Here is a 461,373-nt window from a genome sequence, read left to right on the forward strand (position 1 = left end):
TCAAAAAATGGTTCTCGCTCGTCACTTGAACTTTCGGCAAACGAATGCAAGAAGCAGGATTATGTTCGAATATCCCTATGTTGACGTTGCTCCCCCACTTGTAGAACGAGCGCAGAGGAGAAATCAAGGTAGCGATAGCAGAAGCCGTCAGAGGCTTATTCGCAGTGGTGCCGTGCTGCAAGACTGTCTTGTACCGTTCCAAATCATGCCAGGTTACCTCGGCAAATGACTTTGCACCAATGAACGTTCGGAAATTGTTAAGCGCTCTCTCGTAGTTGCGGATCGTATTGGGTCGGTGATAACCAGCTAGAAAGCTTTGAACGATAAGCTCTTCGCTCATTAAGGGAGCATCTCTTGAAACCCGATGTTTTTTGGTTACAGTATTCATGACATTCCATTCTCCTCTCGGCTTGACTTCGAACAATCATTATTGTTCGACCTTCTATGTTCAAGCGATCATGCCGCTATGTACACAGGAACAGGATGTGATCATATTTTGGCGGATCCAATACCAACCGAGCTGTTTGCCTTGGCCATGCGTCAGGACGCCGTTACGTTCGCACATGGCATGCGCGTAGGAATGCACGGCAGGGAAATGGCCAAAGCGCTGGGGATGTCCAAAGAAGAGATAAATCATTTCACGATGGCGTGTTGCTTGCACGATATCGGAAAAGTGCTTCTCCCGCACGAACTGCTTGCGAAGAAGCTACCTCTCGAAGCGGACGAGATGGCGCTCATTCGAGAGCATCCCGTATTAGGCGCCGAGTTGTTGACAAGTGTATTAGGTAGTCGTGCTCCTGATTTACTTACCATTGTTCGGTCCCATCACGAACGTTGGGATGGAACCGGTTATCCGGATGGTTTATATGGCACGGCAATTCCAAAATGGGCGCGAATGTGCGCGGTACTTGACTCCTATGACGCGATGACCAGGCAACGTTCTTATAACCGCGTGAAGACGGACGCCCAAGCTCGAGACGAGCTATGGAGACAACGCGGAAGGCAATTCGACAGCTTCTTCGTCGAACTTTTCCTGGATATGTCGCCAAGCTCCATTACAACGACTTAGCAATACAGAACAACGATTTGAAAAGGCGGGATAGGAATGAAATCAACTACTGCTTACGCACTTCAACCGGGACAAACGCTTGCCGTTCCGGTGTTAAATCAAAACGGCATTATTATGTTAGGCGCAGGTACCCGGTTAACAGAGAAATATATCGAACGGCTGCTCCACATGAAAATCAAGGAAGTTTACGTCGAGGAAGATGTCTCTGGACAAGTCGAGATTGAAAAATCGAACCTCCTGAACTCGGCTCTAATTCCATACGATCAGCATATGCACGAACAAAGTCGGCTCGACTCCAAGGCTTTCGTGGAGGAGTCGATGTCGGAGCTGAAAACCAATTCGACATTACGCAGGAGGGTGTCCGTGCCCGTGCTTGGCGATCGATTTTTTCGCATCTATCAAAGCATCATTGGCGAGTTGGCCAAAGTTGAGTTCATTAAGGACAGCCTGGCGTTAATGCACCGGAAAGATCCCTCACTGCTCGAACATGCGCTAAACGTAGCGACGTTGTCTGCCATTATCGGATTCGCAAATAAATACAGCGAAAAGAGATTATACGAACTGACCGCCGCGGCATTGCTGTACGATATCGGAATGGTCAGTCTTCCCAAAGGGCTATTGACCAAAAGGGGCAAACTTACGGTTTTAGAGAGAAAAAGAATCGAAAACCATACCATCGAAGGTTATCGAATGCTCATCAACCGGACCGATATTCCAGATACGGCGGCTATTTGCGCCTTGCAGCATCACGAACGTTACGACGGATCAGGGTATCCTTACCGGAGCAAATACCCCGATATCCATGAGTTTGCCGAGATCGTGGCGATCGCGGACATCTACGATGCGCTGGTATCGGAGCGACACCATCGGCATTCCTATGCGCGCGGTAACGCCATTGAATATCTACTGGGATCCGGCAACAGATTGTTTAATCTATCTCTTGTTAAATTGTTCGTTGGCCACATATCCATTTATCCAATCGGCAGCAAAGTATTGCTCAACAGCGGCCAGGTGGCGGTCATTACATCTGTGGACTCCTCCTTTGTTCAACGTCCGATTGTAAGAATCATTCGAGAAAGCGATGGCAGCAGGGTCACCTCTCCTTACGAAATAGATTTGAAGGTTCAGCTTGAAATGGTGATCGTGAATGCAATCGTGTGAAGATGACAGATAACAGGTAACGACAAAAGACCGTTCCGAAATGGAACGGTCGTTTTCTCAAGCTGTCATTAATCTCGTTGATGAATCCGGTCATGTTCGGCGGCTCAGCCGCCATGGGATAATAACCTTTAGGCCTGAAGCTTTGCGTCCCCGTCTTTCGAACGGGTTTGCCAGTATCGTATGAGTGGTCTGTACACCAGGAACATTATACCTATAAAAAGTGGAACATACAAGACTTTAGTAGGAAAGACTAAAGAATCATATGAGCAAAAATACCTTTATTGCCCGAATCCAAGCAGTCTGGGCTGGCGCAAAATGCCGCTGTCCGTAAACTCGAGGGCAGCGACTCGGCAAGGAAAAGGCGCGCCAAGCCAGAGGACGTCTGACTTGAGCATGCCAGGGGTCAGTTTCTCGAACGGGCAGTCGCCAGGATGCTGTTCGGCGAACTGCGCCAACAGCGACTTGGATGCTTGGTCAAGTCCCGATACGTGTCCGATATAGCGGCCCTCGTAGCTGAGTACTAGGCTGGCGATTAGACCGTTATTGCGTTTTAAACCGACAACATTAGCGACAAGTCGAATCTCTTTTCGTTTTTTGAACCAATCCTCGTGATGCTTGCCTGCAGAGTATGGACTGTCGAGCCGCTTCGATACGACACCTTCCCATCCTTTTTCGTTGACCCAGTCCCATAAAGCATTGCCGTCCGTATACAACTCCGAAACGAACAGCCGCTTCTGCGGGTCTGGGAATTTGGCCGAGAGTCTGGCGAACCGTTCCCTGAGCGTCAGCTCCCGAAGGTCCTTGCCATCCGCATGAAGAAGATCGAAGAGCACGTAGATCATATTTTCCTTATTGTACCGGGAACGTCCCATCAACTTGCCTCGCTGAAAGTTCGGTCTGTTTCCGTCGAAATACACAATTTCGCCATCCAGCAGGCATGGACCGATCCGCAACGGCTCGAGCAACGCGATGATTTCCGGGAAAATCTCGTTTTTGAGCTGGAGCCGTTTCGAGAAAAGCTTAACGCCGCCTATCCCGTCCAATTTGGCCAATGTACGAACTCCATCCCATTTCAACTGGTATACCCATTCTGGTCCTTCGGGGATGATGGGTGAAACGATAGGCGACATGGGCACCTTGGGGAGAGGAATGTCGCTTAGTGTCACGAAGCGGTTCCTTTTTTAGCTTTGTCCGCCGCCTTCGTTTTGCTTTTTGTTTTAACGGGTTTGTCCGTCGCCTTGCCGGAATCTGCAGGAATCTTGACGGCATCAAGACTTGCCTGCAAAGCAGCCATGAGATCGACGACATTGCTGCCTTTGTCAGCAGGAGCGGCTACGATATCCAGGCTCTTGCCGCTTATTTTGTGTTCGATTGCCTCCAGTAGGGCGGCGCGGTAATCATCCGTATATTTGTCAGGCGCGAAAGGTTCCGAGAGCTGCTCGATGAGAAGCTTTGCGATTTGCAGCTCCTTGTCGTTAACCGAAGTCGACTCCGGCAGATTAGGGACGTTCGCGATCGGCCTTATTTCGTCCGGGAAGTGCATCGTCTCCAGGCACAGACAATTGTCAACAACGCGAATGGCGGCCAGACTGCTTTTGCTCCGGATGGAGATCTTGGCGATGCCGATCTTGCCCGTCTGCTTAATGGCTTCCAGCAGCAAGCCGTAGGCGCTGCCTCCCGCCATATCGGGCGCAAGATAATACGGCTTGACGAAGTAGATGGGGTCGATGTCGGAGAGATCGACGAAATCCAGAATTTGAATAACTCGCGCGGAATCCGGCTTAAGCGCGTCGATCTCTTCTTCGCTGAACAGAACGAACTTGCCCCGTTCGTATTCGAAGCCTTTGGAGAGCTCTTCGGGCTCGACATCCTGGTTGCAATGCGCGCATCGGCGCGTTTGCGAGATGGGGGTGCCGCAGGCTTTGTGAATCGTACGGAAACGAATGTCTTTGTCTTCGGTAGCGGTGAACATTTTGACGGGAACGTGGACAAGTCCAAAGCTGATCGCGCCTTTCCAGACCGTATGCATGAATGAATCCTCCCTTGATGCGTTGTCGTTACGGATAGGATAACCACAAGGTGACAAGGCAATGCTTTTTCTGCGAAAAGAGGAGCAACATGGCTTACCGATCTCACATACCCGACAGAGACTAGACAAGTTTTCTTGCTCGAATGGGAGAAGGGGAATTTGAACAAAATAATGTGTACACAATTGCCAAACATTCGGCAACGCGACGAAAATACGGATCTGGGATGGGATGAAAATTGAAAAAGAACAGCTGGTGTAACGGGTTGATCGGTATGATAAGCATTGTCTTACTGTGCGGATATGTACCGCAAGCCCATAACCGAAATTATTATGAGATGCGAGGCGAAGCCATGTGGGAGGTGGCAACGGACGAGCAGCTCATCGCATTTACATTCGACGACGGTCCCAATGCAAACATGACGCCGCTGATTTTGGACTTATTAAAGGAATATGAGGCCAAAGCGACCTTCTTTGTCGTAGGCAACCGTATCGACAAAAATGTCGATATTATAAGGCGGCAAGCCGATGAAGGGCATGAAGTGGCCAATCATACTTTCAGCCATGTGTTCTTTAACGGGAATCAATCTCTTCAAGCCATCGATAACGAAATTTTGCAAACCAAACATAAAATCGAAGAAGTGACGGGGCAGGATTCCCCCTGGTTCCGCCCGCCGGGAGGATACATCAACGACACCGTCATTTCCTCTGCCCGCAAACATGGCTATACCGTCACGTTATGGTCGTGGCATCAGGATACAAATGATTGGCGTTCTCCCGGTGTAGACGCTATTGTCAAAAAGGTGTTGAACAATGCGCATAACGGTGACATCGTCCTCATGCATGACAACGTGCGGGGTTCGACTCAAACCTACCGCGCCCTCAAGATCATTTTGCCCGAGCTGAAGGCCCGCGGTTTCCGCTTTGTGACGATATCTGATCTTGTAAAGTCCAAACGTTCGAACGAGGCGCATCAGGGGGATGTGGGGGAATAGGATTGTTGACAACAATCGATTGGTATACGGAATCCGGCCTGAAAATGGGGTCGGATTTTTTGTGTTTCTAGTGATAACGGCAAGCACAAAGCCTCGTTAAACGAAGCTTTCATATGCTAATTTGGAGTAATTAGGAGGTGAGGCGGGTGGATAACCATCCAAAGAAAAAAAAGACCATGAAGTTACTTAGGCGACAAAAAAGGGGGCGGATGGAGCAACAGGTGCAGATGGAGCAACAGGTGCAGATGGAGCAGCGGGTGCAACTGGATCGCCTGGAGCACTTTCTAATGCAATTCCTTATGTTGATGCCGCAGACGGTAGCGTAGTTGCATTTTCGAGTGCGATTTCTCTAATCAACTTACCTGCTGGCGTTTATCTATTCCATGTTTGTTTTGATGTTATTAATAATGCAGTTGCGCCAATAAGACCAACCGATGTCGGAGCTCAACCCGTGCGAATCTCGAATGGTGCTGCATATGTTGTTACACCTAGCGCTACCGTGACTTGGACCAGTAATATTCCAGGTAATCCCGTAACAAGAAACGATGCTATTTCTGTATTCTTGAACATGAACGTCACTCAGAACGCAGTTTATTCTGTCTCCATTTCAACATCTGTGTAGAGAATGAAATCTTATCAGACAAAGTAATATCACAATCCGTTGAGTCGCATGGTAAAATTCATGCGGCTTTTTTATTTTTTGTTGGGAGATGCGATAGAGGAATGCCATTATTGGCGCTTTTTTATGTAGACAACTGGACTGAAGTGTTTAAAATCCCCGTTAATTGGGTAATCAACAATAGTGGTGAACAACAACGCGGTTCGTACGCTTGAACTTACAAGTAGATGAGGGGTATATAGATGAATTACGAATGTATATTATGCAAAGACTCCGGCAGCTTCGGAGGGAAAAGCGGACATGAATTTATTTGTTATTGCGTGTCATTAAATAAAGGCGGGCATGATCAGCGGAACAAAGTGGAAGGGGAATCGAATTGCAATGGGAAGAACGTTGGTAAGGAATAAAATAGAAGATTAGGCATGTAAGTTGCTGGCACATAGCGCAACCTGATAACGAGCATAATACGGCTTGAGCCTCCGCGCAGCATCCATTCCGGCGGAGGCATCCAGCGTGAGTGGAGGCGAAGACAAATGTCCGAGCAGCAATATGGCGATAGCAGCTCTCTGATGGAAAAAACTCAGAAAGAGCGCAATCAAAAAGGGTTGACCGGCGACATTACGCCGCAGGCTAAGAACAGGCAGCCAAAGACGATCAACAAGCCGTCCACCTAATAGTAAGCCCGCTGACCTTGAGTGGTTTAGCGGGCTTTCTTGCTTTACTGCACACTATCACGAAAATTCGACGAAACCAAAGAGCTGGAACGTTTAATGATTCGCAAGTAGTTCAATTTTGATTCGAACAGCTCTCCAAGCAGTGATAACTAAAAGATATGCAATGGAATATGAAATAAAAGTCCATCCTATATTCCAACCATTGCTGTATGTCACTAAGTCAAATTTCAAAGCCACAAATTCCATCAAAGTAGTAAGTAAACTGAATACCAGAAAAGTGACGATAGGATGAACCCCAAAAGGTTTTCTTATTGAAGTGTAAATCAATAAAGCTCCCAGCACTGCGAATAAACCTACATCCAATGGCATGGCAGAAATGGTTTCGATTTTTTGGAATTCAGGTTTGTAGTGCCAAAAGTCAAAATAGAAGCCTACGACATTTATGAAAACCGAAATAACTGCGGTAATTGGGCTTATCACAATGAATAATCGCGGCTGCCTAATAACCAGTGGACTGACGAATACCCAGGGAATGATAAAACCAAAAAGGATATTGTTAAACAGGATTTAGTCACTCCTATATAAGTATTTACTCTCCAGTCTAGGCCCATCTTTAGTTTTCTATTCTTGATCTAAAAATGTTGCTCAGTTTGACGAAAACGGATTCGATCCATATTGCGAAGAATGAAAGAATAAGGGCCCACTAACATTAAATTAGCGAGCCCTATAGGTGTAGTGGATACATTAACAGAATATGCCACGACAAACATTAATGTACGGGCGACTCCGTCCAATTGGACCACCGCTGTTCATCATTCATACGGAAAAACTACCTATCTTGACGAATAATCATGAGTTTCAGTTAACAGTTGAGCGGCACAGACTGAACAGTACAAGTAATTATTACTGATTTGCAGCTAAGTTGTGTAGCAACAAATTATTATATTTATCCGCATGTTTTTGCTCATCAAGAATAATTCCATACAAAGTATCCTTGTAAATGCCATAAGGAAGACCGAACCATATCTTTCGATATTTTTCAACTGCTGATAATTCACCTTGAAAGGCTTTTTGCAACCCGGCAATATAAGAATTAACATTCTCCGGAACTTCATTGCTAGTTCCCATCACTTCATGTCCTGTTAATTCCCTATACATTTGTCGAAACATTTGATTATGTCCTCTTTCATCGTTCCGAATAGAGCTAATAACTTCCGCTTGTGCTTGGTTCGGAGCAAGTTTAATGAGTTGGTCATAAAAAAGTTCATCATTTCGTTCACCTTGTACGGCATTCCTCATTAATTCAAGTGCATCTTGTGTTGATGTAGCCCAAACGGGGATGAATTGTGATCTAAACCAATATGAATAAACCATATGCATGAGTGCAGCCTCCAGAAATGTAAGTATTTATACATTCAATTATATGCACCTAAGCCCAGTATGTGAGTATCGAGGACGCTCCATTTCGCCCAAATGGGGATCACTTACGGAATCGCTAGTATTTATAAATTAACTGTATAGATATTGTTCAAACACCCGAACTACACTTATGACAAGACATCAAGTTAAAGGGTGAAGAGGATGGGGAAGAGTGAGGAACGGCCATTACGGGAAATACATCTTATAGCCGATGAATACTATGAATACGATATCAGAACGCTTGAGCAATTTTTGATGGAACAAGATGATAGCCAGTTGTTCGTCCGTATAGTCAATGCGCTAAGAAAGTCAGGGATAGTCACACTTGGAAATTTGCTGAATTCTAACGATTATGACTTGATTAATATTCGCGGGTTGGGTCCGAACAGTTACAAATTAGTTCATGGATTACTTTCTAGGGCTGCTGGATCGGATCAAATACAAATGATCGAACCAATGATTCCGAAGCCGAAATTAAAACCCGATCCAATCGCCAGATTAAAAGAACGCTATTTGAGAAGAACAATGAATATAAAAGACGCTCATGATTGATGAATTTAACGCCGGCCAGCCTAGATCCCAAAACGTTCAAAATACCCACAGGCGGGCCACAAACCACGTAAAATCAACAAAAATCGGGCGCCCCTTTCGGGACGCCCTTTTCATGGGAGAGGAGAAACCGGACGAAGAACTTATGGGGAAACGTAAGTCTTCTCCGCGGTTGTCTACGACATCTTGCGACGCCGATAATTATAGCTTCTCCGTTTCCGGAAAGTTTATACATCCGGTTTTTGAAAAAAAGCTCATGTGAGCTTTTCTTTATTTGGTAAAGGAAAATATGGTACGATAGGCAGGATAGCATGGAAAGGGGCAATTGGAGTGAGAGTCATCTCCGGAACGGCCAAAGGCAGGCCGCTGAAGGCCGTGCCTGGCAACAACACGAGGCCGACGACGGATAAAGTGAAGGAAGCTATTTTCAGCATGATCGGTCCTTACTTTGACGGGGGGACGGCGCTGGATCTGTTCGCGGGAACCGGCGGACTCGGCATCGAAGCTTGGAGCCGTGGCATGGAGCGGGTTATTTTCGTAGATCGGGAAAAAATCAGCATAGACGTCATCCGTCATAACGTTGCAGCCGCAGGAGCGGAGCAGGCCGTCGAGATTTATCGCAATGATGCCGAACGTGCTTTGAAGGCGCTTGCGAGGCGAAAAATCCAGTTCGATCTGGTATTTCTGGATCCGCCTTACCGCATGTCGACGATGGACGAACTTATGTCGGAGATGGCGAAGCTGGAGTTGCTGGCGCAGGACGCCGTCATTCTGGTGGAACATGATGCCGAAATATCTTATCCGCAAGAGCTCGCATCGTTCAGGCAGGTTAGGGAAGCCAAATACGGCGATACGGCCGTCACCATATACGAATACTTAAGCAGCAATGATAGCGCCGATAGGGGAGATTCTAGTGACGAAGAACAATGACAACGGTCAGAAACGCGGAGAGCTCGATAACAAAGGAAGCGTCGGCAAAAAGGAGCGAGTCGCCGTCTATCCAGGCAGCTTCGATCCCGTGACCTACGGGCATCTCGATATTATTAAACGGTCGGCCAGACAGTTTGATCGGCTTGTCGTAGCGGTTCTCAACAATACGAGCAAAAACCCTTTGTTCTCGGTCGAAGAGCGCATGGAGCTGCTTGCCGAGGTGACCAAAGACCTTCCCAACGTAGAGATCGACAGCTTTCGGGATCTGACGGTTCGATTGGTAAAGTCCAAAAATGGGGATGTCATCATACGGGGCATTCGTTCGGTGACGGATTTCGAATATGAGCTTCAGCTGGCGTCGACCAACCATTTGCTCGATCCCGACATCGATACGATGTTTATGATGACGAATCCCAAATATTCTTATTTGAGCTCCAGCATCGTCAAGGAAATCGCTTTGTTCGAAGGAGAGGTTCGCGAGCTTGTACCGCCCGAGGTCGAGGTGCGCCTCAAGGAAAAGATCGCATTGCGAAAAAAATAAGCGGCACGCATGGCGCGACCGCGTTTCTTCTATAAACAAAGAAAGTTAAAATCAAATGCGATTTTTTAAATTACTTATTTATGTTCTGTAGCTCTTATGTGATGTTGCGAACCGTACCAGCGTCCAGTACAAACAGAGCGCCAGTACTCCAAGCACGACGGCAATGACAGCTCCATAAGGCCATAAGCTTGGCAAATTGCTTGCAGCAATGGCTTCTGACTGGAATCGGACGCCCGAAGAAGAGTCGTAGTACAATCCATCCCAGATAACCGGGAAGCTGGCATTCGGATTAAGCAGGCGAACTAGTGCGCCCGCCGGGTGCCAAAGTAGCAACGTGAGCATGAAGGCATGCAAGGCGTGATTTAGCCGGTGCAGGACAAAAGGGAGCAAAGACAGATCGGTGCCAGACACCGAATATCCCGCCTGCATAACGCCGCTGAGACCGCCCCACGCAAGAGCTGCTGCAATGACCGCGCACACCATGGCGAGGTCCGTGCCAGGCAGTTCCCATACGGCAGCTGCATAAGCGCCAAGATGTCCTTCAAAGAGTGCTGGTCCCAGGAAGGAAAGTCCGAGCTTCAGCGCCGGGGCGAACAGGGGCTCGGCCAAACGCGCAGTCATGGAAGCAATGATCATGAAGCCGCCTACCATCATCAGTCTTTGGACGCTAACAGTGACGGAGTCTCCCAGTACCTTGCCAAGGCTGCGCCCATCGCTGATTCGTCCTTGCAGCATCGCATCGGAGGCTTGCCGTAGCAGGCTTCCTTGCGGAGCTTCGGAGCGCTGACCGTTCTCCTCGGCAGCTGCTCCCGCTGCATCGGCAAGCGAATGGGCGGTAGTCGACTCCGTCAAACGATTTCCTCTCCAGACGGAACCAAGGAGTGTCAACCAAATGGCGGAGAGCCAGACGCCGCCTGCGATAAACATGCCTGCAAGCGGCTTTTGCAAGAAGCCGGCGCCGACGATGACCAGCATGAATAGCGGGTTCGGCATATGCGCGAGCGCGAGCAGACGCTGCCCTTGGCTGCGATTGACGAGCTCCCTCTTGCGAAGGGAGGCTACCGCCTCGGCTCCTGCCGGATAGCCGCCAAGCCAGCCGATGACAACAGGCATTACGGCTTCTCCTGGAAGGTTGAATAATCGTTTCATCGATGGCTGAAGAAGGACTCCCATGCCGTGGGCGAGTCCGAAGGCTAGCATGATTTCGAATAAAATGAGAAACGGGAGCAGACCAGGAAATACCAGGTTCCACCAGACGGTCAGCCCTTTAAGCGATGCTTGGAAGGAAGCATCCGGCTGCACGATAATGGCGCCGACGAGCAGCAAAGATAAAGCAGCGAAAATGATCGTTTTGGCCATAACCGTTCAACTCCTCTTGGACAACCGTATCATTCATTAGTACGCGATTGTTGGAAAAGTTAGACCTGTCCTGCATCATCATTAGCATCGGGGGAAGAATTGGGGGATTAGAAATGGGGGAGAAGTGGTCTACGGCAAGGCGCATGATGCTGGCGGGAGGTGCGACGGCTCTTGCCATGTGGCTGCTGTTGTACGCGCCGTCTCCGTATGTTGTCTATGAGCCTGGCATTGCGGTTCCCGTCGAGTCCATGGTCGTGCTGGAAAGTGCGAACAGTGATGAAGGAGCATCCGGCGAAGGTGATTTTGTGCTGACGGCAGTTCGGCTGACGGCCCCAAATATTTGGGGCGTGATCAAGGCCGGCGTGGATCGGAACATGGATGTTCGCTGGAAGCGGCAAGTGTTCGGAGGGAAAACCAAAAACGAATATGTCGACCGGTTGAACGATATTATGAGCGGGTCCCAGAATACGGCTCTGCAAGCTGCTTACAATTATTCGAAAATCAAATACCGTGTCGAAAATGGGTCTGTCATTCCCGAGCAGACGGCTGACGCCATTACGATAAAAGCGAACGAGATCGGCGGACCGTCCGCCGGATTGGTGTTCGCGCTGCAAGCGATCGAGCTGCTGGAGCAAGAGGATCTATCCAGGGGATTAAAGATTGCGGCTACCGGGACGATCGACGCCGCTGGCAATGTCGGCGCGATCGGGGGCGTCAAGCAGAAGACCGTGTCTGTCACCGGATACGGCGCGGATCTGTTCATCGTTCCCAAGGGGAACGAAAAGGAAGCCCGCAGGACAGCCAAACGATTGAACGGCGACACGGTTATCGTAGGCGTGTCGTCACTTGCAGAAGCAGTGCAGGCTATATCGGCATTCGCGGTCGATCGGACAGGTTAAGCCGAGAAAAGCCGCCGATAAAGCCGCTTCGCAGAATTGGTCGAAGGCCGCCATTGTCGGGGGACATTATACGATGATGGGGCGATCTCGGAAGTCGCGATATAAATCCGCAGCGGAAGCGCCGGGAACGCCAAGCCAATAAGCGGCGCTTGCCGCCGTATCCAATTCCAGATAACGATAAGTCTGCGGCGGTCGTGCCGCGCTCATTAAAACGGGAACGGCTGCCGTACGCTTCATGCGTCTCAAGAGCTCCCTGCCCTTTTCCGTAAAGCCAAGCACGCGTATATATTCCGTTCCTGAACGAAGCTGTTCTGCAGTGAAATCATCCTTGGCATGACCTAACAGCACGGACAACAGCGCCCGTTGGAGCTTCGTTCTCGTATACCGCTTCGTCTTGAGTTGCTCCAACAGCGATTCGAAAGTGCAATCCGCAAGCTGCGGAATGCTCTGGAGCAAGCGGTTCTCCAGTCCTTCGGCAAGCTCGTGCAACTGGCTCAGTTGCTCCGAGCTCCTAGTCACTATGCCGTGCAGGAGCGGATGAATATAGTTGTCCCAGCTGACGGGGGCAAGTCCTCGCTCGATGCTTTCCGCAAGGAGGTTGCAAGTCGACGTTGGAACATACGAAGCAGCTTCAGCCAACGAACCTTCGCCAAGCACGAGCTTGCGGATGGCAGTGGCGCTGGCGATCCGAACGTCCGTTATCGTCGTTTGGTTATAATCGGCTTTTTCCCGGGCAATCGTGTAAGGCTCCATCCTGCTTCCGAGACGGCGATGGGCGATCAAATAGTGCAAACCAAGCGTATGGTTAGGCTGGTCAAAAGAAAAGCCGGCTGAATCTTCGTCGCCTTGCTGAGCCAAATATGCTGCTATCGCTCCGCTGTAGGCTTGAGGATAAGCGACACCGGTATCGAGCCGTTCCTTCAGCAATCGCTTAAACGGCTCGGGTTCATGCGCCGCAAGCTCCGCGGCTCTCCGCAAGGGCGACAGTTGTCCGCTCTCCGTACCGAAACAGAAGGCGTCGACGACTCCCGTCGATTCCAGGAGGGACACCGCGCCGTAGGCGAACCATTCGGCTGCTTGGGTCGCGTAAGCGACGGGCAGCTCGACGACGAGATCGCAGCCGCCGGCGAGCGCCATTCGAGTTCGTGTCCACTTGTCGACGAGCGCGGGTTCGCCGCGCTGCAGAAAGTTACCGCTCATGACGGCGACGACGGCATCGGCTTCCGTTATTTTGCGCGACTGTTGCAAATGATAAGAGTGTCCGTTGTGGAAGGGGTTATATTCGACGATCAGACCTACGGTACGCATGCCTCGACTCCTCGCTGTCGTTGGATGATCCTTCAACTATAGCACAAAGGCCTCTGGCACATACAGGCTTAAGCTTCGCTCGGGCAAATCCAGCAGGGGCGCAAAGTAGAGAGCGTGAAAATGTTGACAAAACGCTAGCAGAATAGATATAATAATCTTTGTTTGTTTGGGGTGATGATATGTTGTTTCAAATGCGAGAGATGATGGCTAAAGGCTTAAAGACGACGGTTAAAGAAGAGCTTGACTTAAACGATCTGTTCAAGGGACGTTCGGACGTGATTCATGCAGGACCGCTTCATGTATCGATTGAAGTGACGGGCCACGACGGTTACATAACTGCCGAGGGAGAATTGTCCGCCGATCTGGAGCTGGCGTGCTCACGTTGTCTTGAACCAACGAAGGAACGAACCGTCATACCATTTTACGAGCAGTTCAAACCAACTGAGAAGGATTTTTCGGATAACGAAGAGTCTGACGAGGACGAGAACGACGAGTTCGTGGAAGTGGCGGGAGACAAGCTGGACCTGAAACCTTATCTGGAAGAGTCGCTTCTGCTCTTCATGCCGTTCGCGCCGCTTTGCGACAAGGATTGCAAGGGACTGTGCCAGGTATGCGGGCAGAATCTCAATGAGCACACATGCAGCTGCAAAAACGAGAAGATCGACCCGCGTTTCGCAGCTCTCAAGGATTTGTTTAAAGAGTAGCGTTTTAAATCAGGGTTCAAAAAGTTCGACGTCGCGTAAACCTCGTAGCTTGGCTTCGTGATCAAAATTGGACTTTTTGAACTTCATTATGTGAAGGAGGTGGGAAAGATGGCAGTACCTCAACGTAGAACATCCAAAACTCGCCGCGACAAACGTCGTACGCATTTCAAGCTGGCAGTACCGGGCATGGTGAAATGCGAGCAGTGTGGAGAACTGAAACTGGGTCACCACGTTTGCAAAGTGTGCGGATATTACAAAACAAAAGAGATCATCTCCCAATAAGATGATACTCGAGTAACGATAGCATCTCATCTTTGATGAGATGCTATTTTTTTGAACTCCGATTGAATCGCGTTGCCCCGCAGAGGACGGCGTCAATCGTTTCACCTTGCGCTAGTGCAGGGCTGTTGCATCTCCGTGAAGAGCTGGATCAGGAGGTTTTTGTCATTCGCATTGCGCGGGACGAGTTTTTTTTATATACTGTTTTAGTACCAGGTGATAAAATGAGCTCCTATACATATAACTTTAAGAAGCGCGGGAGGCGGTGCCGATCATGGAACGAATGCCCAAACGGCAGCGGCATCAGCAGCTGTCCCAATATATAGATGAGAATCCCTTCATTACGGACAGGGAATTGACTCGTCTGCTCAAGGTGAGTATCCAGACGATCAGGCTAGACCGGATGGAGCTTGGCATTCCCGAGCTCAGGGAACGGATGAAGCTGATGGCGGAGCGTTCCTATGATTCCGTCAAGTCGCTGCCGTTGCACGAGGTGATCGGGGAGATCGTGGATCTGGAGCTCGATAAGAGCGGCATCTCGATTTTCGAAATTCGCGAAGAGCATGTATTTTCCAGAACGTCCATCGCCCGCGGACATCATGTGTTCGCTCAAGCGAATTCGCTGGCCGTGGCGGTGATCAATGACGCCATCGCGCTGACGGTGACAGCGGATATCCGCTTCGTTCGTCCCGTGCGGCTGGGCGAGAAGTGTATCGCGAAGGCATACGTCCGCTCCATCTCCGGAGAACGGAGCAAGTCCAAGGTGGAGCTGTTCACTTATGTAGGGGACGAAATGGTGTTCCAAGGCAATTTCGTCATTTTCAGATCAGCAGGAAATTCAGAGGATAAAGGGGGCGAGGACCATGCGAATCGCGATTGACGCCATGGGCGGGGACCACGCGCCGGATCTAATCGTAAAGGGTGCACTCGAAGCTGCCGCGGAGTGGCCGGATACGGAGCTGCTGCTGGTCGGAGATACGGCGGCGATTGAGCCGCTGTTCGGAGGGGCCAAGCCCGACAACGTGACCATTCACCACGCGGATGACGTAATCGGACCAGATGACGAACCCGTTCGTGCGGTGCGAAGAAAAAAAGGCGCTTCCATGGTGGTCGCTGGAACGCTCGTGAAGGAAGGGCATGCGGAGGCGATGTTGTCTGCTGGCAATACCGGCGCGCTGATGGCTACCGGATTGCTTGTTGTAGGCCGCATGGAAGGAATTGAACGGCCGGCGTTGGCGCCCATGATGCCCACGATGGACGACAAGGGCGTACTGGCGCTCGATCTAGGCGCCAACATGGATGCGAAGCCGGAGCATTTGCTCCAGTACGCCATAATGGGCAGCATCTACCGAGCCAAGGTTCATGGAATGGATAAGCCGAGGGTCGGGCTGCTGAACGTCGGAACGGAAGCGATGAAGGGCAACGAAATTTCCAAGGCGACGTTCGAATTGCTGGAGAAAGCCCCCATTCACTTCATCGGCAACGTGGAGGCGCGGGATGTCCTTAACCGCAACTGCGACGTGCTGATCTGCGACGGCTTCGCGGGCAATATCATGCTTAAGGCGATGGAGGGCGCAGCTGGAACCATCTTTACATCGCTGAAGGATGCGTTTGGACAATCGTTATTGACGAAGATGGCAGCTGCGATCATGCTGCCGAGGTTGAAGCAGCTTAAGAAGAAAATGGATTACAAGGAACATGGAGGCGCTCCGCTGCTCGGCCTTAATGGACTTGTAGTGAAATGCCATGGATCATCTGATGTCGTAGCGGTCAAAAACGCGGTCCGTCAGGCGAGAGTCGCGCTACAAGCGAAGTTAATCGACTCGATTACCGCAGAAATCAACGGGAAGTGAGTGTGTACGATGAGTTTGCAGCCTGTCGGCATTATCGGCACGGGCAAATACGTGCCCGAGCGTATTCTTACGAATCATGAATTGGAACAAATGGTGGAAACGAACGACGAGTGGATCGTTACGCGGACGGGCATTCGCGAGCGTCGCATCGCAGACGTTGCGGAAGCGACGTCCGATCTCGCTTACGAAGCTGCCAAGCGCGCAATAGCTGCGGCTGGAGTCACAGCGGAGGAATTGGATCTGATTCTTGTGGCGACGATCACGCCCGACATGTTCTTTCCGTCCACTGCGTGCCTGCTGCAGAACAAGCTGGGCGCCAAGAAGGCTGCGGCGTTCGACTTGTCGGCTGCATGCTCCGGCTTTATCTACGGACTGGCAACAGCCACGAACATGATCGCAACGGGCATGTACAAGCATGTGCTCGTCGTTGGCGCGGAGACGTTGTCCCGCATCACCGATTACAGCGATCGCAATACTTGTATCCTGTTCGGCGATGGCGCCGGCGCCGTCGTGCTGGGTCCCGTAGAACAAGGACGCGGATTCCTGTCGTTCGAGCTTGGAGCCGACGGAAGCGGAGGAGAGCTGCTTAAGGTCGGAGGCGGAGGCTCGCGTCTGCCTGCATCCGCAGCTTCTATTGAAGAGAAGCAGCATTATATTTATATGGCGGGCAATGATGTATTCAAGTTCGCGGTGCGCATTATGGGCAGCGCGGCCGAGGACGCGCTGGCGAAGGCTGGCAAGACCAAGGAAGACGTCGATCTGCTCGTCCCGCATCAGGCGAATATTCGTATCATCCAATCCGCCCTTAACCGGCTGAACTTGCCGGAGGAGAAAGCGATGATCAATCTCGACAAGTACGGCAATATGTCCGCCGCATCGATCCCTGTTGCGCTGGCGGAAGCCGTGGAGCAAGACCGTGTCAAACCAGGCGATTGCATGGTGCTCGTCGGTTTCGGAGGCGGCTTGACATGGGGTTCATCCGTCCTTATTTGGTAATGATATAGATCTGTCATGGGGGGAACAGTCGTGGGGAAAACTGCTTTTGTGTTTCCTGGGCAAGGCGCCCAGGCAGTGGGAATGGGCAAGGACGCCTTCGAGGCGAATGAAGCGGCGCGTTCCGTGTTCGAGAGAGCGAACGAAGCGCTGGGCTTCGATCTGACGAAATTGATTTTTGAGGGACCCGAAGAGGTGCTGAAACAGACGGCCAATACGCAGCCTGCATTGTTGACGGTTAGCGTTGCCTATCTGGAGCTGTTGAAGGAAAGCGGACTTGCGCCGGATTACGTAGCAGGTCATAGTCTGGGCGAATACAGCGCCTTGGTCGCAGCCGGCGTTATCGGCTTCGAGGACGCGGTTTCGACCGTACGCGCACGAGGAGAATACATGGAGCATGCCGTTCCTGGCGGACTTGGCGCAATGGCGGCCGTTCTTGGCGGCGAACGCGAGGATCTGGCGAAGCTGTGCGGAGACGTTACGGCAAGCGGTACGGCTGTTGAGCTGGCCAATATCAATTGCCCGGGTCAGATTGTAATCTCCGGAACCGCGACCGGCGTGCAAGCGGTTGTGGAACGCGGCAAGGAAGCCGGCGCCAAGCGCGTCATTCCGCTGGAAGTAAGCGGACCCTTCCATTCCTCGCTCATGAAACCTGCGGCGGAGCGTCTCGGCGAGAAACTTGCCGGTATCGCGCTAAACGACGCGGCTGTGCCGGTCGTCGCGAACGTGACGGCTACAGCGGTAACGGCAGCGGCTGACATCCGTCATTTGCTCGTGGAGCAAGTTTATTCTCCCGTCTTGTGGGAGGACAGCGTTCGTTATCTGATCGACCAAGGCGTTGACACTTTCGTCGAGATCGGCTCCGGCACGGTGCTGGCGGGTTTGATCAAGAAGATCGACCGCAGCGTACGCGTATTATCCGTAAACAGCCTGGCATCGCTAGAAGCACTTCAAGAGGATATTCAAGTGAACCAATCATAACGATGAGCGCTCGCTCAGGATAGATGTTGAATTCGTTAAAGGAGGGGAAAGGTATGACGGTATTTGCAAGCCTGGAGGGCAAAAAAGCGCTCGTAACAGGTGCTTCCCGCGGAATCGGACGAGCGATCGCGATCGCGCTGGCCGAGGCTGGCGCCGACGTGGCTGTCAACTATTCCGGCAGCGAAGCTGCCGCAGCCGAGACGGCGAAGGCGATAGAGGAATTGGGACGCCGCGCAATCATTGTGAAGGCGAATGTCGGCAAGACCAGCGAATTCGATGCCATGGTCAAAGACACGATCGAGCAGCTTGGCGGACTCGACATTCTGGTGAATAACGCGGGCATTACAAGAGATAATTTAATTATGCGCATGAAGGAAGAGGAGTTCGATGAAGTCATCGAGACGAACCTCAAAGGAGTCTTTAACGGCGTGAAGGCTGTAACTCGCCATATGATGAAGCAACGTTCCGGCCGGATCATCAATATTTCGTCCGTTGTCGGGGTACTGGGCAATCCCGGTCAAGCCAATTATGTAGCTGCGAAAGCCGGCGTCATCGGTCTGACGAAAGCCAGCGCTCGCGAGCTTTCATCGCGCGGCATTACGGTGAACTGCGTGGCTCCGGGCTTTATCCAGACGGATATGACGGACAAGCTGCCGGAGGAAACGAAGACAGCCCTGTCCGGCCAAATTCCGCTGGCGCGCCTCGGCGATCCAGCCGATATCGCGAACGCGGTAAGATTTCTGGCATCCGATGCAGCCGCATACATGACCGGCCAAACCGTCCATATAGACGGCGGCATGTACATGTAAGAGAGTCCGGCTGAATTCAATATTCGACGTCGTGTAGACTTCTAGAGTTACTTCGTAATGGGAAGCGTACTTTTTGAACAACCTTGGTAAGGTAAAGATGGTATTTTGCATGTAATTCTCGTATAATACGGTGGAGGAGGTGAACCGGATGTCCGAAGTAGTAGATCGCGTTAAACGTATTGTCATCGACCGCCTTGGCGTAGACGAAGCAGAAGTCACGCTCGAAGCTTCCTTTAAAGATGACCTCGGCGCTGACTCTCTTGACGTAGTAGAATTGGTCATGGAGCTGGAAGACGAGTTTGATATGGAAATCTCTGACGAAGATGCAGAGAAAATCACGACGGTGGGAGAAGTTGTAACTTACATACAATCTCATACCTAAGGATGGACAAGTCCCGTTTCAAGGAGCGGGACTTCTCTTCCATGTTAAGCGCTTTTATCGTCACTGGCTTATGAACCGAACCGTACTGCCCAAGAGGCGTTCGTATCGCCTTAACCGCTACAATGTAGCTTAATCGCTATTTATATAGTATTACACGGACGAGATGCCGTGATATGTCTGTTGCTGAGGTGAATGGAATGAAACATAGAGTAGTCGTGACGGGCATGGGGGTAATGACCTCGCTCGGTTCTGACATCGAACAATTCTGGAACAACCTGCTGGAAGGCAAATCGGGCGTATCCGTCGTTGAAGCGTTTGACTTCTCCGAATATCCGACTCGAATCGCCGCGGAAGTGAAAAACTTCAATCCGGAGGATTACGGCATTGATCGCAAGGAAGCGCGCAGGATGGACCGCTTCGTGCAGTTTGCATCCGTGGCGAGCAAGCTGGCCGTTGAGAATTCCGGTCTGGATATCGGGGTTAACGCCGACGCCGAACGCGTGGGCGTGATGATCGGTTCCGGCATCGGCGGTCTGGGCACTTGGGAGGATCAGCATAATGTTCTTCTGGAGAAGGGACCCAAGCGAGTGAGCCCGTTCTTCATCCCGATGATGATCGCGAACATGGCTTCCGGTCAAGTGTCCATGCTGACGGGAGCTAAGGGGCCCAACAGCACGGCGGTAACGGCTTGCGCGACCGGCACCCATTCCATCGGAGACTCTTACAAATTGATCCAGAGAGGCGACGCTGACGTGATGATCGCCGGCGGCGCGGAAGCGACGATTCGCCCGACGGGCATGGCGGGCTTCTGCTCCATGCGCGCGATGTCGACTCGCAACGATGAGCCCGAAAAGGCGAGCCGGCCGTTCGATGTCGATCGGGACGGCTTTGTGATGGGTGAAGGAGCCGGCGTGCTCGTGCTGGAATCGCTGGAACATGCGAAGGCTCGAGGAGCGAAGATCTACGCGGAAGTGATCGGTTATGGCATGAGCGGCGACGCTCATCATATGACGGAGCCGGATCCGGACGGCGCTGCGCGCTGTATGGTCAAGGCGCTGCGCGATGCCGGGATCGAGCCGTCAGAGGTCGATTACATTAACGCTCACGGAACATCGACACCGGTTGGCGACCGCTCGGAGACAACTGCGATCAAGAAGACTTTCGGCGATCATGCGTACAAGCTGGCCGTCAGCTCGACGAAGTCCATGACGGGCCATCTGCTCGGCGCAGCAGGGGGAGTAGAAGCCGTTATTTTGGCGCTTACGCTGCAGAATGGCGTCATCGCTCCGACCATCAACTTGGACAATCAGGATCCGGAGCTGGATCTGGACTACGTTCCGAACACGCCGCGCAAGGCGAATGTCCGTACGGCGCTGTCCAATTCGTTCGGCTTCGGCGGGCATAATGCCACGATTGTGATGAAGGCGTATGAAGCATGATAATTTTGACGAGCTGCAGCGAAAGCTGCAGCTCGATTTCAAACGCAGCAGGCTGCTAAGACAGGCTTTTACCCACACGTCGTATGTCAACGAACATAAGCGCGGCTCCGTGCAAGACAATGAGCGGCTGGAATTTCTCGGCGACGCCGTCTTGCAATTGCTTGTATCGGAGTATCTGTTCTCTACATATCCCAAGCGTCCTGAGGGCGAGCTGACACGGATGCGCGCTTCCGTTGTTTGCGAGCCGTCGCTGGCCATGTTCGCCGAACGACTGGAGCTTGGCAAGCATGTTCTGCTCGGACGGGGCGAGGAGCAGCTCGGCGGGCGTCAGCGGCAGGCGCTGCTTGCCGACTTGTTCGAATCATTCGTCGGCGCGATCTTCCTGGACTTCGGCATCGAGCGGACACGCGACTTCCTGTCGGAGCACATGTTCCCGCATATCGAGTCGGGCGACTTTGGTCTGCTGATGAAGGACGCGAAATCAAAGCTGCAGGAGCGCGCGCAGCATTACGGTCTCGGACCGGTGGAATACCGGGTCGTCGAGGAACGCGGACCCGCCCACGACCGGGAGTTCATCGTCGAGGTGTACTTGGGCGAGGAACGTTACGGCCTCGGAGCCGGCCGCACCAAGAAGGAAGCCGAGCAGCGCTCCGCCGCCGAGGCGTGGAACGGGCTGGCTCTGGATGCAGACAAGTAAATGGCTGACGTTCTTCTATGTCGTGTGGATGCATAGTTGCAGGACAAACCGCCGGATCGCAGCGATCCGGCGGTTTGTTGATGTCAGCGAAGTTTCGCAGACGGCAATTGTCCCGAAAAGGGGCTTGACGAAGCCGGAAAGGAGTAACGCAATTCATGAAAATATGTTACAATGTGGGGTGAGGTGAAACCCAAGTCATGTTTCTGAAACGGATTGAATTAGCGGGCTTTAAGTCCTTCGCCGATAAGACGGAGATGGAATTCGTCACCGGCATTACGGCGGTTGTCGGACCGAACGGCTCGGGCAAAAGCAATATCTCCGACGGTATCCGTTGGGTGCTCGGCGAGCAAAGCGCGAAGAGTCTTCGCGGCGGCAAGATGGAAGACATTATCTTCGCTGGCAGCGACGCGCGCAAAGCGGTCAACTACAGCGAGGTTTCGTTGACGCTGGACAATGGGGACGGGGCTCTCCCGCTGGAATATAATGAAGTAACGGTCACGCGCCGGGTACACCGGAGCGGCGACAGCGAATATTTGATTAACAAGCAGCCATGCAGATTAAAGGATATAACTGAGCTTTTCATGGATACTGGCATCGGCAAAGAAGCTTATTCCATTATCGGACAAGGCCGTATCGAGGAAATTCTGAGCACGCGCTCCGAGGATCGCCGCGGCATCTTCGAGGAAGCTTCCGGCATCGTGAAGTACAAGTCGCGCAAGCGGGAAGCGCAGAAGAAGCTCGACGAGACGGAGCAGAATCTGCTCCGCATTCACGACCTTGTATCGGAGCTGGAGGATCAGGTGGAGCCGCTGCGCAAGCAGTCGGAGAAAGCCGTCCACTTTAAGGCGCTGAAGGAAGAGCTGAAGACCAAAGAGATTTCGATGTACGTACATAATATCGAGACGGTGCACCGCGCCTGGTCGGAAGCGACGGACAAGCTGGAGAAGCTGCAGGAAGAGCAGCTTAAGCTGTCCACGGTCGTCAGCAAGCATGATGCGCATCTGGAGCAAGACCGGCAACAATTGCGGGAGATAGAGCTACAATTGGACGAGCTTCATGCTTCTATGCTTCAGCTAAGCGAAGACGTGGAGAAATGCGAGGGCTACGGCGAGGTGCTTAAGGAGCGCAAGCGCAACCTGGAAAACAACAAACGCGGATTGGAAGAGTCGATCGCGGTACAGGATGCCAGAATCGTCGCTCTGACGCAGGAAGAGGCGGATTTTCGCAGCAAAGCGGCGGCGCTGGAGCTTTCTCTGGCGGATCTGCGCGTCAAGCTCGCGGCCGAAGAATCGAATCTTCTTGGCGTAGCGGGCGGTGCGGTTGTCGACGCCGAAGAGAAGCTCAAGAGCGAGCTGCTTGACGTACTGAGCGCAATGGCGCAGACGCGCAACGAAATCAGGTATGCCGCCCAGCAACAAGAAACGCTGCAACGTCGGATGGAGAGGTTAAACGACGACGAATCCAAGTGGACGGAGCAACAAGCACGGCTGGAGGAGCGTAAGGCTGTGTTGGAGAAAGGACTCCAATCCACGCTGACGGCACTCGAGAACGCGAGGAACCGCATGCTTGAAGAGACGGAAGGCAGCAAAGCCGTTGCGTCTGGCCTGGATGAAGTTATGGCAGCGATCCGGAAGTGGGAGCAGCGGCTGGACAGCCATATATCCAGACGCGATACGATGAAGGAAATGCAAGACGCGTTGGACGGCTTTATGCAAGGCGTTAAGGAAGTTCTTAAAGCCGCGCGGCGCGGTTCCGGCGGCATAGCCGGCGTTCATGGCGCCGTTGCGGAGCTCATTCGCGTGCCTCAACGCATCGAGGTTGCGGTGGAGACCGCCCTCGGAGGGGCGTTGCAGCATATCGTCATGGAAGACGAACGTTCGGCGCGTGCGGCGATCGGTTTCCTGAAGCAGCGCCAGCTGGGGCGGGCAACATTCTTGCCGTTGGACGTCATTCGCGGCCGAATGGTGCCGGAGCATGACAGACGATCCTTCCAATCAGAGGACGGGTTCGTAGGAGTCGCGGCGGAATTGGTTGGCTGCGACGAGCGCTACCAGGCGATCGTAAACAATCTTCTCGGCAACGTTCTGCTTGCAGAGACGCTGGAGCAAGCGAACCGGATAGCATCAAGATGTCAATACCGATTCCGTGTCGTTACGCTGGAAGGAGACGTCGTAAATGCCGGCGGTTCCATGACTGGCGGCAGTCTGCAGAAACGCGGGGCGAGCCTGCTCGGCCGCGGTCGTCAGATCGAATCGCTTAACGCAGAGATCAAGGAAGCAGAGACAACAGTGGCGCAGTTGAAGGCGAAATTAAGCGATCTGCGCAAAGAGCAGTCGATCCGTTCGCAGAACGTGGAAGATCTGCGCGCCCAAGCGGAAAAATGCCGGATTGACGAGCAAGGTATCCGATCCGAGCTTCAGCAAGTAAAGTCGGAGGAGAAGCTGCTTACGGAGCAGCGCTCCATGTCCGCCTCCGAGCTGACGTCGCAGTCGAATGAACGCGAGCAGCTCAGCAAGATGGCGAAGGAAGCGGAAGAGCGGCTGGAGGGTCTTGTAAATGACGAGGCCAGATTGCAGGAAGCGATCCGAATGGCGGAAGAGCGGCGCAAGGCGAGCGAATCCGCCAAGGAAGAGCTCCAGGTTCAATTGACGGATCTAAAGATTGCCGTCGCCAAGACCGATCAGGAGAAGATGAGCTTCGAGGATCAGGCGAACCGCGTGCGCAGCGATATTGGCCGGGCGAAGCAGGAGCTCGCCAATCTGCGATCGGTATCCGCTCAGCAGGAAGAAGAACTGGTCCGTCACAGCGAAGAAAGCGTGGCGCAGATTGCTCAGCTCAACGACCTGCGCATTAGGAAAACGAATTGCGCGGAACAGACGGATCTTAAGCGCGCTGCCCGCGCGCATCGGATTACCGAGCTCGACAAAGGCGAGAGCGAGACGAAAGAGCAGCGCGCCCAACTGCGCGTAGTCGAGGATGCCATGCGTCAGACGGAGATTGCGCTGAACCGGCAGGACGTGGAGCTGGACAATCTGCTGCGCAAGCTCAGCGAGGAGTACGAGCTGAGCTACGAGTTGGCCAAGGAGCAATATCCGGTGCCGGAGGATGTGCAGGGAACGCAGGTCGAAGTGCGCGAGTTAAAGCGTAAAATATCGTCGCTTGGCGAGGTCAATTTGGGCGCCATCGAAGAATACGAGCGCGTAAAGGAACGTTACGAGTTCCTCTCGGAACAGAAAAACGACTTGATCGACGCGAAAACGGCGCTTTACCAGGTTATCAAAGAGATGGACGACGAGATGTCCAAGCGGTTCCGGACGACGTTCGAGGCGATCCGCAAACATTTTGTCGTCGTGTTTGGCAAGCTGTTCGGCGGCGGACGCGCCGATCTCGTGCTCGTGGATCCGGATCGGGTGCTGGATACGGGGATCGACATCGTCGCTCAGCCGCCGGGCAAAAAACTGCAAAATCTGCAGTTGCTCTCCGGCGGCGAGCGCGCTCTTACAGCGATCGCGCTGTTGTTTGCCATTTTGCAGGTCAAGCCTGTGCCGTTCTGCGTGCTCGATGAGGTTGAGGCGGCGCTGGACGAGGCCAATGTGGCAAGATTCGCGCAGTATCTGCGCGAGTTCTCCGGGCTCACCCAATTTATCGTGGTTACGCACCGCAAAGGCACGATGGAAGAAGCCGACGTCCTCTACGGCGTGACGATGGAGGAAGGCGGCGTGTCCAAGCTCGTCTCGGTGAGACTGGAAGAGGACGGGGAAGACGAAGAACCGGTGTCGGCCTAAGCTCGGTACGGGGCATAAAAAATAGATAACGAATGGCAGGATGGGGGACGGAACGTATGAGTTTTTTTAAGAAACTGAAAGAAAGCATCGCGGCCAAGACGGAAGCGGTAACGAACGTCTTCAAGGAAGGGCTGTCCAAGACGCGGACCGCGTTCGTGGAGAAGGTCGAGGAGCTCATTACCCGGCGCAAAAAAATCGACGAAGAGTTCTACGAAGAGCTTGAAGAAATTCTGATCGGCGCCGATGTTGGCGTGAATACGGTCATGACTCTGATCGACGATCTGCGCGCCGAGGTGAAAAAACGCAAAATCGAACAAGCGGCCGATCTGCAGCCGATTCTCTCCGAGAAGCTGATCGGATTGCTTAAGGGAGACGACCACGCGGAGCTGCGCATGGCCCCCGAGGGTCAAATTACGGTCATCCTGTTCGTCGGGGTCAACGGCGTCGGCAAGACGACAACGATCGGCAAGCTGGCGCACAAGTTCAAGAGCGAAGGCAAAAAGGTGCTTATGGCCGCTGGAGATACGTTCCGCGCAGGCGCAATCGAGCAGCTCGAGGTTTGGGGTCAGCGCGTAGGCGTCGACGTTATTAAACAATCGTCCGGCTCCGATCCGGCCGCCGTTATGTTCGACGCGGTCCAGGCGGCCAAGCAGCGCAAAGTGGACGTGCTGCTTTGCGATACCGCCGGCCGCCTTCAGAACAAGACGAATCTCATGGAAGAGCTTAACAAAATTTTCCGCGTCATTCAGCGGGAATTGCCCGAAGCTCCCCATGAGGTATTGCTTGTGCTGGACGCAACGACAGGCCAGAACGCGCTTAGCCAGGCCAAGCTGTTCGGAGAGAAAAGCGGCGTAACGGGACTTGTGCTTACGAAGCTGGACGGCACGGCCAAAGGCGGTATCGTCATTGCGATTCGCAATGAAATGAACTTGCCGGTTAAGCTGGTCGGATTGGGCGAGAAGATGGGGGATCTGCAACAATTCGATTCCGAGCAATTCGTTCATGCTTTGTTCGCCGGATTGATCGGCAAGGAAGAAGAGAAGTCGGGTACGACCGGCGAGTAACAATGGGCAACAGGGAAGGGGACGGAGTCGGAAAGCGGCGATTCGTCCTTTTCTTTTGCCGGATGAAGTGACAAGTAAATAAACTTGACAGTGCCGCAGTCGATCGTGTATCATAAGTGACGTTGAGCAATCTGTAAAGGGTAATGCCTTGACGGATCGGGATTGGATCAGCGGGAGGAGGCTTGGCGATGGAGATAGAACAATCGGATGCCTTGGCTCGGACGACGAGGGTGAATTTGCTCTTCGACTTCTACGAAAACCTGCTGACCGAAAAGCAACGGACGATACTGGCTTATTATTACCACGATGATTTCTCCCTGGGAGAGATCGCGTCGGAATTCGGCATTAGCCGGCAAGCCGTCTACGATAATATTAAACGTGCCGAAGGCGCACTCGAAAATTACGAGGACAAGCTTCTGCTGCTCGAGAAGCACGAACGCCTGATGGAAGCCGCGAACCTGCTGGAACGCGGCGTCGAAGAGGTCGTAATGAAAGAATCGGATAGAAACAAGCTGATGGCAGTCATAGCGCGGCTCAAGACCGCGGAACAAACGGCGAGAGAAGGAGGCGATGATTCGTGGCAGCATTCGAGAGCTTAAGCAGCCGATTGCAAAATGTGTTCAGCAAGCTGAAAGGCAAAGGCAAAGTATCGGAAGCCGATGTCAACGACGCGATGCGCGAAGTTCGGCTTGCCCTTCTGGAAGCCGACGTCAACTTTAAGGTCGTTAAGGATTTTATAGCCAAGGTTAAGGAGCGGGCCATCGGTCTGGATGTATCGAAAAGCTTCACGCCGGGCATGGTGATCATCGACATCGTCAATAAAGAATTGACGGAGCTGATGGGCGGCACGCAGGCGAAGCTTGCCAAGGCGAACAAACCGCCGACGGTCATCATGATGGTTGGTCTGCAGGGCGCGGGCAAGACGACGACGTCCGGCAAGCTGGCGAAATTGCTTCAGAAGGGCAATCATAAGCCGCTTCTTGTTGCGTGCGACATTTATCGTCCTGCTGCGATCAAGCAGCTGCAAGTGCTGGGCGAACAGATTAAAGCGCCGGTGTTCGCGTTGGGAGACCAGACTTCGCCGGTCGAGATTGCGAAGCAAGGCTTGCAGCATGCCAGGGAAAACGGCAATGATTACGTGATCATCGATACCGCAGGCCGTCTACATATTGATGAGACGCTAATGGAGGAGCTTAAACAAATCCATGGCAATGTCAAGCCGGATGAAGTGCTGCTGGTTGTAGACTCGATGACGGGACAAGATGCCGTCAACGTGGCGCAGAGCTTTCACGAACAGCTGGAGCTAACTGGCGTTGTTCTTACCAAGCTGGACGGAGATACTCGCGGCGGAGCGGCCCTGTCGGTCAAAGCCGTAACGGGACGTCCGATCAAGTTCGCGGCGATGGGCGAGAAGATCGATTCGCTGGAGCCGTTCCATCCGGAGCGGATGGCATCTCGTATTCTCGGCATGGGCGACATGCTGTCGCTTATCGAGAAGGCGCAATCGAACATCGACGCCGAGAAGGCTGCCGAGATGGAACGCAAGATGCGTACCGCGGAGTTCACGTTCGATGACTTCCTGGAGCAAATGGAACAGGTCCGCAAGCTGGGGCCCCTCGACCAGATCATGGATATGCTCCCCGGGATGGGCAAGATGAAGGGCGCCATGAAGGATATGAAGGTCGACGAAAAGCAGATCGGCCGCGTCGAAGCGATCGTCCGTTCCATGACGAAGGAAGAAAAGGCGAAGCCGGAGCTGCTGAACCACAGCCGTCGCAAGCGTGTCGCGGCGGGCAGCGGCACGACGATCGTGGAAGTGAACCGCTTGATCAAGCAGTTCGACGATATGCGCAAGATGATGAAACAATTCTCGGGGATGATGGGACCTAAGGGGCCCAAAGGCTTGAAGGGCGGCAAGAAGGGCCTGAAAGGCATGCTCGGCAAAAATATGCGGTTCCCGTTCTAAACGGCAACCGGATTGATTACTCGAAGGAGGTGAATTAATCATGGCAGTACGTATTCGCTTGAAACGTATGGGTGCTCACAAAGCTCCATTCTACCGCGTAGTTGTATCGGATTCCCGTTCGCCGCGTGACGGACGTTTTATTGAAGAGATCGGTACTTACAACCCGGTTACAGTTCCGGCTCAAGTATCCATCGACGAGGAAAAAGCTCTTAAATGGCTGCAGACAGGAGCGCAAGCTTCCGACACGGTTCGCAACTTGCTTTCCAAAGCCGGAGTTCTTAAGAAATTCCATGAGCTGAAGCAACAGAAATAATCGGAGAGAGAAGCGGAGGGCTTTGTTATGAAAGATTTAATTCTTGTCATTGCGAAGGCTTTGGTGGATCATCCGGACGACGTGCGAATCCACATCAAGGATGATGATCGCGCGACGACTTACGAGCTTTCCGTTCATCCAGAGGATGTTGGCAAGGTCATCGGCAAACAAGGACGGATCGCCAAGGCGATGCGCACGGTCGTGACCTCTGCTTCGGTGAAATCAAGTAAGCGCGTCATTGTCGACATCATCTCATAAGGGGCACGAAGCAGTGGGGTCGGGACAAATGTCCCGGCCCTCTTGTACGTGTTATAATACATACAAAATGGTTTAAGCAAAGGAATGATGGCATGGACGGTAAATGGTATACAGTCGGCAAGCTTGTCAATACGCATGGCATTCGCGGCGACGTGAAGGTGCTTCCGCAGACGGACTTTGCGGAGCAGCGGTTCGCACCAGGCAGCAAGTTGATGCTGGTTAACGAGGAGAACGGCAAAAATCTGCAAGTGAAGGTGACGAGCTCCAGACTTCAGAAAAATGTGTATATTGTGAAGCTCGAAGGATTTAATAATATAAATGAGATTGAACCTTACAAAGGTTGGACACTCAAAATAGCGGAGTCGGAACAAGGCAAGCTCGAGGAAGGCGAATATTATTACCATGAAATCATCGGCTGCCGAGTCGTGACGGAAGAGGGCGAGGAGCTTGGGGAAATTACCGATATACTGAGCCCTGGAGCGAATGATGTATGGGTTGTGAAAGGCGTCGGTCCTAAAAAGCAGGAGATCTTGCTTCCGGTCATCGACGATGTTGTGCTTACAATTCAGCCGGCGGACAAGCTTGTGACCGTACGTCTGATGGAAGGGCTGATCTAACTTCATGAAAATTGACGTGTTGACGTTGTTCCCCGAAATGTTCGACGGCGTGTTCGGCGCGAGCATATTGGGAAAAGCGAAGGAGAAAGGAATTGTATCGCTGCAAGCTGTAAATTTCCGGAATTACTCTAACAACAAACATAACACGGTAGACGACTATCCATATGGGGGCGGCGGCGGAATGGTGCTGAAGCCCGAGCCCGTCTTTGCGGCAGTCGAAGATTTAGCGGTCGAGCCAGACATTGCTCCCAGGGTTATCCTGATGTGCCCGCAAGGCGAGACGTTTACCCAGCGCAAGGCGGAGGAACTTTCGCGGGAGAGGCATCTCGTGCTCATTTGCGGCCATTACGAAGGTTATGACGAACGAATCCGGGAGCATCTCGTCACGGACGAGTTGTCAATCGGCGATTATGTGCTGACGGGCGGCGAAATTCCCGCCATGACGGTGATCGACAGCGTCGTACGTTTGCTGCCTGGCGTTCTGGGCAACGAGTCTTCCGCCGTCACGGACTCCTACAGCACGGGCTTGCTGGAGCATCCGCATTATACTAGACCGCCGGAATTCAGGGGATGGACGGTGCCTGACGTTCTGATATCCGGTCACCATGGCCGAATCGACAGCTGGAGGCGCGAGCAATCTTTGCTCCGTACTTTGATTCGCCGGCCCGAACTTCTTGATAAGGTGGAGCTAAGCAAAAAGGAGCGGTTGTGGCTGGAGGAGCAAAGAAAGGCATTACGCACTGAGTATGAAACGGAATAAGGGAATGCGGCTTCCGATCGGAGGCTGCATTCCCTTATTCGTTTTAAAATATAGGAAAGCATATGTTCTCTCCATGCTTGACCTTTAATTATCGTAACGAAACGCGCTGTGCAGCCAAAGGACTGCGACAGCCGTTTCACCTTAAGGCGTATAAAAATTTTGCGTATAATAAGTGCCGTAGGATCCTCCGAAAGCGACACCGACGCCAAGTCGGGTGTATTGGTTATTAAGGAGATTCTCCCGGTGACTCTCGGAATTAAGCAGCATATAGTGGGCGAATATGCTATTGGGCGAGCCTGCCGCCAAGTTTTCCGCTGCTTTTGTGTACGCGATGCCGACGCTTTTCATTCGATCGAATGGCGATTTGCCGCTTTTATTCGTATGGCTGAAGTAGTTGTTCTTCATCATATCGACGCTATGGGCTCGAGAGGAGGATCCTGCTAGTTTGTCCCATTGCAATAGGTCAATACTCCTCTGAGCCCGCTCCGCATTGACCATATCAAACATTCCTTGCTCCATGGCCGTGCGTTCTTTTTCTGCGAATGAGGAGATTTGGCGAGCTGTAAAGTTGTCCGACTGCAGGAGCAATGCCGCGACCCGATTGTCCTCATGGCTGTCCAGAAACAACGTGTGCCGGATTCCGCCGGATCGATAATCGTAATAATGATCAGCTTGCTTGGCTGCAGCTTTGACGCTTGCAGGAAGCGAGGCGCTAATGGCGGCCAGCTTGATATCTACCTTTGCGTCGCCAGTATCTCGCCAACCGCCTTCATCGTTCGAGAACAGAGCTGTTATCGTGCCGTTCCGAACGCCGAACATGGCATACTCAGCATAATCGCTGCTGTATACGTACCATTCATAATCATATTCGCTGGCATCGATTCGAGTGGGCTGACCCATTCGGTACAGAAGCTCGCCGATGTTTTCGCCAATCGAGATGCCATTAAGCGAGGCGGAGGAGCTCTTCTGGAGCGGCTTGTCCGACAGCGCGGCGACCTTTTCTTTCATCATATAGACGAAAGTGAGCGCTTCTGCCCGTTTTACGCCTCCGCCGGCTTCGTAGCCGGCAATCGTTGCGGACGAACGTCCTTGCGAGATACCGCTATCCAGAAGCCACTGAATAGCTTCGTCCCTATTATACGACTTGCCGTTTGCAGCAGCTGCAATCAATAATGCAGCTTGTCCCCGGTTAAATTGCCCTCGCTGATTATTGAAGGTCACCGGCCATCCAAGACGTTCCGCGTGGTTGTAATAGCTGCGGCTCCAGTCGGAAGCCAGTTCATCCTTGCGCGTGACGCTTCCGTAAGCACGGAGCATCATCGCAAGAAACTCGATCTCGGTTACCTTATCGTCCGGACGGAAGCTCCCGTCCATATATCCTTGAGCCAAGCCGCTGTCAACGGCCCAGTCTATGTATGAATTAGCCCAGTAGGAAGGTGTTACATCATTAAAGGATGCTGCGCTGGCTGTATAATCGGACAGCGGAATGGCAAGAATGAGCATAATGATGCAGATACGTTGTTTGATGTTCAACATAACTTCTCCTTGTCGATTATTGTCGTTGCCAATCATATACAGTATACTAGATAGAGGTCATATGAGAAATAGGTTGATTTGTCTATTTAACTATGGTAAAATTTCTAATGTTGTTCGTAAAGTCGGACGGTCCGCTATAAGTGGAGATCGGTTCCCAGGGAATCAGGAGCTTACATGAACGTCTATGGTGGAAGGAGTGAACTCAATCAATGAATATTGTACAAGCAATTTCACAAGAGCAACTGCGTAAAGATCTTCCTAACTTTCGCCCAGGCGACACGCTGAAGGTGCATGTTAAGGTTATCGAGGGTTCGCGCGAGCGTATCCAGCTGTTCGAAGGCGTCGTTATCAAACGTCGCGGCGGTGGAATCAGCGAAACTTTTACAGTTCGCAAGATTTCTTACGGCGTAGGCGTAGAGAGAACGTTCCCGCTTCATTCGCCGAAGATCGACAAGATCGATGTGGCACGTCGCGGTAAAGTGCGTCGCGCTAAGCTGTACTACCTCCGCAATCTGCGCGGTAAAGCGGCTAGAATTAAAGAAATTCGTTAAGATCAAACGACAAGAGGGGCTTGCGCAAACAAGCTCCTTTTCGTTTTCTACGGGAAGGAATACATAACTTCAGAGACGAAAGAAGGCTGAGCTGATGGATTCGCAGCACCGCAACGACGATGGAATGAAGGAGACGGATACAGGCGTCAGCTCGTCGGACGAGCGTCAGCCCGCCTCGGAGAGCATGCCTGAACGGGCAAAAAGTCATGGAGCTGCGTCAGCAAAAAAAGGCGGCGCATCGAAGGAAATCGTAGAATGGATCAAGGCGCTGGTCATCGCCGTCGTACTGGTCTTCTTCATTCGCATGTTTCTATTCGAACCATTTATTGTAGATGGTCCTTCTATGGAACCAAACTTCGAATCGGGCGAACGCCTAATCGTGAACAAAATTTTATATTCGATCCGCGAGCCAAGGTTTGGCGAGGTTGTCGTGTTCGACGTGCCAGAGCAAGGCCGCAAGTTTATCAAAAGAGTGATCGGCGTATCCGGTGACAAAATTCGTGTCGAAGGCGACGATCTGTATATTAATGATGTAAAGGTCGAAGAGCCTTATATTGCCGAAGCGATCGAAGCGGCAAAAGCGGCGGGCGGCATGTATAATGGCAATGGTCCGCGCTATAATTTCCCTAATGATACTGTGACCGAGATGACGGTACCGGAGGGAGCGGTATTCGCTATGGGCGATCATCGGGACAACAGCACCGACAGCAGGATGATCGGCTTTGTAAAGGATGACGAGATCGTCGGCCGAGCGGACGTTATCTTCTGGCCTCTGAACAAGCTGGAGTTCATCAAGCACAAATACTAGACTAAGGCAAGCGAAAGCAATCGAGGTGAAAGCATGGCGATTCAATGGTTCCCGGGTCATATGACCCGCGCCAAGCGGCAAATTCAAGAGAAGTTAAAACTGATCGATATCGCGATCGAACTGCTGGATGCGAGGGTCCCGCTATCAAGCCGGAACCCGATGGTCGACGATATTTTGCATGGGAAGCCGCGGCTGATCGTGTTAAATAAATCCGATCTTGCCGACCCGCGCACAACGGAGCAGTGGATGGAATATTTCGCGCATGAGGGACATCAGTGCGTCTCCGTTGATTCGCAAACGGGTACCCGTGTTAACGAGATCCCAGTCAAGGCCAAGGAGATTTTGCACGACAAGATCGCGCGTCAAATCGCCAAAGGAATCAATCCGCGCGCGCTGCGCGGACTGATCGTCGGCATCCCGAACGTCGGCAAGTCGACGCTTATTAACCGGTTGGCCGGACGCAATATTGCGGCGACCGGAGACAAGCCCGGCGTTACGAAGGGACAGCAATGGATTAAAGTCGGATCCGAAATGGAGCTGCTGGATACGCCGGGCATATTATGGCCGAAGTTCGAGGATCAGCTTGTCGGGTACAGGCTGGCGATGACGGGAGCGATCCGGGAGCAAATCCTTAACGTGGACGATATCGCTTATTTTGCGGTGAAGGAGCTCGCGGGACGATACTGGCCCATCATGGAAGAGAGGTATGGTCTCGAGAAACCGCCAGCTGATCTTGAGGACAATGAGGAGATCGTCCGCATAATGGAGGACATCGGCCGTAAACGGGGATGTCTCATGGGCGGCGGGAGAGTCGATCTCGAGAAGGCGTCCGGCATTATTTTGAGAGACCTTAGGGCGGGCAAGCTGGGAAGAATTACGCTAGAGGCTCCTTACGACGATATGCCGGTCAGAGAGCCGCGAACTTAAGAGGTTGTTCAATAAGTCCGATTGAAATGCTGATGCTTAAATGCCAGTCGGCCGTGTCGAGTGGGTGAAGCGGACTCGGCCGCTTGGCAAAGTGAAGAAAACGGGGGAGATGCGACATGCTGCAATACGAGCAACAGGCATGGGGCAGCGGCTTCTCGGCAATAGCCGGCGTAGACGAGGTCGGGCGCGGTTGTCTGTTCGGCGACGTGGTCGCGGGGGCGGTCATCCTGCCGCAAGGCCTCATCATCGACGGAGTCGACGATTCCAAGAAGCTTTCCGAGAAAAAGCGGGAGCTGCTGTATGATGTCATCGCCGAGCAAAGCGTCGCATGGTCGGTGGCGCGCGTTGACGCGGCCTCCATCGATCGGCTGAACATCAAGCAGGCGTCCAGACTGGCGATGAAGCTTGCTGTGGAAACGTTGGCCGTGCAGGCCGATTATTTGCTGGTGGATGCCGAGATCGTGGATCTGTCGCTGCCGCAGGAGTCCATCGTTAAGGGCGACGCGAACAGTCAGTCCATTGCCGCGGCTTCGATTATGGCGAAGGTTACGAGGGATCGGCTTTGCTTATCGGAATGGGAAGCGCTGTACCCGCAGTACGGAATTGCCATACATAAAGGTTATGCAACGAAGCTGCATCGCGAGAAGCTGCTCCAGTACGGCCCTTGCGAGCTGCATCGGCGGACGTTCCTGAAGAAGCTGCTGGGCGAGGATATTCTTCAGACGGCATTATAATCTATTTCATTCATAACGCTTGAGAATCCCGGGCAGGGGTCGCTTTATCGGCCTTCGGGATTTCTCTGGCGTTATTTGCGTTTCGGGATCATGCAGGAAATTGAGGTTCCCCTTCAACCTTAGAAGGTTAACGCCGATATAAAGGTATCGAATAATGCGGGATGACCGGATGCGAATGACTAGAGGTAAGAGTTCAAAAAGTTCGGTTTTCAGCACCGAGAAGATTGAATGAAGGTAGAAACTGAGGAGCGGAGCGTAGTGATAGCTACGTGAGCACCGGAAGTTTCGCCTGAATTCAATATTCGATGTCGAGTAGGCTTCTTGGCCTTCTTCGTGATCAAAAGCGGACTTTTTGAACTACCTCATAAGGGGTGTTGCGAGTGAATATTAGCCAAATGATGAGAGGCTTGCTGGGAGAAGTGACGAGCGGCGAGACTCGTGCCATGGAGCTGAAAGTCGGCCAGGTCGTACGCGGCGTCGTTCTTCAGGCGCTAGACAATAACGAAGCCATCGTAGGCATTAACGGCGTGCAGGTGAGAGCGAAGCTGGAGATGGCGCTTCAGCCCGGCCAATCTGCAATGCTCCAGGTACAGCCTGAAACGAACGGTTCGCTCATATTGCTGAAAGCAGTCGATCTCAACACATCCGGCCTTCTTGACGATACGTTTAGAGAATATGCCAAGCTGCTTGGATTGCCGGATCAGAAATGGGCGTTGGCATTGATTCGCGGTTTACGGCAAGAAGGGTTCGCATTCAACCGAACGACGGCCATGGCGTTCCAGCAAGCGGCCGCGGCTATGCCGAAGGGGGCCGATGCCGAGCAGTGGATGACGGCTGCCGCAACGGCTTTCAAGCGCGGCATGCCAATGACGGCGACGACCATATCTTCGCTTCAGCAGGTTATGTTCGGCAAGCCCGCTCACGAGCTGCTTGATCAGTTGCAGCGCCAATTAACCGGGTTGGGTGCAACTGCTTCCGGGGATGTACCGGAAACGGGCGCCGGAAGCGAGTCGCGTACGGCGGCATCCCGGGTTCTTGCGCTGCTGCAGCAAGGCGCGTCGCTCCTGGATGATGCGTTTTCGCCTCATGGCTCCACACCCTCCAATACTTCAGGGCGGCCTGGGGCGGATGGAGGGATGCTGCACGTCGACGGACGCAGCGCAGGCAAAGGAGCCGCGACCGCAGAGGGAGACGCGAACGGCATTTCCGGAGCCGATGGCAGGACGGGGCAGGCTGAGAGCGGGGCTGTGGCTGCTAGAGCAGCTCAAGGCACGGCGCAAAGCAACTGGCTGGGGCAGATGATGAAGTGGATGGGCGTTGATCACGAGCTGCAGCTGGCGAAGGCGGCCACGGACACGAACGGTCAAGCTTCGGCTGCAGCTGGCTCAAAGAACCAGGCAGCGGGTGACGGAGATGCCAATGCCGTGCTGACAAGAACAGGGCAAGCGCCTGGAGAAGCCGCAGCAACGGGCCGAAATGCGGCGACCGCACCCGCCGGGAGCGGTCACTCAACGACTACTCAGCCAACGGCGCAAAATATGGCCGTCTCCCAGACGACAAATCAGTTGCAGCAAGCCATGACGCCACGATCGGGTGCAGAGACTCCGGCAGGAACGCAGGTGCCTGCTGGAGCTCAGGAAACAGCATCTACCGTCAGAATTGACGGTCAAGGAGCTGCGGTTGCAGCCCGAATGGCAGGAACGCTTGCGGCTGACGGCCCCACTGGCAATGATTTGACTGTCCAAGCGCAAGGCCAGTCTTCAACTCCTCCGAGCGGGGGAGTAGGGACGGAGTCGCTCAAGAGCGCTCTCATGCTGTTGGCGGGCGGTGCCGATACCCCTCCGCATATTAAGGAAACCGCGCAGCAGCTTATTGGGCAAATTACTGGTCAACAGCTGTTGCTGGCCCCTGAACGCAATAACTCCGTATTTACGCATGTGACGATGTTCATTCCGCTAAAGGATGCCAGCGGAGAACAGACAGCATCCGTTCAGATTCAGACGCGGCGCGGGCGTAGGGGAGAGCTGGATGCTGACAATTGCAGGCTTCTGTTCAATCTGTCTATGCAAACGCTGGGCGAAACGCTTGTCGATGTGCATATTACCGACAAGATTGTCAGTCTGCAGCTCTGGAACGATCATCCTGCGATCGCTCAGTTGACTGACGGCTCTCGAGAGACATTGACGGAGCGATTAAACGAGATGGGATATCAGCTGTTGTCGATACGCACGAAGCCGCTTGTGAGGAACGAATCCGATGGGAGCGAGCCAGGAACGGCTTCGGGTTCAGCCAAGAGCAGTAAGTCGGAGGTGCCGCCAAACGAGGCGTGGCTCACCGCAGCGCGTTACAAAGGAGTCGATTACCGGGCATGAGCAAGGAGCAGAACGACTACATAAAGCGTACGCCGCCCCGGAAAGCGGTAGCATTGAAATATGAGCCGGGAGACGGACATGCTCCCGTGCTTGTCGCTAAGGGCACCGGCCAGATCGCGGACCGGATTCTGGAGAAGGCGAAGGAAAACGGGGTGCCCGTGCAGGAGGACGCTTCGCTTGTGGAAGTATTGTCCAAGCTGGACATCGATCAAGAAATTCCTCCGGAGCTATATACGCTGGTCGCGGAAATTTTAAGCTTCGTATACCAATCTGATCGAAGGGCGGGCGAATACCTTCATGACGACTGAACGACTGAGAGTAGGGAAGCTGGGAGAAGAAGAGGCGGAGCGCAGGCTCCGCCTCTCCGGCTGTGAAATACTCGCTCGCAACTGGCGCTGCAGGAGCGGGGAAATCGATATCGTAGCCAAAAGCGGCGATTGCATCGTATTTGTGGAAGTCAGAAGCCGCAGCAAGGCGAGCGGCTCCCGGTTCGGAACGGCAGCGGAATCCGTCGACTATCGCAAGCAGGCGAAAGTACGGCTCGTCGCTCAGATGTACCTGAGACAGAATCGAATGCCGGAAGCCCGCACCCGGTTCGACGTCATTTCAGTCACTTTAGGCGCTCATTACGTGGTCGACGAATACCGACATTATGAATCGGCGTTCTGATTAGGAGGCCGAATTTACGACAAAGCCATATCCAGGCGGCGATACTGAATAGCCTCCGCTACATGCATTTCTTCCACGCTTGTAGAATCCTCTAAGTCCGCTATCGTGCGCGCCAGCTTCAGCAGCCGGTCATAGGCCCTTATGCTGATGCCGAGCGCCTGGAACGCATCCTCGAGCAGTCTCGCGGCTTGCGGTTTCAGTCTTGCCGCTTGCCTAAGACTCTTCCCCGACAATTCACTGTTGCAACTGACGCTATAGGCGGCATTGCGTTCTTTTTGCCGTACTCTCGCGGCAAGCACAAGCTTTCTTAACTCGGCAGTCGAAGTATGAGTCTTGTCTTGTGAGCGATCGAGCGATTGAGGTCTCGGAATTTCAAGCTGCAGATCGATCCTGTCGAGAAGCGGGCCGGACAGTTTGGCACGGTAACGACTGATGGCGGCAGCGCTGCAGGTACATCTTTTGTCGCCATATTCATGTCCGTGGTAGCCGCAAGGGCATGGATTATAGGAAGCGGCCAGAAGGATCGCTGCCGGGAAGCAGACGGTCGCTCGGGCTCTCGCAATCGAGACGACGCGGTCCTCCAGCGGCTGTCTGAGCAGCTCCAGAACGGAACGAGGGAATTCCGGCAGCTCGTCCAGGTACAAGACGCCTCGATGTGCGAGCGTCACTTCTCCCGGCTTGGGGATGGATCCTCCCCCGATCAGGCCGCCGGTCGAAATACTGTGGTGCGGGGAGCGGAAAGGAGGCATCTTCATCAACCCGCCTGAATTCGCGAGAAGCTTGCCTGCCACACTGTAGATTTTTGTCACCTCCAGCGCTTCGGCTTCGTCGAGCGGAGGCAAAATGCCGGGCAAGCGCCGAATCATCATCGTTTTGCCGGTGCCTGGCGGACCGCAAAGCAGCAAGTTGTGATTGCCGGCCGCCGCGATCAGCATGGCGCGTTTCCCTTGGTGCTGCCCGACAATGTCCATGTAGTCTTCCGGATCGGCTGCTGTCCTCCCTTGGTTATAGCCCATGGATGGTCCTTGTGAAGGCGTCCCTCCGTCATTCCGCGCCGGACCTTCCCGCTCTATAATTCGACGTTCCGTTCCCGCTTGGCTCAGCTTCTCCCATACCGCTTTGGCATGGGCCGAATCCTTAAGCTCGGACAGATGCGTCAAAGCGAACAGCTCCATACCGCTGATCCATTCCGCTTCCTCCCGGTTCTGCAGCGGCAGAAGCACACGCGTAATGCCGACGCGGCGAGCTTCTTCCAGCATGGCTAACACGCCGGTTACTGGACGTACGGCACCGTTAAGCGACAGCTCGCCAATCAACAGCGTACCCGCGAACGGCGTCGCATCGAGCTGTCCGCTGGCGGTTAAGATGCCTGCCGCGATGGCGAGGTCGAAGGCCGTGCCTTCTTTGCGGAGATCTGCAGGGGCGAGATTGACGGTTATTCTCTCCATGGGGAATTGGAATCCGCTGTTCTTGATGGCCGCACGAACCCGCTCGACGGATTCCCGCACCGCTGGATCGGGAAGACCAACTATATTTACTTGAGGCAATCCATTGGCGATATCAACCTCTACCGATATGCCTTTGCCCTCCACGCCGAATACGCTGGAGCTATGAATCATGGTGAACACAAAAAAGCACCTCCCGGGGCTATGTTAATAAGCCGGCAACGGGGGTGCTTCCCTACGTTTGCAAAATGTTAAAAGATTATCGTTTTTAGCTATGCTTCTTTTTATCATAGCGGCTATGCGGGCGAGGTGTCAATGCTTGGCCAGAAGGCCGATTATTTCCGCTGCATTGGGTCATACTAGTGGACGTGACAAATGTTTGATCTCTTTTTGAGATGATATCCATATCAAAAAGGCTTGCGCTTTCAACTGAGAAAAATGCTACAATGAAAAAGGTTTGTGTACATAGGACGTAATAGAGTCTGTGAAATGGAGGATTTCAACAATGAATATCCATGAGTATCAAGGCAAAGCTGTGTTGAAGCAATACGGGGTAGTCGTGCCTGAGGGCAAAGTGGCCTTCTCCGTAGACGAAGCCGTAGAAGCGGCGCAAGCGCTCGGTACGCCGGTCGTCGTCGTGAAAGCGCAAATTCACGCGGGTGGACGCGGCAAAGCGGGCGGCGTTAAGGTTGCCAAAAATTTGGACGAGGTTCGCGCTTACGCTGGCGAAATTCTGGGCAAGGTGCTCGTTACGCATCAGACAGGCCCAGAGGGGAAAGAAGTGAAACGCCTACTGATTGAGCAAGGCTGCGATATCAAGAAAGAATATTATATCGGCGTCGTACTTGACCGCGGCACAGGCCGCGTGACGATGATGGCTTCGGAAGAGGGCGGCACGGAGATCGAGGAAGTGGCGGAACATTCCCCGGAGAAAATCTTTAAGGAAGTTATCGACCCTGCCGTAGGCATGCAGCCGTTCCAGGCTCGCAAGCTGGCTTATGCAATCAACATCCCGACGGAGCTTGTAAACAAAGCAGTCAAGTTCATGATGGCTTTGTACACGGCATTCGTGGAGAAGGATTGCTCCATCGCCGAGATCAACCCGCTTGTCGTGACTGGCGACGGCAATGTAATGGCGCTTGACGCGAAGCTGAACTTCGACTCCAACGCGCTGTACCGGCACAAGGATATTCTGGAGCTGCGCGATCTGGACGAGGAAGACGCGAAGGAAATCGAGGCTTCCAAGTACGATCTGAGCTACATCGCGCTGGACGGCAACATCGGCTGTATGGTTAACGGCGCTGGTCTAGCAATGGCAACGATGGATATTATCAAATACTACGGCGGGGACCCTGCCAACTTCCTGGACGTAGGGGGCGGCGCTACCAAGGAGAAAGTAACGGAAGCGTTCAAGATCATCCTGTCCGACGAGAAGGTCAAAGGCATTTTCGTCAATATTTTCGGCGGCATCATGAAGTGCGACGTTATCGCGGAAGGCGTAATCGCGGCTGCAAGAGAGCTTGGTCTTGACCGTCCGCTTGTCGTGCGTCTGGAAGGCACAAACGTCGAGCTCGGCAAAAAGCTCCTAAACGAATCCGGCCTGAACATCGTGGCTGCGGATTCGATGTCCGACGGCGCTCAGAAGATTGTCGCTCTAGTGAAATAATGTTGCCAGCGGGCAGACATTAAAATAAAGGTTGAACAACCTCGATAAGAGTTTGAATTTCAATTAGGGGATGTGAGTGAAGTTGAGTATTTTGGTCAATAAGGATACAAAGGTCATCACACAAGGCATCACGGGCAAGACTGGCATGTTCCACGCCAAAGGCGCGCTCGATTACGGTACGCAAATGGTCGGAGGCGTAACACCGGGCAAAGGCGGCTCGACGGTTGACATTACACTGGAGAACGGCTCTGTTGCAACATTGCCAGTGTTCAATACCGTGCTGGAGGCTAAGCAAGCTACTGGCGCAACGGCATCCGTTATTTACGTACCGCCTGCATTCGCTGCCGATTCCATTATGGAAGCTGTCGACGCAGAGATGGATCTCGTTATCTGCATCACGGAAGGCATTCCTGTCCTTGACATGGTTAACGTGAAACGTTACATGGAAGGCAGCAAAACGGTTCTCATCGGACCGAACTGTCCAGGCGTCATTACGCCGGGCGAATGCAAAATCGGCATCATGCCGGGATATATCCATACAGTAGGTCATGTAGGCGTTGTTTCCCGTTCCGGAACGCTGACTTACGAAGCTGTTCACCAGCTGACGACTCGCGGAATCGGCCAATCTTCCGCGGTTGGCATCGGCGGCGACCCTGTTAAGGGCTCCGAGTTTATCGACATCCTGAGCCGTTTCAACGATGACCCTGACACGTATGCGGTTATTATGATCGGCGAGATCGGCGGTACGGCAGAAGAAGAAGCGGCCGAGTGGATCAAAGCCAACATGACGAAGCCGGTCGTAGGCTTTATCGGCGGCGCAACGGCGCCTCCGGGCAAACGGATGGGACATGCAGGCGCCATTATTTCCGGTGGCAAAGGCACGGCTGCTGAGAAAATCGCAACGCTCGAAGCTTGCGGCATCAAAGTTGCTCCTACGCCTTCCGACATGGGCTCCACGCTTGTTAGCGTGCTGGAAGAGCAAGGCTTGCTGGAGAAATGCATTACGCGCAAGTAATGCCATAACTTTAAGCGCGAGTTCATAAAGTTCGGTTTTCAGATGTCGAGTATGCTTCTTGGTTTACTTCGAAATGGGATGCGGACTTTTTGAACAACCTCTAATAGCGACAATATAAAGGTAAGCAACCTTTCTACCCTACCAAGGGAGGAGGTTGCTTTTTTTTGTTTTACAGGAAATTATGCAACATACCGACTGTGGATAATGACCTTCAGCTGTAAAAGAAAAAATGGGTTTGGCGGTTGTTTTTTCAACTAATAAGTAAGTGAACGAGCAGCTGTAGGCGTTATAAACGCCGATGAATCGTAAAGTAACTCAGATTAGCAGCCAAAGGCGCTATTAACGTTTATGGCTCCATAAAGTAGGCGAACGAGCAGCTGTAAGCGTTAAAAACGCCTGTGGACCAGAAAGTAACTCTAAATAGCAGCCATAGGCGCTAGTAACGCTTATGGCTCCAAAAAGCAGGCGAACGAGCTGTTGTAAGCGTTAAAAACGCCTGTAGACCAGAAAGTAACTCTGATTAACGTCCATAGGCGCTAGTAACGCTTATGGCTCCAATAAGCAGGTGAACGAGCAGTTGTATGCGTTAAAAACGCCGATGGACCGAAAAGTAACTCAGATTAGTGTCCATAGGCGTTAGTAACGCTTATGGCTCCAAAAAGCAGGCGAACGAGCAGCTGTAAGCATTAAAAACGCCTGTGGACCAGAAAGTAACTCTGATAAACAGCCAAAGACGCAAAGGTTAAAAAAACTAACAGACACCAGCGACTCTATTTCTTCGATTATTAACCTCAAACAAATCTAACGGACAGGAAAAACACTATTGGGTCGTATCGGAGCTAATTTGCTCGATGATGATGCCAATAATGACATGTATGTCCGTTAGAATTTCGAAATCCTAAAAAATCGAAGAATAGCGTCATTTATGTCCATTAGGTGGTAAGTCTCTGAACGTTTTCGATTGGTTTTTTGAATCACCTTTAGGTGATTTTGTTCATGATTGCACGGTCGAAATGGCGTCAAAATAAGGGGCGACTTGCATTCTTCCTCCACGTGAAGCAAAATAGACTAGGATGCAACCTGCCCTGATCTCGAGAGGGTTGGGTAAATGGACGACAATAAAAGAGCAATTCGCGACATGGTAGTAGCGCTTAACGAGATTCCCGGTATTGGATGGCATGCGATTAAAAACGCGATTGAGCATAAGCTCTGGACGAAGGACCGAACGAAACCGGAAGCATGGATGGCGGCAGGTTTTCGCGACGACCGAGCCGAGAAGGCAGCGAACTTATTTCGCCAGCCCTTCTGGAACACGGGAGACGATAAAGGTTGGATAAGAGCTGAATCCGTTAAAGCCGGAATTGGGATGGATCGTTTGCTAACGCCATTTGATTCAGGTTATCCTTTCGAATTGAAGCATATTGCGCAGCCGCCTTGGGTGTTGTATGCTAAGGGACGGTCGGAATTGCTAGAACGGCCTTCAGTTGCCATTGTCGGAACGCGAATGCCGACTGCATATGGCAGGCATACGGCCGATAAGCTTGCTCAGGAGCTCTCAGAGGCAGGTATTACGGTTGTTAGCGGGTTGGCTAGAGGAATAGACAGCAGAGCGCATGAAGCGGCTCTAAAGGGCAATGGAAGCACGATTGCCGTATTGCCGACTCCGATCGACACTTGTTATCCGCCGCAAAATTTATCGCTCTTCCGAAATATCGGGGAACAGGGTTTGCTGGTATCGGAGACGCCCCTCGGAACGAAGCTCCATCCCGGCCAATTTCATCAGCGCAATCGAATCATTGCAGGCTTGGCTTGCGCGACGATCGTCGTAGAAGGTGCGCGGCGAAGCGGATCGCTAATAACCGCCAAGTTTGCGTTAGACTGGAATCGGGAAATTTTTGCCGTGCCCGGTCCCATTAATTCGCCTAAGAGCGAAGGTCCCAACGTACTGATTCGTGAGGAAAGAGCTCGGATTATAACGGGAATCGATGATATTTTTGACCAATTGTTGTGGCTGCGAGATGCTGCAAAACCTTGGGGCAAGCAAGGCGGACATACAGTTGGAAACAAGGAGAAAGACGAGAGACCGCAGTTGCCGGAGGAGGCCAAGCTGCTTGCTCTGCTAAGGGATCGGCCGTTGTCGATTGACGAACTGCACGGGCTGACTGCTATTCCGTTTGGACATTTGAACTCACTTCTGCTAAATTTATGTATAAAACGAACAATTGAGCTTCAGCCTGGTTCCATATATAGAATATTGTAACTTGTCGCAAAGAGAGGAGGCACCTCGCGTGGCTGATTCATTAGTTATTGTAGAATCCCCGGCCAAAGCAAAGACGATCGGCAAATATTTGGGGAGCAAGTTTATTGTGAAAGCCTCCATGGGCCATATCCGCGATCTGCCCAAGAGCCAGATCGGTGTCGAGGTCGAGAACGATTTCAGTCCCAAATACATTACGATTCGTGGCAAAGGCAGCGTGCTCAAGGAATTGAAGGACGCCAGCAAAAAAGTAAAAAATGTCTATCTGGCGGCTGACCCCGATCGCGAAGGGGAGGCAATCGCTTGGCATCTGGCTCATTACTTGGAGCTTAACGAAGGCGACACCTGCAGGGTCGTCTTTAATGAGATAACGAAACAGGCGGTTAAGGACGCTTTCAAGCAACCACGCAAAATCAATATGGATCTTGTTAACGCCCAGCAAGCTCGCCGGATTCTGGACCGGCTTGTCGGTTACAAGATCAGCCCATTGTTATGGAAGAAGGTCAAGAAGGGATTGTCCGCAGGCCGCGTGCAATCCGTAGCCGTCAAGCTAATCATTGACCGCGAAAACGAGATTGACGCTTTTGTGCCAGAAGAATACTGGTCGATTACAGCAAAGCTTAGGCAGAAAGACGTCACGTTGGAAGCAAAGTATTATTCCTTGGGCGGCGAAAAGCGCGAGCTAGGCAAAGAAGCCGATGTCCAAGAGGTTCTGGCGGCCATGAAAGGCGAAGGTTTTACCGTCCAGGAAGTGAAAGAGAAGGAAAGGCTGCGCAACCCAGCGCCTCCGTTCATTACCAGTTCCCTCCAGCAAGAAGCAGCTCGAAAGATCGGATTCCGAGCGTCCAAGACGATGTCCGTAGCTCAGCAACTGTATGAAGGCGTAGAGCTTGGCAAGGAAGGAACAGTCGGTCTCATTACTTACATGAGAACGGACTCCACTCGAATCTCCCCTGTAGCACAGGAGGAGGCGAAGATTTATATCACCGAGAAATACGGTCCCGACTATATGCCGGATCAGCCACGCATCTATACGAGGAAAAACAGCAATGCCCAGGATGCGCACGAAGCGATCCGTCCGACCTCGATCTATCGAGATCCGGAATCCATGAAGCCTTTCCTTACGAGGGATCAACTGCGGTTATACAAGCTGGTCTGGGAAAGGTTCGCATCCAGCCAGATGTCGTCCGCCGTATTGGATACGATGACTGTAGACCTTAGCGTAGGGGATGTAGTGTTCCGGGCTACCGGTTCCAAGATCAAGTTCCCGGGTTTTATGAAGGTGTATGTAGAAGGCAACGACGACGGTACGGAAGAGGAGCATAAATTCCTGCCTCCGCTGGCGGTCGGCGACCAATTGGCGACCGAAGCCGTTGAGCCTAAGCAGCACTTTACGCAGCCGCCACCCCGCTATACGGAGGCAAGGCTGGTGAAGACGCTAGAGGAACTCGGTATCGGACGTCCAAGTACGTATGCGCCGACATTGGAGACGATCCAGAAGCGCGGATACGTAGCCATCGAAGAGAAAAAATTCGTTCCAACGGAGCTTGGCGAGCTCGTCAGCCAGTTAATGGAGGAGTTTTTTCCTGAAATTCTGGATGCAGAGTTCACCGCGAACATGGAAGGCAATCTTGACCACGTAGAAGAGGGCACGGAGGACTGGGTCAAAGTACTTGCGAACTTCTATGAATCGTTCGAGAAGCGGCTGGAAGTCGCGGAAGACGAGATGAAGGAGATCGAGATCCAGGATGAGGTGTCGGACGAAATCTGCGAGAAATGCGGCAAGCACCTCGTCTACAAGATGGGGCGGTTCGGCAAGTTCCTCGCTTGCTCCGGATTCCCTGACTGCCGCAATACGAAGCCGATCATCAAGGATATCGGGGTAGCATGTCCCAAGTGCGGGGAAGGCAAAATTATCGAAAGACGCAGCAAGAAGGGCAGAATTTTTTACGGCTGCGATCAATATCCCGGCTGCGATTACGTGTCCTGGGATAAGCCGACGGGCAAGCCGTGCCCGAATTGCGAATCCATGCTAGTGGAGAAGAGGAGCAAAGCAGGCGTGAAGCTTCAGTGCCCGACCTGCAGCCATACAGAAGAAGTTCCGGACGACGACCAGGAAGAACAGGCATAGAGGATACGACATTGAGAACACCCAGCGTCCTCCCTTCATAGGGAGGATGATGTCTGTTTAGCCATACCGTGCCAATTAACGTCAGAAATTTCAAAAAGTTTTACAGAAAGGATTGGAATTAACCATGTCCCAGAAAGTTACCGTTATAGGAGCAGGTCTAGCCGGCAGCGAAGCCGCTTGGCAAATCGCTTCGCAAGGCGTACCCGTTACCCTGTACGAGATGCGCCCGGTCAGACAAACGCCGGCCCATCATACAAACCAATTTGCAGAGCTGGTCTGCAGCAACAGCTTGCGGGCAAATGGCCTGTCTAACGCCGTCGGCGTTCTCAAGGAAGAGATGCGCCGTCTGGACTCTCTGATCCTGAGCAGTGCCGATCGCAATGCCGTCCCGGCAGGCGGAGCGCTAGCAGTCGATCGCGATGGTTTTTCGGGCGAAGTAACGAGCAGGCTTCGCGAGCATCCGCTCATCGAAGTGCTTAACGAAGAAGTAACCGAAATCCCTCAGGACGACATCACGGTCATTGCAACGGGCCCTCTGACGGCACCCGACCTGTCCAAACAAATACAAGGCTTGTTGGGCGAGGAATACTTTTACTTCTACGATGCTGCGGCGCCGATCATCGAGAAGGATTCCATCGACATGAGCAAGGTATATCTGGCTTCTCGCTATGACAAGGGTGAGGCGGCTTATTTGAATTGCCCTATGACGGAAGAAGAGTTCGAAATATTCTATGAAGCTCTTGTTAATGCGGAGACTGCCGAGCTGAAGGAATTCGAGAAGGAAATTTATTTTGAAGGCTGCATGCCGATTGAAATCATGATGCGACGAGGCAAGCAGACGGCCTTGTTTGGACCCATGAAGCCAGTCGGACTGATGAACCCTCATACGGGCAAGCTTCCGCATGCCGTCATTCAGCTGCGGCAAGACAATGCGGCAGGGACTCTCTACAACATGGTTGGTTTCCAAACCCATCTGAAGTGGGGCGAGCAGAAGCGGGTCTTCCAACTGATTCCGGGATTGGAGAATGCCGAGTTTGTCCGTTACGGGGTCATGCACCGGAATACGTTCATCAACTCTCCCAAGCTGCTGAAGCCGACGTACCAGACGCAGACGCGTGACTCGTTGTTTTTCGCCGGACAGATGACCGGAGTAGAAGGATATGTCGAATCGGCGGCTTCGGGCCTGATCGCGGGTATTAACGCTGGAAGACTGGCACGCGGTCTGGAGCCGCTTGTTTTGCCGGATCACACGACATTAGGCAGCATGGCTCAATATATTACGACGGCGGACTTCAAGCACTTCCAGCCGATGAATGCGAATTTTGGGCTGTTCCCGCCGCTCGAGACGCGTATACGGAACAAAAAGGACAAAAACGAAGCGATCGCTAATCGGGCGCTTGACGCCATCGATGCTTTTAAATTGCAACATTTGACTCATTCTGCCGTACAGTAGACTATAACTCCGCGACGGGAAGTCATCTGCTCAGCATGTCGTGCTGTTCGCGTGATTGTCGTCATAGAGTAGATTAGACGAACTTTTTTCGGAACATCAATATACGGAACGGAGGCGCATGGATGGAAATGCAATTTCACGCAACGACGATCTGCGCAATTCGCCATGACGGCAAGGGAGCTATTGCGGGCGATGGCCAGGTGACGTTCGGCAACAGCATGGTGATGAAAAATACGGCCAAAAAAGTTCGGCGTTTATACCGCGGACAGGTCGTTGCAGGTTTCGCGGGATCGGTCGCGGATGCTATCACGTTGTTCGAGAAGTTTGAGGCGAAGCTGGAGGAGCATCACGGCAATCTGCAGCGCGCGGCTGTCGAGATGGCGAAGGATTGGCGTTCGGATCGAGTGTTGCGCAAGCTGGAGGCCATGATGCTTGTCATGGATAAATCCGGTCTGCTGCTCATTTCCGGCAACGGCGAAATTATTGAGCCGGATGACGGAATCCTTGCGATTGGCTCCGGGGGCACCTTCGCGTTGTCGGCAGCAAGAGCGCTTAAACGCCATGCCCCTACGCTCGAAGCCAAGGAGATGGCAAGATCCGCGCTGGAAATTGCCGCCGAGATATGCGTTTACACAAATAATAATATTATAGTTGAAGAGATTGGATAGGATATCGTGTTCAAAAAGTTCGGTTTTCAGCACCGAGAAGATTGGAGGCAGGTAGAAACTGAGGAGCGGAGCGTAGTGGAAGCTACGTGAGCACCGGAAGTTTCGCCTGAATTCAATATTCGATGTCGAATACGCTACTTGGGATACTTCGTGATGGGAGTCGGACTTTTTGAAAAAACCTTATAGAAGATGCGGGAGGCGAGAAGGATGGGGAATGATGCTTGGACGCCGCGCCAGATCGTGGCGGAGCTTGATAAGTACATCGTAGGCCAGAAGGAAGCCAAACGATCCGTTGCTGTTGCTCTGCGCAACAGATACCGTAGAAGCCGTCTCGATGAAGCGCTTAGAGACGAAATCGTGCCCAAAAACATTCTAATGATCGGTCCAACGGGGGTCGGCAAAACGGAAATCGCCCGCCGGCTTGCCAAGCTTGTCAAGGCTCCGTTCGTAAAGCTGGAAGCGACCAAATTTACGGAAGTCGGGTATGTTGGCCGCGACGTCGAATCCATGGTTCGCGATCTTGTGGAGACGGCTATTCGAATGGTGAAAGCGGAGCGGACCGAGCAAGTGAGAGATAAAGCCGAGAAACAAGCCAACGAACGAATCGTTCAGTTGCTCGCGCCAAGCGCGGCGAAAGTCAAGACGAACAAAAATCCGTTCGAAATGCTTTTCGGCGGCAATCAGGAAGAGAAGGAAGAAGAGAAGGATAAGGAGCAGGACGGCGAATTGCAATTGAAACGTTCGCAGATCCGCGAGCAGCTTGCAGAGGGCAAGCTCGAGAACGAAGTGATCGAGATCGAAGTCGAAGACACGACGCCGAATATGATGGATATGCTGGCCGGAGGGCAAGGTCCGGAGGGCATGGGCATGAACATGTCGGAGTTGTTCGGACAACTGATGCCCAAGAAGCCGAAGAAACGCAAGCTCCCTGTAAAGGAGGCGCGTAAAGCGCTCACGCAGGAGGAAGCGAACAAATTGATCGATATGGACGATGTCGTGACGGAATCCGTCATCAGGGCGGAGCAGAGCGGCATCATCTTTATTGACGAAATTGACAAGATCGCAAGTCCGTCAAGAGGCTCAGGACCCGATGTTTCCCGTGAAGGCGTGCAACGGGATATTTTGCCTATCGTGGAAGGTTCGACTGTTATGACGAAGTATGGTCCCGTGAAGACGGATTATGTATTGTTTATCGCTGCAGGCGCGTTCCATATCGCGAAGCCCTCTGATCTTATTCCCGAGCTGCAAGGACGTTTCCCGATTCGGGTAGAGCTGACTTCGCTTAGTCTGGACGATTTTATCAGTATTTTGACAGAACCCAAAAATGCGTTAACGAAGCAGTATACCGCGCTGCTCGCTACGGAAGGCATCGAAGTGGAATTTTCGCCGGATGCGATTCGCGAACTGGCATCTATTGCTGCTGACGTCAATCGCAATATGGAGAATATAGGTGCCCGCCGACTGCATACGATTCTGGAGAAGCTGCTTGAAGATCTTAGCTTCGAGGCGCCCGAGCTGTCGCTTGACAAGATGACGATCACGCCGGAATACGTACGCGAGAAGCTTGGCGGCATCGCGAAGGATCGAGATTTAAGCCAATATATTTTGTAGTTGTTACAGTTCTGGGAGGCACATGGGATAATGAGCTTATTAAACAAAACAAGAACACTGAACCGGCTGCTCCAACGAGCAGCCGGCAAGGCGCTAAGCTTTAGGGAAATGGCGGAAGTGTTATGTTCGACCGTCCAAAGCAATGTATTCGTCGTCAGCCGCAAAGGCAAAATTTTAGGCTGCGCAGCCGTTGACGTATATGATCACGATTATATCCGTTCCTTATCGGCGGACGAGCTCCGGTTCAGCTCGGAGAGCAACCTCCGTTTCCTTGACACGGCAGAGTCTCTTACAAATGTTGAACTGTATCCCGGAATAATGGAAACGTTCTCCAAATTAACTAGTCATGAAGTCATGACAGTCGTTCCAATTACGGGAGGAGGGGACCGACTAGGTACGTTGATACTGACCCGTCAGGCCGGAGCCTTCGATGATGACGATCTGGTGCTTGCCGAGTATGGTTCCACGATAGTCGGAATGGAGATCCTGCGGGAACGAGCGGACGAGATCGAGCAGGAAGTCAGAAGCCGTGCGGTTGTTGCTGTAGCCGTCGGATCGCTCTCGTTCAGCGAACTGGAAGCGGTAGAGCATATTTTCGAGGAGCTGGACGGGAAGGAAGGATTGCTTGTCGCTTCCAAAATTGCCGATCGTGTCGGCATAACCAGATCGGTTATCGTCAACGCTCTGCGCAAGCTCGAAAGCGCAGGGGTTATCGAAACCAGGTCCTTGGGAATGAAAGGAACTTACATCCGAATCCTGAACCACCAACTTTTGCAAGAATTGAAAAAGATCAAATCGTAGTCCTAGTTCCAAAAGTACACGTAAGTCCTATCTTTCAACAAAGATAGGGCTTTTTTCTCATTGTAATAATTTAGGAAATTGAAGAAGATATTCGTGGTAGCAAAAAACGACACGAACGTCTCATTTTTTTAATATTTATTTGTCGAATGAAGAAGGAATGAGAGGCATGTTGTTGAATAGGTAAGTTATGATTTTCATAGCGAAAGTGGTGAAACGAAAAGTGAAATTGTTGAATGGTGCGGCATTTGGACGCATGGAGGCGGCTTTGTACACCGCTGAAGCTAGACAACGAGTCATATCGAATAACATTGCAAATGCAGAAACGCCACACTTCAAACGTTCCGAGATGCTGTTCGAAGAGCTGCTGGAGCAATCGATGGGGGATTCGGTCAGCAGTCTTGCCGGTAAAACAACGGATGCCAGACATATCCCGATCGGAACGAATTCTTCAAATCTTCCTGCATCGCAAGTGATAATCGATAATTCGACATCCATGAACAACAACCAGAATAATGTCGACGTGGATCGCGAAATGTCGCTGCTCGCCAAAAATCAACTACGCTATAACTTCTATATCCAACAAATTAACCACGATTTGAAAATGTTGAGAACAGGAATCGACGGGAGGGCATAGAAAGTGAAATTGTCTAACGGATTCGATATTAGCGCATCCGCCTTAACCGCACAACGCATGAGAATGGACGTTATCTCTTCTAACATCGCCAATGCCGAAGTAACCAGGGGAAGCTACGTAAATGGGAAGTTCGAACCTTACAAGCGAAAGCTGGTCGTGCTGGAGCCGACGCAACAATCGTTTTCGTCCCTCCTGGCGGGGCAGATGGGCGGAAAAGAAAATGTGTCCGGTGTCCGGGTATCGCGTATTCAGGAAGATCAAACACCGAACAAGCTTGTATATAATCCTTCGCACCCAGATGCGGACGAGCAAGGGTACGTACATATGCCTAACGTCGATGTTGCTAAAGAAATGGTCGATATGATTTCCGCATCACGCGCTTATGAGGCTAACGTAACAGCTATTAATGCGACTAAAGCCATGTTCGTCAAGGCGCTGGAGATCGGAAGAGCTTAGAGTTAACAACAACAGGGAGGGAAATTCATGATACAATCGATGCAGCTAGGGCCTATTGCACCATCCCAAGCCATCGCTGGAGCGAAACCCGTTAAAGAAGCTACGCCTGCGGAATTAACGCAGTCCTTTGGACAATATCTGCAAACTGCTCTGGAGAGCGTAAGCAATCAAGAAAAACAAGTGCATGCGCTGAATGACCAGTTCCTCGCCGGCAAGGTGGATGTGACTCAGGTGCTAATTGCCTCGGAGCAAGCGCAACTCGGTTTGCAATTGACCTCACAGGTCCGCAACAAAGTGGTAGAAGCTTACCAGGAAATGATGCGGATGCAACTTTAATCCTGCAATATGATCAGCATAGTATTGGGTGAGGTGACAACGTGAACGAGAGAATCGCCCACTATCGCGGCAGGCTCAGTGGTTTCTGGGGCCAGATGGGCAAAAGACAAAAAATATGGTTGGGGGCGTCGATAGGAGGATTGCTGTTAACGGTCATTCTGTTAACGATAGTGTTCACCAGGACGGAATACGAGCTCGCGTTTCAAAATATGGACGCAACTGATGCAGCAGCCGTTATGAATTATTTGGACGGAAACAGCATTCCATACGAGCTCAGCAGCAATGGCAGCAGCATTTCGGTACCGAGCGCGGTTGCATCCCGAGTTAAAGTCGATGTAGGATCGCAAGGATTGGTTCAAAACGGATCTATCGGTTTCGAAGTGTTCAGCAATAGCGCATCTCAATTCGGCAAGACGCAGAACGAATTCGATGTCATCTACCAAACGGCTCTGAACGGCGAGGTGCAGAAGCTCCTCAACGGACTTCAAGGCGTGGAGAGCTCCAAGGTGCTCATAAATCGGCCAGAGGAAAGTGTATTCTTGACGGCGGCCGACGAACCGCAGGCAACTGCCGCGATCGTCATGAAATTCACGTCGGGCTACCGTCCATCGCAGAAGGAAATTGATGGTTACTACAATCTCGTGAAATCCACCGTATCCGATCTCGCGATCGAAGATATTACGATTTCGAGCCCGCAAGGCGAATTGATCTCCTCGGTTGTCGGGGGAGCAGGCACAGGCAGCGCAGATGCGGTAGATATGCAGTTTCAGATTCAAAACAAATACGAAACAAGCCTCAAAAAAGAAATTCAGCAGTTCTTAGGACCTATCGTTGGCTCCGACAACCTCGTAGTCAGCGTCGCCAGCTCCATGAACTTCGATAAACGAAGGACGGAAGAGAACCTCGTTCGACCGCTGGTTGACAACGACAACAACGGGATCAAGGTAAGCGAACAAATTGACAACTCCAGTTCAACAGGATCATCCACTCCCGCTGGCGGAGTAGCCGGTACAGGCGAGACGGACATCCCGGGATATGAAGCAGGCTCGCAAGGGGCTAACTCCTCGGAAACCAATTCGCAAGTTACGAATTACGATTACGACCGCATCAAAAACAACATTGAATCGGGACCTTACGTTCTGGAGGACTTATCCATTAGTATCGGCATTGAAGCTGCACAATTAGAGGACGAAAATGCAAGGACAGACATTACCAATTATTTGACTACAGTCGTTCGCGGTCAACTTGCAGGTTCGGGTCAAGATGTTAATGATGACGTATTAATGGGTAAAAAGGTTTCATTAATCGCCCGAACTTTTGCAGAGAACCCATCAGCAGCGTCGAAAGCCGGTTTATCGACAGGTTGGGCAATTGGGCTGGGTGCAGCCGCGCTCGCGCTTATCGGCGGACTCGTCTTCCTGTTAAACCGCAGACGCAAGCAAGCGGAGATTGAAGAAGTCGAAATGGCTCCGGTGTCGACGAAAGTGGAATATCCGACGCTTGATCTGGACAGCGTCAACAACGACAGCCAAGCTCGCAAAAATCTTGAAACACTCGCCAAACGCAAGCCTGACGAATTCGTCAATCTTCTTCGCACCTGGCTTGTAGACGAATAGAGGTGCCATAAATGTCCAAAAACATGATGCAAGGCTTATCCGGACGCCAGAAAGCAGCCATCTTGCTCATTACGCTCGGACCTGAAGTATCGGCGCAAATATTCAAGCATTTGCGAGAGGACGAGATTGAGCAGCTTACGTTGGAAATCGCCAATGTGCGCAAAGTAGACAGCGGTGATCGCGAGACGATTCTAAGCGAGTTTCACCAAATATGTCTGGCGCAAGAGTACATCTCGCAGGGCGGGATCTCTTATGCCAAAGAAATTCTCGAAAAGGCGCTCGGAGAAGCGAAAGCGCAGGACGTTATCAATCGTCTGACAGCTACTTTGCAAGTGAGACCATTCGATTTCGCAAGGAAGGCGGAACCGGCACAAATTCTCAACTTTATTCAAAACGAGAATTCGCAAACGATCGCGCTCGTCTTGTCCTACCTGCAATCGGAGCAATCGTCCCAAATTTTATCGTCGCTCCCGCAGGACAAACAAGCGGATGTCGCACGGAGAATCGCGTTGATGGACAGTACTTCGCCTGAGGTTATCTCGCAAGTAGAACGCGTGCTTGAGCAGAAGTTATCTGCTACGGTTACGCAGGACTACACGAATGCCGGCGGCATTGATTCCATCGTGCAGATTCTTAACGGAGTCGACAGGGGAACGGAACGCACCATCCTCGACGCGCTGGAGATTCAGGATCCGGAGCTGGCCGAAGAAATCAAAAAACGGATGTTCGTATTCGAAGACATCGTCAATATCGACAATCGTTCCATTCAGCGGATCATTCGCGATATCGAGAACGCGGATCTGCAGCTGGCCCTCAAAGTGGCGAGCGAAGAAGTGCGCGAGGCCATCTTCCGCAACATGTCCAAGCGGATGGCCGAATCGTTCAAGGAAGAGATGGAATTTATGGGGCCTGTCCGGCTGCGTGATGTTGAAGAAGCCCAGACTCGAATCGTCGCTACGATTCGCAGGTTAGAAGAGTCGGGTGAAATTATTATCGCGCGCGGCGGAGGAGATGATATCATTGTCTAATTTGATCAAATCCTCCAGCGTTATTTCATTGGAGCAGCTCAAACGGCTCCAGTGGTCCAATCCTTATGCGGCTGCGGCTGTCGATCCCGCTCAGCAGGGAGAAACAGATTCCTGGCAGCCGGATCAAGAGACGATAGCATTGCGGGACCAAATCTTGTCCGATGCCGAATCGTTTGCAGAAGAAAGGCTTCGCGAAACATCGCAGGAATGCGAACGGATGCTGGGCGAAGCGGAGCAACAGATCGACGTATGGTGGCTTCAAAAACGATCCGAGGACGAGGCTGCATTCGAAGCGTCTCGGGCGGAAGGCTACGAGCTAGGGTTCGGCGAGGGATCCGCGGAGGCTGTTAAGCAGTTGCAGCAGAGCTGGGAATCCCGGTTGTCGGAAGCGGCCGAAGTGTTAAAAGGCGCTTACTCCATGCGCGAACAGATTATACAGGAAGCCGAACCGTTTCTAGTCGAGCTCAGCGTGGCCATAGCGGAGAAGATCATTGGCCAGCAGTTGGCTTCGGCTCCAGATATGGCAGTCGACTTAATTCGAAAGTCGCTCTCCCGCAGAAGAGAGCAAGGCGTCATCACGCTCTGTGTCGCACCTTCCCAGCTGGCTTTCGTTCAGGCATCAAGGGAAGAGCTGCATACCGCGATCGATTCGCAGGCCGAGCTTCATATCCTGCCGGATTCGACGGTTAAGGACAATGGCTGCGTCATACGCTCTGCTTACGGCAGCATAGATGCGAGAATCGATACCCAGTTATCCGAGATCAAGCGCGAGCTGTTCCAGCTGGCTCACCAGAGCGGCGAAGAACGGAGTGAACCAAATGACTGGGAGTAGATCGCTTGATATTCACAAATATTTAGAGCATTTAAGACCGCTAGATCCTGTCCGCGTCAACGGCAAAGTGACTCAAGTCATCGGTTTGACGGTGGAATCGGAAGGTCCGGATGCGAGTATCGGCGACTTGTGTTATATCTATCCGTCCAAATCCGCCAAGCCGCTTAAGGCTGAGGTCGTTGGCTTCAGAAATAACAAGGTCATTCTGATGCCGCTTGGCGATCTTCATGCCATAAGCCCAGGCTGCGATGTAGTCGGAACGGGCAAACCGCTCACGGTCCAAGTTGGTTCGGAGCTGCTGGGGAAAGTGCTTGACGGATTAGGCAATCCGCTCGACGGAAGTTTCCTGCCAAGCCGTATGCAGCATTATTCCACTCACAACGAGCCAAGCAATCCGCTAAATCGTCCGCGCGTGACGGAGCCGCTCAGCATTGGTGTCAGAGCCATCGATGGTTTGCTTACCGTAGGTCAAGGACAACGCGTCGGCATATTCGCTGGTTCGGGCGTAGGCAAAAGTACATTGCTTGGCATGATTGCCCGTAATACCTCGGCCGATGTCAATGTAATCGCCCTTATCGGCGAACGCGGCAGGGAAGTGCTGGAGTTCATCGAAAAGGATCTCGGACCCGAAGGTCTCGCGCGATCTGTCGTCATTGTGGCAACATCCGATCAACCCGCTCTCATCCGAATGAAAGGCGCTTTGATTGCTACGACTATCGCCGAATATTTCCGTGACCGCGGATTAAACGTCATGCTGATGATGGACTCCGTAACCCGTTACGCCATGGCGCTGCGCGAAGTTGGTCTTGCCATTGGCGAGCCGCCTGCAACAAGAGGGTATACGCCATCTGTTTTTGCAGCGCTTCCCAAGCTTCTGGAACGCGCGGGTACGGGACCAAGCGGCTCCATTACGGCGTTTTATACCGTCCTCGTGGACGGCGATGACATGAACGAACCTATCGCGGACGCGGTAAGGGGCATTCTGGACGGTCATATCGTATTAAGTCGGCATTTGGCCCACAAGGGACATTTTCCCGCGATCGACGTTCTTGCCTCTGTCAGCCGCGTCATGAAGGAAATCGTGACGGAGCAGCAACAGGATGCCGCGAACGAACTGAAAAGGCTTCTTGCTATCTATAGAGATTCGGAAGACCTGATCAATATTGGGGCGTATCAAGTCGGATCCAACAAAGAAATTGATAAAGCGATCGAAGCAATAGAAACGATTCATGCATTCGCTAAGCAGAAAACGACCGAGAAGGTAACGCTCGGCGAAGCGCAATCGCAATTGATAGAGCATTTTGACAGGAGCTGAACGCTGAAGTGGCAACCTTCCATTATTCGTTCCAAAAAGTAGTCGACCTGAAGACCAGCCAGAAGACTCAGGCCGAATGGCTGTTGTCTGACGCGCTGAGCGCATTGTCCGTGCAGGAGATGTCGCTTCGCGAATTGGTGCTGGCGAAAGAGGAATGGGAAGAGAAGTTACAACGATCCGCGCAGCAGGTCATGCCGTTATCCGAAGTACGGATCATCGGAGAATACCTTGAACACTTGCAGACGTGCATCGACAAAAAACGTTTGGAAGTGCTGCAAGCCGAACGGGTTGTTGAGCACAGCCGGTCGCGACTCGCGGACAAGGTAAAGGATGAGAAGGTGTGGCTTAAGGCGAAGGATCATGCCTGGGATCGATTCCGTCATGCTCTGCAATTGAAGGAGCAGAACGAGCTGGATGAAATGGCCACCGTCCGATTCATGATGCCAACCCCATAAGAACATGCGTTTGCGCCGGCAGAGGGAGTGAGTGGAATTGGCGGAAACAGGTACAGAAAAACAAAGCTATAACGGATTTGAACGATTTATGTTTCTGATGATACCGATCTTGTTCGTCGTGGTATTGCTAGGCGTGTTATTTGCGATATTCGATGTGGAATTCCGCAATAAGGCTCTGCAGGTCGGCAATTCCGTGCCGATCTTGCGCGAGGTGTTGCCGGAGCCAAAGATATCAGAAAACTCGATGGACGATGATGCCATCCGCAACAAGAAGATGAGCGAGAAGATCGAGGAGCTGGAATCGGAGCTTGCCGCAGTGAAGGCGGAACTGGCGGCCGCTAACGCGACGGCCTCGAACCAGGAGGAAGCCGTAAAAGGTCTCGAAGACGAAAATGCGCAGCTCAAGCAGCTGACCGAACAGGAGCTGCTTGAAGCTGAGCAGTATACCGCCAAGATAGAAGAACTGGCGAGTATGTTCTCGAAGATGACCCCTAGCAAAGCAGCCCCCATCGTACAAAACATGAATATTGACGAAATCGTGTTGTTGTTCGCATCCATGCGTTCGGATGATCGCGTGAAAATTATGGAGAAGATGGATCCAAGGATTGCGGCGGAAGCTACGGTTAAATTGAAGGATAACGTTGAAGTAAAGGATCTCCAAATCGCCGCTCTGCAAGCAAGAGTGAACGAGCAGGCAGGCGAAAAAGAAACAACGGTTTCCTCCACGCTTAATCAAGAACAGCTGAGCGCAACCTTCGAAACGATGGATGCAAAAAGCGCCGGTGAAATGCTTCTGAAAATGAAGGACATCAGCCCAAGCAAAGTGATTCGTATCCTCAACTCTGTAAGCAATACGGCAAGATCAGGCATTTTAAGCGAAATGTCGAAAAAGGATGAAGCGGCCACCGCTACGATCGTGACAAAGCTGTTGCCAGGCACATAGGCGGTATGGATGGACGAGGATCGGAAAGGAGGTGAAAATACAATGGAAATGATGATTAACAGCGCTGTAGCAGCTTCAGCTCAGACAACGGCTGCCGTATCGCAAGGTGCATCTAAAGGACAGGCTGGCAACACGGCCGCCGGTTTTCAACAAACGTTGGTTCATCACATCGCTGGACAATCCGGGGGAGAAGAGGTTGCAGATCAACAATCTTCACTTGTGTCGGCAATAGCCGGACTGTCAGCTCTTGCTGAAGCCAAGAGTGAATTGCCAACGCCTACGCTGGAGGAGCTGATGGCCGCTATCGACGGATTGATCGACAGCCTGGGCGAGTCCGCGCAAGACGACGAGACGCTGTCCGAGCAAGACCTGATTGAGCTGACTGGCGCAATGGAAAGCTTAAACGCGTTGCTCGCGCTATTAGGAGCTCCGATTGTACGATTGCAGCCGCAAGCTGAGCTGCATGCGGGGTTGGCGGAAGAAACAATCAGCATTCAGGAAGCTGCGTTAAACGTGAAGAGCAGTCTGCAGGATGCTTTGCTTGGGCTGCAAACGAAATTGCAGCAAGGACCTCTTAAACAAGTGCAGGGTCAGGATCCGCTTGCCTTCGTCGGAGAGCAGCTGCGAGCTATCGCCTCCAAGCTCGAGGGTGCTAAAACGAAGCCTTTAGAGCAAGCCTTAACCAGCGAGACGCCTGAGTGGCTGGTCACTCAGCAGTCCGGTTCTAATGAAGCGCTTGTCCACCTGCAGCGAATGAGCCGTCAAACCGCGCATCCTGCATACATACAAGCAATCGCGGAACAAAAAGCCTTGTTTACCGAGACTTTGGTTCAAGCTGAAGTCGGAGCAAGCTCATCGGAATCGGCACAGCCCGTTCAGCTTCCGTTCGTGGGGCCTGATAACGTTCGGGAATTTGCATCGCTGCTAACCAAGTCCGCAGCACCGACGTCGTTCGTGCTCGCCGATGACTTCGCAGAAACGATGGAAGGCCTCATCGTGCAGAAGTTCGATATCCGGGCATTAAACGGTGTTACCGAAGCAAAGCTTATGCTGTTCCCGGAGCATCTTGGACAAGTCGACGTTAAGATTTCCATGCAGAACGGTCTGTTGACCGCGCTGTTCCAAGCCGATAATGCAATGGCCAAGGATATGCTCGAGAATCAGATGGCTCAACTGCGAGCTGCGTTGCAGGCGCAAGGTCTTAACGTGGAGAAGCTGGAAGTCACTCAAAGCAGCTCGGCACCTCAACTCTCCAATCAGCACTTCGGCAATGGCCAAAATGGCAGCGGTCAATCCGGTGACCGTCAAGGTTTCCGCGAAGACGAGCGCGTGAGGGACAATGCTTTTGAGACGGAGATGGTGGAGCAAGCCGCTATTCAGGGGTTAGGCTTTGGCAGATCGATTAACGAAAAGGCATAAATACAATACTTCATTTGCGAGTTTGCAATCTAATCTATGTTTGGAAGGATGGAGGTGAGGAAATTGTCAGATGCTGTGTCCACCCGAACGGTATGGCCCAACTACGATAAATCCAACGTGCAGGCCGCGGCGAACAAAAAGTCGACCGACACACTTGGCAAAGATCAGTTCTTGTCCATTCTCGTTACGCAATTAAGAAATCAGGATCCTATGCAGCCTATGCAAGATAAAGAGTTTATTGCGCAGATGGCGCAATTTACTTCCGTCGAGCAGCTGATGAACATGGCGGGAGAGCTCGCGTTAATGCGTCAGAGCATCGGCTCCGCATCGAGCCTGATCGGCAAACATATAGAATGGTACGAATACAACGAACAAGGCAACGTCATCTCGATGACGGGACAAGTGGATTCCATTTTGTCAAGAGATGGCCTATTGTACGCCAAGTCTGGCGATAAAGAGGTAGCGCTGGATTATGTCGTTGCAATCTCGGAAACGGAGATTGAGGCCAAGGACCCTGTGGAAGAGGATGGCGCAGGGGAGGAAACGCCATGAGCGATAGGATAAAAATCGGTCATCTGTTTCCGATCAAAACGACGCCTATTCAGCTTGAGAAGGCGGATAAAACCCATACCCATCAGCAGGGAAAACCCGTATCTACGGAATTCCGCGATTTGCTGGAATCCAAAGTATTAAAGTTCAGTCATCATGCCGAGACGAGAATGGAGCAAAGAGGCATTAAGCTGCAGCCCGATTCTTTGACTCAAATCATGCAGGCCGTGGACGATGCCGCATCCAAAGGCGCCAAGGATTCTTTGATCGTCTACCGAGATATCGCCATGATCGTAAACGTTCCGAGCCGAACAGTTGTAACGGCGCTGGACGGTAATCAAATGAAAAGCAACGTATTTACACAAATCGACAGCGCGATCATTTTGAACTAAGGTTGGACCTCTTTGAGGAAGCCTGGTCGTGGACCGATTGAAGCGACCGAGGGAGCAATGATCGACATTATTTGAACCAATGGAGGAATAGAGCCATGTTAAGATCGATGTATTCCGGCGTGTCCGGCATGAGAGGGTTCCAAACGAAGCTCGACGTTATCGGCAATAACATTGCAAACGTAAATACGGTAGGCTTCAAAGCGGGCCGTGTCATGTTCCAGGACATTCTTAGCCAGACGGTAGCCGGAGTTACCGCGCCGGAAGAAGGAGAGCGTGGCGGTGTTAATGCCAGACAGATCGGACTTGGCGTATCGATCGGGTCGATTGATACGATACACACGGCTGGCAGCGCCATGACGACGAATCAACCGAATGACCTTCGTATCGACGGGGATGGATTTTTTGTAGTATCGGCCGGTGCTGATGGCGAAATGTTGTTGACGCGCGCAGGCAATTTCACTCTTGACTCGGCCAGGCAGCTGGTTACGTCCGACGGCATGTTCGTTCTGGATAGCGGCGGTGCTCCTATCGTGCTTGATGAAGAAGTTACGGCTTATTCTATCAGCCAAGACGGTATGATCATCGGCGTGACGGTTGACGGTCAAGTGGAGGTGGCTCAGCTCGGGATCGCCAAGGTCGTCAATCCAAGCGGCCTCGAGAAGCTTGGAGGCAACTTGTACCGGATGACGGTAAATGCCAATCCGGACGGCGAATTCGATCTGTTGACGGCGAATGACGCAGAGACCGGCACGGGCGCCATTATTTCCGGTCAGCTGGAGATGTCCAACGTCGATCTGACGGCGGAGTTTACAGAGATGATCGTTGCGCAGCGCGGATTCCAGGCGAACTCCAGAATTATTACGACTTCTGACGAAATTTTGCAAGAAGTCGTTAACTTGAAACGTTAAACTTTAGAATAATAGCAAGCTAATTCGGGAGGCCGTTCCTAGCGGTCTCCTCCTACATAGCAAGGGGGTAGCTGATGATTACCGTAACGCGATTGAATGGAACCAAAGTTGTTATTAATGCGCTTCTCATTGAATTGATTGAAGAGGCTGCTGATACCGTGATCACGCTCACGACAGGCAAGAAGCTGGTGGTGAAGGAAAAGTCTTCCGAGCTGCTGCTTCTGAATCAGCAGTTTCTTCAAACAATCGGCCTCGTCGCGGCGGCCCAAAAGAGTGATCAAACGGAGGGTCCTACGTCATGAAAAAAATGTTGCCTTGGTTAATAACGATCTTGTTATCTATTACGCTTATCGCCATTGTATCCATCATTTTGTTCCGTTCGCTGTTTAACGATCCAGCCAGTACAGCAGCGAACAAGGAGCCGGTCGAAATCGAAAAGCTATCGGCCGATAAGCGTGTCGAGGTGACAGCCGAACTCAATGATTTTCGCCGCAATCTGAAAGATCAAGAGAAAGTTGTGATAATCAGCTTTGCGTTCCAGCTCGACGCGAAAAAGACGAAAGAGGATTTTGACAAGCTGCTCGAAATTGAAATCAAGCCTATGATCAGCCGCACTCTCGCCGATACAACCGCAGAAGAATTAAATGGGTCGCAGGGAGAAGACGCGCTTGAATCCAAGCTTCTTAACTTGATTAATCCTGCTCTGCCGAAAGGCAAGCTGATTAAAGTCGAAATTACGGATTTCATTATTACAGAACTATAACTTATAGGCGATTTCCTCGAAGGAGGTGAGAGAATTGGTTGATGTATTATCGCAGAACGAGATCGACGCCCTGCTAGCTGCGCTGTCTTCCGGCGAGATGGACGCGGAGGATTTGAAGAAGGAAGAGGTTACGCGTAAAGTCAGCGTGTACGATTTCAAACGGGCCGTGCGGTTCTCGAAAGACCATATCCGGAGCTTGACTCGCATTCACGAAAACTTCGCGCGATATTTGACAACCTATTTCTCGGCGCAGCTTCGTACCTTTGTCCAGATCAACGTCGTGGACGTGGAGCAATTGCCTTATGACGAGTTTATTCGTTCCATTCCGAAGATGACGATTCTCAATATTTTCGAAGCGGAACCGCTCGAAGGGCGAATGGTGCTGGAGGTCCATCCGAACGTTGCTTATGCGATGTTGGACCGCATGCTGGGCGGACAGGGTATCGCTCCATCCAAAATAAACAATTTAACCGAGATTGAAACAACCGTCATGGAACGAATTTTCGCGAGAACGTTCGAAAGTCTGCAAGAGGCCTGGAAGACGATTATCGATATTTCGCCCAGGCTGGAGGCGTTGGAGACCAATCCGCAATTTATGCAGATCGTATCCCCTAACGAAACGATCGCTCTTATATCGTTCAGTACGAAGATCGGCGATACAACCGGCATGATCAACTTATGTATCCCGCATGTCGTGTTAGAGCCGATTATGGCAAGGCTTTCTGTGCATCATTGGTTTGTTTCTCAGAAAAAAGAACGGATTCCGGAAGAAGTGGAAATTCTGGAGCAGCGCGTGAGCAAAGCGAAGCTTCCCATCATCGCCGAGCTAGGCGAATCGTCAATTACGATACAGGAGTTCTTGTCGCTGGGCGTTGGCGATGTGCTGTCCCTTAATAAATCGGTTGAGGATGGTCTTCGAATTAAGGTAGGGGACAAGCTGAAGTTTATCGGAAGTCCAGGCTCGGTCAAAGATCGGTTAGCCGTTCAGATTGACGAAATTGTAAGCGAAGGAGCGGATGAATTACATGATGAGTAAAGATTATTTATCACAAGAGGAAATCGACGCCCTACTTCGTCAGTCCTCTAATGAACCTGAAGAGATTGCGCTTCCTTCCAATGAAGTTCAATTATCGGACTTCTTGTCATCTTTGGAGCAGGATGCGCTTGGCGAGATCGGCAACATTACTTTCGGGAGCGCGGCAACGGCGTTGTCGACGCTGCTGGGTAAGAAAGTAGAAATTACAACACCTCAAGTTACGTTGGTCAGACGCGAGGAACTGGGCGATATTTTCCCGAAACCCCATGTAGCGGTCAGCGTGCAATATGTGGACGGATTCGAAGGAATCAACTCCCTGGTCATTCGCACGAAGGATGCTCAAGTCATTGCGGATTTGATGTTAGGCGGAGAAGGACTTGTCGAAGCCGGTGAATTAAACGAAATTCATATCAGTGCCGTTCAGGAAGCGATGAATCAGATGATGGGCTCTTCGGCAACCTCCATGTCGACCATCTTTAACCGTTTTGTTAATATTTCTCCGCCTGGCATCGACATCCTTGATGTCAATCGGGGCGACGGAATGGGACATCTGCCTCCGGTGGACGTGTTTATTAAAATCTCTTTCCACTTGACGATTGGCGATCTCATCGATTCGACAATCATGCAGCTTCTGCCCGTATCCTTCGCCAAACAAATGGTGTCGACGCTTATGGGTGATGCCGAGCTGCCGGAGCCTACAGCTTCCGAACCAGCCAAAGCAACGGCGGAAGCAGAGCAGCAAGCAGCCATTCAGCAATCAGCTGCTGCAGCATCGATGATGGCGCCTCCAATGCAGCCTCCGATGCAGGCCGCACCGCCTATGCAGAATGCTGGAGGGTATGGGATTCCCGCAGCAGGTTACGACAACCAAACGGGTTATCAGGGACCTTCGGCCCATCCGCAAGGGCTTAATCGCAACGTCAATGTTCAGCCCGTTCAGTTTGCGAACTTTAACAATGCGTCTTTTGTACCACAAGACAACACGAATCTAAATTTATTGCTCGACATACCGCTGAAGGTCACTGTAGAATTAGGTAGAACCCAGAAGCAAATTAAGGATATTCTAGAACTGTCCCAAGGCTCCATTATCGAGTTGGACAAGCTAGCCGGCGAACCGGTCGACATTCTCGTCAACAACAAACTAATCGCAAAAGGCGAGGTTGTTGTCATCGACGAGAACTTCGGCGTGCGTGTCACGGACATCGTCAGCCAATGGGACCGTATTCAAAAATTACAATAACATCCTAGGAGGAAATGAACATGGCAAACCGGATTCTGATCGTTGACGACGCAGCTTTCATGCGTATGATGATTCGCGATATTTTGTCGAAAAATGGCTATGAGGTAGTAGGAGAGGCGCAGGACGGCGCGCAAGCGGTGGAGAAATACAAGGAGCTGAAACCGGATCTTATTACGATGGACATCACAATGCCCGAGATGGACGGGATCTCCGCGCTTAAAGAGATCAAAAAAATGGACGGCAATGCCAAAGTCATCATGTGCTCCGCCATGGGTCAACAAGCGATGGTCATCGATGCGATACAAGCTGGTGCGAAGGACTTTATCGTCAAGCCGTTTCAAGCGGATCGTGTTATCGAAGCGATTAAGAAGACGCTGGGATAAGGCATCAGCAACGCTATGAAATTACAACTACGAACCGCTGTGTTGGCCGCGGCAGGCCTGTCCGTTTTACCGGGGATTGCCGCAGCCAAGCTCGGGGAGAGCGGAGCCGGCAACGAGATCCCCGAACCCTTTTCCGGTTCGGAGCCCGGAGAGTTTCTCAGTGGACTCGTTTGGGTGATCATTTCTCTCGCGATCGTGATTACTCTAATCGTGGTCGTGATCAAGTGGCTGTCGAATCGCAGTCGATCTTGGGGCGCGAGTCGCTCCATGCGTTCAATGGGCGGCATAGCTCTTGGCCAGAACAGCTCGATGCAAGTCGTTGAGATTGCAGGCAGCATCTACATTGTTGGCGTCGGCAATTCCATTACGCTGCTCGACAAAATAGACGATCCCGAACAAGTCGAGAGAGTCATCGCCGCAATGGAGAAGCAAGCCGAGGTCACATGGGCGCCAAAGGATATCGTTTCGTTGGTCAGACGCTGGCGCACCGGCGACAAAGAAGAGAAACAACCTAAGGACGAACGTTGGAACGAGTCGGCATCCTTTCAGCAATTGCTGAACAGCAAGCTTTCTCAGCAGAGCGATCGAAAGGAACAATTGGAAAGCTTGCTAAACAAACAAAATAAGAACGAACGGTTGATGGACGATGAAAAATAAGAAGTGGGTGTCTTTCTTCGCCGTTCTGCTGCTATCATTACTGCTTCAGAGTCAGACTTTCGCGGAGCCGTTGCCGGATATTTCGATTAATATCGGCAATAACGGAGGGGATGGAGAAGCGCCCGGCACCAGCGCGCTGTCGTTGCTGCTTATTATTACGGTACTAAGCATCGCGCCGGCAATCATGGTGCTCATGACCAGCTTTACTCGGATCGTAATCGTGCTTGGATTCGTTCGAACTTCAATTGGCACTCAGACGACGCCGCCGAATCAGGTATTGATCGGTCTTGCCATGTTCCTTACTTTTTTTATCATGGCGCCTACATTCGGGCAAGTAAACGAGGTTGCTCTTCAGCCATACCTGAAGGGCGAGATTACTCAAACGCAAGCGTTCGAAGAAGCGGCCAAGCCGATGAAAAAATTTATGTTCTCCCACACGCGCGAAAAAGATTTATTGTTGTTCATGAATTACACGCAGACGGAAAAACCGTCTTCGTACGAAGATATTCCGCTGACTGTGTTGATTCCGGCCTATGCCATCAGCGAACTCAAGACAGCTTTCCAGATGGGCTTTATGATATTTATCCCGTTCCTGGTCATTGACATGATTGTCGCCAGTACCTTAATGGCGATGGGGATGATGATGCTGCCGCCGATCATGATCTCGTTACCGTTCAAGCTGCTTTTATTCGTGCTTGTTGATGGCTGGTATCTGATCGTCAAGTCGTTGCTGCTCAGCTTCAACACATGATGCCACAGGAGGGTAATGCTCATGAGTGCTGACTTCGTCATCGGATTGGCCGGCGAAGCGGTGTATACGGTTCTGAAAGCCAGCGCTCCAATGCTGGTCCTCGCCTTGGTTGTTGGTTTGTTAATCAGCGTCTTTCAGGCGACGACCCAGATTCAGGAGCAGACGCTCGCTTTTGTTCCCAAGATTGTCGCTGTTTTTGTCTCCATCATTGTTTTCGGACCATGGATACTGAATACGGTTGTCGACTTCACATACCGGCTGCTGAACAATCTTCATCATTACATCGGTTAGGTTGTGAATGCGGATGAATGCAATCGTTCAAGGGTTTCCTATTTTTTTGCTTATTTTTTGTCGAATAACAGCATTTTTCGTCATTGCGCCTGTCTTTTCTTCGCGAGGCGTGCCGAATGTGTTCAAAATTGGTATCGGATTTTTTATTTCCTTCATCGTATTTATGACCTATGGGATGGAGCAATCCATCGTTACGAACGCGGAATACATACTCGTCCTCATTCAAGAGATGTTGATCGGCATATTGCTGGGGTTTGTCGTTTATTTATTTTTTATGATTGTCCAAACCGCGGGCTCCATTATGGATATGCAAATCGGGTTTGCGATGGCTAACGTTGTTGATCCCCATACCGGAGCTTCGTCGCCCCTATTGGGAAACTTCAAGTATATGCTCATGCTGGTCGTATTTTTAATGATGAATGGCCATCATTATTTATTGACGGGATTGATGGACAGCTACCAGTGGCTGCCTCTAACGAACGACTTGTTTGCCCGAATCATGGAGGGCGGCGTTACCGACTTTCTGACTCGGACGTTCGGCAATACTTTCCTTCTTGCACTGCAGGTGGCAGCACCGCTTGTCGTCGCCATGTTTCTGACGGACCTGGGGCTCGGCTTCCTGGTCAAAACAGCTCCGCAGTTCAATATTTTTGTCATCGGCATCCCGTTAAAAATCATCATTGGTTTGATTCTATTGATGTTGTTATTGCCCGGGATGGCGGTGTTATTCGAAAAGCTGTTCGCTATTATGTTCGATTCGCTGGAACACTTGCTCGGAATCGTACAAGGACCGCCAGTTGAGTAGGCAGGAGGCCGATTACCTTGCGAGCTTATCGTTTAAAGCTGGATTTGCAATTGTTCAGTCAGGAAAAGACGGAGAAAGCGACGCCCAAAAAGCGGAATGAATCACGCAAGAAGGGCCAGGTGGCCAAATCCTCCGATTTGCCCGGCGCATTTATTCTCTTATTCGTTTCCGCTTCGTTTTTGATGCTGGGCAGCTATTACAAGACCAAGATTATAGGACTGTTCGGCGGTATCTTTCAGGATTGGCTATTGATGGAGTTAACGACCGAAAATGTGACCGAATTGTTCATGAATCTGTTATGGCAATCGTTGTTGTTTTTACTTCCGATCTTCGCTATCGCGATGTTGGTCGGCATAATCGGCAACGTGGCACAGTTCGGCTTCCTGTTGACCGGAGATCCTTTGAAGCTGAAGCTCTCCAAGCTGAATCCTATTGAAGGGTTTAAGCGAATCTTCTCCATGAGAAGTTTGGTTGAATTTTTGAAAAGCATTTTGAAAGTAACGATTATCGGGATTTTGGTATATATGGCGATTTCGCGGGAATGGAACAACCTGCTCGCTTTGTCTTCGCTGTCGATCCAATCCGTATTTAGCTTCACGGCCGGAATAACCATAAAGCTTGGGATCCAGATTGGCTCGGTATTGGTAATACTTGCTCTTCTGGATTATATGTATCAGAAATACGAGCATGAAAAAAGCATTAAGATGTCAAAGCAAGACATTAAAGATGAATATAAGAAATCGGAAGGTGATCCCCTCGTCAAAGGAAGGATTCGCGAACGTCAACGGAAGATGGCCATTCAACGGATGATGCAGGAAGTGCCCAAAGCCGATGTCGTCATCACGAACCCGACTCACTTTGCCATTGCACTCAAATACGACGCATCCAAGATGGAAGCGCCGACGATTATCGCGAAGGGGATGGATCATGTCGCTCTGAAAATCAAGGAAATCGCCAAGGAAAATGGCGTCATAACGATGGAAAATAAGCCGCTGGCAAGAGCGCTGTACGAGAGGGCAGAGATCGGAGACGTTATTCCGAACGATCTGTTCCAAGCTGTGGCAGAAGTGCTGGCGCATGTGTATAAATTGAAGGGCAGAACCAAATAAACGATAAACCGCGGGAGGAGGCGCCATCATGAAACCAAAAGATTTATTTATCATACTTGGCATTATTGGAATTGTGCTCATGATGATTATCCCGATCCCGATCTTCCTTATCGACTTGTTGTTGATCTTGAATATCTCGATTGCGCTCATGATTTTGTTAGTCGCGATGAATACGAAGGAAGCGCTGGACTTCTCGATTTTCCCGGCGATCCTGCTCGTTACTACATTATTCCGGCTGGCACTAAGCGTATCCACGACAAGAAGCATTTTAACGCATGCCGAGGCGGGCGAAGTGATCGAGACTTTCGGACGCTGGGTAGGCGGCGGGGAAGTCGCGATTGGTTTCATCGTCTTCCTGATTCTCGTCGTTGTTCAGTTCATCGTCATTACGAAGGGCTCGGAGCGGGTTGCAGAGGTTGCCGCGAGGTTTACGCTGGATGCGATGCCTGGCAAACAGATGAGTATCGACGCGGATTTGAACTCCGGCCTCATCAACGAACAGCAAGCTCGCGAGCGCCGGTCCAAAATCGAGAAGGAAGCCGACTTCTACGGCGCCATGGACGGTGCCAGTAAATTTGTCAAGGGCGATGCTATTGCAACAATCATCATATTGATCATCAACTTGATTGGCGGCTTTATCGTCGGTATGGCCATGCATGGAATGAGTTTCGGCGAATCCCTGGAAACCTTTTCGATCCTGACCATCGGCGACGGGCTGGTCGCGCAAATTCCGGCTTTGCTTATCTCCACCGCAGCCGGCCTTATTGTGACGAGAGCGGCTTCGGAAGGCACTTTGGCGGATGACTTGACAGGCCAGATGCTTCGGTATCCCAAGATGCTGTATATCGCAGCCGGAACCATCGCGGTGCTTGGCCTTACGCCAATCGGTATATTTACGACATGGCCCTATGCGATTATTTTGGCAATCGGGGCATATGTGATGCAGAAGCGCCTCACCAAAAAACAAGAGCAGGAAGAGCTGCTTGTAGAAGAGCAGCAAATCGAAGAGGTGCGAAGCCCGGAAAGCGTGATCAGCTTGCTGCAAGTGGATCCAATCGAGTTCGAATTCGGTTACGGATTAATTCCGCTCGCAGATACGCAGCAGGGCGGAGATCTTCTCGACCGCATCATTATGATCCGCAGGCAGTGCGCATTAGAGCTTGGGCTCGTCGTACCGGTCATCCGAATCCGCGATAACATTCAATTAAAACCGAATGAGTACGTCATCAAGATCAAAGGAAATACCGTAGCAAGAGGAGACTTGCTCTTGAATCATTACTTGGCGATGAGTCCGGGCTTCGAGGATGATTCGGTCATCGGCATCGAGACGACCGAACCGGCATTTGGTCTGCCGGCCATCTGGATTGATGAAGCGATGAAAGAGCGGGCAGAGCTGTCCGGCTATACGGTCGTTGATCCGCCGTCGGTTGTCGCGACACATCTTACGGAAATCATTAAACGGCATGCTCATGAGCTTATCGGTCGTCAAGAGGCGAAGATGCTTGTCGAAAATGTCAAGGAATCGTACCCTGCGCTTGTCGACGAACTTATTCCTTCCATTCTGACCATTGGCGACGTACAGAAGGTTCTCTCCAAGCTTCTTAAGGAGAAGGTGTCGATACGGGATCTGGTCACCATATTTGAGGCTCTTGCCGATCATGGCTCATATACGAAGGACCCTGACATTTTGACAGAGTATGTAAGACAGTCGCTGTCACGCCAAATTACCCAGCAATTCTCTCCTGGCGGGGATACGCTGCGAGTGATTACGGTAGGGCCGCAATTGGAGAAAAAAATCGCGGAATCCGTGCAGCAGACCGATCAAGGCAGTTACATTGCGCTCGATCCCATCTCAACCCAGCAAATTTATCAAAAGATCGGCGAACATGTCAGCAGGCAGATTCAGTCGGGACAACAACCAATCGTGTTGGCATCTCCGACGATTCGCATGTATTTGAGACAAATTATTGAACGCACCATGCAAGAAGTCCCTGTCTTGTCCTACAGCGAGCTTGAGCCTAACATTGAAGTCCAGAGCGTAGGAGTGGTGAATCTATGAGGGTGAAACGGTACTTGGTCAACGCTTTGCCTGAAGCGGTTTCGCAGATTCGCACAGATCTCGGCAATGATGCTGTTATTCTCGAGACGAAGGAAGTCAAAGTAGGCGGGTTTCTCGGCATGTTTCGCAAAAAGAAGATGGAGGTCATTGCGGCTGTCGAGACTGGAGCAGTAAAACAGCAGGATCCGCCACAGCGGCATGTCCAGCCGGAAGTGTCTGCCATGGTGGAACAAATTTTGCAGACGGCCAAACGCTCGGGGGCAGCTACCGCTACATTGGAGCCTTTGCCCATGCAGCAAGCTCGCCCGAACGTAACATCTGCCTACCAAGATCAAAAACAACCGGTTGCAGCCACATCTGAAACGAGACCGCTATCGGCAGTTGAACAACCAGAAAAACCCCAACACGAAATGGAGTCGCCTCAATCCCGTTTCCGAATGGACAAGGAGCAATTCATCATTAATGAGATTCGCGATCTGCGAGAGTACATGGTGAAGTTAACCAGGGAAAGCCAGTCGCAAAAACGGTTGTCCGAATCCATTAATGCGCTTAAGGATCGATTGAGTCTGCAAGAGTTAGATCCTGTCTGGAGCGAACGTCTTATTGAAGCCTTAACGGAGGCCGAAAAAGAGGAGGGCACCGCATTCTCTTATGACGAGACATGGCGCAGAGCCGCGATCCAGCTTCAGGAATGGATGCAGCCTTATTGTCTTAGCGGTATTCGTGAGGATGCGACGGTGCTTCATTTTGTCGGTCCGACCGGAGTCGGCAAAACAACGACAATCGCAAAGCTTGCCGCCGAATACAAGATCAAGCATGGACGCAAAGTAGGTTTTATTACCTCCGATACTTACAGAATTGCCGCAGTCGATCAGTTGCGAACGTACGCTAACATCTTGAATGTACCGTTAGAGGTAGTATTCTCTCCAATGGATCTGCCCAAGGCGTATCAATCCCTGAGTGATCAAGAGCTGATCCTGATGGATACGGCAGGCCGGAACTTCCGCAGCGAGCTTCATGTGTCCGAGGTAAATAGCCTGCTGCAGACTTTTGAACCTAGCGAGACGATTCTTGTCGTTAGTCTTACGGGCAAGACGGCTGATATGGTTGCCATCGCAGATCGGTTCAAGAAGTTCGGCGTTTCGAAGATTCTATTTACGAAGCTGGATGAAACGTCTGCATACGGTGCGATTTTTAATCTGGTTATGAATATGGAGCTTAATCCAACCTATCTCGCAAGCGGTCAGAACGTGCCTGATGATATTAGCAGATTCGATTGCCATGCATACGTAACTCTTTTGTTAGGAGAGCCTGCACATGAATGATCAGGCAGAAGCTTTGCGGTATTTGGTCAAGCAGCAAGAGAACCATCGTGCGAATACTCGAATTATTACAGTTACTAGCGGGAAAGGCGGAGTCGGGAAGTCAAACTTCAGTCTGAATTTCGCGCTTGCGCTTAAGCGTCAGGGCAAAAAAGTGCTCATCTTCGACGCCGACATCGGAATGGCTAATATCGACGTCCTGATGGGTACATCATCTACTTACAGTCTCTATCATCTGCTCAAACAAGAGAAAACGATCTGGGATATTATCCAACTCGGCGTCGAAGGGATCCATTATATCGCAGGCGGCTCCGGATTCCGCGATCTTCTCGAGCTTTCATCGGAGCAAATTAATCGATTTGCCACCGAGGTCGAGAAGCTGCATGGCGAATATGACGTCATTTTGTTCGACACAGGTGCGGGCTTGTCGAAGGAGACAGTAAGATTTATCGCCGCGGCTCAAGAAACGATTGTTGTTACAACACCGGAGCCTACATCGATTACTGACGCTTATGCCCTGATTAAGATGGTGAAATCGATGGGCATTGACGCACAGTTTAAGCTAATCGTCAATCGTGCTTCCGACGCAAGAGAGGGAAAAGAGACAGCTGAGAAGATCAGTTTAGTCGCCAGTCGGTTTCTTCATTCGGAGCTGCCTTCCCTGGGCACCATCCCGGACGACTCTCATGTCTCCAAAGCAGTTAAAAGGCAAATCCCGTTCCTGATTGCATATCCGAACAGCGGAGCAGCGATCGCGCTTAGCCGAATCGCGGAGGCTTATATGGATATTCCGGCAACGGCTTCCGGGAACGGCGGCGTCAAAGGATTTATAACTAAATTATTCAGACTAGCAAGGTAGTCCTTTGTTGTTGAGGAGGGATGCAAATGGCTCCTTATCGCGTACTGGTCGTGGACGATTCGGCGTTCATGCGTACGATTATAAGTGATCTCATCGTGCGGGACAAACAATTCACCATTGCGGCGACCGCATCCAACGGGATGGAGGCGATCGCCGCTGTCAGAGAGCATCAACCGGATGTCGTGACGATGGATCTGGAGATGCCCCAAATGAATGGAATCGAAGCGCTGCAATTCATTATGAAGGACAATCCAAGACCAATCATCATGTTGTCCGGCATTAGCGAGGATAACACTCGCGATACGATCAAGGCGTTGCAATTCGGCGCATTCGATTTCATTCGCAAGCCTTCGGGCATTGGTTCCGATGATATTCTTGCCGTTGGAGAACAATTGCTCGAGAAGCTTCGAACGGCGGCATACGTCAAGACTAGCAAGGAAATGTTGTTGCAAAGGCAAGAGCTCGCGTCCAAGAGCGAACCCATCTTACATAATGAGCGGTTGAACCCGCGGTTAGACAAAGTCCAGGATGAGGCGCGCAAAGCCCGTCAGACGAGAGCGGCGAACCATTCGCTTCAGAAAGCAGGCTTGGATTCCTCCAAGTCCAAATCCGCCAAACCACTAGACGATAGTGGCGGCGATGTCCAAGTAACCCGGCCTGCTCCAACGTCTCAAAGTTCTGCAAAGAGGGCGGAAACGGCCATAGTGGAGCAAGGGGGCCAAGCATCCGGCAAGCCGAATACAAAAGGCTCCCAGCTTTTGGATGGAACCCGGCCGCCGGCCGCCAGATCAGCGCCTCCTTTAAAGTCCGAAGTGCAACCGAGACCAGCCGGAGCCTTCCGACATCTCGTAGCGCTCGGAACGTCTACCGGAGGTCCAAGAGCGCTTCATGAAGTCATATGCTCGCTGCCTGCCGACTTTCCGGCCCCGGTGCTTGTCGTGCAGCATATGCCGCCCAAATTTACAAAGTCGCTCGCTCAAAGGCTGGATAACTTCAGTCAGCTCACAGTAGTAGAAGCGGAGCAAGGGATGGCTGTTCAGCCAGGGAAGGTCTATATCGCGCCAGGGGGTTATCATCTGGAGCTGGCGAAGCAAGACGGCGGATACGTCATTCGGCTTGGGCTACAGCCTCAACGGAACGGTCACCGGCCTTCCGTGGACATTATGTTCGAATCGCTGGCGTCGTTCCGCGAGCTGAGCATACATGCGGTCATTATGACCGGCATGGGCAGTGACGGTGCAAAGGGAATGAAGGTGCTGGCAGAGCAAGGCGCCGTTTCATTGATTGCTGAATCGGAGGAAACCTGCGTGGTGTACGGAATGCCGCGATGTGCGATTGAAGGCGGTTATGTCAAGGATGTACTTCCGCTAGGAGAAATTTCTTCTCAGCTGGTGAAGGCCGTGGCAAAAAATTAATTGATAAACGGAGAACGAACGATCATCCTACCAGGAGGTGCATGTGAATGGATATGAATGCTTATCTGTCCATGTTTATCGACGAATCTAACGATCATCTTCAATCCTTGAACGAAAATCTGCTTCAATTGGAAGGCAATCCCGAGGATCTTAGTATCGTGCAGTCGATATTCAGATCCGCCCATACGCTCAAAGGCATGTCGGCGACAATGGGCTTCGAGGACTTGGCGGCTCTTACTCACGAAATGGAGAATGTACTGGATCTTGTCCGCAATAGCAAGCTTAAGATGGACAGCTTTATCTTCGATACGTTGTTCAAAGGTTTGGACGCGCTGGAGGCCATGGTACAAGACATCGTGGGCGGAGGGACAGGCAAAGCGGATGTCACTTCTATTGTCGCCTCCTTGCAAGGCATCCTGAAGGGCGATTATAAGTCGCAGACGGCCGCTTCGACTGCAGCGGCTCCGTCAGCATCAGCGAATGCCGGAGGGGGAGAAGCATCGGGCGGCGTGCTTCTCGACCAATTCCAATCCTCGATTCTTCTGCAATCCATGGAGGCCGGTCATCAGCCTTATTACGTACAAGTTAGCGTTGACGAGAATTGCGTTCTCAAAGCAGCCAGGTCCTATATGGTCTTTAATTTGCTGGAGAGCAACGGAGAAATTGTAAAGTCCGAACCTTCGGTACAGGATCTCGAGCAAGAGAAATTCGACAGAACGTTCACTGTATTTACGATTTCCACACTAACGGCCGAACAGCTGTACGAACAGATCATGAATATCTCCGAGATTTCTTCTGTAACGGTAACGCCTCTGGATGCCGAAACTCTCGCCTCATTGACAAGCGCTCCAGCGGCAGCTGCCGTGGAAGCGCCCGAGAAGCCTGCTGCTGCTGAATCGGCAACTGCTCCACTTGCAAACGACAGCGTTAAAATTTCGAGCAAGCCGTCTGCTGCACCGCAGAGTGCTCCTGCAGCCATGAACAAGACAATCAGAGTCGATATCGACCGGCTTGACACGCTGATGAATTTATTTAGCGAGCTGCTGATCGACCGCGTAAGGCTGGAGCAGCTTGCGAGTGAAATCAAGCGTACGGAATTAACGGAGACGGTGGAGCATATGTCGAGGGTCAGCTCCGACCTCCAGAACATCGTGCTTAAACTGCGCATGGTTCCGGTTGACTCTGTGTTCAATCGTTTCCCCAGACTTGTCCGCGATATGGCAAAGTCGCTTAACAAAAAGATGGAACTTATTATTACGGGAGCCGACACCGAGCTAGATCGTACGGTTATCGACGAAATCGGGGATCCGCTGGTTCATCTTATTCGCAACTCTGGCGACCACGGCATCGAGTCCGTCGAGGAGCGTATCGCTTCGGGCAAATCAGAAACGGGGACGATTCATCTTCGGGCTTTCCACAGCGGCAACCATGTCTTTATTGAGGTAGAAGAAGACGGAAGAGGCATTAATAAACAAAAAGTGCTTCAGATCGCCATCAAAAACGGTGTTGTGACAGAAGAGCAGTCACGCAACTTGACCGAAGAAGAAATCCAGATGCTTATCTTTGCGCCGGGCTTTAGCACGGCCGACAAAATCTCGGATATTTCTGGCCGCGGGGTTGGACTCGACGTCGTAAAAACGAAAATCACTTCGCTTGGCGGCAACGTTACGGTAACCTCCGCAGAAGGCAAAGGGACAAAGTTCTCGGTTCAGCTGCCGCTGACATTGTCGATCATCTCGGCGATGCTGATTAAATTAGGCTCGGAGAAATATGCGATACCGCTGTCTTCGATTGTGGAGACGGGCATCATTAAGCGATCGGGCATTCTGAACGTGCATGGCAATCAGATGGTGGAATTCCGCGGCTCCATTATTCCGCTCGTATCGCTGAGCAGCGTGCTGGAATCACCGGATTACGACGAAAGCCAGGAGCAGGAAACAGAGATCGTCGTTATTCGCAAAGGCGATAAGATGGCCGCCGTCATGGTCGAGGAGTTTATCGGACAAAGTGAAATCGTGCTTAAAACTTTAGGCAAATATTTGACTAACGTATACGCCATCTCCGGGGCTACGATTCTCGGTGACGGATATGTCGCTCTTATCATCGATCCGAATGCATTGATCAAATAAGGAGGGTTTACAATGGGAGAAGAATTGAAGGTTATCGTATTCGCGCTTGGCAAGGAAGAGTATGGCATCGAAGTGGATAAAGTGCGCACAATCGAGAGACTGACGCCTATCACACGCGTTCCCAAAACGGCTGCTTTCATTAAAGGTGTCATTAATCTGCGCGGCGTCGTTGTTCCTGTTATCGATCTGCGAGGTAGATTCAATCTCAGCGAAACCCAGCCAACGGAAAATTCCCGTATTATTGTCGTAGCCGTAAATGAATTGGAAGTCGGTTTTATCGTGGATTCGGCAAACGACGTTATCGATATCGATTCGGACACGATTGACAATCCTCCGGAGATCGTCGGCGGTATTAAAGCCAAATATTTGCGCGGCATTGCCAAATTAGGCGAAGGTCGTCTGCTGATCATGCTTAATCTGTCAGAGGTTCTTAACAGAAACGAGATTATCCAGCTCGAACAGCTGGAGGTTTAATAGGTGGCCGAATTTAAGAACTTTGAAGCTTTTGAATTAGATGTACTCAAAGAAGTGGGGAATATCGGAGCAGGCAACGCGGCCACCGCGTTGTCCAAGCTGTTGAACAAGCCGGTAGACATGGCGGTACCGAAGGTTAGCCTATTGCCCTTCGAGGAAATCGCCGAGCTTGTGGGAGGAGCCGAACAGGTCGTGCTCGGAGTTTTCCTGCGGGTGGAAGGCGAAGCCCCGGGAAACATGTTTTTTCTAATCGAGGAAAATTCCGCTGAGCGGATGCTGAATCAACTGTTGTCATTAAGACACGACGAAGGGGATAAAGGTTACTCCGAGATGGAGTTGTCTGCTTTATGCGAAATCGGCAACATATTGGCAGGGTCGTACCTCTCGTCATTAGCTGATTTCACTCAACTGCCCATGATGCCTTCCGTACCCGCTATTGCCCATGATATGGCCGGCGCCATCCTGAGCTACGGACTGATGCAATATGGCGAGATGGGAGATTCGGCTCTGCTAATAGAGACAACGTTTCTCGAAGATCATCAATCGTTGGAAGGACATTTTTTTCTCATTCCCGATCCCGGCTCCTTCGGCAAAATATTTCGATCATTGGGAGTCGGGCGAGAATGACAGGACAGACGCTTGTAAAGGTAGGAATGGCGGATTTAAACGTCGTGGATGGCGGAGCCTTATTGAAGACAACGGGACTTGGATCCTGTGTCGGTTTAACATTATACGATTCGAAATCCGGCATTGCCGGAATGGCGCATGTTATGCTGCCATCATCGGATATTGCCAGGGAAGCGCAAATCAATCTGGCAAAATATGCAGATACCGCAATTCCGGAGCTGCTAAATCGAATGACCGTGCTTGGCGCGAACATGAATCGGGTTCAAGCCAAGATGGCGGGCGGCGCTCAGATGTTCGCGTTTGCGGGGCAATCGGATACTCTCCGAATAGGTCCGCGTAACGTGGAATCTTGTATGAGCATGCTCAACAGACTTCGTATTCCAATCGTATCCCACGATACGGGGGGGAATTACGGACGGACAATCGAGTTCGACAGCGGCAGTGGCATACTCATGATCCGGAGCGTGCAGTTTGGAATAAAGGAGATTTAACAATGCTGGGTTCATGGAGATGGAATGTGGGTTTCGGTATTGCGGGAGTCGGTCTGACCGTCATATTCTCCTTGGGGAATAATCCCATGTCCGTTATACTCATGAGAAGTTTATATGCATTCGTGGCTTTTTTCGTCGTCGCATTTGCCGCCCGGTTCGTTTTGGGCGTAATATTGCAGCCTCCGGCGATCCCAATGGGTCCCAACGAAGAGGAGGCTGACGATCCGCGAGGCGCCGAGATGGACTTGCGTACGCCAGACGAGTCGGATGATTTGAACCAACTGTTAAAGGCTCAATTGCAGCAAGGAGCATCTTCTTCGCCACAGCCAGTTGCACAGCCGGTAAAAGAAGGCGCTAATGAAGGAGCAAGCAGCTTCAAACCATTGTCTCCACCGCAACTCGTATCTACCGCCGGCAAACAACCAGAGGAATTGGCGAAAGCCGTACGTCACCTGACAGGAGAGTGAGTCAATGCCAGAGCTAAAGTCGCCTCATTTGACGAACATCCAGATGTGGCAAGCATGGAAAGAGCAAGGGGATATCGAAGCCAAAAAAAGCCTGATTGAAAATTATTTGCCGCTTGTCGATTTTGTTACGAATCGCATGGCAATCGGACTGCCTAAAAACGTCATTAAAGACGATCTGGCCAGCAACGGAGTCATGGGTCTTATTGACGCAATCGAGAAATTCGACTATAAAAGAGGATTGCAATTCGAGACGTACGCATCATGGCGTATTCGCGGCTCCATCATCGACGGGCTACGTCAAGGCGACTGGGTGCCGCGCTCCGTGCGCGAGAAGGCTAAACGCGTCGAGGACGCCTATCAAGTGCTGGAGCAGCAATATATGCGCTCTGTATCCGACGCGGAAGTAAGCCGGTATCTGCAAATTACGGAAAAGGAATTTACCGTCATGCTGCAAGATATATCGGTTGCGTCGATCTGCTCCCTTGAGGATCCCATTCGGGAAGAGGAATCGGAGACTCGCATGTCGTTGCTCGTAGACGACAAGGCCAAAAAACCGGAACAAACCGTGCATGAAGTTTATTTGAAGGAATCGTTAGTAAAAGGAATAGATCGATTGACGGAGAAGGAGCGGACCGTCGTATCCCTATTCTATTATGAGGAGCTGTCCTTAAGCGAAATAGCCGAGGTTATGTCGCTGTCACCGTCGAGAATTTCCCAATTGCACTCGAAGGCCATTCTTCGTCTTCGTGGAGTGTTGGCTAAACATAAAGATCAATTAATGCAGCAATAGGAAGGGGGGGATACAGGTGGACAATCAACAACTGGATTCGTATTTACGCTTGCAAACGTCGGCGGACAAGCTGACTGCCTTTATAGCATTCATTCGAATTACGGACGAATTTGCTTGTACGGCCGATGAGTTAGAGCTCTTCGTGCGAAGTAAGGGAGTTGTCCATGGTCTCCGAACCGACGTGCTGGATGGAATAAGCAGAAATCCTCTAGCTTATTGCAGGGAACAGACGATTATTGCGCTAGGCCAGAGTCCAAGTCCGGGCAAAGACGGCATGATACGATTCGTTTTCGATATGGACAATGACGAGCGCCGCCCAGCAGAGGGCGAAGATGGCAAGATAGACTTCAAGCAAGTCAATCAATTAAAAAACGTAAAACGCGGTCAACTGATCGCCGAGCTGGTAGAGCCAAGTGCCGGTCCATCGGGAAGAACGGTCACAGGCGAAGAGATTCCTCCGAAATACGGTAAGCGCGCCCACTTCAAAGTCGGCAAAAACGTCGTGCAGGGCGGGGATGGTTCTGCCTTGTATGCAGCAATCGATGGGTTGATTACGCTTACGGATAAGGTGAAAATCAACGTATTCCCCGTTTACGAAGTAAATGGCGACGTTGACTATCGCGTAGGAAACATCGATTTTGTAGGTACTGTCGTTATTCGCGGCAATGTGCTTAGCGGTTTCCGAGTAAAGGCATCTGGCGATATTCGTATTATTGGGGGAGTCGAAGGCGCCGAGCTTGAGTCCGACGGTTCCATTGAGATTACCGGCGGTATTATGGCTGGCAACAAGGGTTACGTAAGAGCGCAAAACAATATACGCTGCTCTTTCATTCAAGACGGCAATGTCATCGCCGGCGCTGATGTATTGGTCTCCCAAAGCATTATGCATTCTCAAGTAAAAGCGGGACACAGCGTCATATGTTCTGGTGCAAAGGGGTTAATCGTCGGCGGAATCGTGCAAGCCGGAGAAACCGTATTAGCGAGGACGATCGGCAATCCGATGTCAACGAATACCGTCGTAGAAGCGGGCGTTAATCCACAACTCAGGGACGAGCTCATGGAGCTTCGTACATCCCTCAGGCAATCGGTTGACAGTCTGGACAAAACCGAAAAGGCGCTGGTTATTCTTGATCAGATGGCGGCCGCGGGCCAATTGTCACCGGATCGGTTGGCTATGCGCATCAAGCTGAACGCGACCAAACGCCAGACGGTTGCCACCATCGACGAATGCAAAGATCGTATGCTCGAAATCGAGAAACAACTTGAGGATTCGGGACGCTCAAAGGTGGATGTGAGCGGTACGATATATGGCGGCGTAAAGATTGTAATCGGCCGATATACCAAGTTCGTTAAAGACAGTGCGCAAAGGGTATCCTTCCGATTAATGGAAGGCGATATTGCTTTGGCACCCTATCATCCGTAAACATCCCCTTGCAGGTAAGAATGTGGCGAAGGAGGGAAATCGATGACGTTCAAACCGTTAGATTTTCAAATATCCGTTCCACGAACACAAGAGTTTAGCGGCATGCAGCAGCAAGCGGCGCAACGACCGATTACGGAGCAGAACATGCTCGCACATCAAACGGAGAAACATACTGAAGCGCAGCGATCCCAAAGCGCGGCGGTCGAACAGTCTTCGAACTCGGGAATTAAAGCCGACCAGGAGAAAAACGGAGGCGGAGACCCAAGACAACAAGGCCGCGGCAAGGGACATGGCAAGGATGAATCCGCGAAGGAGCTTCCGCCGGAATCCCCGCACCCCTACAAAGGACTGCGCTTTGACGTCAAGCTTTAAAAGGTTGTTCAAAAAGTCCGCTTTTGATCACGAAGTATGCCACGGAGCTTATTCGACATCGAATATGTAATGTAAGCGAAACTTCCGGTGCTCACGTAGCTTCCACTACGCTCCGCTCCTCAGTTTCTACTTTCATTCCATCTTCTACAGCGTTTTTGAAAAAAACGCAACAACGGAAGCATTAGCTCATGTGCTGAAAACCGAATTTTTTGAACTCGCACTTTAAAGGGTTGTTCAAAAAGTCCGATTTCTCTTTAATAAAATGAAGGGCGGTAGTTCAGGTGGAGCCATGGCATTACATCGCGTTGCTGGGCGCCGTTATAGCAGTATGGGCGCTCAGCCTGCCCAGGAATAAAGCGCCGAATCCGCCTGTACAGTCTGTGCAGAACATGGAGACGGCGCTGGAGCAATTTATGGAGAATATGGAGAAGGATAATGAAGAGTTAATGGAGATGATCGCCAATGCGCAGGCGGACTCCAAGCAGGAAACGGAACGCAAGGATGCACGCATAGCCGCGCTGGAACAACGCTGCGAGGCGTTGGGCGATCAACTGCAGCAAACGCTGGACAAGCTGGCGAACACAGCATCAGCGGAGGCCGCTGCTAACGTACCAGTCCATGAGGAAGCTTCTGTTGTTTCGATGCCGGCACAAGGGGAGAACTCCCGCTTGGACTGCCATGATGCGCAATATCCGCTACGTGAGCAATCAAGCGCGCGACCTTCCGACCAATCACAATCCATAGCATCCAGATACTCGGATCTGTTCCGCCTGTATCAGGAGGGCAAATCCATCGAAGCGATTGCCAAAAAACTTGGCATGAACAAAGGCGAGGTTCAATTGATCATCGGCCTTGCCAAGCAGGAAGAGGCGCGGCATGTTTAACAAACGTTCATTTATGTTGGGATTAGGTCTTGGCATTATCGTCGGCGCCATGCTGCTTCAGTTGTTCTACATGGGCGAATCCAGTCAGAATCGATTGGATGAGCTTGGCAAGGAGATTGAACAAGGCGGCTTGCCAACCTCCTCGCAAGAGCCCGTTGAAACCGGGGCATCGCAAGATTCAACCGATTCCCGCGATGGAGCCGCAGCCCAGTCAGAGGAGCCTGTACCATCGCCTCAGCCGGAAGCGACTGCTGCGACGCCTACGGAAGCTCCGTCCGATACGCCTCTTGCCGAGGCAACCTCGGAACCTTTCGAACCATTTGTCGTACGGATCAAGCCCGGCATGAGTCTTACCGAAACAGCCGAGCTGCTGCTGCGAGCCGGCGCTATTAAGGATTCGCAATCATTTATCGATGAGATGAAATCATCAAGTACGCCGGTACGAGCCGGTTATTTTTTGTTTGACCGCGATGAACTAAACGCGGAGCAAGCAGCCGCCATCGTCTCCGGAAAACCGATTACGGCTAAACAAGCCGAAAGATACCCTGCAAGGTGAAATGGCTGTCGCCGTCCTATGGCGGCAAAGAGCGTTTCATTGCGGGAATTAAACGTTAAATTCAACGAAATTCGGCAAATGTTGAGGAAAGCTTGTTGCATGCGTCAGTACAATGTGATATATTAATTGACGGTGTTAAAAACACACGCCGCTCAATTCCGTTGACGGTGCTTTCGCCCGGCGAAAGTTTCGACGGAAGAAGCGAACGGCGGAGGGACACACAAAAACCATTACAGGAGGTGTTGAAGAAATGGCGGTTATTTCCATGAAACAGCTTCTCGAAGCTGGGGTACACTTCGGTCACCAGACTCGTCGCTGGAACCCTAAGATGGATCGTTATATCTTCACAGAAAGAAACGGAATTTACATTATCGACTTGCAAAAAACGGTTAAAAAAGTTGACGAAGCATACAACTTTGTTAAATCGATCGCGGCTGAAGGCGGCACAATGCTGTTCGTAGGCACGAAAAAGCAAGCTCAAGACTCCGTAAAGGAAGAAGCTGAGCGTTGCGGCAACTTCTACATCAACCAACGTTGGCTCGGCGGCACGCTGACGAACTTCCAAACGATTCAGAAGCGTATTGATCGTCTGAAGCAACTGGAGAAGTGGGAAGAGGATGGCACTTTCGAGGTTCTGCCTAAGAAAGAAGTTATCATCCTTCGCAAAGAAAAAGAACGTCTTGAGAAATTCTTGGGCGGCATCAAAGGCATGAAGGGTCTGCCAAGCGCACTCTTTATCATCGATCCGCGCAAAGAGCGCATCGCGGTTGCCGAAGCTCGCAAATTGGGTATCCCAATTGTAGGCATCGTCGACACGAACTGCGATCCGGACGAAATCGACTACGTTATCCCTGGTAACGACGATGCAATCCGCGCAGTTAAGCTGCTGACAGCTAAGATGGCGGACGCTATCGTAGAAGCTAACCAAGGCGAACAAACAACGGCTTAAGCCATACTTGCGAATTTACAATTTAGCAAACAACAAAGGGTGGTCAGATGGTGCAAACCTCTCGCTACCCTTTTTTTGACCACAATGGAATTTATAAATTCCCGAGCTTGTCGGAAATCTGAAATTCTTATTGGCGATAAAAACCACCAATAAACGCGGTCGCTCATCACTGAAGTACTTCGATAGAAGTTTTTCTCACAAAATTATGATGTAAACTTTTAGGAGGGTTTTTTATGGCAGTTAGCGCTAGCGCGGTTAAAGAGCTTCGTGAAAGAACGGGAGCAGGCATGCTCGATTGCAAAAAAGCACTTGACGAAACAGGCGGCGACGTTGAAAAAGCGATCGCATTGCTTCGCGAAAAAGGCCTTTCGGCAGCAGCGAACAAAGCTGGCCGTATCGCCACTGAAGGCGTAGTAGAGTCTTACATCCATGCAGGCGGCCGTATCGGCGTTATCGTTGAAGTCAACTGCGAGACGGACTTCGTTGCGAAGACGGACCAATTCCGCGAATTCGCCAGAGATATCGCGATGCAAATCGCTGCATCTAATCCGAAATTCGTAAGCCGCGAAGAAGTTCCTGGCGACGAGATCGAAAAGGAAAAAGAAATCCTTAAAAACCAAGCTCTCAACGAAGGCAAACCAGAAAAAATCGTTGAAAAAATGGTCGAAGGACGTATCTCCAAGTACTACGAGGAATATTGCCTGCTGGAGCAAAGCTTCATTAAAGATCCAGACAAAACGATCAGCAACTTGCTGAACGAAAAAATCAGCAAAATCGGCGAAAACATCTCGATCCGTCGCTTCGTTCGTTACGAGCTTGGCGAAGGCCTCGAGAAAAAAGTCGACAATTTCGTAGAAGAAGTTATGGCTCAAGCAAAACTGTAATCCGAACGCGAGAGGCGGGGCGGGGCGTCCGCCCCGCCTCCTTTTTTTGAAACGGGAACGATCTGAAATACAATTCAAAGAACCTCACCCGAGGTGCATGATGGAGGTTAACATGTTGGAGCATCCTGTATACAAACGCATCGTGTTGAAAGTAAGCGGAGAGTCCTTGTCCGGGCAGGAAGGCTACGGCATCGAGGCATCGGTTATTTCGTCGATTGCCAATCAAGTAAAGGAAGTCGTGGAGCTTGGCGTTGAAGTTGCCATCGTCGTTGGCGGCGGCAACATCTGGAGAGGCATCGCCGGTACGGCGAAAGGAATTGATCGTGCTACGGCCGACTACATGGGCATGCTGGCGACGGTCATGAACTCGCTTGCGCTTCAAGACGCGCTAGAGCAAATCGATGTGCCAACTCGCGTTCAAACTTCGATCGCTATGCAACAAATCGCAGAACCGTATATCCGTCGCCGTGCGATTCGTCACCTGGAGAAAGGCCGCGTCGTTATCTTCGCAGCAGGCACGGGCAACCCGTTTTTCTCTACGGATACAACGGCTGCGCTGCGCGCCGCTGAAATTGAGGCCGAGGTTATCCTGATGGCGAAAAACAAGGTGGACGGTGTTTATTCCGCCGATCCATTTAAGGACGACACTGCGGAGAAATTCGAAGAGCTGACTTACCTGGATATGCTCAACCGCAATCTTGGCGTGATGGATTCTACGGCATCCTCGTTATGTATGGATAACAATATACCGCTAATTGTCTTCTCGATTACGGAGAACGGAAATATTAAACGTGTCGTCCTTGGCGAAAAGATCGGCACGATCGTGAAAGGAAGTGCGAAATAATGCCGCAAAGCATCAAAAAAAGCGCCGATGAGCGCATGGATAAAGCAATTGGAGCGTTCCGCCGCGATCTGGCCACGCTTCGCGCGGGAAAAGCAAGTCCCGCTCTGTTCGATCGGATTCAGGTTGAATACTACGGTGCAATGACGCCGCTTAACCAACTTGCGAATATTAATACGCCAGACAGCCGCACGCTGATGATTCAACCATGGGACAAATCGTCCGTATCCGCAATCGAGAAAGCGATTCTGAAATCCGATCTCGGTCTTACTCCATCCAACGATGGTTCCGCGATTCGTATCTCGGTACCGCCGCTTACGGAAGAACGTCGTGCAGATCTTGTGAAAACAGCCAAAAAATTCGCCGAAGAAGCAAAGGTCGCCATCCGCAACATTCGCAGGGATGCGAACGACGATATTAAAAAGCTGGAGAAATCCGATATTTCCGAAGATGAATCCCGCCGCCATCAGGAAGATATCCAGAAGGCAACCGACAAATTTATCGCAGAAGTCGAGAAAGTATTGTCCGCCAAAGAAAAAGAGATTATGGAAGTCTGATTGGCGAAGAACCTGCCTCTACACGCGGCCGCAAACGCATTGCGGCTCCCGATAGAGGTTTTCTCATTTCTTATTTCTGATTGGGAGGAAGTCAGATGATCAAGCGGCTTTGGGCAAATCGAAGCAAAGCGAAAGCGTCCTTACCGCATACCGAAGGCATTCCGCCCGAGAATGTACCGGAACATGTAGCGATCATTATGGACGGGAACGGCCGTTGGGCCAAGCGCAGGGGTCTGCCTCGCATGGCAGGCCATCATTCCGGCATGAAAACCGTGAAGCGCATAACCATCGAGGCTAATCGGCTTGGCGTCAAATATTTGACGTTGTATGCGTTCTCGACTGAAAACTGGAAACGTCCAAAAGCGGAGGTGGATTTCTTGATGAAGCTGCCTCAGCAATTTTTGGAGATCGAGCTGGAAGATTTGATCGCGAACAATGTGCAGGTTAAGATGATGGGACATCGAGAGGACTTGCCGCCTCACACGCTTAGCGCGGTTGAAGAGGCAATATCGAAGACAGCCGGCAATACGGGGCTAGTTCTAAACTTCGCCCTCAATTATGGGAGCCGCAAGGAGATGCTGGAGACGGTGCAAGCGATCGCTGCGGATGTGCGCGAGGGCAAGCTGACACCCGAACAGATCAATGATGAGTTATTCAGTCAAAGGCTGCTGTCCGGCGAACTGCCGGATCCGGATCTTCTCATTCGAACAAGCGGAGAGCTCCGATTAAGCAATTTCATGTTATGGCAATTGGCGTACTCCGAGCTGTGGTTTACGGACGTCTATTGGCCGGAATTCACGGAACAACATTTTCATGAAGCGATAGAAGAGTATGGACGCCGCGCCCGCCGATACGGCGGCGTGTAGCGCAACTAGACGGAGTGTGACCATCCTTTGAAACAACGATTGATAACGGGTATTCTCGCCGGGGCTTTATTTGTTGCGCTAACGATCGCGGGAGGCGCTTTCTATACCGGATTGCTCATTCTGCTTGCCATTATCGGATTTAGTGAATATGTACGCATGAATGGCCTTAAGCCGCTGCATCCAGCCGCACTGGTTGGTTATGCCGGCGTATTGCTGTTTGTGCTGCCCTGGGCTTCTTGGGAGATTGAGATTCCTTCGATGCCCACCATCGTTTGGATGCTCATGTTTCTGCTGTTAGCCGTTACCGTTTTGAGCAAAAACAAGTTTACTATCGACGGTGCCGCTCTAATGCTTCTAGGAGCCATCTATGTCGGCTTTGGCTTCTCGGCTATGATTGATGTCCGTACGATGGAATCAAACGGTCTTTTCTGGTCATTCTTGTCATTTGGCTGTATTTGGGCTTCTGATGTGGGTGCCTACTTCGTGGGCAAAGCGATCGGCAAGCATAAGCTGTGGCCAGAAATCAGCCCCAACAAAACCGTGGAGGGGGCGCTTGGCGGCGTTGCGCTGGCACTAATCGTTGCGGTTGTATTCGCTTTGTCGGCCCCGGATATTATTGGCTTGCCGAAGGCGCTGCTGATCGGACTTGTGGCAGCTGTCGCCGGACAATTCGGCGATCTCATTCAGTCTGCCTACAAACGGGTCAGAGCGATCAAGGATACGGGAACTTTGCTGCCTGGGCACGGCGGCGTACTTGACCGCTGCGACAGCTGGATTATCGTATTTCCGCTGCTGCTGTTATGCGGCCTCATTCCGGTGTAGCAGTAATGGAGGAACATAGATGAAAAAAATAGCTTTGTTGGGCTCCACAGGCTCAATCGGTACGCAAACATTGGATATCGTTCGGCATCATCCCGAACGATTTACGATTACCGCTTTGACGGCAGGCTCGAATACAGAACTGGTCGTTGCCCAAGCGAAAGAGTTCAAGCCGTCAATCGTGAGCATGGCTACCAAAGATCTTGCCGACCGGGTGTCGCCGCATCTGCCTGCGGGTACGCGTGTTGTATACGGCGATGAAGGTTTAATCGAATCGGCCTCGGGGACGGACGCAGATACGGTAGTTACGGCCATAATGGGCAGTCGGGGACTGCCAGCGACATTGGCGGCGATCGATGAAGGCAAGGCAATCGGACTAGCCAATAAAGAGACGCTTGTCACAGCGGGTCATATCGTAATGGCCAGAGCTCAAGAGAAAAACGTTCCGATCATTCCAATCGACAGCGAGCATTCGGCCATCTATCAATGCTTGAACGGAGAGCCGATGAGAGGTGTTCGGGGCATTACGCTCACCGCCTCCGGCGGATCGTTCCGCGACCGGACGCGCGGCGAGCTGGAAGGCGTGACGGTTGCGGAAGCGCTCAGCCATCCGAACTGGTCCATGGGAGCTAAGATCACCATCGATTCGGCCACTATGGTCAACAAGGGATTGGAAGTCATTGAAGCGCATTGGCTGTTCGATCTTGCGTATGATCAGATAAACGTACTTATCCATCCCGAGAGCATCATTCACTCCTATGTGGAATTCGTCGACCATAGTATCGTCGCGCAGCTCGGCATGCCGGATATGCGTGTACCGATCCAATATGCCTTAACGTACCCGGAGCGTCATGCGACTCCGACCGAAAGGCTGGATCTGGCCGCAATCGGCAAGCTGCACTTCCGGGAGATGGACTTCGAACGATATCCATGTCTGAGGATGGCATTCGAATGCGGTCGATTAGGCCGTTCGGCTCCTGCCGTCTATAATGCAGCCAATGAAATCGCCGTGGATCGTTTCCTTCGAGGGGAGATCGCCTTCCTTGACATCGAAAGGGTGCTGGAGACGGTGCTGGCGCGGCATGACGTCAGTGAAGTCAATGATTTGGACAGCATCGCAGAAGCAGACATATGGGCACGCCGCCTGGCGGCATCGGTCTGACTATCATCCCAGAAAGTGGTTCTCTTGTTTCGTACGGGAGAATAATGATAATCTATGTACAGGCCGTAACGAACAGGAGGCAAGGCTTCTATGGAAACAATTCAGGTCGTATTTATGACCGTGCTCGTTTTTTTCGTCATTGTGACAATCCATGAATGGGGCCATTACTTTTTCGCCAAGAGAGCCGGCATTCTCGTCAGAGAATTTGCAATCGGCTTCGGACCCAAGCTTTTCTCCGTCAAGCGCGGAGAAACCAGATATACGCTAAGGCTGATTCCGGCGGGCGGCTTTGTCCGCATGGCTGGTGAAGATCCCGAAATAGTAGAGGTTCAGCCAGGTCAGACGGTAGCTGTTCGGATTAAGGATGATAAGGTGACGCGCATCTTTCTCGATCGCCTGGATGAGCGCAACGATACCGTTCGCGGCGAGGTTGAGCACGTCGATCTGGAGCGCAGCCTGTCCATCAGGCTAAACGTAGAGGGCGAGTCCGAAACGTATGTCGTGCACACGCAAGCGCTTGTGATCGCGAGAGGCAAAGATACTCAGATTGCTCCTATCGACCGTCATTTCGGCAGCAAACCTCTGCGCCATCGCGCGATGGCAATCTTTGCCGGTCCGATGATGAATTTTATCCTGGCTTTCGTTCTTTTCGGGGCATACGTCCAGATGGTCGGCGTTCCGGCAGAGAATCCGACCTACATGTCCATTACGAGAGTGGAAGAAAGCATGCCCGCTGCGGAAGCAGGTCTTAAGAAAGGCGATATCGTCAACTCCATAAACGGTATAGCGATAGGCACCGATCTCGACAAGCTGATTGATATTATCGCCAAGTCGCCGAACGTGGAAGTCAAGATTGATATTGTCAGGGATGGAGCGCCGCTAAGCATAAATGTGACCCCGAAACCGAATGAAGCCGGCGAAGGCAAGGTAGGAATCAGCGCCGCGCCTCCAAATCGCTCGGCATCCTTCGGGGAGACCATTACGAGATCCGCCACGCTCATGAAGGATATGACCGTTTATATTTTTGAAAGCTTCAAAATGCTGATTACCGGCCAGTTCAAACTCGACGATCTAGGCGGTCCGGTTAGAACGGCGGAAGTAACGAGTCAAATTGCCAAACAGGGGATCGTGCAGTTGACCTCATGGACGGCATTGCTCAGCTTGTACTTAGGCATCTTTAACCTGCTTCCCGTACCTGCACTGGACGGCAGCAGACTGCTGTTCCTTGGGCTGGAGGCGGTCAGAAGGCGGCCGCTCGATCCCAATAAAGAAAGTATGGTTCATTTCATCGGATTCGCGATGTTGATGTTATTGATGCTGGTTGTGACCTATAACGATATTTTACGATTAGTACGAGGGGAGTAGTCAGTCGCTCATGTCCAAGGATAAAGGATTCGTAACGGAAATTACGCCGCAAAGCGAAGATTTCTCAAAATGGTATATCGATGTCATCAAAAAAGCGGAATTAATGGATTATTCTCCTGTGCGCGGATGTATCGTATTCCGTCCGGAAGGATATGAGCTGTGGGAGAACATGCAGCGCGAACTGGACTCGAAGTTCAAGGAGACGGGACATCGCAACGCATATTTCCCGCTCTTTATTCCGGAGAGCTTCTTCCAGAAGGAGAAGGAGCACGTTGAAGGCTTCAATCCCGAGCTTCCTTGGGTAACCGAGGCGGCGGGCGAGAAGCTGGAAGAGCGTCTGGCGATTCGTCCAACCTCAGAGACGATGATCGGCCATATGTATGCGAAGTGGATACAGTCCTATCGCGACCTGCCTGTATTGATCAACCAATGGGCGAACGTCGTACGCTGGGAAAAGCGCACGCTGCCTTTCCTGCGGACCAGCGAATTCCTGTGGCAAGAGGGTCATACGGCGCACGAGAACGAAGAGGAAGCGCGCCAGGAAACGATGCAAATGCTGGAGGTATACACTAATTTCGTCGAGAATTTCTTGGCGATTCCGGTTATTAAAGGCGAGAAAACACCTTCCGAGCGGTTCGCCGGCGCGGTGGATACGTATTCCATCGAGGCGATGATGAAGGACGGGCGCGCGGTGCAGGCAGGAACGTCCCATTACCTGGGCACAAAGTTTGCCGTAGCGTTCGATATCAAATATTTGGACCGCGAGAATACGTTGCAGTTCTGCCATACGACTTCGTGGGGCGTCAGCACGCGCCTAATCGGCGCGCTGATCATGGTGCATGGCGACGATCGCGGCTTGGCGCTTCCGCCGAAGGTAGCTCCGACGCAAGTGATCATGATTCCGATTGGTCCTGCGAAGACTCGCGACCAAGTGGTCGGAAGAGTGGACGAGCTGTATGCCGAGCTTAAGAAAGCCGGAGTGCGCGTCCGCGTCGACGATCGCAGCGACGTAAGCCCGGGCTGGAAGTTCAACGAATACGAAATGCGCGGCGTTCCGCTTCGTTTGGAGCTTGGACCTCGCGATATGGAGAACGGCGTTGTCGTCCTTGTTTCGCGTATTACAGGGGAGAAGCGCATTGTGCAGCAAGCCGATCTTCTTGTTGAAGTTCAGCGTATGCTGGACGAGACGCAGGTCGAAATGTTTGAGCGCGCCAAGTCGTTCCGCGAAAGCAACTCCCGCAGCGTGGACACGTTGGACGAGATGAAGGCATTCCTGGAGGAGCAGCGCGGGTTCGTGGAAGCGGGCTGGTGCGGTTCCGAGGCATGCGAGAAACAAGTGAAGGAAGAGACGGGAGCTACGAGCCGCAATATACCGTTTAACCCCGCATCTCAGAAATCAACCTGTTTGGTATGCGGCGACGCTTCCAAACACACTGTCGTATTTGCGCGCGCATATTAATATCGGCGTAGATCCAGAAGTTCGAATCGACAGGAGTGAACGATCATGACCAACGACAAGCGACAGCGCTTCGAGCTGCTTATGCAGCAAGCGGAGCTGCCGCAGGAGCTTATTCATACTTATTTCCAGGATGGCCATATCGAGCAAGTAATTGTAAGCAAGTCCAACCGTGAATGGACGTTTTGCATCCGCAAAACGTCCATAGTGCCTTTACAGGCCTATACTGGCTTCTGTGAAGCGGTTCGCCGAAAATTCCATCACATTGCCGACGTTTCGTTTTTGATCCAATATGAACCTGTCATCGATACGGAAAATATCGTTATGCAATATTGGCCGCTCTTTATGGAATGGGCTCAGCGAGAGATCGCTTCCGTTAACGGCTGGTTGCAGAAAGCGGCGCTTGCCGCTCAAGGCGATGCTATTACGCTGACGCTCATGGATTCCACAGGGCTTGAGCTTGCAAAGAAAAAAAAGGTCGACGAAGCGGTCGTCTCATTCTATCGGACTTACTTTGACCGCGAATGCAAGGTGAAGCTGGCCGTAGGGGAAGCAAACCAGGAGATTTACGACCAATTTATGATGAAGATCGAGCAGGAGGAGCGGGAAGCCGTTCAGCAACTGATGGCGGAATCCTACGTGGAGAGCGAAGCCGACGACGGCGAAGAAGCCGTGCGGTTGGCTGTCGGCTACGACATTCGCGATGAAGCCGTGCCTCTCATGAACATTCAGGACGAGGAAAAGAAAATAACGGTGCAAGGCGCCGTATTCGGGCTTGATATGAAGGAGCTGCGAAACGGCAGCACGCTCTTTACCTTCAACGTGACCGACTTCTCGGATTCCATTGCGATGAAGATGTTCGCCAAGACAAAAGATGATGTCAAAATTTTGTCTCAGCTCGCAAATGGAAAGTGGGTGAAGGCGCGCGGGCGGATCGAATACGACCGTTTTATGCAGGAGCCGGAGCTCGTTATGATGCCAAACGATCTGCATGAGGTTCTCGCACCGCCAGATCGGAAGGATCATGCCGAGGAGAAACGCGTCGAATTCCATCTGCATACGACGATGAGCACGATGGATGCGGTGACATCGATTGGCGACTATGTGAAGACGGCGGCAAAGTGGGGACATAAGGCGATTGCCGTGACGGATCACAGCAACGTGCAATGTTATCCCGATGCCGTCAAAGCCGCCAAGAAACATGACATCAAAGTGCTGTTCGGAGTGGAAGCGAACGTCGTCAACGATGCGGTCCCCATGGTTCTGAATTCCCGGCCGGAGCCTCTTGCTACGGCAACCTACATCGTATTCGACATCGAGACGACGGGTTTGTCCGTCGTAAACAACAAGATCATCGAGCTCGCGGGCGTTCGGATGCGGGAAGGCAAAGAAGTGGATCGGTTCTCGACCTTTATCAACCCGCATGAGAAAATTCCGTATCATATTCAGCAGCTCACGAACATTAACGACGAGATGGTGCAGGATGCGCCTGAGCTTGAACCGAAGCTGCGCGAGTTTATCGAATTTATAGGCGATGATGTTCTGGTTGCGCATAACGCCCGCTTTGATATCGGCTTTATCCAGGCGAACTGCAAATCACTGGGATTGCCCGAAGTAAACAACCCGGTGTTGGACACGCTGGAATTGGCGAGATTTCTACACCCGACGATGAAGAATCACAGGCTTAATACGCTGTCGGACAAGTATAAGATCAGTCTTGACAATCATCACCGTGCCATCGACGACTCCGTCGCGCTTGGCGGCGTATTGTTCGGTTTGATAGGCGACGCTGCGGAGCGCAACGTCAGGGATTTGCATCAATTAAATGATTATGTCGGTCTGGACTTATCCAATCAACGTCCTTTTCATTGCAATATTTATGCTCTAAATGCCGTGGGCAAAAAAAATCTGTTCAGGCTGATTTCGATTTCCCACACGGAATATTTTAAACGCGTTGCTACCATTCCGAAGAGCAAGCTGGTGGAGCTTAGAGAAGGATTGCTTGTCATCTCCGGCTGCGAGAAAAGCGAATTTTTCGAAACGGTGCTAAACAAGTCGCATGAAGAAGCGCAGGATATCGCGGAGTTCTATGATGTACTGGAGATTCAGCCTATCGACTTCTACATGCATCTCGTCGAAAAAGGACTTGTTGGCAGCCAGGCCGAAATCGAAGGCGCGATGCGGCGCATCTGTCAGATCGGCGACGCGCTGGGCAAACCTGTCATCGCGACAGGAAACGTACATTATTTGAACCCGCGGGACAAGATGTATCGGGACATCACGATTGGCGGCATTACCGGATTCAGTCCGCTTAAGGGTATGCGCAAGCCTGACGCCCACTTTCGCACAACCGAAGAGATGCTGGAGGAATTCGCTTTCCTGGGCGAAGCGCGCGCTCGCGAAGTTGTCGTGACGAACACCTCGGCGCTCGCAGATCGCTTTGAGGCATACGACATGTTTCCGAGGGAACTATTTACTCCCAACATCGAGGGAGCAGACGAGGAAATTCGGAACACCTGCTATGATACGGCGAAGTCCATGTATGGGGAAGATCTGCCGCAGGTCGTTATCGACCGGCTGGAGAAGGAGCTTGTCCCGATTATCAAATACAAGTTTTCCGCCAACTATCTCATCTCGGAGAAGCTGGTTAAGAAGTCGAACCGGGACGGGTACTTGGTCGGCTCCAGGGGTTCCGTAGGCTCATCGGTCGTTGCGACGTTCCTTGGCATCTCCGAGGTTAACCCGCTTCCCGCCCATTATCTGTGCCTGAACAAGGAATGCAAAACAAGCGAATGGTTCCTCGACGGCAGCGTGCCGAGCGGCTTCGACCTTCCTTCCAAAGCTTGTCCGAATTGCGGGCAGCCGATGAAGGGCGAAGGACAGGACATACCGTTTGAAACGTTCCTCGGCTTCAAGGGCGACAAAGTTCCCGATATCGACTTGAACTTCTCGGGCGAATATCAGCCGATAGCCCACAATTTCACAAAAGAGATGTTCGGCGAGAAATGCGTATACCGTGCGGGTACGATCGGCACGGTCGCGGAGAAAACGGCATACGGCTTCGCCAAAAAATACGAAGAAGAGCATCACAAGAAGTGGCGCGGGGCAGAGCTTGCAAGACTTGCGAGCGGCTGTACGGGCGTTAAACGAAGCACGGGCCAGCATCCGGGCGGCATCGTGGTCGTGCCGGATTATATCGAGGTCGAGGACGTCACCCCGGTCCAGTATCCGGCCGACGACGTAAACGCCGAGTGGAAGACGACCCACTTCGACTATCACGCCTTTGACGAGAACTTGCTCAAACTCGATATTCTGGGTCACGACGATCCGACGATGATGCGCATGCTCCAGGACTTGACCGGCGTCGATCCGACGTCAATCCCCATGAACGATCCAAAAGTCATGAGCATGTTCAACTCGACGGCAGCGCTCGGCGTTTCGCCGGAACAGATCCGCTCCTCCGTCGCCACTTATGGCGTGCCGGAGATGGGGACGAAATTCGTCCGCCAGATGCTTCAGGAAACGCAGCCGTCGTCGTTTGCCGACTTGCTGCAAATTTCCGGATTGTCGCATGGCACTGGCGTCTGGCTCGGCAACGCGCAGGAGCTTATCAAGAACGGGACCTGCAACATCAAAACGGTAATCGGCTGTCGTGACGATATCATGTTGTATCTTATCTATAAGACAGGGATGGACGCGGGTCTCGCCTTTAAAATTACGGAGAGCGTCCGAAAGGGCAGAGGTCTGACGCCGGAATGGATAGACGAGATGAAACGTTGCAAAGTGCCGGCTTGGTACATTGATTCCTGCTTGCGCATCGAATACATGTTCCCGAAGGCGCATGCGGCAGCATACGTTATATCCGCCGTGCGCACCGCCTTCTTCAAGCTGTATTATCCTATCCATTATTACGCGACCTACTTTACCGTTCGTGCGGACGATTTCGATTTGGAGCTGTTGTGCCAAGGTTACGAGGCTATCCTGCGCAAGTTGATCGAGATCGAAGCCAAAGGATTCAACGCAACTCCAAAGGAGAAAAACATGGTGTCGCAGCTGGAGATGTCGCTGGAGATGACGGCTCGCGGCTTCTCGTTTAAGCCGATCGATCTGTATCGCTCCGATGCCATCAAATTCCAGGTGGATGGCGACTCGCTGATTCCGCCGTTTGCCGCAATTGCGGGAATTGGCGACAATGCGGCGCGCAATATTGCTGCCGCAAGGAATGAAGGGGAGTTTCTGTCGATCGAGGACTTCCAGATGAAGTCCAAAGCGACGAAAACCATTATTGAAGTGCTAAACGGCATGGGCTGCTTCCGCGGACTGCCGGAATCCAATCAATTGTCTTTATTCTGACGCGAAGCCGTTGTGCAGCGCTAGAAATCATTCCTTGTCACTTATTTGGGATTATGTTATAATTTTTGTGGCAATGATGAGGATAGATCTTTGATGCAGAAGAGTGGGGAAACCCACTCTTTACGTTTTGTAATCGGACATTCTCGTTGCCCCGATCAGCGGAATTTACTTTTCCGCGCACGCAACCATTACAGGAGGTTTACTCAATTTGAGCACATCCACTATCAAATCCTCGATTGAGGCTATGGTGACGCCTTACCTCAACGAACAAGGTTTTGAGCTGGTCGATATCGAATACATCAAGGAAGGCAGCAACTGGTTCCTCAGAATCTTCGTCGACAAGGACGGGGGCATCGACATCGATGAATGCGGACGGATCAGCGAATTCGTCAGCGAGCAGTTGGATAAAAACGATCCCATCTCAGGCGCTTATTTCCTGGAGGTATCGTCCCCCGGGGCGGAGCGTCCGCTCAAGAAGCCCGAGGACGTGGTTAAGGCGATAGGCAAACATGTGTTCATGACTACATATGAGCCTGTTGACGGCTCCAAGGAATTTGAGGGCTTGCTCGTATCGTTCGATGGCGTGCAGGCCGTCGTTCGCATAGGCAAAAAACAGCATACGTTGCCGTACGCCAAAGTCGCCAGCGCCAGATTGGCTATTGTATTTTAAAGGTTACACCTATTATCGTTTTTATTTTCGAAAGGAGGATCAACGTTCCAATGAGCATGGATTTTATTGAGGCGTTGCAAGAGATCGAGAGAGACAAAGGGATCGCCAAGGATGTGCTGCTCGAAGCCATTGAAGCCGCGCTCATATCCAGCTACAAACGTAATTTCAACACTGCTCAGAACGTGAGAGTGGACATTAACCGCCATTCCGGCGTGATTAAGGTATATGCTCGCAAAACGGTCGTCGATGAGGTGTTGGATCCGCGACTGGAGATTACGGTGGAAGCATCTCGCGAAATTAATCCGCATTATCAACTGGATGATGTCGCCGAGATCGAGGTTACGCCGCGAGACTTCGGCCGAATTGCGGCACAGACAGCCAAGCAGGTCGTTACCCAACGGATACGCGAAGCCGAGCGAGGCCTTATCTACAATGCCTTTATCGACAAGGAAGAAGATATCGTGAACGGCATCGTGCAGCGTCAGGACGTTCGCAATCTGTTCGTCGATCTGGGCAAGGTAGAAGCGGTAATGCCGCTGACGGAGCTTATGCCAACGGATAAGTTCAAGCATGGCGACCGGGTGAAGTCTTTTATTACGAAGGTCGAAAATACGACCAAAGGTCCCCAAATCATTTTGTCCCGTACGCATCCGGGTCTGCTTAAGCGTTTGTTCGAGCTGGAGGTGCCGGAAATTTACGACGGCGTCGTAGAAATTCGTTCCGTCGCGCGCGAAGCGGGCTTCCGCTCGAAGATTGCGGTTCATTCGCGCAATGACGAAGTGGATCCTGTCGGCTCTTGCGTCGGACAGAAGGGGATGCGCGTGCAGACGATCGTGGGCGAGCTTAAAGGCGAGAAGATCGATATCGTTCGTTGGTCAGAGAATGTCGAGGAGTATGTCGCGAACGCGCTTAGCCCTTCCAAGGTGCTGGAGGTTATCGTATTCGAGCAAGAAAAGATGGCCCGCGTTATCGTGCCCGATTATCAGCTGTCGCTGGCAATCGGCATCAAAGGTCAAAACGCCCGTCTCGCAGCCAAGCTGACTGGCTGGAAGATCGACATTAAGAGCGAGACGCAGGCCGAGCAGGAATACGGCCGTCCGAAGTCCGCGATGGGCACCATGCATCAGGATTCTGTCTCGATCGATTAGCAAAGGCGGGCTAGTGCCGTAGATGTAGATAAAGGAGGGTGTGCGGTGAGACCGAGAAAAGTGCCGCTTCGCAAATGCGTCGCCTGTCAAGAAATGATGCCCAAGAAGGAGCTTATCCGGATTGTTCGGACACCGTCCGGCGAAGTCGCGATCGACCTGACCGGCAAGAAGGCGGGACGCGGAGCGTATCTGTGCGGCAAGGTAAGCTGCTTTAAGCTGGCTAAGAAGACCAAAGCGTTGGACAGGGCGCTTAAGCAGTCCGTCGGCGATGATATTTATGATGCGCTCGAAAAGGAATTTGTTGCGGTAGAGGAACAGTTTATAGCCGCAAAGGAGCTGGAGTCCGATGACGAGGAAGCCTGACAAAGCGTTGTCGGCGCTTGGCATGGCCATGCGTGCGGGCAAGCTTATAACAGGTGATGAAATCGTGCTCAAGGCTGTCAGATCGGGCAAGGCCTGTCTGGTCATTCTTGCCGGTGACGCATCTCCGAATACGAAAAAAAAATTTAAAGACAAGTGCGGCACCTACGGAATACAACTCGCCGAGGCATACGACAGGGAACAGCTTGGCATGGCGATAGGAAAAGCGGAACGCGTCGTTCTTGCCGTGACCGATGTGAACTTCGGAAAAATGATCGAAAATCATCTGAGCCAAAATACGGAGGTGGATCCTATTGAGCAACAAACAGGACAATAAAGATAAGCTTCGCGTATATGAATATGCGAAGTCGCTAAATATGAGCAGCAAGGAAATTATTACGATTCTTAAAAGGCTGAACTTGCCGGTCAACAACCATATGAGCGTAATGGAGAACGAAATGGTTCATAAAGTGGAAGGTTTCTTCCGCGACATTAAAGCGAATGCGGCGGCGAAGCGCGCTCAGGAAAGCGGCGGAGCAGCCGTATCTGCGCAGGCTCGTCCGCAGACCGCGCAGCAGCAAGGCAATCGCGGCAACACAACTCAAGAGAGACAGGGGACAACGAACTCTATTAATACGAAAACACAACCATCCGAACAGCAGCAAACAAGGGATCAGCAGCGTGAGCAAAAACCACAGCAAGGCAATCGTCCAACCGGTCAAGGCCAAGGTCAAGGCGGAAACCGTCCATCCGGCGGTCAGGGACAAGGCCAAGGCGGAGGACGCTCCTATAACGGCGGTCAGGGACAAGGCCAAGGCGGCAATCGCCCATCCGGCGGTCAAGGACAAGGCCAGGGCGGCAATCGCCCATCCGGCGGCCAAGGTCAAGGCAGCTTCCAACGTCAGGGAGGCCAAGGCGGTCAGGGAGGCCAAGGCGGCAATCGTCCTTCCGGCGGTCAAGGCGGAAACCGTCCAGGCTTCGGTCAAGGCGGTTCCGGCGGGCAGGGCGGCAATCGCTCCGGTTACGGTCAAGGCGGCCAAGGGGGCCAGGGCAATCGCACAGGCGGTCAAGGCGGCGGCCAAGGCGCTCAGGGCGGCGCTCGCACGGGCACTGCGCCTCAAGGACAGGCTCGCAGCTTCGATTCCCGTCCGGCACCGGCACGTACAGGCGGCGGAAGCGACGATCGCAGAGGCGGCGGCGATCGCTTCGGCAAGGGCGGCAACAGCGGCAACGGCAGTTCCAGACGTTTCGAAGATGGACGCGGCGGCGGCTTCAACAAAGGGAACAATCGCGGCGGCAAAGGCCGTGGCAAAGGACATCAGAATCAGCCTCCTCGCGAGAAGATCGACAACACGCCTAAGAAGATTATCGTCCGCGGCACGCTGACGGTCGGCGATCTTGCCAAGCTGCTGCATAAGGATGCTTCCGAAGTTATCAAGAAGCTTCTATTCCTGGGCGTTATGGCTACCATCAATCAAGAGATCGATATGGATGCGATCATGCTGATCGCAGGCGAATACGGTGTTGAGGTTGAAGTGAAAATTCCGGTGGAGGAAGACACCTTCGAGACCGTGGAAGAGACGGACGAAGAAGAGGATCTGCTCGTTCGCCCGCCAGTCGTTACGATTATGGGCCACGTCGACCATGGTAAAACGACGCTTCTCGACGCCATCCGCAAGTCGAACGTTTCAGGCGGCGAAGCAGGCGGCATTACGCAGCACATCGGCGCATACCAAGTCGAGATTAATAACAAGAAGATTACGTTCCTGGATACGCCAGGTCACGAAGCGTTTACGCTAATGCGTGCACGCGGCGCGCAAGTAACGGATATTACGATTATCGTAGTAGCAGCCGACGACGGCATTATGCCTCAGACGGTAGAAGCGATCAGCCATGCCAAAGCGGCAGGCGTTCCAATTATCGTAGCGGTTAATAAGATCGATAAGCCGGAAGCTAACCCGGACAAAATCAAACAAGAAATGACAGAATATGAGCTCGTGCCGGAAGAGTGGGGCGGAGATACGATCTTTGTGGAAGTATCCGCGAAGCAGCGCATCAACCTGGAGGGTCTGCTCGAGATGATTCTGCTTGTAGCGGAAGTCAATGAGTTCAAGGCGAACCCGAACAAGCGCGCCCGCGCAACGGTTATCGAGGCAGAGCTGGACAAAGGCAAAGGTCCTGTAGCCCGTATTCTCGTACAGCACGGAACGCTCCGTATCGGCGACGCATTTGTAGCGGGCAACTGTTTCGGTCGTGTTAGAGCCATGGTAAATGACAAAGGCCGCCGTCTCAAGGAAGCTGGCCCGTCGACGCCTATCGAGATTACAGGTTTGACGGAAGTGCCGCTTGCCGGCGATCCGTTTATGGTATTCGAAGACGAGCGCAAAGCACGCGCGATCGCAGATCGCCGCGCCATCAAACATCGCCAATCCGAGATGGGCGCCAATACGCGCGTTACCTTGGACGATCTGTTCAGCCACATTAAAGATGGAGAGATCAAAGATCTTAACGTCATTATTAAAGCAGACGTACAAGGCTCGCTCGAAGCGCTTAAAGGCTCGCTAGCCAAGATCGACATCGAAGGCGTTCGCGTCAAGGTCATCCACAGCGGCGTAGGCGCGATTACGGAATCCGATGTCATTCTCGCGGCCGCGTCGAACACGATCGTTATCGGCTTCAACGTTCGTCCGGATCCTCAGGCGGAAGCAACGATTGCCCAAGAGAAGGTCGACGTGCGCATGCACCGCGTCATCTACAACGTCATCGACGAGATCGAGCAAGCGATGAAAGGCATGTTGGATCCGATCTACAAGGAAGTCATCATCGGACATGCCGAAGTTCGGAACGTGTTCAAGGTGACGAAAGTCGGCGCGATTGCCGGTTGCATGATTATTGACGGCAAAGTAACCCGTTCGGCCGAGGCGCGCATCGTTCGCAGCGGCATCGTCGTGTACACGGGCAAGATCGATTCGCTTAAGCGGTTCAAGGACGACGCCAAGGAAGTCGCTCAAGGCTACGAGTGCGGTATAACACTGGAACGCTTTAGCGATATTAAAGAAGGCGACGTAATCGAAGCCTTCATCATGGAGTCGGTTGAGAGGTGATTAAGCAATGGCAAAAATTCGGGTAGGCCGCGTAAGCGAGCAGATCAAAAAAGAGCTTAGCAGCATTATTCAGATGGAATTGAAGGATCCGCGCATCGGATTTATAACCGTTACGGGCGTGGAGACGACAAGCGATTTGTCGCAAGCGAAGATTTACCTTAGCGTACTCGGCAATGACGAGCAGAAGGAAGCAACGCTCAAGGCGCTGGCAAGCGCGACAGGCTTCCTTCGTTCGGAGCTTGGCAAGCGCATGAAGCTTCGCCACACGCCGGTGCTATTATTCAAGTTCGACAGCAGCATTGAATACGGCAGCCGGATCGAATCCTTGCTCGAAGATATTAACAAAGGAAGCGACGCGAAGTGACGCGGCCCCAGAGCTATAACGACTTGTTGAAAGAAGCATTGGCCTTCATTGAAGGTCATGCTTCCTTTCTTGTTGTCTCCCATGTCCAGCCGGACGGAGACGCCATTAGCTCAACATCGGTTGTGGCTTGGCTGTTATCCAAACTTGGGAAGACCGCTGTTCTGGTGAACGAAAGTTTGCTGCCTTCAAGGCTGTCATTCTTGCATCGATTCGAAGAGATTCATTCTTTAAAGGCTGTTAAACTTGAAGGCACTTACGATGCGATCATTGCGGTCGATTGTGCGGATTATCGCCGCATCGGGGAGGCAGCGACCTTATTTGCACCCGGCGCAGCGCTGCTGAACATCGATCACCATCCGACAAATGACGGCTTTGGGACGTTGAATATCATTCGGCCGGAAGCTGCGGCAACCGTTGAGATTTTGTACGACTTGCTTGAAGCGGCGGACATCACGCCCGATCTCGATTGCGCGACTGCGATCTATACGGGGCTGCTGACGGATACGGGAGGCTTCCGCTATTCCAACACCAGCCCGCGCGTGATGGAGATTGCGGCGAATCTGCTCGCTATTGGCGTGTCCGGCAGCATGCTAGCTGATCATCTGCTGGAAAAGATGACGATCGGCAAGCTCAAGCTGCTGCAAACTGCGCTTAGCCGTTTGACTTTCTCCGACAATTTGGAGATTGGCTGGCTTTACATGACAAAGGATGATCTGCGGGAATGCGGTGCGGTGCCTGACGATCTAGAAGGCATTGTGAACTACGCTCTTAACGTAGATGGCGTTGAAGTCGGCATTCTGTTTAAAGAGACGGAGTCCGGACAGGTCAAAGCCAGCCTTCGTTCCGCCGGCAAAGCGGATGTTGCTGCCATTGCTCAAGCATTTGGCGGCGGAGGGCATGTCCGTGCCGCCGGCTGCACGCTGGATGGGCCGATATCGGCCGCATCGGCGTTGCTAGTCGAAGCCGCGAGAAAGGCGCTGGTCTAACAATGGATGGCATACTTGCGGTATGGAAGCCGGCTGGCTGGACATCCCATGATGTTGTGGCCAAAGCAAGGCGACTATTAAAGATGAAGCGGATTGGTCATGCGGGCACTCTTGATCCTATGGTTACTGGCGTTTTGCCTCTATGCCTGGGACGGTCGACGAGAGTCGTCGAGTATGTGCAGGAGCGGCCTAAGGCCTACGAAGCGGTACTGAAGCTGGGCATTGCTACTGATACAGAGGACATGACAGGCGACGTTCTGGCACAGGAACCTGTCCGCCGTTTCACGGAGCAAGAGCTGGAAGCCGTGCTGGGACAATTTCTGGGCGAGATTGAACAAGTGCCGCCGATGTTCTCCGCTGTCAAGGTTGACGGGAAGCGATTGTACGAGCTTGCCAGGGAAGGGAAAACAGTAGACCGGAAGTCTCGCAAAGTTCGCATACATGAGATTCGGCTCCTTGCTTCCGAGCTCGATATGGAACACCCGGAAATAACGTTCTCGGCCGTATGCTCCAAGGGGACATATATTCGTACGTTATGCGTCGATATTGGCAAGGCTCTCGGCGTGCCAGCCACGATGAAGAGCTTGACCAGAACGATGTCCGGCGGAATTCAGGCCGAGCAGTGCCTGACTCTGGAGGAGATCGAGCAATTGCAGGCCGCAGGCGAGCTTGAGAGCCGTCTTATCTCTCCCGAGGAAGCCATCGACCATATTCCGAAGGCAGTCGTTACGGAGGAAGCTGCAGCCAAGGCGCTGCGCGGACAAAAGCTGTCGCTTCGATCGGCATCTATTCAAGAGCCCTGGGTACATGGCACGCTGTTCCGCGTGACGGATACCCGCGAATCGTTCATTGGCATTTTCGAATGCGACATGGACATCTACGGCTTGCGCCCGGTCAAGGTTTTCTCTTGAAATTTCAATAAGGTTCAAAAAGTTCGGTTTTCAGTACCGTAGCGTATGCTTCCGATGCTGCGTTTTTTTTAAAACGTTGTAGAAGGTTGGATGAAGCGAAGTTTTTGAACTACCTCTTTTATGGAAATGCAGGTGTATTCGCGGTGAAAATGATTTCGATCTCTTATCCTTTTACGAATCTGGCAGAGCTTGTGCAGGAGAAGGCGGTCTCCATTGCGATCGGTCACTTCGACGGCGTACATCGAGGGCATCAAAATGTCATCCGGCAAGCGGTTGACGTTGCCCGCAAGGAAGGAATGCTGTCGGCTGTCATGACCTTCTCCCCGCATCCCAAGGAAGTGCTGGGCCATGGAGAACACTATTACAGCTGTCTGACTCCGCTTCACAAAAAGCAGGCGTTGTTCGAAGAGCTCGGCGTTGATATTATGTATGTGATGCGCTTCGACCTCAGCTTCGCCGCGGTATCGCCTTCCGAATTCGTCAGCGGCGTATTGCGTCCTCTCGGCGTCGGTCATGCCGTGGTTGGATTCGACTTTACTTTCGGCAGCAAAGGCGCGGGTAATGCTTCGACTTTGCTTGAGCTGTGCAAGCCGGATATCGGAGTCAGCATTGTCGAGCCATTATACGATAACGGCGTCAAGGTTAGCAGCACATATACGCGAGATTCGCTGGAGCAAGGCAATCTTGACAAGGCGAACAGCCTGTTGGGCCGTCCTTATGAAGTATCAGGCACCGTCGTTCACGGCGACGGGAGAGGGCGTACCATCGGCTTTCCTACTGCCAATCTCGAGCTGCATGATCCTTACGTAGCCCCGAAGCTTGGCGTCTATGCCATTACGGCATGGCTGGACGGTGTCGCGTACAACGGCGTACTTAACCACGGAATGAAGCCGACCTTCAACAAGTCGGAGATTAAGCCCGTTATGGAAGCGAATCTGTTTGATTTCGACCGGGACATTTACGGCAAGGAAATCAGGGTACAATTTAAAGCTTTCATTCGCTCGGAGCAAAAGTTCGGTTCGATTGATCAATTGATCAGCCAGATCGCTGCCGACGCGGCACAAGCTCGTGCGATTAATCAAAGTCTTTAAAACTCGACAACCTGCCTTATCATGTGATATACTGGTCAAAGTTGTGACCGAACGAAGCTTGTACAAGCATTCGGACGCGGTCCAGCCGAACCTTGGCTTGGTTGTCCGCTCTCACCGGCGGCGGCGAGGCTAATGGCGATTAAGATAGAAGGAGGTGAACAAGGATGGCAATTACACAAGAACGTAAACAAGAGCTGATCGAGACTCACAAGACGCATGCAAGCGACACGGGGTCCGCTGAAGTTCAAGTCGCTATCCTTACGGAAAACATCGTGAACTTGACGCAACATTTGCGGGAACACAAAAAAGATCATCACTCCCGCCGTGGTCTGCTCAAGATGGTCGGTCAACGCCGTAAGCTGCTGGCTTACCTGAAGAACAAAGACGTAAGACGTTATAGCGCATTGATTGAAAAACTCGGCCTTCGCCGTTAAAACATGCGTAACAGAAAGCAACCTGATCGTCCCCATTGAGAGGGATACGGGTTGCTTTTTGTAAAATTACAAGAGGTTGTTCAAAAAGTCCTTTTTGAACTCTCACTATAAGAATTTTGATTCTACTATGAACGGAGGCTCGCGAATGATACATAAAGTTGAAATGACACTTGGCGGAAGACCGTTAAGCTTGGAGACAGGCCGACTGGCCAAGCAAGCGAACGCAGCCGTAACGGTTCGTTACGGAGAGACGGTTATCCTTTGTACCGTCACTGCTTCTTCAGAACCAAAAGATCTGGATTTCTTCCCGCTGACAGTCAACTACGAAGAGAGATTGTATGCGGTGGGCAAAATCCCGGGCGGCTTCATTAAGCGCGAGGGCAGACCGAGCGAGAAGGCCATTCTGTCCAGCCGCTTGACGGACAGACCTATTCGTCCGCTGTTCCCGGAAGGATTCCGCAACGATGTGCAGATTGCCAACATTGTTATGAGCGTCGATCAAGACTGCACGCCGGAGATTGCGGCAATGATTGGTACTTCGGCAGCACTTTCGATCTCGGACGTTCCGTTCAACGGACCGATTGGCGGGGTTGTAGTCGGCCGCATCGATGGCAAATTCATCATCAACCCGACGGTTGAGCAGGAACAAGAGACGGATATTTTTGTCGTTGTTTCAGGTACGAAGGACGCTATCATGATGGTGGAAGCGGAAGCGAACGAAGTATCCGAGGAAGTCATGCTGGAAGCCATCATGTTCGGGCACGACGCGATCAGAGGCATCGTGGCTACGATCGAAGAGCTGACGGCAGCTGCAGGCAAAGAAAAAATGGCAGTCAAGCTTCACGCCGTAAACGAAGAAGTAAACGCTGCGGTTCGCGCATTCGCATCGGAACGTCTGGTAGAAGCGATCAAGATCACCGAAAAACACGCGCGTCAAGAAGCAATCGACGCCGTAAACGGCGATACCGTGACTCACTTCGAGACGGTCTACGCCGATACGCCAGAATGGCTGGGCGACGTGAAGGAAGTGCTTTACGACATCGTGAAGGAAGAAGTACGCCGCCTTATTACGCATGACAAGGTACGTCCCGACGGCCGCGGTCTCGATGAGATTCGTCCGATCGAATGCGATGTATCCCTGCTCCCGCGCACGCACGGCTCTGGCCTGTTCACACGCGGTCAGACTCAGGCGCTAAGCATCTGTACGCTCGGCGCAATGGGCGACGTGCAAATTCTTGACGGCATCTCGCCGGAAGAGACCAAGCGCTTTATGCACCATTATAATTTCCCGCCATTCAGCGTAGGCGAAGCTCGTCCTTTACGTCCTCCAGGACGCAGGGAGATCGGCCACGGCGCGCTCGGAGAACGCGCATTGTCCAAGGTTATTCCTTCGGAAACGGATTTCCCTTACACGATTCGTCTCGTATCCGAAGTACTTGAGTCCAACGGCTCTACGTCGCAGGCGAGCATTTGCGCCAGCACGCTGGCCATGATGGACGCAGGAGTTCCGATCAAAGCGCCAGTAGCGGGTATCGCGATGGGTCTGATCAAGGACGGCGAACATTTCTCCATCCTGTCCGATATTCAAGGGATGGAAGATCATCTGGGCGATATGGACTTCAAAGTGGCTGGTACCGCTGCCGGCGTTACGGCGATTCAGATGGACATTAAGATCGATGGCATCGACCGCGCGATTTTGCAGCAATCGCTGGAGCAAGCGCGTCAAGGACGGTTGCATATCCTCGGCAAGATGATGGAAGTGATGAGCGCGCCGCGTACGAACTTGTCGAAATACGCGCCTAAGATTTTGACGCTCCGCATTAATCCGGACAAGATCCGCGACGTTATCGGCGCCGGCGGCAAAATCATCAACAAAATTATCGAGGAAACAGGTGTCAAAATCGATATCGAGCAAGACGGCATGGTGTTTATCGCTTCCTCCAACGAAGAGATGAATCAAAAAGCCAAGTCGATTATCGAAGGCATCGTCAAGGAAGTTGTTGTCGGAGAGATTTATCTGGGAACGGTCAAACGGATCGAGAAGTTCGGCGTATTCGTCGAAATTTTGCCGAACAAGGACGGCCTTGTCCACATCTCCCAACTGTCTACGGAACGCGTAGCGAAATGCGAGGACGTTGTTAAAATTGGCGATCAGATTACCGTGAAGGTAACGGAGATCGATCAGCAAGGCAGAGTCAACCTTTCGCGCAAAGTGCTCCTGACGCAGGAAGCGTCCTCGGAAACCAAGTAATTTCACTCGAAACTAAATAGGCACCAAGCGAAGAGTCAGATATCATCTGCCTCTTTTTGTTTGGGTACAAGCCGCATAAAGTTGTCCTTCCGCTCATAAGATGGTTCATAACCGCATATCGGACTCCAACAGCACCGCCGTTTTAGCTGTTCAGGCGCTGCAGGATTCCGGATGGGACTGGATAAGCGGGGAGTGGGGGACATGGCGCTGCGCAAAGCTGCCGCAATAGCGGCAAGCCTATTGATGGTGCTCGTATTTATACGATTAAACGGGGATATTAGTGCTTTTATCCACTCGGTTAAGGCCGGGCATGACGCGACTTACGCGTTCGGACCGCCTTCCTTGTCGGAAGAAGAGAAGAAGGAGCTGTACAATCGGATCGTCGCGGAAGCCGAAAGTCGGTATTCGGCGCCAATCGATGCTAGGATTGATCGGGTTTGGCATGCCATTCCCGGCTATAACGGACTTGCCGTCGATATCGAGCGTACCTACGAAGCGGCTCTTCAAGCAGCCAGGACGGATTCCATCCCTTATCAATACAAAGAAATCGAACCGAAGATCGGTCTCGGGGATCTTGGCGCGCAGCCGATCTACAGAGGCAATCCTAACAAACGGATGATCGCTTTTATGGTCAATGTCGCTTGGGGCAATGAGTACATTGATCCCATCCTGGAGACGTTTGCCAGGGAGAATGTCAAGGCAACGTTTTTTCTGGACGGTTCCTGGCTGAACAAGAATAGCGAGCTTGCCCGCAAAATTATGGATGCCGGTCATGAGTTATCCAATCATGCGTATTCGCATCCGGATATGAAAAATTTGAATCGAAACGATCAGTCTTCCCAAATAACGCGTACAGAGAAGCTGCTGCAAGAGAGGCTGGGCATTGGCGATAATCGGTGGTTCGCCCCGCCGTCCGGTTCCTACAATGGAGCCACCTTGCAGATCGCGAAGGAGCTGGGCTTGCAGACGGTGCTGTGGACCATCGATACGATCGACTGGATGAAGCCGGCGCCGAGTGCCATTGTGGAGAAAATCGACAGAAAGCTGGAGCCGGGGGCGCTGATTCTCATGCATCCGACAGCTTCTTCGAGCCAAGCGCTGCCTGGCATGATTGCAAGCGCCAAGGCGAAGGGATACTTGATCGGCACAGTAAGCCAGACGCTGTCTTCGGAGCGGACGCCCGCTGTTGTTGAGGGCGGAGTTGGATTCTGATATAGTGGAATCATTCGTGTTAATACAGATTGGCATAACGCCAATATAGGGGGACGCTTGGTGAATAAATACGTACTTAGCAACGGCTTGCGCGTCATGGTGGAAAATATACCTACAGTTCGTTCCGTTTCGTTCGGTATCTGGGTGAAAACAGGCTCTCGCAACGAGACGGTAGACAACAGCGGCATCTCCCATTTTATCGAACATATGTTGTTCAAGGGTACGGAGAAACGGTCCGCCAAGGACATTGCGGATCTGTTCGACGGCATCGGAGGCAACGTCAATGCTTTTACGTCGAAGGAATATACGTGTTACTTCGCGAAAGTGCTTGACGAACATCTGCCGCTTGCCGTGGATGCCTTGTCGGACATGTTCTTCCATTCGCAGTTCGACGAAGGAGAGCTGGCCAAAGAAAAAAACGTAATTCTTGAAGAAATCGCGATGTACGAGGATACTCCGGACGACAAGGTCCATGATGAAGCTTCGCGCGCCGCGTTCGGCAGTCATCCGCTTGCCTATTCCATTCTCGGGCTTAAGGAACGGCTGGAGTCGATGGGTCCCGATACGCTGCGCGGTTACATGAACGACAGATACACCATTGAGAACACCGTCATCAGCGTGGCGGGCAATGTGGAAGACGAGAAGCTGCTGGCGATGCTGGAGCAGTACTTTGGCGCCTTCTCGCGGCATTCGGAGCCTGTAGTCGTAACGCCGCCGGCTTTCCACGGGGACTATATCTTCTTTAAGAAAAAAACGGAGCAAAATCATCTCTGCATCTCCTTCCCAGGCTGCTCCAACGCCGATCCGCTGCTGTATCCGATGGTGCTGCTTAATAACGCGCTCGGCGGCGGCATGAGCTCGCGGCTTTTCCAGGAAATCAGGGAGAAACGCGGACTTGCGTATTCCGTCTATTCGTATCATACGGGTTATGCGGATTCCGGTCTGTTTACGGTCTATGCGGGTACGGCTCCGAAGCAGACGAAGGACGTGCTGGAGCTGACCATGGAACAGCTGCACGAATTGTCCGTCAAGGGACTGGGCGAAGACGAGCTTCATCGAGGCAAAGAGCAGCTTAAGGGATCTCTTATCCTGAGCCTTGAGAGCACGAGCAGCAGAATGAACCGGATCGGAAAAAACGAGCTGATGCTGGGACGCCATTACACGCTTGACGAGCTGCTTGCGCGTATCGATAATGTGACGATGGATCATATCCGCGAAGTAACCAAGCGGATGTTGGCCGTGCCTTTTGCAGTAGCGACAGTGGGCACGACGGACAAAGAATTTGCGGGATTGAGGAGAGATCAGCTTGTACCAGGTTCTGTTTAAACGATTGGAAGGCAACGAGGACATCGCGGTTCCTCGCAAAATGTCGGAGTGGGCTGCGGGCTTCGACCTGCAGGCTGCCGTAAGCGAGCCTGTAGTCTTGCAGCCGGGAGAGCGCAAGCTCATTCCGACGGGTTTCTCCATGGCGATGCCCATGGAGCTGGAAGCGCAGATTCGTCCGCGCAGCGGACTGGCATACAAGCATGGCATTACCTGCCTGAATTCGCCAGGCACGATCGACGCGGATTATCGCGGAGAGGTGAAGGTGCTGCTCGTTAATCTGGGGGCGGAGCCATTTGCCATCACAAGAGGCGAACGTATTGCGCAGATGGTGTTCCAGGTCGTTCCCCAGGTGACGATCGAGGAAGCGGAAGAGCTTCCGGATACGGTGAGAGGCGCAGGCGGTTTCGGACATACCGGGGTGAAATAATGAGGAAGTCGTACGGCTATCGGCTGTACGGCTTTTTTTGTTGCGCGCAAACTTTCACCCCGCTTTGGGCGGCGGCATAAGATGGTCTATATCCTTATGAGCATCTGATTGCTTATTTGTTTTTGAAAGGAGTGACGCTTAATGCTTACAGGCGTTCAAGTGCTGATGCTCGGCGGCGATGCCCGGCAGCTGGAGGTTATACGCAAGCTGAGCGAGCTGGACGCTTCCGTCACGGTATGCGGCTTCGATGGCTTGCACTCTTCGCTCGACGGCGCCGTGCATGCCGAGTTCGAAGAAGCATTGTTCGAAAATGTCGACGCGCTGCTGCTGCCTGCCGTAGGTACCGAAGACAATGGCCTGATTCACGCCGTATTCAGCGATCGGGAAATTGTGCTCGGCGAAGCACATCTTGCGAAGCTGCCCGCGCATTGTACGGTTTATACGGGCATGGCAAAGCCTTACTTGAAACAATTGTGCGGGCAATACGGCCTGAAGCTGGTCGAGCTGTTCGATCGGGACGATGTAGCCATCTATAATTCCATCCCAACGGCGGAAGGCGCCCTGATGATGGCTATTCAGAATACGGATATTACAATCCATGGTTCACGAAGCATGGTGCTTGGCTTTGGCCGGACCGGCTTTACGATGGCTCGAGCTTTGCATGGATTAGGGGCTAAAGTCAAGGTTGGCGTCAGGCGCTCAGAGCATTTTGCAAGGGCGGCGGAGATGGGCTTCGAGCCTTTCTATACGGGGGCTTTACTGCATAATGCGGGCAACATTGACTTGCTTTTTAATACAATTCCGACTATGATAGTCACAGCGCAAATTATCGCAAATCTACCATCGCGAGCGGTTATCATCGACCTTGCCTCGAAGCCTGGCGGAACCGATTTCCGCTTCGCAGAGAAACGTGGCATCAAGGCGATGCTCGCACCCGGACTCCCCGGAATCGTCGCACCCAAAACAGCTGGACGCATCATAGCGGATTGCTTGACTCAGTTGATCATGGATGATACGAATAAGCGGGGGAATGGGATATGAATTGGAACGAAATAACGGTAGGTTATGCATTGTCCGGCTCTCACTGCACGTTCGCAGAGGTGATGCCGGAGATCAAGCGATTCGTCGATGCCGGTGCAAATGTCGTGCCGATCGTTTCGAATACGCTGATTACGACAGATACGAGATTCGGAACGGCGAAGGAATGGCAAGAGCAGCTTAGGGGCATTACGGGCAACGAGATCATTTCGACGATCGTTCAGGCGGAGCCGCTTGGACCTTCCAAGCTGCTTGACGTTCTTGTTATCGCGCCTTGCACGGGCAACACGACGAGCCGGCTCGCTAACGCAATTACGGACAGCGCTGTATTGATGGCCGCCAAAGCGCAGATGCGCAACGGCAGACCGATCGTACTCGCCATTTCGACGAATGACGGCTTGGGCCTTAACGCCGCGAATATAGCGAAGCTATTAGTAGCTAAACATATATATTTCGTACCCTTTGGTCAGGATAATCCGATTCAGAAGCCCAATTCGCTGGTCGCTCGTATGGATCTGGTGCTGGAAGCTTGCGAGGCCGCGCTTCAGGGCAAGCAGCTTCAGCCGATGCTGGTAGAGCGGCACGGATAATTGAGGCGTTCCACGACTTTAGAAGTCATTGTTGGATAACGAATGGGATCAAACGATCGAGGATGTTAAGCAGCTGCCTCTGACTTCCGAGGACCATCTACAAGGCTTGGCAAGGATCATGTTCATATCGCAGCAATTATTTTCCACGGGTTCATGGATTCATTACGGATAACGTGCTGCTTCTCGTCTTCACTCGAAGATAGGAGGCTAACGGCTTGCGAATCCTCATACAGAAATTCGGAGGAACCTCGGTATCCAGCCCGGAAGCTAGAGAACGTGTTATTTATCATATCAATAGGGAACGGGGCGACGGCAATAGTCTTGTCGTCGTCGTTTCCGCTATGGGACGCAGCGGAGATCCGTACGCCACGGATACGTTATTAGAGCTTGTCCGGCAAAGCGGAGACAGTCTACCGGCAAAAGAAAGGGATATGCTGCTTGGCTGCGGCGAGATTATATCGGCAGCCGTATTGTGCAGCATGCTCAATGCCAGAGGCATTTCCTCTGTTGCGTTAACGGGTGGAAGCGCAGGGATTTTAACGGACGAAAGCTTCGGTTCGGCGCGAATTAAGCGTATTGACCCGGAGCCCGTCCTCACGCAATTGGCTAAAGGCCATGTTGTCGTGGTCGCCGGCTTCCAGGGCGTAACCGCCCATGGCGACCTGACGACGCTTGGACGGGGCGGCAGCGATACGACGGCGACGGCAATCGGCGCTGCTTTGCGCGCGGAAATGGTCGATATTTACACCGACGTAAATGGCATTTTGACGGCGGATCCCCGGATCGTGGCCGATGCCAAACCGCTTCCTGTCGTAAGTTATGCGGAAATTTGCAACTTGGCTAGGCAAGGGGCCAAGGTTGTGCACCCCCGTGCGGTCGAGATTGCCCAGCAGGCGAAAATCCCGGTAAGGGTTCGCTCCACCTTCTCGGAGGAGGTCGGCACGCTTGTTACGGATGATGCTTCTGCGGCAGCCGATCATGATTTCAGGGACAGATATGTGACCGGCATTGCGCATGTGCCCGGCATTACCCAGATAGCGGTAAAAGCGATCGAGGGACAGAACGACATGCAACTGCAAGTGTTCCAGACGATGGCCAGGCATCATATCAGCGTAGACTTTATTAATGTTACGCCAAGCGGCGCTCTATACACGGTCTATGACCGGGACGCGGATACCGCGGAACGGCTGCTTCGCGAAGCGGGCTTCGCGCCGGTGCTGACCCCTGGCTGCGCCAAGATCTCCGTCATTGGAGGCGGAATGAACGGTCAGCCGGGCGTCATGGCGCGTATCGTCGAGGCGTTGACGGAGCAAGGCATCAGCATCATGCAATCCTCCGATTCCAATACTACAATCTGGGTCCTGGTCCGCGACGAAGATATGGCGGTCGCGCTTCGTGCGCTGCATTTCAAGTTCGATCTTCATTTATGAAGCAATTAACAGCATTATTGTACAATTCTAGGAGGAGTCTCTATGGATTTCGGAAGATTGATTACAGCGATGGTTACACCATTTGATGCGGAAGGATCTATCGATTGGCAAACCGCCGGTAAGCTGATTGATTACTTGATTGACGAGCAAAGCAGTGACAGCATCGTTGTCTCCGGCACGACGGGCGAGTCGCCTACCTTGACGGAGGAAGAGAAGCTGAAGCTCTTCGCATTCGCGGTCGAGCACGCCGCTGGACGTTGCAAGATCATCGCCGGTACGGGCAGCAACGACACTGCCCATACGATTCATCTGACGAAATCTGCCCAGCAATGCGGCGTGGACGGAATCCTGCTTGTCGCTCCTTATTATAATAAGCCTTCCCAAGAAGGTTTGTACCGCCACTTCAAGGCTATAGCAGAATCGACAACGCTGCCGATCATACTCTATAACGTGGAAGGGCGCACGGGGGTCAATATTTCCGTAGAGACGACGCTTCGCCTGGCACAGCTTGACAACATTGTTGCAACGAAGGATTGTGCTTCGCTGGAGCAACTTACTCTGATCGTAAGCGGAGCGCCGGACGGATTCCGCGTATACAGCGGGGACGACGCCATGACGCTGCCGGCACTCGCTGTCGGAGCATACGGAATCGTCAGCGTGGCGAGCCACATTATTGGAGCCGACATGAAGGCGTTGGTTAATGCCTATGTAGAGGGTAATGTCGCGGAAGCAGCAAAGCTAAATGGAAAGCTGTTCACCATTTTCAAGGGTTTGTTCAACTGTCCTCATCCCGTGCCGAATCCGGTCGCGGTTAAATATGCGTTGTCGCTCAAAGGTTATCCCGTTGGCGGGGTGCGGCTTCCGCTGATCGATGCAAACGAAGCGGAGCGGGCTTTTCTTCGCGATTTGATTTCATAGTAAAACGGACATAAATGACGCTATTTTTCGATTTTTTTAGTTTTTCGACAATCTAATGGACTAACAGGGGCTATCGATTCATTGTGGACGACAGCGCAGTTAAGTAAAGGCTGAGCGTAACGGACACTGCAGTCGCTATTTCGCAAAATGGGGTCTGTTCAAATTGTAACGGACCCAGACGACCTTATTCACGTCAAAATCGCATAGAATGGGCGGAAATGCACCAAATAGCGTCATCTGAGTCCGTTGTGCGCCTAGCCAAGCTGGGCATAACTAGCTGATGAAAGTTCAGCCGGGGTAAAGGCCAAGCTGCCCCGTAGCTAGTAGGCAGGTCATGGAGAAATTCATGGGTTGAAGCCCTACGAAAAGCATGAAAAAAAAAAAATCATGCGAAGCAAGCCCTCAGGCCGTAACATCCGAGTGAATCCTGCCGCATCGTCAAAAGGAACCCGCAAGGGACAAGAGGGAGCCGAGCCTTGAGCGGACGGGCGAAGGCCATGGAACGTGCACAGAACTTGGAGCAGCACGGAAGAACCCTCCGGTGTATGGGGATCGGCATGTGGAGACAGTTATGTTCGGAACTAGGGAGACCCTCCCCCACACGGCAGCAAGGGGCCGTAACGAGCAAACCTATAAGCCTTGAAAGGTGAAGTGGCTAGCGGTGGGAAGGGAGTCGGAGGGGGCCGTAGTACCGAGGAAGCAAGGACAACATAACCTTGTGGAGGGAAGGGCGTCGAAAGACAATACCCCACTTCGTTCATGGGAACCAAGGAGGTAAGAGTGAGTGAATGCCGCAAAGGCTAACAACGCCAAAGAAAAAGCTCGAGAACTTCAAAGAACCCTCTACCTTGCAGCTAAGGAAAAGCCAGGACGGCGGTTCCATGCTCTGTATGACAAGATCAGTCGCGAGGACATCATGACCTATGCGTGGATGCGAGTAAAGGCCAATAAAGGGAGTGCCGGGGTCGACAAAATCACGATCCAGTCGATCAACGAAGACTATGGCGAGAAGCGGTTTATCGCGGAGACATGCGGTCAACTGAGAAACGGTACCTATCGACCAACGCCGGTACGCCGAGTAGATATTCCAAAAGATGATGGAAAGACAAGACCACTCGGCATTCCGACGGTGAGAGACCGACTGGTACAGATGGCGACAAAGCTCGTACTGGAAGGCATCTTCGAGGCCGACTTCAAAGACTTCTCCTATGGGTTTCGTCCGAAACGCAGCGCGCACGATGCGCTGCAAAAGATCCTGACAACGGCGAACGAGGGGAGAGTATATTGGGTCGTGGATGTCGACATTCGGGGCTACTTTGACAACATCTCACATGAGAAGCTGATGGCACTCGTCGAACAACGAGTCAACGACCGGAAAGTACTGAAACTTCTCCGCGGATGGCTGACGGCAGGCGTGATGAAAGAAGGCGAGTTCTATGCTTCGGACATCGGAAGCCCGCAAGGAGGCGTCATTTCTCCGCTATTGGCTAACATTTACTTGAACTACCTGGACACGATCTGGGAGAGGAACTACACGCAGCTCGGAACGCTGGTCCGTTACGCTGACGATCTGGTCATCCTATGTCATCGAAAAGCAGAAGCGCTGGAAGCGATACAGGTATTGAAAGCTGTATTCGCAAAACTGGAGCTGAGCATGAATACGGAGAAAAGCAAGCTGGTGAATGTGTGGGAGGACGATCAAGGCTTCGACTTTCTCGGCCATCATTTTCGTCGACTGCCGGTCATGCGCAAAGGGGGAAAAGTGGCACGAATTCTCCGGTGCTTCCCGTCGCAGAAAGCGATGAAGAAGATGAAGACGAAAGTAAAGGCATGCACGTCGTCGCGAACGCTACTGAAGCAAATGACCAGCGAGATCATCGCAGTACTCAACCCGAAAATAGTGGGGTGGAGAAACTATTATGCCAAAGCGGACAAAGGCCTAGCCAATGGCTTCTTGGCCAAGATCGACTGGTATATCCGTAAGAGGCTGATGATCTTCTGCCGGAAGAAGTTTAAAAGGTGGAGGCTGCGTCAATCCGGATTCTTCAAGATGCTAAAGGAAGCAGGGTTACAATCCGTCACAACCTGGAAGAGTACGTACTGCGCAAGGTGAAGAACGTCGGAAAGCCGTATGCGGGAAAACCGCACGTACGGTTTGATGAGGAGGGGCTGGTAGTCCCAGCCCTTTACTCTACAGATTTGTTTGAGGTTAAAAATCGGACAAATAGCGTCGCTGGTGTCTGTTAGAGCAAGAACCGATGCGCTGCATCGGTTTTTTTGCATAACTAAGGATGAAACGTTTTGGAGACGCTATCGGATAGAGGATTATCCGGTTGCACTTGTATTCCATCTTTTTCATCATGTATAATGATCACAAGTGATTGGGTGCGGCAAACAAAATCAATTCCAGTTCTTACCGTCAGAGCGGCATCTGGCGTTATCTGTAATACCAATAATCGGATAAAGCATGAATAATGACACTTTCTATAGGAGGTATAGATCCATTTGTCTAAGAAAAACAACAACCAAGATAAGCTGCTTATATTCGCACTGGGCGGAGTAGGCGAGATCGGCAAAAACATGTACGTGATCCAATATAACAACGATATCGTCGTTGTGGATTCGGGTCTCAAATTCCCGGAAGAGGACATGCTCGGCATTGATATTGTCATCCCGGATATTTCTTACCTGACGGAGAACCGCGACAAGGTTCGCGCCATCCTCATTACACACGGTCACGAAGACCACATTGGCGGTCTGCCATACGTGCTCAGACATCTTAATGTTCCTGTCTACGGAACAAAGCTGACGCTCGGACTGATCGAAGGAAAGCTTAAGGAAGCGGGCCTGCTGGGCGAGACGAAGCGCATCCTGATCAATGCGGATTCCGAGATTCAACTCGGCGCCATTCGTGCGAGCTTCTTCAAGACCAACCACAGTATTCCGGACTCCGTAGGCGTCTGCCTGGATACACCGGAAGGCATCGTCGTTCATACGGGCGACTTCAAGTTCGACCATACGCCTGTAAACGATCAGTTCGCCGACCTGCAGCGTATTGCCGAAATCGGCAGCCGCGGCGTACTGGCATTGCTGTCCGACAGTACAAACGCAGAACGGCCTGGCTATACGCCTTCCGAGAGCAAGGTAGGGGACGAGCTTGAAGATATCTTCCGCAAGTCCACCCAACGCGTCGTCGTTGCCACCTTCGCTTCCAACGTGCATCGGATTCAACAGATCATCAACGCTTCGATTGCAACTCGCCGCAAGATTGCAGTCGTTGGCCGCAGCATGGTCAACGTAGTCGGTATCGCATCGGAGCTTGGCTACCTTAACATCCCTGAAGGCATGCTGATCGAGCCGGAGGAAGTGAACAAGCTGGCCGCCGACCGCGTCGTTATTCTTTGCACTGGCAGCCAGGGAGAGCCCATGTCCGCTTTGACGAGAATGGCGCGCTCCACGCATCGCAAAGTCGATATTTTGCCTGGCGACACGGTTATTATCGCCGCTACGCCGATTCCTGGCAATGAGCGTTACGTAGGACGTACGGTAGACGAGCTGTTCAAGCTCGGCGCCAACGTCATCTATGGACCAGGCTCCGTGTCTGGCGTCCACGTATCGGGTCACGGCAGCCAGGAAGAGCTTAAGCTCATGCTGAACCTAATCAAGCCAAAGTACTTTATTCCGATTCACGGCGAATATCGTATGCTTCGCTTGCATGGCAGACTGGGCGAGTCAATCGGCATCGATAAGGAAAATATTTTCATTGTCGAGAACGGCGATACGGTAGAATTCCAAGGCGGCGCCGGTCGCAAGGGCTCCAAGGTGCCGGCAGGCAATGTTCTTATTGACGGACTTGGCGTTGGCGACGTAGGCAACATTGTATTGCGTGATCGCAAGCTGCTGTCGCAAGACGGCATTCTGGTCGTAGTCGTGACGCTCAGCAAGCAGGATGGCACGATTCTATCCGGTCCGGACATCATCTCCCGCGGGTTCGTATACGTAAGGGAGTCGGAAGGCCTTCTGGACGAAGCCAACCGGATCGTCACTTCAACACTCAACAAGCTTATGAACGACAAAGTTAATGAGTGGGCATCGCTCAAGACTAACGTCAAGGACGCTCTTGGACGATTCCTCTACGAACAGACACGTCGCCGCCCTATGATATTGCCGATCATCATGGAGGTTTAGACGGTATACAAATACCCATCACGATATAGAAATCGCTTTTCAGCCGGGCAACCGGAGGGAAGGCGATTTTTTTATGGCGGATGCTTCGGTACAATCGTTCGGATAATTGTTCTCATGACATTCCATACTATGACAAGCTGTAGAACTACATGATGGATATGAGGGGGATATAAGCATGTCGTATGGATACATGAATGAAGGAATTAAAAGCAATGGATCGGAGCCGCCGCCGGCCCAACCTGAACCGCAAGGAGCGCCTCAAGACGAGAAGCGGAAATCGGCTGCAATTGAAAGCATTCAGCAATTAGGAACCGTATCTCCGCCAGTTCCGGCGGAATCCAATATCTTTTGCATGACAATCATCGGACAAGTCGAAGGTCATCTCATTCTTCCGCCGCAAAATAAGACGACGAAATATGAACACATGATCCCCCAGCTTGTAGCCGCCGAACAGAATCCGAAAATCGAAGGGGTGCTAATCGTACTAAACACGGTGGGAGGAGATGTTGAGGCCGGACTCGCCATCGCCGAGATGATCGCATCATTGTCGAAGCCGGTGGTAACGTTAGTGCTTGGCGGCGGGCATTCCATCGGCGTACCCATAGCGGTGTCAGGAGACCTATCCTATATCGCGGAAACCGCAACAATGACGATTCATCCCATCCGGATGAACGGACTGGTCATCGGAGTGCCGCAAACGTTCGAATATTTGGAGAAAATGCAGGAACGCGTCGTACGATTCGTTACTTCTCATTCGAATATCTCTGAGACTACTTTTAAAGAACTCATGTTCAAGACTGGCGAGCTTACACGCGATATCGGTACGACAGTAATCGGAGCTGATGCCGTAAAGCATGGCCTCATTGACAATATCGGCGGATTGGGAGATGCGCTTCGGAGTTTAAATGGATTGATTGAAACGAAACGTGCGGCAGCGCCTCAACCTTCGAGCATAGACGCATCAGTTGCAGCTGGAATTATGGCTGCGTCAAGCGAGGTCGGTTTAGAAGGAGGCGCTACGCAATGACCCTGCATACGATCATGCCTCTAGAGCTGGTTCTACAGGGCTACGGAGAAGAGGGGGAACCTATGCTTGACGTTACGGCAAAGGGTGTAAGAATGCTTGTTGTTCCCGTAGCGCCAGGCTGCGGTAAAATTGTAAGACTGTTGGATTGCTCCTTGTACGACTATCTGGATCCAACGCTGGCGCCGGGAGCATTTATTACATTCGGCTTCGAATAGTTGTTCGGAAGTGAAATAGTCCGTCACCCGGAACTGTGCTATAATGGAAATCCGAGGTGACGGCATGGCAAAGAAAAAGGGACGCAAAAAATCGATTGGCGCTCAACTGAAGTATGAAGTATACGGTATTCTCATTATTACAATATCCATCATCGCATTATCCGGCGAAGCGACTGTAGGACGCGCCTTATCCAAGCTGTTTGGTTTGTTTCTGGGCAAATTTTATTTCGTGCTTGCGCTTGTCGGCATATACATAGGTCTTACTGTAATGGTTAAGAGGGCATGGCCCCGGGGCTGGACAAGCCGCAAGACGGGGCTGCTTGTGCTTGTGCTGGGCCTTGCGCTCAGCAGCTCGATCTCCGATGTAAACGCCAGATTCCAGGGCGTCGAAAGAGAGACGTTATCAGGCGGCGTTATTTTGGGAGCGCTTAGCCAGGGGCTGCAGGAGCAGCTTCTGACCTCGGCCTCTGACGGGGTGAGCGAACTCCGAATTCAAGACAAGCCTATTAGCGGAGGTTATGTTGGCGCGCTCATGTTAGCAATGTTATTCACCTTGTTTGGCTATTACGGAGCCGTCATCATTAATATTGTCATGTTCGCCATAGCGATCATGTTGATAACGGGCAAGTCGTATGTCGAGCTGGTCCGATTGATACGGACAAGATTCATACGGATGTTGAAGCTGCTTAACGCCAAGCGAAGCAGCCACAAGGCGAAGCGTGAAGCTGCCGCTGCCGCTGCGGGAGCGACGGCTGCTCAGCCAAGCGGATTATACGATGACGATACGATCGATGATGATGATCAATTCGCCAAGCCGAGGCCAAAGAAACGTAAATCGATATTCTTCGCTTGGCGGAACGAAGAGAGCAAGAGCCATGCCTCCGAGGATGACGAGTGGGAGTTCACTGGCGATAAGGACGAACAGCCAGGCGCAGCGGTTAGTTCATGGGAAAACGGACTTGCCGAGCAGCCATGGGAGAAAACGGGCGAAAGCTCCGATGAAAACGGCATAGGGACAGAAACTCAGTTTGAAGATAATAATGATTCGCTCCCTCCATGGATGCGGCAGGATGATCATGACCTTGCCGACAAGGGAGAGACGGAGGGGATCGTACCTAACGATCCATCCTCCCCAACAGGAGAAGAGTACGGGGAGGCGCAGGCATGGGGGAATCCCGATTGGCCTCCTAACGCCCAACAGCAAGAATACGACGACAATCAAACCTATAACGAGATGAAAGAGACTGACGTGCTTGCAGAGAATCTTGACGATGTCGCAGACGGCATGCAAGACGAAACGTTCGACGAGGACGACAATAGCGCCGAGGCCGTTCAAGCAAGCGGCGAAACGGTTCCGCGAAGGCCGGTTGGCGAAGAAATGGTCGTCAGCGGAGCCCCGCCTGCTCCGCCTGCACCCAAGCCATATCGTTTGCCGCCGTTCACTTTGCTGCAGAAGCCGCTTGGCATGAGCAGAGGCTCCGACGCTTCGGATATGTACGATTCCAGGCGCAAGCTGGAAGCGACGCTGGAAAGCTTCGGCGTACGCGCGAAGGTGCTGGACGTCGTTCGGGGGCCTGCGGTTACCCGTTACGAAGTGCAGCCCGCGACGGGCGTCAAGGTAAGCCGAATCGTTGGCCTTACCGATGATATTGCATTGGCTCTTGCGGCTAAGGATGTAAGGATGGAAGCGCCGATACCAGGTAAGTCTGCCATTGGCATCGAGGTGCCCAACATGGAAGTGTCCGTCGTCACCATGAGAGAGGTGATGGAGACGCCTGCCTTCCAGACGGCTACCTCCAAGCTCTCCATTGCGTTCGGCCGGGATATATCCGGTCAGACGATCGTCGGCAACCTTGCACGTATGCCTCACTTGCTGGTTGCCGGCGCAACAGGCTCCGGCAAGTCCGTCTGTATCAACGGCATTATTACGAGCATTCTGTATAAGGCCAAACCGGACGAAGTGAAATTCCTTATGATCGATCCTAAGATGGTGGAGCTGAACATCTACAACGGCATCCCGCATTTGTTGGCTCCGGTCGTCACGGATCCGCGCAGGGCATCGCTAGCGCTTAAGAAGATCGTCGTGGAGATGGAGAAACGGTACGAGCTGTTCTCCAAATCGTCGACGCGCAATATCGAAGGCTACAATACGCTGATGGCTGACAATCCGGCCGCCGTTTTGCCGTACTACGTCATCATCGTGGACGAGTTGGCGGATCTAATGATGGTAGCCGCGAACGATGTCGAGGACTCCATTGCGAGACTTGCGCAGATGGCCCGTGCCGCGGGAATTCATCTCATTATTGCTACTCAGCGGCCATCCGTCGACGTCATTACAGGCGTTATTAAGGCGAACATCCCTTCCCGAATCGCGTTCGGAGTCTCGTCGCAAGTCGATTCCAGGACGATTCTCGATATGGGAGGAGCCGAGAAGCTGCTCGGACGCGGAGATATGCTGTTCTTGCCCGTGGGCATGTCGAAGCCGATTCGCGTACAAGGCGCCTTCCTCTCCGATCAGGAGGTGGAAGCACTGGTAAGTTTTGCGAGGAATCAGGGAGAGGCGGAATACAAGGAGGATCTCGTGCCAGAAATTGACGCGGAATCCGAGGACGAAGACATGCAGCTTGACGAGCTGTTTGACCAGGCGGTACAGATCGTTGTTGAGGCAAAGCAGGCTTCCGTATCGCTGCTCCAGCGCAGGATGAGAATCGGTTATACACGTGCTGCGAGACTGATCGACCAGATGGAGGCACGTTCCATCGTTGGCCCTTACGAAGGAAGCAAGCCGCGCGAGGTGCTGATGTCTCTCGAGCAGTTCCAAGCGAACCGCGCCAGCTCCTAAAGAGGTTGTTCAACACGGATTTAAAACTTCTCTTTTGCCGAATTCTTGCATAGAAGGGAATCAATTTTCTCATACTACTCTCAGGTAACGCTATCCGTAGCGAACTAACTTGCATGAGAAAGGCAGATCCCTACATGAGAATTCGTTTGATCGTGGTGACTTCGCTCGTCGTGCTGCTTGCATTTAGCTCCTTCTACGCTATTAAGGGAAGCTTTGGTCCCGTATCGGAGACGTTCAGCAGCGCAACTCTTAAGGTCGGCTCATCTGGTGCGGACGTGCAGGAGCTGCAAGGCAGACTGACCCATCTAGGCTATTATAATGGCAAGATAGACGGTGTGTTCGGTTCCAAGACGAAGGGAGCCGTAACCTGGTTCCAATGGAAATTCGGCCTGAAATCCGACGGGATCGTCGGCGCCGAGACGAAGAAAAAGCTGGTGAATGCAACGAAAAACTGGAAGCCGGGTTCTACTTCTCCCGGCGGGGCAGCTCCAGGCGGTACCGGAGGCGGGAGCAATACCGGAGGTAATGCAGGCACCGGCTCGGGAAGCAATTTGGCTCAATCCAATCGACTGGGACTTTCGGAGAACGACTTGAAGATTATGGCGAATGCCGTCTACGGCGAAGCGCGCGGCGAACCATACGAGGGGCAGGTTGCGGTAGCCGCAGTCATTCTGAATCGCGTCCGATCCGAGAGCTTTCCGAACACGGTTTACGGCGTTATTTTCCAACCGCGCGCGTTCACGGCCGTGGCTGATGGCCAAATCTATTTGACGCCGAATCAGAAGGCGAGAGAAGCAGTCGAGGACGCCCTTAACGGCTGGGATCCGTCGGGCGGATGTCTGTATTATTTTAATCCGGATACGGCAACTTCCGCGTGGATTTGGACAAGAACGCAAATTAAGACGATTGGCAAACATATATTCTGTATGTAGGCCAAGTGCCGGCAATCGTCGGACAAACCTTGAAGCGACCGCTTCTGCTCGCAAGCAGGCGTGGTTGCTTCTTCCATTTCTGATCGGTTAAAATGGTAAAAACGGTTGCACCAGAAGGTGAAGCCGCTGAAAGGAGCCAACCTACGTGAGTGCATTCCAACGAGGGCAATTAGAGCGTATTCGCTTGCATGTACTGCCCACCAATCGGTTCAAAACGTTTGCGATTTCGTTGTTCGCGGGCCTTCCTCTCCAGGAGGAGACGGTCACGCCTGTTGCTCTGATCCCGTTCGTGCTCCGCAGGGGGACGGCGTCCACGCCGGAGACGATCAATTTCCGCGAGAAGCTTGACGATATGTACGGAGCCGGCTTCGGCTTCGATGTATACAAACGGGGCGATTCCCAAATCATTCAATTCAAAATGGATGTCATTAACGACGCTTTCGTCTCTTCCGAACATTCGCTGCTGGCTTCCTCGATCGGATTTTTGGGCGATGTCGTCACGAATCCGCTCATCGAAAACGGCGGCTTCCGTGCCAAGTACGTGGAGGCCGAGAAGGAAACGCTGCGCAAGCGACTGGAGGCTATTGTCAACGACAAGATCAGATATGCAGCGGAACGCTGCATCGAGGAGATGTGCGCGGACGATCCATATCGCTTGCATCCGCTGGGACAGCGGAGCGACATCGCGGCTATTACTCCGCAATCGCTGCGCGAGACCTATGATCAGTGGCTAAACGACGCAGCGCTGGATCTCTATGTCGTAGGCGATACGTCACTGGAAGAAGTGACGAAGCTTGTACGAGGAGCTTTCCAATTGAAGAGCGGATCACCTTCTGCTTATAAGCATCCCGTAACGCAGCATGATGTGACGGAAGTGAAGAATGTCGTCGATCGTCTCGAAGTGAGTCAGGGCAAGCTGAACATGGGCCTTCGAACCGGAGTCGGCTATAATGATGCCTTGTATCCTGCCGCTCTGCTTTATAATGGAATTCTAGGCGGATATCCGCATTCCAAGCTGTTTATGAACGTAAGGGAGAAGGAGAGCCTCGCCTACTACGCGGCTAGCCGGCTTGACGGCCATAAGGGCATCTGTACGATACAGTCCGGCATCGAATTCGCTAATTACGAGAAAGCCGTCGCCATCATCAAAGAGCAGCTGGAATCCATGAAGCAAGGCCAACTGTCCGATCTGGAAATCAATCAAACCAAGGCGATGATCTCCAATCATCTCCGGGAGATGCAGGATTCCGCTTACGAGATGCTTTCGTACGATTTCAATAGCGTGCTGACGGGCAAGGAACGAACGGCGGGCGAGCTGCTTAAGCAAGTACAGGACGTGACGGCGGAAGATATCGTAGCGGTTGCGAAACGTGTGCAGCTGGATACGATCTACTTCCTGCGCGACCGGAAGGAGGCTTAGGGCAAATGGAAACTTTACGCTATCCGCATGTTCAAGAGACATTGTATCGGGAAGTGCTGAGCAACGGCCTTGAGATCGTCGTGCTCCCAAAGGAAGGCTTTCAGAAGACATACGCCACATTCTCGACGAAGTACGGCTCTGTCGACAATCATTTCTCCGTATCGGGACAGGAGCCGGCAAAAGTGCCGGACGGCATCGCGCATTTTCTCGAGCACAAGATGTTTGAGGAGCCGGAAGGCGATATTTTCTCCGTGTTCGCGGCGCAAGGCGCATCGGCGAATGCTTTCACGACATTTGACCGCACGGTCTATCTTTTCTCGGCCACGGAGCAAATCAACGAAAATTTAACGACATTAATCAATTTTGTTCAAAACCCTTATTTCACCGATGCCAACGTAGACAAAGAGAAGGGGATCATCGAACAGGAAATCAATATGTATCGGGACAACGCGGATTGGCGCGTTTATTTCGGACTTATTGACGCCCTGTACCATACCCATCCGGTTCATATCGACATTGCCGGCACGGTGGAGTCGATCAAGCAGATCGATAAGGAGACGTTGTATCGCTGTTACGAAACCTTTTATCATCCGTCCAACATGATGTTGTTTGTCGTGGGAGGAGTCAACGCCGAGGAAGTGTTCCAGCTTGTCCGCGCCAACCAGGATGCCAAAACGTTCCAGCCGCTGGGTGAAATCAAACGTTATTTTGACCAGGAGCCTTCGTCCGTCAAAATTCCGCGCAAAGTCTCCAAGCTTCAAGTGTCGCTGCCTAAGTGTATGTTGGGCTTCAAGGAGAAGAACGTCGGCCTGGCAGGAGACGCCTTGCTGAAACGGGAAATCGTGACGAAGCTGATGCTGGAAGCGCTGATCGGTCCAAGCTCGCCATTATATCAATCGCTCTACGAACAGGAGCTGATCTCCGATTCGTTTGGCCACGAATATAATTCCAGCACCGACTACGCCTTCTCCGTTATTGGAGGCGATACGCCGAAGCCCGATACGCTTATCGAAGCGATTAAGTCCGCTGTAACCGAGGCGGTGGGCAGCGGCATCGAACAGACATCGTTCGAGCGTGCCAAGCGCAAAAAAATCGGCGGTTACTTGCGAATGCTGAATTCCCCCGAGTCCATCGCCGGAGAATATACCCGTTACCGGTTCCGGGACAGCGATATGTTCGACGTGATCAAGTTCTACGAGCAATGTACGCTTGACGAAGTCAATGCGCGGCTTCGCGAACACTTCGACTTCGGTCAGTTGGCCGTCTCCATCGTGGAACAAGGGACAGAATGAAGACGCTGCAAGAAACGACGGTATTGATAACGGGGGGAAGCCGCGGTATCGGCGCTGCCATCGCGCAGCGCTTCGCCGCGGAGGGAGTCAATATCGTCCTGCATTATTTGGAATCGCACGAACGAGCGAATGAAACGGCCCGGCGCTGCATGGCGCTGGGGGCCAATGTCATGACGATCGCAGCCGATCTAAGATCGAAGGATCAACTTGCCCGCATGCGCGACAAGCTGTTAAGCCATAACATTAGGCCCGATATTCTGGTCAACAACGGAGGGATCGCCCACTATGGCATGCTTGCCGACGTTACGGAGGATGAGTGGGACGACGTTATGTCGGTTAATTTAAAGGGCATGTTTCTCAGTACGCAATTATTTATGCCGCATATGATTGCCCAACGTTACGGACGAATTATTAATGTATCGTCGGTATGGGGAATGTCGGGCGCTTCCTGCGAGGTGTTGTATTCGACGACCAAGGGAGGCGTTAACGCCTTTACCAAGGCGTTGGCCAAGGAGCTTGCTCCATCGGGTGTTACCGTCAACGCTGTTGCTCCAGGAGTAGTGGACACTTATATGATGGACGGATTTAATCTGGAGGAGAAGGCTGCTCTGCAACAGGAAATACCGGCAGGCCGCTTCGGCTCGGCGGAAGAAATCGCTTCGCTCGTTTATTTTTTGTCGTTGCCGGAATCGTCGTATATTACTGGACAGATTATAAGCCCGAACGGTGGCTGGCATACTTAACCTTCGACCCTCACGCGTAAGGGCTGTATAACGAAAGCTCGAAAGGTGCAGAATAAGGACTGTTGCTGATTCTTTTCCAAACCAATGAGGAGGCGAAGAGCCGTGTCAACTGTCCTTTCGAATTTCGATACTTGGAAACATTTTTTGTCCGACCGTGTAACGCAAGCGAAAAAGATGGGGCTTACCGAAGATACCATCGCTAATCTGGCGTATGAGATCGGCTCCTTCCTGGACGAGAAGGTCGACCCTAAGAATGATGAGGAAAGCGTGCTGAAACAGCTTTGGGATGTTGGCGACGAATCGGAGCGCAAAGCCATCGCAAGCTGTATGGTCAAGCTGGTCGAGCACTCGTAGTATTTTTAAAAAATTATAGGAAAGTATAACTTTTCTCATACTTGACCTATAATGCTCGAAAAGAAACTCGCTGCGCCAAAAAACGGCAAAGGCGTTTCACCTTGACGTTTGCAGAAAGCCTCCACAAGGGGGCTTTTCTGCAATGTTTAATTTATATTTGCAGGAATGTGACGAAATTTGTAGAATAGAGAATTAGGGTTGCCCATCATACTTTATCTATTTTTACGCTTTCAGGGGACGGTGAGAACAGATTGGAAATCAAGCAATGGTACATGGAATACAAGATACATAAAAATAGACCGGGTCTGCTTGGCGACATCGCTTCGCTGCTAGGTATGCTTGAAGTTAATATTTTGACGATCAATGGCGTCGAGGATCGGACGCGCGGCATGTTGTTGCAGACGAATGACGAAGAGAAAATCGAGCTGCTTGGCAAGATGCTTCAAAAGGTAGATAATATTACGGTGAACAAGCTTCGCGCGCCAACAATCGTCGACATTCTGGCTGTACGTCATGGCAGATATATTGAACGGGATTCCGATGACCGGAAGACATTCCGCTTTGTTAGAGACGAGCTTGGCATGTTGGTCGACTTCCTCGGAGAAGTATTCAAGCGCGATGGCAATCATGTTATCGGACTTAGAGGGATGCCTCGGGTCGGCAAAACGGAATCCATTATTGCAGGAAGCGTATGCTCCAACAAACGATGGACATTCGTATCGTCCACGCTGCTGCGTCAGACGGTTCGCAGTCAATTGTCCGAAGAAGAGATGCAGCCGAACAACATCTTTATTATAGACGGGATCGTCAGCACGATTCGTTCCAACGAGAAGCATTACGCGCTGCTGCAGGAAATTATGGCTCTGCCTTCCACGAAGGTTATCGAGCATCCCGATATTTTCATCAAGGAATCGCAATACGACTACAGTCATTTCGACATAATCATCGAGCTTCGCAACACGCCGGACGAAGAGATTTCATACGAATCCTTCACCGCTAATTACACGGACGAATTTTAAATCTCCGTACTTGCCATTTATTGTTATGCTGAAAGGAGGATGTCCACATGTCAGAACTCGGAGCTTTGCTTAGAAGGGCCAGAGAGGAACGCAACTTGTCGCTGGATGACATTCAGGAATTGACGAAGATTCGCAAACGTTATCTGGAGGCGATCGAATCCGGCGATTACCGCGTGCTCCCCGGAACCTTCTACGTTCGCGCTTTCGTCAAGAACTATTCCGAAGCAGTAGGACTTGAGCCTGATGAAGTTTTGAGACTATATCAACATGAGATTCCTGCCGCGCCAATCGAGCAAACCGTCGAACCGATTCCTGCCCGTAAGCCGAGGCAAGTCAAATCCCAGACTTCGGAGCGATTTGGCAAGATCGGCTTCAATCTGGTTATGTGGCTGTTCCTCATTGTCATCGTTGTTGTGGTATGGTATTTTGTCATTAACAAAAATACCGATGATCCCAAGACCGTCGATGAGACTCCGCTAACCGAAAACTCGGAGCCGCCTCAAGAAACAAGCACGGGTTCATCGCCGGATGTGGCTCCTACGCCTCCACCTCCGACTAAAGCTCCGACAACTGTCGTATTCGACCGCAAGGCGGGCAGTGCCGATCAATACCTAATCGGTCCAGCCGGTGGTACACATCAATTGGAGATTAAGGTAAACGGCGGCCGCAATTGGATTGAGGTTCGCGAGGGCAGCTCCTCAGGCAACAAATTGTTTTACGCCAATGCGGAGGACGGCGCCGTGCAAACCTATGAATTGACAGGCGTTCTCTACATAAACGTCGGTCGCGCCGATCTCGCGGAGATCAAAGTCGATGGCGTTTTGGTGCCGGACGGCGACCGCGCGAACTCCAAGAAACTGCTGCTTAAGCCGACTGAGGAAGATGCTGCTGCTGGCGACGGAACCGGTGTTGGTACGGAAGGCGGAGCGGGAACTGAAGCGACCGGCGAGGGCTCGAACTCCATTACCAAAGGCGAATGATGATTATAATTATTCGAAAGTGTTTCAATTTTCATTAACAGCATTAATAACTAGAAGGGAGACCTATTACATATGAGTTCCGAAAGTTCATTTGATATTGTATCGAAGGTAGACATGCAGGAGTTATCCAACGCGATCACGCAGGCAGAACGCGAGATCGAGACAAGATTTGACTTCAAAGGCAGCAAGAGCAGCATTGCCCTTGAAAAAGAAGAGCTGGTAGTCGGCTCTGACGACGAATACAAGCTCAAAAGCGTAATCGATATTCTTCAGTCCAAGATGATAAAGCGGGGCGTGCCCATCAAGAATATGGACTTCGGCAAGCTCGAGGGCGCTTCCGGCGGCACGGTCAAGCAGCGCATCAAGCTGAGACAAGGGATCGAACAGGACATCTCCAAAAAAATAAATATTCTCATTCGCGATTCCAAGCTGAAGGTGAAAAGCCAAATTCAGGGCGATCAATTACGAGTCACAGGCAAGAGCAAAGATGATCTGCAAGCGGTGATGGCTTTGCTGCGCGGCGCCGATCTGCCTATCGAGCTGCAATTTACAAATTATCGTTAAAGGCGTCTTATGTATTAGAAACAATAAAATCGGCAATGAATTGGATGTATTGGTCGAACGGTACGGTGGTAGAAGTGCGTGTTCAAAAAGTCCGGTTTTCAGCACCGAGAAGATTGGAGGCAGGTAGAAACTGAGTAGCGGAGCGTAGTGGAAGCTACGTGAGCAACCGCAATGTTTCCGGAGGAAACATACTTCGAAAGCATACGCTTAGTTTCGCCTGCATTCAATATTCGATGTCGAATAGGCTTCTTGGCATACTTCGTGATGGGAAGCGGACTTTTTGAACAACCTCTAGAAGCGATACTTATAACGGTCGTTCCATCCAGAAGGTTCGCGTAACGCATGCCTGTTAGTTTGACCTTTCTGGGGAGGGAAAATAGTGAATTTAGCCAACAAGATTACGCTGGCCCGCATCTTTCTCGTGCCAGTCATTATGTTTTTCCTATTAATTAAAGTGAATCTGGGATCGGTCAGCTTCTCGGACTTCACGATTTCCTACAATCAGATCGTAGCCGCGATCATTTTTATCATTGCGGCGAGCACGGATGGGCTGGATGGTTATATCGCCCGCAAAAACAAGATCGTTACGAATCTCGGCAAGCTGCTGGATCCGCTGGCGGACAAGCTGCTCGTAGCCGCGGTGCTGATCTCCCTGGTGGAGATGGACAAGCTGAACGCGCTGATCGCCATCATTATTATAAGCCGCGAGTTCGCGGTAACAGGGCTGCGCCAAATTGCGCTCCTCGAAGGTTCCGTCATGGCCGCAAGCACTTGGGGCAAGTGGAAGACGGCGATACAAATTACGATGATCATCGCGCTTTTGATCAACAATTTCCCGTTTGCCCTTATCCACTTTCCGTTCGATGTTATCGCGAGCTGGGTGGCGGCTGCAATAACCGTGTATTCGGGTATCGATTATTTTGTCAAAAACAAACATTTAATTCCGGTCGAGTAAAGCGTGAGAGCACTTCCCTGCAAGCGGGAGGTGCTCTTGTCCTTCTGCAGGACTCGGGTGGAATCTTAAAGCATGGAGGCGAGGAATCGTATGAAGGCGGAAATTATTGCCGTGGGAACAGAACTGCTGCTTGGTCAAATTGTAAATACAAACGCGCAAGCGATCTCGCAGCAGCTCGCTGATCTAGGCATCGATGTTTACTTCCAGACTGTGGTGGGAGATAATCCGGGGCGTCTGCGCCAAGCAATCGAGATCGGCCGCGGTCGGGCAGATCTGCTGGTATTTACTGGCGGTCTGGGACCCACTCAGGATGATTTGACAAAGGATGTGCTGGCTGACTACCTGGGAAGGCCTATGGGCATTCATGAACCCTCTATGAGGGTTATCGAGGATCTGTTCTCGTCCCGCGGAGCCCACATGGTGGAGAGCAACATACGGCAAGCTCATCTTATACTGGGGGAAGGAAGCGATCCTCTCGATAATTCCACGGGACTTGCCGTTGGCAATGGAATAGAAGACAGCGGCACGCTCTACATGCTTCTTCCGGGCCCGCCCAGAGAGATGGAGCCGATGCTGCTGGGACCTGGAACCGCTTGGCTTAGAAGCAAGCTGCGGGAGGAGCGGCCTCTATACTCCAGAGTGCTTAAATTCGCAGGAATCGGGGAGTCCAATCTGGAGGCGGCCTTAATTGATTTGATCGACAGCCAGAGTGATCCTACGATAGCTCCTTATGCGAAGGAAGGCGAGGTCGCGCTGCGGGTGTCGACCAAAGCTTCCAGCGAGGAGGAGGCCGCCATCAAAATCAACGCGACGGTATCCGTCGTCGCCCAGCGCGTCGGAGAGCATCTCTACGCGCAGAAGGATGTCCCTATCGAGGATTCCGTCGTGGAGCTGCTCAGAAACGCCAGGAAGCGTCTTGCAAGCGCCGAGAGCTTAAGCGGAGGGCTGTTCGGAGAGCTGATTACGCGCGTCCCTGGAAGCAGCGGGGAATATGTCGGCGGCGTGATCACGTATACGAACTTAATGAAACACAAGCTGCTGGACATCCCGATGTCCCAGTTGGAGGGCGACGGCGCTCCCGGCGCCATCAGCGAGTCTACCGCCAAGTTAATGGCCGAAAACGTCATGAATATAACGGGAGCGGATTTCGGCGTCGCGCTTACCGGCGTAGCCGGCCCTGCGGAATCCGAAGGCAAGCCGGTCGGCCTCGTTTATTTCGCGGTTGCGGAGAAAGGCAAGGAGACGGTCGTGTATACGTCGCACTTCAAAGGCGTACGCGAGATGGTGCGCATTCGCGCCGTGAAATCCGCGTTGTACCGATTGTGGCAGGCGCTTAGAGCATAAGTCCGGGATTGGATGCCCGATATTCTCAGCTGTATACGGTTGCCAATTGTCGAACCGTGCGCTATAATGAGGACTAGTTACCGGAAGAACCGTGGCGAAGAATACTTTGCTGCGGTTTTTTATTTTTTTGGACCGGATTTTCAGGTTCTGAAGGAGGGGGACGGGGAGGCGGAGAGCGCCTGAATAACGGGGTCGAAGATGCCTGAGAGTCAAAATTGCGAATGTGTGTTCGAAAAAACTATTGGCAACCCGTCCGAAATAAGGTATTATACAAATATAAATTATGAAGGATGTGAGTGAGTTGGCGGATCGTCGCGCAGCTTTGGATAATGCTCTTCGTCAGATCGAGAAGCAATTTGGCAAAGGCTCCATTATGAAATTAGGGGAATCGACTCATATGCAAGTAGAGACCGTGCCTAGCGGCTCGCTTGCCTTAGATATTGCACTTGGAATCGGCGGCTTGCCGCGGGGACGGGTCATCGAAGTTTACGGTCCGGAATCATCCGGTAAAACGACAGTAGCGCTTCACGCAATTGCGGAAGTACAACGTATTGGCGGACAAGCCGCGTTTATCGACGCGGAGCACGCGCTGGATCCGCTGTACGCCAGCAAGCTTGGCGTCAACATCGACGAGCTGCTTCTGTCCCAGCCGGACACGGGCGAGCAGGCGCTGGAGATCGCGGAAGCGCTCGTGCGCAGCGGAGCCGTTGACATCATCGTTATAGACTCCGTGGCGGCATTGGTGCCGAAGGCGGAGATCGAGGGCGACATGGGCGACTCTCACGTTGGTCTTCAGGCACGGCTTATGTCGCAGGCTCTGCGTAAGCTGTCCGGCGCCATTTCGAAGTCCAAGACGATCGCAATCTTCATCAACCAGCTTCGCGAGAAGGTTGGCGTTATGTTCGGCAACCCGGAGACGACGCCAGGCGGACGCGCATTGAAGTTCTACTCCAGCGTTCGGCTTGACGTTCGCCGTATCGAGACGCTGAAGCAGGGCAATGACATGGTGGGCAACCGAACTCGCATCAAGGTTGTAAAGAACAAGGTAGCGCCTCCGTTCAAGCAAGCGGAGATCGATATTATGTACGGCGAAGGCATATCCAAGGAAGGCAGCTTGGTCGACATCGGTGTAGAGATGGATATCGTTCAGAAGAGCGGCGCCTGGTTCTCTTATAATGGCGAGCGTCTCGGTCAAGGCCGCGAGAACGCCAAGCAATTCCTGAAGGAGAAGACCGACATTGCAAACGAGATCGAGAGACAGATTCGTGAAGCCAGCAACCTGTCGGCTAATGCGTCTCAAGCGAACTTCTCGGCTGACGAGGACGAGGACGAAGACGAGTTGGAATTTGACGTATAGGCTATAGTAATATAGAATCGCCGCTCTCTTATGGGAGCGGCGATTGTTTTACCACAAATTAAACGCGGTGGCTCATCCTCGAACAACTTCGATTGAAGTTGTTCTCACGACGAGCAGGAAGGAAATATAGCATTGGAAGAGTCGAATATGTACATTATTGCTTCCGTGCGGCGCGACAAGAAGGAGAAGAGACGTTACCATCTCTATATAGCAGGAGAAGAAGAGCCTTTCTTGTCGGTGCACGAAGATATCATGATCAAATTCAGGTTATTGAAGGAAGTCGAGCTGGACGGGGATACCGTTCGCCACATTAAAGACGAAGACCAACGATACCGGGCATACGTGCTGTCCGTGGCGTATTTGGGCGTCAAACCGAGAACGGCCAAGCAGATCGGCCAATACTTGGCAAAGAAGGAATTGGACGAAACCCATATAGAATATGCAATCCAGCGTTTAGAAACGGAGAAGCTTGTTGATGATGAAGAATATGCTCGTCAATTCGCGGAGAGCAGATTGCGTTCCGGCCAAAAGGGCAGACTGATGATTCGGCAGGAACTGCAGCAGCGTGGCGTATCCAAGCAACTCGCCTCCGAAGCGCTGTTCGCACTGGATCGGAACAGTGAGCTGGAGACCGCGAAGACGCTTGCGCATAAGAAGGCAAGATCTTTGACAGGAGAGGACGCGAAGAGACGGACTAAGCTAATGGGCTTTTTACTCAGGCGCGGATTTCCTGGCGACATCGTCAGGGAAGCGATGAGGTCGGTCGACTTGTCATCTGATGACAGGTGGGAAGAGGAAGATGATGGCGTTTTGCTTGACAACTGAAATTGTGAAAAGATAAAATGAAGTTGTATTCCTTTACATTTGGATCGATTTTTCTTCCAAAGGTTGATTCAAATGTCTTATTTTCGTCAAAATGATCCATGATGAAACGGTTTGGAAGCCGGTTAAAAACCAAATAACATCCCAAGCAGTGCCTTGGTGTATGCAGCAAGGAGGTGAACAAGATGGATAATCCCTGGATCTTGATTCTTGTCTCTGTCCTTGTTGGCGCAATTTTCTTTGGGATTGGTTATTTTTATCGCAAGTCAATTGCCGAGGCCAAAATTTCGAGCGCTGAGCAAGCTGCGGTTCAAATCGTAGAAAATGCGAAAAAAGACGCAGAAGCTCAAAAGAAAGAAACGGTGCTTGAGGCGAAAGACGAAGTCCACAGACTACGTGCAGAAGCTGAAAAAGACATCCGCGAGCGGCGCAATGAGGTGCAACGTCTGGAAAGACGCGTGCTCCAGAAGGAAGAGTCGCTGGATAAGAAGTTGGAAGCGCTAGAACGCAAAGAAGAAATCGTAGCCAACAAGGAGAAAAGAATCGAAGAAACACAAGAGCAAATTGATTCCATTTATAAACAGCAGCTTAGCGAGCTGGAGCGTATTTCCAGCTTGACAATGGAAGATGCGAAGTCGATCATCCTGAACAACGTCGAGCAGGAAGTTCGTCACGAAACGGCTCAGATGATCAAGGAGATCGAACAGCAGGCGAAGGAAGAGGCCGACAAAAAAGCGCGTGACATTATTTCTTTGGCTATCCAACGTTGCGCAGCCGATCATGTAGCAGAAACGACGGTATCCGTTGTCACTCTGCCGAATGAAGAGATGAAAGGTCGCATTATCGGACGTGAAGGCCGCAATATCCGTGCTTTGGAAACATTGACCGGTATCGATCTCATAATCGACGATACACCGGAAGCGGTCATTCTGTCGGGCTTTGATCCAATCCGACGCGAAATTGCCCGTACTTCGCTTGAGAAGCTGGTGGCCGATGGCCGTATCCACCCGGCCCGCATCGAAGAGATGGTCGAGAAGTCCCGCAAGGAAATCGACGAGCGCATTCGCGAATATGGCGAGCAAGCGACTTTCGAGGTTGGGGTTCATGGCTTACATCCAGATCTGATCAAGATTCTTGGAAGACTTAAATACCGTACAAGCTATGGTCAGAACGTACTGAAGCATTCCATGGAAGTTGCTTATCTGACTGGACTCATGGCAGCAGAGCTTGGCGAGGACATTACGCTGGCGAAGCGTGCCGGACTTCTGCACGATATCGGCAAAGCGCTTGATCACGAAGTGGAAGGTTCTCATGTCGAGATCGGCGTGGAGCTTGCGAAGAAATACAAGGAGCATCCCGTCGTCATCAACAGTATCGCATCCCATCACGGGGATACGGAAGCCACTTCCGTTATCGCGATGCTCGTAGGTGCCGCGGATGCGTTGTCGGCTGCACGGCCTGGCGCACGGCGCGAAACGCTGGAGACGTATATCAAACGACTGGAGAAGCTCGAAGCGATTACAGAATCGTTCGACGGCGTCGAGAAGTCTTATGCGATTCAAGCAGGACGCGAAGTCCGCGTTATGGTTCAGCCAGAGAAGATTGACGATACGGAAGCATTCCGTCTTGCTCGCGATATTACGAAAAAAATCGAGGCAGAACTCGATTATCCGGGACATATTAAAGTTACGGTTATTCGTGAGACACGAGCAGTCGAATATGCCAAATAAACATGATGTTGAAAAGTGGCTGCCAGTCAGCCACTTTTCTGCATGATGGGCTACATAAAGGAAGGATACACAACGATGAAAGTATTATTTATCGGCGATATCGTCGGGAATGTAGGAAGAGGCGCTCTTAAGCAAGTGTTGCCCTCGCTGAGAAGTAAACATAATCCGGACTTGATCGTCGTAAACGGGGAAAATGCCGCAGCTGGCAGAGGCATCACGAAAGCGATCGCGAAAGAGTTTTTTGACGCCGGTGTTAATGGAATTACGATGGGTAATCATACATGGGACAACAAGGATATCTTCGAGTGGATTGACGATGAGCCCCGCATCGTGCGCCCCGGCAATTTCTCGCCAGAAGCGCCAGGGCAAGGGATGGCGATCATCGGCACAGGCAACAAAAAGCTGGCGATCATTAATCTGCAAGGAAGAGCTTTTTTGCCTCCGAATGACTGCCCATTCCGCAAAGCGGATGAGCTGATCGAGGAAGCGAAGGAGCATACAAATAACATTCTGGTTGATTTCCATGCGGAAGCGACCTCGGAGAAGATTGCGATGGGCTGGTATTTGGATGGACGCGCCTCCATCGTGCTTGGCACGCATACGCATGTGCAGACGAACGATGACACCATCCTTCCCGGTGGCACGGGTTATCTAACGGACGTAGGGATGGTCGGCTCTAAGGAAGGCGTGCTGGGGATGGAGCGCGACGCTGTGCTGCACCGCTTCCTGACGGGACTTCCGGCAAGATTTGTTGTGGATGAGGGCAAGTGGCATTTGCACGGACTTGTCATAACGATTGAGGATGGCAGCGGGCGCGCCTTGAAGCTGGATAAAATTCGGATGACGGAAGAGGATTGGCTTCTCATGTAGAGAAGTCTTTTTTCATAATCTGATTTTTCAGAATACTTTGTTAAGTTAGTCCATAAAAAGCAGGAATCTTTCTCATTCTCTCGAATAGTATTGTAAATGTGGAATCCATCCAACATTCTAGGGGAGGTACTATTCATGGATGTATTAAAGGTATCAGCCAAGTCCAATCCAAATTCAGTCGCAGGCGCATTAGCTGGCGTTCTGCGTGAACGAGGTGGAGCGGAGCTGCAAGCGATTGGCGCCGGCGCGCTCAACCAAGCGATCAAGGCGGTAGCGATTGCCCGTGGATTTGTGGCCCCGAGCGGGGTGGATCTCATCTGTATACCGGCATTTACGGATATTGTCATTGACGGAGAAGATCGCACTGCTATTAAGCTCATCGTCGAGCCGAGATAACAAGCGGCATACATGCATCGTTGTCGTCCACTGAGGCCTGTTTACAACGTAGACAGGTTTTTTGCTTTTTTACCACATAAGAATTTATAAGTTTCCAAGCATGCATTGGATAAGAAATTCTTATTGGCGATAAAACCCACCTTTGAACGCGGTCGTACATCTTCGAAAGGCCTCGATAGAGGTTTTCTCAGAAATGTATCGTTCGCCTTGTTTGGCAGCGAATAAAGAAGGAGGAATTTATCATGATCGATTTCCATTGCGATGTGCTTAGCAAGATGCTAAAGAACGACGCGCTTACGTTTCAAGGCGGGGCCGACGGGACTCTTGACGTCACCTATGAGCGGTTGCGCCAGTCTGGAACCATGCTGCAGACGTTCGCTATTTATATATCGCCTCGCCAATCTGCCAATATCGAACCTGTTCTGGAATCCGTCGATTTGTTCTACGAACGAATATTGTCATGCAAAGAGATGCAGCTTGTCACAAGCGCAGCTGATCTGGAGTCTTGTAAGGAGAGCGGGAAGACCGGCGCTCTGCTATCGCTGGAAGGCGTGAGCGGGCTGCAAGGGCGGCTGTCGATGCTTAGGCTGTTGTACAGGCTGGGCGTGCGGGCAGCTGGTCTAACTTGGAATGATGGGAATTGGGCAGCTGACGGCATCATGGAGCCGCGGGGAGCGGGGCTGACGGAAAAAGGTCGGGCGTTCGTGTCGGCATGCAATGAGCTTGGCATCATTGTAGATGTTTCCCACTTGTCCGAGCAAGCCTTTTGGGATGTAGCCGGACTATCGACGAAGCCGGTTATCGCATCCCACTCCAATGCAAGATCCGTCTGCAATCATCCGCGCAACTTGACCGACAGGCAGTTGCAGGCCATTATTCAGGGAGAAGGCAGAGTGGGGATCACCTTCGTGCCTTGGTTCGTAACGTCGGACCGGGAGGCATGCGTGGCGGATCTGCTGGGGCATGTCGAGCATATATGTGCGCTGGGCGGGGAGAAACATATTATGTTAGGCTCGGATTTCGACGGGATCGATTCCTATATGGCGGACCTCAAACATCCAGGCGAAGTGTATCGGTTAAAGGAGGCACTGCTGGCTCGTTATTCGGAAGTTCAAGTAGCAGGTTTTATGCAGAACAATGCCTTAACCTTTCTAAGTGAGAATCTCCCGGCCGTTTAGCGCAGCAACAATTCCATTACAAGCTATGCCATCTCATAATGGTATCATTATGATCGAAACATGTTATGTTTTAATTAAACGTTTACATATTGCAATTTGGCAGCTTCCAACATAAAATTGTTGTGACGATACAGCTTCTATTATATAATGGCTCAAGTTATCGAAGTTGTCAGGCTTTTTAACGATGCAGAGGAGATGGACATTTTGATTAGCCAATTGTCATGGAAGATCGGAGGACAACAGGGAGAAGGGGTGGAAAGTACCGACCGGATCTTCTCTACGGCGCTTAACCGACTAGGTTATTACTTATATGGATACCGTCATTTCTCGTCCAGGATCAAGGGCGGACATACGAATAATAAAATCAGAATCAGCACGAAGCCGATTCGTGCGATTTCGGACGATCTCGACATTCTCGTCGCGTTCGATCAAGAGAGCATTGATTTTAACGCGCATGAGCTTCGTCCCGGCGGCGTTATCGTCGCGGACGCGAAGTTTGGTCCCACCATTCCGGATGGCGTGAATGCAAGGCTGTTCGCCGTTCCTATCACGAAGATCGCTGAGGACCTGGGCACCTCGCTGATGAAAAACATGGTTGCGTCGGGGGCGTCCTGGGCGCTGCTTGGTTTGCCGCTGGAAGTGTTTAACAAGGCGGTCGAAGAGGAGTTCGGGCGTAAAGGTCCGGCCATTGTGGAAAAAAATATCGAAGCCGTAAAAAATGGCGCCGAGTTCGTCCTGGAGCAGGCTGGCGGTCCGCTGGATGACTTTAAGCTGGAAGAAGCAGACGGCAAACAAAAGCTGTTCATGATCGGCAACGAAGCGATCGGACTTGGTTCCGTCGCAGCGGGCTGTCGTCTTATGTCGGCATATCCGATTACCCCAGCTTCCGAAATTATGGAATATCTCATCAAGAAGCTGCCGAAGTTCGGCGGCACCGTCGTGCAGACGGAGGACGAAATCGCCGCGGTCACGATGGCGATCGGCGCGAATTACGCCGGCGTAAGAACGATGACAGCTTCTGCCGGACCAGGCTTGTCACTTATGATGGAAGCGATCGGCTTGTCCGGTATGACGGAGACGCCGCTTGTTATCATCAATACGCAGCGTGGAGGTCCGTCTACGGGTCTGCCTACCAAGCAAGAGCAATCCGACCTTAATGCAATGGTCTACGGCACGCACGGCGAAATTCCAAAGATCGTTATCGCTCCGGCGTCGATCGAGGATTGCTTCTACGATATGGTCGAGGCGTTTAACCTGTCGGAGGAATATCAAGTGCCGGTCATCGTCATGACGGATCTGCAGCTATCGCTAGGCAAACAATCTTGTGAGATGCTGGACTTCTCCAAGGTTGAGATTAATAGAGGCAAGCTGGTGAAGGAGACTCCGCCGCTGGAAGGTCACGAACTGTTCAAACGTTACGAGCTGACGGAGGATGGCATTTCGCCTCGCGTGCTGCCGGGCGCCAAGGGCGGTCTGCACCATGTTACAGGCGTCGAGCACGACGAGGTCGGCCGTCCATCGGAGAATGCCGATAATCGCCGTAAGATGATGGACAAACGGCTTGGCAAGCTGAACGGCCTGCAGGTTCGCGATGCGCTGCGCATTGACGCGCCGCATGAGAACCCTGATCTGCTGATAATCGGGATGGGCTCCACCGGTGGTACGATCGACGCGGCGAGAACCAAGCTGCAGGAGGACGGACTGACCAGCAATCATATTACGATACGTCAAATCCATCCATTCCCGACGGAAGCGCTGACGCCTTACTTGCAAAGCGCCAAACGCGTTGTCGTCATCGAAAATAATGCAACAGCACAGCTTGCGTCGCAAGTGAAGATGAACGCCGGATTCGGCGACAAGATCAAAAGTTTGTTGAAATACGACGGTAATCCGTTTCTGCCGCTCGAAGTCTATCAAGCTTGTAAGGGGATGAGCGAAGATGGCAACATTTAAGGAATTCCGCAACAACGTCAAGCCCAACTGGTGTCCCGGCTGCGGAGACTTCTCCATTCAGGCTGCGATTCAGCGTGCAGCGGCTAATGTGGGATTGGAGCCGGAGCAGCTGGCCGTTATTTCGGGTATTGGCTGCTCCGGAAGAATCTCCGGTTATATTAACGCGTATGGCCTGCACGGCATCCATGGGCGAGCTCTACCGATCGCGCAAGGCGTTAAGCTGGCCAACCGCGAGCTGACCGTTATCGCATCCGGCGGCGACGGCGACGGGTTCGCGATCGGCATGGGCCATACGGTCCACGCGATTCGCAGAAACCTCAATATAACGTATATCGTCATGGATAACCAGATCTACGGCTTGACGAAGGGGCAGACGTCCCCACGAAGCGCGGAAGGCTTCAAGACAAAATCGACGCCAGAAGGCTCCATCGAGTCGACGCTCTCCCCGCTGGAGATCGCCATGTCGGCAGGAGCAACCTTCGTTGCCCAATCGTTTTCCAGCGATCTTAAGGGATTGACCAGCCTTATCGAGCAGGGGATCAGGCATGAAGGTTTCTCGCTTATCAACGTGTTCAGTCCATGCGTCACCTTTAACAAGATCAATACCTACGATTGGTTCAAAGAAAATATCGTAAGCCTGGACGGATTCCCGGATTACGATCCAAGCAATCGCATGGCGGCCATGAACAAAATTATGGAGACGAACGGATTGCTAACCGGTCTTATCTACCAGAATACGACCCGCAAGTCGTACGAGGATATGATTACCGGCTTCAAGTCCGAAGGATTGGCCAATCAGGAGCTTGCTATTACGGAAGAGCAGTTCAATCAGCTTGTCTCGGAATTTAAATAAATGGTATGATGGGCATACGGTCATATAGACCGTATGCTTTCTTTTATTTTTGGGATTATAGCGGGAAGGCAATCATTAATAAATAAATAGCGGAGTGGTGAATAGCATGGAAAAAGAAGTGCCCGTAGGCGTATCGGCGAGACATATCCATCTCTCGCAAGAGCATGTGGAATTATTATTCGGTTCGGGTTACGCGTTGACGGAGATGAAGCCGTTGTCGCAGCCCGGTCAATATGCAGCGAACGAAACGGTAGCCGTGATGGGACCGAAGGGCTCGTTCCCGAAAGTCCGCATTTTGGGACCCGCGCGCAAAGCTACGCAATTGGAAGTATCGCGCACGGACGCATTCGCGCTTGGGGTTAATCCTCCGGTGCGGGAGTCCGGCAACATCGCAGGCTCCGCGAGCATCACGATTCAAGGTCCTGCAGGCGAATTAACGATTGCGGAAGGCGTAATCGTAGCCGCTCGCCATATCCACTTCCATACGAGCGACGCAGAGAAATTCGGCATACAAGATAAAGCTCGGCTTCGCGTTCGCGTAGGCGGAGAACGCGGCGTCGTGTTCGAGCATGTCGTTGCTCGCGTATCGCCCGAATTCGCGCTCGATATGCATATCGATACGGACGAAGCGAACGCTGCCGGCGTCCGAAACGGCGATATCGCCGAAATTATCGACTAGCATGTTCTAACCAGGGAAAACCAAAAAGGCTGCATGTCTGGAATGCAAAAATTCCGGCATGCAGCCTTTTCTAAAGATCGTTAATGGCCCATCATCATGGTGACTTCCGGCCCCTTGCTTTCGCCTTCTTCGTTCGGCTGCTGCTTCGGTCTACGAAGGACCAGCGCAACAAGAACGCCGAATACGCCAATACAAGCGAGCAAGAAGAAGGCGTCCCCGAAGGAAAGATATGCGACATCGGAGGCCGGGTGAGTCAAAGCGTACGATTGGTTCCTGTCTGCCAGCAGCGTGGACAATCCCGCTATGGCGAAGGAGCTGATGACCTGCTGGGCGGCGGCTGTTAGCGATGTGACCCGACCGACGAGATGCCTGGGTGCCGATTGAATAATATGCGTGTTCAGCGGCATCATGGAGAAGCCCATGCCTGCTCCGAGTAGAACCAGTGGAATCATGATTTCCGCGATCGTGGTCGACGCCGATATGCCTGACAGCAGAAATGCGCCAGTGGAGATCAGCAGCAGGCCGAACAATACGACGGGACGCGCGCCGAGTTTATCGAACAGCTTACCGCCGATCGGCATAAAGAGTCCGGCAGCGAGCGCTTGCGGCAGAAGAATAAGACCAGTCTCGAACGCGCTGTATCCTTTGGCCTGAATGAGGAAGACGGGGAACAGGAACAACGTGCCGAACAACGCGATCTGCACGATCCACTGGAGAATGATGCCTCTCGTGAAGTCGCTGGAACGGAAGACGCGAAGCTCGAGCAACGGCGAAGTACGGCGAAGTTCGACCGTGATGAAGATGATCAGGGAGATACCGCCTACGATAAGTCCGATCAGCGTCTCGGGAGCTGTCCAGCCGTTGCCGCCGCCATGTTCGCCGCCAGCAGAGCTAATGCCGTAAGCCAATGCGGCGAAAGCAAGCGGAGCAAAGATCATGCCGAGCGTATCCAGCATCGGTACAGTTTGCCGCTCCAAATTCGGCAGCGTGCGCAGACCGACGATAACGGCTACCACGCCAATGGGGAGGTTAATGAGGAAGATCCAGTGCCAGGTGACGTATTCGACGAGCCAGCCGCCTACAACGGGACCGAGCGCAGGAGCAAGCAGCATGGGAATGCCGATCATGCCCATGACGGCGCCTTGTTTGCCCGGAGGACTAAGCCTGTAAGTAAAAGCCATGGCGATAGGCGCAACCATGCCGCCGCCGAGACCTTGGATAATGCGGTAAGCGATCAGTTGCTCAACCGTGCCCGCGAGGGCGCATAGAGCGGAGCCCAACGTAAATAAGACGATGGACATGAGGAAAATGCGTTTGGCGCCGAACCGATCGGACAACCAGCCGGCTAGCGGAATTACGGCAGCCTGTGCGAGAGCGTATCCTGTAACGGTCCATTGCACAAGGGAGAAGCTGCTGCCGAAATCCTCCATAAATTGATTTAGCGCTACATTCATGGCAGTGCCGTCGAGAATGACCATGAACATCCCGACGATAATAGCGAGCAGAGGAAGCATGATCCCTCGAATCGACAATTCGCCGGGCGGCGTGTTTACTTTTACTGCTGACATTCTGATTCCTCCTACTCCGAATCCGGATCTCTTTCTCTGAGTTTCTTTCTTGTGGATTGACCTTACATGTCGACAAGGCTACAATGTAATTGAGCCACATGCAGCGGACAATTGTCCGCAAATAGAATCATATACAATGGGCAAGACGAAAGTCAATGCATTTTTTGAAAACAAGGAGTTATGCCATGTCTGCATCAGATCATACGAGATCGAAGGAAGAGCTAAGCCAAGCCATTCTGGATGCGGCTTCCAGGCTCTTTCTGGAGCAAGGAATCGAAACCGTCAGCATGCATCAGATCGCCAAATGCGCTGGTATCGGACAGGGAACGTTGTATCGCCGATATTCCAACAAAGCCGATCTATGCATGGCTATGATGCACGATCAATTCGAGAAGTTCAGCAAGGATATCGGCGCATATTTGCAAGAGCATGCGGCGGAGTCTCCTTGTGCGAAAATTCGGGAAGTCGTCGCTTATATCGTGCGGTTCCTGGAGAATAAGTGGAAGTGGATGGGGATTATTCAGTCACAGATGATTCATGAAGGCGTCAAGACGGGAGAAGATTTCGTACAGTCGCCGCCATACCGGTTCCTACATGAAGTTTTTGCTGCCTTGTTGAAGGAAGGCGCCGACGAATCCGATCCGCGTTACATTCACGCCGATTTTATCTCTCATTCTTACATCTCGGTGTTATCGCCGCATACGTGCAAGCATCTGGCTTTCACTAAAGGATATACGTCCGACAGGATCGTCTCTGAATTTGTAGACTCGTTCGTAATGCCGTTATTCCATAAGAACGGAAGAGAGCGATCCACGTAATCATAGATTCCGGCAAGCGATTATGGTATAATCATACATTGATGTTTCAATGTTTGTATTGATTCACCGCCCAAGGAGACATTATCGAACAGGGATGTGTGTGCATAGTGACGACTAAGGATTACTCCAAGTACTTTGATTTCTCCGATGCCAAGATTATAGGAGAAGATGACGGCGTAACGACCATCCGGATCAAGGGTCGCAACATTCAGCTTAACGCGGCGCCATCCCATACGGATGAGAAGAAACGCGGCAAAGAAGACATTAAGGTCCATTACGACTTCTCTATACCGGAAGAGCTTAGAACGATGGGCGTCGGCAAACATTACCTCATTCAGACTTACGGCTGTCAGATGAACGAACATGATACCGAGGTCATGCGAGGCATGTTTGAGTCCATGGGATATGCGCCAACCGAGGATCGGACGTTAGCCGACGTCATTTTACTTAATACTTGCGCCATTCGCGAAAATGCAGAGGACAAGGTGTTTGGCGAACTGGGACATTTGAAGATTCTCAAGAAGGAAAAGCCTGGACTGCTGCTCGGCGTATGCGGCTGCATGGCGCAGGAGGAGTCGGTCGTCGGGCGGATCCTGCAGAAACATTCGTTCGTCGATATGATCTTTGGCACGCATAATATTCACCGGCTGCCGCAATTGCTGCAATCCGCTTATTTTAGCAAGGAGCTTGTAGTCGAGGTATGGTCCAAGGAAGGCGACATTATCGAGAACATGCCCAAGAAACGGGAAGGGCTTCGGGCGTGGGTCAACATTATGTACGGCTGCGACAAATTTTGCACTTATTGTATCGTGCCGTATACTCGCGGCAAAGAGCGGAGCCGCAGACCCGAGGACGTCATTGCCGAGGTGCGCGAGCTGGCGCGGCAGGGTTATAAGGAGATCACGCTGCTCGGTCAAAACGTGAATGCGTACGGCAAGGACTTCGAGGATATCGAATATCGTTTCGGTCATCTGCTGGACGAGATTCGAACCATCGATATCCCGCGGATTCGGTTTATGACCAGCCATCCGCGCGATTTCGACGATCATCTCGTCGATGTGCTGGCGAAGCGCGGCAATCTGGTGGAGCATATTCATCTGCCCGTTCAATCCGGCAGCACGGAAGTTCTAAAGAAAATGAGCCGCAAATATACGAGAGAGAGATTTTTGGAGCTCGTAGCGAAGATCAAACATGTTATTCCCGACGCGGTACTGACATCCGATATCATTGTCGGTTTCCCGGGCGAGACGGAGGAGCAGTTCGAGGAGACGTTGTCGCTGGTGCGGCAGGTTCGATTCGAATCGGCGTATACGTTTATCTACTCGCCTCGCGAAGGGACGCCGGCCGCCGCCATGGAAGACAATGTGCCGATGGAAGTCAAGAAGCAGCGGCTTCAGCGGCTGAATGCTTTAATCGCGGAAATTGGCCGCGAGAAGCATGAAGAGTTGATAGGCGAAATCATTGAAGTGCTTGTCGAGGGCGAGAGCAAAAACAATCCAAACGTATTATCCGGACGCACCCGCACCAATAAGCTCGTTCATCTGGAAGGGCCTAAATCGTGGATCGGAACGTTCGTTCAGGCGCGCGTCGTCGAGGCGCAAACCTGGTATATCAAAGCAGAGCCTGTCCATTCGGCTTCGAAAGAAGCCGTTAGTTAACGTAAATCGAGGAGAGATTACTGATGGGAGTACAAGGCGGACATACTCACGAGAACGGAGTGGCATGCAGCCACGTTGGCGGCACGACGGATATTCCATCGTACCATACGCTCGACCTGATCGTGAAGGAAGATATTATGGCGAAGACGAAGGAGCTGGCGGAGGTTATCTTCAATTCCGCCGAGGTTCAGCAATATCGGAAGGCAGAGCAGCAAATTAACGATAATGAACGCGTTAAATCGCTGATCGGTCAGATCAAGAAAAAACAGAAGGAAGTCGTCGCCTTCGAAAAGACGTTCAAAAATCCCGACATGGTCAAAAAAATCGAAGCGGAAATGGAAACGCTGCAGGATGAGCTGGACGGCATTCCGATCGTCGCCCAATTTCAGCAAAGCCAATCCGACATCAACTACTTGCTTCAACTTGTCGTTACGGTTATTCGCGACACGGTCTCCGAGCGTATCAATATGGAAGACGTAACACCGGAAGAAGATCCGGAGACTTGCAGCGACTAAGTTGCATTTCATACGAAATGGCGGTGCTGGGGGATCTCCAGCACCGCCATTTTTTTACCTAATAATCATTGTTTCGTGATGACTGGCAGACGGTGCGCCAGCTGAGCTGCTGCGAATTCGTAAAATGACCGATGCAAGTCCAATCGCGACTGCCGCGCCAAGCGCGGACTTGATGGCATCTCCTAAAATAAACGGATAAAAACCAGCGACCAATGCTTCATGAAGCGTGAAATCTAGGACCTTCATCATCCAAGGAATACCGAGAACATAGGTAAGCAAGGAGCTCAAGCCTTCCATAATTACGAAAAGCACGATAGCCGCGACGGCCTTGTTCCGCATCAGCCTCTCGTTTTCCAGCATTTTGCCGACCACGAGACTCATGAACATGGCGCAGAACGGAAAGGCGAAGATAAAGCCGCCGGTTGGCCCCAATAACAGCGATAATCCGCCTTTGCCTCCGATGAGAGGCAATCCTGTTGCAGTCAACGCGATGACGGCAAGTATACTGGCGAACGCTTGCTTCGGCTTCAGGAACAAACCGGCAAGGATGACGGCAAAGGTCTGCAGCGTAATGGGGATAGGCGTCAGCGTCAGCTTCATCTGCTGCAAGCTGAGAACGATAAACAAGGCGGAGAAGAGAGCTGTGAACACTAAGCTGCGAATAGATAGTACATTTTTCATCATATAGCTCCTTTATGCATTTTATGTAGTTGCAACTTTATTGTTAACCATTTATCATGAATTGTGGTTAACGATTTGAATTCTATCACAGCGTTCCAACATTGTGAAGAGGTCGGGGTGATTTTTTTTGGGAGCGGAGATCATCGTCCGTGGAACGAATTTGAGCTTGTCGGCGATATCGCCTAATGGCAGAGATCGAATCGCGATTCTCCATTCGGTGAACTTCACCATCAAGCAGGGGGAGTGGATTACGGTAATCGGCGGCAATGGAAGCGGGAAAAGCACGCTTGCCAAGGTTATCGCCGGCATGCCTCTTACGGGTGTGTCGGGGCGTCTGGAGAAAAGCGCCAAGTCAGGACCTTCGACGCCAATCGTGCTGCAGAATCCAGACGCTGGCCTGGTCGGAGCAACGCCATGGGAAGACGTAGTCATTATGATGGAGCAATGGGGTACCGTGGAGGGCGGTCGAATACCGGAAGCAGCTGAGAATGCGCTAAAGAGGTTGGGGTTGGACGACAGGTTGCGGCAGGCGCTTGATACTTTATCCGGCGGCCAGAAGCAATTAACCGCGATCGCGGGTTGTTTGGCCGCGTCGCCTAACTTTATTATTTTGGATGAAATAACGTCCATGCTGGATCCGGATATGTCCCGTGAAGTGTATAAGCAGGTTCGGCATCTGCATAAGGCCGGCATGACTGTGTTATGGATCACGCAGAAGCTGGAGGAGCTGGAAGGGAGCGATACCGTCTGGGTCATGTCGGGCGGCGAGATGGCATACGAAGGCACAGGCCTCGGATTGTTCCGGAGAAGCGGCCCCGGAGCATGCGACAGCCCCTCGGAAAGATATGGATTCGAAGCTCCATATTCCGTTCAGGTCGGCTGGGAGCTGGAAGTATTGGGCGTTCCCGCGCAGGACATCCCTTTGTATCTGGAGAAGCTTCAAGAGGCGGTGGGCAGCAGGTGACCGATAATTGGACGTTTAGGCGCGTGTCTGTTTTGGCGGATGACCACGCAACTCCATTGCTGCATGATGCGGATGTCGAATTTCATGCCGGTCAAATTACGCTTGTCATCGGCGCCAACGGAGCCGGCAAATCGACGCTGCTAGAGACAATCGCAGGCCTGCGCAAGCCGGCAAGCGGCGATATTCGTCTGGGCGGTCAAGCGTTGTGGCTGTCAAAGCGCAGGCAGCCGCTTAACCGCGAGGTGCTGCTGCGATTCGGAATCGCCATGCAGCAATCGGAATCCCAATGGTTCGCATCGAACGTTCGAGAAGAATTATTTTATTCCTTGAAGCCATATGGCGATTACGAGGATTCAGAGAAAGAGCGAAGGATTTATGCGGCATTGGAAGCGGCGGGTTTGGCCCCCGACCTGCTGGAGCGGGATCCGTGGACATTAAGCGGGGGGCAGCAGCGCAGGCTTGCGCTTGCTTGTCTTCTTGCCTGCGAGCCGGATTGGCTTCTTCTGGATGAACCGACGGCTGGTCTGGACACAGGCGGCAGAGCCATCCTATGCGAGCTTCTGAGAACCTATCGATCTCAAGGTCGCGGAGTGATCATAGTGACTCACGATCTGGATACGTTTCTCCCGCTGGCGGACGACGTGCTGGTCGTGGAGGGGGGGACCGTCCGTGATGCGACATCGAATGAGCGGACGATGCGTGAGTCGCCTCGCGACATGGCACTGCGCCTGACGAATGGCAAACTTGAAGGAAATGCGCCTCAGAGAACCAAGAGTGATGTCCGCAAGACTGTACAGGAAGCAGCAGCAGGGAATCAACGAACGCGGCCGGCATGGCAACGACCGCATACGTTCGATCCGCGAGCGGTTGTATTCGCTTATCTGTTGATGTCAACCATTCTACTTCTGCAAGATTCCCTGCTCCAGTTAACCTTATCCGCAATTGTAGTCGCAGCAGCAGTCGCACCGTTTTGGCCGCTGTTCCGTCACTGGCTGCCCGTTATTCGAGGATATGCCATTCTGTCGGCCGTGCTCATTCTGATCGGCGGCCTGTCGTTCGAGCCTTTCTCTCTGGAGTGGGGGCGAGTGGAGACAACCGCAACCCGGCTTCTTCAGCTCATGTTCGTCATGGTGCTGGGAATGCCTATACTCGGTCTAATGACGCCTCTTAGGCTGCAGCGAGCGCTGGACCAGACGTTTGGCTGGCTGTCGAAGCTTAAGGTTCCCGTTGGTTCCCTGACGTTGCTAGTGACGCTTATTTTCCGATTTATCCCCTTGCTGATGCGGGAATGGGGCCGATTCGGCAAGCTTGCCCGGGCGAGGGGCAAAGAAACGACGGCTTCCGGCGGCATTCCCGCCAAGCGAATACATCGCATGTTAATGCCATATCTGCGAGCGATGCTCCGGCTAGCGGAAGAGATGTCCGGCGCGCTTGAAGCAAGAGGCTTTGACAGGCCGCGCGGCAACCCCGTGTACGGATTCAAGCTTAAACCGGGCAGGGCGGATGCCTGGCTGCTGGCCGCGGCGATAGGATGCTGTTCCATCTTGTATTTTGTTGGTGGGCTGCTTTAACGAGGTCTGGCTGATTCGAAAATGGGGAAGTCCATAGCGGAGTTATTATGGATCCAGCGATCGGCCTCCTCTATCCATGCGCCGCCTTCATCAGCCAGTACGACCTTCCACCCCATGGTTTCCGCTATATCCAGATTGCCCCTCTGGTCATCCACGAACAAAACGTTGGACCGGGACGGCAATAAACTCGCGGCGTGAGCAAACAGCTCGCGCTGCGGTTTTTTCCAGCTTTGTTCGCTCGAGATGACAATATGCGTCAAATAACTTCGAACGGGCTGCAACAGAGGCGTGACCCAAGACAACAAATGATTGCTTAAAATATGCAAGTCCGCCGCACGGCTCCACTCCGGCAATCGTTGAAGCGCCGGAAGCGGCGACAGACATTCCGCAAGCGTGTGCTTCGCTTCCGATGGACTCAACTTCGGCGCTTGATCCTGCAGCCATCCCCAAAATTGCTCCTCCAGGATTTCCCCTCTCCACAATTTCGAACTGATCTCCTGCTTATAAATTTTGTACAGCGTTGAATGTTCCACTTCGGCAGCCTCCGAGACAAGCATCCAGAACTTCGGCGAGAGATTGGCGGCAAGCACGCCGCCGATATCCAGCACAAGCTGCGGGCGGGTCGCAAGTTCTTCGGACCTGCCCCGCGGCTCATTCGATTTGTCTGATGATGATACGGGAAATTGCGGATGGCTTGTGAAACTTCGAGAAGTCGATAACGCTCGCATAAGGTTAAACCTCCTGGTTGTCGGAAAAAGAAATAGCTGAGTTGCGGCGTGATGTTGTATAATCAACGCATTCTAGTTCAAGGGCAAGTCCTTCTTCTGGCGTAAGCTGCCCCGCCTGCGATCGGCCCAAGACCAGCGCCACACAAGCGCCGAAGCAGCGGCGGCAAGCAATGCGCCGAACAGGAAGCCGCTGTTGAGGCCCCAATTTTCGTTCAACCAGCCGGCCATAAAAGGACCGGAGAACATCCCGATGGCGTACAACGCTTGATACAAGCCCATGGCTGTAGCTCTCCCCGACTTGTCGACATCGCGAATGGCCATGCCGAGCAAAAGCGGCATGTGAAGTCCTTGCGCCAGACCGTTTAAGGCTTGCGTCGCGTAAAGCCATTCGATGGAGGGCGCCATGACCATTGCCGCGGTGCATATGCCGCTGATGATGAAGCCGGCCGCGATCGTGCTCCAGTAACCGAAGCGGGGCACAAGCCAAGCCGGGCTGCTGAACGAAGCAATGGCGTGGGGAAGCATAAACGAGAACACTAGAATCGTCAGCTCCGTGCCGGACGCCCCGAATTCCTGAGCCTTGAGCGGGGTAAAGCCGAACATGGTGATAAACAATACGCCATGAGCCAGAACAGATAACAAGGATACCCGCAGCAATGTTGCATTACGCACGACAGTTGCGATCTGGGCGAACGACATCCCCGATTGCCGCTGCCCGCTCGTGTCCGATTCGCGCAGAAGGAAAGCAAGCGCCAGCCCGACAGCGGCAATAACGGCGCCAAAAATGAAAGGCGCGGAAGAGCTGAAGCCGTCGTTCAACCAGCCGCTGAGCAGCATGCCCAGCATCTGGCCGGACACGGTCATCAGGCTGATGTTGCCCATCGCGCGGCCTGTGCCGCCGCTGCCGAAGTAACCTGCATACATGACCGTAAAGGCGACCCAAGTGGATGCGCACACGCCGGCAATGACACGACCTGCCAGGGGCCACATCCAGGAGCCGGGAACCAGGAACAGGAGACAGCTGGCAATGGCGGTCAGCATGCCGAGCAAAATGAATGGCTTGCGGCGTCCCCAGCGGTCGGAGAGGATGCCAAGAGGGAATCGTACGAGCATCTGCACGAAGCCGTAGCTGCCGAGCACGATGCCGATGAACTGCAGGGAATAGCCGCTGTCCTTTAGATAGGGAGACAGGGTAGGGACATAGATGTACATCGAAGTCCAGTACAGGACGGTAACCGCCATAAATAAGCCGCGTTGCGCGGCGCTAATCGTCGTCATTTTCGAAAAGCTCCTCTCTGATATCCAATGGTAGCGGAAGGGAGCCGCATTGGCAATATACAAGAGGTATGCAAAGGAGGCTGAATCTATGTTTCGAGTGGTGCTTGTCGATGATGAAGCGTACTTCAGGCAAGGATTGAACGAGCTGATCGGTTGGGAGAAATGCGGGTTTACCGTATGCGGCGAATCCGATAATGGAGAAGACGCCCTGGAGATGATCGTCCAGGATCCGCCGGATCTGGTCATTACGGATATCCGCATGCCTGTCATGGACGGACTCGCCCTCGTTCAGAGAGCGGTGCAGGTCCATCAACTGCCGACAAAGTTTATTATTGTAAGCGGTTACGATGAATTCAAATACGCCCAGCAAGCTGTCAAATACGGCGTATGCGATTTCATTCTCAAGCCCATCGACGAGACGGTCCTGGAAGCGACGCTGCTCGAACTAAAGGAAAAGCTGGAACTGGAAGCCGCGGCCGCCAACCAGCAGCAGCATCGGCTCGGCAGCGAACGAATCGCAGCTTTAATCAAAGGGGAGTGTTCTGTGGAAGAAGCCGAACAGTGGCGAGCGTCGATGGAGCTTCCGAAAGTCGGTCACCTATACTATATGTTTGTGGAAATAAATGATAGCGATTCAGCACTTTTAAACCCGGGCAGCTTATCCGTCCTGGACGTGCGGCAGCTCACGCTTGCGACGCTGAAGGAGATCGCCCCTTCCATGCCCGCGCTTCACACCTACGAGCATAGGGGGAGATTGGGGGTCGTCGTGGCAGAGGCGTCTCTTCCTGAGTATTGGACCATAGAGAGACTTGCCAAGTCGCTGCAGAGCAGACTGCAATCGGCGGCCGGAAGTCCCGTCTGCGTGTTTGTCGGCCATCCGGTAACGCATCTGTCGGAGCTCAAGGAGGCATATATCAGCGCAAGAGAAGCCATGTTGTACAAATACATGGACGAGAGGAGACTCGTGTTCCTGCATGAGGAGCTGCGCTCCAAGCCTCTGCAGTACATGATCATGGATCATACGTTATTCCAAGGTCTTAAGGAAGGCATGGAGGAGAATAACGACGCGGCGATCCGGCAGGCGGTAGAAGACATCTTCTTGCAGTTCCGGGATCGATGTTATGTACCGGAGGCAGTGAGGACCAGCCTTCATCGGTTCGTATCCGAAGCGTTGTCGACGCTGGAAAGCATGGAAGCCGATGTAGGGACAATGACGTACAGGGAACCGATGATTTCCTGGTATGACCGCAACGTAACGGCGGCGACGCTCAAGTCGCTGATCCAAAGCTTCGTGCTGGAATGCTCGCAGCTTGCTGCGCGTCAACGCAAGGAGATGGCGGGAGGCGGCGTGCAGAAAATAAAAGGTTATATTGACGCAAACTTTGCCACGAACATTAATTTAAAGTCGATCGCGGCGAAATATTATATGAACCCGGTCTATCTCGGACAGCTTTTCAAAAAAACGTACGGCACCTATTTCAACGACTACGTCCTGCAGCTAAGAGTCGGCGAAGCGAAGCGGCTGCTCAGGCTGACTGATCTTCGCGTCTACGAAATCGCGGAACGGGTCGGCTTCAATAATGCCGAATACTTCGTGTCGCAATTCGAGAAGCTCGAGCGCATGACGCCGACGGAGTATCGCAACAGCTTGCGCTGAACAGAAGGAGGAGCATGGCGATGATAGCCAAATGGCTAAACGGAAACAAGATCGGCATTCACCATATCAGGCTTCGCAATAAAATGATGATCGTGTACATCTTCTGCGTATTCCTGCCCATCCTCATCACGAACATCGTGTTTTATCAGGTGACGAGCGAAAACGTAAAGCGGCAGAATCTGGAAGATACGACTCGGGCGCTGGAGCAAATAAAAAATCAACTGCTGACGGAGCTGGACGGCGCGATTAACGTCTCCTCCGGATTTTTTACCGACAACAAGCTGAACGAGCTGCTGGAGAACGAATATAAGCGGCCGGCCGACTATATCGAAGCCTACGATTCCTACTTTCGCCGCATACTGAACAGCTACACGCCGATCTACGCTTCGGTGCAGAATATCAAAATCTATCTCGACAACCCGACGCTGCTGCATTCCGGCGGTATCGGGTATTTGTCTCCCGAGATCAAGGAGAGCGAGTGGTACCTTGCATTAGGCGGTCCGTCATCGAATGCAACCGCTTTTGTTCGTTCGCCGCGCGAGGATCTGTTGATTGCCAGCGGCGACGGCGTCGCCGTGAACACATTTAGTCTGGTGAGAAGAATGAATTATTTTGACTCGTTAAACAATTGGGAGAAGGTGCTCAAAATCGAGCTCAAGATGTCTTCGATCCATACGATCTTCTCCAATCTGAACGTGCAGGGAAATGTATACCTCGTTAACGGAGAAGGCGAAGTAGCTTATTCCAACAATACGGAAACGGATTGGTTCACCGTTCGTCAACCATTCGACCAGCTTCGGTTTCCGACGGATTCGGTGCTTCTTCGGACAAGCTACCCGGCGGGCAGCCTGCTGGGCGATTGGCAGATGATCGCGGTCGTATCGGAGAAGGACATTTTCAGCGAGCTGCGAAAGTCCCGGGAGTTCGTGTATTGGATGTCCGGCATCAATCTAATCGTGCCTACGCTTATTATCGGCTGGATTGCCAGATCCATCACGGCCAGGCTGGGCAATATTCTCCGTTATATGAAGCGGGTAAAAAATCAGCATTTCGATACGATGCATCAGGTAGAGAGCAACGACGAGATTGGCCAGTTGACGGGCGAATTCAACCGGATGACGCTGCAGATCCGGAGTCTGATCAACGACGTATACGTCGCCGACATCCGGCAGAAGAGCCTGGAGCTGGAGCGGCGCAAGGCGCAGCTGAACGCGCTGCAGAGCCAGATCAACCCGCATTTCCTGTTTAATGCGCTGGAGACGATCCGAATGCGGAGCGTCATCAAAAAAGAAACGGAAACGGCTAAAATCATTCATAACATGGCCAAGCTGTTCCGCAGCGCCTTAACGTGGAAGCGCGATATGGTTACGGTCAGAGAGGAGCTGGAGTTCGTCAATTGCTTCCTGGAAATTCAACAATACAGGTTCGGCGATCGCCTGACCTTCGATCTTGACGTTGACCCAGCTGCCGGAGAGCTGCTTATCCCCAAATTTATTTATTTGCCGTTTGTCGAAAATGCCTGTATTCATGGCGTAGAGCAAGTGAAAAAAGGCGGCCATATCGATCTTCGCATTTATTCGGAAGAGGGGATGGTGCACTTCTCCATCCAGGACAACGGCGGCGGCATGCCACCGGAGCAGATGGACAAAATACGCTCCTATCTGGCGGAGGAGGAGGAGCTTGGCGAGCGAATCGGCGTTCAAAATGTTATTTATCGGCTTAAGCTCATCTACGGCCAAGAGTTCCAGTTCGACATAGACAGCGAAGCCGGGTTTGGAACATCCGTGCGTATCGGAATTCCGGTAGCACGAAAAATGAACCTCTAAGTGCAAGTTCAAAAAATTCGGTTTTCAGCATCGAAAATTTCTAAGATTTTTATAGTAGGAACTAAAGTTATGGGGGTCATCAGCGCTCCCCTTCGAAGTTACAATGAAAGTGCTTTCAAATATTCGTACAGGGGGCAACACGATGAAGAAACGATTTCTCGTATCGGCAGTAAGCGTACTTACGTTAACCTCGCTCGTCGCATCGGCTTGTTCGGACGGCAATTCGAAGTCGGAACCGACCAAAGCGCCGGCAAACAATGCGGGCGGACAGGCGACGGAAACGGAGAAGCCGCTGGATAAGGTGACATTTACGTACTTCAATGGCGCCGGTGCCGCCAAGGACATTAATACGAACGAAACGACGATCGGCAAAATGCTGGAGGATCAGACCGGCGTAAATTTTAAAATCGAAAATTTGGTTGGCGATCTAAATACCAAAATCGGAACGATGATTGCCTCCAACAAATATCCGGATGTCATGATCCCGGATGCCGCAATCGACGAGGTATTGGGCGCGGGGGCATTTATCGACCTGACGGACTTGATCGAGGAGCATGGTCCGAACATTAAGCGCGTATACGGACCTTATTTTAATCAGATGAAAGCGGAAGACGGCAAAATTTATTTCCTGCCCTTCTCCAACGTAGTCGGCGAATACGTGCCGGATCCCAACATTAACCAAGGCGCGTTCTGGGTGCAGCGCCGGGTGTTGAAGGAAGCGGGTTATCCGCAAATCAAAACGCTGGACGAATACTTTAATTTGATTCGCGATTACGCGTCCAAGCATAGCGGAGAGGATTTGACGGGATTCGTATCGCTGACGCACGACTGGAGATTCTTCGCGACCTCCAACCCGCCGATGCATCTGGAAGGGTTCCCGAACGACGGCGAGGTCATCGTGGACATGAACACGTTCGAGGCCAAAACCTATTCCGCTGCGGACTCGACCAAAAGATGGCTATCCGAGCTGAATAAATTGAATGCGGAAGGCCTGTTCGACAAAGCTTCGTTCGTCGACAATTATGACCAATATCTGGCGAAGCTGTCCTCTGGCAAGGTGATCGGATTCTTCGATTACGGCTGGCAGATCGCCAACGCGCAGAACGTGCTCAAGGATGCCGCCAAAGCGGATCCGGCCAAAGACGACTTCGTGTACTTCCCGCTGCCGGTTACCTTCGACGGGCAGAAGGATCAATACCTGGATCCTCCGGGCTTCGTGAAAAACCGCGGCATGGGCATTACCGTCAGCGCCAAAGATCCGGAAAGAATCATCAAATACCTTGACAACCTGCTGACGGAGGAAAACCAAACGCTGAAAAGCTGGGGAATTGTGGGAGAAACTTACGAAGTGGATGCAAACGGAAGGTACTACCGCACCGCTGAGCAAATCAAAAAAATCGATGAAGCGTTCCGCGAGAAATTCGGCTTCAAATACTATGATTGGAACTGGCCGCAATACGGCACGAACTCCACGCTAGCGAACGGCAACGCTTTTGCGCCTGGTCTGCAGCCTGAAGTATTCCAGATGGACCTTACCGATGCGGATAAAGTCATTCTGGATAAATACGGCGCTCAGACATATGCGGAAATGTTCGCCGCTCCGGACGATCGCCCGTGGTTTCCGGCTTGGGGCATTCCGAAGGAGCAGGGCTCCGCTCCGCAAATTTATGAAACGAAGAAGACGGAAATCGTCAAAAAGTATTTCCCTAAACTCGTTCTCGCCAAGCCAGCCGAGTTCGAAGGCATCTGGAACGAATATTTGGGCGAATTCGGCAAGTTGGACACGGCTGATTACGAGGCGTTCGTTACTACCGAAGTGAAGAAGCTGATCGAAGCCGCCAAGTAACCGAGGCGATATTTATGGCGATGCTTGGAGAGGCCGACCTGACGCCTGCTGCGCGGGCTCGGCCTCTCGCGCGTCCGAATTACCATGCAAGCCGGAAGGAGAGAGACAGGATGGAGAAACACGCTGCGGGCTTGGCATCTGGGACGGTACCAAGCAAACCGCCGTCTGGCATCAAATCGTTCCTCATTAAACTAGGCAGACAACATCCGCTTATTGTCATGTCCGTCCCGTTCCTGATTTGGTTGTTCATTTTCAAATACGTGCCGCTATGGGGTTGGACGATCGCATTCCAGAAGTACAAGCCGGCGCTTGGTTTCTGGGATCAGGAATGGGTAGGGCTTCAGCATTTCCGCTTTCTGTTCGAAGACGAACGTTTCCTTCGCGTCCTTCGCAACACGCTCGCGATGAGCGGCATCAATCTGGTGCTGGGATTCGCAACCGCGATTACATTGGCGCTCCTGTTGAACGAGCTAAGGCAAGTCGCGTTCAAGCGACTGGTGCAAACGGTCAGTTATTTGCCGCACTTCATTTCGTGGGTAGTCGCGGCCGGGATCATCCAGACGACTTTATCGCCCGATGGCATCATTAACGAGCTGTTGATGAAAGCGGGATGGATCAAGGAGGAAATATTGTTCCTTGGCATTCCGGAATATTTCTGGAGCATCTTCGGCGCCGGGACAGTGTGGAAGGACGTTGGCTGGAATACGATCGTCTACCTTGCCGCCATGACGATGATCGACCCCGCCCAATACGAGGCGGCGGAGATGGACGGTGCGGGCCGGTTCAAGCGGATGTGGCATGTGACGCTTCCGGGCATCAAGCCCGTCATCGTCGTCTTGCTCATTATGAATATCGGCTACCTGATGGAATCCGGCTTCGAGCCGCAATATTTGCTTGGCAACGGAATGAACATCGACTTTTCTGAGAATCTTGATATTTTCGTATTGAAATACGGCATTGCGCAAAGCAACTTCTCGCTCTCCATCGCGGCGGGAATGTTCAAGACGATCGTCAGCTTCATCCTTTTGTTCGCCGCGAACAACATCGCGAAGAGGCTGGGCGAAGCCAGATTGTATTAGAAGGAGGGAGCCGGATGGCCGGAATGACAATCAAGGGATTCAAAAAACGGAGCAGAAGGCCGATGTCGCTTGGCGACCGCATGTTCGAATACGGCAACTTTATCTTCCTTACGCTGCTGATGGTCGTGACTTTGTACCCGTTCCTCAATACGCTGGCCGTGTCTCTGAACAACGCCAACGATTCGATTCGCGGAGGCATCTATCTTCTGCCGCGGATATGGACGATTGAGAATTACAAATACGTGCTGGGAGAAGCGACGATCTTCCACGCCACGATGATCTCCATCTTGCGTACCGTTATCGGCACCGTCCTGACAGTGTTCTGTTCCGCGATGGTGGCGTATACCGTAAGCAGACAAGAGTTCGTGCTGCGGAAATTCGTGACGATCGCATTCATTCTGACGATGTATATTAACGGAGGGCTTATCCCGAACTTCTTGCTTATCCGGGATTTGGGATTGATCGACAGCTTCTGGGTTTATATCTTCCCAGGCTTGATCGGCGTATTCAACCTCATCATCATACGATCCTTCATAGAAGGTCTGCCGGAGAGCATACTGGAATCTGCCCGTATCGACGGAGCGGGCGAGTACCGCAACTTCTTCAGCATCGTGCTGCCGCTCAGCACGCCGGTGCTGGCAACCGTGGCGCTCTTCAGCGGCGTCTATCAATGGAATCAATGGTTTGACGTGTTTTTGTACAACTCGTCCAATGTCGAATTAAGCACCTTGCAATACGAACTGCAGAAAATATTGCAAAATTCCAACGCATCGATGACGTCGAAATCGGCAAGCGACGGGTTCGCCAACGTAGGCCAGCAAGGCTCGGGGGTTACGCCGTTCTCCATACGCGCCACAATGACGATTGTCGCTTCTCTCCCGATCATCATGGTATATCCGTTTCTGCAGAAGTACTTTGTAAAAGGCATGATGGTGGGCGGCGTGAAAGGCTGACAAGGTTGTGAGGCTGCATGAGGAATCCGGCAGCCGCGAACAGGAGGAACTACAGGATGACTGAACGACAAGGCGCTTATTACACGGGGAAATACCGCAATTTGTTCGATGAATGCGGTTATGGGCCGAATGAGATTGAGAACAGGCTTGCGGATGTTTGGGAAGCGCTGTTCGGCGAGAACGAAGAGACGCGAATCTATTATCCGATGGGCGAGACGCAAGGCTATTTGCTGGATACGGGAAACCTGGACGTGCGATCGGAAGGCATGTCATATGGCATGATGATGGCGGTGCAATACGGACGCAAGGATTTGTTTGACCGAATATGGAATTGGACGTATTCCTTTATGTATATGAAGGAAGGTGTCCACAAGGGGTATTTCGCCTGGTCCTGCAAGCCCGACGGGACGCGATTGTCGAACGGGCCGGCGCCTGATGGGGAAGAATTTTTCGCTCTGGCGCTGCTGTTCGCATCCCATCGATGGGGGGATGGCGAAGCTCCTTATGATTACGGGAAGCAGGCGCGCGATCTGCTGCGCACATGCATCCATCAAGGCGAAGACGGAACCGGGTATCCGATGTGGAACCAAGACAACAAGTTGATCAAGTTCGTGCCGGAGGTCGAGTTCTCGGATCCATCCTATCATTTGCCCCACTTTTACGAGCTGTTCGCGTTATGGGCTTTCCCCGAAGACCGAAGCTTCTGGGAGGAAGCTGCTTCGGCAAGCCGCGATTATATCCAGCTTGCGAGTCATCCCGAAACGGGACTGACGCCGGAGTATGCCTATTATGACGGAACGCCGAACGATACGCGCGGCTATGGACATTTTTTTAGCGATGCTTACCGCGTCGCGGCGAATATCGGTTTGGACTGGGAGTGGTTCCGAAAGGACGAGAGGCAGCGGAGTCTTGCAAATCGCATACAGACCTTCTTCGCAGACAAACGGCCGGAGGATTACCGCAGGTACCGGATTAACGGAGAACCTTTCGAGGAGAAGGCGTTGCATCCCGTCGGCTTGCTGGCCTCCAATGCCGCAGCTTCGCTTGCCGCGGACGGACCGCATGCCGAGGACAACGTCAGGCTTCTGTGGGAAACTTCCGTAAGAACGGGCGACCGCCGCTATTACGACAATTGTTTGTATCTGTTCGCGATGCTGGCGCTAAGCGGTCGATACCGAATTTGGTTTCCTAAAGGAAATTAACAAATTTTATGAAATTGAAATAAGCAGTCTCCGGCTTGTAATTATCTTGCCCGGGACTGTTTTTTTGTCATATCTAAACGATAGACCGGCAAGAACAGGAAACTTTCGCCAACGACTTTCGTATAACGTATAGGTTTTGGGCATATTCGCCGTATCGCGCAATCATTCGAAACTTGAGGAGAGACATGCTAATGGAAAATAACAAGGAAAAGCTCGAATCCGGAAAACGCGGGTGGACGAGCAATGGGATGAAAGAGCTGAGAGACTGGACTTTATCGTTAGGCATTGCGATTACTTTGGCCATGTTGTTTCAGACATACGCTTATGCCCAGACGGAAGTACATAACGTGTCCATGCAAAATACGCTCGTCGAAGGAGAACGGCTGATCGAAGATAAGTGGTCGTACCGGGTCAGCGAGCCGAAGCAAGGAGATATCGTCATCATTAACGGACCGGAGCATGAGCTTCGTCTAGTGAAGAGAGTCATCGCGCTGGAAGGTCAAACGGTTGACATCGCTGATGGAGATGTATTCGTGGACGGAATCAGGCTTGAGGAGCCTTACGCGAAAGGCGAAACGTTCCCAGGTAGTCTGGATGTACCCTTCGTCGTTCCTGCCGGACATGTGCTTGCATTAGGCGATAATCGCGAAAGAAGCCAGGACAGCCGCGACTTCGGACCTGTCGCCCTATCCAGCTTGGAGGGCAAGGCGGTGTTCCGAATTTGGCCGGTCGACCGGATCGGCAGTTTGAAATAACATTCGTAACGTAATAAATTTGTAATATTTGATTACAATTTCGTTTAGAATTAACCTTTATGATAAACGATAGATGAAACATCCTAACTGGGGAACGGAGCGTGATGCATGTCCATTCGCTTGAAACTGTATATGTCTTATCTGGCGATGGCCGTCGTCCCGGTCATCCTGTTAATATTGTTCATCATGATCATATTCGCCAGCAGCGGCAAGCAGGACATTAGGGATCTGACAGAGGTGAAGCAAGACGAGAATTTCAACCAGGCCTTAGTTTATGGTGAACTCATGTACGTGCTTCGGGAAGACACGGGTCAGCTTCAGAATCCGGACTTCCTGACGGATCTGCAGGAGCGGCTTAGCGAGCAGTGGGCGGGCCTCATTATTTCCAAGAATGACAAGGTTACCGATGTTTCTCCCTTTCTGAGCTCGTTATCGGAAGGAGAGGATTGGCAAAAACTTGCGGATGAGCCTAACGAAAGATTATTTTTCCACAATTATCGGTTTACATCTCATGAGCTCGACTTTCAATACCCGGATGGGGGAGAAGGAAAGGCGCTGTTGCTCTATCGGGTAGAACAAATTCCGTTCTTCTGGCATCCCCTGACGATGATCCTTATGTTGTTGTCGATCGTGCTGTCAAGCATGCTGCTCACCTACTTCGTATCCCGAAGCATTATCAAGCCGCTTCAGTCGCTCCGGTCTGCAGCACTGCAGATCAAGGAAGGCAATCTGGCAGAGCCGGTCTCTCCCAGAAGAAGAATGTTCAAGAAGAAAGCGGGCAGCGGAGACGAAGTGGCCCAGCTTGGTGCCGCCTTCGAAGAAATGCGGGCGAGGCTAAAGCATTCCATTGACCAAAGCCTTCAATATGAAGAGAACCGCAAGCTGCTGCTATCCCATATTTCGCATGATCTAAAAACGCCGATATCCGCAATTAAAGGATATGTCGAAGGGATCATGGATGGAATCGCCAATACGGATGAAAAGCGAAACCGGTATATGGGCACGATCTACCGCAAAGCGTCGGAGATGGATCACTTGATCGACGAGCTGTTCCTGTTCTCCAAACTGGATTTGCAGAAGGTGGTTTACGACTTCAAGACGGTGGATATCGCGAGATACGTGGATGACTATCTCGAGGAGCAGCGTTTCGAGCTCGAGAAGGATGGCATCGTGCTTCAGCTTCATAATAATGCGATGCATGCGGGACTGCTTGTGGCCGCCGATCCGGACAAGTTGAACCGGGTGTTCGCCAACATCTTGTCCAATGGAATCAAGTATATGAATCAGCAGTCCGAACGGAGTGAGGCTACTATCGTCGTTACGGTACAAAAGTCCGAAGGAGATGCCCTTATCACCTTCCAGGACACGGGTCCGGGAATCGAAGAAGAGGATTTGCCTCATATATTCGAAGGTTTCTACCGCGCGGAGCAATCCCGTAATTCCGAGACAGGAGGCAACGGGCTTGGACTAGCCATCGTAAAGCAGATCGTAGAAGGACACGGAGGCACAGTATGGGCTGAGAACGCGGCGGAGGGCGGAGCGATATTTTGCCTGAAGCTGCCAGCAATAAAGGCGGTGAACGAAATATGAAAAACATCCTGATTATTGAAGACGAGAAGTCCATTGCCGAATTGGAAAGAGATTATCTGGAAAGCCACGGCTATTCGGTAGAGATCGAAAGCCGCGGCGATGTCGGGCTGCAGCGAGCATTGGAAGGCGGTCATGATCTTATCATCCTGGACGTCATGCTGCCAAAGGTTGACGGCTACGAGATCTGTCGTCAAATTCGCGGCAAACATAATATGCCTATCCTGATGGTCACGTCAAAAAAGGAAGATATCGACAAGATCCGAGGTCTTGGACTAGGGGCAGATGATTATATAACGAAACCTTTCAGCCCAAGCGAGCTTGTAGCCAGGGTCAAAGCGCATCTCGCCAGGTTCGACAGGCTTACCGGGGATAAAATCAATCCTGGCAATATCGTACAGATAAGAGGCCTGCTGATCGATAAGTCGGCTCGCAGAGTCACCATCCATGAGAAAGAGACCATGCTGACCTCCAAGGAATACGAGCTGTTGCTGCTTCTTGCATCGCATCCCAACCGCGTTTTCGAGAAAGAAGAACTGTTCGAGCGCATATGGGGACTGGATTCGAACGGCGATGCCGCTACGGTAACCGTCCATATCCGCAGACTTCGCGAGAAGATCGAACATGATCCGTCCAACCCGCAATATATCGAGACGATATGGGGCGTTGGTTATAGATTCAAGATTTGACGATAGACAGAGGAGTGGGAGACGTTGAAGAGTATTATTCAATTTTCGCTGAACAACAAATTCGCATTATGGATCATCACGCTTATCGTGTTGTTCGCAGGCTTGCAGGCCGGTACCAGCATGAAGATGGAGACGATTCCGGACATTACGATACCGATCGTCAGCGTCACGACTGTATATCCGGGAGCAGCGCCGGAAGAAGTAATGGACAAGATAACGAAGCCGATCGAGCAGCGTACGCGGAACATGTCCGGCGTAAACAACGTATCATCGACGTCGTTCGAGAACGCATCGTCCGTCGTAATCGAATTTAATTACGAGACGAACATGGACGAAGCGGAGCAAGAGGTAAAAAGCCTGCTAGGGGAGATCGGGTTCCCGGAAGGCGTACAGTCGCCGTCCGTATCCCGAATCAGCCTCAACGCATTCCCCGTACTGTCGCTTAGTATCTCCAACGATTCGCTGGATTTGGCCCAGCTGACCAAACAGGTGAACGAAAGCGTCATTCCAAAGCTTCAAGGTCTTGAGGGCGTTGCCGATGTGCAGATCTCCGGACAAAACGTGGTGGAAGGCCAGCTTGCCTTCAAGCCGGAAGCTCTCGCCCAGATCGGCATGACCGAAGATATGATCAAAGGTATTATTCAAGCTTCCGCCATGTCCGTCCCTCTCGGCATTTTCGAATTCGGCGAATCCGAGAAATCCGTCTTGGTCGACGGTAATATCGTAAGCGAGGATGATCTTCGCAATCTGATCATTGTACCTGGCGTTAAGCTCAGCGATGTAGCCGACTTGACTGTCGTGGACAAGGCGGAATCGATCTCCCGTACGAACGGCAAAGATGCCATTGGCGTCAGCATCGTCAAATCGGCGGATGCCAATACGGTTGACGTCGTCAATCTGGTGAAGGATGAGATGTCAGCTATACAGGCGGACACCGATGGAATGACAGTGGAGCATTCCTTCGACCAAGGCGAGCCGATCGAAGAGTCGGTTCACACGATGCTGAGCAAAGCGATTATCGGAGCGCTTGCCGCTATCGTCATCATCCTGCTGTTCCTGCGCAACATTCGTTCGACGATTATCTCCGTCGTATCTATTCCGCTGTCTATCCTGATGGCGATGCTTGTTCTGAAACAGATGGACATTACGCTTAACATTATGACTCTCGGCGCAATTACCGTCGCCATTGGCCGGGTTATCGACGACTCCATTGTCGTCATCGAGAATATTTACAGGCGTATGTCGCTTGCCGGCGAGAAGCTGAGCGGCAAGGCGCTTATCGCGGATGCGACTCGCGAGATGTTCGTTCCGATCATGGCATCGACAATCGTAACGGTAGCGGTATTCCTGCCGCTGGGCTTCGTGTCCGGCATGGTCGGCGAAGTATTTATGCCGTTCGCGCTTACCGTCGTGTTCGCGCTGGTCGCATCCCTCATCGTTGCGATCACGGTCGTGCCTATGATGGCCCATATGATGTTCCGCAATGGTCTAAAGCCTGAGCAAAGACACGAAGATAAGCCTGGTCGTCTTGCGTTGTGGTACAAAGGCGTATTGAACTGGTCGCTTAACCACAAATTGATCACATTCGGCGTCGCGGTTCTACTGCTTGTGGGCAGCTTCGCGCTTGTTCCCGTCATTGGCACCAGCTTCCTGCCAGCCGACGAACAAAAAGCTGTAATCATTACTTACAACCCGGCTCCTGGCGAAACAAGAGAGCAAGTGGAAGAGATGGCTCTTAAGGCGGAAGCGCTCCTTGTGCCTGAGAAGCGCGAAGGCGTCAAGGTGCTGCAATATGCGGTCGGCGGAGCAAATCCGATGAATCCGGGCGCGTCCAAACAAGCATTGTTCAATATTAATTACGATAAGGATTTCCCAAACTTCTCCGAAGAGAAAGCAAAAATCCTTCCCATGCTGCAAGAGCTCGGCGGACAAGGCGAGTGGAAGGAGCAAGACTTCACCGGCGGCGGACTCGGTGGATCCGGCGTAACCATGCAAGTATTCGGTCCCGACATGAAGGCGCTGGAGCCCGTCGTAAGCGAGCTGGTCGCGAAGTTGCAAGAAAATGACGAGTTGACGAAAATCGACTCCAGTCTGGCGCAGACGTACGAGCAATACCGTATCGTCGCCGACCGTGACAAGCTGAGCCAGCATGGATTGACAGCAGGTCAGGTTGCCATGGCGCTTAGCCCCGTGCGGAGCAATCCGGTGCTGACGACGATCGAGGTCGACGGCGAGGATGTTAATATCTATGTAAAAACGGAAGAGAAAACGTACGCCAGCTTGTCCGATCTTGAAAATGTATCCATTATGACGCCAATGGGAACGGAAGTCGCCCTTAAAGATGTCGTTACGATTGAAGAGGGCGAATCTCCAAATACAATTACGCGTCTCAACGATCGTGTCTACACGGAAGTATCCGCTCAGGTAGCTTCCTCCGATGTCGGCGCCGTCTCGAAGGACATTCAGAAGACAATCGACAACATGGAGCTTCCTGGCAACATCGAGATTACAATGGGGGGCGTAACGGAACAAATTAACGAAACGTTCACCCAACTGGGCCTCGCGATGCTCGCTGCGATTGCCATCGTGTACCTGGTGCTTGTATTAACTTTCGGCGGCGGACTGACTCCGCTTACGATTCTGTTCTCCTTGCCGTTTACCATTATCGGCGGCCTGGTCGCCTTGTGGATCGCCGGAGAGACGCTCAGCGCAACGGCCATGATCGGCGCATTGATGCTGATCGGCATCGTCGTAACGAACGCGATCGTATTGATCGACCGTGTTATTCACAAGGAGCGGGAGGGCTTGTCCGTGCGCGAAGCGCTTCTGGAGGCTGGCGTTACGCGCCTTCGCCCGATCTTGATGACGGCGATCGCAACGGTAGGCGCTTTGCTTCCATTGGCACTCGGCTTCGAGTCCGGCGGTCTCATCTCTAAGGGGATGGCGGTGACGGTAATCGGCGGTTTGATCAGCTCGACGCTGCTCACGTTGATCATCGTACCAATCGTTTACGAGGTGCTGAATCGCAAAAAAGCAAAAAAAGGAAAAGCAGCTATAGCAAAATAAATTTCGAGCAGTCCCGCGAGTGAATCATTTGCGGGACTGTTTTTAATTTTGAAATTTTGCAATCTCAAGACTTGGGGAAGTAAGTAAGCAAGTTTTTTTTTAGATGAAAACGATTGAAAAATCTAACAGATCTTAGCGGCACCTTTTGTCCTTTGATGAAGCATAAAACTATACTTCAATTTGCCACATGGCTGGCTTAAGGAGCCAATGAAGCATAAAACTAAGCTTCGTTAGCCGTATGGGTGGCTCGAGTAGCCGATGAAGTATAAAAACTTCATTCGAAAACGATACTCACCTGTTCTGCCCCTTGCTCAACCAAAATAAACTGTGAAATAATGAAGTGAATTAAACTGTAAAAACAAATGTAAAAACAAATGGAATAGAGGTAGGGACGCTCCTTGTGGTAAAAAGTAACCGTGTTCCTCGATGTAAAAAGTATCAATAGCTTTGTATTTAATAAGGGGAAAAACTCCATTTAATATAAGCTATTCATCTCTCTTCGAAGCATTAAAGGGAAATCCTCCCACTAATTCAATCATAATGATGGGGAAATGCCAATTGGATCGAGAATTGAGGGCGTTAATCCCCTTAAAGTCGGAAAATCTGGTTTAAAAGCAAAATTAGAGGGTGATTTTCCTTTAACATCTTCTTTCTTCTTGAGTGGCAGCATTCACAATGCACTCACAATCATCGTACAGATGTCGACTATCCCGCTTTAAACGTCTCTCCCTCCATACGACGTCCTACTGATGCCCATTGCTCTACAGACACTAAGCCTGCACTCACTTAGCAAACGTTTGCTTCTGGTTAGAGGGCCGCGTCCATTTGGTGATGGATGGCGCGAAGATCGTTTATGCAAAATACATTGAATCGTTTGGAAATGGGAGTTCTGCGCATAAATTTCCGCAGAAAGGGGTAAGCTGACAACTGCCCGCAAGAAGCGGGCAGAAGGCGGGGTGAAACACAGTGCTTCGGAATGTAGTGGTGAAAACCATTCTTCTCCTCATGAGTCTCGCTCAAGGCGAATCCGTTACGGCATTGCACCACGATCCACTATTGCTGCATGCTTCCTCATCCGGTAAGGAGAACTCGGCTATTGTGCAGGCAGCTGCGCCCGCTTATGCCAAGTGGGGGAGGTTAGCCGTGCAAGAAACGGCAAAGGCGTATAACGGAGCCGCCATCGTCGACTACAAATACGAGGGGCGAAGTCAGCTTGGCCAAGGGATAGTCGAAGAAAAATTCCGGCTATGGCTCAATCAGAGCGGTCGGGAGTTCGGCGTCCGGGTTACCGTATCGGTAGAAGTCGCGACGGATACTTCACGCGGCGTGAAATTCGAAGAGCTAACGTATTAAAGACAGAAACAGCGATCTATTCAAAGCCAGGATAAGCTATTCCTGAAGCGTTGAATGAATACGCTGTTTTTTTAATTTCTATTCCTCTATAAGTTGCGACTTATCTAACTTTCATATTTGGAAGAAATAGCAACTTTATGGCGTTAAAAACCGTTACAATAGAAAGAGGCAAGGCATACTTTTAAATGAATGTTGAAAGAAAAGGGGAAGAGGCGTGAGAGGAGAACGTACATATCGACAGCCATTCATTGCGAGAGCAGCGTTGGCCCTAATTGTATTCCTGCTGGCTTGGCCGGCGCTCGCAGTCCATGCGGATGGCGAGGAATCCGGGATTAGTCTTCAGTCCACGATCGGCTATCAAGGCAGCTACAAAGACGGTCGCTGGTATCCGGCCAGACTAATCTTGACAAACGATACAGAAGATACGTTGAAAGGCGATCTCGTATTATCCTACATTAACGGAGATAATGTCACGACGAATTCCGTCGTTCCGCTGGAACTTCCGCCGGGATCGCCGGTGCAAGTGACTGTTGGCGTGCCGGGCGTCATTATGAACAAAGACAGCAACCGAATCGCCTTCTACGAGGGTGGCTACAATGACAAAGGCACGGGGAAACAGCTTGGCGAGAGAGGATATCTTGATTCCCGCAATTCGCTAAGCTACATGATCGGAGTTGTATCGCGAGATCCGGATACCTTTAATTTTATGCCGCAGTTGAATCAGAAAGGGTACGATATCGCCGTATATCCGCTTAAACCCGAAGACTTGCCGGACGAAACGGAGCTGCTGGATTCGCTGGACGTTATCGTTATCAACGATATCCCCACGGGAGACTGGAGCGAGAGCCGGGTCCAGGCGATTCGGGATTGGGTCATTCGAGGAGGAACGTTAGTCCTCTCCGGCGGCGCCGGCTATGAACAAACGTCAAGAGCATTTGCCGAGCTGGCGCCTGTGGCAGCGGGGGGCACTTCGCAATTAACAAGCGCCCTGGCTCTGGAGTCGGCTGGCGGGGAGAGTCTGGCGCTGCCGAATGGTCTTACGGTATCAATTGGCAAAGCCGTCCGCGGCACGGCTATCGTTGTTGAAGGCGAGGTGCCGCTCGCTGTGTCCGCCGAACAAGGCTTCGGACAAGTCGTATACGCGGCATTTGATCCTTCCCTGGAGCCGATGGCTTCGTGGGCGGGAAGCTCATTGTTGTGGGCCAAGCTTCTTAGCGACACCTTAATGCCGACATCTGTGAATGCGGCAATGGGATCAGGCGGATATTTGAATCAATATTGGCAGCTAAACAATATTCTCGATTTGTTCCCATCCATTAAACAACCCGAGCTGCTGCTGCTTATTGCTATGTTAGGTATTTATATATTAGTAATTGCGCCTATGTTGTATATCGTGCTCGCGAAAGCCGATCGCAGAGAATGGGCATGGTGGCTCATCCCGGTATTATCGATCGTCATGGGGGTCACGGTATTCTTCATCGGCTCCGGCGATAAGCGGTCCGTAATGTCGCATACGGTGGAGATCGTAGAAATATCCGGTGACGGGCATGCCGTCATATCGGGAGGCACAGGCATCTTTACTCCGGCCGGCGGCACCGTTACGGCGTTGTTCGACGAAGCAAAACCTATTCGCTTCTATGGCGATAACGGAATGAGAAACGGCCTCAATTCGAACGGGCATTATCAATTATGGAGTGGCAACGCGGAGACAAAGGCCGTCTGGAAGGGCGTTCCGTACTGGTCCACTCGCAAGCTTTGGACAGATCGGCAAGCAGCCGCTGCAGAAGAGACAGGTACTCTGGATGTGAGCTACAAGGATGACAACGGCACTTCCAAAGCCATCGTCACCAACAATACGACGGTTGATTTGACCGACGTCTATCTGCTTGCGCAAGGATCTTCAACGTCGATTGGCGATCTGAAGAAAGGGGAAAGCGGCGAAGCCGTAATGCCGTCCATGCCCGCTCAAGGCTACTTTTATTACGGCGGAAGCGTGTTCCCGCATCCAACGAATAACAGGCAAGTCGATGAGCATCGCAGACAACGCGAGCTGCTTGACATGTACTTCAATCGATTTAATAACGGAGTGCTGCAGGCACAACAACCCGTTATCGTAGGTTTCAGCGAAGACCATGCGAGCCAATACTTGGTCGACGGCGCCAAAGTCCAATCCGATAATTTACGTATGTGGATCAAGGAGCTGGAGCCCGTTATCCAGACTGGCGGGCGGGTGCACGTCCCTGCAGGAGCCATGTCGCCCATTATGACCTCGAATACGATTCAAAGCTACAGCTCATATGGCGATGGAACGATGCAAATCAGCGCGGGAGAGATGGAGATGGAATATTTGTTGCCGAACGGATATGGAGTCGCCTACGACAAGCTGGATATTAATTTCGTAAATGGAAACAGCAATCCAAACGCGGTGTGGAGCATCTGGCAGGAATCGACTGGCCAATGGGTCGAGCTTGGCGGCAGCCTGGAAGCGCCGGCTGCTTACCTGACTCCCGCGCAATCAATACGTCTCAAGATGGTCAGTACATCGGAAGGCATGATCTGGTTGCCGCAGCTGACGTTGGAAGGAGAGGTTTTGCAGCCATGAGCGAAGACAAGGCAACTATTGTATACGAGAATGAAGCAGAGAGCGGAGCCTATATGGCTGTGGAAGCCGCTGCAACTCCGATGATCGAAATACGCGGGCTAGCGAGGTCCTTCGGCAACTTCCATGCGTTGAAAGGCATTGATCTCACGATCGGTAGAGGAACCGTATTCGGATTCGTCGGTCCCAACGGCGCGGGCAAATCGACGACGATGTCCATCCTCGCGACGCTGCTGGCGCCCTCCGCAGGCGTGGCTAAAGTAGACGGCTTCGACGTCACCAAACATCCTCACGAGGTTCGCAAACGAATCGGTTATATGCCGGACTTTTTTGGCGTGTACGACCAGTTTAAAGCCGTTGAATACTTGCATTTCTATGGAGCGAGCTATGGCATTCCGAAGGCGGAGCGCGAGGCGCTCATCCCGCAGTTGCTGGAGCTTGTAAACCTGACGGACAAACGGGATGCTTACGTGGACAGCTTGTCCAGAGGGATGAAACAAAGACTGTGCCTAGCCAGATGTCTCGTACATGATCCGGATCTGCTTATTCTCGATGAACCCGCATCCGGCCTAGATCCCCGCGCCCGGATCGAGATGAGGGAAATATTGAAGGAACTGAAGTCGATGGGCAAAACGATTATTATTTCCTCTCATATTCTGCCCGAGCTGGCGGAGATGGTAGACGAAATCGGCGTCATCGAGCACGGTCAAATGGTTGCGGTAGGCAATGTAGCCGATATTCAGAGCCGGCTGCGCGTTAAACGAATTCTGCATATCCGATTGCTTGACCGTCTGGAGGAAGCCGAATCATACTTGGAAGAGCAGCCATTTGTCAATAAACTGCTGCGCGACGATCGCGGCATTGGAATCCATTACGGCGGCGATGACTCCGATCAGGCGGAGCTGTTGTCCGGACTGATGGGGCAGGGCTTCCGTATCGTATCCTTTAGCGAGGCGCAGACGAATCTTGAGGACGTGTTCCTGGAAATTACGAGAGGGGGAGCCGCCGATGAATGAACATGCCGCTGCCGGAAGAAACAAATTCAATTGGCGTTCGAAGCTGATCAACCCGGTGCTCGACAAAGAGTTCCGGCTTCGCATGCGCACGCCGCGTGCCATGTGGACGCTGTTTTTCTACTTATTCGCTCTCGGACTTATGTCGCTGAGCGCCATCTACTTGACGCAAGGAATGTCGGGTAGAGGCGCGGCCTTCAATCCCGAGCAAAGCAAGATATTGTTCTATTTTCTGAGCATGGCGCAGCTTGGTTTGATTGCCTTTATGGCGCCAGGTCTGACGGCAGGCGTCATTAGCGGCGAAAGGGAGAAGCAGACGCTGAATTTACTGCTCACGACGCAGCAAAGCTCCGCAACGATCGTACTCAGCAAGCTGGTGTCATCCTTAAGCTTTATGATTCTCATCGTGTTTGCTACGGTACCCGTTTACAGCATGATGTTTCTCTATGGCGGTGTTTCGCCGAAGCAGCTTGTGCTCGTATTTGTTTTCTACTTGTTTATGATGATTGTGCTGGGTTCGTTCGGCGTTTTGTTCTCGACCCTGTTAAAACGTACGATGATATCGGTAATCTCCACCTATGGCGTGACGTTGTTTATGTTCGCGGGAACAGCTATTTTGTTCTTCGTCATGCAAAGCGTCATGGATCAGGCTCGCGCAGCGGGAACGATCTCGGCTACTACCTCCTATTCTTGGGTCGGCCATATTATCGCGCTGAATCCTGTAGGCGCCTTGTACAGCATTCTTGACCCTTCCATTTCCGATCAGGCGTTCATGGTCAACCGCTGGAGCGGGAACACGCAGCCGAAAGGCGCGCCGATGGCTTTGTGGCAAGAATTTATGATTGTATTCGGCGTTCTAGCAATCTTCGCGAATTGGATGGCAATCCGCAATTTGCGCCCTCGGCTGAGGGGGAGAACCGAACGTAAGTAAGCCAGGGCGAAGGAAGGAACGAGAAAACTGGAGAAACATGACTTTGTAGGGGGAGGTTCAGGATGAATAAGGATCCATTGCTGCATGACCTGAGCAAAGTGAAAAAGCGCCTGACCTTATTCGCACTGACCCGGATGGGGTTGTACGGCTTGCTCGGGGGGAGCTTGGCGGGCGCGATTATACTTGCGGCCAGCCGGATTTGGCCTTTGCTGCATTCGCGGCAGATGCTACTGATCGTTGTAGGCGCTGGCTTGGTCGTTGGCATCGGATTAGGGATCTGGCGGCGCGCAAGCGTACGCGACGCGGCCAGGCAGATGGATCGGGGCGAACCGCAAGATGCCATCTCGACGGCCCTGGAAGGTTTAATGCCGAAGGAGCCTGGTTTCGTTCGTTCCGCTAATGAGATTATCGTGCGATTGCAGCGCGAGGAGGCAGAAGAAGCCGCCAGACGTTATACGTCGGATTTGAGACGAACTTTGCCATGGCCTGTCTGGAAACGGTGGCGCCCTCTCGTATTTGGGGCGTTAGCTGCATGGTTGATGATCGTTTTGCTTTTGCTGTTGCCTAATCCGTTGGATGACAGGGCGAAAGCGTTGGCGGAATCCAGCGAGGCGATCCGTCAGATGGAAAAGGAACGCGAGGAGCTCGAGAAAAAGCTTGAGGAGCTTGAGCTGCCTGACGAGGAGAAGGAAAAGCTGCTGAAACCGCTCGACGAGCTGCGCAAGGAGCTCAAAGAGCCGGGCGTCGATTCCGCGAAGGCGCTTAAGGAGCTTGAAGCGGCAATGAAGGAGCTGGAGCTCGCGGCAAAGGAAGCGCAGGCTGCCGCTCAGCGGCTGCAGGCTGTAGCGGACGCGATGACGGAGCAGCGCGAGCTTAAAAAGATCGGCGAGGCAATGAAGGCCCGCGCCGCCGAAGCGCTCGCAGACGCGATCGACGAGCTTCGCTCGCGTCTGCGGGAGCTGTCGCCAGCGGAGCGCGAAGCGCTGGCGGAAGCGTTGGAGCGGCTGGCCGGGCAGCAGCCGCAAGAAGGCGCCGCCGGCGAGCTCGCGGCGGCGCTGGATGAGGCGGCGCGGCAGGTGCGCGACGCCGGCGAAGCTTCGGCGGGCGAGGGTGAGCCCGCCGGCGGCGAGGAGGGCGGCGATGGCCTCGCCGCCCTGGAGCAAGCGCTCGCCCGCGGGCTGACGCAGGGCGAGCTGGAGGAGCTGGCCCGGGCGGCTGCGGGCCAGCTCGGGCAAAGCGGCCGCCAGCTGGCGGAGTCGCTGGCCGCCCAGGGCGGCGCTGTGCCGCCGTCTTGGGCGCCTGGCCAAGCGGGCAGCGGCGACGGGGCAAGCCCTGGCAGCGGCAGCGGGGCAAGCGCTGGCAGCGGAAGCGGGGCAAGCCCTGACAGCGGAGCGGGCCAAGGCTCCGGCAGCGGAGCGGGCCAAGGCAGTGGCAGCGGAGCGGGCCAAGGCTCCGGCAGCGGAGGGGGCCAAGGCAGTGGCAGCGGAGCGGGCCAAGGCTCCGGCAGCGGAGCGGGCCAAGGCTCTGGCAGCGGAGCGGGCCAAGGCAGTGGCAGCGGAGCGGGCCAAGGCTCCGGCAGCGGAGCGGGCCAAGGCTCCGGCAGCGGAGCGGGCCAAGGCTCCGGCAGCGGAGCGGGCCAAGGCTCTGGCAGCGGAGCGGGCCAAGGCTCTGGCAGCGGAGCGGGCCAAGGCTCTGGTACCGGATCAGGAGTCGGCGGTCGGGACTTGGTGACAACGCCCAGAAATTTGCAGGGTGAGGGCCAGATTGAGAACGACTTTGGTCCATCGACTGGTGGAACCACACAGAATGGCGGACAATCTCCGATGATCGACGGTACCACTCGACCATACAACGAAGTGTACGGCGAATACGCCGCAGAAGCGAAGCGAACACTGGGACGAACTCAACTGCCCGCCAGTATGCAGGATAAAGTCAAACAATACTTTGATCAAATACAACCGGACTAACGATTGCATGATTCCATGCATTGCGCGCCGGCCCTCACGGGTCGGCGTGTTACTGTAGTACGTAAAAGAAGGACCTGACTGGAAGACGGAAATGATGTTTTGTACACAAACGTATCGCGTATGGGCAGCCGTCATTGACGTGTATGTAATTTCGTACACGTCTGCTCAGCAAGTAACTTCTGACCACCATTGAGTATGAAATCTCATACTCAATCACTCTTCAAAGTACCTGGCACCCCATTGTATATGATTTTTCGTACCCAAACGTATCGTGCAAGAGGAATCGTCAAAGATGTGATATTTCAAACCCAAACGTATCACGTATGGGCAATCGTCAAAGACGTGTATGAAATTTCATACACATACATATCACACATGTTGAATCGTCATTAAACCCTTGCCATTTTCATGTTGGAGTTGCGGCAGGAAGATGTGAAAGTGATTGAGAAGAACGCGATTATAAAGAAAGAACATGATTCAGAAAAGCAGATTTCGAATACTACAGGGACCCCTAAGCCCCTGCGATCATAAGAGGAGGCATTAACAATGATAGAGTCGAAGGAGCAGCTTGCGGAGGCTGCGGGCCGGATTACGGCGCTAAGGGAGGAAGTCGGGAAGGTAATCGTGGGGCAACGCACGGTTGTGGATCAGCTCCTTTGGTGTCTTGTGGCAGGCGGACATGCTCTGCTGGAGGGAATTCCGGGACTGGGCAAAACGATGCTGGTCCGCACCGTTGCTGACGCCGTGGCGCTGCAATTCTCCCGCATTCAATTTACGCCGGATCTGATGCCGTCGGATATTACGGGGACGACGCTGATCGACTTCGGCGCGGCAGGAGCCGCAGCGCAGCGATTCCAGCCGGGACCGATCTTCGGCAATCTCGTGCTGGCGGACGAGATCAACCGCGCGACGCCCAAGACGCAGAGCGCGTTGCTGGAAGCGATGCAGGAAGGCACGGTAACGGCAGGCGGCGAGACGCATAAGCTGCCTCGGCCGTTCTTCGTATTGGCTACTCAAAATCCGATCGAGCAGGAGGGTACGTACCCGCTTCCGGAAGCGCAGTTGGACCGATTCCTGTTGAAGATCGGAGTGGATTATCCGACGCGGGAAGATCTAAAGGAAATCGTTCGCCGCACGACTACAAGCGCGAAACCAAGCGCGAGCACGATCATTAGCGGCAGCGAGCTGTTGGAGCTGCAAGCCGCGGCGAGGGAGCTGCTTGTCTCCGAAGATGTGCTGGATAACGCAGTCAAGCTTGTCATGATGACCCATCCCGGCGAAGCGGATTCGCCGGAAGAGATCAAGCGATATGCAAGATTCGGAGCAGGACCGCGAGCGCTGCAGGCGCTTGTGTCCGTAGCGAAGGTCAAAGCGCTAGCCTCCGCCAGGCTTCATGTGTCATGGGGAGATATCCGCGATGTCGCGCTGCCAGTTCTGCGGCATCGCATCGTGCTTAGCTACGAAGCGCAGGCGCTAGGGATGGATACGGATGCCATGACGATGTCCATTATTCGCGAGATCGAGGCCAAGCGATGACTTCGACGAAGGAGCTCCGGCAGATAAAGGGCGGAGACGAGTCCTTCTCTTATTTGTTCCCGGAGTCCGGACTGCTCGCAAAGCTGGAGCGAATGAGTCTGGCCGGAGGAAGCCGCGTGCAAGGGACATTGGCAGGCAAACGACGATCGACCTCGCTCGGCGGCTCCCAGGAATTCGCGGATTACAGACCGTATGCGCCTGGCGACGATATTAGACGGATCGACTGGAACGTGTACGGACGAACGGGCAAACCGTTCATTCGCCAATATTGGGATGAACAGGAGCTGCATGCTACGTTGTATATAGATACTTCCGTTTCCATGTCAAATTTCGGCGGAGAAGAGGCTAATAAGCTGACATGCGCCCTCCGTCTGGCGGCAGCCGTCGGATACGCCGCCTTGTGCGGCGGCGATCGTCTCTCCGTCCGAACGTTCGCCGGACAAGGGATGGACGAAGGTGTGCGGCTGGCAGGCGGCCGCGCGTCATCGTTGCATCTGTTTCGGTACTTGGCCGATCAGAAACCATCGAGCCCGGCAGCAGACCTTCCGCCTAAACGGTCAGAGACGACGGCAGCAGGAATCGGCTTCTCCGATCAGAAGCCAGCGAGCTCTGCAGCATCCCCTTCAATTAACACTCCAGAGACGCTGAAAGCAGATGCCAGTATCTCCGATTTGTCTAGGCCCTTCCGGCAGCCGGGGAGATTGCCCAGAAGAGCAGGGGTGAGCTGGGTGTTTACGGATGGCTGGTATGAATCGGGGATCGCGGAGATGCTGCTCGCTCTTGCAGCTGCCGGTCAGCATGTCGTGTTCGTCCAATTGTTGTCTCCGCAGGAGCTCGATCCGCGCCTGGATGGGGAATTAAGGTTGATCGACGCGGAGCTCGGCACTGGCAAGGAAGTGGCGTTGTCAGGCGGCTTGCTGCGACAATACCGTCAAACGCTGGCAGAATTTCAGGACGAGCTGAGACGGCAATGCGCCGATCGCGGCATCCCGTTTGTCTTCATCGACACATCCAGATCCATTTCCGATATAGTAGCCAGTCTTGCCACAATTCCGAATACGCTGCGGCTTTAGGGGCTGGTACTCATTCGCATCATGAAGAAAGGGGGACAATATCGGCATGCAGTTCCTATCGGCAGCATCCGCTTGGTTCGCAGTTGCTTTGCCTATTATCGCGCTTATGTACATCCTCAAAAAAAAATATACCGATACCGTCGTGCCCAGCCATATGTTATGGAACCGCCTGCTGCGAGAGCAGGAAGCCAACCGGCCTTGGCAGAAGCTGCGGAGCAGGTGGCTGCTGCTTCTGCAGCTGCTTGCCGCGCTTATTGCAGTGCTTGCGCTTATGCAGCCCGTGAGATGGGGGGCGGCTTCCCCGGATGGACATGCCGTGTTGTTTATCGACCGTTCGGGCAGCATGAGCGCAAGTAGGGGCGACGAAGGACCCGAGAGTTTGACCAGACTGGAGCACGGACTCCGGCAAGCCGAGGCTTGGCTGGTGGAGCAGCCGTCCGGGAGACCGATCTCGCTTGTCGTCTCTGGCGCGGAGCCTGAGGTTCTGGCGTCTCGCGAGAGCGACCATCGACGGCTGGCCGAGATTCTGGACGGCATCGTTCCGTTCTACGGCAGATCCGACAACTCGGCTGCGTTATCCTTTGCAGATTCCCTTCATGGCGGGGAGGGTGGTCAGACGATCGTACTGACGGATGGGGAATGGATCGACGCAAAGGAAGCTTCGGAGCTGCTGCTGAACGCGAAAACGGAGCGATGGCATGCTGGACCCTCAGAGTTGGCAGACTCACCGTTTGAGAATGGCTCAATTCTAAGCTTTGGCCTGCGCGAATCCGGAAGCTCTCCGGGGCATCAACTTGCGACCGTTACGGTGCGCAATGATAGCGAGCATTCTCGAATCTATAACGTGACAATAAAGGCATTCGTGCTGGATGAGGGCGAAGTTTACCGTACGGAAGTGGACATGGAGACGGATGCTCTGAGCTGGCAAAGCGAGGAGACGGACGTCTTGCCTCCGGCCGATTACTATACTGCGGAGCTTCAAGGCGAGCCGGACTTCATTGCGGCGGATAACATGGCATTCCAATTTCCGCAAGGTTCTCAGACAGGCAAAGCGTTGCTTGTCACTAGCGGCAACATGTTCCTGGAAAAAGCACTTGCTCTGGCTGGCGTTCAGATTGTAAAAAGCAGTCCCGATCAACCTCCGCCGACAGGGGAGATCGCCCGCGACCTGGACTGGGTTCTCGTAGATGGTCAGCTAGAACAGCTGAAGGAATCGGCAGGTTGGGCGGATTGGCTTGGCGGCATGCCGCTATGGAATATGGATCATCCGGTAGCGGAAGGCACTGGCACGGTTGTACCGACAAGTACGGAAGCGAAGGCCTTGGAGCATCCCGTTACGGCATACATTACGTTGCAGGACACGCATATCGGGCGTTTGTACGAGCCTGGCGGTCAAGACGCGGCATGGGGAGATCCTGTTCTTACGTATGGGGGATATCCCGCAATTATTGCCGGAACGGAGCAGGGACGTCCTCGCCTTCGTTTTACCTTTAACCTGCAGGACACGGATCTGCCGCTTAGGCCGGAGTTTCCCATTCTTATCGTGCAAGCCGCGGAGTGGATGAACGGCAGCTCGCTGCCCCAGCTGGGATCCGGTCTTGCCGGGTCTTCTATGTCTGTCGCGCTGCAAGCGGAGACGGAGACAGCCCGGTGGGCGAAGCTGGACGGTCCTGAGCTCATTTCGCGCGAACAAGAGACCGGCAGCTCTGCCTTGGAGGTGGAACGGAACGATAGTCAAATACGCGTTCCCGATGTGCCGGGTCTCTATCGTCTGGAAGAACGCGATGCGACAGGCCGACTGATCGCCTCCCGCTTACTGGCCGTTTCGCCGGATATGGAGGAGCTGAAGGCCGTTCGTTCACCTTCTGGCGAACAGCTTGCGTTTCACTCCGTGCAACAAAATGATGAAGACAATCAAACCGTTAATGCCGGACAAAAGCAAAACAACGGCATGCAGCAATCCTTGATCCATTGGGCAGCCGTCTTGCTGCTGGGCTTGATTATGCTGGAGTGGGAGGTGTACCGCCGTGGGCATATCGGTTGAGCATGCGTTAGCTCTATGGCTGCTTGTGCCATGGGCAGCTTATGTCATTTGGATGCTCCGGACGGCAAGCCGACTTTCAGGCGCGCGCAAAGTCGCGGCGATATCGATTCGTTCCATTATCCTGCTGCTTATCGTACTTCTGCTTGCGCAAGTGCAGCCCTATCGCACGCAAGAGCAACGCAACGTGGTGTTCGTAGCGGATCGTTCGGCCAGCATGAATGAAGATCCGCGTATGGGCCAATGGATCGCGGAGTCTTGGCGCGACAAGGACAAAAACGATGCCGGTGGCATCGTATCGTTTGGATTATCCGCTGTCGTAGACCGCGGGTTAACCTCGGAAGCGTTAGCCGAAGAGGATAACTACCGGTTCCGGACGGGGCTGTCGGACGGGTACACGGACCTGGCCAAAGGTCTTCAGCTTGCCGCCGCGATGCTTCGAGAACAAGGCGGAGGACGACTTGTCGTTCTGTCGGACGGCTCGGAGAATAGCGGCGATGCCACTCGCGCAGCCAGAATGCTGAAGGATGGCGGCATCACAGTGGACGTGGTGCCGATGACGTCGGAGCTCAAGCGGGACGCCGCTTTGGAAGAGCTCAAGGTGCCCGCCTCCTTGAAGCAAGGCGAAACCTTCGGTTTCGAGATTACAATCAAGAGCACCTTCTCCGGGGAAGCCGAGCTACGGATTTACCAGAACGATCAACAGCTAAGCATCGGCGACTTACAACTGGAGGTTGGCGATAACAGCTTTATTTTGCAAAGTACGGCGCTTGAACCCGGCTTCCACAGATTCCGCGCCGAAATTCACGTCGATGGAGACGAGCAGGCGGCAAACAACAGCGGTTATGCTTTTAGCCGCGTCAATGGTCCTCCCAAAGTGCTCATCGTCGAAGGAGATCCGGGGTCATCCGTCAATCTGGAGGGGGCGCTTGCTTCTTCCTCGATCGGCTTTGACACGATTGAGCCCGAGCAGTTGTCCCAGGAGCTGGCGGAATACGCGGCATATGACAGCATTATTTTAAATAATGTCCCTGCAACCCGCATTGCGGAGAAACCTATGGAGTGGCTGGGGTCCGCGGTTTCCGATTACGGAGTCGGCCTCATGATGCTTGGCGGCGAGCAGTCCTACGGGCTTGGCGGTTACTTCAAAACCCCTATCGAGGATGCGCTTCCCGTCCGTATGGATCTTGAGGGCAGGAAAAAGATTCCTTCGCTTGGTCTTGTCCTTGTGATCGACCGTTCGGGAAGCATGTCGGACGGCAAGCTGGAGCTTGCCAAGGAAGCTGCCATTCGCACCGTGGAGCTGATGAGGGACGAGGATACGGTAGGCGTCGTCGCCTTCGACTCCGCGCCTTGGTGGGTCGTCGAGCCGACTAAGCTGTCGAACCGGGAAGACGTCATCGAGAACATTCAGGGAATTCAGCCTGAAGGCGGCACGGAAATCTATACGGCCCTGGAATCGGGTTATCAAGGGTTGCTTGAGTTGGAAGCGGAACGGAAGCATATGATTCTTCTGACGGACGGACAGTCCGGAAGCGCGGGGAATTACTCCGTCATCACGGATGCCATGAACGATCATCTGATGACGCTGTCGACTGTGGCGGTTGGAGACGGCGCGGATCAGGCGCTCCTCCAGCGTCTGGCGAATGATGCGAAGGGCCGGTATTATTTTACGCGGGATCAAAGTACGCTGCCTGCCATTTTCAGCCGCGAGACGGTCCTGATGACCAGAACGTATGTGGTGGACGGCGAGTTCGTCCCGGCAATCGGCAGCAGCGGAGAATGGGCGTCGTTATGGAAGGAAGGCGTACCGCCCCTACAGGCGTATATTGCGACAACCTCCAAGGAGCTTGTCGAGGTGGCGCTATGGTCGCCGGAGGGAGATCCCGTGCTGGCCAGATGGCAATACGGCTCCGGACGGACCGTTGCATGGACAAGCGACGTTACTGGCAAGTGGTCACCGCAATGGATGCAGTGGGAGTCGTTTCCGAAGGTGTTCGCAGAATGGGTGAAGTGGACGTTCCCGCAATTCGACAGCACGCCTTACCGGGTATCGGCAGAAATGACGGGCGGAGCCGGGTTGTTAAAGGTAGAAAACAGCAGCGATGCGGGCGCAGGCGGCAATACGAAACTTGGTGCGACAATCGAAGGATTGGCTAAGGGCGGTTCCGCGAAACCGACGGAGCTGATGCCTGTTGCGCCGGGGCAATACGAGGCGTCGATCGGAAGTTTGCAGCCTGGAGCCTATCTCGCAAAAGTGGGGGAATTGTCGAAGGAAGGCCAATACGTATCGGAAGGCGGACAGACGGCGGGTCTCGTCATCCCTTATTCGCCGGAGTATCGCATACAGGATGACAAAGGCGGAGAGACGCTTGCGCGGATAGCATCCCTTACAGGCGGGAGAGAGCTGGGACTGGAGGATGCGCTATTAGCCTTCCGCGGCGATAAGACGGTTCGAAGGGAAGCTTATGATTGGACGCGAGAGATGCTGATTACGATTTTATTATTATGGCTGTTGGACATAGCCGTGCGCCGATTATCGATTCCATGGAGGTTGCTGGTTGGCCAGGCGATAGCTCGGCTTCAAGTGCGAAGCAACGTCGTGGGGCGAGCGGACGGTGGAGCTACGACAACCGCTGCCGCTCTTGGGCAGTTGAAACGAAAGGCGGCAGCCAGCTCCCGATTTTATGGAGCGGATGATAGCGGGAAGGCGGCTGGCGTAGAACTTACGAGGAAACAGTTGGAAGGGCAAGCCAAACTACCAACTGGAATGGAGCAATCGACCGAACCGAAGTCACCCTCGCAAAGCGCATCGGTTCCGGATCGTTCCGGCACTCGGCCGACGGCGCCTCCCGTTCCATCGCCTAGCTCTCGTGGCTCCGCGCCTAAGCCAGATGCGCAGCATGAACGCTCGCAACAAGAACAATCGCGGCAAAGCGATTCGTCGAACAAGTCACAGCCCGCATCTAAGTCGGCGAATCCGAGTTCGTCACGGCAGCCAGATGGTGCAGGAACGATGAACCGGCTGCTCGCTGCCAAAAATAGATCCAATAACCGAGGCGGAAAGTAGCCTTGTTGCGCTGGATTGGACAGAGACGGTCCAGCCGCGTTACAATGCTAGGAAAGCTTAATTTCCAAGGTGAAAGGTGATGGAACGATGTACCGCGAAATGACGACCGACGAACTGCAGGAGCAGTTGAACCAAGGCATAGCTTTAAATCTGATCGATGTCCGCGAGCCTGACGAATGGGAAGAGGGACATATCAGCTCAGCGCGAAGCATTCCGCTTTCTCAATTCCAAGCGCGCGCACACGAAGTGCATGACGTGGAGGGCGAAGTTGTCTTTATTTGCCGCAGCGGCGGACGCAGCGGACGCGTATGCGAATTTTTGACGCTCCAGGGCTTTGACGTCGTTAATGTCGCTGGCGGCATGCTGGCGTGGCAAGGCGAAATTGTCGAAGGAAAGTAGCATCTGTTTTAATGATGGGCAACATCCGGTATAAAAAACGGTATCTTTGGGACTTGAACTTTGTCCTTGAGATACCTTTTTTTTATTGATGTGGCTTTGTGAATGTAAATGTGCATGCATCAAACAAGTCAATAAAATGCAAACGCTCTCTAAAGGATGGGACTATCATAAGTAATACGAGCGAACAAGAAACAATAAGATTTGCAAAGACGCTGCCATTCTCCCCCTGTAAACTTAGAGTAACAAAGGCGGGAAGCGGGGACGGGGCGATAAATTAGATAATAAAAGAAAGCTTTGAAAGCTTTGCGGACAAGCTGAGGGGAGGCGCTTTTAGAACTATGGGAAACGTGGTGTTTCAACATGTATACAAACATTACAAGGGTGAGCCCAATCCCGCGGTAAACGATTTTCATCTCGAAGTGGCGGATGGGGAGTTTCTCGTTATGGTTGGCCCGTCTGGCTGCGGCAAGTCTACAACACTGCGAATGCTTGCCGGACTCGAGGATGTATCTGAAGGGAATATTTACATCGACGGCAAATTTACGAACTATGTATCGCCAAAGGATCGGGATATTGCGATGGTGTTTCAAAATTATGCGCTATATCCGAACTTGTCGGTCTATGAAAATATGGCACTTGGCCTGCAACTGCGCAAGGTGGCTAAGCATGAGGTGGAGCTGCGCGTCAGCCGGGCGGCCAAAATGCTTGAAATCTCACACCTATTAACGAAGCGGCCCGCCCAACTGTCCGGAGGGCAGAAGCAGCGGGTAGCATTGGGACGCGCATTAGTGCGCGAGCCAAAAGCATTCCTGATGGATGAGCCGCTCTCGAACCTCGATGCCAAGCTTCGGGCGCAGACGCGTGCGGAAATTATTAAAATTCACAGTCAATTACAGACCACTTTCGTCTATGTGACGCATGATCAGACAGAAGCGATGACAATGGGCACACGGATCGTGGTCATGCGCGATGGCAGAATTCAGCAGGTGGCCGCTCCGCAGATTCTCTATGATGAACCGTCAAATAAATTTGTAGCGAGTTTTATTGGATCACCTCAAATGAATTTCATTGACGGGATAATTGCCTTACATGAGGATGGTTTTTATTTTGAAAATAGACGTTTGAGGCTGCCTTTGCCGAAGGCATATGCACGGCACTTGCAAGGAATGAGTCAAGGGCTGCCGACCAGCAGGCGGCAGGTTGTGCTTGGGCTGCGCCCGGAGCATGTGCTATGTGACGCTGATGCCTTGCAAGCCGAGCCGTATGGCGAGTGGCAGGTTCAAGTAACCGTTGCAATGAAAGAGCCCATGGGTTCTGATACTTATATACATACCGATCTGGGGGGGACTGCCATCGTATCGAGGGCGGATGCCCATATACCCGTGCGCATAGGGGATACGATCAAGTTGGTGCTGCGAATGGATAAAGTGCATCTATTCGAGCGGGAGAGCGGGGAATCGCTTTTGCTTCGGGGGGGTTCCGTATGAGGAGAGAATACTCGATGCGGAAAATAATCAGCTGGTGCTTTATCCTGTTTCTAATCCTTATGCTGTGGATATCAAAAGGTCATTTTAAGGAAGAACAGTTGTTTCCCGAGTATCAAGCCAACTCGATCCATTTGGGAGCTGTTCTTGCGGAGCCTTCCGATCCTAAAGCGCAACCGTTACCGGTGTATGCGGATTGGCTGCGCGGCAATCAGGCTGAGGAGATGAAGCCTGGGAAAATTATGATCCAAGCGGTGGACTATTCAGCAATTTCGCATGACAGCCAGATCCAAGCACGCAACGATGAGCAAAAGGGAAACGTGATCGACTGGACGAGTTCTGAAGGCTGGATTGAGTGGACGGTGGAGGTTCCGCAGGAGGGTTTGTATGCGCTTACGGTTGAATATTTTCCACTAAAGGGCAGCTATGCGAGTATCGCACGCGGCATCCAGATTAACGAGCGTTATCCGTATCAGGAAGCGGAGCGAATCATACTCGAGAGGCTTTGGAAGGACGGCCAATATCCGTATGAGCGCAACGGGCTCGGCAACGAAATTCGTCCGGTGCAGACCGAAATAAGCAAATGGAGCACGTTGCAGGTAGTAGATTATGCGGTGTCGTCGGAGCCGCTTTTGTGGCCGCTCAAGAAGGGGAAAAACACGATTCGGATGACAGGGGGACGTGAGCCAGTAGTGCTGGCTTCTTTAATTTTTGCCGCTCCCCAACGGATTCCGTCGTATGCCGACTATGTAGCAGCTAACTCTACCCCAGTCGAATTACCAGGCAGCAGCTGGTATACGGTTATCGAGGCTGAGCAGTATGCTGCCAAATCTGCGATAGGGATTCAGACACAAAGCCTGGCGGAGCCTTATATTTCACCCGATCCCAAAGGAAGGCTTGTTTATAATACGATTGGCGGAGAACGCTGGCAGCAGGCCGGGGACTGGATTGAGTGGGCATTTACCGTTCCTTCAAGCGGTTGGTATGTAATTGACATGAAGTATTTGCAGGCCTATAACGGCAAGGCAGCTGTATATCGCACTGTGCTGCTGGACGGGAAGGTGCCATTCCGCGAGCTGCTGCATTATGCCTTGCCGGCTCAAGCGGATATGACGATCAAGCCATTCATGGATGACTTGGGACAACCTTACCTCTTCTGGCTGGAAGAAGGAGATCATCAACTCAGGCTTATCGCCGATAGCGCTTTGATTGCCCCTGCTGTGCAGTCCTTGCGGGACGCACTGACGGATCTAAGCGTTGTGGAGCGGGAAATTCGTCTGATTTCCGGCAATTACGGCAGCGGGAGCGGCTCAAATCTGGATACAGGAAGGAACTGGCAGTTAAAGACGTATGATCCGCACATCGAGACCAAGCTATCCGACGTTATCGAACGACTTCGGACGGTTCGGGATTATGCCAATGGCCTGAATCAGCATGTGACCGATCCGACTACGGCCATTTCTGCGGCCATGAACAACCTCGAAGAGCTGCTTGAGAATGTCAATGATATTCCTAATCAAATCAAGGTATTTGCGGATATTCAAACGAGCATCAATACATGGCTTAAGCCGATGGAAAGCCAGGCGCTTCTGCTGGACTTTCTGGTCGTACGCGAGCGAGAAGCTGAGCCGGAGCTGGAGCTGCCGGGTCTCTGGGACAGAATCAGCTACGGTACGCATAATTTTGTGCGCACCTTTTTTCAACAATATGATTTAAAGGATTTGAATGAGGACGAAGCGCTTACCATTTGGGTGCAACGGGGGCGGGATTATGTCGATTTGCTGCAAAAAATGATTGAGGCTGATTTCACTCCTCGTACTGGCATACAGGTCAACGTGAATCTGATGCCAAGCACCAATGTGCTTATGCTGGGTAATGCAGCCGGAGATCAACCGGATATTGCGCTGGGCATAGGAATGGAAACACCGGTTGACTATGCGATGCGCGGAGCAGCAGCGGACTTATCCGTGCAGCCGGGTTTCGAGCAAATTGTGCAGCGGTTTAGCCCAGGTGTGATGCGTTCCTACGCGTATGACGGGGGCATTTATGGCTTGCCGGAAACTCAATCTTTTGCCGTGATGTTTTATCGGACCGATGTCTTTGAACGGCTTGGCCTTCATCCGCCGGATACTTGGGATGAGATGCTGGACCTAATGCCAACGCTGCAGGAGAACGGCATGGAGCTTTATTACCCCGCGAAAGAATTTATTATGCCCTTCTATCAGGAGGGGGTTGAGTTTTATACCGAAGATGGGATGCGGACGAATATCGATAGCGAGGCGGCACAGACTGCATTTCGGAGATGGACGGACTTGTTCAGCATCTACAACGTGCCGAAGGAGGTTCCGGCCTTTTTTAACCATTTCCGTTTCGGTGATATTCCCATCGGCATTGCTGATTACAATACGTATATCCAGCTTAGTGTAGCGGCACCGGAAATTAGCGGCAAGTGGAAAATGGCGCCGCTGCCGGGGCGGTTAAAGGAGGATGGAACGGTTGTTCGCTGGTCGGCTCAGAGCACGACAGCCGCAATGGTGATGGAGAAAAGCGAGCGAAAGGATGAGGCGTGGAAGTTCCTTGAATGGTGGACCTCGCGGGACACGCAAGCCAGCTATGCTAATGATATAGAATCGTTCGCGGGGATTGAATACCGTTGGAATTCGGCCAATCTGGAGGCTTTGCAGGATGTGCCATGGCCCGAGGAGGATATGCGGGTGCTTACCGAGCAGGCAAGCTGGGGGCGAAATATGCCATACGTGCCGGGTTATTACTTTCTGGGAAGGGAAATGGATTTTGCCTGGAATAACACAGTGCTGAGCGTCATGCCGCCCAATGAAGCGCTTCGCAAGGCAGCGATATCGCTGCAGAGGGAAATGACGCGCAAGCAGAAGGAGTTTGGCTTTGGACCGGATACGAATCTGAATATAACGCGCAGTGAAGAAAAATTTAGCAAAAGCTTGAAAGGAGGAGTCGCTGCGAATGAACAATAAAAGTCTGACTCTTCCAGCTGAGGGATCGCCTTCCTCGCCTGGGGGAGCCCGCTTCGTTCGGCGGTTCCGCCGATTCTTTAGGGAATGCTGGAATAGCCGGCTGTCCTATTTGTTTTTGGCGCCGTTTCTTATCGCTTTTTGCGGTTTTATATTAATTCCAGTGCTCATGGCCCTGTTGCTCAGCGTTACCTCGTTTAATGGTTTTTCGTTTCCGGCATTTATCGGCGTCCATAATTTTATCGCCCTGCTGACGCAAGACATTGTATTTATGAAGCACACGCTGCCCAATACGTTCAAATTTGCACTAATCGTAGGGCCAGGGGGCTACGCGCTGTCCTTTGTTTTTGCCTGGTTCATTCATCAGTTGCCCCGGAATATTCGCGACTACTTTACACTGGCTCTGTATGCGCCTTCGATGGCAGGGGGAGTAGCGCTGTCCGTTATTTGGATCGCTACCTTCAGCGGAGATCGTGTAGGCTATTTGAACAATATCCTGCTTAAACTTGGGCTGATTGAGACATCGCAGCTGTGGCTGCAGGATCCGAAATATTTGATGAACATTATGATTATCGTGACGTTATGGACAAGTATGGGCGTAGGTTTTCTCGCTATGCTGGGCGGGTTGCAGACCGTAAATACGGAGCTGTACGAGGCTGGGCGAATTGACGGAATCAAGAATGTGCTGCAAGAAGCGTACTACATTACAATACCGTCAATGAAACCGCAGATGCTGTTTAGTGCGGTGATGGCCATAGTAGGAACTCTTAAGGCAGGCGCTATCTCGACCCAGTTGACAGGCCTAGCCATTACGCCGAGCTATTCTGGCCATTTGATGACGAATCATATCGATGATTACGCATTTTTACGTTATGAATGGGGTTATGCCTCGGCAGTTTCGGTAGTTCTATTAGTTATCTCGTATCTGGTTATGCGGTTTTGCTATCGTTTATTTGCTGCAAAGGAGGGGGAATAGTCGATGACCCAATTGCCGCCTCCAAAGCTTTCACAGTTGTCCAGGACTTCGGAGCTCTTCAGGAGCTGCCAGAAACCTTTATTCTTAAGGCTCTCCAAGCTCAAACGGGTTTCCATATCTAGATCCCTGCTTATTGTTTGCTTTATCGGCCTGGCATTCTTTATGCTGCTGCCCATTATTTTCTTGTTCAACAATGCCTTTAAACCGATGAATGAGCTATTCTTGTTCCCGCCTACGATTTGGGTGAAGGAGCCGACGATGCGCAATTTCGAGCAGCTATTTTTGCATGCGGGAGCAGCTGTCGTGCCATTTACCCGTTATTTATTCAACAGCGTCATTGTCGTTTTTCTTTCGCTTGTTGTTGTCATTCTGGTCAGCACGATGGCGGGATATGTACTCTCCAAGCACCGATTTCACTTCAAAGGCCTCATACTATCGATGATTTTGCTGTCGCTTATGTTTGCGCCCGAGACCGTAGCGATCCCCCGATATCTGATCGTAAGCAGCCTCGGTATTACAAATACGTACCTGGCTCATATATTGCCGTTTATTGCTTCGCCGGTAGCGGTGTTTCTGATGAAGCAATTTATTGATCAGATTCCGGATGCGCTAATAGAAGCCGCAAAACTCGATGGAGCGAATGATTTGTATATTTTTACGCGTATTATGATACCGCTTGCGGCCCCTGCGGTAGCAACAATATCGATTATAACGTTCCAAGCGGTTTACCTGGATATAGAAGGCTCAACACTATACACGACGAAGGAAACGATGAAGACGATCGGCTTTTATGTGTCGAGCCTGACGATCAATCTTCAGAACAGCGTGGCCGGTCAAAATATGGCGGCAGCGGCGGCGCTGTTGATGTTTATTCCAAACCTCATCATGTTTCTCCTGTTTCAGCGCAAAATGATTCAGACGATGCTGCATTCGGGGGTGAAATAAATGAAAGGACGAATCTCATTGAAGCTGCTAGTTACTTGCTTTGCAGGGCTGCAGCTTGCTATGGCGACTTTATTTCCGCCGAAGGCTTCGGCCAGTCTGCCTTATTCAACCTGGTTTATGGATCAAGAGACAAATCGGGCGATCAGGATTCAACCGATTTATGTACCCGGACAAGTAATCGGTTACACAGATATCGATGTGCCCTTATCGGAGCCAAGCGATCTATATATCACCGCCGATGATCTGGTTTATGTCGCAGATACCGGGAACAACCGTATAGTGGTGTTCGATCAGCAGGGGCGCTACCTCCGTTCGATTGGTGAGGAGGGAAGTGAAAGCGAGGGCAGCCTGAATGCGCCGGAAGGTGTATTTGTTACCGGAGATGGTATGATCTACGTGGCCGATACGGGCAATAAACGGGTGGTCGTATACGAAGCGGAGGGGCAATTTGTTCGCGCCTTCAATAAGCCGCAATCGTCTCTGCTGCCTGAGGGATACTTCTATGTGCCAACCAAGCTGGTTGTGGATCATAGGGGCGTCATGTACATCGTGAATAAAGATTCCTATCAGGGGCTGCTGAGGATGAACGGGGAAGGCCAGTTCACAGGCTTCTTTGGCGTTAATAAAACCCAAATTGATTGGCTGACACGGTTGAAGCGGTCGATTCTTAATCAGCATCAGCTCGATCAAGAAGTGGCCAAACGTCCCGGGGCGATTTCTAATGTGACGTATTCTACCGATCGCTTTCTACTGACGACCAGCTTCGGCGTTGACAAAGGCCAAATTAAAAAGCTGAATGCCGGCGGTGTGGATGCTTTTTTAAATAAATCCTTTTACGAAAGCAAGCTGGTGGATACCGCAATTGATTCGGATCGTTTTTTGTATAGCATGAACAGCGAGTCGGGAGAAATATCAGTCTATGATCCTTATGGCCAAGTGCTTCTGTACTTCGGGGCTTCGGATAAATTGGCACATCAGCATGGCATTGTCAATTATCCGACAAGTCTGGGGGTGAACAGCAAGAAGGAGCTTTGGGTTGCCGACAGCAGTTTGAATGTCTTGCAAGTTTTTAAACGGACTGCTTTCGGAGATAGCTTTCTGACAGCGGTGAAGCTGTATACGGAAGGCAGCTACGAGCAAAGCAAACCCTATTGGGAGGAAGTGGTGGAGCAGAATGGCATGATGAATCTGCCCTACAAAGGTTTTGGGGAAATTGCCTTGCATGAGAAGCGGTATAAGGAAGCAATGGACCACTTTCGGGATTCATTCGACGCTGCCGGCTACTCCGAAGCTTTCTGGAACATCCGCAATAACTGGATACAAAACAACTTATTTTTTGCTGTAGTACTACTAGCTATATTCGCTCTACTTTTACGTTATTTTTTCAAGCGTATCAGGAGGTTTGTCAAAGGGCGGGCGTGGCCGGCCTTTGCCATTCAGTATGGAAGGGAAGCCAGGGACGCATGGTACATGCTGCTTCATCCGTATGAGGGCTTCTACCGTCTGAAAGAGCGCACCATATCGTGGGCTATGATTTTGACGATCGTGCTGCTTGCAATAGCCGTCCGCTTGCTTTCTATCTTCAAAATGGGGTTTATCTTTCATCCCTATGATTTGAGCAAGGTGAACTTGCTGCTGGAGGTTTGTCTGCTGCTCGTGCCATGGACAACTTGGATTATAGCCAATTATCTCGTCAGTGCCGTGAAAGGCGGCGAAGGACGGTTTCGAGAGGTGCTACAGGCAAGCGTCTACGCCCTGGTGCCTTATATCGTACTAATGCTGCCAGCTATCATTCTATCGAACATCGTAGTACTGGAAGAGCGAATTCTGGTCGATGCGATCACTCAGGTCATGTGGATATGGATCGCGATCCAATTTTTTATTATGAATCAGGTCATTCATAACTTTGATTTCCTAGAATCGCTGAAAATTGCAGTTATTACTCTCCTTACTATTGCAATCATCTGGATATTCACTGTTATTTTATCGGGCCTGAGTTTTAACCTGTTTGACTTTTTGAAGCAAATTTACCGGGAGGTGACGTTCTATGGCTGATCCGAATGTTAATCGGTATGTTGAAAACGTGCATCGTCCACTGAAATGGTTGCAGCTATGGCCACGGAAGCCTAGGCAGCGGTTATTTGTCGTACTGCTTCTACTGGCCGCTACTTTGGCGGGCGTAATCGCCTGGGGGAATCGGGATACTTTGCCAGGGCTGCGGGAGATGGGCATCTCTGAGCGTATGGAACACTTTATTCCGCTGGCGCAGGGCGAAGCCTGGTTGCCGAAGCAGCTTAATGAGAATGGCTTTGCGACCGTTACTGAAAATTCTAGTTTTACGCTATTCTTTGCGCCTGACACAACCCAGATTGCTGTGCTGGATAAAACCAGCGGTTTTCTGTGGTGCAGCAATCCCTCCAAGGATCAACTAGCCGCAGAAACGGTTAAGGGCATGATTCTTTCGAATCTGGAATCGCCATTTGTACTGGAATATGTGAGCGCGGGCAAGGCGCAACGAAATATGACGAACGCCTTGGAGGAGAATGTGGACAAAACAGCGATTCTAACGGAGCAGGGGGTTGAGATTACCTATCACTATCCCAAGCTCTTTTTAACGTTTGCCATACGTTATGAGCTAACGGAACATGGACTGGAGGTGACCGTTCCGACGCAGGGAATTAAAGAAAATGGCGACAATTATTTATTCTCCTTGCAGCTGCTGCCTTATTTCGGGGCGGTTTCGGGCACAGAAGAGGAAGGGTATCTGTTTGTTCCGGACGGTCCGGGCGGACTTGTCTACTATAACGGCATTCGACCTCCTTCCGGCAACCGCTATGATTATATGATTTATGACGATGACCCGGCCAATCTACAGGAGAAGAAGGTTCCGCAGGAGGCGATTGCTTACCCCGTATTCGGCATCAAGCGCGGGGATCAGGCTTATGCGGCTATTGTCAAAGACGGCAAATATACGACGCGTATTACTGCAATGCCAGCCGGCGTTCAGACCAGCTACCACTCCATCGGGGCGAAGTTTGCTTATCGAGAGGAGTATTGGCGCAAGGTCAGCATGATGGCCCAGCCGGTCAATTCCGTGCAGAAGGAGCGTATCCGCCAAGATCGGGTTATTGAATACCGGCTGCTATCCGGGGAGAAGGCCGATTATAGCGGGATGGCGGCTGCCTATCGTGATTATTTGCTTCAGACGCATCAGCTGCCTAAAGAAGTGACACCCTTTGAGCATATTCCGCTTCAATTAGGTCTTGTGGGCGGAGGTACAAAGGATGCGTTCGGCGGCAGAAGCTATGTACCGACGACAACCTTCGTGCAGGCCGAGCAGATGATAGCTGAGCTAGTCTCCGAGGGAGTCGCCAATATGACTATTGTCTATGAAGGTTGGCAGGCGGGCGGCACCGGGGAAACGGATCGGCGCTTTCCTGTACAGCAAAAGCTGGGAGGAGCAAAGGGGTTGCGGCAATTTACGACTGGCATGCAGCAGCGGGGATTTCCAGTCCTGTTGAAGGATTCTCTCGCTTCAATGAAAATCGACGCGACACAGCTTTCCATGAAAACAGAAGGTATCCGCAGCATCGATACCACGGTATTTCAGACGCGCGGAGGCACCTTCCTGCTGAAACCTGAAACAGCTGTCCGAACAGCCAAGGATACGATTGATAAGCTGGAGAAGCTGGGGGTGAACGGACTTCTATTTGATGGAGCGGGCAGTACTGTTTTCCGCGACTATGACGATGGAGGAGTCCAACGGGAGGACACGGCTCATCTGTACAAGTCGCTGTTGGCATATACGCAAGAGCGGCTCGGTTTATCCTCCACTGGGCGCGGCAACGATTATAGTTTGGTTGCGAGCGATTTGCTCACCAATTTCCCACTGGAATCGAGCTACGATTATTTCGTGGATGAGACAGTTCCTTTTTATCCGATGGCGGTACACGGTTTTGTCTTGTATTCCGGTAAAGAAGGCAATTTCCGCAACGAGTACGACAAAGAGATGCTTAAAGCGATCGAATATGGAGCGATTCCATTCTTCCGGTTAACCTATACTCGCAGCCGCGAGCTTAAAGGAACGCATTATGAACATGTGTACAGTAGTGAATACGGGGTTTGGAAGGAGCGGGTCATCGAGGAGTATAAGAAGTTCGATCAGTTGGCGCCACTGCTCCATCTTCAGATGGTGAAACATGTCAAGCAGGCAGAGGGCGTCTATACGATGACCTATGATGATGGGAGCCGGGTGACTGTCGATTATAACGGCAGCACATTCAAGGTGGAGAAAGGAGGGGCTTACCGTGAGTAGGCAAAAGGGATATTGGAGCTTCCGCTTGAAAGATTACGGTACCGGATACCTGTTTATGCTGCCATGGGCCATCGGTTTTTCGGCGTTTGTTGGCTTTCCGGTGGGCTGGTCATTATTCAACAGCTTTAATAACGTTCGTTTGACCAACGACGGCTTTATATATGAATGGGTTGGGCTCGAAAATTTCCGGCGTGTGCTAACGGAGGATAACATCTATCCGATCCAACTTCTTACCTATTTTCAAGAAATGTTGCTAATCATACCGCTTATCCTCATATTCTCATTTTTTGTATCACTGCTGCTGAATCAGAGACTTCCCGGCAGGTCGCTGATTCGGGCCATCTTTTTCCTTCCGGTTATTTTCGCCACGGGACAGGTATTGATGGAATTGTTCGGTCAGGGGGCAGGTAAGCTGCCGTTTATTGCACAGTATAATCTTGACGGGGTGATCCGGGAATTCGTGGGGCCGAGAATCGCCGAGCCGTTGCTGAATGTGCTTAGCAAGGCAGTTATTATTTTATGGTATTCGGGCGTGCAGATTCTAATCTTTATTGCGGGCTATCAAACCATCTCCCGTTCCGTATATGAAGCCATCCGCATTGACGGCGCAACGCCGTGGGAAAGCTTCTGGAAAATAACACTGCCGGAGATGGTTCCATTTATTGGGCTTAATGCCATATTCACAGTCGTAGATTTATTCACCTTTCCTTTCAATCCGGTGATGTATACGGTAAGAGATAATATGTTTCGCCCTCAAACGGGATACGGTTACGCAAGCGCGCAGGCTTGGATGTATTTCCTACTCATTCTATTCCTGCTGGGTGCGGTGCTCTGGATAACATACCGTTCGGTAATAAAGCGGGGAGGCTTCCGATGAAAATTACAGAGGGCTATTACCAGGTTAAAATGAATATCAGGCAGTATATGCAAAGCCGGCAGGCGGGGCGAGTGAAAAAAGTGCTCCTAGGACAAAATCTGAACGACGGTTGGCTGGCAAAAGCGCTCATCTATTTTTTGCTGGCTGTCATTACTTTTTTATATTTACAGCCACTATTTTATATGATGTCTACTATGATTAAATCGGTGAGCGATCTGATTGATCCGGTCGTCCAATGGATTCCGCGCAAGCTCCATGGCCAAAATCTGGCCGATGCATGGCGAGGACTTCACTACCCTGAGGCTTTCACGAACACGCTTGTTATCGCTCTGTCGTGCTCGCTTTTGCAAGTTATATCTTGTGCAATCACGGGCTACGCGTTGGCGAGGCTGCGTTTCCCGGGGAAGGCGGCGGCTTTTGTTTTGATTATCATCACATTTATGGTTCCGCCGCAAATTACGATCATCCCGATGTACACGATTTTCGGTAAGCTCGGCTGGCTGAACACCCCGCTGGTATTCATTATTCCGGCTATGTTTGCCCAGGGGCTGCGAGGAGCGTTATTCATCATTATATTTCGCCAGTTTTTCCTGACCCAGCCGAAAGCGTTGGAGGAGGCTGCCAAAATGGATGGGGCGAGCGCATATCGTCTGTTTTTTCGCATTATGCTGCCGCTGGCTCGCCCGGCCATCATTGTCGTTTTTCTGTTTTCATTTATCTGGTACTGGAATATGTATTATGAACCTTCGATGTTTCTTAATAAGGAGTTTTTACCTTTGTCGTTAAGGCTTAACCTGATGCAGCAGGAGCTTATGGGCAATAGCGCGATTAACTTCAATGCAGGCGTAGGGAAAGATCCGATTTCGGAAGGACCGAAGATGGCCGCGGCCTTTCTCATTATTTTGCCTCCCCTTATTATCTATACATTTACACAACGCTGGTTTTCCGAGGGAATTGAGCGTACCGGGCTTGTAGAGTAAAAAACGATTACCACGCTGGCATCCTGAGGAATACAATCGATTATAAACAATCCAAACCATATGAAACGGCTGCCGGGCTTGCTTTTTTGCCTTCGGCAGCCGTTTGCAACTTACAGCCTTGGATGCTTGCTTACGGATTTTTAGAGGCGGATAAGGACGTTGAAGCGAGGAAAAATGTATGTAAAAAGGAAAAGGAAGTCAATAAAATGCAAACGCTTTCTTACGGAAGGGGTTTTCAGTAGAGAAGTGAGCGTATAAAAACAATAGGATTTGCAAAGACGTTGCCAGGCTCTCTCTGTAGACTAAAGGTATAAAGGAGAGGGGGCGTAAGTTATTAAACCGAACAAACATTAAGGAGGATGCGCGCATGAATAATGAAGAGGGACAAACAAGCAAGGTCATCAGCAGACGAAAGTTGCTGACCGCGCTTGGAGCGGGGGGATTGGTTTTTATGGCGGGTGGTTGTATACCTTTGTCATCTGGTACTTCGTTATCGACGTCAACCTATTTAAAGCTGAATCAATCAGATCCGCTGACACCTAATGATGTCAATGGGAATTTCGACCGTATTGATTCTGAATTTGGCGGTCGTGCCGTAACGCCCGATTTTTACAAGGTGGGCACTGGTCCTGATGATACGGAAGCTGTACAGGCGGCATTTGATTCTGGCAAAACCGTAATTTTTACTCGGAATTACTATGTTAGATCCGTAGAAATGAAGGGGGATGTGCAAACGATTGATTTTAACGGGTATTTTCTGATCGGAATTTCGCAAGGCAGCCATTCGGAGTCCGATAAAGATGCGATCTTGAAAATAACCGGCATTTATTTGCATTTGCATAATCTTAAAATTGAAGGCCAATTTAATACCAACTACAAAGCAGCCATTCATTGGTATTCGCGACCTGGCCATGCGCATTCTGGTTATGTAAATATATTCGGCTTGTTTATTCGAAACATCCTGGTTGGCATTCAGTATGGAGCCTGGCTTGACGATCCCAACCCATATGATACTTCGCAAAGTGAAAATTATTTGTATGGGTATGTCACAAGAGGCACACAGAACTGCCTAATCAGCAACCAACCCAACGGATTTTTGAAAATTTCAGGGAGCACGCTGGACTGCCATGAGCGAGAGTGGTCGCTGATGGAAGGCAATCCTTTTCAAAAAGCAGAATCTTATTTGATTTATTGTAAAATTGGTCAGGTTTCCGTGGAAGATAGTGAGCTTCTGAAAGTGATAGATTTGGAAGGCTGCGGGATCAAGGGGAAAAACATTATCATAACGAACTGCGTGATGGAAATGCCTTGTACATGGGTAGTGGCCGAGGGCGATGTATCGATTGATGGCGTTCACGGCGGATTTATGGGGGGCGATTCCGGGTTGCCTATGTTTGAAATCGCTGCCAATGCAGAAGGTTCCTTACGCCTCAATCATATTAGAATGATCAGAAGCGCTGGCGTAGGCGGTTATCTTACCAATTATATGATTTCTGGTTTGAACGGGGCGCCGCATTACCACGTCAGCATTGGTGGGTGCGATTTCGGGGATTGGAATCCGCAGAAGATTGCCATACCTAAGGAAAGAAGCCGGATTTTTGTGACCGATTCCCACTTTACTTATACGCAGGGTAATCAATTGAAACGATATACGATTCATGACAAGCGAGAATATGCTAATCTTCTCTCCTCCGTAGACACAACTGGAGAGAATATGGCTACAACGCATAATACGGATGAAAAATCGGGCTGGATCTGGACGAATGTGCATGGCTTTGGAACATACTTTTGCAAATCGAATTCCGATCTTCCCGAGGGGTATAGCAGTTCTATCGAGGTTTGTGCATCAGGTGAGGCATATATTCTTTCGAAGCCTTTTACTTTGGCTGCCAATGCAGAGGCAGTCTTTCAGGCAAAAGCGAGAATTAGTAATGGTTCTGGGCAAGCAGGCATCCGAATCGTCTGGTCAAAAGCCGATGGTACAGCTTCTTCCACATTAGAAACTAGATTGATCGGAACAGATGACATGACTGCGGGCTGGTCGGATTTCATGGTCCATGTAAATATTCCGCCAGACGCTGCTTATGGGAGGATTAAAATAACGGCTGAGGCGGGATCCACCTTTGTTACAGGGATGGAGATGTACACGAGAGTAGACAATCATTACCGGAATTCATTGATTAATGAATTAAATAGGTCGCTTGATGTAGCAGGAGAAGGTATTATTCTCAGGGCGCCCAATGGCAACCGTTATAAAGTGACGATCGACAATGGCGGCAATTTGGTGGCAGCAAGTTATTAATCCACTATTCAAAAGGGGTGTTAAGTATGAAGAGGAAGGTTTTGATTTGCCAGTTACTGACGGTAGCGTTAGTATGTCTAATGGTTATGACGGCCTGTTCGAAAACAGATTCCAATATAAATAACGCAAATCCTAAAGAAACTGAACAAACCGGACAAACGAATCAAGAAGAAGTTGATGTTGATCCTCCCAAAGAGGAAGAAGAGCACGAGCCGGTCACTTTGAAATTGCTGGCTTGGCATGTAGGGGCTCATCAAGAATTATTTGATATGTTTCATGAAAAGTATCCATGGATTACAATCGAAGTGGAGGAGTGGGGCATTGATAAAGCTATAGCCATGCAGGCGGCCGGCGAACCCGCGGATTTAGTGTGGATAACAGGGTTGAGTCCTTGGCTGAAGGACGGCATGTTGGAAGATCTGACTCCCTATATTGCGAATGACCCCACCATACAAAATGCAAAGATTATAGATGGCTTTCTGGAGGCATTTAAAACACCGGATGACAAGCTTTGGGCGGTTCCGTATACCGCGATATCGGAATGGATTGTTGTCAATAAAGATTTGCTCAAAAAACATGGCATGGAAATGCCTCCCTATGACTGGACTTATGACGATATGCTGGAAATGGCCAAGAAGGCTACAGATCCTGCTGCAAATGAATATGGCATTTCCTATGACTCCTTGATGGCTTCTCATTTTAATTGGATTTTGCCTGTTGCTAACGGTCATGCACCTAATTTGCGGTTCTTCAATGAGGAATTGTCTCAAAATTTATTGAACACGCCTGATGTGTTGGCCGATATGAAGTGGTTGCAAGAGTTAACGACTAAGTGGCATGTTCGGCCTAGCGATGAAGAAGCAGAAAAGCTTGGTTGGGAGAAAGCGAATAACTTCCTAACCGGAAAGGTATTGTTTACGCTAGGCGCAGATTGGGTTATTCCAGGCTACAATGAGCTGGCCACTTTCGACTGGGATGTGTTGCCGTTGCCAAGAGGCAAAGAGAAACAGGTAACTGTCCAGCTTCTTGGACCGATCGCGATGCTAAGTGCATCCAAGAATAAGGACGCAGCGTTTAAATGGATCAGCTTCCAATTTGAACTAGAGGCACAGAAGTGGAATGTGAAAAATGGCTCCAATACATTTGTCATTCATCCTGATATTGATGATGAAATTGACCGGACTCCGACATGGAAAGGAAAGAACACCGAAGTTATCAAAATGACCAAAGAAATGTGCTGTTACTTGCCGGGACCGACCATTCCAGACTTTGATGAATTCCAAAACATTGATGCGGCATTGTTTGAAAGCATGTACAAAGAATTCGATATTACATCCCTTGTTTCCCGTGTAGATAAATTTAATGAAAGCACAATGAAGCTGAGAAAAGAAATGGGCTGGTAGGCGAATGGATTTCAGCTCTTGCATCGCCTTTATATGCTGCGGTGCAAGAGCTGCTTTTTGATGCTCGGTTCCTGTCATGATGAGGGGATTTTATGCTCTATTCGCCATTGGGAGGGGCTTTTGCCATACGTTTGTTTAAATAATCGGCTAAAATAATGAATGCTTTGGTATCCGATCGTATAAGAAATTTCTTCCACAGTCAAATTGCTGTTGGCCAGGTAGCTTATCGCAGCTTTCATTCGCAATCGGTTTAGAAATTGAAAAGGGGTTTCCCCTTGATACCTTCTAAACATTCGAACTAAATAGGAAGAATTAAAATGGACTCTTTCGGCGAGAGTTTGCAGGGTGATGTTATCCCAGTAGCTTTCTTCCATCCAACGGACTAGCATTTCAACGGTTTCTTTGGTAGAAGCGATCCGCTTGTTAGTCGGAGCGGGTATATTGTCACCGAGTTTATCATAAGAACTCAGCACATGTCGGGTTAAAGACAATATGGTTGCTAGATCAGAATGCGCCATTTCATGAATGATATCCGGATGTTGCTGTACCCAGTCGGCGCTCAGCAATGCAACCAGTGCATTCATGCGCTGAAATAGATTGTCAATTAGGGGGGGCTTTTGGACTGATGAGCACTGAAGATTATTCCAGATCATACATTGGTGCGGCTGTGGAAACGACGCATGTGCATTATCCTTAAGCTCCCAATAAGCATAGCTGTATTGCTTGGATATATGTATCAACTGATGAAACGTATTAAGTGGAATTAGAATTAAAGCTGGGCCTGTAACTTCATACCTATGATCAATACTGTTTAGCTGCACTTTTCCTTCAATTATATATAGCATCTCATGGTGATCCGGGTGGATAAGTAGCGGAGAAAATTCGGGAGCCTGTACATGATGAGCGGAAATGCTAAGGTCGCTGACGAAATTGTACATACGGATGTGCACTTAATCATCTCCCTAGAGTGGTTGTTGAATTTGTTCGAAATTATACCATGCGAGTCTTCAAGTAGCTACTACCAAATTTAAGATTCAAAGGAACACTCGCTATTCAAGAAGTGGAGGTTATAAGATGGCTGGTATTGGTGTTTCCGGTATTGTATTGCTTGCGTTGATCTCGTTGTTGTTCTTCGGGCCGAATAAACTTCCTGAACTGGCCAAAGCGTTCGGGCGCACGATGCGCGAATTCAAGAAAGGCGCCAACGAATTGTTGGACGATCAGAAGCAGGCAAGCCGTGTAGACGTTTCCCTGGAACAACAGGAGCAGTTGAAAGCAGAACGGCGATTGCCGGATTAAGTGAAATTGTCATGATCCCATTTGAAAAATAAAAAGAAGCAAGGAGCGTTATGGATGAAAAAAGATGGATATACCGGCCCATGGGATGTTGATCGGTTAATGCAAACGCCGGAGATCACATGGGGGGTGACGGAGGAGCATCCCGGGTTTATAGTGCGTCAGTTTTGTTATAACAACGAGATTTATGAAGGGAAAGCGACAAAAGTGTTCGCTTATTATGCTGTTCCTAACCGCGCAAGAGATAATCTTGTTCCGGGAGTCGTTCTTGTACACGGCGGAGGAGGCAAGGCATTCTCCGAGTGGGCGGAGCAGTGGGCAGAGCGCGGTTATGCGGCGATTGCAATGGATCTAACTGGCAGAGGCGCCGATGAAACAAGGATGCCGGAAGGCGGTCCAGACATGACCGACGACACCATGTTTCACGATATTTCCAAATCCGGGAGCAAATTAACGGACATGTGGAGCTACCATGCCGTGGCGGCGGCCGTACGAGCCGTCAGTTTTTTGGCTAATCAGTGTAATGTCGATCCTGCCTGTATCGGAATGATGGGGAGTTCATGGGGAGGTTACGTCACGGAAATCGTCGCGGGGATCGAGTCTAGGTTGGCTTTTGCCATGCCTGTCTACGCTGCGGGATATTACATGGAAGGGTCTTGCTGGCAAGAAATTTTGCGGGGGATGAATATAGAACATCAGCAAAGATGGAACGCCGCTTTCGACGTAAGCCAATACATAGGGCAATCCGAGCTTCCGATGCTTTGGGCAACCGGCACGAATGACCCAGCCTTTTATTTGAATGGCTGGCAGAAGACATATCGGGAGGCTAAAGGAACGCGAACGCTCAGACTTCTCCCCAATTGGGAGCATGATTATAACAGGCCTTGGTCGACCCAAGAGTTCTTCGTCTATGCGGATTCGTTCGTGAAGGATGAACCCCCGCTTTTACGGGCGACTTCATCCGGCCAATCGGGAACTGAGGCTTGGGCGTATTATGAAGGGAACCGCACTGTACAGAGCGTACATCTTCTTTATACAACCGAATCCGGGCCGTATACTTCAAGAAATTGGGATCTTATGCCAGCTAAGTTTGAAGCTCGCGAAATGAAATTGATTTGTTCTATTCCGGATCATTCTACTGCATACTGTTTCGTTATCGAAGATTCGAATGGATTAAAGACCAGTTCCGATCTCGTTGAAACTGATGGAAATGTACACTTTTAAGCGCGGAATCTTTTTCAAAACGCTGTTGGGATTCATCTTGATCCTTGTCCCTTTTTTTATTATCAATGCTTTCATTCATCGATCCGGCGTCGATATTATACGCCAGCAAATAACAGCAGTCATGCAACAAAAGGTCGATTATTTGGCCAGCTCCCTGGATGCGGAGTTGAATCGTATCGTTCAGCTGCAGATGCAGTTCAATAATGATTCCGATCTTCAGGATTTAAGCATACGTTCCGACTCGCTTCGAGATTACGAAAAGATCAAGCTGATCAACGATGTGTATTCTAAAATATCCGCGTTAGCTTCATCCAGCCGTTATATATCCGAAGTGTTCGTATTGATGCCGAATTTCCAAAAACGTCTGTCCTCTACTTCTGTATTAACGAATCTGAACACTGGTGAATATGAACGATATAAGGATCTCGCCTCAGGTACCTCGAATGTGAAGAAGGACGGTCAACATTATTACTTATTAAGCGGTTATCCGGCTGGAACAAAAACGCAATATTTGATCGTGGTCGAGCTTTCTCCATCGATGATCGGCACCAGCTTAGGGGAAAGATCCTTGATCGTGGATACTGTAAGCAGCTATCAGTTCCCCTCCATAGAGGGGAACTCCTTTGTTCGCGAAGAATTGGGAAATGATCCGACTTTAATTTCGATCGCGAAGCCCCTTTCCTTCACGAACTGGTCGCTGATCGTCTATGATCGGCAAGATCAGTTGCTACAGCCGCTTCGCAAGTTTACAGTATGGAATTACATGTTGTGGGGTTTGGCATTGATCGTCATCGTTTCGTTTTCCTATTTGTTGATCAAGTTTATTCATCAACCGTTAAGGAAGCTCGTTCAAGCTTTCAGGATGGTTGAGAATGGTAATTTCAACTTGAATCTCCAGTATCGCAAGAAGGATGAGTTCGAGTTTCTATATACCAGATTTAATAGCATGGTAGGGAAGCTTAAGGTTCTCGTTCACGAAGTCTATGAACAAACGATTTACAGGCAATTGGCAGAGCTTAGGCAGTTGCAATCTCAGATCAACCCGCACTTTCTGTACAATAGTTTATATATTCTATATCGAATGTCGCAGGATAAAGACTTTCAAGGCGTCTCCCACCTGTCGAGACATCTGGGAGATTACTTTAAATATATTACGCAGAATAATCACGACGACCTTATCACATTGGATAAAGAAATCAAACATGCAAGCAGCTATGCATCGATACAACAAATGCGCTTCGGAAATCGAATATCTTTCCAATGGGAATTACCGGATGATGCGGATCAGGCAGACTCGATTTTTCATCGGAAAGTACCGAGATTGTTCATTCAACCGTTGATCGAGAATGCGGTTGAGCATGGCCACAAACATACTGTCAAAGAGGGATGGGTTCGAATTATCTGTAAGGACTATGGGAATTACATGGAACTCCATGTGGCGGACAACGGGATAGGAGGGGGAGCGGAATATATCGCCGAGCTGCAAAAAAAGATTCATGCGGGACAGTGCGATACTAGCCATGCCTTAATTAATGTGCATAAACGGCTGGTGATCCTATTCGGACCGGCAAGCGGACTTCAATTGCAAAGCAACGAGTATGGTGGTTTGACGAATGTTATTACGATCTATTGGGAAGGAGCGATATCATGATTCAATTCATGCTGGTTGATGATGAATCGATTATCGTGGATAGCTTGCATCGCTTGTTAGAAGGGCAGGAGAATTTGCCGCTAAAAGTATGGAAAGCTTACTCGGCCGATGAAGCACTCGATTTGATCAACATAATCGAAAAGACGGAGGCGCAAGGAATCGACATTCTTATGACGGATGTCATGATGCCCGGCATGAACGGCTTGGATTTGTCCGCAATGATCAAGAGCCGATTTCCGGAACTGAAAACGTTGTTTCTCTCAGGATATTCCGACTACACATACTTGCAGACCGCTCTGCACCAAGAAGCCTTCGATTATTTACTTAAGCCTGTGGACGACGAGACCGTGATCGAAGCCGTGCGCAAGCTATGCGGGATTATTGAAGAGGAACGTCGATTGAAGGAACAGGAAAAGCAGATCGGGATGAGGTTGAAACAAGCTCAGCGTATGTTGAACGACGAATTGCTGAAGGAGCTTCTGGAGAAGCCGTTGACGCCGCAACAGCTGGCTGACAAGGAAGAAGCGTATGTACAGGCTTCGCTGAGCGTAAATCGATGTTTCATTCTGTTGAATGGAAAAGTCGATCAATGGCCGCTAACATATACCGAGATCGAGAAGATGCGGCAGCGGGAGATGATCATGGAACTGATGGTATCCATGCTCCAACCTCAATGCAGCATTGTTCCCTATAACGGTTCTCGACATCTGGTATGGCTGCTCCAAGTGAAGAGGATGGATCATGACAGCGTAACCGATGATTTGTCGCAACTTCACTGGTATTTAAGCGAAGAGCTGGAACGAGTGCAGTCCGTCATTCAAGAGCGAATGGGGCTGTCGTGTTCATTTGTAATATCCGGCCATGAAGTCAAATGGCTGCAAATTGGCGATGTGAATCGAAAGATGGGGGAACTGCTGGATCGAGCCATCGGATTGAAGAGCGAAATTATGCAGGTGGAGCACGCGGGAGAAGCTATGTCCCGCTACCAGGATATCCAGTTGCAGTCTCAGGAGATAAAGAAGCAGCTGCTTGCGTTAAGAGGATTGCTTGAAGCAGGTGAGTTCCTGGCCTTCATGAACGAATTGCGCAGTTTTTTCGAGACGATTCGGAAATCCGTATTTCTGACGTTCGAAAGGCAATCGGAAATATTCATCACGTTGGCCGGCCTATATCTTTCCTATATGAACTCCCGGCAAATGACAACCGAAGTCGGAATGAAACTGGACTTAACCTATTTAACCAACTTCAACAAACATACAGATTGGCAGTCATTCGCGGACTACTGTGTGCGGCTTGCTGAAATATTATTTCTAATCGTCGGAGATGACGCCAAGGAGCAAAAGCAGGAGATCGCAGAGAAGGTCGACAACTACATTATCCAAAATTTAAGTCGGAATCTAACTTTGCAGCAGCTCGCTGATCATGTACATCTAAGCAAATTCTACTTATCCAGACTGTATCATTCTCAAAGAGGATATCCAATCTATCAGAAAATCAAAGAGCAAAAGCTGAATCGCGCAAAGGAATTGCTGTTGCAGGACGACATCAAAATCAAGGATGTAGCTGCCGAATTAGGCTTTGAGAATGTACCCTACTTCACGACTTTCTTCAGGAACAGCCTGGGGATGTCACCCAAGGAGTATAAGCAAAGCTATCAGTCATAGGATTCTCGGCAATAAATTATAAAGAGTGCAAGGGATTGCCGTAGTTGCGGCCATATTGCCATATTACAATAATAACAAGCTTGGATGCCCAATGTTTGTTATTTTTCTACTTGAGGAGGGTCAAAAGGATGTCGAACAAAATGTGTAAAGGTGAGAGTGTTGTATTCGTTGGGCAAACGCCGCAGAAGCTTCGCCATGGAAATGTGGTTCGTTGTTTAAGCGTCAGTACCGGTCAAGGGTCGGATCATCCGAAAGATGTGACCTATATGGAACAGGAAAACTTCGTGATTAATTATGAAGCCGGGACGATTGCACGAACGGAGAATAGTTCCATTCCAGATTGGCGTGGTCATGTCGTATATGGCAAGGAAAGTTTTGACCATCGGGATTACGCGGATTGCAGCAACCGAAAGTTCACTGTTTACGTGGATTATGAATATATCGAGGAGGCCGAGGAAGCGCAAGCGGATTGCGCGGATGCGGCGGGCGAACAACTGCGGCGGGTTCGAACAAAAATAGCGGCGGGCGAAGGCATTCGTTTTGTTGTTTTCGGTGACAGTATAAGCGCAGGCGGCGATGCGAGCCGCGATGAATATGCGTTCTATCATTTGTTTGCTGGCGAACTGAGAAATCGTTTCGAGGGGACAGAACTTGAGGTTGTCAATCGTGCGATCGGCGGCGAAACCAGCGTGGACGGATTAAAGAGGTTTGAAGATGACGTGATCGCGCCTCGACCTGATATTGTCAGTATCGGATATGGGATGAACGATCAGTGCACGATGAGCGAGCAGATCAGGAATGGAGTTCCTCCAGGTGAATTCGAACGAAATATTCGGCAGATGGTTACTCGTATCCAGGAAGCAACGGGGGCAGACATCATATTGGTTACGCCGTGTGAATCGAATCCGCTGTGGAAGCATACCAGCGGAGATTTAGCGATCTATGCGGATATCCTCAAACGGATTGGCAAGGAATGCAACGTTGCGGTTGCAGATGTACATCGGTTATGGAACGAAGAGCTGCGTGCCGGTAAGACGCATGAAAGTCTGCTGCTCAACAATATCAATCATCCAAATGATTATGGGCATCGCATTTATTATGAAGCTTTCGTTCCACTGATTCCAGCTGTACCTTCAAATAGTCGCTAGGATTCAAAGTCAGAATAAACGATCCGCACTTCAACAACGCCAGTTTTCTAAATATGAGGGGGACGAGCATGTGATAAGAATCGCTGTAATTGGTTATGGCAATCAGGTGAGCAGATTAATCGGAATTTTACAGGAAAGGCATCCCGAATGCCGCATCGCTGCGATCGCGGATATGCGGAGCTCGGCTATCCGGCAGTCGATGCTCGAAGCAGGGACTGACTGCTCGGCGATTCGTTTCTTCGACGATGCCGACGAGATGTTGCAGCAAGGAGAATACGATGGCGTATTCATCGGCACCCGCTGTTCGCAGCATGCAAAGATGGCGTTAAAGGTGATGGACAGAGGGATTCCTCTTTATCTGGAGAAACCTGTTGCCACATCGATAGATGATTTGATGCGTCTACGGGATGCGCATCGGAGAATGAATAGTCCGGTCGTCGTTTCCTTTCCACTGCGCGTTACATATCATACGCAGCTTGTCAAGGAAATTATCGCATCGGGCAAAATCGGTACGGTTGAACATGTTCAGGCCGTCAACAACGTTTCGTATGGATCTATCTATTTCCATCATTGGTACAGGGATGAGCTTGAGACGCAAGGGTTGTTTCTCCAGAAAGCGACTCATGATTTTGACTACATCAATGATGTGTTGGGTCTGAAGCCTATCCAAGTATGCGCGATGAAATCGAAGCAAATTTTCAAGGGTAATAAACCTGCAGGGTTGAAATGTGTCGATTGCGAAGAACAGGTGACTTGCCCCGAGAGTCCGCAAAACTTGCTGCGTTCTGGCGAAGGTCGACATGGGGAATATTGCGGGTTCGCGATCGATACCGGCAATGAGGATTCGGGCAGTGCTCTGGTTCAATATGAATCCGGCATGCATGTCAGCTATTCGCAGAACTTCTTTATTCGCAAGCAAGCTGCCAGGCGCGGAGCGCGATTCATGGGCTACAAAGGCACGGTGGAATTTGATTGGACCTCGAATGAGGTGAAGCTGTTTATGCATCATACGCCTCGTGTCGAGACGTATACCATTGATACGGCTGCATTCGCAGGTGGCCATGGCGGCGGGGATTCGGTACTTATGGACAACTTTGCAGCCATTATGAGGGGAGAAACCATGGAATCTGTCGCCCCGCTAGAGGCGGGATTATCGAGCGCATTGATCTGTCTGAAAGCGAAGGAATCCGCGGTGACGGGCACCTTCCAGCAGATTGCATGGCCTGATGAACGGTTAGTTGCAAATGCGTTGGAAGTGAGCAATAAATGAGAACTTTGACAATCGAATAGCGTTGTTGGAAGTTGAGACAACGCTTACAATTATGAATAACGGGACAGATTTTATGATGGTGGCCACTGATCATAACCCGGCGTTTACCGGACGCATAAATAACATAACATGCCTGGGGGTATTCAATTGTCAAAGGGTAGAAGACATGTTTTAACAGGAATGGTTGCTTTGCTCGCCGTAACGTTAACCTTAAGCGCCTGTTCGACGAATAATACGTCGTCCAATGGAGAATCCGTTTCACCTCCAGCGACTGGGCAGAATAACCCAGTTAATGGTGAAAGCTCGGCTGCAGATGAAACAATCGATCCGTTGGGCAAATACGATCCGCCCATCGACCTGTCCGTAGTGCGATCGACAGAATGGTTGACTTTCGACGATGAGAACACGATCGACGATAACATCTGGTATGACGCTTACTTACGTGACTTGGGTATTAAAGTCAGCAATATGTGGACCGTGCCAAGCGGCGAGGCCTTTCAAAGCAAATTAAACGTATCGATTTCCTCCAATGATATTCCGGATCTCTTGAACGTCAACGCAATTCAGCTTAAGACGCTTGTAGAGGCCGGTATGATCGAGGATTTAACGGAGATTTACGAGAAGTATGCAAGCGAAGACCTCAAGGAAATTATGGGTCAGGATAACAATCAGGCTATCCATTCATCAAGCTTCGATGGCAAGATGTATGCCATACCGGCACTGACACCGGCGATCGGAACGCTTAAGATGTTATGGATTCGCCAGGATTGGCTGGATAAATTGAAATTGCAGCCGCCTCAGACTACAGAAGAAGTATTACAGATTGCGCGGGCATTCACGAATGATGATCCTGATGGAAACAACAAAAAGGATACGTATGGTTTAAGCGTTAACAAGGATATCACGAGCATGTGGAACGCACCTGGCGTGGACGGATTATTCCAAGGGTTCGGCGCTTACCCCGGCTCATGGATTCAAGATTCAAGCGGCAAAGTTGTATATGGAAGCATCCTTCCGGAGATGAAGCCGGCCCTGCAGATGCTGAATCAGATGTACAAGGAAGGGCTGATAGACAAAGAGTTCGGCGTACAAGATTCGACGAAGGTATTTGAGTCGCTGAACGCCGGCAAAACGGGTATGTTCTACGGAGACTTCGCCTCTCCTATCTATGCGAACAAGGATACGATTCTTAACGTGGACGGTGCGGTTTGGAATGCCTATCCATTGCCATCGGTCGACGGGACACCGGCGAATGCCTATCTTGGATCGACAGCGAGCTCGTTCTTTGTGGTCAAGAAAGGTTACAAAAACCCGGAGGCTGCCGTAAAGCTGGCAAATTATTGGGTGCATACTCAGTATGTGGATGTTGATCGGAGTCTTGGACAGAATGCCGAGACCGGCGTTGCTTATTACCCTTATGCGATATTGTCTTTCTCGCCTCCGCTTATTCATCTGAATATATACAACGAAGTGATTCAGGCACTCAAGGACGGCGATACGTCAACGATCTCAGAAGACTCGCAAATTAAAATCGAATCGATCAAAGCCTACCGTGAAAATCCTAAAGACGTCGGGGGATGGTTGACGGATCGTATATTCGGAGCAGGTCATAGCGCCTTGGAAGTCGTAGCTTCGTATTTGGACAATCATTTATATGTAAATAATGCGTTGAACGTCCCGACAACGCCAACGATGAGCGAGAAGATGTCTACTTTGAACAAGATGGAAATTACCATGATGACTAGAATTATTATGGGGGATGTAGGCATCGAAGAGTTTGATAAATTTGTTCAGGATTGGAACAGGCAGGGCGGGGAGCAAATCACAAAGGAAGTCAACGAAATGAATTAATCCACATCCGTGCGCCGATGTGCTGGATGTCATGTTAGGGGGGGATATTTGATCCCCCTTATACTTTGCAGGAAGGAAACGATGAAATGAAAAGCAATCGTTGGAAGCGCAATCTGCCTCTTCATCTCATGATTATACCTGGCGTGATCCTTATTTTCTTATTCGCCTATATTCCGATGGGCGGAATTGCGATGGCTTTTCAGAAGTTTATCCCGAACCGGGGCCTTTTTGGATCCGAATGGGTGGGATTTGCCAACTTTGTGTACATGATCAACATGCCGGATATTTACGATGTAGTCAAAAACACCGTAATTATAGCAATGTCGAAAATTGTTTTGGGGCAAATTGCAGCCATAATGGCCGCATTGTTGCTTAATGAAATGCGCAACATAAAGGTTGTCCGAACTGTGCAAACGCTCATCTATATGCCTCACTTTCTTTCCTGGGTCATATTGGGCGGTATACTCGTAGATGTTCTTTCAACGAATGGCGGAATAGTGAATCAGTTGCTTGGGGTGTTTGGAATTGAGCCTATTTTCTTTCTAGGCAGCAACAGCTGGTTTCCCATTACCCTGATCGCGTCTGACATTTGGAAGGAATTTGGCTTTTCGACAATTATTTATTTAGCTGCGCTAACTTCCATCAATCCGTCGCTTTATGAGGCTGCTTATATCGACGGAGCCAATCGCTGGAAACAAACTTTGCATATTACTTTGCCGGGGATTGGTCCGATCGTGGTGCTTCTTGCGCTGCTTAGCCTTGGCAATGTACTTAACGCAGGTTTCGAACAAGTTTTTATGTTATACAGTCCACAGGTATATCGCTCTGGCGACATTATCGACACGATGGTGTATCGAATCGGGTTTCAGGATTTTCAATATGGCGTCTCGACGGCTGTTAATTTGTTCAAATCCGTCATCAGCATGGTGCTGATCATCATCTCATATCGATTGGTATATAAAATTGCCAACTACCGCATCTTCTGAAGAAAGGACCAGGATTATGGTAGAACCAAACTCCCTATCGCGCAAACTATTTCATGCAGCAAACTATTCCTTCATGATCGCGTTATCTTTATTTTGTTTGCTGCCGTTTATTCATATTTGGGCGATCTCCTTCAGCGATTCGGCAGCAGTCAACGGGGGGCTTGTTAAGCTGTGGCCGGTCGATTTCAATTTGGATGCCTATTCTTATATTTTAGGCGATTCCAAATTTGGCTCTGCGTTCTGGATTTCCTTGCAAAGAACCGTTCTCGGAACCTTGATCAATGTATTGCTTTGCGTTCTTGTCGCCTATCCGCTGTCCAAAGAAAGCACCCATTTTCCAGCTAGGAGCGTCTACGTTTGGTATTTTATGATGACGATGTTCATAGGTGGGGGACTCGTACCGAATTATATGACGATCAAAGCATATGGTTTGATCGATAGCCTATGGGCGCTTATTTTACCCGGAGCCGTATCCGTTTATTTTATCGTTCTCATGCTCAATTTTTTTCGCGGTTTGCCGAGGGAACTGGAGGAGTCGGCATTCGTTGACGGCGCAGGTCATTGGACGATCCTATTCAAGATCTATATGCCGCTTTCGCTGCCCTCGATAGCCACGATTTCCCTGTTTGCAATGGTAGGACATTGGAATGCGTGGTTCGATGGTCTGCTTTATCTGAACCGTCCGGAGAATTATCCGTTGCAGACCTTCTTGCAGACGATCATTACTCAACCCGACATGTCCAAATTACATGATGTATCGCAAATGATGAATGTGACGACTCGAAATGTGAAGACGGCGCAAATCTTCGTCGGTATGTTGCCGATCTTGCTGGTGTACCCATTCCTGCAGCGGTTCTTTATAAAGGGAATTGTCGTAGGTAGCGTGAAAGGCTAGACAAGGATTGGCAGCTCCGCTGAATGAATGCATCTCAATATCATAGGGAAAATGAAGTCCCCTTATTTAGAAAACCGTCAGGGAGCGAACTTATCTCTGACGGTTTTTTATTTGGGACAGTTAGCCGTTTAGTCGATGAAAGTCGAAGCGAAAGTCAGTATAGTGCAAACGTCTTATCGCAAACGCCGTTCGAATGCCCCAATGATGGTCAAGTCATACGAAGCATAACAATAAACTCTGCAAAGACGCGGCTTTGTTACCCAAGTACAATAAAACTAAGCTAGAGGCATTTAGCCGAATATATGCTGGGAGGAACAACAATGAAAGCGTTACAAATCATCGGAGCCGGACAATTCCGAATCGTGGATGCCGAATTGCCCGATCTTCAGGATCATCAAGTACTGGTCGAAATACAGATGGTATCGACTTGCCCGCGCTGGGACATCAACATGATGGCTGGTCGAGATATGTTTAATTATGCCGAATCACCGGAGTATCCGCTGCCTATTGGTTTTCCGGGGCATGAGATGGCAGGCGTCGTTAAGGCCGTAGGGTCCGGTGTATACCGCTTCGCCGTTGGGGATCGTGTCGCGGCTCTAGAGCATATCGTCCCTAAAGGAGCCTATGCGGAGTACGCCGCTTTCCGTGAGGAGGAACTGATTAAGCTTCCTGACAGCATAACGTTTAAGCAGGCGGTTTCGTTCGAGCTGTTGAAATGTGTGGTCATCGGATTAATGCAGCTAGGCGATCTTAAAGGAAAGTCGCTTCTGGTATCGGGTCTCGGCCCTGCCGGCATTCTTGCCGTTCAGGTGGCTCGTCTGTGGGGGGCTTCACAGGTTGTCGGGATCGACGTCAACGAGAGCAGAATTCAATATGTTCGAAATTTAGGACTTGGAACGGTCATGCATGCGAACGAATTGCAGAATCAACGATTCGAGCTCGGTTACGACTGCGTGGGCGCGGCCTCTTCCGTTCAGAATGTACTGTCGCATGTGAATGAGCATGTTGTCATCTTCGGAGTGCTGCGCGGAGATATTACTTATTCGGAAGACTTGTGGGCACGGGGTACAAAGCTGGAATCGTACAAATACAGGCCCGTAGGTCCAAGGGATCATCAACTGTTAATCGATCTTGTCATGAATAAGGGTCTTAATACCGAATGCCTTCAGACTCATCATTCGTCATTCGCGGATTATGATCAAGCCATAGAATTGTTGAACCAACAAGAAGCAATTAAAGCGTTCTTCTGCCCACAGACCGACTTTCTATCGACTGGCGATCATCCAGGGCAATCCATAGCGGCCGCCGGCATGGAAGCACGCGAATGAAGGGCAATGGCGTCGTTTTTACAGGCAGACTAAAGGTCTCTTATCAAGAGGTTGGAGGAGGCACAAGGTGACTAGAATGGCGAATATCGAGCATTTTAGATCGGCAAGACCCATTTGGCCGAAGGAATTGGAGAAGGAAAAAAATATTACCGCCGGATTCAGAGGTGTAGTAACTACGCGGAAGGAATCAAATTTGACGTTGCATATTGCCGCATCAACCCTCTATCGATGTTATATAAACGGCAATTTCATTGGGCACGGACCTGCACGCGGACCCCATGGGCATTATCGAGTCGATGTATGGGACTTGAGCAAATACGCGAAGGAGGGCGATAACCTCATTGCCATTGAGGTGGCCGGCTATAATATCAACAGCTATTACGTACTCGATCAGCCATCTTTCCTGCAGGCGGAGGTTCAAGCAGGCATGGAAACCGTTCTGGCGACGGGAAGCGATGGCGGTTTCGAGGCGACGATCTTAAAGGAACGCGTACAGAAGGTGCAGCGATTCAGCTTTCAAAGAACGTTCGTCGAAGCTTATTCGCTCCAACCTGGCTTTGACCGCTGGAGAGTGGATGGGAGTATTTCCTTCAACCGGGTTGCCTGTGTGGAGACGGTCGCAAAGACGTTAATTTCTAGAGGCGTCCCCATGGCTGAATTCACCCAGCGTTATCCGCTTAAGGTATATGCGAGGGGAGAAGTGATTCACCGGAAATTGCAAGGAGATTATTGGCGCGATCGTTCTTTGACAGGCGTAGGCCCTCAGTATGGAGGCTTCGAAATAAAAGATCTGACCTTCATTTTGTCGGATGAATTGGCCGATCTGCCGGTCCGTAGCAAACAAATCGTTCAGCAACCGCATGAGCAAGAAGATTCTTTGTTGCTCGCTACACACGAGTTCGGAATTCTGGATATGGGAATCAACCGGACCGGGTTTATTGGCGGTACCGTTCGTTGCAGCCGTAGGACCTTGCTGTACGTGACATTCGACGAAGTTCTGCGGGAAGACGATGTGGATCATTTGCGTTTCGGCTGCGTCAATGCTCTGCGGTATGAGCTTGAACCCGGAACCTACAGGCTGGAAACGTTCGAGCCGTATACACTTCGCTATATGAAGTGGATCGCAGCCGAAGGGGAATGCGAGGTTTCGGGAATATACATGAGGGAATATGCAAACGCCGATGCCGGCAAGGCGCGGTTTCAATCTGACGATGAACGGCTTAACGCTATCTTTGAAGCAGGAAGGGAAACATTCCGCCAGAACGTGGTGGATCTGTTCATGGATTGTCCCTCAAGGGAACGCGCAGGATGGCTTTGCGACAGCTTCTTCATGGGACGAGCTGCGTTCAACTTGATGGGGGAGACGAAGGTGGAGCGAGCCTTCTTCGAGAATTACCTCTTGCCCGATCGTTTCCCGCATTTGCCCGACGGCATGCTTCCGATGTGTTATCCAGCGGATCATAACGACGGCGTATTTATTCCGAATTGGACGCTATGGTTCGTTATAGAACTGGAGGAATATCTGGAACGGAGCGGAGACAGGCAGTTGATCGATGCGTTGAAGCCGAGAATCCTTGAATTGTTCGACTACTTCGAACGGTTCAAGAACGAAGACGGGCTGCTGGAGAGTCTTGAAAGTTGGGTATTCCTGGAATGGTCAAAGGCAAACGATTTCGTGCAGGACGTCAATTATCCAACCAATATGCTTTATGCAGCTTCGCTGGCTGCCGCGGGTCGATTATACCAACTGCCTGATCTGTTGCATGAAGCCGAGAAGGTGCATGAGGTGATCCGAGGGCAGTCCTATGATGGAGAATTTTTCATCGACAATGCCGTGCGGCTGAACGGCAGCCTCGTTCTTACTCGTAATAGGAGCGAAATTTGTCAGTATTACGCGTTCTATTTCGGAACGGCCGACCCCGACAGCAGTCCCGAACTTTGGAATACGCTGTTAACCCGGTTTGGGCCGTCGAGAATTCAGACGAACACATATCCAGACGTTCATGAAGCGAATGCCTTTATCGGGAATTATTTACGTCTCGAATTGCTGGCAAGGTACGGATATGTGCGGCAGGCGGTTGACGAATCCGCAGACTACCTCCATTACATGGTTGAGCGAACCGGGACGCTCTGGGAGAACGACGGGGATTATGCCAGCTGCAATCACGGATTCGCTTCCCATGTCGTACACAGCTTGATTCGCGACGTGTTAGGCATCTACAGAATCGACCCGATCGCGCAAACCATTACACTAAGGTTCTGCGATCTGGAAATTTCCTATTGCGAGGGGGTGCTTCCTCTAGGGGACGATGCGGTTTGCTTAGAATGGTCAAAGGTTGACGGACGAGTGGAATATCAAATCGACGCCCCACCGGACTACAAGGTGGTAGTCGAGAATTTAACTGGACTTCCGCTTCATAGGAGGATGTAAAGCCGATCAGCGGTTGAAAGATGATGACGGCGCTTGGCTGACCGGTCTTTCGATTTATTGAAAATACAAGTAGAAACCTGGGAGGGTCTAACGATGAATAAAAAAATGACATGGAGTTCTTTAGCGCTCATACTCTGCATGGTCTTGTTTGCTGCCGGATGCTCGAATGCTGCCGATACGAAGGAAGGCGCTAGCAACCTGGCTCCCGGATCCACGACACCCGCGACAGGCGAACAATCATCAGAAGAAGCTGACAATTACGAGAACGGGCTGCCTAAAAATGAAGAAGTGACGTTAAAGGTTGGATTGCTTGAATCGGGTTATGGAAGAGAATGGTTCGATTATGCCGTAAAGCTCTTCACTGAAAAATATCCAAACGTAAAATTCGATATTACGGCTTCTCCGAAGATCGGCGACCTCGTCTCGACCAAGGCAGCGGCAGGCAACGACGACGATATGTTCGATTTGTTCTACAGCGACACCTGGACGGAATACGTCAATGCCAACAAGTTGGAGCCGGTAACCGGTATTTTCGAGATGTCGCCGGACGACGCGCCAGGCCAGAAGCTGAACGATCTGATCGTTCCGGGCTTCAACGATCCGGAGAAATATTATAAAGATAATGCCTGGGTATTCCCGATTGCGAACTACATTGGCGGCATGTTCTTCGACCAGAAGCTGTTCGATGAGAATGGCTGGAACAAGAGTCCTAAGACGTATGACGAGTTTATCCAACTTTGCGAAGCGATCAAAAGCAAAGGCATTGATCCGATCGTGTATGCCGGCTTGTACAATTACGCGCAGTTTGCTTTCGATACAAAAATATTCGAAATTGCGGAAGAAAACGAAAACAATCAATTCCGCAATGATTTTGAGTATTTCAATGGTCCGCAGAATACTTCTCCGGAAAATATCGAAGTGTACAAACGACTCTACGACATGGGCAAGAAGGGGTATATCAGCAAAAAAAGCGTAGGCATGAATCACACGCAGTCGCAAATGCTCGTTCTTCAACATAAAGCGGCCATGGTACCTTCGGGCGATTGGATCGAGAATGAGATGAAGGAATCCGCTCCGGACGACTTCCAATGGGGATACATGGCGGTACCGTTCACGAATAATCCGGACGGGCCGATTTATATGAATAACGGATTGAGTTACTCTTTCGAAATTTGGGCGGCCAAGCCGGAATTGAACAAAAAATGGGCGAAGCAGTTCCTTCTCTCGCTCATGTCGAACGAAGTCCAGCAAGAGCTGGTCGAGAAGGGTGGCGCGCTTCCGCTGCGCAAGGATTACTTAGACGTTCCGACGCGGGCGGACAATATGAAGCCGCTGCAGAAATCGATCGCCACGTATATGAAGGAGAATCAGGTCGTGCTCGAACTGAAGAATCGCAAGATCGAGCTCACTCATCCCGATTATGCGGCATCGCTAAAGGTTATCGTAGACAATATGGCTCTTGTGTTGACGGGGCAGGAACAACCTGAGCCGTTCTTACAAGACGCGGAGAAGCTGTTGCAGAACGCCGTTAAGAACGACAAAGAAGCCCAAAACAAAGAATAGACGGAATAATAAACGGTCGAAAGGAAGTCATCCGGACTGCCTTTCGACCGTGATATGCGAGGAGAGAAGACCGCTATGCATTTCTTGAAAAGCGCACGGTTTCAAAAAGCGATATTTCTTTTCATTGTCGTGGCTCCGGCGTTTGCAGCCTATGTGTTATTCACACTCTATCCGAATGCCCTCTCCATCTTCTATTCTTTCTTGGATTGGGACGGCATAGGCGTCAAAACGTTCATTGGATGGGACAATTATATCCGGTTGTTCCAGGACCCGTTCATCGCGCGGGCTTTGCAGCACAATCTGATTTTGCTCGTTACGGTCATTCCCATTACTCTTACGATTTCGTTGGTACTAGCCGATCTTCTCGTCAACCGTACCTTCGGGGAAAATTCGTTTTATAAAGTCCTTTATTTTTTCCCGAACGTGCTGTCTCTAGTCGTCATCGCGCTCATTTGGTCGTTCATCTACGACGGTACTTTCGGTTTGCTGAACGGATTGCTTCAGGTGTTCGGCCTAGGTGGGGAACATAACTGGCTAGGCAGTAAAAGTACGGCGCTGCTCTCCATGATTCCGTTATACGTATGGTGTTACGTCGGGTTTTACGTCGTTATATTCATGAATGCCATGCAAGGTATCCCTAAATCACTGTACGAGTCCGCCACTCTGGACGGAATCACGCATATGCAACGGTTTACGAAGATTACGCTTCCTTTGTTGTCCGGCGTCATTCGGGTCGGGACGATCTTCCTGATTCTGTCCGTGATCAAAGGCTTCGAATATATGCTCATCATGACCAAGGGAGGTCCCGGTGGCTCGACGGAAGTCATCTCCCTATATATGTTCAACCTTGCTTTCGGAGGCTTAAACCTCGGTCAGCATTTTTACGGCTACGCATCCACGATCGGCATGATGATTTTCGTCCTGCTCGTCGGTCTGAAGCTGGTCGTGGACAAATTTTTCGCCAAAGACAGCGTCGAGTACTGAAAGGAGGGGTTCTATGAGAATCAGGGTCACTTCATGGCTATGGCGAATGGTGTTGTTCGTTTGGGCGCTTACCGTCCTGCTTCCTTTATTCTGGATTTTGTATCAATCTCTTAAAACGAATCAAGAGTTTTTTGCCGATATATGGGCCTTCCCATCGCACCTGAAATGGGGCAATTACGAGAAGGCTTGGACGCAGCTCGGCATCGGCAAATCGGTGATTAACACACTTTATTATGTGGGGCTGAGTCTGCTTATTAGTCTGTTTGTTTCCACAGTGAACGCCTACGCCTTCACGCGAATCCAATGGAAGCTGAGATCCTTGTTGTGGAGCGTCATCATGATTTCATTGTTCTTGCCGGGCATCAACATTCTTGTATCCCAATATACGTTGATGCGCGCCCTGGATTTGACCAACAGTCTGAACGGATTGGTGCTATTGGCGGGTCTTCCTGTCGGGGCCTTCGAACTGCTCTTGCTCGGCAGCTTCATGCGCTCTTTGCCTAAGGAACTGGACGAAAGCGCGTTTATCGACGGGGCCACGTTATTTCAGGTTTTCCGCAAAATCATATTGCCTCTGTCGATGCCAGGCATCGTCACGATCGGCATCTTCAAGTTTGTGGGCTTATATAATGATTTCCTGGGTCCCTTTATTCTCATCAGCGATCCAGACAAGTATCCGATAAGCGTGAACATGTATAATGCCAACGCTATGATGGAATTCAAGGCGGATTGGGTAACGCTGCTCGCGGGTCTTGTCATCACGATCATACCTACCGTTATCGTATACGTGTTATTTCAAAGAAGAATTATTGAAGGAGCAACTATGGGCGGAGTCAAGGGCTAAATGGATCAGGAGGAAAAAATATGAGTAAAGTAGGGGTAGTCGGGCACGGTCATCAAGTCAAAAGACTACTGGGTATGATGCAGGAGATGGACAGCGATTGCAGAATTTCAGCGATAGCGGACGTTCGCCATCAAGAAATACGCGAGCGAATGAAAGCCGACGGGGTCGACATGTCAGGGATTTCATTTTTCGAGAATGCAGATGACATGCTGAACGGAGGGGAATTCGATGGCATTTTCGTCGGAACGCGATGTTCCCTTCATACTCCAATGGCCTTAAAAGTGTTGCCCAGAGGGATACCGCTTTACCTGGAGAAACCGGTCGCAACAACGATGGAGGACCTGGTGATGCTAAGGGATGCGAATTCCTTATACGGCGGCAAGACGGTCGTGTCGTTCCCGCTGCGGGTTACTCATCACGTGCAGCTTGTGAAGGAAATCATCGATTCCGGAAAAATCGGAACGGTGGAACATGTGCAAGCCGTAAATAACGTGAACTATGGCAATATTTATTATCACGGATGGTTCCGAGACGAGACTGAAACGCAAGGATTATTCGTACAGAAAGCGACGCACGATTTCGATTATATCAATCATATTCTGGGTTTGAAGCCAATAACCGTATGCGCGATGACGTCGAAGCAAATTTTCAAGGGGAACAAGCGAGCGGGGATGCAATGCAAGGACTGCGAAGAGACGAGCACATGTCCGGAAAGTCCGGACAATCTTCGGAGACTTGCTTTCGAGGAACCGCTTGGACCTTACTGTTGCTTCGCGGAGGATACCGGCAACGAGGATTCGGGCAGTGCATTAATCGCTTATGAATCCGGCATGCACGTATCCTATTCGCAAAATTTTTTCGTCAGAAAAAAAGCGGCCGCAAGAGGCGCACGTTTTCTCGGTTACAAAGGGACGGTCGAATTCGATTGGGCTACGAATCGAATTCAGGTATATATGCATCATACGCCTAGAGTCGAATCGTACGAGATCGATCAAGCGGCAACGGCAGTCGGCCATGGAGGGGGAGACGCTACGTTGCTTGAAAATTTCATCTCGATCATGCAGGGGAAGACTCAAACGTCCTTGTCCACGCTGGAGGATGGCTTGAACAGCACCTTATTGTGTCTGAAGGCTAAGGAGTCCGCCGAGACTGGAACCTTCTGCCAGGTCAGGTGGCCGGACTAATGTTCGGCTGAACGGGAAAGAGAGGCCAGGTTATTTTAAGCGGCTACTACGCGGACCGGTATTCAAAAAACAACAAAAACAAAGATCTGGAAAAACGGAGGATGCGATCATACGCATCCTCCGTCGTCTTGCCGCACCTATCGGTGTTCGACCAAATCGATGGCTCCGAGCACGATATGAGCAAGTCCAAATCCCAGAATGCCGGTTCCGATCAGCTTATGGTTCCTCTTCACTAGAGCGGCTCCGGAAGCCGTTACGACAGTTCCTAACAGGGCCGGAATCATTCCTTCTCGCATATCCACCACTCCTCTGGTTTAATGGGCAAGACCTCCTTATTTTCCCTTAACGCTTCAAGCTTATTCAATAAATGCAAGTATTGTATCGTTTCGACCTATAAAAGAAAAGACAGCCATAGTGCGGAATCGGGGCCGGCTCTTTACAATACAAATAATGGGGGTGTTCATGTGAAAGAACATGTTTTGTTGGCGTCGGCCAAACAATTAGCCGACCAGTTGATCGAATGGAAAAGGGACTTTCATCGGAATCCTGAATTAGGTTATGAGGAGGTTCGTACCTCCGGTATCGTTGCGGAGCATCTTCGCGGTCTGGGACTCGACGTGCGGACGGAGGTTGGCGGTACGGGAGTCGTCGGGCTGTTGCGGGGCGAGCTGCCGGGACCCACGTGCCTCCTTAGGGCGGATATGGATGCGCTGCCGATTCCGGACGCGAAGCAAGCGGAATGCCGTTCGAGGGTGGAGGGCAAAGCGCATCTCTGCGGGCATGACGCTCACACCGCCATGCTGGTGGGAGCGGCTATTCTACTTGTTTATGGTTGGGCTGCGCGAGGACAAACGCCACATTCATGACCTCATAGCGGGGAATCAAGTCGTTCGCGGGAAAGGTTGAAGCAAAAGCGTGGGAGGGAGGCGTCCTTTAGTCGCCGCCGCTTCCGCCGCCGTCGCCTCCACTACCACTTCCGCCGTCGCTGCTTCCGCTATCTCCGTTTCCATGTCCTCCACCATGATCATGGTGATGTCCACCCGTCTGGTTGTCTTCGTGGGGGCGACGGTGGGAGTCATCGTTATAAGCAAACCCCGAATGACCGCCATCCGAAGGCGCGCCGCGATGATATGACTTTCTTTTGGATCCCAATCCAGCAATCATGATGACGATGAAGAATACGATAATGACGACGAACAATATTTCCATGTTCCCACTCCTTCAAATAAAATTCTGCATTCCAATCGTATAGTTATATAGTAAGTGAATGATAGGCGGATGGGAAGGCGCTTCGACCATACCATATTGGCCTATCTGAATAGATTGTTAATATACCTTTGTGATGGGCGAAGTGCTTCTACTATTCCTTCTCTGCAGCGCATATGGTAATAAAAAGGCGCGAGGAGGAAATAGGATGGCATCGGGTTACGCGATATTATCCATTTGGCTGATCGGTTTGTTTAGCATCACCGGGACTTTGATCGCACTGCTGGCGGCATTTATAAATCGGGATTCATGGTCGTATGACGAGCCATATGTCTGGCAAAGGAAGATGAAGGAATAAAGGCGGCGACGCCGACGGAGATACGTCCAACAATTTGGATAATCTAGAGCAGTTTAGAACAGACGGAGCTGTCTCAAAAGTATGATAGCTCGCTTGATGAAATAGCTCGCTTGTTGAATGAAACGTAAAAACGAAGAAAGGGGCTATCCCAAAAGCAAGATTGCTCGCTTGTTGAAATAGCTCATTTGATGTATGAAACGTCAAAAATGTAGAAATGGCGGTGTAGGGCGTTCCCTTCACCGCCATTTCTACATTTTTGGTCTATTGCCGCCTTTTTGAGCAAATTGTGAGCGAGCTAAAGCCACCCGACCTCAAGGCCTACCTTCGGCAGCTGCAACGTCGATATTGTTGCTGCTATGAGCCCCATAGTCGTTAAAAACGCCTATGGGATGTATTTGTTGCTGTTACGAGCTCCATAGTCGTTAATAACGCCGATGGGATGTATTTGTTGCTGTAACAAGCTCTATAGTCGTTAATAACGCCTATGGGATGTATTTGTTACTGCTATGAGCCCCATAGTCGTTAACAACGCCTATGGGGTGTATTTGTTGCTGTTACGAGCTCCATAGTCGTTAATGACGCCTATGGGGTGTATTTGTCGCTGTTACGAGCCCCATAGTCGTTAACAACGCCTATGGGGTGTATTTGTTGCTGTTACGAGCTCCATAGTCGTTAATAACGCCTATGGGATGTATTTGTCGCTGTTACGAGCCCCATAGTCGTTAATAACGCCTATGGGATGTATTTGTTGCTGTTACGAGCTCCATAGTCGCTAATAACGCCGATGGGATGTATTTGTTGCAGTGGTCGGTCAAGGATTGGTATCCTGACCGACCATTTCGCAAACTTTCGATCAGCGAGTGCGCAGGTTCGCTCATTCTTCGGACTGCTGTTCATTGTATAAATGCATTACATATTATAGATTTGTATTATTTTTGTTCCAAGCTCCCCTGGATACAATAAGAGCATCACAGATAAGACGCAACAAAGAGGGAGAGTTATTTATGACGAATGCCATGAAAATATCAAAGCGCAATAAGTTGGTCGACGGACTATGGGGATACGCATTCATATCGCCTTGGCTAATCGGGTTGTTTCTTTTGACGCTTATTCCAATGGGACAATCGCTATATTTTTCGTTAACGAATTATCATTTGCTTGAGAGTCCTCAGTTCTCCGGCCTTGGGAACTACAAAGAAATCTTTATGAATGACCAAACATTTACACAAGCATTAAAGGTAACCTTTCTTTATGTATTTGTATCGGTTCCGCTGAAGCTGGCGTTTGCGTTGGGCGTAGCGATGCTTTTATACAAATCGATCAAAGGGATGTCGATATTCCGCGCTGTCTATTATTTGCCATCCTTGATAGGCGGCAGTGTAGCTATAGCAGCGATTTGGCGTAATTTGTTCGGATACGACGGATTGGTCAACAAGCTGCTTGGCACATTTGGAATACCTGCGACGGATTTCATTAATATGCCTAACACTTCTTTATCTACACTTATTGTTTTGTCGGTCTGGCAATTCGGTTCATCCATGGTTATTTTTTTAGCGGGTTTAAAACAAATTCCGAAGGATTTATACGAAGCCGCTGCGGTTGACGGTGCCTCTAAGACTCGTATCTTTTTCAAAATGACGCTGCCGATGCTGACACCGATTATTTTGTTCAATACGGTTATGCAAACGATCAATAGCTTTCAAATGTTTACGCAGGCATTTGTTATTACAAAGGGCGGACCCATTGATTCGACTTTAGTTTATGCCTTGTATTTGTATCAAAAAGCGTTTGTATTTTTCGATATGGGTTATGCCAGCGCGCTTGCATGGATTTTGCTCGTCATTATCGGTATTTCGACTGTCATTATTTTTGGCACATCGAAAAAGTGGGTGCACTATGAAAACTAATACGAATAAGCGGCAAGAAGGAGGAGCTATGTGATGGCTCATACAAAGCTGTGGACGAAATATATCGTCCTGATTGCAGGCAGTATTTTAATGATTTACCCAATCCTATGGCTTTTCGGCAGCTCAGTGAAATCCAATACGGAAATGAACAGCACGAGTTTATTTCCCTCTCATTTCGAATGGAATAACTTTTTGGACGGCTGGACCGCTATACCGGGATTTACTTTCGGACAGTTTTTTCTGAATTCGTTTTTTATTGCCGGCCTATCTGTTGTCGGCACGGTACTGTCAAGCGCGCTCGTTGCATACGGTTTTGCGCGAATTAAATTTCCGCTTAGAAACTTCTGGTTTGCGATTCTCATGATTACGCTTATGCTTCCAACGCAGGTTACTTTGGTGCCGCAATATATTTTGTTTAAAAATTTCGACTGGATTGGCACGGCGCTGCCGATTATTGTTCCTCACTTTTTGGCGGTAGGACCATTCTATGTGTTTCTTATTAACCAATTTGTGCGCGGCATCCCGAATGATTTGGATGAATCTGCGAAAATCGACGGTTGTTCTCAGCTTGGCATTGCGTTTCGAATTGTGCTGCCGCTATGTATGCCGGCTATTATTACTTCAGCACTGTTTTGCTTCATTTGGACATGGGATGATTTTCTTGCACAGATGCTCTATCTGACAGATACGGCGAAATATACGGTACCGCTTGCGCTTCGCCTATTTTTGGATAACTCTTCTGCTGTTACTTGGGGCCCGATGTATGCCATGAGCGTACTGTCTATTTTACCTTGTTTTATAATATTTATGTTCTCGCAAAAATACTTTGTGGAAGGGATTGCTACTACGGGGATCAAGTAGAAAATTATTCTCGTGTACAATTGACTAAAAATCAATTAATCTATTAACCTGGAACCACGAGACTACTACCATGAGACGACGGTGAAGGAAATGAAAAATCCGATTAAAGTGTTTTCCCTTCAGGCCAATCTCTTTACTTCCTTTATTATTATTTCTGCTATTCTCATCTTAACGCTCGGAATAACCAGTTATATGATTACGAATCAAGAGGTCGTCGACAAGACGATCTCTTCGCGCATTTTATTGCTGGATGAAATTAACAAGCAAATCGATATTCAACTGCAGGCTGTTGAATACGATTCCTTAGTTGCGGCCAGTCATCCCCTGATCGTAGAGTATTTGCAGGAGGAGGAAAACTCGTTCTCCAGAATTGAGAAAAATGAGCAAGTGATCGATCTGCTAAGCAGACAGAGCTATATTAAGGAAGGTATTCATTCTGTTCAGCTGTATGCCAAGGGTAGTTCCAACAACTATTATTCAGGGGTAAACGGCATTTTTGCCTACTCGATTTTAGAGCAATCCCCGATGTATGACATGATCCAGCATGCCGATTATATTTGGCTGGGTACCAATAAACTTATTAATGGCAGCTTTGTGCAGCGCAAGGATGATGTCGTCAGCTTTAGCCGCAAGGTGCTCTCGCCTGAGGGCAAGGAGCTGGGGGTGCTCGTTTTTAACGTGAATATTTCATACATGCATAAGCTCATGTCGAGTCATGCAGCCGATGCCGGAAGATTTTTGCTGGATACGAATTCAAGGCTAATTCTCGATTCCAGTCAAGTGAAAAACGACGCTTTGCCCTATTCCGCTATTTCCGAAGCGCTTCCTGACTTGATGAATCAGGGGAACTTTCAAAAGCAATATGCCATTCACCATTTTGATGAAAAACAGCTGCTGGTTTGGAGCAAGCAGCAGCGCACGCAATGGGTGTCGCTGGATTTAATTTCATGGACGAGCATCACGGCTGGCAGTCAAAAAATTAAAAATACAATTGTCATTGTGGCGATAATTTGTGTTGTGTTGGCCATAACGTTTGCTTATTTTTTGGCGAGACAATTTGTTCATCCTATTAAAGGGCTTGTAAATGCGATGAAACATTTGAAAACGGGCAGACTGAATACGCGAATCGACAATGAATATGATAACGAATTCGGCTATTTGAACAATCATTTTAATAATATGGCTATCAATATTGAGGAGCTTATCGAGCAGCTGAATCGAAAAAATCAGCAAAAAAGAGAAGCGGATATTAAGGTGCTGCAGGAGCAAATGAACCCTCACTTTATTTATAACACGCTGGATGTGATGAATTGGCATGCCATTGAAGCAGGAGCGGGCGAGATTAGCCGTATGCTTTCATTACTTGGAAAAATGCTCAGGATCGCGCTTTCGAGCGGCGAATCCTTTATACCGATTAGAAAAGAGGTTGAGCATATCACCTGCTACGTTGAGCTGCAAAAAATTAGATATCAGGATCAAATTCATATCCTTCTTCATATTCCGGAAACAATAAATGATTATTATTTACCTAAATTAACTTTGCAGCCTTTTGTCGAAAATGCGATTATTCATGGCTTTCATTCCAGAAGAAAAGGGTTTATAGCCATTCGTGCTTTGGAGTTGACCGATTCCATTGTTTTTATTATTGAAGATAATGGTCATGGTATGGAAGATACGGCGAAGGTAAGGGAACAGCAGCATCATGGCGTGAGCAATGTTTCGGATCGAATTGATCTTTATTTTGGCTCCGCCTATGGCGTAAATATAGAAAGCATTCTTGATAAAGGCACAACAGTAACAATTTCAGTTCCGAAGCTTTCGTCTGTTCCAGGGGATTGGGAAAGGTTAAGAGAGGGGCATGATGGTCATGAGCGCAAAGATTAAAGCAGTCATTATCGATGATGATCAAATGACTCTGCAGGGGTTAACCAGAACGATTGATTGGCAAAAGTTGAATGTAGAGATTGCTGGTCTCGCGATTGACGGCATGGAGGGGCTTGCGATGATTGAGGAGCATCAGCCCGATTTAATATTGACGGATATTTACATGCCCAGAATGGATGGAATCGCTATGCTGCAGTCAGCACGACAAGCAGGCTCCAAGGCAGAGGTCATTATTCTAAGCGGTTATGATGATTTTAATTATGCAAAGTCTGCTTTAAAGCTGAAGGTTTCCGACTATTTGTCCAAACCGGCGACCGTTCCGGAAATTGAAGCCGTACTGCTGGAAACCATCAAAAAGATAAAGCAAAGCAATCAGCATGAGCAGGAAGAACGGGAGCTTAAGGAACTTGTAAATTACCATTTGCCAGAAACAAAGAAGAGACTGCTTAAGGGAATGCTTGAGCCTCATTTTTGTGAAAAAGAGTTTTTTGAAAAGGCAACGAAGCAATTAGGGCTGAACTTTACCAATCAGATATTTACGGTTGCCGTGCTCGAATATGCGGTTCCGATCGGCAAAGCTCATTTTGAAAGCAAGGATTTATTAACGTATACCTATGCGGTAACAAATATATTGGAAGAATTAGTATCCAAGCAAGCGAACGTTTATTTGGCGGATGTTCAGAAAAATAAATTTGTTCTCGTATTCGCGCAGCCTCAACATCTGAGAGAAGAGACGTCTAAAAATAGAATGATATATGTTATTAAACAGTTTATAGAGCCTATTAAAAATTATTTGAAGCTGGATGTATGGGCTTCGCTGGGCACAATTGAATATGAGGTTTCCTTGGTTTGGCGATCCTACCGCCATGCGATCAATGCCCTGGTTGAGAGAGCATCTGTAGAGGAGAATTGGCTCGTCGTTAATGAGCAAAGCTTGAACAAGCTGTCCGAATCGCTTCCATCTAAGCCGATTGAGCATTATCAGTCACTGATGGAAGTCGTATTGGAGGGACGTTCCGATGAGCTTGCCGCCCATATTTCGGGCCTGCTTCTTACCTTGAATGAGCATAAAGCGATGAATGTGCATTATATGCGAAGCGTTGTCACTGATTTGATGGGTATGCTGACGATCAGCTTGTACCAGCAAGGTATTAATGTGGAGGATATCTATTCGAATGTCCGCTGGTATCAGGATCTGGAGCGTATCAATCATGCACAGGATTTGGAGTCCTGGCTGAAGGAAACGATGGCTCTCGTGTGCGATGCGATGGCGAATCGAGTGAATCACAAGCATAAAAAAACGGTAGATTATATTAAAAAGTATGTGAAAGAGCATTTGAATGAGGATGTTACGTTAGACATCATTGCCGATAAAGTGAGCTTGACTCGAAATTATTTAAGTCAAATTTTCAAAGATGTAACGGGCGAAAATTACAACAGCTACGTGACGCATGTTCGAATGGAGAGGGCTAAGGAGCTTATGATGAGCGGAAAATATAAGCTATATGAAATTACGGCTATGGTTGGCTATAAAAATAATGCCTATTTCAGTCAGCAGTTTAAAAAGCATATGGGATGCAACCCGTCCGATTATTGTTAACCGTATTCATATATAAACGATACTTTTTATAGATTTATATTATTTTGTTTACGATACGGTTTCCTATAATTAAAGACAGCAAGGATAAAAGCATACGAGGAGTGAATGACATGACGGGCAGCAACAAGTGGTTTAAAAAGCCTTTATTGATCGCATCAATATCTGCTTTACTAATGTCGCTATTAGCAGCATGCGGTCAAGACAACGGCAATGGCGGCAGCAGCGCAACAAAAGGGGAAAATGGCAATAAGGAGCAAGGAGCACAAGAAGAAAAAATCGAATTGCGCTTTGCTTGGTGGGGATCGCAGGGCAGACATGACAGAACTTTGCAAGCGATTGCAAAGTTTGAACAGAAATATCAGAACATTAAAGTGATCCCCGAATATTCCTCTTGGGATGGGTACTGGGAGAAGCTATCTACACAGGTATCGGCAGGCAACGCGCCTGACGTGATGCAAATGAGTATTTTGTATATTAAAGAGTATTCCGAACGCGAAGTATTGGCAGATCTCAATCCTTTCGTTGGCAGCGCTCTAAAGATCGACGATTTAAATGCGGATGTGTTAAGCAATCAAGGTACAATAGGCGGAAAGCTGACAGGCATCCCTGTTGCCGATAATGCATCCGTCTTGCTCGTTAATAATGAAATGTTCGACCAAGCTAAAATCGGCAAACCTGAAAAGGATTCGACTTGGGATGAGCTGTTTGCCATATCGCGTGAGCTGAAGGCGGCGTTAGGGGACAATGTATACGGAATGTTCGACTCCTCGTCTTCGCTTGAGGCCTTTATGTACTATTTGTTCTCCAAAGGCGACAAGATGTATTCGGAAGATAATCGACTAGGCTATAACGATGAAAATCTTAAAGCATGGATGAGCATGTGGGAGACTGCACGCAAGGAAGGGATAGCTCCTCCCGCTAATATTACGGCTTCAGCCTTGCCGCTAAGCAATGCGGATCCGAATAAGGATGCGCTGTTAAAAGGAACAGTAGCGATGATGGGACCTACTTGGATTGCCGCTTTCCCAGCTTATCAATCCGTCATGACAGACAATGTGGATATGATATCTTATCCGCGCGCAGAGCAAACAGGCAGCGTACTGCAAACAGCGATGTTCTTTAGCGCCTCCGCTAAATCCAAGAAGCAAGAAGCAGCCGCTTTGTTAATTGATTTTCTAGTCAACAGCGAAGAGGCGGCAGATGTATTGGAAACGGAGCGCGGACTGCCAGAGAACAAAAAAGTGCGCGAGTATTTAGCTCCGAAATTTACGGATCGCGACAAAAAGATGATTGCGATGCTGGAGCATGTATCGCAAAGCAATCCAGCCTGGTATGATGCAGGTCCAAAGGGAGCTGGCGAAGTAACGGCATTATTCGAGAAAGTTATTCAGAAGCATCAATTTGGCAAAGCTACGATCGATGAAGCGGTTAAGGAATTCCGCGTAGAGGCCGACAAAATTTTTGCTAGAAATAACGGATAGTGTAAGACAGAGGAGAAGAGATATGGGAGAAAAGCAGTTTGCTATTATCGGCTGTCAGCATAATCATATTGAAATATTCATAGAGCAAATGTATCAGTTGGGCTACAGCTGCGCCGGTATTTTTGAGGAGCATGATCGAACATTAGCTGCAGTGATCGCGGAGAAGTACGAAATCCCGCTCGTGGAGAACAAGCTCTCCTTGCTGGGGGAAGCTATTGAAATCGTAGGCTGCGCAAGCATGAATCATGAAAAAATAGATGTGATTGAGCTGTGCGAGCAGTACGGTAAATCGATTATGGTCGATAAGCCGGCTGTCGTAAATCATGATGGACTGGCGCGCTTGGAAGCGATTATTGAGCGAAACCAGATTAAAGTGGGGATGCTTTTAACTGAAAGGTTCCATCCGGCTATTTATACGCTAAAGCAATATATCGACCAAGGTAAGCTGGGGGAGCTTGTTCATATTGGCATGAGAAAGCCGCATAAGCTTAACGCTTCTTCACGCCCTGCATGGTTTTTTAACAAGGAGCAGTGCGGCGGGATTTTGATCGACTTGTTAATTCATGACTATGACCTTCTGCGCTGGTTTACGGGGCAAGAGATTAAGAGCTCTGCAGGTCTGGTAGGCAAAAGCGTTCTTCCGGAGCATCCAACCTTCTATAATACGGTGAATGTTCAAGTAGAGCTTGACGATGGTTTACTGACGCAGCTTTACGCCGATTGGCATACGCCGTCAAAGAGCTGGACCTGGGGCGACGGGCGTATCTTCGTTACAGGAACAAAGGGCTTTGCCGAGCTGCGGCTTAGCGGCGATCCTTTATTGGGGTCGAGCACTCCAATCATGCTGTACGCTAGCGAGGAAGCGGAATGGAGCGAGGTGGATCTAATCCAGCCTCATGCCACCATTACGGCAGATTTTCTTGGTTTTATACAAGGAGAAGCTTCTCTGCTTACGCATGAGGAGCTGATCAAAGCAAGCAGAGCTGTATTGGACGCTGATGCTGCCGTACTCTATAAGCTAATTCCATCATCCAAGGAGAGTGGGCCGCATGTTTAAGCCGGTTCGATTTGCGATTGTGGGCTGTGGAGTTATCGCCGATATTCATGCGCAGGGCATTAACCGGCTTGAAGAAACGGTACTGTCCGCCGTATGTGATGCAGACGAGGAGAAGGGACGGGCATTCGCGGACAAGTTTGGCGCCAAATACTATGCGAGATATGAGGAAATGCTTGCCGATCCAGATATTGAGGTTGTAAATATATGCACGCCAAGCGGGATGCATCCTGAGCACACGATGCTTGCCGCTCGTGCAGGCAAGCATATTATTTGCGAGAAGCCGCTGGCAATCAAGCTGGACGACCTGCTGCATATGATTCGGGTATGCAAAGAGGAGAACGTAAAGCTGGCAACGGTGTTTCCTAGACGGATGGCGCCAGCTGCGCAATATGTGAAACAGCTGCTGGGAGAAGGCAAGCTGGGCAGACTCACCTTATGCGATGCCTATGTAAAAATTTATCGTTCTCAGCAATATTACGACAGCGCCGGCTGGAGAGGAACATGGGCGGTTGACGGCGGCGGAGCGATGATGAATCAAGGCATTCATATCGTTGACCTTCTGCAATGGTTTGCAGGTCCGGTGAGAACCATCTATGGAAAAGCCTGTGCTCTGCAAAGAAACATTGAAGTAGAAGACACAGCCGTTTCATCGCTTACCTTTGAAGGAGGCGGACTGGGGGTCATGGTCATGACGACAACCTCTAATCCGGAGCTTGGACAACGGGTTGAGCTTCATGGAGAAAAAGGGACTCTCGTCTATGAAGATGATCAAATTAAGCAGCTTATGATAGACGGCGAAGCTGTAGAGCTGCCGGCATTCGAGCCATTCGCCGTTCTTCCTGACGGCCACCGTATTCAGATCCGCGATATGGCGTATGCCGTGCGCGAAGGCCGGGAGCCTGTCGTAACGGGCGAGGACGGCATTCATGCGCTGCTAATGATATTGGGCACGTATGAATCTTCTCGGATAGGTAAAGAAATTGATTTGGGCATGACCGCAGACCGGTGAAGGCTATTGGGTGAAATAAAAAAAGCGAAATATGATTAATTCCAGTCGGCATGGGGCTGTCTCAAAAGTAAGAGCGTTCGTTGATGTATAGCTCATTTGATGAATGAAACGTCTAAAATGAAAAAATGGTGGTGCTAGGGAGGCTATCCCTGCACCACCATTTTTGCTTTTTGGTCGATTGCCGCCTTCTTGAGCAAAATTGTGGGCGAGCGAAAGCCACCCGACCTCAAGGCTTACCTTCGGCAGGCCTCGAAACAGGAAACGTCGGAATCCCCGGTTATTCTTTATTTTCCCAAACACGCTCTCCGGTTCAATCATCCTTCGAACCGATAACGTACTGATTTCGCGATTTCCTTTCGCTTTCGCGCACAATTCTTTGGAGTCGCGCGGAGCGACTTGGGATGCGATAGCCCGAGAAAAGAGACTATCGATTCATTGTTGCAAAGCTGGAAATGAAGCGATAACCGATCATGGACAACCTGTAAAGGAACTGAGAAGCCTTATTTTGATTATTTGGCGTGTTAGTAGAATCTAACGGAACTGGGCGACGTTATTCGTGAGAAATCGAGGCAAACAAGCGACTTGTGCCTCTCTTAAGAGCTGTCAGTTCCGTTAGAATGGCGAAATGGCGTTTTTTGATGAAATAAAGCCTTTCAGTTCCGTTACGGTTGAGTCGCATGTATCGGTTGCATTCGGACAACTTGGGAGTGAGTTATCCCAGGACCCAGGTGCTCAGGTCGTGACGGCTTGGTTATGGCACTCTCAGATTTCAGAGGGGTCCCGAATGACGATGTGAAGCGAGAATTTGTGTATTTTCGTAAAAATCGCTGTACAGGGGCCAAATAGGTTTCGGAAATTGGGGAGAAATGTACAAATATGCAGAGAATCCGATGTTTGGGACTCGCCATGTGCAAACGAATCCCTCTGAACGATATTTGATAGCTTATTAGATGTTTTTTTGCCAAACAGGGGCAAGTTATGCCATTATCATCTTAGACAATGCGGAAAAGGTGATGATTGATGAATATTCGCAAGCTCAGGCTGCATGACATAGGCAATACGCTATCGAGCGAGGATCGCGACGAATACGAGAAGGACTACGCCAGACTGATCCAGTCGCCGGCATTCCGGAGGCTGCAAGGCAAATCGCAGGTGTTCGGCGCGGGCTCCGGAGATTACTATCGCACCCGGCTGACCCACTCGCTGGAAGTATCGCAGATCGCCAGGGAGGTGGCGCGCCGGCTAGGCAAAACGTATTCGTTCCTGGCGAAGAACGAGCATCCGGGCTTGCTGCTGGTTCCCGAGGTGGTGGAATGCGCGGCGCTCGCGCACGACCTCGGCCACCCGCCGTTCGGCCACAAAGGAGAAGAGGTGCTGAATGATATTTTGCGGGCCGGATACGGCATTCCGTATGAAGGCAACGCGCAGAACTTCCGTATTCTCATGTTTCTGGAAAAGCGGGCCGGAAGCGAGCGGGGTCTAGACTTATCTGCCGCCGTACTTCTTGCGACCAATAAATACCCCTTTAATCTGAACGACCCTGGGCGGATGAAGGGCGTTTATCCCATGGAGTGGGCGGGAATCGACTATTTGCGCGGATTATGGGGGATGCCGGAGGGCTGCAGCACGCTGGAAGCCCAGCTCATGGATCTTTGCGACGATATCGCCTATTCCACCCACGACATCGAAGACGGCATTCGCGCGGGCAAAATCCTGTTGTCCGACGACTTTTTTGAGGACGATCGGCTTGTGAAGCGGGTCGTGCAGGAGATCATCGATGATCCCGCAACGATGGAGGCTGTCCATTGGGAGAAGGCGGATCTAAGGGGCATGGTAAAGACGGTCCTCGACGACTACTACCGGCAATGGAAGGAAGTGTACGTCCAGTACGGTCGCGAGGCTTCGCGAACACGCCGCGAGATGAAGGCGCGGTGGGTCAGCAGGTTCGCCAACAGCGTCGGTATCATCGACGATCCCAGGACGGGGTGGAAACGAATTACATTCGTGAGAGACGGAGCGGAGGATCTGGAGCTGCTGCGGACGATGGAAATATTGAAGAAGCTCGCATGGGTGACGCTGATCAAGGATTTCCGCGTACAACGGCTGCAGAAGCGGAGCGAGAATATGTTGAAGCGTCTATGGGACAGCCTGGAAGATTACGAGACCGGGCGTCTCATCCTGCCGCCGGATTGGGTGGAGAGCTACGACACGCAAAATGGCGCATGGCCATGGGAACGGCTTGTCGCCGATTACATCGCCGGCATGACGGACGCCTACGCCGAGAAGGTGTATACGGAACTGTTCGCCAGCCGCTCGGGCTCCATCTATGAGCGGGATTAAGGGAAGTCGAAAGAAGCGGTTCAAACAGCGGGTGATTCCTGGCAGGAAGCGGGAATCATCTTTTTTGTTCTTCTGCATATAGTTTAGGGCAGAAGTACGAGCCCGTTCCGCTGGCGCCAGCCTGTTGGAGACGAGCCGTCAGTCCCTGCGGATCGGAGTCGATGGAGGATGAAGAGAAGCGCAGCTTTCGAGGAGGCCGGTCGCGACGGAGTCGCGACGGAGCTGGATTTTACGATACAAGGGATGAGCTGCTCGGCCTGCGCGGGCAGAATTGAACGTGCGGTTGGCCGAATGGAAGGAGTTCATGAAGCGGCGGTCAGCTTCCCGCTTCGTACAGCGTGGGTGCAGATGGATGCCGGCAAGGTTTCGCGCGAGGAAGTCGAGCGCAAAATCAATACTCTCGGATTTACCGCTATGACGACGGAGTCGGCGGGACGAGGGCTGCGCAAGGAACGTACCGCATTGCTTATCCGCTTTATCGCTTCGGCGCTGCTCACGCTGCCGCTGCTGGCTTCGATGCTGCAGCATATTCCCTTCTTGCAGCCCCTAGCGGGCTTCTTGCCTCTATGGCTTCACCAGCCATGGCTGCAGTTGATTCTGGCTACGCTGATCCAGTTCGTCATCGGAATGCCGTTCTACTTCGGCGCTTATCATGCCATCAGGCAGCGCAGCGCCAATATGGATGTCCTTGTTGCGCTGGGCACGACGGCGGCTTATCTGTACAGCCATTACGTCGTTTTTACGGAAGGCTTTGTTCATTCGGCGGATTGGCCGCATCATGCGGCTCCGCTTTATTTTGAGACGTCGGCGGTCGTCATAACGGCCATTCTCCTCGGCAAGCTGATCGAGACGAACGCTTCCTTGCGCACATACGACGAATCGTTCGGTTTCGGACAACTTCAGAGCGGCACGGCGAAAGTGGAGAGAGAAGGGGAGATCGTCGAGATCCGGACGGAATTCGTCCGCGAAGGAGAGATCGTAATCGCGAACGGCGGCGATCTGATTCCGGTGGACGGTACGGTCGCAAGCGGCGAATCCATGGTGGATGAGTCGTTGCTGACCGGCGAAAGTCTAGGCGCGGCGAAGCTGCCCGGCGACGATGTATGGGCGGGGACAATGAATGTATACGGCACGCTGCGGATCCAGACCAAGGCGGCCGGTCACGATACGATGGTAAGCCGAATTGCGGAGCTTGTCAGACAAGGGCAGCGCTCCAAGTCAAGCATACAATCGCAGGTAGACGCGGCTGCGGGCTGGTTCGTTCCGATGATGCTTATGGTGGCTGCATTGAGCTTATTGTTATGGGGATTATGGCTGAAGCCCGGCGATTGGGGGCATGCGGCGACTTGCGCCATTGCCGTCCTGCTCGCCGCTTGTCCTTGCGCGTTGGGACTGGCGGCGCCAATCTCGCTCGCCATCGCATCGGGCAGACTTGCGAAGCGCGGCATCATCGCAAAGGAAGCGAGCGTGCTGGAGCGGCTTGCCGCGATTCGGACCATCGTTCTCGACAAGACGGGAACGTTGACGGAGGGCAAGCCGAAGGTAAAGCATATGCAGGCATTTTCGATGGGCCAATCAGCCCTGCTGCGAGTGACCGCAGCCTTGGAAGCGGAATCCCGCCATCCCTTGGCCGAGGCGTTGCGGGAGGAAGCGCGAAGGCTCGGCATGAAAGTCACGGCAGCGGAGGAGATTGTGACGACCGTCGCCGGAGGCGTGAAGGGACGCATACATGGCATTACTTACACGTACGGCAATCTGAGGCATATCGAACGCGAAGGATACCGCATCGGATCTGCTGCCGGGCAGGCGGCCAAGCTGCGGGAGCGGCTTGGGGAGACGGTGCTGTATGCGATGAAGGAAGGGGAATGTATCGGCATCGTCGGCTATTCGGATCGTTTGAAAAGCGACGCGGCACAGACTGTCAAGGATCTTCGAAAGCTCGGCGTCGAACCGATGATCGCGACCGGAGATCATGAAGCCCCCGCGAGAGCCGCGGCATCGACGCTTGGCATCCGCGATGTAAGGTCGTCCATGCTTCCGGAAGACAAGCTTGCTTATGTCGAGAGCTTGAAGTCTCGCGGCGCAAGGGCTGCTTTTGCCGGAGACGGCTGGAACGACGCGCCGGCGCTGGCTGCCGCGGATGTCGGGATCGCGATGGGAGACGGGACGGAAGGCGCGCTGGCCGCCGGCCATATGACGCTGCTGTTCTCGAGGCTGCCCGCCATACCGGAGGCCATACGGATCAGCCGCCAAACCTTGCGCAACATTCGGCAAAATCTGGCTTTCGCGCTGCTTTATAACGCCTTCATTATCCCCTTCGCCGCGATGGGCATGTTGCAGCCATGGATGGCCGGAACCGCGATGGCGCTTAGCTCGGTATCGGTAGTCGGCAACGCGCTGCGCCTGCGGGGAGGGCTGAGCATGACGGAAGCAAGAGGATTGCAAGGATGATCACCTGGCAGACGGCCGGACTTGTGCTGCTGACGGGATTGTTCAGCGCCCCGCATTGCATCGGCATGTGCGGCGGCATCGTATCTTCGGTATCGCTGCATTCGGGATTGACGGCTACGAGGTCGATGCTGTTGTATAACGCGGGACGGATTTTGTCTTATAGCGCAATGGGCGCGATGATGGGCGCCGTAGGTTCGTTCGTCGATGTTGCGGGCGACCTGGCTGGCGTGCGGGGGCTGGCCTCCATCATCGGAGGCGCGTTCGTGCTCCTCTGGCTTTGGCGCAGATTTCAACTTCCGCTTATGGGCAGGCTATCCGGCATGCTTCATCAAGGTCTCGCGGGCGGGGGAGCTTCGGCGGATGGAGAATCCGTTGCGCGCCCGAGTCGTACCAGCGACTCCATGCACGTGATAGCTACGGGCATCGCCTTTGGTTTCTTGCCTTGCGGCTTAACTTATGCCATGGGGATGAATGCAGCGGCATCAGGCTCGATGCTGGAAGGCGCTTTGATCATGATGCTGTTCGGACTCGGCACCTTCCCTGCGTTGGCGGCAGCCGCATCCATCGCGGCATTCGCGAACCGTCGCTGGCGGCGTTTTATGCGCAGGGCAGGCGTCGTCACGGCGGCTGCCGTCGGCGTTGTCGCGATTCTCAGAGGGCTGGCGGTAAACGGATGGATTCCGTCGATCTCGCCTTGGTTGTGGTAATCCGCCGGCGAATGGGAACACGAATAATTTACGGTGCAAGGTAGGGCGTCATCGCATAGTGCAGCATCAGATAGCCGGACAAGTTACTGCAATTAAATATTAATGACATTAATATATAGCTTTCAAAGTTCTGGAGATTGTAAAAGGTTCGCCGTTAGCAGGCTCAATAACGGCGGTCGCACGCCATAAGCCAGCCATAAGCGGCATGCCGTCTCCTTCGTATTGACCGGGGGATGTTTCCTGCAGGTCGAATAAATAATCGCCGCATAACATATTCAGCATTTCCAGCTTTACGTTAATAACGGAATCCGTTAGAGGCTCGCCGAAGTCGTCGCGCAAAACGAGTACAAAAGGGTTCGGTTGAAGGACGACGGCCGGATATTGTTCGATGGACCACTCGATTTGCACATCGGGCCGTTCATGCAGCGTTGTAGCGGAATCGGAAGCGCCGGTAGACAAGGAGAGCGTGGTCAAATAGATGACAATAGCTATTAATAAAATGGCTGCTGCCCAAAGCATATATTTCCATCGGTTTGACGATCCTGCTGTTTTCTGCCCGGTTGCATTCGTAAGCTCGGTTTTAGACAATCGATTACCTCCTTCAAACATGTACCGCCGGGTTCCGGAGCAGGTTCCCGTTTCTTACTCGTATGCAGGGACGCGCACCCGTTATGCGAATCAGGCATTAAAAATACGGATATACGATGGACAAATGTGGGGAGCAAGTGTATAGTTACTACTGACCAAGTTGAATAGCAATGATAGAGGCGTCAAGCTCTACCGTAAGGCCGCTGCCCAGCGTCCCGCGCGGTTGAGCCTTGACTTAATTGGGGAAGCCGGTTGAAATCCGGCGCGGACCCGCCACTGTAAGGAAGGGAGCCTGCATAGATTGTTTGCATGGTCTCCGAGCGCGGCAGCATGAAAACATCGAACATCCCGTTCGACAAAACGTGCCGACTCAACTTCCAAGCCAGGATACCAGCCTGTATCTTTACGCCGTTGCCTACGCGGAATTAGGCTGGTGTTGGATGGGGCAATATCTGGCCGAATTGGCGGGTATACGCGAGCATTTCCGGCACATGTGCTGGAAGTGCTTTTTTGTTGTTAACTTCGCTGAAATCATGAACTGTGAAACGGGTCTAAGATGAAGAGAGAGTGGGGAACCAACCTTGAAACAAAAAGTATGGAGCGCGCAATCCTGGCTTAGCTTGCTGATGATCGTCCTTATGCTGACGCTTGCGGCATGCTCGGGCAACAATGACAAATCGACGGGAGGCGCATCGGCCGAGCCGTCGCCAACGGCTTCGACACAACCGCAAGAGACGGAAGCGACAGCCGAAGAGACGGTTTATCCGCTGACGATGGTCGACGTTACCGGGATGGAGCTTGTATTTGACAAAGCGCCGACTGCTGTAATATCGATCGCCCCTAGCGAGACAGAATCCATCTTTGCCATCGGCGGCGGCGAAAAGGTCGTTGGCGTCGACAGCAACAGCAATTATCCGGAGGAAGTGAAGGGATTGCCGCAGGTCGGCGATTATATCACGAATATCGAAGCCGTTGCCGCGCTGAATCCGGATCTCGTCCTGGCTGCTTCTATGAACGGCGATGCCATTACGAAGCTCCGCGAACTGGATATTCCCGTATACGTAACGGATCCGAAGTCTTACGAAGAAGTCGTTGCCAAACTCGAGGATCTTGGTAAAATAATGAATATGAATACTGCCGCTGCGGAAGCGGCCGATAAAATGCGCTCAACGCTTGCGCAAGTGACGAACGCGGTGAAGGATGCCGAAAAGAAAAAGGTTTACCTGGAGATTAGCCCTGGCTGGACGGTCGGCTCAGGCGAGTTTCTGGACGCTATGATTACGCTGGCCGGCGGCACAAACGTCGCTGCTTCGCAGCCAGGGTGGTTCGAGGTGAACGTCGAGGAAGTCATTACGCAGAATCCTCAAATTATTATCTATCCTGAATACGGAGAAGGAAGCCCGACTGAAGCGGATATCGTGGCGCGCCCAGGCTGGTCTGAGCTTGACGCCGTGAAAAACGATGCCATCATCGCCGTCGCGAACGATCCCCTCGTACGCGTGGGTCCGCGCCTGGCCGACTCCTTGCTGGAGCTGGCCAAGGCTATTCATCCCGAGCTTATAAAATAAGCACATGAACAGAACATTAATCGGTTATGGAGGAGCAGCTATGCTCCTTCTTGCTGTTTCTATCACTGCCAGTTTGTCTATGGGCTCCGCTGGGCTGTCTTTCGCGGACGTATGGGGCATACTGCTCCATCAGCTGCCCTGGATGCCGGACGCGGATACGATTTGGTCCCGCGGCGAAGTGGCGATCGTCATGCAGGTCAGACTTTCGCGCGTGCTGCTGGCCGTACTAGTCGGCGCTTGTCTTGCGCTTGCGGGCACTGGCTTTCAAGGCGTGCTTCGCAACCCGCTTGCAGATCCGTACACGCTTGGCGTTGCTTCGGGGAGCTCGGTTGGCGCGGCTTTCTTGATTTTATTCGGCTTCCAGCTTGCCATTGGCGTCTGGACGATTCCGATTGTCGCTTTCCTGACGGGAATTGTGACCCTGCTGGGCGTAATCGCCTTATCTCGTTCCAATGGCGTGATGCAGATCCAGACGCTTATTTTGTCCGGAGTCATTCTACAATCTTTCCTTGGCGCTTTCGTTTCGCTGATGGTGTCGATGTCGGAGGGCGTCGTCAATCAAATCCTGTTCTGGATCATGGGCTCGCTCGCGATGCGAGGATGGGAGCATGTGACGATGCTGCTTCCGTTTCTATTGATCGGGCTGGTCATATTGATCGCATACAGCGGCACGATGAATTTATTCGTACTCGGAGAAAGGCAGGCCGCCCATCTTGGCGTAAGGGTCGAACGAACCAAGTTGATTGTGTTGATCGCATCCACGCTGCTAACGGCAGCCGCGGTGTCCGTCTCCGGCGTAATCGGCTTTGTAGGTCTCGTTGTGCCGCATATGATCCGGCTAATCGTCGGACCGGATTATCGGTACATCACTCCTTTGTCGGCGATTGCCGGCGGTATTTTTCTACTGTGGGCGGATACGCTGGCCAGGACGGCGCTTAGTCCAAAGGAACTGCCGCTCGGAGTCGTTACGGCGCTGGTCGGCGCGCCCTTTTTTGCTTACTTGCTGCATCGCCGGATGAAGGATCAGAAAGGAGAGGAGTAGGATGGAGCTTTCGCTGAGTAACATCTCCTATTCCGTGCCAGGCAAACGAATCTTGCAAAACATAGACGAGAGCTTTAAACCGGGGCGATTCTACGGCATTATTGGGCCTAACGGCGTTGGCAAGTCGACGCTGCTCAAGCTGCTGTCCGGGATCGAGAAGCCTGAGCAGGGCGAAGCTCGTTTGGACGGACGCGACATTAGCGCTATCCCGCGCAAGGAACTTGCTCGTGACGTTGCGGTTCTGCAGCAAGGCGGCTTGGCGCCGGTTGGTTTTACCGTAAAAGAGATTGTGCGGATGGGCCGTTTTCCATACCAGAGCTGGCTTGGAGGCGAGTCTGCCGATCCGGAGCCGTTAATTAATGAAGCGTTGGAGTCGATGGGGTTGACTGGGCTGCAGCATCGGCGCTTGCATCAGTTAAGCGGAGGCGAACGTCAGCGCGTTGCGCTTGCCAAGCTGATGGTGCAGCAGCCTCGGATTTTGCTGCTCGACGAACCTACGACGTACCTCGATATCGGGTATCAGCTCCAATTGCTGGACAATGTGCGGGCCTGGCAAAAGAGCGAAGGGCTGCTCGTTATCGCCGTTTTGCATGATCTGAATTTGGCGGCGATGTATGCGGACGAGCTTATTGCTTTGCATGAAGGCAAAGTGCTGGCGAGAGGCGTGCCGGATGCCGTTTTGCAGCCTGATCTCATCGAGACGATGTATGAGACGCGAGCGACGATTATTCGTCATCCCGACCTGGACGTTCCTCAGGTTATGCTCGCTCCTGGCGTGGCGGAGCGCGGGTAATGGATTCATCCTGTTGCTGTGCTTGACCCGCAACGCTTCCATTTTTATGGAAGGAGCTCTATTTTAAGGACATCAGCGACACTTAGCGCACGAAATCGACAAATCTAATCATGTAACGGACATCAGTGACTCTTAGAGCGTCAAATCGATGATGTTTCTCCACTTTTGGCCTTCTACGCGTCTCGTTTGTCCGTTACAAATATGAACTCCTCGAAAAAAGTCTCTAAGGCGCTGATTTGACCGTTAGAATTTTGCTCCCCCGATCACCTTTCCCGATTCTACCGTTCCTTTCAAAGTGGAATCGGGCGCCTGAGCAGTCGGCTTGTTTTAGGTTTACTTTATACAACGCTTCTCACAAATAAAGTCGCAGGGTTCCGTTAGATTTTAATATCACGCCAAACCATCAAAATAAGAGCCCTCATTTCCTTTTGCATGTTGCTAACATAACTATAATTATGTAAACAAATTTCGAAACCAATCATTTACCTATTGTTAAGAGTGTGACTGGATATGAATGTAAGACGGCTTTAGCCGATATCAAGGAGGAAGTATCATAATGGCAATCGAGGAATTGGAGCAGAAGTTGAAGGACGTCATCATGTCTATTCCTGCATATGACACGGATGCCGCAGAACGGGCACGGCGACATTCGGATCAATTGACGAAGCCTCCCGGCAGCTTGGGCAAGCTGGAGGAAATGGCGGCAAGGCTGGCTGGCATAAGCGGCAAGCTGTGGCCGGATCTGTCGCGGCGAGCGGTTATCGTGATGGCCGGCGATCATGGCGTTTGCGAGGAAGGGGTCAGTGCGTTTCCATCCGCCGTAACTCCGCAGATGGTCATGAACTTCCTGCACGGAGGCGCGGCAGTGAACGTTTTAGCCCGCCAGGCCGGCGCGGAGGTGGTCTGCGTAGATATGGGGGTAGCGGCAGAGCTGTCTCATCCGGATTTGATTTCGCGTAAAGTTGTTTATGGAACCGCCAATATGGCGAAAGGCGCGGCAATGAGCCGAGATCAGACACTTCAGGCCATTGTGGCAGGCATTCATATCGCCGAAGAGAAGGCAAAGCAAGGCATCGCCCTGTTCGCTACCGGAGAGATGGGAATCGGCAACACGACTGCAAGCGCGGCAATCGCATCCGTGTTGGGCGGTTTGTCTGCGGAGCTGGCCGTCGGCAGAGGGACGGGTATCGGAGATGAAGCTCTGATGCGCAAGATCGAAGTCGTACGCAAGGCCATCGCGGTAAATGAGCCAAATCCGGGCGACCCCGTCGATGTTTTGGCCAAAGTGGGCGGCTCGGAGATCGCAGGACTGGCGGGCGTTATGATAGGGGCCGCGGCGAACCGTTGTCCCGTCGTGATCGACGGGTACATTTCGTCTGCCGCGGCATTGGCAGCTGCGCGGTTGGCGCCAGGAGCGTTGCCTTATATGTTGGCGTCCCATTTGTCGCATGAACACGCGCATGGCGCTTTGCTGGAGGTAATCGGTCTGTCTCCGATCATTCATCTTGAGATGCGTTTGGGTGAAGGAACGGGAGCTGTGCTTAGCTTCCACTTGATCGACGCAGCTCTTCAATTAATGACGGAGATGGCGACGTTCGACAGCGCGGGCGTCTCGAAAGGATAGGAGGAAACGAAGTATGGCCGTTCTTATAACGGGAGGAGCGCGCAGCGGCAAAAGCGCGTTCGCGGAGCGTTACGCCCGCTCCATCGGCAAGGAAGGCATCTACGTGGCGACAGGACAAGCGTTTGACGACGAAATGGCGGATCGAATCCGGCAGCATCGCCTTGATCGCGAGAAACAGGCCGGGATAACGTGGACAACAGTCGAAGAACCTTTCAAGCTAGCGGAATGGCTGCAAGCTTACACGGACAATAGCCATTCTAATAGTAGCCTCCAATCAGAGCCCCATCATTCCCGTCCGAATGCGATAAGCGGCAATTTGCGTGGTCCCGTTGTTCTTGTAGATTGTTTGACATTATGGCTGACCAATCATCTCCTGAGGGAAGAGGAGGACCCGTCTGTACAGCTATCCGTGGAAATCGACAAGCTGATCGCCGCCATCTCCGCGTTCCCCTTGCCCCTGCTCCTAGTCACCAACGAGGTCGGCGACGGAATCGTACCCAGCTATCCGCTCGGGCGTCGATTCCGCGACGAAGCAGGTCGATTAAATCAACGCGCAGCAGCCGTGTCCGAACGCGTTTTTCTCGTGACGTCCGGCATCCCGGTTGATCTTCGTTCCATCGCGTTCCGCTTCGAAGAGGACATATGATCTACAGCTTTCAGGAGCTCCTGCTGTTATCGGCTGCGGCCATCGTTATTGACTGGATCATCGGCGATCCCCGTTGGGCGACTCATCCCGTTATCTGGATAGGGCGATGGATACGCTGGATCGAGAAGCGGCTATTGACGGATCGGCATCGGAGACATGCCTTCGCGGGGCGATCATTAGGTTGTCTGCTTACAGTTTCTACTATGCTGCTCTGCATGGGGACGGTATGGGGAATAGTCGCAATCGCCGACTTCATTCATCTTTGGCTTGGTTATGCGGTTTCGGCTTGGCTGATCTCGACGACGATTGCGGTCAAAGGGCTGAAAGATGCGGCAATGCTTGTCTATACACCGCTTGCCAATGGCGATCTGCCGGAGGCTCGCCGTTATGTCGGCTACATCGTCGGCAGGGATACTTCCAGTCTCGATGAACGGGAAGTGACGCGGGCGACCGTCGAGACCGTTTCGGAGAATACCGTTGATGCGTTCGTTTCGCCCATTTTGTTCGCGCTATTGGGAGGCGCGCCATTGGCCATGTTGTATCGTGGCGTTAACACGCTCGACTCTATGGTTGGTTACCGCAATGACCGTTATCGTTATTACGGATGGTGCTCCGCCCGAATGGATGATCTTCTCAATCTTATACCGGCCAGAGTAACCGGCCTCTGCATGGTTATCGCGGCAGCTATTCTGCCGGGAATGAATCCATGGAGAGCATTGACAAGCATATGGGTTTTCGCCCGCCGTCATCCGAGCCCGAACAGCGGCATTCCGGAATCGGCAACTGCCGGCGCGCTCGGAATCGAGCTTGGGGGACGCAATGTATACTTTGGCACGGTCAGCGAACGGGCGAGAATGGGGTATCCGTTGCGGCCGATTTCAATTGAAGATACCCGCTCCGTCATCAGGTTGTTATATGCGGTTAGTTGTATGGTTGGAATAGGAGTGGTGCTGACATGGTTCGTCGTTCGTTGAAGGAAGAATGGTTCGCGGCCATTGCGGCCATCCAATTTCTCACCAGATTGCCTATACCCGTTGTCGTGCCTTTCGAGCCGCGTGTATTGGCAAGGAGCGTGGCTTACTTTCCATTGGCTGGTCTGGCTATTGGCGTTTTGACTGCTGGATCGACATGGTTGCTGTCATTTGTCTTGCCGCTCTGGCCAGCATCGATTCTTACATTAGCCGTTTGGCTCGGACTAAGCGGGGGACTTCATCTCGATGGCTGGATGGATACGGCAGACGGCGTACTGAGCCATCGTTCCCGCGAGCGAATGCTGGATATTATGAAGGACAGTCGGGTTGGCGCGATGGGAGCGGCGGCGGCCATTCTGCTTCTCATGCTCAAAGCATCGCTGCTTGTTGAACTGATGGGTTATGGGATCACCGCATTGTTGCCCTCACTGATTGTTGCTTCCTGTTTTGGCAGAACCGCGATGGCTTTGGCGATTGTCGGCTGGCCGCCAGCACGTAAAACGGAAGGTTTGGGTTCGTTATTTAATGAGGTTAATAAACGACGAGCGTCCGTTAGTTATGCTTTATCTGTCGCATTTTGTTACATTATATTAAATGTTAATGGGGTTAATGAAATAATTTCATTGTCGAGTTCGCTCGTCGCATCATTGTTTATGTCGTTAATTGTCTGGGGATTTGGCGGCTGGTTGGCCCGCAAGCTAGGAGGTTTGACCGGTGATACATATGGAGCGATAAACGAGGTGGTCGAAGCGGCGATGCTGATCCTGGCTGTCGTCGGTGTACGACTTTGGCTATAAGAGGTTGTTCAAAAAGTCCGCTTTTGATCACGAAGTATTCCGAGAAGCGTATTCGACATCGAATATTGAATGCAAGCGAAACTTCCGGTGCTCACGTAGCTTCCACTACGCTCCGCTCCTCAGTTTCTACTTTCATTCCATCTTCTCGGTGCTGAAAACCGAACTTTTTGAACACGCACTATAAGCAAACGATTATTGGCATTCGGGAGGTGCTGGCATGTTAGAGAGGTATGGACACGGAGGCGATCTGAGGACGGCCTCGGAAGTGTTCGGCAGAAGCGCGGAATCCTTCGACGACTTCAGCTCGAATATGAATCCGCTGGGACCGCCGCCGTCGATAAGGAATGTACTTGCAGGATACCTGGAACATATTCATGCTTATCCGGACCCGGCTTCACGGGCATTAAAGCAGACGCTTGCAGACAGACACGGCATACCGGAGAACGCGATTCTTGTCGGCAATGGAGCGGCAGAGATTATTGATCTTGCCGTAAGAGCGATTAGGCCGGGAATAACCGCGCTTGCGATGCCTTGCTTCGACGAATACGTGGATGCCGTTCGCAAGTTGGGCGGAGAGATCTATCCCATTCCGTTGGATGCGGAGAAAGAATTCGAATTGGGCGAAGCGGAGATCGATGCGGCATTAGAGCGATCCGGCGCCGACTTATATATGTTGGGATCGCCAAATAATCCGACGGGGAGGCTGGTAGATTCCGGCCTGATTTACAGGCTGCTGGACAGCGGCGCGTATGTCGTACTGGATGAAGCCTTCCTTGACTTCGTCCCGGACGAAGGAAAGGTCACGCTTGTGCAGGCAGCTGCGCAGCATGAACGTTTTATCGTCATTCGCTCCATGACGAAGTTCTATTCGGTTCCGGGCATACGGTTAGGGTATGCCGTCGGAAAACCTTCGACAATCTCTCGGCTGCGCAAGCTCCAAGTGCCGTGGAGCGTCAATTCGCTGGCGCAGCAGATCGGGGAAGCAGCATTGATGGACGCGGAATTTGAGGCGAGAAGCAGGCAATGGCTGGTGACCGAACGAAAGTGGTTAACCGATGAGCTTAGACGCATGGACATGCAAGTCACTCCAAGCGAAGCGAACTATTTGCTGCTCCGCTTGCCGGAAAGCTCCCGGCTTCGGCTTAGCGCAAGTCAGCTGCAATTGGAGATGGGACGGCGCGGCGTCCTCATTCGCGATGCTTCCCGCTTTCAGGGTCTGGATCATCGCTACATTCGTGTAGCGATTAAGCTTCGGGAGCAGAATGAGCGGCTCCTGCGCGCTTTATCGGAATGCCTGGGCGCCGCAGAAGACGGAAGCGGTGATCCCGCTTGACCCAGCCCTTCCGAACAATGGCCCGATACTCGCCTGTAATATGGCCAGAGCTGAGTTTGGAGCTGGAAGAAGATTTGCTTCGCGTCACGTTTCCTGTCGGGCTGCATGTACTGAGCAGCGCCATACTGCCCGGCGGCTTCTCGATGGCCGATGCGCTGCTAAACTGGAAGGTACCGCTCGATTACGGCGGCGGCGATCCATTGTCCCAGCTCAGGTCGCGATGTCAGCTGGCGGGGGAGGACCCTGCACGAACGATTGGATTTATGACGGCGGCAAAGCTGACCCATGCCTCCATCCAGGAGCGTGACGGAGATCAGTGCAAACTTGTATGCTGCACGACCGCCGGCACGCGCAACGCCGCGCGTGCCGGCTATGGTCGCGAGACTTATTCGGCCTATGATCCGGGGACGATTAATATTGCGATCTTTATCGACGGACGCATGACAGAATCGGCGATGGCAGGAGCTATCATCACGGCAACGGAAGCGAAGAGCGCCGTGCTGCAAGAGCTGGGTATCAAGGAGTGGGGGACGGAGCGTCTGGCAACCGGCACCACGACCGACGCCATAGCCGTCTGTGTCAGTCAGCGAGGAAGCGCGACGCATGCTTATGCAGGCGTCGCGACGACGATCGGCTGCGCGATTGGCGAAGCCGTCTTCCAAGCCGTATGGGAAGCGGTTGCTACGCAAAGCGAAGCCTAGCGGGAGGTTTGAGCCGGATTCGACAGGGGAATGCTGAACAAATCGATCTTTTTTTGTAATGACCCTGCAACTTTTCCATTATCTGAACGTCTATACGATAGCGCGCAGGGACGGCTTAAGAGGGCGGCATACGCTTCTGGCGGGACCATACATGGCATTGCGCAGGAATAGATAGAGGAGTTGTGGAGATGCTGCAAGGACAACGCAGACAAACCTGGAAACGAAAAGCCGCTGCACTGACGATAGCCGCTGCACTAATTGCTTCGCCAGTCGGACAGGTGTCGGCGCTGGACGCGCCTATTACATCGGGCACCAGCTACGTCATTTTGTATTTGAATAACCAGGAGGCTTTCCTGAACGGGGAGCAGGTTACGCTGGATTCGCCCGCGACCGTCAAAAATGGACGTACATACGTACCTGTCAAATTCCTCGGGGATGCCTTCGGCATGAAGGTGGAATGGCAGGAGTCTACACGGACGATCGTCATGGAGACGCCGTCTCACGAAATTTTGTTGGACACGGTGAACAAGTTTGCATGGGTCAATGGCATCCAGTTTCCATTCGATGATGTTGCGATGCTCAAGAACGGCAGGCTGCTTATTAAATTGACGTGGTTGTCGGATTACATGGGCGCCACCTACACGTACAACCATGAGCTTCGGCGCGTCGATGTTCTGTACGTCAACAAGCCGGAGGGCAATTATGACCCGGACCAGAACAATTCGAAGCCGGTTGCAAAGTTCGCCTTCGGCAAACCAACCTACCGGATCGGTGAACCCGTCAAATACATCAATCTGAGCTACGACCCCGATGCGGAAGGCGTTCGCATGGAGTGGGAAGGCAATGAAGAAGTTTTCTTTAAGGCAGGAACTTATCCCGTTACATTGACGGTTACGGATCAGAAAGGCAACAAAAGCAAGTCGTACACCCGTCACCTTGTCATTGAAGACGAAATCTACATGAACGAGGTCGAATATCCGATCTATACCAAGCCGATCGGCGGTTACATTGCGACGGATTGGAAGACGTTGTACGCGCATTATTTCAACCTGCCGGATTTGGCAAAGACCGTGACCGAAGACAAATCGCGGACCTTGCTGCTCAGCGATAGTCCGGAGACGTTTACGGAAACCGGCATTCTGTATCAGGATGTCATGAATGGCAAAGGCCGTTTGTACGCAGATCATCTCAATGGTACAGGCAGCAAGGTCGGTTTCGCCATTATGGCAACAAACAAGACGGATAAACCCGTCAAAATCCTGACGACGAACAAAGGCGAGGTGTTCCCGTCCATCTACGCGCATCTCATCGGAAGCGAAGCCATGGTAGACTTTCTTGCGTACGACGCCAAAACCGAGACGATGACGATTCCGCCGGGCGAGACTTTCGTCTACAAGCAGTTCCCGGATTTCTATCCCGGTCAAGGCGTTAATTTGATGTACGATGTCGAGACGGACGGCGAGGTTCAATTTACATTCGCGACAGCCGATACCGTGTCGAAGAACATGCTGGATATGACCAAGCTTCCTTTCACCGGCCATATTCGCGGGACATTCCAGATTGCGGGTTTTGATTGGAAAGTGGACCTATCCGCGAACGGCCTGAAGAAACCGACTAAACTTGTCATCGGCGACGGCAAGATCGATCCGTTCCAAATGGGCTACGATCCGCAGCGCGGCGAAGAAGCTACGCTTTGGGGCAACTATGGGACGGTGTACCGCATCCATTCCGACAAGCCGCAGAAGATGGCCATCATGATACTGGCCAAGGGCGGTCCCTTCAAAGGTCCGTTCAAAATTAACGGAGAGCTTGTAAAGGTGCCGGCTTCCGGCGTATTGACGGCTTTCGACGGCATGATTATGCTGCACAAAACAACCGGCAAGGAAGATTCGCTCGATATTGAATTCAGCCCGCCGGCCGGATCGGCATTCCCGATTAACCTGATCTTCTATCCGCTCGACGATCGCGCGTTATAAGCGCGAGTAATGGCAAGGCCATATGCCGCACCAATGAACAGGCATCGCTTCCTTCCTTCGAAGGCTGCGATGCCTGTTCCGCGCTAATCTTCATCTGGACATCTTGTGCGCTTCATATTAAAATATTAGTTCGGGTTTATTCGGGTCGTCGATTTTTGAACAGTCGGAATTTAGAAAGCGCTCTAACGCTTGCGGCACGCAAACCCCGGCATGGAGGAGCGATGTAAGGAGGAAGTTGATGAATCACGAAGCAGGGACGCCTCCCGGCAGTAGAAGAAAGCAGGTCATCATTGTCGTATCGGTGTTCATAGCTGTCATTGCAGTCGCGACGGTCATTTTTATGTTGCTCGTCCAATCGCTTAATCAGAAGTCGGAACAAAAAAACAATGTGCTGGATTCCGTTGCGGGCTACACCTACCAGGCGGCCGAAGCGACGAATGGTTTGAAGCTGCATATCCTCAAGACGAAACCTGCTAACGTGACACTGGAGGTTATCTCAAATAATGTGACGTTGTCCGGCAAAGCGGGCGTTAATGGGGGGTTCTTCTACGGGACGGATCTGATGAGTCTAGCCGTGGTAGGGGGCCATCCGGTAAACGGTGCCAAAAGTGATTACGGCAGCGGCTGGGAAAATATGAAATATGCGCGAGGCACCCTCGTCTGGGACGGTAAGTCGGATTCACTAAGCGTTCAGGTCGTGAGGCAATCTACGGAGCTGAAGGTAAAGGATGTCGAGCGCTTCTGGGCGCAAGGCGGAATCAGCATGTCGCTTGGCGATGATGCGGGCTGGCAAGCGCAAATCCTTGCAGAGGCAGCGCCATTTCCGGATGATCTAAGGCTGCGATCCGGCGCCGTATATGACGATAAAGGTTTCCTGTATTTAATCGTGAGCGAAACGCCTGGCACATTAGAGTCGTTCCGGGACGGGATTAAGGAACTGCTGGACGATCAGGGACTAGTCGACGGCATTTTTCTGGATGGAGACGGATCCTCGCAGCTGCTCAGCAAAGAAGCGGCGCTGCCGGGGGACAATCGGCCTGTCGTTCAGATGATTCGCATTATGAAATAAAGCTTGGAAGGGTTGGATGGAGATGGGGCCGTTGCCGATCGACGAAGTGCTGCCGGAGCTGCTGGACTCGCTTGCGCGCGGACGCAATGCCGTGCTGGTCGCAGAGCCTGGAGCAGGCAAGACGACACGTGTGCCGCTGGCGCTGCTGCAGCAGAAGTGGCTGGCCGGCAAGCGCATCGTTATGCTGGAGCCAAGACGGCTTGCCGCCCGTTCCGCCGCCATCTATATGGCTCGCGAGCTTGGCGAGCAGGTCGGCGACAGGGTCGGTTACCGCGTTCGGCTGGATTCGAAGATCGGTCCGCGTACCGTCATCGAGGTAGTGACGGAAGGCATTTTGACAAGAATGCTCCAGGACGATCAGGCGATCGAGGAGGTCGGAGCCATTCTGTTCGACGAATTCCATGAGCGGCATCTGCATGGGGATCTTGGTCTTGCGCTGAGTCTTCAGACGCAGACATTGCTTCGCAACGACCTGCGCCTCCTCGTGATGTCCGCGACGCTGGACTCCGCTCCTGTTGCGGAGCTGCTAGGCGGTGCGGACATCATTACAAGCAAGGGGAGAAGTTATCCGGTTGAGACTGTGTATGCCCCCATGAAGCGGGACCGCGTATCGATTGACCGTTCTATGGCGGCGACGATTGCCAATGCTCTGCGCATGCATGACGGAGACGTGCTGGCCTTTCTCCCGGGAATCGGGGAAATTCGTCGAACGGCAAGAGCGCTGCAGTCGCTTAACCTGTCTTCCGTCGTGGATATCCGCGAGCTGCATGGCGGCATGCGGCTCGAGGAGCAAACGGAAGCTGTCGCGCCTTGTTCGGCCGGCAGACGCAAGATCGTGCTCGCGACGTCCATCGCAGAGTCCAGCTTGACTGTAGCGGGCGTGAAAATCGTCGTCGACAGCGGGCTCATGCGCGTCTCGCGTTTCTCGTCACGGACCGGGATGAGCCGCCTGGAAACGGTACCCGTGTCCAAGGCTTCCGCGGATCAACGACGGGGACGCGCGGGCAGGCTGGCGCCAGGCGTCTGCTATCGCATTTGGTCCGAGGAAGAGCACCGTTATCTCCCGGAGCAAGGCAAGCCGGAGATAGCGGAGACGGATCTTGCGCCTCTGGCGCTGGAGCTGTCCGTGTGGGGCATTAGAGATCCCGGAGAGCTGGATTGGATGACGCCTCCTCCGGAGTCCGCCTACGGACAAGCCGTTACGCTGCTCCAGGAGCTTGATGTGCTGGACGCATCCGGCTTGCCGACAGCGGAAGGCAAGCGGATCTGCAAGCTGGGTTTGCATCCCAGGCTCGGTTCCATGCTGCTTCGTTCCGCCAGGGAGGGCAGCGCCCGGGAGGCATGCGAGCTTGCCGCTCTCATCAGCGAACGGGACCTGCTGCCGTCGGAGCGCAGTCCGGATATTAGCCTTCGCCTGGCAGAGCTTCGCCGGGGCAACGGCTATGATCCTGCCATCCAGCGGATAAGACAGCTGGCGGAGCAGTGGAACAGAATGCTTGATCGGGAAGACTCGACGGTTAGAAATGGGGCAGATCGTTTATCTATCGGCCGGATGCTGGCGTATGCCTTCCCGGACCGGGTGGCCAAGCGCAGAAGCGATGGCCGTTATTTGCTGGCGAACGGCCGTGGCGCCGTGATGAAAGCAGATGGCCCGCTGGCGCAGCTCCCGTATCTGGTTGTAAGCGAGCTTGACGATGCGGGGCAGGAGGCCAGCATCCGATTGGCGGAAGGGATCACCAGCGCAGAGATGGAATCCGGTCTTGCGGACTTCCTGCGACTCGACAAGGTTGTGGAATGGGATAGCGGAGCGAAAGCCGTAAGGGCGCTTGAACGGTTAAGATTGGGAGCTATCGTGCTGCAGGAGAAGCCAATGGCTGACGCCGATCCGGATCGGGTTGCCGATGCGCTGCTCGAAGCCATTAGGCAACGAGGGTTGACTATGCTCCCGTTCAGCAAACAGGCGCTCGCCTTGCTGGGGCGCATACGGCTGATCAATGGAAGCGGAGCCGCGGACTGGCCCGATGCAAGCGAAGAGGGGCTGCTGTCCACGCTTGACGAGTGGTTGAAGCCTCATGTGTACGGCATACGCAGGGAAGCCGAGCTGCAGAAACTAAATATGCAGTCTATCGTGGAGGACATGCTGACATGGAAGCAGCGTCAGGAGCTCGATGAGGAGGTACCCACTCATTATGTGGTGCCGAGCGGCTCGCGTATCCCTATCGATTATAGCAATCCCGAGATGCCTGTACTGGCTGTCCGCCTGCAAGAGATGTTCGGGCAAAAAGAGACACCTCGCATAGCGAGGGGCACGCTGCCGCTTACGCTTCATCTGCTGTCGCCCTCGCAAAGGCCCGTTCAGGTTACACGGGATCTCGCAAGTTTTTGGGAAACTGCTTATTTTGAAGTAAAGAAAGACTTAAAGGGGCGCTATCCGAAGCATGTATGGCCGGATAATCCATACGAGGCCGTGGCGACAAACAGAACGAAGCCGCGGCCAAAGTCTTGAACGAGGGAAAAGGAATCTTGATTAAGGGAGGAACGGCATGATGACGATCATCTATGTATGGATCTTGTTATGGATCGGATTAAGCGGGTGGGCGTTCCTCTTGATGGGCTGGGACAAACGAAGGGCCAAGCAGCGCGGGAGACGGCGCGTGCCGGAGAAACAGTTGTTTTTGCTTGCCGCCATCGGAGGAGCGATTGGCATTTGGGCGGGCATGAAGACGTGGCGTCACAAGACGCAGCACCGAACATTTACGGTAGGCATACCTTATCTGGTCGCCGTGAATATCCTGGTTTATTTGACGTTGATCGGGTTTAGCGCCATGCGGGCAATGGAATAACAGTAAATGACAAAGCAGCTGAGTCTGAACGGACTCGGCTCTTTACGGTTGGGAGGAAGAGAGATGGAAGAGCAAGACATCTATACGGAGGAACAACGCAGATTGGCAGAGTCGCTCCGGGATATCGAAGCGCAACTTGGAGAGATCGGACCGCGCTATACGGGCAACGATTTCACCGAGCAAATGCTCGATTTGCAGCGCGAGGAACGGAAGCGCCGGCTGGAAATTGCGAGGAAAGAGCCTTATTTCGGACGAATTGACTTTCAGGAGTTGCCGGAGTCCGCAAAGACTTCGATAGAAGCGGAAGCGGGCAAAGAGAAAGCTCTTTATATCGGCAAGGCAGGAGTCGCCAAGGGCGGCAGCAACGAGCTGCTCGTCATCGATTGGCGGGCGCCCGCCGCCAGCTTGTTCTATTCGTTTACGGGCGGTGACGCGCCGGCGGTCTATGACTCTCCCGACGGGGAGGTCTCCGGTTACGTTCACCTTAAACGAAATTTGATGGTACGCAGCGGCGAGCTGATCCGTGTCGTCGACAGTTATGTCCGAGGCCAGGAGGAAGGCGCCGTGTCCGATGAATTCCTGCTTTATCGCCTGGGCGAGAACAAAGACAACAAGCTGAGGGATATCGTCTCGACGATTCAGGAGGAGCAGGACCGCATTATCCGTGCGGAGCGGAATAAGGCGCTATTTATTCAGGGCGTCGCGGGAAGCGGCAAAACGACAGTGGCGCTCCATCGATTAGCTTTTCTGCTTTATCAGTACGAAGGCCGGATCAAAGCAGAACGAATGATTATTTTTGCGCCCAACCGCATGTTCCTGGATTATATCTCAGGCGTATTGCCCGAACTCGGCGTTGGCGACATTAGCCAGACGACCTATTCCGATTGGGCGATCGGACTGCTCCAGCATGAAGTGGCGTTATCCGATCCTTCGGAGACAATGGCTTATTGGTTCGAGCAGCCCCGGACGCACGCGGAGCTTGAGCAAGCCTCCGGATTATATAAGGGGAGCCTTGACTTCAAGGAGGCCATCGACGAGCGGTTGAAGGAGCTTGCGGACAACATCGTTCCGGATGTATCGTTTATGCCGTTGCCGCGGATGGAGCTTAAACCGGAGCAAATGCAGGAGTGGCACGATACCGATTATGGCGAGCAATCGCTCATGGAGAAGCGGGATCGTCTTGCCAGCCGGATTCGCCGCTGGTTGGAGTCGGAACTTAAGACAAAAGGAATCGCCGACAAGAAACTGCGATCTACGGCGTTATCGAAGCTTAACGCCTTCGTAAAACGTATGCCATCTTATACGGCTGTTAAGCTGTATGCCTCGCTGTTCAAAGGAAAACAGGCACTGACTACCGTACCGAAGCCGATCGCCAAAACGACGTCGGAGCGGCTGGCCCGAGGCGAGGCGGCGGCCGAGGACTTGGCGGCGCTTGCTTATATCCAGCTTCGATTATACGGATTGCAAAATGCGCCGTTCGATCATGTCGTCATCGACGAAGCGCAGGATTACTCGCCGTTCCAGCTCGAGACGTTGAAGCTATGCCAACGGACCGTGTCCATGACCGTGCTCGGCGACCTGCAGCAAGGCATACATGGCTATACGGGGATTCGGGATTGGGACGAGCTTAAACAATTATTCCCGGACGATCAGGCGGACTTCTTCGAGCTGAACCGGAGCTATCGATCGACGATGGAGATCATTGAGTTTGCGAACGTTATCCTGGGAGGCATGACTGGCAGCGTCAAACCGGCCGTCCCTGTTTTCCGCAGCGGAGATCCCGTCACAGTAGAACATGTCGGGGCGACGAATGGGGATTGGCTGCGTCGTATTGCGGACACGGTTAGGCAGTGGCAGGAGGCTGGCGAATACGATACGATCGCGATTGTAGGCCGAACGGCCAGAGAATGCGAGGACATTTACAGCTATTTTATGCGAGATGGAATGACGGCATCGCTTGTCCTCAGCAAGCAGCCTGCTTATGACGGAGGACTTACCATCGTTCCCGTCTACTTGTCCAAGGGTTTGGAGTTCGACGCCGTGCTGATTGCGGATGCAGGAGCAGACGCTTATGGTCCCATGGACGCTAAACTCCTATACGTAGGCTGTACCCGCGCGCTGCACAAGCTTACGTTGCTTTATCGCGACACTAGAACATCGCTATTGGAAGGCTGGCATCCTGCCGATTAATCAACATTGACTAGGTCGTGTCTGAAAACCCGCTCAGGGGCATCTTTCACCGCCTTTCCGCCCCCTGCTTCGTCACTTTTGCTTGACGTACCCCCGGTACGCCTTCACAAAAGTTCCTTGCATGGAACGAAAATTCGGCAAAATCTGCTCCCCTCGGAGTATTCAGACACGCCCTAGGGTAACGACTAAATACGTTATGTCTCCTCCGCGTTCCATATGATATTCTATAATAACGACACAATTTTATCGGGGGGAAAAGCTGGCGTGGATTTTCGTATGGAGTATCTATCGTTTTTTGTCATCCTGACCGACGGGGACGGAGATGATTCGTCCGGCAGACGGTTCAAACATTATCAGACGCTGGATGGCGTCGATTACGAGCAAAGCGAGATCAAAAATTTTTTGGATGAGGAATTCAAACGAATCGTGAAACGCAAGGTGGAACGCAACCCGAACAGCGCCGGAGCGCCGACGAAGATCGGACGATTTATGGTGGAACCGGGATACGAGCTTGGAAGCAATCAGAACTACAATCTGTTCCAGCGGCTCCGCGACGCCGATACGCGAGAAAGGTTCATTGGCATTGCCGACGAGCTCGTGCGCATCTATATGGATACGAGCGCGGTGCGCGGCGGCGCCTTCGTCATCGCCCGCGCCAAGCTGAATACCTATTTCGACGAGCCGTTTTTGTTTTTGTTGAAATGCGATTTCGAGCCCAAGATCGCCCGGATCTCCGACGAACGCAGTTTGATTTCCCATGTGGAGATGGCGATCAGCGCCAGGAGCATCAAGTCGATCCAATATCCTCATATGCCGGAGGAGGGTTCGCTCGATCAGTGGGAGCTTAAAATTCATCAAGCCTCGCATGCGCGTTATTTCGAGGATTTCTTGAAATATGTATCTTACGAGAAACCGCTGCCTGAAGTCATAGGCGATCAGGTGGTAGAGATGGTCCATCAATATATTGCGGACAAATGGCAGGAGGAGACAAGCTCCGAACGCAGCGAGGAAGAAAATGCGGTTGAAGTGTGGGCGGCAAGCGAGAAGCGGGAGCTGCAAGAATGGTGGTCGCAAGAGCAGGTCGAGACGGCAGCCGCCGCGCTGGTGGAGCAGAAGCCGGATCTTCCGTTTAGCTTCAAGCTGGGCGGCGTAACGGTAAAAGGATTGTTGTCCGACTTCGGAAATTCGCTTCGCTTCGCCAAACATAACGGCCGATACATTGCGGTCATCGAAGGAGACTTTTTCCAATTCGAGAAGGGAATGTCGCCCGTCGAGCTGTTGCAGCCGATGGAGCTTGTCGACGTCATCCCCCTCATCGGCACGAAGGTGGAACAGCAGGAGGACGCAACCGGCCGCTATAACGAATCAGAAGCAGCGGCTGGCAGCGAAGACGACGTTCCCTGGTAAAGAGTTAAGGGATTGGCTAGGTATGCCGACCCGTTTTGCGGGCAAGGATGATAGGTAGACGATCAAACCCTGGGGAGACGGTCCTTGACCGTCTTACCAGGGTTTGCTTGTTCCAACTAACCTTTTGAAGGGAGTCCTTTCATGATTATTAATCTTGCCGCATTCGCCTTGTTGCTTATATGTACGGCTTTTTTCGTCGCGGCGGAATTCGCAATCGTACGGATGCGCCCCAGCCGGGTTGCGCAGATGGTGGATGAAGGCGTCAAAAACGCCAAGTCCGTTCACCATGTGACGTCGCATCTCGACGGCTATCTGTCCGCATGCCAGCTCGGCATTACGGTCACGGCCCTTGGATTAGGCTGGCTTGGCGAACCTACAGTGGAGAAGCTTCTGCATCCTCTTTTCCATACGCTTGGAATTGAAGGCAAGGGGCTTGCGGTACTTTCCTTTCTGATCTCGTTTCTACTTGTCACTTATCTGCATGTCGTCCTGGGCGAGCTTGCTCCCAAGACCGTCGCCATCATCCAGCCTGAGCGGATCAGCTCATGGACGGCGCCTGTTCTGATCGGATTCCACCGCGTAGCGTATCCCTTCATCTGGCTGCTTAACGGCTCTGCTAATGGATTGGTCCGACTGCTTGGCTTACGTCCAGCCAGCGAGCATGAGGCGCACTCCGAGGAGGAGATTCGCCATATTTTATCCGAGAGCTTCGAAAGCGGCAAAATCAATAGCAACGAATTTGGTTATGTAAACCGAATCTTCGACTTCGACGAAAGGCTTGCCCGCGAAATCATGGTACCTAGAACGGATATGGTATGTTTGTTCGTCGGTCAGGATCGCGAAGAGCATGCTGCCATCATTCGGCGAGAACAATATACCCGATATCCGGTGGCGGACGGAGATAAAGATACGATTATCGGTATCCTAAATACAAAACATCTGTTTATCCACGATTACGGGGAGGTAAAGCCCAGCCTCCGTGAGCTGCTGCAGCCAACGATGTCCGTGCCCGATGTTATGCCTGTCAGCAAGCTGATGGGGCTGATGCAGATGAATCGGGTACATATGGCTATTCTTCTGGACGAATACGGCGGCACTTCCGGATTGCTTACGATGGAGGATATCGTCGAAGAAATCGTTGGAGAAATTCGGGACGAATTCGACGAGGACGAGACCGTTGAGATTGAAAGGCTGGAGAGTCGTCATTATCTGGTTGATGGCAAAGCGTTAATTAATGAGGTTAATGATGCAGTTGGCATTGGGTTGCCTGTCGATGAAGCGGATACGATTGGCGGTTGGATCTATCGGCAGCAGCCGGCGTTGTCCGAGGGCGAGGTATGGCGTTATCACTCGACGCGATTCATTATTCGGGAGCGGGACGAACACCGCATTCGCAAAATCGAAATTTTCGCCGACGATGCGGAAAGTGAAATGAGCGAGTATGGACATGCATAGCTAAAAAACAACTAAAAATTAATAATCTCAAATTAAAGATTCTTAGCTTGCATTTTATTCATTTGAGTGGTAAAGTGATAACAAGGTTACCGAAGGGGAGGAATCGAAATGCGCAATAATACAAGAGGTTCATTAATCTGGTTGCGATTATTGCGTTTTTCGAACCACAGTAACCAGTTTTCTAACGAATTTTTAAAAAGATTTGATCTAACAACAGCGCAGTTTGATGTACTTATACAAATTAAAGTATATCAGCCGCTTACGCAAATGGAGTTAGCAGAAAAAGTAACCGTCACACAAGGTGGTATTTCCCGCATGCTTGCACGTCTTGAGAAAGAAAAATATATTGTTCGCAAGCAAGATTGGAAAACGAAAACGATTCGTTTAACCGAGAAGGGTGAAGCGATTGTGGAAAAAGCAATGCCAGCTCAGCTTGCGCTGCAATCTTCCTTTTTTGAGGATGTATTAAATGAGGAGGAAATGAAAACATTATATTCACTGATTACACGCGTGCATAAACATAGCCTAATTAAAAAAATACCGCCCGAGTAGTTTTTTTAAAGTGTCACTTGATTAATCAAGCGAAAAAATGGAGGAGGAATTATTATGTATAAAATCCCCGGACATCATCATATCTCGATGATCACAAAAAATGCTCAGACTAATAATCGTTTTTATCAACATGTGTTGGGTTTACGAAGAGTTAAAAAGACGGTCAATCAAGATGATCCATCCATGTATCATTTGTTTTACGGAGATTTAACGGGAAGCGCAGGCACGGAGTTATCCTTTTTCGAAATGCCTATGGTTGGAAGAACCGTTCGCGGGACAAACGCAATTACTCAAATCGGTTTATTGGTACCGTCCATAGAAAGTCTGGCATATTGGAAAAATCGTTTTGATCATTTTAGTGTCAAGCATGGAGAAGTGACCATGTATGCAGGTCGAGCGGCACTTCCGTTTGAGGACTCAGAAGGGCTGCGGCTTATTTTACTAAACAATAATGGCGAAGAGATACCCGATTTCTGGTCGCCTTGGGAAGATTCTGCCGTTGAGCAAGACCATCGCATTTTAGGAATGGGTACAGTGGAATTGACAGTGCGTTCTTTGGAAAAAACGGCGAGAACTTTAAGGGATATGTTTGGATATATAGAAGTGTCGCACTCGGATCGTGAAACCATATATCAGTCTGTTGCAGGACAAGCATTTGGTGAAATTGTTGTAAAGCAAGAAGATGGGCCGAGTGAAAAGCCTGGTCGAGGAAGTATTCATCATTTGGCGATTCGGGTGAAAAACGAGGTAGAGCTCAGTTATTGGGACAAAGCGGTAAAAGAACGCGGCTTTCATTCGTCAGGTATCGTCGATCGTTTTTACTTCCAAAGCTTATATTTCCGTGATTCGAATGGCATTTTATTTGAAATCGCAACAGACGGACCTGGGTTTACGATAGATTCTCCTGTTGAAGCGTTAGGAAAAGAATTGGATTTACCGCCATTTCTAGAAGCGAGACGTCAAGAAATCGAAGCCAATTTAAAGCCAATTGATTAAAAGGAGAGGACGATCATGGAACAATATCGCATTGATACAAAAAAAGGTTTGGAATTTGGTTTATATTCGATTGGCGATCATGTACTAAATCCCGTAACAGGGAGCCAGATTAGCGCCGAACAACGAATCCATGAATTAATTGAGGCAAGCAAGCTAGCCGATGAAGCGGGTTTAGATGTATTTGCCGTTGGCGAAAGTCATCAATTGCATTTTACTACCCAGGCGCATACAGTCATTTTGGGAGCTATAGCTCAAGCGACAAAAAATATTAAAATTGCGAGTTCTGCAACAGTGCTGAGTACGTCTGATCCCGTACGTGTATATGAAGATTTCGCAACGCTCGATTTAATCTCAAAAGGCAGAGCCGAAATTGTTGCTGGCCGTGGCTCACGCGTCGGGGCATATAGCTTGCTTGGCTATGATGTACGCGATTATGAAGAATTATTTGAAGAAAAGATGGATCTTCTAATCCAATTAAATGCCGAAGAAAAGGTGACCTGGAAGGGAGAATTCCGTGCACCGCTGGAAAATGCGACGATTCTTCCACAACCTCGAAACGGTCATATGCCGATTTGGCGAGCTGTAGGCGGCCCTCCGGCAAGCGCCATTAAAGCCGGCTATTCTGGCGTACCTATGATGTTGACGACATTAGGCGGCCCCGCTATTAGTTTTAAAGCCTCTGTGGATGCGTATCGTGAGACCGCAGAGCGTAGCGGGTTTGATCCATCGACACTGCCAATTGCGACAACCAGCTTATTTTATGCAGCAGAAAATTCTCAGGATGCACTACGTGAATATTATCCATTTATTAATTCAGGCATGCAGGCATTACGCGGCGGCGGTTATCCAAAGCAACAGTTCGCACAAGCCATTGATTATCGGGATGCGTTAATGATTGGAAGTCCGCAGCAAATTATCGAAAAAATGTTATATCAATACGAGCTTTACGGTCAACAACGATTCATGGCCCAAATTGATTTTGGCGGCGTGCCGTTTGATAAAATCGCAAAAAACATCGAGCTGATTGCAACTGAGATCTTGCCGGCAATCAGGAAGCATACAGCCCAAAAGTAAGGAGGGGAAGAGACCATGAATATCGTAGGAATAGCAGGATCAAATGTTGGATCTAAAACAAGAACCGCGATCGATTATACCCTTAAGAGGGCACGGGATAAATATCCGGATGCAACGATAACATTACTTGACCTTGCAGAATATAAAATGGTCTTTAGCGATGGACGTAATTACTGGGAATATGAGGGCGACACTAAATATGTGACAGAAACAATAATGGCTGCGGATGCCATCATTATAGGCACGCCTACGTTTCAAGCTTCTATTCCGGCCACCTTAAAAAATATTTTCGATTTGTTGCCGGTTAACGCTTTTCGGGATAAAGTGGTAAGTATGCTTGTAACCGCAGGAACAGCCAAACATTATTTGATGGCCGAGCAACAGTTAAAGCCGATTTTAGCTTATATGAAGGCGCATATTGTACCGACTTATGTATTTATAGAAGATAAGGATTACCTTAGAAAAGAAATTGTAAATGACGATATTCTTTTCCGATTGGATCGACTCGTAGAAGATACCGTAGTTCTGGTTGATGCTTATGCAGCGATTCGACAAGCAAAAGATGCGGAATATGATTTTTAACGAACAACTCATTCGCAAAAATCTTATCCACGCGAACAATCGCGGCTCCTCGGTGCAACTGCCGGCTGCCGCGATTGTTTTGTGTTCTGGCGTATAAACCTGTGTGGCAAGGCTAGCCGTTATTTCTCTTCGCGCAGAATCTTGCGATCGAAGATGAACGGGCCGAATGGAACGACGGACGCGATACATGCGGCGCCGAGCTTAAGGATCGTCCAGCGGTAACGGATGGCTGCCCAGACGGCAGCGACCAGATAGAGCACAAACAAGCCCCCGTGCAGCGCGCCGACCACAGCTACAGCCTCCGGAATATCCGCCCAGTATTTGAGAGGCATGGCGACAAGCAGCAGGACGAGGAACGAGGTGCCCTCGAGCAATCCGACAAAACGAAGTCGGCCGATTGCGGTATTATTCATTCAAAATAACCTCCGGATGCAGAAATAGTGTTAAAGGTTGTGAACTCGCACTATTAAGTCTAGACAGGAGCAATGCCTGTCCATAGCAATTGTACGATTTCTTCGGCGGCTTGTCCCGAAGTTCTCAGATCGTTCACAATTTCCGTCCGATTGCGAACTGTCATCATGGCCACGAACGCATGGGAGAGCAGCAGGGGATCGCTTCGGTTCATCTCGCCGTCATCCATTGCCTTGGCGAACAATCGCTCCAGAAGCCGGTGAATATCCGCTTCACGCTCTCGCACGGAACGGATTTGCTCCTCCGAGAGATCGGCCGAAGCTTCCCGCATCATCGTCTCGAAGTCGACATGTTGATTGCGCATATGGCGCCTCGCGACCTCTTGGAGCCGTTCTTTCAGCGTGCCAGGACCTTCGATGACGGCAGCAGTCTGGTCATGCGCCATCTTGAGGACGAACAGCAGCGCCTCGGTAAAGATGACGGATTTATTGGCGAAATAATAATAAACGCTCGCTTTGGTAACGCCGCATGCCTGCGCAACCGTCTCCAGCGACACTTTCTCGTAGCCATGTTCCATGAAAAGGAAGGAAGCGGTGCGCAGCAGCAGCGCCATTGTCTGCGGAGACTCGCTCGCTTTGGGACGTCCCGGCTTTCTCTTGATTTTGTCCGACTTCAATGTCGTGTACCTCCTGTAGATACCCGTTCAACGAATGTTAACAAATTGCTCATTGATTAATTAACCTTTGGGTATATATAATAATGTCATCAAGTTCATTTTACCACGAGTTGCCGTCCGAACCAAAGTCATAACATCGTTCGGGATCGAACAAGGAGGAGTAATGCACATGCTGGAGAAAATGGGGGCCTGGTTCGCCGGGCCGCGATCACGCTGGGTGACGCTTCTGGTCTGGATTGCCATTGCCGCAATCTTGACGCTGACGTTGCCGGCGGTAGGGGACAAAGAGATTAACAATGCGCCGAACCTGCCTGCCGACAGTCCATCGGTCATCGCGGACGAACTTATTCGTACGCACTTTCCGAATGAATCGGGATTGCCGGCTTTGCTGGTCTGGAACAGAGCTGGCGGACTGACGGAACAAGATTATGCCGCCATGCAGGCTTTAACCGCGGAGCTTGCCGAATCCCCTCTGGAAGGGCAAGAGGCAATCATCCCCCTTCACGAGATGCCGGCACCTGCGTTAAAGGGGATTTCATCGGAGGACGGGACTACACTCGTGTTGCCTGTCACCTTTGAAACTTATCTGGAGACGGATATCGTAAAAGAAAATCTGCATGCGATTCAAGAGAAAATTGAAGCTTTGACAGGCGGATTGCCTTTCGAGGCTGCCATTGATTCGGGTTCGGAGCTCAGCGTCCGTATAAGCGGGCCGGCAGGAATTAGCGTTGACGCTACCGGCTTGTTCGAAAATGCGGACTTCGTGCTGATGGTAGCGACAGTATTGCTTGTCCTGGTGCTGCTGCTGCTCATCTACCGCTCGCCCATCCTTGCCATTATTCCGCTTGTCGGCGTCGGGTTCGCTTATGCCGTAACAAGTCCCATCCTCGGCTGGATGGCCGGAGAAGGCTGGATTACGGTGGATGGACAAGCGATCGCCATTATGACGGTGCTGCTGTTCGGCGCAGGCACAGACTATTGCCTCTTTTTCATCACCCGCTTTCGTCAAGAGTTAACCCGGGAAGGCAACCGGATGTCGGCGCTCCGCCGCTCCTATAAAAATGCGACCGGAGCGATTGCGATGAGCGGCTTCACGGTTGTTCTGTCGCTGTTCGCATTATTGTTCGCACAATACGGTGCCGTCCATCGATTCGCGGTTCCGTTTAGCCTTTCGATTTTCATCATGATGATTGCAAGTCTTACGCTTGTACCTGCGCTTTTATCCATTATCGGCCGCGCATCGTTTTATCCGTTCATCCCGCGTACGGAGGAAGAGGCCAAAGCTCGTGCCGCTGCAAAGGGAAAATCGTATGTTCGCCGGGATCCGGAGCGGAAGCTTGGCGCGAGGATCGGCAATCTTGTCGTTCGCAAGCCATGGACCGTTGCGCTCGTAAGTACGCTGTTGCTAGCAACGCTTGCTTCCTTTGCGCTGCCGGTCAAATACACGTACGATCTGCTGTCTACGTTCCCCGAAGATACGCCATCCGTTGAAGGCTTTAAAGTCATCTCCGAGGCATATACGCCGGGCGAACTGGCACCTGTTACCGTTGTCGTTCGTTCGGAAGGAGGAGCGCCTGCCGCCGTCGCGGAGAAGCTGTCGCAGCATCCTCTGGTCGATCACGTAGGCGAACCTGAGGTCAGCACCACTGACACTACGCTCACGGCGTATTCCGTTGTTTATCGTATGAATCCTTACAATCAAGCGGCAATGAATGCAATTCCGGAGCTTAAGGAAGCTGCTGTTGCAGCGCTTGCCGAAGCAGGGACGGCCGATGCGGCCAGCAACGTCTGGATCGGCGGGCAGACGGCCGAGCAGCATGATTCCCAGCAAGTTACGGTGAGAGACAACCAATTGATCATCCCGATCGTAATCGGTCTAATCGTAGTTTTGTTATTGGCTTATCTGCGCTCCATTACGGCAACGATCTATCTTGTCGCCACGGTCTTGCTCTCTTATGCCGCTGCACTTGGTCTGGGCTGGCTGATCCTGCACGAGCTTATGGGAATCGAGGCGATACAGGGCTCCATTCCGCTGTACGCGTTCGTATTCTTGATCGCCCTGGGGGAAGACTACAATATCTTTATGATCTCGAGCATCTGGCAGAAACGCAAGTCCATGCCTCTGCGTCAGGCAATTAAGGAAGGCGTTGCGGAGACGGGCGGCGTAATTACGTCAGCTGGCCTGATCCTCGCCGCCACATTCGCGGTGCTAGCTACGCTGCCTATCCAGGTGCTTGTCCAATTCGGCTTGATTACCGCCATTGGCGTACTGATGGATACGTTTATCGTACGTCCGTTCCTGGTGCCGGCCATAACTTCGATTCTGGGCAAACGGGCGTTCTGGCCAGGCAAGGCGGAGGAAGCAGGCGTTAAGATGAAAGAAGCAGGACGTTAATCGGCTTGTAACGCTATAAATTTGTAAAGGCTGCATAACTTGCCCTTATTAATAAGGAAGGTTAGGCAGCCTTTTCAATTTGCCTGCGGAATGCAACATTTTACCATTCTTGTTCGTTGTATAGTGGAATGGTATTCATAATAGGGTACAAGCAAGGGGGACACAATGAAAAAAAGAGTACATTTGGGAATTTCCATGCTCCTCGCCATCATTATTCTGGCTTCCAGTCTCGCATTGCCGCCAAAGCCGGTTTATGCGTGCAGCTGCGCCATATCGGATTCCGTGTCGGAGGCGCTGAACCGCAATGATGCCGTATTCGACGGTACGGTTGTTGCCAGCCATACGCCGCGGAAGTGGTTCAGCTTCAGTCAATCGTCGGCCGATCCAGTCACATGGACGTTCGAAGCCCATGAAGTATGGAAGGGAAAGGTTGCTCCCCGAATTACAGTGACCTCTGCGCAGAGCAGCGCAAGTTGCGGCTTCGAGTTCCGAGAGGGACAGCGATATATCGTGTACGCGAGAGGGACGGGGGACTCGCTGGAGGTCAGCTTGTGCAGCCGGACGACATTGACGTCAGCCGGCGGCTCCGATCTGGCAGAGCTCGGCAGCGGTTCGATTCCTCCAAAGCCTTCATCGGGAGTGGATGGAGCGGGAGCATTCGGTATTAGTCAAGTGATGATCCTGCTCGGACTTATCGTGGTATTAGCAGCAGCTATCTACGCAGGGTTGCGTATCAAGCGGCAAAAGTAATTAAATCAAGAAAATCGCGACTAGCGTTGTTACAGCCAGACCAATCAATACAGGCTTCAAATTGCGGCGTGCCAGCTCGAAAGGGCTGACGCCGCAAATCGCTGCGGCAGGAATGAGCGCCCAAGGAATGATAGTCCCTCCGCCGACCCAGATAGCCGCGACTTGCCCGAGCGCGGTCAACGTGGCAACGCCCGAACCAAGTGCGTGACCGAACAGCGCAGCCACGGAGCCGGCAAGCGATATTCCGGAAAATCCCGAACCGTCAAGTCCTGTGATAGCCCCTACAACAGTCAATGTGATTGCGCCGACCGTACCGTTCAAAGGAACTTCCCCTGCAAGCGCGACTCCTAGATCGTTGACAATACCGGCAGATGCCTCAGGAAGCTTCTCGCCGAACAAAGAGAAAAAGCCGGCGTCGCCCAGATAAAAGAACGCCGCGATTGGAATAACGGGTCCGAAAACGCGAAAGCCGAATACAAAACCTTCGATCAAATAACCCGTAGTTTTCTCCAGCCCTTTGCCCCGATGCGCCAACATGGTAATGACAAGCATAATCAGAATCGACGTGCCGCCAATGAGCGCCGTTGCATCGCCTCCCTGCAGATTAAGCAAGAACATCGCGACTACATTAAGCGCGAACAGGAGCGGGATGATCACCGCAAGCCACCGCCTCGTAACCAGCGACAACAATTCGCGGTCAACCGCTTCATTGCTGTTTTCGCCAGAACCGCTTGTATCCACAGACGCAATTAAGCCATCATTCCAGCGACCCAGACGTTGATCGCGACGCATCATCCAGAAAGCGGTCACCGTCGTTACGACGCCCATGACGATAACCAGCGGAATGCTCGCAAGCATCACTTCGTCGACATGAATGCCTGCAGCGCCGGCTGTCAGCCCGGGAGCGCCTTGTATAATGTAGTCGCCGGACAACGCGATGCCATGACCGAACAAGTTCATCGCCACCGCAGCACCAAGGGCAGGCAAACCTACTCTCATCGCGACGGGCAACAGGACAGCTCCGATTAACGCCACCGCCGGAGACGGCCAGAAAAATAACGATACGGTGAACATGATGATGCCGATGCCCCAGAAGGCGAGTGTTGGCGTTTTCAAGAATCGTGTGAACGGAGCAATCATAATTTCATTAATCCCGGTTCGAATGAGAATCCGGCTTAATGCAACGATCACGGATATGATGAGAATCGTACCGAGCAATTCCTTAATGGCATAAATAAAGCTGTTGAAAATACCGCTCACGGAACCGTCGATCGACACCGTCGCCAATATGCCGATGCCAAGTATGCCCGCTATGCAGACGAGCGTAGTATCCTTGCGCATCAGCATAAAGCCGATGATCGCAACGATAAAGGCCAAATAGACCCAATGCAGTGCTGTCAGTTCGATAACCATGCCTCTTCATCCTCCCGACGAATTGCGACAGCCTGCAGGCGCTGCCGTAGTGTACAGTATGCAGACGGGAGGGTAGGCGTTCATCCAATCAACGCCAGTCGTTCCTTGCTGGACGCGGCCTCTCCTTTTGAGAAGCAACCATTGTTGCGCAGGCGATGACAGCTGTGCTATTCTACATAGCAGACAGCTCCGGATGTAAGGAAAGGAAGGGATATACATATGTTGCAGATCGTTATTATCGACGCGTCGATGACTCATTCCAAAGAAGATGGTTTTGTAGGCAGGGTGCAATTTAGCGTAGAGGGCCACGACAACGAATATGAGATTGCCTTGCAAAGCAAACGCGGCTCGGATTGGGGGTACGGGTTGTTTTTCTTGCACAATTCGGGTAACGAGGAGCAGCTTCTGGCGCTGGAGGACGAATTGGAAGAGGATGACGAGCTGTTCGATTACCTGATTCAAACGGCAAAGAGCAAGCTGGAAGCATAACGAAAACGAAGAAACCTCTGCATGCCGGGAACGGCGGATTGCCATTCTTGGGCTGCAGAGGCTTTATATTGTCTACATATTGTCTACAGTTCGATGGAGGAATCTTGTCCTCGGACTTTGCTGCGCCTCTGGACACGGTACACGAGGTAAGCAGCCGCGACAATGGCAAGCGCAACAATGATCCAAATGCCATACCGGTAGATGACATCCGAAATATGCTGAACCTGGTCGCCGACGAAACCTCCGATGAGGAAGTAGATCATCGTCCAAACGAACGCAGAGGGATAAGCAAATAACGCGAAGCGGCCGTACTTCATTTTGTTCATGCCCATTACATAAGGAGTCACGTGTCGCAGGAACGGCAAGCATAAGCTGATGCTGATCGCATATCCGCCGAATCGATGGCTCAGCTCCTCGGAACGGTCGATAAAGGCTCCGATATTTTTGCGCTTGCGGAACCAGTCGGCGAGTCTGGCGCCTGCGAATCGTCCGATGCTGTAACCGAAGCTCATGGCCGAACATATGCCCAGGCAAGTCATGATAAAGGCGGGAACGGGAGATAATACGCCTGAGAAGGCAAGTGCGCCTCCCGTCATGACAACCGCTTCGTTCGGGATCGGCAAGCCGATCAGACCCAGACATAACACCAGGAACAGCGCGACATAACCGAGTTGTTCAATTATAGTTAATAATAAATCATAGCCCATATGGCATTTGCTCGCTTTCTGAACATCACTCGTTTGATATTCGTACAGTCTATAATTATAAGTTATCACAATTTCGAAGGCCTGAGAACCTTACTTACGTCTCCTGAGCGTCGGCGTTTCATTCTTAACTATTTCGTAACTATTTTCGACGGCTGTTGCGTTAACATAGAAAATAGCGAATGGGGAATACCGGGGGAGAGAACGTCGAGATGTATGCATTCCAGCAAAAGGTGGCAGAGCTTAGAGAGATTGAGCCTGTTGTATATACAATATGTTTGTCCCTGACGGATAACGAGCAGGCTGCTTGCGCCGTCGCCAAGAGGGCGTTAACGGCTTTATTTCAGGATAACGAATTTTGGAAACTGGATGTGCGGAATCGAAGGCCCTATATTCTTAAGCAATGTTTGCGCAGTCAAATGGGGCAAGAAACAACGAATTTTCAGAAAAAGCAAGCTGCTGCGGGTATTTAAACGAATAAAATGACAACATTTACATACAGGAGCGCTATCATGTCTTACTTACTCGAAAAGGGGCAATGGAGAGATTGGCAAATCACTTCGGTAATCGTCCATAAAGGAGATCGAAAGGAGACAGAGTGGCACGAGGGGGGCGAGGACGCTATCGGACCTCTATATTCGTGCACTAAGAGCGTATTATCGGCTCTAATCGGTATCGCCATCGACAGAGGTGACTTGCCGGGAGTAGATGAACCCATTGACAGGTGGTTCCAGCGATATGCAGCCGGCGGAGGAGACGACTCTTGGGGGCAAATCACGATAAAGCAATTGCTTACCATGACCCCTGGATTCGAATGGCCGGATTTCGACAAGCCTTATTGGGAGCTGCGCAAATCCAGGGACCCCGTCGCTTATGCGTTAAATCAGCCCCTTGTACATTTACCGGGGCATGCTTTTACATACAACTCAGGCGGATCGCATCTTTTATCTGCGATTCTGACGGAAGCGACTGGGAAGTCTGCCCTCCTATATGCGAGGGAGCATCTGTTCGAGCCGCTTGGATTCCGGGCGGCAAAGTGGTCGGAGCGGGGAGGCATTAGCGAAGGCGGGACGGGACTTGCGCTGACAGGAAACGATCTGGTGAAGTTCGGGGTCCTTTATTTGAAGGAGGGCCTATGGGATGGCAAGCGGATTTTGTCCACATCGTGGATATCGGATTCAACGACCATGCATCATCGTGCCTTATTGCATTACGAGCCCCCGATCTACGGCGGCTTCGGGTATCATTGGTGGTGCACGCCATCCAACCATAACGGCGTAGCCGATGGTTACTTCGCTTTCGGCCATGGCGGCCAATATTTAATGATCGTGCCGGAATTGGATACGGTCATTATGGTGCGCAAACGGATTACGAAGCGTAATGAAGCCATCTGGTCGCGCAAGCTGATATTTGACATTATTCTTCCGGGGCTGCTCCGGACCTAGTTAGTCCTAACAAATTCTAACGTTGTCATCAATCGGCTTTCGTTCCTGTCGTCAGTTGCCAAACCGATTCGTCGAATGATGTCCGACATGTTCGAATTACGATGACAATTGTACGATATTAGTCAGAATTACCCAAAACTAGCGATTGGCAAAGAATAGGGCTTTAACGCTGGCTACAAAAGTTGTATAATCATGGAAGCTGCCAAGCGACACAAAACCCAACCTAAGAGAGAATAGCTGATCTTGGGCTGGGTTGTTTTCTTTAGAAATGGAGATTAATAGCGATGAACGTACATTCTATCAACCATTTATGTTTTTCTGTCACGGATCTTGAACGATCTATCTCCTTCTATCAACATGTGTTCGACGCGAAGCTGAAAGTAAAAGGAAGGAAGCTAGCTTATTTCGAGTTTAACGGATTATGGATCGCGCTAAATCAAGAAGATATCGAACTGCATCACAATGTTCGCACGTATACGCATATTGCGTTTACGATTGCGGAAGAGGAATACGACAACGAAGTCAGGCGGCTTGAAGCGCTGGAAGTTGAGTTGTTCGCAGGGCGGCCAAGGGATGATCGGGACAAAAAGTCGATCTACTTCCTCGATCCGGACGGTCATATGTTCGAATTGCATACCGGTACATTAAACGATCGGCTTGCCTACTACAAAGCAGATATGAGTCATATGGAGTTTTATGATGAATCCTGACGAACGCGTACTGGCACTGGTACAGTCCGAGATGGACTATATGTCGGACCGGATGACGGCTATGCTGGAGCAGCCGGGCAACCCTATGGGAGTCGAGATGCTGCGATTGGACAATGCCATCGCTTATTACAGCCGGAGTATGCCATGGTCGCTATTCAATCATGTAAAGGGGCGATTGTCCCCCGATGATGTTGAAAAAGTCATCTCGTTCTATGAGGAACGAGATCGTCAGCCGGAGCTTCAAATCGCGCCAAGTCTTTATGAACCCGATACATTAAAGCTTCTCGCCAAGCGGGGCTTCTATCAATCCGGCTTCCATGTATCCATGTATAAGGATTCGGTTAAGGAGTCGGATGCGCGCTTACACGATGACAAGATCGAAGTCCGAGAGCTGTCGGATGACGAATGGTCAACCTATGGAGACATTCATTGTCTGGGTACAGGACTTTCCATCACCGGAAGGGAACACGTCGCGGATAATAACCGATTGCTACATGACAGACCAGGCTGGCATTATCGGCTAGGCCTTGTAGATGGACGGGCTGCTTCTGTAGGCGTTATGTTCGTGATGAACGGAATGGCTTCATTTACCTTCGCGGCTACATTGCCGGAGGAGCGGGCTAAAGGTCTTCATACCGCTATTCTTAGGGATCGTCTGCTTCTTGCTCGCCAGCTTGGATGCAGACTTGTTGTTGCACAATGCGCATATGGATCTGCAAGCCATCGCAATATGGAACGGGTTGGCATGAGGATTGGCATGACTCGATCCACTTGGTCCAAACTATAGTTGACATAACTATTATTATGACACCTTACGGAGGCTTACATTTTATGCAAAATCCTATATTTAATCGGATAAGCGGCATTTTTGTACCCGTGAGCGATATTGAAGAGGGAAGAGCCTGGTATTGCGAATTGTTGGGGATGGAGCCAAGTATGGATATTATCTCGGGCCATTTGTGCTGCATCTCCATGCAAGGCGGACAAAATATCGTATTGGATAGCAAAGTGTATACGCCTGAGAACGTGTTCAAGACGCCGATGTTTCATTTTGACACGGACGATATTGATGAGGCTTTTTCCTATATGAAGGAAAAGGGAGTAACGCTGACAACCGACATTGAAAACGGCCATTGGTTCGGATTCCAGGATCCCGACGGAAACCATCTAATGATCTGCAAGATCGATTAATGTATTGCTTACCATAAAGGTGTGTGTCACAATAAGGGCAGCACGAGCAGAACAACAGAAAGAATCGAGGGTTATCCGTGAAATTCAGACCTTGTATCGATCTACATGACGGCAAAGTAAAGCAGATTGTAGGCGAGACGTTAACAGAGGGCGTCATCGTCGAAAACTTCGTCTCCACATACGATTCGGGCTATTACGCCGAGTTGTTCAAGCGAGACGCTCTGACAGGCGGACATGTTATCATGCTCGGTCCAGGCAACGAAGCTGCAGCCATTACGGCACTCAACCGGTATCGGAACGGCCTGCAGATCGGAGGCGGCATTAAAGCCGACAATGCCGCTCTTTATCTGGAGCAAGGAGCGACCCATGTTATTGTAACGTCCTATATTTTCCGGGATGGCAGATTGGATGAAGACAACTTGTCCCGAATCGTTAGCGAAGCCGGCAAGGACAAGCTCGTCATCGATCTAAGCTGCAAGCAGAAAGACGGCAAGTGGTACGTGGTTACGAATCAGTGGAAGCTCTTCAGCGACTTCGAGGTCAATGCGGACAATATCCGTTATCTGGAGCAGTATTGCGACGAATTCCTCGTACATGCTGTAGATGTGGAAGGAAAGCAGAGCGGGATTCAACAAAGCTTGGTAACCGATCTGGCAAAGTGGACCTCTATTCCGACTACGTATGCGGGCGGAGCCAGATCCATTGCCGATATGGAGCTATTCCGCGATTTATCCGGCGGCAAGCTGGATTTGACTATCGGCAGCGCGCTGGATATATTCGGCGGCTCCTTGTCGTATGAAGATGTGGTGCGGTTCGGACGTTGATGGTTCATAATCTCGTTAAGTCATAAGAATAGGATTGCCGCAATACATTAATAGAAGTTCTTAACACCAGGAAGCCGACGTTCCCGTAGAGGAACTCGGCTTTTTCGGACTTTCTGCATGACAAAGGGTATCGAGTGCATTATAATGTGAAACGATGGTAAAATCGGGATCGTAAGGGAAGGGATCTCTTTAAATAGGCTTAATCGTATTTATTCGTAAACAGGAGGGATTCCGAATGACCGCCGCGCTGCTAGGCAGCTTTATCTCCGCAATGGCTACCGTGTTAGGGGCGGTGCCGTTGTTATTCGTTCGATCATTGTCCGAGCGCTGGAAGGATATTCTGGTCGCCTTTACAGCCGGCATTATGGTATCGGCATCGATGTTCGGTCTGCTCCCGCAGGCACTTAAGGAATCGGGGCTGATCCAGCTCACGATTGGGCTTATACTGGGCGTCGTGGCGCTCGATTGGATCGAGAAATCCATTCCTCATATCGACGTTGAGCAAAAAAAATATGTCAGCTCCTTCGATTCGAAATCTCTGCTCGTTATGTTTGCGTTATTTATCCATAACATACCGGAAGGGTTAAGCACGGGGTTCAGCTACGCGAGCGCGAATGAAGGGCTGGGACCCATGGTAGCCATTGCGATCGGGGCTCAGAATATGCCTGAGGGGCTGGTTTTGGCCGTATTTTTGACAAGATCCAATGTAAGCAAGCTCAAGCTGATGCTTATCGTCACGTTGACTGGACTTATGGAGGTCGTATCGGCGATTGCGGGCTACTTTACGGCGAGCTATATCAACGCATTAATCGGGTACGGCCTGGCATTCGCTTCAGGAGCGATGCTGTTTATCGTGTATAAGGAACTGATCCCGGAATCGCATGGACATGGCTTTGAACGATCCGCTACTTATTCGTTTATATTGGGATTGCTGCTTATGATCTACATTAGTCATTTCTTCGGATAAGGATAACCTTTTGGTTGTCCTTCAATCACTTAAAAGTTTACATAATAAATTATATGTTAATATACCGATTTTCGTTAACGTAAAAATTATTATGTAAACAATTGCGACGAATGATTTTATTTAATGTGTGGCCGACTGCAGTCGTGTCGTGATGCTCTCCTCTCCAATTAATTGAATTAGAATGTCGCGAAACAGATTGTCCGAACCTTCAGTTTTCAAATCGCATGTGGAACCTCAATTGGAGCTTCTCTTTCGAAATATACTAACGGCTGCCATTGATCGTTAAAGTAACGGCAGTTTAACATGAAAGTAAAGGAGGCTTCCACAAAGAAACCAGCCAAACGTCTAATTAGATCAATACCTTGATATCATTATGTTCAGCCTTATTCCTGTTGAAATTATGTCAGCGTGTGAGAAACTGACTGCAGATACACTTTGCCTTATATCGGAACGACAAAACAGTCAAGAAGAGTATCGCTCTTATAAAGAGCGATTGAAGGGGTACTACGAAGAGGAAAGGGGGATGATGAACAAACTGTTAAGCGCGTGCGAAAAAGGCCATTACTTCGTTATGGGTATCCAGATCTTGTCGCGCTGTTGGATCCAACAGATTTTGAACCGTTAAGATTATCCGTTCTGCAGCTTATGGAAAAGTTAGAGAATCACCTAAGAACAGAAGGTGTATCTTTGAACCAGTTCGACTCTGTTGCTGATTTCGAATCATTTTACATAAACAGAGTTTGATTACATTTCGATCGATGACACGACGGCAGCGGCCATCGATTGGCTGTCGTTGCTCGTTGAAGTAACGGGCAGTTATGCTCAACTAACTCCATGCCTAGTTATAGCTTCAGGCTATAGTAGAATATAGGAATTGGAAGTTACCTGTTAGCCAATCGACAATGCTATTATTACTAATAGATTATTGTAGACTGACTGCTTTGGAGGCTAAAAAGTATATGTTAAAAGAAAAAATATTGAGTAAAGAGGCCGGTATTTTAACATATGGTATGACGCCGCCTAAGTTAACTAATACCCCACATAAAATAGCAGAGATTTCACAGAAGCAAATTGAAAGAATAAACGATCTCGATATAGATGCATTAATTCTATATGATGTTCAGGAAGAAGCAGAACGAGTTGAAGAACAAAGACCATTTCCGTATTTGCCAACTATTGACCCTGAAACGTATAGTGATAAATATTTTAACCAATTGCGTGTTCCCCAAATTATATATCGTTGCGTGGGAAAATATAGTGAAGAACAGTTTGTGAATTGGGTAAAAGCAGACGCAGAAAGAGAAAGATATTCCGTATACGTAGGTGCTTCTTCGAGTAGGCAGGCGGTTAACTTAGATCTTTCAGAGGCTTCTAAATTAAGTAAGAGATTAAATAGCAAATTAACTTTTGGGGGAGTTATTATACCTGAAAGACATATGAAAAAGAATGACGAGCATATACGAGTTAGCAACAAGATCAAAAACGGATGTACCTTTTTCGTTTCACAGGCAACATATAATGTAGAGGCATCGAAAAATTTCTTATCGGATTACTTTTATTACTGCACAAATAACGGAATGGAAATGGTGCCCATTTTGTTCAATCTTGCACCTTGTGGCTCTGAAAAAACTTTGGAATTCATGAAATGGTTGGGAATCAGTATCCCATCATGGTTAGAAAATGACTTGAAATACTCAAATGATATACTGGAAAAATCAATAAGATTGTCTCAATCAATTTTTGAAGATATATTAGATTTTGCACTGGAAAAAGGAATCCCTGTTGGTTGCAGTGTTGAAAGTGTCTCAACTAGAAAATTAGAAATAGAGGCCTCAGTACAACTGGTTAGAGACATAAAATGCATGTTAGATAAGAAACTGAGAAGACAGCAATAAATTCATACCGATAAATGGATCAAACATTGTGCGGAGAACAAGAATTGAACATTTCCATGAACGGTAAGACTGGAAGGTCTTAACGGTTAACCTCCGTAATTAGGTTCTAAGATGGTTCGTTATTGACTAAATAGCGAATCAAAAATTGTGGTACCTCAACGGGAAAACCTATTGCCTCTTTGTAGACAATAGGTTTTTTGTTGCTTTATTAACAAATATTTCAGATGGCAGGTGTCTAGTATGAGAGGAAGTCAATTTGTTTGGTTAGGTGATGGAGATAGGCATCTAGATGCCCCTTTGTAACAATGCTCCAGACATTAAAGTAAATAAATATAGTTAATGAGGTTAACTGAATGAAGTTGTGTATTCGCAGTGATTATATGTAATAATTACGATTTAAAAAGTGATTCGAGAATATGTGTGGTGTTCGAATTGAATAGTCACGTAATTATATTTATGTAAACAATTTTGAACCAATTTACGATTAATGTGGTTAATTGTTAGAAATTATGTTCGTTCACGTAGATATCGACGCAAACTGAGTAAATCACGGCCATTCCAAAATGATCTGAATAGCGAGCTGTGCGAAATAACTAATGGCGTTCCGGCTTTTTTGCTGATCCATAATCAGAATCAAATTCATAAAACGATTATAAAAAATGAACAGCCAGACAAAACATTTCAGATAAAAACGTAACAGCTAAAACTTGAAGTCATAAATGACCAGGAATCAAAGACAAGGATAAACACCAATCAATGCAATGATGCACAAAAGCAAGGACAAGGAATAAATGCTGAATACATATGAGATCAATAGACATTCATTTTCTCCTATATACATTTACACAAAACTCGTATTTTGTACATATGTATATAAATCGAGCGAATATCTTATCATGCCTTGATGTCTGTCGGTGTCGGAGGACAAAAACATATAGCGTTAGCCCGCTCCCCCATTTTTCCTTCCCCCTGTTGCTATCAGAAGCCATGCTCCATCTCCAGCATCTCTTGATTATGCTTCTACAGATTTTTGAAAAAAAGCAGCTGATCGTCAGTCGGCTTCCAGCAATTGCTATAACCACAGTTTTGTATGGAGGCAATGCTTGAGTTAGCACATCTAATTATCACATTCGATACAAAGTGCGCTTCTGAATTGTCCTCGATCTTTGTATTGATCACACCCTAGCCTTTAGCGATTTAGGATTTTGTCATGTAGTGGTGATTCATCCGACTATCCCTGCCTCAAATTGAGTTCGTGTACCTTGGTTCGTGCATTTGCCTTCAGCCTCCTTCTGATTCCGTCTCACGGCGATACCCTTGCTCTTGGCTAACGAGGCGTTCGCCTCTGTAGGTACAGCAGTGTTGTCAGAACAGACAGGTCTGCTGGCTACGGGATCCGGAAATAGAAAAGGAAGGCATCAGCTCGAGGCATGCCTTCCCTTGAAGCAGTCGTATGGATTCGCGCGGCGCCAGCTCGTTCAACGTCGCCCGACGCGTCCGGCGAACAAGGCGATCAGGCAGCCCGCGACCGCTGCGGCGATGCAGACCGCCACGCCCATGGCACCGTCGGCAAAGCCGGGGTACAGAACGACGGTGGAGCCTGCCACCATGCCGATCATCAGCGAATACATGATCAGCGTGTGGCGTGACAGCAGGAACCGGATAAGCTTGCTTGTTATGAGCACGCCAGTTAGGATGCCGCCGCTGATGGCGAGCAGGATAGGCAGGTCCATTTCGGATATGGCCGTAATCGCCGTGTAGTAAACGCCAAGAATAGTCAGGACGAGAGCCCCGCTAACGCCTGGCAGAATCAAGGCGGTGCTTGCCAGCCAGCCCGAAGCGAACAGAAACAAATAATCGCCGATCGACAAGTCGACCATGGTCGCGACCCCGGCTTGATCCAGAAAACGGGTTGCCGCAATCCCGGCAAAGGCCAATAGCAAAAGCGCCATATGGCTCCAACGGAAAGTGCCGCCCGATTCCTTCCGCGAATTTCTCCACAAGGAAGGCAGCATGCCGATAACAAGACCCATAAAAAGGAAATGCGTCGGCTGCATGAAATGCTCCAGCAGGTAGCTGATCAGCAGCACCGATACCAAAAAACCGCCGATCATACCGATTCCGATCGGAATCAGGTAGGCTACGCCTTCCTTCCAGCGCCTGGAGGTCAAATTCCCGATTGACTCTATCAAATTTTCGTAAATTCCCATAAGCATGGCAATGGTGCTGCTGCTCACGCCCGGAACCGTTTCTACCGATCCCATAGCCATACCTTTAACGATCGATTTCCAATTCAACATATAATCCTCCATGATTACGAAATCTGACTGAAGCTTGAAACCTCCTGACCATTGTACTTGATCCCGTGTCGAAATTCCAATTTTGTTAGGGTATCAAATGCTGCGCTTGTCCTTTTTGAACAAACAGCTCTCTTTGATCGATAAATGCCTTTCATTACAGACTCACTTCTTCTTCGCCTTCGCCTTTTCTTTCGCCTTCGGAACTACGGGCTCTGACTTCGGCCGCTTGGCGATTTCCCGTGTTAAATAAGCTTCCAGTTGTCGCACCATACGCGTCATCTCGGCTGCTGCGTCAAAGCCGGAATCCATCAAGTATCGGTAATACGCCGTCTCGTTCTCGTCGGATTGCGCTTGCCGCTTCTTCTGCTCCTCCAGTTTCTCCCCGACCAGCTTCGACGCGTCGCCGCCGACATTGCCGTCGAATTGTAGCCGAACCGTATTCTGCTCGGCGTCAACATTAAGCCAGTACCACCAGCGCACGCTGCTACCGCGATCCTTGCCGCCGTCTTCTCGTTGCTTCATCCGCATGACGAACTCGACCTGATTGACGCGCGGTGACTTGACTGGATCCTTCTGGGTCAGCGAAGCATGCAGTTCCAGAGGCTCAGGAACATCTCGGCAATTCATGACATGAGCACTGCCGTTCGCATCATGCGCCCAGCCCTGTTCAATGAAAAAGTTGGTCAGATCTTCAAGCAGAAAACCGCGCGTATCCTTGGTCAGATTTCGGTACGTCCATTGCGGCACATTGAATAGCTGCTGACTTCCGCCAACAACCGGCCCACTACCGGATTCCCCGTCGACGCTCGGTTCATGCAGCGCATCGTCTACGTCCATATACATGTCCGCGCGCGGCATCGCCCTTGGCAGCACGACGTGAATCGGCGTCGCCTGATTGCACGCCCGAACTGCATTAAGCGCACGTTCCTCGGCATTACCAAGCCACATTCGCTCATCGGTCCGAACGCTCTCGATATATACCTGCTTCAGAAGCGGCTCGGTTGCAACAAGGGACACAAGATCTTGACCCTCGTCTAGAACAGCCTCCAAATGGTCGCTTACGAACTCCTGCAATACGCTGCTTAGCAAAACGCCGGCGCCTTCGAAATGCCAGTCCGAAGCGTCCAGTTCCTGATCGTTCAAGTACCGCGCCGTATTGATATAGTCCGCCAGAGCGAAGTAGATGTCGGCCGTGTAGTCGCCCGCCTGCTCAAGTTCGCCCGCAATGTCGACTCGTAGCTGGCGAGTCGCATCGCCTTCGGCCTCTTCCAGCGCACGAATACGCTCTCCCATCATTTCACGTACATTGTCTTCCTCAAGCGGAAGATTGGCAGCATCTCCAATATACGTCGCCCATTCACCCGACAGCAGCTCTCCCCAGGCTACGGCGTGTGCGAAGCAGTTTCCGTCGCCAGGCACGTTCAGATCGAGAATACCGCCTCCCGGAGTCTGCAACAGTAGATGGTAGTGATTATAGTTGTGCAGCAAGTTCAAACTGCCCGCTCGTAACGGCGAAGCCCTTCTAGTTCCCTGCCCTCCCCGCGCTTCTTCGCCTTTTTTCTTCTTCGGCGAGGAAGCTTTCGGCAACGTTTCGGACTCTTCCTTGGTGGATTCGATTATAGGTTCGTCAGAGAGCGCGGCAGATGCGGCAATCGAAGACATCAGCTTGTCCAGCTCCGATGCTTTCACCTTCTGCAGCGGGTCGCTTTTTAGCCCGTCAATCTGCTCGCCGAATGTCTTTTCGCCAACCTCATGCTTCAACTGTTGTAGCTTCTTTATATCCTCCTCCGCCATCACCCCAGTCCCGCCATTACGCAGCTTTTTAATGCAGCGATTAGCGATCAGCCGGATTTCGCTGAACAGTCTGCCCCCGATCCGCACCTCTCGCAGGGCGTCGACCGCTTGCTCCACATCGTGCAGATGCGTTTCTAGAAACTGCTCCGCTTCTGCCAGCAGTTTCGTCTTCTTCTCCTTCTCCTTCTCTTGCACTTCTTTGTAGGCGGACGGATCGACCATGCCGTTGCGGAACATACGAGAAATGAGCGTATAGACCTGCCTGAACTCCTTTGCTGTATAAGCTTTCTTAAGCAAATGACGCAATTGCTCGCCAAACATGCCGAAGGCAATCGAGTTCGCATCGGTAATGCCTTCACGCTGCTGCACGAAATAAGCGCGTAGATTGTCTCGCAATTCGCTTGCCCATGTCTTGGCAATTTGCAGCAATCGATCGCGCGCCTCGGCAACGAGCGGATTGCTCTCCCCCTTCAGCGCGTCGGCGACAATGCTAAACGGATCGTTGAATACATGATCGCCGGCTCCTTTGTCGGATACTGCCGGGTCTTTCTTGCCCTTCGCCGAGCCGCTGGTGCTCGGCTTAGGCCTGTAAGGATTCTGGTAAGCCTCTCTCCCCAAATCCATACTCATTTTTTGTGAATCATCTTTTGGCATCTGCTTTGCTTCAGCCGAAGATGAGGCTCCTTTGCCCGATCGCTTCGGATCATGCTCGCGCAGCCTGACCCACAGCCGTGTCGATTCGTTGCAATCCTTTAACCGCGTATCGGCATGCTCGCTGCTGCCCAGCCTATCCAGCAACACGCCCATTCGCTCGCAATCAGCCTTACTTGACGTGCCGGCTGTTCGAGCTAGCGCTTCGCGAATGTCGGCGAGCGGCCCCATCAATCTGATAAAGTCCGAAAGCGGGTCCTTTGGCGGGTTGGCAGCCGTTTTCTTCTTCGGCTTTTGCTTGACCGGCTTCGTCTCTGCCTCGTCTGGCACCCGTTCCTGTTCTACCTGCTCTTGCCTCTGCTCTTGCACCTGATCCTGATCCTGCTCTGGCCGGTGTGGCGGCTCAAGAAAATAACGGTCATCGTCGAATCGAATGCGCAGTGCGCCTTCTTCATCGCCCCGCTCCACACGATAAGTTCCGTCTTCATACACATAGGTGATGACGCCGATCCGCATTCCGTTAGCGTCATAGACTGCACGCTTCTCCTTCGCATACGAAACTGACGTGCCTAAAGACGGTCCGATCTTGCGCTGTACGACCCGCGTTGCCCCACGGTTTATCGTTGGATCGACCATGCGTTGCACGGGTGAAGATGAGTCCGCCGCTCGACTCTGGTCACTGGAGTCAGGAGAAATTGAACCTTCTTGTTTGGGAACTGATGCTTCTGAATGTAATGCCAGCCTGCCCATAACATCAGCCTCAGCCTCTAATTGAGCATCGTCATTCACATCTATTTTTTTTAATTGGACCGTCGGCTTCACCCGCCCCTCCGCCTGCTGCACAACATGCCATGCCTCATGAGGTAAATGCTTTTCTTGGCCAGGTCCCAAATGAATCTCGGATCCCTGGGCATATGCTAACGCTCCGATATGAGCCGGCTTGTCTGAGTTGTAGTGGACCTTAACATTGTCCATTGAAACGCCGGAGAGGTTCTCAATTCCTGTTTTAAGATTTTTGGGCATTCCCGAACCATTCCCGGCATTAAGGTCATTGATAGAGTTTAGATTTGAGTCATCTGTGCTTTTGGCTTGAATGACGCTCGTTGTATTTTGCATCACACCGGAATTCTTAAACAATTGAAGAATTACTTGATTCCCAGAAGAGCGCTGGAGTTGAGCAACCATTCCACTTGAAAAACTAGCAGGAGTGTTAATTAGTTGGCTAATTGAGTGCTCGGGAGGAGCGCTAGCATTAAGCTGATTTCCCGCCTTGTTTGTATCCTGTAGACTATCGCTTGTGTTTTTGATATTACTATCCTTCAAAATACGACACCGCCTTAGTCTTGATTACATATAAGTTCGTTAATCTTTCACAGATTTCCTTTAGTTGGTATCAAATTATAAACCCACTTCCGCAAAAACATCGATCTTTCTTAGCCATAAATTCCCTCCATTACTCCTTTACGAAAAGTCAAAAAAGGCGGTTCAGGTTCTCCCTTCGCCGCCTTTTCAAAAACACGTTGCAGACCATATGAGCGTGTCCGGCTTTAACAACCTCCAAATACGGGATATTTTTCGGGATTTACGTCCGCCGTGTATTGCGGGCTTTGCAGCAGAACATAGGCATCGGCTGGCATATCCCTGAGCGCCTCAACGCTCAATTCTTCGAATGGTTTTCCTGAGGCTTCATAAGACAGTTCGAAGCCCAATCCCTGTAAAATCGCTCCGGTGGCTATGTTCGCCGAACGGGGCTATGAAGGCGTATCACTGGCAGAAGTCGCCGGTGAAGTGGGCGTTCGGACGCCGTCCATCTATGCACATTTTGCCTCAAAAGAGCAGCTGTTCCTCGACCTGTTCGAGGACAGCTTGCAGGCGGACATGTCAGACCTGGCCGACGTGCTGAAGCGAACGTTCGGTGCTCCGCCTTTAGAGCGGATGGAGGCTGCGTTTCGTCATTATACCGACCATGCTCCGGTGACCGCCGCCTCCGATTTTCTGCGACGGTCGGTGCTGTTTCCGCCCAAGCATCTGAAGGAGCCGCTTTGTAAATCGTTCATGGGCTATGATGAGAGGTTGAAGGAATGCGTGTCGGTCGTACTGGAGGCGGGAGTAGCGGCAGGAGACTTCGCACGCCAGGATCCCGCTGCAATTCTGGCGTTATTCTGCTCGCTGACGAACGGCTTGACAATGGAGCAAGGGATCTATGACGGGGAAACCTTCCTGGAGCGACAGCGCATCCTGTGGGACAGATTTCGTACCGCAATTGTGAAAAGATGACAAGGTAAAGGCTTTGGATCTACGTTTTCATAGGCGGGATGATCATTGTCGGCGTGGCCGGCTTGCGGAACAATTCGATTGAAAAGGGGTAGATTAAACCTGTGCTGAGAAATTATAGGGAGTTAAACAGTCCAACCGCCTTTGGCGGTAACAACGGTACCGTTCATAAAACTGGCATCTTCTGATGAAAGAGACAACTACTTTGGCGACAAGACCTGGCGTTAGTGCCTCAATTCCGATTGGACCTGTTGTTCTTCAGTTGTTCCAAACGCGCTTTCCGATTCGATAAGCCTGCGTCGCATCGTTTAATTATGGTTTCATGGCTTTGATTACAGCTGAAGCAATATATTGTTCGACATTTGAGCCTGGAACCCAATCTTTGATAAACGATTTTGATTCTTCTTTTGGCTCCACATGTACTTCCGTAAAGCCGCTTTTAGTTAGCATAACTTTAATCTCTTCCACTGAAGATGCGCCGGATATACAGCCGGAATACATGCTATCCAGATCCTCTTTAATTTCCGCCGGTAAATCTGAGGTTGTGACGACATCTGCGATCGCAAGACGTCCTCCGGAGCGCATCACTCGATAGGCTTCATCAAAAACTACTTGTTTTGCTGGAGATAGATTAATGACACAGTTCGAAATAATTACATCGACTGTCCCGTCTGCAATAGGCAGATGCTCAATCTCCCCGAGTCGGAATTCAGTATTTAAATATCCGCCCTTCGTTGCATTGTGACGGGCGCGGCTAATCATTTCCGGAGTCATATCTACCCCAATTACGCGGCCCGTCTCTCCTACTTGCCGCGACGCAAGAAAACAATCAAAGCCACCGCCACTACCTAGATCCAGAACGACCTCCCCTGGTATTAGTTCCGCAATAGCCTGAGGATTGCCACAACCCAGACCGAGGTTTGCCCCTTCCGGTGCTGCAGTTAAATCCTCTCCAGTATAACCAAGCTGCAAAGATACATTCTTAGAAGTTTCAGGCGAACCCAAGCTGCTCGAACTTGATGCGGCAGAAGAACAACAAGAACCTACTTCAACAGGCTGTAAGGCAATCTCTTTATACCGGCTACGAACGTTTTGACGAATTTGATCATTGCTTAATTGACTCATGACTCCACTCTCCTTAAATAATTTGTTAGCAGCAACCAGCAGCGCAGCAAGACGCTGTTGTGGCGTTAAATCTGCGAAGTAGCTCTTGGCTCATTGTTTGGTTATCAGTCGGTACTGACCACTTCCATGCCTCTCTTGCCTTTAATTCAATTGTTTGTTGGCGATCTCTAATGAGCATTTCTATTGCGTACCAATTGTCATGCATATCGAACTCTCCTTAATTTATGTATTTTTATTTGCAAATTGCAAGTAATGAACAAAAGGAAATCACCCGATAGGGGTGGAACAACATAAACTGGATTTTGCCATGGCGTCGTTCAAAAGTTTGATCGATCGTAAGACTGTCTCTTTCTCAAAGTCGTTCATCTGCGAGAACACTTCCGTTAGGTATTCCTTCATCTGCTCATCAATTGTCGTGGCCACGTACTTGCCTTCTGTCGTGAGCGAAAGAATTTGTACTCTTCGATCATCCGGATCAGATACTTTCTTAACTAAACTCATTCTAATGAGCGCCTGAATTTGACGGCTAAACGTTGTAATATCCGTACCCAACGCTTCGGATACTTGCTGAATGGACGGTTTATGTTGTCTGTCAATTTCATAAAGAATATGACTTTGGACTAGCGTAATATCGCAGCCTCCGGCTGTGCAGCAATTTTTATTCAGAAACCCAAAGCGGCGTGTCATAATTTGAAATAGACCGCGTATATCCTCCATGCAGCTTCACCTCATGTATTCAGTTATACAATATAAATTTGTAAAATGCAAGTAATGTTAAAAAGAAACCACTAATGAAGTGGTTTCTCTGGTATTCGCTTATTTTCCCACTTCAACAAACTGTTGGATACGTTCTTTTATGGAATCACGCACTGTTCGAAATTGTTCCATGATTTCCTCTTCTGTACCGGTTGCCTTGGCAGGGTCGTCAAATCCCCAGTGCCACTTGATTACATTTTGGTTCGATATAACAGGACAATGTTCATCGGCATGTCCACAAAGCGTAATGATGTAGTCCGCCTGGTTCAAAATAGCTGGATCGATCACATCGGAGCTGTTTTGGCTTATATCTATGCCGACCTCTTTCATTACAAGCACTGCCCGTGGATTAAGTCCATGTGCCTCTAACCCGGCACTTCTTACATCGAATTGATCTCCTCCTATAGCTTTTAAAAAGCCATCTGCAATCTGGCTTCTGCAGGAATTGCCTGTACATAAGAAATAGACAAGTGGTTTGTTATTTTCCATGATTCTAATCTCCTTTTGTGGTAGTTTCTTGACTGTTGACATACGGCCGTAGCTTCAATCGTTTCGTGACGACAACTGCGATCAATAGAAAGACTATAGCTACGCCGGATATGCCCAGCCAAGGATTGATTTGAAAAGTTTCGAGTAGTGAAAGCCATAAAAATAAACCCAAAAGCGTAATCAATAACGTAGGAACCGTAAGTAGAATCCCTACTTTTAAATAATATCCCCAGCTGATCTTTACATTTTTTGTGGACAGGACATGCAGCCAAAGTAGCGTTGCAAGTGAACCAATAGGCGTAATTTTAGGACCTAAATCCGATCCAATCACATTTGCATAAATCAAGGCTTCTCGAATAAATCCATTCGTTTGTGTACCTTGAATAGCTAGCGCGTCAATCATAACTGTAGGCATATTGTTCATAACAGAAGACAAAATGGCGGCAATAAACCCCATTCCTACCGTCGCTGCAAAAAGTCCCTTGTCCGCCACCATCTGGATGACATCGCCTAGCGCATCGGTAAGTCCGGCATTTCGGAGTCCATATACGACGACATACATGCCAATGGAGAAAAATACGATAGCCCAAGGAGCATTTTTTACCAGCTGCCAAGTGTGAATAGCAGGACTATTCCTTGCAGTAACTAAGAATGCTAGAGCCGCAAGGCTGGCAATGATGGATACGGGGATCTCGAACCACTCACTAACGAAATAGGCGATTAGCAGCGTTCCTAAAATGCCCCAGGATAGTTTGAATAACCGAATATCTTTTATCGCTTCTCGTGGCTGTTGCAATTGCGACAAATCGTAATTCCGTGGAATACTTTTGTTGAAGAATAGATAGAGCACGCTTACACTTGCGACGATGGAGAAAAAGTTCGGTACAATCATTCGCGTAGCGTATTCCGCAAAACCAACACTGAAGTAATCAGCGGAAACAATATTGACCAGGTTGCTGACGATGAGCGGTAGAGAAGCCGTATCTGCAATAAAACCGCTTGCCATAATAAAGGGAAGAATCATTTTTTGCTCGAATTGCAGGGCTCTGACCATTGCCAGGACGATTGGTGTAATGATTAGCGCCGCTCCATCGTTTGCAAACAATGCAGCTACTGCAGCTCCCAATAAAATAATGAACAGGAACATTAATAAACCGTTTCCTTGTGCCAGACGTGCCATATGCAGGGCTGACCATTCAAAGAACCCAATGGCGTCGAGTACCAAGGAGATAAGGATAATTGCTACAAAGGCCAGTGTTGCGTTCCAGACGATACCTGTGACCGTTCCTACATCAGCAAAACTCACAACGCCAAAGATTAAAGCAAGGATAGCGCCTGCTATTGCAGACCAACCAATGTTTAATCCCTTCGGCTGCCAGATTACGAAAGTCAAAGTAATCAAGAAAATAAGAACAGCTAAAATACCCATGAAAAGTCCCCCGTACTAATTGCACTCATTTTTTAATCGATCCACTTTTTCCTTTAGGGATGGAAGAAGTCCTACAATTACCTTTACTTCAGGTTTATCTTCGATGTGAAGGGAATAATAGATCCATTGCCCTTTCCTTGTTTCACCGACTATCCCTGCTGCCTTTAATTTACGCAAATGTTGGCTTGCATTGGGCTGAGACGTTTCCAGTAACTCGGCAATGTCGCAAACGCAAAGCGCACGTTCTTTCAACATGGCCACAATCGTAAGTCTAGTTTTATCCCCTAGCAGTTTGAGTTGATCTGCCATGTTGTTGATTGGATTCATCCTGCCCTCCTCCTTCCGCTAAGATTTCATGAATTAATTATATACGAATGTAATTATATAAGTAAATGATTATATAATTAAGAATTTGAAAATTGTTCAACCTTATTGCCGTACGATTCCGTTTGGCGCCATGTTTTGCTCCCCCCACTCGCACATCATACTCAGAAGCGGCATGAGAGATAACCCACGTTCAGATAATGAGTACTCAACCTTTGGAGGTACTTGCGGAAATTCCTTGCGTATAATAATATTATCCGCCTCCTCCAATTCTTTCAACATGATACTGAGCGTTTTAAAGGTGATCGAACCGATACTTCGCTTTAGTTCGTTAAATCTCATAACATTATTTTCTGATTGCCAATACCTAATAATCAATTATATCGTAAATTTTAGAAGCATATCAGGCAGCTGGCTCTGGCTATGCCGCTGCCAATACAGTGGCCATGGCCCTTTTTTTCGCCGTATTTATTGTCTACTTGACATCTAGGAACATTACTTTTTACAGACCTTCCTCATTAACTAATTCTGCAAAAGCTTTGTAAGCATAGTCCAAATATTTTTCTCTTCTTCTGATAAGACCTGTTTCAATAGATCGATACGCTTCGGGTATAGGGTACACATTTAAATCTTCATATGGACCTTTTAAAACCGATTTAGGTAGAATGGTTGACGTCAACCCCGCTTTTACACTGCTTAAAATCGTTTCTAATGAACTAATCTCAATGAAATTCTTTAGTGCAACTCCCTCATCCTTCAACCATTGTTCCAATTTCATTCTGAATGGACAACCTCTTGGAGAGACTGCCCACTTTTGATCTATTAAAGCTGAGACATCTAATGTCCTGCCAGATAATAATACAATTTCATCCGTTAATAAATAGTCTGTAACGAGATTTGTTTTAGTCAGTTCACCTGTTACAATAGCAGCATCTAACTCGAAGTTCTTTACCTTCTCCATTAATTCTAGAGGATTGCCTGTTTCTAAACTAAGAGATACTTGTTCATACCGCGATTGATAAGAGGCAATTAGGTTCATGAAATTCCCGCACGTGACCGTTTCAACAACACCTATTTTTAATGATCCACTTGGTTTGCCGTGATCTTGAAGTATTTTGATCGACTCATCTGCCATTTGCAAAATTGAATCGACATACTTGCGAAAAAGTGCGCCTTTTTCTGTGATTTGAACTCCTTTTGGACTTCTATAAAAAAACAGGACTCCTAACTCATCTTCTAGTCTCCGTAACCTTGCAGTTACATTGGACTGAACATAGTCTAATCGCACTGCAGCTCCAGAAATGCTTCCTTCTTCAGCAATTGCTTGAAAGATCCTCAAGTCGCTTAATTCCAAGAATCACACCCCCATCAAAAATAGTGATATCAACATCACTAACAATCATTATACTTGATGAAAATATGCATGTATACTCGACTCTGACTATAAAGAGTGGAGGTGAAAATGGAACACTGGCCTCTCTGTTCGGCTAATTTATTTATGGATTGAAGAAGGAGTGATTCTCTTGGCAAACTCATGTGCCATTGAAGGGCTTGAGGGGCGAGACGTTCAGTCCGTGAAGTTCGCCGGACCGCGCGAATGGGCCGGGCTCGCGCTTCTCTCCATGCCAACCATTCTGCTTGGACTCGATCTGACGCTGTTGCATCTGGCATTGCCAGCGCTAGCAATCGATCTGCAGCCAACGAGCGCGCAGGCCCTATGGATCGTGGACGTCTATGGCTTCATGATCGCCGGCTTTCTCATCACGATGGGGACGCTGGGTGATCGCATCGGGAGGCGCAAGCTGCTGATGGTCGGGGCGGCTGCCTTTGCAATCGCTTCTGTACTCGCGGCCTATTCGACCAGCGCATCCATGCTTATTGCAGCACGTGCGGTGCTTGGCGTGGCTGGCGCGACACTAATGCCATCGACGCTGGCACTTATCAGCAACATGTTCGTAAACCGTCACCAGCGTGCGCTGGCGATTGGGGTGTGGACGACCATGTTCGCGCTTGGCATGGCGGCCGGCCCGGTCGTGGGCGGTATATTGCTAGAGCACTATTGGTGGGGTGCGGCCTTTCTTGTCGCGGTGCCGGTGGTCGGGCTCCTGCTTGTAGCCGCACCATTTCTCCTTCCGGAATACCGGGCACCACAGAATGGCCGGTTGGATATCCCGAGTGTCACCTATTCGCTCCTAGCCCTGCTGCCCATCATCTACGGCATCAAGCAGATCTCAAAAAATGGGTTCAGTACCGAAACAGCGCTTGCGATTGCCGTGGGATTCGTCTCCGTGATCTTGTTCGTTCGGCGACAGCGCCGATTGGAAAACCCTCTCTTCGACTTGGATCTTTTCTCTAGCAAGGTGTTCAGCGTCGCATTGGCCGTACTCCTTGTTGGCCTCATCGGCGTCGGCGGAACGATGCTGCTAGTCACTCAGTACCTACAATTGGTCGCCAGCCTACCGCCGCTGGTAGCAGGGCTTTGGATGGGGCCTCCGGCGCTCGCTATGCTGGCCGCTGGCATAGCGGCTCCACTGGCATCGCGACGTATCAGGCCCGGCTATGTGATCGCGGTCGCGCTCGGTCTGTCGGTCATCGGTTATTTGATGCTCACGCGACTCGAAAACGGGCCTTCTGGCATTGCTCTGGTCACCGCGGCGTTTTCACTCGTCTATCTCGGCCTTGGCACGATCGCCGCTCTAGGCACGGATCTGGTGGTAGGCGCGGCGCCAGCGGAGAAAGCAGGTTCAGCCTCGGCCATATCCGAGACTGTGCAGGAACTCGGCCTGGCGGTTGGCATTGCCACGCTGGGTAGTCTCACAACCGCCGTCTATCGCAGCCGGATGTTCGACCGAATACCCGATACGCTGGATCAGGATGTCCACAAGGCAGTCGGAGACAGCCTCGCGGGAGCTTCCTCGGTAGCGCAAAAACTGCCTCTCGGATTGCTTGAGGAGGCGCAGGCAGCATTCACGGCGGGTTTTAATGCAGCAGCGGCAACAATCGCAGTCAGCATCGCGATCCTCTCCATACTCGCGGCCGTCATCTTGCGTCATATTGGAACTGACGGCGGTAATGCCGACGGCATCGAAGCGGTTAAATCCAAGCAAGCTGATTCGTAATCGTTTCCATCCTTCCAGGTTTATTAATCTTCATCTCAAATAGGCTGCTGAAATGATTCAGCAGCCTATACGGGGTCGTACCAACAAAGCTCTCATGAAGTGCCAAGTACCAAAATAGTCCCTCACTGCGAACTACGCTGGTACTACTCTTAGATGTAACGTCGGCAGTATATGTAATTCATTGGTTCGATCTCATGAAGTTGTCAGTTCGATTGGAGTATTGCTGCGTCATTGGCTTCTCAAGTCGATGCTTCGGCACTGCGCCATACGTCACTCCATGCTCCAGGTAATATTTGAGCAAAGTCAAAGCCTCGCCCCATCCGACCGCGCAATCGGCGAATGCCTTCAAGTCCATGTCGGTTTGCTTATAGCCCGACTCCGCTAATGAAACCAAAGTCCCTTCGCCCAGTCTCGTTAATACGAAGGAAATCGTCGTCGTCGATTCGCCCGGCGTCCACTGATAGACAAATTTCTCGCCAGGAATCGCTTCGAGAACCGTTCCCCCATCCTCGAGCGTGATATGATCGGGCCCAAAATCTTGGAATCGAAAATGAATCGTTCCGCCCGGTCTTGCATCTACGGTCGTTCCCTGCGTAAACCACGCGTCCCAGCCCGAACCGGTTGCAATCGCATCATAGACCTCGTCCGGCGAAGCGTTTATAAACGTACGATGGTGAATAGAAAGTGTCTTCATCTTTTTTCTCCTCTCTTTAACTCATGTTCGAAGCATGTATCGTGCGCAATTCCTTTACAATTTCAATATTACCATATGGTTATATAACTGTAAAGTAATATATAGTGAGTCACCACAATTGAAATGAATTTTGCCCCATTTCAGACGAAAACCGGCTGCAAGCGCGATGCGGCCGGTTTTCGATAATTCGACGTTATATGATTTTTTCTACAGCCCTATACCTCTAATTAAGACTTACTTAGTAGCTCCCAGCTTGGCTGCATGTATTCCCACTATGATTAGCCACGCAATGTCGGCCAAGATCAAGAATCGTCCGAACAAACCGGCCAAAACTCCTGGCCCGAATTGCCCGTCTTGCGGAATTTGAAGTACAAATGCGAGCATCGCGACGATTGCAATAACCGCGCTTGTGAGCAGCACTCTCTTCATAGGTTTCCAAGCATCTATTCGACATAACGAAAGACTAATCAGCAAGGCGGCTACCGGCGTGTAGTCCAGCATCGCTCCGATCGAGTGCATGCTGCCGCTAAACGTTGCATCATCCGGACCAACGGAGATGGGATCGGTCACGAAGATACCCGCGATTATTACGCCAATTGCACTGATTCCAAGAATGACAAGTCCAATGTATCCCGAAACCGTTCGAATATGCGGAAAAATCGTAATCGCCACACTAATTTGAGCAATTGCCAGCAATCCAAATGCAAGGTGCATCATCCAACCATAGTCGCCAAGAGCATATTCGCTGATAAAACGCCATGTTGGATCAAATTCAGGTTGCAGCAGATGCAGACTGATTAGGATAAGCACGAACAATGCTCCTGAAAAGATCGCTACAAGCGCGAATCTAGAGGCCGTCGCCGTTAAAGGTTTTGCCGTGTACCGACTAATCGATCCAGAGTTTGAAGAGTCATTCATACTTCCATTCTCCTTATCGCTCGAAATCAACTATGGCCTTTGCCACTACATCAGGGGACATCACAACTGCGGAATGGTCTTGACCGGCGAGTAAATGAGCAATAGCCCCTGGAAGAAGCTCGACAAGCGCGCGTGCAGCGTCATGGAATAGCGGTTCGCTATTTTCCCCTGTCATTATCAAAGTAGGAATGGCAACGTTCCATCGGCCGGCTGGCAGTGGGTTACCGGATTGTGTCGTTCCCATAATCATGCCGTCGTAAGCAAGCGTATGGGCTAAGGACTCCATTTTGTTCCAGGAAGCGTCGGCCTTCATGTAGCCGATAAATTCTCCAGGTATGCCTAGAGCCTCGGATGCAAAATATTCGACTGCTTCAGACCGCTTGTCGGCTTCAATGAGCGTATTCAAATGTTCTACGTAGTCAACAGGCACAGGCTTACGGCTGTCGTTAATAATAAACGGTGGTTCGTACAAATAGAGCTTAGCGATCGAGTCTCCTAACAGGTTTGCCGCCTCAAGCGCCAACACGGCTCCGGACGAACTCCCGAACAAGTAAGCTTGTCCCCCGGCAGCTGCAATTAATGCTTCGATATCCTCCACTTCCCGAGCGGGTTCGTATGGAGCGGTATCCCCACTCTGGCCACGTCCGCGACGATCGTAATTGTATACGGTGAAGTTGGCCGTCAAGTGCCCGGCTAACGGTAAAGCATCCTGATGGTCAGCAGCTGCTGAAGATAGGAGGATGATTGCAGGACCGGTTCCTTGTTTGGTATAAGCAATCTGTGTCCCATCTTTTGAAATAACGGTTTCCATCGTGTTTTTGCCTCCCATTAAGGTTTCTAAGTAGTCTTCCAGTCGATCATAGGCATCGGTAAATCCTTCGATCATGCCCATAGCTTCCGCGTTGTCCAATTGTTCATTGGTAGCGAATCGCGTCACGATGCTAATTCGCGTTCCTCCGCTAACTTCCTCGAACAACACTGTCGTGTACATTTCGCTATCCGAAACCATATTCCAATCGCTGTCGGCAAAAGTGTCAATGTAGACCAGTTTGCCTGGTGCCTCCACTTCTTCATATGTGGCTCTGCAATAGGCTTCTTCGCCGCTATTGTCATCGGCTTTGAGACTATATCGCCACACCCCGCCTGGCCGTACATCCATTTCATAAACGGTGGTCGTCCAGCCTTTTGGCCCCCACCAATTTGTAATATGTTTAGGCTCCGTCCAGCCTTCCCATGCAAGCCGGACAGGCATCGCGACAATACGCTCGACAGTGAGTTCTCTGCGCTCGCGGTTTTTACGAACGGTTGTTTTTCTTTTCATCTGCAGACATCCTTTTTAGGTAGTTTTCAAGGGAATCCAGCCTTTGGTTCCAAACGTTGCGGTAATTTAGCATGTAGCTCGCGATAAAACGGCTGATACCTTTCATAAGTCCTCCTTCTTCTTAGAATCCAGCATATACTCCTCGAAATTGTCGAGACGCTCTTCCCATAGAATGCTGAAGGAATCAAACCATTCGTCCAGCTCCTGGAACGGTCCGGCTTCGAGACTGTAAATGCGCAGCTGTGCTTTGCTGCGAGAGCGTACCATCCCGGCCTCGCTCAAGATGCGCAAATGACGGGATACGTGCGGCTGGCTGATGCCTAGTGCCTGGACAATTTCTCCTACCGATTTAGGCCCATTTCTTAACAACTCAACGATGTTGAATCGATTGGGTTCGGCAAGAGTAAGTAACGTTAATTGCATGGTTGCTGTTCTCATGACATTAATATATACGAATGTGTATATACATGTCAATATATATTATGGTGCAACTTTCAGCTATATAAAAAAACGACAGCCAAGGACGGGAAACAAGTCCGGACTATCGCTGTATATCGCACCTCGGTTTATGAAACTATTTGCGAATACTTTTATCCAAACACATAATTAGGCGACGTTCGATGTCCAAAGCAATATCCCTTAGAGCAGTCGCAGATTCCTCTCCCGCCGTTCCAATCAAGTATGACGGCTTAGGCAACCCGATTTTCGTTCGCCCTTCATGCTCATATACTGTAATCTTGCAAGGCAAAAAATAACCATTTAATACATTTTCGCTTAACACTTTTTTGGCTTCGACTGGATTACATACCTCAAGCACTTCGTAACGTTGATTAAATTCAATCCCTTTCTCATTGAGTTTCTCTTGAATGTTGAAGCGCCAGAGAATGCCAAATTGTTCCTCCTTTAACGATAATTCCAGTGTTTGTATGGCCTCATCGACAGTTTTGTTTGTTTGAACTGTATAGTGGAACATGGGGAACCTCCTGCTGTGTGGTCTTGGGAAATAATTACACTACCGATGTATTATTACCTAAAGCTTAAGAAATAACGCAAAAAAAGAGCCCCTGATGTGTAAGGGACTCCATTCTTATTTTCGAAGCGAGTTATGCCAAGCCATTATGCCGCCCTTTAGGTTCACGATACTGGGGATACCGTTTTTTTTGAAAATTACCGCAGCCCGTTTGCTTCTCATTCCGCTCTGACAATAAACAAATACGGGTTTATCCTTTGGAAGTTCGTTCATTCTGCCCTTTAATTGCGAAAGCGGAAGATTCTTCGCCCCTGGCATGTGCCCTGCCTTATATTCATGCGGCTCACGGACGTCGATGACAATGGCATCTTTTGTGGACATCCGCTCTTGTTCGAACTCTTTTGAATGTAATGTCCGCACTCCTTTAACCGGAGCAAACTGCTTATAAAAAAATAAAATAGCGACTAAAGCGATAAAAATGTTAATCATCGTTGATGTATCCATTTTATCATCATTCCTTACCCTTTTTATCTGCTTTTGATTAGCAGATCAACCGCTTGCTTCACAACCTGTCCGGTCTCTTGTCCTTGTTCCATTTGTTCAACAAGACACTGCTCCAAATTAACGGCTACGATATAGGCAATCGCCTTGTCCGTTGCGCTCCTAATAGCTGAAAGCTGGCCTACGACATCCTTACAATCTTTATTCTCTTCCATCATGTTAAGAACGCCTCGAACCTGACCTTCGATTCGCTTCAATCTTCGTTTCACATCATCATCATACTTCATGAATATCACCCCTCAATTAAACGAACAGGTATATTATGAACAAAGATCACAAAGTTTACAATACACCAAATGCGAAGGTGATGTCCGTTTTCGAACTTAGATGAACAAGTTGACCTTCGCTTCCGTCGCATCGCCAAGGTAGGCTGCAACACCGGCATATTCAATGCCATCCAGCAATTCCTCTTGTTGGAGACCAAGCAAATCCATCGTCATTGTGCACGCCACCAATTTAACGCCCTGCGCTTGTGCCAATTCGATTAACTGTGGCAAACTAAGTGCATTATGCTTTTTCATCACATGCTTGATCATAGCCGGGCCTGCGCCTGCGAAATTCATGCGCGATAAGCCGAGTTTTTTGGAACCGCGCGGCATCATCCAGGCAAATGCCTTTTCCAATAGCCCCTTTTTAACCGGAACAGGCTGATCTTTGCGCAGTGCATTTAGGCCCCAAAACGTAAAGAATATCGTAACCTCATGATCGTAGGCAGCTGCCCCGTTCGCAATGATGAAAGCAGCAATCGATTTATCCAGATCTCCGCTGAAAAGCACAATCGTGGTTCTTTCAGTGGTTCCAACTTGTGTCATGAAGTAAATCCATCCTTTCTTTATACATAATAATAAACAAGTGAAATCTAACAGTAATGGATTTAAATTTTAGGAAGGAGAAAATGACATGTTGTCATTCCCTCCTCAGTATTTAACCTTTTCTAATCCAAAATTTGAAAACGCCGTTTTCTTCCTTGCTGTCCAATATTTCATGACCTGTTTTTTTGGCCCAAGCGGTCAAATCATTTTGGGCTCCTTTATCGGTAGCATGTACCTCCAGCACTTGCCCGGATGATAATTCATCAATCGACTTTTTTGTTTTTACGATAGGCATCGGACACGCCAATCCAGTTGCGTCTAACAATTTATTGTGATCCATTATACATTCCTCCAGAGTTTATTAGTTATCATGAACGGCACACCGGTTTGGACCGATTTCCATTTCACGTTGTTCTTCTTCGTCGGGATTGATTTTCCCCATATTCGTTTGGCGAATTTCCTGATAAGCGTTTGGCTGCGGCGGCAAGTTTTCGGTAACTGTCTTGCGGAATTCGCCTTCATCCGTGATATTTAAGCCTGGGTTTTGCTTGTAGAGGTCGCCGAGTCGGCCAGATACCAGCCCCGTTTCGCCAAGCTCGGTAATTTTACCGAAATGCGCCGGCAAAACAATTAATTCTTCAGACAGATTTTTATATCGGCTGTAAAGCGTCTCTCGAAGGTCGCCTACCCAATCCTCGGCCAACCCTGCCAAATCCGGGCGTCCGATCGATTCGATAAACAAAATATCGCCGGACAACAAAAATTTATTATCGATAATAAACGATGTCGAACCGATTGTATGCCCGGGTGAGTAGATAGGTTGTACAATAATTCGTTCGCTACCTACGTGGATATCCTTGCCATCTTCAAGTTTCTCGTAGTGGAATGTCACTTCGCCTGCGTCTTTCTCGGGCAAGTGATAGGTCGCGCCATGCTTTTCTGCCAAAGCCCGGCCACCTGAAATATGATCGGCATGCAGATGCGTATCAATGGTGTGAACAAGTTTGGCGCCTTTTGCTTGCAAGAAATTCTCATACTGGTCCATCATACGGTTTGTATCGATAATGGCAGCCTCGCCTTTAGAAAGCACTGCGTAAGATAAGCAGCCTTTTCCGATACGAACAAACTGGTACAGTTCGCCTCCACCTGTTAAATCTGCAACCTTTACAGGCTCCAGGTATTCACTCCACGACTTCATCCCCCCTTCCAAATAAGACACGTTGCTTCTGCCGGCTTCCGCTATTTGCTCGGCAACAAACATCGAAGAGCCTTCCTTCGCACATACGACAAGTACGGGTTTGCCATCCGGAATTTGTTCAAGCGCGGGATCAACGCCGTCAATCAGATCAAAGTATGGGATGTTGATAATCTGCACGCTGCGGCCTTCAATTTTCCAATCGATAAAATCAGTTTCATTTCGCACATCGAGGATAAACAGTTCTTCGCCTCCAAAGACAACTTGTGCAACTTCTTTTGCCGACTTCTTCCTAATTTTGTTCGTGGACATATGATTTCCCCCTTAGGCAGTAAATTAAAATGTTAGTGTCACATTGGCATCTTGAGCAAAATCAAGGAACGTTACAGCTCCGCCAACATCTATACCGTCGACGAAATCCTCTTTCTTGAGATTCATAACGTCCATCGTCATCTGGCACGCAATAATTTTTACGCCCATTTCCTGCGCCATGCCGACAAGTTCAGGAATGGATGGAACTTTGGCTTCCTTAAAGCCTTGTTCGAAGTGCTCTTTGCCGGCCGGCATTGGCAGTTGGGCATAAGCTTGTTTATGAATCAGGTTCAAGCCCTCGAATGTGAAGAAAATGGCGACTTCAGTATCCGTAGCGGCAGCTGCCGTAGCAATGTTGAACACTTTATAAGCATCGAACAATCCGCCATTGCTTGCAATAATCGCGAGTTTATTAGACATTGTTAAATCCTCCAATTCATTAATGTGATTAAATAGTTTTGAACCTTGATCTTATCGATTTGTTATCAAATATCTTTCTCCAAGTCGCCATCCCACTCGGTCATCCCCGGAATGACATTTTTCAGCTTTGAGAAGCCTTTGTCAGCCAGGGTACGGCATGTCATGTCACTTCGGCTGCCAGTTCTGCAGACCACATGATATTCTTTGTCTGGATCCAGCTCCTGATAACGAGATTCCAGCTCTCCTGCAGGGATGGATAGGGCTCCGGGTATTCTTCCGAAAGCGTACTCAGCCGGTTCTCGTACATCAAGAATGTTCAATTTCTCACCGGAAGCAAGTTTATTGCGAATTTCCTCCAGTGAAGTCGTGTGTTGAAATTTTACGTCTTCTTTGGTTTCAGTTGGATCGGCTTTCCGGATGTAATGGCGGTATACCCCGCCTTCCTCCTTAAGTCCGATATATTGATGACCGGTCCGTTTGGACCAGCTTTGCAGATCCGCTACGGAACCTTTATCTGTTGCTCTTACTTCTAAGACCTCTCCGGTGTTTAGTTCCTCCATTGCTTTTTTTGTTTTTACAACCGGCAATGGACAAGCCAAGCCTTCGCATTCGATTGTCCGGTTAACCTTAAGAGTTGTTGTCATGGTAAACAGTTCTCCCTTCAATTAGTCAAAATATCAAGCCAAATCTTTATGACCGTCGCAATAATCAGTGCCGCGAGAATCCATTGCAATACTTTGGTGTTCAGTTTCTTGCTTATGATAGCGCCAAGCGGCGATGCGATTGTGCTGGCAATAACCATAACGATTGATGGCAGTAGCAGCATGTGGCCGCCCATCAGTTTTCCTGCAGTTGAGCCGATGGAAGAAATAAAAGTAATCGCTAGCGATGAAGCAATGGCAACGCGTGTAGGTATTCGCAAAACAACGAGCATAATAGGAACCGTAATAAATGCGCCGGCTGCTCCTACAATGCCGGAGAGGATCCCGGTCAGTCCGGCCAAGCTAGCCGCAAGTGTTTTATTAAAACTTAACTTCGTGAAGTCCGCTAGCTCATCTCCTTTTTTGGGAAGAAACATCATAATACCAGCTATAAGCGCAAGAACGGCATAGGTCAGGTTAATGGCTTCATCAGGCAAAAACTTTGAGCCATAACCGCCGGCAAAGCTGCCGACTACGATGGCAACGCCCATGTATAACACGAGCGACTTATTGATAAAACCTCCCTTTCGAAAGGCAAATATCCCGGCTAACGAAGCAAAGAATACTTGTACTGCACTAATTGCGGAAACCTCCTGTGCTGTAAAAGCAACGAATCCTAGTGCCGGGGGAATGTAAAGCAGCATCGGGTATTTAATGATGGAGCCTCCGATACCGACCATCCCGGAAATCAAGGAACCGACAAACCCGATTGCAAACAATGTCAGAATCCAGGCAAAATCCAAGTGGGTCTCCTCCTTTCTGTTTTTCGGACCGGCTAAACGTAATGCGTTCATTTATGATCGTTAATAATACCCTATGGGGTATTTAAATGACCAAAAAAAATGAGCACTTTACAATTTTCATTTATCCGTCCGATCCATTTTGATTTCTATAATACAGATACCCGTATGGGTATATTGATACTATAAGCTATTGTTTCATATTCGTCAACCCTCTATATGAATAACTAGGGCATGTCGCTAAAAATCAATCACTCTGTGACTTAGATCATAGACCTCTGTATCTTTTTATCGTAATATTACGATATCCCGATATGGAAGGAGTTCTCGCAGATGGATTATACTTTACAGCATCTTCAGAATACGGCTGAAATGCTCAAAACGCTTGGCCACCCTGAACGATTATGCATCGTTACGCGTTTGGCTCGGCAAGGAAGCTTCAATGTTGCGGCGCTCCAGGATTGCATGAGTCTTCCGCAATCGACGGTCTCTACCCACCTGCAGAAGCTGCGGGCAGCCGGCATTGTCGAAGCGCGGCGACAAGGCCTTGAAGTCACTTATTCACTCAAAAACGAACAAGTGAAACAGATCGTTGAATTATTATTCCAATCAACGGAGGGAAAAAAACATGAGTAAAAAGGTAATAATTGTAGGCGGCGTTGCGGGCGGCGCTTCGGCAGCTGCACGAATGCGGAGATTGGACGAGAAAGCAGAAATCATCCTGTTTGAACGGGGCGAATACATTTCGTTCGCAAATTGCGGACTTCCTTATTATATCGGTGGAGACATCAAGGATCGTTCCAGACTGCTTGTCCAGACGCCGGAAGCGATGCAGAGCCGCTTTAATCTCGATGTCCGTATCAAAAGTGAAGTAATCAGTATTAACGCCTTACGGCGAACGGTTACTGTACGACAAAGTAATGGCGAAGAGTATGAGGAAAGCTTTGATGCCTTATTGCTATCTCCTGGCGCAAAGCCGATAAAACCGTCCATTCCTGGGATAGATAGTGAGCGCATATTTACGCTTCGAAGTCTACCTGATACAGATCGCATCAAGTCCCATATTGAAGACCATCGTGTTAAACGTGCTGCTGTTATTGGCGGCGGATTTATTGGAATAGAAATGGCCGAAAATTTAATTCAGAGAGGTATTGAGGTTACAATAATTGAAGCTGCTCCACACATCTTGGCTCCCTTCGATTCCGATATGGCTGTATATGCGGAACAGGAGCTGGAGGACAAAGGCGCACGTCTTGTGCTCGGGGACAGCGTCGAATCATTCGAAGCGGTATCAAACGAAGTACACCTACAATTGAAAAGCGGACGGAAAATCGCAAGCGACATGGTCATTCTCGCTATTGGAGTGACGCCAGACACCAGTTTCCTGCGTGAGTCAGGCATTGAAATGGGTGCCCGCGGTCACATTGTTGTGAACGAACGGATGGAGACGAACATTCCAGGAATTTATGCCGTTGGTGACGCTGTAGAGGTAAACCATTTCGTTCTCGGCAATCAAACGGCAATCCCTCTTGCAGGTCCGGCCAATAAGCAAGGACGAATTGCGGCTGACAACATTGCCGGATTAACAAGTCAATATCATGGTACACAAGGGACTTCTATTTTAAAAATATTCGGAATGACTGCAGCGGCTACAGGGGTAAATGTACGGACACTCAAGCGGAACGGCCAAACGCCTCATGTAGCTTTTATTCATCCGGCTTCCCATGCAACTTATTATCCAGGTGCGTCTTCGATAACTCTGAAACTGATCTTTAACGATGAAGGGCGAATTCTCGGAGCCCAAGCCTTCGGTAAAGAAGGCGTTGACAAACGAATCGATGTTATTGCAACCGTGATGCGGTTAAAAGGTACGGTCCAAGACCTTTCTGAACTTGAGCTTTCCTATGCACCGCCATTTTCTTCTGCCAAAGACCCTGTTAACATGGCAGGCTATGTCGCCCAGAACATATTGGATGGAAGAACCGATGTTTGGCTGTCGGATGAGCTGGACGATTTAGAGATTCAAGACACGCAACTCGTCGATGTTCGTACGGAAGATGAACACTCCGTTGGGGCAATTCCAGGCTCTATAAACATTCCAGTGGACGAACTTCGCGAGCGTTTGCACGAATTGAATCCATCAAAGCCCGTGTATACTTATTGCCAAGTAGGAATGCGCGGTTATATCGCTTCTCAAATATTAACTCAAAATGGTTTTAAAGTAAGGAACCTCTCGGGGGGATATAAGAGCTATAAGGCCAATCAGTTTAAAGCAGTACGGTAACCATCCATTCTTTCAAACGAAAACTTCTGCCTGGACTCTCGAAGTGGGGAAATTGTCTGGATCACTCTCCTCTATGGTTTGATCCGAATTATTGTTTCGCCCGGATAAAATGTCCCTCTCAGCCTCACTTGCTCGTAAGGCAGCAGCGGATTCGCGATTCTTCGCAGCATCAGCTCCGCCGCGCGTTCGCCGGCTTCCCGGACAAGCAGCAAAGGCCGCGACATGGCTTCATAACGGGGATGCGCTTCGTTCTCCATCCCGACAAGGGACAGATCACCCGGAATGCTCAGCTTTAGAAAACCCGCCGCGACTCTCACCCATTCGGCTATGCCAGGTATGGCGGCAATGGCAGCCGTGTATTTACCGGAGCTCAGCTTCGAGGTCAAACGTTCCATCCATGCGGCACGGTCCGAAGAACTCTCCGTTACGTGCTCTGCCGGGTTAGCGAGGCCATGCAATCCAAGCCGCTCCGCCGAAGCGGCGAACGCGCTCCATCGCATACGAAATCCTCTAAGCCGCCCGAGCTCCCCGATGTACAAAATGTCTCGATGTCCCGCCCGATATAGCTCTTCCATCGATTGATGGATGGCGAATTCCACATCCCAGATGACGCTGTCCACCGCCGTTACTTCAGGTGGGTAATTTATAAGCACCTTGGGCAGCGGAAGCTCAAGCAGAATGCTCTCCATCCACTCCGGAATTACCGCGGTCAGGAACAGACCATCCGCGAAGAACAGTCCGTTGTTATCCAGCCAATGCCGAAGCTCGTCCTCGCCGGATATCTCGGCCGGCACGAGCAGCGGATAAAGCGAATGTCCGAGCTCGTTCAGACGCACGCGAACCCCTTCCAACTGCATCTGATGGAAGTCGGAGTCGCCGACGATCAGCATCGCGAAGCGCCGAGGTTTCGCCGACGACCAAGGAATTCGTTCCGCCGAGATGCCCGCTTCTTGCTCCTTCGTCCGGTATCCCAGCTCTCGGGCGCAATCCGTGACGGCCTTGCGCGTCGCTTCGGACATGCCGGGCAACCCTCTCAGCGCCTTGGATACGGTATGAATGGTCAAGCCAAGCTCATCGGCAATCGTTCGTAAAGTCACTTGTTTTCTAATCGACATCCATGCTCCTCCTTGCAGGTTATGCTGATTCTGATTGTAACAAAAATGAAACTATAAATCATGCTTCATTTTCCTTACAATTGAAATTAAGAATAACAATTTGTAAAGGGAGTTGGTCATTGTGTCAAATCGCGAAATCAAATTGGAACGCAGCGTTCCCGTATTCGATGAAGTCGACGTCATCGTTGTCGGGGGAGGCCCGGCTGGTACGGCTGCAGCCATCAGCTCCGCCCGCAGCGGACAAAAGACGATTCTGTTGGAGCATTCGGGGCAGCTTGGCGGTATGGGAACGCTAGGCAACGTAAGCGTATTCATGGGCGTCGGCAACGTAACGGGTATTTATCGGGAGATCATCTCGGAGTTTTTGCCCGAGGCGCTTCCGGATTCGCATCACGTTTCCATTTGGCCGCAATATTCGCCGTTCGAGCTGCGGCATTATTTAAACGTCAAGTTGGAGAAGGAAGGCGTTGAGGTTTATTACCATACCAGCTTCGTCTCTTCTATTATGGAGGGCAAGCGTGTTGCTGGCGTTGTGGCCAATACGCGGGAAGGTCTGCGGGCGTTCGCGGGACGCGTCGTGATAGACTGCACCGGCGATGCCAGAGTCGCCCAGGATTCCGGCGTGCCTACCCGGTCCGGACGAGACGAGGATGGGTTGACGCAGCCGATGACGCTTATGTTCATGATGCAGGACACAGGCAAGCCGGTCCGCCAATATTTGCCCGACGATTGTTATAAGTACGAATCGATCGAGGAGCTTCCGCAAGGCCGCCATCTGTATTGGGGAGGCATGGGCAACGGCACGCTGCTCGTCAACATGACGCGCGTCAAGGGCAATGGAGCGAATATTAAAGATATTAATTATGCCGAGAAGGAATCGCTTCGTCAAGTGTTCTCTGTCGCCAATTACCTGCAGCGAACGAATCATCCGAACCATATTTTGTCCCATGTTCCCGGACAGGTAGGCGTCAGGGAGACGAATCAGATCGAAGGCCGTTATACGTTGACCGAAGAAGACCTGACGAGCGGACGCCGCTTCGAGAACGTGGTTGCCCAGACCAACTATGAGATCGACATTCACAACCCGACCGGCGGAGCGAACACGGACGAACGCAAACTGGACGGATACGATATTCCGTATGGCTGCATGCTTCCTCAGAACGTAGAAGGCTTGATCGTTGCTGGTCGCAGCATCTCCGCCACGCATGTAGCCATGTCGTCGATGCGCGTGCAGGCAACCTGCTACGCGCTGGGTCAAGCGGCCGGCGTCGCTGCTGCGCTTGCCATCGAATCGGGTTCCAACCTCGCGGACATCTCCATCCCTGCTTTGCATAAACAGCTTGAAACGCAAGGCGTTGTTTTTTACAAAGAAAACGGAGGCGCCAGAACTAAACAGACGGTTAACGGCCAATCCTAATCGAAAATGGTGACGTTGCCCTTCCTCCCGCCTGTACGATAGTGATATACAATACCCTTCTCCCCCCTGCCGAAGCGGCGGGGGTGTTGTTTTTGGTGTATGTCCGTTAGCCATGCCCGTTTCGTGCAACCTTAGGGCGACATGGCTCGTCTGTTACACCATATTTCGAGCAACAGACAACATGCAGAGACAGACAAAGGAGTGTGGATCGTAATGAATATGAAACTCTGGCTGTACGCAGCAGCTTTGGCTGGCGCGCTAACGATGACGGCTTGCGCTAATGGCGGCGATAACGGGAACGACTCTTCACAGTCCCCTACTGCCACCGCAACCGCTCAACCCTCCCTGGAAAGCACATCACCCACTCCGGGAGCTACGGCCACCGAACAGCCGACTAAGCCCAGCGAGCAGTCCCAGCAAGACGGTTCTGTCGCAACCGCGGACAAGCTGATCGAAATCCGGAAGCTGGCAAGAGAAGGACGCGTGCCGGGCCTGTCCTATACGGTTCATACCTCTCTGATCGACGACATCGAAAAGGATTGGGGCGAAGCCGACCGCACCGACTCGGCGGGCAAAGGGATTTACGCCACCTACGAAAGCCATCATGCTGCTTTCGGCTACAATAAGGGAAGCGTCGTTTTCGACGTGCGTTCCTATGCCGACGACCTAAAGGATCTTTCGCTTCGCGATATCGAGCAAACGCTTGGCAAAGCGGATTCCGTTACGGAGAATGGAGACGACGATATCTACGTGTATCAAGTTAACGAACAATACGAACTGAAATTCGTTATTCCGGCCAGCAAGGATCGGGTCGATCATATATCCGTGTTCTCTCCGAAAGATGCCCATAATAATATGGCGGGCTGAGTTTCTGTCTTCAACCTTTTCTCGCAGCGTGCCAAGGATAGAATCCATTATTCGGAAGCATCCTATCGATGTGTGGCCGTCTCCGGAACATGTTGCCACGTTACGAATACGAAAGGTGTTGAAGGAATTGAAACAAGTGAAAGATCTCATGTCCACGAATTGCAAAACGGTTACGCTCCAGGATAACGTGTACGAGGTTGCGGTCATCATGGCCCGGAACGATGTAGGTTTCGTACCCGTTGTGGAAACCAATGACTCCGCCAAGCTTATTGGCGCAATTACGGACCGCGACCTGGTCGTTCGGGGATACGCGCAAAAGAAACAGGGTTCCAGTTCGGTCAGCGAAGTGATGAGCGAAGCGCTGGTAACGGTATCCTCTGCGACAGATGCAGAGGAAGCCGCGGATATTATGGCCGCTCATCAAATCCGCCGCTTGCCGGTCGTCGACGACGGACGACTCGTCGGCGTCATCTCGCTTGGCGATCTCGCGCTGGGCAACACGACTAGCAGAGACGCCGGTCAAGCGCTTAGCGAGATTTCCGAGCACGAGAATCAGAACGCGGTGCACTAAAAAATGCCAAAATCCCATCAAGGCCGAAGCGGCCTGATGGGATTTTTTACAACCATTGGCGTTCTGTCAAAGCTCCTCTTCCAGAAGCTGCTTTAATCTTCGGCGCTGATGCTTCTCCTTCATGCGTCGTTCCTTATCTTCCGCCTGCAGAGCTTTCAGCAAAGAGAAGCAGATGCCGATGATAATAAATGCAAAAGGCAATGCGACCACAATGGAAGCCGTCTGAAGTCCGGCCAAGCCGCCGCTGATCAGGAGCGTCACCGCAATGGCAGATTGCAGAACTCCCCAGGCGATCTTTACTTTATTGCCTGGATTTAGATCGCCGTCCGTCGTAAACATCCCCATCACAAATGTCGCCGAGTCGGCCGACGTAATAAAAAAAATCATAATTAAAACCGTAGCGACTACGGACATAATCATACCGAGAGGCAGGTTCTCCAAAGTGAGAAACAGCGCTGTGGTCGTATTCTCCTTAACGCTCTCCGCCAGTTGCGCCCCATCGAACAATTCCTGATGAAGTCCCGTTCCGCCAAAAACGGAGAACCAAATAAAACCAAAAAGACTGGGGATCATCATGACAAAGATGACAAACTCCTTGATCGTTCTTCCCCTAGATACCCTGGCGATGAAAGTACCGACGAATGGCGCCCATGCTATCCACCAAGCCCAATAAAACAACGTCCAGGTGCCTACCCACGTTCCTTTGGAAAACGGAGTCATTCGAAGGCTCATATTGATCAAATTTTGAAGATAGCTGCCTAGTGTGGTCGTAAACGTTTCGAAAATAAACGCAGTCGGGCCCGTCATCCATACAAAAAGCATCAGCAAAACGGCGATAACCAGATTCGTGTTGCTCAATAATTGGATGCCTTTATTTAAACCCGAGACGGCGGATATAAGAAACAACACGGTCACGATGACAATAATCATAATTTGGGTCCAGACCGTAAGGGGCACACCAAACAGATGATGGAGCCCGCCATTAATTTGCAATGCACCCAGGCCTAGAGAGGTGGCGACGCCAAATACGGTCGCTATAACCGCCAATATGTCAATGGCTTTGCCAATCCCTCCGTTCACTAGCCGTTCGCCAAGAAGCGGGATAAACGCGGAGCTGATCAGTCCCTTATAGCCTTTGCGGAATTGGAAATAAGCGAGAGCAAGCGCAATAATGGTATAGATGGCCCATGGATGAAGACCCCAGTGGAAAAACGAATACCGCATCGCCAGCCTCGCAGCATCCGCAGTCCCTCCTTCCGCGCCCTCCGGCGGCGACAAGTAATGAGAGAGCGGTTCGGCCACGCCCCAAAATACCAGTCCAATCCCTATGCCTGCACTAAACAACATCGATAGCCAGGACAGAGTCGAATATTCCGGCTCGTCGTCGTCATCTCCAAGTCGAATATGACCGAATCGGCTAAATGCCAGATAAATCGCAAAGACCAGAAAAAACAACGTAGCAATCAAATAAAACCATCCGAAATTGCTTATCGAGAAATTGTATGCCCATCCGGAAACGGATGCCAGTTGCTCCGGAGCAATTGCGCCCCATATAGCAAACAGAGCTACAATGATGATCGAGACGGCTAATACCATGTAATGTCCCCCACTTTTAATCATATCTGCATGGATTCCAATCATCCACAGTATGTGCAGACCGTACAAATTCCAACCCTCTCCAAAAACAAGAAACTTTTCCGCTGTTGAAAGCGTTATACTATTAAATCTATACATAAGAAAGAGAGGTTTCGTAATGAAAAGAAAGAAATTTAAGCAACGAGGCAGCTTGGTAGTAACCAGCATGGCGGTTCTTGCGCTAACCGTATCGACTCTTGGCCCAGTTCCCGTCCGTGCAGAGGAAGTAGCAACTACCCAGTTGCCGCCCTCGTTGATCGAGCAGCTTGAGCAATGGAAAAAAGGCGTCTACGTTGAGTTCCGCAATCTGCGTATTGGGTTAAGCGAGCAGCCAAGGCTGAAAGACGGCATCATGATGGTTCCGGCACGAGAGTTGCTGATCGGCCTCGGCTATACCTTATCCTGGAACGCTTCCGATCGCTCGCTGCATGCCACGAATCCGGACCAGTCGCGCCCCGAGCTTTTGATCCACGATGGCAGATCCGAGTTGCAGGCGGGGGGCAAATCCGTCGCTGGAGGCACAGCTTCTTTTATTGACGATGGCAAGCTATGGATACCGCTTCGCGCGACTGCCCAATCCATAGGCTTAAAAGTGGAATGGGTTCCTCAAAATCGACTTGCCGTAGTCTCGGATCCATTGGCTACTCCCCAGTTTAGAATCATGACGCTGATTCCGGGGCAAGAAGTCGAAACACCGTCGGTTCTGCTGGATCAGCTAAAAAAGGCTGCGAAGGCAGATGCGGAGATCACCTGGGTAGGCCCTGACCATTACAGACAGAAGTCCATGGTCATGATCGCAGCTGGCGATATGCCGTCTATCATGTTGTTCGACCATCCGTATTTTATCCCCAATAATATTACGGAGAGCATTACGGTTAACCCTGGCCCTTATTTGGACGGTTATCCGACTTTGAAGAAGCTTGCGGAAGAAGGTCCCGGGTCACGATATCTCAATGGAGATCCCTATTTCATACCGCGTCTGAGCGACCCCCATCATGCGTCCTTCCCGGCTATCCGCAAGGATTGGCTGGACAAGCTGGGGCTTATCGTTCCTTCAACAATGGATGAGCTGTACGAGGTTATGAAAGCTTTCACGAATTACGACCCGGATGGAAACGGCAAAAATGATACCTATGGTCTTACTGGCGCCATGTTCGGAGAACAATCGATCGCTTGGGTCGAGCATGTTTTTACCGGCAGACCGGAACGTTTTTCGATCAAGAACGGACAGGTTATCGACCATGCGGTATCCGAGGAAGAAACGAAGGCGCTGCAGTGGCTGGCCAAAGCGTATCAAGAGGGGCTTGTGGATCCTGAATTCGCGGTACTGGGATCACAGCAAGTGATCGAACGTTTAGAGAATGATTCCGCCGGTCTTGCTTCCCTTACGATTGAGCAAGCGGCGGAGCAAAGCGAAGACGATGCCGTTTGGGTACCGCTCGGGTCCCTCAAAGCCGACTCCTCCAGTGCTTCGATTGCGCCTTGGAATTCGGCAGGCAACGGCTCCTACATCATTACGGCAATGGCCAAAGAAGATCCCGACCTCCTTCTTCAATGGCTGAACTATGGCATAGAGACGACTTTAAAAGGCGGTTGGAGCAAGCTAGAAGGATGGAGCGCCGCTGATCAGGCAGCCGTCAACAGCTTGTTCGGACAGCCGGATTTGCTCCAACATAATCCCGTGCTGGATGCCTTGCCGGAGAAGGTGCTCGATCAGTATAAAGCTTCCGTGGAGCAATGGCGGAAGGTGTCGTACGAGGATAGCGCTTTCCCGGAAGCCGAGCTGCTGTGGAGCCAGGGCAAATATATCGAGCTTCGCGACGAGTTGAACATGAACAAAACAAAAGTCATTATGGGAGCCATTAGTATTGACGAATGGAAAACCTACCAGCAAAAGCTCGTCGCGACGGACAGTTATCGCGCCATGATGAAAGAACTAAACGAGCTGCTTAAAGCTCGACTGTAGATCTGGCAATGAAAAAGAACGGCAGATCAGGACATGTCCTGATGCCGTTCTTTTTTCTCAATCGTACACAACCGCAACCGCTCGAACGGGGGAACCGTCGCCGGAGACAATTCGCAGTGGAAATCCGTAAAACATAAAATCCGTTCCGACGGGAAGGCGTTCCAAACTCTGCAGCCCCGTATACGTCACAATATGAATGCCTAACAACGCCCGCTCCAATTCCTCGGACAGTTCACCGCCGACGAATGGCGGGAGCAGTGCCGCGAGTCGATCAAAACATTCGATTCCAACGGATTCGTTGAAAAACAGTCCCCGTCCTTCCGGCCAATCCGTTTCTTCGAGCCTCACTAGACGCGAGGGTCCAAAAAATCGCTCCAAGGGCAGATCGTCCAATGTTGCGGCACCGGGATGCATATGAGAAGGCGCGTCCATATGGGTTCCCGTATGACTGCCCATCGAAAGCTGCCGTAATTCCCAAGAGTGGCTCTCGAAGGTATGAGTTATCTTTACGTTGACCTCTGGGTCGCCGGGATAGACGTCCATCCCATCCACGATCGGCATCGACAAATCAATGACTTTCAACCAGGTGTCCCCTCTCCTATTTTTTAATATACCAAGCTAATTTTAGCTCTATCGACATCCTTCTCTTGCTTGTCCATCCATTACGCTATATGATTTTACTGATGATTGGAGATTTTTTCTAAAGGAGCTGTTACAAGCATGCAATTGGGATTGCAAGGAAAACGTGCCATCGTTACTGGCGGCAGCAAAGGAATCGGCTTCGCTACAGCGATGCTGCTTGCATCGGAAGGCGCCCAGGTCGCTCTCATTGCCCGGGGCCTGGAGTCATTGGAGAATGCTGCAGAGCAGATCGCTGCGAAGACGGGAACGAAGCCCCTCGTTATTCAAGGCGATGTGTCGCGGCAAGAAGATGTCAATCGCGCCGTTGCTGTCGCGGCCGAGCAATTCGGAGGCATCGATATCCTCGTTAATAATGCAGGCGCAATGGCGGGCAAGCCTTTCGAGCAGGTAGATACTGCATCCTGGGCTGCGGATTTGGACCTTAAGTTATTTGGCGCCATACATTGCTCGCAGGCTGTGCTGCCGTATCTGCGCCAGTCCGGAGATGGAGCGATCGTCAACGTTGTGGCTATCGGCGGCAAAACGCCTTCCAGTTCGTCACTGCCCAGTTCGGTCAGCCGTGCATCCGGATTGGCTTTAACGAAAGCAATGAGCAAGGATTTGGCCGCAGGCAACATTCGAGTGAACGCGGTATGCATCGGAGCCATCCAAAGCGACCAGATTGAACGGGTTTGGCAGGCAACCGCCCCGGAATTGTCCTGGGACGAATATGCTGTCCTTCCCAAGCATAACATCCCTCTCGGCAGAATCGGCCGCGCGGAAGAAGCGGCGAACGTGATCGTGTTTCTCGCCTCGGCCGCGGCTTCCTACATAACCGGCACGGCTATTAATATAGACGGCGGCATGTCACCGGTTCTGTAACTATAACTATTATCGATAAAAGCCACTTTACACGTCTTAACGAGACAATTAAAGTGGCTTTCCCATAACGTTCAAACAAGTCAGCTGTTTTCTTCGACCTCCCACCGGTGTCTATATTTCGTGAGTTTAGGATGAGCGTCAGGCGGCGGTTCGCTTATAATTAGACGGATTTTTCCGATCCACTCCTCAAAGGAATGGAAGGAAGCGAAGGCATTCGCCATTGCCGGCGAGACATACAGGAATATCGGTTGCGTATATACATCCATCAAATGCCGCAGCGCCGCTTCGATCGGGGTATACTTCTTGCGTTTCCCTTCCCAATTCTCAACGGTTATGTTTCCACTGTCCTCCCGCTCCTGCCGCCAATCAAATAAATGCCGCTCCCGCTTGTAGTAGGGTTCGATCGGCCGCTTCCAGATTCGTCGGGCGGTCTCTTCGTGCAGCGGATACAAGACAAGCTTAGTAAACAAGCGTGAAGTTGCCAAAGAAGCTGCCCGCTCCAATTGCTCATGGGAAATATCCTGGAAAGTATCGTAAAACACTAATGTTCCCTTTCCCGTAAGCGTGTCCAAGTGTTCCTCGTAACCAAAAGGCACTTTGTTAATGTCGCGATCCATCCAATCCCTCCATTCCTAATCCTTTAACCTTCCACTTAGAAGAAATCCGAGAAATAAGGCGTTTGTTGCTCGATGGCGTCTTCTAATAGATCAAGCGTCTCGGGAGAACAAGCGATACGGCCAATCCTATGCAAATATTCGGGCCGTTTGTAGCCAAGCAGCATCGTCGTCAAGGTCTGAATATTGATGCTGTCTTCGTTCCGACGATTCTGGCTTCGCGAGATCGTACCTTTGCCTTCCGGCGTAATTTGCAGTGTAAACGTTCCTTGATTCCAGGACAGCAATGGATCTTCTAAAGTGAAGGTCCATTCCCTGATGATGTTGGCTGGTTTAAATGGATACTTCGAAATGAATTGTTCGACGTCTACGATCCGGGCCATATAATAAGGCGAGATCGATTCTTTAATATCGGCATCTTCCAGCAAAAAGGAAAGCTGCTCATCCATATGAATGTTGCCTACGACTTTGGATATCATGGAAAAATGAGCGCTAATAAAGTTCCAAAGACCGCTGCGAGCTTCTTCGTGAATAAAAATCATGTCTTTGACATGAAAAACCTCTTCTTCGATCCAATATAGAATATAACCGTCAGGCTGTCCTTCTTCGCCATAATAGACGGCGGCGGTCAAATCATCGGAATCCCAGCGCCAGTATTCACTCCAGGCTAGTTCTTTGCGAAGCATCGCGCCATGCGTCTGCATCGAATATCGTTCATAAGCCCTTTTTACGTCTTCGCTTTCCGGTTCTATGCGAGCGACGTCGCCAGGGACGGGTTTATTTTTGGGCAGTTGGTAATCTTGCACCTCGAATACGATTTTATCGGAGACGATCTCCCACCCTTTGCGGCGATAATAGGGAATCGAGTAAGGGTACAGGTACGAAATCGATTGTTTTTTTTCTCGCATATTGGTGAGAGCCTGCAAGAGCAGCTTATTCATTAAACCTTGTCCGGAATATTCCGGAAAGGTGCCTACCCCGGTCACGCCGCCCATGGCATAAGTTTGATTGAACACCCGAACTTCGAATGGGTAGGTAGATACTTGGGAAATCAGCTTGTCATTGTCGAACCAGCCCAGAACGTCCGCTTGTTGCAGGATGGGAGATTTGGCATGGACGATCTCCTCTTCCTTCCAGCCAGACTTGTACAGATCATTCCGGGTTACCTGAAATACATAGCGCAATAACTGATTATATTGTTCCAGATGCGATACATCCACTTTTTTCATTTTCAAATTTCGTTTGCGACTCATTTCGATTCATCTCCTATTTCTAAACAGGAATACTTTGGTTCTGTATATTATAGCGCATTTCTTTAGAATGCCCATAGTTTGGGTAATCATGACGAATGTGCTCTTGCAAAAGTCTGATGGTATAATGAGTTGTAGTTCATACAAATTATAGAAATGGAGGAAGTGGCATGAGCCGTATACGTAGTATTAAAGAGCAGTTCGGACTTCACTTTACCCCTTTGGACATTCACAACAAGGAATTTTCCGTCAAATATAGAGGATATGACAAGGACGAAGTGGACGAGTTTCTGGATATGATCATTAAAGACTATGAAAAATTGTCGGCCGAATTCGCGAAGCTGCAAGAGCAACAAAACATCGGAGATCATCATCAAGATGTAACCCGATCCGAATTCACTAATCTGAAAGAGAGAGTTATCAAGATGGAGGGAATGCTCAATCGCGCGGGTATTTATTAATTCCTTTCATGAAAAAAGAGGAGCCTGATGGCTCCCCCCTCCCCTATCGCAATTAATGCATGGAATGCATGGTGGAATGACTGACTAAGACACGGCGTATAGTAAGCGCAATCCCAAGACTGATCAAAGTAACGACGAATGTAAAGGTAAAGACATGCTGTGCTCCCTGCATCATCGCATTCGCAAGCTCCGTCGGCAATGTCGGCGAAGCGGAATTGTGCAGATACTTCTCGCTTCCGCCCGACAGAAGGCTGATGGCAACCGCAGTGCCAATCGCTCCCGCGACCTGCTGCAGCGTATTCATCACGGCCGTACCGTGCGGATATAATTCAGGCGGCAGCTGGTTTAACCCATTCGTCTGCGCGGGCATCCACACCATGGAAATGCCTACCATCAATCCGATATGCAAGGCGATGATAAAAGCTACGGAAGAGGTTATCGTCAGTGTCGTAAAGAACCAGACGGTGACGGACACGACTATAAAACCCGGGATTACCAGCCACTTCGGGCCGTACTTATCGAACAGACGCCCCATTCTCGGCGACAATATGCCATTTAGCGCGCTGCCCGGGAGCAGCATGAGGCCCGTCACGAGAGCGGACAGTCCCAAACCTTTCTGCAGGAACATCGGCAATATAATCATGCTCGACAAAATAATCATCATGCACGCCAAAACCATTAACAGACCAACGATAAACATCGGGTGTTTAAACACGCGCAGATTCATCATCGGTTCTTTCATCGTAATCTGACGGATTACGAACAATGCAAGCGCGACTAGGCCAACCGCAATGGAAATGATGACGACCGGATTGCTCCAGCCTTCCGTTCCCTCGCCCGCATTGCTAAAGCCGAATACGACTCCGCCGAAACCAATCGTCGACAACACAATAGAGTAGATATCGATTCGCGGCTTGGACACTTCCGTCACGTTTTCCAGATACTTCAGACCAACCAGTAAACCAACAATCAAAAATGGAAGCGAGAACCAGAAAATATAATGCCAAGTTAAATACTCAATTAATAACCCTGCTACCGTCGGTCCTGTCGCTGGCGCGAACATGATGACAAGTCCGACAAAACCCATAGCCGCTCCACGCTTCTCAGGCGGATAGACGACCAGGATGGTATTAAACATAAGGGGAAGCAATAACCCCATACCAAATGCCTGCATGACGCGGGCTGCCATCAACATTTCGAAATTTACCGCGAGTGCCGCTATGACTGTACCGACAATGGAACTCGCAAGCGATCCGATAAATAGCTGCCTGGTCGTGAAACGTTGCAGCAATAGTCCACTCATCGGCATTAAGATGCCAAGCGTTAACAGAAATCCGGTCGTTAACCATTGAGCGGTTGCGGCCGATATCTGGAACACGTCCATCAAATTACTGATCGCGATGTTAAGTGCCGTCTCGCTAAACATGCCTACGAAACCGCAGATTAACAGCGATGCCATAATGGCGCGTGTATTGTACTTCTTCATGAAATTCACTTCTCCCAATCTGTGTAGTTAATCATGCGCGATGTGACATTCTTGCCTCCTTCGTTTTTAGGGCTGAGTTCTATTCTACACGCTTTTGCCTTCGATTCAATAGCGAAAATCGATTTAAAAAGAAAAAAACCGCGATAAACGCGGTTTGAAGCAATCGTATATCATTTCTTTATAGTCCAACTGCATTGCCGCGTTCAAGCCGAACAATTTGCTGCTCTCCTGCTTCCGCTAATTGGCGGAATTCTTCGATGCTCGCTCTCATGCGGGGGAGCGCATCCTGCTTGTATTGACTAATCGCTTCCATTGCGGCAAAGGTGTCGGCGAAGGCCTGCTTCAGTGAGTCCACCGAGATGCTCGAATCAATGGCTCCTTTATGAATTTCCGTCCCTTGCGTGTTCAACATTCTTGCCGTGTTTTCGATAAAAGTATTCGTCGTCGCGTACAAAGCGTTAAGCTGATCCAGCACGATTTTTTGGTTTGCGAGAGCGCTGGCGACGGTTGCCGCAACCCGCAAAGCCGAAACGGTAACCGTGTTGGCACGATCAACGCCACGGATGAGTTCCTTGTTGTTCCGAATAATAATTTCGAATGCCATGTAACCTTGTTGGTTGACGGCCATCATGGATTGCATATCCATCGTACGCTGACGAAGCGGGAACAACACTTCTTCGATGATAAACCTGATTTTTTCCGGATCCTCGCTGCGCAGCTTCGCTGCTTCAATCTGAGCCTCGATCGCTTCGTCCATAAAGGCAGCCAATTGAATTTCCTTCTCCAGCTTCTTTGTTAAATCCCGCAGCGCATGTTGTTCAATCAAGAGCGTCGTATTATCGTCTTTTAAGCCGGCTTTGCCTTTCTCGAGCAATTGAACAATCTTCGCGATTACGGCGTCCGCCTTTTCAAACTTCTGGAAGTAAGCCCTTAACGGATTAAACAGCTTCCCGAAAAGACCCTTCTTTAAAAAATCAATGCCGCTTGGATCCAGATCCTTCATATACATATGAAGTTCGCCAAGCCCTTTGGCTACAACTCCGCCCTCTTCGCCCGACTTGGACAGACTTCCCAAAGACACTTGCAGCAACGCGTTTTTGGATGAGGAGGTTTTCATGGTATCATATCCGAATTGCTCCACGGACGTAAGAATGGATTTTCGTTTCTCCAGCGAGTCCATGTCGATCGACATAATGGCCTTTACATTCTGGTCGGCTTGTTCCTTTAGTTGTTCGACTTCCTTCGGGATGGGTTTAATCTGTTCCTCAACGATTTCTTTAAGCTCTTCAGCACTTGATACCTGCATGGAAAATGTCATTGAAATTCCTCCCTTAATCTATCGTTGGATTACATTTGAACATTAAACAGGTTGCTGATTTTATACACGACATCGTCCGTATCGGCATTGATGCTTGCTGCTTCGTTAATGCTGGATATGCTTTGAAGGGCTTGAATATCCGCGTTGTATCCGATGGTATAGATCGGGATTTTGTAGCCTTCGATTAGACCGCGAATATCCTTTAAGGAATGGCCCTCGTTGGTTTCGCCGTCGCTAAGCACAAAGATGAGCGGCTTTACATCAGGGTTGGCGGCCATATAATCCTGCAGCATCTTGATCGCCACGACGACGCCATCAAATGTCGCGGTCCCGCCGCTTGCTTGAAGACTGTTAACGGTTCCGACGAACAAGGACTGCTGATTCGTGTCATATCGCGCGATCGGCAGGTTGATCGTTACATCACTGGAGTAAGAGACCAGTCCGATCATGTTGTCTTTGCCTAAATATTTCTGGCCTTGCGTTAATGACTCTTTTAAACGATTAAGCGCCTCGCCATCCATGCTTCCCGATACATCCGTTACGAATACTGCCGCTATCGGTTTAGCGCCGTTTTTCTTCTCCTTCCACACCTTTTGCGCCGCGCTTAATGTAGGACCGTCGAGAGGCTCAAGCTCGGCTTTATAATCATCAAGGCCGTTAAAACCTCTTTCTTTTGCATGGACTTGATATTTTTCGTCGGTTACAAAGGTGGTGAAGGCTTTGAGAATTTCCTTCTTCTCGCTCGAAATGTCGCCAAGCGCGTAGAGCGGGCTGTCATGCCTGACACCAAAAGGCGTAAAGACATATTCATTTTTAAGATCGCCGGGCGTGTTAACGAAAGTCTGATACTCCAGTACGAATCCATCCAACATGCCGGAAGTCGCTGCATCGCGCATTTGAATGGTCGTCGAAGCGATAAAAGGGACATTGACCTGGAATTGCTCAAAACCCTGCACAGCCTCACTGCTTAACGGATTTCCGTTATCGAAGGTTTTCAGAGCCGTAACGAGAAAATTGAGACCCGTCGAGCTGGCGAATGGATCTGTATATCCCATAGCAAATTCATTATTGGCGATCGCTTCCGTCACGGTTTTTACATTGATCGCGCCGTAGCTATTAACGAGTTCATCATGTTTCGCCTTTGCAATAACGATACCTGGCACATTGCCAACCAGTCTGCTCGAAATGAGCTCTGTCTTCACCCCTGCCGCTTTCACCATCTCTCCCCAAAGTTCATTGGAAGGCGTAAAGGCATCGGGTATGTATTTACCGGATTTGATATAATCGGTTGCGGTCCCGGAAGCAATATTCCTGATCATGACGGATACGGGCTTCCCATTAATGGACGGATTAGACGAGTTAAAATCAGATGCAGCGTCGCTTAACCACCCGTCTGTACCGGTACCGCCCTTTTCTGTCGACGAGAAAATCTCTACATATAAGTCCGTAGTATTTGTCACTGTTATTGGAAACTTCGATATTTCCGGCAACGATTCCGCAACGTCCACGGGATTTATATCGATCTGGCCTTTCACGGGTTCGGCGGTGTTGACAGATATTTTGGAGTATAGTTTTTCCAGACGTTTGCCCGCATCTTCGGCCGACACCTCGGCATCGGATTTCCCTAAGTTGGAGGTTAACGTAATCCCCGCGTACACAGCAATGAAAACAATGATAATTAAAGAACTAGCTATAAGGAAAAACTTGCCCTTATTCATTTAGTCATCTCCTTTATGATTTATATAATCTGGTTTGTTTAATTAAAGTATCGATCTCTTGCATGCATGGCATTGTCTCCATATCTTTAAGCTCCACCGTATCCAGACGCGACACTTCAAGGATCAGCTTGTCGAGCTTAAGCAATATCTCTTCATTTGTTTCAAGAGAGCTTCGAATAAATAACAGATATTCATGGAAAACCTCTTTTTTTCTCAGTTGGACCTGTGAGGGGGAAGCAGCATTTTGAGTCATGACCCGGTTATATTCTCTTTCGTCAAAAATATGAAGATGCGTTAGGATACCGCGAATATTAGTGAAAAATAGATTTTCGACATCCTTGGTGGTGTCGGCGAACTTGACGAAACTAAGACCTCCAGGCACAAATCTTTGATTCAGCACATTAAGAAGAGTGTCGTGGCGTTTCTTGATTCTGTCGATTTGGTGGAGGGCCAAACTTACGTCGTTCTCAACAGCCTTTACTTTTTGGAACTGCTTCAATGCGATTTCGAATTCTTCGGGCGTATGAACCTCAAGGATGGGGATTCGCGCTTCTTTCTTGAAAAGCAGCGTATAACTGAAATATAAAATGATAGCAGCGCTGCCAGCTAACGTGGCTGCGGCAGTTGCGCTTTTTAGCGCATTCTCTCCAAAACCAATGGCTAAAAGTCCTGGGGATAAGATGGCAATATCAATGAGGATGACCGTCATTACAATGAATGTTAATCTTATAATTTTTTTTGCATCCACTCCGGCAGCCTCTCCTTTCTGTTAATAAATTTGGAACTCTAACATTTGATAATAAGTGTAGTACGGTAGATTTTTCATTTAGACTCAAATTCCTAAGCAGCAATCATTCTAGAACAACGGAAAGTATCTGTATTCGTAACCTCTGCCGAACCTTTTTTTGTTCCTTCGGAACCAAATTATACCTTTCGTACCTGTTGGTTTCAATGATTTTATTGAAACCAGATGCCAATTCCGGACAAAAAAAGGCCCGATTCCCTTAACATCAGGATTCGGGCAGTTGCAAGCAAACTTTCGGTTCGCCATCAAGGCGCCTCAATAGTTTTTAATTTCTCAAGAATTCGACGCTTTCGATACATCATTTTGCCTGTTTCGCTGACATCCATAAGCATGGATCGATTTAAATATGCGCCGAACAAGATGCCTGCGATGGGAATCATCTGGAACAGCTTTTTCCAGCCAAAGTTGTCCCTATATGTGAGCATGACCTCGCGCCAGCCTTGAAGTTGAGACATAACCTGCCCGCTTCTCTCTTCCGAATGGAAGGCTGAAAGCTCTTCGAGAATCGCCTTTTTGCCGACGATATCGGAGGAGGAGAATTGCATGCATTTTACGATGAAAATACGTTCCGACTTTTCGTTGGGATCATAGCCGTAGCTGAACGCAACTTCCTGGAGCGCTTTGAGCGAGATGCCGAGCAACAGCGGAATATCGATAGCGATCGTGAAGATGCCTCCGATGCCTGTCGTTGCGCCTTGCACGGCCGCCATCTTGCTGCTTGCAGCGATTACGCGATCAGCCGTTTCATCCATTGTACGCAGAGGCAGCTTCCCGATCCGATCCAGGGCCGATGCTTCGCCTTGCTCTTCGTCCGGAAAAAAATTGCGATACATCTGTTCCTTGCTGATCAGATAACGACCGCCGTTCTGAACGTAGCTGCCGAGCTCGTCCAGCGCTGTACCTATTTTGTCCTGTATGAACTTCGGCGTTATTCGGTCCAGAATGGCAAAGGGCAGCCGTCCTAGCTTCTCCCAGAAGAACAGTCCCTTCTGATCATTTTCCCACGTTTCTATTTTCTTTAATTCCAACTTCAACGCTTCCGCGGTTTCTATATTTGTCATCTCTAAAGCAATACCTCGCTTCGATAAGTGATTTAGACCTTACATACTGCTCGAAGCAAAAAATGTTTCACCTTTTATTCCTCAAACGACAAATTTTCCGGCTCGTCCCTCAATTCTCCGCCGATCTGCATATTCGTGCTTGGCGTTCGTTCATCCACGATGTCGAAGGCGAAATTGTCCATCCATACTTTCCCTTGGCCGGTAAGCAGAACGCCGAACGAGATAGACGCACTGTCCGATGGCACATCGAGCACGATGGAGTACAAGTTCCAAGATGCAGTACCTTGAATCGGCCGGTCGCTCATATTGTCGAATTGCATCGTATCCCCCGCCGCGTTGTCGATTCTCATCCATAACCCGGCAAATGCTGAAACCTTCTCGACCTGGATAAAAGCAGACAGCTTTATTCGTTTTCCTTTGTATTTGTCGGATCTGAATTGCTGCATAATCGTCGCGAATTGCGTCTCTGATGTTGCGGATACCGATTTTAAATAACCGGATACCTTCCCCCTATGGACAGTCTCCCGATCCATGCCTATCTCATAGAGGGACGGGTCGGCCCCGCTCAGAATCCACCCTTTGACTTGGTTTTTATCGTTCATCTTCTTATTCTCCTCTCGTTGATCTTGCGTGTAAAGCACGCTCTCCATCAGTTTGCGGTAACGTCCGGGCGGCATGCCGTATTCCTTCTTGAACGCGCGTGTAAATGCTTCCTGCGATTCAAATCTGCTTCGGAACGCGATCTGGATGATGTCCTCCGAGGTATAGAGGAGAAGCGCCGAAGCACTGGCTAGTCTGCGTGACCGGCTATAGTCCGTTACGCTTGCGCCAACTTGCTCCAGAAAAATGCGGTGAAAATGATATTTGGAGAAACCTGCGGCGGCCGCCACCTGCTCGAGCGTCAGCTCTTCCTCCAGATGCGTTTCGATATAATCTAAAGCCTGATAAATCATGGGATGGTATTTCACGTGATCACCTCTTGCAGACAACAATAACATAAATGCGCGGAGCTATTTTTGATCAGAATTGCGAATGTAATGGAATGCCCATAAATGACAACAAAAAAACCGCGAAAATCGCGGTTTTTTTACTTACGAGTAGCCCCAGAAGGCATCCTTTTTAATATTTCCTTTGGTCACATCAAGCTGCTTTAACTTTTCTGTATGCAAGTCGACGAACGACTTCGGTCCGGCTATATAATACCTGCCGTTTACCTTATGAGAGGCTGCAAACCTGCCAATCTCCTGCTGCAAGTCGTCCCTGGAGTCCAGATACGTAATCCGGAACGACATTTTGTTTGCAAGGGCATCAAGCTCATCCTTGAAGATATAGGATTTATTGGTGTCCGTATATACAAGATGGATATGGCTGGCGTCTTTGTTACCTTCAGCATCCAATTGCTTGAGGATGGAACGAAACGGAGTAATTCCGATCCCGCCGGCGATCAACAGCGAAGGATTGTTGTCCGTCAAAGTAAAAGCGCCGACAGGACCGCTCATTTTGACCGTCATGCCTTTTTTTAATTCGGACATCGCCGTCTTGAATTCGCTTGGATTTTCGCCGACGCGCGTCGTCAGTCTAATGACATTTTCTGAAGGCGCCGATGCAATACTGAAAGGTTTTGTTCCGTTCTTGATTTTTTTATGAGTAGGAGTGAACAGTCCATATTGACCGGCATTCCAGGTCAGATCCTTCGGTTTCTCGAATAAGAAGGAATAGACTTGGCGATCCTCCTGAAAGCTCTCCAAGAACACTAATTCTTTTTTATTAAATATGGCGAACATATCTTTGAAGAAACTCAATTTTTCCTCATCCCCTTAAGTGAGCTTTTCGACTTACGTCAAATACTTACCCGTGATCGATTTCTCCGCTTGAACGATCGCCATAGGCGTACCCTCGAATACCACCTGACCGCCCTTGCTGCCTCCGTCCGGTCCCATGTCGATGATCCAGTCCGCCTGGCTGATGACATCGAGATTATGTTCGATGACGATGACCGTATTGCCGCTGTCTACTAGACGGTTCATGATCGCCATAAGATGGCCGATATCGGACATATGCAGTCCTGTCGTCGGCTCGTCCATTACATAGATGCTCCCCTTCTTGTGCAGCTCGCTCGCCAATTTGATCCGCTGACACTCTCCGCCGGACAATGTGCTGAGCGGCTGACCAAGAGTAATGTAGCTCAGACCTACGTCGCTCATCGCTTGAAGCTTGCGGACGACTTCTTTCAGCTGGAAAAATTCCAATGCCTGCTCGACAGTCATCATCAACACTTCAGCGATCGACTTGCCATTCAGCTTGTATTCGAGCACCTCTTCCTTGAACCGATTGCCGCCGCAAACATCGCATGGCAGTTTCACGCTGTCAAGGAAAGCAAGGTCTGTGTAGACAACGCCAAGTCCTTGGCAATTCTCGCAGGCTCCTTTGGAGTTGAAGCTGAACAAGCTCTGATTGACTTTATTCGCGGATGCGAACGCCTTGCGAACATCGTCCATAATGCCCGTATAAGTCGCGGGATTGGAGCGTGTAGATACGCCGACTGCCGATTGATCGATGACAATGGCATCCGGTTGCTGCTTCAGGAAGATTTCGTTGATCAATGTACTTTTGCCGGAGCCGGCAACTCCCGTCACGACCGTCAGAACACCGACAGGAATATCCACGCTCACGTTCTGCAAATTATGCAAGCTGGCATTTTTAATGGATAGCTTGCCGGAGTGCTCTCTGCACTCGTTCTTAAGCTGAAGCGGGTGCTTCATATGGTTGCCCGTAAGCGTACCCGACTCCAGGAGGCCAGAGTAGCTGCCTTCGTATACGATATTACCGCCGCGTCCGCCGGCATGGGGTCCAACATCGACAATATGATCCGCCACCTTGATGACATCGGGGTCATGCTCGACGACGATCACCGTGTTCCCCTTGTCGCGCAGCTTTTGCAGCAGCTCATTTAGACGGTGTACGTCTCGCGGATGCAGGCCAACGCTAGGCTCATCGAAGATGTAAGTCACATCGACCAGACTCCCGCTCAGATGTTTAACCATCTTGACTCGTTGCGATTCGCCGCCTGATAATGTGTCCGTCTCGCGGTCCAGCGTCAGGTAATCAAGTCCGATATCTACCAGATGCTGCAGCCTCTGAATCAGAGACTTTACGACCGGCGCCGCTACAGGATCGTCGATCTCCCGGATGACGCGGATCAGCTGACCAACCTCCGTGGAGGACATTTCCGCGATGTTGAGGTCGTTGATCCTGCAGTTCAAAGCCGCTTGACTGAGTCTGGCGCCATGACAGCTGGTGCAAGGACCCTCGGAGATGAATGGCGAGATTGCTTTTTGCGTTCGTTCGGACATCGTCTTTAGATCGCGTTTAATATATTTGTTGGTAAACTTCTCAATGACTCCTTCTACAGTCAGGTTCATGGCTTTCCCGCCGAACATCACCTGAACTTTGCTAGCCTTCGCATAGAACAGCTGCTCCCGCTCTTCCTGCGAATAATCGCTCAGCTTCTTGTCGAGATCGAATGTTCCCCACTGAGGGATCATATTCCATTCCCATCCGTTAACCGCATAATCGGGCATCAAAAGAGCTCCTTCATTAAGCGACTTGGACATATCCACCGCTTTGCTCATGTCCACGCCAAGTCTGCGTCCGAGTCCGCTGCAATCCGGACACATGCCTTGCGGGTCGTTGAAGGAGAACATATGAGCCCCGCCAATATGCGGCTGACCGACTCGAGAGAACAGCAAGCGAAGAATGGGCGAAATATCGGTTATCGTGCCCATCGTAGAATGGGAGCCGCCGCCGAGTCGCTTCTGGTCGACGATGACAGCCATACTCAGATTCTCTATGGCATCCGTATCCGGCTGTGGCACGCGCGGCAGGAAATTACGCACAAACATACTGAAATTTTCATTTAGCAAACGGGTAGATTCTGCGGCGATCGTATCAAAAACGATCGATGACTTGCCGGATCCCGATACGCCCGTAAAGATCGTGATCTTCTTTTTTGGGATGCGTAACGAAACATTGTTAAGATTGTTTTCTCTTGCTCCCGAGATGACGATAAAATTATGATTATTTTCGCTCATTCATGACATCCTTCCGATCTTATTGTTGGCAAGCTTTTTACGCCAATGCTTTATCCAGCTCGCCGCACCAATTCGTCCAGCCATGTCTAGCTCCTTCAAGCCCATGTACATTCGAGAATCCGGTTTGTTCCAGATGCAGGTTAACCTTCCCGTCTTCGATTTCCCGAAGCGTCCAGTTCACGGTATGCTTCTCTTCGCCGACAGCCCAAGAATAGGACAAGTGAGATGGCGGGTCCACGATCAATACTTCGCCATCAATAATGCCATCCCAGTACTCATTGGGTTTGGCGCGGAATTGGAATTGATGGCCCACTACAGGCTCGAAATCATTTTCCAACACCCATTTCGCCAATTTGTTGGAATCCGTTAATGCCGACCATAGCTTCTCGATCGAGGTCTTGTATTGAAAATCCAGCTCCAGCTTTAAACTCATTTTTCTTCCTCCTCTAGTAAGAAACCTAAACTTAGTAAATTGGCAGTCCAAAACTTGTTATAAAACGAAAGCCAATCTTGCACTTCTCTAAGCGGTGAAGGATTCAGCTTGAATCGTGTTTCTCTGCCAACCTTTCGATCCATAACAAGTCCTGCTTCTTTAAGTATGCTCAAATGTTTGGACACGGCTGTTCGGCCCATATTGAATTGCGTCGTCAATTCATGCAGCGGTATATCGTCTGTCTCGGCTAACAACCGTATAAGTTGGCGTCTGGTTGGATCTGCAATCGCGTCAAATACATCCCGCAACTGTTTGTGTTCGCTCACAACACCCTCTCCTAAGGAATGATATTTAGTTGTTAATTGGACACCATTTGGTGACTTTTAGATTATAGGACACCGTTCGGTGTCGTGTCAACTGCATGAAAAATGAAACAACGATAGCCAAGAACAAGAAAATAAAGTCCTGGACTGTCGCTGTTTTTTAATGCTGACGTTTTTGGTTAGTTGTATATGTATGAATTACTCCGCTTGAAACAAATCAAATTGATTCCCGTACAAATCCTCAAAACCGACTCCTTTTCCTCCCGGAACTATGGCTGGTTCTCCGTGGAAAACGACGCCACGTTCTTTCATTTCAAAGTAGTCGCCTTCGATATCATCTGTTTCAAACATGACCAGGACTTGGTTAGCGCTCTGTTTGCCTATCAATGCCAGTTGGTCTGACGTTTCCGCCTTTACCAGTTCAAACAACGTTTCATTGCTCTCTCTCGGAGCGACCGCCAGATATCGCGATCCCTGACCAAAATCCATATCCGAGATTATGACAAACCCAAGTCTTTCCGTATAAAATTGTTTGGCTTCTTCTTGATCTTTCACAAGAATCGTAAGTTGGGCCGCTTTAAGAATCATGTCCCAGTCCCTTCCTTCTAATATTTTTCGCACTTCAATTATAGCGCATACGTTCGCATTCATCCACCAATATAATGCCCGATTCATCATCTGACTACGCTCTCTCTTCGTGAGTATGGTACCTTAGAGGCAGGGGTATTCTCGGTTAAAGTGAAGCTTGACTCTTTCAAACAGCTAGCCAGACATTAAACAGAGGACCCAAGTCGTTAGTTAATAACGACTAAAGAGTCCTCTTCTTTATAATATGAGCTTTTGAGCTTTAAGCCGTTACCAGGCGTTAACGCCGAGACGTTCGACCGTCTCCCGAATGAATGCCGGCTCGTCCTCCGGCACGCGCGAAGTGACGAGATTACGATCCACGACGACTTCGCGGTTAAGGTACTTCCCGCCCACCGCCTCGATCTCCGAAGAAATGCCGGGAAACGCCGTTAACGTTCGGCCTTCCAGCACGCCTGCCGCAGCCAGTACTTGCGGTCCGTGGCAGATCGCAGCAATGGTTTTCCCTTCCCGGTCGGCTTCTCGAACGAAACGACTGACATCTTCGTTATACATCAGATAACCTGGCGAACTGCCGCCCGGGATAATAATGGCATCGTAATCCGCCGCATGGGCATCTTTGATCCCCAGATGCGTGGTATACGTCACCGTACCTTGTTTGCCTGTCAGCTCCTTTTGTGCCTCTAGTCCGATGATCACGGTCTCGTGACCGTTCTTAACCATCTCTTCGTAGGGATTAACCATCTCGGAATCCTCGAAATCCTTAGCAAGCAAAAATGCTACTTTTTTGGCTTCAGTCATCTTCATAGCTCCTCTCCAAAATCATCGACATAAAGGTAATATACCCAATGATGCCCATGTTGAAGCGGCTAAGCGATGGAATTAATACAAAGTTTGGAGCGCTTGAGGCGTGAATGGAATCAGTTCATCAAGGTTACCGTCTCTCATTTTTTTGACCCAAGCCGGATCTGCAAGAAGCGCTCGGCCGATCGCCACAAGATCGAATTCTTGATTCTCGAGCTTGGGAATCAGGCCATCCAAGCTGGCGTTGCCTGCACCGCTTCCCTTCGTAAAAAATGTCGAGACATCGCCGTCCAAGCCGACAGAGCCCACCGTAATGGTCGGTTTGCCGGTCAAATGTTTCACCCAGCCCGCAAAATTCAACTTGGAGCCTTCGAATTCCGGTTCCCAGAAGCGGCGTGTCGAGCAATGGAACATATCAACCCCGGCGTCAACCAGCGGTTCGAGAAATTGCTTCAGCTCCTCCGAAGTCTCCACTAGTTTCGCCGAATAATCGCTGCCCTTCCATTGCGAGATCCGCAAAATAATAGGGAAATCGGGACCAACGGCTTCGCGGCAAGCTTTCACGACTTCTGCGGCGAAGTTCGTACGCGCGAGCAGACTGCCGCCGTACCGATCACTGCGCTGATTCGTTTTCTCCCAAAAGAACTGGTCGATCAGATATCCGTGAGCGCCGTGAAGCTCTATACCGTCAAAACCCAGCCGTTTCGCTTGCGCCGCGGCTTTGGCGAATTCCTGCACGATACCGACGATCTCGTCTTGGGAGTACTCGTTCACGTTGCCGCGGGCGCCCATGTGCCAGATTTGAGGGGCGATCTTGCCACCTGCTTCGTGCACTTCCGATAACACGTTAGCCCAGCCGTTTAAGGCGTCTTCCCCATAAAAGAAAGGAACGTTCTCCTGATTACTTGAATCGGCGTGATCGATGACCGTACCTTCCGTGATGATCAACCCGACTCCGTTCTCGGCTCTACGGCGATAATAGGCGGCGACATCCGGTCCGGGAACGCCGTTCGGCGATTTTTGACGCGTCATTGGCGCCATTACGGTTCGATTAGACAATGAAAGCTGACCCATCGTAAAAGGACGGAACAGGGATTGCACAGTTTGCGTGTTAGTCATGGTTACCCTCCAATAGGCATATTCTATATTTTTAAAAGCATGCGCATGCATATAAATTATCAAAAAGAAAAGAGCCCTGTCAAGAGGCTCTCATTTCAGAAGCTGTTGTACAAGCTTCTCCAGTTCGGTCATCGTCCCATCTCGGCGTAATTCAAAATCAAGCACATCATTTACGATAGCAAGGGCCCGCTGATACTTTTGTTCGCCCGTTTCCGTAATGCGGGTATAGATGCCTCGTCGATCATTGGTGCAGGTATGACGTTCGAGAGCGCCTACATGAGGGGCTTCCATGCGATCCACTAAACGTGAAGTCGCGCTTTGGCTTAATCCCACCATCTCTTGAAGCTGCTGCAATCGCAGCTCCTTGCACTCGGAGCCGGAAACGAATCTAAGAACGTAGAATTCCTTTAAGGATATATCAAATTGTTTCAGCAGCGCTTGTTCCAACTTTTCGTTGACGCTGGAATGGATGAGGGATAAGGACAGCCATAAATCCAATCGTTCGTTGTCGTGATGCAAGATTGACCACCCCGTAAATAATTGTTGATTCCGTCGTCTTATTGTATCAAGGTTGTTCGGAATGGTCAAAATCTCGCAAAACGACTGACTTGCTCAGCCTATCATTTGTACAATTATACGCCTGTGAACGAAAGGCTAATATCTTCGTTGCCGTTTTTGATCTGCCAACCGTTAAAGCCCGCCGCATCCGTAATGCCCGGCTTAAATGTCAGAACATAGACCTGGCCAGGCTTCAGATCATTGGACATCTTTAGCGTGACTTCGGTGACGACCGCTCCCGTGTTGTTTAATTCGTCATGGGAGATGCGAACCGCTTCTCCACCCTGCTCAGCCAAGGCAAAGGAGGTTTCATTCACGTTTTTTACCGGTTCGCTAAATAATACTTTGATCGTCGAACGGTTAATGACGATGACCTGCTTCGCGTACGGCGCTTCATTAGGAACGACAGTACCCGCGAAAGTTGTGTCGTTCTCTCCGTTCTGGGTATTCAGGGACGATACGCCCGTTACTCTTGCAGAATACACGCGGCCTGGCTGGAACAAGTTCGGATTGGAGTCGTTGCTTGTTCGGAATTGGACGCTGACTACTCTGTTCGTGCCGGCTTTGCGCACAGCGTACTTGCTCCAACCGGACATCGAGACATTGGCTCCGTTATCCTTTAAAATCGTTACGACAAGCGAGCCTACGTCCGAATCCTTAATATCACGATCGAAGGAAACTTCGATTGTATTTTCATTTACCGCCGTTATGCCCTGCAGCTTCACGGGAAGGACCGGATTGGAGATGCCTCCGAACAGGAGACCGGACTTCGCATCCATGACGTTGCCGGCCAGATCGGGAATGTCCGATACGGTCAAGTTGTACACGGTTTTGTCTTGTTGCGCGGAAGTCCGCAGCGTGACGGTACGACCTTCATTGTCCAAGCTTGCCGAGACGACAGCCAATCCGGGGATGCTGTAGCGTCCGGTCTGGACCGCAATATCCCGATTGACCTTTTCGCTGAACCTAACGGTCAAGGAGGCATCTGCGTTTACCTTGAAATCCGCTTCTACGATCGTCGGCTTCGTGGCGTCCGCGCTGCCTGCGATGGACAAGTCGGAACGCGTATCCATAATGTTGCCGGCAAGATCCTTAATGTTTTTGACCGTCATCGTATAACGGGTATTATCCGACTGATTGGATGTCGTAATCGTCACTTGTCTCTTATCTCCAGACAATTGCACTGCCGACAGCTTAAGTCCGCCGGAGAACGAATAATTCGAAGGATTGGTAGCTGTCGCTTGATCCAGCGCCTCCGAAAAAGTCAATACGTAGACTCGCGCCGTAATCCGATCGAATGCGGTGATCACGGGCTTTGTCATATCCGATCTCGTCGAGTTGTAAGCCCACGACTTGCCGTCGATGGTTAAGTAGTGCGTTCTATTCTCGGCCTGATACCCTGTCGTGATCAGTATCGACATGCCGTCGCCGCTTAGGGAAGAAAGCAGGATCGGGACGATGGTATTGCGATCGTCTCGCAGACTGAACCTTGAGATATCGGCGGACTCGGCCTTGGATTTCAAGTTGACTCGAACCGTCTGGACGCTAACGGCCTCGACAGACTTGACATCTAGCATAATTCCCCAACCTGTATAAACCGCATAGACGGCATCTACAAGAACGCTGCGTGTTGCGTTAATCGTATAGTCGTTCCGATGAGCAATCCAGCCTTTGCTAAGAGCGGTTCCTACAGCAGCTTTCGCCCATGGCGATACTTTGCCTTCGAAGCCGATGTTGGAGTTAGGCGTAATATTGTTGACCTTTAGCAATACAGAAGCCAACTCCTCCACTTTCACTTTTGCCGTCGGTTCGAACCTGTTTTCGCCTTTGCCTACCATAATCCCGGCACCTCGGACTGCTTGGATCGCTTCGTACGACCATCGCGTCTTCAATACGTCGACGAAGCTTGGCGTGGATTGGGAACGAGGCAATTCTAGAAGCTTGTAGAGCACGGTCGCGAACTGCTCTCTGGACATCGTTTCGTGGAGACGTGAAGACCCATCCTCGAAGCCGCTCATGATGCCTTGATTTTTTAACACTTGGAACTTCTCTTCCGTTGTCAATGTTGCCGCGCTTGCAGTAGGGATGGCCAATCCGAACAATAAAATTAATGCAAGCAGAGTCAGTGCTATTTTCCTCATCTTCAGGGTCCTCCTAATGGATTTCTGCTGGGACCTCGTATAATTAATAAGTCCGGTTGCGGCCGCGGTCCAGCGAGTGTACCCTCTTTAACGTTGCCACTGAGGAAAATGTTTCTGACGAATGTTGTCACATCCAAAACTAGTCATGATTCGAGTAAACTCCTTAAAATCCGAGTGAAAGCTTTGAAGAGAAGCCGTTCCCTGTTATTTGTACCCAATCTTCTCCTCTAATGTAAAATGACCGGAAAGCGAAGCAAACAGCTCATCAGGCAAAAATAGTTCTTCGATATGAAACACGCCGCGTGGGTACTTCTCTTCGTACAAACATCGAGCCACGTAGGCCGCGACTTGACCGGTCATATGGAACTCCTTGTCTCCGCTTATAACGCCATGGTAACGTACGTTTCTGCCGTCTTTTTGACCGCTTAGCTCGACTTTGACGGCATAGATTTCTTTTCCCCAGTTCGAGTTGAGGATGGAGTCGACAACTTTGTTTCTGATTCCGGGCTTGAGCAGCAATCGAGTGATTCTTAAGCGCGCCGAAGCGGCAAGCAGCCAAGTCACGAATCTGGAATCGAAGCAAAGCCTGGTCGATACGGTAGGAATATGCAAGGTTCCAGGCAAGATATGTTGATCCGAGAAGTTGAAACGATAAGCGCTTCTGCGGCCTATATCCCGATTGAACTCGGTTTGAAGGCCATCGGAGAAACCGGAAAACTCAACTTGCTGTCCCTTGTCGATAACCGCGAATTCGGCATTGAAGTTATCGACAGTCCATTCCACCGCCTTGCGTCCATGCTTCTCTCCTAAACCTAACAGAAGGAAAATATCGGCGGCGTCCGCTTGATCCAATTGCTGTACGCCCCGCTTCACAAGCATATTGGTGATCCCTGGTGCCAGTCCGACGCTCAACACCGTTGTGGCTGAATGGGACGGAAGCCTCTGGATTCGTTCCATCACGGAGTAGTCTGCCGTCACATCGATATAATGAATGCCCTTCTCCAAGCATTGTGCAATGAAGCTGATGTTCCGCACGTCCAGGCACATGATGACGACGGACACGCCATCCGGCCAATTCTCCGGAACGCCCCCGTCTACATCCACTTCAAGCGGCAGCACTTCCCCATTCATAGCCCGGGAGAACCGTTCCGCTTTCTCCAGGCTTCTGCCCGCCGCATATACGCGATAGGGATACCTCTTTCTCAATTCATCGCAGATGACTCCGCCAACCTTGCCGTATCCGCCTATGACAATTATTTTATGATACATGTTGCCGCCACTCCTTATAGTTTAGTAACTAAACAATATACGCAAAAAAATTAGTCTCTTTGTAAATGACGGCAAAGCGTCTCTAATCCTTTCTCCAAAATTTTCATCTCGTTATCGTCCAGATTGGCGCTAAGCTCGCGGTACATCGCTTCTTGCATCTCGTCGTGGACGAGGAGCGCTTTCAATCCCGTTTCCGTCAAAAAAACAAGGACGCTTCTGGAATCGGCGGGATTGGGGTTACGCTGCACCAATTGTTTGTGCTCCAAACGAGTGATGATCTGCGTCACGGCGCCCTTTGTAACGTGCAACCGATCGGCAAGCACGCTCATAAGCACGCCTCCTTCCGGCCCGATCGATCACACGACCGACACATCTCCTTGCAAGATAACTACAAAGAGCTATAGTACCAGGATCTCGCAGATTTTATAATTCGACGTAGCTAATGTATTCAGCATCCAAGGAGGTTCTTATGGTTTCGTCAACCCGTTCGCGATTACTATCTTCCCTGTATCAATCGGTATGGAGATGGCATTTTTATGCCGGCATTATTTTCGCCCCTTTCCTGATCGTCCTGGCCGTCAGCGGCTCCGTCTATTTGTTCAAGCCCCAGATCGAAGGTTATTTGTACAAAGAGATGTTAACCGTGAGCGAGGTCGGTGAGGCGGCTATGTTCGCCGATGACATCATCGCCAAGACCGAACGGGCTTATCCAGGCACGTCCATTACTTCCGTCGTCATCTCGAATGATCCCCGAGAAACGATCAAGCTGTCCGCAAACCGCGACGGAGTTGCCAAGATCATGTATGCCGATCCTTATACGGGACAGATCGTCGGCATGATGAACAGCGACAAGACATTTGCCTCCTTCTTCAAAAAGATGCACAGCGAGCTTGTCGTCGGAGGAACCTGGGGCAACAGACTTGTCGAATTGGCGGCTTGCTGGGCTCTAATTCTAGTAGTGACGGGACTATATCTGTGGTGGCCGCGCAATCGTTTCCAGATCTGGGGCACGATGCTGCCCAGATTCAACAAGCCCGGAAGCCGCCAGTTCTGGCGTGATCTGCATGCCGTTCCAGCCTTCTGGCTCTCGCTGTTTATCGTTATTCTGATCGTCTCGGGCCTGCCTTGGTCCGGCATCCTCGGCGGGCAGATCGATCGTCTGGCGAATGTTACCCATACGAACTATCCTACGTACGCGCATAGCTTTATGCCAGGTCCGGAATCCGTTACCGTTACGAAGGATATCGCGGAGGATGTTCCTTGGGCTTCCGAGAATTTACCCGTTCCCGAATCGGCGGTTGGTGGCTACATGAAGCTGAAGGTCCAGGAAATAAAGGGAATTGCCGACAAACAAAATGTTGCTCCGCCGTATACGATCTCGCTCCCGCGAGGAGAACGAGGCGTCTATACGATCGCTACCTCTCATTCGCGGCCCGGCGACGATGCGACTCTGCATGTGGATCAATATAGCGGAGCCGTGCTCACCGACATTCGTTTCGACAATTACGGCCTTATGGCCAAGGGTATAACGATGGGAATCGCTCTGCATGAAGGTCGACTCTTCGGTCTCGCCAATCAATTGCTGGGCTTGATAACCGCGTTAGGCGTTATCCTGCTAGCGGTCAGTTCCTTCTTCATGTGGCGCAAGCGAAAGCCGGACGGAAAGCTCGGAGCGCCTCCCCGAGTCAAGGATCGGAGGATAACGGTTGGCGTGCTAGTCATCATGCTTGTTTGCGGAGCTATCATGCCACTTGTCGGTTTGTCCATAATCGTCGTCGTACTGCTGGACTGGCTGATCATTCGGCATATTAAACCGCTGAGAGCCTGGTTCTCCGTATAAGAAAGGAGGAATAGAAGTTGATCGACACTTATCAATGGCGCCGTATCGGGATAACCATGCTGCTCTCCGCTTCCTTGTCGTTAGGTGCGTGTACCGCTAATGAAGGAATGACAGACGAGAACGGTCTGCGGCCGCATCTGAATGTAGATTTGCAAGTCCCTGGGACCTTGAAACTGCATGAAACCTCTCCGTTCAGCGTTATAGTAACCCAAGCAAACAAGCCCGTAAGGGCGGATGAGATTCTGTTCCAGTTCTGGCCGGAAGGATCGCCGGATCGACTGGTTACGGTGGCGGGCCTTATGCGTCAAGAAGGGGTATATACCGCCGAATACGGCTTCATAGAGAATGGCGTTTATGTTGTACGCAGCCGTGTAACAGCGGGCTCGTTGGAAGCCATGCCGGCCAAACGCTTTGCGATAGGCGAAGAAGCCGTTCTTCGGCTCGCGGCGTTAGAGCAGCAGGAAGCGCAAGGAGAATTAGCGTCTTCGGATCACGGTTCAGGCGATCATCATCATTAGATAGCGTTGCAAAGCAACAAAAAATGCTATGCCCATTCGAAATCCGAAGGGCATAGCATTTTTATGATTTACCTCGATTCCCCGCCAAACCGAACAGTTCGCCGAACACCTCGTGCAAGCCGTCGCTTCCGTAAGCGCTCCGTATGTCGGCCGTATTACCGTCCAGTACGATGCCCCCATCCTTGAGGAACACGATTCGATCGGCTAACGTCTCGGCTATGGGCAGTTGATGCGTCGAGAATAACACGGTGCTTCCACTCGCGGCAGCCCCCCGGACCAGACTTACGAACGATTCCATCCAATAGGGATCCAGTCCGTTCGTCGGTTCGTCCATGAGGATGAGCGGCGGCTTGGCGAGCAGAGCTTGACCGAACAATACCCGTTGACGCATTCCCTTCGAGAAGGAAGTGACCGGTTTTTTGCCCGTATCGGATAACCCCACGAGCGTAATCACCTCGGCAGCCCGTTCCTTGCCAAGTCCTCTCAGCTTGGCCCAGAACGTCATCGTCTCCATCGCCGTTAACCCCGCGCTGAAGCGATAGTCATCCGGCATATAGCCGATCTTCTCGGCGTAGGCCTTCCGATTCTCCTTCCAAAGGATGCCGTCAACCGTAATGGATCCGCTTGTCGGCAGCATGATGCCGGCCAGCATGCGAAGCAGCGTGCTTTTGCCGGCTCCGTTGCCGCCGCATAAGGCCACCGCGCTTCCACGTCCAATGCTTAAATTCATGGCTTCGATGACGGTAATGTTGTTATAGGCTTTGTGAACGGAGTTGAACCTTACCAGCTCTTCAGCCACGACCTCTCCTCCTCTCCCACAGCACATAGGAAACGGTAAAAATAATCATAATCCAGAGTAAAGCGATGCCGGCAAACGCTGGAGTTCCCCAAGGCTGCAGGATCCACTTCACCCACTCATAATATTCGGGACCCAACGTAGAGCCTCCGCCTAATTTCACGACGGTGAACAATCGGGTCAATTCCGCCGGATTAAGAAAGACGAGCGCGGTTACTGCCGGCTTAATCCAGAGATAGGGCAACATGCCGAGTACGGCGATCAGCAGCGACGGCCAGGCAATAATGGCGAAAAACCAGACGCCGACGGCCGCAGTAAGCGCCTGCCAACGATTTTTCGAGAGCGTGCCGATCAACAGCGCGATGGCTAGGAAAAACAATGATAATAGCGCAGCGAATATCAGCAATCGCCCATAGGTAGCCAAGTCGAATCCTCTGCCAAACATGTATCCGGCGAGCCCCGATAATCCGAAGCCTGCGGCAACAATCGTGAGAAGCACAGTGGCAAGCCCGATATATTTGCCGAGCAGGTACGCTCCCGTCCCCAGCGCGTAAGTAGACAGCAGCTCCCAGTTGCCCTCCTCCTTATCGCCGGTAAGCGAGAAGGAGCCTAACATCAGGGCCATCAAAGGCAACAGGTAAATAGCCAGATTCAACATCGTGCCGCTCATGCCGGAATAGCCGCTTACATAACCTTGCAGATTGATCAAGAGCAGGCTGAACGTGAATAGCGTAAAAAGGGCCATAAACGAATAGGCCCATGGATTACGAAATCCGATCTTCAATTCTCTTGCCGCAACATGCCTCAGAAGATTCACGAAGCGTGTCCTCCGCCATCATGAGTGCCGCTCTCCTCGCCATGATCGTGACCGTGCATATCCATCATTTCATGGTTAACCGCCCAGGAATGGCTGGCAAGATCATCTGCGGACATCAGCGTTCCTTTGCCTTGTTCAGCGATATAAGCCTTGGCATCCTCTTCCTTCTCGAACGATACGATGCCGTAGGCCATCGGTGTTTGAAAAGTAGGATCATAAGCATAATAGGCTTTCTCGTAACGCAGCCACTGCTTGGAGTCGAAATCGCGCACAAACGCAGCGCCGATCGTTTCCGTTCCGTTTTCCTTCTTCCAAGTGTTTAAACAGCCGATATCGTCGAATTTGAGCGACTGGCCTTCCTTCGTTATGATTTGCGTCGCATATTGATCATCCTTGATTGCCATCTTGCAGATGACGCATACATCCGTCTCTTCGTTAATGGCTTGCGCCTCGTATTTCTCTCCGCCGCAAGCCGCTAGCGTCAGCACGAACACCAGTGCGAGGGCGAGCAGACTTATTTTTTTGTTCATATCGTTCTCCTCCTGTTCATATACAACCAACCGATTACTGCGATGACTAACAGCAGGCTCAAATAGCCTGTCGCCTTGGAACTGCCATGGCTTGGATTAGCGCCGTCAAAACCCGGCGGTGCCATAAGCGGCTTGACATCCGTTGACCAATCATCCCGATTGTTTTGGAAGAGCTCCTCGAGAAACTCCATGCCCGGCGATTGGAAGAAAAGCTGGAACGCCGCTCGTTTCTGCGTCACGCCTTGAAAAAAGGGATTGATCGCATTAGCGGTATCGCTATATCCGTCCCCATCCGTGTCGATGCCGCTGAAGCCGTCCCAATAGTTCCCGGCAATCTCGTTGTTGCTGCTTCCGCGGGCCTGCGCATCCGCGACATTGCCTTGGAAGAGGTTCCCTTCGACGACATTGCTTTCTGCATCGAGAAGCTGGATCCCGACAAAATTGTAGATTATTTCATTGCCGACGATAACATTGCCCTTAGACTGCTCCACGTAGAAGCCTGTCCGATTGCCTTCGACTTTGTTGTCTTCGAATACAGAATCATGCGCGTCGAATAACAGTATGCCTTGCGAATGGACATTTTCGTTCTGTTTCGTGAATGTATTGCCGTTTACCTCAACCTCTGTAGCCGTCATCACCATGGCGCCGGTCACATTGGCATTGCCGACGTTGCCGCGAATGACCGTTCGGGCGGTATACATGCAATGAATGCCGTAACGCGAACGCTCGACGACGTTGCCGGTTACGATCGTATCATCGCTTTTCTCCATGTAGATACCGTCATGAGCATCGCTGACCGTGTTCCCGTCAATCCGCCAACGGTGGGAATTAAAGAGGTCGATGCCGTTGCCCTTGGCAGCCATGGATACCTCTCGCGGCGTCCAATCAATCACGGTGCTTGTGATCGTGCCATTATCTGCATCCTTCACGGAAATCCCGTCTGCGCCCGTAGCCATCCATAATTGCTCGATTCGAGCCCGGTCTCCCGATACGACGATCGTTGCTTGCGGCTTAAACGCCTCGTCGCGGATTCGTATTCCAGCCAAGGTGACGTCATCGGCTTCGACAATTAAGGCGCTTTCTTCACTTTCGTTCAGCAGAATGGATTCTCCAGCAATCTCGGAACGTAGCTCCAGCGGTTTCCGGATCACCGCCGGTCCCAGGTAGATACCCGACTTTAGAACAATGGTCGATCCAGGCTCGGCTTCATCCAGAATCGGTTGTAAATCGGTTGTCATGGACGCAGATGAGACATCCACCGATCCGGTATGATTTGCCGAGGTTGACGGATGGCCGCTGGCGCTTTCCGTAGCTGCTGCAGATGCTTGCCCGCCGCTGAGTACGGCGACTACCAACCAACCCATGATGGTGGATCGAAGCGCAAGCCTACATGTTGGGGTCAAATCTCCTCCCTCGCTTCCCTTCAGTTGTGCGGCTATTCAAGTACTTTTTTACAGCCAATCAAATTGTAACAATGACGGCCATCCCCATACATAGCCCTTTGTAGTCAATGTCACCCTTAAGATCGACAGTCTTGTGACAAACCTGCGATTCCTTGCGAACGCGTGGAATTACCATGACCAAACGGATTTCATCAAACCCAGCTTCTCTCCTATTCGTTTCAACAAGGAATAACTCGCCGGCTCCATGAGTTTGGCGGTACAGTCGGAGTTTGAAACATAATCTTTTTCCTGGGCTTTATCCCAGGTTGTCTCCGTCAAATAATTTGTAGCCTCCGCTTCATCGAAGCATGGCGGAGCTATGTACACTTCGTGGGTATGGTCGAGAATCATTCGGGTATCGTTTGGCGGAGCAAAAGGTTGAGGAACTACAAGCAGTGTTATCAGGACGAGGGTCAGACTGATGCCGACCCAACCTTTTCTGAAGGTTGATTTATTTTTCATTGCTAATCCCCCTCGTCAGCGCGAAGATATCCGACATATCCGTCAATTCGCCTTCGTGACGTTTTATGAGTTTTCCTTGCTCATCGATGACTACGGTCAGTGGAAGACCTGCGACGCGATATTGCCGCTTTACATCCTGCTCGCGATCCATCGCGATCGGAAACGCAAGCTCGTAACGGTCGACGAACTTCTTCACCGTCTCCTCGTCTTCCCCGACATTAATCGCGATCATGTCGATGCCGGCTAGCTTGTAAGCTTCATTTAGAAGCGGCAGTTCATTGACGCATGGATTGCACCAGGACGCCCAGAAGTTAAGCACGACGCCTTTACCTTCATAATCGGATAATGCAAGCTGACCGCCGGCGAGTTGATTCAATTGGAAGGACGGAGCCGTATCGCCAACGGCGGCCTTGCTCCGCGGCTCGGCATTGGTTTGCAGCACTACGTAGACGGCGAGAGCGACCACGCCTGCCACCAGCATGGCTTGAAACCAACCTTTGCGTATGATTGAAAGCAATGTATACACACCTCTCTAACTAAACAATAGTATCTATCTATTGTAACAACGGAGGAGGTACGCAGATATGACTCGTTTGGGCTATTCATAATGTAAATAAGTATATAGTTATATTTTTATTTATTTATATAATCAGTTGCGTATATAATGTAAATAGTTTTCACGGAGGAGGCACTGTTATGGACCCGATTGATGAAATGTCGGAAGTACTTAAGCTTTTGTCGGACAAAACTAGATTAACGATACTCGCGCTCTTGAAGGAACGGGAGTTATGCGTCTGCGACATCGTGGAGCTGTTGGAAACAAGTCAGCCTAATATCAGTCAACATCTGCGGAAGCTCAAGCTGGGCGGTTTGGTTCATGAAACCAGGCGCAGTCAATGGATCTATTATTCCTTGAATCTGGAGTCCAGGCCGTATCTGCAGACCGTCATCGACCAGCTTCCCTCCATGAAAGAAAAGCTTGTCGGCCGTGCGAACTCGACTTGCGATTGATGGGGAGGCCTTATGCTGGTACTTGCTTGTTTGATTTTTATAGTCACTTTATTTTTTGTGATCTGGCAGCCTAAAGGACTGAGCATCGGCTGGTCGGCGTCCGCTGGCGCTCTTGCAGCTTTATTATGCGGAGTCGTCGATTGGCAAGACGTTTGGGATGTTACAGGAATGGTCTGGAACGCCACGCTCGCTTTTGTCGCCATCATTCTGATTTCATTAGTTCTGGACGAAATCGGATTTTTCGAATGGTCCGCCCTTCATATGGCGCGATTGGCACGCGGGAATGGAGTTCTCATGTACGTCTACGTCATCCTGCTCGGCGCTGCGGTAGCGATCTTCTTCGCCAACGACGGTGCGGCGTTAATATTGACGCCAATCGTTCTGGCTTTGGTCAAAGCGCTGAAATTCGAGGATCGGCTCGTTCTGCCTTTTATTATCGCTAGCGGATTTATTGCGGATACGGCCTCTTTGCCGCTAATTGTCAGCAATCTGGTTAATATTGTATCCGCTGATTTCTTCTCGATCTCCTTTATGGAGTACGCCAGTGTTATGATCGTGCCGGGTTTGTTTTCTATCGCTGCCAGCTTGCTAGTGTTGTTCGTTTATTTCCGCAAAAATATCCCTTCCCGCTATGATCTCGAGAAAGTGAAAGAACCTAAGGAAGCCATAAAGGATCGGACTTTGTTTCGATTATCCTGGTGGGTGCTGGGCGTACTTTTGGCGGGGTATCTGGTTAGCGAATCCTTAGGCTTGCCAGTCTCTGCCATCGTGGGAATAGTGGCCGTCATCTTCCTGCTATTAGCGAGACGCAGTCATGCCTTGCAAACGTGGAAGCTGGTCAAAGACGCGCCGTGGTCCGTTGTCGTTTTTTCGATTGGCATGTATGTCGTTGTTTATGGCTTGCGCAATGTAGGCTTGACCGATCAATTGGGCCGATTATTCCAGTGGGTTGCCGAACAAGGACTATTTGTTGCCGTATTAGGAACCGGCTTTATCGCGGCGATTCTTTCCTCCGTGATGAACAATTTGCCAACCGTCATGATCGACGCGCTTGCCATTCAGGGAACGACAACCGAAGGCGTTATCCGTGAAGCTTTGATTTATGCCAATGTAATCGGCTCGGACTTGGGACCCAAGATTACGCCGATTGGCTCGCTCGCCACCTTATTATGGCTGCATGTGTTAGCTCAGAAAGGCGTTAGAATTGGCTGGGGACAATATTTTAAGATAGGACTGATCCTCACGCTCCCCACCCTGTTCATCACGCTGGTTGGTTTATATTTATGGTTGTCTTTCCTCTATTTCAGTTAAAGCAAAGGAGAATTCGTTGATGACGTCCAAACCGTTAGTTCACTTCCTATGCACGGGCAATTCCTGCCGCAGCCAAAGCTGCCGGAACGGAAGAGGAAATTATAGCGAAATTCCGCGAAGTGCGGGATTCCATTAAAAACCGAATTCGCGAATTTGTAGATTCGGTGCAATCGTTCAGAACAACACAAATAAACAGCGGCTACCTTGAGAAATATTGAAATCTCAGGGGAAGCGGCTGTTTATCTTCATTTCGAATTTCCGTATATTGGTCGCCAACGATCGCGTTTGCGGCTACAAATCATCGGGAGCGGATTATCACTCTTCTAGGCGTTCACGACGATCGTATATTCCGCTTCCGCGCGAACCTCCCTAATTTCCGCCTGGAGATCCTCCTCCGGTCTGGAAGGCATATAAATATTGCTTTTCTTTAATAGAGGGGAAATTTTCAGAACGATCGGTTCGCTTGCCAAAATCTCGCGGAAACGCTTTAAGCCTATCATCCAAGGAACGCCGCTATAGAACTGATCCGCGACGCATTGTCCGGCAATATAAGCCTGCGCCACGTCTCCCGCAAAATCGATGATGAGCGTTATCTCGTTCGCTTCGTCGAAGGCGGAGAGGTCTAACTTAATCTCCCATTCCGGAGCATCTCCTATTTGACCTTCGTCTTCGAACAAATATTCGAAGAAGCTCGCATTTAATGACGGATCCCGGGTCGGTTTCCACGTTATTTCGACTTCCCGGGTTTGCAAGCCCGGCTTATACGCATGAAAAATCCCCTCTTGTTCGGCTAATAAAGTAATCGCCCCTTGCTCAAGGTTGCGCTCGACGGGAGGATAAACCGCAAACGCCATCCGTTCGGTTTCGGTTCCGCTAATATGAAGAGCATCATCCACAAACGTCACGTTTCCTTCGCATACGATCAAGCGATCGCGTCCGAACGCTTGGCCTTTCCACATGTGCAGCGACTGCCGCTCGTTGACCGTCAACACCTTTACAACTTCGCCTTCAACAGTCTTGACGGTAAATAGGCAAGCAAGACCCGGCTGCAGGTCGCGAACAGTAATCGCGCCTCCCTCGCGTTCTGCTATACCCCCCTTGAGTTCAATATCCATAACGCTCGCTTGATCGAATAAAAATTCCGGCCGTACTCCTGCAACCTCAAAGAAAACGTACAGCGTTACATCATCTTCGCGAAGCGAACATAACGGCTGAGCGGTCGCATACTTCAATCGGGCGCCGCTCATCTCCATTTGGATCGGCCAGAAAAAATAAGCGTCATGCTTGAGCGCAAACGGAGCCGCAGGAACGTTCAAGGTTTCACTCGCCAGCCGCAATTCAACCTGCACGCGTTCTTTGTCCGGCATTTCCGTCAGCCTTTGATAATTGTTAAAGAACAGGAAGCCGCCGTCTCCATCCATTCGCGCCGCAACTCGCACCGTCTCGGTATCTTCGACCGAGGCAGGACGAATATCGGGTAATACCGGAGTCATAGGCGCCAGCTTCTCTCCGAAATCGTGAACAAACAGATGAAGCCGCTTCAAGCTTTTGTAGGAATCCCTAATTCGACCAAACTCCCCGATCGGCGCTTGAAAATCATAGCTGCGCACCGGCAGTTGGTTACCGTTCGCGTTCGACTCCTGCATTGTCGAGAGTTCCCCGAGGGGCTGAGTGCCTCCGTGATACATGTAATAACCTAGCAGATTGCAGCCGTTGGCAATTTTGACCATCGCCATCGCGGCAACATCGTCGGAATCAATGACGGGACGCCTATGATAGGTGATTTGCACTCCGCCTCCAAGTTCGCAGCAGCCGTCGGGATAGCGTTCGATATCATCCAAATCTCTAATCTCAGACTCTTTTTCGCCAAACAGATCGCTGCCGATGCTCGGATCGTTGCGCATCTGATGGAAAAAATAATGCGGTCCAGGCGGAAGCGGGTTCGTATGTTTTTCCCATGGATGATCGGGATAACCTCCGAATAACGGCAGCACTTCATCTCTCGGAATGCGCGCCCCGCCGGGACCTCCCCAGCCGGTAACCGTATACAAAGGAGCTTGGATACCCGATTCCAGCGCCATGCTCTTTAATGTCCGCAAATGCTCTGCATTGTCCGTCAGCTCGTTATCAAGCTGTATGCCGATTATCGGACCGCCGTCTTGATAAGCGAGCCCCTCGACCTGCCTGGAGATTTCCTCGTACAATCTTCTGGCGTATAACAGATAGTCCTCGTCGTTCGTTCGCAAAGCGCCTCTCCCGTACAGCCAATCCGGGAAACCTCCGTTGCGGCATTCGCCGTGTGCCCAAGGCCCGATGCGGACGAGGGCATCCAAGCCATGTTTTTGGCAAAGCCTGACGAAAGATCGCAAATCCTTATCTCCGGACCAGTCGAAACGTCCCTCTATTTCTTCGTGATGAATCCAGAATACGTATGTGGCGACAATTTGGATGCCGCCTGCTTTCATCTTCAACAGTTCTTCCTCCCATTGTCCATGAGGGCATCTAGAGAAATGAAACTCCCCCATAACCGGCAGCCAAGGCTTTCCGCCGCGGGTGAGATACTTGCTGTTCGCTTTTATTTGTTCCCCGGACGGATTCTCTCCCCCCATTTTCAAATGCCCCTCGATCAACTCCGCTTTTCCATGGCGGCTGGCATCCAGTACGTACTTCATGACTTTAACTTCACTCCTTCAACGAGGATTCTGTTCCTGTTGCCCGATCTTCTCTCCCGTCACCAGCCGCAGCCATGTCGAAAATCCGCTGGCGCCTTGCTCCAAGCGAATAATCCGCGCTCCATGCGGGAAGTCCTCCCGGCCATACGTATTCAAGCCGGTAGCACGGCCATAGCATAACCGGATGCCGTACCACTCACCCCAAAAATCGTTTAAGTGGTCATGCCCGCAGAACGTGCCCATCACGTCTCCCTGCTCCACCATCGCAGTGAACATACCCGAATTGACTTTGGGACAGCATACCTTCTCCAGCTTGCTGCCGTAACCTCCTTTTTCCATCCACATTTCTTCGTATTCCGGCAGCGGAATGTGGAAGAAGGCTAACGCGGGTACAGGAGCGCCTCCGTTTTTCGACGCAAGCTCCCGGGACTGCTCCGCGTACCAGTTGATTTGATCCCGCCTAATCCAGTCGTATCCCTTAACAGAGGGCACGGAAGAGACATCGCCCGAATCTAGAAAGTAAAGCGCAACCTCGCATTCGCCTTCCGCTTCCCCGATCTCGACGACGTAGTTGCCTTCGCCGGACAACTGCTCCGGTCCGCGCTGCGTAATCGAATGAGGCTGCCCGATGATTGCCTCGATCAATTCTGTCCGGGTAATATTTTTCTCCGTATCATGGTTGCCAATAACATAAGCCCATGGGATGCCTTTTTCTACGACCGGCTCGACAGCTTGCCGCATCATTTCCACGGGATCCGTTGTATCCGAAGGATAGATCAAATCTCCCGTAAATACGACCAGATCCGGACTTTCGGCATCGAGCACCGCCCGTATGACTTTTTCCGTTTGCCGGTCGATCTCGAGCCCGTCTTGCCAATGCACGTCAGTGAATTGAATAATGGTAAAAGTACCGTCTTCCCGATATGTCATCCGATGATTCATCGCCCAATTCCTCCGCTTCGCATCTGTTTAGTCTCTGTCTTCTTCCGTTAAAATGTTCTCAATTTCGGATATCGTATCCTCCGAAAGCGAGATGCCCGAAGCAGCGACATTATTTTCCACTTGTTCCGGTCGAGTAGCACCGATAATGCAGCTGGAAATGTTCGGAAGTCTAAGGTTCCAAGCTAACGCCAAATGCACCAAACTAATGCCGAGTCCTTCGGCCACCTGGATTAAGCGCTCGATTTGGTTTAACCGATGCTCGGAAAGCAGCCCCTGGCTTTTAATCCAATGGTTATGATCCGGATTCGTTGCACGCGACCCGGGAGGAAGCGCCTCTCCCTTGCGATATTTGCCGCTAAGCACGCCGTGGGCTAACGGAGAAAACACGACTTGCCCGATTCCGTGCTTCTCGCACATCGGTACGATATCCGATTCGATGCGACGGGTGAACATATTGTATTCCGGCTGGTTCACCACAATCGGGTCCAGGTTCAATCGCTCCGCTATTCCCGCTGCTTCAGCGATTTGCCATTCCCGCCATTCGCTTATGCCGACGTACAATACTTTACCTTGCGTGACCAGATCATCCATCGCCCTCAACGATTCATCCAGCGGCGTATTCTCGTCGAAGCGATGGCAATAATATAGATCGATATAATCGACGCCGAGCCTCTTTAAGCTGGCTTCGCATTGCTCCATAATATGTTTGCGCGACAAACCTTTACGATTTGGTCCTTCGCCCATATCAAAATAAACCTTCGTTCCGAGCACATAAGAGTCTCTCTCGTATCTCGCAAGCGCCCGTCCCATAACTCGCTCCGCTTCGCCGCGGGCGTACATATTGGCCGTGTCGAAATAATTGATTCCCAGTTCGTATGCCTTATGAATAACGGCTTCTACAGAAGCGGCCTGCCCAGGGTCGTCATAGGTGAGCCAGCTTCCAAGCGCGATCTCGCTCACCTGAAGTCCGCTTCTTCCCAATCTGCGATATTTCATTTGTCTTTCGTTTCTCCTCCCGGTGGGCAAGCTACGCCACGATTTTTTTTCATCTAACTATATCACTTGCTGCTGATCCATTTTCCGTTCGTAAAATCGGGAATCGCAACCGGATGTCCGCCCAAAGCGATAGAATCCTCGCTTAAGGAAGAGATGCACATCCAGGAAGCCATGTCGTACACGTCGATCGGCGTTTGCGTCCCGTTCTTTACGCTATCAAAAAATTGCTGAAAAACGAGCCAATCCATGCCGTCATGGCCTTCCCGCACTCCTTCTTGCATGTAGCGCTGCCATATCGGATGCTCATACTTTTCGCGATATTGCTCCACATTGCCCCATTGCGACTTCCATTTCGTTTCATATTGGGCATGCTCATCCTCAAGAAACAAGGAGTGATTGTCCTCCATAAACAATCCTTTTGTGCCTCTTACCATAAACCCTCGCGCATAGTAACGAGGCAGCGTCGTATCCAGCGTGAGCGTAATCGTCTCTCCGCGCGCGCACTTGATGACGGTCGTCACGATATCTCCTTGTTGAAAGCGGGTTTCGGCGAGCTCGCTATCGCCTCTATTGCTTTTTACGTATGCCTGCATGCCAACTGCCTTGGACGCAACCGACACGAGGGATAACATGCGGTTTCCTCTATTAATATCGAGCACCCTGGCAATCGGCCCTAATTCGTGAGTCGGATAATTTTCGCAGTTTCGATGAATATATTCGTTTAGCCGATAATGACGGTTTTCTTTGCCGTAGGCAATTTCAGAACGCAGGTCGTGATGATAACCTCCCGAACAATGTACGATTTCCCCGAGTACACCCAGCTTTACCATGTTCAACACCATGAGCTCATCCCGGCCATAGCAGCAATTTTCCAGCATCATACATGGAGTCCCCGTTCGTTCATAAGCTTCCACCAGCTTCCAGCATTCCTGAACAGAATAGGATCCGCCCACTTCGCAGGCCACATATTTCCCCTTCTCCATGGCATCAATGACGATCTGGATATGAGAGGACCACGATGTGCATAAAACGATGGCATAAACCGATTCCATTTTCAGAATTTCCATATACTTAGAAGTTGTGACAGGACGAGCATTTCCTCCGAACTCGATGACGTCGGCCGCCCGCTCGCGACGATCCTCGTGCAAGTCGCATACGGCGACAACCTCCACGTCCTTCATTTTCATAATGATGATTTCGAGCAGCCCCATCCCTCTGCCGCCAAGTCCAATCAAGCCGATTTTTACTTTAGATGTCATTATCGCCATCCCTCCTTATAAACGCAGCCTGCCCTTTATCGATAACAAGATGTCCGTCTTTCATAGAATTCGTCTTTACGATTGCGGCTGCCTTATCTTCGATCGTATTCCCGACAATTTCAACCCCGCTGCATGCCCACAAACGTATGATTTCATCCGAATCGGCGGAAAGTCCGTCGTTACCGACGTTTCTCGAAATGTCATTGTCGGCAAAGATCAAGCCGCTCGTGCTTTTGGCCTCTAACAAAGCTGTACCGTCCAGCTCAAAGCGATTGTCGCAAATGATGACGTTGCTGTGAACAGGGCGGTCGGCGGATACCTCCGTGTTCTCTGGGCGAATTAGCAGGACTGGCGCTTGGCGATTGCCGCAATCGACAAATCGATTGCGGCGGATCAGAACATCTCGAACCATTCCCGATTCGAACCAGCTTTCAGCGTCGTCAGCGATCAGAATGGCGCTCATATGCAGTCTTTCGAACACATTGTTTTCGATCGTCACCTTGCGTCGTGTTGTTGCCAGGATGCCGCGGGTCGGAATTCTCTTAAAGACATTGCCGCGAACAGTAAGCTCGGGCGTCCAAGTGACGTTTTCGATAACATCCCCGTCTTCGATCATTTCCGGTACGGGAGAATCAAGCGTCAGCTCGACTTCGCGCGGAGATAGCGGTTTGACGCCGACAACGCTGCAGGTTGCGTAAGAAGTCAACGAGCTTGCGGAAATAAAATCGATCTCGTCACCCGGATGGGATGCGCTAAATCCGTAGCTTTGAGGATGCATGAACCTAACCCGTATCCGCCTGCCATCCAACACTTCCACGATACGCAGATGGGTGCCATGGACGTTGATCGCATCGTCATGCGCTCCCTCGAATACGCTGTCGACAATGGATATTTTCCCTTTAATCCCGGACAGATGAACAAAATCGGCAAACGCCGCCGCTGTTCGTCCGCTGGAAGGGTCAGGCGCCAATCGCAGACGCTCGAACATCAAGTTTTCACTGAATTGTCCGACGATCCCAAGTCCGTGCATATACTGCATCCAGACGTTGCGCCAGATGATATTCTTGCAGCCGACGATCAACGCGCCGACCTGATCCCGGATACCGTCGCGCATTTGAAACACATGACCAACCGATGTGTGCGGCGCGCATGAGAAATGTAATCGAAGCTTGCCCTGCCCCAGCTGTTCAACCTGTTTAGCCAACAGGATCGGGTTTGGAACTCTCCAGGTCCGATTGCTCACCGGATCGTATTCCTGAGCAGGGCCGCCGCGATGTGACCAGCTCTCGTCGATCCAATACAGCTTATCGTCCTGCAGCCTATAATTGGAATCTGGATGAACTTCCACGTCCCAATGACTTGCGCCTGTCGCAGTTATGCGCATTTCGGAAATCGTCGGGCGGGCGAAATCGATCGTCAAATTCCTTATTTCCGCATCGCTGCACCCATCCATAACGACCGGCGTCATTTTCCCGTGAAACAGCAGCCGCGAGCCGTTCCCCTCTATGCGTATCCGATGTGCCCCTTTGAGCCGCAAGCCGATCGTCTTGGTGTGATCGGGATGCTCTTCTTCACTTGCCGTATTGGAGATGAAATAGGCAGATCTTACGGCATAGGTCGGAAACAGATCGTATCGGCCTGGCGGAAATGCAACTTCTGTCGGGCCATTCGCCCTGGAAGCGGCATCGATCGCCGCTTGTATCGCGCTTGTAGCATCCGCCCCGGAATCCGGTATCGCACCGTAATCGGTCACTCGAAATAGTTGGATCGGCGGCTCTAACTCGTCTTTTCCAAACATCCTGCGCCCCTTTCAGTCTGAGGGGACTATGGAAAAGGCTGCTCCGGAAGGCAGCGAAAGCTCCAATTGTCCGCCATCAGTCGGGTGGCCAAGTCTGACTTCCGTTAATCCATCAGAAGTGATTCGGTAAATATCGACGGCTTTCACTCCATTCCAATCCGGCGGCAGAGACCAAACCTTTTGCGAGTATCCCGTTTTGCTGAACGCAATCAGCTCGGGCCGTTTTTGCCATAGAGCCGGAAAAAGCACATGATCTCCCTCTCGCAACGGCTTGCCGTCACGACGAACAGAGCGATCGGCCAAGTGGACGGAATGGCTCTCGGAATATTGAACGACTCTGTTGTCACCCTCGTTATCCATCCGAATGCGATCCAGCGAATTCAAATATTGGTATTGAAGCATTCTCGTGCAAAATTGTTCGATGAACATAGGATGCCAATCCTCCCGCGGAGCATCTTGTTCGAAATCCCAGAAGACGTCCTCACCGTGCACGCCTGCACCGAATAGAAACTCCAGATCGTGCCGAACCGGAATGCCGGGCTGCGAATAATCGCGGATCGCGGCGCCGCTTAACAGACTGGCGGGCCTCTCCAGAAAATGCTGTTCTTCGCATTGATCGAACCACCAGCACCAGGGCTGCAAGCCGATAAACGGATCGTTGCGCAGATGAGCAAAGTTTTCGCTTGTCACGTCGATGCCGCGCCCTCGGAAATAACGAATCGTACGGCGCATGTAGGAGGACTCCTCCTCCTTGGTGATGTCATGGAAGGCATTCGCTCGCGGAAAATAGGCGTCCAGATGCACCGTTCCCGCACGATCAAGCTCGAGCAGCGAAATCAGCGTTTCGATCCGCTCGACGATGACGCCGCTCTCCCACTCGTTCTTATAAAAGATCTGATAGGCAGGCAAATCATTGTAAGTGCCCACTTGCAGCAAGGAACCATCCCCTTTGCGAGAGATCAAGTCCTTCTCCAAGTACATGTCCCAATGCGGACTATTAGGATAAGCATCCGTCATATTGACATGGACGCTGATCGTCGTATGATATTTTTGCGCTTCTTCCACAAGCCAAAGGTAGCTGTCTCTCGCCGTCCGATCCTGCGGTCGCTTCAGATGGACATTGACCTCGTCCCAAGCCGGATAGCGGTCATCATGTCCGTTATACTGCCAACCGACCAAATAGATGATCTTCGGAATTTCTCTCGTTAAAAGATCGATTTCCCGGATAAAGTCCAGCGCGCGTTCGAACGTGCATAAAACGCGAGAGCCCCCTTGTCCATCCGGCATTGCCATACCCAGCTTCATCGTGAGCGTCCGGCTGTAATCGAAATTGTAAGGACTTTCCGGCTGCATAGTCGCTTTCCAATCGTAGTAATCTCCGGAAATGGATCGCCAATTATCATTTCTGTCTTTTAAATTCAACAGTCCCACCTCTTCCTTCCCGCAATAGGGAAACCTGGCAGTGCCGATATTCGGCACTGTCAGGTTTCGGATTGTTCCTACTTCGATATTTGAGCGTTCATCATATCTACAATCGATTGATAATCTCCGATATTCGAAAGCTCTGTCTTGAAAGCATCCCATTCGGAGAGATCTCTTTCGCCTAGCAGGAACTTATAGATGTTCTCATCCACATAAGTTGTCACCGCTGTCATGACCTGAGCTTTCTTAGCCTCATCCTCTTTGCTTAAACGTAGAACCGGTGCGACTTCATACGGTGCAATAGCCGTTTCCGGGTTAGTATATTTTCCCATCCCCTCTTGAGGACGCATCTCTTCAATCTTTCCATCGCCGAAAAATTTAACGTCTTTGTATCTGATATAGTCCGACGAATAGTTTTGTGGAGCGAAGACAAAGCCTTGACGTGTCCAAGGTTCAGCCATGCCAAAGTCGGATAATTCCTTCCAGTCTCCGTTTTTGTTAATAAACTCCTTCTCGCCGTTGACTACCTGATACGTTTTGCCTTCCACGCCCCAATGCATCAGTTCAACCATTTCCGGAGAATACTGGTAATCGAGCATTTTGACGATAAGCTCCGGATATTTTGTTTTTTTGGATACCATGATTCCGTAGTTGGCATAGATGGTTTTGCCTAACAATGCCGGACCCAGCACCCACTGGTCGCCATACTTTTCGTTTTTCGGATTGACGGCCGCTCCCCACTCGACGCCTTGGTCCGGAACGGAATATTTCTCCCACCAGCCTCCCCAAGCGATCGGAAGCATAAAGGATTTGCCTGTCGTGACTTTAGCCTGCAATTGATCTTGCGACTGGCTCAGGAACTCTGGATCCAGCAGCTTTTCATCATACAATTTGCGGATAAACTCCAAACCTTCTTTAAAAGAGTCCTCGGCGGGTCCGAAAACATATTTCTCGCCATTCCAGTAAATATCGTTTTTCGTATGGTTCGAAAGCGCCAACGCGTCGATGAATTTAGGCCATTCCTGCGAATTGACCGGATAAGAATCCGGATACAGCTCTTTCAGCTTAACCGCCGCATCATAAAACTCATCCCAGTTTCCAGGAATTTTGATGTTATGCTTCTCGAAAATATCGAACCGATACAGAGAAGGGTAAGCCGAGCCGGAAAATCCTGTGTCGTTTAAAAATCCGTCTCCGAAGAAATACATTTTTCCATCCGGCGTATACATACTCTTGTCTGCGAACTTGGTAGACTCCAAATAGGATTTATAGTTTGGAGCATATTCGTCCAGATATGGAGCAATGTCCAAGAGAGAACCTTGGTTGCCGAACTGGAACATGACTTCAGCATCCTTGACGCCGGACATAATGTCCGGTGTATCGCCGCTGGCCAGTGTCAGCTTCACTTTCTCCGGATAGTCGTCACTATTTACGTAGATCCATTTAATATCGAGCTTAGCGCCGATATAAGCTTCCATCTTTTCTTTCCATAGCTTATAGAGCTCGGTATCCTTCGGGTCGTCCCCGAAGCTGGACATGTAAGCAGTAATCTTGATCGTTTCTTCGACCGCTTTTTCGCCGGAATCCGTGTTACCTGGCTGCTCCGACGGTTTGCTGTTGCCGCCATTGCTGCATCCTGCAAACACAAGAGTTACTGCCAGCATAAGACTGATGATAAAAACCATTTTTTTCTTCAAAGCTTAACCCCTCCATTAATTTAATTTGTTTATCTATATAAATATAGATTAACCGATGTTAGCCTTTCACTGAACCGATCATCATCCCGGAAACAAAGTGTTTCTGCAATAAAGGGTAGATGAACAGAATTGGCAAAATAGTAACGATGATGGACGCCATCCTGATGTTTTTGGGGTTCAGATTGTAAGTGTCGATAAAACGCTGCAACCCGCCAACATCCGTATAATTGGTCAGCTCTATGGTCATTCTGCGCAAAAGCAGCTGAATCGGATGACTGTTCTCATTATTGAGATAAATCATCGGCTCGAACCACATATTCCAAAACATAACGGCGCCAAAAAGCGCGAATGTCGCCAGCAGCGGCTTGGATAGCGGGACGTATATTCGAAACAGAATACCGAAATCATTTGCCCCGTCCAAATAGGCGGACTCACGCAATTCCTTGGGTATATCTTGGAAAAAAGTACGGAAGATGATGATGTTGAATGCGCTCATCGCGACGGGCAGCACGACCGCCCAGATCGAATTGAACAGCTGCAAGTCCTTAATTAGAAGGAATTGCGGAATGAGTCCCCCGCTAAACACCATCGTGATGATGACGTAAACGGCCAAAGGTTTGCGAAATATAAATTCCCGGATCGCTAGCGGATAGGCGAACAAGGTGGTCAAAAGCAATTGCAATGAAGTGCCGATGACTAAAAAAACAAGCGTATTCTTATAAGCATTTAAAATGTTTTTATCCTGAAAAATGTACTGGTAGCTATGAAGGTCGAATCCTTGAGGATACCAGGTTATTTTTCCTTGACCGACCAAAACCGGATCGCTGATGGAAACTGCAAACGTATTCAATAGCGGGTAAAGCATAATGATACATAAAAGCACCATAAGCATGTAATTAAAAATATCGAAAGTTTTGGACCAAAGCCCTTCATTATAAACTTTCAAAGCTTGTCAACTCCTTACCATAAGCTGTTTTCGGATACTTTCTTGGAAAAGTAATTTGCAAATATGATCAAGAAGAAACTGATCACGGAGAGCATCAATCCGACCGCAGCGCCATATTCAAATTGTCCGCCTTGCACGCCTACCCGGTAGACGTAGGTTTCGATTACGTCCGCCGTTTCGTAAATTTTCGGATTATACATCAGAAGCACCTTTTGATAATCCGTGCTCAAAATAGTCCCTAGTTTCAAGATGAGCATCACGGAGGTCGCCGGTATGATGGCCGGCCATGTGACATACCTCAATCTCTGCCAACGATTTGCTCCGTCAATAACGGCCGCTTCATGCTGCGCCGGATCAACGCCGGTCAAAGCCGCTAAATAGATGATGGCGCCATAACCAAGCTCCTGCCATATACTCGATCCGACGTACAGCGGCCGGAAAGCATCCGATACATACAGCAGCGTCCTCGGTTCCGCCCCAAACCAGGATAGAATTTTATTGATTATTCCTTCGACCGAAGTAAATTCATGAATAAAGCCGACGACGATGACCGCGGACAGAAAATGAGGGAAATAAGTAATGGTTTGCACGGCCCGTTTAAATAATTTTTGACGAAGTTCATTCAATAACAAAGCAAAAATGACAGGTGCGGGAAATCCGAAAAGCAAGGAATAAAATGCAAGCAGCAACGTATTTTTTGTAATTCTCCAGCTCATCGGACTATCAAAAAACGCCCTAAAATGATCAAATCCAATCCACGGACTCCTCAGGAAACCCAACGAAGCATCATAACTTTTGAAAGCGATTGTAATTCCGTACATGGGAAAATACTTAAAAACCAATAAAACTAGAAAACCAGGCAGCACCATCAAGATCAAGTAGCGCTGTTTTAGACATTTGCGCAGAAAGTTATATTTTTTTCTTGGTTGCAGCTCCCGCACAAGTTGTTGATTCTGCAATTTTCACCCCTCCAGTATACTTTTACATGACGACAACAATCATGTAAGCCCTTTCTTCATAGTGCGACCTGTTGTCATTTGCGTCTCGCACTTGGTGATCTCAGAATACAGGAGCGGATGATTTATCGACAATGATCAACTATTCATATCGTTTGAATAATTTCATATTCCATCAAAAATCAATTGCATGTGAACGGACGAAAATCGATTTGATGCATAAAATCCGGAACGTTCATATATTAATGTGCTGTTCAGTATTTCAACTTCGCATGACAGCCAAACTTTATCCAGCTATAATAATACAATCACTATCTCGAAAACAGCCTAAATCATGCAAGTCATGCAAGCGGTTACACAATATAGAAGCGATATTTCGTACCGCAAAAAAGGGGGGGCTCATACTTGAACAAATGGTTCCGTTCTGTTTCCACTCGCTATCACAGAAGCAGCGTTCTGTTTAAGTTGCTCATTGTAAACATGATTTTTATCATTTTGCTTACCAGTCTGCTGGGTTTTAACTACTCGTATTTAAAAACGAATGTAAAGGAAGAAGTTTTACGAACGAATGAAAGCTTTCTAAAGCAAGTGTCCAGTCAATTGTCTGGAGAATGGCTCGCGATCCGCAACATGATTTACAATTACAGCGTGAGTCCGGAGACAAAGATTTTATCCAACATCTCAAAAAATTCGCGTTCCTATTATACCGAGTTATTAGCTTATAAAAACAAAATAACGCAAACCAATTTGCAGCTCCCGTTTCGAGCACAGCTATCCGCCTACTTCCCAGACCAGAATATGGTCGTCAGCAGCGATGGAACCCGCAGCTTAAACGTGTTCTATGAAAATCTTGATCTTAAAAACGACGGGGAAGTATGTCGTTGCCTGCTGCAAAACGAATTGGAGCGTATCCATAATTTCCGCAATACGATCGTATTTTCGTACCGGTTATTCCCGACAGGTTACATCTTTGTTCAGATCGCGAAGGACCAATTGTTGGCCTATTTAAACGATCAAACCCGTTTGCTTGATAACGTCATCGTGATAAGCGATAAGGATAATCAACCTTTTATTAGTACAGCCGCTTTTGATCAAGATCTCGTCGGGCAACGGCTTCAGAATTTGTCGAGGCAGATCATGATCGATGGAAAAAAATATACGCCTATCGCCCATACGGATCCCTTGTTCACTTACACCGTTTTGTTTTCGGAAAGCCAGATGCAGGAGAAGCTTCAAAAGGCCAACGGTTATACATTTATTTTGTTCGCAGTGTTCTTTGCTGTAAATCTTGGTTTTTTATTAGTCAACTGGTCCATGTTCAGACCGCTTAGACTATTGGCGAGAACGTTAAATCAATGGACGACAGCGCCAGCTACAAAAAATGAGTTCGCGATTCTCTCCGATACGTTCAAGGAGCTCAATTCCGCGACACTCTCCATGAAACAGGAAATGACGGAGCAAGCCGACATCCTGGAGCATAACGCGCTTCTGCGGCTGTCAACCGACGAGAACTATATATTAAAGCCCAACATCCACCAGCTGCTGTCAGCAAAGTTTGATTCTTATGCCGTAATTTCTGTCATCGAAGAGAACAACCTTGGGGAGCACTCAGCTTATTACGCCCCATTGCTAGAAGCCGCATTAAACCAAATTGGACCGTACATTCGCCTGCACCACCATAGCGATAAATGTATACTTATCGTAAAATGCTCCGAAACCGAAACGCTGGAAGCACTAATCTATCGTGTTTTGGAGAGCGATCCCGCTCCGGTAATCAATGGGCTTTTTCTCTGCGGCATCAGTTCCGTTAAAACGCAACTGAAAGAAATCGGCAAAGCCATTTACGAATCGAAAGACGCGATAGACAAACATGTGCCGGACTTAACCCATTTAAAGCGCGTCAATCCATATCAAGCCCAGAACAGCGGCCAATCTTCGGTCATCCACTTATCCATCGATAAGGAGCAAGAGCTTGTCAACTATGTGCTCAAAGGAAACTCGGAAGCCGTTTATCAATTTTTTGATAAAACAATGGAAAAAACATTTAAAAGTTTGACATTCGAGCAGTTCCAAAATATGCTTCGTTATTTCCACGACCTGCTCCTTGTCATTTTGAACAGCAAAAAAATTCCCTCCGAGGAGGTAGGGTTAACTCCGCCAACACCTATGGAGAGCTACCATCTTCAATATTTATTTAATCAAATTCGCAACGGATACGCCGTAGTTGCAAAGCGATCTGCATTGCCGAATACGCCGCTTATCGAGCAAATTAAACTTTATATCGAAAAAAACTATGCCAACCCGGACTTGTCGTTAACAGTCATTGCAGATCATTTCTCGATCACTCATGTTTATTTGTCTACCTACTTCAAGAAAAATACCGGCTATAACTTGAACTATTACGTGCACCTGATACGGATACAATCCGCAATTCAACTTATCCAATTACATTCGCAGTTAGCTATGAAAGATGTCGCCGAACGCGTCGGTTATACCAATGCCGGGACGTTTATCCGCCATTTCAAAAAAATTGCAGGTACGACGCCCACCCAGCATGTCAGGATGCAGCAGGAATGAATACTCCCTCCACTTACCGTTGTTAACGCTTCGGTTGAAGTGGGGGTTTCTGATGTCTCAACCTGACTTGTTCAGGATGCTTAACACCAGCGGAGTTGACACGTTGATGGTCTGGTTACCATCCAACCCCTCTATCCCATTCGCTCCTTGTGGAGTGACGTTTGGGAATACTTTGCGCATAATATTCGCCGCGCCGTTGACATCGGCATGAATCCAACCTTTCGGACTCTGGTACAGTCCGCGACAGATTCGTTTGCCGGTGAATGTCACTGTTCTCCCTTCGTCATAACACGGCAACGAATCCTGGTCCAGGAAGCTCGCTTTTGATGTATAAGCTTCCTCGATCAGGATGACCACTATCCCCTGTTCTTCCGCTTTATACTGGATCATGTCTATCAACATCTGATGCGGAATATGACAAAACGATTGATTGTTTCGACGTCCCATGGCAGCTTCTTGTTTCCATCCATCGTTATGACCAATGACGATGGTGCCAATCCGTTGCTCCACAGCCAGCTTGATGATGTGATGACTTGCTTTGTGGAACAGGTCATTGATCCGGCGATGTCGCTTCAGATGCAAACGTTCCAATTGTTTAGACGTAAACGCGCCTTCTCGCGGCTCCTTACCCTGACGAAGGATGCCTGTATAGTACGCTTTCATTTTGTTGTAATATTGATTGATCGATTTGATAATCCTGCCCTTCACGATCATCGGCCTCGAGCCGGATGTTGTGACAATGGTTGCAAGATTGTCCACCCCCAAATCAATTGCCATAAGTAAATGCGGAACATATACGTCCTCTTCCTTTTTCACCTGACAAGCGAAGACCAGCTCGACGACGTAACGTCCATGACTTGGAACTACACGCACCTGCATCAGTTGTCCCTCGGTACGGCCCAATTTGCCGATGTTAAGCTGCAGGTTGGTCTTGGGAAACTTAAGAAATCTCCCGCCTTTAACGATACAATCCTGATTAGAAAACACAACTTCCTTCGCTGTGCCTCGAGCATACCCCGGAATGTTAGGCTTGCCCGTGTACTTCTCTGGATGCTTTCGGAAATCCTTCATGCTCGCGAAGAAAGCCTTCCAGTTCTGGAACACGACTTTCATAATCCCTTGACTGCTCTGTGCAGGGAGCGCGCGATAATCCGTTTGTCCCATCACTTTGAATAAGGCGTCCAGGAAGGCATACGATACAAAAGGCTTATCCAGTGACGGCAGCTCAAATGGGCGTGAACGATTTTTCTCGCTCCGTCGTTCATTCATTGCACCAATTTGTACGGCCAACGTGTCCATTACTTGTTGTTGCAGTGGGAGCAGGTCTTCCTGACGCCCCCATGCCGTAAACACCTGACGGATATAAAAATTCGTGGTATTGTACAGATTTTTGGCTCTCTGGCATGCTTCATCCAGATAGCCAAACAGCCGATGGCCCGGCTTAATCCAAACTTGATAAGTTCTGTATGTGACTTCTGCAATTGCCATCACTTCACCTCCTTCCTCGCCCCAATAAAGAACATACGTTCTTATATATTGTATCGCTACAAGGGGAAGAAAGGAAGAATATTTTGATCGCTTATTCAAGATGTCGCCGATTCACCTCGCCACTTGAATAAGTGGGAGTCCTCTCGGCGAACGCTGATAGATACAAAGTAAGGGAGGCCGCGGTAACGGCCTCCCTAATATTCTGATCCGGTGCTGTCGGACTGATCATACTTCAAAGATTACAATCATGTCTTCTCCCGCTCCGAACCGGGTCAATCGCAATTCGCCCCTCGAACAATCCATGCTGATAAGGTCGAACACCGTCGCGCTCGCCGTACCTACCTTCCTTTCGGGGCTTTCGGCATAATTTCGATAGCTAACCGCGTTTAGAGTCGAAATCAGCGGAATGCCGTCTTGGTACAGCACTTGGTCGATATGGACGTGCCCGAACAGGCATGCGACAACATGATTGCGATTTGTTTTTATGATTTTCCAAATCTTCTCGCCGTTTTCTACTTCTCCGTCAACATATCCTTTAACCCCTCGCTGAATAATAGGCAAATGCGAGAAAATGACGACCTTCCAACTTTCGCTGTCCGGCATGCCGCTAAACTCGAACACCTTATGCTCGAACCAATCAACCTGTCTGTCCGAGAAGGCGTATTCCCATTGTCCGTTTTGCAGCAGCATTCCGTCCGCTTTTACTTTATAGAAAATATCGATGCTGTTCAGCATAACGATTTTCGTCTTTTTTTCCGGAATATCGTAGTAGTAATAAAGTCCGCATTCGTTGCCTTTGTCAAATGAGACCGTTCCGTCTAAACATTGGTAAATATCCGCATAGGATTCGACCGGGAATATCACATTGTTAGCGCCTTATAATTTCAACCGAAAATCCTCGACCGAGTTATCGTCATGGTTTCCTCTCATCGGGAAGGAAGGACAGCCTTGCATTCTGATCGCATCCATGAACTCCGATTGAGCTGAAACGACTTCTTTTTTTGGCCCATTCTCTACGATGTCGCCCCCGACAACAATACAGTCCATATAAAGCGCTTTAGCTGCATGTTTGACCGCAGCCGCAGCTCGAAGCTGATTGCTTCCCCTCTTATGATGAGGGTCGGTGTAGAACACGATGTCGACGGTTCCTGCCGTCTGCGCTTGCTTTGCCCGATCGATCGTTTCGCTTAAAGGTATATGATAATTGTCCGGTAAATCAGGATATTGTTCAGCCAGATCCGCTTGGCCCCGTCCATGCTCAGACGTTTCCACTCCCATCCGTTCATTCATCTCCTTTCATGTTTTAGATGCGGATGCTTCTGTCCTCTCCCGCTCCGAAGCGGATGATCGAAAGTTCATTTTTTGCCTCATTTAAGCCGACAATATCGAATGCCGTTTCGGATGCCATATCTTTTAATCTCCCGTAAGTGGCCGCATTAAGAGTAGAAATCATCGGAATGCCGTCTCTCACCAATACTTGATCGCAATGGACATGGCCGAAAAAACAAGCCGCGACGTGCTTTTGATTTCTTCTAATGATATCCCACATGGCTTCCCCATTAGCTACGTCATGATCAACGCCTTCCAAGCCGTCCTGGATAATCGCGACATGTGAAAAAATCAAAACTTTCCATTCATCGCTGCCCGGCTGCCGGCCAAAATCGAAAACTTTGCGTTCAACCCAATCCAGCTGTCTTTCGGAAAAAGCGTATTCCCATTGTCCGTTATGCTTAAGCTCCCCGCTGTCAGCTGTCTGGTACGGAATATCGATACTGTTTAAAATGGCGATTCTCGTCTTTTTGCCGGGAATGTCATAGTAGTAATATAAGCCGCATTCGTTTCCTTTATCGAAGACTACTTTGCCCTCCAATGGTTTAAGCCAGTCCTCGTAGGATTGTTGCGGAAAAATGACATGATCCACGCCGCCCGTTTTTAGGTGAAAGTCCTGAATGGAATTGTCGTCATGATTGCCTTTTACCGGAAATACGGGACATTCTTGCACCCGAAGCGCATTAAGGATTTCCATTTGCGACCGTTCGACCTCCTCTTTCGGGCCGTTCTCGCTGAAATCTCCTCCGCATACGATCGCATCCACAGGAATGTTTTGCGCCAGCTGCCGGATGACCGCCGCCGTGCGAAGCTGATTGCCCCCGGGCATGTGATGCGGATCCGTGTAAAAAATAACTCGAACCGTCTGTTCATTTTGATCCTTCATCGTTCGCCTAATGGCTTGCGAAACCCAGTACTCGTAAAATTCTGGTATATCGTTGTTGAACTGATTTGTGCTCAACGGGACTCCTCCTTAAATAAACCAGCAGGCACTTTTGCAGACCAAGTATCGGGCGAGTCGATTCCCAGCGCATAGGCGACGACAGCCGCTGTATCTTCAATCGCAACAGGCTCCGCTTCGGCATTCGACACGACGTTTGGACCTGCGCATCCCCAGAAAATCGTCACATCCTTCGGATGATCGCTTCCATGGTTTTTCGGGTCCGCCCCGCCCCCGCCATGATCTGACAGAAATATGATCAAAGTGTCTTCCAGCCTATTTTTTGCCCGAAGTATATCAAGAATTTGACCAATCAATTCATCTGTTTCTTCTATAACCTCATGAAATAGTGTCGAGCCATAACCGAAAGAATGTCCAGCGCCGTCGATCCCGTCGAATTGAATAAACATAAGCTTGAAATCCTGATGTTGTTCGGAAAAAGCGGCCACTTCTTTTACCAAATGTTTATCCGCATGGACGTTGGAGACATAGTCTGCGATGCCTTCTTCGATAATGCCGTCATTGATCGGCTTCCACGCGCTAAACGAGGCGATAACTGCGGACGGATCCGCTTCCTTTACAAGTCGCATAAACGACGGATATGGCGAATCGATCGGATATTGGCGATGCTCCGCTCTTTCGTTGGTAAGACCGTGCAGACTCGGCTTTACCCCATGGAACATCGATCCCCAACATTCTCCGCTAATCGTGGGAAGTACTGTTTGTGCCTCGTACGTTATAAATCCGCCCTTCAAAGCTTTGTCGATATTCGGAGTGTTTGCTTGATCGATCATATTGCCGGCCCCGTCAAGACCGATGATTACTACTCTTTTCGTTGCTTGCTTCATTTTCTTTCATCCCCTTTTGATCATTATCCGCTTATGCCGACTACGATAATGCCTGCCGTAATCGCCGTTGCAGTCATCAATCTTCTGATGCCATTTTTCTCTTTCAGAATCCATATTCCCAACAAAGTAGCGACAACCGTTCCGATTTCCCTGACCGGAGCGATATGGGATACCGGAGCCAGGTTCATCGCCAACAGGAATAAGAAATACGAGCAGGGCATCAGCACCGATCCGAGCAAAATCGTTCCTTTATTTTTTCTCCACTCGGACAATAACGTTTTTCCGTTTACCATCGTTCGCACATTCCCCAGCATAAATCCGATGTTGGAAGCCGCTATCAGAGTAAGCGGAGTTACGTATTGCAGTGTCATTTTATCGATCAACACATACGATGTCGTGCATAACCCTACCCCTAGCGCTGTCAATACGGGCATTAACTGTACCGCTTGACCGGGATTTGAGCGTTTATTCCATTCGCTTAAACCCAGTATGCCGAGCAGGATGATGGCAACTCCCGCCCATCCCCCTATGGACAGTCGCTCGCCCATAAAAATGACGCTAATTAAAGGAATAAGCAGTACTCCCGTTCCACGCTGAATCGGATAGACTTGGGACAAATCGCCCAGCTTATAGACCTGGGATAACATAATTGCGTAAGCCGCTTGTGCCGCCATGGACAACAGGAGCAATAAATAGACTTGCAGCGGATACCTTTCGCTCAACAATTCCATCAATAAAATGGGAATCAGAATGACATTTGCCGTCATGACGATCAGTGCGAGATACGCTTGCTTACTTTCACTTCGCTTGGCGAAAAAATTCCATATTGCATTCGTTGTGCCTGAAATGATGACCAACGACATCGCAATCCAAAACATACGTTAACCTTCTTTCATCAACTAAATCGGAGATCAGCCTTACCTTGTTCTTCTTCCCACCGAATACTCAACTTTAGCAGGCGGCTATCCTCGCAATCGCCGTCTTCGACTGCGATTGCGATCCCAATACCGCTGCAATTCTCGTAGCGGTACGAGGAAGGAACCGAAATCCAATAATGCTCCGTCGTTCCCGGCACTCCCCGCAAATCGAGAAGCAATCGTCCGTCCTCCCAGCGTTCGTCTGCAACGCTGACCGCATCCATGCTGACATGTCTGGAGGAACCGATCAATTGCGGCCGGTTCTCGGCTTTGCACAAACCGACGATCTGACAATGCCCGAGCTCCAGTGCATCCAGCGCGATCGATCCGGTCTTTTTACCCAAATAACGCTGTTTCCAAAAATCGAACGCATGGTACACGTCATCTGGCGCAAGCGCCAACGCTTCCAGCCCAAGCACCGTCTCCATTAGAGGCACAACCGCAAATCGGCCCGCAACGCACCACCGGCGAAATGGAAGATCAAAGTGTATCGCCCACAACGACCCAGTCGCATTCTTTTCACGCGCTTCCGCGTTCATGCCAAGCAGAGCATAGGCGAAAGCATCATCCATTTGACGATCGCTGAGCTGCGGCAAGGAAAAATCCAACGGGAAGGTCATGTCGAGCTGCCCCGTTTCTCCAGTCGTCGTTGCCAGAGACGGGATGCAACGCTGAATGGAATGAATTCTGTCCTTATCATAGAGCTCCGTATTGTCGCTGATCATCAACAGTCCGCCTGTTAACGAAACGAGCGACAGCAGCGATTGGCCCCACGCTTCCTCCGTACGCACGCATATGTAATCCGGGTCGTTTAAATAAAGGATTCGCTGAGTATGATACCAGCGGGCTGTTTCAACCATCTGCTTGCAAATCGCCGACCAGCTCGGATTCGAATCTCCGGCGATTCTGCACGCGTCAACGATTCCTGCCGCCTCCGTCAACACGCCCCAGCAAGCGAGGAAAAAGGAATCTTCTCCAATCTGCTCCCTTGCGCACTGGAGATAGTTGCGCAAACTCGCGGATGCCTCCTCATTTGAAAGGAGGCCGTCATTGACCGCCTTATGCAGACCGTCATACAAAAAATGACGAATTTGATCGGTTTTGAAATAGCTGTAGCCATTGTCCTTTAATCCCCTGTACAGCGGCGCCACCTGATCAGTCAACGTTTTCGGGTCCGTTTTTAAGACGTTAAAAATCCACTGACCATATAAAGGATCGCCGCTCAAGTCGCATTCAAAATATTCGCGGTTCGCTTCCACGAATTCCGTATTCGTAACCATCGCGCTTGACCAAATTCCAGCCTGAAAACCACGTCCCCCAATACTGGAAATTAATCCTTCATGTCCTTCCGGAAAACGATCATTCGTTTGAACCCAAGCATCGGCGACGATCCCTTCCTTTGTTGGAGGTATGACTTCTGACTGAAATCCGTCATCAATCTGCATCACATTCAACCCATAAGGCTTGAAATGAGTTTCCAAGAACGCCGCAGTTGTTTCGATATCCTGTCCGGTTACACGCTGCGCGAACGCTTCCCATGAGCTCCACCCGGTAATCGGCTGCACATTCGGACGCCATTGCCATGGACGATGATGTTCAAATTGAAGATGACGGCGATAATACTGCATCCGTAAATTGACAATCCAAGGCTGCAAACCTCCCTGAACTTCCAATTCCGCCTGCCAATCTCCAGTGTCGTTCTGTTCCAGGCGCGATTTTGTCCACGACCAACCTGCGCCATGCCAATCGATCAACAAATCCTGAAAAACATCGTAAATCCCGTTAACCCCTTTAAGCAAAGGTTTGCCGATCTGACCCAGTATCGCCTGGCCTTTAACCGCTCTTTGCGGCCGCATGTTGAGCGCGTCCTTACTTAAATGAATGATGACTTTGACCAAAGTAGGCTTATCCAAAGCAACATATATTTGCTGCACAAACGGGCTGCTCTGTATATTGCCGTTAGAAGCTTCACGATAGTACGGTTTTGCCCCCTCCGGAATAAAAATCGAGAGCAAAGGTTTACCATTATAGTCATAGTGCAGGCAATGCTCGTTTTCTTCCCATCTGTGCGACGCATGAGCGACGGGCGGTTCCTTTTCAAATGTCGATTTCATCAAGCGACCTCCATATACAACTATTAGTTGCGCACTAATAAATATACTTACACTGCTATGCTAATCGTGATCGCATCGGGAGGCAACAGTCATAATTTAATCTGATACCCGAAAAGGCAAAGACGGTATTTTCAGTTTTTCATATGTCTGTCATATCTTTATCCGAACGACGATTAACCATCGCTTTCGTAACGATCTTAAAAACGACAAATTGTTGAACGGCACGTTGCATGCTAGATTGAAAAACAGAATGATTAACGTTTAGTCAGAGAGGATGATCAGTTGAACCATGCAAGAAAATGATAACGTTATCTTATTAGAAAACGGCGACACGAAAATTTTGCTGGGCAAGAAAAGTTTAAACGTCCGCGTTGTGAAGAATAATGTCGCTTGGGAAACCGTTCCCGGGGCGGCGAGCTTCGCCATCGGATTCGAAAATACCGATCGGTTTTGGATTTCACTTAATCAAGCTGAGAGCAAACAGTTTGCTCCTATCGACTCGGGTTTCCTTCAAGGCGTCCGCATTCAGCTTGGCCCATTTTCCAGCAACGGCAAAATAATCGGAGTTCAAGCAGATGTTACCGTCCTGCTAAACACCCACAGCGGCGAACTCGTTTTTGAAGTCCATGGGATCAGCGGCGCAACGGAAAATAAGGTCTCCGAAGTCATTTGGCCGGGATCATTTGCCTTTTCCGGCGATCGGGAGACCGACTTTACGGTCGTACCCGCTATGCAAGGCTACCTGATTCCGGCAAATTGGCAGAAGCCGATTCGGCGATACCATAATGGCATGATGTTCGATCGGGATGCCTATATGCCTTGGTGGGGACAGGTCAGAGAAGGCAACGGATATTTGGCCATCATCGACACGCCTAACGATGCGCGCCTCTCCGTGGAGCATCTCCCCCTGGTCCACACCCATGCGGAAGTCGTATGGATTCATTCGCTAGAACGTTTTGACTATACCCGGAAGCTGCGTGTCCGATTCGCTAAGGATTTGAACTATGTCGGCATGGCCAAAATGTATCGTCAATATGTACGAAGTTTAGGCAAATTTCACACTTTAGCGGAAAAGCAGCTTCGAAATCCGAAACTGTCGGAATTAATGGGTTCGGCCGTCGTCCATACCAGCGTACATACTCGCATAGCGCCGGAATCTCATTACTTCGATAAGGAGATTCCCGAGAACAACGATTATGCCGTTCCTTTCGAAGAGAGAGCGTTGCAACTCGCAGCGCTCCAGGCAAAATACGCCGGCAAGCTCTATGTCCACATTGATGGATGGGGTCTTAACGGCTACGATAATCGCCATCCCGACGTGCTTCCTCCAAGCCCGAAAGGCGGAGGCTGGGAAGGCATGCGGAAACTCCAAAAGGTTTGCAGGGATGAACATATTTTATTGGCGCTGCACGATAATTATCGGGACTTCTATTACGATGCCGATTCTTACAACCCCGAGCTGACGATCAAGCATCGGAACGGCGAACAGGAATTTTGCGATTATTGGGCAGGAGGAGCTCACAGCTGGCTTTGCACAACATTGTCTAAAGGTTATTTAGAACGCAATCACGATAAACTTATTGAAAACGGCGTATATCCGGATGGGGTTTATATCGATGTGTTCGCCGTTGTACCTGGTGACGAATGTTATGATCCGAGACATCGGATGACAAGAACGGAGTGTTTGGCTTACCGTGCCTCCTGCTTCGAAGAGATCCGTTCCAGAGGGATGATCATCAGTTCGGAGGAACCAACCGATTGGGCCGTGCCTTATCTGGATCTGGTCCATCATGCTCCATATGCCCTTTATCCCGGTCCCGGAGAAGGTCCGGCTATCGGAATTCCTACTCCGTTGTTCTCCCTTGTATATCATGACGCGATCGTCGTGCCGTGGTCCTTGGATAGAGGAGCCTGGGGAATTCCGGAGATGGATCTCGGCCTGCTTCATGGGCTGTTGAATGCCGGCGTTCCTTATTTGCCCATCCAGCCTTCGGACAACGAAATTCCGATCGTCAAAACAATAGCCCGACTCCATCAGCTTATAGGATCGCTTGAAATGACGAACCACGAATTTATGGACGGAAGCTGGCGCAAGCAACGCACTACGTTTGCAGACGGTACGATCGTCGAGGTCGATTTGGACGGTGACCGTTATACGATCATAATGGCAAACGGTGAACGAATCTCGGAAGCAGCCGTTCATTTGTAATAAGGATGCGAAAAGCTCAGAAAGCTGTCCCCATAGTAGAGAATTCTACACCGGGGACAGCCTTCTTCGTTGTTTTAAGCTTTAATCTGATAATGAGCGGTTGTAATCGGTCCTTTATTGCCTTGCGTGTCAATTGCATACATTTCGATATCGTACACTCCCGGAGGCGCTTCCCATGGGATGACATACGACCATGAGAACAAGCGGTCGCCTTCCCGCTTCATCGCGTCGTATATCCCATAATCCGATATTCGCATAATCGATCTCTCCAACGTCTCGCCGCCGTTGCCGGCAGCGCCATACTCGATCTGCAGCTTAACCCTCTCTCCGCGTCGCCCGATCTCCGGATCGAACGTCACTTTGGCTTCATTAGCAATACTCATTTTATCACCCTCGCTTTTATTTGTACTGACCAGTCAGTTCAATATTAGGGGGTGACTGCATTCCATGTCAATAGGGTACACAAAAAAAATTTCGAATTGACAGTCCTCCCTTTCCGACTTATAGTTAGACTGACCAGTCAGTACAATTTAAATAAAGGAGACTTCCCTTTGAAAAACATGACAACCAATGGTTCCCGGTTTATCGACGCCCAAGGACGTCAAGTCATTCTTCACGGCATCAGCATGGTTTGCAAGGATAAAGAAAAAGGTTATCTCGATAATTGGTCGGACAAAGATTTTCTGAAATTGAAGCAATGGGGATTTAACGTCATCCGACTAGGCATCATATGGGACGGAATCGAACCTCAACCGGGACAGTTCGACGGCCAATACATTGAAAACGTTCGAGGGATGATCCGAATGGCTGATCGTTACGGTTTGTACGTCTTTCTGGATATGCACCAGGATTTGTACAGCTCGTTGTACGCAGACGGCGCGCCCGCTTGGGCTACTTTGATCGACGAACATGTATACGAAAAGACCGATCTGTGGAGCGACGCTTACTTATTTGACAAGGCGGTGCAAACCGCGTTCGACCATTTCTGGCGCAATACTCCCGCGTCCGACGGCGTCGGCCTGCAGGATCACTACGTCGCGGCTTGGCGTTTTGTTGCCGAGCGATTGCGCGATGAGCCTAACCTGATCGGGTACGACATGATGAACGAACCTTTTATCGGCTCCAAAGTCGAGGAGATGGTTGGGGGCATGTTTACCGCATACGGAGAATTGGTGGCGGAACGAAGGGGTCAGCCTCCCGACATGGAGGAGCTGCTCGACATTTGGACCGATCACGAGAAGAAGCTGCAAGCACTCGAAATGCTGAATTCCGTCGACGCATACCGTTATGTCATGCAAGCGACTGCTCCAGCGCAGGACGTTTTCGAAAGAACCGTGCTCTCCCCCTTCTTCCAAAAAATCGGTCAGGCCATCCGCGAAGTCGATCCGGACCGGATTTTGTTTCTCGAAACGAATTACTTTTCCAACCTTGGCGTTGCCAGCTCGATCCAGCCAATCAAGGACGCGCAAGGCCGACGCGACGAGCAGCAGGCATACTCGCCTCACGGCTACGACCTGGTAACCGATTCCGAATTCGTGCATGCCGCGGATAGCCGACGTATCGACTTTATTTTTGACAATCATGTGCAAACCCGCGACAGACTGGATATGCCAATGCTGATCGGAGAATGGGGAGCCTACGGGGAATCCAATCTAGCGGAGCAAGCGTGCCTCGACGTACAGAAAAACTTCGAACGGATGTTATGCGGCGACGTTTACTGGTGTTATTTGTATCCTGATATGGATCAATTCAGCTCCTTTAACGGAGTGTGCAGGGGGATTCCGTCAGAGGTGGCCGGAACTATTTTAAGCTATCATTACGAAAGAAGCAGCAGCTTCTTCGAGATGGAATGGGACGAGGACGGCAGTATCGACGCTCCGACGAGAATCTATTTTCCCGATATCGAAGTCATGCGGTCAGGCCCAATGTCGCTAACTTCTTCCGAAAGCGGATTTGAGTGGTCTGGCCTGGAAGGAACGAAAGCGGGATATCTGAGCATTTCGTCATCTGGAGGTGGCAAAAGATCTCTGCAGATCGGTTAATTCCTGAGGATATGGTATACTTTACGGAAGATCGAGTTGTAGGAAAGGACCGATAGTACGGTGAGCAAAAATAAAATTATCGATGCCGCGATCAAGCTTTTTTCCGAGCAAGGTTATTACAGGACAAATATGGACGACATTGCCAAAGAAGCCAACGTGGCCAAAGGCACGCTTTATTATCATTTCTCGGGAAAGGGCGAGCTCTTTGAGAGGATCGTGACGGACGGCATTCAAATGCTGATGGACAAGATCGAGGAAGTGCTGCGGCAAAACGAGGACCCGGATTGGCAAATTCAAACAATCGTAAGCAAACACATCGAGCTGTTCCTGCATTACGGGGAACTTGTTCATATTATTTCCAACGAAATCACAAACGGAATCGAACCGGATATTTTGGAGCGGATCGTGGCGCTCAAAAACAAGTATATCGCTTTCGTGGCGGACGTTCTGCGCTACGGACAAGCGGACGGCGCGCTAAACGAAATGCATTGCGAATTGGCGGCGGCCGGCCTGATCGGCATGATCCAAAGCGCAAGCTTGTACGTTATCCATCATCACGGGAAGGGAACGGTCGAAGAGTTGCACGAAACCATTAACGCCTTCGTGCTACCAGCTCTGCTGAAGAAAACATAAAGACATTATGCTTACAGCCTTATAATCGAACCGTGATTTTTTTCATATGTTACTGCAAAGGCCTTCCCAAGTTGTGGAAGGCCTTTTCCGCTATTCATTGTTAATCCCCTTTTTTCATCCCGGCCACACCGGTCTGCCGTCATATTCGACCGCGACGACCGTATTCCAATCATCGCAGTCCGCCGGATCGAGCTCAATCCACAATCTGCTGACGCAGTAGTCGCCGTCCACGCCGCCGGAGAAGCCGTGCGTTCGCTCCATGCGATACGGCAGCGGCTGACCGGAACCAACAAGATGCACGCTCTTGACTTCCCCGCCGATTTCGCGAAGCTCGATTGGGGATCGGGGCAATTCGCGAATATGCAGATAGATGATGTTCTCCTTCTTCGTCATCGGTCCATAAAACACGGGAGGATAGTGCTTGGGCACTCGTTTCGTCCCGTAGATGCTTTCGCCCCAGCGAGACAACCATCTTCCGATTGCAATCAGGCGTGCCCTCGCTTCTTCCGGCCATGTTCCGTCTGGACGAGGTCCGACGTTCAAGAGCAGATTACCGCCTTTCGTCGCAACCTCCAGCAAAGTGCCCAGCAACGTAATCTCGCTTTTGTAAGTGGATGCGTCAGGATGATAAGCCCATTGATGGTTCATCGTCATGCAGGTTTCCCACCATTCGTCTGGCGGATGATGCGGTACAAATTGCTCCGGCGTCTCGTAGTCTCCCGCACCGGGGAGACGATCGTTAATGATCAGATGAGGCTGAAGATTGAGCATCATCGTCTTCACCTCGCTGCTCCGCCAGCGATCCGCGCCGAAGCCGGGAACGTCGAACCAGATCAGGTCGATCCGGCCGTAACCCGTAAGCAGCTCCCGGAGCTGTTCGACGAAACGTTGATGGAACTTCCACCACCGATCCGGATCATACGTATTCGGTTTCGGAGATTGTATGCCCGCCGAGATCGGAATTGTAGCGAAATCCGGATCATGCCAGTCGATCGTCGTAAAGTAGAGTCCTACCTTAAGCCCCTCTTCTCGCGCGGCCTCAACGAACGGAGCAATCAGATCCCGGCCCGGTCCTCGCTTCACGGCGTTATAGTCGGTAGTGGCGGTATCGAACAGACAGAAGCCGTCATGGTGTTTGGCTGTCAGGACAATATAGCTCGCCCCGGCTTCCTTGGCCATTCGAGCCCATTGCTTGGGATCGTAGCACTGCGGATTGAATTCATCCGCCAGACTTTCATAGTCCTCCACCTTCATATGCTGGTTGCTATGGGACATTAACGGCCAGGAAGCCTCTATGCCCCGGACCGAATAAGGTCCCCAATGAATGAAAATACCGAATCTCGCTTCGTCGAACCATTGCGCTTCCGGATGTATGGCTTTCATCGATTTGTTCCCCTTTGGAATATAATCGTCATGCCGAAATCTTATTATTTCACTCGATACTCGTCAAAATAACGAGGAAGGATCGTCGTCGAGGCTCCTGGCAGCTGAGGCAGCACATAGTAGCCGTCCTTGACGGTAGCGGGCTCCTCGAAAATATGCCGGATCCACGGAATATACTCCAGCATGACGGCTCCCGGCGTTGCAGCCACAAGATGCTGATGGATCTGTCCCATGTCGCCGACATGCGGGCAGACCGGAATGTCGTAGGCCGCGGCAAGACCAGCCACCTGCAGCCACTCCGTGACGCCTGCGACGCGGGTAACGTCGACTTGAACATACTCTACAGCGCCCGACGCGATGTAATCGCGGAACGCGTATTTGTTGTAGACATGCTCGCCGAGGGCGATTGGCACGTTTAATTCATCCGCCAGCTTTTTGTGACCGGAAATATCATCGGGATTTAGCGGCTCCTCCAGCCAAATGAGATCGAATTGCTCCAGTTTTTTGCCCCAGGTCATGGCTGTCGTGATGTTCCATTGCTGGTTCACGTCGATCATAAGGCCGGCTTTATCGCCAATCGCTTTGCGGACCGCCTCTACCCGCTCGTAATCTTCCCGTGGATCCGGCTTGCCGACCTTCATCTTAACGGCGGAGAAACCTTGCTCGAGGATAGAGGTCATATCCTTTACCAGCCGTTCCTTGCTCCAATTCAACCATCCGCCGTTGGTGTTGTAAGCTTTGATTCCTTCCGGCTTATGGCCGCCTAAATATTGCCATAGCGGCTTCCCCGACGCCTTGGACATAATGTCCCACAACGCAATGTCCACCGCCGCCAGCGCCATATGAGTCACGCCGGAACGGCCGATCCAGTGCATGGGGCCGAATCGCATTTCGTCCCAAAGCTGCTTCACCATAAAGGGATCCTTGCCGATGAGCGCAGGAGCGTAATAACGATCGATCGTATCGGCAATCATTTCGTCGCCCTTCGCGCAGGTTCCCGTGTAGCCATACCCCGTCACGCCTTCATCGGTCTCGATGCGCACTCCCGTCACGCCCCAATGGGTAGCCACGTTAATAGCGTCCGTAATGGGCGGCAGAATGGGAACATGCAAAATAAAGCTTTCCGCTTTCGTGATTTTCATGAAAAATTCCTCCTTGAAGTGTCGTAATCGAATATGCGTAAAATAACCCTTTAATAACCTAACGATGCTCCTCCGTCTACCGGCAAAGCAACGCCGGTCACGAATCGGGACAAATCGCTCGCGAAAAAAATCGCGGCGTCCGCGACTTCTTCCGGCGTCGCCGGCCGGCCCAGCGGATGCATGTCGTTTAAAATGATCCGCGTCTTGGCGGGATCATCCTGTTCCTCGATCCATTTTTCCAACAGCGGCGTTGATACGCCGGCGGGGCAGATGCAATTGACGCGCACTCCGTCGGAGGCGTAGTCCAACGCGAGCGACTTGGTCATGGCGACTATCGCGCCCTTGGTAGAGGCATATACCGCATTCTGCTTCTGCCCGACCAATCCGTTTAAAGAAGCCATATTGACGATGCTGCCCTTGGACTCGCGCAGCAACGGGATGGTATGTTTGATCAGCAAATAAACGCTTTTCATGTTAATATCGATAACCCGCTGCCACTCCGTCTCCATCACATCTTCCAACGGCTTGGGCAAAATCGTAGCCGCGTTGTTGATCAGAACGTCCAGCCTGCCGTATCGGTCGCGAATCGTGGTTGCTAATTGCCGAACTTCCCCTTCGTCCGCTACATCGGTTCGAATCGAAACAGCGGGTGAAAGGCCGGTTTTTCCCACAAGAGCTTGCGCGACCCGCTCGCCTCTCTCCCCGTCCACATCCGCGACGATGACATTCGCGCCTTCCTCCGCTAATCTGATCGCCGTTACTTCACCGATACCGGATCCGCCTCCCGTGATGAGACAAACCTTATTGTTCGCGAGCATAGACGAACCACCTCCTTTCTACTTTCGTCTATTTGCATATTAATCCGTGATTGATTCCTGATTGATTGAGTTCGAATTCTTCTTACATCGTAACATCACAATGAATAACTGTATTTATCCGCTCCTCCAATCATTTGATAAATAGTCCGGTAATTTTGATTAAAATTTCTTTAAAAATGAAATAGAATAAGGTAAGCTTTCACTACGGGATTGAAATAACAGTCGCAAAGGGATGAGCATGCATGAAACGGCTGCACGAGGTCGAACCTTACGTTGGAGATGCTTTGCCCTATCTATATGATGGGGGTTACGAGGAGAAGCTGCGGGTATGCAATGTGTTTGCGTTTCATTTGTTTAACGATGGTCCTGGAGAAATGGAGATCGACGGCATAAAACATCCCATCGGTCCAAAAACGTTGGTGTTCTTAAGGCCGAACCAACCGCACGCTTTTCATATCGATGCGAAACATCCCCTCTCTTCTTACAATATCTATTGCGATTTGTGGGACAAAGAGCATCCGCTCTCGGGAAACCGGGCATTCATTTATGCGCCTGCCCCTTTCTCCTTCGAAACAAATCGGCAGGCTGCCATGCCGACTTGCGCCGATTTGGACTCCTTGCCCAGCGTGTTTTCCCTGCAGTCTCACCCCTGGTTATCTGAATCCATCGTTCAACTAACCCGTTTGTTCCACGATACTCTTTATTATAGAGATGAGTTGGTGAGCGGCTTGATGCAGAGCTGGCTGCTGGGTTGGTACAATGCGGTCCACTCGCGTCAGCCTACCGATTACCGAATCGTACGACTCCTTGCCTACTTGAACGAGAATCCAGAAGATCGCGCTTCGATCGACGAATGGGCAGCTTCCTGCGGGATGAAACGTTCCTACTTCCATGCGCTGTTTCTGCGCGAGACCGGCATGGCGCCGAAGGCTTATCAGCACAAGCTGCTGATGAGGCGTGCAGCCAACCTGTTGCAAGAAAGCGAGTTGACGGTTACTGCCATCGCGGATCGCCTGGGGTATCCTTCCATTCACCCCTTTACGAGACATTTCACCGCCGCATACGGAGCTAGTCCCCGACAATTTCGGTTAAATCGGTAAAACGGGTTTATCGTCCTGCTGTTATCATGTATGATAATAGTTCAGTACTAAACGATTTGACTACTTAGAGGATGATTGGCGACATGAGATGGCTTCGAGCACACCATCGTTTGTTTATCACATTAATAACTTCTATTGCGGGAGGATGCGTCTTCTATTTCCTGCATATTCCCCTGCCGTGGATATTGGGTCCCATGACGTTCGTGTTACTGGGATCGACCCGCTTTAAAAATCGGTTCGCATGGAACAAATCCCTGCAGAACACGGGCATGATGATCATTGCTTATACGATGGGACTTTCCTTTACGGCAACGGTCCTGCACGAAATTTCTCGCCATTTGCCCAAAATGCTGCTGATGACGGTCATTCTTGTATTGTTTAGCGTAGCGCTGGCAGCGATTCTAACCCGTCTAACGGGCGGCGACTTCCTGACCATGCTCATGGGCACGGTACCCGGGGGCTTAAGCCAGGTCGTTTTATTGGCTCAGGAGACAAAAGGCGTTAATGTGACGATCGTTACGGTCATGCAGGTCATGCGACTGATGACGATCATCGTCATGGTTCCGTTATTATTGTTCAGTCCCATTGTCGGCGCAAAACACAGCAACGCGCTTGCGCCGCTTGCAGGCGAAATGGGAGCAACGACAGCCGCTGGTCAGAGCATTCTTATTAATGCTGCCCTATTTGCCCTTGTTTGCGTTCTGTTCGCATGGGGGGCAGGGAAGCTGAAGCTGCCTACGGCTCCGCTGCTTGGACCGCTGTTCGGGACCGCATTGCTTCAAATTCTCGGCTTGTCAGGTCCCGAGCTGCCGCCTATCGTACTGATTGCGGCTCAAATCTGCATCGGCGCCTTTCTGGGTTTGCTCTTTAAGCCTGCGGAGTTTACGAACCGGTTCAAGACGCTGGCTCTGGCGCTTGCTTCCAGTCTGCTGCTTATATTGGGGACTTACTTGCAAAGCTTAATCTTGTCGGCGGATGAATCCATGTCGCTTCTGACAGCTTTGTTAAGTCTGGCTCCGGGCGGCATGGACCAGATGAGCATCATTGCTCACGAGACCGAGGCGGACGTCTCCATCGTCGTCGTTTATCAATTATTCCGGCTGCTGTTCATGTTTTTTGTCGTGATCCCGCTGCTCAAGCTCGTTGTGGACAGACTGCAGAACAAAAACCGTCAGTCTCGTGCCGGCTCATGATCCGTCAAAAGCCCAAAAAACTCGTCTCCAACGCGGAGACGAGTTTTTGGTATGTTAAATGTTATGATGATCGTGTCGTGTCATGCGCCTCGCGCTCGCGGAAGAAGGTTTTATTTGACTTACCTCGGTTTTCCGGAGAGCAAACCATAGTCGTTTGTCACCGTTGCGGCAGACATTATGGCTATAATACTAGCGAAATCGTCGATATGCTGCCAGGATGACGAGCAAAAAAAGCATATAAAGGACAATAACCCGAATCGCCCCGCCGGTGCTGGACATCCATTGATCTCCTGCCAGGGCAAAAACGAACATGGTAGGCAGCTTCCCGATCAGCGTTGCGACCGCGAAGATTCGGAAGGGCATCCGGCTGAGAGCCGCATAGACGTTGACGACGATTGCGGGAACGAACGGAAGCAGCCTGGCGAACAAGACGGCGATAAACGCATTGCGTTCCACTTGGACCGTGAACTTGCCTATCGTAGGGTTCTTGGATAGCAGCCGGCTGCCTTGCTCATGGAAGGCAAACCGCACGAGATAGAACATGATGGCGGCAGCCGCGGTCGATGAGAGAGCGTTCGCGAGTCCTCCCCAATAGGGGCCGTACTTTGCTCCGATGATACCTGCTACGATGCCGTATGGAACGATAGGAACAAGACCGAATAAAATCGCCGCCCCGATGAGAAGGACGTGATGGGACGCGCTATCTACTTGCAGCCACTGCATGATCGGCTCCCGATAAAGCAGCAATAAGGCAACGGAAGCCGCATAAGCAGCAATGACCAGACCTTTTTTGATCATGTATTCCTTCTTTCTGCATATGGTTTGGCCTGATCGTTAATGGATCTTAGGTTTTCGCTGACAGAAAGCGCGCTTCCAGCAGCCACTCTTTCTTGGTTGATGGAATGGATTCGATCGATCAAATTGTTCCGGATGCCATTCAAACTGTGAATCTGCTCGTCGATTTCTTCCAACTTCTGCTGGTAGATGGGCAGCACTTCCTCGCAGAACGATTCTTTATTCCGGATGACGCAATGGAGGAAGCTCGCGATTTGATCCGTAGTGAGTCCCAGATTCAAATAAAATCGTATCGTTTGAACTTGTTGAACGGCAAGCGGCGAATATTCACGATAGCCGTTGTCTTGGCGCAGCGGCGACAAAAGTCCCTTCTGTTCATAATATCTGAGCGAACGCAGGCTGCTTCCGGTCAATTCCGCTAATTGTCCGATCTTCATCGGGAGTCCTCCCTTCTTCGATCATTATCCTTCTATTATAAACCCTAACGCAAGTGTCAGGGTCAAGGGGTTGACCTTGTCATTAATGGCAGGGATTATACTGAAAGCGCAGCACGATTGACAAGAGCAATCGTACGTACTCTGCAAGAGTGAAAGGAGCGAATAGGATTGGCCATTCTACATGCAACGGAAAGCGATTTTGATGAAGTGATCCAATCGGAGAAGACGGTGCTCGTGGACTTCTGGGCGGCGTGGTGTCCGCCTTGCAAGCGGCTTTCGCCTATCTTGAAGGAGCTCGACGAGGAGCTTGAAGATTTTAATGTCGCCAAGGTGAATGTTGACGAACACCCGGAGCTCGCTAGCCGCTTCGGCGTGATGAGCATGCCGACGTTGATCGTCTTCCAGGACGGCCTTCCTGTCAAGAAAGCCATCGGCTTCCGTCACAAGGAAGCACTGACGGAGCTAATTGCCCGTTAGATGTTAAGGTATTGGAAGGATGAACGCAAACACTAAGAAGGACTGTGCCCTGGTCTAATAACCGGAGGCACAGTCCTTTCTGTCAAGCATTATTACTTCACGAGATCGGCTAATGCTTCTCGGACCGGCGTAGCGGGCCTGCCCAGAAGTTTTTCGAAATCGTTGCTTACGATCTCCAGATGTCCTTCCCGAATGCCTTGTTGAATGCCGACGAGAATCGGCAGGACGAATTCAGGTATGCCCGCGCTTTTCATGATATCGGAATATGCCGCATCGTCGATGTGACGTACCTGCACCTCTTTGCCGATCGTATCCGCAAGCGCAGACGCCAATTCGTCTTGCGTAAGCAGGTTGCCCGACAGCTCGTAGATCGAATTTTCATGCCCTTCTCCGGCGAGAACGGCAGCTGCTGCTTCCGCGTAATCTTGCTGCGATGCCCAGCCCACTTTGCCCGATTCCGCGGAAGTAACCCATGGCGCGCCGGCAGAAGAGGCTTTGATCGCTCCCAGTTCATTTTCCAGGTACCAGTTATTGCGCAGGAAAGAGTATGGAATACCTGTAGCGGCTATGGCCGCTTCCGTGACGCGATGAACCTCGGCAAGGAAGATGCCGCTCTCGCCCGCGTTAGCAAGACTTGTGTAAGCGATGAAACCCACGCCGGCGCGTTTGGCCGCTTCTACCGCATGGTTGTGCTGTCTGATGCGAGTCTCGTTATCTCCGTCTGACGATATGATCAGCAAGCGATCAATGCCTTGGAAGGCGGAATCGAGCGTTTCCGGACGATCAAAGTCGCCGAGTCGCACGTCTACTCCTTGCTTTTTGAGGTATTGCGCTTTCTCCGGATTGCGTACGCTGACGGCAATATCGCTTGCAGGCAGCTTACGCAGCAAAACTTCCACAATTTTCGAACCCAATTTCCCCGTTGCTCCCGTTACCAATACTTTCATCTGATGTTCCTCCTCGTTTTATACGTTGTCACCATATTCGTTATAACATGTATGGTTACAACGTTTTTAAAAATAAAAGCTCTTGGATTAGAGCTTCCACTTCAAACAAACTTCGCGGTAATTCCGCTTAAAGTCGTCTCAGCCAGTCGATTCTCTAACGCGAGTTGCGCTTCATCCATCTCCGATTGCAGCGCCGCTTCGATATTTCTGCCGACCGGGCATCGTTCGTTGGGATCCTCGTGGAACCGGAACAGCCGTTGATCCTCGACGACATCGACCGCCCTATAAATATCCAGGAGCGTAATGTCTGCCGGAGATTTCAGCAGAGAAGCGCCGCCCACGCCGGGACGTACGTCAATAAACCCTGCCTTCTTAAGCATGCCCATAATTCTACGAATGACTACGGGATTCGTGCCTACGCTACCGGCTATATAATCGCCCGTACATTCGTTCGGAAAGCTTGCGATCAGGGACAACGTATGAACCGCTATCGAGAATCTCGTACTGATCTGCTTCATGTTTTGAATCACCACCGTTGTAACCATTGTAGTTACTACGCATCGTCATGTCAAGCGTTCTACTCGAAAAAAATCCCCGCCGTCCATGTCGACAGCGGGGATGAATACCAATCGTTGTACCGTTCAGTTGATCGATTCGGCTGCCTGCACAGCTTCGTCCGCGGTCAAATTGCCCACGATTCCGTATTGGATGCCGTTTTCGATCCAATACAGCTCCACAAGCTCCGGCTGCTCGAATACGAAACCTTCGGCTCCCTTTACCTGCACTGGAGAGAACATATCTTGCGGGAAGGCAGCCTCCATGCGGCTTACCGTATACGTGAACGATCGATCGCCCGCTGCATACGTGAACACGACATCCCGAAGCGGCTCTCCTTCCATGCCCGCTGTCGTAATATCTTTAAGTAGGAAGCCTTCCGGAAGCAATGAAGGTACAAGCAGACCTTCGCCGAAAGCAGCTTTGGCTTCCTCTACCGTAGCTAACTTCGCCGTAATGAGCTGGGAAAGTCCCGTCCCCGTCCCAGTGCCGGACGATGCGCCTCCATCCGCTGGCGGTTGGCTGACACCCGTATTTCCCGTTTGCGGAGCGGGATTTGACGACGGCCCGTTTAACAGCGGGTATCCCGCGAATACGACGACGGCCATAACCACCGCGGCCGTTCCTGCAATCCAGGCTTTGGGGAGGGAGAAACCTCTTCGCTTCTGCCCTGCCGCCGCCGCTTGACTGCGAATTTTGTCCTTGGTTGCCTCGCTAAGTTCCATATTGTTAAACATCATATGATCCGACTCCTCTCGAAATTCTTCGCGTAATTGACGGTCGATATCGTTCATCTTCCGTGTCCCTCCTTCTTCATTACCTTCGCGAGCGCTTCGCGGGCCCGATGCAGACGGTTCCGTACGGTTCCTTCGGGCGCGCCGATTGCATCCGCGATTTCCTTCGTTCCCAGATCCAAGTAATAATAAAGATACAACGCTTCCTGATAAGGCATAGATAATTGAAGCACATATCGCAGCACTTCGCTCTTCTCGAATTTCTCCAGCGCTTCCTCTTCCACGCTAATCGTTCTGCCTCGATCCATGCGGACTGGATCAGTGGGCTGTTCCGCGAACATGCGGGCGCCCATCTTGTCCCGGCATACATTGACGTTATTGTCGTTAACCATGTTCGGACGCTGCTGTCTCCCCGGAAGGACGTCCACTTGCGATATGCCCTTAGAAATGTCTCCTGGCTAATATCCTCCGCGAGATGCCGATCGCCCGTATAGAAATAGGCGGTTCGCATGACGGTCGAGCCGTAGCGGTTCATGAGCAGCTCGAGCGCCGCATCGGAATCGCGAGGAATGTTTTCGTTTTCGTAGCTATTGGAGCCGGCCGGCCTCACTGGATCATCACCTCCAACCTATTAGACGGTCATTGGTTCGTTTTCGCTGCATATTTCTTCAGAGGTTGTTCAAAAAGTTCGCTTTTGAAACTTTTATTTTTTTCCACCACGCCAAAAAGCATCCGGCTGACATAGCCGAATGCTCCCTTATTGCCGAAATTTATACCATTCCTTATCCCTCAAAGGTTCTGACGATAATAACCGCATTATGGCCGCCGAATCCGAACGAATTCGACATGCCGATCCGTAAATCGGCTTTTCTAGCGGTATTGGGCACGTAGTCCAGATCGCATTCGGCATCCGGTTCCGTCAGATTGATAGTTGGCGGGATCATGCCTTCGTTCAGGCTTTTCACCAATGCGATCGCTTCTACGCCTCCTGCCGCGCCGAGCAGATGTCCAAGCATGGATTTGTTGGCGGTGACGGGGACGCGGTATGCATCGTCTCCGAATAGTCGCTTGATTGCGGCCGTCTCCGACCGGTCCCCTAGCTCCGTGCTCGTAGCGTGCGCGCTTATGACATCCACCTCGTCCGGAGTAATACCGGCGTCTCGAATCGCCTCTCGCATCGCCATGTAAGCACCGTCGCCTTCAGGATGCGTAGCCACCATATGGTAGGCGTCCGAGCTGGCTCCGTATCCGATGACCTCGGCAAGAATGCGGGCACCTCGCCGCTTCGCGTGGCTGAGGGACTCCAGTACGACGATCCCGGCTCCTTCCCCCATGACGAAGCCGTCCCGATCCTTATCGAAGGGCCGACTGGCGCCGGCAGGATCATCATTTCGCGTCGACAACGCGGTCGCATTGGCAAAGCTGGCCAACGAGATGCGTGTCACGGCGGCCTCCGCCCCGCCGGCCAGTATAACGTCCGACCTTCCGGCTTGAATGCGGTGGAACGCTTCCCCGATTGCGGTATTGCCGATGGAGCAAGCCGTGACGGGAGACAGGGTCGGTCCGTGCAGGCCATGCCGGATGCTGATGCTCGCCGCAGCCATATTGGATATCAGCATCGGCACAAGCACGGGACTGACTTTGCCGGGACCTCGGGCAAGCAGCGTTGCGTGCTGCTCCTCCAGCGTCCCGATTCCGCCGATACCGGATCCCACATAAACGCCAACACGCTCGCGATCGATCGTAGCCAGATCGAGCTTTGCGTCGAGGATGGCTTGGTCGGCGGCGGCAACGGCGAATTGCGTGAAGCGGTCCATCCTTCGATATTCCTTTGCGCCGTACAGCTCCTTGCCGTCAAAACCTTTGACGGATGCAGCGATCGTTACCTTGTAACCGTCCACGTCAAAAGCATCAATTTGCGTAATTCCCGATGTCCCCCGCACAAGCTGCTTCCACGTTTCTTCTACATCCAGACCCAACGGAGTAATGGCCCCCATGCCTGTAATAACAACTCGTTCCATAAGCGATACCTCCATGCTCATCTATTTGTGTTACTCATCTTGCCATACGATTTATCCTATTACAAGTTGTTATTTATCCTAGTATAATTAGTACCAGTATGAGTTATTGGAGGTTCCCTCATGAATCGTCAAACGAAGCTGCAAGTCTTATCCGCTTTTCTGAAAGCCGCTCGCGCACGACTTAATCCCGCGTCAGTCGGTCTGCCCGAAGGAACGCGCAGGAGAACGCCGGGCTTGCGCCGGGAGGAAGTCGCATCGCTCGCTAACGTCAGCGCTACTTGGTATACGTGGCTGGAGCAAGGCCGCGACATCACCGTATCGCCTGCCGTTCTTGATGCCATAGCGACAGCGCTTCGACTGACGACGGACGAAAGAAAATACGTATTCTCGCTTGCGCGAGATTCCGTTGCTGCCGTCCATGCTCCGGAGGAAAAGGCTGCTACGATCAGCCCTTCCCTTAATCGAATGATTACGGAACTGCTAGGCTGTCCAGCGATCATTTCCGACCGCAGATGCAATATCGTCGCATGGAATGAGGCCGCCGGCCGGGTGTTCATGGATTTCGGGAATTTGCGTCCCGATGAGCGCAATATGATTCGGCTGCTGTTCGCCCGGCGTGAATTCAGACGGCTGGCGGTGAACTGGGAGAGCTTCGCGCGGGAGTATTTGGCCATGTTTCGCGCCTATTATGGTCAATACGCGGACGATGAATGGTACGAAATGTTTCTGGAGGAGATGATGGATGCTTATCCCGACTTCTCGCGGTTGTGGGCCGCAGGCAGCGTGAGCTATGCGCCGGAAGTATTGCTTGAATTCCGCCATGCCTCCGCCGGAAAAATGCTGTTTCAATTAACGTCGCTCCACGTTCACGGAGACGCGGATCTGAGATGCAGCATCTACACGCCTGCCCAGCACTCCAATACGGATGCGAAGATGTCGGCGTTAATGGCGAAATAATTCGCGGCAAGGCGATATCAACGGCAAAAGGCATCGTCGACGACGATGCCCTTTGCATTAACATTCATGCCTTAAGATCCCTTGACCGCCGCAAGGGCGCCATCCATAGCTCGTGCTACTTTGTCGCACCAAGCGTCGAATTCGGCATCCTCTCTCTGAAGCTCGGGGTGCCCCAAAATATGCCGAATTGTCGCCTTAATGCCTTGATCGAAGCGAGTTGTAGCCGTAAATCCGGGTACGAGCCGCTTCAGCTTCGAATTGTCAAAGACGACGGAATTCGCTTTGTCCCCGATCAGACCGCCCGTATAGTCCATTTCGCTGCAAGCCGCGAGGAAGGACGAAGACACGTGAACGGCATTCAGCTTCACGCCGAGCGCGGACGCAATGCATTCGTAGATTTGATTCCATGTTAAGGACTCGTCCGACGTAATTTGCACCGCTTCTCCTATGGCATGAAGGTTGTCCATCAACCCGATGAAACCTTGCGCGAAGTCCGAATTGTGGGTCATCGTCCATAACGAGGTGCCATCTCCGTGGATAATGACGGGTTTATTCTCCAGCATGCGCTTCGCTACTTGCCATGAGCCGTTTCGACCGTGCACGCCAAGCGGGATGGATCTTTCGTCGTATGTATGGCTCGGCCTGACGATCGTAACCGGGAAACCTTGCTCCCTGTATTGTTTCATCAGATAATCCTCGCAGGCGATCTTGTTGCGGGAATATTGCCAGTATGGATTGGCAAGAGGCGTCCCTTCGGTAATCCGATAGTCGGATAGCGGCTTCTGGTAGGCGGACGCCGAGCTGATAAAGATAAACTGCTTGGTCTTGTCCTTAAACAGGCGGTAATCCCGTTCCAGCTGCGAAGGCTCGAACGCGATAAAATCGGCGACGACGTCGAATGACAGCTCCGAGATTAGCTCGGCAACCTTGCTTTCGTCGTTGATGTCGGCTTGAATGGTGATGACGTTATCCGGCAGCGTGGACTGCCTGTTCCCTCGATTGAGCAAATACAGCTCATGTCCTTGCTCTGCCAATTGCTTAGTAATCGCGGAGCTGATCGTTCCGGTTCCTCCAATAAATAACGCTTTCATCCTTTTCTCCTCCTATCAACTTAATCTATCATTTAGTTACTCTTTCAACGCCCCAACGACCGGATGCGGAACGTACGGAGCTTCCAATTCGGCAATTTCGTCCTGAGTCAATTTGACGGATAGCGCGGAAACCGCTTCATCCAGATGCGACAGCTTTGTAGCGCCGATGATCGGAGACGATACGTTATCCTTCTGCAGCAGCCAAGCCAGAGCGACCTCGGCACGAGAAACCCCGCGCTGCTCGGCAATGGCGGCCACGCGATCCACAATCGGTCGATCGACATCTGCAGTAGCGTCGTATTTCATCTTTTGGGCAGAGTCGGTCTCGGATCGATGCGTCGTGACAGACAGGTCACGGGCAAGTCTGCCCGAGGCTAGTGGGCTGTATGGGATGACGCCGATTCCCTCTTCCTTGCACAGAGGCATCATCTCGCGCTCTTCTTCCCGATAAATCAGGTTAAGATGGTTCTGCATGGCCGTGAATCGGGTCCAGCCGTGTCGTTCGGCGACATGCAGCGCCTTCTGGAACTGCCAGGCGAACATGGCGGAAGCGCCAATGTACCTGACTTTGCCGGACTTCACGACATCATGCAACGCCTCCATCGTCTCTTCGATCGGCGTGTTGTAGTCCCAGCGGTGGATTTGATACAGATCCACGTAATCCGTACCGAGACGTTTCAAGCTGTTGTCGATTTCGCTCATAATCGCTTTGCGGGACAGACCGGCGCCGTTAGGACCTTCCTGCATACGGAAAAATACTTTCGTAGCTATAACAACCTCGTCGCGTCTGGCGTAATCCTTTAGAGCGCGGCCAACGATTTCCTCGCTGGAGCCGATGCCGTATACATTCGCCGTATCAAAGAAATTAATGCCGCGGTCCAGCGCCTTCTTGATAAACGGACGGCTCTGCTCCTCGTCGAGCACCCATGGATGATTCCAGCGCGTTGCATCGCCGAAGCTCATGCAGCCCAAACAAATACGCGATACATCCAATCCCGTACGGCCTAATTTCACAAATTCCATTCCAGCTCCCCGCTTTCTATTCGCATTTGAAATGCCTATCTATGTATCCACGTCTTTCCCATAACGCCACTTTGTTCTATAATGATTAGATGTTAACGATGAAAGGAGCTCCATCCCTTTGCCACATCTATTATTTCGCGGCGTGCCTGCCGAAAAGCTTCAAACAGCCGCCCTGCCTATGGCGGAACGATTAGCCGCGCTTTGCGGCTGCGGCACGGATAACTTCACGCTAAATGCTCTGCAGATTACGAATGTATTCGGCGCCGGCCCCGGCGATCCTCCATTTGTATTCGTCGAAGTCGGCTGGTTCGAACGGGGAGGCGAGACCCGAGCCGCTTTCGCCCGGATTGTAACAGATGCAATAATGGCGCTTGGATATCCCGAGGTAGAGATCGTGTTCCAGGCCTATCGCGAAGACAGCTATTATATCAATGGTACGGCGGTACAAGAGTAAGTCAATCATGCTTATGCTCCCAGTCGCCCAACTGTCTTCTAATGCTCGATAGTTGATCGAGTTGCGCTTAGCGGCAATTGGCTAGCTACCACTACATTTAGTCAGTTGAAGGCGTAATCGCAAGGGCGGTTACGCTTTCGCTATTTCCCCGAGTTCAACCCTCCGTCAAATCCGCTCGAAGTTCGCTTGCGATCTCGACCATCTTCGGTACAACGGCCTCGTTCGTGACCGCTACGTACAAATCCCCCATGTAATGCCGGAACGGAATTTCCAGCTCCCCATAGCTCCACATAAAGAAATCGCCGTCGATGGACATCGTGGCGCCCGGCCCTTTAACCGTATAGACGGACGTATATGCAAAGTCTGGTTTCGCCGCAAAATATTGCTTGCATTCCTCCAGCGTAATCTCCTGAGCCTCTGCAGGCTCCTGAAATGATCTTGTAATCCGGTATCGTTCACTCAACTTGCAATGCCTCCTTGCTGTAATTCCATTCTCTTCTATCATACCACGCCTATTGCTTCAGCGCGCGCAGCACATCGACCAGGAACGCCCAGGAACGCTCCACGGACGTAATCGACAGATGCTCTTGCGGCGTATGGATATCGTAGAGATTGGGGCCATACGACACGGCGTCGAGCTCCGGCAGTTTGCCGACCAGCACGCCGCATTCCAGTCCGGCATGAATGGCTTTGACTTCAAGAGACTTGCCGAACCGCCGCATGTATACCTCCTCAAAGACGGGACGAAGTCTGGAGTCTGCAAGGTACGGCCAGCCAGGGAAGTAGCTGTCGAAGCGGAAGCCGCAGCTGACAAAGCCGGATAACGTCTCCATCCTTCGGAGTACATCGTCCAACTGCGATCGATGCGAGCTGCGCGCCAGACTTTGCATAACGATGGACTCATCGCCGGTTGAAACAATGCCGAGATTGGAGGAGGTGCGAACCAGATTCGGGATCGCCTTGTCCATACTAAGCACGCCGTTTGGAATGAGTTCAAGCAGCCCGATCGCTGCCGACTTCGTTGCGTCGTCGAACAGCTTGCCGTCTTGCGGCGAGTCTCCTCCCCACTCTGCTGAAGCATGCAGCTCTATGCGGATATCTTTGTCCGATACGCGGAATTCATCGCCGAGTACGGTGTTGAGATCGGCGATCACCTCTTGCGTCGCCTCCAGATCACTCTTGCGGATATACACTGCGGCTTCCGCTTCGCGCGGGATCGCATTCGCCTTCATGCCGCCAGTTACGCTCGCAAGACCGAACGAGACACGGCGGTCAAGCTCGCCCAGCGCTCTCCCGAGCAGCTTGTTCGCATTCCCGCGTTCATGGATAATATCGTCGCCGGAATGACCGCCACGCAGTCCTTGCACAACGATGACATAAGAATCGCCGTCCTCCTGCTTGGCTTCGCGCCAGCCGATAGGCACCGTATGGTACAGATTCACTCCGCCGGCACTGCTGACGAACAATACGCCCTCGCGGTCGGAATCGAAGTTGATCATACGACGGCCTTTCAGCGTGGAAACATCCAATGCGAATGCGCCGCCCATCGTCGTTTCTTCTTCCGTAGTCATTAAAATTTCCAGCTCCGGATGGGCGAGCTCGGCGGAATCGATCAAAGCAAGAGCGGTTGCGACCGCAATTCCGTTGTCGGCGCCGAGCGTCGTTCCATCCGCATAGATAAAATCGTCTTCCACGCGAAACGTTATGGGGTCATTTTCGAAGTCATGTACTGTGCCTTTATTCTTCTCGCACACCATGTCGAGATGCCCCTGGAAGATGACGGGCTCCGCGTGTTCATAGCCGGCTGAAGCCTGCTTGCGAATAATGAGGTTATGGCGTTCGTCCTGCAGGACTTCACAGCCTCTTTGCCTGGCGAAATCCGCCACGAAGTCGCTGATCGCCTTCTCGTTGCCCGATCCTCGCGGAATCGCTGACAACTGCTCGAATAGCTGTAGTACTTTCAAATCGCCGGTATACTTTGCGTTTATCGATTTTTTCATCGTGGTACCCCCTATGCGCTTCACTTAGAATTCCTCGGATTCCATCAGTTTAACACAGTCGCTTATCCGTTCGACAGCTCGATCCGCTCTGTCGCGATGGCATTGGTGAATTCTCGATCGTGTTCGACGAACAACAAGGTTGGCGCATAGTCCAGCAAAAGCTGCTCAATCTGCATGCGGGAGATGACGTCGATAAAGTTTAGCGGTTCATCCCAGACGTGCAGATGCGCTTGTTCGCATAAGCTTCTGGCGATCAGCACCTTCTTCTTCTGTCCGCCGCTGTATGCCGATATATCTTTTTCGAACTGCACTCTGGAGAAGTCCAGCTTGCGCAAAATCGACTTGAACAAACTTTCGTCAATCCCGTAATCACGTGCATATTGGCTCAGACTGCCGCTAAGATGTGAGGTATCCTGGGATACGTAAGAGACGACAAGCCCGCTGCCTCTTCTCATCGTTCCAGTAAATTTCAGCTCCTCCCCGCAGATCAGCTTAAGCAAACTCGACTTGCCCGAGCCGTTTCGTCCCGACAATGCGATACGTTCGCCCCGTTCGATGTCGAAGCTGATTTCGCCGGTTACGGGCGTTTTTCCATAATAGATCGATACGCGATCCAGCTCTACAAGCCGGCTTTTATGATAGTGCAGCTGCGTCAGCTTCAGGCTGTCGGCACTTTCTACGTTTTTGAGCAGTCTGGATTTCTCTTCGATGGCATCCGATTGTCTGCCTTCAATCGATTTGGAGCGTTGCATCATTTTCGCGGCTTTATGGCCGACGTATCCCTTGTCGATCTTCGATCCGGAATTTAATGTGCCGTTTTTCGATTTCTCCACTTCATCGGACCAGTTGCTTGTGCGTTTCGCCGCCTCCGACAGCCGCTTAATATCCTTCTTCAGCTTATCGTTTTCGGCGAGCTCGAAGTTGTCCTGCCGCTTCTTATTCTCCCACCAATCAGAGAAGTTGCCTCTCTGCACCGTTATATCCGTTCGGTTGATGGATAGGATGTGATCGACGCAATTGTCGAGGAAGGCACGGTCATGGGACACCAAAATATATCCTTCCTTGCTTCTCAAATATTGACTGACCAGCTCCCTCGCTTCCATATCGAGATGGTTGGTCGGCTCGTCGATTAACAAAAAATGATTGTCTTTGAGGAACAGCGCCGCAAGCAGCATCTTCGTCTGCTCCCCGTTCGACAGCGTCTCGAAGGATCGATACAGGACATCTTCGCCAACCTGGAGCAGGTTCAACTCGCGCATCAGCTTCCAATGCTCATAATCCGGAGCGATGTCTTCGACAACTTCGATCGCCATCCGACCACGGTTCTTTACCTGAAAGGGGAAGTAATCGAATTCGACGGAAGCGGATATCGTACCCTTGTACTCCTGTTTGCCGAGCAACAGATTGAGAAAGGTAGTTTTCCCCCTCCCGTTGCGCCCGGTGAAGCCTAATTTCCAATTCGTATCGATCTGGAAGCTGACGTTCTCGAAGATGGGATCGTAGCTGCCTTCGTATGCAAACGTTAATTTCGAAACTTGAATTAATGACATTAAGGATTCCCTCCCGTATGGAAAAAAATAAAAAAAGCCGCAAGAAAGTTACTCTCTCGCAGCTCATTACCATACAACTCTAATATCCGCGCCAGAATAAAGGGCGGGTCCATTAGAGATATGCCGTATGAGACTGAAGCCGATGAAGTAACTTTCTTGAAGTCACGCGACAAAACAAACGGATGATGTCCTCATACGTTCGCCCATTTGTCTACTCGCAACGATCAAGAAAATCCTACATCCTGCATTCAGCTCCATTCATGAAATTAACAGTAGATTATCACAATCATGTGCCGATGACAACCCTAATTCTTTTGCCAGGCTCGATCAGATATCCTTCAAAAAAATTTTTTTGGTCAGAAAATAGCGTCATTATGCGGAAAAAGACAATTACCATTTTTTACATGACATTTCTTTTGAATAGGCATGTATATCTTGTTCTATCATGCACACAATAACCTCACATCCCATTAAGGAGTGATAATCAATGAGCAGACAAAGTTCAAACAACCTGGTAGTACCGCAAGCAAAAGCAGCACTGAATCAAATGAAAATGGAAGCGGCATCCTCGCTTGGCGTATCCCTCTCCCAAGATGGATACAACGGCAACCTGACAACTCGTGAAGCTGGTTCCATCGGCGGTTACATCACGAAAAAATTGGTCCAAATCGCCGAGCAACAAATCGGCGGCGGCCAACGTTTCTAGAAGTCGGCGACGAGCAGGATAACCAAGGTGCAACGGCTGTAGCCGCCTTTTGGCGGCGCAGCAAGTTTCATCCTGAGAATTATAGGTCCAGTATGGCGTAAACCTATACTTTTCTATAATTCAAGGAGGCAGCCGGATTACCGGCTGCCTTTTCTTATGTTTGTATAATGCTGCGATCCCTCAGGCCGTTAACAGCTTCCAGCAAGCCGGAGAATACATAATCCGGATCAATGCCGGAAGGAACTTTGTCGCCAATAAATACCGTATAAACGCCAGCGCTGCGTCCCGCCATGATATCGGTGTCACGATCACCGACCATGAAGCTTGCTTTACGGTCAATATCGTACTTTTTGATCAGCTCAAGCAGCATGCCCGATTTGGGCTTGCGGCAGGAGCAGCCCGCATGCGGCTTATGCGTGCAATAACGAGCTTCCACGATATCGCCGCCTTTTTCACGAATAAGAGTAACCATATAGCCATTTATGCTTCTGAGAGCCGATTTGGTCATGAAGCCCAACCCGACACCTCCTTGATTCGATGCCACGAATACGCCGAAGCCCATGTCGTTTAACGCTTTTATCGCCTCCGTTACGCCAGGCAGCAACTGGAATTCGGATTTTCGGTTGATGTTCCCACCTTTATTGATGACTCCGTCGCGATCCAAAATAAAGGCTTTCATGCTTGTGGTATTCGCTCCTTTTTAGTCCGCTCATAAACAGCTATCTTTTGTCTGTTATAAGTTTCTCCTATAAAGATGCCGTCAATTCTTTCCGGCTTATCTTTCAGAAAGGAACGCCCGGTCAGGACGCTCCTCAAAATGACTTATGATTGTCTTTGAATCAAATAATGGAGCAGATGCGCCAAAAAGGCGGAATCACGAGGAAGTTCGTTCAGGGCTTCCGACGCAAGACAATAATGCTCCCACATGGTCTTCGTAGCACCGTCTTTGCCAAACAACGTCACGAACGTCGAGCTGCTATTGCTCTCGTCCTGTCCAACCGGCTTGCCAAGCATGGCGACGTTACCCTCGGCGTCAAGCAAGTCGTCCTTGATTTGGAACGCGATGCCGGCATGATAAGCGTATTTCTTTAACGCTTGAATTTCCTTCTCATCCGCGCCGGCGAGAATGGCGGGCATAAGGAGCGATGCTTCGAATGCGATACCGGTCTTGTAATAACATAAGATGTTTAGCTCTTCGAGCGTAAGCGCCTGACCGCGCGTGCGCAGATCCATCTCTTGGCCTCGGCACATATCGGCCGCCTTCGAAGAGGAATATTGGATCAGTTGCAGGACGGATTTCGGCGAGAAGCCGGTCAACGAAGATTGCTCCTCGATAGCCTTCTGGATCAGGAACAGACCGGTCAGCTCGGCTGTAGCGCTATTGTGCAGGAGGTGAAGCGTAGGTTTTCCTCTGCGAGAAGAGGCATTATCTTGCGTCGGCAAGTCGTCGAAGATGAGCGACGCCGTATGCATATATTCGAGCGAACGGATGAGCGGCGCGATCAAGGACGGCGATAAGCCGTATTCCTCTACGCACATCACCCATGCGACAATGGGCCGTATTCGCTTTCCGGAGCCTTCGAGACTATAGTTGGCCGCATCGGTTAAGGATTCGCCGAGTATTTCGGATCCTCCCTGCGCTTGTAAAGGCAGAAGTGCATTGATCTCTTCGCGTACGCCTTTAACGGTTTCGGAAAATCGTTCTTTCTGTTCGCGATTGGAGCGCAGCGTGGACACCATCTGTTCCCGAAGCAGTTTATCGAAAAAATCGACGCGATCGGCTTTTTGTATAAGACGTTCCAGCATATTGTCGAAAGAGGCATCGCCTACGGCGAATACGCGCATGAACGACTGATAGGTATCCACTCCGACCTTTTGCTTAAATCGCTTAATCCCTCCGATCGCCCGCTCTAGAATGACCTTGCGGGCAGCGGGTTGCGACCGATACACCCGATGGATCAAGTGAGCCACTACAGCCCAGTATAATTCAAAAGGATTAAGCAGATCAGGCCGTTCGCGATGGTTGCTCCAGTAGTAGGTGTATGGCGTTACAGCACCTGCAGCCAAATCATCGTACATATCCGCGAAGTCGTCAGCCAATTGGTTATATAGGCCGTAATAGAATGTTCGCTGATCGAAGGCCTCGTCCTCTTGCGCGCCGATAACCGAACGGACGATCAGCCGTGAGGATGCTGATTTAATAATGATAGGCAACAGTAATTCTTCGTTCGTGTAATTCGTTACTTTCGGCGATTTATCTCGATCGATGTCCTGGGATTGGAAGAAAACATAAGACTGCTCGTAGAAAATGGGCAGAGACTCCGGGTTCTGATGTTTTCTGATCGTCTCAAACGCTTCGCGGAGCTCGCCATGCACATATTGGATCAGGCCGGCGTTGTTCCCCGTCCAATTCTTGACATCCGGCACGGAGCCGTGCAATAGTGTGTGACGAATCATGCGCGCATATTGCGATTTCTCAGCGTCGTCAAGTACACCGGAATCCATTAAATCGTCAATGAACGGATAAGTTAATCCATAGGAATACCCTAATCGAATGCCTTGATCCAGTCGGCGAGAACGTTCGGCGGGCGATATATGATCGTCCATGTCATCCATGACGTGAAGGACGACGCCGATCATGATTTTGATCAGTTTGCGTACCGCATGCTCTGCATTCATCTCGGGCGGAATGCGATCGGAAACTCGTCTTAGCTTGTTAATCGCCCAAATGACGGCCAACTCGACACCCTCCCGCTGCGCCCAACGATAGATCCCGGCTAGACTCATATGGTCTGGAATTCCCTTATTGTCGTTCGACGAATCTGATGAAGGAATCAGATGCTGTTTCAGGAAGGCAACCAGCTTTTCGATTCGCGTTTGCGTGCTTGGTGATGCTAGATCTTTGCCAAGATCGCGCATGTACATATAAGTAACGCTGCGTTCCAGATAGTCGTCAAGCCCGCCTGTAAGCCGCTGCCATCGCAGAAATTTTCCGTAATCCCTGTAATCGGGTTTGCGGCCCGCTAGTGATAATGCGGATTGCCAAGCGGAAGGTTTGATAAGCTCCTTCTCCCATAGCCGGAAATCAGCCAAAAGCGTGTCCCTGTAAGATTTATGTCCAAGCTCTTCTTGCAGCAGCGCCAGGTAATGGGCGGCTTTGCGTTCCGCATTCGTATACCAGTTATCAGCAAGTTCTGTCGTCGTATTTAATTGTTTCATCTCGGAAACGCCCCTTAATTGTTGCCCTTAATCATACTCGCGCTTCGGCAAGTAGTTGAGTATACGCGCTCACCCTTGGCCGGGTTGCTATTAAATATTGTATAAGTTATTGCGCTATAAAAAAACCGACCTCGGAAGGGGATTTCTTCTTTGGTCGGCGATATGGCTATTTAAAGTATTTCCCGTTGCCTTTTGCAAATGCTTCGACAACGACGTCGGCATCCGCTTGTTCGTAGGTAATGGCTGCGCGTGCGTAAATGTCCTCATAATCGTAAGTGACATAGACATAACATTGTTCGACTCCGACTACATCGCCCCAACGCATCTGCGCAACATGATTCATTAGCTTGGCTTTGGCTTCTTTGGACAACCCGTTAAACAACTCTGCGTCTTCTTCTGTTTCAAGCTTGATAAACATCATCGCTTCCGTGCTGTCCAGATTATAATCATTTACGTAATAGCCGTCGACATAACTGTAAAAAGAGTTCCGAAGCAGCTGCTTAATTGTGGTATCTTCGGTAACGGGCGGAGGTTCTTCGCCAATATACTCGTCCGCTACCCAGTAACCCGCATTGGAAATGGTATTGTCGGCATGTCGGATAAATCCGTATCCGTCCATATTGCCTTCATATACTTCTCCAATATAGCGTATGCCGTCTTCTAAATAGAAAATGCCTACCCCTGTTATGTTGCCGTTCGTCAATTCGCCCCGATAATATTTGGTACTGCCGTCGGAATAAACGGTTCCACTGTCGTGAGCCTCGTTGTGATAAAAATATCCTACATATCCCAATTTTCCGTCGTAGTATTGCTTGCCAATATAACGTCCGTCATTCAGCCACTCCCCGTCATAATCCAGCTTGCCATCGGTATAGAATTTGCCTGAGCCGTTGTAGTAACCTCTCTCGAAGGAGCCGATATAATAATTTCTTGGCGCTTCGTAATAAGTGCCGTGGCCGTGCAGCGCGTCTCTTTTAAACTGTCCGTTATAACGCAGCGAGCCATCCGCATTGAACCACTTGCCGGTGCCTTCGCGCATGCCGTCGACAAACGATCCCTCATAATACGAGCCTCCGCTATACACCATTTTGCCTTCGCCTTGAGGTCGATTATTTAGGAACGGTCCATCGTAATAAGAGGTGGTATCCTCTACATCGTACATAATGCCATTGCCCTCGACGATCCCGTTGTTGAAGTCTCCTTCGTAGAACAACGTCCCTTTGTATAACAAGCGTCCCTTCCCGTTAGGAACCCCATCTTTCTGATCGCCGAAGTATTTCGTGTCGTTCGAATACAAATATTCGAAGTTGTAGGAGGTAACGGTGCTGTTGATGGATACCGTTCTCGTTTCAGCATCCCACTCCACGCTCCTCCCGGTAGCTTCTCCGATAAAGCGCAGCGGAACCATCGTGTTTCCGGACATGAGGATGGGTGCAGAAGGAAGCGCTACGGGCTGTCCGCTTACGGAAGCGTTTTTGCTGTCGATGACCAGCTTTAGTTCCAGCTTCTCTTTGGTTCCCGTTACCGTGCGCGTTTCACCGTCCCAGCCAACTTCAAGTCCGAATTGCTCGAACAGCGGACGGAATTGCACCATGGTAGAACCTTTGACGATTACAGGATCGATCCCGAATTCGGCAAGCTCTCCATCGATATAGATTTTAATGGGAGCCGAGCTGCTGCTTTCGGAGATATCGCCCAGATCTATTTTCGTGACGACTGTGACGCCCTTCTCTTTTAATTGTTCCACGACATATTGGCCTTCCTCATTGAGAGAGCCGCTGTCAATGTATAGAAATTGAAGCGATTCGATCGACGAAAGCGCAGTAATGTCGAGCTTGTCGTGGGTGTTCATGATGAATATTTTCGTCAAATACAAAGCATGCTCCAATCCTTTGAGAGACTGGATATCATCCGTGTCATCGAGTGACAACGAATGAATGATCGAAATCTCATCCTCCGTAATGAGCTCCTTTTCCGGCAATCCAAGCTCGTAACGAATATCGTCCTGCAATGCTTTGTCCATGGTTAACTTAGACAAGGCGTGGGTTGTGTCCGAGAAACTCCATGCGAAGCTTCCCGCGGCGATTGCGCATGCAATCGCGAGCTTGCTTAATTTGCCGAATTTACGAAACAATGAAATTCCACCCTCCGACGAAAAATAGGATATTTGAACTACCTAAAGTTAAATACGAGATGTTCGCCGATATTCCTTCCAAACTTGGACAGTGTTAGTAAATATTTTTGTAAAGAAATGCCTTGACTTTAACTGCGTCTGGTTTTATATGAAACGTGAAAAAACCACCCTCGCGGGCGGTTTAGAAGATGATATTTCTATAGGCAATCTTGTTTCCCCACACCATTACTTAACGCCATTAACCATTATCGACATTAACCGAGGATTTTCTCCAAGCCTCGACGCCGAGCGCCAAGGATCCGCATAATGCCGCATTATCGCCAAGTCCAGGAGAAACGATATAATTATTAATGTCATTAATTATAGCGTCAACCTGAACGTATCCGTTCAAATTCCGTTGGACTTCTTGCCGAATGAGCGGCAGAAGCTGCTTCTGATGCATGACGCCTCCCCCAAGGATGACCCGTTTCGGAGAAAGCAGCAATATCGTCGATGTGACGGCTTGTCCGATATAGTAGGCTTCCATCTCCCATGCCGGATGGTCCGATGCAAGCTCGCTGCCCTTCACTCCCCACCGCTTCTCGAGCGACGGTCCTGCCGCCAGGCCCTCCAGGCAATCTCCATGGTAGGGGCAAGCACCTTCGTAACGATCGTCCGGATGACGTCTCGGCAAAATATGTCCGCCTTCCGGATGAGCCAATCCGTGCACAAGCCGTCCCTCCGAGTAAACGCCGACGCCGATGCCGGTACCGATCGTGAAGTAGACGCAGCTATCCAGTCCTGCCGCGGCTCCCCATACCGCTTCGCCATATGCGGCAGCGTTAACATCCGTGTCCCAGCCCATCGGCACATCGAAGCTTTCTTTTAAAGTGGCAAGGAACGGAAAGTCGGACCACCCCCGCTTCGGTGTCGTCGTTACATATCCATACGTCTTGCTTGCGGGGTCAATATCGATTGGGCCGAATGTCCCAATGCCAATGGCTTCAACGTCTTTGTTTCGGAAGTAGTCGATAATGGCCGCCATGACTTTCTCCGGCTCCTCTGTAGGGAAGCTGATCCGGTCTTCGATTACGCCTTGTTCATTGCCGATGCCGCACACGAATTTCGTGCCGCCCCCCTCAATGGCTCCGATTCTCATCGTTGTTCATCCTCCTGTTTCGTTCATGTTACAACAAAATGACTGTCCGAGCGGACAGCCAGGTCACTTCTACCATCTAGCCATAAAAAACGCTAATTGTCTATCCTTAATGCCTAATCTTCTACCGCGAACCGGTACCCGATTCCGGGCTCCGTCAAAATGTACTGTGGTCTCGTAGTGTCGGTCTCCAGCTTCTTGCGTAGATGGCCTACGTATATGCGCAGGTAATGCTGTTCCGTCTCGCCATAGTGACGCCCCCATACTTGCTGCAGCAATTGGCGCTGCGTCATCACTTTGCCCCCGTTGGAAGCCAGCGTTTTGAGCAAATCGTATTCGGTCGGCGTCAACTTGACCCGTTCCCCTCCAAGCTCCACGTTTCGCATAGCGAGATCGATCGTTAAGGCACCGAAACGAAGGACGGGTTCGCTGACGGAACCCGCAACATGCCTGAGCGCGACGCGTATGCGCGCGACGAGTTCCCCCATGCCGAACGGCTTCGTCACGTAATCGTCCGCGCCTTCGTCGAGCGCGGCGATCTTGTCCTCTTCCCTGTCTCTCGCGGTCAAGACGATGATGGGAGTCTGCGACCATTCGCGGATTCGCCTTAGTACGTCCATGCCGCCCATATCGGGCAAGCCCAAGTCAAGGACGATCAAATCCGGATGCGACATCGACGCTTGCAGAATGCCTTCTTCGCCGCTGCCGGCTTCGGCCACATCATAGTGATGTGCATGAAGCGTTACTTTGAGCAGCTTGCGAATCTGCGGTTCGTCGTCTATGATCAATATTTTGGCTCCTTTATCGGGTGCGCTCATGGTGCGTCCATGCTCCTCTCCAACATTTGTTCCAGTGACTTTTCCTGGTTTTGCAGCGGGAGACGAATCGTGATGATCGTTCCGCGTCCTCCGTTAGGAGCCGCCGATATATGCCCCCCGTGCAGCTCGACAATTCCCTTGCATATGGCAAGTCCTAAGCCCGTTCCCGGCAAATGACTCGTTTTATCGGCCCGATAGAATTTGTCGAAGACGCGCTCTATCGCAGCCGATTCAATACCCATGCCTTGGTCGGCCACGGCAATCGACACCTCGGCACCGACGGTGAGTACTTCAATGACAATTTCACTTCCGTCTGGGGAGTACTTGATCGCGTTGCTGACCACGTTCGTCAGCACTTGCTCCAGGAGCACTTCGTCTCCGGGGATGGGGGGAACGGTTTCCGCAATGATCACCTTCAGCTTCCTGTTATGTTGGAAGTCCCTGACCTGGGACAGCACGACGCTAATCATATCCTCCGCGTCGCACCATTGCTTGCGAAGCCGCAGCATGCCGCTCTCCAGTTGGACCATTCCGAGCAGGTTGGAGACGAGCCGGTTCATGCGAAGCGCGCCATCCCGGATCGTGCCGAGCAGTTCCATTCGGTCCTGCGAAGTAAACAGGGCATCATTGTCCATTAAAGCGCCAGCTGAACCGATCATGCTCGCCAGAGGCGTTCTCAGCTCATGGGAGACCGAGTCCAGTATCGCGGTACGCAGCTGTTCCGATTCTGCCGTCAATTGCGCCAGCTTCGCCTCCTCGCTCAACTTGACTCTGGCCATGGCAATGGCCGCAAGCCCCCCGAGCGCCTCCAGGAATGAGACCGAGTCCGATGACAGCACGACATCATCCAGCTTAACGCCAAGTACGCCATGAACGCGATCCTCGGTGCGCAAAGGCAAATACAACCCCTTCGAGGCATTGAGCGTCGAAGTTCCTTTTCCCGCTCTGTTACCGTTTCTGTATACCCAATCCGCAATCGTCAGCTCTGCATCGCCACTCCCCCAATCGTCTGGTTGTTTGGTAGATGCCGAAACCGCCAGAACATCCAGGTCGTCCGGCAAATAAATGACGGCTGGCGCCCCTACGCTGATTGATACTTGATCCGATACGTTATGCAGAAGCGATTGAATGTCTGTAAACGCGCTCATTTCTCTGCTAATCGCGTATAACGAGGCGGTATAACCTTCCTTCCGCTCGGATTCCTTCAACTGAGCCTTCAGCCGTGAAGCGAGACTAGCCGTTAAAACCGCTACGACGTAGAAAACGACAAACGTCGATAAATTGCGTAGATCCGAAACGGCGAAGCTGAAAAAAGGCGGGACAAAAAAGTAATTAAACGAAACCAGCCCTAGCGTTGCAGCATAAAGAGAAGGACCTCTCCCGCCGTACACTGCCCCCATCAACACAGGCAGCAAATAAAGCAGAGCGATGTTTACAAGTTCAACCGTCGGCCACCACTTCGAAAACACGAACGTCAAAATCGCGTTCGCAACGGTTACCCATAGGTATACCTGCTGCCTCATGACCTTCATCCCTCACATGTTAACTTTATAAACACCATCATACACAGGAGAACGAAGGCAAGGCAACTCGGCGGCGGAAGATGTTTACCGCTAACTGAAGTACTTCGATTGAAGTTTTTATCTCGTTTTCGCCTCCCGTGCATAGTCGGCTACGACAAGCACATCCATATGTCTCCCGCGGCCCAGTAAGGTCTTTACGACGGAGCCCCGTTGCAAAAATGGCATCCAGCGTCTGGACGGCTGTCCTACGATCATCTGCGTCGTTTCGTATGCTGAAGCCATATCTAACAGGATGCGTGGAATTTCGCATTTCGACTCGGTTACAGCGTATTCGAAACGTCCTCCAAGCCTCGCTGTAAACGTACAAATTTCGTCGACACGTTTCTGCTCTTCCTCCTTAAGCCGAGAATTGGCGTGGATATAGACGACATGCCATACCGCCTTCAGCCGATGCGCGATGCGGAAACCCCGCCTAACGAGCCGTTCCGCGCCCGAACCGAGCGTAACCGCTACGAAGATGCTCTCCCGCCTTCGCCATGGTCCCCGCAAATATTCCTTCCGATCCCACGCTTCCAGCCGTTCGTCGACGTCGTCCGCGATTTCCCTTAAAGCAAGCTCGCGAAGCGCGATCAGATTGCCTTTCGAGAAAAACCGGCCTAACGCCTGTTCGATCTTGTCCGGCGCGTAGATCCGGCCTTCGCGCATCCGTTGCCGCAGCCGGTCGGGCGAGACGTCTATCAATTCGACTTCGTCGGCAATGCCCAGCATCCAATCCGGCACGGTCTCTCTCACCCGAATGCCGGTTATTTGCTCCACGGCATCATTTAAACTCTCCAAGTGCTGGACGTTCATAGTGGAGATGACGTTAATGCCAGCGTCCAGCAGCTCCAATACATCCTCGTACCGTTTTTTGTTTTTGCTTCCCGGCACGTTCGTATGAGCCAGCTCGTCGACCAGCACCACCTCCGGATTTCCCTCCAAAATAGCCGGAACGTCCATTTCCCTGAGCTGCGTCCCCCTGTAATCGATGACGGCTTGCGGCACGACGGGAAGCTCGCCTATTTGAGAGACGGTCTCTTGCCGCCCATGCGTTTCCAGCAGTCCAATTGCAATGTGAACTCCTTTGCGTAAAAGAGCATTGCCTTCTCTCAGCATCGTATAGGTTTTGCCAACGCCGGGGGCGGCGCCAATATATACTTTGAACGACCCTCGACTAATCCGATCGATTCGTCGATCCCTTTCTTGTTCGTTCAATCGTTTATAAAACTCGGAGCGTTCCGCTACCCGGTTAGACTTTGCCGGCATAATACGTTCGCCTTCTTGATCCGACCTGTCTGCCACAAAAAAGACATCCGTACTACAGATCTTATCCAGCAATCCGTTTACGATAGAACCTTGCCGCCATTCCTTCCACGGATCGTGTTTGGAATGTCCCATGACGATTCGCGTTACGCCATTGTTTATCGCGTATTGGACAAGCGCGTCAGAGATGCGGCGCCTGCCGGGGTACGGCAGCTCTGTAAAGGTTGCGCCGATCTTCGAAGTTAATTTCTTTATGGAGTCCTTGAACATGGTCTCTTCCTTGTTTAGCGCAGAGCTGCTTTTTGCAAACGAAACGACATGCAGATCTCCATTCAATCGCTTGGCGATCTGCTGGCCGCGGCGGACATAAATAGACCCGTTCCAGTGATATTGTGCGGATACCAGAATCCTCTCGCTGGCTCCCGATGGACCGGTCAGTCCCAACTCTCCCCGGTGCTTCTCCAAGGATTCGTTGACCTCTTCGGCCATCTGCCGCAGCGCAAGCTCCCGCAACACGCCGAGATTGCCTTTCGCCAGCATGGATGCTGATCGCACGCCGGTCAGACTGCCTTCTTCGATCCGTTTCAGCATCGTCTCCGGCGTGACGTCGATCAGTCTCACTTCTTCGGCGGATTCCAGCGTCTCGTCCGGCACCGTCGCCTCCCCTTGTATTCCCGTCAACTTGTGCGCTACATGCGATACGCCTTCCAACTCGTAGACGTTTACGGTCGTCATTACGCTGATCCCTCTGCCAAGCAATTCGCGTATGTCCTCCAACCGGGTTGGATTAGAGGCTCCTTTGCGATTCCGATGCGCCAGTCCATCGACCAGTACGATTTCGGGATTGCGGGCAATCAATGCCTCCAGATTTAAATCCTTCTGCGGGACATCGTCTTTCTGCCAATGAATGCTTGGCACCCGTTCCAGCGTCCCCAACTGCTCCATCGTTTCGGGCCTCCCCATGGTCGAGACCGCGCAAATCACGACGTCCATGCCTTGCTGCTTCAGGCGTTGCCCTTCCCGCAGCATGTGATAGGTTTTGCCCGAGCCGCTTACCGCGCCGATAAAGATCGTCAATCTGCCTTTGCGCAGCTTGGCTATAGTAGACAATATTTCTTCAGGCGTCTTGCGTCTGTAAGAATTCATGAACGGGAGATCATCGCTTGAAGCGCCATGTTGAGCTTTAATACATTGACCCTTGGCTCGCCGAATAAGCCGAGATCGCGATCTTCCGTATGCGCTTTGACAAGCGAACGAAGCTGCTCTTCCGTAAGATTCGTCAGGCTACTTATTCGCGGAACCTGCACGTAGGCTGACTCAGGCGTGATATGAGGGTCAAGCCCGGAACCCGAATTGCTAATTAGCGCAATCGGGAGTTGTTCGATTGGGACTTCGGGATTGTTCTGCTTCCATTCGTCAATAGACGTCCGAGTTCGCGCCAGCAAATCAGGGTTCGAAGGGGCGTAGTTGTTCGATCCCGACGCATCCGCCTTATAGCCGATACTGGATACGCGGCCATGAAAGTAAGCGGGGTCTGTAAACTTTTGTCCGATCAGTTCAGACCCGACGACATCCCCGTTCCCGTTTTTCAGCAAGCTTCCGCCCGCCTGATTCGGCATGAGCAGCCCGGCAAGACCCGTGCATAGCAGCGGGTACAGCAATCCGCACAAGACAATAAACGTGACGCCCGCTCGGATTGCGATGAGCAAAGACGTTCTCCCCGAACGAAGTTGATCAGTATGATTTGACATTAGTCGCGTCTCCTTCCTTATAGTGCGTGTTCAAAAAGTTCGGTTTTCAGCACCAAGAAGATTGAATGAAAGTAGAAACTGAGGAGCGGAGCGTAGTGGAAGCTACGTGAGCACCGGAAGTTTCGCTTGCATTCAATATTCGATGTCGAATACGCTTCTCGGAATACTTCGTGATCAAAAGTGGACTTTTTGAACAACCTCTTACACCCAAAGTTGTACGATCATATCGATTGCCTTGATGCCTATAAACGGCACGATGACGCCTCCGAGCCCATAGATGATCATATTGCGGCCTAGCAGCTTCGAAGCGTTCATCGGTTGATAACGGACGCCGCGCATGGCGAGCGGGATTAACAGAGGAATAATAATGGCATTAAATAGCAGCGCCGACAAGATCGCGGATACGGGAGATCCCAGATTCATAACGTTAAGCACGCCCATCTCGGGAATCGCAAGCATGAACATCGCCGGGATAATTGCAAAATATTTGGCAATGTCGTTCGCGATGCTAAACGTCGTCAATGCTCCGCGCGTCATGAGCAGCCCCTTGCCGATCGCCACCACCTCAATGAGCTTGGAAGGATCGGAATCCAGATCCACCATGTTGGCCGCTTCCTTGGCGGCGGCAGTCCCGCTGTTCATTGCCAGCCCGACGTCGGCTTGCGCAAGCGCCGGCGCATCGTTTGTGCCGTCTCCGGTCATCGCGACGAGCTTGCCTTGCTCTTGTTCTCTGCGAATAACGGCGATTTTGTCCTCGGGCGTGCTTTCCGCGATAAAATCGTCCACTCCCGCTTCCAGTGCGATCGTGGCCGCCGTCAGCGGATTGTCGCCGGTGCACATGATCGTCTTGATGCCCATCTGCCGCAGCTGCTCGAACCTCTCGCGCATACCCGGCTTAACCGTATCCTTTAAATAAATGAGTCCGTACACGCGGCCGTCGACGGCTACCGCCAGAGGCGTTCCCCCTTTGGACGCAATAGCATTCCCTTTCTCTTCCAGATCCTTTGGAACAGTGCCGCCCGAAGCCGTTACCCATTTCTTTACGGAATCAACAGCGCCTTTGCGAACCTTGCGGCCATCGGCCAAGTCCATGCCGCTCATCCGGGTCTCCGCTTGGAAAGGAATAAACGCGGCGCCTTCTCCAAGCTCGGCCGAATAATTCCCTCCCGTGTTTTTCATGTAGTCAAGCACGGAACGCCCCTCCGGCGTCTCGTCCAGCAGCGAGCTGATCGCTGCCCAACCGGCCAATTCGCTCTCCGTTGCATCTCCCACGGGAATAAGGGCGCTGGCCATCCGATTCCCGTACGTAATGGTTCCCGTTTTGTCCAAAATCATTGTATTAATGTCACCGGCAGCTTCCACGGCTTTGCCGGATGTCGCAATCACATTAAATTGCGTCACGCGGTCCATGCCGGCGATGCCGATAGCCGACAGCAGCCCACCGATCGTCGTCGGGATCAGACATACGAGCAGCGCGATAAGAACCGGTACTTCCAGGTCGACTCCCGCATAACTCGCGATTGGCGGAAGCGTAACGATCACGATAAAAAAGATTAGCGTCAGGCTTGTCAACAGCGTGTTCAGCGCCAGCTCGTTCGGCGTTTTTTGGCGTTTCGCTCCTTCGACCAACGAAATCATGCGATCGATAAACGACTCTCCGGGGTCGCTCGTAATCCGTACCACGATCCGGTCGCTCACGACGCGCGTTCCTCCTGTTACGGAGCTGAAGTCGCCTCCGGCTTCCTTAATGACGGGAGCCGATTCGCCCGTAATCGCGGATTCATCTACGGAGGCCAGCCCCTCGACGATTTCTCCGTCGCCTGGGATCCATTCTCCCGAAGCGACCACGACCATATCCCCTTTGCGCAGCTCCGTGGAAGGAACGACCTTTATCCCGCTTCCGACGATTTTGTTCGCCGTCATCTCCCCCTTCGACCTCTTGAGCGTATCGGCTTGCGCCTTGCCCCTCCCCTCCGCGAGCGCTTCGGCGAAGTTCGCGAACAGCAGGGTGAACAGAAGGATCAGGAAGACGGTTATATTAAATCCGAATTGTCCCCTTGCTTCGAAGTAGTCGGGAAAGATCGTCATCATCAGGACGACGAATGTTCCGGCCTCCACGACAAACATGACGGGATTTTTGATCATGGACATGGGATTTAATTTCTTGAAGCTGTCGATCGCGGCATTTTTTACGATAGCAGGCGTCAACAGCGCTTTGCGTTGCTCATTCATTCTTTTCGTCACCTCATTCTTCGCATTAACGAAGCGTCAGCTGTTCCGCGATCGGTCCCAGAACGACCGCTGGCAGGAACGTGAGCGCTCCGATGATAACAACCGTGCCAATCAGTATGGCTGCGAACAGCCCGTTATCCGTACGGAACGTCCCGATCGTCTCGGGCACCCATTGTTTGGCGGCCAGAGATCCGGCTACGGCAAGCATCGCGATCATGGCGACATACCTTCCCAGCAGCATGACGATCCCGGTAGATATGTTCCAGAACGGCGTATTGTCGGCGAGACCCTCAAAGCCGGACCCGTTGTTGGCGGCGGATGAAGCGAATTCGTACAGAACCTGCGTTATGCCGTGGAAGCCGGGATTCGTGATCGACCCTTGACCAAGCTCGGTCAGAAACGAGATGGCCGTCGGTCCCAATATAATGAGCGGATGCACGAGTATGACGATTGCGATCAGCTTCATCTCCTTGGGCTCGATCTTTCTTCCGAGAAATTCCGGCGTTCGTCCCACCATTAGCCCTGCCAAAAACACGCCGAGAATGGCGTACATCAGCATGTTCACGATGCCGACGCCCTTGCCCCCGAACACGACGTTCAGCATCATCTCGGCCAGCGGCACAAGTCCGCCGATCGGAGTCAGCGTGTCATGCATATTGTTGACCGTACCTGTCGTAGCGGCAGTCGTAACGGCCGTAAACAAGGCGGATTGCGGAATGCCGAATCGCACTTCCTTGCCCTCCATGCTGCCTTGCGAGGCGTCGATGCCTAACTCGTTGATGACCGGGTTGCCTCGCGTCTCCGCTATATATACAGTTGTAAGGAATAGGAGGAACAGAGTCATCATGGCACTGAACACGACCCAGCCCTGCTTGCGATTCCCTGCAAACAGCCCGTATGTATAGGGCAGCGCAGCTGGCAATAACCACATGGATAAAATTTGGATGACATTCGTCAGCGGACTTGGATTCTCAAACGGATGGGACGAGTTGGCTCCGAAAAAACCTCCGCCGTTCGTACCGATATGCTTGATGGCTTCCAGCGAGGCGACGGGTCCAATTGCGATGGATTGCGCCTCCCCCTCCAGAGTCGTAACATTTAAAGTCGATTGAAGCGTCTGCGGGACCTGCAGCGCAACAAGAACAAGTGTTACGAGAACAGCAGCGGGAATGAAAATACGGGTATGCGCCTTGACGAAATCCTGGAAGAAGTTCCCGATTGTCGTTCCTCTGCTCGTTAACCCGCGAATGAACGCGATCGCCACGGAGAAGCCCGTTGCCGCCGACGTAAACATCATCATCATAATGACGGCCATCTGGGAGAAATAACTAAGTCCCGTTTCGCCGCTGTAATGCTGCAGATTCGTATTCGTCATGAAGCTGATGATGGTATTGAAGGCGAGCGTCTCCTCCATGCCGTCGATTCCGCTCGGATTGACCGGCAGCAGATTCTGCGTTCTAAGAACGATGTAACCTATGGCTACTAATACAACGTTGGTAAGCAAGACGCTTAAGGCATAGGCCTTCCATGTCATGCCCGCAAACGATTTTAAGCCAATAAGTTTGTACAACAAGTTCTCGATCGGTCCGAATACGACATCGCTCCGGTTCCGCTTATTCGAAAACACGTGATAAACGTAAGTGCCTAGCGGCTTGACAAGCAGAATAATCACGATCAAGACGATGGCGATTTGTACAATGCCCATGAGGCATCCTCCTTCGGGTACGGTTTGGGCCGGATCAGAATTTCTCCGGATGGATCAGCGCGTATACCAAATAAACAAAAACGAACAGGGCACAGATCAGCAGCAAGGTCACCGGGAATCCTCTCCTTTATCTTCAATGACATGCCCGCACCATGCCGTGAATCCGTAAAATACGACAAACGCGGCAGCCAGCGTCGCAGCCATATACACATCCATCATTTCGTGTCATCCTCTCCCATTGGTTCTTGATCCGTCATCTCGTCCGTAATTAAGAAGTTGGAATCCTGGCCGCTTGCATAAATAACGTAGTTGGCGCCTAGACCTCGATACATCAGCTTGGGCCTCACCTGTTCCGTAATGACATAGATGGGATTATTGCTCCACTTCCTGCAGATCAAGAGATAGCGGCAGATTTGATTCAAGCTTCGTTCGAACAAATACACTCGGCCTATGCCGATATCGGGGGCCGCCGACCAGACTCCTTCGTCCGACGTGTCCACAGCAATAATCGTCTCGACGCCTAATCCCAGCAGCCGCTCGTATTCCTGCTCATTGTTGACGATCGCTGCAAAAGGGATATGCCTATGGAGAAGAGCTCTAACGAACTGCTCTCCCCTCAGGTTAGGAGCCGAAACTAATAGGACATTTTCGTGTTTGTTCATGTTCGTTTTCTCCTCTGTTTGCTTCTGGCATAAAGCCGAAGCCGCGGCATTTCATGAAGTCCGGATTCACACTTTCATCTTAGAACGGGTTCGGGTAAAAAGGGGGTAAAGAAATAACGCCTCGATATAAAAAAAATATATAAATCGCCAATACTCCTCTGGACGCAAAAAGGTCCTTGAGCAACATGCATGCTTGCTCAAGGACCTTAAAGTGCGAGTTCAAAAAGTTCGGTTATCAGTACCGAGAAGATTGGATGAAGCTAGAGCCTGAGGAGCGGAACGTAGTGGAACTACGTGAGCACCGGAAGGTTCGGCTGAATTCAATGTTCGACGTCGAGTAAGCTTCTAGAATTACTTCGTAATGGTAAGCGGACTTTTTGAACAACCTCTTATAATGTTATTTGCTGCTAATCGCTTAAGCTTGACGAGGCTTTCGCGTATACATGCGTTGATCCTGGAGTCGGATGAGCACCTTCCCGAATCGTCCGCCCTCCTGGTATTCCACATGACCGTCAGGGTATGTTTGCTGCAAATATTCCGAAATGATGGATAGGCTGTTTTCGTCCGCCGGCAGACCGTGGATCTTCAGCCAGTTTATTACCTCCTTATAAGCAGTCTCACGGTCGCTTTTTGTCGTTTTGACTTCACGGGAAAGGATGGATTCGAACGAATATCCCTTCAGATAGAGCAGGTGCAGCAAATAGGCAAATTCCATGATTTCGTCACGAATCGGCTCCTGTGTGACTAGTGTTCGCACATCATCCAGAAGGCTATGCTCCCTGCGTCCTGCCGGCATGCTGATATAACAGAAACCTCGGGCGCAGCCGAGTACTCTCTCCGCGCCTTCCCAATCGTTAATGACTGGACACATGGAGACGAACACGAGATCGAATTTATTTAGCCAGCCTTTGCTCTCCAGGTCGATATCTTCGAAAGGTTCGGCGATCACTTCGACGCTTCCTTCGGGCAAGTCCTGAATATTCTCTTGCAGCAGCTCTCTCAGAGGACCGTTTGGCTCGACGGCCGTGACGCGGGCTCCCCGCTCCGCGAACGCAACAGAGAATCCGCCGGACGCGGCTCCAATATCCAGCACCGTCATTCCGTTAAAGTCTACATTCTGGCCTTCAATCCAGCTCAAGATACGATTGGTACGTTTTTTTCCCCCTTCGCTAAACACTTCCTTATTGAATGCGACCGCTCTTTTATCAAAGACGCGTGTCGGGTCCATGCCTGCGTTCAACATTTTGTTAACGGCGGTATTACGGTCTTCCTTCCAGGCTTTCTCCCACACGGATGCGTCAAAAAAGGTATTCATCATTATTCCTCCAATTTTATTGAGATTTTGTAGAGTTTTTATATCTATGATTGAAGCCGAGAAAAAAACGTCCGTTAAGGCACGTTTTTTATCGACTGGGCCAAATCGTATATGGTCTGTTCGCGCAAGCGCCGCTCCATCTGATCTTCCGCAGCCAGCACCACCTTCTGAATGACGCATTCCGGACCATGGTCCAAGCTGCATTCAAACAAAGAGGTCGTACCTTCAATCGCATGGATGATATCGAGGAACGATATTTTTTCCCAATTTCGTTTGAGACGGTATCCTCCGCTCGCTCCGGATGCGGATTCGATCATGCCGGCTTTGACGAGCTTCGTCAATATTTTGGACAGATAGGTTGGCGAGACATTCTGCTTTTCCGCAAGCTGCTGGACGCCTATGGGCTTCTCCGGCGTGGCTACGGCGAGAAAAAGCATACTGTGAAGCGCGTAATTCGTCGCTTTGGAATATTTCAACGGTATCCTCCTTCCGAATTTATTGCAGATATAATGAGTCTATAATAACCCCATTATAGGGTTTCGTCAATTCCGCTTTCGAATTGAGGCTAATTTTCATAATATCGACCAACTTGTTAATGGCGGTGGCAACATGATAATGGATTAGAATTCCAATAAAGGACAATACATGATTCCTGCATGCATTGTTATGATTGATCTACGCAATCAGCACCTAGTCTGGAGGAAATAATCCTGGACCTGGTGCTGTTTGTCGTCATAGTACAACCATATTCCAACGATCGGGAGGTAATTTGATGAGAAGGAAATTGATTTTCGCCGCATTGATGCTGTTTCTGATGATGGATGCCGTCGCGGCGGTCGCGGCTCCCAAGGTGAACACGTTCGAGAGGCCGGCGGCGGGAAGCGCCTATTCGCTGAGCGAGTGGGGCTTCGACGGCTGGAGTGCGCCTTGGGACAACGGCATGAGCAATCGGACCATGATTGACACCGCATTTTCCCACACCGGAGGCAAGTCGCTGCGCGTATTTTACCCCAAAGATCAGATCGGCCCCGCCAATTCGGGAGCTCAAGCGCCATTTGCCGTAACGCCAGGCCAGGAATATTATCTGTCCTATTGGGTGCGATTCAGCAGCGACTTCAGCTGGGGCACAACGGAATTCGCGGGTAAGCTGGGACTTGGCCTCGCTGGCGGAGGAGCATGCTCCGGAGGGATTCCTTGTACTGGCTACAACGGCTTCAGCTCCCGCATCATCTGGCGCAGCGGGGGCCAGGCGGCGATCTATTATTATCATATGGGCAACGGCGGCCAATACGGCGATTACGCCATTCTCAAGAACAACAATGGTTCCGACATCTATTATCAGAAGGGGCAATGGATCAATATCGTCCAACGGCTGAAGGTTAATACCGTCACAAATGGCAACGCTAACCCGGACGGACAGATCCAGATTTGGTACAACGGCGTCTCTGCCGCTAACATCTCGGGACTGCGCTTCGTGCGCAACGCGGACAAAGTAGACAAAGCGTACTTCTCTTCCTTCTTCGGCGGCGCTACGCCCTCCTTCGCTCCCGTAAACAATTCGTATGTCTGGTACGATGATATCAAAGTGTCGACAATGAAGTCGGATATTTGCGAGTTGGATGTCGGCGGATGCGTAAGCCGATTCTACCAGGCCGAAAATTATTCCAACATGAAAGGCGTCATGACGGAGCCGACTCCTGATACGGGAGGCGGCCTAAATGTTGGAGGCATTGACGCAACCGATTGGATTGCCTTCAGCAATGTTTCCATTCCCACGGCCGGCACTTACCTGGTGGAATATCGTGTAGCATCCCCTAATAATGGCGGGCGAATCTCGCTGGATATCAATGCGGGCGGTACCGTTCTCGGTTATGCGGACGTCCCCAATACGGGCAGTTGGTCCAGTTATCAAACGATTACGCATACAGTGCAAATCCCAGCCGGAACCCACCAATTCGGTATATATGCAGTCGTCGGCGGGTTCGACATCAACTGGTGGAAGCTGACGAAGCTATATTAATGCACTTGGTTAAATCCTCGTAATAGCCGACCCTAAAGTCGGGACTGACTTTAGGGCCAACTGAACAAACATCATTTCACACCGCGATACAACAAAAATCCCGGCACAGCGCCTGTCTTCTGGAGACAGACTTCGTGCCGGGACATTCTCAAAATATTAGCAGTTCTTTCATGGTGGTTACTTTTCTTCCTCCAAATAATGAACCAGTCTTAAAATAGCGGTGATGGCTTCCGCCCTCGTCACCTTATCCAAAGGCGCGAATAGGTTGCCCGTGCGGCCGTTCATGATGCCCAATTCCTTAAGCAATCGAGCTGCGGGTCTCGCCCATGCCGGAATAGTCGCTTCGTCGGCGTAGCCGGAAGCCAAATTCACATTAGGCGCGTCGGTGCCAAGCGTTCTCGCAAGGATTACGGCGAGCTGTGACCGCGTTAATTCGTTCTTCGGACGGAACGTTCCATCCTCGTAGCCGGACATCAGTCCCATTTCATCCGCTAGTGCAATAGCTCGCGTTGCCCACGATGATAGATCAGCACCATCCTTGAATGCTGGAGCGGCCGAAGCTTCTTCGTTCGGTCTGAGCGCATTCATGATCATCACGATAAATTGTTCTCTTGTTACGGACTGATTCGGACGGAAGGAACCGTCCCCGAATCCTTGCGAGATGCCGCGCTCGATCGCTTCATTAATCTGTTTGTTCGCCCAATGATCCCCAATATCTCTCACCGCCGGCTTTGCGCTCGACTTCGGCGTAGGAGCCGGAGTAGCAGACGGTTTAGGCGTGTTTGTAGGTGCCGGAGTAGCCGAAGGTCTCGGCGTGCTTGCTGGCGGCGGCGTTGATCCTGTCGACTCCGATGGCGACGGCTCCGGCGTCACTGCAGGCTCTTCCTCCGTCTCGACATGAATCATGACGTACCCATTGTTCGATGTAAACGAAATCGCTTCGCCGTTCCAACGAACCTGCTCCGCGCCAGGCGCATAGACGATAAACGTCCCGCGATCAATCTCTACGCCATTGTTTAATGTGACACGAAGAGTCGCACCGTCCATATAAGCAAGCGGACTAACATCCGAGGTGTCCAGCTCGGCGCCCTCAAGGAATACATATTGAAGCTGTCCCGGCTCAAGCTCTCCGAACTCGTATTGGAACAGATTCGTGCGCCCATCCGTCAGCTTCACTTCAATCTGTTCGATGGGCTTCGAGTTCAGCCGACGAACCGACTGGATCTTGCTCTCGCCGCTAAAGGGCTCCACTACCGACACGTAGCGGGCCTCCGTCCCGTTCACCCGGTTGACGACCGTTGGCGTATAAGCATCCGTATCGTTGCCAGGACCCGGCGACTCGCCCACAATCATCGTAGTCGGCTGTTGTTCAGAGCTCGTCAGGCTGAACAGCTTCAGGCCGTTGCCTGCCGAAGTACGCCATGTCCCTTCCCAGATGCCGTCTGCCTGCGCCGATTGTCCATTGCGGAAAAAGGAATAAGCATCCTCCGTGCCAAGCGGCTCAGTCATCGGTTCCATCTCGGCGTCCGTCTCGAAGCTTCCGATTCCCCGCATGATCCAGTCGAATTGGCGTTCGCTTGCCGATGCCACGTCGAACAAGTCAATCATATAGTCCGGGGTAACAGCTACGGTACGTTCGTATTGGCTTATATTGTCATACGCTTTGCTCGATGTATTCGTCATAATGCCGAATCTCTCCGAAGGGAGATACAGCTTGGTCGGTTCGTAGCTTTCAACATTATTGACGGTAGGAATATTTTGCGTCTTCCCATCAACGGCTACGGTATTGTGGGAGAAGGTCATTTTGTAATAAGAAGTATACATGGAATTACTGTAAGGCGGAATGCCGAGATCGGGCGCCAGACGCTCGCCTTTGCCGAAAATATCGAGATGCAGCTTGTCCGGATGCCCATGATACCCGCCGTGCAGACCGTAGTCGACCAAAGCGAACAACTGGTCGTTGCCCTCGCCTACGCGAATGACGGAATGGCCCAAACCTTCGAAATTCAAGCTTTCGGAAGGCAAGCTTCCTCCTGACGCGATATCCGTCTTGCCGTAAAACACCGCCTGCTCGCCGACGATTCCGCTGGAGGAATTGTTCGGAACAACATAACCGCCGCGCGGTCTCTCCTTGTCGATATACAGCTTATTCAGCAAAGCCGCATAAGAAGAATCACTGTATTCGGCATACACAGCTTCGTAATCCATCGGCACGACTCGGCCGGGAGCGCCCAGATTCGTCGGATATTTGCCGGAATCGTTGCTGTTGATGATGCCGAGGTCGGGATAGGCATACTGCAGCGTGACGTCAAACGTCTTTTTGAAGTTCGCGTTGCCGAACAGATCGTAGCCCATCTCCTTAAGGGATTGCGCATGAAGCAATAACGCCATCTGAGCGTAGAAGTGATAGCCGATGGCTCCCTCGTACCAGAAACCGTCGGACAATACGCTGTTCGTCATTTGATAATCGAAGCCGCTTCGACCCAGGACGGAGAAGTCCATAAGCGTCTTGTCCTCCAGCACGGCGCCGATGGCTCCAATCGCGGCGTTATGCCACGTTTGCCAGTTGGACTTGCCAACATCGTAGCCTTGCAACGTCTTAGCCGACGCCGCGAACAAGTTCTGTTCGATGCCATATGACTCTGCAATGTCAAGCACTCCGCTTGGCTTGATGAGATCATAAGCTTGCACGAGCTGGATCATCTGAACCGCTTCGTCCAACGTCTGGAAAAACAGCTTGCCGTATTGCGGCTGCACGGGATAACTTGGATACAGCTCGGAATAACGGACCAGGATTTCCTTCGCTTTCTCGGCGTATTTCTCTTCGCCCGTCAACGCATAAACAATGGCGAGATTGCGCGCCGCTTCCGTATTCAGCGTGTGGGTCGTAAACCGCCAGCCTGCATCGACCTGATCGCCCGTTACGTATTCATTGGTGGCGGGACATAGATGGCTGTTAGGCGAATCGTAGTTGTACGTCAAAGTCACGTCGCCGCAGACGAACCAGGTGGTCTGCCCTGCCGGCTGAGTCGGATAATAGATTTTCTTCTCCAACCAAACATCCGCTTTCGCCTTAACGGCTGCAAGATAGGCGGCTGCCCAGTCGTAATGCTCGATCTTCTCCCTGGATTCCTCCAGTTGCTCCTTCGTAGTCATGATGTACGGATGCTGCTTCGTCGCGATTCGCTCCGAGCCTACGGTGACATTGAGCTCAAGCTTCAACGCTTTGCCGCCTGCGGAAGGCTGAACGGAAATAATCGCCTTCCTGGTTTCGCCAGGCTCAGCGTCCGCCGGTACTTGTACTTCGAATTCGATGTCAATTGCGCGTCCTACCTCAACAACTTCCGTTACGCTGTCGTACGTGACCCGATATTCCGTACCGAAGCCGGACTCTGACGTCAAGTTATAGGCCGTGTTCGCCTCTCCTATGTTTTTAAGGGATAGGCTGTAATGCAGAGTGCTGCCCGGGAGCGCGCTTTGGCTGATTTGTTTGATGGAAGGCTCGACCACGTTTTTGGCTAAAGCAAGATTGTCAAAATAAAGCTTATCTGTGGGATCCGGCGCGGGATCGGAGCCGTACCATTGCGGGTGGACGATCAGCTTGCTGATCTTGTTCATCTCCGCGGTTCCCGTTGAGTTCAAAAACTTGTTGAACGGCAGCTCGATTTTTTTCCAGCCTTTCCAATCGACAAAAAAGGATGTCATAAAATATTCGTTGCTCGGCGTTGCGGGATCGTTGGCATATAGCAGAAAATAAACTTTTTTGTTGGAGGCCTTCTCCGAATACAGCCAGAACTCGATTTGATCGTAATTCTGCCACTGGATTTGGTTAAGCTCGGTAATATGCCCTGCGTTTGCCCCATCATGCCCGACAATGTCGATCGGAGTCGCGGGATTCGCCCAATAACCGGAGTATTGGCCGTCAGCCGGCGAAGCTGCGTTGGTCGTATTGGTCCAACGGATAGAGCCCGTCGTAAAGTTTTCATTGGTGCCGAGCGGCGTGCTGCCCGCACTGGACAGATCAATCGTGTAGGCATATGCCATCAGCTCGCTTGAGTAGCTTCCGATCATCGCCTTTGTCACAAGCACGGCGTTCTCGTCGACCACGATCGGGCCGTTGTACAACCGGTAAGCGGAATCCTCCTCGCCTTCGTATTTATAATAAATTTGCGCATCTTCCGATTCGGACGTCAATGTAACGTTCTGTACTTGCGGGAAGGTTCCCGCTTCGGGAGCTGCCTTGACCTCGCCGACGAAGTTCGGATCGATATCAACCGTGTAATTATAGGTCGTTTCGGCGCTGCTCACGCCGTTCATGACGGACTTGACGACCAACTCCGTTGTTTGAGTCAGTTCCAGAGCGCCGGAATACAGTTGGAAGTCGCTGTCTACTCCTGAACGTTTGTAGTAAATGCGGTTCGCTCCAGGCGGCGTGGACGCGCTGACGAGATTCACTTTCACTTTGTTCATATAGGTGCCGCTAGGCTTGTCCGCCACGGCTGGGAACAATTCGCCGCTTCCGGTCAGTCGGAAGTCATCCAGATACACCGCCAATTCGGGGTCATTGGTCGTGCTGCCGAGCGCAATGGGATTAAATCGCAGATAATCAAGAGGACCAAACGGTTTTGGAGCCCCCGTAATCTGCGTTTTTATCGTGGCCAGCGGAATTTCGATTTTTTTCCAACCCGTCCAATCCAGCATCAGTCTGTAATAATAATAGGCCGACGCGTCGCCTTTCATATAGAAACGAATTTCCACCGGTCTGTCGGTTTGATTGCCGGTACGCTGTTTGACCGAATAAGCCCAGAACGAAAGATTATCGTAGCTGTTCAAGTCGACGCTGGGGTCTTCCTTGGAATAAATCATGGCGCTTCCCGGAACCAGACTCCCCGGGTTGGCTTGATCCGGAATGGCCAAAATCCATTTTTTTGAACCCGACCCTTCGTGGACGTAATCCGGATCGGTATTGATTTGGACCGCGAGACCGGAGGTGCTTGTCGTATCGCCGGCTGTATTATGCGCGCTGGAGTCCATATTGTTCATTTGGAAATCCAGATCGAGCGGAATCCCTCCCGCCGCTTGAACCGCGGTCGGCATAACCAGATTGGCAGATGTTATTAAACCTAGCAGCAAAGTGATTACAAGCAAGAAAGATAACGGTTTCATACTCCGTGATGATGCCACTAATCCTCATCCTTTCGCTTGACAGTTTGTCAGAAGACAAGCCCCGTTAAAGCTAACGAGGCTTGTCGAATCATTGCAAAATATTACTTTACGGCCGCAAGCGCACGTTCATGCGCCGTCTTGTACAGAGCTACGATCTCTTCGTAGCCAAGCTTCTTTTGCTCTTCCACGAAGCTGCCCCACTCATCGAAGCTGCGCGTGCCCATGATAAACTTCGCGAAGTTTTCATCTCGGTTGCTGTTAAGCGAATCGCCTTTCGTGCTTAGAATTTGCTGCTCTTCCGGCGTAAAGGAGATGGAGATTTTTGGATCGCTGTCGTACTTGGGCGCTTCCGCGTAAGCAACCTTCAGCTCCGGTGACGACAGAGAAATGTGGGCGTCGTAATCGAACCAAGCATAAGTACCGTCCGTAGACAGTCCAGTCTTCTTACGCATGTCGGCAACGTCGGCGTATTTCTCGATGAACGCGCCGTTCGAGGATGTCTCGCCTTCTATGCCCCAGCTGGACAATTGTTTGCCTTCTTCGGAATAGAAGAAATCGATGAATTTCACGGCATCTTCGATTTTGTCCGTCGTAGACGCGATCATAAAACCTTCTTCGCTCGTTTGCGTATACGCGTTCTTCTGAGGTCCGCCTTCCCAGCCTGCAGGCGGCGCCATAAAGTTCATGTTAAACGCGGCGTTAGCCGGACGAAGCGCGTTGTTGTAGAAGTCGATCCGTCCGATATAATCCAGCGTGACGAACGCGCGATCCGTCGATACGATGTCTTGCCACATCTTCGTGTCGATCGTCAGGAAGTCTTTCGGAATCAGATTATCTTTGTAAAACTTATTGAAGTACTCCAGCATTTTTTTGTACTCTTCTTGAATGGCCGCATACTTCCACTCGCCTGTAGCGTTATCATGGATCACGCTCGCCTTGGAAACTTCGACGTCGGCGGACACGTTAAAGGCCGCGCCGAAGTCGTAGAAGTAACGAAGTCCGTTACGGAACGTAAGCGGATAGCTGTCCGGATACTTCTCTTTGAGCGTTTTCAGGACCGTGTACAGCTCGTCCCATGTTTGCGGCGTTTGCAGCCCGTTCTCCTTAAAGATATCTTCGCGATACATCCAGACGCGGCGGTTCGTATCGCCGATGCCTTGATTCGGCGTCATGTGCATCTTGCCGTCCGCAGAAATAAAGTTTTGTACTTCTTGCGGATATTTCTCCATAAATGCTTTGAAATTAGGCATTTGATCGACATAATCCAAAATGTTGGCCAGTGCTCCTTGTTGGCCGAACTTGTCAGCCGCCGCTTTGGATTGAATCCACATCAGATCCGGCATTTCGCCGCCCGCGACCGCCAAGCTGATGGAATCCTCCAGCAGGTTGCCGGATGGAAGCTGGATATCGAGCGTAACGCCCGTCTTCTCCTTGATCATATCCCATACCATCCAGTTTTCGTCGTACGGCCAGCTCGGATTGCTGTAATTCAAAAACGTGAGCGTCGATTGCTTAAGCGGCTCGCTTGTCGCTCCGGCGCTGTCGCTCGGCTTCGTCGTCGCGCTAGCGTCAGGCGTATTGCTTCCATTGTTGTTGCCGGAACAGGCGCCCAGCGCCAAACTTGATCCCAGCACGGTTGCGAGCATAACGGTTGACCATTTCTTCTTCATACTTTGCCCCACTCTCCCTTAATTTGGTGTACAATGACTTGCCCGCTTGCTTGGTGTTACTTCCCATGGATTCTATATTAACCTTTGACCGACCCGATTAGCGCTCCTTTTGCAAAATACTTTTGGAGGAACGGGTAGACCAAAAGGATGGGAACCGTCGTCACGATAATCGTGGCGTACTTCAATGCTTCGTCGACGATCATGCTGTCGCCGCCGATATTGCCCGCGCCGTTTGCGCCGCCGGCGCCTTGAAGCACCATGTTGCGAATAATGACCTGGAGCGGCAATAGATCGGCATCGCGCAGATAGAGCAGCGCGGAGAAAAAATTGTTCCAGATGGCGACGCCGTAGAACAGACCGATCGTCGCGATGATGGCGCTGGATAGCGGAAGCACCAGACGGAAGAAGATCCCAATGTCCGTCAATCCGTCGATTTTGCCCGACTCCTCAACCTCCTGCGGCATGTTCATGAAGAAGGTGCGCATGACGATAAAGTTCCATGAACTAACCGCCGTTGGGATGACCATGGCCCAGATCGTGTCGATCAAGTTATAGCTTTTGACCACCAAAAACGTAGGAATCATTCCGCCGCTAAAGAACAGCGTAATGACGATCATGATCATAAAGGGGCGCTGGAACAGCATCGTTTTTTTGGAGAGTGCATAGGCTCCAGCTGCCGTAACGAACAAGGAAATCGTTGTGCCGAGCACGGTATACAGGATGGTATTGATATAGGCTTTGCCGATATCGGGATTGTCGAATACGACGGAATACGTATTAAGCGTGAACTCCTTCGGCCATAAGAACACTTCGCCTCTTAATACGGGCACCGTGCCGCTTAGCGAGACGGCGATCATATAGAGGAACGGGTACAAGGAGGATAAAGCTACGCAGAAGATAACAAAATAGATAATGACATCGAATACCGAAAATTTGATTTTCATAGTCACGCTCCTTCCTACCATAAGCTCGTGTTGCTGACTTTGCGGCTAATCCAGTTGGCGCTGAGAATGAAGGCAAGGTTAACGACGCTCGTAAATAAGTCGATCGCCGTTCCGTAGCTGTAATTCATGGCTTGTATCCCCGTACGGTACACGTAGGTGCTCAGCACATCCGCCGTGTTGTAGATGGATGGATTTAACATCAGCAAAACCTTCTCGAATCCGATATCGAGCACTTGCCCGATATTTAGAATGAACAAAATAATGATGGCGGAACTGATGCCGGGCACCGTTATATGCCGAAGCTGATGCCATCTGTTCGCGCCGTCCACTCGCGCTGCTTCGTAGAGCTGCGGATCGATCGCGCTTAGAGCGGCCAAATAGATGATCGTCTCCCAGCCGATATGCTGCCATATTCCCGAGAGGACATACAGAGAACGGAAGTAATGATCATCCTGCATAAAGTTGATCGACTCGTAACCGAACCATTCTACAAGCTGATTGACGATTCCGTTCGACGGCGACAAAAACAGGAACATCATGCTGACGACAACGACGTTGGAGATGAAATGCGGCAAATAGCTGATGGACTGCGCCACGCGTTTGACGACTTGAATTCTAACTTCGTTTAATAGAAGCGCAAGGATGATCGGCGCCGGGAATCCGAAGATGATCTTGTAAACGCCTAACAGAATCGTGTTGCGAAGCAGCTTCAGAAAATCGGGACTCTCGAAAAACAGCTTGTAATATTTGATGCCGACCCAATCGCTTTCCCATACGCCCTTAAACGCGTTGTAATCTTTGAAAGAGATCAGAATGCCGAACATCGGAACGTACTTGAACATGATGTAGTACACAAGCGCTGGAAAAAAGAGTATGAGCAAGTATTTGCTTCGGTTGAATCTGGTTAGGAACTGGGCCATCCCTTATCCTCCTGTCTGGTCTGCATAACGTGTCTATGCCGTTAACGATAGCGGGTCAATTGCCCCTTGGACAATCGCCAGTGCTTGCGAAACCTTGCAATTATGCGAGCATTCGCATTTTCGACAATGATCTTAAATGTTGCGAAGCGGCGGCTTAAACGAGTACCTCCGATCGCAGCTCGCTGGAACGGTATAGTCCCTCGACGGCCGCAACAACGCTTCGCGAATAGGCCATCGAGCATTCCGGCTCCTCGCCGCTCTCGACGGCATGCAGCAGATCCAGGATCTGCATGGCGAGCGCCGGACCCGGCAATCTCTCGGCATGGACCTCCGAATAAGCTCCACCCGTACTGATCCAAACGCCGATGCCGGTTCGAAGCCGCAGGCTACCTCCCGTAAAGAGCAGTTCCGTCTCGTCGATGGCAGCGCCCGGGTATCCCGATTGGCAGACGATAGCCGGTATTCCGCCGGAGGTTTCCAGATACGCCAATCCCCCGCCCTCCACATCGCCCCGGCTCAGTCCGTAATCGACCGATGCCCGCACCTTCGTTATCGTATCGCTCGTCAGCCATTGAATTTTGTCGATGGAATGGGAGCCCAGGTTCGTCAGAATGCCTCCGCCGGCTTTGGCGCGTTCAAAAAACCATTGCGGCCGCTGCGGTTTGTCATAAGGCAGATGTCGGCGATCGTTGATCATGACTAGTCTTCCGAGTTCGCCGCTTTGCAGTATTTTTTTGGCCAATACGTTTTCTGCGGAATAATGCTGCGTGTGCCCAACCATCAATTTGACACCCGCGGTTTTGACGGCCCGTTCGATCTCGTCGCACTCCTGCACGTTCATCGCCATGGGTTTCTCCAGCAGAATATGACAGCCTTGCTCCGCCGCAAAGATCGCCGCTTCCTTGTGCAAATAATGAGGCAGCGTAATAATCGCGATATGCGGCCGCTCGGTTTTAATCATCACTTTGTAATCGATATAAGGCGTAATGTTGTAAGCGACGGCCAACTGCTCCGCTCGTTCCTCCGCAATATCGGCTACGGCGCAAGCCTCCGCCTGGCCCATTTCCTTAATCGCCGTCAGATGCGAAGCGGCAATGCTTCCGCCTCCGACAACTGCAATCCGGTATTTTGCCGTCATAAAAGTTTCTCCCCTCGTCGTTGTGTTCGGAGGTTAGCTTATCAAGATGTCGGCTCTTTTGTGTATCGTGGAATCTTGTTTTCCTTGTCCGATTTCCGTCAAAATCGCGTTATTTCGCCCATTTCATAAGAAATGATAAGGATCGTAAGCGTTGATTATTGAGCCATTGTTAATACCTCGTGCTATACTCGCTATATGAATTTTGTAAAGCTGTAAAGCAGAGCAATTAATGAAAGGAATAATGGCATGAAGCGACTGATCCCGTTCCCGAACATTTCGAACAACCAGCTGTCCCTTTTTTACACCTTACTCTGCAGCTTTATCGCCATCATTCTGCTGCTCGTTTCCATCCACCTTGTCACGTATTCTTTTTTCCGCGATCGGATCAAAGAGGAGATTATCGTCAACAGCGGTCTTAACCTAAACACGACGGTCACCAACTACGAGAAACACTTTAAGCTCATGCGAAGCTTTATGCTCAGCAACCTGTTCGAAAACGATACGCAAATATTGAAGAACGGCACCAGCGCGTTTCATTACGATATCGTATCGCGGGTTCAGCGAGAGCTTCGCAATACGATGAACAATTCGCTGCTCTACCTGGACAACATTATTTATTACTTCAAAGACACGGGTTTTGTGTTCGATAAGGAAGGGACGAGGAACGCAGAGACGATGTTCGGCAAATTCTACGTCAGCGATACTTATTCCGTGGAATTTTGGAAGAGACAAGCGGAATCCGTCGACAGCTTTAAGGTTTATCCCACTACGAACTTTCGTATGGAAACGGCATTCGAAAAATTCTCTTACGGCAATCTGACTCCTATTCTGGTCAAAAGCGCTTACGATGATCGTCTGGCTTTCATTCTGCTTCTAAAAAGCGCCAGAGCCTTCGAAGCGTTCCATCAGCCCAAACCCGGCAGCAGCCTGCTCATACTGGATGAAGATAGGCAAGTCATCTACTCCTCATCTCCTTCGCTCGGAATGCCGGACAATTTGAAGATGGAGGATGGGACATACCCTGGACTTGGCGGGTACGCAAAGCTGGACGACAAGTATTATTTCTTCCGAAGCGGCTCCGAGACGGGCTTCACTTATGTTGAGGTTGTTGCAGACAGAGGTCTGACGAATCAGCTTCGCAATTTGAATGTGCTTATGTTCGTCATGTTGGCTCTGTCGATTTTGATCAGTCTGGCCGTATCCTACATCCTTGCGAAAAAGTTCCATAATCCGCTTGCGAAGATGATTCGATCCATACAGACCTATAGCGTTTTGGGAGGTCCTGGTGCGGCGAGCAGCCGAATCAAGGAATTTAATATGCTGCATTCGACTTTGCGCGACTTGTCGCGCTCTAACGAGAAGTTCCATCATGATCTTCAGACCAAAAACACCATGCTTCAACAGTTCGCCTACATGTCCAAGCTTAAGAAGATCGGCGGCGGCGCAGGGCTGGAGACGAGAATGGACGAAGATCGTCCCTACAGACTAGTGTTGTTCCACCTTGAGTTCAAAGAACGTTTCCTTCTGGAAATCTCAAGCTCGGTGCATCGCGCCTTCAATACGTACAAGGAATTGATCGATGCCCATTTTACCAGTCTGTACGGCGAATCGTTGACCTTCCAGCTTGAGAAGGATCAAATCCTGACAATTTTGTTCCTGGATGATGATCAAGCGGATAAACCGGAAGCGGAGCTGCGCACGTTGATCCGGATCTTCGATTCGGATGCGCCCTACTGCAACTTCACGATCGCGCCAAGCCCCGTTCGCAAATATGCGACGGATTTCGCAGAGACGTATCAGAACGCGCTTGATCTGATCCGGCAGCGCAAGCTTGGCGAGGACGTTCAGATTATTACGCAATGGGAAGCACATCCTTCCCTGCTCGTCCCTACTCCTTCCGAAGAGACGGAGCTGGTAGCCAATCTGCAAGCCGGCGTCGAAACCGTAACGATCCCGCTAGTCGAGCGATTCCTCGATCATCTGGATAAGGCCGGCGCAACAGCGGGGCAGTTTCAAGAGTGGTCCAAGGATATCGTCAATCGAACAATCAAGGCTATGTATGCGCAGAATGTGTCTGTGGCTTCCGTCGTGGATGGCAGTCATTTGCATGAGCAATTAAAATCCTGCTACACGTTGGAACAATACAAAACGTTTTTTAGACGTCTGCTCACGAGGTCCGCGATTGCCATTCAGGAGAAGAAGTCCGAGACGGACGCTATTACGAAGTTTGTTTTCGAATACGTGGAGGCGAATTATGGCGGCGATCTGTCGCTGGATGCCATTGCGCACAAGCTCGGCATAACCGGACCTTACTTGTCGAGTTACTTCAAGGAGAAGACGGGGACCAACTTCAGCGATTACATCTACACTGTACGCATGAACAAGGCGACCGAGATGCTTATTGAAACCGATCTGCTCATTCAAGATATCGCTTCTCTGGTCGGCTACTTTACGGTAGCCTCCTTCAACCGCGTCTTCAAGCGGTATACAGGCATGACGCCCAGCGAATTCCGAAGACAGAACATCAAATGGGAAGAATAATTCTTGCAGCCACTATTTCCGCTCGTATAGCGGACAACTATTATCGGCGTTTTTAACGCCTACAGCTGCTCGTTCGCCTGCTTTTTGGAGCCATAAGCGTTACTAACGCCTATGGGCGCTATTCAGAGCTACTTTTCGGTCCATCGGCGTTTTTAACGCCTACAGCTGCTCGTTCGCCTACTTTTTGGAGCCATAAGCGTTACTAACGTCTATGGCTGCTGATCAGAGTTACTTTTCAGTCCATCGGCGTTTTTAACGCCTACAGCTGCTCGTTTGCCCATTTTTTGGAGCCATACGCGTTACTAACGCCTATGGGCGCTAATCAGAGTTTCTTTACAACCAAAACAAAAGGCAGTTGACCCGTTTATGGGCAACTGCCTTTACTCAAGGCAAATTCAATCTTATATCGTCAACCTTCGTGTTTGAAAATTGTTGAACAAAAAGATCCATTACCGTAGCATCCACTCTTAGGAGCAAATAGGGGTTTTCGCCAAACCGCGGATCTTTATTTTCAATGGTCGCGTATTGGATCCTCATCAGGCTTTCATTCCCGAACACATTCAACAATTCAACAGAATGTTCCTTGCCTGCTACCAGCAGTATATAAAGCGTATCGTCTGCGGTAAAGTGATAATGTCCCGCGTTTCTAGCCGAGATTTTTTCGTTGGCTTCCTTTAAAATACCTGGATCGCCAATGCTTGAAACATCAATGATTTCATATGTGGCCGATTGTTCCGGAGGCATGGCACCATCTTCTTTAAACTGTGCAAAATTGGTTACTGTCCAAATGCCGTTATAATTGTACCATTTTCGAAGTTCAAGCATGTAGGTGTTACCTTCGTTCGTCCCCACCACCACTTTTCTTGGATTGTAGGTGCCATCCACACTATCAAGGTAGCTGACTTCGTGCCCCAATTCCTGCCGCATATAATTTTTAATGACGGCAACGTAATCCTTTTGCATGTCGTCCTTTGCCAAATTGGCCATATCCGCTTCGGTATACTCCTTGGATGTCCCCGTAATTATCCCGTACTGCTCTAATTGGTCCAGATTAAGAAACGACACATTGTCTGGCTGTGCGGTTTCATTCGCAATTGACTCGTTGGGCAAGCTGGTTTCTCTGGTGATGCTAGTTGAGAAGTTAACCCCGGAGTCGTTGTTGCTTTCTATTGCACATGCAGGCAATATACATATTGCCGCTAAACAGAGCAGATAAATAGATACCTTCATGCCTGTCCTCCATTCCCTGATTGTTAATCACTCAACAATTTAGACGGAAAATTTTGCATATTGTTTCGCTAATACATAAATGGAGCCCAGAACTGTTGCCAGTCTGTACTCCATTTTTAATGTCCATTATAATGGTCATTCTCGCCGAAACGTGGAACTGCCCGTAAGATCCATCGTTTTCTCGCATTTCGCATAGGTTCTCCAGCTTGTATACCCAAGCTTGCCATAAAACTCGACGAACGGCGTCGTATCGATTACGATATGGCGACTGCCCCGATCCAGCAAATAGTGGATCGCCGCCTGCACAATGGAGATGCCATATCGATACCCGCGATAGGCCTCGTCGATGCCGAGCGGCCCGATTCCGCCCAAGGGTTCTTCGAAAAGCGGCGACCAATAGATGTTTTGCGCAAGCAACGGCGAATGTTCGTCGTTCATTCTGCAAAAACCGATAATATTGCCTTCTCTCTCAAGCAATACATATTCCCTGCCTGTTCCGCCGCGCTTCCAATACTCCCGGTGCTGATAGTCCCAAGTCCCCGGGAAGCAGCGGCGCATAAAAGCCGACATTCGTTCCCGATCCTCCGGGGTTGCGACTCTAAACAGCGCATCCTGCACTTCGGGCAACGTAACTCCTGCTCTATGGTTATAGCTGTTCAGCAAATCAAAAACTTCTGCTTTACAGACATAACCTCGTTTCTCGAACCAGCTCTTCGTTGCCTCTTCCGGCTCCGGCAAGCCGGGAAACAAGCGGCTTTGCAAATCATTGCCAAGCGATATGCGTTGAACGCCCAACCTTCGAAGGGCTTCCTCCGCCCGGCCAAGCAGCCCGCTCCCTATGCCGACGCCCCGGCTGTCCTGCTCCACGATGAGAGCTTGAATCCATCCCGTGTCGGACTTAAGGCCATATTGGGCAAGTTCCTCCCGGTACGCCTTCGCCACAACGAATCCGACAATCCGATCGCGACTTTCCTCGATGGCAACCCACGAGCCATGACGCAACCAATTGGGATCCTCGAACACATTTTGCGCGATTAATTGCTCTCTCATGGGAAACACCCGGATCCATTCCGAATTCCAGACGGACACCATTCCATCCAGATGTTTTTCCGACATTGCCTCGTAACGCATGACATCGCCCTCCTCGAAAGTTACGATCCTATAGGGCAACTTTAAACGAAAGCTCGTCAAGTTCCAATTGTCTTTTCTTTCGAAACTTCATTTGAATCCGTCTTTGACGGCTGTCTATCTTTACGAAACAAGATGGTTGTTCCAGCTGCGAGATTAATCGGCTAAAATCGTTAGTCCCATGTATTTCGGGGATGGCTCGCGAATCGGCGGCCCCGATCCTTTTGACTGGATCGGGGCCGCCATTGAGTATTTCGAATGGTTTATTGCTTATTGCTTGAACTGGAACCAGTTCAAATTCAATCCGGCCGTATAGACCAGGTACACATCATGTACGCCCGATACGCTGCTTAATGCGGCTTGAGCCGTTGTATAGGTTTGATAGGAGCCGGTATTTACCCCGTTCACCGTACCGATCAGCGTACCCGTCGGACTGCCGAGTCGTATCTCGATCTTGCCTACAGTCGAACCGGCGATACGGGCATCCACGGAGGTTGCGCCAAAGCCGAAGTTGACATCCTCATAGACCGTATAATCTCCCGTTCCGATAAAACCGAGATTATCCGACCCTTCGCTGCTTGGCTCGGCCTGTACGGAGCCGCTTTTGGAGCTGTAATGTTCCGCTTCGATCTTAGAAAAGGCACTGGTCAACGAAGGTTTGCCGGTTCCTTTGAGCGCGTTGTATATCGCTGTGGCGATGGTCGTCGACCCGGCATCGTTGGGATGGACATTGTCGGGGAAGTTATGCCCCATGTTCTGTGTGCCCGGATTGACATGAATGACAGTGCTTCCCTTGTTGGCCGCAGCTTGAATCTGCAGCGGCACCACCTGACTCGTCACGACGTTTCCCGGCCAATAATTATGAGGAGAAGTCGCAACGTAGACGGTCGGCTGCGAAGCCAGGCTTCGATAATGGTCGATCATGTCTTCATAATCGGACACAAACTCCGAGCTGTGCTGCCAGTTGATCGCCGTAGAATCGTTGGTGCCGAGCATGATGACTACGATATCCGGCTCCCAGTTCGAGCTGTTGACGAATTCCCAGCTGTCCCAATAAGGGTGATCGCCGTTTTTCAGCATCGTCGTACCGCCAGATCCATACGGATTAATATAATAATTCGGGCCGAGGAGCGTTTGCAGCTGCGCAGGGTAACTGCCCGTCGTAATGCTGTCGCCGATAAGCGCGACATTGATCACTTGCGGCGGCTGTCCCCCAGCCTGGCTCAAAGCGAACACCTCCTGATCCGTCAGCGTTCTCGGATACATCCGGAGCTCGTCGATGGCGCCGTGGAATACCTCTGCCGCGCCCTGCGAAGCGGCATTTTGCCCGCCGATTCGGAACGGATTCGGATTATTGGTCTGAACGATATCCGACGAAGCCGATTTGGTCAAGGCGAGCTGACCGTCAATATACAATTTGAACTGGCTTCCCGCCTTCGATACCGCAACATGAGTCCATTCGTTAAGCGGAATAGAGCTGCTTGCGGTCACGAAAGGCCATAACGAATGGCCCTGGCCAAGCGCATCCGCCATCAGGAATTCCAATTTGCCGTTTGCGATCCACCAATTGAACATGTTCGTCTGGCTGCCGGTAATGCCTTGACCGAGAATGATCCGATTCGCGCCGTCGGATTCCGGCTTGATCCAGGCCGCGAAGGTGAAATTGTCCTTGACGATGGAATCCGTCACGATCGACGTATCCGATCCGTTGAAACGCAGCGCCTGGCCGACTTTGCCTGGCACCCAGCTGTAGCCGCCCTCAATGGACAGCGCCTGCCCGCTTACGCTTTCCGTCGCCGTGGAGCCTTGGCCTTCATCAAAGTCGAAGTATTGCTCGCGGTCTGCATCCTGGCTTCCACCGCCGGCACCCAGCTCGCCGATATCGTATACGCCGGCAAAATTAAGCAGAGGCGCGGCTTGGGAGGAGAGAATGTTAATTCTTACCTGATCCGATTGAACATCATCGAACGTGACGATTCGCTTGTAGCCAATCGTTGTGCCGGTCGCTACCGTCGTCCAACTGCCGCCGATCCGCACCTGCACGTTGAATCCGGATACGCGCTGACCGAGCGGAATATACTCCTGGAGCGTAACCGCATTAAACGTTTTCGCCGCGCCAAGATTCAAATCGACATGAGCCGTAGTCACCTGGTCGTCCGTTGCCCAATAGCTGTCATATTGGCCATCCGTCAGTTTGCCCGCCGCGTATGCGGAAGCATTGCCCCTGACATTGCTTGCCGAAGCGGATGACCCCGCTGCCAGATTTACTCCGTAAGCCTGGTCGATCCAATTGCGCAGCTCCATCAATCTGTTAATGTCGCTGTCCACCAGCTTGCCTCGTTTATCCGGCGATACGTTAAGCAGCAAGTTGGCCCCTCTCCCTACCGATTTCTGATAAATATCGACCAGCTCCGGCAACGTTTTAATATGGGTGTCCTCCCAATCATGGTAGAACCAGCCCGGCCGCAGCGGTACGTCGGCTTCGCCGGATTGCCATGCCGTGCCGTTCGGATTGCCCTCTCCATATTGGTTGGGTGTCCAGTAAGGATTGCCCGGCTGCTGCGGGACAACCTTGGCCCAGTTCGTTTCGCTTGCGATTCCGTCTTCGTTGCCGATGTATCGAGCATCTCCAGGAGCGCCCCAAATGACGATATTGGGTTGCAATTGCTTAATGACGGAATACCATCTTTCCGTATCGTAATCCTGAGGGGTATTGTCTCCCTTTGCGCCGTCGAACCAGATTTCGCTTATTTCACCGTAGTTCGTCATCAGCTCGGTCAATTGGTTGACGAAAAAATCATTATAAGCCAGACCCGAGCCGTAAGTCGGCTCGTGCATATCCCATGGCGACACGTAAAGTCCGAATTTAATGCCGAACTCCAGACAAGCATCGGAAACTTCCTTGACCACGTCGCCCTGCCCGTTTTTCCAAGGACTGCTCGCTACGTCATGCGTCGTGTAAGCGCTCGGCCACAGCGCGAAGCCGTCATGATGCTTCGCGGTCAGAATCAGCAGCTTAAATCCCGCATCCTTAAGCGCGCTGACCCACTGCCTCGCGTCAAAATCCGTGGGATTAAACAGCGATGGACTCTCGGTTCCCGTTCCCCACTCCCGGTCCGTGAACGTATTCATGCCGAAATGGGCAAATGCGATCGTCTCCATCTTCTGATAGGCAATCTGCGGCTCCGTCGGAATCGGCAGATGAGGCAGGACGGGCGGTACCGCAGGCGGCTGGTACGGAATCTCTTCCCCGTATACTTCGAACTCTTGGACCCCGTAACCGCCGGTTCCGTTCCGTTTTGTGCCGTAAACGCGGACGAACCTGACATCCGTATCCTGGAAGCTGACATCCACCACGCTGCCGTTCCCAGTCGTAGTGGAATATACGTCCGTCCATTGAATCATATCGTTGGATACTTGAATCTTGAACGCCCGACCCGCTCCGCCGCTCCCCCAAGTGAGCTTCGTGCGGTTGATCCGATGTGGTTTGCCCAGGTCGGCAATCAGCCACTGCGGATCGGACGCCTCGCTCTCCCATTTCGTTCCGGCAGACTCGTCGAATGCTCGCGATCCGACGTTGCCGTCACGCGACGACGAGACAAGCGCGGTTTTACCGTAAGCCACGTTGGAAACGGCCATCAGCGTTTCCACCTCCTTTATTGCCGGCTTCTCTTCGGTTTCTACCCCGCTCAGCTCCCGAATTCGATCCGCCGATAGCGCCTCGGGATAAAGCCTCAACTCGTCGATTGCGCCGTGAAAACCTTCGGAAGGACCGCCCTCGCCATTGTTCTGCGCGCCAATTCGGAACGGATTGGGATTAATGAGCTGATTTTGATGATGGGGCACGGTTTTCGTCAACACATTTTCGCCGTTGAGATACATCTGGAACGTATTGCCTTCTCTCGCCACGGCCACATGGGTCCACTCGCCCAGCGGAATGGAGCCAGGCTCCGTGTTAAACGGCCACATGCCGTGTCCGGCCCCTTCCGCATCGCTAACAAGGAAATACAACTGCCCGTTCGTAATCCACCAGTTGAACATATTCGCCTGGCTTCCGGTAATTCCCTGACCTACGATCGTATGGTTATGCAAATCGGTTTCCGGCTTGATCCATGCCATAAAGGTAAAGTCGTCCTTGGCAATCGGACTGATCTTGACCGAATTCCCGTAGAACAGCAGCGCCTTGCCAACTTTGCCGTCTACCCAGACCGGCTCGCCCTCGATGGCATAGGAGATGCCGCTTGCGCTGTCCTTCGTCGTCGTTCCCTCTCCTTCATCGAATGCGTAATATTGCCCCAAATCCTGGATTACAGCGCTGACCGACGCTTCCTTTCCCCGGTAAGACGCCGTTATCGTAACCGGTCCTTTCTCGCCCGTGAAGGTCACGGTACCGTTTGTTACAACTGCAATGTCGGAATTGCTGGACGACCACTCGGCATGCGTAATCCGCGATACGAAGCCGTCGTCAAAGGTTCCCGTTGCCGTCAAAGTCACGGGCAGAGCGCTGTAAGCGAGCGGTTCGTTGATCGACAGACTTTCCAGCACGCGGTCAACCTGGCCGATCAAGCGCATTGGCTTGAATTGCCCCGGGTCTTTAATGCCTCCGATGCCGCCGCCCCACTCGATCCATCCTTTGCGCCCTTGACCGTCATTGTCGTTAACCAGCAACGATAGACCAAACAATCCGTCATCAGGCAGGATTGGCGAGAGCTCTGTCCAAGGGAGAACAAGCTCGTAATACGTTTCTTGACGCGCCACGTCTCTTGCAACGGCCAGCGCCGGATCCGCCATCAACCCGGCTTCGCCTTCGATGGCTGACCAGCGATACAGCTGTGGCCCGGAAGGAGTCAGTGCCATCCCGAACTCGTACATGCTCGTTTGGTCGCCAGGCATTCCAGGAGACAAGGCAAACTGGATACTGTCGCCAAGCCATATTTGGCCTTCCGATTGCTCTTGCGAATGGACATTGTCACGAATGGCGGCAGCTATGTTCAGGTACTCCTCATCCCAGGTCACCCAAACGCTGCCGCTTACATCCGCCGCACCGCCATACCCCGGAATTTGGACCGCTCCTTCCTCCGCCAGTTGAATAACCGGCAAGTCGGCCAAATCGTCGCGTTCGCCGTCAACCGCGATGCTCTTGTTCGCCAGCAAAGTGGCGAGGGTCAATTGTCCTTCGTAAGCGAGAGATACTCCTCCGGCGGCTTCCAGCGTAATCTTGACCGGGTAGCTGCTCGAAGGGCGATAGGCATCCAGCGGCAGCAGGGCAACGTAATCGTCGCCTGCCGGAACGGAGGCTTGCAGCGCTTCGACTCCGTCCTGCTCGCCAATCGTCCATAACAGCCCATTGAGAACTCTGCTCGAATCCGACACATTGCGAATTCGGACTCGAAGCGCTTCCCTATTTTCATTCAACTCATGCTTCACCTCCATCTGAAGAGGTTCAAGCACTTCAACATTTGCAGCGATCCGGGCAATTGCCTTGCCATGGGAGACAATTTCGCCAACCAGCCGCAAGCTGCCGGCCAACTCGGTAGCAGGAACACTCACTTCGATTTCGGCCGTCTTGCCGGAAGCCACCTTAACCGGTATCTCCTGTCCCTCAATGAGAAGCCGGGCATTGATCGCCGAGCGGGGCTTGCCCGTGTTATCCACTGTAAGCTTAAGACGGATCGCATCGCCGCGGTAAGCGCTGCTTGCCTGCAGCGCGTATTTGCCGCTTGGCTTTATCTCCTTTACCTTCCCCGTCAACTCCAGAGCCATTTTCGACAGCGTCAGATAAACATAACCGGCGTTATCGGGAGAATAAGACTTTGCTTCCCCGTCGGCATCCTTTACAATCAGCTTTCCGTTGACTCGGATCGCCACCTCCTGCGGCGTCGAAGAGGAGACCATACGGACTTCCTTGCCTTCCTTCTTGAATAGATAGCTGTTAATTCCGCTGCCAATCTGTTCGTTTTCAACACCTTTGCCGTTATAGGCACCCCGGTTCGGGGCCTGGGTGGAGGACACGGCATTGCCCCAGTAGTCCTTGCCACCGTTGTCCGCAATAACCGTACCGCTGCCCAGCGAAGGCGAACCTTCTCCCAGCCGGTAACCGTCAACGGTCGAACGCCCGGTTCCGCCGGAACCGGCCCCGATCAGGAGCGGGTCGGAAGTCAGCTTGTTGGGATCGTCCGGCTCGCTTGAATCATGGTTGCCGTAGAAAGTATTGGAGTCGAACGTACAGGTCGCGTTGCCGCAGTAATAGGTCATGTCTGTTCCAAGATTATAGATGATGTTGTTCTTGAAGCTCATCGTGCCCTGGGGCATGTTGTTGCCGTCAGGCGCCATCAGAAATTGAACCTTCATGTCTTCCGACGTGTAGAAGGTATTGTTGTATACCTGATAATTATCCATGCGGCCGACGGCCTGAACGATGGCGTGGTCATCGTTTTCGCTTATGTTGTAGCGAACGATGCCGTTTTTGTCGTAGCCGGTGCCGTCCCCGCCTCGCCTGCCGACAAGCAGCATGAATCCGCCTTCGTTATCATGGCTGTAGTTGTGCTGCATCACGCAATTGTTGCACAGCTCGTCAATGTCGAAACCCATCCCGTCCATTGTCGTACGGGTCATATAGGCCTCGTTGTACTGAAACGCCGCATTATCGGAATTGATTGCCCATATTGCGGCGTGGTACCCTACTGAATCGTAATAGCTGTTCGCCGCGACGTTGTATTCGATAAGCGGTCCTTCGCTTTCGCATACGATGATCGCGTCACCGCCGGTTCGGTTCAGGCTGTTGCCTCGGATAACCACTTCCGTGAAACCGAACCACGGTCCTACACCGTCCGTTCTCGTATCTCGGTTGCGCCAATTGCTGCGGATGTAGATGCCGGTACTGTCTACGTCCACGAACGTATTGTCCTCGATGAGCAGATCGTGGAACTTGGTCGGGGTCGTGCTGCCGGTGACGCGTACGATGATGCCGCCGGATTCCAGGTCCTGCACCTCGGTCTGGCCGTTTACGGCATGGATATCCAGATTTTTAAGATAGATATGGTTGGCCGTTCCGATATCTTGGGCTTCGATCCATACTGCCCTGCGCGTGTCTCTGGCCTCTCCGGTGTTTGTAATCTCCAGATTATTAATCTCCCAATACTGCTGGTTGAATAGCTTTACCGTCTCTTGGTATAAGCCGGCTCCGTGTATGACCGGTTTGGGGCCCGATCCATACTTGTCGATGACGATCGAACGCCCGTTGGAGCCAGATCCCTTGGGCCAAAGCTGGCCGGTCCAGGCGGAACCCGCCTTCAGCAAAATCTTGTCGCCCGGCTGGAACGTCGTGGCGTTTACCTTGTCCAGCGTCCTCCAGGCGGAGCCTTTGCTTTTGCCGGATTTCGTATCGTTTCCGCGGGACGAGTCTACGTAATAGGTCGTGCCGGAATGTCCCCCTCCGCCGCGTCTGTCCGCTCCATCTTCTGAATCGCCAGTGACTGCCGAAGCGCCTTGCGCGGCTGCCGGATTCGCGGCTGCCCCTCCGAAGGTGGAAAGCAGAAGCGCAAAGGCGAGCAGCAGGTACAACATTTTCCCGATTTTGGTTTTTATGAGCATTTCATCTACACCTCTTCCTAATAGGAGATGGCTGCATGCCGGCAGCCCTACTGCAACGTAACCGGCTGGAACAACGCTGTATTTTTGGAGCCGCCGATGCCGCCGCCCCACTCGATCCATCCTTTGCGCCCGGAGCCGTCGTTATCGTTCGCCAGAAGCGACAAACTAAAGGTCTGGTCCGCCGTTGTAATCGGGGATAATTCAGCCCATGGCAGCGCAAGCTCATATACCGTTTCGTTCGCGGTCGCGTTTCTGGCAATAGACAGTTGTCTATTTGTTACCGTACCGCTTGAGTGGTTGATTCCGGACCAGCGGTACAGCTGCGGACCGCTCGATGTTAGCGCCATGCCGAATTCAATCATTCCGGCATGCTGGCCCGGCAACCCCGGCGATACCGCGAACTGGATGCTGTCCCCCAGCCAAATATTGCCGCCCGATTCCGGCTGGTGAAAAGTATCATCCTTGATTTTCGCAGAGAGATAGAGATGGTTGGCATCCCAAGTCAGCCATACCATTCCGCTCAGGTCGCTCGTTCCGCCGTAACCCGTCATCACTACCGTGCCTTGCGTTCCCAGATCGATTCCCGGCACGGAAGAAAGGTTATCCAGCGTTCCGTCCACGGTGATGGTTCGGGCTGCAATCGGCGCTCCTGCCAGGCCTGGTCCGCCGTAAGCTCCGCGATTGGGAGCCGCAGAGGAGGAAATCGGATTGCCCCAATAATCCTTGCCTCCATTGTTCGCAATCAATACTCCGCTGCCCAGCGCGGGAGAACCCGCCGCCAGCTTGTAGCCGAATACCGTATGCCGTCCCGTGCCGCCAGATCCGGGATCCAGCAGCATCGGATCCGTCGTCAGCTTGTTGGGATCGTTCGTCGGCTCGCTCGCGTCATGGTTGCCGTAATAGATGTTGCCGTCATACGTGCAAGTCGCATTTCCGCAGTAATAGGTCATATTCGTGCCCAGGTTGTAGATGATGTTGTTTTTAAAGCTCATCGTGCCCTGGGGCAGGTTATTGCCGTCAGGCGCCATCAGGAACCGGACATTCATGCCGGGAGACGTATAAAAAGTGTTGTTGTAAACCTGATAGTTTTGAACGCGACCGACGGCTTGAATAAGCGCAAGCTCATCGTTTTCGCTGATGTTGTAGCGTACGACGCTGTCCTGATCGTAGTCGACGCCGTTGCCGCCCCTCTGGCCTACCAGCAGCATAAAACCGCCTTCGTTGTCATGGCTGTAGTTGTACTGCATGACCGAATTGCTGCTCAGCTCATCGATGTCGAAGCCCATCCCGTCCATCGTATTCCGCGTGAGGTAAGCTTCGTTGTACTGAAAGACGGCATTGTCCGTGTTGATGCCCCAGATCGCCGCATGGTACCCAACCGAATCGTAATAGCTATTGGCGGCGACGTTGTATTCGATTAGCGGAGCGTCGCTTTCGCAGACGATGATCGCGTCTCCGCCGGTCCGGTTAAAGCTGTTGCTTCGGAGCACGACCCCGGTAAACCCTAGCCATGCGCCCGAACCGTCCGTCCGGGTCAGCCGGTTGCGCCAATTGCTGCGGATAAACACTCCCGTGCTGTCGACGTCGGTAAAGGTATTGTCCTGGATCAGCAGATCATGGAATTTGGTCGGCGTCGTGTGGCCCGTTACGCGTACGATGATTCCTCCGGACTCCAGATCCTGCACCGCGGTCTGGCCGTTAACATCCCGGATATCCAAATTTTTGAGATGAATGTGGTTTGCCACCCCGATGTCCTGCGCTTCGATCCAGACAGCTCGCCTCGTCGTCCTGGAGGCTCCCGTGTTCGTCAGCTCCAGATTGTTGATTTCCCAATATTGTTGGTTATACAGCTTGACCGTTTCCTGGTATTGTCCGGCCCCGTGAATGACCGGCTTATTTCCCTCGCCGTATTTGTCCACAATGATAGGGGAGCCGCCTGATCCCGATCCTTTGGGCCAAAGCTGTCCGGTCCAGACCGACCCGGATTTGAACAACAGGCGATCCCCGGGCTGGAATGTCGTCGAATTGACTTTGGCCAGCGAAGCCCAAGCCGTCCCTTCGCTTGTTCCCGTATTGGCGTCGCTGCCGTTGGCGGCGTCCACATAATAGTCCGTTCCTGCCTCCACGAAGTCCTCACCCTCCATCACCATCATGATCTCCAAGTCTGTAAGCGCTTCCTCAAATACGTTGAATTCATCGATCAGGCCATCGAATACCCCCATCGGACCTCCGCCCGACGCGTTCTGCGCTCCTATCCGGAGCGGATTCGGGTTGCCTGACAAATCAAGGTTGCCCGAAGCCGTCTTGCTTGCCGCCAGGATACCGTTCAGATAAAGCTTGAACAGATTGCCCGAACGCGACACGGCCACATGCGTCCAATCATTGAGCGGGATCGAGTTCTCTGTCGTAGAGAACGGCCATAAGCCGAAGCCGTTCCCCGATTCGTCGCTGAGCAGAAAAAACAGCTTGCCTCCGTTTACCCACAGATTAAACATGTACTCCTGCTCGCCTGACACGCCTTGCCCGAACACAAAATGATTGTACGTGTACGAATGCGGTTTAATCCATGCCGCGATCGTAAAGGCTTCCTTGTTTACCGAATCCAAGACGACCGATGTGCTCGCTCCGTCGAAATCCAGCGCATTGCCTTCCTTGCCCGACACCCAGGCAGGCGTGCCCGTAATCGTACGCGCTTGTCCGCTCACCCGCTCCTCCGTATTGCTCCCCGATCCCTCGTCAAATGTATACGATTGACGGAGGACAGGCCCGTCTGCGCTTGCCCGGTCAGGTGCCGCGCTCATGCCGGCAAGCAAAGTCACGCTCATCGATGCTGCCAATAACAGGGATAAGATTTTCGAACGCCATCTTCTCATTTACACAATCCCCTCTCCTCATTGGACTTGTGTCCCGGCATTGCTCTGCCGGCCTATTATCGCTGCCCCCGGATCACCTCCTTCCGGCGGAGGGTCGCAAAACCCTCCGCCGGAACGATCATCATCTACTCCATAACCTGAACTTGGCTAACGTCCTCTCCCTGTCGCGTAGCAGCTGAGTCTTCGAATAAGAGGCGTGCCTACGGAAGACAATACGCGCAGGCGCAGTCCGTCCGCATGCACCGGTCCGACGCGGTCGATTTTTTTATGTCCGATGGCCGATCCCGTCGCAAGCCGAACCCATTTGCCATCCACTCTGGCCTCCAGCGTATATTCCCTTATTCTCTCTCCTTCAGCAATTTCCTCCATAATCACGACATGGTCGAAGGTTTCCGCCTGTTTCCATTCCAGGCTAACCGTCTCTCCGGTACCCGACGTCTCGCCGATCGGATTGCTGAATCTGCGCCGCATCTCTCCGCTGAGCTCAAGCAGCCGTTTAACGTCCGGGTCGGGCAGCAGGCCTCTGTCATCCGGCGAAATATTTAACAGCAGATTCGTTCCGTGCCCGACCGAACGGTAATAGATGTCTATCAGACGATCCAGCGATTTTAAGCTGTGCTCATCGTCCGGATGCCAGAACCAATGGAGTTCGCGGATCGGGACGTCGCATTCCGCTGGAACCCAGCCAGGCGTATCCGGCAGCCAGGTCAACATATCCTTCGTGAACATGCTGACCTTGGCCGTCTCCGCGGTATTCCAGCATGGATAAGGCGCTACGCCGTCTTCGTTGCCGACCCAACGGATCGTGGGACGCCCCAGGTTAAACACCATGGCTTCCGGCTGATGCTCCGTCACCAGCGACATGATGCGTCCCCAGTCGTATTCTCTGCCTTCGGATCCCGCTCCGTCGAACCAAACCTCCACCAATGGGCCATATCCCGTCAACAGCTCCGTTAGTTGCCTGCAATAAAATTCGTCGTACGCTTCTTTGTCCGGATAACAGGATGCATGTCGATCCCATGGAGACAAATAGATGCCGAAGAGAATGCCGGCTTCCGCGCACGCATCCGCCACTTCGCGGACCACGTCCCCCCTGCCATCCTTCCATGGACTCGCCTTGACGGAATGATCGGTCGTCGCCGTCGGCCACAAACAGAATCCGTCATGATGCTTCGCGGTCAGGATCAAGTAGCGGAATCCGGCGTCCTTGGCTGCCTTCACCCACTGGGTCGCGTCGAAAGCGGTCGGATGAAATCGCTTTGGATCCTCCGTTCCATGCCCCCATTCCTGGTCATAAAACGTGTTGATGCCGAAGTGGCAGAACAATCCAAGCTCCAGGTCCTGCCAGCGCAGCTGTGCCGGCGTAGGTTTAGCCAATTCTGTTGTCATCGCATAAGGCTCCCTTTTGGTTTATTCCAATCCCAATTCCTTGCGGACGTTTGGCGAATTAGCGTTAAATTCTTCTCCCCATTTCTGGAATACGCTAAGATCTCCGCCGTTATTAAACAAGCCGCCGGTTTCGCCCGCCCACCACTGAATATATTTGTCTTCCCCTGGCATCGTGCGAATCCAGCTGTCCGCTTGCACCGCGTCCTTAATGCTTTTGCCTGCCCAGCTTCCGGTTTGCTGCACTTCTTCCCATAGCGCCGGATCTGTCGTGAGCGGAATGTTGCCGTCCGACATCAATACCCGCTGTCCGTCTGGGGATAAAAGCCAAGAGAGGAACTTTGCCGCCGCGTCCGCGTTTTTAGTGCCGTTTAGAATGCCGATCGGCGATATGGCGTTATAGCCGACCTGGCTCTGCGATCCCCTCGGGAACGGAATAACGTCCCAGTCGAATTGCGCGCCGGCTTTGCGCGCCGTGCCTTCCCACGTTCCCATAATATCGAAGGCGATCTTGCCGGACAGCCAGCTTCCCCAGCCGTTGGGGTCGATTCCCGCATCCTGCGATTGTTTCTCCGAGGGACGGGAGCCGTCCACCCAGCCCAGCTCTGCATACCATTGCACCGCAGACAATACATTGGGATCGGCAATAAGGCTCTGCGTCCAATCCTCGTTCATGAAGTTCAGATTCGGCGCCAGCCCGTTAGAAACCGCGTACACCTGCGGAGTCGTCATGTAATTAAATGGGCCGGGGGCAAGACCGTATTCTCCGGCGGTGGCATCGGTTGCTTGTTTGGCGATTTCCCGGAATTCGTCCCAAGTCCAGTCCTTGGACGGCATGTCGATGCCGTGTTTGGCCAGAAGATCCTTGTTGACGAACATGACATGCGCGTCAACGGCGCGCGGCAGAGCGACAAGCTTGCCCTTCCAGGAGAGCGCATCCTTTACCGGCTGGCTGAGCTCGGCGGTCGACAGCACCGGGTCGGACTGCATATACGGGGTCAGATCGAGAAGGAGGTCATCTTTCATAAAATCCGGAATGCCCGGAACCCATGTCAGATCGGCCGGCGTGCCGGCCGCGCTCAAGGCCGTAATCTTTTCCAATACGGAAGCGTTGTCGCCGCCGTCGATTTTCTCCACCTGCAATGTAATATGGGGGTACTTCTCATTAAATTTCTCCGGAATTGTTTTCGTCCAGAGTTCGGGCCCCCATACGACCAGGCGGATTGTAACAGGCGTCTCCGGAGCGGGAGGATCTTCATCCGAGCTGCCGCTTTCGGTCGGCGCGACACTGGGCGGATTGCTCCCGGTTGCCTGATTGCCAGGCGTATTGTTGCCTCCCGAGCAGGCGGCAAGCAATGCGACGATCATAATGTACATCATAATGAAAACGAACCTATTGTTTTTAACCATGTTCACATCTCCCTTTTTCTCATTTGGACTCGCTTAACCCCTTGCAAATTGCCGTGTTCCAGCCCGCTTCGATTTCAAGCATGCAACCGCGCCGGCATCACCTCCCGTAATTAATTCCGTTACCCGCCTTTAATCGACCAGTCCGGTTCGTTCGATTCCTTCGACGAACCACCTCTGAGCGATCATATAGACGAGGAGCGGCGGGAACACAATCAGAAACGCGCCCGCCATCTTCGTTCCCTCCGTTATAGGATTAACCGCAAGCATCTCCATCGACGGCGCTTGGCCGAAGATCTCCGTCTCCAGATTGGACAATCGGGTAGAAAGAGGGATGAAGTCATGCGTCAGAAACATGGATGAGAGATAACCTTCATTCCAGTGCCAGACAAACGAGAACAGGAAGACGACAAGGCAGGCCGGCACCGATAAAGGGATGATGATCCGGAAGAACAGCCTGAACATCGACGCGCCGTCAATCATCGCCGCTTCTTCCAGCGCTTTGGGCAGCGAGAGGAAGAACTGCCGGAAAATAATAATAAACAGCGCGCTCTTGAGTCCCTGTCCGAATAAGGCAGGAATGATAAAGACAAACGGCGAATTCAGCCAGCCCAGCTTGCTGTAAATCACATACAGCGGAATGATGATAATCTGCGGCGGGATCAAAAAAGTAATGAAGATGAGCGCAAAAAACAGATTTTTGCCGGGGAACTGAAGCCGGGCCAACGCATACCCCGTGAGCGAGCAAATCAATACCGAGATGAGCGACGGAACAACCGCCAGCGTCAGCGTGTTGACAAGCGACTCCGAATAATTTAATCCGTCGAGCGCCTTCCGAAGATTTCCCCAATCGATGACGCGCGGAATCCATTGCACGGTAGGGTCCAGAAGGTCTCCAAGCGACTTGAGCATGGTAGAGATCATGTAAAAGAAAGGCTGCAGGTACAGGTACGACACGATCGAAAGCATAAAATAAAGAAACAGCTTGGCGGCCATGCCGTCGTTAATGTGCTGTCCCAGCAGAAGAAGCTTCAGCTTCTGCGAGCGCCTGCCAATGAGAATGAGCCTTGCCTGGGACGTGAGCTGCTTCATAACGGTTTCCGCTTTCATCTTCAGCCCCTCCTTTCTCTGCTCGAGCGGTTTAGAAACCACAGAATAATCAGGATCAGTACGATAATAAGCAAAAAGTAAAACCAGGCTAACGCGCTTGCGTATCCGTAACCTGTCGACACGTTGAACATGTTCAGCTTGATTTGCTCCATTACCGGATTAAACGGGAAGGTGAACAAGTCTACCATTGTGTATAGCAGGTTCAAGCCGATAAACGGCTTGATGCCGGGAAGCGTTATTTTCCAAAAGCTGGTCCATGGCGACGCGCCATCGATTCTGACGGCCTCGTAGATTGACTTCGAGATGGTCTGGAAGCCTGCAATGAAAATCAGAATTTGCACGCCGGAAGACCAAAGAATCAGAATCGTCATGCCAAGCAGCTCCGTTATCGTAGCCGCCATGGCTGGACTGAAATTCTCCTTGATAAACGCGTCCGCCCCGTATTGGGACAAAAATGGCACATTGCCCGCTCCTTGCTGGAACAGCTCGGTCAGCACCTGGCCAGTCGAGAAGATGACCGGCAAAAAGAAGATCGCCCGATAAATAAAACGGCCCTTGAAGTTCTGATTCAGCATGACGGCCACCAACAGGGAAAAAATAAGGATGACCGGAACCATCAAAATCATCTGCTGGAAAAAGGAGATCAGCTCGATCGGATAAACATTGTCCTTAAACAGGGCGTCCTTGAAATTTTGCAAGCCGACAAATTCGTAAGAGAACAGCCCCCCTCCGGTCAGTTTCACCTTCTGAAAGCTCAGATAGAGCGACCAGCCGATCGGGAATGCCATAAAAGCGCAGAAACCGATCATCCAGGGGAGCATAAACAGATACGCCGTCCCGCGGCTTCTCCACATGTAGTGCCGTCTTGCCTTGCGGTGCCGCCTAGCGTTCGCGCTCATGTACCTCCCCCTCTCTCCACGCGAAACGTCTTCTCGTTGTAATCGACAACGACGACAGTCCCGTCCGCGTATTCCGTTTCGTAAACCCCTTCCGTCCGTTTGCTATGGCCGGTCATTTGCAGGTGATGGAGAGAGGCTAAACGGTTAAACGACTCGTATTCCGCCGCCGCCTTCTCCTTCCATTGCGAGAATTGGCTTGTAAATAGGCCCCAGGTTTTCGTCTGCATCAACGTCCGGCTGCTCTCGGCCGTCACAATAAAGGAAGGAACCGCTCCGTATTCGATCGCCCGCAGAAATTCGTCGTCGTACTGGCTGCGCAAATTGCCCGGTACCATGGAATAGGTTATATGGCCGTGCACCGCCATCGGGTAAAAAGGAACGGTCTCGTCAATTGCGTAATACTGATGCGTCTCACCTGGGAACTGCTGGATATCGCTTAGGTAGCGGAGCGCATAAGTATTGCCGAGAAAGGCGCTGCCGGCGCCTAACGTTCCTTGCGTCTGTTCCAGTATCCGGTTATAGAGATAAGCCGTATCGTTTCTTGTATAAGCAAATCGCGGATTATATTCGCGGAACACCGTTTCTCCAATCCCGCTATAATGGATGCCGTCCGCCTGGAGGACAGCGGCTTCGTTAATCAATTCCTGCGCATAGTTGTAGGTAATATTGGGATTCAGAAAGAAAAACTCGTAATCGAACAAGGTATCTCCTTCCACGGAACGGACCCCGTACGTCTTGGGCGGCAGCTCCGAACCTTCGGAATCCGCCTGAGTCAATACCGCGTTCAGGTACACCTTGAAGCCCAGCCCATGCGCGGCATCGATAAACGACTGCAATCCCGGCTTCCCGCCGAGCTTTCGCTCGACATTTAGCCTCATGTCAGGCGCCAGCGTCCCCTTGTGCTGCCAATTTCGCCAAGTGATCCGAAGTTCATGTACGCCCGCGTCCTTCAGCTCCCGGAGAATCTCTTCCCCCTGCGCGAACGTTGTCGCGATCTCGTATTGGCTGTCTCCGTAATAGATCGTGTCTCCGCCAACGAGGGTCAGATGCATCGGAATATTGGAGCTGGGAGCAAGCGCCGGTCCAAGCCCGCCTGTATCCAGCAGATGTTTCCTATACCGCCGGGCCATCCCCGAGTAATCCGCCTCGTCCTCTTCCATGAAATAATATTGGATCTGGCGGTCCTCCCGAAGCAGTTCGTTCTGGAAGACGCGGATCGCTCTCCCCCCCAAATTCAGGCGGCGGTTGTATTCCTCCCTGTAAATAAATCGGGTATTGACCGAATTGAATGAGCTGACCAAGCCGGGAGTCAATGCGCGGATGGCCGAAGCCTTTTCCCCTTCCGTAATAACGGCCAGGAAAGCCTGCTCCCCTTTTTTCATCCCGAATACCGGCATCGAGACGGTAACCGGGTCAAACGATTTGTTCGTCAGCTCAGGTCCGTAGACGTATTGGTAATAGCCCGCGCCAACGCGCTTTTGTTGCTGCGGGTACCGAATGAGCGCGCCCGGTCCGTCCGGTACGAACATGTATCCAGGCTCGGCGGGATCATCCTCCGCCGCTCCGAAAAACGGCAGCGGATCGATGGACAAAATGCGGAATGGACCCGATTCCGTGATGCTGGCTGCCGGAATAGCGACGTGGAAGCCGTTGTCCGTCAATCCGTATACAAGGCTGAACCGGAATCCCAGCTGGTCGAATTCGTAGTTTGCGGCAACCCCGTTGTCCGTCGTGGAGAATGACAGCTTTACGCCGGGATCCTTGCCGTTTACAACCAGACGCTGCGCTTTGTTCTGCTCCGCGTATTCCAAAATGAACGGCGACTCCAGGTTCGTCCGCAGGATCCCCCCTACCTTCTGACTCTCCAACTGCACGGTCGTTGGATTGCTTCGCCACTGAACGTCGGACCGCAGCTCTTGGACGATGACTTGCCCTGACGCAGGATTGACAAGCAACTCGAGGCGGTCGGTTCGGGCCGCGGACGCGAATCCGGCATCGTCCCGTTTACCGCTTAACCAAGGGGGCCCCGAAGGGTCGGCCATAGCTGAAGCTTCATACGCGGGGATGTCCAGCTCGCTGGATATGCCGGGGCTGGACAGCGACCATAATGCCAGCCCGACAACGATGATTGCCAACGCCAGGCCGCCAAACAGCCATGTTTTTCTCCTGCCGGGATACGCAATGGCCTTCATGTTAGGCAAGGACTGTCACCTCCTTGTAGAGCTGATAGAAGAAGTCGTAGAGATTGTAAGACAGTCCTGTCGTCAGGCTGATAAACAGGAACAATATTCCGATCGTAACGACTGTGATGGTGCTGTTTGCGATATTCTCCACGAAATCGAAATTATGGATAACCTGAGAGCTGATGATAAACAAAGCGCCGATCCAGAGCCACATGACCGTATGCAAGGAAGAGTAGAGAATGCCTTCCTCCAACACCAGGATGTTGGACAATAAGAGAATCGGCATGGTAAGCGTAATGTACGGAACAACTGCGAACAGGCTTGCCTGTACGACATCCCTGAATCGTCCCTCGCCGTCCTTAACGGTGCTGACCAGATAATTGGCGACAACCCAGGCCAGGATGGGCGCCAGAAAACCGATCAGTTCGGGCCAGAGTCTAATCCGGCTTAGGTCGACGGGGCGGAAAATAAATCCGGTCCAGTACAGGGCCGCCATCTTCGCAAGCAACAGCAGCAGCAAAAGCAGCAGCATCGTAAAGACGGAAAGCTTGCGCCCCTTGATCCGGTAGAAGCCCTCATAAGGATGGAACAGCGTGTACCATGCGTCTTTAAGCTCCCCCACGACACGAGCAAGATGCTCCGGCATCCTTCGTGTCGACCTTCTGGCCAACATTCGAAGCCCGTATCGAAAGAGCAGCCATAAGGCAACGATAACTCCTGCGGCATAAGCAAAGTTTTGTTGAATCCATTCCAGTCTGTACGTCCAAAACGCTTCCGAATATCCCTGATTGTCGTACGACATCTTGAAGTAGGCCATGGCGTCGCGGGTACGCTCCTGCTTCTGCGCCACTTCTCCCAGACCGACATAAGTCAGGCTGATGATTTCGTTAAGCGACTTTACCTTGTTCCAGTTTGCTTCGCTCTTTTCGTAGTCGCCGATGTAATAATCGGCGGCAGCCGTAAGCACCGCATCCCCGAACTCCGTACGGTCATAGGCTTGGGCCAGGCTTTGATCGGAATCCAGCACCCACAGCCTGTTCCCCGAGTCGATGCCGATGCTTGCCGGGTAGGAGAGCACGCCCCGCTGCTGCGGAACCTTCCTGCTCTTGCCGAAGGAAAAGAGCTGGGTGCCGCCCGGACTGTAGATGGAGATCATCGCATCGTATCTGTTCTCCTTCCGGTCCAGCACGTAGAAAAAATGGCGCTTATCCGTCGCAACGTCCACCATTTGGTCCGAAGCCGCGAAACGGGCGGACTTTAACGATTCGAAGCGGTTCACCCCTGCGGCAGTCAGCTTTCTGATCTGATCGTTTAACACGCCGGTCGTCGTGGCGAAAATATACCCGTCTTGGTCAATCGTGACGTTGCCGATCTCGGCGGGTCGCTTCAGCTCCTCCCTGGCAAGCTGTTCCTCCGTAAAAATCTGGCGCTTTAGCCGATCCATCCATGTCCCGCTTGTTTTGTTGCTGCCGAAAAAACCGGTAAACTCGCCGCTGTCCCCTCTCATCCGGACCATCCCCTGATAAGAGCCCTTGGACACGATATACATAACGCCGCGATCGTCGACGGCCACCTTGACCGGCACGAAGAAGTAGCTGGCGGGCATTAAACCTTCCTCCGGCTTCTTGTACTCTCGGACGAAGGCTCCCCCTTTATCGAAAACGGCTATGCGCTGATTGCCCGTGTCCGCTACGTAGATATCCCCGGACGGACGGACAAACACCCCTTCCGGCGCCTTCAGCACCCCGCTCCCTTCCGCGTCGCCGATCGCCCTTACCCACTCGCCGTCCCGGTTCAGCTCGATAACCCGATTATTGCCCTTATCCGCAATATACAAGTGGTCGTCGGCCGCTATAAACAGGTCGGCCGGCTGCTTCATCGCCTGATCGCCCTGGCCGACAGCCGTATGGGACACCGTGTATACGTCCTGCATCCAGAACGTTCTTGTGCCCGCTCCTCCCGTCCCATGGGAAATAAAGAAGGTATCGTATGGCTGCCAGGCCGAGGAAGTACCGGGAAACAGGAAGAAAGCGGCCAGCAGAACAGCTATGAATCGTGTGTATTTAGCCATCACGTCAACCTCTTTCCTTAAAAATGCCGAGCGCCTTTATTTCACGCCGGAATGCACCATCGTCTCCATAATCCGTCGCTGGGCGAACAGAAAGATGATGAGATTAGGCAGAAACATAAGCAGCCCGGCAGCCGCTGCCATACCCTGACCGGCTACGGTATTCGCCATACCGCTCGTTAGCGTCGTAATATAGTAAGGCAACGTCTTCATCGTTTCGTCTTGCATAAACAGCGTGGATGCCGAAGCGTCGCCCCATACTCCCTGGAACGTAATGATCGAGATGGTTGCAATCGCCGGCATCGATAACGGTATGATAATGCGGATAAAGATGCGCAGCTCGGAAGCGCCGTCCATCTTGGCTGCTTCCAGCAGCTCCGCCGGTATCTGATCGATAAACTGCTTGATCAGGAATACGGCGACCGGTGAAGCGATAACCGGCAGGATATGACCAAAGTACGTATTATTCAGCTGCAGCCAGCCTACGATCAGATACCTCGGAATCGCTACCGTCTCCGGCGCGAACATGAGAGCCAGCATAATCATGGCCATTACCGCCTTCTTCAGGCTGAACTGAAGCTTCGAGAGCACATAGGCGGCCATGCAACTCGAGAGGATGACTGCCACCATGGATAAAGCGGCTACGATCATGCTGTTGTAGAGATACCTCGAAAACGGCACGATTCTGGCCACCGGACGCATAAACAGCTCATAGAAGTTGGTCAACGTCGGGTCCTTCACCAGAAAGGTGGGCGGAAACAGGAACAACTCATGGAACGGCTTGAACGCATGATTAATAATGAACACGATCGGCAGCGACATAAAGGCCGCCAACAGAAGCAGGGCTAGCAGCAGCAACGTTTCGAACAGAGTGAGCCTTCTGATTTGTTTTACGATAGCCATCATGTTATTCACCGTCCTTCGGGCCGAATAGCCGGTAGCTGAGCTTCATCGCGGCATACGAGAACAGCAGCAGGACAACCGACAGCATGGAAGCATATCCGAGCTCGAAGCGAATGAAGGCATAGTCGTCGATATGGTTCAACATCAGATGGCCGGCATATTGCTTCGTAATCGGCAGTCCCGTCAGTTGAACGGAGATGGCGCCCGCCTTGAGCGTGCCGACAATCGCCATAACGGCGCTGAACAGCATCTGAGGTTTCATCGACGGAACTGTAATATAATAAACCTCCTGCAGACGGGTGGAGATGCCGTCAATGCGCCCCGCCTCGTAAAGCTCCCGATTTACCGTATCGAATCCGGCCAGCATCGCCAGGAAACCGACGCCGAACCCCATCCAGATCGTAACGACAATCATCACGTTGAGCAGATATTTGGGATTTTGCAGCCATAGCACCGGCGTTTCGATCAAGTTGTAATTCATCAAAAATTGATTTAAGTATCCTACGTAGTCGCCGCTGAAAGCCGCTTGCCATACGACGACAAGAGCGATGCCGCCGGCGATCGACGGCGCATAGATTGCAAGGGTGACCAGATCGCGAACGCTCTTGGGCAGCTGATAGATCAGCCAAGCAATAAAGAAAGTGAGCAAGTAGCCGATCGGTCCGACAAAAAAAGCGAATTTGATCGTATTCGGCAGCGCATGCTTCATGAACACCGTATCCTGCGTGATAAGCGAGATATAGTTTTTGAAGCCGGTAAAATGCGGGATACGAAAGGCATCGTACGACGTAAAGCTCATCAGAATCGCCATCAGGACGGGCAGCAGGATAAACGCCGTAAAGCAAAGCAGAAACGGCGCCATAAACAGATAAGCGATGCGCTCGCGATATAGACTCCGCAATAACCGCTGCAGCCGGGTTGGCGGCGCCGGATGTTTTAAGGCTGCAGAAACCGCAGCTTTATAGGCAACCTGTTCTTTCATTTTGGCGCTTCCCCCCAATCATAAGGCTGATCAACAACTGGAAAATCCAGTTGCTGCCCGTTCCGGATGCCGAGATCCTGCTGCTTTCTTGCCATCTCGCGAGCCATGGCTACAAAGGAAGTGTCCAGAGAATCCTTGGCCGGAATCTTCTGCACAATCGTCCGGTTAAACGCAAATTCCATCTCGCGGGCGAGCAAGTACCCTCCCGGAAGGAACGGCACGTTGCGGTTCCATCGGTTCTGCTCCTTAATAGCCGCGATATGCTCCGCAGGCCAAGGCATGGCTGCCATCGCCTTCATATTGGCCGTATTCCAACGATATTCCGGCCCGTAAAAGGATTCGATCGCGTTGCCGTATTCCAGCTGAACGTCCGTGGACGTCCACCAATCGATAAAACGCCATGCCTGCTCCTTTTTATCGCTTTTGTTCAAAATCATCGCAGAAGTCATCGTGTTCATCGCCCATCTCGCTACGCTTCCGTCCTCCTGCACGGTCCCGGGCATCGGCGCGATCTCCCAGTCTCCGAGTATTTCGGGGGCGGAGGTCAGCAGTTGGACGTACGTATTAAAATCCGATACGCCAATCGGCATCGTGCCCAGCTTGAAATGCTGGAAAAAGGCCGGAACCTCCTGGGGCAGATCGTATTTGCCGAACAGCTCCGTCCATAAGGAAAATGATGTATAAGCCGCTTCTGTATCAAACGCCGCTTTCATCCCGTCCGGCGAATAAAACTCCACGTCATTCTGATAGAAGAAAGGAACAAAGTCCTTTGCGTTGTAATAAAATTGCATGCCGTTTTCCTGCAAAGTCGGCAGTATCCGCTGCAAATCCTCCCACGTATCCGGCGCCTCCAGCTCCAGCTCCTTCATCATGCTCTTGCGGTAGAAGAGCAGATGGTAAGACTGGGTTTCCGGCAGCGCATATACGCCATTTTTATAACCAAATGAGCGCATGACGCCGGGGTGAAAGCGTTCGGCCACTTCTTTAAAATTCGCGAATTGCGTCAAGTCGACGGACGCTTCGCGCATCGCGTAATCGACGGGCATATCCTGTACCAGACCAAGCGCGACATCCGGCTGATCTCCCCCCGCGTTGCTAAGCGTAAGCGCATTCGCATCGGGCATGAAATTAACGTTGACCGCGATGCCGGTCTGAGGCGTGAAGCTTTGATCGATCATCTCCTGAAGCAGGGACGCATAGTCTCTCCCCCGGCCGACCCATATCTCGATCGCGTCCTTATCGTTTAGATCCCTGGCGTTATAATTCAAATAGAAGGTGCGCGCAAAGTTGATTATCGTGTAAGGCACCTTGGACAGAGTGGAGGTTTCCTTATACGGATGGACGGCGGAAGGACTCCTGACGACGATATAATCCGCGGACATTCCCCCGTTTGCCATCTTATCCATCCAGGTGCCGATTCTCATCTGCAAGTCAGGGAACTTGCCCAGCCTGTTCGGAATTTGATTGATCTCCTCCAGCAGTCCATCCAGAATCGCTACCCCGATCTTGAGAGACTCGGTCGTATCGTTCGTTTGGCCGTTCAAGCCGTTTAGATAATCCATGCTCAGCTTCAATTGATCCCGAAGGCCGGCAAGTTGAGCCTCCAGATCAGGGAAGTAGCTCATTATATCCCATGTGCGGTTCGCATCGCCCGTATTCGTTCCATAGTCGCCCGTCAGCTTGCGAAGCTTCTGCTCGATGCCGTACAGCTTGCGGATCGCCTCCTGCATCGAAAGCACGACCGGATTTAACGGCGAGATATCCGTTACCAGCCGCAACGTGTGCTCTCCTTTATCCAGATAGAAGCGGTAAGGCTCTCCGGCGCGGCTGCCGAGCGTATGCATCTCCAGCTTGCTGTTGTAAGGAAACGGATAATGAAGCAGCTCTTCGAAAGGCGTCTTGCCGTCAATCAGCACCGTCCGAAATGCGTTTGCTTTGCCGACGAAGCCCTGATAATATTTCACGTCGATTTCATACCAGCCTGCGGACGGCACTTCAAAGGTCCACTCCGCCCACTCCCCTGCCCTTTTCCATCGCTGGCCGTCCAAGACGTTATACAGCAGGCGCCCTTCGCCATCCGGAGATACGTTTGGTTCGTTAATCGTTCCGGTTTGCACCGAGGGGTGGGATTTCTGCTCATAACGCTCCCCTTCAAGAAGCGTGTACCACGTTTCGATAGCGGGTGGAGCGTCCGCCCGTTCAGGAGCGCCAGCCTGCTCCGATGTGCCTGCCCTCTCCAGATATTCCGCATAAGCGGGTATCGCTTCCGGAGCCGTCAGACGGATTGGCCCCCAAGACATCGGTTCGTTTTGCGCGGCGAACCTCAGCGTATGTACGCCTTTGGTCAACGGCAGCCGAAGCGGGACGGACGAAACCGCATAATTTGTTGCCGGAGCCGTTAGCCAGCCCACCGTCTCTACTTGCATCGATCGAATCTCGTTGCCGAGCGCATCCTTCCGGTAAGGAACATCCTTGTCCCTCCATCGTTTCAACAGCTCGATTCCATTTGCCTCCGAAAACGGAATTTCGCCATCAATCGATAACGCGTAGAATACCGAGCTGCTGCTGTCCCGCTTGGTCGGCATATAGGTCAGTTCCAGCTCGTACAAGGCATCCGCCGGAATTTCTACCGTCCATTCCACCCATCCCGTGCCATTTGTCCAGTGAAGAACCTCCTCGTTTAAATCAGCATCATATCCCGTCCGGACAGCCGCTTCGGCAGAAGCCACGCTGTAAGCGATCGGCTCGATTGCTACTGGCGGTCCCGTATACGGCAGTATGCCAGACTCTTCCGCTTTCCGAAGCCGATCCGCGTAGAATAGGATGCCATCTCCGTCTCCGCTGCCGTAATCCATCGCATCCGCGCTGACGACGGGAAAGCTCTCTTCTCCCTGCAACCATGACCTGACGGCATAGCCCAACACAATCAAAGCCAGCAGAGCCGTATAAACCATCCATTTGCGAAGCATGATGCTCTACCTCCCGTATTGTGGTCAAAAAATGCCAAGATTGCCGCCCGATTCCGCATCAAAAAAATGAGCCATTTCCATCCGGAATCCGATGTCGATCTTGTCCGTCACATGAAATTTCGAGCCTGGTTCGATCGCCCTGGCGATCACACGGATATCCCCCATGCTCAAATACAGGTAAGAATCGGAGCCCATTAGCTCGATAACGTCGATAACGGCTCCATAAGAATCATTGGGATCCTCCAGCGTCGGCTCAAGCAGCACATGCTCGGGACGAATGCCCATGACGACGTTTCTTAATTTACCGGAAGCGAGGAACGGCTTATATTGGGGCGGAATCTCCAGCCGCAAGCGCCTGTTGCTGAAATAATGCGTTCCCCCGTCCTCCTCGATGCTCCCTTCGATGAGATTCATGGCCGGGGAACCGATAAATCCGGCGACGAACAGATTGGCCGGCTGCCGATAAATAAATTCCGGCGCTGCCGCCTGCTGAATGATGCCATCCTTCATGACTACGATTCTGGAGCCCATCGTCATCGCTTCCGTCTGATCATGGGTCACATAAACCGTTGTCGTCTGCAATTCCTGATGCAGCCTGATCAGCTCCGATCTGGTTTGGGTTCTCAGCTTCGCGTCGAGATTGGACAAAGGCTCATCCATCAGAAAAACCTCCGGCTCGCGAACGATCGCCCTGCCGAGGGCAACTCGCTGCTTCTGTCCGCCCGACAGCTGATTAGGCTTCTTGTCGAGCAAAGCGGAAATTTCCAATATTTTCGCGGCCTTCTTTACCCGGAGCTCAATCTCGTGTTTGGCCGTCTTCCTAAGCTTTAAGCCAAGCGCCATATTCTCGTAGACGGATAAATTGGGGTATAGCGCATAATTTTGAAACACCATTGCAATATCTCTGTCCTTTGGAGAGACATAGTTGATATAACGATCCCCGATGTAAATCTCGCCTTCCGTTATGTCTTCGAGACCGGATAACATCCGAAGCGTCGTCGTTTTCCCGCATCCGGAAGGGCCTACCAGCACCACGAATTCCCCATCCTCGATCTCCAGATGAAAGTCGGTAACCGACGTTTTCTTTTCGGAACGGTACTGTTTGTAAACATGATGAAACGATACCCGAGCCATTTAATCACTCCTTTATATAACTTTAATGTTTTTGTTTAACAGTATATAAGCGTAAATTTCCCTTCCCCCTCCTATTTTCATGAAATTTGAGCAGGCTTAAATTGGCTTACGACTAACGCAAGCCCTTTAAGTCATCTTTTTTAAAGTCGATGCTATATTTTTATTGTTTATATTGGTTGTAAGAAAGCTTCAGTTCTTCGACGATTTTACGGTAATCTTCGGAAGCCGTCAGTTCGTTAACGTAGCTGTCCCACTCCGCCTCCGACATAACGTCCATGACGTACTTCACCTTGTTCCGTTCCAGATCCCGAGTCAGATCGCCCCACTTGTCGCCCACAACGGGCGACGATAGATTAAACGCCGGATTGGCATACGTCGATTTGAGCTGCGAATCTTCGAACACTTCCTTATACCATCTCACCCGTTCCGGATCGGCGTCCCATAGCAAATAATTGTCGGCTCCCGTATACGTTCCGTCATTCCATGTATAAGCCTCAATACCTTCGCTTTTGTATTTCTCATTGCGGATGATCTTGCCGTCCTTCACTTCGTGATGGATGCCTTCGATCCCATAAAGCGCAAGCTTTTGGTACTCCGTCGATGACGTATAATCGATCAGCCTGAGCAGCCGGGGAATATCCTCCTTGGGAACTTTCGAGTTGATCATCAAATTGGTCCAAGAGCCTGTCGCCGCACTGGTCGTATATCCCTGCGGACCCTTAAGTACTTTAAGCGTCAACACATCCGCTCCCGGCGCGTTGCGGCTCAGGGTATCCAGCCAATCCGGTATAGTGAACATATGGGTATTGGATGCAACTACGGCGTAAGTGCCTTGCTTGAACAGATCCGTTTCACTGCCTTCGACAATGGGAAACTCGGGATGAATCGCCCCTTTTTCGTAGAGCATCTTTAGCCAGTTCAGATAAGTCTTAAACGTCGGCATAAAATCCCGGTATTGAAAATTCCCTACTTCGTCAACCGACCAGTTCTGAATGCCGGTAATGGCATTGGCAATGACATCCCCGCTTGACGTCGACTTCATGGCAATCCCGTATCGCTCCGGCGGATCGCTAAGCTTCAAAATAACATTCGTCAACTCTTCCCAAGTAGTCGGCGGCTCCAAACCAGCTTTCTCCAGCAAATCCTTTCGGACATGAACGGTTGTAAAGATCGGCGGATTGGGATGTCGGGGTATGCCCCAAATCTTGCCGTTATATTGCATGTTGTCCCATATTTCATCCGGGTACGCCGCAAGATTCGGATAGTCCTTCAAACTCTCTCCCGTTAAATACGGGGTAAGATCATGGAACTTGCCGGCCTGAATCGCATCATGCGTCGCTGTCTCGTAAATGGGGTTGCTCGTAGGCACCTGGGTAATTTCCGCCAAATCTCCGGTGTTCAGCGCGACGCCGAGCCTCTCCTTGTAGCCGTTAAGGGGAATCCACTGCCAGCTGATCACCGTATTCGTCTTGTCTTCGATTTGCTTGCCGACGGCGTCCCCGCCCAGCGGCGGCGTGCCGTAAGCGATATTCGTCCATCGGACCTCTAGCGGCTTTTCGTCGGCTTCATGATTCGAGCCAACCGATCCTCCAGAGCCGGAGCAGGCGGCAAGGAACAGCATGGCAAACATTGCGGCGCAAGACAGTCGTTTACTTTTATACGGTTTCATTCTTCGGACCTCCCGGGTTTATGAACACGCGCCGCCGACGGCTCATACGAACGCAAGCCTTCTCTCTTGGGTCTCATGTCGTCAAAGGTTCTAGTGAAACGCTTCTTACTTGTATAGTAAATCTTGGCTGTCGACAGTTATATGTCGGTTTGAATACATTCATGATGTTTTCATCACCATTCCCTTTGTTCGCCATGCGAACCCCTCCTTTGCGGCAGCAATTCATAGTATAATAGGCTCATATTTGACAACGCTTACACCCGTTAGGAGGATCAGGCATGCCGGTCAAGATGACGATATTCCGCAAGCTGATCATCATGCTGCTGCTGTTAATCATCCCGATACTTATTCTGCATACTTATTCCAACCAGGTCAGCGTCAATGTTGTCCGCAACGAAATCAAAGAATCGAATCTGCAGCATCTCTCCTTTCTGTTAAGCCAGGCGGAGGCGACGTTGGAGCAGCTGTCCATTGCCGCCAATACGATCGGGCGATTCCAGGTCATCGATGATTTGATCCATATCCATGAGAAGGATAATAATTACGACAAGGTGGTGATCAAGCAGGATATCATCGAGAAGCTGCGCTTGTCCGGCGCCTCCAGCAATTGGATCAATCAGTTTACGGTTTATTCCCCGCAGGCCGGAACTGGCGTGACGACCCTTAATGAAGCCGACTATACGAAGATGTTCGCTCCGGATCGGATAACGGAGAACTGGCTCTACAGGGAAACCTCGGAAAACGGCACTCCGATCGAACAATTCGTCAAACATACCGTATATCCGGGTTCGCGGCTCATCGTTGAAATCAGCTTTACGGTTAACAATATCCGCAACATGCTGGACCAGATCAAGATGACGGGCAAAAACGACCCCTTCTTCTATCACGAAGATAATCGACCCATCCTAAACCGCTCCGCCGATCAGTCGTTGGCTCATGACGTCGTCCAGTTCCTCAATGGAAGCGAGACAAACGATAGCGGCACGGAATACGTGAAGCTTCAAGGAAAGCAGTACATGGTCAACTACGTAAAGTCGGAAGCGCTGAACTGGACTCTCGTGGATTACGTGCCTATGGAATACCGGTTAAGTCCCATTAAAAACAGTTCGCTATTATTTTACGCGTCCATGGCCACCCTACTTGCGATGGGCATCGTGGTCGCGCTTATGCTGTACCGCAACGTTCAGGTTCCCGTATCCCAATTGCTCCATGGGGTAAGAAAATTAGAGATGGGCAACTTCTCCGTCCGGCTGGAAAACAAGCAAAGAAACGAATTCGGGTTTCTGCTCCAGCGATTCAACCAGATGGCCGCCCAGATCGAACAACTGATCGAGAATGTCTACTCGGAACGACTGCGGTCGCGGGAGGCTACTCTTAAACAGCTGCAATCGCAGATTAATCCCCACTTCCTTTACAACTCTCTTGCTTTCATCAAAAGCATGACCGAGCTTGAAGAGAAAGAGGCCGTCATCGCCATGACCTTGAACCTGAGCCATTATTACCGGTACACGACCCGCGTGGAAAATCAGGAAACAACGCTGCGGGAAGAGCTGGAGCTCGTCAAAAATTATTTGAACATCCAAAGCTTGCAAATGCAGCGGTTGGAGTACGAGATCCATATTCCCGAAACGATGCTGCAGCTTTCCATTCCGCGTTTGCTCCTTCAGCCGATCGTGGAAAATGCGATCATTCACGGGCTGGAGCCCCAGATGAAGTGGGGCAGAATGTCCGTAACCGGCGAACGGGTTCATAACAAAGTCCGATTGATCATAGAAGACAGCGGCGAACCGCTGAGCGATCAAGAGCTGGATCGACTCAAGCAAAAGCTCGAAGCCCCGCTCGACGGCGAGATGGGCTGCGGGTTATGGAACGTGCATCAGCGGCTGAAATTCCGGTTCGGCCAGGACGCCGGCGTCCTTCTGTCGCACGCCGCTCTCGGCGGACTATGCGTGACCCTTCAATGGACGGTCATTGACTAATTTTATCGGAGGTGGATTGCCATGCATCAAGTATTAATCGTTGACGACCACATGCATCTCGTGGACAGCATGGAGAAGACATTGCCCTGGAGCGATATGGGGGTAAGCAGCGTGCACAAAGCCTATTCCGCCTTCGATGCGATGGAAACGCTGGAATCCCATTCGATCGATCTCGTCATTACCGACATTCGCATGCCCGTAAAGTCCGGCCTGGAGCTTATCCGCGAAATTCGTTCCCGTTGGAGAACCATCAAAATCATCCTGCTGTCGGGCTATTCCGACTTCGAATACGCCAAAGAGGCCCTGCGCCAGGATGTCGAGGATTACTTGCTCAAGCCGGTTCCCGATGAGGAGCTTATTGCTTCCATTCGGCGCGTTTTGGAGAAAGCCTCGGTCGAATGGCACGCCGTCATCTCGAACCAAAGGGCGATTCAAACGCTTCAGGCGCATCTTCCGCTGCTTCGGCAAAACTTGCTGCTGGAGCTCCTGCAGGGCCGGAGCATGACGGAATCGGCGCTGCAGGACAAATTTTCGCTGTATCATCTCCCCTTCTCTACAGGCATCACTGCTTCCATGGCTCTCATACGGTTGGAGGATGATTTCGCCCGCCATGACGAGCACTCCGTGTCCTTATTCGAATACGCGATCGCCAATGTAGCAGCAGAGATCTTTCAAGACGACTTCAATCTGTGGAACTGTCGGGACGATTACGGCTATTTGGTCTTCATGATAGCTGCCACAGACAAGCTGAAGGCGCAGACGGCCGACAAGAGAAAGCAGCTTCTGGAGCAGCATGCCGTCCAGCTGCAGCATTACGTACATGTTTACTTAAAGGGCAGCATCTCCGTGCTGGTGAGCGAATGGTTTATGTTCCCGAATGATATCTCCGCTTATTACCAGAACTGTTTGTTCGCATTCCGCCAGCGGATCGGGGACGAGCAGGATTTATTTATGACGTTAACCGGCAGCGAGAACAATCAAAAGATCGCCTCCTTCTCCAGTCTGTACGAACCGCCAACACTCAAGCAATGCATAGAAGCCGGCCAATGGAAGGAGCTGCACGCGAAGCTCGAGAGAATTTTTGAGGAATTATTGCGGGATTGGTCTCATTCCGAAGAGCATATTCTCGAGGTTTACCTCGAAATATGCGGGATGCTCACTTACATCGCCCACAAAAACCATAAACGGCTCTCCGAGCTGATCGGCGAGGAATACGAGAAGGTCGTCGGCGGTCTTCCGTTCAAGACGGTCAAACCTCTGCGCGACTGGACCTTTCGCAGATTGGAACAGCTCTCCGACATCGTCGACCGCGAACGCAAGCATTCCCATGCCGCAATCGTCAGTCAAGTAAATGAATATATCGAACACAATTTGCAGCATGACGTATCCATTCAAACCGTGGCGAACCACGTCTTCCTGCACCCCTCCTACCTGTCCAGAATATACAAGACGGAATCGGGAGAGAGCTTTAGCGACTATGTGCTCAAGGTCAGGATGGAAAGGGCCGTCTCCCTGCTCCGCAATAAAGGAATCAAGGTATACGATATTTCCACGGAGCTGGGATACAATCAGACACAGCATTTCATCAAAATGTTTAAAAAACATTTTGGCTTGACACCGCAGGAGTACCGCGAGCGGATGCTTTAAGTCTGTGTTCAAAAAGTTCGGATCGGACTTTTTGAACAACCTCTTTAAGGCAGCGTTACTTCGTCGAATTGCGCTTGTCTGATCTCGACGGACGCTTCCCGTGTCTTTTGGTCGATAAGCTCCGTATATCGGTAGTTCATATATTTGTTTTTTACGTCTTGCCGAACCTGATCGAAGGGCTGCGCTTCCGCAGGCAGCCTGTTCAAGCAATAAAGCAAATACAATGCATTGTTTGTTTCGATAATCCCGCTAGTCCCTCCCGCCGCTAGCCTCATCGCTTCTTGCCGCAAAACGCCTCCCGACATTTGGTCTTCGCGGGCTGTGGAGCGATCAAAAACTTGCAGGCCGTAGCTGCTCCGCTCTTCTTCCGCCTCATTGAGCTGCTCCGATAGCGCGGCGAAGCTTTCTCCCTGTCCCAGCCTGACCTGCGCTTCCCGCATAAGCTCCCATGCCTGTTCCTTTTTCTCGAGGTTAATCGCTCCGTCCTTCCCTATGTATGAGATTCGGATTTTGCGTACCCGAACGGCATCCTCCCCCTTGTAATATTCCTCCTTGATCATGTCGTAATATTGCTTTAGAAGAGGCTCCGTTAAAGGAATCTCGGCTCCTTCCAATCGCGATTGCAGTTGAATCAGCAAATTGGCCGTCACGTATTCGAAGTATGCCTCCTCCGTATACTGAAGCGGTCCGTAGATGACTTCATTCTTCTTTACCGCCTCCTTTCTGCGCTCGTTTTCTTTCGTTAGGTTTTTGAGAAAAGCGGGATAGGATATGTCCTCGATAAGACCTTTGTTGCGCGCCATCATCTGTTGCTGCTTTGTCCGAACCACGCTTTGAAGCGCTTTCATTCTTAACCGTTCGATAGGCGTCTCTCCTTCATACCGGCTCGTCCAGAATCCAGGCTTTTCCTCCAGTCCATGCTCATGGTAATAATACATGGCAACGGCATGACGTTCCTTCTCCATGCTTTTCTGCAGCTCCGCGGCATAGATCGGCTCTCCGTCTACATAAGCAACGATAACGGATTCCGGCTGTTCGGACAGGCGGTCTGCCAGAAAAAATCCGGACAGCAGCACGATCAAGACGCCGACTCCCGATGCGACCTTCGAGCTCTTGCTCCATCTGGGCATTGTTTTCCCTCCACCTTCGCAATGCGTACAAAATATCATTAAACAAAGCTGCAATGCCGTAGATCAACATGCCGAGATGCCGAGCCAGCTTTACCTCAATATACTTATCGCTTATATCTGCTGTCAAGATGCGTTTTTCAATCGAAAAAAGGCCAAGGGACATACCCTGGCCTTCTTTCGATTTTGCCCAAAAATCGTTCGTTGGCTACACGCCTACCGAATATTTTTCGCGAGCGAGCTTCGTCGCGTCAACCATGTTGCGAAGCGATGCAACCGTCTCTTCCAAACCGCGAGTCTTCAAGCCGCAATCCGGATTGATCCAGAACAGTTTGGGATCCAACACGCGCAGCGCGCGATCGATCATATTCGTCATTTCGTCGACGCTCGGCACGCGCGGGCTATGAATGTCGTAGACGCCAAGGCCGATGCCGAGACCGTACGTATTCTCCTCGAAGCTGTGGATCAGCTCGCCGTGGCTGCGCGAGGTTTCGATGGAGATGACGTCCGCATCCATCGCCTCGATGGAGTCGATCATGTCGTGGAATTCGCAATAGCACATATGCGTATGGATTTGCGTCTCCGGCTGTACCGTGCAAGTCGTCATGCGGAACGCTTTGACCGCCCAGTCCAGATAATTTGCTTGATCCTTCGCTTTCAGCGGCAATCCTTCGCGAACGGCCGGTTCGTCGACCTGGATCATGCCGATGCCCGCTTTCTCCAACGCTTCTACCTCTTGTCTCAGCGCATATGCCAGTTGATACGCGATTTGCTCGCGCGTTATATCTTCGCGAACGAATGACCAGTTCATGATCGTGATCGGACCCGTCAACATGCCTTTAACAGGCTGTTTTGTCTTGGATTGCGCATATTGGGTCTCTTCTACCGTCATCGCTTCCTCGAAAGCCACGTCTCCGTAGATAATCGGAGGCTTCACGCAGCGTGAACCGTAGGACTGCACCCATCCGAATTGCGTAAAGGCAAAGCCCGCCAGCTTCTCTCCGAAAAATTCGACCATATCCGTTCGCTCGAATTCTCCGTGTACGAGAACGTCGAGGCCGATGTCTTCTTGCAGTCCGATCCAGACATCGATTTGCTCCCGAATAAACGCGTTATATTGCTCGTTGCTCCACTCGCCTTTGCGCCAAAGCTGACGTGCCTTGCGCACTTCGGCTGTTTGCGGGAAGCTGCCGATCGTCGTAGTCGGGAAAATGGGCAGTTGCCATTTCGACTGCTGCGCGGCAAGACGATCCCCGAACGGTTTGCTGCGCACGGGCTCTTGACCGCTAATGGCTGCGACAGCCGTTCTGACTTCCGTACAATTACGGGCTGCGGAACGGCCGAGCGCACCGACCGCCGCTTCACTGCTCGACAGCTCTTGCTCTACAGAAAGTTCTCCTCCGTTAATTGCTTTCGTGAGCACAACCAGCTCGGACAACTTCTCGTCCGCAAAAGCCAGCGCGTTCTTAAGCTCTTCGGGAAGCTTCGATTCCGCTGCAGTTGTAACCGGTACATGCAACAAGCTGCATGACGATTGAATAATAAGCCTATCGGACGTTACGATGCCTTCCAGTTCGCGAACCAGCTTCAGCTTCTCGCGAAGATCCGCTCTCCAAATTCCGCGACCGTCGATGATGCCGGCGCCAAGCGTCTTATCCTGCGGGAAGCCGAACTCGCGAATGGCGGCCAGATTGCCTTGCAGACCGTGCACGAAGTCAAGACCGATACCCGCAACAGGCAGAGCAACGATGTCCGGATAGAACTCCACGGATTCGAAATACGTTTGCAGCAAGATCTTTAAGGAAGGAACCGCGCTCGCGATGGCACCGTAAATTCGTTTCACGCGCTCGATATCTTCTGCGCTTACGTTCGTGGCAAGCACGGGCTCGTCGACTTGGACCCACGCAACGCCTTCTTGCGCCAACTCGCCTAGTACTTGGATATACAGAGGCATCAGGCGGTCGATCCAGCCATCGAGCTCCGAAGACTTGTAGCCTTTGGAGAGCTTCAGGAAGGTCAGCGGCCCGATCAGGACGGGACGGCCCTCGATTCCCAATGTTTCCTTGGCTTCTCTGTAAGCAATAAGCGGCTTGTTCTCTGTCAGTACAGGCTGTGCTCCGTCGAGCTCAGGTACGATATAGTGGTAATTCGTATTAAACCATTTGGTCATCTCGCTGGCCGTCGCCTCTTTGGTGCCGCGAGCTATGCCGTAATACAAGGATGGCTGTACGGGGCCGCCTTTGTAGCCGAACCGGGCCGGTACGATGCCGAACATGGCCGCCGTGTCCAGCACTTGATCATAGTAGCTAAAGTCGCCTACCGGAATGTAGTCGATGCCTTGCTCCTGCTGCTTGTGCCAATGATTTACGCGAATATCGCGCAGTTGGTTCTCGAATTCCGCCTGCTCTAATTTGCCGGCCCAAAAAGCCTCCAGCGCCTTTTTCCATTCCCGGTTTCCGCCGATCCGCGGGTATCCCAATACACTGCTTTTTGCCATCCGCCAACACTCCCTATCTTTGTTACCAACAAGATAACACGGATACGGAGATATAGCGTAACTTGTCTTTTCTATATCTGGTCATAGCTATTAACTATAACGGATGGCAAGTTGAATTGGCCATGGCGTACCTTGGCGACGTAACGCGTTTCAAAAAAGCTCAATCACGGAGACACCGCTTCCTTGAGCGCTTCGATATAGGCCGCTCCGAGAACGGATAACGGCATGTTTTTCTGCGCGATCCACCCGACGTTGATCACTTCGTCGATCGCCAGCGGCACGGGGATGATTTCGTTGCCGTTCAGATCGGAGCTCAGCACGCCGGTCGAGATCGTATAGCCGTTCAAGCCGATCAACAGGTTGAAAAGCGTCGCACGGTCGTTGACGGTAATGCTCTTTTTGCGCGACAGCGTGCTCAGAATTTCTTCCGAGAAGTGGAAGGAATTGTATTCCCCTTGATCGAAGGACAAGTACGGATAATCCTGCAGCTCGTCGATCGTCACGACCTTTTGCCTCGCCAGCGGGTTATGAATGCTAATAAATACATGCGGCATGGCCGTAAACAAGCTTGTAAATTGCAGGTTCGCGGACTTAAGCAGTTTGTCGATGACCCCTCTGTTGAAATCGTTTAAGTATAAAATCCCGATCTCGCTGCGCATCGTCTTGACATCTTCGATAATTTCATAGGTCTTCGTCTCGCGAAGCATAAGCTCGTATTCCTCGTGGCCATGCTCCCGTACGAGGCTGACGAAGGCGTTGACGGCAAAAGCATAATGCTGCGTGGATACGGAAAAATGTTGCGGCGAAGGCTTAGCGTTCAAATAACGACTCTCCAGCAGCTCCGCCTGCTCCACTACCTGCCGGGCATAGCTCAGAAATTCGACGCCTTCCTTGGACAAGGTTATTCCTTTGTTTGTCCGCTCAAAGATCGAGATGCCCATCTCTAATTCCAGTTCCTTGATTGCGTTCGACAGGCTCGGCTGTGAAATAAACAGTCGTTTCGCTGCTTCGTTTATGGACCCTCTGCTCGCGACTTCAATGACGTATTTTAACTGTTGAAGAGTCAACGGATCGCTCTCCTTTCACCTTGCTAAATCATAAAGGACTTTATTTTTTGTTCCACGAATCCTTAAGCGGAACGATCCGGTTAAACACCGGCCCCTCGTTCGTTGAAGGTCCAACGTCCGCAACAAAATAACCATGCCGGAAAAACTGCAATCGGTCTCCGGGCGCTGCCTTGCCCGCAATCGGTTCGAACTGAGCGGCATACAATTTGATTAGCGAGTTGGGATTCAACCACTTCGACCAATCTACTGCATCCTCCTTGGGTATGTTCTCATCACGGAGCAGTCGATCGTATAGCCGTACTTCTCCCGCTGCCGCATGCGCCGCCGATACCCAATGAATGGTGCCCTTCACCTTACGTCCGGCAAAGCCCGTTCCGCTCTTCGTCTCGGGATCGTATGTGCAGTGGACCTCCAAAATATCGCCGCTTTCAGGATCTTTTACGACCTTCTGACAGCGAATGAAGTATGCGCCCTTAAGTCGCACTTCGCCTCCTGGCTGCAGCCGATGATAACCCGGCACCGGGTCCTCCATAAAGTCATCCTGTTCGATATAGATCGTTCGGGAGAAAGGGACCTCTCTTGATCCCAGCTCGACATTCGAAGCGTTATTTTCGACTCGCAGCATCTCTTCCGTATCTTCCGGATAATTTGTGATCACGATTTTCAGCGGCCGAAGCACGGCCATTACGCTTATAATCGATTCCTTCAGGTCTTGGCGCAGGCATTGGTCCAGAAGCGAGATATCGACCGTGCTGTAGGATCGGATACTCCCGATTTCCTCAATAAAGGAACGAATGCTTGCCGGCGTATACCCCCTTCGTCTCAAGCCTCGAAGCGTTGGCAGTCTCGGATCATCCCAGCTATCTACATGTCTTTCCTCTACAAGCTGGCGCAGATAACGTTTGCTGGTCACAACACCGGTCAACCCCACTCGCCCGAATTCCCGCTGTCTTGGCGGTTCCTCGTATCCAAGCTCCGCAAGTACCCATTCATACAAAGGACGATGATCCTTGAATTCGAGCGAGCATAACGAATACGTAATCCCTTCGATCGCATCCTGAATGGGATGGGCAAAATCGTACATGGGATAGATGCACCAAGCCGCCCCGGTTCGGTAATGATCGGCGTGAATGATCCGGTACAGCACGGGATCTCTCATGTTCATATTCGGGGACGACATGTCGATTCGTGCACGCAGCACCTTGGACGCCGTCTTATACCGGCCTTCCTTCATTTCTTGGAACAACGCAACGTTTTCTTCGATGGAACGATTGCGGTACGGACTATCCGCACCCGGTTCGGTCAACGTGCCCCTGCCCGCCGCCAACTCGTCAGGCGACAAGTCGCAGACGTAAGCTTTTTCCTTCTTGATCAGCGTCATGGCGGCTTTAAAGAACATCTCCGAATAATCCGACCCGTAGTAGACATGGGACCCTGGATCGAAGCCTAGCCACTTTATGTCTTCGAGGATCGCCTCCGCGTAAGCGGCATCCTCCTTGAGCGGATTGGTGTCGTCAAATCGCAGATGGAACCGGCCTCCGTACGATCTCGCGATTTCCGCATTTGTCATGATCGCGTACGCACTTCCGATATGGAGATAACCGTTCGGCTCCGGCGGGAATCGTGTTGCCATAGGGCGATGAAACGGGTTATTATGCAACTCTTCGCGTATAAGATTGGCCAAGTAGCCCTCTTCGGGTTTGTTAATATCGGTTGACATGGCAGACTCCTCCTTATGAGCATAGCAGCAATTTGAACCAAGGTGAAACGGCTGTCGCCGTCCTTTGACGGTGCAGCGCGCAACATTGCCGAGAATTATAGGTCAAGTATGGAGTAAACTTATACTTTCCTGTAATTTAAAAAAACTTCACCTCCAAGACTTGTCGTCTTGGGGACGAAGTTGTTCGCGGTGCCACCCCAGCTTTATCAATATGTCGCCATATTAACCTCTTCAAGTACGGCATGCGCAAAACTCCCCGCATGATTATACTCTAGCTCTGTAACGGGAGCTCCCGTCTTACCATCCTCGGGTCCGATTCCGGTAAGCCGCTCTGAGGCTTGGTTCGGCGAATGTCACTTGGCTCCTTCTCAGCTGCCGGAGCTCTCTGTACAAGATCGTTTTCCCTACTCTTCTCGTCGTCGCATTTAAGATATGGGGATTATTCTAACAAATGAAGCTCCTGTTTGTAAATAGCTCTCATCGATAGGATGGATATTTGGCGTTAGCCGCACATATTCATGATACGATGATTTCAATCGACACGGCAATGTCCGTAAGGAGGTCCCGGTTCATGAACGATAACAATTACCAACCGTCGGCACCCGTTCCTATCCCCCAGCCCATTCGGAGCGACGGAGCGGGCGGCGTCGACCGAGGTCCGCGGGATGTGCTCAGGGATATGCAGAACCCGGATATGCTTGTTCCACCGAAGACGGATAATGGTCTGCTGCCGAATCTCCGGTTCTCCTTCTCCGATACCCATATGCAATTGAATCATGGCGGATGGTCGCGCGAGATTACGGTGCGCGAACTTCCGATCGCCACCACGCTCGCTGGCGTCAATATGTATTTGAAGCCTGGCGGCGTTCGCGAGCTTCATTGGCATCAGCAGGCGGAATGGTCCTACATGCTGCTGGGAAAGGCGCGGATTACAGCCGTCGATCAGAATGGCCGCAATTTCATTGCGGATGTCGGCCCCGGCGACTTGTGGTATTTCCCTCCGGGTATCCCCCACTCCATCCAGGGACTGGAGGAAGGCTGCGAGTTTCTGCTTGTTTTCGACGATGGCGCATTCTCGGATTTGAACACGTTATCGCTCTCCGATTGGTTTGCCCATACACCCAAGGAAGTGCTGTCCGCCAACTTCGGCGTGCCGGAGTCCGAGTTCGATGGAATTCCGAAGGAACAGGTCTATATCTACCAGTCGATTGTTCCCGGCAGCGTCGCCTCTACAGCCGTGCAATCGCCTAATGGCGCCGTTCCGCTTCCTTTTTCGCATCGAATGCTTGCGCAGCCGCCCATGAAAATGCCCGGCGGCAGCGTCCGCATCGTCGATTCCACCGTTTTCCCCATATCCAAGACGATAGCTGCCGCTCTGGTGGAGATCGAGCCTGGCGGCATGCGCGAGCTGCACTGGCATCCCAACAACGATGAATGGCAATACTATTTGACCGGTCAAGGACGAATGACCGTTTTCGGCGGCGAGGGCAATGCGAGAACCTATGACGTGCGGGCCGGAGACGTCGGTTACGTGCCGTTCGCCTTTGGGCATTATGTACAGAACACGGGTACGGAATCGCTCTGGTTTCTGGAAATGTTCAAGTCCGACAGGTTCGAGGACGTCTCGCTTACTCAATGGATGGCGCTGACGCCGCATGCTCTCGTCGAAAGCAATCTTAATGTTTCTCCCGCATTGATCTCCAAGCTGAACAAAGTGAAGCAGCCCGTCGTGAAACATCCGGGTTATACCTATCAGAACAGTCATGATTGATGAACGAAAGGCATCCCCTTAGGCAAGGAGATGCCTTTCTTCAGCTAATTGATGCCGCTAAGTCGCCTGTTCCCGACGTTTCGCGTTCGACCATAACAAAACCGGAATAAGCAACAAGGACAGAAGTCCTCCGGCAAGCGACAACGTAGCGTAACTTGAGTAATCCACGATTACGCCCGACAAAGCGCCTCCCGAAGCGCCTGCAAGCGCAACGAGGACATCGATGTTCCCCTGCGTTTTGGCTCGAACGGATAACGGAGTTGCATCTACGATTAGCGTCGTGCCGCTTATCAAACCCAGATTCCAGCCCAGTCCAAGCAGCGCGAGTGCCGTAATGAGTATCGGCATGGAGTCGCCAGAACCATACGCGGACAAGAGACCGGCGGCAAGCAATACGATTCCCGCAGCCGATGCCATCCGCATCCGCCCGATTTTATCGATAAGAAGGCCTGTAAACAACGACGGCAAGAACATGGCGCCGACATGGATGCCGATGACGATGCCGACTTGCGACAAGCCATGTCCGTGATGCTTCATATGGACGGGCGTCATGGTCATAATCGCGACCATGACCATCTGCGTAAGAAGCATAACGGTCGCTCCTGCCGCTAAACCTCTTTTATTGATTACATTCAATAGCTCCGGACCTTTGCCGCCGCTCTTTAATTGCTCCTGCTCCGCAAGCGTACGTGCCGCGAAAAAAGGATCCGGACGAAGCAAAATAAACACGATCAGTCCAGCCAACAGAAAAGCTGCGGCTCCTAAAATAAACGGACCCGCTAGCGGAGGAATGCCCCAGGACCGGGCTACGTTCCCCATCACTTCGATGAGATTAGGACCCGCCACGGCCCCGAATGTCGTTGATACCAACGCCATGCTGACGGCGGTCGCGCGTTGATTCGGTTTCGCCAGATCCGTGCCCGCATAACGGGCAAGCAGATTCGTCGCAGTACCTGCTCCGTAGACGAACAAGGAAACGAATAACAAAACGATGTTTCCGTAAACGGCTGCTATAATGACGCCGATCGCTCCCAAGCCGCCCGCTCCGAACCCGATGACAAGACCCGGTCTTCGCCCCAGACGCTGGGTAAACCGGCCAATCAGGAAGGCGGTCAGCGCCGAACCTAATGTCAACAGTGCCGTTGGTAAGCCCGCATAGCTGGCTGTTCCTAACATCTCTTCCGCAAGCAGAGCGCCGACCGTAACCCCTGCTGCCAATCCCGCTCCGCCGAACAATTGCGACAACAGAACGACGATCATCGTCCGTTTAAATAGATGTTGCTGATTTATAGCTTCAATAAGACAAACCTCCTCTGGTCCTTTCATTCACCATGAATAAAAGTATTATGAACGATATCGGCAAGTTCCGCCATACCCGCGAGCAGAAAATGAATGAAACCGGACAAAAATGGTTATTTAAAAGGTAGGTCCCAAACCAGGTCCAATCTTATGAGGAGTTGATTACGATGGCAGGATTAAATATCGGCATCATTTTGGGAAGCACGAGACAAGGTCGCGTTAGCCCGCAGGTGGGGCAATGGGTGAAGGAGGTTGCGGATCGACGCGGCGACGCCAATTACGAAATTGTCGACATCGCCGACTACAAGCTGCCTCTTCTTGGCGAAGAGGACGCGACGGAACAGGCAACGGCGTGGAATACGAAGCTGGCTAGCCTTGACGGCTTTGTATTTATCGTTGCAGAGTATAACCACAGCATCACGGGGGCGCTTAAAAACGCGCTTGATTACGCTCGCGACTCCTGGAACAACAAAGCAGCCGGCATCGTCAGCTACGGCTCCGTTGGCGGCGCTCGCGCAGCCGAGCATTTGCGCGGAATTTTGGGAGAGCTGTCCGTTGCCGATGTTCGCATACACGCCGCATTGTCCTTGTTTACGGACTTCGACAATGGCGAGTTTAAACCGGCAGATCTGCATCTGACGAACGTAAACGGCATGCTGGACCAAGTACTCGCTTGGAGCGGCGCCCTTAAAACTCTGCGCATCTCATAATCCACCATCAGCAAACATCATGATAAAAGGCTGATCCACGTCACAATATGGAGACGATGAATCGGCCTTTTTATTTTTCCATCTAAAAAGAATTTATTTGGTTTTTTGGACTGCATCTGCGAGAACCTGCAAGCGGTTGACCGCTATCTCCGCAAGCAAGGCTGCTCCAATGGGAAGGCATTCCTCATTCAACGTATATTTCGGATGATGCAGGCCGTATGCCGATTCGGCGTTGTCCGGCGGACCGGAGCCCAGCCAGAAAAAGCAGCCCGGAATCTCGTTCAAATAAACGGAGAAGTCTTCTCCGGCGAGCGTCGGCTTGGCTTCTTCTCTCGCTTCTCGTCCGATCAGGCCGTCAATAATCGCTTCGGTCGCCTCTGTCTGTTCCCAATGATTTATGAGGACTGGCACTTGCTCGATGTATTTCAGTCGCGCTTTGCATCGATGACCCTCAGCGACGTGATTGACGATTCGTTCGATCCGCTCCGGCAATGTCACGCGGACTTCCGGATTAAACGTGCGCACAGTGCCGGTCATAACGGCATACTGCGGAATAACGTTGTTGGCATTGCCGGAGGTTATGCTGCCTATCGTAACGACTACGGGCTCGAACGGGGACAGTTCCCGGCTTACGATTCCCTGCAATGATTGTATGATGGCTGCGGCGCAGACGATGGGATCGATGCTCTGATCGGGGATGGCGCCATGGCCGCCTTTTCCCTCCAGCGTAATTTCGATCCGGTCCACGGATCCCATCAACGGTCCTTGTTTCGTCGCAACCTTGCCAGCCGGCAAAGTCGGCAAGTTATGCAGCCCATACAACTCGAGAACATCTTGCAGCGCCCCATCCAATATCATGGCGTTCGCGCCGGCGTTCACTTCTTCGGCGGGCTGGAACAGCAGGCGCACGATGCCGGGCAAACTTTGTTGCCGGTGCAATTGCTCCAGCAGCTCCGCTGCTCCGATCAGCATCGCCGTATGGGCGTCATGCCCGCAGGCGTGCATCAGACCGGGTCGATCCGATGCAAAGTCGAGATCCGTCTCCTCCTGAATCGGCAGCGCATCTATATCTGCGCGCAACGCAACCACCGGACCTTCGTTTTCACTCCCGATTTCGGCGATAATCCCATGTCCTCCGACATTGGCACGGTAAGGTATGCCGATTCGATCTAATTCGCGGCAAATCCTCTCTGCCGTTTCAGACTCCTCCAGGCTCAACTCGGGGAATCGATGGAGCTCCCTTCGCCACTCCGTCAGAGCGGGTGCCAGTCGTTCTGATTGTGCCAGCATATCGAATCGATTCTGGGAAGATATCATTCTTTTGCCTTGCCTCCCTTGCCGTAAAGCTGGTTCATAATTTTTCGGCCCGTAGGCGTCTGAGCAAGTCCGCCCTTGGCGGTCTCCCGATGTTTCTCCGGCATAGCCGCCCCAACCTCCAGCATGACATCGATCACTTCGTCCGATGGGATGACGCTGCGAACGCCGGCAAGAGCCATGTCCGACGCGGCCAGCGCCGTTATCGAACCAAAGCCGTTGCGTACGATGCATGGAATTTCGACGAGGCCGCCTACCGGATCGCA

395 protein-coding genes, 5 pseudogenes, 2 riboswitches and 1 other annotated feature (2 of these 403 running past the window's edge) are annotated in these 461,373 nt (G+C 51.1%); of the genes and pseudogenes, 253 read left to right on the plus strand and 147 right to left on the minus strand.

The features are described 5' to 3' along the window. Positions 1 to 388, minus strand: partial view of a tyrosine-type recombinase/integrase gene (locus KJW29_RS07260; protein ID WP_087567836.1) — the beginning only. It extends 575 nt beyond the left edge of the window; 388 of the gene's 963 nt are visible here — the first part of the coding sequence; its start codon is at positions 386 to 388; its stop codon lies off the left edge, out of view. Positions 389 to 496: 108 nt separating this feature from the next. Here KJW29_RS07260 and KJW29_RS07265 point away from each other — a divergent pair, with 108 nt between their 5' ends. Next, positions 497 to 1,069, plus strand: a complete 573-nt coding sequence (locus KJW29_RS07265) for an HD-GYP domain-containing protein (RefSeq protein ID WP_214629276.1) — start codon at positions 497 to 499, stop codon at positions 1,067 to 1,069. A gap of 36 nt (positions 1,070 to 1,105) precedes the next feature. Continuing rightward, complete coding sequence (locus tag KJW29_RS07270) at positions 1,106 to 2,230, plus strand: HD-GYP domain-containing protein (protein WP_214629277.1); 1,125 nt, start codon at positions 1,106 to 1,108, stop codon at positions 2,228 to 2,230. 95 nt (positions 2,231 to 2,325) lie between these two features. Next, a riboswitch (cyclic di-GMP riboswitch) is annotated at positions 2,326 to 2,412 on the minus strand. Positions 2,413 to 2,508: 96 nt separating this feature from the next. Here KJW29_RS07270 and KJW29_RS07275 read toward each other — a convergent pair. Together KJW29_RS07275 and ku are read right to left on the minus strand one after the other, a co-directional pair. Beyond that, positions 2,509 to 3,396 carry an ATP-dependent DNA ligase gene (locus KJW29_RS07275; protein WP_214629278.1) on the minus strand — a complete coding sequence of 296 codons (888 nt, stop codon included), beginning with the start codon at positions 3,394 to 3,396 and terminating at the stop codon, positions 2,509 to 2,511. Next, entirely contained in the window at positions 3,393 to 4,259 is an 867-nt protein-coding gene (ku, locus tag KJW29_RS07280; RefSeq protein WP_214629279.1) for a non-homologous end joining protein Ku, read from the minus strand. The genes KJW29_RS07275 and ku overlap by 4 nt, the downstream gene beginning before the upstream one ends. Positions 4,260 to 4,495: 236 nt before the next feature. Between ku and KJW29_RS07285 the strand changes: the two genes are divergently transcribed. Together KJW29_RS07285 and KJW29_RS07290 are read left to right on the plus strand one after the other, a co-directional pair. After that, the gene (locus tag KJW29_RS07285) at positions 4,496 to 5,251 is read left to right on the plus strand and encodes a polysaccharide deacetylase family protein (protein ID WP_246608629.1); all 756 of its coding nucleotides are present in this window, start codon (positions 4,496 to 4,498) and stop codon (positions 5,249 to 5,251) included. A 1,152-nt stretch (positions 5,252 to 6,403) separates the two neighbouring features. Then, entirely contained in the window at positions 6,404 to 6,544 is a 141-nt protein-coding gene (locus tag KJW29_RS07290) for a hypothetical protein (protein WP_179215512.1), read from the plus strand. A gap of 93 nt (positions 6,545 to 6,637) precedes the next feature. Here KJW29_RS07290 and KJW29_RS07295 read toward each other — a convergent pair whose 3' ends face one another. Together KJW29_RS07295 and KJW29_RS07300 are read right to left on the minus strand one after the other, a co-directional pair. After that, positions 6,638 to 7,024 carry a CBO0543 family protein gene (locus KJW29_RS07295; RefSeq protein ID WP_214629280.1) on the minus strand — a complete coding sequence of 129 codons (387 nt, stop codon included), beginning with the start codon at positions 7,022 to 7,024 and terminating at the stop codon, positions 6,638 to 6,640. A 423-nt stretch (positions 7,025 to 7,447) separates the two neighbouring features. Continuing rightward, positions 7,448 to 7,924, minus strand: a complete 477-nt coding sequence (locus KJW29_RS07300; protein WP_214629281.1) for a ferritin-like domain-containing protein — start codon at positions 7,922 to 7,924, stop codon at positions 7,448 to 7,450. A 201-nt stretch (positions 7,925 to 8,125) separates the two neighbouring features. On the opposite strand from KJW29_RS07300, the gene KJW29_RS07305 reads away from it, so the two are divergent. From KJW29_RS07305 to coaD, 3 genes are all read left to right on the plus strand, one after another. Further along, the gene (locus tag KJW29_RS07305) at positions 8,126 to 8,515 is read left to right on the plus strand and encodes a DNA-directed RNA polymerase subunit alpha C-terminal domain-containing protein (protein WP_214629282.1); all 390 of its coding nucleotides are present in this window, start codon (positions 8,126 to 8,128) and stop codon (positions 8,513 to 8,515) included. Between the two features lie 327 nt (positions 8,516 to 8,842). After that, positions 8,843 to 9,442: a 16S rRNA (guanine(966)-N(2))-methyltransferase RsmD gene (rsmD, locus tag KJW29_RS07310; protein ID WP_246608630.1), complete on the plus strand. Its 600-nt coding sequence runs from the start codon at positions 8,843 to 8,845 to the stop codon at positions 9,440 to 9,442. After that, a complete protein-coding gene (gene coaD / locus KJW29_RS07315) occupies positions 9,426 to 9,983 on the plus strand; it encodes a pantetheine-phosphate adenylyltransferase (RefSeq protein WP_281426340.1) in 558 nt (185 codons plus the stop codon). The genes rsmD and coaD overlap by 17 nt, the downstream gene beginning before the upstream one ends. A gap of 78 nt (positions 9,984 to 10,061) precedes the next feature. Here coaD and KJW29_RS07320 read toward each other — a convergent pair whose 3' ends face one another. Beyond that, positions 10,062 to 11,342 carry a nucleoside recognition domain-containing protein gene (locus KJW29_RS07320; protein WP_214629284.1) on the minus strand — a complete coding sequence of 427 codons (1,281 nt, stop codon included), beginning with the start codon at positions 11,340 to 11,342 and terminating at the stop codon, positions 10,062 to 10,064. A gap of 113 nt (positions 11,343 to 11,455) precedes the next feature. Here KJW29_RS07320 and KJW29_RS07325 point away from each other — a divergent pair, with 113 nt between their 5' ends. Further along, a complete protein-coding gene (locus KJW29_RS07325; RefSeq protein ID WP_214629285.1) occupies positions 11,456 to 12,241 on the plus strand; it encodes a S16 family serine protease in 786 nt (261 codons plus the stop codon). A 66-nt stretch (positions 12,242 to 12,307) separates the two neighbouring features. On the opposite strand, the gene KJW29_RS07330 is transcribed toward KJW29_RS07325, so the two are convergent. Continuing rightward, positions 12,308 to 13,549 carry a nucleotidyltransferase gene (locus KJW29_RS07330; RefSeq protein WP_214629286.1) on the minus strand — a complete coding sequence of 414 codons (1,242 nt, stop codon included), beginning with the start codon at positions 13,547 to 13,549 and terminating at the stop codon, positions 12,308 to 12,310. A 179-nt stretch (positions 13,550 to 13,728) separates the two neighbouring features. Here KJW29_RS07330 and KJW29_RS07335 point away from each other — a divergent pair, with 179 nt between their 5' ends. From KJW29_RS07335 to trmD, 18 genes are all read left to right on the plus strand, one after another. Further along, positions 13,729 to 14,253 carry a YceD family protein gene (locus KJW29_RS07335; protein ID WP_214629287.1) on the plus strand — a complete coding sequence of 175 codons (525 nt, stop codon included), beginning with the start codon at positions 13,729 to 13,731 and terminating at the stop codon, positions 14,251 to 14,253. Positions 14,254 to 14,361: 108 nt separating this feature from the next. Then, positions 14,362 to 14,535 (plus strand): 50S ribosomal protein L32, encoded by a 174-nt coding sequence (gene rpmF / locus KJW29_RS07340; RefSeq protein WP_015845071.1) that lies wholly within the window; start codon positions 14,362 to 14,364, stop codon positions 14,533 to 14,535. Positions 14,536 to 14,815: 280 nt separating this feature from the next. Then, the gene (fapR, locus tag KJW29_RS07345) at positions 14,816 to 15,412 is read left to right on the plus strand and encodes a transcription factor FapR (protein WP_179215988.1); all 597 of its coding nucleotides are present in this window, start codon (positions 14,816 to 14,818) and stop codon (positions 15,410 to 15,412) included. Then, complete coding sequence (plsX, locus tag KJW29_RS07350) at positions 15,396 to 16,385, plus strand: phosphate acyltransferase PlsX (RefSeq protein ID WP_214629288.1); 990 nt, start codon at positions 15,396 to 15,398, stop codon at positions 16,383 to 16,385. The genes fapR and plsX overlap by 17 nt, the downstream gene beginning before the upstream one ends. A 9-nt stretch (positions 16,386 to 16,394) precedes the next feature. Further along, positions 16,395 to 17,381 carry a beta-ketoacyl-ACP synthase III gene (locus KJW29_RS07355; RefSeq protein WP_087572607.1) on the plus strand — a complete coding sequence of 329 codons (987 nt, stop codon included), beginning with the start codon at positions 16,395 to 16,397 and terminating at the stop codon, positions 17,379 to 17,381. Between the two features lie 30 nt (positions 17,382 to 17,411). After that, a complete protein-coding gene (gene fabD / locus KJW29_RS07360; protein ID WP_214629289.1) occupies positions 17,412 to 18,359 on the plus strand; it encodes an ACP S-malonyltransferase in 948 nt (315 codons plus the stop codon). A gap of 53 nt (positions 18,360 to 18,412) precedes the next feature. Beyond that, a complete protein-coding gene (gene fabG / locus KJW29_RS07365) occupies positions 18,413 to 19,168 on the plus strand; it encodes a 3-oxoacyl-[acyl-carrier-protein] reductase (RefSeq protein ID WP_087572609.1) in 756 nt (251 codons plus the stop codon). Between the two features lie 148 nt (positions 19,169 to 19,316). After that, on the plus strand, positions 19,317 to 19,550 hold the full coding sequence (gene acpP / locus KJW29_RS07370; protein ID WP_087572610.1) for an acyl carrier protein: 234 nt from the start codon (positions 19,317 to 19,319) through the stop codon (positions 19,548 to 19,550). Between the two features lie 197 nt (positions 19,551 to 19,747). After that, on the plus strand, positions 19,748 to 20,989 hold the full coding sequence (fabF, locus tag KJW29_RS07375) for a beta-ketoacyl-ACP synthase II (protein WP_214629290.1): 1,242 nt from the start codon (positions 19,748 to 19,750) through the stop codon (positions 20,987 to 20,989). Continuing rightward, complete coding sequence (gene rnc / locus KJW29_RS07380; protein WP_087572612.1) at positions 20,979 to 21,686, plus strand: ribonuclease III; 708 nt, start codon at positions 20,979 to 20,981, stop codon at positions 21,684 to 21,686. The genes fabF (KJW29_RS07375) and rnc overlap by 11 nt, the downstream gene beginning before the upstream one ends. Before the next feature lie 197 nt (positions 21,687 to 21,883). Further along, the gene (smc, locus tag KJW29_RS07385) at positions 21,884 to 25,471 is read left to right on the plus strand and encodes a chromosome segregation protein SMC (RefSeq protein WP_214629291.1); all 3,588 of its coding nucleotides are present in this window, start codon (positions 21,884 to 21,886) and stop codon (positions 25,469 to 25,471) included. A 56-nt stretch (positions 25,472 to 25,527) separates the two neighbouring features. Further along, positions 25,528 to 26,535, plus strand: coding sequence for a signal recognition particle-docking protein FtsY (gene ftsY, locus KJW29_RS07390; RefSeq protein ID WP_187100063.1), 1,008 nt, complete (start codon positions 25,528 to 25,530; stop codon positions 26,533 to 26,535). 188 nt (positions 26,536 to 26,723) lie between these two features. Further along, complete coding sequence (locus KJW29_RS07395; protein WP_425517502.1) at positions 26,724 to 27,134, plus strand: putative DNA-binding protein; 411 nt, start codon at positions 26,724 to 26,726, stop codon at positions 27,132 to 27,134. Then, positions 27,113 to 28,501 carry a signal recognition particle protein gene (gene ffh, locus KJW29_RS07400; RefSeq protein WP_087572615.1) on the plus strand — a complete coding sequence of 463 codons (1,389 nt, stop codon included), beginning with the start codon at positions 27,113 to 27,115 and terminating at the stop codon, positions 28,499 to 28,501. The genes KJW29_RS07395 and ffh overlap by 22 nt, the downstream gene beginning before the upstream one ends. A gap of 40 nt (positions 28,502 to 28,541) precedes the next feature. Continuing rightward, a complete protein-coding gene (rpsP, locus tag KJW29_RS07405; protein WP_087572616.1) occupies positions 28,542 to 28,814 on the plus strand; it encodes a 30S ribosomal protein S16 in 273 nt (90 codons plus the stop codon). 27 nt (positions 28,815 to 28,841) lie between these two features. Beyond that, entirely contained in the window at positions 28,842 to 29,072 is a 231-nt protein-coding gene (locus KJW29_RS07410; RefSeq protein ID WP_087572617.1) for a KH domain-containing protein, read from the plus strand. 92 nt (positions 29,073 to 29,164) lie between these two features. Further along, a complete protein-coding gene (gene rimM / locus KJW29_RS07415; protein ID WP_214629292.1) occupies positions 29,165 to 29,689 on the plus strand; it encodes a ribosome maturation factor RimM in 525 nt (174 codons plus the stop codon). A 4-nt stretch (positions 29,690 to 29,693) separates the two neighbouring features. Next, the gene (trmD, locus tag KJW29_RS07420; protein ID WP_214629293.1) at positions 29,694 to 30,449 is read left to right on the plus strand and encodes a tRNA (guanosine(37)-N1)-methyltransferase TrmD; all 756 of its coding nucleotides are present in this window, start codon (positions 29,694 to 29,696) and stop codon (positions 30,447 to 30,449) included. 141 nt (positions 30,450 to 30,590) lie between these two features. Here trmD and KJW29_RS07425 read toward each other — a convergent pair whose 3' ends face one another. Next, the gene (locus KJW29_RS07425; protein ID WP_214629294.1) at positions 30,591 to 31,985 is read right to left on the minus strand and encodes a CAP domain-containing protein; all 1,395 of its coding nucleotides are present in this window, start codon (positions 31,983 to 31,985) and stop codon (positions 30,591 to 30,593) included. Positions 31,986 to 32,194: 209 nt separating this feature from the next. On the opposite strand from KJW29_RS07425, the gene rplS reads away from it, so the two are divergent. From rplS to KJW29_RS07460, 7 genes are all read left to right on the plus strand, one after another. Next, positions 32,195 to 32,536: a 50S ribosomal protein L19 gene (gene rplS / locus KJW29_RS07430; protein WP_087572621.1), complete on the plus strand. Its 342-nt coding sequence runs from the start codon at positions 32,195 to 32,197 to the stop codon at positions 32,534 to 32,536. Positions 32,537 to 32,720: 184 nt separating this feature from the next. After that, positions 32,721 to 33,344 carry a signal peptidase I gene (gene lepB / locus KJW29_RS07435; RefSeq protein WP_246608816.1) on the plus strand — a complete coding sequence of 208 codons (624 nt, stop codon included), beginning with the start codon at positions 32,721 to 32,723 and terminating at the stop codon, positions 33,342 to 33,344. Positions 33,345 to 33,377: 33 nt separating this feature from the next. After that, entirely contained in the window at positions 33,378 to 34,271 is an 894-nt protein-coding gene (ylqF, locus tag KJW29_RS07440; RefSeq protein WP_214629295.1) for a ribosome biogenesis GTPase YlqF, read from the plus strand. 116 nt (positions 34,272 to 34,387) lie between these two features. Continuing rightward, positions 34,388 to 35,005: a ribonuclease HII gene (locus tag KJW29_RS07445; RefSeq protein ID WP_214629296.1), complete on the plus strand. Its 618-nt coding sequence runs from the start codon at positions 34,388 to 34,390 to the stop codon at positions 35,003 to 35,005. 380 nt (positions 35,006 to 35,385) lie between these two features. Beyond that, entirely contained in the window at positions 35,386 to 37,377 is a 1,992-nt protein-coding gene (locus KJW29_RS07450; protein WP_214629297.1) for a hypothetical protein, read from the plus strand. Next, the gene (locus KJW29_RS07455; RefSeq protein ID WP_087572626.1) at positions 37,374 to 37,685 is read left to right on the plus strand and encodes an EscU/YscU/HrcU family type III secretion system export apparatus switch protein; all 312 of its coding nucleotides are present in this window, start codon (positions 37,374 to 37,376) and stop codon (positions 37,683 to 37,685) included. Before KJW29_RS07450 ends, KJW29_RS07455 begins: the two co-directional genes overlap by 4 nt. Further along, entirely contained in the window at positions 37,675 to 38,046 is a 372-nt protein-coding gene (locus tag KJW29_RS07460; RefSeq protein ID WP_214629298.1) for a YraN family protein, read from the plus strand. The genes KJW29_RS07455 and KJW29_RS07460 overlap by 11 nt, the downstream gene beginning before the upstream one ends. A 14-nt stretch (positions 38,047 to 38,060) precedes the next feature. On the opposite strand, the gene KJW29_RS07465 is transcribed toward KJW29_RS07460, so the two are convergent. Next, entirely contained in the window at positions 38,061 to 39,674 is a 1,614-nt protein-coding gene (locus tag KJW29_RS07465) for a YifB family Mg chelatase-like AAA ATPase (RefSeq protein WP_214629299.1), read from the minus strand. 322 nt (positions 39,675 to 39,996) lie between these two features. On the opposite strand from KJW29_RS07465, the gene sucC reads away from it, so the two are divergent. From sucC to pduL, 97 genes are all read left to right on the plus strand, one after another. Next, positions 39,997 to 41,157, plus strand: coding sequence for an ADP-forming succinate--CoA ligase subunit beta (gene sucC / locus KJW29_RS07470; protein ID WP_108994289.1), 1,161 nt, complete (start codon positions 39,997 to 39,999; stop codon positions 41,155 to 41,157). A gap of 82 nt (positions 41,158 to 41,239) precedes the next feature. Then, positions 41,240 to 42,172: a succinate--CoA ligase subunit alpha gene (gene sucD / locus KJW29_RS07475; protein ID WP_087572629.1), complete on the plus strand. Its 933-nt coding sequence runs from the start codon at positions 41,240 to 41,242 to the stop codon at positions 42,170 to 42,172. Positions 42,173 to 43,280: 1,108 nt separating this feature from the next. Beyond that, positions 43,281 to 44,432: a DNA-processing protein DprA gene (dprA, locus tag KJW29_RS07480; protein WP_214629300.1), complete on the plus strand. Its 1,152-nt coding sequence runs from the start codon at positions 43,281 to 43,283 to the stop codon at positions 44,430 to 44,432. A 28-nt stretch (positions 44,433 to 44,460) separates the two neighbouring features. Further along, entirely contained in the window at positions 44,461 to 46,560 is a 2,100-nt protein-coding gene (gene topA / locus KJW29_RS07485; RefSeq protein WP_214629301.1) for a type I DNA topoisomerase, read from the plus strand. 124 nt (positions 46,561 to 46,684) lie between these two features. Next, entirely contained in the window at positions 46,685 to 48,013 is a 1,329-nt protein-coding gene (gene trmFO / locus KJW29_RS07490) for an FADH(2)-oxidizing methylenetetrahydrofolate--tRNA-(uracil(54)-C(5))-methyltransferase TrmFO (RefSeq protein WP_214629302.1), read from the plus strand. Between the two features lie 122 nt (positions 48,014 to 48,135). Next, positions 48,136 to 48,681 (plus strand): ATP-dependent protease subunit HslV, encoded by a 546-nt coding sequence (gene hslV / locus KJW29_RS07495; protein ID WP_214629303.1) that lies wholly within the window; start codon positions 48,136 to 48,138, stop codon positions 48,679 to 48,681. Between the two features lie 207 nt (positions 48,682 to 48,888). Further along, positions 48,889 to 50,292, plus strand: a complete 1,404-nt coding sequence (gene hslU, locus KJW29_RS07500) for an ATP-dependent protease ATPase subunit HslU (protein ID WP_214629304.1) — start codon at positions 48,889 to 48,891, stop codon at positions 50,290 to 50,292. 30 nt (positions 50,293 to 50,322) lie between these two features. Next, positions 50,323 to 51,093 carry a GTP-sensing pleiotropic transcriptional regulator CodY gene (gene codY / locus KJW29_RS07505; RefSeq protein WP_087570981.1) on the plus strand — a complete coding sequence of 257 codons (771 nt, stop codon included), beginning with the start codon at positions 50,323 to 50,325 and terminating at the stop codon, positions 51,091 to 51,093. Between the two features lie 220 nt (positions 51,094 to 51,313). Beyond that, on the plus strand, positions 51,314 to 51,727 hold the full coding sequence (flgB, locus tag KJW29_RS07510; RefSeq protein WP_087570987.1) for a flagellar basal body rod protein FlgB: 414 nt from the start codon (positions 51,314 to 51,316) through the stop codon (positions 51,725 to 51,727). A gap of 3 nt (positions 51,728 to 51,730) precedes the next feature. Then, on the plus strand, positions 51,731 to 52,183 hold the full coding sequence (gene flgC / locus KJW29_RS07515) for a flagellar basal body rod protein FlgC (protein ID WP_087570980.1): 453 nt from the start codon (positions 51,731 to 51,733) through the stop codon (positions 52,181 to 52,183). A 27-nt stretch (positions 52,184 to 52,210) separates the two neighbouring features. After that, positions 52,211 to 52,519 carry a flagellar hook-basal body complex protein FliE gene (gene fliE, locus KJW29_RS07520; RefSeq protein ID WP_087570979.1) on the plus strand — a complete coding sequence of 103 codons (309 nt, stop codon included), beginning with the start codon at positions 52,211 to 52,213 and terminating at the stop codon, positions 52,517 to 52,519. 41 nt (positions 52,520 to 52,560) lie between these two features. Then, positions 52,561 to 54,135: a flagellar basal-body MS-ring/collar protein FliF gene (fliF, locus tag KJW29_RS07525; RefSeq protein WP_214629305.1), complete on the plus strand. Its 1,575-nt coding sequence runs from the start codon at positions 52,561 to 52,563 to the stop codon at positions 54,133 to 54,135. Between the two features lie 11 nt (positions 54,136 to 54,146). Beyond that, positions 54,147 to 55,163, plus strand: coding sequence for a flagellar motor switch protein FliG (gene fliG / locus KJW29_RS07530; protein ID WP_087570977.1), 1,017 nt, complete (start codon positions 54,147 to 54,149; stop codon positions 55,161 to 55,163). Next, complete coding sequence (locus tag KJW29_RS07535; RefSeq protein ID WP_214629306.1) at positions 55,156 to 55,995, plus strand: FliH/SctL family protein; 840 nt, start codon at positions 55,156 to 55,158, stop codon at positions 55,993 to 55,995. Before fliG ends, KJW29_RS07535 begins: the two co-directional genes overlap by 8 nt. Beyond that, a complete protein-coding gene (gene fliI / locus KJW29_RS07540) occupies positions 55,982 to 57,310 on the plus strand; it encodes a flagellar protein export ATPase FliI (RefSeq protein WP_087570975.1) in 1,329 nt (442 codons plus the stop codon). Before KJW29_RS07535 ends, fliI begins: the two co-directional genes overlap by 14 nt. Before the next feature lie 8 nt (positions 57,311 to 57,318). After that, a complete protein-coding gene (gene fliJ / locus KJW29_RS07545; protein ID WP_214629307.1) occupies positions 57,319 to 57,765 on the plus strand; it encodes a flagellar export protein FliJ in 447 nt (148 codons plus the stop codon). Between the two features lie 31 nt (positions 57,766 to 57,796). Then, positions 57,797 to 58,708 (plus strand): MotE family protein, encoded by a 912-nt coding sequence (locus KJW29_RS07550; RefSeq protein ID WP_246608631.1) that lies wholly within the window; start codon positions 57,797 to 57,799, stop codon positions 58,706 to 58,708. Positions 58,709 to 58,750: 42 nt separating this feature from the next. Then, positions 58,751 to 60,127 carry a flagellar hook-length control protein FliK gene (locus KJW29_RS07555; protein ID WP_214629309.1) on the plus strand — a complete coding sequence of 459 codons (1,377 nt, stop codon included), beginning with the start codon at positions 58,751 to 58,753 and terminating at the stop codon, positions 60,125 to 60,127. Positions 60,128 to 60,181: 54 nt separating this feature from the next. Beyond that, positions 60,182 to 60,679 (plus strand): flagellar hook capping FlgD N-terminal domain-containing protein, encoded by a 498-nt coding sequence (locus KJW29_RS07560; RefSeq protein WP_425517504.1) that lies wholly within the window; start codon positions 60,182 to 60,184, stop codon positions 60,677 to 60,679. Beyond that, entirely contained in the window at positions 60,676 to 61,068 is a 393-nt protein-coding gene (locus tag KJW29_RS07565; RefSeq protein ID WP_087570970.1) for a TIGR02530 family flagellar biosynthesis protein, read from the plus strand. The genes KJW29_RS07560 and KJW29_RS07565 overlap by 4 nt, the downstream gene beginning before the upstream one ends. 95 nt (positions 61,069 to 61,163) lie before the next feature. Next, complete coding sequence (gene flgG, locus KJW29_RS07570) at positions 61,164 to 61,976, plus strand: flagellar basal body rod protein FlgG (RefSeq protein ID WP_108994302.1); 813 nt, start codon at positions 61,164 to 61,166, stop codon at positions 61,974 to 61,976. 74 nt (positions 61,977 to 62,050) lie between these two features. Then, complete coding sequence (locus tag KJW29_RS07575) at positions 62,051 to 62,278, plus strand: flagellar FlbD family protein (protein WP_087570968.1); 228 nt, start codon at positions 62,051 to 62,053, stop codon at positions 62,276 to 62,278. Beyond that, a complete protein-coding gene (locus tag KJW29_RS07580; protein ID WP_087570967.1) occupies positions 62,275 to 62,739 on the plus strand; it encodes a flagellar basal body-associated FliL family protein in 465 nt (154 codons plus the stop codon). Before KJW29_RS07575 ends, KJW29_RS07580 begins: the two co-directional genes overlap by 4 nt. A gap of 34 nt (positions 62,740 to 62,773) precedes the next feature. Further along, positions 62,774 to 63,775, plus strand: coding sequence for a flagellar motor switch protein FliM (fliM, locus tag KJW29_RS07585; RefSeq protein ID WP_108994303.1), 1,002 nt, complete (start codon positions 62,774 to 62,776; stop codon positions 63,773 to 63,775). Beyond that, the gene (fliY, locus tag KJW29_RS07590; RefSeq protein WP_214629311.1) at positions 63,765 to 65,015 is read left to right on the plus strand and encodes a flagellar motor switch phosphatase FliY; all 1,251 of its coding nucleotides are present in this window, start codon (positions 63,765 to 63,767) and stop codon (positions 65,013 to 65,015) included. The genes fliM and fliY overlap by 11 nt, the downstream gene beginning before the upstream one ends. A 20-nt stretch (positions 65,016 to 65,035) precedes the next feature. Next, entirely contained in the window at positions 65,036 to 65,398 is a 363-nt protein-coding gene (locus KJW29_RS07595) for a response regulator (RefSeq protein ID WP_087570964.1), read from the plus strand. Positions 65,399 to 65,413: 15 nt separating this feature from the next. Further along, complete coding sequence (locus KJW29_RS07600) at positions 65,414 to 66,055, plus strand: flagellar biosynthetic protein FliO (protein WP_214629312.1); 642 nt, start codon at positions 65,414 to 65,416, stop codon at positions 66,053 to 66,055. Then, positions 66,045 to 66,806 (plus strand): flagellar type III secretion system pore protein FliP, encoded by a 762-nt coding sequence (fliP, locus tag KJW29_RS07605; RefSeq protein WP_214629313.1) that lies wholly within the window; start codon positions 66,045 to 66,047, stop codon positions 66,804 to 66,806. The genes KJW29_RS07600 and fliP overlap by 11 nt, the downstream gene beginning before the upstream one ends. 21 nt (positions 66,807 to 66,827) lie before the next feature. Beyond that, positions 66,828 to 67,097, plus strand: coding sequence for a flagellar biosynthesis protein FliQ (gene fliQ, locus KJW29_RS07610; protein ID WP_087570961.1), 270 nt, complete (start codon positions 66,828 to 66,830; stop codon positions 67,095 to 67,097). Positions 67,098 to 67,110: 13 nt separating this feature from the next. After that, positions 67,111 to 67,902 carry a flagellar biosynthetic protein FliR gene (gene fliR, locus KJW29_RS07615; protein WP_087570960.1) on the plus strand — a complete coding sequence of 264 codons (792 nt, stop codon included), beginning with the start codon at positions 67,111 to 67,113 and terminating at the stop codon, positions 67,900 to 67,902. Between the two features lie 17 nt (positions 67,903 to 67,919). After that, the gene (gene flhB / locus KJW29_RS07620; protein ID WP_214629314.1) at positions 67,920 to 69,011 is read left to right on the plus strand and encodes a flagellar biosynthesis protein FlhB; all 1,092 of its coding nucleotides are present in this window, start codon (positions 67,920 to 67,922) and stop codon (positions 69,009 to 69,011) included. Positions 69,012 to 69,039: 28 nt separating this feature from the next. Next, positions 69,040 to 71,070, plus strand: coding sequence for a flagellar biosynthesis protein FlhA (gene flhA, locus KJW29_RS07625; protein ID WP_087570958.1), 2,031 nt, complete (start codon positions 69,040 to 69,042; stop codon positions 71,068 to 71,070). Next, positions 71,067 to 72,395 (plus strand): flagellar biosynthesis GTPase FlhF, encoded by a 1,329-nt coding sequence (gene flhF, locus KJW29_RS07630; RefSeq protein WP_214629315.1) that lies wholly within the window; start codon positions 71,067 to 71,069, stop codon positions 72,393 to 72,395. Before flhA ends, flhF begins: the two co-directional genes overlap by 4 nt. Next, the gene (locus KJW29_RS07635; protein ID WP_108994309.1) at positions 72,388 to 73,251 is read left to right on the plus strand and encodes a MinD/ParA family protein; all 864 of its coding nucleotides are present in this window, start codon (positions 72,388 to 72,390) and stop codon (positions 73,249 to 73,251) included. The genes flhF and KJW29_RS07635 overlap by 8 nt, the downstream gene beginning before the upstream one ends. 26 nt (positions 73,252 to 73,277) lie before the next feature. After that, a complete protein-coding gene (locus KJW29_RS07640) occupies positions 73,278 to 74,666 on the plus strand; it encodes a protein-glutamate methylesterase/protein-glutamine glutaminase (protein ID WP_214629316.1) in 1,389 nt (462 codons plus the stop codon). A gap of 47 nt (positions 74,667 to 74,713) precedes the next feature. Next, positions 74,714 to 76,795: a chemotaxis protein CheA gene (locus tag KJW29_RS07645; RefSeq protein WP_214629317.1), complete on the plus strand. Its 2,082-nt coding sequence runs from the start codon at positions 74,714 to 74,716 to the stop codon at positions 76,793 to 76,795. A 12-nt stretch (positions 76,796 to 76,807) separates the two neighbouring features. Continuing rightward, complete coding sequence (locus KJW29_RS07650; RefSeq protein ID WP_214629318.1) at positions 76,808 to 77,269, plus strand: chemotaxis protein CheW; 462 nt, start codon at positions 76,808 to 76,810, stop codon at positions 77,267 to 77,269. A gap of 3 nt (positions 77,270 to 77,272) precedes the next feature. Then, entirely contained in the window at positions 77,273 to 77,896 is a 624-nt protein-coding gene (locus tag KJW29_RS07655; RefSeq protein WP_087570952.1) for a chemotaxis protein CheC, read from the plus strand. Further along, positions 77,893 to 78,387 (plus strand): chemotaxis protein CheD, encoded by a 495-nt coding sequence (locus KJW29_RS07660; RefSeq protein ID WP_108994312.1) that lies wholly within the window; start codon positions 77,893 to 77,895, stop codon positions 78,385 to 78,387. Before KJW29_RS07655 ends, KJW29_RS07660 begins: the two co-directional genes overlap by 4 nt. Positions 78,388 to 78,389: 2 nt before the next feature. Beyond that, complete coding sequence (locus KJW29_RS07665) at positions 78,390 to 78,854, plus strand: hypothetical protein (protein ID WP_214629319.1); 465 nt, start codon at positions 78,390 to 78,392, stop codon at positions 78,852 to 78,854. Positions 78,855 to 78,858: 4 nt separating this feature from the next. Next, entirely contained in the window at positions 78,859 to 79,644 is a 786-nt protein-coding gene (locus tag KJW29_RS07670; protein ID WP_087570949.1) for a FliA/WhiG family RNA polymerase sigma factor, read from the plus strand. A 16-nt stretch (positions 79,645 to 79,660) separates the two neighbouring features. Further along, positions 79,661 to 81,067 (plus strand): flagellar assembly protein A, encoded by a 1,407-nt coding sequence (locus tag KJW29_RS07675; RefSeq protein ID WP_214629320.1) that lies wholly within the window; start codon positions 79,661 to 79,663, stop codon positions 81,065 to 81,067. A 42-nt stretch (positions 81,068 to 81,109) separates the two neighbouring features. Continuing rightward, positions 81,110 to 81,439: a hypothetical protein gene (locus KJW29_RS07680; protein ID WP_108994315.1), complete on the plus strand. Its 330-nt coding sequence runs from the start codon at positions 81,110 to 81,112 to the stop codon at positions 81,437 to 81,439. Between the two features lie 281 nt (positions 81,440 to 81,720). Further along, the gene (locus tag KJW29_RS07685; RefSeq protein WP_214629321.1) at positions 81,721 to 82,323 is read left to right on the plus strand and encodes a DUF6115 domain-containing protein; all 603 of its coding nucleotides are present in this window, start codon (positions 81,721 to 81,723) and stop codon (positions 82,321 to 82,323) included. Beyond that, positions 82,316 to 82,879, plus strand: a complete 564-nt coding sequence (locus tag KJW29_RS07690) for a hypothetical protein (RefSeq protein ID WP_214629322.1) — start codon at positions 82,316 to 82,318, stop codon at positions 82,877 to 82,879. The genes KJW29_RS07685 and KJW29_RS07690 overlap by 8 nt, the downstream gene beginning before the upstream one ends. A 250-nt stretch (positions 82,880 to 83,129) precedes the next feature. Next, the gene (gene rpsB / locus KJW29_RS07695) at positions 83,130 to 83,828 is read left to right on the plus strand and encodes a 30S ribosomal protein S2 (RefSeq protein WP_087570937.1); all 699 of its coding nucleotides are present in this window, start codon (positions 83,130 to 83,132) and stop codon (positions 83,826 to 83,828) included. A 233-nt stretch (positions 83,829 to 84,061) separates the two neighbouring features. Further along, complete coding sequence (gene tsf / locus KJW29_RS07700; protein ID WP_087570936.1) at positions 84,062 to 84,712, plus strand: translation elongation factor Ts; 651 nt, start codon at positions 84,062 to 84,064, stop codon at positions 84,710 to 84,712. Between the two features lie 115 nt (positions 84,713 to 84,827). Further along, positions 84,828 to 85,556 (plus strand): UMP kinase, encoded by a 729-nt coding sequence (gene pyrH / locus KJW29_RS07705; protein ID WP_087570946.1) that lies wholly within the window; start codon positions 84,828 to 84,830, stop codon positions 85,554 to 85,556. Beyond that, on the plus strand, positions 85,556 to 86,110 hold the full coding sequence (gene frr / locus KJW29_RS07710) for a ribosome recycling factor (RefSeq protein ID WP_087570935.1): 555 nt from the start codon (positions 85,556 to 85,558) through the stop codon (positions 86,108 to 86,110). The genes pyrH and frr overlap by 1 nt, the downstream gene beginning before the upstream one ends. A 95-nt stretch (positions 86,111 to 86,205) precedes the next feature. After that, entirely contained in the window at positions 86,206 to 86,976 is a 771-nt protein-coding gene (gene uppS / locus KJW29_RS07715) for an undecaprenyl pyrophosphate synthase (RefSeq protein ID WP_087570934.1), read from the plus strand. Positions 86,977 to 87,003: 27 nt separating this feature from the next. Beyond that, complete coding sequence (locus KJW29_RS07720) at positions 87,004 to 87,798, plus strand: phosphatidate cytidylyltransferase (protein ID WP_214629323.1); 795 nt, start codon at positions 87,004 to 87,006, stop codon at positions 87,796 to 87,798. 19 nt (positions 87,799 to 87,817) lie between these two features. After that, a complete protein-coding gene (locus KJW29_RS07725; RefSeq protein WP_214629324.1) occupies positions 87,818 to 88,957 on the plus strand; it encodes a 1-deoxy-D-xylulose-5-phosphate reductoisomerase in 1,140 nt (379 codons plus the stop codon). A 90-nt stretch (positions 88,958 to 89,047) separates the two neighbouring features. After that, positions 89,048 to 90,322, plus strand: a complete 1,275-nt coding sequence (gene rseP / locus KJW29_RS07730) for an RIP metalloprotease RseP (protein ID WP_087570931.1) — start codon at positions 89,048 to 89,050, stop codon at positions 90,320 to 90,322. Between the two features lie 10 nt (positions 90,323 to 90,332). Continuing rightward, positions 90,333 to 91,781, plus strand: a complete 1,449-nt coding sequence (gene proS, locus KJW29_RS07735) for a proline--tRNA ligase (protein ID WP_087570930.1) — start codon at positions 90,333 to 90,335, stop codon at positions 91,779 to 91,781. A gap of 45 nt (positions 91,782 to 91,826) precedes the next feature. Further along, on the plus strand, positions 91,827 to 96,131 hold the full coding sequence (locus tag KJW29_RS07740; RefSeq protein ID WP_214629325.1) for a PolC-type DNA polymerase III: 4,305 nt from the start codon (positions 91,827 to 91,829) through the stop codon (positions 96,129 to 96,131). Positions 96,132 to 96,339: 208 nt separating this feature from the next. Continuing rightward, positions 96,340 to 96,801 (plus strand): ribosome maturation factor RimP, encoded by a 462-nt coding sequence (rimP, locus tag KJW29_RS07745; RefSeq protein WP_214629326.1) that lies wholly within the window; start codon positions 96,340 to 96,342, stop codon positions 96,799 to 96,801. A gap of 50 nt (positions 96,802 to 96,851) precedes the next feature. Continuing rightward, on the plus strand, positions 96,852 to 97,949 hold the full coding sequence (nusA, locus tag KJW29_RS07750; protein WP_087570927.1) for a transcription termination factor NusA: 1,098 nt from the start codon (positions 96,852 to 96,854) through the stop codon (positions 97,947 to 97,949). Between the two features lie 45 nt (positions 97,950 to 97,994). After that, complete coding sequence (rnpM, locus tag KJW29_RS07755) at positions 97,995 to 98,312, plus strand: RNase P modulator RnpM (RefSeq protein ID WP_087570926.1); 318 nt, start codon at positions 97,995 to 97,997, stop codon at positions 98,310 to 98,312. Then, positions 98,296 to 98,646, plus strand: a complete 351-nt coding sequence (locus KJW29_RS07760) for a L7Ae/L30e/S12e/Gadd45 family ribosomal protein (RefSeq protein ID WP_087570925.1) — start codon at positions 98,296 to 98,298, stop codon at positions 98,644 to 98,646. The genes rnpM and KJW29_RS07760 overlap by 17 nt, the downstream gene beginning before the upstream one ends. Positions 98,647 to 98,686: 40 nt before the next feature. Then, positions 98,687 to 101,413 carry a translation initiation factor IF-2 gene (gene infB / locus KJW29_RS07765; protein WP_425517553.1) on the plus strand — a complete coding sequence of 909 codons (2,727 nt, stop codon included), beginning with the start codon at positions 98,687 to 98,689 and terminating at the stop codon, positions 101,411 to 101,413. Positions 101,414 to 101,420: 7 nt separating this feature from the next. Then, a complete protein-coding gene (gene rbfA, locus KJW29_RS07770) occupies positions 101,421 to 101,777 on the plus strand; it encodes a 30S ribosome-binding factor RbfA (protein WP_087570923.1) in 357 nt (118 codons plus the stop codon). Further along, positions 101,774 to 102,763, plus strand: a complete 990-nt coding sequence (locus tag KJW29_RS07775; protein WP_214629328.1) for a DHH family phosphoesterase — start codon at positions 101,774 to 101,776, stop codon at positions 102,761 to 102,763. Before rbfA ends, KJW29_RS07775 begins: the two co-directional genes overlap by 4 nt. 2 nt (positions 102,764 to 102,765) lie before the next feature. Next, on the plus strand, positions 102,766 to 103,674 hold the full coding sequence (gene truB / locus KJW29_RS07780) for a tRNA pseudouridine(55) synthase TruB (protein WP_214629329.1): 909 nt from the start codon (positions 102,766 to 102,768) through the stop codon (positions 103,672 to 103,674). Positions 103,675 to 103,823: 149 nt separating this feature from the next. Continuing rightward, entirely contained in the window at positions 103,824 to 104,765 is a 942-nt protein-coding gene (locus tag KJW29_RS07785) for a bifunctional riboflavin kinase/FAD synthetase (RefSeq protein WP_343222830.1), read from the plus strand. A gap of 164 nt (positions 104,766 to 104,929) precedes the next feature. Beyond that, positions 104,930 to 105,199: a 30S ribosomal protein S15 gene (rpsO, locus tag KJW29_RS07790; RefSeq protein ID WP_087570920.1), complete on the plus strand. Its 270-nt coding sequence runs from the start codon at positions 104,930 to 104,932 to the stop codon at positions 105,197 to 105,199. Between the two features lie 145 nt (positions 105,200 to 105,344). Then, the gene (gene pnp / locus KJW29_RS07795) at positions 105,345 to 107,450 is read left to right on the plus strand and encodes a polyribonucleotide nucleotidyltransferase (protein ID WP_214629331.1); all 2,106 of its coding nucleotides are present in this window, start codon (positions 105,345 to 105,347) and stop codon (positions 107,448 to 107,450) included. A 201-nt stretch (positions 107,451 to 107,651) separates the two neighbouring features. Continuing rightward, positions 107,652 to 108,662: a polysaccharide deacetylase family protein gene (locus KJW29_RS07800; RefSeq protein ID WP_214629332.1), complete on the plus strand. Its 1,011-nt coding sequence runs from the start codon at positions 107,652 to 107,654 to the stop codon at positions 108,660 to 108,662. Positions 108,663 to 108,722: 60 nt separating this feature from the next. Next, a complete protein-coding gene (locus KJW29_RS07805) occupies positions 108,723 to 109,988 on the plus strand; it encodes a M16 family metallopeptidase (RefSeq protein ID WP_087570918.1) in 1,266 nt (421 codons plus the stop codon). Continuing rightward, positions 109,969 to 110,415, plus strand: coding sequence for a dUTP diphosphatase (gene dut / locus KJW29_RS07810; protein WP_108994329.1), 447 nt, complete (start codon positions 109,969 to 109,971; stop codon positions 110,413 to 110,415). Before KJW29_RS07805 ends, dut begins: the two co-directional genes overlap by 20 nt. 141 nt (positions 110,416 to 110,556) lie before the next feature. Beyond that, positions 110,557 to 111,456, plus strand: coding sequence for a dipicolinate synthase subunit DpsA (gene dpsA / locus KJW29_RS07815; protein ID WP_187100117.1), 900 nt, complete (start codon positions 110,557 to 110,559; stop codon positions 111,454 to 111,456). Next, complete coding sequence (locus KJW29_RS07820; RefSeq protein ID WP_214629333.1) at positions 111,453 to 112,043, plus strand: dipicolinate synthase subunit B; 591 nt, start codon at positions 111,453 to 111,455, stop codon at positions 112,041 to 112,043. The genes dpsA and KJW29_RS07820 overlap by 4 nt, the downstream gene beginning before the upstream one ends. A gap of 215 nt (positions 112,044 to 112,258) precedes the next feature. After that, on the plus strand, positions 112,259 to 113,473 hold the full coding sequence (gene dapG / locus KJW29_RS07825; RefSeq protein WP_214629334.1) for an aspartate kinase: 1,215 nt from the start codon (positions 112,259 to 112,261) through the stop codon (positions 113,471 to 113,473). Positions 113,474 to 113,515: 42 nt separating this feature from the next. Further along, positions 113,516 to 114,391: a 4-hydroxy-tetrahydrodipicolinate synthase gene (dapA, locus tag KJW29_RS07830; protein ID WP_087570913.1), complete on the plus strand. Its 876-nt coding sequence runs from the start codon at positions 113,516 to 113,518 to the stop codon at positions 114,389 to 114,391. 784 nt (positions 114,392 to 115,175) lie between these two features. Continuing rightward, on the plus strand, positions 115,176 to 116,504 hold the full coding sequence (ltrA, locus tag KJW29_RS07835) for a group II intron reverse transcriptase/maturase (protein WP_214625909.1): 1,329 nt from the start codon (positions 115,176 to 115,178) through the stop codon (positions 116,502 to 116,504). 392 nt (positions 116,505 to 116,896) lie between these two features. Then, positions 116,897 to 118,579 (plus strand): ribonuclease J, encoded by a 1,683-nt coding sequence (locus KJW29_RS07840; RefSeq protein ID WP_087570912.1) that lies wholly within the window; start codon positions 116,897 to 116,899, stop codon positions 118,577 to 118,579. A 190-nt stretch (positions 118,580 to 118,769) separates the two neighbouring features. Next, entirely contained in the window at positions 118,770 to 119,606 is an 837-nt protein-coding gene (locus KJW29_RS07845) for a ClpP family protease (RefSeq protein WP_087570943.1), read from the plus strand. Next, on the plus strand, positions 119,603 to 119,821 hold the full coding sequence (locus KJW29_RS07850) for a YlzJ-like family protein (protein WP_214629335.1): 219 nt from the start codon (positions 119,603 to 119,605) through the stop codon (positions 119,819 to 119,821). The genes KJW29_RS07845 and KJW29_RS07850 overlap by 4 nt, the downstream gene beginning before the upstream one ends. A gap of 64 nt (positions 119,822 to 119,885) precedes the next feature. Next, complete coding sequence (locus tag KJW29_RS07855; RefSeq protein ID WP_214629336.1) at positions 119,886 to 122,663, plus strand: FtsK/SpoIIIE family DNA translocase; 2,778 nt, start codon at positions 119,886 to 119,888, stop codon at positions 122,661 to 122,663. 134 nt (positions 122,664 to 122,797) lie between these two features. After that, positions 122,798 to 123,595 carry a spore cortex-lytic enzyme gene (gene sleB, locus KJW29_RS07860; RefSeq protein ID WP_214629337.1) on the plus strand — a complete coding sequence of 266 codons (798 nt, stop codon included), beginning with the start codon at positions 122,798 to 122,800 and terminating at the stop codon, positions 123,593 to 123,595. 145 nt (positions 123,596 to 123,740) lie between these two features. Then, positions 123,741 to 125,015 carry an EF-P 5-aminopentanol modification-associated protein YfmF gene (gene yfmF / locus KJW29_RS07865; RefSeq protein WP_214629338.1) on the plus strand — a complete coding sequence of 425 codons (1,275 nt, stop codon included), beginning with the start codon at positions 123,741 to 123,743 and terminating at the stop codon, positions 125,013 to 125,015. 5 nt (positions 125,016 to 125,020) lie between these two features. Further along, positions 125,021 to 126,307: an EF-P 5-aminopentanol modification-associated protein YfmH gene (gene yfmH / locus KJW29_RS07870; RefSeq protein WP_214629339.1), complete on the plus strand. Its 1,287-nt coding sequence runs from the start codon at positions 125,021 to 125,023 to the stop codon at positions 126,305 to 126,307. Further along, positions 126,304 to 127,050 carry an elongation factor P 5-aminopentanone reductase gene (gene ymfI / locus KJW29_RS07875; protein WP_108994335.1) on the plus strand — a complete coding sequence of 249 codons (747 nt, stop codon included), beginning with the start codon at positions 126,304 to 126,306 and terminating at the stop codon, positions 127,048 to 127,050. The genes yfmH and ymfI overlap by 4 nt, the downstream gene beginning before the upstream one ends. Before the next feature lie 102 nt (positions 127,051 to 127,152). Beyond that, positions 127,153 to 127,404, plus strand: coding sequence for a DUF3243 domain-containing protein (locus tag KJW29_RS07880; protein WP_087570905.1), 252 nt, complete (start codon positions 127,153 to 127,155; stop codon positions 127,402 to 127,404). A 251-nt stretch (positions 127,405 to 127,655) separates the two neighbouring features. Then, positions 127,656 to 128,423 carry a DUF3388 domain-containing protein gene (locus KJW29_RS07885; RefSeq protein WP_214629340.1) on the plus strand — a complete coding sequence of 256 codons (768 nt, stop codon included), beginning with the start codon at positions 127,656 to 127,658 and terminating at the stop codon, positions 128,421 to 128,423. Positions 128,424 to 128,470: 47 nt separating this feature from the next. Then, complete coding sequence (locus KJW29_RS07890) at positions 128,471 to 129,403, plus strand: helix-turn-helix domain-containing protein (protein ID WP_214629341.1); 933 nt, start codon at positions 128,471 to 128,473, stop codon at positions 129,401 to 129,403. Positions 129,404 to 129,475: 72 nt separating this feature from the next. Beyond that, positions 129,476 to 129,967 carry a YajQ family cyclic di-GMP-binding protein gene (locus KJW29_RS07895; RefSeq protein ID WP_087570902.1) on the plus strand — a complete coding sequence of 164 codons (492 nt, stop codon included), beginning with the start codon at positions 129,476 to 129,478 and terminating at the stop codon, positions 129,965 to 129,967. Between the two features lie 379 nt (positions 129,968 to 130,346). Then, complete coding sequence (gene pgsA, locus KJW29_RS07900; protein WP_087570901.1) at positions 130,347 to 130,922, plus strand: CDP-diacylglycerol--glycerol-3-phosphate 3-phosphatidyltransferase; 576 nt, start codon at positions 130,347 to 130,349, stop codon at positions 130,920 to 130,922. A gap of 90 nt (positions 130,923 to 131,012) precedes the next feature. After that, the gene (locus KJW29_RS07905) at positions 131,013 to 132,266 is read left to right on the plus strand and encodes a competence/damage-inducible protein A (protein ID WP_214629342.1); all 1,254 of its coding nucleotides are present in this window, start codon (positions 131,013 to 131,015) and stop codon (positions 132,264 to 132,266) included. Between the two features lie 301 nt (positions 132,267 to 132,567). After that, on the plus strand, positions 132,568 to 133,623 hold the full coding sequence (gene recA / locus KJW29_RS07910; protein ID WP_187100128.1) for a recombinase RecA: 1,056 nt from the start codon (positions 132,568 to 132,570) through the stop codon (positions 133,621 to 133,623). Between the two features lie 132 nt (positions 133,624 to 133,755). After that, entirely contained in the window at positions 133,756 to 134,448 is a 693-nt protein-coding gene (locus tag KJW29_RS07915; RefSeq protein ID WP_246608634.1) for a RecX family transcriptional regulator, read from the plus strand. 182 nt (positions 134,449 to 134,630) lie between these two features. Further along, complete coding sequence (gene rny / locus KJW29_RS07920; protein ID WP_108994339.1) at positions 134,631 to 136,175, plus strand: ribonuclease Y; 1,545 nt, start codon at positions 134,631 to 134,633, stop codon at positions 136,173 to 136,175. 75 nt (positions 136,176 to 136,250) lie between these two features. Continuing rightward, entirely contained in the window at positions 136,251 to 137,045 is a 795-nt protein-coding gene (locus KJW29_RS07925; protein ID WP_214629343.1) for a TIGR00282 family metallophosphoesterase, read from the plus strand. A gap of 135 nt (positions 137,046 to 137,180) precedes the next feature. Continuing rightward, positions 137,181 to 137,441, plus strand: a complete 261-nt coding sequence (locus KJW29_RS07930) for a stage V sporulation protein S (protein WP_006036664.1) — start codon at positions 137,181 to 137,183, stop codon at positions 137,439 to 137,441. A gap of 221 nt (positions 137,442 to 137,662) precedes the next feature. Continuing rightward, positions 137,663 to 138,619 (plus strand): dipeptidase, encoded by a 957-nt coding sequence (locus KJW29_RS07935; protein WP_343222831.1) that lies wholly within the window; start codon positions 137,663 to 137,665, stop codon positions 138,617 to 138,619. A gap of 204 nt (positions 138,620 to 138,823) precedes the next feature. After that, the gene (locus KJW29_RS07940) at positions 138,824 to 140,572 is read left to right on the plus strand and encodes a 2-oxoacid:acceptor oxidoreductase subunit alpha (protein ID WP_214629345.1); all 1,749 of its coding nucleotides are present in this window, start codon (positions 138,824 to 138,826) and stop codon (positions 140,570 to 140,572) included. Continuing rightward, entirely contained in the window at positions 140,559 to 141,425 is an 867-nt protein-coding gene (locus KJW29_RS07945; RefSeq protein WP_214629346.1) for a 2-oxoacid:ferredoxin oxidoreductase subunit beta, read from the plus strand. Before KJW29_RS07940 ends, KJW29_RS07945 begins: the two co-directional genes overlap by 14 nt. Before the next feature lie 106 nt (positions 141,426 to 141,531). Then, positions 141,532 to 142,104 carry a phosphate propanoyltransferase gene (pduL, locus tag KJW29_RS07950; protein WP_214629347.1) on the plus strand — a complete coding sequence of 191 codons (573 nt, stop codon included), beginning with the start codon at positions 141,532 to 141,534 and terminating at the stop codon, positions 142,102 to 142,104. Positions 142,105 to 142,184: 80 nt separating this feature from the next. On the opposite strand, the gene KJW29_RS07955 is transcribed toward pduL, so the two are convergent. Further along, the gene (locus KJW29_RS07955; protein WP_214629348.1) at positions 142,185 to 143,672 is read right to left on the minus strand and encodes an MDR family MFS transporter; all 1,488 of its coding nucleotides are present in this window, start codon (positions 143,670 to 143,672) and stop codon (positions 142,185 to 142,187) included. Between the two features lie 185 nt (positions 143,673 to 143,857). On the opposite strand from KJW29_RS07955, the gene KJW29_RS07960 reads away from it, so the two are divergent. The 3 genes from KJW29_RS07960 to KJW29_RS07970 all read left to right on the plus strand — a co-directional run bounded on the left by KJW29_RS07960 (position 143,858) and on the right by KJW29_RS07970 (position 146,663). Continuing rightward, a complete protein-coding gene (locus KJW29_RS07960) occupies positions 143,858 to 144,490 on the plus strand; it encodes a TetR/AcrR family transcriptional regulator (RefSeq protein ID WP_214629349.1) in 633 nt (210 codons plus the stop codon). Between the two features lie 107 nt (positions 144,491 to 144,597). After that, on the plus strand, positions 144,598 to 146,148 hold the full coding sequence (miaB, locus tag KJW29_RS07965; RefSeq protein WP_246608635.1) for a tRNA (N6-isopentenyl adenosine(37)-C2)-methylthiotransferase MiaB: 1,551 nt from the start codon (positions 144,598 to 144,600) through the stop codon (positions 146,146 to 146,148). Between the two features lie 23 nt (positions 146,149 to 146,171). After that, positions 146,172 to 146,663 carry a YlbF/YmcA family competence regulator gene (locus KJW29_RS07970; protein WP_214629350.1) on the plus strand — a complete coding sequence of 164 codons (492 nt, stop codon included), beginning with the start codon at positions 146,172 to 146,174 and terminating at the stop codon, positions 146,661 to 146,663. Positions 146,664 to 146,717: 54 nt separating this feature from the next. On the opposite strand, the gene KJW29_RS07975 is transcribed toward KJW29_RS07970, so the two are convergent. Further along, positions 146,718 to 147,347, minus strand: a complete 630-nt coding sequence (locus KJW29_RS07975) for a biotin transporter BioY (RefSeq protein ID WP_246608636.1) — start codon at positions 147,345 to 147,347, stop codon at positions 146,718 to 146,720. A 124-nt stretch (positions 147,348 to 147,471) separates the two neighbouring features. On the opposite strand from KJW29_RS07975, the gene KJW29_RS07980 reads away from it, so the two are divergent. Together KJW29_RS07980 and KJW29_RS07985 are read left to right on the plus strand one after the other, a co-directional pair. Further along, the gene (locus KJW29_RS07980) at positions 147,472 to 148,308 is read left to right on the plus strand and encodes an ATP-binding cassette domain-containing protein (RefSeq protein WP_214629351.1); all 837 of its coding nucleotides are present in this window, start codon (positions 147,472 to 147,474) and stop codon (positions 148,306 to 148,308) included. After that, a complete protein-coding gene (locus KJW29_RS07985; protein ID WP_214629352.1) occupies positions 148,305 to 149,879 on the plus strand; it encodes an ATP-binding cassette domain-containing protein in 1,575 nt (524 codons plus the stop codon). The genes KJW29_RS07980 and KJW29_RS07985 overlap by 4 nt, the downstream gene beginning before the upstream one ends. On the opposite strand, the gene KJW29_RS07990 is transcribed toward KJW29_RS07985, so the two are convergent. Then, a complete protein-coding gene (locus KJW29_RS07990; RefSeq protein ID WP_214629353.1) occupies positions 149,876 to 150,607 on the minus strand; it encodes an HAD family hydrolase in 732 nt (243 codons plus the stop codon). The two genes, KJW29_RS07985 and KJW29_RS07990, sit on opposite strands and share 4 nt — an antisense overlap. A gap of 72 nt (positions 150,608 to 150,679) precedes the next feature. Continuing rightward, the gene (locus tag KJW29_RS07995) at positions 150,680 to 151,885 is read right to left on the minus strand and encodes an MFS transporter (protein ID WP_214629354.1); all 1,206 of its coding nucleotides are present in this window, start codon (positions 151,883 to 151,885) and stop codon (positions 150,680 to 150,682) included. 88 nt (positions 151,886 to 151,973) lie between these two features. Between KJW29_RS07995 and KJW29_RS08000 the strand changes: the two genes are divergently transcribed. The 30 genes from KJW29_RS08000 (at position 151,974) to KJW29_RS08145 (ending at position 198,796) form a co-directional block, all read left to right on the plus strand. After that, positions 151,974 to 153,542, plus strand: coding sequence for a response regulator (locus KJW29_RS08000; RefSeq protein ID WP_214629355.1), 1,569 nt, complete (start codon positions 151,974 to 151,976; stop codon positions 153,540 to 153,542). A 20-nt stretch (positions 153,543 to 153,562) separates the two neighbouring features. Further along, the gene (locus tag KJW29_RS08005; protein WP_214629356.1) at positions 153,563 to 155,368 is read left to right on the plus strand and encodes a sensor histidine kinase; all 1,806 of its coding nucleotides are present in this window, start codon (positions 153,563 to 153,565) and stop codon (positions 155,366 to 155,368) included. 142 nt (positions 155,369 to 155,510) lie between these two features. Beyond that, positions 155,511 to 157,214: a type 2 periplasmic-binding domain-containing protein gene (locus KJW29_RS08010; RefSeq protein WP_214629357.1), complete on the plus strand. Its 1,704-nt coding sequence runs from the start codon at positions 155,511 to 155,513 to the stop codon at positions 157,212 to 157,214. Positions 157,215 to 157,324: 110 nt separating this feature from the next. Then, positions 157,325 to 158,293, plus strand: a complete 969-nt coding sequence (locus KJW29_RS08015; RefSeq protein ID WP_214629358.1) for an ABC transporter permease — start codon at positions 157,325 to 157,327, stop codon at positions 158,291 to 158,293. A gap of 14 nt (positions 158,294 to 158,307) precedes the next feature. After that, positions 158,308 to 159,246, plus strand: coding sequence for a carbohydrate ABC transporter permease (locus KJW29_RS08020; RefSeq protein ID WP_087570880.1), 939 nt, complete (start codon positions 158,308 to 158,310; stop codon positions 159,244 to 159,246). 56 nt (positions 159,247 to 159,302) lie between these two features. Next, positions 159,303 to 160,448: a family 8 glycosyl hydrolase gene (locus KJW29_RS08025; RefSeq protein WP_214629359.1), complete on the plus strand. Its 1,146-nt coding sequence runs from the start codon at positions 159,303 to 159,305 to the stop codon at positions 160,446 to 160,448. 191 nt (positions 160,449 to 160,639) lie between these two features. Then, positions 160,640 to 161,203 carry a signal peptidase I gene (lepB, locus tag KJW29_RS08030; RefSeq protein ID WP_246608637.1) on the plus strand — a complete coding sequence of 188 codons (564 nt, stop codon included), beginning with the start codon at positions 160,640 to 160,642 and terminating at the stop codon, positions 161,201 to 161,203. Between the two features lie 108 nt (positions 161,204 to 161,311). After that, positions 161,312 to 162,793 carry a sensor histidine kinase gene (locus KJW29_RS08035; protein ID WP_214629361.1) on the plus strand — a complete coding sequence of 494 codons (1,482 nt, stop codon included), beginning with the start codon at positions 161,312 to 161,314 and terminating at the stop codon, positions 162,791 to 162,793. Beyond that, entirely contained in the window at positions 162,790 to 163,479 is a 690-nt protein-coding gene (locus KJW29_RS08040; protein ID WP_214629362.1) for a response regulator transcription factor, read from the plus strand. Before KJW29_RS08035 ends, KJW29_RS08040 begins: the two co-directional genes overlap by 4 nt. A gap of 24 nt (positions 163,480 to 163,503) precedes the next feature. Beyond that, the gene (locus tag KJW29_RS08045) at positions 163,504 to 166,545 is read left to right on the plus strand and encodes an efflux RND transporter permease subunit (RefSeq protein WP_214629363.1); all 3,042 of its coding nucleotides are present in this window, start codon (positions 163,504 to 163,506) and stop codon (positions 166,543 to 166,545) included. 966 nt (positions 166,546 to 167,511) lie between these two features. Further along, positions 167,512 to 167,898 carry a DUF3889 domain-containing protein gene (locus KJW29_RS08050; RefSeq protein WP_187100151.1) on the plus strand — a complete coding sequence of 129 codons (387 nt, stop codon included), beginning with the start codon at positions 167,512 to 167,514 and terminating at the stop codon, positions 167,896 to 167,898. Positions 167,899 to 168,112: 214 nt separating this feature from the next. Then, entirely contained in the window at positions 168,113 to 170,500 is a 2,388-nt protein-coding gene (locus KJW29_RS08055) for a DUF8725 domain-containing protein (RefSeq protein WP_214629364.1), read from the plus strand. An 80-nt stretch (positions 170,501 to 170,580) separates the two neighbouring features. After that, a complete protein-coding gene (locus KJW29_RS08060) occupies positions 170,581 to 171,513 on the plus strand; it encodes an ABC transporter ATP-binding protein (protein ID WP_214631041.1) in 933 nt (310 codons plus the stop codon). Then, on the plus strand, positions 171,506 to 172,441 hold the full coding sequence (locus tag KJW29_RS08065) for an ABC transporter permease (protein WP_214629365.1): 936 nt from the start codon (positions 171,506 to 171,508) through the stop codon (positions 172,439 to 172,441). Before KJW29_RS08060 ends, KJW29_RS08065 begins: the two co-directional genes overlap by 8 nt. A gap of 62 nt (positions 172,442 to 172,503) precedes the next feature. Continuing rightward, positions 172,504 to 174,408, plus strand: coding sequence for a DUF8809 domain-containing protein (locus tag KJW29_RS08070; protein WP_214629366.1), 1,905 nt, complete (start codon positions 172,504 to 172,506; stop codon positions 174,406 to 174,408). A gap of 546 nt (positions 174,409 to 174,954) precedes the next feature. Then, positions 174,955 to 175,944, plus strand: a complete 990-nt coding sequence (locus KJW29_RS08075; protein ID WP_214629367.1) for an AAA family ATPase — start codon at positions 174,955 to 174,957, stop codon at positions 175,942 to 175,944. After that, complete coding sequence (locus KJW29_RS08080) at positions 175,941 to 177,017, plus strand: DUF58 domain-containing protein (protein ID WP_214629368.1); 1,077 nt, start codon at positions 175,941 to 175,943, stop codon at positions 177,015 to 177,017. Before KJW29_RS08075 ends, KJW29_RS08080 begins: the two co-directional genes overlap by 4 nt. A 46-nt stretch (positions 177,018 to 177,063) precedes the next feature. Then, complete coding sequence (locus tag KJW29_RS08085) at positions 177,064 to 179,061, plus strand: vWA domain-containing protein (RefSeq protein WP_214629369.1); 1,998 nt, start codon at positions 177,064 to 177,066, stop codon at positions 179,059 to 179,061. Continuing rightward, a complete protein-coding gene (locus KJW29_RS08090) occupies positions 179,045 to 182,128 on the plus strand; it encodes a VWA domain-containing protein (RefSeq protein WP_214629370.1) in 3,084 nt (1,027 codons plus the stop codon). Before KJW29_RS08085 ends, KJW29_RS08090 begins: the two co-directional genes overlap by 17 nt. An 87-nt stretch (positions 182,129 to 182,215) precedes the next feature. Beyond that, positions 182,216 to 182,527 carry a rhodanese-like domain-containing protein gene (locus KJW29_RS08095; protein ID WP_187100159.1) on the plus strand — a complete coding sequence of 104 codons (312 nt, stop codon included), beginning with the start codon at positions 182,216 to 182,218 and terminating at the stop codon, positions 182,525 to 182,527. 338 nt (positions 182,528 to 182,865) lie between these two features. After that, positions 182,866 to 184,014: an ABC transporter ATP-binding protein gene (locus tag KJW29_RS08100; RefSeq protein WP_214629371.1), complete on the plus strand. Its 1,149-nt coding sequence runs from the start codon at positions 182,866 to 182,868 to the stop codon at positions 184,012 to 184,014. A 14-nt stretch (positions 184,015 to 184,028) separates the two neighbouring features. After that, positions 184,029 to 187,001, plus strand: coding sequence for an extracellular solute-binding protein (locus KJW29_RS08105; protein ID WP_214629372.1), 2,973 nt, complete (start codon positions 184,029 to 184,031; stop codon positions 186,999 to 187,001). Next, positions 186,991 to 187,974 (plus strand): carbohydrate ABC transporter permease, encoded by a 984-nt coding sequence (locus tag KJW29_RS08110; RefSeq protein ID WP_214629373.1) that lies wholly within the window; start codon positions 186,991 to 186,993, stop codon positions 187,972 to 187,974. Before KJW29_RS08105 ends, KJW29_RS08110 begins: the two co-directional genes overlap by 11 nt. 3 nt (positions 187,975 to 187,977) lie before the next feature. Next, a complete protein-coding gene (locus tag KJW29_RS08115) occupies positions 187,978 to 188,919 on the plus strand; it encodes a carbohydrate ABC transporter permease (protein ID WP_214629374.1) in 942 nt (313 codons plus the stop codon). Next, on the plus strand, positions 188,920 to 190,974 hold the full coding sequence (locus KJW29_RS08120) for a YIP1 family protein (protein WP_214629375.1): 2,055 nt from the start codon (positions 188,920 to 188,922) through the stop codon (positions 190,972 to 190,974). Continuing rightward, the gene (locus KJW29_RS08125; RefSeq protein ID WP_214629376.1) at positions 190,967 to 193,234 is read left to right on the plus strand and encodes a DUF5696 domain-containing protein; all 2,268 of its coding nucleotides are present in this window, start codon (positions 190,967 to 190,969) and stop codon (positions 193,232 to 193,234) included. The genes KJW29_RS08120 and KJW29_RS08125 overlap by 8 nt, the downstream gene beginning before the upstream one ends. After that, positions 193,227 to 194,111, plus strand: a complete 885-nt coding sequence (locus KJW29_RS08130) for a carbohydrate ABC transporter permease (protein ID WP_246608638.1) — start codon at positions 193,227 to 193,229, stop codon at positions 194,109 to 194,111. The genes KJW29_RS08125 and KJW29_RS08130 overlap by 8 nt, the downstream gene beginning before the upstream one ends. Beyond that, the gene (locus KJW29_RS08135; protein ID WP_214629377.1) at positions 194,108 to 195,091 is read left to right on the plus strand and encodes a carbohydrate ABC transporter permease; all 984 of its coding nucleotides are present in this window, start codon (positions 194,108 to 194,110) and stop codon (positions 195,089 to 195,091) included. The genes KJW29_RS08130 and KJW29_RS08135 overlap by 4 nt, the downstream gene beginning before the upstream one ends. 367 nt (positions 195,092 to 195,458) lie before the next feature. Next, positions 195,459 to 197,393, plus strand: a complete 1,935-nt coding sequence (locus KJW29_RS08140) for a hypothetical protein (protein ID WP_214629378.1) — start codon at positions 195,459 to 195,461, stop codon at positions 197,391 to 197,393. A gap of 26 nt (positions 197,394 to 197,419) precedes the next feature. Further along, complete coding sequence (locus KJW29_RS08145) at positions 197,420 to 198,796, plus strand: ABC transporter substrate-binding protein (protein ID WP_214629379.1); 1,377 nt, start codon at positions 197,420 to 197,422, stop codon at positions 198,794 to 198,796. A 74-nt stretch (positions 198,797 to 198,870) separates the two neighbouring features. On the opposite strand, the gene KJW29_RS08150 is transcribed toward KJW29_RS08145, so the two are convergent. Continuing rightward, complete coding sequence (locus tag KJW29_RS08150) at positions 198,871 to 199,746, minus strand: AraC family transcriptional regulator (protein WP_087572110.1); 876 nt, start codon at positions 199,744 to 199,746, stop codon at positions 198,871 to 198,873. 124 nt (positions 199,747 to 199,870) lie between these two features. On the opposite strand from KJW29_RS08150, the gene KJW29_RS08155 reads away from it, so the two are divergent. The 15 genes from KJW29_RS08155 to KJW29_RS08225 all read left to right on the plus strand — a co-directional run bounded on the left by KJW29_RS08155 (position 199,871) and on the right by KJW29_RS08225 (position 219,115). Beyond that, positions 199,871 to 200,095, plus strand: coding sequence for a twin-arginine translocase TatA/TatE family subunit (locus KJW29_RS08155; RefSeq protein ID WP_214629380.1), 225 nt, complete (start codon positions 199,871 to 199,873; stop codon positions 200,093 to 200,095). 54 nt (positions 200,096 to 200,149) lie between these two features. Beyond that, positions 200,150 to 201,316 carry an alpha/beta hydrolase family protein gene (locus KJW29_RS08160; RefSeq protein ID WP_214629381.1) on the plus strand — a complete coding sequence of 389 codons (1,167 nt, stop codon included), beginning with the start codon at positions 200,150 to 200,152 and terminating at the stop codon, positions 201,314 to 201,316. A 121-nt stretch (positions 201,317 to 201,437) separates the two neighbouring features. Next, on the plus strand, positions 201,438 to 202,967 hold the full coding sequence (locus KJW29_RS08165; protein ID WP_214629382.1) for a sensor histidine kinase: 1,530 nt from the start codon (positions 201,438 to 201,440) through the stop codon (positions 202,965 to 202,967). Next, a complete protein-coding gene (locus KJW29_RS08170; protein ID WP_214629383.1) occupies positions 202,964 to 204,631 on the plus strand; it encodes a response regulator transcription factor in 1,668 nt (555 codons plus the stop codon). Before KJW29_RS08165 ends, KJW29_RS08170 begins: the two co-directional genes overlap by 4 nt. A 128-nt stretch (positions 204,632 to 204,759) precedes the next feature. Next, complete coding sequence (locus KJW29_RS08175; RefSeq protein WP_214629384.1) at positions 204,760 to 205,779, plus strand: SGNH/GDSL hydrolase family protein; 1,020 nt, start codon at positions 204,760 to 204,762, stop codon at positions 205,777 to 205,779. Positions 205,780 to 205,849: 70 nt separating this feature from the next. Further along, the gene (locus KJW29_RS08180) at positions 205,850 to 207,049 is read left to right on the plus strand and encodes a Gfo/Idh/MocA family protein (protein WP_246608639.1); all 1,200 of its coding nucleotides are present in this window, start codon (positions 205,850 to 205,852) and stop codon (positions 207,047 to 207,049) included. Between the two features lie 147 nt (positions 207,050 to 207,196). After that, complete coding sequence (locus KJW29_RS08185) at positions 207,197 to 208,900, plus strand: extracellular solute-binding protein (protein ID WP_214629385.1); 1,704 nt, start codon at positions 207,197 to 207,199, stop codon at positions 208,898 to 208,900. Positions 208,901 to 208,986: 86 nt separating this feature from the next. Then, a complete protein-coding gene (locus KJW29_RS08190) occupies positions 208,987 to 209,886 on the plus strand; it encodes an ABC transporter permease (RefSeq protein ID WP_214629386.1) in 900 nt (299 codons plus the stop codon). A 16-nt stretch (positions 209,887 to 209,902) separates the two neighbouring features. Next, on the plus strand, positions 209,903 to 210,781 hold the full coding sequence (locus KJW29_RS08195; RefSeq protein WP_214629387.1) for a carbohydrate ABC transporter permease: 879 nt from the start codon (positions 209,903 to 209,905) through the stop codon (positions 210,779 to 210,781). Positions 210,782 to 211,101: 320 nt separating this feature from the next. Further along, positions 211,102 to 212,109 carry a zinc-dependent alcohol dehydrogenase gene (locus tag KJW29_RS08200; RefSeq protein WP_214629388.1) on the plus strand — a complete coding sequence of 336 codons (1,008 nt, stop codon included), beginning with the start codon at positions 211,102 to 211,104 and terminating at the stop codon, positions 212,107 to 212,109. A gap of 76 nt (positions 212,110 to 212,185) precedes the next feature. After that, on the plus strand, positions 212,186 to 214,540 hold the full coding sequence (locus KJW29_RS08205) for an alpha-L-rhamnosidase-related protein (RefSeq protein WP_246608819.1): 2,355 nt from the start codon (positions 212,186 to 212,188) through the stop codon (positions 214,538 to 214,540). Positions 214,541 to 214,633: 93 nt separating this feature from the next. Continuing rightward, positions 214,634 to 216,103 (plus strand): extracellular solute-binding protein, encoded by a 1,470-nt coding sequence (locus KJW29_RS08210; RefSeq protein WP_214629390.1) that lies wholly within the window; start codon positions 214,634 to 214,636, stop codon positions 216,101 to 216,103. 75 nt (positions 216,104 to 216,178) lie between these two features. Beyond that, the gene (locus KJW29_RS08215) at positions 216,179 to 217,087 is read left to right on the plus strand and encodes a carbohydrate ABC transporter permease (RefSeq protein WP_214629391.1); all 909 of its coding nucleotides are present in this window, start codon (positions 216,179 to 216,181) and stop codon (positions 217,085 to 217,087) included. Between the two features lie 13 nt (positions 217,088 to 217,100). Continuing rightward, positions 217,101 to 217,931, plus strand: coding sequence for a carbohydrate ABC transporter permease (locus KJW29_RS08220; RefSeq protein WP_214629392.1), 831 nt, complete (start codon positions 217,101 to 217,103; stop codon positions 217,929 to 217,931). Positions 217,932 to 217,951: 20 nt separating this feature from the next. Next, a complete protein-coding gene (locus KJW29_RS08225; protein ID WP_214629393.1) occupies positions 217,952 to 219,115 on the plus strand; it encodes a Gfo/Idh/MocA family protein in 1,164 nt (387 codons plus the stop codon). 137 nt (positions 219,116 to 219,252) lie between these two features. On the opposite strand, the gene KJW29_RS08230 is transcribed toward KJW29_RS08225, so the two are convergent. After that, positions 219,253 to 219,411: an asparagine synthase gene (locus tag KJW29_RS08230; RefSeq protein WP_087572097.1), complete on the minus strand. Its 159-nt coding sequence runs from the start codon at positions 219,409 to 219,411 to the stop codon at positions 219,253 to 219,255. A gap of 168 nt (positions 219,412 to 219,579) precedes the next feature. On the opposite strand from KJW29_RS08230, the pseudogene KJW29_RS08235 reads away from it, so the two are divergent. Continuing rightward, positions 219,580 to 219,939: pseudogene (locus tag KJW29_RS08235) on the plus strand (M20/M25/M40 family metallo-hydrolase); the annotation flags it as partial. A 109-nt stretch (positions 219,940 to 220,048) separates the two neighbouring features. On the opposite strand, the gene KJW29_RS08240 reads toward KJW29_RS08235, so the two are convergent. Next, positions 220,049 to 220,324, minus strand: a complete 276-nt coding sequence (locus KJW29_RS08240) for a hypothetical protein (protein WP_214629394.1) — start codon at positions 220,322 to 220,324, stop codon at positions 220,049 to 220,051. 205 nt (positions 220,325 to 220,529) lie between these two features. On the opposite strand from KJW29_RS08240, the gene KJW29_RS08245 reads away from it, so the two are divergent. The 8 genes from KJW29_RS08245 to KJW29_RS08280 all read left to right on the plus strand — a co-directional run bounded on the left by KJW29_RS08245 (position 220,530) and on the right by KJW29_RS08280 (position 230,478). After that, positions 220,530 to 220,679: a hypothetical protein gene (locus KJW29_RS08245; RefSeq protein WP_187100211.1), complete on the plus strand. Its 150-nt coding sequence runs from the start codon at positions 220,530 to 220,532 to the stop codon at positions 220,677 to 220,679. Positions 220,680 to 221,683: 1,004 nt separating this feature from the next. After that, a complete protein-coding gene (locus tag KJW29_RS08250) occupies positions 221,684 to 222,586 on the plus strand; it encodes a carbohydrate ABC transporter permease (RefSeq protein WP_246608641.1) in 903 nt (300 codons plus the stop codon). 33 nt (positions 222,587 to 222,619) lie between these two features. Continuing rightward, positions 222,620 to 223,447: a carbohydrate ABC transporter permease gene (locus tag KJW29_RS08255; protein ID WP_108994161.1), complete on the plus strand. Its 828-nt coding sequence runs from the start codon at positions 222,620 to 222,622 to the stop codon at positions 223,445 to 223,447. Positions 223,448 to 223,537: 90 nt separating this feature from the next. Beyond that, the gene (locus KJW29_RS08260) at positions 223,538 to 225,331 is read left to right on the plus strand and encodes a sensor histidine kinase (protein ID WP_246608820.1); all 1,794 of its coding nucleotides are present in this window, start codon (positions 223,538 to 223,540) and stop codon (positions 225,329 to 225,331) included. Beyond that, positions 225,315 to 226,931 carry a response regulator transcription factor gene (locus KJW29_RS08265; protein WP_214629396.1) on the plus strand — a complete coding sequence of 539 codons (1,617 nt, stop codon included), beginning with the start codon at positions 225,315 to 225,317 and terminating at the stop codon, positions 226,929 to 226,931. Before KJW29_RS08260 ends, KJW29_RS08265 begins: the two co-directional genes overlap by 17 nt. Before the next feature lie 110 nt (positions 226,932 to 227,041). Next, complete coding sequence (locus KJW29_RS08270; RefSeq protein WP_214629397.1) at positions 227,042 to 228,412, plus strand: ABC transporter substrate-binding protein; 1,371 nt, start codon at positions 227,042 to 227,044, stop codon at positions 228,410 to 228,412. 22 nt (positions 228,413 to 228,434) lie between these two features. Next, complete coding sequence (locus tag KJW29_RS08275) at positions 228,435 to 229,469, plus strand: Gfo/Idh/MocA family protein (RefSeq protein WP_214629398.1); 1,035 nt, start codon at positions 228,435 to 228,437, stop codon at positions 229,467 to 229,469. After that, a complete protein-coding gene (locus tag KJW29_RS08280; protein ID WP_214629399.1) occupies positions 229,462 to 230,478 on the plus strand; it encodes a Gfo/Idh/MocA family protein in 1,017 nt (338 codons plus the stop codon). Before KJW29_RS08275 ends, KJW29_RS08280 begins: the two co-directional genes overlap by 8 nt. 143 nt (positions 230,479 to 230,621) lie before the next feature. Here the strand turns inward: KJW29_RS08280 and KJW29_RS36715 are convergent. Further along, positions 230,622 to 230,814 (minus strand): annotated as a pseudogene (locus KJW29_RS36715) (transposase); the annotation flags it as partial. Between the two features lie 684 nt (positions 230,815 to 231,498). Between KJW29_RS36715 and KJW29_RS08290 the strand changes: the two are divergent. The 3 genes from KJW29_RS08290 to KJW29_RS08300 all read left to right on the plus strand — a co-directional run bounded on the left by KJW29_RS08290 (position 231,499) and on the right by KJW29_RS08300 (position 235,976). Continuing rightward, on the plus strand, positions 231,499 to 232,818 hold the full coding sequence (locus KJW29_RS08290) for a deoxyguanosinetriphosphate triphosphohydrolase family protein (protein WP_187100217.1): 1,320 nt from the start codon (positions 231,499 to 231,501) through the stop codon (positions 232,816 to 232,818). Between the two features lie 168 nt (positions 232,819 to 232,986). Continuing rightward, on the plus strand, positions 232,987 to 235,269 hold the full coding sequence (locus KJW29_RS08295) for a heavy metal translocating P-type ATPase (protein ID WP_214629400.1): 2,283 nt from the start codon (positions 232,987 to 232,989) through the stop codon (positions 235,267 to 235,269). After that, positions 235,266 to 235,976, plus strand: a complete 711-nt coding sequence (locus KJW29_RS08300) for a sulfite exporter TauE/SafE family protein (protein ID WP_214629401.1) — start codon at positions 235,266 to 235,268, stop codon at positions 235,974 to 235,976. The genes KJW29_RS08295 and KJW29_RS08300 overlap by 4 nt, the downstream gene beginning before the upstream one ends. 108 nt (positions 235,977 to 236,084) lie before the next feature. Here the strand turns inward: KJW29_RS08300 and KJW29_RS08305 are convergent, their stop codons facing one another. Next, complete coding sequence (locus KJW29_RS08305; protein ID WP_214629402.1) at positions 236,085 to 236,564, minus strand: hypothetical protein; 480 nt, start codon at positions 236,562 to 236,564, stop codon at positions 236,085 to 236,087. Between the two features lie 187 nt (positions 236,565 to 236,751). Continuing rightward, a riboswitch (cobalamin riboswitch) is annotated at positions 236,752 to 236,977 on the plus strand. A gap of 168 nt (positions 236,978 to 237,145) precedes the next feature. Here KJW29_RS08305 and KJW29_RS08310 point away from each other — a divergent pair. The 20 genes from KJW29_RS08310 to KJW29_RS08405 all read left to right on the plus strand — a co-directional run bounded on the left by KJW29_RS08310 (position 237,146) and on the right by KJW29_RS08405 (position 260,183). Continuing rightward, a complete protein-coding gene (locus KJW29_RS08310; protein WP_246608643.1) occupies positions 237,146 to 238,132 on the plus strand; it encodes an ABC transporter substrate-binding protein in 987 nt (328 codons plus the stop codon). 4 nt (positions 238,133 to 238,136) lie between these two features. Next, positions 238,137 to 239,174 (plus strand): FecCD family ABC transporter permease, encoded by a 1,038-nt coding sequence (locus tag KJW29_RS08315; protein WP_214629403.1) that lies wholly within the window; start codon positions 238,137 to 238,139, stop codon positions 239,172 to 239,174. Between the two features lies 1 nt (position 239,175). After that, positions 239,176 to 239,967 (plus strand): ABC transporter ATP-binding protein, encoded by a 792-nt coding sequence (locus KJW29_RS08320; RefSeq protein ID WP_214629404.1) that lies wholly within the window; start codon positions 239,176 to 239,178, stop codon positions 239,965 to 239,967. Between the two features lie 556 nt (positions 239,968 to 240,523). Then, positions 240,524 to 241,591: a nicotinate-nucleotide--dimethylbenzimidazole phosphoribosyltransferase gene (gene cobT / locus KJW29_RS08325; RefSeq protein ID WP_214629405.1), complete on the plus strand. Its 1,068-nt coding sequence runs from the start codon at positions 240,524 to 240,526 to the stop codon at positions 241,589 to 241,591. Between the two features lie 13 nt (positions 241,592 to 241,604). Next, positions 241,605 to 242,237 (plus strand): bifunctional adenosylcobinamide kinase/adenosylcobinamide-phosphate guanylyltransferase, encoded by a 633-nt coding sequence (locus tag KJW29_RS08330; protein WP_214629406.1) that lies wholly within the window; start codon positions 241,605 to 241,607, stop codon positions 242,235 to 242,237. Continuing rightward, positions 242,234 to 243,211 carry an adenosylcobinamide-phosphate synthase CbiB gene (gene cbiB / locus KJW29_RS08335; protein WP_214629407.1) on the plus strand — a complete coding sequence of 326 codons (978 nt, stop codon included), beginning with the start codon at positions 242,234 to 242,236 and terminating at the stop codon, positions 243,209 to 243,211. The genes KJW29_RS08330 and cbiB overlap by 4 nt, the downstream gene beginning before the upstream one ends. After that, positions 243,193 to 244,005, plus strand: a complete 813-nt coding sequence (cobS, locus tag KJW29_RS08340) for an adenosylcobinamide-GDP ribazoletransferase (protein ID WP_214629408.1) — start codon at positions 243,193 to 243,195, stop codon at positions 244,003 to 244,005. The genes cbiB and cobS overlap by 19 nt, the downstream gene beginning before the upstream one ends. A gap of 217 nt (positions 244,006 to 244,222) precedes the next feature. Next, complete coding sequence (cobD, locus tag KJW29_RS08345; protein ID WP_214629409.1) at positions 244,223 to 245,338, plus strand: threonine-phosphate decarboxylase CobD; 1,116 nt, start codon at positions 244,223 to 244,225, stop codon at positions 245,336 to 245,338. Positions 245,339 to 245,394: 56 nt separating this feature from the next. Continuing rightward, on the plus strand, positions 245,395 to 246,039 hold the full coding sequence (locus tag KJW29_RS08350; protein WP_246608644.1) for an adenosylcobinamide amidohydrolase: 645 nt from the start codon (positions 245,395 to 245,397) through the stop codon (positions 246,037 to 246,039). 188 nt (positions 246,040 to 246,227) lie between these two features. Then, positions 246,228 to 248,015: a copper amine oxidase N-terminal domain-containing protein gene (locus KJW29_RS08355; protein WP_214629411.1), complete on the plus strand. Its 1,788-nt coding sequence runs from the start codon at positions 246,228 to 246,230 to the stop codon at positions 248,013 to 248,015. Positions 248,016 to 248,253: 238 nt separating this feature from the next. Beyond that, entirely contained in the window at positions 248,254 to 249,084 is an 831-nt protein-coding gene (locus KJW29_RS08360) for a phosphodiester glycosidase family protein (protein ID WP_214629412.1), read from the plus strand. 16 nt (positions 249,085 to 249,100) lie between these two features. Beyond that, positions 249,101 to 251,590, plus strand: a complete 2,490-nt coding sequence (gene hrpB / locus KJW29_RS08365) for an ATP-dependent helicase HrpB (protein ID WP_343222764.1) — start codon at positions 249,101 to 249,103, stop codon at positions 251,588 to 251,590. A gap of 37 nt (positions 251,591 to 251,627) precedes the next feature. Next, positions 251,628 to 251,927, plus strand: coding sequence for a DUF1294 domain-containing protein (locus tag KJW29_RS08370; RefSeq protein ID WP_425517506.1), 300 nt, complete (start codon positions 251,628 to 251,630; stop codon positions 251,925 to 251,927). A gap of 63 nt (positions 251,928 to 251,990) precedes the next feature. Then, a complete protein-coding gene (locus KJW29_RS08375) occupies positions 251,991 to 254,117 on the plus strand; it encodes a HelD family protein (protein ID WP_214629413.1) in 2,127 nt (708 codons plus the stop codon). A gap of 264 nt (positions 254,118 to 254,381) precedes the next feature. Beyond that, positions 254,382 to 255,524, plus strand: a complete 1,143-nt coding sequence (locus KJW29_RS08380; protein WP_246608645.1) for a DUF3900 domain-containing protein — start codon at positions 254,382 to 254,384, stop codon at positions 255,522 to 255,524. Positions 255,525 to 255,665: 141 nt separating this feature from the next. Continuing rightward, positions 255,666 to 256,979 carry a hemolysin family protein gene (locus KJW29_RS08385; RefSeq protein ID WP_214629414.1) on the plus strand — a complete coding sequence of 438 codons (1,314 nt, stop codon included), beginning with the start codon at positions 255,666 to 255,668 and terminating at the stop codon, positions 256,977 to 256,979. 108 nt (positions 256,980 to 257,087) lie between these two features. Then, positions 257,088 to 257,531, plus strand: coding sequence for a MarR family winged helix-turn-helix transcriptional regulator (locus tag KJW29_RS08390; RefSeq protein ID WP_214629415.1), 444 nt, complete (start codon positions 257,088 to 257,090; stop codon positions 257,529 to 257,531). Between the two features lie 54 nt (positions 257,532 to 257,585). Further along, positions 257,586 to 258,527, plus strand: a complete 942-nt coding sequence (locus KJW29_RS08395; RefSeq protein WP_214629416.1) for a ring-cleaving dioxygenase — start codon at positions 257,586 to 257,588, stop codon at positions 258,525 to 258,527. Between the two features lie 15 nt (positions 258,528 to 258,542). After that, positions 258,543 to 259,601, plus strand: a complete 1,059-nt coding sequence (locus KJW29_RS08400; protein WP_214629417.1) for an LLM class flavin-dependent oxidoreductase — start codon at positions 258,543 to 258,545, stop codon at positions 259,599 to 259,601. Between the two features lie 15 nt (positions 259,602 to 259,616). Next, positions 259,617 to 260,183, plus strand: a complete 567-nt coding sequence (locus KJW29_RS08405) for an NADPH-dependent FMN reductase (protein WP_214629418.1) — start codon at positions 259,617 to 259,619, stop codon at positions 260,181 to 260,183. 119 nt (positions 260,184 to 260,302) lie between these two features. Here the strand turns inward: KJW29_RS08405 and KJW29_RS08410 are convergent, their stop codons facing one another. Beyond that, a complete protein-coding gene (locus KJW29_RS08410; protein ID WP_214629419.1) occupies positions 260,303 to 260,596 on the minus strand; it encodes a DUF3817 domain-containing protein in 294 nt (97 codons plus the stop codon). Positions 260,597 to 260,655: 59 nt separating this feature from the next. Further along, positions 260,656 to 261,270 (minus strand): TetR/AcrR family transcriptional regulator, encoded by a 615-nt coding sequence (locus KJW29_RS08415; RefSeq protein ID WP_214629420.1) that lies wholly within the window; start codon positions 261,268 to 261,270, stop codon positions 260,656 to 260,658. A gap of 163 nt (positions 261,271 to 261,433) precedes the next feature. Between KJW29_RS08415 and KJW29_RS08420 the strand changes: the two genes are divergently transcribed. Next, positions 261,434 to 263,665 carry an MMPL family transporter gene (locus tag KJW29_RS08420; RefSeq protein WP_214629421.1) on the plus strand — a complete coding sequence of 744 codons (2,232 nt, stop codon included), beginning with the start codon at positions 261,434 to 261,436 and terminating at the stop codon, positions 263,663 to 263,665. A gap of 165 nt (positions 263,666 to 263,830) precedes the next feature. Continuing rightward, entirely contained in the window at positions 263,831 to 264,415 is a 585-nt protein-coding gene (locus KJW29_RS08425; RefSeq protein ID WP_214629422.1) for a hypothetical protein, read from the plus strand. On the opposite strand, the gene KJW29_RS08430 is transcribed toward KJW29_RS08425, so the two are convergent. After that, a complete protein-coding gene (locus tag KJW29_RS08430) occupies positions 264,416 to 265,828 on the minus strand; it encodes a hypothetical protein (protein WP_214629423.1) in 1,413 nt (470 codons plus the stop codon). A gap of 219 nt (positions 265,829 to 266,047) precedes the next feature. Here KJW29_RS08430 and KJW29_RS08435 point away from each other — a divergent pair, with 219 nt between their 5' ends. After that, positions 266,048 to 266,317, plus strand: a complete 270-nt coding sequence (locus KJW29_RS08435; protein WP_246608646.1) for a hypothetical protein — start codon at positions 266,048 to 266,050, stop codon at positions 266,315 to 266,317. Between the two features lie 83 nt (positions 266,318 to 266,400). On the opposite strand, the gene KJW29_RS08440 is transcribed toward KJW29_RS08435, so the two are convergent. Then, positions 266,401 to 267,024, minus strand: coding sequence for a DedA family protein (locus KJW29_RS08440; RefSeq protein ID WP_214629424.1), 624 nt, complete (start codon positions 267,022 to 267,024; stop codon positions 266,401 to 266,403). 209 nt (positions 267,025 to 267,233) lie between these two features. On the opposite strand from KJW29_RS08440, the gene KJW29_RS08445 reads away from it, so the two are divergent. The 8 genes from KJW29_RS08445 to KJW29_RS08480 all read left to right on the plus strand — a co-directional run bounded on the left by KJW29_RS08445 (position 267,234) and on the right by KJW29_RS08480 (position 274,053). Continuing rightward, on the plus strand, positions 267,234 to 267,494 hold the full coding sequence (locus KJW29_RS08445; RefSeq protein ID WP_214629425.1) for a hypothetical protein: 261 nt from the start codon (positions 267,234 to 267,236) through the stop codon (positions 267,492 to 267,494). Between the two features lie 39 nt (positions 267,495 to 267,533). After that, a complete protein-coding gene (locus KJW29_RS08450) occupies positions 267,534 to 268,466 on the plus strand; it encodes a serine hydrolase domain-containing protein (RefSeq protein ID WP_214629426.1) in 933 nt (310 codons plus the stop codon). 284 nt (positions 268,467 to 268,750) lie between these two features. Then, on the plus strand, positions 268,751 to 269,176 hold the full coding sequence (gene fosB, locus KJW29_RS08455; RefSeq protein ID WP_214629427.1) for a metallothiol transferase FosB: 426 nt from the start codon (positions 268,751 to 268,753) through the stop codon (positions 269,174 to 269,176). Then, entirely contained in the window at positions 269,163 to 269,963 is an 801-nt protein-coding gene (locus KJW29_RS08460) for a GNAT family N-acetyltransferase (protein WP_214629428.1), read from the plus strand. Before fosB ends, KJW29_RS08460 begins: the two co-directional genes overlap by 14 nt. A gap of 44 nt (positions 269,964 to 270,007) precedes the next feature. Then, positions 270,008 to 270,367, plus strand: coding sequence for a VOC family protein (locus KJW29_RS08465; RefSeq protein WP_214629429.1), 360 nt, complete (start codon positions 270,008 to 270,010; stop codon positions 270,365 to 270,367). Between the two features lie 77 nt (positions 270,368 to 270,444). Next, positions 270,445 to 271,191 carry a phosphoribosylformimino-5-aminoimidazole carboxamide ribotide isomerase gene (gene hisA, locus KJW29_RS08470; protein WP_214629430.1) on the plus strand — a complete coding sequence of 249 codons (747 nt, stop codon included), beginning with the start codon at positions 270,445 to 270,447 and terminating at the stop codon, positions 271,189 to 271,191. Between the two features lie 235 nt (positions 271,192 to 271,426). Then, positions 271,427 to 272,158 (plus strand): ZIP family metal transporter, encoded by a 732-nt coding sequence (locus tag KJW29_RS08475; protein WP_087568550.1) that lies wholly within the window; start codon positions 271,427 to 271,429, stop codon positions 272,156 to 272,158. Between the two features lie 959 nt (positions 272,159 to 273,117). Beyond that, complete coding sequence (locus tag KJW29_RS08480; protein WP_214629431.1) at positions 273,118 to 274,053, plus strand: methylenetetrahydrofolate reductase; 936 nt, start codon at positions 273,118 to 273,120, stop codon at positions 274,051 to 274,053. Between the two features lie 1,478 nt (positions 274,054 to 275,531). On the opposite strand, the gene KJW29_RS08485 is transcribed toward KJW29_RS08480, so the two are convergent. The 3 genes and pseudogenes from KJW29_RS08485 to KJW29_RS36720 all read right to left on the minus strand — a co-directional run. Further along, positions 275,532 to 276,353 (minus strand): DUF368 domain-containing protein, encoded by an 822-nt coding sequence (locus KJW29_RS08485; protein ID WP_214629432.1) that lies wholly within the window; start codon positions 276,351 to 276,353, stop codon positions 275,532 to 275,534. A gap of 162 nt (positions 276,354 to 276,515) precedes the next feature. Then, entirely contained in the window at positions 276,516 to 279,443 is a 2,928-nt protein-coding gene (locus tag KJW29_RS08490) for a hypothetical protein (RefSeq protein ID WP_246608647.1), read from the minus strand. Positions 279,444 to 279,635: 192 nt separating this feature from the next. Beyond that, positions 279,636 to 279,983: pseudogene (locus KJW29_RS36720) on the minus strand (eCIS core domain-containing protein); the annotation flags it as partial. A 549-nt stretch (positions 279,984 to 280,532) separates the two neighbouring features. Between KJW29_RS36720 and KJW29_RS08495 the strand changes: the two are divergent. Continuing rightward, positions 280,533 to 281,075 (plus strand): TetR/AcrR family transcriptional regulator, encoded by a 543-nt coding sequence (locus KJW29_RS08495; RefSeq protein WP_214629434.1) that lies wholly within the window; start codon positions 280,533 to 280,535, stop codon positions 281,073 to 281,075. A gap of 309 nt (positions 281,076 to 281,384) precedes the next feature. Here KJW29_RS08495 and KJW29_RS08500 read toward each other — a convergent pair whose 3' ends face one another. The 7 genes and pseudogenes from KJW29_RS08500 to KJW29_RS08530 all read right to left on the minus strand — a co-directional run bounded on the left by KJW29_RS08500 (position 281,385) and on the right by KJW29_RS08530 (position 286,549). Further along, positions 281,385 to 282,197 carry an arsenite methyltransferase gene (locus KJW29_RS08500; RefSeq protein ID WP_214629435.1) on the minus strand — a complete coding sequence of 271 codons (813 nt, stop codon included), beginning with the start codon at positions 282,195 to 282,197 and terminating at the stop codon, positions 281,385 to 281,387. Positions 282,198 to 282,464: 267 nt separating this feature from the next. Then, positions 282,465 to 282,914: a MarR family winged helix-turn-helix transcriptional regulator gene (locus tag KJW29_RS08505; RefSeq protein WP_214629436.1), complete on the minus strand. Its 450-nt coding sequence runs from the start codon at positions 282,912 to 282,914 to the stop codon at positions 282,465 to 282,467. A gap of 99 nt (positions 282,915 to 283,013) precedes the next feature. Beyond that, positions 283,014 to 283,442, minus strand: coding sequence for an arsenate reductase (thioredoxin) (gene arsC / locus KJW29_RS08510; RefSeq protein ID WP_214629437.1), 429 nt, complete (start codon positions 283,440 to 283,442; stop codon positions 283,014 to 283,016). A gap of 4 nt (positions 283,443 to 283,446) precedes the next feature. Next, the gene (locus tag KJW29_RS08515; protein WP_214629438.1) at positions 283,447 to 284,871 is read right to left on the minus strand and encodes an arsenic transporter; all 1,425 of its coding nucleotides are present in this window, start codon (positions 284,869 to 284,871) and stop codon (positions 283,447 to 283,449) included. A 15-nt stretch (positions 284,872 to 284,886) separates the two neighbouring features. Further along, positions 284,887 to 285,198, minus strand: coding sequence for an ArsR/SmtB family transcription factor (locus tag KJW29_RS08520; RefSeq protein ID WP_214629439.1), 312 nt, complete (start codon positions 285,196 to 285,198; stop codon positions 284,887 to 284,889). A gap of 102 nt (positions 285,199 to 285,300) precedes the next feature. Continuing rightward, positions 285,301 to 285,573: pseudogene (locus KJW29_RS08525) on the minus strand (winged helix-turn-helix transcriptional regulator); the annotation flags it as partial. A 124-nt stretch (positions 285,574 to 285,697) separates the two neighbouring features. Beyond that, positions 285,698 to 286,549 (minus strand): LysR family transcriptional regulator, encoded by an 852-nt coding sequence (locus KJW29_RS08530; protein ID WP_214629441.1) that lies wholly within the window; start codon positions 286,547 to 286,549, stop codon positions 285,698 to 285,700. Between the two features lie 169 nt (positions 286,550 to 286,718). Between KJW29_RS08530 and KJW29_RS08535 the strand changes: the two genes are divergently transcribed. Further along, complete coding sequence (locus tag KJW29_RS08535; RefSeq protein ID WP_214629442.1) at positions 286,719 to 288,314, plus strand: MFS transporter; 1,596 nt, start codon at positions 286,719 to 286,721, stop codon at positions 288,312 to 288,314. Between the two features lie 178 nt (positions 288,315 to 288,492). Here KJW29_RS08535 and KJW29_RS08540 read toward each other — a convergent pair whose 3' ends face one another. The 13 genes from KJW29_RS08540 to KJW29_RS08605 form a co-directional block, all read right to left on the minus strand. Next, the gene (locus KJW29_RS08540) at positions 288,493 to 289,008 is read right to left on the minus strand and encodes an SRPBCC family protein (RefSeq protein WP_214629443.1); all 516 of its coding nucleotides are present in this window, start codon (positions 289,006 to 289,008) and stop codon (positions 288,493 to 288,495) included. Positions 289,009 to 289,242: 234 nt separating this feature from the next. Further along, the gene (locus KJW29_RS08545) at positions 289,243 to 289,926 is read right to left on the minus strand and encodes a DUF998 domain-containing protein (RefSeq protein ID WP_214629444.1); all 684 of its coding nucleotides are present in this window, start codon (positions 289,924 to 289,926) and stop codon (positions 289,243 to 289,245) included. Between the two features lie 13 nt (positions 289,927 to 289,939). Further along, a complete protein-coding gene (locus KJW29_RS36020; RefSeq protein ID WP_246608648.1) occupies positions 289,940 to 291,247 on the minus strand; it encodes an alpha/beta fold hydrolase in 1,308 nt (435 codons plus the stop codon). A gap of 102 nt (positions 291,248 to 291,349) precedes the next feature. Next, entirely contained in the window at positions 291,350 to 291,670 is a 321-nt protein-coding gene (locus tag KJW29_RS08560) for an ArsR/SmtB family transcription factor (RefSeq protein WP_187100276.1), read from the minus strand. A gap of 151 nt (positions 291,671 to 291,821) precedes the next feature. Beyond that, positions 291,822 to 292,220 (minus strand): DUF302 domain-containing protein, encoded by a 399-nt coding sequence (locus KJW29_RS08565; protein WP_214629445.1) that lies wholly within the window; start codon positions 292,218 to 292,220, stop codon positions 291,822 to 291,824. A 114-nt stretch (positions 292,221 to 292,334) separates the two neighbouring features. Continuing rightward, the gene (locus KJW29_RS08570) at positions 292,335 to 292,721 is read right to left on the minus strand and encodes a rhodanese-like domain-containing protein (protein WP_214629446.1); all 387 of its coding nucleotides are present in this window, start codon (positions 292,719 to 292,721) and stop codon (positions 292,335 to 292,337) included. A 23-nt stretch (positions 292,722 to 292,744) separates the two neighbouring features. Further along, positions 292,745 to 293,005: a metal-sensitive transcriptional regulator gene (locus KJW29_RS08575; protein ID WP_087568575.1), complete on the minus strand. Its 261-nt coding sequence runs from the start codon at positions 293,003 to 293,005 to the stop codon at positions 292,745 to 292,747. Positions 293,006 to 293,101: 96 nt separating this feature from the next. Then, complete coding sequence (locus KJW29_RS08580) at positions 293,102 to 293,590, minus strand: DsrE/DsrF/DrsH-like family protein (RefSeq protein ID WP_087568576.1); 489 nt, start codon at positions 293,588 to 293,590, stop codon at positions 293,102 to 293,104. A 112-nt stretch (positions 293,591 to 293,702) separates the two neighbouring features. Then, complete coding sequence (locus KJW29_RS08585; RefSeq protein ID WP_087568577.1) at positions 293,703 to 293,930, minus strand: sulfurtransferase TusA family protein; 228 nt, start codon at positions 293,928 to 293,930, stop codon at positions 293,703 to 293,705. A 21-nt stretch (positions 293,931 to 293,951) separates the two neighbouring features. Continuing rightward, positions 293,952 to 295,097: an MBL fold metallo-hydrolase gene (locus KJW29_RS08590; protein WP_214629447.1), complete on the minus strand. Its 1,146-nt coding sequence runs from the start codon at positions 295,095 to 295,097 to the stop codon at positions 293,952 to 293,954. A 24-nt stretch (positions 295,098 to 295,121) separates the two neighbouring features. Next, on the minus strand, positions 295,122 to 295,517 hold the full coding sequence (locus tag KJW29_RS08595) for a DsrE/DsrF/DrsH-like family protein (RefSeq protein ID WP_214629448.1): 396 nt from the start codon (positions 295,515 to 295,517) through the stop codon (positions 295,122 to 295,124). Positions 295,518 to 295,582: 65 nt separating this feature from the next. Further along, positions 295,583 to 296,161 (minus strand): sulfurtransferase TusA family protein, encoded by a 579-nt coding sequence (locus KJW29_RS08600; protein WP_214629449.1) that lies wholly within the window; start codon positions 296,159 to 296,161, stop codon positions 295,583 to 295,585. A gap of 17 nt (positions 296,162 to 296,178) precedes the next feature. Next, positions 296,179 to 296,961 (minus strand): sulfite exporter TauE/SafE family protein, encoded by a 783-nt coding sequence (locus KJW29_RS08605; protein WP_246608649.1) that lies wholly within the window; start codon positions 296,959 to 296,961, stop codon positions 296,179 to 296,181. Positions 296,962 to 297,291: 330 nt separating this feature from the next. Here KJW29_RS08605 and KJW29_RS08610 point away from each other — a divergent pair, with 330 nt between their 5' ends. Beyond that, the gene (locus KJW29_RS08610; RefSeq protein ID WP_214629451.1) at positions 297,292 to 297,594 is read left to right on the plus strand and encodes an ArsR/SmtB family transcription factor; all 303 of its coding nucleotides are present in this window, start codon (positions 297,292 to 297,294) and stop codon (positions 297,592 to 297,594) included. Beyond that, positions 297,587 to 299,242 (plus strand): FAD-dependent oxidoreductase, encoded by a 1,656-nt coding sequence (locus KJW29_RS08615; protein ID WP_214629452.1) that lies wholly within the window; start codon positions 297,587 to 297,589, stop codon positions 299,240 to 299,242. Before KJW29_RS08610 ends, KJW29_RS08615 begins: the two co-directional genes overlap by 8 nt. 71 nt (positions 299,243 to 299,313) lie before the next feature. On the opposite strand, the gene KJW29_RS08620 is transcribed toward KJW29_RS08615, so the two are convergent. Further along, complete coding sequence (locus tag KJW29_RS08620) at positions 299,314 to 300,357, minus strand: LacI family DNA-binding transcriptional regulator (protein ID WP_214629453.1); 1,044 nt, start codon at positions 300,355 to 300,357, stop codon at positions 299,314 to 299,316. 121 nt (positions 300,358 to 300,478) lie between these two features. Between KJW29_RS08620 and KJW29_RS08625 the strand changes: the two genes are divergently transcribed. The 3 genes from KJW29_RS08625 (at position 300,479) to KJW29_RS08635 (ending at position 303,212) form a co-directional block, all read left to right on the plus strand. Then, a complete protein-coding gene (locus tag KJW29_RS08625) occupies positions 300,479 to 301,774 on the plus strand; it encodes an FAD-dependent oxidoreductase (RefSeq protein ID WP_246608650.1) in 1,296 nt (431 codons plus the stop codon). A 213-nt stretch (positions 301,775 to 301,987) separates the two neighbouring features. After that, positions 301,988 to 302,641, plus strand: a complete 654-nt coding sequence (locus tag KJW29_RS08630) for a YjgB family protein (RefSeq protein WP_214629454.1) — start codon at positions 301,988 to 301,990, stop codon at positions 302,639 to 302,641. A 127-nt stretch (positions 302,642 to 302,768) separates the two neighbouring features. Next, positions 302,769 to 303,212, plus strand: a complete 444-nt coding sequence (locus tag KJW29_RS08635) for a CBS domain-containing protein (RefSeq protein ID WP_214629455.1) — start codon at positions 302,769 to 302,771, stop codon at positions 303,210 to 303,212. A 66-nt stretch (positions 303,213 to 303,278) separates the two neighbouring features. Here the strand turns inward: KJW29_RS08635 and KJW29_RS08640 are convergent, their stop codons facing one another. After that, a complete protein-coding gene (locus KJW29_RS08640; protein ID WP_214629456.1) occupies positions 303,279 to 304,808 on the minus strand; it encodes a glycine betaine uptake BCCT transporter in 1,530 nt (509 codons plus the stop codon). Between the two features lie 157 nt (positions 304,809 to 304,965). Here KJW29_RS08640 and KJW29_RS08645 point away from each other — a divergent pair, with 157 nt between their 5' ends. After that, positions 304,966 to 306,813 (plus strand): stalk domain-containing protein, encoded by a 1,848-nt coding sequence (locus KJW29_RS08645; protein ID WP_214629457.1) that lies wholly within the window; start codon positions 304,966 to 304,968, stop codon positions 306,811 to 306,813. Positions 306,814 to 306,870: 57 nt separating this feature from the next. On the opposite strand, the gene KJW29_RS08650 is transcribed toward KJW29_RS08645, so the two are convergent. Next, the gene (locus tag KJW29_RS08650; RefSeq protein ID WP_214629458.1) at positions 306,871 to 307,395 is read right to left on the minus strand and encodes a cyclase family protein; all 525 of its coding nucleotides are present in this window, start codon (positions 307,393 to 307,395) and stop codon (positions 306,871 to 306,873) included. A 138-nt stretch (positions 307,396 to 307,533) separates the two neighbouring features. Between KJW29_RS08650 and KJW29_RS08655 the strand changes: the two genes are divergently transcribed. Next, positions 307,534 to 308,316 (plus strand): SDR family oxidoreductase, encoded by a 783-nt coding sequence (locus tag KJW29_RS08655; protein ID WP_214629459.1) that lies wholly within the window; start codon positions 307,534 to 307,536, stop codon positions 308,314 to 308,316. 80 nt (positions 308,317 to 308,396) lie between these two features. On the opposite strand, the gene KJW29_RS08660 is transcribed toward KJW29_RS08655, so the two are convergent. Both KJW29_RS08660 and KJW29_RS08665 read right to left on the minus strand, forming a co-directional pair. Continuing rightward, positions 308,397 to 308,933 carry a hypothetical protein gene (locus KJW29_RS08660; RefSeq protein WP_214629460.1) on the minus strand — a complete coding sequence of 179 codons (537 nt, stop codon included), beginning with the start codon at positions 308,931 to 308,933 and terminating at the stop codon, positions 308,397 to 308,399. A 35-nt stretch (positions 308,934 to 308,968) separates the two neighbouring features. After that, positions 308,969 to 310,183: a GNAT family N-acetyltransferase gene (locus KJW29_RS08665; RefSeq protein ID WP_214629461.1), complete on the minus strand. Its 1,215-nt coding sequence runs from the start codon at positions 310,181 to 310,183 to the stop codon at positions 308,969 to 308,971. A gap of 167 nt (positions 310,184 to 310,350) precedes the next feature. Here KJW29_RS08665 and KJW29_RS36460 point away from each other — a divergent pair, with 167 nt between their 5' ends. Then, positions 310,351 to 310,641, plus strand: a complete 291-nt coding sequence (locus KJW29_RS36460) for a DivIVA domain-containing protein (protein WP_214629462.1) — start codon at positions 310,351 to 310,353, stop codon at positions 310,639 to 310,641. Between the two features lie 52 nt (positions 310,642 to 310,693). Here KJW29_RS36460 and KJW29_RS08675 read toward each other — a convergent pair whose 3' ends face one another. The 17 genes from KJW29_RS08675 to KJW29_RS08755 form a co-directional block, all read right to left on the minus strand. Then, positions 310,694 to 312,127, minus strand: coding sequence for a DHA2 family efflux MFS transporter permease subunit (locus tag KJW29_RS08675; RefSeq protein ID WP_108992529.1), 1,434 nt, complete (start codon positions 312,125 to 312,127; stop codon positions 310,694 to 310,696). 178 nt (positions 312,128 to 312,305) lie between these two features. Next, positions 312,306 to 313,445, minus strand: coding sequence for a toxic anion resistance protein (locus KJW29_RS08680; protein ID WP_214629463.1), 1,140 nt, complete (start codon positions 313,443 to 313,445; stop codon positions 312,306 to 312,308). Positions 313,446 to 313,474: 29 nt separating this feature from the next. Next, on the minus strand, positions 313,475 to 315,163 hold the full coding sequence (locus KJW29_RS08685; RefSeq protein ID WP_214629464.1) for a vWA domain-containing protein: 1,689 nt from the start codon (positions 315,161 to 315,163) through the stop codon (positions 313,475 to 313,477). A gap of 13 nt (positions 315,164 to 315,176) precedes the next feature. Further along, entirely contained in the window at positions 315,177 to 315,911 is a 735-nt protein-coding gene (locus KJW29_RS08690) for a hypothetical protein (RefSeq protein ID WP_214629465.1), read from the minus strand. 302 nt (positions 315,912 to 316,213) lie between these two features. Further along, positions 316,214 to 317,029 (minus strand): EcsC family protein, encoded by an 816-nt coding sequence (locus KJW29_RS08695; protein ID WP_214629466.1) that lies wholly within the window; start codon positions 317,027 to 317,029, stop codon positions 316,214 to 316,216. Between the two features lie 74 nt (positions 317,030 to 317,103). Beyond that, complete coding sequence (locus KJW29_RS08700; RefSeq protein WP_425517508.1) at positions 317,104 to 317,997, minus strand: helix-turn-helix domain-containing protein; 894 nt, start codon at positions 317,995 to 317,997, stop codon at positions 317,104 to 317,106. A 123-nt stretch (positions 317,998 to 318,120) separates the two neighbouring features. Beyond that, on the minus strand, positions 318,121 to 318,831 hold the full coding sequence (locus KJW29_RS08705) for an FAD-dependent oxidoreductase (protein ID WP_214629467.1): 711 nt from the start codon (positions 318,829 to 318,831) through the stop codon (positions 318,121 to 318,123). A 33-nt stretch (positions 318,832 to 318,864) separates the two neighbouring features. Further along, entirely contained in the window at positions 318,865 to 321,120 is a 2,256-nt protein-coding gene (locus tag KJW29_RS08710) for an ATP-binding cassette domain-containing protein (RefSeq protein ID WP_214629468.1), read from the minus strand. A 37-nt stretch (positions 321,121 to 321,157) separates the two neighbouring features. Further along, on the minus strand, positions 321,158 to 321,553 hold the full coding sequence (locus KJW29_RS08715) for an SRPBCC family protein (protein WP_214629469.1): 396 nt from the start codon (positions 321,551 to 321,553) through the stop codon (positions 321,158 to 321,160). Next, complete coding sequence (locus tag KJW29_RS08720) at positions 321,550 to 321,879, minus strand: ArsR/SmtB family transcription factor (protein WP_214629470.1); 330 nt, start codon at positions 321,877 to 321,879, stop codon at positions 321,550 to 321,552. Before KJW29_RS08720 ends, KJW29_RS08715 begins: the two co-directional genes overlap by 4 nt. 195 nt (positions 321,880 to 322,074) lie before the next feature. Beyond that, positions 322,075 to 322,464, minus strand: a complete 390-nt coding sequence (locus KJW29_RS08725; protein ID WP_214629471.1) for a VOC family protein — start codon at positions 322,462 to 322,464, stop codon at positions 322,075 to 322,077. Positions 322,465 to 322,731: 267 nt separating this feature from the next. After that, on the minus strand, positions 322,732 to 323,262 hold the full coding sequence (locus KJW29_RS08730; protein ID WP_343222766.1) for a type 1 glutamine amidotransferase domain-containing protein: 531 nt from the start codon (positions 323,260 to 323,262) through the stop codon (positions 322,732 to 322,734). A gap of 81 nt (positions 323,263 to 323,343) precedes the next feature. Further along, positions 323,344 to 324,384, minus strand: coding sequence for an NADH:flavin oxidoreductase (locus KJW29_RS08735; RefSeq protein WP_214629473.1), 1,041 nt, complete (start codon positions 324,382 to 324,384; stop codon positions 323,344 to 323,346). Positions 324,385 to 324,474: 90 nt separating this feature from the next. After that, positions 324,475 to 324,903, minus strand: a complete 429-nt coding sequence (locus KJW29_RS08740) for a MarR family winged helix-turn-helix transcriptional regulator (RefSeq protein WP_214629474.1) — start codon at positions 324,901 to 324,903, stop codon at positions 324,475 to 324,477. Positions 324,904 to 325,016: 113 nt separating this feature from the next. Next, complete coding sequence (locus KJW29_RS08745; RefSeq protein ID WP_214629475.1) at positions 325,017 to 327,083, minus strand: Ig-like domain-containing protein; 2,067 nt, start codon at positions 327,081 to 327,083, stop codon at positions 325,017 to 325,019. A 204-nt stretch (positions 327,084 to 327,287) separates the two neighbouring features. Continuing rightward, complete coding sequence (locus KJW29_RS08750; RefSeq protein WP_214629476.1) at positions 327,288 to 328,352, minus strand: saccharopine dehydrogenase family protein; 1,065 nt, start codon at positions 328,350 to 328,352, stop codon at positions 327,288 to 327,290. A 50-nt stretch (positions 328,353 to 328,402) separates the two neighbouring features. Continuing rightward, complete coding sequence (locus KJW29_RS08755) at positions 328,403 to 328,687, minus strand: MarR family winged helix-turn-helix transcriptional regulator (protein WP_281426341.1); 285 nt, start codon at positions 328,685 to 328,687, stop codon at positions 328,403 to 328,405. A 134-nt stretch (positions 328,688 to 328,821) separates the two neighbouring features. On the opposite strand from KJW29_RS08755, the gene KJW29_RS08760 reads away from it, so the two are divergent. Together KJW29_RS08760 and KJW29_RS08765 are read left to right on the plus strand one after the other, a co-directional pair. Beyond that, entirely contained in the window at positions 328,822 to 330,192 is a 1,371-nt protein-coding gene (locus tag KJW29_RS08760; protein WP_246608651.1) for a PepSY-associated TM helix domain-containing protein, read from the plus strand. Between the two features lie 17 nt (positions 330,193 to 330,209). Continuing rightward, positions 330,210 to 330,710: a FixH family protein gene (locus KJW29_RS08765; protein WP_214629479.1), complete on the plus strand. Its 501-nt coding sequence runs from the start codon at positions 330,210 to 330,212 to the stop codon at positions 330,708 to 330,710. A gap of 61 nt (positions 330,711 to 330,771) precedes the next feature. Here KJW29_RS08765 and KJW29_RS08770 read toward each other — a convergent pair whose 3' ends face one another. The 6 genes from KJW29_RS08770 to KJW29_RS08795 form a co-directional block, all read right to left on the minus strand. Beyond that, the gene (locus tag KJW29_RS08770; RefSeq protein WP_246608652.1) at positions 330,772 to 331,509 is read right to left on the minus strand and encodes an ABC transporter ATP-binding protein; all 738 of its coding nucleotides are present in this window, start codon (positions 331,507 to 331,509) and stop codon (positions 330,772 to 330,774) included. Then, on the minus strand, positions 331,502 to 332,323 hold the full coding sequence (locus tag KJW29_RS08775) for an ABC transporter permease (RefSeq protein WP_246608653.1): 822 nt from the start codon (positions 332,321 to 332,323) through the stop codon (positions 331,502 to 331,504). Before KJW29_RS08775 ends, KJW29_RS08770 begins: the two co-directional genes overlap by 8 nt. Next, positions 332,320 to 332,853: a nitrous oxide reductase accessory protein NosL gene (locus KJW29_RS08780; protein ID WP_214629481.1), complete on the minus strand. Its 534-nt coding sequence runs from the start codon at positions 332,851 to 332,853 to the stop codon at positions 332,320 to 332,322. Before KJW29_RS08780 ends, KJW29_RS08775 begins: the two co-directional genes overlap by 4 nt. Then, on the minus strand, positions 332,850 to 334,256 hold the full coding sequence (locus KJW29_RS08785) for a right-handed parallel beta-helix repeat-containing protein (RefSeq protein ID WP_246608654.1): 1,407 nt from the start codon (positions 334,254 to 334,256) through the stop codon (positions 332,850 to 332,852). The genes KJW29_RS08780 and KJW29_RS08785 overlap by 4 nt, the downstream gene beginning before the upstream one ends. A 168-nt stretch (positions 334,257 to 334,424) precedes the next feature. Beyond that, positions 334,425 to 334,757, minus strand: coding sequence for a hypothetical protein (locus tag KJW29_RS08790; RefSeq protein ID WP_214629482.1), 333 nt, complete (start codon positions 334,755 to 334,757; stop codon positions 334,425 to 334,427). Next, complete coding sequence (locus KJW29_RS08795; RefSeq protein WP_246608655.1) at positions 334,747 to 335,274, minus strand: redoxin domain-containing protein; 528 nt, start codon at positions 335,272 to 335,274, stop codon at positions 334,747 to 334,749. Before KJW29_RS08795 ends, KJW29_RS08790 begins: the two co-directional genes overlap by 11 nt. Positions 335,275 to 335,453: 179 nt before the next feature. On the opposite strand from KJW29_RS08795, the gene KJW29_RS08800 reads away from it, so the two are divergent. Further along, positions 335,454 to 335,768 carry an ArsR/SmtB family transcription factor gene (locus tag KJW29_RS08800; RefSeq protein WP_087568612.1) on the plus strand — a complete coding sequence of 105 codons (315 nt, stop codon included), beginning with the start codon at positions 335,454 to 335,456 and terminating at the stop codon, positions 335,766 to 335,768. Between the two features lie 12 nt (positions 335,769 to 335,780). Then, positions 335,781 to 337,079, plus strand: coding sequence for an arsenic transporter (locus KJW29_RS08805; protein WP_281426342.1), 1,299 nt, complete (start codon positions 335,781 to 335,783; stop codon positions 337,077 to 337,079). A gap of 323 nt (positions 337,080 to 337,402) precedes the next feature. On the opposite strand, the gene KJW29_RS08810 is transcribed toward KJW29_RS08805, so the two are convergent. From KJW29_RS08810 to KJW29_RS08850, 9 genes are all read right to left on the minus strand, one after another. Continuing rightward, a complete protein-coding gene (locus KJW29_RS08810; protein WP_214629483.1) occupies positions 337,403 to 339,751 on the minus strand; it encodes a beta-galactosidase in 2,349 nt (782 codons plus the stop codon). Positions 339,752 to 339,769: 18 nt separating this feature from the next. After that, the gene (locus tag KJW29_RS08815; protein ID WP_214629484.1) at positions 339,770 to 340,693 is read right to left on the minus strand and encodes a metallophosphoesterase family protein; all 924 of its coding nucleotides are present in this window, start codon (positions 340,691 to 340,693) and stop codon (positions 339,770 to 339,772) included. Positions 340,694 to 340,720: 27 nt separating this feature from the next. Next, positions 340,721 to 341,689 carry an aldo/keto reductase family protein gene (locus KJW29_RS08820; RefSeq protein WP_214629485.1) on the minus strand — a complete coding sequence of 323 codons (969 nt, stop codon included), beginning with the start codon at positions 341,687 to 341,689 and terminating at the stop codon, positions 340,721 to 340,723. A 62-nt stretch (positions 341,690 to 341,751) separates the two neighbouring features. Beyond that, complete coding sequence (locus tag KJW29_RS08825; RefSeq protein WP_246608656.1) at positions 341,752 to 342,948, minus strand: Gfo/Idh/MocA family protein; 1,197 nt, start codon at positions 342,946 to 342,948, stop codon at positions 341,752 to 341,754. Then, positions 342,938 to 344,746, minus strand: coding sequence for a right-handed parallel beta-helix repeat-containing protein (locus tag KJW29_RS08830; protein WP_214629487.1), 1,809 nt, complete (start codon positions 344,744 to 344,746; stop codon positions 342,938 to 342,940). The genes KJW29_RS08825 and KJW29_RS08830 overlap by 11 nt, the downstream gene beginning before the upstream one ends. A gap of 12 nt (positions 344,747 to 344,758) precedes the next feature. After that, positions 344,759 to 346,168, minus strand: coding sequence for an endo-alpha-N-acetylgalactosaminidase family protein (locus KJW29_RS08835; protein ID WP_214629488.1), 1,410 nt, complete (start codon positions 346,166 to 346,168; stop codon positions 344,759 to 344,761). Between the two features lie 77 nt (positions 346,169 to 346,245). Continuing rightward, the gene (locus KJW29_RS08840; RefSeq protein ID WP_214629489.1) at positions 346,246 to 347,865 is read right to left on the minus strand and encodes an extracellular solute-binding protein; all 1,620 of its coding nucleotides are present in this window, start codon (positions 347,863 to 347,865) and stop codon (positions 346,246 to 346,248) included. A gap of 58 nt (positions 347,866 to 347,923) precedes the next feature. Beyond that, entirely contained in the window at positions 347,924 to 348,811 is an 888-nt protein-coding gene (locus KJW29_RS08845; protein WP_246608657.1) for a carbohydrate ABC transporter permease, read from the minus strand. Positions 348,812 to 348,825: 14 nt separating this feature from the next. Further along, a complete protein-coding gene (locus KJW29_RS08850) occupies positions 348,826 to 349,770 on the minus strand; it encodes an ABC transporter permease (RefSeq protein ID WP_246608658.1) in 945 nt (314 codons plus the stop codon). Positions 349,771 to 350,172: 402 nt separating this feature from the next. Here KJW29_RS08850 and KJW29_RS08855 point away from each other — a divergent pair, with 402 nt between their 5' ends. Then, positions 350,173 to 352,344 (plus strand): helix-turn-helix transcriptional regulator, encoded by a 2,172-nt coding sequence (locus KJW29_RS08855; protein WP_214629490.1) that lies wholly within the window; start codon positions 350,173 to 350,175, stop codon positions 352,342 to 352,344. A 57-nt stretch (positions 352,345 to 352,401) separates the two neighbouring features. Here the strand turns inward: KJW29_RS08855 and KJW29_RS08860 are convergent, their stop codons facing one another. From KJW29_RS08860 to KJW29_RS08890, 7 genes are all read right to left on the minus strand, one after another. Continuing rightward, positions 352,402 to 353,832 (minus strand): RNA-guided endonuclease InsQ/TnpB family protein, encoded by a 1,431-nt coding sequence (locus tag KJW29_RS08860; RefSeq protein ID WP_214629491.1) that lies wholly within the window; start codon positions 353,830 to 353,832, stop codon positions 352,402 to 352,404. A gap of 225 nt (positions 353,833 to 354,057) precedes the next feature. After that, the gene (locus KJW29_RS08865; RefSeq protein WP_214629492.1) at positions 354,058 to 354,696 is read right to left on the minus strand and encodes a metallophosphoesterase family protein; all 639 of its coding nucleotides are present in this window, start codon (positions 354,694 to 354,696) and stop codon (positions 354,058 to 354,060) included. A 12-nt stretch (positions 354,697 to 354,708) separates the two neighbouring features. After that, the gene (locus KJW29_RS08870) at positions 354,709 to 355,110 is read right to left on the minus strand and encodes a metallophosphoesterase (protein WP_214629493.1); all 402 of its coding nucleotides are present in this window, start codon (positions 355,108 to 355,110) and stop codon (positions 354,709 to 354,711) included. Positions 355,111 to 355,135: 25 nt separating this feature from the next. Next, entirely contained in the window at positions 355,136 to 356,122 is a 987-nt protein-coding gene (locus KJW29_RS08875) for a metallophosphoesterase family protein (RefSeq protein ID WP_214629494.1), read from the minus strand. Then, on the minus strand, positions 356,119 to 356,949 hold the full coding sequence (locus KJW29_RS08880) for an alkaline phosphatase family protein (protein ID WP_214629495.1): 831 nt from the start codon (positions 356,947 to 356,949) through the stop codon (positions 356,119 to 356,121). The genes KJW29_RS08875 and KJW29_RS08880 overlap by 4 nt, the downstream gene beginning before the upstream one ends. 23 nt (positions 356,950 to 356,972) lie before the next feature. After that, the gene (locus KJW29_RS08885; protein WP_214629496.1) at positions 356,973 to 357,827 is read right to left on the minus strand and encodes an EamA family transporter; all 855 of its coding nucleotides are present in this window, start codon (positions 357,825 to 357,827) and stop codon (positions 356,973 to 356,975) included. Positions 357,828 to 357,844: 17 nt separating this feature from the next. Beyond that, positions 357,845 to 359,980, minus strand: a complete 2,136-nt coding sequence (locus tag KJW29_RS08890) for an alpha-amylase family protein (RefSeq protein WP_214629497.1) — start codon at positions 359,978 to 359,980, stop codon at positions 357,845 to 357,847. A gap of 289 nt (positions 359,981 to 360,269) precedes the next feature. On the opposite strand from KJW29_RS08890, the gene KJW29_RS08895 reads away from it, so the two are divergent. Beyond that, the gene (locus KJW29_RS08895; RefSeq protein WP_214629498.1) at positions 360,270 to 362,189 is read left to right on the plus strand and encodes a DUF5696 domain-containing protein; all 1,920 of its coding nucleotides are present in this window, start codon (positions 360,270 to 360,272) and stop codon (positions 362,187 to 362,189) included. Between the two features lie 74 nt (positions 362,190 to 362,263). Here KJW29_RS08895 and KJW29_RS08900 read toward each other — a convergent pair whose 3' ends face one another. Then, on the minus strand, positions 362,264 to 362,572 hold the full coding sequence (locus KJW29_RS08900) for a hypothetical protein (RefSeq protein ID WP_214629499.1): 309 nt from the start codon (positions 362,570 to 362,572) through the stop codon (positions 362,264 to 362,266). Positions 362,573 to 362,749: 177 nt separating this feature from the next. Between KJW29_RS08900 and KJW29_RS08905 the strand changes: the two genes are divergently transcribed. Then, the gene (locus tag KJW29_RS08905; protein WP_246608821.1) at positions 362,750 to 364,231 is read left to right on the plus strand and encodes a cellulase family glycosylhydrolase; all 1,482 of its coding nucleotides are present in this window, start codon (positions 362,750 to 362,752) and stop codon (positions 364,229 to 364,231) included. A 60-nt stretch (positions 364,232 to 364,291) separates the two neighbouring features. Beyond that, the gene (locus KJW29_RS08910; RefSeq protein WP_214629501.1) at positions 364,292 to 364,864 is read left to right on the plus strand and encodes a TetR/AcrR family transcriptional regulator; all 573 of its coding nucleotides are present in this window, start codon (positions 364,292 to 364,294) and stop codon (positions 364,862 to 364,864) included. A gap of 114 nt (positions 364,865 to 364,978) precedes the next feature. On the opposite strand, the gene KJW29_RS08915 is transcribed toward KJW29_RS08910, so the two are convergent. From KJW29_RS08915 to KJW29_RS08925, 3 genes are read right to left on the minus strand one after another with little or no spacing between them, the layout of a single operon-like run. Beyond that, positions 364,979 to 366,247 carry an alpha-L-fucosidase gene (locus tag KJW29_RS08915; RefSeq protein WP_214629502.1) on the minus strand — a complete coding sequence of 423 codons (1,269 nt, stop codon included), beginning with the start codon at positions 366,245 to 366,247 and terminating at the stop codon, positions 364,979 to 364,981. A 44-nt stretch (positions 366,248 to 366,291) separates the two neighbouring features. Continuing rightward, positions 366,292 to 367,389: a mandelate racemase/muconate lactonizing enzyme family protein gene (locus tag KJW29_RS08920; RefSeq protein ID WP_214629503.1), complete on the minus strand. Its 1,098-nt coding sequence runs from the start codon at positions 367,387 to 367,389 to the stop codon at positions 366,292 to 366,294. A gap of 50 nt (positions 367,390 to 367,439) precedes the next feature. After that, complete coding sequence (locus KJW29_RS08925; protein WP_214629504.1) at positions 367,440 to 368,207, minus strand: SDR family NAD(P)-dependent oxidoreductase; 768 nt, start codon at positions 368,205 to 368,207, stop codon at positions 367,440 to 367,442. A 242-nt stretch (positions 368,208 to 368,449) separates the two neighbouring features. On the opposite strand from KJW29_RS08925, the gene KJW29_RS08930 reads away from it, so the two are divergent. Together KJW29_RS08930 and KJW29_RS08935 are read left to right on the plus strand one after the other, a co-directional pair. After that, positions 368,450 to 369,307 (plus strand): helix-turn-helix transcriptional regulator, encoded by an 858-nt coding sequence (locus KJW29_RS08930; RefSeq protein ID WP_214629505.1) that lies wholly within the window; start codon positions 368,450 to 368,452, stop codon positions 369,305 to 369,307. Positions 369,308 to 369,390: 83 nt separating this feature from the next. Then, the gene (locus KJW29_RS08935; RefSeq protein WP_214629506.1) at positions 369,391 to 370,500 is read left to right on the plus strand and encodes an AbrB family transcriptional regulator; all 1,110 of its coding nucleotides are present in this window, start codon (positions 369,391 to 369,393) and stop codon (positions 370,498 to 370,500) included. Positions 370,501 to 370,689: 189 nt separating this feature from the next. Here the strand turns inward: KJW29_RS08935 and KJW29_RS08940 are convergent, their stop codons facing one another. Beyond that, positions 370,690 to 371,298, minus strand: a complete 609-nt coding sequence (locus tag KJW29_RS08940) for a TVP38/TMEM64 family protein (RefSeq protein ID WP_214629507.1) — start codon at positions 371,296 to 371,298, stop codon at positions 370,690 to 370,692. After that, on the minus strand, positions 371,295 to 371,732 hold the full coding sequence (locus KJW29_RS08945; RefSeq protein ID WP_214629508.1) for a MerR family transcriptional regulator: 438 nt from the start codon (positions 371,730 to 371,732) through the stop codon (positions 371,295 to 371,297). Before KJW29_RS08945 ends, KJW29_RS08940 begins: the two co-directional genes overlap by 4 nt. 168 nt (positions 371,733 to 371,900) lie before the next feature. Here KJW29_RS08945 and trxA point away from each other — a divergent pair, with 168 nt between their 5' ends. Then, a complete protein-coding gene (gene trxA / locus KJW29_RS08950; RefSeq protein ID WP_214629509.1) occupies positions 371,901 to 372,209 on the plus strand; it encodes a thioredoxin in 309 nt (102 codons plus the stop codon). A gap of 92 nt (positions 372,210 to 372,301) precedes the next feature. Here the strand turns inward: trxA and KJW29_RS08955 are convergent, their stop codons facing one another. The 6 genes and pseudogenes from KJW29_RS08955 to fabF (KJW29_RS08975) form a co-directional block, all read right to left on the minus strand. Continuing rightward, positions 372,302 to 373,156, minus strand: coding sequence for an SDR family oxidoreductase (locus KJW29_RS08955; protein ID WP_214629510.1), 855 nt, complete (start codon positions 373,154 to 373,156; stop codon positions 372,302 to 372,304). Between the two features lie 101 nt (positions 373,157 to 373,257). Next, on the minus strand, positions 373,258 to 373,674 hold the full coding sequence (locus tag KJW29_RS08960; RefSeq protein ID WP_214629511.1) for an Rrf2 family transcriptional regulator: 417 nt from the start codon (positions 373,672 to 373,674) through the stop codon (positions 373,258 to 373,260). A gap of 123 nt (positions 373,675 to 373,797) precedes the next feature. Continuing rightward, the gene (locus tag KJW29_RS08965) at positions 373,798 to 374,505 is read right to left on the minus strand and encodes a DUF4367 domain-containing protein (RefSeq protein WP_214629512.1); all 708 of its coding nucleotides are present in this window, start codon (positions 374,503 to 374,505) and stop codon (positions 373,798 to 373,800) included. Continuing rightward, entirely contained in the window at positions 374,502 to 374,837 is a 336-nt protein-coding gene (locus KJW29_RS08970) for a sigma-70 family RNA polymerase sigma factor (RefSeq protein ID WP_246608659.1), read from the minus strand. Before KJW29_RS08970 ends, KJW29_RS08965 begins: the two co-directional genes overlap by 4 nt. Positions 374,838 to 374,878: 41 nt before the next feature. Continuing rightward, positions 374,879 to 374,980: pseudogene (locus tag KJW29_RS36030) on the minus strand (sigma factor); the annotation flags it as partial. 247 nt (positions 374,981 to 375,227) lie between these two features. Next, positions 375,228 to 376,466, minus strand: a complete 1,239-nt coding sequence (gene fabF / locus KJW29_RS08975; protein WP_214629513.1) for a beta-ketoacyl-ACP synthase II — start codon at positions 376,464 to 376,466, stop codon at positions 375,228 to 375,230. 120 nt (positions 376,467 to 376,586) lie between these two features. Here fabF (KJW29_RS08975) and KJW29_RS08980 point away from each other — a divergent pair, with 120 nt between their 5' ends. Continuing rightward, positions 376,587 to 377,423, plus strand: a complete 837-nt coding sequence (locus KJW29_RS08980) for a helix-turn-helix transcriptional regulator (RefSeq protein ID WP_214629514.1) — start codon at positions 376,587 to 376,589, stop codon at positions 377,421 to 377,423. Positions 377,424 to 377,494: 71 nt separating this feature from the next. On the opposite strand, the gene KJW29_RS08985 is transcribed toward KJW29_RS08980, so the two are convergent. Next, on the minus strand, positions 377,495 to 378,514 hold the full coding sequence (locus KJW29_RS08985) for an SDR family oxidoreductase (RefSeq protein ID WP_214629515.1): 1,020 nt from the start codon (positions 378,512 to 378,514) through the stop codon (positions 377,495 to 377,497). Between the two features lie 36 nt (positions 378,515 to 378,550). After that, positions 378,551 to 379,537: an aldo/keto reductase gene (locus tag KJW29_RS08990; RefSeq protein WP_214629516.1), complete on the minus strand. Its 987-nt coding sequence runs from the start codon at positions 379,535 to 379,537 to the stop codon at positions 378,551 to 378,553. A 118-nt stretch (positions 379,538 to 379,655) separates the two neighbouring features. Here KJW29_RS08990 and KJW29_RS08995 point away from each other — a divergent pair, with 118 nt between their 5' ends. Then, entirely contained in the window at positions 379,656 to 379,991 is a 336-nt protein-coding gene (locus KJW29_RS08995) for a DUF1904 family protein (RefSeq protein WP_214629517.1), read from the plus strand. A gap of 154 nt (positions 379,992 to 380,145) precedes the next feature. Here the strand turns inward: KJW29_RS08995 and KJW29_RS09000 are convergent, their stop codons facing one another. The 3 genes from KJW29_RS09000 to KJW29_RS09010 form a co-directional block, all read right to left on the minus strand. After that, on the minus strand, positions 380,146 to 380,454 hold the full coding sequence (locus KJW29_RS09000; protein ID WP_214629518.1) for a hypothetical protein: 309 nt from the start codon (positions 380,452 to 380,454) through the stop codon (positions 380,146 to 380,148). A 49-nt stretch (positions 380,455 to 380,503) separates the two neighbouring features. Further along, the gene (locus KJW29_RS09005; RefSeq protein WP_214629519.1) at positions 380,504 to 381,991 is read right to left on the minus strand and encodes an aminoacyl-histidine dipeptidase; all 1,488 of its coding nucleotides are present in this window, start codon (positions 381,989 to 381,991) and stop codon (positions 380,504 to 380,506) included. A gap of 62 nt (positions 381,992 to 382,053) precedes the next feature. Further along, complete coding sequence (locus tag KJW29_RS09010; protein WP_214629520.1) at positions 382,054 to 383,541, minus strand: Lsa family ABC-F type ribosomal protection protein; 1,488 nt, start codon at positions 383,539 to 383,541, stop codon at positions 382,054 to 382,056. Positions 383,542 to 384,028: 487 nt separating this feature from the next. Between KJW29_RS09010 and KJW29_RS09015 the strand changes: the two genes are divergently transcribed. After that, positions 384,029 to 384,247: an alpha/beta-type small acid-soluble spore protein gene (locus KJW29_RS09015; RefSeq protein WP_087568652.1), complete on the plus strand. Its 219-nt coding sequence runs from the start codon at positions 384,029 to 384,031 to the stop codon at positions 384,245 to 384,247. Between the two features lie 154 nt (positions 384,248 to 384,401). Here the strand turns inward: KJW29_RS09015 and KJW29_RS09020 are convergent, their stop codons facing one another. The 14 genes from KJW29_RS09020 to KJW29_RS09085 all read right to left on the minus strand — a co-directional run bounded on the left by KJW29_RS09020 (position 384,402) and on the right by KJW29_RS09085 (position 402,519). After that, positions 384,402 to 384,926 carry a D-glycero-alpha-D-manno-heptose-1,7-bisphosphate 7-phosphatase gene (locus KJW29_RS09020; RefSeq protein ID WP_214629521.1) on the minus strand — a complete coding sequence of 175 codons (525 nt, stop codon included), beginning with the start codon at positions 384,924 to 384,926 and terminating at the stop codon, positions 384,402 to 384,404. A gap of 143 nt (positions 384,927 to 385,069) precedes the next feature. Next, on the minus strand, positions 385,070 to 387,466 hold the full coding sequence (locus KJW29_RS09025) for a polyprenyl synthetase family protein (RefSeq protein ID WP_214629522.1): 2,397 nt from the start codon (positions 387,464 to 387,466) through the stop codon (positions 385,070 to 385,072). A gap of 166 nt (positions 387,467 to 387,632) precedes the next feature. Further along, entirely contained in the window at positions 387,633 to 389,600 is a 1,968-nt protein-coding gene (locus tag KJW29_RS09030) for a stalk domain-containing protein (protein WP_214629523.1), read from the minus strand. Between the two features lie 238 nt (positions 389,601 to 389,838). Next, a complete protein-coding gene (locus KJW29_RS09035; RefSeq protein WP_214629524.1) occupies positions 389,839 to 390,738 on the minus strand; it encodes an ROK family protein in 900 nt (299 codons plus the stop codon). Positions 390,739 to 390,851: 113 nt separating this feature from the next. Continuing rightward, positions 390,852 to 391,553 (minus strand): response regulator, encoded by a 702-nt coding sequence (locus KJW29_RS09040; protein ID WP_214629525.1) that lies wholly within the window; start codon positions 391,551 to 391,553, stop codon positions 390,852 to 390,854. Then, positions 391,550 to 393,076 carry an ATP-binding protein gene (locus KJW29_RS09045; RefSeq protein ID WP_246608660.1) on the minus strand — a complete coding sequence of 509 codons (1,527 nt, stop codon included), beginning with the start codon at positions 393,074 to 393,076 and terminating at the stop codon, positions 391,550 to 391,552. The genes KJW29_RS09040 and KJW29_RS09045 overlap by 4 nt, the downstream gene beginning before the upstream one ends. 117 nt (positions 393,077 to 393,193) lie before the next feature. Beyond that, on the minus strand, positions 393,194 to 395,524 hold the full coding sequence (locus KJW29_RS09050; protein ID WP_214629527.1) for a histidine kinase: 2,331 nt from the start codon (positions 395,522 to 395,524) through the stop codon (positions 393,194 to 393,196). Continuing rightward, positions 395,521 to 396,129, minus strand: a complete 609-nt coding sequence (gene kdpC / locus KJW29_RS09055) for a potassium-transporting ATPase subunit KdpC (RefSeq protein ID WP_214629528.1) — start codon at positions 396,127 to 396,129, stop codon at positions 395,521 to 395,523. Before kdpC ends, KJW29_RS09050 begins: the two co-directional genes overlap by 4 nt. A 201-nt stretch (positions 396,130 to 396,330) precedes the next feature. Next, entirely contained in the window at positions 396,331 to 398,361 is a 2,031-nt protein-coding gene (kdpB, locus tag KJW29_RS09060) for a potassium-transporting ATPase subunit KdpB (protein WP_214629529.1), read from the minus strand. 25 nt (positions 398,362 to 398,386) lie between these two features. Further along, complete coding sequence (kdpA, locus tag KJW29_RS09065) at positions 398,387 to 400,066, minus strand: potassium-transporting ATPase subunit KdpA (protein WP_214629530.1); 1,680 nt, start codon at positions 400,064 to 400,066, stop codon at positions 398,387 to 398,389. A gap of 34 nt (positions 400,067 to 400,100) precedes the next feature. After that, positions 400,101 to 400,178, minus strand: coding sequence for a K(+)-transporting ATPase subunit F (kdpF, locus tag KJW29_RS36725; RefSeq protein WP_214631058.1), 78 nt, complete (start codon positions 400,176 to 400,178; stop codon positions 400,101 to 400,103). A gap of 103 nt (positions 400,179 to 400,281) precedes the next feature. Beyond that, entirely contained in the window at positions 400,282 to 400,728 is a 447-nt protein-coding gene (locus KJW29_RS09075) for a potassium channel family protein (RefSeq protein ID WP_214629531.1), read from the minus strand. A gap of 415 nt (positions 400,729 to 401,143) precedes the next feature. Beyond that, positions 401,144 to 402,046 (minus strand): class I SAM-dependent methyltransferase, encoded by a 903-nt coding sequence (locus tag KJW29_RS09080; protein WP_214629532.1) that lies wholly within the window; start codon positions 402,044 to 402,046, stop codon positions 401,144 to 401,146. Positions 402,047 to 402,117: 71 nt separating this feature from the next. After that, positions 402,118 to 402,519: an Rrf2 family transcriptional regulator gene (locus tag KJW29_RS09085; protein ID WP_087568665.1), complete on the minus strand. Its 402-nt coding sequence runs from the start codon at positions 402,517 to 402,519 to the stop codon at positions 402,118 to 402,120. Between the two features lie 296 nt (positions 402,520 to 402,815). Here KJW29_RS09085 and KJW29_RS09090 point away from each other — a divergent pair, with 296 nt between their 5' ends. Further along, a complete protein-coding gene (locus tag KJW29_RS09090) occupies positions 402,816 to 404,063 on the plus strand; it encodes a carbohydrate-binding protein (RefSeq protein ID WP_214629533.1) in 1,248 nt (415 codons plus the stop codon). 177 nt (positions 404,064 to 404,240) lie between these two features. On the opposite strand, the gene KJW29_RS09095 is transcribed toward KJW29_RS09090, so the two are convergent. From KJW29_RS09095 to KJW29_RS09115, 5 genes are all read right to left on the minus strand, one after another. Then, positions 404,241 to 409,247, minus strand: coding sequence for an S-layer homology domain-containing protein (locus tag KJW29_RS09095; protein ID WP_214629534.1), 5,007 nt, complete (start codon positions 409,245 to 409,247; stop codon positions 404,241 to 404,243). 83 nt (positions 409,248 to 409,330) lie between these two features. Then, a complete protein-coding gene (locus tag KJW29_RS09100) occupies positions 409,331 to 410,899 on the minus strand; it encodes an extracellular solute-binding protein (protein WP_214629535.1) in 1,569 nt (522 codons plus the stop codon). A gap of 77 nt (positions 410,900 to 410,976) precedes the next feature. Then, on the minus strand, positions 410,977 to 411,843 hold the full coding sequence (locus KJW29_RS09105) for a carbohydrate ABC transporter permease (protein WP_214629536.1): 867 nt from the start codon (positions 411,841 to 411,843) through the stop codon (positions 410,977 to 410,979). 14 nt (positions 411,844 to 411,857) lie between these two features. After that, a complete protein-coding gene (locus KJW29_RS09110) occupies positions 411,858 to 412,763 on the minus strand; it encodes an ABC transporter permease (RefSeq protein ID WP_214629537.1) in 906 nt (301 codons plus the stop codon). Between the two features lie 154 nt (positions 412,764 to 412,917). Next, the gene (locus tag KJW29_RS09115) at positions 412,918 to 413,901 is read right to left on the minus strand and encodes a Gfo/Idh/MocA family protein (RefSeq protein ID WP_214629538.1); all 984 of its coding nucleotides are present in this window, start codon (positions 413,899 to 413,901) and stop codon (positions 412,918 to 412,920) included. Between the two features lie 246 nt (positions 413,902 to 414,147). Between KJW29_RS09115 and KJW29_RS09120 the strand changes: the two genes are divergently transcribed. Continuing rightward, entirely contained in the window at positions 414,148 to 416,442 is a 2,295-nt protein-coding gene (locus KJW29_RS09120) for a helix-turn-helix transcriptional regulator (RefSeq protein WP_214629539.1), read from the plus strand. 384 nt (positions 416,443 to 416,826) lie between these two features. Here the strand turns inward: KJW29_RS09120 and KJW29_RS09125 are convergent, their stop codons facing one another. The 15 genes from KJW29_RS09125 to KJW29_RS09195 all read right to left on the minus strand — a co-directional run bounded on the left by KJW29_RS09125 (position 416,827) and on the right by KJW29_RS09195 (position 445,976). After that, positions 416,827 to 417,672: a hypothetical protein gene (locus KJW29_RS09125; protein WP_214629540.1), complete on the minus strand. Its 846-nt coding sequence runs from the start codon at positions 417,670 to 417,672 to the stop codon at positions 416,827 to 416,829. Between the two features lie 135 nt (positions 417,673 to 417,807). After that, positions 417,808 to 418,803: a GNAT family N-acetyltransferase gene (locus tag KJW29_RS09130; protein ID WP_214629541.1), complete on the minus strand. Its 996-nt coding sequence runs from the start codon at positions 418,801 to 418,803 to the stop codon at positions 417,808 to 417,810. A 267-nt stretch (positions 418,804 to 419,070) separates the two neighbouring features. Next, the gene (locus tag KJW29_RS09135) at positions 419,071 to 426,393 is read right to left on the minus strand and encodes a LamG-like jellyroll fold domain-containing protein (RefSeq protein WP_214629542.1); all 7,323 of its coding nucleotides are present in this window, start codon (positions 426,391 to 426,393) and stop codon (positions 419,071 to 419,073) included. A gap of 47 nt (positions 426,394 to 426,440) precedes the next feature. Further along, entirely contained in the window at positions 426,441 to 429,266 is a 2,826-nt protein-coding gene (locus tag KJW29_RS09140) for a LamG-like jellyroll fold domain-containing protein (protein ID WP_214629543.1), read from the minus strand. 147 nt (positions 429,267 to 429,413) lie between these two features. Beyond that, positions 429,414 to 430,655 carry an alpha-L-fucosidase gene (locus KJW29_RS09145; protein ID WP_214629544.1) on the minus strand — a complete coding sequence of 414 codons (1,242 nt, stop codon included), beginning with the start codon at positions 430,653 to 430,655 and terminating at the stop codon, positions 429,414 to 429,416. Between the two features lie 21 nt (positions 430,656 to 430,676). After that, positions 430,677 to 432,062 (minus strand): ABC transporter substrate-binding protein, encoded by a 1,386-nt coding sequence (locus KJW29_RS09150; RefSeq protein WP_214629545.1) that lies wholly within the window; start codon positions 432,060 to 432,062, stop codon positions 430,677 to 430,679. Between the two features lie 129 nt (positions 432,063 to 432,191). Then, the gene (locus KJW29_RS09155; protein WP_214629546.1) at positions 432,192 to 433,169 is read right to left on the minus strand and encodes a carbohydrate ABC transporter permease; all 978 of its coding nucleotides are present in this window, start codon (positions 433,167 to 433,169) and stop codon (positions 432,192 to 432,194) included. Positions 433,170 to 433,171: 2 nt separating this feature from the next. Beyond that, positions 433,172 to 434,068, minus strand: a complete 897-nt coding sequence (locus KJW29_RS09160; RefSeq protein WP_246608661.1) for a carbohydrate ABC transporter permease — start codon at positions 434,066 to 434,068, stop codon at positions 433,172 to 433,174. Continuing rightward, complete coding sequence (locus KJW29_RS09165; protein ID WP_246608822.1) at positions 434,065 to 436,260, minus strand: DUF5696 domain-containing protein; 2,196 nt, start codon at positions 436,258 to 436,260, stop codon at positions 434,065 to 434,067. The genes KJW29_RS09160 and KJW29_RS09165 overlap by 4 nt, the downstream gene beginning before the upstream one ends. A gap of 1 nt (position 436,261) precedes the next feature. Then, entirely contained in the window at positions 436,262 to 438,322 is a 2,061-nt protein-coding gene (locus KJW29_RS09170) for a YIP1 family protein (protein WP_214629548.1), read from the minus strand. A 36-nt stretch (positions 438,323 to 438,358) separates the two neighbouring features. Continuing rightward, positions 438,359 to 439,225, minus strand: coding sequence for a carbohydrate ABC transporter permease (locus KJW29_RS09175; RefSeq protein WP_214629549.1), 867 nt, complete (start codon positions 439,223 to 439,225; stop codon positions 438,359 to 438,361). Between the two features lies 1 nt (position 439,226). After that, positions 439,227 to 440,204, minus strand: coding sequence for a carbohydrate ABC transporter permease (locus KJW29_RS09180; RefSeq protein WP_214629550.1), 978 nt, complete (start codon positions 440,202 to 440,204; stop codon positions 439,227 to 439,229). After that, positions 440,201 to 443,173 (minus strand): extracellular solute-binding protein, encoded by a 2,973-nt coding sequence (locus KJW29_RS09185; RefSeq protein ID WP_214629551.1) that lies wholly within the window; start codon positions 443,171 to 443,173, stop codon positions 440,201 to 440,203. The genes KJW29_RS09180 and KJW29_RS09185 overlap by 4 nt, the downstream gene beginning before the upstream one ends. Before the next feature lie 24 nt (positions 443,174 to 443,197). Continuing rightward, positions 443,198 to 444,307 carry an ABC transporter ATP-binding protein gene (locus tag KJW29_RS09190; RefSeq protein ID WP_214629552.1) on the minus strand — a complete coding sequence of 370 codons (1,110 nt, stop codon included), beginning with the start codon at positions 444,305 to 444,307 and terminating at the stop codon, positions 443,198 to 443,200. 160 nt (positions 444,308 to 444,467) lie between these two features. After that, on the minus strand, positions 444,468 to 445,976 hold the full coding sequence (locus KJW29_RS09195; protein WP_214629553.1) for an extracellular solute-binding protein: 1,509 nt from the start codon (positions 445,974 to 445,976) through the stop codon (positions 444,468 to 444,470). Positions 445,977 to 446,254: 278 nt separating this feature from the next. Here KJW29_RS09195 and KJW29_RS09200 point away from each other — a divergent pair, with 278 nt between their 5' ends. Further along, positions 446,255 to 447,955, plus strand: a complete 1,701-nt coding sequence (locus KJW29_RS09200) for a sensor histidine kinase (protein WP_214629554.1) — start codon at positions 446,255 to 446,257, stop codon at positions 447,953 to 447,955. Between the two features lie 21 nt (positions 447,956 to 447,976). Further along, the gene (locus KJW29_RS09205) at positions 447,977 to 449,602 is read left to right on the plus strand and encodes a response regulator transcription factor (RefSeq protein WP_214629555.1); all 1,626 of its coding nucleotides are present in this window, start codon (positions 447,977 to 447,979) and stop codon (positions 449,600 to 449,602) included. A 44-nt stretch (positions 449,603 to 449,646) separates the two neighbouring features. Here KJW29_RS09205 and KJW29_RS09210 read toward each other — a convergent pair whose 3' ends face one another. The 4 genes from KJW29_RS09210 to KJW29_RS09225 form a co-directional block, all read right to left on the minus strand. After that, positions 449,647 to 450,732 (minus strand): peptidylprolyl isomerase, encoded by a 1,086-nt coding sequence (locus KJW29_RS09210; protein ID WP_214629556.1) that lies wholly within the window; start codon positions 450,730 to 450,732, stop codon positions 449,647 to 449,649. Between the two features lie 205 nt (positions 450,733 to 450,937). Continuing rightward, the gene (metE, locus tag KJW29_RS09215; RefSeq protein ID WP_214629557.1) at positions 450,938 to 453,226 is read right to left on the minus strand and encodes a 5-methyltetrahydropteroyltriglutamate--homocysteine S-methyltransferase; all 2,289 of its coding nucleotides are present in this window, start codon (positions 453,224 to 453,226) and stop codon (positions 450,938 to 450,940) included. A 164-nt stretch (positions 453,227 to 453,390) separates the two neighbouring features. Further along, on the minus strand, positions 453,391 to 454,293 hold the full coding sequence (locus tag KJW29_RS09220; protein ID WP_214629558.1) for a LysR family transcriptional regulator: 903 nt from the start codon (positions 454,291 to 454,293) through the stop codon (positions 453,391 to 453,393). 40 nt (positions 454,294 to 454,333) lie between these two features. Further along, entirely contained in the window at positions 454,334 to 456,013 is a 1,680-nt protein-coding gene (locus tag KJW29_RS09225) for a glutamine--tRNA ligase/YqeY domain fusion protein (RefSeq protein ID WP_214629559.1), read from the minus strand. Between the two features lie 167 nt (positions 456,014 to 456,180). Then, positions 456,181 to 456,442: a binding site (T-box leader), on the minus strand. 142 nt (positions 456,443 to 456,584) lie between these two features. Here KJW29_RS09225 and KJW29_RS09230 point away from each other — a divergent pair. Further along, a complete protein-coding gene (locus tag KJW29_RS09230; RefSeq protein ID WP_214629560.1) occupies positions 456,585 to 457,784 on the plus strand; it encodes an oxalate decarboxylase family bicupin in 1,200 nt (399 codons plus the stop codon). Between the two features lie 57 nt (positions 457,785 to 457,841). On the opposite strand, the gene KJW29_RS09235 is transcribed toward KJW29_RS09230, so the two are convergent. After that, positions 457,842 to 459,110, minus strand: coding sequence for an MFS transporter (locus KJW29_RS09235; RefSeq protein WP_214629561.1), 1,269 nt, complete (start codon positions 459,108 to 459,110; stop codon positions 457,842 to 457,844). 140 nt (positions 459,111 to 459,250) lie between these two features. On the opposite strand from KJW29_RS09235, the gene KJW29_RS09240 reads away from it, so the two are divergent. Continuing rightward, a complete protein-coding gene (locus KJW29_RS09240; RefSeq protein WP_087568693.1) occupies positions 459,251 to 459,793 on the plus strand; it encodes an NADPH-dependent FMN reductase in 543 nt (180 codons plus the stop codon). Between the two features lie 93 nt (positions 459,794 to 459,886). On the opposite strand, the gene KJW29_RS09245 is transcribed toward KJW29_RS09240, so the two are convergent. Together KJW29_RS09245 and sdaAA are read right to left on the minus strand one after the other, a co-directional pair. Then, positions 459,887 to 461,110, minus strand: a complete 1,224-nt coding sequence (locus KJW29_RS09245; protein ID WP_214629562.1) for a M20 metallopeptidase family protein — start codon at positions 461,108 to 461,110, stop codon at positions 459,887 to 459,889. Continuing rightward, positions 461,107 to 461,373 carry the end of an L-serine ammonia-lyase, iron-sulfur-dependent, subunit alpha gene (sdaAA, locus tag KJW29_RS09250; protein ID WP_214629563.1) on the minus strand. It continues 630 nt past the right edge of the window, so only the last 267 of its 897 coding nucleotides appear in the window; its start codon lies off the right edge, out of view; its stop codon occupies positions 461,107 to 461,109. Before sdaAA ends, KJW29_RS09245 begins: the two co-directional genes overlap by 4 nt.

This window comes from Paenibacillus agaridevorans, assembly GCF_018604145.1.
In the GTDB taxonomy this organism is placed as follows: domain Bacteria; phylum Bacillota; class Bacilli; order Paenibacillales; family Paenibacillaceae; genus Pristimantibacillus; species Pristimantibacillus agaridevorans.

Bases quoted from the DNA above. Each gene is read 5' to 3' on its own strand.
- KJW29_RS07460 (WP_214629298.1), top strand. From the start codon at position 37,675: ATGACGACTGAACGACTGAGAGTAGGGAAGCTGGGAGAAGAAGAGGCG.
- KJW29_RS08515 (WP_214629438.1), bottom strand. From the start codon at position 284,871: ATGGGTATTTTAGCTGTTCTTATTTTCTTGATTACTTTGACTTTCGTA.
- dpsA (WP_187100117.1), top strand. From the start codon at position 110,557: ATGCTTACAGGCGTTCAAGTGCTGATGCTCGGCGGCGATGCCCGGCAG.
- KJW29_RS07925 (WP_214629343.1), top strand. From the start codon at position 136,251: ATGAAAGTATTATTTATCGGCGATATCGTCGGGAATGTAGGAAGAGGC.
- KJW29_RS07335 (WP_214629287.1), top strand. From the start codon at position 13,729: ATGTTGTTTCAAATGCGAGAGATGATGGCTAAAGGCTTAAAGACGACG.
- fliG (WP_087570977.1), top strand. From the start codon at position 54,147: ATGTCCAAAAACATGATGCAAGGCTTATCCGGACGCCAGAAAGCAGCC.
- KJW29_RS08250 (WP_246608641.1), top strand. From the start codon at position 221,684: ATGACGAATGCCATGAAAATATCAAAGCGCAATAAGTTGGTCGACGGA.
- KJW29_RS08805 (WP_281426342.1), top strand. From the start codon at position 335,781: ATGCTGGTACTTGCTTGTTTGATTTTTATAGTCACTTTATTTTTTGTG.
- KJW29_RS08660 (WP_214629460.1), bottom strand. From the start codon at position 308,933: ATGGATCGCGACATTAACAAAGTGCCTTTTGGTTACGAGGAACACTTG.
- KJW29_RS08140 (WP_214629378.1), top strand. From the start codon at position 195,459: ATGAATAATGAAGAGGGACAAACAAGCAAGGTCATCAGCAGACGAAAG.
- rpsO (WP_087570920.1), top strand. From the start codon at position 104,930: ATGGCAATTACACAAGAACGTAAACAAGAGCTGATCGAGACTCACAAG.
- KJW29_RS08315 (WP_214629403.1), top strand. From the start codon at position 238,137: ATGAACAGAACATTAATCGGTTATGGAGGAGCAGCTATGCTCCTTCTT.
- KJW29_RS07425 (WP_214629294.1), bottom strand. From the start codon at position 31,985: ATGTTGAACATCAAACAACGTATCTGCATCATTATGCTCATTCTTGCC.
- KJW29_RS09160 (WP_246608661.1), bottom strand. From the start codon at position 434,068: ATGAGCGCGAACGCTAGGCGGCACCGCAAGGCAAGACGGCACTACATG.
- sucC (WP_108994289.1), top strand. From the start codon at position 39,997: ATGAATATCCATGAGTATCAAGGCAAAGCTGTGTTGAAGCAATACGGG.
- KJW29_RS07670 (WP_087570949.1), top strand. From the start codon at position 78,859: ATGCCAGAGCTAAAGTCGCCTCATTTGACGAACATCCAGATGTGGCAA.
- ftsY (WP_187100063.1), top strand. From the start codon at position 25,528: ATGAGTTTTTTTAAGAAACTGAAAGAAAGCATCGCGGCCAAGACGGAA.
- trmFO (WP_214629302.1), top strand. From the start codon at position 46,685: ATGTCCCAGAAAGTTACCGTTATAGGAGCAGGTCTAGCCGGCAGCGAA.
- flhF (WP_214629315.1), top strand. From the start codon at position 71,067: ATGAGGGTGAAACGGTACTTGGTCAACGCTTTGCCTGAAGCGGTTTCG.
- KJW29_RS08810 (WP_214629483.1), bottom strand. From the start codon at position 339,751: ATGAAGTACGTACTGGATGCCAGCCGCCATGGAAAAGCGGAGTTGATC.
- KJW29_RS07740 (WP_214629325.1), top strand. From the start codon at position 91,827: ATGACCAACGACAAGCGACAGCGCTTCGAGCTGCTTATGCAGCAAGCG.
- KJW29_RS08355 (WP_214629411.1), top strand. From the start codon at position 246,228: ATGCTGCAAGGACAACGCAGACAAACCTGGAAACGAAAAGCCGCTGCA.
- KJW29_RS08655 (WP_214629459.1), top strand. From the start codon at position 307,534: ATGCAATTGGGATTGCAAGGAAAACGTGCCATCGTTACTGGCGGCAGC.
- KJW29_RS08745 (WP_214629475.1), bottom strand. From the start codon at position 327,083: ATGAGGAAAATAGCACTGACTCTGCTTGCATTAATTTTATTGTTCGGA.
- KJW29_RS08145 (WP_214629379.1), top strand. From the start codon at position 197,420: ATGAAGAGGAAGGTTTTGATTTGCCAGTTACTGACGGTAGCGTTAGTA.
- KJW29_RS09175 (WP_214629549.1), bottom strand. From the start codon at position 439,225: ATGATGGCTATCGTAAAACAAATCAGAAGGCTCACTCTGTTCGAAACG.
- KJW29_RS08320 (WP_214629404.1), top strand. From the start codon at position 239,176: ATGGAGCTTTCGCTGAGTAACATCTCCTATTCCGTGCCAGGCAAACGA.
- KJW29_RS08900 (WP_214629499.1), bottom strand. From the start codon at position 362,572: ATGAGTATTGCTAATGAAGCCAAAGTGACGTTCGATCCGGAGATCGGG.
- KJW29_RS09090 (WP_214629533.1), top strand. From the start codon at position 402,816: ATGAGAAGGAAATTGATTTTCGCCGCATTGATGCTGTTTCTGATGATG.
- KJW29_RS08565 (WP_214629445.1), bottom strand. From the start codon at position 292,220: ATGTTCCACTATACAGTTCAAACAAACAAAACTGTCGATGAGGCCATA.
- KJW29_RS07665 (WP_214629319.1), top strand. From the start codon at position 78,390: ATGCTGGGTTCATGGAGATGGAATGTGGGTTTCGGTATTGCGGGAGTC.
- hslU (WP_214629304.1), top strand. From the start codon at position 48,889: ATGGGGAATGATGCTTGGACGCCGCGCCAGATCGTGGCGGAGCTTGAT.
- KJW29_RS08610 (WP_214629451.1), top strand. From the start codon at position 297,292: ATGGATTATACTTTACAGCATCTTCAGAATACGGCTGAAATGCTCAAA.
- KJW29_RS07680 (WP_108994315.1), top strand. From the start codon at position 81,110: ATGACGTTCAAACCGTTAGATTTTCAAATATCCGTTCCACGAACACAA.
- KJW29_RS07320 (WP_214629284.1), bottom strand. From the start codon at position 11,342: ATGGCCAAAACGATCATTTTCGCTGCTTTATCTTTGCTGCTCGTCGGC.
- KJW29_RS07575 (WP_087570968.1), top strand. From the start codon at position 62,051: ATGATTACCGTAACGCGATTGAATGGAACCAAAGTTGTTATTAATGCG.
- KJW29_RS07355 (WP_087572607.1), top strand. From the start codon at position 16,395: ATGAGTTTGCAGCCTGTCGGCATTATCGGCACGGGCAAATACGTGCCC.
- KJW29_RS08120 (WP_214629375.1), top strand. From the start codon at position 188,920: ATGAAAGGACGAATCTCATTGAAGCTGCTAGTTACTTGCTTTGCAGGG.
- truB (WP_214629329.1), top strand. From the start codon at position 102,766: ATGGATGGCATACTTGCGGTATGGAAGCCGGCTGGCTGGACATCCCAT.
- infB (WP_425517553.1), top strand. From the start codon at position 98,687: ATGAGCAGCAAGGAAATTATTACGATTCTTAAAAGGCTGAACTTGCCG.
- KJW29_RS08595 (WP_214629448.1), bottom strand. From the start codon at position 295,517: ATGTCTAATAAACTCGCGATTATTGCAAGCAATGGCGGATTGTTCGAT.
- KJW29_RS09020 (WP_214629521.1), bottom strand. From the start codon at position 384,926: ATGAAAGCCTTTATTTTGGATCGCGACGGAGTCATCAATAAAGGTGGG.
- KJW29_RS08060 (WP_214631041.1), top strand. From the start codon at position 170,581: ATGATCGAAATACGCGGGCTAGCGAGGTCCTTCGGCAACTTCCATGCG.
- KJW29_RS08190 (WP_214629386.1), top strand. From the start codon at position 208,987: ATGAAAAGCAATCGTTGGAAGCGCAATCTGCCTCTTCATCTCATGATT.
- KJW29_RS08065 (WP_214629365.1), top strand. From the start codon at position 171,506: ATGAATGAACATGCCGCTGCCGGAAGAAACAAATTCAATTGGCGTTCG.
- KJW29_RS09045 (WP_246608660.1), bottom strand. From the start codon at position 393,076: ATGAGGCAGCAGGTATACCTATGGGTAACCGTTGCGAACGCGATTTTG.
- KJW29_RS07690 (WP_214629322.1), top strand. From the start codon at position 82,316: ATGTTTAACAAACGTTCATTTATGTTGGGATTAGGTCTTGGCATTATC.
- KJW29_RS08585 (WP_087568577.1), bottom strand. From the start codon at position 293,930: ATGGATCACAATAAATTGTTAGACGCAACTGGATTGGCGTGTCCGATG.
- KJW29_RS07565 (WP_087570970.1), top strand. From the start codon at position 60,676: ATGAGCGATAGGATAAAAATCGGTCATCTGTTTCCGATCAAAACGACG.
- KJW29_RS07645 (WP_214629317.1), top strand. From the start codon at position 74,714: ATGGATATGAATGCTTATCTGTCCATGTTTATCGACGAATCTAACGAT.
- KJW29_RS09125 (WP_214629540.1), bottom strand. From the start codon at position 417,672: ATGAAGGTATCTATTTATCTGCTCTGTTTAGCGGCAATATGTATATTG.
- KJW29_RS08450 (WP_214629426.1), top strand. From the start codon at position 267,534: ATGTCTTACTTACTCGAAAAGGGGCAATGGAGAGATTGGCAAATCACT.
- KJW29_RS08360 (WP_214629412.1), top strand. From the start codon at position 248,254: ATGAATCACGAAGCAGGGACGCCTCCCGGCAGTAGAAGAAAGCAGGTC.
- pnp (WP_214629331.1), top strand. From the start codon at position 105,345: ATGATACATAAAGTTGAAATGACACTTGGCGGAAGACCGTTAAGCTTG.
- hslV (WP_214629303.1), top strand. From the start codon at position 48,136: ATGGAAATGCAATTTCACGCAACGACGATCTGCGCAATTCGCCATGAC.
- KJW29_RS08025 (WP_214629359.1), top strand. From the start codon at position 159,303: ATGACTGAACGACAAGGCGCTTATTACACGGGGAAATACCGCAATTTG.
- ylqF (WP_214629295.1), top strand. From the start codon at position 33,378: ATGGCGATTCAATGGTTCCCGGGTCATATGACCCGCGCCAAGCGGCAA.
- sleB (WP_214629337.1), top strand. From the start codon at position 122,798: ATGAGAATTCGTTTGATCGTGGTGACTTCGCTCGTCGTGCTGCTTGCA.
- KJW29_RS07990 (WP_214629353.1), bottom strand. From the start codon at position 150,607: ATGCGAGCGTTATCGACTTCTCGAAGTTTCACAAGCCATCCGCAATTT.
- KJW29_RS08445 (WP_214629425.1), top strand. From the start codon at position 267,234: ATGTATGCATTCCAGCAAAAGGTGGCAGAGCTTAGAGAGATTGAGCCT.
- KJW29_RS08955 (WP_214629510.1), bottom strand. From the start codon at position 373,156: ATGAAAGTATTGGTAACGGGAGCAACGGGGAAATTGGGTTCGAAAATT.
- KJW29_RS09245 (WP_214629562.1), bottom strand. From the start codon at position 461,110: ATGATATCTTCCCAGAATCGATTCGATATGCTGGCACAATCAGAACGA.
- KJW29_RS09130 (WP_214629541.1), bottom strand. From the start codon at position 418,803: ATGCGTTACGAGGCAATGTCGGAAAAACATCTGGATGGAATGGTGTCC.
- KJW29_RS08465 (WP_214629429.1), top strand. From the start codon at position 270,008: ATGCAAAATCCTATATTTAATCGGATAAGCGGCATTTTTGTACCCGTG.
- cobD (WP_214629409.1), top strand. From the start codon at position 244,223: ATGTTAGAGAGGTATGGACACGGAGGCGATCTGAGGACGGCCTCGGAA.
- KJW29_RS08300 (WP_214629401.1), top strand. From the start codon at position 235,266: ATGATCACCTGGCAGACGGCCGGACTTGTGCTGCTGACGGGATTGTTC.
- KJW29_RS07395 (WP_425517502.1), top strand. From the start codon at position 26,724: ATGGAGATAGAACAATCGGATGCCTTGGCTCGGACGACGAGGGTGAAT.
- arsC (WP_214629437.1), bottom strand. From the start codon at position 283,442: ATGGAAAATAACAAACCACTTGTCTATTTCTTATGTACAGGCAATTCC.
- KJW29_RS08280 (WP_214629399.1), top strand. From the start codon at position 229,462: ATGTTTAAGCCGGTTCGATTTGCGATTGTGGGCTGTGGAGTTATCGCC.
- KJW29_RS08420 (WP_214629421.1), top strand. From the start codon at position 261,434: ATGCACATGCTGGAGAAAATGGGGGCCTGGTTCGCCGGGCCGCGATCA.
- KJW29_RS07445 (WP_214629296.1), top strand. From the start codon at position 34,388: ATGCTGCAATACGAGCAACAGGCATGGGGCAGCGGCTTCTCGGCAATA.
- KJW29_RS08215 (WP_214629391.1), top strand. From the start codon at position 216,179: ATGCATTTCTTGAAAAGCGCACGGTTTCAAAAAGCGATATTTCTTTTC.
- flgG (WP_108994302.1), top strand. From the start codon at position 61,164: ATGTTAAGATCGATGTATTCCGGCGTGTCCGGCATGAGAGGGTTCCAA.
- KJW29_RS09210 (WP_214629556.1), bottom strand. From the start codon at position 450,732: ATGCCCAGATGGAGCAAGAGCTCGAAGGTCGCATCGGGAGTCGGCGTC.
- KJW29_RS07580 (WP_087570967.1), top strand. From the start codon at position 62,275: ATGAAAAAAATGTTGCCTTGGTTAATAACGATCTTGTTATCTATTACG.
- rplS (WP_087572621.1), top strand. From the start codon at position 32,195: ATGAATATTGTACAAGCAATTTCACAAGAGCAACTGCGTAAAGATCTT.
- fabF (WP_214629290.1), top strand. From the start codon at position 19,748: ATGAAACATAGAGTAGTCGTGACGGGCATGGGGGTAATGACCTCGCTC.
- KJW29_RS09205 (WP_214629555.1), top strand. From the start codon at position 447,977: ATGCATCAAGTATTAATCGTTGACGACCACATGCATCTCGTGGACAGC.
- KJW29_RS08540 (WP_214629443.1), bottom strand. From the start codon at position 289,008: ATGAAGACACTTTCTATTCACCATCGTACGTTTATAAACGCTTCGCCG.
- KJW29_RS09165 (WP_246608822.1), bottom strand. From the start codon at position 436,260: ATGAAGGCCATTGCGTATCCCGGCAGGAGAAAAACATGGCTGTTTGGC.
- KJW29_RS08730 (WP_343222766.1), bottom strand. From the start codon at position 323,262: ATGACTGAAGCCAAAAAAGTAGCATTTTTGCTTGCTAAGGATTTCGAG.
- KJW29_RS07600 (WP_214629312.1), top strand. From the start codon at position 65,414: ATGAAATTACAACTACGAACCGCTGTGTTGGCCGCGGCAGGCCTGTCC.
- KJW29_RS08000 (WP_214629355.1), top strand. From the start codon at position 151,974: ATGTTTCGAGTGGTGCTTGTCGATGATGAAGCGTACTTCAGGCAAGGA.
- codY (WP_087570981.1), top strand. From the start codon at position 50,323: ATGAGCTTATTAAACAAAACAAGAACACTGAACCGGCTGCTCCAACGA.
- KJW29_RS07305 (WP_214629282.1), top strand. From the start codon at position 8,126: ATGGGGAAGAGTGAGGAACGGCCATTACGGGAAATACATCTTATAGCC.
- KJW29_RS07455 (WP_087572626.1), top strand. From the start codon at position 37,374: ATGAGCAAGGAGCAGAACGACTACATAAAGCGTACGCCGCCCCGGAAA.
- KJW29_RS08100 (WP_214629371.1), top strand. From the start codon at position 182,866: ATGGGAAACGTGGTGTTTCAACATGTATACAAACATTACAAGGGTGAG.
- KJW29_RS08985 (WP_214629515.1), bottom strand. From the start codon at position 378,514: ATGAAAGCGTTATTTATTGGAGGAACCGGAACGATCAGCTCCGCGATT.
- KJW29_RS08265 (WP_214629396.1), top strand. From the start codon at position 225,315: ATGAGCGCAAAGATTAAAGCAGTCATTATCGATGATGATCAAATGACT.
- KJW29_RS07555 (WP_214629309.1), top strand. From the start codon at position 58,751: ATGGAAATGATGATTAACAGCGCTGTAGCAGCTTCAGCTCAGACAACG.
- KJW29_RS09010 (WP_214629520.1), bottom strand. From the start codon at position 383,541: ATGTCATTAATTCAAGTTTCGAAATTAACGTTTGCATACGAAGGCAGC.
- KJW29_RS08125 (WP_214629376.1), top strand. From the start codon at position 190,967: ATGGCTGATCCGAATGTTAATCGGTATGTTGAAAACGTGCATCGTCCA.
- KJW29_RS07300 (WP_214629281.1), bottom strand. From the start codon at position 7,924: ATGCATATGGTTTATTCATATTGGTTTAGATCACAATTCATCCCCGTT.
- KJW29_RS09120 (WP_214629539.1), top strand. From the start codon at position 414,148: ATGAAGCGACTGATCCCGTTCCCGAACATTTCGAACAACCAGCTGTCC.
- KJW29_RS09075 (WP_214629531.1), bottom strand. From the start codon at position 400,728: ATGAACAAACACGAAAATGTCCTATTAGTTTCGGCTCCTAACCTGAGG.
- KJW29_RS36460 (WP_214629462.1), top strand. From the start codon at position 310,351: ATGAGCCGTATACGTAGTATTAAAGAGCAGTTCGGACTTCACTTTACC.
- KJW29_RS08925 (WP_214629504.1), bottom strand. From the start codon at position 368,207: ATGCTCGCGAACAATAAGGTTTGTCTCATCACGGGAGGCGGATCCGGT.
- KJW29_RS09050 (WP_214629527.1), bottom strand. From the start codon at position 395,524: ATGAATTCTTACAGACGCAAGACGCCTGAAGAAATATTGTCTACTATA.
- KJW29_RS09235 (WP_214629561.1), bottom strand. From the start codon at position 459,110: ATGAAAGGACCAGAGGAGGTTTGTCTTATTGAAGCTATAAATCAGCAA.
- KJW29_RS09100 (WP_214629535.1), bottom strand. From the start codon at position 410,899: ATGAAGAAGAAATGGTCAACCGTTATGCTCGCAACCGTGCTGGGATCA.
- KJW29_RS08970 (WP_246608659.1), bottom strand. From the start codon at position 374,837: ATGGTTAACGACAATAACGTCAATGTATGCCGGGACAAGATGGGCGCC.
- kdpA (WP_214629530.1), bottom strand. From the start codon at position 400,066: ATGGGCATTGTACAAATCGCCATCGTCTTGATCGTGATTATTCTGCTT.
- KJW29_RS09015 (WP_087568652.1), top strand. From the start codon at position 384,029: ATGAGCAGACAAAGTTCAAACAACCTGGTAGTACCGCAAGCAAAAGCA.
- KJW29_RS09225 (WP_214629559.1), bottom strand. From the start codon at position 456,013: ATGTCAACCGATATTAACAAACCCGAAGAGGGCTACTTGGCCAATCTT.
- KJW29_RS08160 (WP_214629381.1), top strand. From the start codon at position 200,150: ATGAAAAAAGATGGATATACCGGCCCATGGGATGTTGATCGGTTAATG.
- KJW29_RS08545 (WP_214629444.1), bottom strand. From the start codon at position 289,926: ATGAATGACTCTTCAAACTCTGGATCGATTAGTCGGTACACGGCAAAA.
- KJW29_RS07330 (WP_214629286.1), bottom strand. From the start codon at position 13,549: ATGCGTACCGTAGGTCTGATCGTCGAATATAACCCCTTCCACAACGGA.
- KJW29_RS08395 (WP_214629416.1), top strand. From the start codon at position 257,586: ATGTATAAAATCCCCGGACATCATCATATCTCGATGATCACAAAAAAT.
- KJW29_RS08980 (WP_214629514.1), top strand. From the start codon at position 376,587: ATGAATCGTCAAACGAAGCTGCAAGTCTTATCCGCTTTTCTGAAAGCC.
- KJW29_RS07650 (WP_214629318.1), top strand. From the start codon at position 76,808: ATGGGAGAAGAATTGAAGGTTATCGTATTCGCGCTTGGCAAGGAAGAG.
- dapA (WP_087570913.1), top strand. From the start codon at position 113,516: ATGGATTTCGGAAGATTGATTACAGCGATGGTTACACCATTTGATGCG.
- KJW29_RS08205 (WP_246608819.1), top strand. From the start codon at position 212,186: ATGGCGAATATCGAGCATTTTAGATCGGCAAGACCCATTTGGCCGAAG.
- KJW29_RS08750 (WP_214629476.1), bottom strand. From the start codon at position 328,352: ATGTATCATAAAATAATTGTCATAGGCGGATACGGCAAGGTTGGCGGA.
- KJW29_RS07895 (WP_087570902.1), top strand. From the start codon at position 129,476: ATGAGTTCCGAAAGTTCATTTGATATTGTATCGAAGGTAGACATGCAG.
- KJW29_RS08375 (WP_214629413.1), top strand. From the start codon at position 251,991: ATGGAAGAGCAAGACATCTATACGGAGGAACAACGCAGATTGGCAGAG.
- KJW29_RS08495 (WP_214629434.1), top strand. From the start codon at position 280,533: ATGTTCGCCGAACGGGGCTATGAAGGCGTATCACTGGCAGAAGTCGCC.
- fabF (WP_214629513.1), bottom strand. From the start codon at position 376,466: ATGGAACGAGTTGTTATTACAGGCATGGGGGCCATTACTCCGTTGGGT.
- fliE (WP_087570979.1), top strand. From the start codon at position 52,211: ATGATACAATCGATGCAGCTAGGGCCTATTGCACCATCCCAAGCCATC.
- KJW29_RS08560 (WP_187100276.1), bottom strand. From the start codon at position 291,670: ATGCAATTAACGTTACTTACTCTTGCCGAACCCAATCGATTCAACATC.
- KJW29_RS08935 (WP_214629506.1), top strand. From the start codon at position 369,391: ATGAGATGGCTTCGAGCACACCATCGTTTGTTTATCACATTAATAACT.
- KJW29_RS07595 (WP_087570964.1), top strand. From the start codon at position 65,036: ATGGCAAACCGGATTCTGATCGTTGACGACGCAGCTTTCATGCGTATG.
- ku (WP_214629279.1), bottom strand. From the start codon at position 4,259: ATGCATACGGTCTGGAAAGGCGCGATCAGCTTTGGACTTGTCCACGTT.
- fapR (WP_179215988.1), top strand. From the start codon at position 14,816: ATGCCCAAACGGCAGCGGCATCAGCAGCTGTCCCAATATATAGATGAG.
- KJW29_RS08085 (WP_214629369.1), top strand. From the start codon at position 177,064: ATGCAGTTCCTATCGGCAGCATCCGCTTGGTTCGCAGTTGCTTTGCCT.
- KJW29_RS08155 (WP_214629380.1), top strand. From the start codon at position 199,871: ATGGCTGGTATTGGTGTTTCCGGTATTGTATTGCTTGCGTTGATCTCG.
- KJW29_RS07960 (WP_214629349.1), top strand. From the start codon at position 143,858: ATGTCTGCATCAGATCATACGAGATCGAAGGAAGAGCTAAGCCAAGCC.
- frr (WP_087570935.1), top strand. From the start codon at position 85,556: ATGCCGCAAAGCATCAAAAAAAGCGCCGATGAGCGCATGGATAAAGCA.
- KJW29_RS09195 (WP_214629553.1), bottom strand. From the start codon at position 445,976: ATGAAACCGTATAAAAGTAAACGACTGTCTTGCGCCGCAATGTTTGCC.
- KJW29_RS08290 (WP_187100217.1), top strand. From the start codon at position 231,499: ATGAATATTCGCAAGCTCAGGCTGCATGACATAGGCAATACGCTATCG.
- KJW29_RS08080 (WP_214629368.1), top strand. From the start codon at position 175,941: ATGACTTCGACGAAGGAGCTCCGGCAGATAAAGGGCGGAGACGAGTCC.
- KJW29_RS07975 (WP_246608636.1), bottom strand. From the start codon at position 147,347: ATGATGAAAAATGTACTATCTATTCGCAGCTTAGTGTTCACAGCTCTC.
- KJW29_RS08435 (WP_246608646.1), top strand. From the start codon at position 266,048: ATGTTGCAGATCGTTATTATCGACGCGTCGATGACTCATTCCAAAGAA.
- KJW29_RS09040 (WP_214629525.1), bottom strand. From the start codon at position 391,553: ATGAGCGCACCCGATAAAGGAGCCAAAATATTGATCATAGACGACGAA.
- kdpB (WP_214629529.1), bottom strand. From the start codon at position 398,361: ATGAATGAGCAACGCAAAGCGCTGTTGACGCCTGCTATCGTAAAAAAT.
- fliQ (WP_087570961.1), top strand. From the start codon at position 66,828: ATGAGTGCTGACTTCGTCATCGGATTGGCCGGCGAAGCGGTGTATACG.
- KJW29_RS07800 (WP_214629332.1), top strand. From the start codon at position 107,652: ATGGCGCTGCGCAAAGCTGCCGCAATAGCGGCAAGCCTATTGATGGTG.
- KJW29_RS07845 (WP_087570943.1), top strand. From the start codon at position 118,770: ATGAATGAAGGAATTAAAAGCAATGGATCGGAGCCGCCGCCGGCCCAA.
- rpsB (WP_087570937.1), top strand. From the start codon at position 83,130: ATGGCGGTTATTTCCATGAAACAGCTTCTCGAAGCTGGGGTACACTTC.
- KJW29_RS08760 (WP_246608651.1), top strand. From the start codon at position 328,822: ATGGTTTCGTCAACCCGTTCGCGATTACTATCTTCCCTGTATCAATCG.
- KJW29_RS07905 (WP_214629342.1), top strand. From the start codon at position 131,013: ATGAAGGCGGAAATTATTGCCGTGGGAACAGAACTGCTGCTTGGTCAA.
- cobT (WP_214629405.1), top strand. From the start codon at position 240,524: ATGGCAATCGAGGAATTGGAGCAGAAGTTGAAGGACGTCATCATGTCT.
- KJW29_RS09135 (WP_214629542.1), bottom strand. From the start codon at position 426,393: ATGCTCATAAAAACCAAAATCGGGAAAATGTTGTACCTGCTGCTCGCC.
- lepB (WP_246608816.1), top strand. From the start codon at position 32,721: ATGCCTGAACGGGCAAAAAGTCATGGAGCTGCGTCAGCAAAAAAAGGC.
- rimM (WP_214629292.1), top strand. From the start codon at position 29,165: ATGGACGGTAAATGGTATACAGTCGGCAAGCTTGTCAATACGCATGGC.
- KJW29_RS08960 (WP_214629511.1), bottom strand. From the start codon at position 373,674: ATGAAGCAGATCAGTACGAGATTCTCGATAGCGGTTCATACGTTGTCC.
- rbfA (WP_087570923.1), top strand. From the start codon at position 101,421: ATGGCAAAAATTCGGGTAGGCCGCGTAAGCGAGCAGATCAAAAAAGAG.
- KJW29_RS08965 (WP_214629512.1), bottom strand. From the start codon at position 374,505: ATGAACGATATCGACCGTCAATTACGCGAAGAATTTCGAGAGGAGTCG.
- KJW29_RS08640 (WP_214629456.1), bottom strand. From the start codon at position 304,808: ATGGTATTAGCCGTCTCGATCATCATTGTAGCTCTGTTTGCTATATGG.
- KJW29_RS08590 (WP_214629447.1), bottom strand. From the start codon at position 295,097: ATGTCCACGAACAAAATTAGGAAGAAGTCGGCAAAAGAAGTTGCACAA.
- KJW29_RS08070 (WP_214629366.1), top strand. From the start codon at position 172,504: ATGAATAAGGATCCATTGCTGCATGACCTGAGCAAAGTGAAAAAGCGC.
- KJW29_RS08780 (WP_214629481.1), bottom strand. From the start codon at position 332,853: ATGAACAAAAAAATAAGTCTGCTCGCCCTCGCACTGGTGTTCGTGCTG.
- KJW29_RS08620 (WP_214629453.1), bottom strand. From the start codon at position 300,357: ATGTCGATTAGAAAACAAGTGACTTTACGAACGATTGCCGATGAGCTT.
- KJW29_RS08035 (WP_214629361.1), top strand. From the start codon at position 161,312: ATGTCCATTCGCTTGAAACTGTATATGTCTTATCTGGCGATGGCCGTC.
- KJW29_RS08475 (WP_087568550.1), top strand. From the start codon at position 271,427: ATGACCGCCGCGCTGCTAGGCAGCTTTATCTCCGCAATGGCTACCGTG.
- fabG (WP_087572609.1), top strand. From the start codon at position 18,413: ATGACGGTATTTGCAAGCCTGGAGGGCAAAAAAGCGCTCGTAACAGGT.
- rpmF (WP_015845071.1), top strand. From the start codon at position 14,362: ATGGCAGTACCTCAACGTAGAACATCCAAAACTCGCCGCGACAAACGT.
- fliP (WP_214629313.1), top strand. From the start codon at position 66,045: ATGAAAAATAAGAAGTGGGTGTCTTTCTTCGCCGTTCTGCTGCTATCA.
- KJW29_RS09190 (WP_214629552.1), bottom strand. From the start codon at position 444,307: ATGGCTCGGGTATCGTTTCATCATGTTTACAAACAGTACCGTTCCGAA.
- KJW29_RS08820 (WP_214629485.1), bottom strand. From the start codon at position 341,689: ATGAAATATCGCAGATTGGGAAGAAGCGGACTTCAGGTGAGCGAGATC.
- rny (WP_108994339.1), top strand. From the start codon at position 134,631: ATGGATAATCCCTGGATCTTGATTCTTGTCTCTGTCCTTGTTGGCGCA.
- KJW29_RS08480 (WP_214629431.1), top strand. From the start codon at position 273,118: ATGTTAAAAGAAAAAATATTGAGTAAAGAGGCCGGTATTTTAACATAT.
- KJW29_RS08890 (WP_214629497.1), bottom strand. From the start codon at position 359,980: ATGAAATCGACATTTGAAAAGGAACCGCCCGTCGCTCATGCGTCGCAC.
- KJW29_RS07820 (WP_214629333.1), top strand. From the start codon at position 111,453: ATGAATTGGAACGAAATAACGGTAGGTTATGCATTGTCCGGCTCTCAC.
- KJW29_RS07270 (WP_214629277.1), top strand. From the start codon at position 1,106: ATGAAATCAACTACTGCTTACGCACTTCAACCGGGACAAACGCTTGCC.
- KJW29_RS08230 (WP_087572097.1), bottom strand. From the start codon at position 219,411: ATGCGAGAAGGAATGATTCCGGCCCTGTTAGGAACTGTCGTAACGGCT.
- KJW29_RS08245 (WP_187100211.1), top strand. From the start codon at position 220,530: ATGGCATCGGGTTACGCGATATTATCCATTTGGCTGATCGGTTTGTTT.
- KJW29_RS09150 (WP_214629545.1), bottom strand. From the start codon at position 432,062: ATGGTTAAAAACAATAGGTTCGTTTTCATTATGATGTACATTATGATC.
- KJW29_RS08715 (WP_214629469.1), bottom strand. From the start codon at position 321,553: ATGAGTTTAAAGCTGGAGCTGGATTTTCAATACAAGACCTCGATCGAG.
- KJW29_RS08200 (WP_214629388.1), top strand. From the start codon at position 211,102: ATGAAAGCGTTACAAATCATCGGAGCCGGACAATTCCGAATCGTGGAT.
- uppS (WP_087570934.1), top strand. From the start codon at position 86,206: ATGATCAAGCGGCTTTGGGCAAATCGAAGCAAAGCGAAAGCGTCCTTA.
- proS (WP_087570930.1), top strand. From the start codon at position 90,333: ATGTCCAAGGATAAAGGATTCGTAACGGAAATTACGCCGCAAAGCGAA.
- KJW29_RS07785 (WP_343222830.1), top strand. From the start codon at position 103,824: ATGATTTCGATCTCTTATCCTTTTACGAATCTGGCAGAGCTTGTGCAG.
- KJW29_RS08940 (WP_214629507.1), bottom strand. From the start codon at position 371,298: ATGATCAAAAAAGGTCTGGTCATTGCTGCTTATGCGGCTTCCGTTGCC.
- KJW29_RS08175 (WP_214629384.1), top strand. From the start codon at position 204,760: ATGTCGAACAAAATGTGTAAAGGTGAGAGTGTTGTATTCGTTGGGCAA.
- KJW29_RS08005 (WP_214629356.1), top strand. From the start codon at position 153,563: ATGATAGCCAAATGGCTAAACGGAAACAAGATCGGCATTCACCATATC.
- KJW29_RS09145 (WP_214629544.1), bottom strand. From the start codon at position 430,655: ATGACAACAGAATTGGCTAAACCTACGCCGGCACAGCTGCGCTGGCAG.
- flhA (WP_087570958.1), top strand. From the start codon at position 69,040: ATGAAACCAAAAGATTTATTTATCATACTTGGCATTATTGGAATTGTG.
- KJW29_RS08645 (WP_214629457.1), top strand. From the start codon at position 304,966: ATGAAAAGAAAGAAATTTAAGCAACGAGGCAGCTTGGTAGTAACCAGC.
- KJW29_RS08075 (WP_214629367.1), top strand. From the start codon at position 174,955: ATGATAGAGTCGAAGGAGCAGCTTGCGGAGGCTGCGGGCCGGATTACG.
- plsX (WP_214629288.1), top strand. From the start codon at position 15,396: ATGCGAATCGCGATTGACGCCATGGGCGGGGACCACGCGCCGGATCTA.
- KJW29_RS08170 (WP_214629383.1), top strand. From the start codon at position 202,964: ATGATTCAATTCATGCTGGTTGATGATGAATCGATTATCGTGGATAGC.
- KJW29_RS07970 (WP_214629350.1), top strand. From the start codon at position 146,172: ATGGGAGTACAAGGCGGACATACTCACGAGAACGGAGTGGCATGCAGC.
- KJW29_RS08825 (WP_246608656.1), bottom strand. From the start codon at position 342,948: ATGACATCTAAAGTAAAAATCGGCTTGATTGGACTTGGCGGCAGAGGG.
- KJW29_RS08680 (WP_214629463.1), bottom strand. From the start codon at position 313,445: ATGACATTTTCCATGCAGGTATCAAGTGCTGAAGAGCTTAAAGAAATC.
- KJW29_RS08275 (WP_214629398.1), top strand. From the start codon at position 228,435: ATGGGAGAAAAGCAGTTTGCTATTATCGGCTGTCAGCATAATCATATT.
- KJW29_RS08210 (WP_214629390.1), top strand. From the start codon at position 214,634: ATGAATAAAAAAATGACATGGAGTTCTTTAGCGCTCATACTCTGCATG.
- KJW29_RS08860 (WP_214629491.1), bottom strand. From the start codon at position 353,832: ATGGCAATTGCAGAAGTCACATACAGAACTTATCAAGTTTGGATTAAG.
- KJW29_RS08390 (WP_214629415.1), top strand. From the start codon at position 257,088: ATGCGCAATAATACAAGAGGTTCATTAATCTGGTTGCGATTATTGCGT.
- KJW29_RS08260 (WP_246608820.1), top strand. From the start codon at position 223,538: ATGAAAAATCCGATTAAAGTGTTTTCCCTTCAGGCCAATCTCTTTACT.
- KJW29_RS08240 (WP_214629394.1), bottom strand. From the start codon at position 220,324: ATGGAAATATTGTTCGTCGTCATTATCGTATTCTTCATCGTCATCATG.
- nusA (WP_087570927.1), top strand. From the start codon at position 96,852: ATGAGCATGGATTTTATTGAGGCGTTGCAAGAGATCGAGAGAGACAAA.
- KJW29_RS08930 (WP_214629505.1), top strand. From the start codon at position 368,450: ATGAAACGGCTGCACGAGGTCGAACCTTACGTTGGAGATGCTTTGCCC.
- pduL (WP_214629347.1), top strand. From the start codon at position 141,532: ATGGAAAAAGAAGTGCCCGTAGGCGTATCGGCGAGACATATCCATCTC.
- KJW29_RS07890 (WP_214629341.1), top strand. From the start codon at position 128,471: ATGTCAGAACTCGGAGCTTTGCTTAGAAGGGCCAGAGAGGAACGCAAC.
- KJW29_RS07290 (WP_179215512.1), top strand. From the start codon at position 6,404: ATGTCCGAGCAGCAATATGGCGATAGCAGCTCTCTGATGGAAAAAACT.
- rpsP (WP_087572616.1), top strand. From the start codon at position 28,542: ATGGCAGTACGTATTCGCTTGAAACGTATGGGTGCTCACAAAGCTCCA.
- smc (WP_214629291.1), top strand. From the start codon at position 21,884: ATGTTTCTGAAACGGATTGAATTAGCGGGCTTTAAGTCCTTCGCCGAT.
- KJW29_RS08665 (WP_214629461.1), bottom strand. From the start codon at position 310,183: ATGAGTCGCAAACGAAATTTGAAAATGAAAAAAGTGGATGTATCGCAT.
- KJW29_RS07725 (WP_214629324.1), top strand. From the start codon at position 87,818: ATGAAAAAAATAGCTTTGTTGGGCTCCACAGGCTCAATCGGTACGCAA.
- KJW29_RS08945 (WP_214629508.1), bottom strand. From the start codon at position 371,732: ATGAAGATCGGACAATTAGCGGAATTGACCGGAAGCAGCCTGCGTTCG.
- KJW29_RS09140 (WP_214629543.1), bottom strand. From the start codon at position 429,266: ATGAGAAGATGGCGTTCGAAAATCTTATCCCTGTTATTGGCAGCATCG.
- KJW29_RS08885 (WP_214629496.1), bottom strand. From the start codon at position 357,827: ATGTTTTGGATTGCGATGTCGTTGGTCATCATTTCAGGCACAACGAAT.
- dprA (WP_214629300.1), top strand. From the start codon at position 43,281: ATGGACGACAATAAAAGAGCAATTCGCGACATGGTAGTAGCGCTTAAC.
- KJW29_RS07855 (WP_214629336.1), top strand. From the start codon at position 119,886: ATGGCAAAGAAAAAGGGACGCAAAAAATCGATTGGCGCTCAACTGAAG.
- KJW29_RS08575 (WP_087568575.1), bottom strand. From the start codon at position 293,005: ATGAAGTATGATGATGATGTGAAACGAAGATTGAAGCGAATCGAAGGT.
- kdpC (WP_214629528.1), bottom strand. From the start codon at position 396,129: ATGTCAAATCATACTGATCAACTTCGTTCGGGGAGAACGTCTTTGCTC.
- KJW29_RS08920 (WP_214629503.1), bottom strand. From the start codon at position 367,389: ATGAAAATCACGAAAGCGGAAAGCTTTATTTTGCATGTTCCCATTCTG.
- KJW29_RS07995 (WP_214629354.1), bottom strand. From the start codon at position 151,885: ATGACGACGATTAGCGCCGCGCAACGCGGCTTATTTATGGCGGTTACC.
- KJW29_RS08675 (WP_108992529.1), bottom strand. From the start codon at position 312,127: ATGAAGAAGTACAATACACGCGCCATTATGGCATCGCTGTTAATCTGC.
- metE (WP_214629557.1), bottom strand. From the start codon at position 453,226: ATGGCAAAAAGCAGTGTATTGGGATACCCGCGGATCGGCGGAAACCGG.
- KJW29_RS08255 (WP_108994161.1), top strand. From the start codon at position 222,620: ATGGCTCATACAAAGCTGTGGACGAAATATATCGTCCTGATTGCAGGC.
- fliI (WP_087570975.1), top strand. From the start codon at position 55,982: ATGACTGGGAGTAGATCGCTTGATATTCACAAATATTTAGAGCATTTA.
- KJW29_RS08485 (WP_214629432.1), bottom strand. From the start codon at position 276,353: ATGTTGAATTGGAAATCGATCGTTAAAGGTATGGCTATGGGATCGGTA.
- KJW29_RS08115 (WP_214629374.1), top strand. From the start codon at position 187,978: ATGACCCAATTGCCGCCTCCAAAGCTTTCACAGTTGTCCAGGACTTCG.
- KJW29_RS08295 (WP_214629400.1), top strand. From the start codon at position 232,987: ATGAAGAGAAGCGCAGCTTTCGAGGAGGCCGGTCGCGACGGAGTCGCG.
- KJW29_RS08725 (WP_214629471.1), bottom strand. From the start codon at position 322,464: ATGATTCTTAAAGCGGCCCAACTTACGATTCTTGTGAAAGATCAAGAA.
- KJW29_RS08405 (WP_214629418.1), top strand. From the start codon at position 259,617: ATGAATATCGTAGGAATAGCAGGATCAAATGTTGGATCTAAAACAAGA.
- KJW29_RS08815 (WP_214629484.1), bottom strand. From the start codon at position 340,693: ATGAATCATCGGATGACATATCGGGAAGACGGTACTTTTACCATTATT.
- KJW29_RS08225 (WP_214629393.1), top strand. From the start codon at position 217,952: ATGAGTAAAGTAGGGGTAGTCGGGCACGGTCATCAAGTCAAAAGACTA.
- KJW29_RS08105 (WP_214629372.1), top strand. From the start codon at position 184,029: ATGCGGAAAATAATCAGCTGGTGCTTTATCCTGTTTCTAATCCTTATG.
- KJW29_RS09035 (WP_214629524.1), bottom strand. From the start codon at position 390,738: ATGAGAATCGGAGCCATTGAGGGGGGCGGCACGAAATTCGTGTGCGGC.
- KJW29_RS08570 (WP_214629446.1), bottom strand. From the start codon at position 292,721: ATGGATACATCAACGATGATTAACATTTTTATCGCTTTAGTCGCTATT.
- KJW29_RS07930 (WP_006036664.1), top strand. From the start codon at position 137,181: ATGGATGTATTAAAGGTATCAGCCAAGTCCAATCCAAATTCAGTCGCA.
- KJW29_RS08425 (WP_214629422.1), top strand. From the start codon at position 263,831: ATGAAAAAAAGAGTACATTTGGGAATTTCCATGCTCCTCGCCATCATT.
- KJW29_RS07945 (WP_214629346.1), top strand. From the start codon at position 140,559: ATGGCAACATTTAAGGAATTCCGCAACAACGTCAAGCCCAACTGGTGT.
- KJW29_RS08710 (WP_214629468.1), bottom strand. From the start codon at position 321,120: ATGAGCGAAAATAATCATAATTTTATCGTCATCTCGGGAGCAAGAGAA.
- KJW29_RS08095 (WP_187100159.1), top strand. From the start codon at position 182,216: ATGTACCGCGAAATGACGACCGACGAACTGCAGGAGCAGTTGAACCAA.
- KJW29_RS08400 (WP_214629417.1), top strand. From the start codon at position 258,543: ATGGAACAATATCGCATTGATACAAAAAAAGGTTTGGAATTTGGTTTA.
- KJW29_RS08330 (WP_214629406.1), top strand. From the start codon at position 241,605: ATGGCCGTTCTTATAACGGGAGGAGCGCGCAGCGGCAAAAGCGCGTTC.
- KJW29_RS36020 (WP_246608648.1), bottom strand. From the start codon at position 291,247: ATGAAAAGAAAAACAACCGTTCGTAAAAACCGCGAGCGCAGAGAACTC.
- KJW29_RS08505 (WP_214629436.1), bottom strand. From the start codon at position 282,914: ATGGAGGATATACGCGGTCTATTTCAAATTATGACACGCCGCTTTGGG.
- KJW29_RS09170 (WP_214629548.1), bottom strand. From the start codon at position 438,322: ATGGCTAAATACACACGATTCATAGCTGTTCTGCTGGCCGCTTTCTTC.
- KJW29_RS07325 (WP_214629285.1), top strand. From the start codon at position 11,456: ATGGGGGAGAAGTGGTCTACGGCAAGGCGCATGATGCTGGCGGGAGGT.
- KJW29_RS08735 (WP_214629473.1), bottom strand. From the start codon at position 324,384: ATGACTAACACGCAAACTGTGCAATCCCTGTTCCGTCCTTTTACGATG.
- KJW29_RS09180 (WP_214629550.1), bottom strand. From the start codon at position 440,204: ATGAAAGAACAGGTTGCCTATAAAGCTGCGGTTTCTGCAGCCTTAAAA.
- KJW29_RS09105 (WP_214629536.1), bottom strand. From the start codon at position 411,843: ATGAAAATCAAATTTTCGGTATTCGATGTCATTATCTATTTTGTTATC.
- KJW29_RS08440 (WP_214629424.1), bottom strand. From the start codon at position 267,024: ATGGGCTATGATTTATTATTAACTATAATTGAACAACTCGGTTATGTC.
- tsf (WP_087570936.1), top strand. From the start codon at position 84,062: ATGGCAGTTAGCGCTAGCGCGGTTAAAGAGCTTCGTGAAAGAACGGGA.
- KJW29_RS08220 (WP_214629392.1), top strand. From the start codon at position 217,101: ATGAGAATCAGGGTCACTTCATGGCTATGGCGAATGGTGTTGTTCGTT.
- KJW29_RS08915 (WP_214629502.1), bottom strand. From the start codon at position 366,247: ATGAAAGCCATACATCCGGAAGCGCAATGGTTCGACGAAGCGAGATTC.
- KJW29_RS08630 (WP_214629454.1), top strand. From the start codon at position 301,988: ATGAATATGAAACTCTGGCTGTACGCAGCAGCTTTGGCTGGCGCGCTA.
- KJW29_RS09110 (WP_214629537.1), bottom strand. From the start codon at position 412,763: ATGGCCCAGTTCCTAACCAGATTCAACCGAAGCAAATACTTGCTCATA.
- KJW29_RS09080 (WP_214629532.1), bottom strand. From the start codon at position 402,046: ATGATGAATACCTTTTTTGACGCATCCGTGTGGGAGAAAGCCTGGAAG.
- KJW29_RS08905 (WP_246608821.1), top strand. From the start codon at position 362,750: ATGACAACCAATGGTTCCCGGTTTATCGACGCCCAAGGACGTCAAGTC.
- KJW29_RS08880 (WP_214629495.1), bottom strand. From the start codon at position 356,949: ATGAAGCAAGCAACGAAAAGAGTAGTAATCATCGGTCTTGACGGGGCC.
- KJW29_RS08580 (WP_087568576.1), bottom strand. From the start codon at position 293,590: ATGACACAAGTTGGAACCACTGAAAGAACCACGATTGTGCTTTTCAGC.
- KJW29_RS08040 (WP_214629362.1), top strand. From the start codon at position 162,790: ATGAAAAACATCCTGATTATTGAAGACGAGAAGTCCATTGCCGAATTG.
- KJW29_RS07640 (WP_214629316.1), top strand. From the start codon at position 73,278: ATGGCTCCTTATCGCGTACTGGTCGTGGACGATTCGGCGTTCATGCGT.
- KJW29_RS08270 (WP_214629397.1), top strand. From the start codon at position 227,042: ATGACGGGCAGCAACAAGTGGTTTAAAAAGCCTTTATTGATCGCATCA.
- KJW29_RS07760 (WP_087570925.1), top strand. From the start codon at position 98,296: ATGACGAGGAAGCCTGACAAAGCGTTGTCGGCGCTTGGCATGGCCATG.
- yfmH (WP_214629339.1), top strand. From the start codon at position 125,021: ATGGAAACTTTACGCTATCCGCATGTTCAAGAGACATTGTATCGGGAA.
- KJW29_RS08165 (WP_214629382.1), top strand. From the start codon at position 201,438: ATGCAACAAAAGGTCGATTATTTGGCCAGCTCCCTGGATGCGGAGTTG.
- KJW29_RS07410 (WP_087572617.1), top strand. From the start codon at position 28,842: ATGAAAGATTTAATTCTTGTCATTGCGAAGGCTTTGGTGGATCATCCG.
- ymfI (WP_108994335.1), top strand. From the start codon at position 126,304: ATGAAGACGCTGCAAGAAACGACGGTATTGATAACGGGGGGAAGCCGC.
- hrpB (WP_343222764.1), top strand. From the start codon at position 249,101: ATGGAGATGGGGCCGTTGCCGATCGACGAAGTGCTGCCGGAGCTGCTG.
- KJW29_RS07850 (WP_214629335.1), top strand. From the start codon at position 119,603: ATGACCCTGCATACGATCATGCCTCTAGAGCTGGTTCTACAGGGCTAC.
- KJW29_RS08015 (WP_214629358.1), top strand. From the start codon at position 157,325: ATGGAGAAACACGCTGCGGGCTTGGCATCTGGGACGGTACCAAGCAAA.
- KJW29_RS07955 (WP_214629348.1), bottom strand. From the start codon at position 143,672: ATGTCAGCAGTAAAAGTAAACACGCCGCCCGGCGAATTGTCGATTCGA.
- KJW29_RS07660 (WP_108994312.1), top strand. From the start codon at position 77,893: ATGACAGGACAGACGCTTGTAAAGGTAGGAATGGCGGATTTAAACGTC.
- KJW29_RS08615 (WP_214629452.1), top strand. From the start codon at position 297,587: ATGAGTAAAAAGGTAATAATTGTAGGCGGCGTTGCGGGCGGCGCTTCG.
- KJW29_RS08135 (WP_214629377.1), top strand. From the start codon at position 194,108: ATGAAAATTACAGAGGGCTATTACCAGGTTAAAATGAATATCAGGCAG.
- lepB (WP_246608637.1), top strand. From the start codon at position 160,640: ATGGAAAATAACAAGGAAAAGCTCGAATCCGGAAAACGCGGGTGGACG.
- KJW29_RS08195 (WP_214629387.1), top strand. From the start codon at position 209,903: ATGGTAGAACCAAACTCCCTATCGCGCAAACTATTTCATGCAGCAAAC.
- KJW29_RS08790 (WP_214629482.1), bottom strand. From the start codon at position 334,757: ATGAAAAATAAATCAACCTTCAGAAAAGGTTGGGTCGGCATCAGTCTG.
- trmD (WP_214629293.1), top strand. From the start codon at position 29,694: ATGAAAATTGACGTGTTGACGTTGTTCCCCGAAATGTTCGACGGCGTG.
- KJW29_RS08385 (WP_214629414.1), top strand. From the start codon at position 255,666: ATGATTATTAATCTTGCCGCATTCGCCTTGTTGCTTATATGTACGGCT.
- KJW29_RS08600 (WP_214629449.1), bottom strand. From the start codon at position 296,161: ATGACAACAACTCTTAAGGTTAACCGGACAATCGAATGCGAAGGCTTG.
- KJW29_RS08370 (WP_425517506.1), top strand. From the start codon at position 251,628: ATGATGACGATCATCTATGTATGGATCTTGTTATGGATCGGATTAAGC.
- KJW29_RS09115 (WP_214629538.1), bottom strand. From the start codon at position 413,901: ATGACGGCAAAATACCGGATTGCAGTTGTCGGAGGCGGAAGCATTGCC.
- KJW29_RS08520 (WP_214629439.1), bottom strand. From the start codon at position 285,198: ATGAATCCAATCAACAACATGGCAGATCAACTCAAACTGCTAGGGGAT.
- KJW29_RS08500 (WP_214629435.1), bottom strand. From the start codon at position 282,197: ATGAGTCAATTAAGCAATGATCAAATTCGTCAAAACGTTCGTAGCCGG.
- KJW29_RS08870 (WP_214629493.1), bottom strand. From the start codon at position 355,110: ATGGGAGTGGAAACGTCTGAGCATGGACGGGGCCAAGCGGATCTGGCT.
- KJW29_RS08695 (WP_214629466.1), bottom strand. From the start codon at position 317,029: ATGACAAATATAGAAACCGCGGAAGCGTTGAAGTTGGAATTAAAGAAA.
- KJW29_RS08460 (WP_214629428.1), top strand. From the start codon at position 269,163: ATGATGAATCCTGACGAACGCGTACTGGCACTGGTACAGTCCGAGATG.
- KJW29_RS08410 (WP_214629419.1), bottom strand. From the start codon at position 260,596: ATGAATAATACCGCAATCGGCCGACTTCGTTTTGTCGGATTGCTCGAG.
- acpP (WP_087572610.1), top strand. From the start codon at position 19,317: ATGTCCGAAGTAGTAGATCGCGTTAAACGTATTGTCATCGACCGCCTT.
- fliY (WP_214629311.1), top strand. From the start codon at position 63,765: ATGATGAGTAAAGATTATTTATCACAAGAGGAAATCGACGCCCTACTT.
- KJW29_RS08010 (WP_214629357.1), top strand. From the start codon at position 155,511: ATGAAGAAACGATTTCTCGTATCGGCAGTAAGCGTACTTACGTTAACC.
- rnc (WP_087572612.1), top strand. From the start codon at position 20,979: ATGAAGCATGATAATTTTGACGAGCTGCAGCGAAAGCTGCAGCTCGAT.
- KJW29_RS08800 (WP_087568612.1), top strand. From the start codon at position 335,454: ATGGACCCGATTGATGAAATGTCGGAAGTACTTAAGCTTTTGTCGGAC.
- KJW29_RS09005 (WP_214629519.1), bottom strand. From the start codon at position 381,991: ATGAAAAAATCGATAAACGCAAAGTATACCGGCGATTTGAAAGTACTA.
- KJW29_RS09240 (WP_087568693.1), top strand. From the start codon at position 459,251: ATGGCAGGATTAAATATCGGCATCATTTTGGGAAGCACGAGACAAGGT.
- KJW29_RS08685 (WP_214629464.1), bottom strand. From the start codon at position 315,163: ATGAATAAGGGCAAGTTTTTCCTTATAGCTAGTTCTTTAATTATCATT.
- fliR (WP_087570960.1), top strand. From the start codon at position 67,111: ATGAATGCAATCGTTCAAGGGTTTCCTATTTTTTTGCTTATTTTTTGT.
- KJW29_RS09230 (WP_214629560.1), top strand. From the start codon at position 456,585: ATGAACGATAACAATTACCAACCGTCGGCACCCGTTCCTATCCCCCAG.
- KJW29_RS08430 (WP_214629423.1), bottom strand. From the start codon at position 265,828: ATGGTTATCGAACTGACAGCACTGCATTGGGTCTATTTGGCCTTTATC.
- cobS (WP_214629408.1), top strand. From the start codon at position 243,193: ATGGTTCGTCGTTCGTTGAAGGAAGAATGGTTCGCGGCCATTGCGGCC.
- KJW29_RS08020 (WP_087570880.1), top strand. From the start codon at position 158,308: ATGGCCGGAATGACAATCAAGGGATTCAAAAAACGGAGCAGAAGGCCG.
- rseP (WP_087570931.1), top strand. From the start codon at position 89,048: ATGGAAACAATTCAGGTCGTATTTATGACCGTGCTCGTTTTTTTCGTC.
- KJW29_RS07635 (WP_108994309.1), top strand. From the start codon at position 72,388: ATGAATGATCAGGCAGAAGCTTTGCGGTATTTGGTCAAGCAGCAAGAG.
- KJW29_RS08990 (WP_214629516.1), bottom strand. From the start codon at position 379,537: ATGGAATTTGTGAAATTAGGCCGTACGGGATTGGATGTATCGCGTATT.
- KJW29_RS09155 (WP_214629546.1), bottom strand. From the start codon at position 433,169: ATGAAAGCGGAAACCGTTATGAAGCAGCTCACGTCCCAGGCAAGGCTC.
- KJW29_RS09025 (WP_214629522.1), bottom strand. From the start codon at position 387,466: ATGAAACAATTAAATACGACGACAGAACTTGCTGATAACTGGTATACG.
- KJW29_RS08895 (WP_214629498.1), top strand. From the start codon at position 360,270: ATGCAAGAAAATGATAACGTTATCTTATTAGAAAACGGCGACACGAAA.
- KJW29_RS09185 (WP_214629551.1), bottom strand. From the start codon at position 443,173: ATGCTTCGCAAATGGATGGTTTATACGGCTCTGCTGGCTTTGATTGTG.
- KJW29_RS08110 (WP_214629373.1), top strand. From the start codon at position 186,991: ATGAACAATAAAAGTCTGACTCTTCCAGCTGAGGGATCGCCTTCCTCG.
- KJW29_RS08830 (WP_214629487.1), bottom strand. From the start codon at position 344,746: ATGTTTGGAAAAGACGAGTTAGAGCCGCCGATCCAACTATTTCGAGTG.
- fosB (WP_214629427.1), top strand. From the start codon at position 268,751: ATGAACGTACATTCTATCAACCATTTATGTTTTTCTGTCACGGATCTT.
- cbiB (WP_214629407.1), top strand. From the start codon at position 242,234: ATGATCTACAGCTTTCAGGAGCTCCTGCTGTTATCGGCTGCGGCCATC.
- KJW29_RS09200 (WP_214629554.1), top strand. From the start codon at position 446,255: ATGCCGGTCAAGATGACGATATTCCGCAAGCTGATCATCATGCTGCTG.